Origin of the sequence: Marivirga arenosa (genome assembly GCF_030503875.2) — a bacterium.
Taxonomy (GTDB): Bacteria; Bacteroidota; Bacteroidia; order Cytophagales; family Cyclobacteriaceae; genus Marivirga; species Marivirga arenosa.
Window position 1 is genome coordinate 2,139,729 of sequence record NZ_CP129968.2, and the last position, 461,373, is coordinate 2,601,101.

The 461,373-nt window shown below is 33.5% G+C and carries 402 protein-coding genes, 3 tRNA genes and 1 pseudogene (2 of these 406 running past the window's edge); 180 read left to right on the forward strand and 226 right to left on the reverse strand.

Annotation, left to right across the window (positions count from 1 at the left end):
- Nucleotides 1-452, reverse strand: the 5' end (the start) of a protein-coding gene (paaN, locus tag QYS47_RS09265; protein ID WP_322345694.1) for a phenylacetic acid degradation protein PaaN. 1,216 nt of this gene lie to the left of the window's left edge; only the first 452 of its 1,668 coding nucleotides appear in the window; the start codon lies at nt 450-452; its stop codon lies off the left edge, out of view.
- A 126-nt stretch (nt 453-578) separates the two neighbouring features.
- Here paaN and QYS47_RS09270 point away from each other — a divergent pair, with 126 nt between their 5' ends.
- The 4 genes from QYS47_RS09270 to QYS47_RS09285 all read left to right on the forward strand — a co-directional run bounded on the left by QYS47_RS09270 (nt 579) and on the right by QYS47_RS09285 (nt 8,348).
- The gene (locus QYS47_RS09270; protein WP_322345696.1) at nt 579-4,784 is read left to right on the forward strand and encodes a S8 family serine peptidase; all 4,206 of its coding nucleotides are present in this window, start codon (nt 579-581) and stop codon (nt 4,782-4,784) included.
- Nucleotides 4,785-4,796: 12 nt separating this feature from the next.
- The gene (locus tag QYS47_RS09275) at nt 4,797-6,047 is read left to right on the forward strand and encodes a competence/damage-inducible protein A (protein WP_322345697.1); all 1,251 of its coding nucleotides are present in this window, start codon (nt 4,797-4,799) and stop codon (nt 6,045-6,047) included.
- A 155-nt stretch (nt 6,048-6,202) separates the two neighbouring features.
- Complete coding sequence (locus tag QYS47_RS09280; RefSeq protein WP_322345698.1) at nt 6,203-7,540, forward strand: dihydrolipoamide acetyltransferase family protein; 1,338 nt, start codon at nt 6,203-6,205, stop codon at nt 7,538-7,540.
- 103 nt (nt 7,541-7,643) lie between these two features.
- Nucleotides 7,644-8,348 (forward strand): class I SAM-dependent methyltransferase, encoded by a 705-nt coding sequence (locus QYS47_RS09285; RefSeq protein ID WP_302125697.1) that lies wholly within the window; start codon nt 7,644-7,646, stop codon nt 8,346-8,348.
- A gap of 3 nt (nt 8,349-8,351) precedes the next feature.
- Here QYS47_RS09285 and QYS47_RS09290 read toward each other — a convergent pair whose 3' ends face one another.
- From QYS47_RS09290 to QYS47_RS09300, 3 genes are read right to left on the reverse strand one after another with little or no spacing between them, the layout of a single operon-like run.
- A complete protein-coding gene (locus QYS47_RS09290; RefSeq protein ID WP_322345701.1) occupies nt 8,352-8,723 on the reverse strand; it encodes a hypothetical protein in 372 nt (123 codons plus the stop codon).
- A gap of 9 nt (nt 8,724-8,732) precedes the next feature.
- Nucleotides 8,733-9,356, reverse strand: coding sequence for a hypothetical protein (locus QYS47_RS09295; protein ID WP_322345703.1), 624 nt, complete (start codon nt 9,354-9,356; stop codon nt 8,733-8,735).
- A complete protein-coding gene (locus QYS47_RS09300) occupies nt 9,353-9,700 on the reverse strand; it encodes a PadR family transcriptional regulator (RefSeq protein WP_308358440.1) in 348 nt (115 codons plus the stop codon). The genes QYS47_RS09295 and QYS47_RS09300 overlap by 4 nt, the downstream gene beginning before the upstream one ends.
- Before the next feature lie 409 nt (nt 9,701-10,109).
- On the opposite strand from QYS47_RS09300, the gene ppk1 reads away from it, so the two are divergent.
- On the forward strand, nt 10,110-12,227 hold the full coding sequence (gene ppk1 / locus QYS47_RS09305) for a polyphosphate kinase 1 (protein WP_322345705.1): 2,118 nt from the start codon (nt 10,110-10,112) through the stop codon (nt 12,225-12,227).
- 30 nt (nt 12,228-12,257) lie between these two features.
- Entirely contained in the window at nt 12,258-14,147 is a 1,890-nt protein-coding gene (locus QYS47_RS09310) for a DUF4139 domain-containing protein (RefSeq protein ID WP_322345708.1), read from the forward strand.
- A 2-nt stretch (nt 14,148-14,149) separates the two neighbouring features.
- Here QYS47_RS09310 and QYS47_RS09315 read toward each other — a convergent pair whose 3' ends face one another.
- The 9 genes from QYS47_RS09315 to QYS47_RS09355 all read right to left on the reverse strand — a co-directional run bounded on the left by QYS47_RS09315 (nt 14,150) and on the right by QYS47_RS09355 (nt 25,363).
- The gene (locus tag QYS47_RS09315; RefSeq protein ID WP_302125688.1) at nt 14,150-14,581 is read right to left on the reverse strand and encodes a hypothetical protein; all 432 of its coding nucleotides are present in this window, start codon (nt 14,579-14,581) and stop codon (nt 14,150-14,152) included.
- Between the two features lie 73 nt (nt 14,582-14,654).
- Nucleotides 14,655-15,245, reverse strand: coding sequence for a response regulator transcription factor (locus tag QYS47_RS09320; protein ID WP_302125685.1), 591 nt, complete (start codon nt 15,243-15,245; stop codon nt 14,655-14,657).
- Nucleotides 15,246-15,248: 3 nt separating this feature from the next.
- On the reverse strand, nt 15,249-18,410 hold the full coding sequence (locus QYS47_RS09325; RefSeq protein WP_322345711.1) for a ligand-binding sensor domain-containing protein: 3,162 nt from the start codon (nt 18,408-18,410) through the stop codon (nt 15,249-15,251).
- 187 nt (nt 18,411-18,597) lie between these two features.
- A complete protein-coding gene (gene yidC / locus QYS47_RS09330) occupies nt 18,598-20,436 on the reverse strand; it encodes a membrane protein insertase YidC (RefSeq protein ID WP_322345713.1) in 1,839 nt (612 codons plus the stop codon).
- A 7-nt stretch (nt 20,437-20,443) separates the two neighbouring features.
- Nucleotides 20,444-22,081: a CTP synthase gene (locus tag QYS47_RS09335; protein ID WP_322345714.1), complete on the reverse strand. Its 1,638-nt coding sequence runs from the start codon at nt 22,079-22,081 to the stop codon at nt 20,444-20,446.
- 179 nt (nt 22,082-22,260) lie between these two features.
- Nucleotides 22,261-23,004, reverse strand: coding sequence for a hypothetical protein (locus tag QYS47_RS09340; protein WP_322345716.1), 744 nt, complete (start codon nt 23,002-23,004; stop codon nt 22,261-22,263).
- 13 nt (nt 23,005-23,017) lie between these two features.
- The gene (gene rsmG / locus QYS47_RS09345) at nt 23,018-23,641 is read right to left on the reverse strand and encodes a 16S rRNA (guanine(527)-N(7))-methyltransferase RsmG (protein WP_322348401.1); all 624 of its coding nucleotides are present in this window, start codon (nt 23,639-23,641) and stop codon (nt 23,018-23,020) included.
- Nucleotide 23,642: 1 nt separating this feature from the next.
- Entirely contained in the window at nt 23,643-24,260 is a 618-nt protein-coding gene (locus QYS47_RS09350; RefSeq protein WP_308356816.1) for an RNA polymerase sigma factor, read from the reverse strand.
- Complete coding sequence (locus tag QYS47_RS09355; RefSeq protein WP_322345718.1) at nt 24,251-25,363, reverse strand: glycosyltransferase; 1,113 nt, start codon at nt 25,361-25,363, stop codon at nt 24,251-24,253. Before QYS47_RS09355 ends, QYS47_RS09350 begins: the two co-directional genes overlap by 10 nt.
- A gap of 92 nt (nt 25,364-25,455) precedes the next feature.
- On the opposite strand from QYS47_RS09355, the gene tgt reads away from it, so the two are divergent.
- From tgt to QYS47_RS09380, 5 genes are all read left to right on the forward strand, one after another.
- Nucleotides 25,456-26,586: a tRNA guanosine(34) transglycosylase Tgt gene (gene tgt, locus QYS47_RS09360; protein WP_322345720.1), complete on the forward strand. Its 1,131-nt coding sequence runs from the start codon at nt 25,456-25,458 to the stop codon at nt 26,584-26,586.
- A gap of 8 nt (nt 26,587-26,594) precedes the next feature.
- On the forward strand, nt 26,595-27,668 hold the full coding sequence (locus QYS47_RS09365; protein WP_308356813.1) for an LptF/LptG family permease: 1,074 nt from the start codon (nt 26,595-26,597) through the stop codon (nt 27,666-27,668).
- Nucleotides 27,665-28,576, forward strand: a complete 912-nt coding sequence (locus QYS47_RS09370; protein WP_322345722.1) for a DMT family transporter — start codon at nt 27,665-27,667, stop codon at nt 28,574-28,576. Before QYS47_RS09365 ends, QYS47_RS09370 begins: the two co-directional genes overlap by 4 nt.
- A 4-nt stretch (nt 28,577-28,580) precedes the next feature.
- Nucleotides 28,581-30,440 carry a hypothetical protein gene (locus tag QYS47_RS09375; RefSeq protein WP_322345724.1) on the forward strand — a complete coding sequence of 620 codons (1,860 nt, stop codon included), beginning with the start codon at nt 28,581-28,583 and terminating at the stop codon, nt 30,438-30,440.
- Nucleotides 30,441-30,597: 157 nt separating this feature from the next.
- Nucleotides 30,598-31,086, forward strand: coding sequence for a fasciclin domain-containing protein (locus QYS47_RS09380; protein ID WP_322345725.1), 489 nt, complete (start codon nt 30,598-30,600; stop codon nt 31,084-31,086).
- 57 nt (nt 31,087-31,143) lie between these two features.
- On the opposite strand, the gene ispE is transcribed toward QYS47_RS09380, so the two are convergent.
- The 5 genes from ispE to tyrS all read right to left on the reverse strand — a co-directional run bounded on the left by ispE (nt 31,144) and on the right by tyrS (nt 36,596).
- On the reverse strand, nt 31,144-31,944 hold the full coding sequence (gene ispE, locus QYS47_RS09385; protein ID WP_322345726.1) for a 4-(cytidine 5'-diphospho)-2-C-methyl-D-erythritol kinase: 801 nt from the start codon (nt 31,942-31,944) through the stop codon (nt 31,144-31,146).
- A 109-nt stretch (nt 31,945-32,053) separates the two neighbouring features.
- Complete coding sequence (locus QYS47_RS09390) at nt 32,054-32,863, reverse strand: enoyl-ACP reductase FabI (RefSeq protein ID WP_308356808.1); 810 nt, start codon at nt 32,861-32,863, stop codon at nt 32,054-32,056.
- A 78-nt stretch (nt 32,864-32,941) separates the two neighbouring features.
- On the reverse strand, nt 32,942-33,868 hold the full coding sequence (locus QYS47_RS09395) for a mechanosensitive ion channel family protein (RefSeq protein ID WP_308356807.1): 927 nt from the start codon (nt 33,866-33,868) through the stop codon (nt 32,942-32,944).
- A 78-nt stretch (nt 33,869-33,946) separates the two neighbouring features.
- Nucleotides 33,947-35,140, reverse strand: a complete 1,194-nt coding sequence (lhgO, locus tag QYS47_RS09400) for an L-2-hydroxyglutarate oxidase (protein WP_308356806.1) — start codon at nt 35,138-35,140, stop codon at nt 33,947-33,949.
- Between the two features lie 154 nt (nt 35,141-35,294).
- On the reverse strand, nt 35,295-36,596 hold the full coding sequence (tyrS, locus tag QYS47_RS09405) for a tyrosine--tRNA ligase (RefSeq protein WP_322345729.1): 1,302 nt from the start codon (nt 36,594-36,596) through the stop codon (nt 35,295-35,297).
- Nucleotides 36,597-36,749: 153 nt separating this feature from the next.
- Here tyrS and QYS47_RS09410 point away from each other — a divergent pair, with 153 nt between their 5' ends.
- Nucleotides 36,750-37,766 (forward strand): synaptic vesicle VAT-1 family membrane protein, encoded by a 1,017-nt coding sequence (locus tag QYS47_RS09410; protein WP_322345731.1) that lies wholly within the window; start codon nt 36,750-36,752, stop codon nt 37,764-37,766.
- A 35-nt stretch (nt 37,767-37,801) separates the two neighbouring features.
- Here the strand turns inward: QYS47_RS09410 and QYS47_RS09415 are convergent, their stop codons facing one another.
- Both QYS47_RS09415 and QYS47_RS09420 read right to left on the reverse strand, forming a co-directional pair.
- The gene (locus QYS47_RS09415; RefSeq protein ID WP_322345733.1) at nt 37,802-38,533 is read right to left on the reverse strand and encodes a tetratricopeptide repeat protein; all 732 of its coding nucleotides are present in this window, start codon (nt 38,531-38,533) and stop codon (nt 37,802-37,804) included.
- 100 nt (nt 38,534-38,633) lie between these two features.
- Entirely contained in the window at nt 38,634-39,506 is an 873-nt protein-coding gene (locus QYS47_RS09420; RefSeq protein ID WP_322345735.1) for an alpha/beta hydrolase, read from the reverse strand.
- Nucleotides 39,507-39,654: 148 nt separating this feature from the next.
- On the opposite strand from QYS47_RS09420, the gene QYS47_RS09425 reads away from it, so the two are divergent.
- From QYS47_RS09425 to bshB1, 11 genes are all read left to right on the forward strand, one after another.
- Nucleotides 39,655-40,047, forward strand: a complete 393-nt coding sequence (locus QYS47_RS09425) for a hypothetical protein (RefSeq protein WP_302125650.1) — start codon at nt 39,655-39,657, stop codon at nt 40,045-40,047.
- 61 nt (nt 40,048-40,108) lie between these two features.
- Nucleotides 40,109-42,598: a PIG-L family deacetylase gene (locus tag QYS47_RS09430; RefSeq protein WP_322345737.1), complete on the forward strand. Its 2,490-nt coding sequence runs from the start codon at nt 40,109-40,111 to the stop codon at nt 42,596-42,598.
- 143 nt (nt 42,599-42,741) lie between these two features.
- Complete coding sequence (locus QYS47_RS09435; RefSeq protein ID WP_308356799.1) at nt 42,742-43,191, forward strand: MarR family winged helix-turn-helix transcriptional regulator; 450 nt, start codon at nt 42,742-42,744, stop codon at nt 43,189-43,191.
- Nucleotides 43,192-43,232: 41 nt separating this feature from the next.
- The gene (locus tag QYS47_RS09440) at nt 43,233-43,592 is read left to right on the forward strand and encodes a DoxX family protein (RefSeq protein ID WP_322345739.1); all 360 of its coding nucleotides are present in this window, start codon (nt 43,233-43,235) and stop codon (nt 43,590-43,592) included.
- A gap of 5 nt (nt 43,593-43,597) precedes the next feature.
- Nucleotides 43,598-44,593, forward strand: coding sequence for an alpha/beta hydrolase (locus tag QYS47_RS09445; protein ID WP_302125644.1), 996 nt, complete (start codon nt 43,598-43,600; stop codon nt 44,591-44,593).
- A 185-nt stretch (nt 44,594-44,778) separates the two neighbouring features.
- Complete coding sequence (locus tag QYS47_RS09450; RefSeq protein ID WP_322345741.1) at nt 44,779-46,383, forward strand: LptF/LptG family permease; 1,605 nt, start codon at nt 44,779-44,781, stop codon at nt 46,381-46,383.
- A 71-nt stretch (nt 46,384-46,454) separates the two neighbouring features.
- Nucleotides 46,455-46,730 (forward strand): 30S ribosomal protein S15, encoded by a 276-nt coding sequence (gene rpsO / locus QYS47_RS09455; protein WP_302125635.1) that lies wholly within the window; start codon nt 46,455-46,457, stop codon nt 46,728-46,730.
- A 144-nt stretch (nt 46,731-46,874) separates the two neighbouring features.
- Nucleotides 46,875-49,016 carry a polyribonucleotide nucleotidyltransferase gene (gene pnp, locus QYS47_RS09460; protein ID WP_322345742.1) on the forward strand — a complete coding sequence of 714 codons (2,142 nt, stop codon included), beginning with the start codon at nt 46,875-46,877 and terminating at the stop codon, nt 49,014-49,016.
- A 103-nt stretch (nt 49,017-49,119) separates the two neighbouring features.
- On the forward strand, nt 49,120-49,983 hold the full coding sequence (locus tag QYS47_RS09465) for a sigma-70 family RNA polymerase sigma factor (RefSeq protein WP_322345743.1): 864 nt from the start codon (nt 49,120-49,122) through the stop codon (nt 49,981-49,983).
- A gap of 120 nt (nt 49,984-50,103) precedes the next feature.
- Nucleotides 50,104-51,072 (forward strand): thioredoxin-disulfide reductase, encoded by a 969-nt coding sequence (gene trxB / locus QYS47_RS09470; protein ID WP_322345745.1) that lies wholly within the window; start codon nt 50,104-50,106, stop codon nt 51,070-51,072.
- Between the two features lie 149 nt (nt 51,073-51,221).
- Nucleotides 51,222-51,941 (forward strand): bacillithiol biosynthesis deacetylase BshB1, encoded by a 720-nt coding sequence (bshB1, locus tag QYS47_RS09475; RefSeq protein ID WP_302125633.1) that lies wholly within the window; start codon nt 51,222-51,224, stop codon nt 51,939-51,941.
- Here bshB1 and QYS47_RS09480 read toward each other — a convergent pair.
- Nucleotides 51,938-53,164 carry a glycosyltransferase gene (locus QYS47_RS09480; protein WP_322345748.1) on the reverse strand — a complete coding sequence of 409 codons (1,227 nt, stop codon included), beginning with the start codon at nt 53,162-53,164 and terminating at the stop codon, nt 51,938-51,940. The genes bshB1 and QYS47_RS09480 overlap by 4 nt on opposite strands.
- Nucleotides 53,164-53,805, reverse strand: coding sequence for a pyridoxamine 5'-phosphate oxidase (gene pdxH / locus QYS47_RS09485; protein WP_308356791.1), 642 nt, complete (start codon nt 53,803-53,805; stop codon nt 53,164-53,166). Before pdxH ends, QYS47_RS09480 begins: the two co-directional genes overlap by 1 nt.
- 129 nt (nt 53,806-53,934) lie before the next feature.
- Between pdxH and miaE the strand changes: the two genes are divergently transcribed.
- From miaE to QYS47_RS09505, 4 genes are all read left to right on the forward strand, one after another.
- On the forward strand, nt 53,935-54,519 hold the full coding sequence (gene miaE, locus QYS47_RS09490) for a tRNA-(ms[2]io[6]A)-hydroxylase (RefSeq protein ID WP_322345751.1): 585 nt from the start codon (nt 53,935-53,937) through the stop codon (nt 54,517-54,519).
- Nucleotides 54,520-55,098: a YqgE/AlgH family protein gene (locus tag QYS47_RS09495; protein ID WP_322345752.1), complete on the forward strand. Its 579-nt coding sequence runs from the start codon at nt 54,520-54,522 to the stop codon at nt 55,096-55,098.
- Nucleotides 55,099-55,159: 61 nt separating this feature from the next.
- Nucleotides 55,160-57,082 carry a DUF349 domain-containing protein gene (locus tag QYS47_RS09500; protein ID WP_322345753.1) on the forward strand — a complete coding sequence of 641 codons (1,923 nt, stop codon included), beginning with the start codon at nt 55,160-55,162 and terminating at the stop codon, nt 57,080-57,082.
- A gap of 121 nt (nt 57,083-57,203) precedes the next feature.
- Nucleotides 57,204-57,276, forward strand: a tRNA-Thr gene (locus QYS47_RS09505).
- A gap of 85 nt (nt 57,277-57,361) precedes the next feature.
- Here the strand turns inward: QYS47_RS09505 and QYS47_RS09510 are convergent.
- Entirely contained in the window at nt 57,362-57,676 is a 315-nt protein-coding gene (locus QYS47_RS09510) for a thioredoxin family protein (protein ID WP_302125615.1), read from the reverse strand.
- Between the two features lie 203 nt (nt 57,677-57,879).
- Between QYS47_RS09510 and QYS47_RS09515 the strand changes: the two genes are divergently transcribed.
- Together QYS47_RS09515 and QYS47_RS09520 are read left to right on the forward strand one after the other, a co-directional pair.
- Nucleotides 57,880-58,791 (forward strand): polysaccharide biosynthesis/export family protein, encoded by a 912-nt coding sequence (locus QYS47_RS09515; RefSeq protein WP_322345755.1) that lies wholly within the window; start codon nt 57,880-57,882, stop codon nt 58,789-58,791.
- A 3-nt stretch (nt 58,792-58,794) separates the two neighbouring features.
- Complete coding sequence (locus QYS47_RS09520; protein ID WP_322345757.1) at nt 58,795-61,197, forward strand: polysaccharide biosynthesis tyrosine autokinase; 2,403 nt, start codon at nt 58,795-58,797, stop codon at nt 61,195-61,197.
- 548 nt (nt 61,198-61,745) lie between these two features.
- Here the strand turns inward: QYS47_RS09520 and QYS47_RS09525 are convergent.
- Complete coding sequence (locus QYS47_RS09525; protein WP_322345758.1) at nt 61,746-62,045, reverse strand: hypothetical protein; 300 nt, start codon at nt 62,043-62,045, stop codon at nt 61,746-61,748.
- Between the two features lie 1,363 nt (nt 62,046-63,408).
- Here QYS47_RS09525 and QYS47_RS09530 point away from each other — a divergent pair.
- The 21 genes from QYS47_RS09530 (at nt 63,409) to QYS47_RS09630 (ending at nt 84,467) form a co-directional block, all read left to right on the forward strand.
- Nucleotides 63,409-63,855 (forward strand): ArsR family transcriptional regulator, encoded by a 447-nt coding sequence (locus QYS47_RS09530; RefSeq protein WP_322345760.1) that lies wholly within the window; start codon nt 63,409-63,411, stop codon nt 63,853-63,855.
- Nucleotides 63,856-63,889: 34 nt separating this feature from the next.
- A complete protein-coding gene (locus tag QYS47_RS09535; RefSeq protein ID WP_322345762.1) occupies nt 63,890-64,888 on the forward strand; it encodes an NAD-dependent 4,6-dehydratase LegB in 999 nt (332 codons plus the stop codon).
- The gene (gene neuB, locus QYS47_RS09540) at nt 64,885-65,916 is read left to right on the forward strand and encodes an N-acetylneuraminate synthase (protein WP_322345763.1); all 1,032 of its coding nucleotides are present in this window, start codon (nt 64,885-64,887) and stop codon (nt 65,914-65,916) included. The genes QYS47_RS09535 and neuB overlap by 4 nt, the downstream gene beginning before the upstream one ends.
- Before the next feature lies 1 nt (nt 65,917).
- Nucleotides 65,918-66,877, forward strand: a complete 960-nt coding sequence (locus QYS47_RS09545; protein WP_322345764.1) for a GNAT family N-acetyltransferase — start codon at nt 65,918-65,920, stop codon at nt 66,875-66,877.
- A complete protein-coding gene (gene neuC, locus QYS47_RS09550; RefSeq protein WP_322345766.1) occupies nt 66,878-68,044 on the forward strand; it encodes a UDP-N-acetylglucosamine 2-epimerase in 1,167 nt (388 codons plus the stop codon).
- Nucleotides 68,044-68,715, forward strand: coding sequence for a PIG-L deacetylase family protein (locus QYS47_RS09555; RefSeq protein WP_322345768.1), 672 nt, complete (start codon nt 68,044-68,046; stop codon nt 68,713-68,715). Before neuC ends, QYS47_RS09555 begins: the two co-directional genes overlap by 1 nt.
- Nucleotides 68,712-69,755, forward strand: a complete 1,044-nt coding sequence (locus QYS47_RS09560) for a nucleotidyltransferase family protein (protein ID WP_322345769.1) — start codon at nt 68,712-68,714, stop codon at nt 69,753-69,755. The genes QYS47_RS09555 and QYS47_RS09560 overlap by 4 nt, the downstream gene beginning before the upstream one ends.
- Nucleotides 69,755-70,432, forward strand: a complete 678-nt coding sequence (locus tag QYS47_RS09565; protein ID WP_322345771.1) for an acylneuraminate cytidylyltransferase family protein — start codon at nt 69,755-69,757, stop codon at nt 70,430-70,432. The genes QYS47_RS09560 and QYS47_RS09565 overlap by 1 nt, the downstream gene beginning before the upstream one ends.
- 26 nt (nt 70,433-70,458) lie before the next feature.
- Entirely contained in the window at nt 70,459-70,965 is a 507-nt protein-coding gene (locus tag QYS47_RS09570; protein ID WP_322345773.1) for an acyltransferase, read from the forward strand.
- A complete protein-coding gene (locus QYS47_RS09575; protein ID WP_322345774.1) occupies nt 70,965-72,377 on the forward strand; it encodes a lipopolysaccharide biosynthesis protein in 1,413 nt (470 codons plus the stop codon). The genes QYS47_RS09570 and QYS47_RS09575 overlap by 1 nt, the downstream gene beginning before the upstream one ends.
- Nucleotides 72,374-73,804, forward strand: a complete 1,431-nt coding sequence (locus tag QYS47_RS09580; protein WP_322345776.1) for a hypothetical protein — start codon at nt 72,374-72,376, stop codon at nt 73,802-73,804. The genes QYS47_RS09575 and QYS47_RS09580 overlap by 4 nt, the downstream gene beginning before the upstream one ends.
- A 398-nt stretch (nt 73,805-74,202) precedes the next feature.
- A complete protein-coding gene (locus QYS47_RS09585) occupies nt 74,203-75,285 on the forward strand; it encodes a DegT/DnrJ/EryC1/StrS family aminotransferase (protein WP_322345777.1) in 1,083 nt (360 codons plus the stop codon).
- Nucleotides 75,278-76,150, forward strand: a complete 873-nt coding sequence (locus tag QYS47_RS09590) for a sulfotransferase family protein (RefSeq protein WP_322345779.1) — start codon at nt 75,278-75,280, stop codon at nt 76,148-76,150. Before QYS47_RS09585 ends, QYS47_RS09590 begins: the two co-directional genes overlap by 8 nt.
- Complete coding sequence (locus QYS47_RS09595) at nt 76,137-77,093, forward strand: glycosyltransferase (RefSeq protein WP_322345780.1); 957 nt, start codon at nt 76,137-76,139, stop codon at nt 77,091-77,093. Before QYS47_RS09590 ends, QYS47_RS09595 begins: the two co-directional genes overlap by 14 nt.
- Entirely contained in the window at nt 77,078-78,637 is a 1,560-nt protein-coding gene (locus QYS47_RS09600; RefSeq protein WP_322345782.1) for an aldolase catalytic domain-containing protein, read from the forward strand. The genes QYS47_RS09595 and QYS47_RS09600 overlap by 16 nt, the downstream gene beginning before the upstream one ends.
- Nucleotides 78,638-78,925: 288 nt before the next feature.
- Nucleotides 78,926-79,624: an acylneuraminate cytidylyltransferase family protein gene (locus tag QYS47_RS09605; RefSeq protein ID WP_322345784.1), complete on the forward strand. Its 699-nt coding sequence runs from the start codon at nt 78,926-78,928 to the stop codon at nt 79,622-79,624.
- Complete coding sequence (locus tag QYS47_RS09610) at nt 79,602-80,231, forward strand: HAD family hydrolase (RefSeq protein ID WP_322345786.1); 630 nt, start codon at nt 79,602-79,604, stop codon at nt 80,229-80,231. Before QYS47_RS09605 ends, QYS47_RS09610 begins: the two co-directional genes overlap by 23 nt.
- Nucleotides 80,228-81,001: a glycosyltransferase family 29 protein gene (locus QYS47_RS09615; protein WP_322345788.1), complete on the forward strand. Its 774-nt coding sequence runs from the start codon at nt 80,228-80,230 to the stop codon at nt 80,999-81,001. Before QYS47_RS09610 ends, QYS47_RS09615 begins: the two co-directional genes overlap by 4 nt.
- Before the next feature lie 36 nt (nt 81,002-81,037).
- Complete coding sequence (locus QYS47_RS09620; RefSeq protein ID WP_322345789.1) at nt 81,038-82,096, forward strand: polysaccharide pyruvyl transferase family protein; 1,059 nt, start codon at nt 81,038-81,040, stop codon at nt 82,094-82,096.
- Nucleotides 82,089-83,318 (forward strand): glycosyltransferase, encoded by a 1,230-nt coding sequence (locus QYS47_RS09625; protein ID WP_322345791.1) that lies wholly within the window; start codon nt 82,089-82,091, stop codon nt 83,316-83,318. Before QYS47_RS09620 ends, QYS47_RS09625 begins: the two co-directional genes overlap by 8 nt.
- A 66-nt stretch (nt 83,319-83,384) precedes the next feature.
- Entirely contained in the window at nt 83,385-84,467 is a 1,083-nt protein-coding gene (locus QYS47_RS09630) for a glycosyltransferase family 4 protein (protein WP_322345792.1), read from the forward strand.
- A gap of 227 nt (nt 84,468-84,694) precedes the next feature.
- Here QYS47_RS09630 and QYS47_RS09635 read toward each other — a convergent pair whose 3' ends face one another.
- Complete coding sequence (locus QYS47_RS09635) at nt 84,695-85,312, reverse strand: hypothetical protein (RefSeq protein WP_322345794.1); 618 nt, start codon at nt 85,310-85,312, stop codon at nt 84,695-84,697.
- A 513-nt stretch (nt 85,313-85,825) separates the two neighbouring features.
- Here QYS47_RS09635 and QYS47_RS09640 point away from each other — a divergent pair.
- From QYS47_RS09640 to QYS47_RS09660, 5 genes are all read left to right on the forward strand, one after another.
- On the forward strand, nt 85,826-85,960 hold the full coding sequence (locus tag QYS47_RS09640; protein WP_322345796.1) for a hypothetical protein: 135 nt from the start codon (nt 85,826-85,828) through the stop codon (nt 85,958-85,960).
- A 346-nt stretch (nt 85,961-86,306) separates the two neighbouring features.
- Nucleotides 86,307-87,446, forward strand: a complete 1,140-nt coding sequence (locus QYS47_RS09645; protein WP_322345797.1) for a glycosyltransferase — start codon at nt 86,307-86,309, stop codon at nt 87,444-87,446.
- Nucleotides 87,447-87,515: 69 nt separating this feature from the next.
- On the forward strand, nt 87,516-88,463 hold the full coding sequence (locus QYS47_RS09650; RefSeq protein WP_322345798.1) for a GNAT family N-acetyltransferase: 948 nt from the start codon (nt 87,516-87,518) through the stop codon (nt 88,461-88,463).
- A gap of 417 nt (nt 88,464-88,880) precedes the next feature.
- Nucleotides 88,881-89,927, forward strand: a complete 1,047-nt coding sequence (locus QYS47_RS09655; protein ID WP_322345799.1) for a polysaccharide deacetylase family protein — start codon at nt 88,881-88,883, stop codon at nt 89,925-89,927.
- A 260-nt stretch (nt 89,928-90,187) separates the two neighbouring features.
- On the forward strand, nt 90,188-91,318 hold the full coding sequence (locus QYS47_RS09660) for a glycosyltransferase family 4 protein (protein WP_322345800.1): 1,131 nt from the start codon (nt 90,188-90,190) through the stop codon (nt 91,316-91,318).
- Between the two features lie 87 nt (nt 91,319-91,405).
- On the opposite strand, the gene QYS47_RS09665 is transcribed toward QYS47_RS09660, so the two are convergent.
- The 5 genes from QYS47_RS09665 to QYS47_RS09685 are packed head-to-tail and all read right to left on the reverse strand — an operon-like array spanning nt 91,406 to nt 95,555.
- On the reverse strand, nt 91,406-92,281 hold the full coding sequence (locus QYS47_RS09665) for a 5-oxoprolinase subunit C family protein (RefSeq protein ID WP_322345801.1): 876 nt from the start codon (nt 92,279-92,281) through the stop codon (nt 91,406-91,408).
- Nucleotides 92,271-92,945 carry a 5-oxoprolinase subunit PxpB gene (gene pxpB / locus QYS47_RS09670; RefSeq protein WP_322345802.1) on the reverse strand — a complete coding sequence of 225 codons (675 nt, stop codon included), beginning with the start codon at nt 92,943-92,945 and terminating at the stop codon, nt 92,271-92,273. The genes QYS47_RS09665 and pxpB overlap by 11 nt, the downstream gene beginning before the upstream one ends.
- A complete protein-coding gene (locus tag QYS47_RS09675; RefSeq protein WP_322345803.1) occupies nt 92,942-93,694 on the reverse strand; it encodes a LamB/YcsF family protein in 753 nt (250 codons plus the stop codon). Before QYS47_RS09675 ends, pxpB begins: the two co-directional genes overlap by 4 nt.
- A gap of 8 nt (nt 93,695-93,702) precedes the next feature.
- A complete protein-coding gene (locus tag QYS47_RS09680) occupies nt 93,703-94,914 on the reverse strand; it encodes an Nramp family divalent metal transporter (RefSeq protein WP_322345804.1) in 1,212 nt (403 codons plus the stop codon).
- A gap of 59 nt (nt 94,915-94,973) precedes the next feature.
- Nucleotides 94,974-95,555 carry a peroxiredoxin-like family protein gene (locus tag QYS47_RS09685; RefSeq protein ID WP_322345805.1) on the reverse strand — a complete coding sequence of 194 codons (582 nt, stop codon included), beginning with the start codon at nt 95,553-95,555 and terminating at the stop codon, nt 94,974-94,976.
- A gap of 294 nt (nt 95,556-95,849) precedes the next feature.
- On the opposite strand from QYS47_RS09685, the gene mnmA reads away from it, so the two are divergent.
- The 18 genes from mnmA to QYS47_RS09775 all read left to right on the forward strand — a co-directional run bounded on the left by mnmA (nt 95,850) and on the right by QYS47_RS09775 (nt 113,798).
- Nucleotides 95,850-96,986, forward strand: a complete 1,137-nt coding sequence (gene mnmA / locus QYS47_RS09690) for a tRNA 2-thiouridine(34) synthase MnmA (RefSeq protein WP_322345806.1) — start codon at nt 95,850-95,852, stop codon at nt 96,984-96,986.
- Entirely contained in the window at nt 96,961-97,635 is a 675-nt protein-coding gene (locus QYS47_RS09695) for a hypothetical protein (protein WP_322345807.1), read from the forward strand. Before mnmA ends, QYS47_RS09695 begins: the two co-directional genes overlap by 26 nt.
- 64 nt (nt 97,636-97,699) lie before the next feature.
- Complete coding sequence (locus QYS47_RS09700) at nt 97,700-98,515, forward strand: CvfB family protein (RefSeq protein ID WP_322345808.1); 816 nt, start codon at nt 97,700-97,702, stop codon at nt 98,513-98,515.
- Between the two features lie 7 nt (nt 98,516-98,522).
- A complete protein-coding gene (locus QYS47_RS09705; RefSeq protein WP_322345809.1) occupies nt 98,523-99,011 on the forward strand; it encodes a YkgJ family cysteine cluster protein in 489 nt (162 codons plus the stop codon).
- A 180-nt stretch (nt 99,012-99,191) separates the two neighbouring features.
- Nucleotides 99,192-100,214: a DNA polymerase III subunit delta gene (holA, locus tag QYS47_RS09710; protein ID WP_322345810.1), complete on the forward strand. Its 1,023-nt coding sequence runs from the start codon at nt 99,192-99,194 to the stop codon at nt 100,212-100,214.
- Between the two features lie 97 nt (nt 100,215-100,311).
- Nucleotides 100,312-103,407 (forward strand): tetratricopeptide repeat protein, encoded by a 3,096-nt coding sequence (locus QYS47_RS09715; protein ID WP_322345811.1) that lies wholly within the window; start codon nt 100,312-100,314, stop codon nt 103,405-103,407.
- Nucleotides 103,388-105,097 (forward strand): TonB-dependent receptor, encoded by a 1,710-nt coding sequence (locus QYS47_RS09720; RefSeq protein ID WP_322345812.1) that lies wholly within the window; start codon nt 103,388-103,390, stop codon nt 105,095-105,097. Before QYS47_RS09715 ends, QYS47_RS09720 begins: the two co-directional genes overlap by 20 nt.
- A gap of 155 nt (nt 105,098-105,252) precedes the next feature.
- Nucleotides 105,253-106,035, forward strand: coding sequence for an SPOR domain-containing protein (locus QYS47_RS09725; RefSeq protein WP_308356747.1), 783 nt, complete (start codon nt 105,253-105,255; stop codon nt 106,033-106,035).
- 11 nt (nt 106,036-106,046) lie between these two features.
- Entirely contained in the window at nt 106,047-106,724 is a 678-nt protein-coding gene (locus tag QYS47_RS09730) for a MotA/TolQ/ExbB proton channel family protein (protein ID WP_308356746.1), read from the forward strand.
- 10 nt (nt 106,725-106,734) lie between these two features.
- Nucleotides 106,735-107,130 (forward strand): ExbD/TolR family protein, encoded by a 396-nt coding sequence (locus tag QYS47_RS09735; protein ID WP_322345813.1) that lies wholly within the window; start codon nt 106,735-106,737, stop codon nt 107,128-107,130.
- Nucleotides 107,123-107,977 (forward strand): hypothetical protein, encoded by an 855-nt coding sequence (locus QYS47_RS09740; protein ID WP_322345814.1) that lies wholly within the window; start codon nt 107,123-107,125, stop codon nt 107,975-107,977. The genes QYS47_RS09735 and QYS47_RS09740 overlap by 8 nt, the downstream gene beginning before the upstream one ends.
- Nucleotides 107,978-109,282, forward strand: a complete 1,305-nt coding sequence (locus QYS47_RS09745; RefSeq protein ID WP_322345815.1) for a bifunctional folylpolyglutamate synthase/dihydrofolate synthase — start codon at nt 107,978-107,980, stop codon at nt 109,280-109,282.
- A gap of 1 nt (nt 109,283) precedes the next feature.
- On the forward strand, nt 109,284-109,949 hold the full coding sequence (gene trmB, locus QYS47_RS09750) for a tRNA (guanosine(46)-N7)-methyltransferase TrmB (RefSeq protein WP_322345816.1): 666 nt from the start codon (nt 109,284-109,286) through the stop codon (nt 109,947-109,949).
- A complete protein-coding gene (locus tag QYS47_RS09755; RefSeq protein WP_322345817.1) occupies nt 109,937-110,599 on the forward strand; it encodes a phosphatase PAP2 family protein in 663 nt (220 codons plus the stop codon). Before trmB ends, QYS47_RS09755 begins: the two co-directional genes overlap by 13 nt.
- On the forward strand, nt 110,596-111,531 hold the full coding sequence (locus QYS47_RS09760) for a succinylglutamate desuccinylase/aspartoacylase family protein (protein ID WP_308356741.1): 936 nt from the start codon (nt 110,596-110,598) through the stop codon (nt 111,529-111,531). Before QYS47_RS09755 ends, QYS47_RS09760 begins: the two co-directional genes overlap by 4 nt.
- A gap of 1 nt (nt 111,532) precedes the next feature.
- Nucleotides 111,533-112,141, forward strand: a complete 609-nt coding sequence (locus tag QYS47_RS09765; protein WP_322345818.1) for a sugar transferase — start codon at nt 111,533-111,535, stop codon at nt 112,139-112,141.
- Nucleotides 112,142-112,305: 164 nt separating this feature from the next.
- Complete coding sequence (locus tag QYS47_RS09770; protein ID WP_322345819.1) at nt 112,306-113,010, forward strand: response regulator transcription factor; 705 nt, start codon at nt 112,306-112,308, stop codon at nt 113,008-113,010.
- 68 nt (nt 113,011-113,078) lie between these two features.
- Nucleotides 113,079-113,798, forward strand: a complete 720-nt coding sequence (locus QYS47_RS09775; protein ID WP_322345820.1) for an SDR family oxidoreductase — start codon at nt 113,079-113,081, stop codon at nt 113,796-113,798.
- A gap of 59 nt (nt 113,799-113,857) precedes the next feature.
- Here the strand turns inward: QYS47_RS09775 and QYS47_RS09780 are convergent, their stop codons facing one another.
- The gene (locus QYS47_RS09780; protein WP_322345821.1) at nt 113,858-114,712 is read right to left on the reverse strand and encodes a M57 family metalloprotease; all 855 of its coding nucleotides are present in this window, start codon (nt 114,710-114,712) and stop codon (nt 113,858-113,860) included.
- Between the two features lie 151 nt (nt 114,713-114,863).
- Between QYS47_RS09780 and QYS47_RS09785 the strand changes: the two genes are divergently transcribed.
- From QYS47_RS09785 to QYS47_RS09830, 10 genes are all read left to right on the forward strand, one after another.
- Nucleotides 114,864-117,740 (forward strand): S8 family serine peptidase, encoded by a 2,877-nt coding sequence (locus QYS47_RS09785; protein ID WP_322345822.1) that lies wholly within the window; start codon nt 114,864-114,866, stop codon nt 117,738-117,740.
- Between the two features lie 103 nt (nt 117,741-117,843).
- Nucleotides 117,844-118,461 (forward strand): DUF4159 domain-containing protein, encoded by a 618-nt coding sequence (locus QYS47_RS09790; RefSeq protein ID WP_308356735.1) that lies wholly within the window; start codon nt 117,844-117,846, stop codon nt 118,459-118,461.
- A gap of 24 nt (nt 118,462-118,485) precedes the next feature.
- A complete protein-coding gene (locus QYS47_RS09795; RefSeq protein WP_322345823.1) occupies nt 118,486-119,460 on the forward strand; it encodes an AAA family ATPase in 975 nt (324 codons plus the stop codon).
- A gap of 6 nt (nt 119,461-119,466) precedes the next feature.
- On the forward strand, nt 119,467-120,330 hold the full coding sequence (locus QYS47_RS09800; protein ID WP_322345824.1) for a DUF58 domain-containing protein: 864 nt from the start codon (nt 119,467-119,469) through the stop codon (nt 120,328-120,330).
- On the forward strand, nt 120,327-121,349 hold the full coding sequence (locus tag QYS47_RS09805; protein ID WP_322345825.1) for a BatA domain-containing protein: 1,023 nt from the start codon (nt 120,327-120,329) through the stop codon (nt 121,347-121,349). Before QYS47_RS09800 ends, QYS47_RS09805 begins: the two co-directional genes overlap by 4 nt.
- Nucleotides 121,342-123,513, forward strand: coding sequence for a hypothetical protein (locus QYS47_RS09810; RefSeq protein ID WP_322345826.1), 2,172 nt, complete (start codon nt 121,342-121,344; stop codon nt 123,511-123,513). The genes QYS47_RS09805 and QYS47_RS09810 overlap by 8 nt, the downstream gene beginning before the upstream one ends.
- A complete protein-coding gene (locus tag QYS47_RS09815; RefSeq protein WP_322345827.1) occupies nt 123,506-125,221 on the forward strand; it encodes a hypothetical protein in 1,716 nt (571 codons plus the stop codon). The genes QYS47_RS09810 and QYS47_RS09815 overlap by 8 nt, the downstream gene beginning before the upstream one ends.
- A 1-nt stretch (nt 125,222) precedes the next feature.
- Nucleotides 125,223-126,686: a M20/M25/M40 family metallo-hydrolase gene (locus QYS47_RS09820; protein WP_322345828.1), complete on the forward strand. Its 1,464-nt coding sequence runs from the start codon at nt 125,223-125,225 to the stop codon at nt 126,684-126,686.
- A gap of 2 nt (nt 126,687-126,688) precedes the next feature.
- Nucleotides 126,689-126,877 carry a hypothetical protein gene (locus QYS47_RS09825; protein WP_302125462.1) on the forward strand — a complete coding sequence of 63 codons (189 nt, stop codon included), beginning with the start codon at nt 126,689-126,691 and terminating at the stop codon, nt 126,875-126,877.
- Between the two features lie 10 nt (nt 126,878-126,887).
- Nucleotides 126,888-127,355, forward strand: coding sequence for a DUF2452 domain-containing protein (locus QYS47_RS09830; RefSeq protein ID WP_302125460.1), 468 nt, complete (start codon nt 126,888-126,890; stop codon nt 127,353-127,355).
- A gap of 3 nt (nt 127,356-127,358) precedes the next feature.
- Here QYS47_RS09830 and QYS47_RS09835 read toward each other — a convergent pair whose 3' ends face one another.
- The 4 genes from QYS47_RS09835 to QYS47_RS09850 are packed head-to-tail and all read right to left on the reverse strand — an operon-like array spanning nt 127,359 to nt 129,954.
- The gene (locus QYS47_RS09835; protein ID WP_322345829.1) at nt 127,359-127,976 is read right to left on the reverse strand and encodes a response regulator transcription factor; all 618 of its coding nucleotides are present in this window, start codon (nt 127,974-127,976) and stop codon (nt 127,359-127,361) included.
- Nucleotides 127,969-128,769: a sensor histidine kinase gene (locus tag QYS47_RS09840; RefSeq protein ID WP_322345830.1), complete on the reverse strand. Its 801-nt coding sequence runs from the start codon at nt 128,767-128,769 to the stop codon at nt 127,969-127,971. The genes QYS47_RS09835 and QYS47_RS09840 overlap by 8 nt, the downstream gene beginning before the upstream one ends.
- Entirely contained in the window at nt 128,748-129,377 is a 630-nt protein-coding gene (locus QYS47_RS09845; RefSeq protein ID WP_322345832.1) for a hypothetical protein, read from the reverse strand. The genes QYS47_RS09840 and QYS47_RS09845 overlap by 22 nt, the downstream gene beginning before the upstream one ends.
- A gap of 1 nt (nt 129,378) precedes the next feature.
- On the reverse strand, nt 129,379-129,954 hold the full coding sequence (locus QYS47_RS09850) for a hypothetical protein (RefSeq protein ID WP_302125447.1): 576 nt from the start codon (nt 129,952-129,954) through the stop codon (nt 129,379-129,381).
- A gap of 221 nt (nt 129,955-130,175) precedes the next feature.
- Here QYS47_RS09850 and QYS47_RS09855 point away from each other — a divergent pair, with 221 nt between their 5' ends.
- The 3 genes from QYS47_RS09855 to QYS47_RS09865 are packed head-to-tail and all read left to right on the forward strand — an operon-like array spanning nt 130,176 to nt 131,961.
- Nucleotides 130,176-130,859: an aspartate/glutamate racemase family protein gene (locus tag QYS47_RS09855; protein WP_302125445.1), complete on the forward strand. Its 684-nt coding sequence runs from the start codon at nt 130,176-130,178 to the stop codon at nt 130,857-130,859.
- A 38-nt stretch (nt 130,860-130,897) separates the two neighbouring features.
- Nucleotides 130,898-131,395 (forward strand): hypothetical protein, encoded by a 498-nt coding sequence (locus QYS47_RS09860; protein ID WP_322345833.1) that lies wholly within the window; start codon nt 130,898-130,900, stop codon nt 131,393-131,395.
- Complete coding sequence (locus tag QYS47_RS09865; protein WP_322345835.1) at nt 131,392-131,961, forward strand: pyridoxamine 5'-phosphate oxidase family protein; 570 nt, start codon at nt 131,392-131,394, stop codon at nt 131,959-131,961. The genes QYS47_RS09860 and QYS47_RS09865 overlap by 4 nt, the downstream gene beginning before the upstream one ends.
- 3 nt (nt 131,962-131,964) lie before the next feature.
- Here QYS47_RS09865 and arfB read toward each other — a convergent pair whose 3' ends face one another.
- Nucleotides 131,965-132,375 carry an alternative ribosome rescue aminoacyl-tRNA hydrolase ArfB gene (arfB, locus tag QYS47_RS09870; RefSeq protein ID WP_302125440.1) on the reverse strand — a complete coding sequence of 137 codons (411 nt, stop codon included), beginning with the start codon at nt 132,373-132,375 and terminating at the stop codon, nt 131,965-131,967.
- A 147-nt stretch (nt 132,376-132,522) separates the two neighbouring features.
- Here arfB and QYS47_RS09875 point away from each other — a divergent pair, with 147 nt between their 5' ends.
- Nucleotides 132,523-134,505: an OmpA family protein gene (locus QYS47_RS09875; RefSeq protein WP_322345837.1), complete on the forward strand. Its 1,983-nt coding sequence runs from the start codon at nt 132,523-132,525 to the stop codon at nt 134,503-134,505.
- On the opposite strand, the gene QYS47_RS09880 is transcribed toward QYS47_RS09875, so the two are convergent.
- Both QYS47_RS09880 and QYS47_RS09885 read right to left on the reverse strand, forming a co-directional pair.
- Nucleotides 134,502-134,999 carry a GreA/GreB family elongation factor gene (locus QYS47_RS09880; protein WP_302125429.1) on the reverse strand — a complete coding sequence of 166 codons (498 nt, stop codon included), beginning with the start codon at nt 134,997-134,999 and terminating at the stop codon, nt 134,502-134,504. The two genes, QYS47_RS09875 and QYS47_RS09880, sit on opposite strands and share 4 nt — an antisense overlap.
- A gap of 38 nt (nt 135,000-135,037) precedes the next feature.
- On the reverse strand, nt 135,038-135,529 hold the full coding sequence (locus QYS47_RS09885; protein ID WP_302125427.1) for a peptide-methionine (S)-S-oxide reductase: 492 nt from the start codon (nt 135,527-135,529) through the stop codon (nt 135,038-135,040).
- A gap of 71 nt (nt 135,530-135,600) precedes the next feature.
- Here QYS47_RS09885 and QYS47_RS09890 point away from each other — a divergent pair, with 71 nt between their 5' ends.
- On the forward strand, nt 135,601-136,068 hold the full coding sequence (locus QYS47_RS09890; RefSeq protein ID WP_302125425.1) for a nucleoside triphosphate pyrophosphohydrolase family protein: 468 nt from the start codon (nt 135,601-135,603) through the stop codon (nt 136,066-136,068).
- 446 nt (nt 136,069-136,514) lie between these two features.
- Here QYS47_RS09890 and QYS47_RS09895 read toward each other — a convergent pair whose 3' ends face one another.
- The gene (locus tag QYS47_RS09895; protein WP_322345839.1) at nt 136,515-136,919 is read right to left on the reverse strand and encodes a hypothetical protein; all 405 of its coding nucleotides are present in this window, start codon (nt 136,917-136,919) and stop codon (nt 136,515-136,517) included.
- Nucleotides 136,920-137,569: 650 nt separating this feature from the next.
- Here QYS47_RS09895 and QYS47_RS09900 point away from each other — a divergent pair.
- Nucleotides 137,570-137,824 (forward strand): hypothetical protein, encoded by a 255-nt coding sequence (locus tag QYS47_RS09900; protein ID WP_302125421.1) that lies wholly within the window; start codon nt 137,570-137,572, stop codon nt 137,822-137,824.
- A gap of 85 nt (nt 137,825-137,909) precedes the next feature.
- On the opposite strand, the gene QYS47_RS09905 is transcribed toward QYS47_RS09900, so the two are convergent.
- Together QYS47_RS09905 and QYS47_RS09910 are read right to left on the reverse strand one after the other, a co-directional pair.
- Nucleotides 137,910-139,943 (reverse strand): glutamine--tRNA ligase/YqeY domain fusion protein, encoded by a 2,034-nt coding sequence (locus tag QYS47_RS09905; protein ID WP_322345842.1) that lies wholly within the window; start codon nt 139,941-139,943, stop codon nt 137,910-137,912.
- Nucleotides 139,944-140,018: 75 nt separating this feature from the next.
- Nucleotides 140,019-141,167, reverse strand: coding sequence for a lycopene cyclase family protein (locus tag QYS47_RS09910; RefSeq protein WP_322345844.1), 1,149 nt, complete (start codon nt 141,165-141,167; stop codon nt 140,019-140,021).
- Nucleotides 141,168-141,386: 219 nt separating this feature from the next.
- Here QYS47_RS09910 and QYS47_RS09915 point away from each other — a divergent pair, with 219 nt between their 5' ends.
- Both QYS47_RS09915 and QYS47_RS09920 read left to right on the forward strand, forming a co-directional pair.
- A complete protein-coding gene (locus tag QYS47_RS09915; protein WP_322345846.1) occupies nt 141,387-142,706 on the forward strand; it encodes a serine hydrolase domain-containing protein in 1,320 nt (439 codons plus the stop codon).
- 71 nt (nt 142,707-142,777) lie between these two features.
- Entirely contained in the window at nt 142,778-144,814 is a 2,037-nt protein-coding gene (locus QYS47_RS09920; RefSeq protein WP_322345848.1) for a carboxy terminal-processing peptidase, read from the forward strand.
- A gap of 220 nt (nt 144,815-145,034) precedes the next feature.
- On the opposite strand, the gene QYS47_RS09925 is transcribed toward QYS47_RS09920, so the two are convergent.
- A complete protein-coding gene (locus tag QYS47_RS09925) occupies nt 145,035-145,376 on the reverse strand; it encodes a phage holin family protein (protein ID WP_302125402.1) in 342 nt (113 codons plus the stop codon).
- 79 nt (nt 145,377-145,455) lie between these two features.
- Nucleotides 145,456-146,037: a hypothetical protein gene (locus tag QYS47_RS09930; protein WP_322345851.1), complete on the reverse strand. Its 582-nt coding sequence runs from the start codon at nt 146,035-146,037 to the stop codon at nt 145,456-145,458.
- Nucleotides 146,038-146,333: 296 nt separating this feature from the next.
- Here QYS47_RS09930 and QYS47_RS09935 point away from each other — a divergent pair, with 296 nt between their 5' ends.
- The gene (locus QYS47_RS09935; RefSeq protein ID WP_322345852.1) at nt 146,334-147,095 is read left to right on the forward strand and encodes a porin family protein; all 762 of its coding nucleotides are present in this window, start codon (nt 146,334-146,336) and stop codon (nt 147,093-147,095) included.
- Nucleotides 147,096-147,133: 38 nt separating this feature from the next.
- On the opposite strand, the gene QYS47_RS09940 is transcribed toward QYS47_RS09935, so the two are convergent.
- Nucleotides 147,134-147,583, reverse strand: coding sequence for a TlpA family protein disulfide reductase (locus QYS47_RS09940; protein WP_322345854.1), 450 nt, complete (start codon nt 147,581-147,583; stop codon nt 147,134-147,136).
- 1,157 nt (nt 147,584-148,740) lie between these two features.
- Here QYS47_RS09940 and greB point away from each other — a divergent pair.
- Nucleotides 148,741-149,274, forward strand: coding sequence for a transcription elongation factor GreB (greB, locus tag QYS47_RS09945; protein WP_322345855.1), 534 nt, complete (start codon nt 148,741-148,743; stop codon nt 149,272-149,274).
- Nucleotides 149,275-149,296: 22 nt separating this feature from the next.
- On the opposite strand, the gene QYS47_RS09950 is transcribed toward greB, so the two are convergent.
- The 5 genes from QYS47_RS09950 to QYS47_RS09970 all read right to left on the reverse strand — a co-directional run bounded on the left by QYS47_RS09950 (nt 149,297) and on the right by QYS47_RS09970 (nt 153,733).
- The gene (locus QYS47_RS09950; RefSeq protein WP_302125391.1) at nt 149,297-149,830 is read right to left on the reverse strand and encodes a GNAT family N-acetyltransferase; all 534 of its coding nucleotides are present in this window, start codon (nt 149,828-149,830) and stop codon (nt 149,297-149,299) included.
- A 414-nt stretch (nt 149,831-150,244) separates the two neighbouring features.
- Nucleotides 150,245-150,679 carry a type II toxin-antitoxin system VapC family toxin gene (locus QYS47_RS09955; protein ID WP_302125388.1) on the reverse strand — a complete coding sequence of 145 codons (435 nt, stop codon included), beginning with the start codon at nt 150,677-150,679 and terminating at the stop codon, nt 150,245-150,247.
- 3 nt (nt 150,680-150,682) lie between these two features.
- Nucleotides 150,683-151,072, reverse strand: a complete 390-nt coding sequence (locus QYS47_RS09960; RefSeq protein ID WP_322345857.1) for a hypothetical protein — start codon at nt 151,070-151,072, stop codon at nt 150,683-150,685.
- A complete protein-coding gene (locus tag QYS47_RS09965; RefSeq protein WP_322345859.1) occupies nt 151,069-152,487 on the reverse strand; it encodes a hypothetical protein in 1,419 nt (472 codons plus the stop codon). The genes QYS47_RS09960 and QYS47_RS09965 overlap by 4 nt, the downstream gene beginning before the upstream one ends.
- A 1-nt stretch (nt 152,488) precedes the next feature.
- Nucleotides 152,489-153,733 (reverse strand): hypothetical protein, encoded by a 1,245-nt coding sequence (locus tag QYS47_RS09970; protein ID WP_322345861.1) that lies wholly within the window; start codon nt 153,731-153,733, stop codon nt 152,489-152,491.
- A 508-nt stretch (nt 153,734-154,241) separates the two neighbouring features.
- Between QYS47_RS09970 and QYS47_RS17535 the strand changes: the two genes are divergently transcribed.
- A complete protein-coding gene (locus QYS47_RS17535) occupies nt 154,242-154,466 on the forward strand; it encodes a helix-turn-helix domain-containing protein (protein WP_407660331.1) in 225 nt (74 codons plus the stop codon).
- 29 nt (nt 154,467-154,495) lie between these two features.
- Nucleotides 154,496-154,909 (forward strand): hypothetical protein, encoded by a 414-nt coding sequence (locus QYS47_RS09975; protein WP_302125371.1) that lies wholly within the window; start codon nt 154,496-154,498, stop codon nt 154,907-154,909.
- A 449-nt stretch (nt 154,910-155,358) separates the two neighbouring features.
- Here QYS47_RS09975 and QYS47_RS09980 read toward each other — a convergent pair whose 3' ends face one another.
- The 3 genes from QYS47_RS09980 to QYS47_RS09990 all read right to left on the reverse strand — a co-directional run bounded on the left by QYS47_RS09980 (nt 155,359) and on the right by QYS47_RS09990 (nt 158,502).
- Nucleotides 155,359-155,724 (reverse strand): endonuclease domain-containing protein, encoded by a 366-nt coding sequence (locus QYS47_RS09980; protein WP_322345864.1) that lies wholly within the window; start codon nt 155,722-155,724, stop codon nt 155,359-155,361.
- Nucleotides 155,725-156,063: 339 nt separating this feature from the next.
- Nucleotides 156,064-157,821 (reverse strand): tetratricopeptide repeat protein, encoded by a 1,758-nt coding sequence (locus QYS47_RS09985; RefSeq protein WP_322345866.1) that lies wholly within the window; start codon nt 157,819-157,821, stop codon nt 156,064-156,066.
- A gap of 123 nt (nt 157,822-157,944) precedes the next feature.
- Nucleotides 157,945-158,502: a hypothetical protein gene (locus QYS47_RS09990; protein ID WP_302125362.1), complete on the reverse strand. Its 558-nt coding sequence runs from the start codon at nt 158,500-158,502 to the stop codon at nt 157,945-157,947.
- Nucleotides 158,503-158,844: 342 nt separating this feature from the next.
- Between QYS47_RS09990 and QYS47_RS09995 the strand changes: the two genes are divergently transcribed.
- The 9 genes from QYS47_RS09995 to QYS47_RS10035 all read left to right on the forward strand — a co-directional run bounded on the left by QYS47_RS09995 (nt 158,845) and on the right by QYS47_RS10035 (nt 166,482).
- Complete coding sequence (locus QYS47_RS09995) at nt 158,845-160,194, forward strand: serine hydrolase domain-containing protein (RefSeq protein ID WP_322345868.1); 1,350 nt, start codon at nt 158,845-158,847, stop codon at nt 160,192-160,194.
- Between the two features lie 258 nt (nt 160,195-160,452).
- A complete protein-coding gene (locus tag QYS47_RS10000) occupies nt 160,453-160,854 on the forward strand; it encodes a hypothetical protein (RefSeq protein WP_322345869.1) in 402 nt (133 codons plus the stop codon).
- Complete coding sequence (locus QYS47_RS10005) at nt 160,847-161,305, forward strand: GNAT family N-acetyltransferase (RefSeq protein WP_322345870.1); 459 nt, start codon at nt 160,847-160,849, stop codon at nt 161,303-161,305. Before QYS47_RS10000 ends, QYS47_RS10005 begins: the two co-directional genes overlap by 8 nt.
- An 11-nt stretch (nt 161,306-161,316) precedes the next feature.
- Nucleotides 161,317-162,075, forward strand: coding sequence for a DUF2268 domain-containing putative Zn-dependent protease (locus tag QYS47_RS10010; RefSeq protein ID WP_322345872.1), 759 nt, complete (start codon nt 161,317-161,319; stop codon nt 162,073-162,075).
- Between the two features lie 30 nt (nt 162,076-162,105).
- On the forward strand, nt 162,106-163,005 hold the full coding sequence (locus tag QYS47_RS10015; RefSeq protein ID WP_322345874.1) for an alpha/beta hydrolase: 900 nt from the start codon (nt 162,106-162,108) through the stop codon (nt 163,003-163,005).
- Nucleotides 162,998-163,918 carry a hypothetical protein gene (locus tag QYS47_RS10020; protein WP_322345876.1) on the forward strand — a complete coding sequence of 307 codons (921 nt, stop codon included), beginning with the start codon at nt 162,998-163,000 and terminating at the stop codon, nt 163,916-163,918. The genes QYS47_RS10015 and QYS47_RS10020 overlap by 8 nt, the downstream gene beginning before the upstream one ends.
- A 76-nt stretch (nt 163,919-163,994) precedes the next feature.
- A complete protein-coding gene (locus QYS47_RS10025; RefSeq protein ID WP_322345878.1) occupies nt 163,995-164,885 on the forward strand; it encodes a TolB-like translocation protein in 891 nt (296 codons plus the stop codon).
- Nucleotides 164,886-164,974: 89 nt separating this feature from the next.
- Nucleotides 164,975-165,556 (forward strand): pyridoxine/pyridoxamine 5'-phosphate oxidase, encoded by a 582-nt coding sequence (locus QYS47_RS10030; RefSeq protein ID WP_322345879.1) that lies wholly within the window; start codon nt 164,975-164,977, stop codon nt 165,554-165,556.
- 296 nt (nt 165,557-165,852) lie between these two features.
- Nucleotides 165,853-166,482 (forward strand): hypothetical protein, encoded by a 630-nt coding sequence (locus QYS47_RS10035; protein WP_322345880.1) that lies wholly within the window; start codon nt 165,853-165,855, stop codon nt 166,480-166,482.
- 102 nt (nt 166,483-166,584) lie between these two features.
- Here the strand turns inward: QYS47_RS10035 and QYS47_RS10040 are convergent, their stop codons facing one another.
- Nucleotides 166,585-168,078, reverse strand: a complete 1,494-nt coding sequence (locus tag QYS47_RS10040) for a DUF4493 domain-containing protein (RefSeq protein WP_322345882.1) — start codon at nt 168,076-168,078, stop codon at nt 166,585-166,587.
- Nucleotides 168,079-168,310: 232 nt separating this feature from the next.
- Nucleotides 168,311-169,732: an SLC13 family permease gene (locus tag QYS47_RS10045; RefSeq protein ID WP_322345884.1), complete on the reverse strand. Its 1,422-nt coding sequence runs from the start codon at nt 169,730-169,732 to the stop codon at nt 168,311-168,313.
- A gap of 219 nt (nt 169,733-169,951) precedes the next feature.
- On the opposite strand from QYS47_RS10045, the gene QYS47_RS10050 reads away from it, so the two are divergent.
- From QYS47_RS10050 to QYS47_RS10095, 10 genes are all read left to right on the forward strand, one after another.
- Complete coding sequence (locus QYS47_RS10050) at nt 169,952-171,193, forward strand: cation:proton antiporter (RefSeq protein WP_308356702.1); 1,242 nt, start codon at nt 169,952-169,954, stop codon at nt 171,191-171,193.
- A gap of 149 nt (nt 171,194-171,342) precedes the next feature.
- Nucleotides 171,343-173,433: an OmpA family protein gene (locus QYS47_RS10055; protein WP_322345888.1), complete on the forward strand. Its 2,091-nt coding sequence runs from the start codon at nt 171,343-171,345 to the stop codon at nt 173,431-173,433.
- A 235-nt stretch (nt 173,434-173,668) separates the two neighbouring features.
- The gene (locus QYS47_RS10060; protein ID WP_322345890.1) at nt 173,669-174,799 is read left to right on the forward strand and encodes a helix-turn-helix domain-containing protein; all 1,131 of its coding nucleotides are present in this window, start codon (nt 173,669-173,671) and stop codon (nt 174,797-174,799) included.
- Nucleotides 174,800-174,926: 127 nt separating this feature from the next.
- Nucleotides 174,927-175,991 carry a serine hydrolase domain-containing protein gene (locus tag QYS47_RS10065; protein ID WP_322345892.1) on the forward strand — a complete coding sequence of 355 codons (1,065 nt, stop codon included), beginning with the start codon at nt 174,927-174,929 and terminating at the stop codon, nt 175,989-175,991.
- Between the two features lie 536 nt (nt 175,992-176,527).
- Nucleotides 176,528-176,986, forward strand: a complete 459-nt coding sequence (locus tag QYS47_RS10070; RefSeq protein WP_302129070.1) for a fasciclin domain-containing protein — start codon at nt 176,528-176,530, stop codon at nt 176,984-176,986.
- 202 nt (nt 176,987-177,188) lie between these two features.
- A complete protein-coding gene (locus QYS47_RS10075) occupies nt 177,189-178,835 on the forward strand; it encodes a proton-conducting transporter transmembrane domain-containing protein (protein WP_322345893.1) in 1,647 nt (548 codons plus the stop codon).
- Nucleotides 178,836-178,866: 31 nt separating this feature from the next.
- The gene (locus tag QYS47_RS10080; RefSeq protein WP_322345895.1) at nt 178,867-181,332 is read left to right on the forward strand and encodes a YbcC family protein; all 2,466 of its coding nucleotides are present in this window, start codon (nt 178,867-178,869) and stop codon (nt 181,330-181,332) included.
- 79 nt (nt 181,333-181,411) lie between these two features.
- Nucleotides 181,412-181,579, forward strand: a complete 168-nt coding sequence (locus tag QYS47_RS10085) for a hypothetical protein (protein WP_308356696.1) — start codon at nt 181,412-181,414, stop codon at nt 181,577-181,579.
- A gap of 205 nt (nt 181,580-181,784) precedes the next feature.
- Nucleotides 181,785-182,336 carry a DUF2911 domain-containing protein gene (locus QYS47_RS10090; RefSeq protein WP_322345898.1) on the forward strand — a complete coding sequence of 184 codons (552 nt, stop codon included), beginning with the start codon at nt 181,785-181,787 and terminating at the stop codon, nt 182,334-182,336.
- Nucleotides 182,337-182,339: 3 nt separating this feature from the next.
- The gene (locus QYS47_RS10095; RefSeq protein WP_322345901.1) at nt 182,340-183,473 is read left to right on the forward strand and encodes an amidohydrolase family protein; all 1,134 of its coding nucleotides are present in this window, start codon (nt 182,340-182,342) and stop codon (nt 183,471-183,473) included.
- 159 nt (nt 183,474-183,632) lie between these two features.
- On the opposite strand, the gene QYS47_RS10100 is transcribed toward QYS47_RS10095, so the two are convergent.
- Together QYS47_RS10100 and QYS47_RS10105 are read right to left on the reverse strand one after the other, a co-directional pair.
- A complete protein-coding gene (locus tag QYS47_RS10100) occupies nt 183,633-184,427 on the reverse strand; it encodes a hypothetical protein (protein WP_308356694.1) in 795 nt (264 codons plus the stop codon).
- Nucleotides 184,428-184,466: 39 nt separating this feature from the next.
- Nucleotides 184,467-185,516: a hypothetical protein gene (locus QYS47_RS10105; protein ID WP_322345903.1), complete on the reverse strand. Its 1,050-nt coding sequence runs from the start codon at nt 185,514-185,516 to the stop codon at nt 184,467-184,469.
- 284 nt (nt 185,517-185,800) lie between these two features.
- Here QYS47_RS10105 and QYS47_RS10110 point away from each other — a divergent pair, with 284 nt between their 5' ends.
- Genes QYS47_RS10110 through QYS47_RS10120 form a run of 3 tightly spaced genes read left to right on the forward strand, consistent with a single transcriptional unit; the run spans nt 185,801 to nt 189,795 of the window.
- The gene (locus tag QYS47_RS10110; RefSeq protein WP_322345904.1) at nt 185,801-186,313 is read left to right on the forward strand and encodes an RNA polymerase sigma factor; all 513 of its coding nucleotides are present in this window, start codon (nt 185,801-185,803) and stop codon (nt 186,311-186,313) included.
- 58 nt (nt 186,314-186,371) lie between these two features.
- Nucleotides 186,372-187,283, forward strand: coding sequence for a FecR family protein (locus QYS47_RS10115; RefSeq protein ID WP_302125286.1), 912 nt, complete (start codon nt 186,372-186,374; stop codon nt 187,281-187,283).
- Nucleotides 187,276-189,795 carry a TonB-dependent receptor plug domain-containing protein gene (locus QYS47_RS10120; RefSeq protein ID WP_322345905.1) on the forward strand — a complete coding sequence of 840 codons (2,520 nt, stop codon included), beginning with the start codon at nt 187,276-187,278 and terminating at the stop codon, nt 189,793-189,795. The genes QYS47_RS10115 and QYS47_RS10120 overlap by 8 nt, the downstream gene beginning before the upstream one ends.
- Nucleotides 189,796-189,945: 150 nt before the next feature.
- Here the strand turns inward: QYS47_RS10120 and QYS47_RS10125 are convergent, their stop codons facing one another.
- Complete coding sequence (locus QYS47_RS10125; RefSeq protein ID WP_302100677.1) at nt 189,946-190,359, reverse strand: BLUF domain-containing protein; 414 nt, start codon at nt 190,357-190,359, stop codon at nt 189,946-189,948.
- 464 nt (nt 190,360-190,823) lie between these two features.
- Here QYS47_RS10125 and QYS47_RS10130 point away from each other — a divergent pair, with 464 nt between their 5' ends.
- Nucleotides 190,824-191,885: a DUF6268 family outer membrane beta-barrel protein gene (locus QYS47_RS10130; protein WP_302125280.1), complete on the forward strand. Its 1,062-nt coding sequence runs from the start codon at nt 190,824-190,826 to the stop codon at nt 191,883-191,885.
- 56 nt (nt 191,886-191,941) lie between these two features.
- Here the strand turns inward: QYS47_RS10130 and QYS47_RS10135 are convergent, their stop codons facing one another.
- Nucleotides 191,942-192,388 carry a DUF2147 domain-containing protein gene (locus tag QYS47_RS10135; RefSeq protein ID WP_302100679.1) on the reverse strand — a complete coding sequence of 149 codons (447 nt, stop codon included), beginning with the start codon at nt 192,386-192,388 and terminating at the stop codon, nt 191,942-191,944.
- Between the two features lie 6 nt (nt 192,389-192,394).
- On the reverse strand, nt 192,395-192,892 hold the full coding sequence (locus QYS47_RS10140) for a hypothetical protein (protein WP_322345910.1): 498 nt from the start codon (nt 192,890-192,892) through the stop codon (nt 192,395-192,397).
- A 266-nt stretch (nt 192,893-193,158) separates the two neighbouring features.
- On the opposite strand from QYS47_RS10140, the gene QYS47_RS10145 reads away from it, so the two are divergent.
- Nucleotides 193,159-193,521 (forward strand): response regulator, encoded by a 363-nt coding sequence (locus QYS47_RS10145; RefSeq protein ID WP_302125276.1) that lies wholly within the window; start codon nt 193,159-193,161, stop codon nt 193,519-193,521.
- Here the strand turns inward: QYS47_RS10145 and QYS47_RS10150 are convergent, their stop codons facing one another.
- The 21 genes from QYS47_RS10150 to QYS47_RS10250 form a co-directional block, all read right to left on the reverse strand.
- Complete coding sequence (locus QYS47_RS10150) at nt 193,522-194,400, reverse strand: inositol monophosphatase family protein (protein WP_322345912.1); 879 nt, start codon at nt 194,398-194,400, stop codon at nt 193,522-193,524.
- Entirely contained in the window at nt 194,397-195,368 is a 972-nt protein-coding gene (locus tag QYS47_RS10155; RefSeq protein ID WP_322345914.1) for an oxidoreductase family protein, read from the reverse strand. Before QYS47_RS10155 ends, QYS47_RS10150 begins: the two co-directional genes overlap by 4 nt.
- 66 nt (nt 195,369-195,434) lie before the next feature.
- Nucleotides 195,435-196,883, reverse strand: coding sequence for a flavin-containing monooxygenase (locus tag QYS47_RS10160; protein WP_322345916.1), 1,449 nt, complete (start codon nt 196,881-196,883; stop codon nt 195,435-195,437).
- A 142-nt stretch (nt 196,884-197,025) separates the two neighbouring features.
- Nucleotides 197,026-198,225, reverse strand: a complete 1,200-nt coding sequence (locus tag QYS47_RS10165) for a succinylglutamate desuccinylase/aspartoacylase domain-containing protein (RefSeq protein WP_322345917.1) — start codon at nt 198,223-198,225, stop codon at nt 197,026-197,028.
- Nucleotides 198,209-200,083: a CBS domain-containing protein gene (locus QYS47_RS10170; RefSeq protein WP_322345919.1), complete on the reverse strand. Its 1,875-nt coding sequence runs from the start codon at nt 200,081-200,083 to the stop codon at nt 198,209-198,211. Before QYS47_RS10170 ends, QYS47_RS10165 begins: the two co-directional genes overlap by 17 nt.
- Before the next feature lie 22 nt (nt 200,084-200,105).
- Entirely contained in the window at nt 200,106-200,564 is a 459-nt protein-coding gene (locus QYS47_RS10175; RefSeq protein WP_322345922.1) for a DUF2267 domain-containing protein, read from the reverse strand.
- A gap of 184 nt (nt 200,565-200,748) precedes the next feature.
- The gene (locus QYS47_RS10180) at nt 200,749-202,542 is read right to left on the reverse strand and encodes a hypothetical protein (RefSeq protein ID WP_322345924.1); all 1,794 of its coding nucleotides are present in this window, start codon (nt 202,540-202,542) and stop codon (nt 200,749-200,751) included.
- A gap of 10 nt (nt 202,543-202,552) precedes the next feature.
- The gene (locus QYS47_RS10185) at nt 202,553-203,515 is read right to left on the reverse strand and encodes a thiamine pyrophosphate-dependent enzyme (RefSeq protein ID WP_322345927.1); all 963 of its coding nucleotides are present in this window, start codon (nt 203,513-203,515) and stop codon (nt 202,553-202,555) included.
- Nucleotides 203,516-203,518: 3 nt separating this feature from the next.
- Nucleotides 203,519-205,411 (reverse strand): 2-oxoacid:acceptor oxidoreductase subunit alpha, encoded by a 1,893-nt coding sequence (locus QYS47_RS10190; RefSeq protein ID WP_322345929.1) that lies wholly within the window; start codon nt 205,409-205,411, stop codon nt 203,519-203,521.
- Between the two features lie 92 nt (nt 205,412-205,503).
- Complete coding sequence (locus QYS47_RS10195) at nt 205,504-206,370, reverse strand: RnfABCDGE type electron transport complex subunit B (protein ID WP_308356680.1); 867 nt, start codon at nt 206,368-206,370, stop codon at nt 205,504-205,506.
- Between the two features lie 10 nt (nt 206,371-206,380).
- Nucleotides 206,381-207,238 carry a ferredoxin reductase domain-containing protein gene (locus QYS47_RS10200; RefSeq protein ID WP_308356679.1) on the reverse strand — a complete coding sequence of 286 codons (858 nt, stop codon included), beginning with the start codon at nt 207,236-207,238 and terminating at the stop codon, nt 206,381-206,383.
- Nucleotides 207,239-207,454: 216 nt separating this feature from the next.
- The gene (locus QYS47_RS10205; protein ID WP_302100706.1) at nt 207,455-208,039 is read right to left on the reverse strand and encodes an electron transport complex protein RnfA; all 585 of its coding nucleotides are present in this window, start codon (nt 208,037-208,039) and stop codon (nt 207,455-207,457) included.
- A complete protein-coding gene (gene rsxE / locus QYS47_RS10210; RefSeq protein WP_302125229.1) occupies nt 208,036-208,677 on the reverse strand; it encodes an electron transport complex subunit RsxE in 642 nt (213 codons plus the stop codon). Before rsxE ends, QYS47_RS10205 begins: the two co-directional genes overlap by 4 nt.
- Entirely contained in the window at nt 208,658-209,344 is a 687-nt protein-coding gene (locus QYS47_RS10215) for an FMN-binding protein (protein ID WP_322345932.1), read from the reverse strand. The genes rsxE and QYS47_RS10215 overlap by 20 nt, the downstream gene beginning before the upstream one ends.
- Nucleotides 209,341-210,354: an RnfABCDGE type electron transport complex subunit D gene (locus tag QYS47_RS10220; protein WP_322345934.1), complete on the reverse strand. Its 1,014-nt coding sequence runs from the start codon at nt 210,352-210,354 to the stop codon at nt 209,341-209,343. The genes QYS47_RS10215 and QYS47_RS10220 overlap by 4 nt, the downstream gene beginning before the upstream one ends.
- Nucleotides 210,351-211,682, reverse strand: coding sequence for an electron transport complex subunit RsxC (rsxC, locus tag QYS47_RS10225; protein ID WP_322345935.1), 1,332 nt, complete (start codon nt 211,680-211,682; stop codon nt 210,351-210,353). Before rsxC ends, QYS47_RS10220 begins: the two co-directional genes overlap by 4 nt.
- A gap of 8 nt (nt 211,683-211,690) precedes the next feature.
- Nucleotides 211,691-216,685 (reverse strand): 2-oxoacid:acceptor oxidoreductase family protein, encoded by a 4,995-nt coding sequence (locus tag QYS47_RS10230; protein ID WP_322345936.1) that lies wholly within the window; start codon nt 216,683-216,685, stop codon nt 211,691-211,693.
- 18 nt (nt 216,686-216,703) lie between these two features.
- Nucleotides 216,704-217,066, reverse strand: a complete 363-nt coding sequence (locus QYS47_RS10235) for a hypothetical protein (protein ID WP_302100719.1) — start codon at nt 217,064-217,066, stop codon at nt 216,704-216,706.
- Between the two features lie 246 nt (nt 217,067-217,312).
- Nucleotides 217,313-218,008 (reverse strand): Crp/Fnr family transcriptional regulator, encoded by a 696-nt coding sequence (locus QYS47_RS10240; protein ID WP_308356675.1) that lies wholly within the window; start codon nt 218,006-218,008, stop codon nt 217,313-217,315.
- A gap of 110 nt (nt 218,009-218,118) precedes the next feature.
- Nucleotides 218,119-218,784, reverse strand: coding sequence for a response regulator transcription factor (locus tag QYS47_RS10245; protein ID WP_322345939.1), 666 nt, complete (start codon nt 218,782-218,784; stop codon nt 218,119-218,121).
- 38 nt (nt 218,785-218,822) lie between these two features.
- Entirely contained in the window at nt 218,823-220,259 is a 1,437-nt protein-coding gene (locus tag QYS47_RS10250; RefSeq protein ID WP_322345940.1) for a PAS domain-containing sensor histidine kinase, read from the reverse strand.
- A 285-nt stretch (nt 220,260-220,544) separates the two neighbouring features.
- Between QYS47_RS10250 and QYS47_RS10255 the strand changes: the two genes are divergently transcribed.
- Nucleotides 220,545-220,955, forward strand: a complete 411-nt coding sequence (locus QYS47_RS10255; protein ID WP_322345941.1) for an Hsp20/alpha crystallin family protein — start codon at nt 220,545-220,547, stop codon at nt 220,953-220,955.
- A 107-nt stretch (nt 220,956-221,062) separates the two neighbouring features.
- Here QYS47_RS10255 and QYS47_RS10260 read toward each other — a convergent pair whose 3' ends face one another.
- The 10 genes from QYS47_RS10260 to QYS47_RS10305 all read right to left on the reverse strand — a co-directional run bounded on the left by QYS47_RS10260 (nt 221,063) and on the right by QYS47_RS10305 (nt 231,021).
- A complete protein-coding gene (locus tag QYS47_RS10260) occupies nt 221,063-222,073 on the reverse strand; it encodes a hypothetical protein (RefSeq protein ID WP_322345943.1) in 1,011 nt (336 codons plus the stop codon).
- Between the two features lie 5 nt (nt 222,074-222,078).
- The gene (locus QYS47_RS10265) at nt 222,079-222,576 is read right to left on the reverse strand and encodes an AAA family ATPase (protein WP_322345945.1); all 498 of its coding nucleotides are present in this window, start codon (nt 222,574-222,576) and stop codon (nt 222,079-222,081) included.
- Nucleotides 222,577-222,587: 11 nt separating this feature from the next.
- On the reverse strand, nt 222,588-223,466 hold the full coding sequence (locus QYS47_RS10270) for a hypothetical protein (protein WP_322345947.1): 879 nt from the start codon (nt 223,464-223,466) through the stop codon (nt 222,588-222,590).
- A 149-nt stretch (nt 223,467-223,615) separates the two neighbouring features.
- Nucleotides 223,616-224,038: a DUF6799 domain-containing protein gene (locus QYS47_RS10275; protein ID WP_308356669.1), complete on the reverse strand. Its 423-nt coding sequence runs from the start codon at nt 224,036-224,038 to the stop codon at nt 223,616-223,618.
- 141 nt (nt 224,039-224,179) lie between these two features.
- Nucleotides 224,180-225,733 (reverse strand): hypothetical protein, encoded by a 1,554-nt coding sequence (locus QYS47_RS10280; RefSeq protein WP_322345948.1) that lies wholly within the window; start codon nt 225,731-225,733, stop codon nt 224,180-224,182.
- Between the two features lie 27 nt (nt 225,734-225,760).
- On the reverse strand, nt 225,761-226,171 hold the full coding sequence (locus QYS47_RS10285) for a hypothetical protein (protein ID WP_322345950.1): 411 nt from the start codon (nt 226,169-226,171) through the stop codon (nt 225,761-225,763).
- A gap of 19 nt (nt 226,172-226,190) precedes the next feature.
- A complete protein-coding gene (locus QYS47_RS10290; protein WP_322345952.1) occupies nt 226,191-226,631 on the reverse strand; it encodes a hypothetical protein in 441 nt (146 codons plus the stop codon).
- A 123-nt stretch (nt 226,632-226,754) separates the two neighbouring features.
- On the reverse strand, nt 226,755-229,298 hold the full coding sequence (locus QYS47_RS10295; protein ID WP_322345953.1) for a cation-translocating P-type ATPase: 2,544 nt from the start codon (nt 229,296-229,298) through the stop codon (nt 226,755-226,757).
- A 47-nt stretch (nt 229,299-229,345) separates the two neighbouring features.
- Nucleotides 229,346-230,446 carry an AI-2E family transporter gene (locus QYS47_RS10300; protein WP_322345954.1) on the reverse strand — a complete coding sequence of 367 codons (1,101 nt, stop codon included), beginning with the start codon at nt 230,444-230,446 and terminating at the stop codon, nt 229,346-229,348.
- 152 nt (nt 230,447-230,598) lie between these two features.
- Complete coding sequence (locus tag QYS47_RS10305; protein WP_322345956.1) at nt 230,599-231,021, reverse strand: hypothetical protein; 423 nt, start codon at nt 231,019-231,021, stop codon at nt 230,599-230,601.
- Between the two features lie 235 nt (nt 231,022-231,256).
- Here QYS47_RS10305 and QYS47_RS10310 point away from each other — a divergent pair, with 235 nt between their 5' ends.
- The 7 genes from QYS47_RS10310 (at nt 231,257) to QYS47_RS10340 (ending at nt 237,383) form a co-directional block, all read left to right on the forward strand.
- Nucleotides 231,257-231,739, forward strand: a complete 483-nt coding sequence (locus QYS47_RS10310; RefSeq protein WP_322345958.1) for a CsgE family curli-type amyloid fiber assembly protein — start codon at nt 231,257-231,259, stop codon at nt 231,737-231,739.
- An 11-nt stretch (nt 231,740-231,750) separates the two neighbouring features.
- Nucleotides 231,751-232,161, forward strand: coding sequence for a curli production assembly/transport component CsgF (locus QYS47_RS10315; RefSeq protein WP_302100742.1), 411 nt, complete (start codon nt 231,751-231,753; stop codon nt 232,159-232,161).
- A gap of 10 nt (nt 232,162-232,171) precedes the next feature.
- Nucleotides 232,172-233,665: a CsgG/HfaB family protein gene (locus QYS47_RS10320; RefSeq protein WP_322345960.1), complete on the forward strand. Its 1,494-nt coding sequence runs from the start codon at nt 232,172-232,174 to the stop codon at nt 233,663-233,665.
- A 112-nt stretch (nt 233,666-233,777) separates the two neighbouring features.
- Entirely contained in the window at nt 233,778-234,710 is a 933-nt protein-coding gene (locus QYS47_RS10325) for a hypothetical protein (protein WP_322345961.1), read from the forward strand.
- 63 nt (nt 234,711-234,773) lie between these two features.
- Nucleotides 234,774-235,301, forward strand: coding sequence for a hypothetical protein (locus QYS47_RS10330; protein WP_322345963.1), 528 nt, complete (start codon nt 234,774-234,776; stop codon nt 235,299-235,301).
- A 45-nt stretch (nt 235,302-235,346) separates the two neighbouring features.
- Nucleotides 235,347-236,834, forward strand: a complete 1,488-nt coding sequence (locus QYS47_RS10335; protein WP_322345965.1) for a carboxypeptidase-like regulatory domain-containing protein — start codon at nt 235,347-235,349, stop codon at nt 236,832-236,834.
- A gap of 45 nt (nt 236,835-236,879) precedes the next feature.
- Nucleotides 236,880-237,383 carry a YciE/YciF ferroxidase family protein gene (locus tag QYS47_RS10340; RefSeq protein WP_322345967.1) on the forward strand — a complete coding sequence of 168 codons (504 nt, stop codon included), beginning with the start codon at nt 236,880-236,882 and terminating at the stop codon, nt 237,381-237,383.
- A gap of 80 nt (nt 237,384-237,463) precedes the next feature.
- Here QYS47_RS10340 and QYS47_RS10345 read toward each other — a convergent pair whose 3' ends face one another.
- From QYS47_RS10345 to QYS47_RS10355, 3 genes are all read right to left on the reverse strand, one after another.
- On the reverse strand, nt 237,464-239,596 hold the full coding sequence (locus QYS47_RS10345; protein WP_322345969.1) for an acetate--CoA ligase family protein: 2,133 nt from the start codon (nt 239,594-239,596) through the stop codon (nt 237,464-237,466).
- On the reverse strand, nt 239,586-242,003 hold the full coding sequence (ppsA, locus tag QYS47_RS10350; RefSeq protein ID WP_322345971.1) for a phosphoenolpyruvate synthase: 2,418 nt from the start codon (nt 242,001-242,003) through the stop codon (nt 239,586-239,588). The genes QYS47_RS10345 and ppsA overlap by 11 nt, the downstream gene beginning before the upstream one ends.
- 516 nt (nt 242,004-242,519) lie before the next feature.
- A complete protein-coding gene (locus tag QYS47_RS10355) occupies nt 242,520-244,469 on the reverse strand; it encodes a glycoside hydrolase family 3 protein (protein ID WP_322345973.1) in 1,950 nt (649 codons plus the stop codon).
- A gap of 214 nt (nt 244,470-244,683) precedes the next feature.
- Between QYS47_RS10355 and QYS47_RS10360 the strand changes: the two genes are divergently transcribed.
- Entirely contained in the window at nt 244,684-244,863 is a 180-nt protein-coding gene (locus QYS47_RS10360; protein WP_308356654.1) for a hypothetical protein, read from the forward strand.
- 21 nt (nt 244,864-244,884) lie between these two features.
- Here QYS47_RS10360 and QYS47_RS10365 read toward each other — a convergent pair whose 3' ends face one another.
- From QYS47_RS10365 to QYS47_RS10435, 15 genes are all read right to left on the reverse strand, one after another.
- Entirely contained in the window at nt 244,885-245,136 is a 252-nt protein-coding gene (locus QYS47_RS10365; RefSeq protein ID WP_308356652.1) for a hypothetical protein, read from the reverse strand.
- 81 nt (nt 245,137-245,217) lie between these two features.
- Nucleotides 245,218-247,296 (reverse strand): sensor histidine kinase, encoded by a 2,079-nt coding sequence (locus tag QYS47_RS10370; protein WP_322345974.1) that lies wholly within the window; start codon nt 247,294-247,296, stop codon nt 245,218-245,220.
- Nucleotides 247,286-248,947, reverse strand: coding sequence for a tetratricopeptide repeat protein (locus QYS47_RS10375; RefSeq protein WP_322345976.1), 1,662 nt, complete (start codon nt 248,945-248,947; stop codon nt 247,286-247,288). The genes QYS47_RS10370 and QYS47_RS10375 overlap by 11 nt, the downstream gene beginning before the upstream one ends.
- Nucleotides 248,944-249,879: a PorP/SprF family type IX secretion system membrane protein gene (locus tag QYS47_RS10380; protein ID WP_322345978.1), complete on the reverse strand. Its 936-nt coding sequence runs from the start codon at nt 249,877-249,879 to the stop codon at nt 248,944-248,946. The genes QYS47_RS10375 and QYS47_RS10380 overlap by 4 nt, the downstream gene beginning before the upstream one ends.
- A 45-nt stretch (nt 249,880-249,924) precedes the next feature.
- Nucleotides 249,925-252,888 (reverse strand): HYR domain-containing protein, encoded by a 2,964-nt coding sequence (locus tag QYS47_RS10385; protein WP_322345980.1) that lies wholly within the window; start codon nt 252,886-252,888, stop codon nt 249,925-249,927.
- 244 nt (nt 252,889-253,132) lie between these two features.
- Complete coding sequence (locus tag QYS47_RS10390) at nt 253,133-254,368, reverse strand: geranylgeranyl reductase family protein (RefSeq protein WP_322345982.1); 1,236 nt, start codon at nt 254,366-254,368, stop codon at nt 253,133-253,135.
- Between the two features lie 16 nt (nt 254,369-254,384).
- Nucleotides 254,385-255,092, reverse strand: a complete 708-nt coding sequence (locus QYS47_RS10395) for an outer membrane beta-barrel protein (protein WP_302129051.1) — start codon at nt 255,090-255,092, stop codon at nt 254,385-254,387.
- A 103-nt stretch (nt 255,093-255,195) separates the two neighbouring features.
- Nucleotides 255,196-256,488 (reverse strand): sensor histidine kinase, encoded by a 1,293-nt coding sequence (locus QYS47_RS10400; protein WP_302100767.1) that lies wholly within the window; start codon nt 256,486-256,488, stop codon nt 255,196-255,198.
- Between the two features lie 329 nt (nt 256,489-256,817).
- On the reverse strand, nt 256,818-258,149 hold the full coding sequence (ffh, locus tag QYS47_RS10405) for a signal recognition particle protein (RefSeq protein WP_308356645.1): 1,332 nt from the start codon (nt 258,147-258,149) through the stop codon (nt 256,818-256,820).
- A gap of 72 nt (nt 258,150-258,221) precedes the next feature.
- Entirely contained in the window at nt 258,222-259,262 is a 1,041-nt protein-coding gene (locus QYS47_RS10410; RefSeq protein WP_322345985.1) for a tetratricopeptide repeat protein, read from the reverse strand.
- A 28-nt stretch (nt 259,263-259,290) separates the two neighbouring features.
- Nucleotides 259,291-260,406 carry a DEAD/DEAH box helicase gene (locus QYS47_RS10415; RefSeq protein WP_308356643.1) on the reverse strand — a complete coding sequence of 372 codons (1,116 nt, stop codon included), beginning with the start codon at nt 260,404-260,406 and terminating at the stop codon, nt 259,291-259,293.
- A gap of 14 nt (nt 260,407-260,420) precedes the next feature.
- Nucleotides 260,421-261,638, reverse strand: coding sequence for a DEAD/DEAH box helicase (locus QYS47_RS10420; protein WP_308356642.1), 1,218 nt, complete (start codon nt 261,636-261,638; stop codon nt 260,421-260,423).
- Between the two features lie 91 nt (nt 261,639-261,729).
- Nucleotides 261,730-263,541 (reverse strand): PAS domain S-box protein, encoded by a 1,812-nt coding sequence (locus QYS47_RS10425; RefSeq protein WP_322345987.1) that lies wholly within the window; start codon nt 263,539-263,541, stop codon nt 261,730-261,732.
- Between the two features lie 134 nt (nt 263,542-263,675).
- Nucleotides 263,676-264,992 carry a TldD/PmbA family protein gene (locus tag QYS47_RS10430; RefSeq protein WP_322345989.1) on the reverse strand — a complete coding sequence of 439 codons (1,317 nt, stop codon included), beginning with the start codon at nt 264,990-264,992 and terminating at the stop codon, nt 263,676-263,678.
- Between the two features lie 65 nt (nt 264,993-265,057).
- Nucleotides 265,058-266,698 carry a TldD/PmbA family protein gene (locus QYS47_RS10435; RefSeq protein WP_308356639.1) on the reverse strand — a complete coding sequence of 547 codons (1,641 nt, stop codon included), beginning with the start codon at nt 266,696-266,698 and terminating at the stop codon, nt 265,058-265,060.
- A 115-nt stretch (nt 266,699-266,813) separates the two neighbouring features.
- On the opposite strand from QYS47_RS10435, the gene dinB reads away from it, so the two are divergent.
- Nucleotides 266,814-267,893 carry a DNA polymerase IV gene (dinB, locus tag QYS47_RS10440; protein ID WP_322345991.1) on the forward strand — a complete coding sequence of 360 codons (1,080 nt, stop codon included), beginning with the start codon at nt 266,814-266,816 and terminating at the stop codon, nt 267,891-267,893.
- A 22-nt stretch (nt 267,894-267,915) separates the two neighbouring features.
- Here the strand turns inward: dinB and msrA are convergent, their stop codons facing one another.
- From msrA to QYS47_RS10470, 6 genes are all read right to left on the reverse strand, one after another.
- Complete coding sequence (msrA, locus tag QYS47_RS10445; protein ID WP_322345992.1) at nt 267,916-268,467, reverse strand: peptide-methionine (S)-S-oxide reductase MsrA; 552 nt, start codon at nt 268,465-268,467, stop codon at nt 267,916-267,918.
- Between the two features lie 83 nt (nt 268,468-268,550).
- Entirely contained in the window at nt 268,551-269,702 is a 1,152-nt protein-coding gene (locus QYS47_RS10450; RefSeq protein WP_322345994.1) for a tetratricopeptide repeat protein, read from the reverse strand.
- A gap of 52 nt (nt 269,703-269,754) precedes the next feature.
- A complete protein-coding gene (gene gyrA, locus QYS47_RS10455) occupies nt 269,755-272,274 on the reverse strand; it encodes a DNA gyrase subunit A (protein WP_322345995.1) in 2,520 nt (839 codons plus the stop codon).
- Between the two features lie 75 nt (nt 272,275-272,349).
- Nucleotides 272,350-273,420 carry a hypothetical protein gene (locus QYS47_RS10460; protein WP_302125111.1) on the reverse strand — a complete coding sequence of 357 codons (1,071 nt, stop codon included), beginning with the start codon at nt 273,418-273,420 and terminating at the stop codon, nt 272,350-272,352.
- 58 nt (nt 273,421-273,478) lie between these two features.
- Nucleotides 273,479-274,075: a hypothetical protein gene (locus QYS47_RS10465; RefSeq protein WP_308356635.1), complete on the reverse strand. Its 597-nt coding sequence runs from the start codon at nt 274,073-274,075 to the stop codon at nt 273,479-273,481.
- A gap of 89 nt (nt 274,076-274,164) precedes the next feature.
- Nucleotides 274,165-274,827: a hypothetical protein gene (locus QYS47_RS10470; RefSeq protein ID WP_322345998.1), complete on the reverse strand. Its 663-nt coding sequence runs from the start codon at nt 274,825-274,827 to the stop codon at nt 274,165-274,167.
- 152 nt (nt 274,828-274,979) lie between these two features.
- Between QYS47_RS10470 and QYS47_RS10475 the strand changes: the two genes are divergently transcribed.
- Nucleotides 274,980-276,143 carry an iron-containing alcohol dehydrogenase gene (locus QYS47_RS10475; protein WP_302125106.1) on the forward strand — a complete coding sequence of 388 codons (1,164 nt, stop codon included), beginning with the start codon at nt 274,980-274,982 and terminating at the stop codon, nt 276,141-276,143.
- A 22-nt stretch (nt 276,144-276,165) separates the two neighbouring features.
- Here the strand turns inward: QYS47_RS10475 and QYS47_RS10480 are convergent, their stop codons facing one another.
- A complete protein-coding gene (locus QYS47_RS10480) occupies nt 276,166-277,116 on the reverse strand; it encodes an MASE2 domain-containing protein (RefSeq protein ID WP_322346000.1) in 951 nt (316 codons plus the stop codon).
- Between the two features lie 229 nt (nt 277,117-277,345).
- Here QYS47_RS10480 and QYS47_RS10485 point away from each other — a divergent pair, with 229 nt between their 5' ends.
- Nucleotides 277,346-278,116: a CDP-alcohol phosphatidyltransferase family protein gene (locus QYS47_RS10485; RefSeq protein WP_308356631.1), complete on the forward strand. Its 771-nt coding sequence runs from the start codon at nt 277,346-277,348 to the stop codon at nt 278,114-278,116.
- 52 nt (nt 278,117-278,168) lie between these two features.
- Here the strand turns inward: QYS47_RS10485 and rplT are convergent, their stop codons facing one another.
- The 7 genes from rplT to QYS47_RS10520 all read right to left on the reverse strand — a co-directional run bounded on the left by rplT (nt 278,169) and on the right by QYS47_RS10520 (nt 284,338).
- Nucleotides 278,169-278,513 (reverse strand): 50S ribosomal protein L20, encoded by a 345-nt coding sequence (gene rplT, locus QYS47_RS10490; protein WP_302125099.1) that lies wholly within the window; start codon nt 278,511-278,513, stop codon nt 278,169-278,171.
- 108 nt (nt 278,514-278,621) lie between these two features.
- On the reverse strand, nt 278,622-278,816 hold the full coding sequence (rpmI, locus tag QYS47_RS10495; protein WP_302125097.1) for a 50S ribosomal protein L35: 195 nt from the start codon (nt 278,814-278,816) through the stop codon (nt 278,622-278,624).
- Between the two features lie 25 nt (nt 278,817-278,841).
- Nucleotides 278,842-279,390, reverse strand: coding sequence for a translation initiation factor IF-3 (infC, locus tag QYS47_RS10500; RefSeq protein WP_302125096.1), 549 nt, complete (start codon nt 279,388-279,390; stop codon nt 278,842-278,844).
- Between the two features lie 98 nt (nt 279,391-279,488).
- Nucleotides 279,489-281,453: a threonine--tRNA ligase gene (thrS, locus tag QYS47_RS10505; RefSeq protein WP_308356630.1), complete on the reverse strand. Its 1,965-nt coding sequence runs from the start codon at nt 281,451-281,453 to the stop codon at nt 279,489-279,491.
- Nucleotides 281,454-281,563: 110 nt separating this feature from the next.
- Nucleotides 281,564-283,303, reverse strand: a complete 1,740-nt coding sequence (locus QYS47_RS10510) for a hypothetical protein (RefSeq protein WP_322346004.1) — start codon at nt 283,301-283,303, stop codon at nt 281,564-281,566.
- A gap of 44 nt (nt 283,304-283,347) precedes the next feature.
- Nucleotides 283,348-283,836, reverse strand: coding sequence for a phosphoribosyltransferase family protein (locus tag QYS47_RS10515; RefSeq protein ID WP_302129047.1), 489 nt, complete (start codon nt 283,834-283,836; stop codon nt 283,348-283,350).
- Between the two features lie 22 nt (nt 283,837-283,858).
- Nucleotides 283,859-284,338, reverse strand: coding sequence for an Lrp/AsnC family transcriptional regulator (locus QYS47_RS10520; RefSeq protein ID WP_308356627.1), 480 nt, complete (start codon nt 284,336-284,338; stop codon nt 283,859-283,861).
- Nucleotides 284,339-284,543: 205 nt separating this feature from the next.
- On the opposite strand from QYS47_RS10520, the gene QYS47_RS10525 reads away from it, so the two are divergent.
- Nucleotides 284,544-285,653 carry an AMP-binding protein gene (locus tag QYS47_RS10525; protein WP_302125089.1) on the forward strand — a complete coding sequence of 370 codons (1,110 nt, stop codon included), beginning with the start codon at nt 284,544-284,546 and terminating at the stop codon, nt 285,651-285,653.
- Nucleotides 285,654-285,662: 9 nt separating this feature from the next.
- Nucleotides 285,663-286,616 (forward strand): alpha/beta fold hydrolase, encoded by a 954-nt coding sequence (locus tag QYS47_RS10530; RefSeq protein ID WP_322346007.1) that lies wholly within the window; start codon nt 285,663-285,665, stop codon nt 286,614-286,616.
- Here the strand turns inward: QYS47_RS10530 and QYS47_RS10535 are convergent.
- The 3 genes from QYS47_RS10535 to QYS47_RS10545 all read right to left on the reverse strand — a co-directional run bounded on the left by QYS47_RS10535 (nt 286,613) and on the right by QYS47_RS10545 (nt 292,115).
- Complete coding sequence (locus QYS47_RS10535; RefSeq protein ID WP_322346009.1) at nt 286,613-287,881, reverse strand: NAD(P)/FAD-dependent oxidoreductase; 1,269 nt, start codon at nt 287,879-287,881, stop codon at nt 286,613-286,615. The two genes, QYS47_RS10530 and QYS47_RS10535, sit on opposite strands and share 4 nt — an antisense overlap.
- Nucleotides 287,882-287,974: 93 nt before the next feature.
- Nucleotides 287,975-288,364, reverse strand: a complete 390-nt coding sequence (locus QYS47_RS10540) for a response regulator (protein ID WP_302100791.1) — start codon at nt 288,362-288,364, stop codon at nt 287,975-287,977.
- Complete coding sequence (locus QYS47_RS10545) at nt 288,351-292,115, reverse strand: PAS domain-containing sensor histidine kinase (protein ID WP_322346011.1); 3,765 nt, start codon at nt 292,113-292,115, stop codon at nt 288,351-288,353. Before QYS47_RS10545 ends, QYS47_RS10540 begins: the two co-directional genes overlap by 14 nt.
- A 101-nt stretch (nt 292,116-292,216) precedes the next feature.
- On the opposite strand from QYS47_RS10545, the gene QYS47_RS10550 reads away from it, so the two are divergent.
- Nucleotides 292,217-293,023: a dienelactone hydrolase family protein gene (locus tag QYS47_RS10550; protein WP_322346013.1), complete on the forward strand. Its 807-nt coding sequence runs from the start codon at nt 292,217-292,219 to the stop codon at nt 293,021-293,023.
- A gap of 59 nt (nt 293,024-293,082) precedes the next feature.
- Here the strand turns inward: QYS47_RS10550 and QYS47_RS10555 are convergent, their stop codons facing one another.
- From QYS47_RS10555 to QYS47_RS10570, 4 genes are all read right to left on the reverse strand, one after another.
- Nucleotides 293,083-295,938: a M16 family metallopeptidase gene (locus tag QYS47_RS10555; protein ID WP_322346015.1), complete on the reverse strand. Its 2,856-nt coding sequence runs from the start codon at nt 295,936-295,938 to the stop codon at nt 293,083-293,085.
- Nucleotides 295,939-296,051: 113 nt separating this feature from the next.
- Nucleotides 296,052-296,834 carry a patatin-like phospholipase family protein gene (locus QYS47_RS10560; RefSeq protein WP_308356620.1) on the reverse strand — a complete coding sequence of 261 codons (783 nt, stop codon included), beginning with the start codon at nt 296,832-296,834 and terminating at the stop codon, nt 296,052-296,054.
- A 23-nt stretch (nt 296,835-296,857) separates the two neighbouring features.
- The gene (locus tag QYS47_RS10565; RefSeq protein ID WP_322346016.1) at nt 296,858-297,706 is read right to left on the reverse strand and encodes an MBL fold metallo-hydrolase; all 849 of its coding nucleotides are present in this window, start codon (nt 297,704-297,706) and stop codon (nt 296,858-296,860) included.
- 100 nt (nt 297,707-297,806) lie between these two features.
- Nucleotides 297,807-298,751, reverse strand: a complete 945-nt coding sequence (locus QYS47_RS10570; protein ID WP_302100803.1) for an acetyl-CoA carboxylase carboxyltransferase subunit alpha — start codon at nt 298,749-298,751, stop codon at nt 297,807-297,809.
- Between the two features lie 293 nt (nt 298,752-299,044).
- Here QYS47_RS10570 and QYS47_RS10575 point away from each other — a divergent pair.
- The 3 genes from QYS47_RS10575 to QYS47_RS10585 all read left to right on the forward strand — a co-directional run bounded on the left by QYS47_RS10575 (nt 299,045) and on the right by QYS47_RS10585 (nt 301,638).
- A tRNA-Asp gene (locus tag QYS47_RS10575) sits at nt 299,045-299,118 on the forward strand.
- Nucleotides 299,119-299,230: 112 nt separating this feature from the next.
- A complete protein-coding gene (locus QYS47_RS10580) occupies nt 299,231-301,192 on the forward strand; it encodes a DUF3352 domain-containing protein (protein ID WP_322346017.1) in 1,962 nt (653 codons plus the stop codon).
- 89 nt (nt 301,193-301,281) lie between these two features.
- On the forward strand, nt 301,282-301,638 hold the full coding sequence (locus tag QYS47_RS10585; protein ID WP_302100807.1) for a hypothetical protein: 357 nt from the start codon (nt 301,282-301,284) through the stop codon (nt 301,636-301,638).
- A gap of 14 nt (nt 301,639-301,652) precedes the next feature.
- Here QYS47_RS10585 and QYS47_RS10590 read toward each other — a convergent pair whose 3' ends face one another.
- From QYS47_RS10590 to QYS47_RS10605, 4 genes are all read right to left on the reverse strand, one after another.
- Nucleotides 301,653-302,924: a metal-dependent hydrolase family protein gene (locus QYS47_RS10590; protein ID WP_322346019.1), complete on the reverse strand. Its 1,272-nt coding sequence runs from the start codon at nt 302,922-302,924 to the stop codon at nt 301,653-301,655.
- 114 nt (nt 302,925-303,038) lie between these two features.
- Nucleotides 303,039-303,872: a M57 family metalloprotease gene (locus QYS47_RS10595; RefSeq protein WP_302125055.1), complete on the reverse strand. Its 834-nt coding sequence runs from the start codon at nt 303,870-303,872 to the stop codon at nt 303,039-303,041.
- A 233-nt stretch (nt 303,873-304,105) separates the two neighbouring features.
- Nucleotides 304,106-304,942 carry a M57 family metalloprotease gene (locus QYS47_RS10600; protein WP_322346022.1) on the reverse strand — a complete coding sequence of 279 codons (837 nt, stop codon included), beginning with the start codon at nt 304,940-304,942 and terminating at the stop codon, nt 304,106-304,108.
- Between the two features lie 268 nt (nt 304,943-305,210).
- Nucleotides 305,211-305,690 carry a hypothetical protein gene (locus tag QYS47_RS10605; RefSeq protein WP_302100813.1) on the reverse strand — a complete coding sequence of 160 codons (480 nt, stop codon included), beginning with the start codon at nt 305,688-305,690 and terminating at the stop codon, nt 305,211-305,213.
- Between the two features lie 114 nt (nt 305,691-305,804).
- Here QYS47_RS10605 and QYS47_RS10610 point away from each other — a divergent pair, with 114 nt between their 5' ends.
- Complete coding sequence (locus QYS47_RS10610; protein ID WP_302125049.1) at nt 305,805-306,158, forward strand: arsenate reductase family protein; 354 nt, start codon at nt 305,805-305,807, stop codon at nt 306,156-306,158.
- On the opposite strand, the gene QYS47_RS10615 is transcribed toward QYS47_RS10610, so the two are convergent.
- The 7 genes from QYS47_RS10615 to QYS47_RS10645 all read right to left on the reverse strand — a co-directional run bounded on the left by QYS47_RS10615 (nt 306,159) and on the right by QYS47_RS10645 (nt 315,293).
- On the reverse strand, nt 306,159-306,644 hold the full coding sequence (locus tag QYS47_RS10615; protein WP_322346025.1) for a hypothetical protein: 486 nt from the start codon (nt 306,642-306,644) through the stop codon (nt 306,159-306,161). It abuts the gene before it with no gap.
- Nucleotides 306,645-306,648: 4 nt separating this feature from the next.
- Nucleotides 306,649-308,991, reverse strand: coding sequence for a TonB-dependent receptor (locus QYS47_RS10620; RefSeq protein WP_322346028.1), 2,343 nt, complete (start codon nt 308,989-308,991; stop codon nt 306,649-306,651).
- 13 nt (nt 308,992-309,004) lie between these two features.
- A complete protein-coding gene (gene rpe / locus QYS47_RS10625) occupies nt 309,005-309,664 on the reverse strand; it encodes a ribulose-phosphate 3-epimerase (protein WP_322346029.1) in 660 nt (219 codons plus the stop codon).
- Nucleotides 309,665-309,699: 35 nt separating this feature from the next.
- Nucleotides 309,700-310,611 carry an ROK family protein gene (locus QYS47_RS10630; RefSeq protein WP_322346030.1) on the reverse strand — a complete coding sequence of 304 codons (912 nt, stop codon included), beginning with the start codon at nt 310,609-310,611 and terminating at the stop codon, nt 309,700-309,702.
- 151 nt (nt 310,612-310,762) lie between these two features.
- Nucleotides 310,763-313,204 (reverse strand): TonB-dependent receptor domain-containing protein, encoded by a 2,442-nt coding sequence (locus QYS47_RS10635; RefSeq protein ID WP_322346032.1) that lies wholly within the window; start codon nt 313,202-313,204, stop codon nt 310,763-310,765.
- 155 nt (nt 313,205-313,359) lie between these two features.
- Nucleotides 313,360-314,613, reverse strand: coding sequence for a sensor histidine kinase (locus tag QYS47_RS10640; RefSeq protein ID WP_308356610.1), 1,254 nt, complete (start codon nt 314,611-314,613; stop codon nt 313,360-313,362).
- Between the two features lie 2 nt (nt 314,614-314,615).
- The gene (locus QYS47_RS10645; RefSeq protein WP_322346034.1) at nt 314,616-315,293 is read right to left on the reverse strand and encodes a response regulator transcription factor; all 678 of its coding nucleotides are present in this window, start codon (nt 315,291-315,293) and stop codon (nt 314,616-314,618) included.
- 180 nt (nt 315,294-315,473) lie between these two features.
- On the opposite strand from QYS47_RS10645, the gene QYS47_RS10650 reads away from it, so the two are divergent.
- Nucleotides 315,474-319,367: a PAS domain-containing protein gene (locus QYS47_RS10650; RefSeq protein WP_322346035.1), complete on the forward strand. Its 3,894-nt coding sequence runs from the start codon at nt 315,474-315,476 to the stop codon at nt 319,365-319,367.
- 282 nt (nt 319,368-319,649) lie between these two features.
- Nucleotides 319,650-319,979, forward strand: coding sequence for a thioredoxin family protein (locus tag QYS47_RS10655; protein WP_308356606.1), 330 nt, complete (start codon nt 319,650-319,652; stop codon nt 319,977-319,979).
- 53 nt (nt 319,980-320,032) lie between these two features.
- Here QYS47_RS10655 and QYS47_RS10660 read toward each other — a convergent pair whose 3' ends face one another.
- The gene (locus QYS47_RS10660) at nt 320,033-321,337 is read right to left on the reverse strand and encodes an amidohydrolase family protein (RefSeq protein WP_322346036.1); all 1,305 of its coding nucleotides are present in this window, start codon (nt 321,335-321,337) and stop codon (nt 320,033-320,035) included.
- A 6-nt stretch (nt 321,338-321,343) separates the two neighbouring features.
- Entirely contained in the window at nt 321,344-324,364 is a 3,021-nt protein-coding gene (locus tag QYS47_RS10665) for an amidohydrolase family protein (RefSeq protein ID WP_322346039.1), read from the reverse strand.
- Nucleotides 324,365-324,605: 241 nt separating this feature from the next.
- Here QYS47_RS10665 and QYS47_RS10670 point away from each other — a divergent pair, with 241 nt between their 5' ends.
- On the forward strand, nt 324,606-326,183 hold the full coding sequence (locus QYS47_RS10670; protein WP_308356602.1) for a GAF domain-containing protein: 1,578 nt from the start codon (nt 324,606-324,608) through the stop codon (nt 326,181-326,183).
- On the opposite strand, the gene QYS47_RS10675 is transcribed toward QYS47_RS10670, so the two are convergent.
- From QYS47_RS10675 to QYS47_RS10725, 11 genes are all read right to left on the reverse strand, one after another.
- Complete coding sequence (locus tag QYS47_RS10675) at nt 326,180-327,487, reverse strand: MFS transporter (RefSeq protein WP_322346041.1); 1,308 nt, start codon at nt 327,485-327,487, stop codon at nt 326,180-326,182. The two genes, QYS47_RS10670 and QYS47_RS10675, sit on opposite strands and share 4 nt — an antisense overlap.
- An 81-nt stretch (nt 327,488-327,568) precedes the next feature.
- Nucleotides 327,569-328,051: an ExbD/TolR family protein gene (locus tag QYS47_RS10680; protein ID WP_308356600.1), complete on the reverse strand. Its 483-nt coding sequence runs from the start codon at nt 328,049-328,051 to the stop codon at nt 327,569-327,571.
- Between the two features lie 3 nt (nt 328,052-328,054).
- On the reverse strand, nt 328,055-328,618 hold the full coding sequence (locus QYS47_RS10685) for an ExbD/TolR family protein (RefSeq protein WP_302124999.1): 564 nt from the start codon (nt 328,616-328,618) through the stop codon (nt 328,055-328,057).
- Nucleotides 328,618-328,941, reverse strand: a complete 324-nt coding sequence (locus tag QYS47_RS10690; RefSeq protein ID WP_322346043.1) for a hypothetical protein — start codon at nt 328,939-328,941, stop codon at nt 328,618-328,620. The genes QYS47_RS10685 and QYS47_RS10690 overlap by 1 nt, the downstream gene beginning before the upstream one ends.
- Before the next feature lie 24 nt (nt 328,942-328,965).
- On the reverse strand, nt 328,966-329,829 hold the full coding sequence (locus tag QYS47_RS10695; protein ID WP_322346045.1) for a MotA/TolQ/ExbB proton channel family protein: 864 nt from the start codon (nt 329,827-329,829) through the stop codon (nt 328,966-328,968).
- A gap of 175 nt (nt 329,830-330,004) precedes the next feature.
- Nucleotides 330,005-330,091, reverse strand: a tRNA-Ser gene (locus QYS47_RS10700).
- Nucleotides 330,092-330,269: 178 nt separating this feature from the next.
- Nucleotides 330,270-331,340 carry an asparaginase gene (locus QYS47_RS10705; RefSeq protein WP_302124996.1) on the reverse strand — a complete coding sequence of 357 codons (1,071 nt, stop codon included), beginning with the start codon at nt 331,338-331,340 and terminating at the stop codon, nt 330,270-330,272.
- Nucleotides 331,340-332,095 carry a TatD family hydrolase gene (locus tag QYS47_RS10710; protein WP_322346048.1) on the reverse strand — a complete coding sequence of 252 codons (756 nt, stop codon included), beginning with the start codon at nt 332,093-332,095 and terminating at the stop codon, nt 331,340-331,342. The genes QYS47_RS10705 and QYS47_RS10710 overlap by 1 nt, the downstream gene beginning before the upstream one ends.
- Nucleotides 332,092-333,201 carry a glycosyltransferase family 2 protein gene (locus tag QYS47_RS10715; protein WP_322346050.1) on the reverse strand — a complete coding sequence of 370 codons (1,110 nt, stop codon included), beginning with the start codon at nt 333,199-333,201 and terminating at the stop codon, nt 332,092-332,094. Before QYS47_RS10715 ends, QYS47_RS10710 begins: the two co-directional genes overlap by 4 nt.
- Nucleotides 333,198-333,836 carry a polysaccharide deacetylase family protein gene (locus QYS47_RS10720; protein WP_322346052.1) on the reverse strand — a complete coding sequence of 213 codons (639 nt, stop codon included), beginning with the start codon at nt 333,834-333,836 and terminating at the stop codon, nt 333,198-333,200. The genes QYS47_RS10715 and QYS47_RS10720 overlap by 4 nt, the downstream gene beginning before the upstream one ends.
- Entirely contained in the window at nt 333,829-335,061 is a 1,233-nt protein-coding gene (locus tag QYS47_RS10725; RefSeq protein ID WP_308356593.1) for a GAF domain-containing SpoIIE family protein phosphatase, read from the reverse strand. Before QYS47_RS10725 ends, QYS47_RS10720 begins: the two co-directional genes overlap by 8 nt.
- Nucleotides 335,062-335,266: 205 nt before the next feature.
- Between QYS47_RS10725 and QYS47_RS10730 the strand changes: the two genes are divergently transcribed.
- Nucleotides 335,267-337,711 (forward strand): zinc-dependent metalloprotease, encoded by a 2,445-nt coding sequence (locus tag QYS47_RS10730; protein ID WP_322346055.1) that lies wholly within the window; start codon nt 335,267-335,269, stop codon nt 337,709-337,711.
- 69 nt (nt 337,712-337,780) lie between these two features.
- The gene (locus QYS47_RS10735; RefSeq protein WP_322346056.1) at nt 337,781-338,215 is read left to right on the forward strand and encodes a hypothetical protein; all 435 of its coding nucleotides are present in this window, start codon (nt 337,781-337,783) and stop codon (nt 338,213-338,215) included.
- A 3-nt stretch (nt 338,216-338,218) separates the two neighbouring features.
- On the opposite strand, the gene QYS47_RS10740 is transcribed toward QYS47_RS10735, so the two are convergent.
- From QYS47_RS10740 to QYS47_RS10755, 4 genes are all read right to left on the reverse strand, one after another.
- Nucleotides 338,219-338,476: a hypothetical protein gene (locus QYS47_RS10740; RefSeq protein ID WP_302124979.1), complete on the reverse strand. Its 258-nt coding sequence runs from the start codon at nt 338,474-338,476 to the stop codon at nt 338,219-338,221.
- Entirely contained in the window at nt 338,457-339,503 is a 1,047-nt protein-coding gene (locus QYS47_RS10745; RefSeq protein ID WP_322346059.1) for a glycosyltransferase, read from the reverse strand. Before QYS47_RS10745 ends, QYS47_RS10740 begins: the two co-directional genes overlap by 20 nt.
- Nucleotides 339,504-339,574: 71 nt before the next feature.
- Nucleotides 339,575-340,501 (reverse strand): lysylphosphatidylglycerol synthase domain-containing protein, encoded by a 927-nt coding sequence (locus QYS47_RS10750; protein ID WP_322346060.1) that lies wholly within the window; start codon nt 340,499-340,501, stop codon nt 339,575-339,577.
- 77 nt (nt 340,502-340,578) lie between these two features.
- The gene (locus QYS47_RS10755; RefSeq protein ID WP_322346062.1) at nt 340,579-341,163 is read right to left on the reverse strand and encodes a hypothetical protein; all 585 of its coding nucleotides are present in this window, start codon (nt 341,161-341,163) and stop codon (nt 340,579-340,581) included.
- Nucleotides 341,164-341,307: 144 nt separating this feature from the next.
- Here QYS47_RS10755 and QYS47_RS10760 point away from each other — a divergent pair, with 144 nt between their 5' ends.
- Together QYS47_RS10760 and QYS47_RS10765 are read left to right on the forward strand one after the other, a co-directional pair.
- Nucleotides 341,308-341,706, forward strand: a complete 399-nt coding sequence (locus QYS47_RS10760) for an alkyl hydroperoxide reductase (RefSeq protein WP_322346064.1) — start codon at nt 341,308-341,310, stop codon at nt 341,704-341,706.
- The gene (locus QYS47_RS10765) at nt 341,678-342,082 is read left to right on the forward strand and encodes a DoxX family protein (protein ID WP_302100874.1); all 405 of its coding nucleotides are present in this window, start codon (nt 341,678-341,680) and stop codon (nt 342,080-342,082) included. The genes QYS47_RS10760 and QYS47_RS10765 overlap by 29 nt, the downstream gene beginning before the upstream one ends.
- Here the strand turns inward: QYS47_RS10765 and QYS47_RS10770 are convergent.
- On the reverse strand, nt 342,028-342,870 hold the full coding sequence (locus QYS47_RS10770) for an alpha/beta fold hydrolase (protein WP_322346066.1): 843 nt from the start codon (nt 342,868-342,870) through the stop codon (nt 342,028-342,030). The genes QYS47_RS10765 and QYS47_RS10770 overlap by 55 nt on opposite strands.
- A 164-nt stretch (nt 342,871-343,034) precedes the next feature.
- On the opposite strand from QYS47_RS10770, the gene QYS47_RS10775 reads away from it, so the two are divergent.
- The 4 genes from QYS47_RS10775 to hrpB all read left to right on the forward strand — a co-directional run bounded on the left by QYS47_RS10775 (nt 343,035) and on the right by hrpB (nt 349,680).
- On the forward strand, nt 343,035-343,457 hold the full coding sequence (locus tag QYS47_RS10775) for a hypothetical protein (protein ID WP_302124966.1): 423 nt from the start codon (nt 343,035-343,037) through the stop codon (nt 343,455-343,457).
- 31 nt (nt 343,458-343,488) lie between these two features.
- A complete protein-coding gene (locus QYS47_RS10780) occupies nt 343,489-344,838 on the forward strand; it encodes an MATE family efflux transporter (protein WP_322346068.1) in 1,350 nt (449 codons plus the stop codon).
- Nucleotides 344,839-344,959: 121 nt separating this feature from the next.
- Nucleotides 344,960-347,437: a TonB-dependent receptor domain-containing protein gene (locus QYS47_RS10785; protein ID WP_322346071.1), complete on the forward strand. Its 2,478-nt coding sequence runs from the start codon at nt 344,960-344,962 to the stop codon at nt 347,435-347,437.
- Nucleotides 347,438-347,550: 113 nt separating this feature from the next.
- Nucleotides 347,551-349,680 (forward strand): ATP-dependent helicase HrpB, encoded by a 2,130-nt coding sequence (gene hrpB / locus QYS47_RS10790; protein ID WP_322346073.1) that lies wholly within the window; start codon nt 347,551-347,553, stop codon nt 349,678-349,680.
- Between the two features lie 3 nt (nt 349,681-349,683).
- Here the strand turns inward: hrpB and QYS47_RS10795 are convergent, their stop codons facing one another.
- Nucleotides 349,684-350,592 carry a LysR family transcriptional regulator gene (locus tag QYS47_RS10795; protein WP_322346074.1) on the reverse strand — a complete coding sequence of 303 codons (909 nt, stop codon included), beginning with the start codon at nt 350,590-350,592 and terminating at the stop codon, nt 349,684-349,686.
- A gap of 156 nt (nt 350,593-350,748) precedes the next feature.
- Here QYS47_RS10795 and QYS47_RS10800 point away from each other — a divergent pair, with 156 nt between their 5' ends.
- Nucleotides 350,749-351,708, forward strand: a complete 960-nt coding sequence (locus QYS47_RS10800) for a sodium-dependent bicarbonate transport family permease (protein ID WP_322346076.1) — start codon at nt 350,749-350,751, stop codon at nt 351,706-351,708.
- Between the two features lie 15 nt (nt 351,709-351,723).
- Here QYS47_RS10800 and QYS47_RS10805 read toward each other — a convergent pair whose 3' ends face one another.
- Nucleotides 351,724-352,230: a hypothetical protein gene (locus QYS47_RS10805; protein ID WP_308356578.1), complete on the reverse strand. Its 507-nt coding sequence runs from the start codon at nt 352,228-352,230 to the stop codon at nt 351,724-351,726.
- 320 nt (nt 352,231-352,550) lie between these two features.
- On the opposite strand from QYS47_RS10805, the gene QYS47_RS10810 reads away from it, so the two are divergent.
- Together QYS47_RS10810 and QYS47_RS10815 are read left to right on the forward strand one after the other, a co-directional pair.
- Nucleotides 352,551-359,471 (forward strand): PKD domain-containing protein, encoded by a 6,921-nt coding sequence (locus QYS47_RS10810; protein WP_322346078.1) that lies wholly within the window; start codon nt 352,551-352,553, stop codon nt 359,469-359,471.
- A 33-nt stretch (nt 359,472-359,504) separates the two neighbouring features.
- Complete coding sequence (locus tag QYS47_RS10815) at nt 359,505-360,539, forward strand: PorP/SprF family type IX secretion system membrane protein (RefSeq protein ID WP_308356576.1); 1,035 nt, start codon at nt 359,505-359,507, stop codon at nt 360,537-360,539.
- On the opposite strand, the gene QYS47_RS10820 is transcribed toward QYS47_RS10815, so the two are convergent.
- The 4 genes from QYS47_RS10820 to QYS47_RS10835 form a co-directional block, all read right to left on the reverse strand.
- Nucleotides 360,536-361,069 carry a hypothetical protein gene (locus QYS47_RS10820; RefSeq protein WP_308356575.1) on the reverse strand — a complete coding sequence of 178 codons (534 nt, stop codon included), beginning with the start codon at nt 361,067-361,069 and terminating at the stop codon, nt 360,536-360,538. The genes QYS47_RS10815 and QYS47_RS10820 overlap by 4 nt on opposite strands.
- 3 nt (nt 361,070-361,072) lie before the next feature.
- Nucleotides 361,073-361,453, reverse strand: a complete 381-nt coding sequence (locus QYS47_RS10825; protein ID WP_302124951.1) for a DUF1987 domain-containing protein — start codon at nt 361,451-361,453, stop codon at nt 361,073-361,075.
- Nucleotides 361,454-361,463: 10 nt separating this feature from the next.
- Entirely contained in the window at nt 361,464-362,006 is a 543-nt protein-coding gene (locus tag QYS47_RS10830) for a SiaB family protein kinase (RefSeq protein WP_322346082.1), read from the reverse strand.
- Nucleotides 362,007-362,108: 102 nt separating this feature from the next.
- The gene (locus QYS47_RS10835) at nt 362,109-363,611 is read right to left on the reverse strand and encodes a peptide MFS transporter (RefSeq protein WP_308356573.1); all 1,503 of its coding nucleotides are present in this window, start codon (nt 363,609-363,611) and stop codon (nt 362,109-362,111) included.
- A gap of 224 nt (nt 363,612-363,835) precedes the next feature.
- Here QYS47_RS10835 and pckA point away from each other — a divergent pair, with 224 nt between their 5' ends.
- Together pckA and QYS47_RS10845 are read left to right on the forward strand one after the other, a co-directional pair.
- Nucleotides 363,836-365,458: a phosphoenolpyruvate carboxykinase (ATP) gene (pckA, locus tag QYS47_RS10840; RefSeq protein ID WP_308356572.1), complete on the forward strand. Its 1,623-nt coding sequence runs from the start codon at nt 363,836-363,838 to the stop codon at nt 365,456-365,458.
- A 130-nt stretch (nt 365,459-365,588) separates the two neighbouring features.
- Nucleotides 365,589-366,245, forward strand: coding sequence for a peptidoglycan DD-metalloendopeptidase family protein (locus QYS47_RS10845; RefSeq protein WP_322346085.1), 657 nt, complete (start codon nt 365,589-365,591; stop codon nt 366,243-366,245).
- A 5-nt stretch (nt 366,246-366,250) separates the two neighbouring features.
- Here QYS47_RS10845 and QYS47_RS10850 read toward each other — a convergent pair whose 3' ends face one another.
- On the reverse strand, nt 366,251-366,424 hold the full coding sequence (locus QYS47_RS10850) for a hypothetical protein (protein WP_302124947.1): 174 nt from the start codon (nt 366,422-366,424) through the stop codon (nt 366,251-366,253).
- Between the two features lie 558 nt (nt 366,425-366,982).
- Between QYS47_RS10850 and QYS47_RS10855 the strand changes: the two genes are divergently transcribed.
- A complete protein-coding gene (locus tag QYS47_RS10855; protein ID WP_302124946.1) occupies nt 366,983-367,558 on the forward strand; it encodes a hypothetical protein in 576 nt (191 codons plus the stop codon).
- Nucleotides 367,559-367,614: 56 nt separating this feature from the next.
- On the opposite strand, the gene QYS47_RS10860 is transcribed toward QYS47_RS10855, so the two are convergent.
- Nucleotides 367,615-368,424, reverse strand: a complete 810-nt coding sequence (locus QYS47_RS10860; protein ID WP_302124945.1) for an SDR family NAD(P)-dependent oxidoreductase — start codon at nt 368,422-368,424, stop codon at nt 367,615-367,617.
- Between the two features lie 111 nt (nt 368,425-368,535).
- The gene (locus QYS47_RS10865) at nt 368,536-369,822 is read right to left on the reverse strand and encodes a NupC/NupG family nucleoside CNT transporter (RefSeq protein ID WP_322346087.1); all 1,287 of its coding nucleotides are present in this window, start codon (nt 369,820-369,822) and stop codon (nt 368,536-368,538) included.
- Nucleotides 369,823-369,950: 128 nt separating this feature from the next.
- On the opposite strand from QYS47_RS10865, the gene QYS47_RS10870 reads away from it, so the two are divergent.
- A complete protein-coding gene (locus QYS47_RS10870) occupies nt 369,951-370,646 on the forward strand; it encodes a 16S rRNA (uracil(1498)-N(3))-methyltransferase (RefSeq protein ID WP_302124944.1) in 696 nt (231 codons plus the stop codon).
- Here QYS47_RS10870 and QYS47_RS10875 read toward each other — a convergent pair whose 3' ends face one another.
- On the reverse strand, nt 370,647-371,957 hold the full coding sequence (locus tag QYS47_RS10875; RefSeq protein ID WP_322346089.1) for a sensor histidine kinase: 1,311 nt from the start codon (nt 371,955-371,957) through the stop codon (nt 370,647-370,649). It lies immediately after the preceding gene.
- Nucleotides 371,958-372,185: 228 nt separating this feature from the next.
- Here QYS47_RS10875 and QYS47_RS10880 point away from each other — a divergent pair, with 228 nt between their 5' ends.
- Both QYS47_RS10880 and trpF read left to right on the forward strand, forming a co-directional pair.
- Nucleotides 372,186-374,639: a zinc-dependent metalloprotease gene (locus tag QYS47_RS10880; RefSeq protein ID WP_322346091.1), complete on the forward strand. Its 2,454-nt coding sequence runs from the start codon at nt 372,186-372,188 to the stop codon at nt 374,637-374,639.
- A gap of 101 nt (nt 374,640-374,740) precedes the next feature.
- Entirely contained in the window at nt 374,741-375,370 is a 630-nt protein-coding gene (gene trpF / locus QYS47_RS10885; protein WP_322346094.1) for a phosphoribosylanthranilate isomerase, read from the forward strand.
- 246 nt (nt 375,371-375,616) lie between these two features.
- Here the strand turns inward: trpF and QYS47_RS10890 are convergent, their stop codons facing one another.
- The 3 genes from QYS47_RS10890 to QYS47_RS10900 form a co-directional block, all read right to left on the reverse strand.
- Nucleotides 375,617-375,793 (reverse strand): hypothetical protein, encoded by a 177-nt coding sequence (locus QYS47_RS10890; protein WP_322346096.1) that lies wholly within the window; start codon nt 375,791-375,793, stop codon nt 375,617-375,619.
- Nucleotides 375,794-376,033: 240 nt separating this feature from the next.
- Nucleotides 376,034-377,344, reverse strand: coding sequence for a DUF5018 domain-containing protein (locus QYS47_RS10895; protein WP_322346098.1), 1,311 nt, complete (start codon nt 377,342-377,344; stop codon nt 376,034-376,036).
- A 304-nt stretch (nt 377,345-377,648) separates the two neighbouring features.
- Nucleotides 377,649-378,449 (reverse strand): hypothetical protein, encoded by an 801-nt coding sequence (locus tag QYS47_RS10900; RefSeq protein ID WP_302124934.1) that lies wholly within the window; start codon nt 378,447-378,449, stop codon nt 377,649-377,651.
- A gap of 190 nt (nt 378,450-378,639) precedes the next feature.
- Here QYS47_RS10900 and QYS47_RS10905 point away from each other — a divergent pair.
- Nucleotides 378,640-378,738 (forward strand): annotated as a pseudogene (locus QYS47_RS10905) (phosphoribosylanthranilate isomerase); the annotation flags it as partial.
- A gap of 131 nt (nt 378,739-378,869) precedes the next feature.
- Here QYS47_RS10905 and QYS47_RS10910 read toward each other — a convergent pair.
- The 3 genes from QYS47_RS10910 to QYS47_RS10920 all read right to left on the reverse strand — a co-directional run bounded on the left by QYS47_RS10910 (nt 378,870) and on the right by QYS47_RS10920 (nt 379,788).
- Entirely contained in the window at nt 378,870-379,157 is a 288-nt protein-coding gene (locus tag QYS47_RS10910; RefSeq protein ID WP_302124933.1) for a type II toxin-antitoxin system RelE/ParE family toxin, read from the reverse strand.
- On the reverse strand, nt 379,154-379,384 hold the full coding sequence (locus QYS47_RS10915; protein WP_322346100.1) for an addiction module protein: 231 nt from the start codon (nt 379,382-379,384) through the stop codon (nt 379,154-379,156). Before QYS47_RS10915 ends, QYS47_RS10910 begins: the two co-directional genes overlap by 4 nt.
- Before the next feature lie 242 nt (nt 379,385-379,626).
- Nucleotides 379,627-379,788 (reverse strand): hypothetical protein, encoded by a 162-nt coding sequence (locus tag QYS47_RS10920; protein WP_302124931.1) that lies wholly within the window; start codon nt 379,786-379,788, stop codon nt 379,627-379,629.
- A 172-nt stretch (nt 379,789-379,960) separates the two neighbouring features.
- Here QYS47_RS10920 and QYS47_RS10925 point away from each other — a divergent pair, with 172 nt between their 5' ends.
- Nucleotides 379,961-381,262: an IS1380 family transposase gene (locus QYS47_RS10925; protein ID WP_322346102.1), complete on the forward strand. Its 1,302-nt coding sequence runs from the start codon at nt 379,961-379,963 to the stop codon at nt 381,260-381,262.
- A gap of 917 nt (nt 381,263-382,179) precedes the next feature.
- Here the strand turns inward: QYS47_RS10925 and QYS47_RS10930 are convergent.
- The 8 genes from QYS47_RS10930 to QYS47_RS10965 all read right to left on the reverse strand — a co-directional run bounded on the left by QYS47_RS10930 (nt 382,180) and on the right by QYS47_RS10965 (nt 390,172).
- Nucleotides 382,180-382,632, reverse strand: a complete 453-nt coding sequence (locus QYS47_RS10930) for a MarR family winged helix-turn-helix transcriptional regulator (protein ID WP_322346104.1) — start codon at nt 382,630-382,632, stop codon at nt 382,180-382,182.
- A gap of 3 nt (nt 382,633-382,635) precedes the next feature.
- Entirely contained in the window at nt 382,636-383,112 is a 477-nt protein-coding gene (locus QYS47_RS10935) for a glutathione peroxidase (RefSeq protein ID WP_322346105.1), read from the reverse strand.
- Complete coding sequence (locus QYS47_RS10940; RefSeq protein WP_322346106.1) at nt 383,109-383,537, reverse strand: DoxX family protein; 429 nt, start codon at nt 383,535-383,537, stop codon at nt 383,109-383,111. The genes QYS47_RS10935 and QYS47_RS10940 overlap by 4 nt, the downstream gene beginning before the upstream one ends.
- A gap of 107 nt (nt 383,538-383,644) precedes the next feature.
- Nucleotides 383,645-384,280, reverse strand: coding sequence for a SanA/YdcF family protein (locus tag QYS47_RS10945; protein ID WP_302124925.1), 636 nt, complete (start codon nt 384,278-384,280; stop codon nt 383,645-383,647).
- A gap of 2 nt (nt 384,281-384,282) precedes the next feature.
- The gene (locus QYS47_RS10950; protein ID WP_322346107.1) at nt 384,283-384,972 is read right to left on the reverse strand and encodes a TrmH family RNA methyltransferase; all 690 of its coding nucleotides are present in this window, start codon (nt 384,970-384,972) and stop codon (nt 384,283-384,285) included.
- A 4-nt stretch (nt 384,973-384,976) separates the two neighbouring features.
- On the reverse strand, nt 384,977-387,571 hold the full coding sequence (locus tag QYS47_RS10955; RefSeq protein ID WP_322346109.1) for a DNA gyrase/topoisomerase IV subunit A: 2,595 nt from the start codon (nt 387,569-387,571) through the stop codon (nt 384,977-384,979).
- 55 nt (nt 387,572-387,626) lie between these two features.
- Nucleotides 387,627-389,486, reverse strand: a complete 1,860-nt coding sequence (locus QYS47_RS10960) for a DNA topoisomerase IV subunit B (RefSeq protein ID WP_322346111.1) — start codon at nt 389,484-389,486, stop codon at nt 387,627-387,629.
- A gap of 224 nt (nt 389,487-389,710) precedes the next feature.
- On the reverse strand, nt 389,711-390,172 hold the full coding sequence (locus QYS47_RS10965; protein ID WP_302124922.1) for a hypothetical protein: 462 nt from the start codon (nt 390,170-390,172) through the stop codon (nt 389,711-389,713).
- Between the two features lie 129 nt (nt 390,173-390,301).
- On the opposite strand from QYS47_RS10965, the gene QYS47_RS10970 reads away from it, so the two are divergent.
- The 4 genes from QYS47_RS10970 to QYS47_RS10985 are packed head-to-tail and all read left to right on the forward strand — an operon-like array spanning nt 390,302 to nt 395,668.
- Nucleotides 390,302-391,534, forward strand: coding sequence for a sterol desaturase family protein (locus QYS47_RS10970; RefSeq protein WP_322346114.1), 1,233 nt, complete (start codon nt 390,302-390,304; stop codon nt 391,532-391,534).
- Between the two features lie 4 nt (nt 391,535-391,538).
- Nucleotides 391,539-391,919: a hypothetical protein gene (locus QYS47_RS10975; protein ID WP_302124916.1), complete on the forward strand. Its 381-nt coding sequence runs from the start codon at nt 391,539-391,541 to the stop codon at nt 391,917-391,919.
- A gap of 36 nt (nt 391,920-391,955) precedes the next feature.
- Nucleotides 391,956-394,274 (forward strand): PAS domain S-box protein, encoded by a 2,319-nt coding sequence (locus tag QYS47_RS10980; RefSeq protein WP_322346116.1) that lies wholly within the window; start codon nt 391,956-391,958, stop codon nt 394,272-394,274.
- A gap of 23 nt (nt 394,275-394,297) precedes the next feature.
- A complete protein-coding gene (locus QYS47_RS10985) occupies nt 394,298-395,668 on the forward strand; it encodes a transglutaminase-like domain-containing protein (protein WP_322346118.1) in 1,371 nt (456 codons plus the stop codon).
- A gap of 63 nt (nt 395,669-395,731) precedes the next feature.
- Here the strand turns inward: QYS47_RS10985 and QYS47_RS10990 are convergent, their stop codons facing one another.
- The 6 genes from QYS47_RS10990 to QYS47_RS11015 form a co-directional block, all read right to left on the reverse strand.
- Nucleotides 395,732-396,013, reverse strand: coding sequence for a hypothetical protein (locus QYS47_RS10990; protein ID WP_302124907.1), 282 nt, complete (start codon nt 396,011-396,013; stop codon nt 395,732-395,734).
- A 73-nt stretch (nt 396,014-396,086) separates the two neighbouring features.
- On the reverse strand, nt 396,087-396,854 hold the full coding sequence (locus QYS47_RS10995; RefSeq protein WP_302124906.1) for a hypothetical protein: 768 nt from the start codon (nt 396,852-396,854) through the stop codon (nt 396,087-396,089).
- Complete coding sequence (alr, locus tag QYS47_RS11000) at nt 396,854-398,011, reverse strand: alanine racemase (RefSeq protein ID WP_302124904.1); 1,158 nt, start codon at nt 398,009-398,011, stop codon at nt 396,854-396,856. Before alr ends, QYS47_RS10995 begins: the two co-directional genes overlap by 1 nt.
- Entirely contained in the window at nt 398,005-399,999 is a 1,995-nt protein-coding gene (locus QYS47_RS11005) for a hypothetical protein (RefSeq protein WP_322346121.1), read from the reverse strand. Before QYS47_RS11005 ends, alr begins: the two co-directional genes overlap by 7 nt.
- 89 nt (nt 400,000-400,088) lie before the next feature.
- A complete protein-coding gene (locus tag QYS47_RS11010) occupies nt 400,089-401,309 on the reverse strand; it encodes an ATP-grasp domain-containing protein (protein ID WP_302124898.1) in 1,221 nt (406 codons plus the stop codon).
- Nucleotides 401,310-401,472: 163 nt separating this feature from the next.
- Nucleotides 401,473-403,788, reverse strand: a complete 2,316-nt coding sequence (locus QYS47_RS11015; protein WP_322346123.1) for a transglycosylase domain-containing protein — start codon at nt 403,786-403,788, stop codon at nt 401,473-401,475.
- 151 nt (nt 403,789-403,939) lie between these two features.
- Here QYS47_RS11015 and QYS47_RS11020 point away from each other — a divergent pair, with 151 nt between their 5' ends.
- Nucleotides 403,940-404,806, forward strand: coding sequence for a substrate-binding domain-containing protein (locus tag QYS47_RS11020; RefSeq protein WP_322346125.1), 867 nt, complete (start codon nt 403,940-403,942; stop codon nt 404,804-404,806).
- A gap of 109 nt (nt 404,807-404,915) precedes the next feature.
- On the forward strand, nt 404,916-405,353 hold the full coding sequence (locus QYS47_RS11025; RefSeq protein WP_322346127.1) for a peptidylprolyl isomerase: 438 nt from the start codon (nt 404,916-404,918) through the stop codon (nt 405,351-405,353).
- Nucleotides 405,354-405,428: 75 nt separating this feature from the next.
- Here QYS47_RS11025 and QYS47_RS11030 read toward each other — a convergent pair whose 3' ends face one another.
- A complete protein-coding gene (locus QYS47_RS11030; RefSeq protein ID WP_322346129.1) occupies nt 405,429-409,544 on the reverse strand; it encodes a Kelch repeat-containing protein in 4,116 nt (1,371 codons plus the stop codon).
- Between the two features lie 187 nt (nt 409,545-409,731).
- The gene (locus QYS47_RS11035; protein WP_322346131.1) at nt 409,732-409,908 is read right to left on the reverse strand and encodes a hypothetical protein; all 177 of its coding nucleotides are present in this window, start codon (nt 409,906-409,908) and stop codon (nt 409,732-409,734) included.
- Nucleotides 409,909-410,200: 292 nt separating this feature from the next.
- Between QYS47_RS11035 and QYS47_RS11040 the strand changes: the two genes are divergently transcribed.
- A complete protein-coding gene (locus tag QYS47_RS11040; protein WP_322346133.1) occupies nt 410,201-411,838 on the forward strand; it encodes an ABC-F family ATP-binding cassette domain-containing protein in 1,638 nt (545 codons plus the stop codon).
- 419 nt (nt 411,839-412,257) lie between these two features.
- Here QYS47_RS11040 and QYS47_RS11045 read toward each other — a convergent pair whose 3' ends face one another.
- Nucleotides 412,258-412,548, reverse strand: coding sequence for a type II toxin-antitoxin system RelE/ParE family toxin (locus QYS47_RS11045; RefSeq protein ID WP_322346134.1), 291 nt, complete (start codon nt 412,546-412,548; stop codon nt 412,258-412,260).
- Nucleotides 412,549-412,770, reverse strand: a complete 222-nt coding sequence (locus tag QYS47_RS11050; protein WP_322346136.1) for an addiction module protein — start codon at nt 412,768-412,770, stop codon at nt 412,549-412,551. It lies immediately after the preceding gene.
- 404 nt (nt 412,771-413,174) lie between these two features.
- Between QYS47_RS11050 and QYS47_RS11055 the strand changes: the two genes are divergently transcribed.
- Nucleotides 413,175-414,428: a hypothetical protein gene (locus QYS47_RS11055; RefSeq protein ID WP_322346138.1), complete on the forward strand. Its 1,254-nt coding sequence runs from the start codon at nt 413,175-413,177 to the stop codon at nt 414,426-414,428.
- A 166-nt stretch (nt 414,429-414,594) separates the two neighbouring features.
- Here QYS47_RS11055 and QYS47_RS11060 read toward each other — a convergent pair whose 3' ends face one another.
- Entirely contained in the window at nt 414,595-415,377 is a 783-nt protein-coding gene (locus QYS47_RS11060) for a hypothetical protein (protein ID WP_322346140.1), read from the reverse strand.
- The gene (locus QYS47_RS11065) at nt 415,374-416,432 is read right to left on the reverse strand and encodes an RHS repeat domain-containing protein (protein ID WP_322346142.1); all 1,059 of its coding nucleotides are present in this window, start codon (nt 416,430-416,432) and stop codon (nt 415,374-415,376) included. The genes QYS47_RS11060 and QYS47_RS11065 overlap by 4 nt, the downstream gene beginning before the upstream one ends.
- Before the next feature lie 100 nt (nt 416,433-416,532).
- Here QYS47_RS11065 and QYS47_RS11070 point away from each other — a divergent pair, with 100 nt between their 5' ends.
- Nucleotides 416,533-416,745 (forward strand): hypothetical protein, encoded by a 213-nt coding sequence (locus QYS47_RS11070; protein WP_302124793.1) that lies wholly within the window; start codon nt 416,533-416,535, stop codon nt 416,743-416,745.
- 813 nt (nt 416,746-417,558) lie between these two features.
- On the opposite strand, the gene QYS47_RS11075 is transcribed toward QYS47_RS11070, so the two are convergent.
- The 5 genes from QYS47_RS11075 to QYS47_RS11095 form a co-directional block, all read right to left on the reverse strand.
- Nucleotides 417,559-417,879 carry a type II toxin-antitoxin system RelE/ParE family toxin gene (locus tag QYS47_RS11075; RefSeq protein WP_302124789.1) on the reverse strand — a complete coding sequence of 107 codons (321 nt, stop codon included), beginning with the start codon at nt 417,877-417,879 and terminating at the stop codon, nt 417,559-417,561.
- Entirely contained in the window at nt 417,873-418,127 is a 255-nt protein-coding gene (locus tag QYS47_RS11080; protein ID WP_302124787.1) for a hypothetical protein, read from the reverse strand. Before QYS47_RS11080 ends, QYS47_RS11075 begins: the two co-directional genes overlap by 7 nt.
- Nucleotides 418,128-418,157: 30 nt before the next feature.
- On the reverse strand, nt 418,158-419,111 hold the full coding sequence (locus QYS47_RS11085; RefSeq protein ID WP_322346146.1) for a tyrosine-type recombinase/integrase: 954 nt from the start codon (nt 419,109-419,111) through the stop codon (nt 418,158-418,160).
- Nucleotides 419,077-420,093: a tyrosine-type recombinase/integrase gene (locus tag QYS47_RS11090; RefSeq protein WP_322346148.1), complete on the reverse strand. Its 1,017-nt coding sequence runs from the start codon at nt 420,091-420,093 to the stop codon at nt 419,077-419,079. The genes QYS47_RS11085 and QYS47_RS11090 overlap by 35 nt, the downstream gene beginning before the upstream one ends.
- 366 nt (nt 420,094-420,459) lie before the next feature.
- The gene (locus QYS47_RS11095) at nt 420,460-422,019 is read right to left on the reverse strand and encodes a hypothetical protein (RefSeq protein ID WP_322346150.1); all 1,560 of its coding nucleotides are present in this window, start codon (nt 422,017-422,019) and stop codon (nt 420,460-420,462) included.
- 112 nt (nt 422,020-422,131) lie between these two features.
- Between QYS47_RS11095 and QYS47_RS11100 the strand changes: the two genes are divergently transcribed.
- Both QYS47_RS11100 and QYS47_RS11105 read left to right on the forward strand, forming a co-directional pair.
- Nucleotides 422,132-422,464 (forward strand): helix-turn-helix domain-containing protein, encoded by a 333-nt coding sequence (locus QYS47_RS11100; RefSeq protein WP_322346153.1) that lies wholly within the window; start codon nt 422,132-422,134, stop codon nt 422,462-422,464.
- On the forward strand, nt 422,461-422,721 hold the full coding sequence (locus QYS47_RS11105) for a hypothetical protein (RefSeq protein WP_302124768.1): 261 nt from the start codon (nt 422,461-422,463) through the stop codon (nt 422,719-422,721). Before QYS47_RS11100 ends, QYS47_RS11105 begins: the two co-directional genes overlap by 4 nt.
- 138 nt (nt 422,722-422,859) lie before the next feature.
- Here QYS47_RS11105 and QYS47_RS11110 read toward each other — a convergent pair whose 3' ends face one another.
- Nucleotides 422,860-423,192: a hypothetical protein gene (locus QYS47_RS11110; RefSeq protein WP_322346157.1), complete on the reverse strand. Its 333-nt coding sequence runs from the start codon at nt 423,190-423,192 to the stop codon at nt 422,860-422,862.
- Between the two features lie 5 nt (nt 423,193-423,197).
- Nucleotides 423,198-424,178: an RHS repeat domain-containing protein gene (locus QYS47_RS11115; protein ID WP_322346159.1), complete on the reverse strand. Its 981-nt coding sequence runs from the start codon at nt 424,176-424,178 to the stop codon at nt 423,198-423,200.
- Between the two features lie 100 nt (nt 424,179-424,278).
- Between QYS47_RS11115 and QYS47_RS11120 the strand changes: the two genes are divergently transcribed.
- Entirely contained in the window at nt 424,279-424,491 is a 213-nt protein-coding gene (locus QYS47_RS11120) for a hypothetical protein (RefSeq protein WP_302124793.1), read from the forward strand.
- 813 nt (nt 424,492-425,304) lie between these two features.
- On the opposite strand, the gene QYS47_RS11125 is transcribed toward QYS47_RS11120, so the two are convergent.
- From QYS47_RS11125 to QYS47_RS11145, 5 genes are all read right to left on the reverse strand, one after another.
- Complete coding sequence (locus QYS47_RS11125) at nt 425,305-425,625, reverse strand: type II toxin-antitoxin system RelE/ParE family toxin (RefSeq protein ID WP_302124789.1); 321 nt, start codon at nt 425,623-425,625, stop codon at nt 425,305-425,307.
- Nucleotides 425,619-425,873: a hypothetical protein gene (locus QYS47_RS11130; RefSeq protein ID WP_302124787.1), complete on the reverse strand. Its 255-nt coding sequence runs from the start codon at nt 425,871-425,873 to the stop codon at nt 425,619-425,621. Before QYS47_RS11130 ends, QYS47_RS11125 begins: the two co-directional genes overlap by 7 nt.
- Nucleotides 425,874-425,903: 30 nt before the next feature.
- Nucleotides 425,904-426,857: a tyrosine-type recombinase/integrase gene (locus QYS47_RS11135; RefSeq protein WP_322346146.1), complete on the reverse strand. Its 954-nt coding sequence runs from the start codon at nt 426,855-426,857 to the stop codon at nt 425,904-425,906.
- Nucleotides 426,823-427,839 (reverse strand): tyrosine-type recombinase/integrase, encoded by a 1,017-nt coding sequence (locus tag QYS47_RS11140; RefSeq protein WP_322346148.1) that lies wholly within the window; start codon nt 427,837-427,839, stop codon nt 426,823-426,825. The genes QYS47_RS11135 and QYS47_RS11140 overlap by 35 nt, the downstream gene beginning before the upstream one ends.
- Before the next feature lie 366 nt (nt 427,840-428,205).
- Entirely contained in the window at nt 428,206-429,765 is a 1,560-nt protein-coding gene (locus tag QYS47_RS11145) for a hypothetical protein (protein ID WP_322346150.1), read from the reverse strand.
- 112 nt (nt 429,766-429,877) lie between these two features.
- Between QYS47_RS11145 and QYS47_RS11150 the strand changes: the two genes are divergently transcribed.
- A complete protein-coding gene (locus QYS47_RS11150; RefSeq protein WP_322346153.1) occupies nt 429,878-430,210 on the forward strand; it encodes a helix-turn-helix domain-containing protein in 333 nt (110 codons plus the stop codon).
- Nucleotides 430,207-430,467: a hypothetical protein gene (locus QYS47_RS11155; RefSeq protein ID WP_302124768.1), complete on the forward strand. Its 261-nt coding sequence runs from the start codon at nt 430,207-430,209 to the stop codon at nt 430,465-430,467. Before QYS47_RS11150 ends, QYS47_RS11155 begins: the two co-directional genes overlap by 4 nt.
- 138 nt (nt 430,468-430,605) lie before the next feature.
- Here the strand turns inward: QYS47_RS11155 and QYS47_RS11160 are convergent, their stop codons facing one another.
- Together QYS47_RS11160 and QYS47_RS11165 are read right to left on the reverse strand one after the other, a co-directional pair.
- On the reverse strand, nt 430,606-430,938 hold the full coding sequence (locus QYS47_RS11160) for a hypothetical protein (protein WP_322346157.1): 333 nt from the start codon (nt 430,936-430,938) through the stop codon (nt 430,606-430,608).
- A gap of 5 nt (nt 430,939-430,943) precedes the next feature.
- The gene (locus QYS47_RS11165; RefSeq protein ID WP_322346159.1) at nt 430,944-431,924 is read right to left on the reverse strand and encodes an RHS repeat domain-containing protein; all 981 of its coding nucleotides are present in this window, start codon (nt 431,922-431,924) and stop codon (nt 430,944-430,946) included.
- 100 nt (nt 431,925-432,024) lie between these two features.
- On the opposite strand from QYS47_RS11165, the gene QYS47_RS11170 reads away from it, so the two are divergent.
- Entirely contained in the window at nt 432,025-432,237 is a 213-nt protein-coding gene (locus tag QYS47_RS11170; RefSeq protein ID WP_302124793.1) for a hypothetical protein, read from the forward strand.
- A gap of 813 nt (nt 432,238-433,050) precedes the next feature.
- On the opposite strand, the gene QYS47_RS11175 is transcribed toward QYS47_RS11170, so the two are convergent.
- From QYS47_RS11175 to QYS47_RS11195, 5 genes are all read right to left on the reverse strand, one after another.
- Nucleotides 433,051-433,371: a type II toxin-antitoxin system RelE/ParE family toxin gene (locus QYS47_RS11175; protein WP_302124789.1), complete on the reverse strand. Its 321-nt coding sequence runs from the start codon at nt 433,369-433,371 to the stop codon at nt 433,051-433,053.
- Nucleotides 433,365-433,619 (reverse strand): hypothetical protein, encoded by a 255-nt coding sequence (locus QYS47_RS11180; RefSeq protein ID WP_302124787.1) that lies wholly within the window; start codon nt 433,617-433,619, stop codon nt 433,365-433,367. Before QYS47_RS11180 ends, QYS47_RS11175 begins: the two co-directional genes overlap by 7 nt.
- A 30-nt stretch (nt 433,620-433,649) precedes the next feature.
- On the reverse strand, nt 433,650-434,603 hold the full coding sequence (locus QYS47_RS11185; protein WP_322346146.1) for a tyrosine-type recombinase/integrase: 954 nt from the start codon (nt 434,601-434,603) through the stop codon (nt 433,650-433,652).
- Nucleotides 434,569-435,585, reverse strand: coding sequence for a tyrosine-type recombinase/integrase (locus tag QYS47_RS11190; RefSeq protein WP_322346148.1), 1,017 nt, complete (start codon nt 435,583-435,585; stop codon nt 434,569-434,571). The genes QYS47_RS11185 and QYS47_RS11190 overlap by 35 nt, the downstream gene beginning before the upstream one ends.
- A gap of 366 nt (nt 435,586-435,951) precedes the next feature.
- Nucleotides 435,952-437,511 (reverse strand): hypothetical protein, encoded by a 1,560-nt coding sequence (locus QYS47_RS11195; protein ID WP_322346150.1) that lies wholly within the window; start codon nt 437,509-437,511, stop codon nt 435,952-435,954.
- 112 nt (nt 437,512-437,623) lie between these two features.
- Here QYS47_RS11195 and QYS47_RS11200 point away from each other — a divergent pair, with 112 nt between their 5' ends.
- Both QYS47_RS11200 and QYS47_RS11205 read left to right on the forward strand, forming a co-directional pair.
- Entirely contained in the window at nt 437,624-437,956 is a 333-nt protein-coding gene (locus tag QYS47_RS11200; RefSeq protein WP_322346153.1) for a helix-turn-helix domain-containing protein, read from the forward strand.
- The gene (locus QYS47_RS11205; protein ID WP_302124768.1) at nt 437,953-438,213 is read left to right on the forward strand and encodes a hypothetical protein; all 261 of its coding nucleotides are present in this window, start codon (nt 437,953-437,955) and stop codon (nt 438,211-438,213) included. The genes QYS47_RS11200 and QYS47_RS11205 overlap by 4 nt, the downstream gene beginning before the upstream one ends.
- A gap of 138 nt (nt 438,214-438,351) precedes the next feature.
- Here QYS47_RS11205 and QYS47_RS11210 read toward each other — a convergent pair whose 3' ends face one another.
- Both QYS47_RS11210 and QYS47_RS11215 read right to left on the reverse strand, forming a co-directional pair.
- Nucleotides 438,352-438,684, reverse strand: a complete 333-nt coding sequence (locus QYS47_RS11210; RefSeq protein ID WP_322346157.1) for a hypothetical protein — start codon at nt 438,682-438,684, stop codon at nt 438,352-438,354.
- Between the two features lie 5 nt (nt 438,685-438,689).
- Entirely contained in the window at nt 438,690-439,670 is a 981-nt protein-coding gene (locus QYS47_RS11215; protein WP_322346159.1) for an RHS repeat domain-containing protein, read from the reverse strand.
- 100 nt (nt 439,671-439,770) lie between these two features.
- On the opposite strand from QYS47_RS11215, the gene QYS47_RS11220 reads away from it, so the two are divergent.
- On the forward strand, nt 439,771-439,983 hold the full coding sequence (locus QYS47_RS11220; RefSeq protein WP_302124793.1) for a hypothetical protein: 213 nt from the start codon (nt 439,771-439,773) through the stop codon (nt 439,981-439,983).
- Between the two features lie 813 nt (nt 439,984-440,796).
- On the opposite strand, the gene QYS47_RS11225 is transcribed toward QYS47_RS11220, so the two are convergent.
- The 5 genes from QYS47_RS11225 to QYS47_RS11245 form a co-directional block, all read right to left on the reverse strand.
- A complete protein-coding gene (locus tag QYS47_RS11225) occupies nt 440,797-441,117 on the reverse strand; it encodes a type II toxin-antitoxin system RelE/ParE family toxin (protein WP_302124789.1) in 321 nt (106 codons plus the stop codon).
- Nucleotides 441,111-441,365 carry a hypothetical protein gene (locus tag QYS47_RS11230; protein ID WP_302124787.1) on the reverse strand — a complete coding sequence of 85 codons (255 nt, stop codon included), beginning with the start codon at nt 441,363-441,365 and terminating at the stop codon, nt 441,111-441,113. Before QYS47_RS11230 ends, QYS47_RS11225 begins: the two co-directional genes overlap by 7 nt.
- A 30-nt stretch (nt 441,366-441,395) precedes the next feature.
- Nucleotides 441,396-442,349 carry a tyrosine-type recombinase/integrase gene (locus QYS47_RS11235; RefSeq protein ID WP_322346146.1) on the reverse strand — a complete coding sequence of 318 codons (954 nt, stop codon included), beginning with the start codon at nt 442,347-442,349 and terminating at the stop codon, nt 441,396-441,398.
- Nucleotides 442,315-443,331 carry a tyrosine-type recombinase/integrase gene (locus tag QYS47_RS11240; RefSeq protein ID WP_322346148.1) on the reverse strand — a complete coding sequence of 339 codons (1,017 nt, stop codon included), beginning with the start codon at nt 443,329-443,331 and terminating at the stop codon, nt 442,315-442,317. The genes QYS47_RS11235 and QYS47_RS11240 overlap by 35 nt, the downstream gene beginning before the upstream one ends.
- Before the next feature lie 366 nt (nt 443,332-443,697).
- Nucleotides 443,698-445,257 carry a hypothetical protein gene (locus QYS47_RS11245; RefSeq protein WP_322346150.1) on the reverse strand — a complete coding sequence of 520 codons (1,560 nt, stop codon included), beginning with the start codon at nt 445,255-445,257 and terminating at the stop codon, nt 443,698-443,700.
- A gap of 112 nt (nt 445,258-445,369) precedes the next feature.
- Between QYS47_RS11245 and QYS47_RS11250 the strand changes: the two genes are divergently transcribed.
- Nucleotides 445,370-445,702, forward strand: coding sequence for a helix-turn-helix domain-containing protein (locus QYS47_RS11250; RefSeq protein ID WP_322346153.1), 333 nt, complete (start codon nt 445,370-445,372; stop codon nt 445,700-445,702).
- Nucleotides 445,699-445,959, forward strand: a complete 261-nt coding sequence (locus QYS47_RS11255) for a hypothetical protein (protein ID WP_302124768.1) — start codon at nt 445,699-445,701, stop codon at nt 445,957-445,959. Before QYS47_RS11250 ends, QYS47_RS11255 begins: the two co-directional genes overlap by 4 nt.
- A 138-nt stretch (nt 445,960-446,097) precedes the next feature.
- Here QYS47_RS11255 and QYS47_RS11260 read toward each other — a convergent pair whose 3' ends face one another.
- From QYS47_RS11260 to QYS47_RS11285, 6 genes are all read right to left on the reverse strand, one after another.
- The gene (locus QYS47_RS11260; RefSeq protein WP_322346157.1) at nt 446,098-446,430 is read right to left on the reverse strand and encodes a hypothetical protein; all 333 of its coding nucleotides are present in this window, start codon (nt 446,428-446,430) and stop codon (nt 446,098-446,100) included.
- A 5-nt stretch (nt 446,431-446,435) separates the two neighbouring features.
- A complete protein-coding gene (locus QYS47_RS11265) occupies nt 446,436-454,892 on the reverse strand; it encodes an Ig-like domain-containing protein (protein ID WP_322346161.1) in 8,457 nt (2,818 codons plus the stop codon).
- Nucleotides 454,889-458,194, reverse strand: a complete 3,306-nt coding sequence (locus QYS47_RS11270; protein ID WP_322346163.1) for a hypothetical protein — start codon at nt 458,192-458,194, stop codon at nt 454,889-454,891. Before QYS47_RS11270 ends, QYS47_RS11265 begins: the two co-directional genes overlap by 4 nt.
- A gap of 2 nt (nt 458,195-458,196) precedes the next feature.
- Nucleotides 458,197-459,438, reverse strand: coding sequence for a porin family protein (locus tag QYS47_RS11275; RefSeq protein WP_322346165.1), 1,242 nt, complete (start codon nt 459,436-459,438; stop codon nt 458,197-458,199).
- 190 nt (nt 459,439-459,628) lie between these two features.
- Complete coding sequence (locus QYS47_RS11280) at nt 459,629-460,885, reverse strand: metallophosphoesterase (protein WP_322346167.1); 1,257 nt, start codon at nt 460,883-460,885, stop codon at nt 459,629-459,631.
- Nucleotides 460,886-460,961: 76 nt separating this feature from the next.
- Nucleotides 460,962-461,373, reverse strand: the 3' end of a protein-coding gene (locus QYS47_RS11285; protein WP_322346169.1) for an efflux RND transporter permease subunit. The gene runs 2,993 nt beyond the window's last position; 412 of the gene's 3,405 nt are visible here — the last part of the coding sequence; its start codon lies beyond the right edge, outside the window; its stop codon occupies nt 460,962-460,964.

Sequence of the window (461,373 nt, forward strand, 5' to 3'; positions counted from 1 at the left end):
TGAGGTCCAGAGGCTTGAAATGCCATCATATATCCTTGCCCAGTTGTGTGCATGGTCGCATATGCATTTTCAAAAAATCTGTCCTTAAATCGATCTAAGCTTTCTACTAAAATTGCAGCTCTATCATCAATTGAAGTATTTCTCCATTGCGTCCAGGCTTTATTTGCTTTATCAATTAATGTTTCTGAACTAAAAGAAGGATATAATATTCCTAATGGTTTACCTAAATAAGGAGATTCTTCTTGGCCAACCCATGCTTCAGGATCTGTTTGCAATAAGTCCTCAAATTTCTTATCTAAACTCGCTTTAAACTTTTCCTGACCATCTTTATCTGCAGTTTCACCGTAAATCTTTGGTGATGGATGCTCTGGGTATTGAGCATAAAAAGATCGTTCGTGAACAGCATCAATTGCCTTTTTTAAAGTGTCTTTATGCTTTTCGTATAAACTCATGGATAATATTTTTAAATTTGTGTTTATTTCTAAAAGCATAAATATACATTTAAGATTTGAAGCAAGAAAATAGAATTCCTTAGACGGATAATATTTTACAAGGAAGTGAAGAAAAAGAATCAACCTATGAAGTACATTTTACCTCTATTGCTGTCCATATTTATTATTCAGCAGGGAGTAGCTCAAGAATATGTTCCAGGTGTTTTAGTTGTGAAATTGAAAGAGGATAGTAAATCTAGAAAACCCTTTTCAAATGCGCTTAACATTGATGATTTAGAAGAAAATAAATCAGTAAAAAATTTAAAAAGCTTTTCAAGTAAATCTAATTCTCGAAGGAATAGATCTATTGGAAAAAGTAGTTTGGATAATCTTTTCAAAATAGAAATCAATGATGCTATTGATGAAAAGCAGTACATCAACTATCTAAAATCCTTTGATAATGTCAAGTATGTTGAAAAATACCCAAATGTAAAGCCTTTATATGTTCCCAACGACCCTGAAGCACAGTTCGGTCAGGCACAGTTTCATTTGGCACAAATTAATATTTATGATGCATGGAATACTTCTCAGGGAAATGAAGATGTAGTTATAGGTATTATTGACACAGGTGCGGATCTAGATCATGAGGATTTAAATGCTAACTTATATTTAAATGCTGCAGATCCTATTGATGGGGTTGATAATGATGGTGATGGATATATTGATAATTATTATGGATGGGATTTTGCAGATGAGGATAATTCCCCCGAATCAGATGGTAGCACTCACGGTACAGGAGTGACAGGTATAGCAGCAGCTGCAACAGATAATAATACAGGTATTGCAGGGGTAGGATTTAAGACAAAGTTTATGCCTATTAAAATTTTTCAAACTCAAAATAACTTTTCAAGAAACAGTTTTGAGGCCATTATATATGCTGCTGACCAAGGGTGTGATGTAATCAATCTATCATGGGGTAGTTCTGGTAGATATTCACAATTTGCTCAGGATATTATAAATTATGCGGTATTGGAAAAGGATGTAGTAGTGGTGGCTGCTGCGGGAAATACCAATGCGGAATTAGACTTTTTTCCAGCTTCTTATGATAATGTATTATCTGTAGGTTATGTCAATTCTGACGACAGCAGAAATGAAAATGCTACTTTTAGTGATTTCATTGACATCGTAGCACCTGGTGTTGGGATTTATACTACGGAAAATGGAGATACTTACGGAACTGATAGTGGATCATCCTATGCGGCACCTATGGTAGCTGGAGCAGCAGCATTACTTCGCTCTGTTTTCCCTGAATGGAATGCATTGCAAGTTATGGAACAACTTCGAGTAACTTCTGATGATATCTATGACGTAGGAAGTAATCGTGATTATCTCTATCAATTTGGTAAGGGAAGACTGAATGTATTTAAAGCTCTAGCAGATTTTTCTAGTCCATCGATTAGAATTAGTGATGTGAGTTACACAAACGGATTGGAAGAAGCCGCATATTTTGGCGATACGCTTTCTATACAAGTTGAATTCACAAACTATTTAGAATCAACTGAGAGTATAAACGTAAGCTTAACTACTTCCAGTCCTTATGTTGAAATATTACAAGGAGAATATAGGATTGATTCTTTAGGAAATAATCAGTCAGTAATAAATACAAATCAGCCCTTTAAAGTGATTCTATCTGAAGACTTGCCTGAAGATGAAGCATTAAATTTTAGAATACTTTTTGAGGGCGAATTTTATAATGACTATCAATCTTTTCAAATTCAGAGTAGTCCTAAAATTCAATTGTTTACTTTCAATAATTGGAAATTTGGGTTGAATGCAACCGGTAATTTTGGGAGAAGTCAGGAAAATCCGTTTAATGAGTTTGCAGTCTATTACAATAATAAAAGAGTAATTGATAATGCAGGAGTTATTCTTTATGCCGGATTGGATAGCTTGAGAAGGAATTCTGTGATAAGCCCAACAAATTTTATTTATGCTGAGGATTTTGAAAGTTTTCAGTCATTAAAAAGGTATAATGATCAAACTGCTGACCTTGACGTAAGAAGTGTTTTTAATGAAAAGGACGATGTTTCTAATCCATTAGGTATTTATATCAGACAAAGATTTTTGGCTTGGAATGACTCTCCTGATATTTTAATTCATCAATTCAAAATTGAAAATAGAAGTGTTAATATTTATGATTCGTTGTACTTCACATTATTTACAGATTATGCCATTGATGAAAAGATAAATAATTCAGTAGCTTATGATAGTGCTTTGCAATTATCATATGCCTATGATGAGGCTCAAAGTGAATATGTGGGTTTAGCTATATTGTCTAAATATGATTCAGTTTTTTATGCGTTTGATATGGATAATTTTAATGGTCATACAATTGATCTAGAAAATGATTCATTAAAACAATCCACCATTCAATATGCTTTGGTAAATTCATTTTCAAAGCTAGCGGCTGGTCAAAATTCAGGAGGAAATAATGTAGGAGCACTACATGGCGCTTTATATCCACAATTTAAGGACTCTAGTTCAATTAATTTGTCTTTTGCTATACTTAGAGCTGATAACCTTGATAAGTTAAAAGCATTAGTTTCAACTGCCAAAGAAAAAGATTCAATTAGCTATACTAACCCACCATTTGGTAGACAGGTTTTAATATGTGAAGGAGATAGCCCAGTAATTAGTGCTCCTGATCAATCACAGTATAATATTTATACAAGTTCGAGTAGTTCAAGTCCAATTTATTCAGGTGATAACTTTGCGCCAGGCCAAATCAATCAGGATACTACTTTCTATTATGTAGAACTCGACTCGATGGGGATAGAAAGTATTAGAAAAAGATTGGTTATAAGTATACAAAGACCCATTGCTAATTTTACATTACCTTCCGAACCCATATTAATTGATCCTGATAAAGCAAATAGTGTAATTTTTAGTGACAGCAGTGAATTAGCAACGAGCTGGAACTGGGAATTTAGCAATGGAATAACTTCTAGCCGTAGAAATCCTTCTATTATATTCGATTCGGAAGGAAGCTATTCAGCTCAACTTATCATAACAAGCCAGATAGGTTGTAAAGATACTCTAAGTAAAACTTTTGAAGTTTTTGAAAGACTTCCTAAACCCAATATTGGAAAGCTTGAAGTCTGTAAAAATTCAGACTTGCTTATAAGTGATCCTGATTTAACAGAAATTACAATATACTCAGATAGTTTATTACAGAATCAAATATTTAAAGGCTCTGAATTCATTATAGAATCAATTCAAAAGGATACTCTTTTCTATGTTAGAAATGAAAAGGGTGATTATTATTCTACTGTTGAAGAAGTTGAAGTTCAGATTGTTCCGCTACATGCTAAAATGAATGTAAGTTTAAACCTTCAAGCTGAAACAGTTAACATGCAAGGATATGCTGTTCAGAATTCTCCCTTAGCAACGAATTATTATTGGTTGATTGGAGCTGATACAGTTAGCACAGAAGAAGAGTTATATTTTGATTTACTGGCACTTAAAAATTTCCCTTTAAAACTTATTACGGTTAGTCAATCTAATTGTATTGATTCGGTAGTTTTTAATCCAGATCAAAGTCCTGTACCTACTTTTGATGATTATTATTTATGTCAGAGTGAGGCCGTAGTCATTAATTCCAATAATTCAAATGAAGTATATTACTTCAGAGACAGTACTATGACTGAAATAATAGGGAGAGGTGATAATGTTAGCCTTGACAGCATTTCTGACAACATGAGTATTTATGCTGTGAATGTTTCAAACTATAAACCTTCTGAACCAGTTGAAGTACCTGTTTTTGTAAGTGATTTAAGTGCAGAATTTTCTGTATCTCTTGATACCATTAATTTAGCATTTGATCAAGAAATCAACCTGATTTCTGAATTTGATCAAGCTTCAGAATGGCAATGGAAATTGGATGGAAATTCAATAGGAAGTACACAAGAGTTAATACACACTTTAACTGAACCTGGAGTTTTCATTTTAGAGCTTTCTGTTAAAGACACATTGGGTTGCAGTGATCTTAGAAGAAAGCAATTGGTTGTTTTTGATGATCCTCTTTTAGGCAATAAAAATGAATTAAAATCCTACTTTTCAATTTATCCGAATCCTGCTAATAAATTCGTTCACCTTACTGGAAGAGATCAATTTGAATTTGATGAATACAGTATAATTGATCAAAGCGGGAAAGAGGTTTTAAAATCGAATAATACAAAACCTTTTCTTCAAACTGAGATTATTGATGTATCAGAATTAGAACAAGGAGCTTATTATTTAATAATTAGAAGAGGAAAGCTTGAGGCTTCCTTTTTATTTGTAATAAAACGTTAAGAAAACAATTCAATGAAAAATATTTATGCCGAACTAATTTCAATAGGAGATGAGATTTTATACGGTCAGACTTTAGATACGAATTCTCATTTTATCTGTGGAGAATTAGATAAGATTGGAATCCGAGTTTCTCGTAAGGTTACAGTTTCAGATTCACGCGATAGCATTATGAATGCTTTTCGTGAAGCTGAGAAAAACGCTGATATTATCTTGATTACCGGAGGCCTTGGCCCAACGAAAGATGATTTAACAAAGCCACTTTTAGCAGAATATTTTGATTCTGGGATGAAGCTTCATGAAGATATATTGGAAGATTTAAAGGAACGTTATGCAAAGCGTGGAAGAGAGTTAAATGATTTGAATAAAGGACAAGCTGAATTACCAGAAAAATGTAAGCCTGTTGAAAATAAATTTGGAACCGCTCCAGGTATGTGGTTTGAAAAGGATAACAAAATATTTATCTCTATGCCAGGTGTTCCAAGAGAAATGCAACAAATGATGCAGGATTCCATTCTTCCAAAGTTTAAAGAGATTTTTGATACTCCTGTTTTAATTCATAAGATGATTCATACCGTAGGAGTTCCGGAAAGCATTTTGGCTGAAAAACTTGAAGATTGGGAAAATGGATTATCAAAGGAAATCAAGTTAGCCTATCTTCCAGGTTTAAAACAGGTGAAGTTAAGGTTAACAGCTTCTGGGAAAGATGAAAAGCATTTGAATGCCTTAATTGATCAAGAGGTAGACAAGCTTTATAAATTAGTAGGAAAGTATATTTATGGAACCGATGAAGGCAATTTAGCTCAAAAAATAGGGGATTTATTGTTAAAGCAAAACAAAACTATCGCATGTGCTGAAAGCTGTACAGGTGGTTATTTAGCTCATTTAATTACTTCAAATGCTGGAAGTTCAGAATATTATAGAGGAGGTATAAATCCTTATCATAATGATTTAAAGATCAATGTATTAGGAGTTAGAAAAGAAACTATTGAAAAATACGGAGCGGTAAGTGAGCAAACGGTAATTGAAATGGCGGAACGAGTTCGTGAATTATTCAATGCTGATATTGGAGTTTCAACCAGTGGTGTGGCAGGTCCTGGAGGAGGAACTAAGGACAAACCAGTGGGTACAGTGTGGGTAGCTTTGGCTGATGGTACTAAAACCCAAACTAAATTATATCATTTTCAATTTGATAGACATGGTAATATTGAAATCACAACTAATTCATTATTAAATTTGGTTCGGCAAACTTTAAGCTCAAATTAATTGAGAAAAAGTTTATAAATGTTAATTTTGTACAAATTTGATTTGGTTTGAAACATTTAAAACGTTTCTAGCTTATAATAGAAGGAAATAGTCCTTTTAATTAAAATATATTTTTTTATAAGAGTTTTTCATTTCAATAAACGACTAATTATTTCATGGCAACTGTAGAAATGGTAATGCCCAAAATGGGTGAAAGTATTATGGAAGCAACAGTGCTTACCTGGTTAAAAAAGGAAGGTGACACTATTGAAGAAGATGAATCTGTATTAGAAGTAGCTACTGATAAAGTAGATACTGAGGTACCCGCTCTTGAGGCTGGAGTTTTGAAAGAAATTTTAGTTCAGGAAGGTGATATTGTAGCTGTAGGAAAACCTATAGCAATAATTGAAACTGAAGGAGGAACCTCAGCATCATCAGATAATGGATCAACTTCTAAGCCTGAAAAACAAGAAACCTCAGCTGCACCTGCTGCTTCAACGGAAAGCTCTTATTCAGGAAATAATGGTCATGATATTGCAGCTCGTTCAGATTCAGGAAGATTTTATTCTCCTTTAGTTAGAAACATCGCTAAAGAAGAAAATATTGGAATGGCTGAATTAGAGTCTATTTCTGGTACTGGTAAAGATGGACGAGTAACTAAAAAAGATATTTTATCCTATTTAGATAATAGAGGAGAAGCTCCTGCTCAAAGTCAGCCAGCTCAAACTGTTCAGCAGTCTGCTCCAGCATCTCAACCAGCTGCCGCACAACCGGCACCACAGGGTGTTCCAGTTAGCATTTCTGCAGATGATGAGATCATCGAAATGGATAGAATGCGTAAGATGATTGCAGGAAGAATGGTGGATTCTAAAAGAATTTCTCCACATGTTACTTCTTTCGTTGAGGCTGATATGACTAGTGTAGTTCAGTGGAGAAATAAACATAAAAATACTTTCAAGGAACAGGAAAATGGAAATCTAACCTTTACACCAATTTTTATTGAGGCGGTTGTAAAAGCAATAAAGGATTATCCGATGATTAATGTGCAAGTTGACGGTGATAGAATCATCAAGAAGAAACACATTAATATAGGGATGGCAGTTGCTTTACCAAGTGGTAATTTAATCGTGCCTGTTATAAAAGATGCTGACCAATTGAACATACGCGGGTTAGCCAATAAAGTAAATGACTTAGCTAAGAGAGCTAGAGATAATAAATTAAAAGCTGAGGAATTAGAAGGAGGTACTTTTACTATTTCTAATGTTGGATCATTTGGTAATGTAATGGGTACTCCAATTATTATGCAACCTCAAGTAGGTATTCTAGCTTTAGGAGCTATTGTTAAAAAGCCTTCTGTATTAGAAACCCCTCAGGGAGATGTAATCGCAATTAGACATAAGATGTTCTTATCTCATTCATATGACCATAGAGTAGTAGATGGTTCATTAGGAGGAATGGTAGTGAGGAGAGTAGCTGATTACCTCGAAAAATGGGATGTTAAAAAAGATCTATAATTGATTATTTGGTTATTTGATAGATGAAAGGGTTGTGAAAGCAACCCTTTTTTTATGCAAACTATTTGCTCACTGCGTAGTTTTAAGAAACAAATATTCAGTTATGAGAAGGTTATTGCTATTGTTAATATTTTTCTTCTTAAGTTTTTCTTGTCATTCACAAAATGACAATGATAATCAAGCTTACAGCTTTAAAGCCGGTGATCGCTTTGGAACTGGGAAATGGTATATGGATAGAGAAATAGCTCATGTAATGGGTTATCAGGGTATAAATTGGTTGGAAAGACCAGAACGGGAAAAAGAAGAAAATACCAATAGACTTTTAAAAAACATGAATATTCAGGGCGATGATGTAATTGCCGACATAGGTGCAGGTTCTGGCTATCATGTTTTTAAAATGGCACCAAAAGCAAAAGAGGTTTATGCTGTAGATATTCAAGCAGAAATGCTTCAGGCTATTCAAGATAAAAAAGAGGAATTAGGTGTTTTAAATATTCAATTGGTTAAAGGATCAGAGCGAAGTGTCAATTTACCTGAAAATAAAATAGATAAAGTACTTATGGTAGATGTATATCATGAATTTAGTTATCCTATTGAAATGATAGCTTCTATAAAAGATGCGCTAAAACCTCAGGGCGAAATTTATTTGATTGAATATCGGGCAGAAGACAAAACAGTGCCTATTAAAGAATTACACAAAATGAGTGAAGCGCAGGCTGTAAAAGAAATGAATGCTGCCGGTTTTAAATTGAAAGAAAACATTGATAACCTTCCCTGGCAGCATTGTATGGTTTTTATTAGGGAATAATATTTAAATTTTTCTAATTGATTTCTGATACATATTGTAGAAGAAAACAGGGAGAAAAGTAAAGGATAAAAGGAAAAACGAAAAAGCTAAACTAAAATCTCCAATTTGGTTATCGTAAAATCTTATCCAGGTAGAAAATATAAAAACTATAAAGGCAAATAGACCAGAAATCCATTGAAACCTAATTTTCAAGTCATTTAATTCACCCTCTTTCCATTTCATAAAAAAGATTATAGGAAAACATATTAAGCCCGCTAAACTCTCTCCTCCAAATAATAAATAATATGTATAAGGTAACTTCATTATTTTGAAGAAAATTCCAGCAAGAAAGATGAAACAGGCAAAATACGTTAAGGTGTAAATTATTTTTTTCATGAAGTTAAATTATGAGTGCAATACAGATTCTTCTTGACTAGACTTATACATTCTGAAAAAATAAAAGGGTAGAAAAAGAAAACCGAAGATTAAAAATCCAAGGCCAAATAACACACCAGCCCCTTGTAAATGTAATAGCTTAAAGAAGCTTCCTAAAAAGATCAGCATTAAGCTAAAAGTACCGAAAATCCATTTTAGTCGCTCAGACATTAAAGTGAGAACCTTATCTTTAAATTTAATGATCAGTAATAAGGGTAGGAAAATAAAGGATACGCCCAATAAACCCGAAAACATCATAATGTTTGCTCCTGGAAAATGCATTAATTTAAAAAATAAGCCTACTGTAAATGAAAAACTAAAAATAAAGCCTGAAATGTAAGTGAATTGTTTCATGAGTATTATTTTTTTGTGGTTTAATAAAAAAAGTGTTTCATATTGTATTTCTTCAAAACCATTTGGAGTGGTTTGCTCATACGCTTTCTGATAAGCATCTTCGAAGTCACGACCTCTTTGCATTTCAATTTCTATCAGGCAACAAAAATGATCAATTAGATCATCTCGCATCTCCAATGATGAAATACTGCTATCATTAATTTGATTAGCTATATAAGCGAGTTGTTCATCCGTTATCATAGTGCAGGAGAGGTTTTGTTATCTGTAAAAACTATTTTATTTAAGGTTTCAATAAAATCTTCCAATTCCTTCACCACTAATTTTTTTTCTCCTTTTCCTTTATGAGTTAAGGTATAATATTTTCTGACTCTTTTGCCAATATTTACTTCTTCGGTAGTTAGAATGCCGTCCTTTAGTAATTTGTGTAAAGTAGGGTAGAGACTTCCATCTTTGATTAAAATTTTACCATCTGATATTTCTTTTACCTTTTGACAAATTTCATAACCGTACATCTTCCCATTCTCTTCAAGGAGCTTTAAAATGATAACGCCTAATGTTCCTTTTAATAGTTCTTTTGAATACATAGAACAAATATACATCAAATAATGATGTATCAAAATAAAAGGTTGAAATATTGTATTTTTAATCATATATTTATTTCAGTGAACTAAAGAAAATAGTGTGAGAAAAAAATTAAAACTATTCGGTATTCTTATTTTAATACAGCTTGTTTTGGAACTAAGTTATCACGCGATATGGGGATTATTAAATCCTTATACACTGAATTAGTTTTATAAAAATTATTCCCACTCCTTATAAAAGCGACTACCGCCAATTATCAGAAATGAATGCAGATTAATCTAAAATATTCTTAGAATAGATCACTTTTTTGTTAATTTGTATTGTTGCTTAAATAAACCTATTTAAGCTAATTTTACCATTCAATTATTTCATAGAAGAAATTTTTTGAGATAAAAATTTGAATTACTTTCCATGGCAATAGATAGAATAAGTTCATTAATTAATAAGAGTAACTTAGTAAGTAGAGATTTAAGTTGGTTACGATTTAATTATCGTGTGCTAGATTTAGCAAGAAAACCGAGCAGAACAATTTTTGAACGCTTGAAGTTTTTAGCCATCACTGCCTCAAATTTAGATGAGTTCTTCATGATTAGAGTGGGATCGCTCTATAATTATATAGATTATGGTAGAGAGCGTGTTGATTATTCGGGCTTAAGAGAGTTGCCTTTCAGGAAAAAACTATTAACGGAATGCCAGAATTTTGTAAAAGAGCAAAATAAGCTTTTTGAAAATGAGCTCGAACCTATTTTTGAGGAGAACAACTTTAAAATTGCAAAGTTGACTGATTTAACTGATAGTGAGTTGAAGAAGGCAAATGGATTTTTTGATAAGATCATCTTCCCAATGCTCACACCTATGGTGTATGATAATTATCATACCTTTCCAATTTTGATGAATAAGCTTCTTATTTTTTCTGTAGTTACCAGGACTTTCGGTGAAAAAAAGGATAATAAAAAGCTTTCATTTATTCAGATTCCTCAAAATATTCAAAGGTTTTATGAAGTTGAGCGTGATGATAAAATGTTATTTATTCCTATAGAGGAATTGGTTAAAGCTAATATTGATAAGCTATTCCGAAATATTGAAATTCTATCTGTAAACCTATTCAGAATTACTCGTAATGGTGATTTCACACTCGAGGAAAGTGATGATATTGAGGCTAATTTTCTAGAGGAAATGCGTAAAAAGCTCAAGACCCGAAAAACTGGTAGGGTAGTGCGAATCGAAATTGATAAGGACTATGACAAATGGATGATGAAAATTCTTTGTGATAGATGGGAGATTGACAAAGACAATATTTTTAAGTTTAAGAAAGGGGATTTAGTTGACTATAGCGCACTTTGGCAAATTATAAAACATACCGAGTTCAAGGATAAAATTCCTTCGACACCTGATCCAGTTCCTCCTTTAGCATTTCCAGAACATAAATCAGATTCAGACAATATTTTTGAAATCTTGAAGGATCGTGATATTCTCTTGCATCATCCTTACAATAATATAGAACCTGTAATCGATATGCTAGAGAAAGCTGCTGAAGATCCAAAAGTGCTTTCTATTAAGCTAACCATATACCGTTTAGCCGAAGATTCAAGAATTACAAATGCCTTATTAAAAGCAGCTGAAAATGGTATTCATGTTTCGGTTTTATTTGAAGTAAAAGCTCGTTTTGATGAGGAAAATAATATAAGAGAAGCAAAAAGACTTCAGAAAGCAGGCTGTTTTGTGATTTATGGTATTAGCAGATATAAAACTCATACGAAGTTATTGATGATCGTTAGGAAAGAGAAAGAAAAAGTAACGCGTTATTTACACATGGCGAGTGGAAATTATAATGAGGATACTGCAAGGTTATATACTGATATTGGTTTAATGAGTACAGATGAAGTTTATGCTCAGGATATATCAGAGTTCTTTAACGTAATTACAGGGCACAGTCTTCCACATGAATATGAGCGTTTAATTACGGCTCCTAAAGATATGAGAACTCGTTTAATCGGACTAATTCAGCAGGAGGCAGAGAATGCAAAGGCTGGGCTTCCATCCGGTATTTGTATTAAAATAAATTCACTTGAAGATAAAGAGACTATTGAGGAATTATATGCTGCTTCTCAAGCAGGAGTTAGAATTAAATTAATTGTTAGAGGGATCTGTTGTTTGCGTCCAGGTAGAAAAGGATTGAGTGAGAATATTACAGTTCGTTCTATAGTAGGTAATTACTTGGAGCATTCAAGAATTTATTATTTCCATAATAATGGTGACCCTAAGGTGTATGGAGGAAGTGCCGATATGATGGTTCGATCATTTGAAAGGAGATTAGAGTCATTATTCCTCATAGTAGATGAAACCTTGAAAAAGCAAGTCATGAATATCTTAAGATATAATTTACAAGATAATGTGAATGCTTATGAAATGAATGAGGATAGTTTTTATAAAGAAGTAGAAGCTGGAGATGAAGCTTCATTTAATATTCACGAAGAATTTTTTAATGTTACACCTGAATCAATTGAGGATGTACGATTATTCGAATAATTACGTTTTAAGTTTTAACCAAACATTTATATGAAGCAGCTGATCACTATTTTATTTCTAGGTCTATCAATTAATCTGTCAGGACAAAAGGAGTATCAGGAAAAAACATTAACGACTAAAACAGAACAAGTTACCGTATTCTTAAAAGGTGCTCAGTTATTCAGAATGGGTTCAATTAATTTACAAAAAGGGAATTATGATTTAGTAATGAAATCACTTTCTCCTAATATGGATCCCAATAGTATTAATGTAAAAGCTGCCGGTAATTTAAAAATCATCTCAGTTCAACATCAATATGACTATTTAGAAGAGAATACAAATTCTAAAAAGGTTGATTCATTACAAAATTTGATTGACAAAGTTGAAGATGACATAAGAATAAAGTCAAATAGATCAAATGTCTTAAATCAAAAAGAAGCTTTAATAGCTGCAAATAAGAATTTGGGATCGGAGAATATATCTTCTACTCAGCTATTACAAATGCTAAGTTTATATGAAAAGGAGTTAACTTCAATCAAAGAAGAACAATCTACCGTAAATATTGAATTAAGTGATTTAAGAAACAGATTATCAAGACTAAATAATCAATTATCAGGAATTGCAAGGTTAGGAAAAGAAACAAAAAGCAATATTTTAGTAAAGGTTGAGGTTCTGAAAACTACCAATGCAAATTTTGAAGTAAGCTATTTTGTAGAAGGGGCGGGCTGGTATCCTAAGTATAGATTAAATGTAAAAGATATCACTCAACCGATTGCATTAGAATATCAGGCTGAAGTTTTTCAGCAAACTGGTGAAGATTGGAATAATGTTAAACTGCGATTTTCAAATGCTGAACCGAATCAAAATAAAGATGTACCAGAATTGGAAACTTGGTATTTAGATTATGCTCGTTTCACTCAATTTAAAGAAAATGATATCTCTAACTTAGGGGTGAATCGCAATTCAGTTAAAGGTAGTGTAGTAGATGCTGAAACAGGAGAACCTCTACCTGGAGTTAATGTAATTGTTCAAGGAACATCAATTGGAGCTACTACAGATTTACAAGGCAACTATTCAGTAACCGTTCCAAGAGGATCTAATCAACTTGTTTTCAGTTATATCGGTATGAAAAATAAAACAGTGGGTATTAATTCTTCTATTATTAATGTTGGATTAGAAACAGATGTTCAGGAATTATCAGAAGTTGTTGTAACAGCTTACGGTTATGCTTCAAGAGAAGAAAGATTATCCAAATCAAAAAGAGTGCAAGATAAAGTAGCAGGAATGAAGATAAACAGTGCTGAAAAAATGACCTCAACAGTTATTAAAAAACAAACCAATATTGAGTTTGAGGTTGAAGATGCTTATACTATAAAATCGGGTAGTCCTCAAATGTTTATTGATTTGAAGGAATACGAGGTAAAGGCAGATTATCATTATGTAGCTATACCAAAACTTGATAAAAATGCTTATTTAGTAGCCGCTATTTCTAATTGGGACCAATATAATTTAATGGAAGGAGAGGCTAAATTATTTTTTGAAGGTGCTTTTGTTGGAACCACTATCTTAAATGCGAATGCTACAATTGATACTTTACAATTATCATTAGGCAATGATAAAGGTATAGTAATTGAGAGAGATAAAATTGATGATTTTAGTACCCGAAATTTTATAGGACTTAATCAAAGTAAGAAAGTAGGCTTTGAAATAAAGTTAAGAAATACTAAATCTCAGCCTATAAAACTGAATTTATATGATCAAATACCGGTGTCATTAAGAGAACAGATAGAGGTGAACTTAGAGGAAAAATCTAAAGCGAAGTATATTGAGAAAACGGGAGAGTTAAAATGGGAATTGAATCTAAATAGTAATGAGTCAGTTAGCAAGAAATTTATTTATGAAGTAAAATACCCAAAAGGGGAGAAGGTTATATTGGAATAAAATTATTGATTTAAATGAATAAACCACTTTAATCCTTCTTTATGATTTTTAAAAACTTTTGTTACAAAAGCAGCTTCATCGTCATCTGACTCATATTCTTCCACTTTATTAGAGGCTACTTTGGTTGCTGGAGCTATTACAGCTTGATGAGTAAAACCAAGTTGCTCATATTGTGGATTTATATCACTTTCCAACCAATTAATTTCCTCCGCTCTAATGATTTCTAATTCAGTCACATCTGCAAAAAGTAAAAATTTAGATTGACCAGTTACTTTATGTTTCTTTATTTCTTCTGCATAAATAGACAGGGAAGTATCGATTAAATCTCGAAAAACTTCTGGGTTAAAAACTCCTCTCCAAACCTCTTTTATGTATGGGATATTATTAATTTCCTCTACTGTAATTCTCAATTTGGGATGAGTAAATAATCTCATAAAACTGTGTTTGTTCAGAACTTAATTTAAGCAATTATTTGAAATAAATAATTTTTTCTAAAATTAGTTTTTTTTATTGATAATACTGATGTATCAATTCAGTAGAACTTTTACAGCCTGATTTTTTAAGGATATTACTTCGGTGTTTTGAGACCGTTTGAGTACTTATAAATAAGATATTCGCTATTTCTGAACTTGTTTTACCAGCCGCCAATAATTTGATGATTTCAACTTCACGAGTCGTAAAATTATTTAAGAAGTCTTTATTTACTTCAGTATTATTTTCTTTATAAAACTTTTGAAGAGCTACATTAATGGCAACATCTAAACTTCTTTCATTATAGGGCTTTACCAAGTATCCATAAGATTCCGTATCTGCTGTTCTGCTAACTAAGTTATGATCAGAATAGGCTGAAAGATATATGGTAGGGGTCTTTTTGATATTATTTAATTCTAATACTGTTTCAATACCGTCTTTATCTCCTTCGATATTGATGTCACATAAAATCAGATGGACATCATTAGTATTGAATAATAGCATTGCTCTTTCATAATTCTTTGCAATGCCAATACAATTATAGCCCAAGTCTTGTAGCAAATAGGAGAGATCCTGCGCGATTAATGATTCATCCTCAATGACTAAGATATTTTTATAATCATTCATTTCTTAATCGTTTTCCTTACTAATAAATTCTAATTTAAAATGAGGTCCATCTTTACAGCCCACACTTAACCTACCATCAATTTGATCAACTAATGACTTTATCATACTGATACCAAAAGAGCTACTTTGCTCAAACTGTTCTTGAGTTATACCGTCTCCATTATCTTTTAAATTGATCATTATTTTATCAGCGTTTGTTTTTGCAAGGAGTTCAATTTTCAATTCTTCTTTTCCGCTGTGCTTGAGTGAATTAGTGACAAGTTCATTCAAAATTAATCCAAGCGGAACTGCTTGATCTAGATTGAGTTTAAAATCGTCTATATCAAGGATAAACTCCACATTAGAATAGTTGCTTTTAAAGGCGATGGATAAATAGTCTAGAAGTTCTTTAATATAATCCTTACAGTTTACCTCGGTATACTTTTCGGTCATGTATAACTTTTGGTGTAATAATGATAGAGCTTGCATTCTTAACTTACCTTCAGTTAGAGCCATTTTTGCATCAATATTATCTGTACTTCTACTATGAAGATTAAGAATGCTTGATACCAATTGAAGATTATTTTTAATTCTATGATTTAATTCTCTTAATAGAAGTTCAATTCGGTTATTTCTGGAAAGTAATTTATCATTTTGGCTTTCAATTTCTTCCTTTTGAGCCAATACTTCTTCAGTTCTATTCTTAACCAAACCTTCAAGTTTTCTATTTGTGCTCTTAATAATATTAAAGCGCCACTGAATGATTAAACCTATAATTAGGATTAATGAAAATGCAAGAATTGTTCTAAACCACCAGGATTCATACCAATAGGGTAATACAGTAATGGCTAAGGAGGCCTCCTCTTTGCTCCAGATATTTTCATCATTTACAGCAATTAATCTTAACTTATAATCACCAGCTGGTAAATTACTGAAACTTACATTTTTCTTAAGAGATGGAGACCGCCATTCAGTGTCTAAGCCTTCCATTTTTAGAGAATATTTATTTTTTTGGCCGTTTATAAGATTTAAGGCATCGAAGTTGAAATTTAGTAAGAGATCGGTGGGCTGAAAGCTTAATAAACTAGATTCTGATAAAGTAGAATTCAATAAATCAGGTCTACTTGCCATGTTCACAACTGAATTATTAATAGATAATTGATCAAAATATGGCTTGGGTGGCATTTTATTATATTCTAATTCATCAGGATTAAAATGCACAATCTCTCTTGAAGTTCCGAAGTATAAATGATTATCCTCACTTTTAAATGCAGAACCAAAAATGAAATATTCTTCTCTTAAACCATCACTACCATCATATATAGAAAATTGCTTTTCATTATTCATTTTAGCAAGCCCAGAGGCTGTTGCTACCCAAAGATTTCCATTATCATCTTCTAATGCTCCACTAATAACATTGGATGGGAGACCATCTTTTTTATAGTAGCTGGTAAAAGTATTAGTTGTAAAACTGAAAAAATTTAATCCTAATTCAGTGCTGATCCATAAGCCATTTTTAGAACTATTAGCAATATGGTTAATATTTCCATTGCTTAAATCTCCTTTTTTTCTGGAAGGTGAAAATTTCTCAAACACGCCATCCTTTAATAAGTGAAGACCATCAGCAGTGCCAACCCATAACCTTTTATTATTATCTTCTGTTATATATTTAATATATTCATCACCACTATTTTCAAGATTTGATAAATCGCTTACGAAGTAAGGGTTTAATTTTTGCTTTTCTAGATCGTATTGATATAATCCTTTGAGGCTATTACCCAACCAAATGGTTTTATTATGATCTACATAAATTCTTAAATTGAAATTTAAATTTGAGTCTCCAGAATCGTTTCTAAGCTTAGTAAGTTTCCTTTTATGATGATCCCAATGGTAAATGAAATTACCCCAAACGGATATTAGATACTCATTTTCATTATATCGAGTGATTTGAGACATTCTATTTACACTACCTTGGTCACCATTATTCATTTTAAAGATTTGATGAGAATTGTCTTTTTGATTCCATACGATTAGGCCAGAATAAGAAGTTATGAGTAATTCGTCATTACTATGTTGGATGTAGCTAGTATATCTATTAAGGTATTTATCAGTATTAGCGGGAAGAAAATTATGATACTTAAATTTATTGAATGAAGGATGCGATTGATATACTCCTCCATTATTTACAGCGGCCCAAATCCCACCCAAATTATCTTCAAAAACATTATAAATGCTATTTCCACCTATATTGTCCACATCCTTTTGATGCGCTTCTACCCAAAAAAATCGTTCTTTCTTTTTATTGTAATAGTTAATTCCATTCATGGTTCCAAACCATATGATATCAGAGTTTTTGGGACTTTTATATATTGAAAAGCATACATTATGACTCAGGCCTTCACCATTTTCAGGATTAGCTGAAATATGTCTTACTTTGAATGATTGTAGATCAATTATTTCTAATCCTCCACCAGTACCAACCCATAGTTGACCATCATATTCAAGTAAATCGTAAACATAGGTATACCTCAAACCAGGTATACTATCGTTTTCCTTTCCTATGGTTTTAAATTTTTCAGTTTGGAGATCAAGTAGGTTTACACCATTTCCAGTTGCAATAAATAGTTGTGAGTTATCCTTTGAGAGCTTGATAGTCCTTACTGTTAAATCAGCCAGTCCATCTTGAAGTCCGAAGTGTTGAAATTTCCCAGTTTCGGGATTCAGTTTGTCAAGTCCTTCATTAGTTCCAATCCATATATTTCCAACCGAATCTTCAGCTATCCCTCTAACTTTGTTATCACTTAAAGAATTGGAATCTCCAGTAATATGAGCGTAGTTTGAAAATTGATCCAGTTTAGGATTATATTTTGATAGACCACCACCGTAAGTACAAGCCCAAATATTACCCTTACTATCCTCGAACAATTTCCATACAAAATCATACACCAATGAGTTTGGATCAGATATTATATGATGGTAATGTTTATATTCACTTCCGCTGTATCTCCAAAGTCCATTTTCTCCTCCAATCCAGATGAAACCACTATTGTCTTGAATAATGCTGTAAGGAAAAGGTTGATCCAAACCTGAAGCTTTATCATGATGTCTGAATTCTATGGAAACATCCTGAGCCAGAAGTATAAACTGCATAAATATAAAAAGAGCAGTAAAAAGGTACTTAATCATATAACAATAATTTGAATAATTAAATTATAAAACAATACCTATTAATCTGTATTTTTCGGATAGAATTAATCTATTATTATGATATGAAGTTCTAAAAAAGAATTTGTAGAAAATATTAGAAGTAGATGAATATAAAAAAAGGTGAGCTTTTCACTCACCTTTCAATATTTACAGGAATCAAAGAATGTTATTTCTTTTTACCTTTTGATTTTCCTTTTTTCGCTTCCTCACTTGCCTTCATTGCCTCTTGTAATCTTTGCTGAAATTTAGAAGTCTTTTTGTTAGCATTCTTTTTCTTATTCTCTTCTAAAATCTTAATGATTTTATCCTCATCAATCATTCTTCTGATTAAAGTTTGCTGACCAAATGTGATAAGGTTTGCGATTAAATAATAGAAACTTAATGCTGCGGGGAAACTATTTAATACGAACATAAAAATGATTGGCATTAAATATTGAATGTTTTTCATTGGTCCTTGTACTGAGCTCACTTGACCTTGCGACCAAGTAATCAGTAGGGTAGATGCAGTCATTAAAATAGTGAATAAACTCACGTGATCTCCATAGAATGGTATTTCAAAGGGTAAGTTTACTATACTATCATAAGTTGATAAATCGCTCGCCCATAAGAATGCTTCTTGTCTCAATTCAATTGAACTCGGGAAGAAGTAAAACATGGCAAATAAAATAGGCATCTGTAATAGGAGAGGTATACAACCTGAAAGTGGATTTACCCCTACTTTTCTATAGAGCTCCATCTGATCTGCCTGAGCTTTTTGCATATCACCTCCATGCTTTTCCTTAATCTCATCTAATTGAGGTTTCAATACCTTGGTTTTGGCCATTGAAACATATGATTTATAAGAAAGTGGCGATAATGCTAGTTTGATTAATAAAACTAGTATAATAATAATTACACCATAATTACTGATGTATTTCTCTAAAACATAAAATACGTTAATGATAACGTACTTATTAACTAAACTAATTGGGAACCATCCTAAGTAAACGTTTTCCTCAAAATCAGGAGCGACCTTTTGTAAGGCCTTATAATTATTAGGACCAAAATAATATTTGAATTCAGCAGCTTTATTCTGAAACTCGCTATATGCGATCTCAACTTTTGCAGTACCTCTTTTAACATAATCATCTGAAAGATCTTCAATGTTAGTGCTAAATTCAGCTCTGTTCATCGGAATGTCAGTGATGATAGCCTCCATGAAGAAGTTTTGCTTGAATGAGAACCATTTTACAGCTTCAGTCAATTGTTCACTATCATCTTCAGATCTCTCACTTAAACCATCCATTCCTTCAGTTTCAGAATAATAGTTTACAGTGGCTTTAACTCTACTTTGCTCAAGGTCTTTTTCAAACTTGCGCATTTTTTTATTCCATCTTAGCGTAAGTTGATCGCCTAAGATTTCATTAGTAAAGCCATTGAAGGCAACAGCATAGCCTACTTCATATTGATTTCCTGAAAGTGTATAGATTTGCTCTATGCTTTTATTAGCGTCAATCTGAGCAACATATTTAAATTGAATAGTATCACCAGCAGTAATTTGTCTTTTAGGTGCATCTACTAATTCAAAATAAAGATCGTACAAGTTTACAGGACCAGTAGCCGTATTAAAAATTAACTCTTTTTCTTCATCAGCTTGTTGCGTTATGGTAATTGGTTTTCCATCAAAAGTTTCAAAATCTTTTAGCTCAACTGAGTTGATTCTACCTCCTTTAGTATCAAAAGATATTTGAAGCTTATCTGTATTAAAGGTTGTGATTTCAGATTCACCTTTAGCCACAGTAGCAAAAGCACCATATTGGTTAATTAATTCTTGATTTACAGTAGAATCATTTTTAAATTCTTTGACTTCTGGAGTCCTTGTTGTTTCAATTTGACTTTCATCGATTTGTTCTATTTTAGTATCCTCACCATTTTCTGGTATTTTTGGTTCTTCTGCAAAAAACCAAAAATAAGCTATCATTAAAATAGAAATCAGGATAAGTCCTGTTGCTTGATTTTTGTCCATTTAAATTTTAATTATTCGATTCTGATAATATTTTATGTTCTAAACTAGCTTTTACAAATCGCACAAATAATGGATGTGGATTTAATACAGTACTCTTAAGCTCAGGATGAAATTGTGTTCCTACAAACCATGGATGATCTGGTATTTCTACAATTTCCACTAAATTTCTTTTTGGGTTTTTACCTGTGGCAATCATTCCCGCAGCTTCAATTTCCTGCAAATATCTATTATTAAATTCGTATCTGTGCCTATGTCGTTCAGTAATTTTTGTTTTTCCGTAAGCTTGATAGGCTTTTGTATTCTTTTTGATTTCACATTCGTAAGAACCAAGTCGCATAGTACCTCCTTTTTGAGTAATGCTATGCTGTTCTTCCATTAAATCAATAATTGGATTTTTTGTTTTCTCATCAATCTCAGTAGAAGAGGCATCTTTCAGGCCTAATACATTTCTAGCAAATTCAACAACCGCACACTGCATTCCTAAACAAATACCAAAGAATGGTAATTTCTCTTCTCTACAATATTTAATGGTTTGAATTTTCCCTTCAATTCCTCTTTCACCAAAGCCTGGAGCTACTAATACACCATGAACGCCTTTCAAAATTGAGGCTACATTTTCTTCATTGATTTCTTCCGAGTGAATCCATTTTACATTTACTTTAGTCTCATTTTCTGCTCCCGCATGTATGAAAGCTTCAGTAATTGATTTATAGGCATCAGGTAGTTCTATATACTTACCCACTAATGCAATACTGATTTCAGATATTGGATTCTTTAATTTACCAAGGAAATTTTTCCATTGTGTTAATTCTGGTTCCAGTTTATGAGAAAGCTTTAATTTAGCTAAAACCCTTTCATCAAGTTTTTCTTTTCTCATTAGTAAAGGAACATCATAGATTGAATCAGCATCCATCGCTTCTATAACAGAATTAATATTTACGTTACAGAATAAAGCTAATTTCTTTCTAATTTCTTGAGGTAACTTATGTTCAGTTCGGCATACTAAAATATCAGGTTGGATACCTGACTCTAATAACTGCTTTACAGCATGTTGTGTCGGTTTAGTTTTTAATTCGCCAGCAGCACTTAAATAGGGAATTAAGGTAAGATTGATAACTAGAAAATTGTTAGGTCCAACATCCCATTTTACTTGTCTTACGGCTTCAATAAAAGGTAGTGATTCGATATCCCCTACACAACCACCTATTTCAGTGATTACAATATCATAATCATTTTTCTCGGCTACTGAATATATATTTCTTTTTATCTCGTCCGTAATGTGTGGAATAACCTGTACAGTTTTTCCTAAGTAAGCGCCTTCTCTTTCTTTGGTAATTACATTATAATAAATTCTACCGGTCGTTACATTGTTTTCTTGAGAGGTATTAATGTTTAAGAAACGTTCATAGTGTCCTAAATCTAAATCAGTTTCAGCACCATCTTCTGTAACAAAACATTCTCCATGCTCATAAGGATTTAATGTGCCTGGATCAACATTTATATAAGGATCTAGTTTTTGGATGGTAACTGAAAACCCCCTTGCTTGAAGTAATTTAGCTAAAGAGGCTGCAATAATTCCTTTACCTAAAGAGGAAGTTACACCGCCAGTAACAAAGATGAATTTAGTATTTTTTCGAGATGCCATAAGTTAATTTTGAAATGCCTGCTATACTTATGGGATACAAAGGTAGTATAAGCATTTTAAATAATTCATCTATTTTGGATAATAATATAAATTTTTCTGATATGAATTCAGAAAGCTTTCATAGTTAATAGGTTAATTTAACTTAATACGATTATTGGATGATATTAATTTGATTATTCTCAATTTAAAACCTCAAATTCTTTAAGATTTGGATACATATTTAAAGAAGGCCATGTATTAAGTTCTGATATATTTATGGTCATTACACTTTCATGTGAAGTTGCAATCTTGGCACCTTCTGGCGTAGTATTCCAATCATCCCAAGTAAATTTCATTCCACCAATTGGAATTATTTGAACCCACATTTTAACGTATTCAGCTAAAGCCGTTTTTTTGTCAACCACCCAAAGATAAGAATCGCCCGGTGTAACACCTCCAGTTTGATAAGTTACCAATAAGCCTTCTTTATTTTCATCGGTTTGAGGGACATATTTTCTAATCGTTCCGTTATCTTTTATTTTTGTAATGGGATTTAACCAAAATGAATCATTTGCCCAAATACCATAAGCTTCATCTAGCAGTTTATTAGATACTTCTTCTCTTTCTATTTTTTTCTCTTTTGCAAATGCTACACCTTCTTTGGTTCCAAGTTTTATAAATACATCATAGTTATCCCATGATACTTTTGCCCGATGATTTACTTTGTCCCAAACTAAGTGACGCTGACCAGTAAAATTCCATTCTACTACTGCGATAGCATGCCAGGCGGAATCATTAACTGCCTCAAGCATTCTATTAGCTAATTCTTCAGCTTTTGGACCTTCTTCCCCTGTAGGTAAATCTTCATCTACTATTAGATAGGCGACATAACCAATGAGTCCTAAGCTTAATAATATGATGCTAATCCATTTTAAAACTTTCATATATAAATATAGTTTAGAATGGGACGAATATGATTTTTTTAGTATCAAAGAATTCTTCTTCGAAATAATCCGATATAGATACTTCTTGATACATTCTTTTAATTTCAGACATTTCTTCCTCTAAATCTCCACCTTTTAAGGCAATTACGCCACAATTATCTTCAGGCTTGTTTGAATAAATCTTTTGATTAACCCAATGTAAGAATGGCTTCATTCTGGTTACAGCTCGACTTACTACAAAATTGAATTTACCTTTTGTCTTTTCCGCTCTTTGATGAAATGCTTCAACATTTTCTAATCCCAATGCTTCAATTACTGCATTTACAACTTTAATTTTTTTGCCAATGGAGTCCACTAAAGTGAATTCTGCATCGGGAAATAAAATTGCTAAAGGGATTCCAGGAAAACCACCTCCAGTTCCAACATCTAAGATTTTTTTTTCAGATAAATCTTGAAATTTAGCTATTGCTAAAGCATGGAGTATATGCTTTTCATAAATGTTTTCAATATCCTTTCTTGAAACTACATTTATTTTGTCGTTCCATTCAGCATATAAACTTCCTAATTCTTTAAATTGGGCTTTTTGTTGCTCACTTAAATCAATAAAGTATTTTTCTATAATAGCACTACTATCCATCTTAGAATCTATTCTCTTTTCCTTCAATTAATTCTCTCATTAATTCTCTGGATCTATGTAATTGTGCTTTTATAGTTCCTAAAGGGGCTTCTAATTCAGTTGCAATTTCCTCATAAGATAGTTCTTGAAAATATCTTAGCTTCACTAATCGCTGATATTTTGCAGGAAGTTTATCAACGAACATTCTCATTAATTCAATTCGCTGTTCTTTAATAGCTTTATCTTGAGGGGTTAAATTTCCTTTATCTTCTACATCAATCTCTACAGCATCACCATTATCATCTTTATAAGACGAATGAATGCTAATGGTTCTTAATTTCTTTTTTCTAATAAAATCAATAGCATTATTGGTGGCAATTCTGAAAAGCCAGGTACTAAATGTATAATCTTTTTTAAATCTATGTAAACTTTTGAAAGCTTTTGAAAAAGCTTCTATAGTAAGGTCCTCTGCATCATCAACATTACGAACCATTTTTAAAACCATGTGATAAACTGGTTTTTTATATCTTTTCATTAACTCAGCATAGGCCATTTGGTCTTTGGCAATTACTGCTTGATCTATTAGTCTGAAATCTTTTAACGCCTTCTCTGAGAAATTTCTATTTTTATTTATTTCCATTTATGATGCTTAGTTAGTGAAGCATATACTCCCCATATCCAATAAAACCCTACAAAAAAGAATTCTGTGATAGGTAAAAAGTAATGCCTAAAAAGTATTCCAAAATTAATGCTAAGCTTGTAAAACACGACATATTGTCCTATCAACCTTAGTAAAAAAGTTAAACTTAAAATTAAAAATTCAGTACGACTTCCCAAGATTAAACTAAATATTAATAAAATCCATATTAATGTTTGGCTAAAATGAAATAGTCCGAGTTTAAACTTGTCTTTATTTTTATAATATTTCCCTACCGATAAATGTCTTTTCTTCTGATTTAAATATTCCTTCCAGTTCGATTTGGGAGTTGAAAAAGTAATCGCATCAGGCGAAATGCAAATTTCAGTATTATCTTTATTCGCATTTTTATTAACCCATAAATCATCATCTCCCCCCATTATTTCTTGGAAACCATCAAATCCATTTGTTTTTAGGAAAAATGATTTTCTATACCCAATATTTCTTCCCACCCCCATATAGGGAGAATTTTTATAGGCAAATGATAAATATAATAAAGCAGTTTGAAGCGTTTCAAAATTTATAAATTGACTTAAAAAGCCAGAACTCTTATGGTATAATGAAACGCCTAAAACGATATCTATTTTATTTGTAAATAAAGATGACATTCTGTCAATCCAATTTGAAGAAGATGGCTTACAATCAGCATCACTCAATAGCAAAATTTCATTATTTGCTTCTTTTACGCCAATTGTGATTGCATATTTTTTAGGATTAAAATGATTTGGTACTTTGTCTATATCAATAACTTTAAGTTTTCGGTTTTGTAATTGAACCTTATTTAACCACTCTTTTGTGCCATCTTTTGAACGATCATTCACTAAAATAACTTCATAATCCTCATAATGTTGGTTTAAAAAGGAGATTAAATTGGTTTTCAGGTTTTTTAACTCATTATGAGCACAGATTATTACAGATACGGGCTTTTTTGATGGCTTATTGAAATCATGATCTGACTCATGAAAAATAAAAGGTATAAAGTATTTTGACTGAAAGTATAATTGAATCAGAAATGAGAAAATAAATGCAATACCTAGTAAGCTCATTTCAGTCATTTTATAAATTGATTTTGCATTTCAACAAAGATATTAGAAAATAAAAACTATAAATTCTTCAGAAGCTATATTTTTGCAATCTTATGCAATTTACTATTTCAAATAAAGATAAAAACTCAAGTGCCAGGGCAGGAGAACTGACAACAGCACATGGAACTATAAAGACACCGATATTTATGCCGGTGGGTACGGCTGGATCTGTGAAGGCAGTGCATCAGCGTGAATTAAAGGATGATATTCAAGCACAGATTATATTAGGAAATACGTATCACCTTTATTTAAGACCGGGATTGGATGTTTTACAAAAAGCAGGGGGGCTTCATAAATTTAATGGTTGGGATAAACCAATTTTAACTGATAGTGGTGGTTATCAGGTTTATAGTCTTTCTGGCACTAGAAAAATTAAGGAAGAAGGAGTAACTTTTAAATCTCATATCGATGGTTCTAAGCATATCTTTAGCCCTGAAGGAGTTATGGATATTCAGCGAAAAATAGGCGCTGATATCATTATGGCCTTTGATGAGTGTACACCTTATCCATGTGATTATGAGTATGCTCGAAAATCTATGGATATGACTCATAGATGGTTGGATAGATGTATTCAGCAATTTGACAATACAGAAGGCCTATATGGTTATGAACAATCTCTATTTCCTATTGTACAAGGAAGTACCTATAAAGATTTAAGAAAGCGTTCAGCTGAAGAAATTGCTTCAAAGAATAGAGTAGGAAATGCAATCGGAGGTTTATCAGTTGGTGAACCTGCTGAAGATATGTATGAAATGACTGAATTGGTTTGTGATATTCTCCCCCAGGATAAACCGAGGTATTTAATGGGAGTAGGTACTCCTGCTAATATATTAGAATGTATAGCACTGGGTGTTGATATGTTTGATTGCGTAATGCCAACCAGAAATGCAAGAAATGGAATGTTATTTACGACAGAGGGTATCATCAATATTAGAAATAAAAAGTGGGAAGATGATTTTTCTCCGATCGATCCTAATCTTGGTACTTATGTGGATACATTTTACACAAAAGCGTATTTAAGACATTTAATTCATTCTAAAGAAATACTTGGAGCTCAAATTGCGAGTATTCATAATTTAACTTTTTACCTTTGGCTAGTGGGTGAAGCTAGAGAACAGATTATCTCTGGCACATTTTATGATTGGAAGGAGAAAATGGTCAAAAAATTAATGACTCGTCTTTAAGAATCAATATGAAGTTATTAGACAAATACATACTTAAAAAATTCTTGTCAACATTCATTTTCGTGGTTTTAATCATCTTGGCAATCGTGACAGTGATTGATTATACAGAAAAGAATGATGATTTCATGGAGCATAATCTATCATTATTGGAAATACTACCCTATTATGGAGCCTTCATACCATGGATCGGAAACTTGATTACTCCAATTACCATTTTTATTGCTGCTGTATTTGTTACTTCTAAAATGGCTGGACATACTGAAATCGTAGCCATGCTGGCTAGCGGTATGAGTTTCAGACGTTTTTTATTTCCTTATATGCTGGGAGCTGGTATTGTAGGATTAGCTAGTTTTTTCTTAAACGCCTACATCATTCCAGATGCTAATAAAACCCGAATTGCTTTTGAAACTGCATATGTAAAAAAACCATTCTATTTTACTGATCGAGATATACACCTCAAAATAGCCCCTAATACTTATGCATATATGGAAAGCTACAATAATCAAAGAGATGTTGGTTATAGGTTTACATTAGAACTAATAGAAGATAAAATATTAAAAGAAAAGCTAAGTGCTAGAAGAATTGAGTGGGACTCTGCCCAAAGTAAATGGAAAGTGAGAGATTGGGATTTAAGAAAGTTCAATGGAATGGAAGAAATAGTTGAAAAGGGTCGAGAAATGGATACCGTTTTGAATATTACTCCAAAAGATTTCGGTAACACCTACGGACTTCAGGAAACACTGACCCTAAGTGAGTTAAATGATTATATTAGCTTATTGAAAGAACGGGGTGCAGATAATGTGAAAATTTACCTAATTGAGCGCTATATTAGATTTATGGCTCCATTTGCGGCCATTATTTTAACATTTATTGGAGTAGTAGTTTCATCAAAAAAGAAAAGAGGGGGGACGGGATTTCAAATAGCCCTAGGATTTGTGATTGCTTTTGTATTTATCATATTCTTCATTTTAAGTAAAGCAATAGCTGAAAACTCTTCTATGAACCCAATATTAGCGGTATGGCTACCGAATATTACTTTTTCTATTGTAGGCCTAATACTTTATAAATTCGTACCACGATGACAGAAGAATTAAAAAACTATCTACAGCTTCATTTTGTAGTTTTAATTTGGGGATTAACAGCTATTTTAGGATTGCTTATTAATGTTTCAGCTGTTGCGGTAGTTTTTTATAGGACGCTCTTTTCTACGATAATTCTTTTAGGGTTATTACTTCTTTGGAAAAAAAGTTTTAAGGTTGAATTTAAAGAGTTTTTCAAGATAATCGGGGTTGGGTTAATAATTGGATTGCATTGGATATTATTTTTTGCTGCTGCTAGAGTCTCTACGGCTTCCGTTTGCCTTGTGGGTATTGCTACATGTTCATTTTGGACTAGTTTAATAGAACCACTCATGAGTAGTAGAAAAATTAAAATCTATGAATTGTTATTAGGGATATTAGTGGTTCTTGGATTGTATATAATCTTCAGATTAGAATTTCAATATATCGAAGGTTTAATAATGGCAATTGTGGCTGCAATGTTAGCTAGTGTTTTTACTGTGCTAAATGGAAAACTAACTCATAAGCACAATCACTATGTTATAACTTTTTATGAAATGATGGGGGCATGCTTGTCTTCACTTTTATTTATCCCTTTGTATCTTTATTATTTCGATACTGAAATTGTAAACTTCATTCCAAATCAATTGGACTGGGTATATCTTTTATTATTGGCTGGTATTTGCACAGTATTAGCATTTTCAATGTCAGTAAAAATACAAAAAGTTTTAAGTGCTTTTGTAGTAAACCTTACAGTCAACCTTGAACCTGTTTATGGAATTGTATTAGCTTTTGCTATTTTTGGTGAGAAAGAAAAAATGAGTGCTGGATTTTATTTAGGTACTGCCATTATTTTACTTTCTGTACTAAGCTACCCTCTAATTAATAGAGTAGTGAAAAGAAGAGCTTTGCAAAGTGACATAATTAGGTGATTATATGAGTTTTAGAAATATTTTTTTATTCCTTTTAGTAAGTTTTTTAAGTACAAATTTAATAGCCCAAAATGATATTGAATTAGAATCACCAGCACTACTTGAAGCGAAAGTAGGAGAAGGGGTTGTATTCTTAGTCAAATTTGACAGACAAAGTAATCAAGACCTAAAGCTTACATGGAAAAGCAGTATTTTGGATGCTAATTTTGATGATCAAGAAGGCGAATTTTATTGGAAAACTGATGCAAATGATATCGGCTTACATTCAGTTTTTTTCTACTTAAAGGATTCAGCTGACCAGATCGTATCAACTTCTAAAACTTTGATTAAAATTAATGCCTATGAATCAGTACCTACCATTGAAATGGAACCAGATTCATTAGAGAGCAGAGCTTTTATAAAACTTTTACAGGGAGAAGAATACAATTTAGAGTTTGTAGCCACCACTACAAATAGTTCAAATGAGGATGATGTCATTCTAAATTACATTTGGAATAATAATACGGATTTAAATTCAATCGATCAGGCTGAGACTCATATTATTGGAAATAGATTGCTTTTGACCTGGACGCCAAGCCAAAATCAGGCTAGTAAAAAATATTTTGATTTAGATTTGATCGCAGTAGATAATACTAATGCGGTAAATAGACGAAAATATCGTTTTCAAATAGTAAGCCAGGAGTTACCTCCTCGTTTAAGAAATAATGTAAATGATTCCTACATAATCACAGCTGATCAAAAGTTGGACATTGATTTTTCTGTAAATGATCCAAATAATGATCCTATAGTGTATTCAGTTGATATTCCTGTTAATTTGGGGGCTCCTTCAATTGACCAGAATGGTATATTTAGTTGGGAACTGAGTGCTATTGAAATGAGTAATATTAGTTCTTATTTTCCATTAAAAATTAAGCTTAGAGCTGAAGAAGCTGATGACTCTAAGAATTTTGTAGAAAAAGAAGTTACTATACTTAAAAGTGATAAAAATGACCCTCCTTCTATTACAAAATTAAGTAATCTTAGTATAAGAGAGGGATATGATTTAAAGAGAAGGATTTTTATTAAAGATAATAATCATCCGATTTCTGATTTAACATTTACATTAGAAAATGAACCAGAATGGTTATATGTTCAACAACAGAATGGCAGAGTTTTCCTTATGACTGATACCATTGGGTTTGATATTGTAAAAGCTGATGGAATACCAGTTCAATTTGATGTTTTATTTACTGTAACTGATCCAGATGGGGCTTCTGATAGTAAATTCTTTACAGTTACTGTAAACGAGGGTGTAAACACGGAAAAACTCTATGAACAACTCATTGATTATCAAAAATCAACTGATGCTTTATTAGTTGGACTTAGAAAGCAGATTAAAGAACTGGATAGTAAAGTACAAAGAAATCAACGCTTAAAGAAAGGATTATTATTCACCACTTTTTTTCTGGGTACTTTTAGTGCAACAGGTTCATTCTTTGAAGATCATACTATTGCAAACAAATCTATACCCTATGCTGGGGCATTATTAGCAGTAACAAGTAGTGTTAATGCACTTGCTTTTAATCAAGAAGGGAAAATTATTAATTTAAGAGGGAGATTAGAAGATGTTGAAAAATCTATAGTTCGAAATAAAAGTTATTTGAACACCTATTCAATCGAAGATGAAAATGATGATGAACTTCGTAATAGTGAATTAGTAAATAGAGTCCAATCATATAGGCAAGCTTTAATTGAACAAAGAATTGAATTAAGGAGATTAGAAGATGAGTATAGGGATTTGAATTACGTTCAAAGAAAAGTAAGAAAGTTTAATAAGAAGGGGAAAGTTGATAATTTAAGATGGAATTTTATTGATAAGATTTAAGAGTTCCATTCTCCTGCATTTTCTATTCAATTTGAATACCAGTGACCTTTTATTTTCAAATGAGTTTATTTTAAAACGATTTAAAATTAGATGAAATCCTGTAAATAAAACATTATCAATAATTTACTGTTTCAATTGCTTACTAAAAACAAACGAGATGAAAAAGTTATTGAAAGTAGTTGTATTAAGTGTATTTGTATTAGGATTGTCATTCTCAGTTAAAGCTCAAAACAAAAATATTGTTGAATTAGCGGTAGGTACTGAGTCCCTTTCAACATTGGTAACAGCAGTAAAAGCAGCTGGTTTAGTAGAAACATTGAGTGGAGCAGGTCCATTTACTGTTTTCGCCCCAACAAATGCAGCATTTGAGGCTCTTCCAGATGGTGTTTTGGAGTCACTACTAAAGCCCGAAAATAAAGATCAATTAGTAGCAGTTTTAACGTATCACGTTATTGGAGCAAAGGTAATGTCAACTGATTTGAAAGAAGGTCAAAAAGCTAAAACTGTACAGGGTGAAGAAGTTAGCATTAGTTTAAAAGGTGGTGCTACTGTAAGCGGAGCGAATGTTGCGAAAGCAGATATTAAGGCATCTAATGGAGTAGTACATGTTATTGATGCAGTTATTTTACCTCCATCAATGAAATAATTTGAATAATTAGATACCATGAAAACCTCAAAAATTAATTTTGAGGTTTTTTTATGTTTATAATTTTAATATTTGATCAGCCTTGATTGATTCAACGTCCGAGTTATCATTAAATAGGCCAAAAATAGTAGAACCACTGCCGGTCATGCTTGCATAAATTGCACCTGAATCATAAAGAGATTGCTTAATTCCTTTTAATTGAGGGTGCTTTTGAAAAACTGATTCCTCAAAATCGTTTTTAAGTTTATCCTTCCAGTCCTGAATAGCGAAATTGTTAATCACCTCTTTTACTGAGGCATCTGGTTTTTTGGGAATAATGCCGCTGTAGGCTTCTGCTGTTCCAATATGAATTCCGGGATAAATAATTCCTAAATACATACCGGAAAGATCTAGATTACAATCCTCAAAAATTTCTCCTCGTCCACTTACAAACTTTGGTTTGTTTTCTATAAAAAAAGGACAATCGCTACCTAATTGAAGTGCCATTTCCTCTCGTTCTGAAATGGATAAATTCAAATTAAAATAATCATTTAAGAGATTTAACATAAAAGAGCCATCAGCCGAACCTCCACCCATACCAGCTCCCATTGGTATATGTTTATGAAGAATGATTTTGACATTAGGGATGTTATACCGTTCCTTAACAGTATTAAATGCTTTGATCACTAGGTTATGCTCATAATTTCCAGGGATTTCTAAACCAGTAGTCTGAAATTCTAATTTTTCAGAAGGGATTATTTCCAAGGCATCTTTGATAGGTATAGGGTAAAAACATGATTCAATATCATGATAACCATCAGCTCTTTTGGCTGTGATGTTTAGTCCTAAATTAATTTTAGCGTTTGGAAATACGAGCATCTGGTGATTTTGAAAACCTGTCAGGTTTTGATATTGATAAAAGGCAGTAGTTTATTATACTCTGCAATCAAATATAGGGTAAACCTGACAGGTTTATGGTAAATAGAATTTATTTCATTTCGTCAATTAGCTCCTCAGAGATTCCAGTGAATGAATAACCACCATCATGGAATAAGTTCTGCATGGTAACTTTTCTCGTGAAATCAGAGAACATCATAATGACATAATCTGCACATTCTTCGGCCGTGGCATTTCCTAATGGGGACATTTTTTCAGCAAAGTTGTAGAATGAATCAAATCCACTAATACCAGAGCCTGCAGTAGTAGGAGTAGGGGATTGAGAAATAGTGTTTACTCTCACATTCTTTCTTTTTCCAAAATGATAGCCATAGCTACGTGCAATTGATTCTAATAATGCTTTGGCATCAGCCATATCGTTATAGAATGGATATGTACGCTGAGCTGCGATATATGATAAACCTAAAATAGAACCGTATTCATTCATTACGTCCATTTTATCTGCTGTTTGCATCATTTTATGAAATGACACAGCTGAAATATCATAAGTCTTTTGCAACCAATCATAGTTTAAATCATTGTAGGCTTTTCCTTTTCTCACATTTGGTGACATACCAATTGAGTGAAGAAGGAAATCAAAGTTTCCACCTAATATTTCTTTTGATTCAGTATATAATTTAGTGATATCATCAACAGAAGTTGCATCGGCAGGAATCACTTCAGTATTACATTCTTTAGCTAGTTCCTGAATGCCTCCCATTCTTAAAGCAACTGGAGCATTGGTTAAAACAAATTGTGCACCTTGTTCTTTTGCTTTTAAAGCGACTTTCCAAGCAATAGAATTTTCATCTAATGCACCTGTAATAATTCCTTTTTTTCCTGCTAATAAGTTATTTGACATAGTTTTCTGTATTGTGTTTGAGCAAAAATATAAATTAATTATTGAGTATAATATTTAATCCAGTAAAAATGAATGCATTTATTGATTCAAATTGGGATCAAATTTTTTCTTTGCGCCTTCCTTACCCTCAGTATAGTTGTAAAACACTCTTTGAGTTGGGTAAGCAAAATCTATATCATCTTGCTTTGCAAAATTATCTAATATTGCTTCCCATACATTATTTTCTACTACTCTTCTTTTTTTAGGCTCAGATAAAAAACGAATGGTTAATTCTACCCCGCTATCCTTTACTTGTGTATACACAATAGGAGTGAGGTTACTGTAAAATATCATATATTTCTTCGAAGCTTCCAGTAACTTTCGCTTTGCAGAAAAGGATAACTCTTCTGCATGGATATTGATGATATTTTCTAAAATCTCTTTAGCTTTTCTCCAATTGCTTTCAAAGGTTACTAATACTGGTAATTCAAGCCAAATATGACTAAAACCTTGATTATAATTCGCCTGACTTACTTTAAAAACTTCACCATTTGGGACGTGAATAATTCTTCCAGTACTTTGTTCTGCAGCTACCCAATTGCCAATTTCATTAATAGTAAATTGAAAAAAACGGATATCGATCACATCTCCAGAAACACCTCCGATTTCAATTCTATCCCCAACTTCAAAAGGTTTACGAACGACAATAAAGAGCCATGCTGCTAAATTTACTATGGGGACTTGAAGTGCAATGGCTAAACCTGCACTTACTAAACCTAGAAATGTACCTATTGAATCAATCTTATCAATCCAAATATTAGCTAGCGCAATAAGTAAAATGATATAATAGGCATTTTTAACCCCATTCTTCCATTGATAGCGATCTTTTACATCTTTAAAATTCTTGAAAATTAATTGAAGAGCTAAAAACCTGATAAGCAGTAAAACAAATAAAGCTAAAAAGCTATGAAATATTTTTAATTGCAAATCAGGGCTAATTTGCCACTCATTTTCGAAATATGACATGATGTTTTCGACCATACCGCAATATAGGAAAATGCAGATTCTATTAAGAAAAGTTTAGACTTAAGCTTCTAAAAAATATTAAAACCTTTTCAATGCCAAATCACTCACATGATCCCCAATAGATAGGGAAGAGGTAGCCGCTGGAGAAGGAGCATTGCAAACATTTACAGCATTGCTTTCCTCTAGTATCAAGAAATCATCAATTAAGCCGCCATTTCTGTCACAAGCTTGTGCTCTAACACCCGCACCACCAGGAGTTAAATCACTTTCAGTAATATCTGGTAATAACTTTTGAAGTGCGGTGGTAAAGGCTGATTTAGAGAATGAACGATACATCTCCCCAAAGCCAGTTTTCCAGTATTTAGCAGCTACTTTTTGAAAACCGGGCCAAGCCAATGATTCTCCTAACTCAACTAAATTAAATAAAGATTTTCGGTAGCCCTCTCGTTTGAAAGCTAGTACAGCATTGGGGCCTGCTTCTATTCCTCCATTAATCATTCGTGTAAAATGTACTCCCAAGAATGGGAAGTTAGGATCTGGAACTGGATACACTAAATTCTTGATCAAATATTGCTTTTCTGGCTTAATCATGAAATATTCCCCTCTGAAAGGAATAATTTTTAAATCCAGTTTTTCGGTAGTGAGTTTGGCAATTTTGTCAGAATATAATCCAGCACAGTTCACCACTAATTTGGTTTCATAGCTATTGTTATTTGTTATAACAGTAGTCACTCCACCTTTTTCTTGAATATCAGTCACTTTTTGACTTAGGATTATTTCTCCACCTAATTCTTGAAATTTTTCAGCATACTTTAAAGAAACAGCAGTATAATCTATTATTCCGGTTTGAGGCACATAAATACCCGCGATTCCATTTACGTAAGGCTCTCGCTCTTTTACTTCTTCTTTAGTAAGTCTTAACAAACCCGACAATCCGTTCTGATTTCCTCTTTCCTCAATCATGGATAAGGTCGGAAGTTCTGATTTATCTGTAGCCACAATTACTTTACCACATAGTTCATATGGAACTCCTTCTTCATCACAGAATTTTAATAGTTGGTTGTAGCCATCAATGCAATTTTTAGCTTTTAAACTACCAGGTTTATAATAAACACCTGAGTGAATTACTCCACTATTATTACCCGTTTGATGTTGTGCTAGCTTTTCTTCCTTCTCCAATAATAAAACGGATAACTTTGAATTCTTTTGTTTGATTTTCAAAGCTGTAGCTAAGCCTACAATACCACCACCAACTATTATAATATCTTTCATTTTTTAGATTTTAGAATCTATTTTCTAGAGACTAGATTTTAGGATTTTTACTATAAAATTTTTCAGATAAATAACACCCTTTATTAAACATCCATTACTCAAATAGTAAAAATATTTATAATTATGGATTGAACTTTCAAAAGAGCCTTTAAATTTAATTTACAATAACTAAATAGTAATTCTTTTTACCCCTTTGCACTAAAATGTATTTTCCTTGCAGCAAAGTAAAATCAACTCCTGCATTAGCATCTTGAACTTTCTCTTTATTTACACTTACTCCACCACCTTTAATCATCTTTCTGGCTTCACCTTTGGAAGGGAAGATAGTCCCCTCAGTTAGTTCTGAAAGAAAATCGGTTACATTTTCAGTATTGTCTAAGTCAGATTTATTAATGGTGATTTGAGGTACCCCCTCAAAAACGCTTAGTAAAGTTTCTTCATCAATACTTTTTAATTCTTCAGTGGTTGATTTTCCAAATAAGATAGAGGAGGCTTTCAGAGCCATATCCAGAGCCTCTTGTGAATGAACTCTAACGGTTAATTCTTCAGCTAAAGCTTTTTGAAGAACTCTTAAATGTGGTGCTTCATTATGCTCTTTTTCTAATGCTTCAATTTCTTCTTTTCCTTTTGTACTGAAGATTCTGATGAAGTTACTCATGTCTTCGTCTGAAGCATTTAACCAAAACTGATAGAATTTATATGGTGAAGTTTTTTTAGGGTCAAGCCATATATTTCCACTCTCAGTTTTACCAAACTTTGAACCATCAGCCTTTTTAATTAACGGACAAGTAACCGCAAAAGCTTCCTCATGCTCCATCTTACGAATCATTTCAGTACCAGTAGTAATGTTTCCCCACTGATCAGAACCACCCATTTGAAGCTTGCAATTCTTTTCTCTGTATAAATGAAGGAAATCATATCCTTGCACGAGTTGATAGGTAAACTCTGTAAAGCTCATTCCTTCGCTAGATTCAGATGACAATCTTTTCTTTACAGAATCCTTCGCCATCATGTAGTTCACTGTGATATGCTTTCCTACATCGCGGATGAATCCTAAGAAACTGAAATCTTTCATCCAGTCATAGTTATTCACTAGTTCAGCTTTATTATCAGCTTCATCATCAAAATCTAAGAAGTTTTGAACTTGAGCTTTTATAGCGGCTTCATTATGTCTTAAAGTAGCTTCATCCAATAAGTTTCTCTCTTTTGATTTTCCCGATGGATCACCTATCATTCCAGTAGCACCACCTAATAAAACGAATGGTTTATGACCAGCATCTTGAAAATGCTTTAACATCATGATTCCAACTAAATGACCAATGTGAAGAGAATCAGCTGTAGGGTCAATACCTACATAAGCACTGCTCATTTCTTTTGCCAATTGTTTTTCCACACCCGGCATCATGTCGTGAATCATGCCTCTCCATTGAAGCTCTTCTATAAAATTCTTTTGCATATTTCTATTGTTGAAAGTCAGATTACTTGTAGTGGCTGCAAATATAAAAGGCTTAGTAAGGAAATAATAGTGAATTTTAAATTAGATTTTGGATTATGAGTATGGAGATGATGAAATTAGAATTCTTTACATTTGATTTCTTAATTCAAGACTATGATCAGACAATCCTACAGAACACATAAAGCAGGCTCATTTAAAAGACTAAAATTAGTAGAAGAAGAAATATTAAATCCTAGTGAAAACGAGGTGCAAGTTGCCGTAAAAGCGGTAGGATTAAACTTTGCTGATGTCTTTGCCATTTTAGGTCTCTACAGCGCGACTCCTGAAGGTAGCTTTATTCCTGGTTTAGAATATTCTGGTGAAATCATTGCAAAAGGAAGTAAAGTCAAAGATTTTGAAATAGGAGATAGAGTTATGGGAGTGACTCGTTTTGGTGCTTACACTTCTCATATTAATATTGATCAAGCCTATGTAAGTAAAATTCCAGCTAATTGGACCTTTGAAGAGGGGGCTTCCTTTTTAGTGCAAGCCCTAACTGCATATTATGGCTTGTTTCATTTAGGGAATTTGAAAAAAGGAGATACCGTTTTAATACATTCTGCAGCAGGTGGTGTAGGACTTTTAGCGAATAGAATGGCACAACAATATGGTGCTTACACGATTGGAACTGTGGGTTCAGCTGCAAAAATTGATTTATTAAAAAAGGAGGGGTATCAGAAATATATCGTTCGTTCAAGTAAATTCAAGCATGATCTGGAGGAAGCATTGGTTGGGCGAGAGTTAAATGTGGTAATGGAATGTATTGGAGGGAAGATATTCGAAATAGGATATGAGTTTTTAGCACCTCAAGGTAGGATGGTGAATTATGGCTCGGCTAGGTATGGAGGTACAGGAAATTCACCTAATTGGCCAAAACTTGTTTGGCAGTATTTGACAAGACCCAAAATTGATCCTCAAAAAATGATTGAAACTAATAAAGCAATTCTTGGCTTCAATTTGATCTGGCTGTACGAGAAGAAAGATCTTATGAAGCAGATTTTAGCTGAATTAGAAAATCTAAATATGGAAGCTCCATATATTGGTCATCAATTTGAGTTCTCCCAAATGCATGAAGCTTTGAAACTATTTCAATCTGGAAAAACAACAGGAAAGGTTGTTTTAACTCTTTAGAAAATAAAAATGAACTTAAGTTAACTTATTAGTAATTATTTTATGGCTTTAAACACCTTGTTTTTTACAAACGACCAGAATTCTTTTCTTTCTTCCGATGAGGAAATTAATGCTTTCAAAGTATTGCCAAAATTAGCTGTTCCACTAACTTTTTCTTCCTTCTTAATATTTGGAAGAGGAGTAGGTTCCGGCTTAGGCTGAGGAGCAACTTCTGGTGTTTCTTTAGCATTATTAGTTTTCATCCCGAAGTTTTTAGGATCTAATTTTTCAGCATCTTTATAGTGTTCCTCCGCTCGTTTATGGTTTCCCATTTTTCCTAAAACTAAGCCTAGATTATTATGTGAAATTGCATCCTCAGGATCAAGTTCTAATGCTTTTTGGTAGTCATCCTTAGCGCCCGCTAAATCATTCATATGATCTTTTATAAAAGCTCTGCTTGCATATCGAAAAGGATTTTCGGGTTCCATTTCCACAGCAGTATTAAAATCCGTTATGGCAGCATCCTGCTGCTTAGCCATATAATAGATTAAACCTCTTTCAGCGAAAAGCTCTGCGCTGTCAGGTTTCAGTTTAATAGCTTTGCTTAAATCAGATTGAGCAGCTTGATAATCTTTGATCTTGAAATAGGCTTTCCCTCTTTGGTAGAAGGCAATTGGATTCTGATTGTTTTGTGTAATATATTGAGAATATAAGTGGATACCTTGTTTGTATTCGCCTTTCTGACAGTAATTTGAAGCAGTTGTTAATAAGATATTAATATCTTCCATGAAATCAATTTTTATTAGGGGTTGTTCTCGATTGTAAAGTTATACAAGTAACAACTATTGAGAAAGTCTAGAGTTTCTCAAATTATCACATTTGATGCTATTACTGATTTTGATTTATAAAGTTTTCTATCCAGTCGTATGCCTGATTGTTACTATTAATAAATTGCGTAATCATGGGCACATGCTTTTTCTTTTCTTGTAAATGATAATTTGGCTTAGGCTCAATTTTTTTATACTCCTTCATGAATCTCTCAGTGCTTGAAAGAATACCAGGCAATGTTTTTCCACCCATCATAATTAATAATGGCGGATCATTTTTATCCAAATAGTAAATGGGTGAAGTTTGCTTCCAAATCTCAGAATCATTTGTAAATGTCTTCAAATAGGAAGTTCCCGCTGGGTAGTTTCTCTTTTTTAAAAAGCCGTACATATCTAAGCCAGCTGCATCGATCAGAATAGCACCTTTTATCGGATTCTCTGTATTGAGCTCATTGAAATAATCATCTTTTAAACTGATTAGAGTGGCCAAATGTCCTCCTGCAGAGTGGCCTGATATAAATATTTTGTCAGGATTTCCCCCATATTCTGAAATATTTTCCTTTACCCACTTTGTGGCAGCTGACACTGCAAGTGCCATATCCGTTACAATGTAATCTGGACTTAATGGATAATCGATAATAACTGCAACAATACCTTTTCGCGCCAATCTTTTTCCAAAGTAATTATAAAGTTCTTTCTTTCCTGAATTCCAACTGCCACCATGCACAAATATTAAAACTGGATTATTTTGACTGTTATTTTTGGGGCTAAATATGTTAAGGTTCTTTTCTGGTAAGTTTGCAATAACATTATCCTTCATATAGGGTATCTCTTTTGTTTTGCTGACTTTACAGGCAGAACTGTAAAGAATTATGAAAAGAATAAGTATAGTTGAGGTAAAATTTGAAAATGGATTTGAATGTATTTTTAACATTTATGTTTAACTGTTTTCGGTTTTATAAGTTTGACTTTAAATAAATGATTAATATTATTTTTTTAATCAGCGAATCATTAGCCATAACAGTGATTAAGTGGCTAATAATTATATGACTAATTATTTAATCAATACAAATATATAAAGTATGATACAAGCTTGGATGAGAGGGGTGTTATTAATTGCCTCAGTTTACAATACTGCATGGGCAATATTTTTGTTTTGGAGTCCGGATAGTTATATTAAATGGATGACAAATGGAGATCAGAGTTCTAATGATTGGGTTTTCTATCAGGCTATTGGAATACTGATTGTAGGGTTTATGATGTTCCTTGGTTTCTTAAAACCTTTAAGATTTAAATGGCTTATTCTGTTATCATTTTTAGCTAAACTGATAGGAGGGATTGCAGTTTATTTTGTAATCATGAATGGTATTTTTACAAAAAAATTCATGTTTCATTTATTAATGAATGATTTAGTTTGGCTTATTCCTTTATTATCAATTGTGATTGCAACATTTAAACCAAAAAATAGCCGCTGAAAAAGGATTGGATTGATTTCAGTTTGATAATTCTTTAAATCGTTTGAAATTTAAAATTTTTATGAGAAATATATTCGCACTGATAATATTCATTTTTACTGTTCAATTATCCAATGCCCAAGTTAAAGAGGCAGTAAGTTCATCTGAAATTCTTCATCAGATGGAAAAGCTTAAAAATACCACTCGCGTTTTATATATGGCTGCTCATCCAGATGATGAAAACACGCGCTTCATAGCCTATGTAGAAAATGGAAAAAAATTTGACGCTGGGTATTTATCCTTAACTCGTGGAGATGGAGGTCAAAATGTAATTGGACCTGAGCTCAGGGAAGGATTAGGATTAATAAGAACTCAAGAATTATTGAAAGCACGTTCAATAGATGGTGGACAGCAGTTTTTTACAAGAGCAAATGATTTTGGGTATTCAAAAAATCCAACTGAAGCTTTTAATAAATGGGGAAAAGAAAAATTATTATCAGATGCGGTATGGGTCATTAGAAATTTTCAACCTGATATAATTGTAACTCGCTTTAATGAAACTCCCGGTATCACACATGGTCATCATACTGCTTCGGCAATATTAGCTCATGAAGCCTTTGCAAAAGCAGGAGATAAAAATGCTTTTTCTGAGCAGCTAAAATGGGTAAATGTATGGCAGCCAAAAAAGATTTATTGGAATACTTCATCTTGGTTCTTCAGCAGAAATGGTGGCTTCGATGAAGATAAATATATTAGCGAAGATGTAGGAGGATATGATCCATTATTAGGGATTTCATATACTGAAATAGCCGCATTAAGTAGAAGTAGTCATAAATCCCAAGCTTTTGGTACTGCAGGTTCAAGAGGAGAAGAGGTAGAGTATTTCGAATATTGGGAAGGGTCTGATTCAAAGCAGAAATTATTTGCTGACATAGATAATAGTTGGTCAAAATTAAAGGGAGGGTCAGGTATTCAAAAAGAAATTGAAAAATTAATCAAGGAATTCAATCCCAAAAAGCCTGAAAATTCAATCAATCAACTTTTCACAATAAAGGATTTAATTGAGGAATTAGATGATTCTGCCATTAAAAAAGATAAATTAAAAGCCATAGAGGAGTTAATTATCAATTGTGCTGGATTGTACAATTTGTTCTACACTAGTAATCCTTATGGTTCACCCGAAGATAAAATCTCAGCAAATCTAGAATTAGTTAACCGTTCTTCAGCTGAAGTAGAATTTATTTCAGCTAGTTTGGCTAATGTTGAAGGTGTAAATAATGAATCAGTTGCACTTGAATACAATCAGGTTGAAATTAAGAAGCTAGTATTTAATATACCACAAGACTTCCCGTATTCAAACCCTTATTGGTTGAATGAGCCATCAGACAACGGTTTATACATTGTAAAAAATAAAGAACTAATTGGTAAACCTGAAAATGATCCTTCTTTCACAGCCACTGTTGTTTTGAAAATAAATGGCAAGGATTTTAAATTTAGTTCTCCATTAAAATTTAAATCTTCGGATAGAATTAAAGGGGAGATTATCCAGCCTTTTTATGTGGTACCACCAGTTTCAATTGAGTTTTTAGAGGAAGTATCAATTTATACTTCAAGTGGCCAAGAAAAAGAAATTTCTTTAAATATTAAATCATTGAAAGATAATGCTTCAGGTGAGCTAAGTTTAGACCTGCCAAAAGGATGGGAAATAGTAGAAAATGACAAAAAGCTAATGTTTGAAAATCTTCTTAAAGACAATTCTAAGACATTTAGCATAAAAATTAAATCAGGAACTAAGCCCGGAAAATTTTCTCTAAAGGCAACAGTACAGATAGGAAATGTTGAGGTCAACAAAAATGTGCAAGAAATTCAATACGATCATATTCCAAATCAAGTAATCATACAAAATGCGGAACAGCAATTGGTATTGGCTGATGTTCAAATTGCAGGTAGCAAAATAGGATATATTGAAGGTGCTGGAGATGCCGTAGATGAGGCCTTGAAAGCTATGGGTTATGAGGTTGAAAATATAGATATTGAATCTATTAGTGCTGAAGAGTTGCAAAAATATGATGCTATAATCGCAGGTATACGTGCTTATAATGTTAATGAAGCTTTACAGATCCATTATGGTAAAATGAATAATTATATGGAATCAGGAGGTGTTTATATGGTTCAATACAACACTACTTACAGTCTGCCTGATACTGATTTCTGGCCTTATCCATTAAATCTTTCTAGAGATAGAATTACTGTTGAGGAAACAGAAATGGAATTCATCAACCCTAAACATGAAGTATTGAATTACCCTAATAAAATTACAAATCAAGATTTTGAAGGTTGGGTTCAAGAGCGTGGTCTTTATTTTCCAAGTAATTGGGATTCTCATTATGAACCTATTTTAGTAGGGAATGATCCGGGTGAAACTCCAAAAAAGGGATCACTTTTAGTGGCAGATTATGGCAAAGGTAAGTTCGTTTATACTGGCCTAAGTTTCTTTAGAGAGCTACCAGCAGGAGTGCCTGGTGCATATCGCTTATTAGCAAATTTATTAGCCGCCAATCCTCAGCATTGATTATTTAAGTGCCATTAATCAATAATTTTACACGATTGGTCGATTAAACGTTTAAACACGGGAACAAAATATATACATTCGTGTTTAATGTTACAACAATACAAAGTGTAACAATTTATTAAGTAGTTAAATTTAAAGGTAAGATGAAGTTAGAAGAAGAAATTAAACAGTCGAAGTTCGAGACTGAAAGGCAAAAAGCCATTTTAAATGTTATCTATACTGCCAATTGGATTGGATCTGTTCAACATAAAATATTTAAAAAACATAAATTAACAGCACCTCAATATAATGTATTAAGAATATTAAGAGGCACATTTCCTGATCCATTAACTGTTTCTTCTATACAAGAAAGAATGCTTGACAAAATGTCTAATGCATCTAGGCTTGTGGATAAATTAGTAGAAAAAGGGTTGGCAGAAAGATCAATTTGCATGTATGATAGAAGGCAAGTTGATGTTGTTATCACTACTTCAGGTCAAAAGCTATTAAAAGAGATAGAACCTGAGTTATTTAACTTCCACAATGAGGCTATGGTCTTAACTGAGGAAGATGCAGCAGCAGTTAATAAAGCGTTGGATAAAATAAGAGGATAATTTTTTATATATTGGGTAGTTGTAATTAAGTTGAAATTATAATGAACCTAATATCCAATATAGGAAGATTCTTATTTGCTATTCCAATGATAATATTTGGGGTATTTCATTTTGTAAACACTAAAACTTTACAAAATGTTGTACCTTCTTTTATTCCTGGCCATACTTTTTGGGTTTACTTAACAGGGGCAGCTTTGGTTGCAGCGGGAATCAGTATCCTAATCAAAAGGCGAATACATTTAGTTTCTAATTTACTCGCCATTATGTTATTAATTTTTGCAGTATTTGTACATCTTCCGATGGCAATGGAGGGTAATCAACTGTCAGCTAGCTCATTATTAAAAGATATTGCTTTGGCTGGCGCTAGTTTTGTGATTGGTCAGTATTTTAAAAATGAATAAACCTAATGAAGTTTCTTAAAAGGTTTCTTATTGCTTTAATTCTAATTATTGCAACTATTTTTATAATTTACAAATTAGGTCCTAAAATTCCTGAGCCTATCTTTTCTCATACATTACCTGAAATTCCAGCTGATATTATTACGTTAGATAATTGGGTTAAACAACATGAAAGTAAATATCCAACTCTTAAAGCTGGTAATGAAGCTAAAATAGTTTGGAATGATGGCATTTCAATATCAACTGAATATGCCATTGTTTATTTACCTGGCTTTGGGGCAAGTCATCAAGAAGGATTCCCTGTTCATACTAACTTAGCTGATAGTTTAAACGCTAACCTTTATTTAGCCCGTTTAAAGGGACAAGGTTTAAATTCTGAAAATGCATATAAAGGCTTAACTGCTGAGTCCTACATGGAATCAGCTATGGAAGCATTGTCTGTCGGGAAATTATTAGGAGAAAAGGTGATTATTGCAGCTACTTCTACTGGTGCTGCGCAAGCTTTATGGTTAGCATCTGAATTTCCGAATGATGTTGAAGGTTTGATATTATACTCGCCCTATATAGCTTTAAGACAAGCTTTCAATGAAAGGTTGGTTTTAGGTCCTTGGGGTAAGAATATTACCAAGTTGGTGATGGGCGGGGAAATTAATCATGAGGTAAGGCCAGATTCAATAGCAGCTTTTTGGTCTGAATATTATCATGTTGATGCCTATTATTCATTATTTAGTATGATTAATAAAAGTATGATTCAGGAAACTTTTCAAAAGGTGCAATGTCCTGTATTTATGGCTTATTATTATAAAGATGAATCTAATCAGGATAATGTAGTCTCAGTAGAGGCTATGAAAGAAATGTTTGCTCAATTATCTTCAAAAATTAAGAAAGAAATTCCATTCCCAGAAAGTGGTAATCATGTGATTGCCTCTAGACTTCGTTCCAAGGATTGGATAGGTGTTCAAGACAGCAGTTGGCATTTTATTAAAAATAATATTATAAATTAATATTAAATTATAAAACGCAGATATAAAGGGTTTTATGTCTTTTATTCTATAGTCTGATATAGAGTTTTATTTATAATTAACTTTCATTTTTCTCATAATTTATTTCTTTAGCATAATTCTTGTTTATTTGCATTTTGAAAAAAACAAACAGTATTACAATTTGCATTTGAATTCATAAGACCTGAATGAAAAAAATAGATAAACTCATCTTAAGATCTTTTATAGGGCCCTTCCTGATAACTTTTTTTGTGGTAGTATTTATTTTACTAACACAATACATGTTAAAATATTTTGATGATTTTGTGGGGAAAGATTTAGGCTTCAGTGTTTTTGCTGAATTAATAGCTTATTTCAGTATAAATATGACTCCCATAGCTTTCCCTTTAGCAGTTTTGCTTTCCTCATTGATGACTTTTGGAAACTTAGGGGAGCATTTTGAATTAACTGCTATTAAAAGTGCAGGAATTTCATTGGTTAGAGTATTAAGGCCGCTCTTTGTTTTTGTTGTTTGCTTAAGTGCGCTTGTATATTATTCAAATAATTTTATCGTACCCAAAGCGAATTTAGAGGCATACAGTCTTTTATATGATATAAAACAAAAGAAACCTTCTATTGATATTAAAGAGGGTGCGTTTTATGGAGGTATTCCTGGATATAGTATTAAAGCCAATAAAAAATACGATGATGATAAATCTTTAGGAGATTTAATCATTTATAATCATTCAAAAAAGAAAGGGAATACTGAAATCATTTTAGCTGATTCAGCATTAATGTATACCATTTTAGGTGATAAATACCTTGTTATGGAACTGTTTGATGGAAGGTCATACACAGAACAAGATCCGAGTAAACCCGATAAACCATCCAATTATGTAAGAAATATATTTCAGCATAATAAAGTGGTTTTTAGCTTAGCTTCTTTTGAAATGGAAAGGACTGATAAAGAACTCTTTTCTTCAAATAGATTGATGAAGAATGAAGCTCAACTAAGGAATGATGTTGATTCAATGCAAAATGACATCATAAAATCAAAAAGAGTAATTTATAGATATACGCCTCGCTTTTTTAATCTGCACATGAAGGAAATTGATGAGATCAAACCCGAATCAGTAGCAGAATGGGAGGAAATGAAAGAAGATACTGTAAAAGTAGATTCCGACTCAGTTAAAATAGATAATATTGAACCAATAGAAAATCAAAATAGACCCAAACAAAAGTATTTAAATAAGGCGATCGTAAATAATAACAATACAGAAGAAGAAAAGGAAGTACCTAAAAGCGTCATTACTAAATATGACTCTACTTTAATTGCAAAAGCCGACAGTGCTTTTTTTAGTAGGAATAGGGGTTTTAACAGCATAATTGACAAACCTCGATTTGCAAAAAATAGATTGAAAGGCGAAAATACCAGGATAGAAAGAAGAGAATTTGAAAGCAATGTATATTCTATTGAAGCAAATAAGAAGTTATCTGATGCAGTGGCTTGTATTGTTATGTTTTTAATTGGAGCACCTTTAGGCGCTATTATTAAAAAGGGAGGTTTAGGATTTCCAGTTATAATTTCAATTATTTTCTTTATTGTTTCCTATGTGATCAATACCTCTGGGATAAAATTAGGCAGGGCAGGAGATGTAAACGTATTTGCAGCGGTTTGGGCCTCTAATGTAATACTTCTGCCGTTTGGTTTGTTCTTCCTCAGACAAGCTAGAAATGATTCAAGATTATTTGAAGTGGATTATTATGCGGTAAAAATCGCAAAAATTTTCAAGTTTTTCAAAAGGAAAAAATAAATAGTCTTTTTGTTCCATCAAAAATACATGTATATTTGCGGCTGTTTTAAAATAATATAATAACGCTAACTATGTATTTAGACACAGAAAAGAAAAAAGAGCTGTTCAAAAATCATGGTCGGTCAAAAGCAGATAATGACACAGGTTCGGCAGAATCTCAAATTGCGCTTTTCACCTTCCGAATCAATCATTTGACGCAGCACTTAAAAGTTAACAAAAAAGATCACTCATCAAGAACTGGTCTTTTGAAACTTGTAGGTAAAAGAAGAAGATTGTTAGATTATCTTTACAAGAAAGATATTGAAAGATACAGAGCAATCATTGCTGAATTAGGATTAAGAAAATAAATCACTTTTCACAATAAAAAGGGAATCTATTAGGTTCCCTTTTTCCATTATTATCACCCCATTAAATACCACATCTTATTTAGGACGTGTATAGCAAATGCGGACAATTAACAACAAGACGAGAAAACAGTAAAAAAATTATTTATGGCTATACCAAATGCAATAAAAAAAACATTCAATCTACCTGATGGTAGAGAAATTAGTATCGAAACAGGGAAGTTAGCTAAACAAGCTGACGGATCAGTTGAAGTTAGAATGGGAGATACCATTTTATTAGCAACCGTTGTTTCAAATAAAGAGGCTAGAGAGGGAGTAGATTTCCTTCCAATGTCTGTAGATTACCAAGAAAAATTTGCTTCATCTGGAAAAATACCAGGTGGATTCCTTAAAAGAGAAGGAAAATTATCTGACTATGAAGTTTTAACATCAAGATTAGTAGATAGAGCATTAAGACCTTTATTCCCTTCTGATTACCATGCAGAAACACAGGTTTTCATACAATTATTCTCTTTAGGAGAAAATGACTTACCTGATGCATTAGCGGCATTAGCAGCTTCAGCTGCACTTACTGCTTCCGATATACCATTTGCAGGCCCGATCTCTGAAGTAAGAGTGGCTCGTGTTGATGGTAAAATGATTGTTAATCCTGATGCTAAGCAATTAGAAGAATCTGACATCGATATGATTATCGCAGCCACCATGGATAATATCATGATGGTAGAAGGAGAGATGGAAGAAATTTCAGAAGAAGAAATGGTGGAAGCCATCAATTTCGCACATGATGCCATCAAAATCCAATGTCAGGCACAATTAGATTTAGCAAAAGATGCTGGTAAAACTGAAAAACGTGAATACAACCACGAAGAAGAGCCAGATGCTGAATTAGAAAAAGAAATTTTTGACAAATACTATCAACAGTTTTACGATATAGCGGCTAAAGGCTTGGCAGATAAGCATGAAAGAGCGAGACTATTCTCTGAAATTAAAGATGGATATTTTGAATCTTTACCAGAAGAGACAGAAATAAGCTTAACATTAGCAAAAAGCTATTTAAATGCTACACAGAAAAAAGCGATTAGAAATGCTACTTTAGAAACGCGTAGTCGCTTGGATGGTAGAAAATTAGACGAGATCAGACCAATTTGGAGTGAGGTAGATTACTTACCATCGGCTCACGGTTCCGCGGTATTTACCAGAGGTGAAACTCAATCATTAACTACTGTTACATTAGGTACTAAACTTGATGAGCAGATGATTGATGGAGCTGTACATTCTGGCTACAATAAATTCATCTTGCATTATAACTTCCCGGCATTCTCAACTGGAGAAGCAAGACCAAATAGAGGTCCTGGTAGAAGAGAAGTAGGGCACGGTAATTTAGCAATGCGTGCTTTAAAGCAAGTAATTCCTTCACCAGAAGATTTACCTTATACTATTAGAGTCGTTTCAGATATCTTAGAATCAAATGGTTCTTCATCTATGGCTACTGTTTGTGCTGGTTCATTAGGATTAATGGACGCAGGTATCCCTATTAAATCCGCAGTTTCAGGTATTGCTATGGGATTAATCTCTGATGCTGAAACAGGGAAATATGCTATCCTTTCAGACATCCTAGGTGATGAAGATCATATCGGAGATATGGACTTTAAAGTAACGGGTACTGAAAAAGGGATCACAGCTTGCCAGATGGACATTAAAGTAGATGGTTTGTCATCAGAGTTAATGATGGAAGCCTTAAACCAAGCAAAAGCAGGTCGTGATCATATCAGAAATGAGATGGCTAAAACAATTGCTGCTCCAAGAGAAGATTATAAACCAAATGCTCCTAGAGTGGTTAACATTGAGATCGATAGAGAAATGATTGGTGCTGTAATTGGTCCTGGTGGAAAAGTTGTTCAAGAAATCCAGAAAACTACAGGAGCAACTGTTGTGATTGAAGAAACTGAAAAAGGTGGTAAAATCAATGTATTTGCTGTTAATAAGGAATCTTTAGATGCTGCAGTTAAATGGATAAAAGGCATTGTTGCTAAACCTGAAGTAGGTGAGGTATACGATGGTGTTGTGAAAGCAATTCAACCATACGGTGCTTTTGTTGAGATTATGCCTGGTAAAGATGGTCTTTTACATATTTCAGAGATCAAACATGAGAAAATTGAAAATATGGAAGGAGTTTTAGAAATCGGAGAAGAAGTAAAAGTGAAGTTGATCGATATCGACAAAAAGACTGGAAAATTAAGATTATCGAGAAAGGTATTATTACCTAAACCAGAAAAAGAAGAGAAATAATTTCTTTTTTATCTAATAATTTACATTTTTGGTATAGGGAAGGAACTGTTTAGTGAATTCCCTATGTTAAGAGTTCGTTTAAGTTTAAATCAAAAAATAATTAATGAGACAGCTCAAGATTAGCAAGCAAATCACCAATCGGGAGAGTCAATCCCTCGATAAATACTTACAAGAAATAGGGAAAGTAGATTTGTTAACTCCGGACGAGGAAGTAGATTTAGCCGTTAGGATTAAACAAGGTGATCAACTTGCACTTGAAAAATTGACTAAAGCCAATTTGCGTTTCGTAGTGTCTGTGGCCAAACAATATCAGAATCAAGGTTTATCCTTAGGAGACTTGATTAATGAAGGAAACTTAGGTTTGATCAAGGCAGCTCAAAGGTTTGACGAAACCAGAGGTTTTAAATTCATTTCTTATGCAGTATGGTGGATCAGACAGTCCATATTGCAAGCATTGGCGGAGCAATCTCGTATTGTTCGTCTTCCATTGAATAGAGTAGGATCTTTAAATAAGATTTCAAAAACCTTCTCTACCTTGGAGCAAAAGTTTGAAAGAGAGCCATCTCCGGATGAGCTTGCTGAAGTTTTAGAGGTTACTTCAAATGAAGTAGTTGATACTATGAAAATCTCTGGTCGTCACGTATCTATGGATGCACCTTTTGTACAAGGTGAGGAAAATAGTCTTCTAGACGTATTAGAAAATGACGGTGAAGAATCTCCTGATGATGAATTAATGAATGATTCATTGAGAAGAGAGGTACAGAGAGCTTTATCTACTTTAACTCAAAGAGAGGCTGACGTTATCACTTTGTACTTTGGATTGAATGGTGAGCATTCGATGACTCTTGAAGAGATTGGAGAGAAATTTAGTTTAACTAGAGAAAGAGTTCGTCAGATTAAAGAAAAAGCAATTAGACGACTTAGACATACATCAAGAAGTAAAGCATTAAAACCTTATTTGGGTTAGTTTTTACGTAACATATGATACATAAAGAGGTCTTCTAGAAGACCTTTTTTTATTTTATTTATTAAATTTACATCTGTTTTTGCAGAGAACCGTAACATAACTCAGAAACTATTAAACGATATGACAGAGGAAAAAGTAAAAGTATTAATAATAGGATCAGGACCTGCAGGATATACTGCTGCTATTTATGCTGCAAGAGCAGGTCTGAAACCAGTACTTTATCAAGGTGGACAGCCAGGTGGACAATTAACCATAACCAATGATGTTGAAAATTACCCTGGTTATCCTGATGGAATTAACGGACCTCAAATGATGGTTGATTTCCAAAAACAGGCAGAAAGATTTGGAACTGATGTCAGATTTGGTTTAGCTACAAAAGTTGATTTCAGTGGTTATCCTCATAAAGTTATTATTGATGATAAGCATGAAATTACAGCTAATGCTGTGATTATTTCTACAGGAGCTTCTGCCAAATGGTTAGGATTAGAATCTGAGCAAAGATTAAATGGTATGGGCGTTTCTGCCTGTGCTGTTTGCGATGGATTCTTTTACAAAGGACAAGATGTTGTGGTTGTTGGTGCTGGTGATACAGCAGCAGAAGAAGCTACTTATCTATCTAACATTTGTAATAAGGTTACAATGTTGGTAAGAAGAGATGAAATGAGAGCTTCTAAAATCATGCAAAGAAGAGTTGAAAAAGCTAAAAATATAGAGGTACTGTGGAATACTGAAACGGAAGAAGTTTTAGGTAAAGATGCGGTAGAGGGTGTTAGAGTCGTCAATAATGTAACGGGTGAAAAATCAGAAATTAAAGCTACTGGTTTCTTTGTTGCTATTGGTCATAAACCAAATACCGAAATTTTTAAAGATTATTTAGATTTAAATGAGGCGGGTTACATCCTTACTAAAGCAGGAAGTACAAAAACAAAAGTTGAAGGTGTTTTTGCTTCTGGTGATGCTCAGGATTTTACCTATCGTCAAGCTGTAACGGCTGCAGGTACTGGTTGTATGGCTGCATTAGATGCAGAGCGTTTCTTAGCTGAAAAGGAAGATGAACTGGAACAGCAAGAAGTAGCTGAGAAGGCTTAATCTTATTTAAGAATGTCTTAGATTTTAGGGAATCCTTTAAATTTTATAAGGATACTAAATTTTAAGACATTCTTTTTTTATTCAAAAATCAATGTTCAAACATCTTATGTAGTAGTATGTTTGTATAAGATGATATTACTTTTTAATTTATGAAATTAGATATACTAGCCTTTGCGGCTCATCCGGATGATGTAGAATTAGCTTGTTCAGGTACGCTTGCAAAACATGCTGAAATGGGAGAGAATGTCGGTATCATTGATCTGACAAGAGGTGAAATGGGTACTAGAGGAACTCCTGAAAAAAGAATGGAAGAAGCAGCAAAAAGTGCAGAAATATTAGGGCTTAAGGTAAGAGAGAACCTAGGTTTTAAAGATGCATTTTTTAAAAATGATTTGGAGCATCAAACTGAGATTGTAAAAAAGATTAGACAGTATCAGCCTAAAATAGTTTTGGCTAATGCTATTTCAGATCGCCATCCTGATCATGGTAGGGCATCAGAATTGTTATCTGAATCAGTGTTTTTAGCAGGCCTAAAGCAATTTGAAACTAAGGATGATAAAGGGAGTATTCAAGAAGCATACAGACCTTCACAGGTATACCATTATATTCAAAGCATTCCTATTAAACCAGATTTTGTGGTTGATGTAAGCGAGCAGTGGGATAAGAAAATGAATTCTATTAAAGCCTTCGACTCACAATTCTATAAACCTGGATCTGAAGAACCAGAAACTTATATATCCAGCCCTAGATTTATGAAAATGGTTGAAGCCAGAGCTATGGAATTTGGTCAAATCATTGGAGTGGATTACGCAGAAGGATATACCATTGAAAGATATCTTGGAGTAAAAGACTTAAATGGTCTAATTTAATTACCAGAATCAATATCCAACTGTCTGTAAATTTTTAAAAGCTCTAAGGCAGTTGGATTTTGATTTATTTCATATCCTAATTCAACTAATAAGGCTGTTGCTTGCGCGGTCAATAATTTTTCATGAAACTGATTATCTCGTAAATAGTGAACAAGTTTTAGCATTTTAAATCCATTAAACCATTCGAAAAACCTTTGCTTAAAATGGGTTTGATTCTTAGATTGAGATTGAATTTTATTTAATTCTGTTTCCAATCCATTTTCAATTAAGAATGATTTTATTGTTGAATAGAAATCGCTGATATTACTTTTGATATTGATTTCGTTCATAAATGCTTTTATGATCTTAAAACATTCAAAATCATAAGTTAAATTTAAGTCTTTGGTATTATTTTGATGCTCTTGCATGGCCCTTCCTGTACCAAAAGGGACTCGATCAGAAATTCTAGCTGAGGGAATCACCTTTGTAGAAGTGATGGTGTGAAAATTACCTAAAGGAATGATTTTATGTAGAAAATAAAAGTCTTCTCCAGCTTTTCTTTGATTCATTCCGCCTTGTTTTTGATAAACGGATGACCTTGCAGCCATGCTCGAACCAATCGTATGATACGCAAAAGGATAATCGGTGTATTTTAATGCTTGTATGTAATAACGTAGATGAAGTTCGTATAGAATTATAGGTTCATTTAAATTTCCATCTTCATTAGTTTCTGGATGTTCATAATGGATAGAGGCAGCATTACAATCTGGATATTTTAAAAAGTGATTTTCTATTTCACATAAGTAATTCTTCTCACATAAACTGTCTGCATCAAAACATAGAATAACACCATCTTGATTTATGGAATTAAATCTATAGGCAGCTTCGTCCATTCCAATTTTACGAGCTAATCCAACCCCAGCTTTTTTTTTAGGGAGATCAAATGCTTCAATTATCTGGATTTCTAAATCTGATGTGTTTTGAATTATAAATTTGTTGATTTGGTCTACCGTTTTCCTACTATTTTCTTTGATCGTTTCACTTGCGTTTTCAGCATGGTTTATTACCAAAATCACTTCAACGCCTTTTTTTGTTGGATTACACTGAGCTAAAGATTCTAAAGTTGGTCTTATGTCAGGTTCATTGAATACCGGAATTACAACCCTAATGAAAGTGCCTGGCCTACTTTCTGACTTGATAAATCTTTTTGGGTAGGCATACCTATCGAAATATAAATCAGACATTAAGGTGCTAGTCTTTCAATCTTCCAACTATCGTTATCAATTAATGTATATTGAATTCTATCATGTAATCTACTGGGTCTTCCTTGCCAGAATTCTATTAACGATGGTTTTACAGAATAGCCTCCCCAATGTGGTGGTCGATCTATTTCTCTATCTTTAAATCTTAATTCAATTTCAGCTAATCTCTTATCTAACTCTTCTCTATTTTCGATTACTTCACTTTGAGGTGACACCCACGCGCCAATTCTGCTACCTCTGGGTCTACTTTGAAAATAAGCATCACTTACCTCAGAAGAAACTTTTTTCACTTCTCCTTCAATTCGTACTTGTCGTTCTAGTTCTGGCCAGAAAAAATTTAGAGAAACATTATGGTTTTTAATCATCTGTCTTCCTTTAGAACTATTGTAGTTAGTATAAAAAACGAATTCGCTATTCTCTACTCCTTTAAGTAATACAACTCTAGAGCTAGGTTTATCATTTGATATAGTCGATAAGGTCATGGCATTGGGCTCCATAATTTCAGCCTTTAAAGCCATATTAAACCAAATTAAAAATTGGTCTATAGGATTTTTATCAACTTCTGAAATGCTTAAACTTCTAGCATTATATTCCTTTCTTATATCTGCAATAGATTGACTCATTATATCTGACTTATTGATAATTCTTTAATGAAAAATTCCACAATCATTAGTGGGTTAATAATTTTAAAATTATTATTGTTTCAAATTGTTTCCAATAAAAGGGTCATAAATAGTTAAAGAAATTATCTAATGAAATTAAGAATTGATTTAAAAGCAGATAGTAGTCAAGAATGGGTAGATACAGTTATGGCAGATTTTGATAGTTTCTTACAAGATCATGCAAATTGTGAAAGAAAAGCTTCAGGAATGGCTATGAGTTTTGTGGCTAAATTTCCTGACAGACTTGAAATTATTCCAGAGCTAATTGACACCGCGGTAGAGGAATTGGAGCATTTTAGAGATGTATACGCTATTATGAAAGCTAAAGGAATTCAACTACCTCATAAAATTGAAAAAGATTACTATGTTGATGATTTGATCAAAACCTGTAGATCGGGTAGGGAAGAGCGTTTTATGGATAGGCTATTACTGGCCTCTTTAGTAGAAACCAGAGGAGCTGAAAGGTTTAGATTAATCTATGAAGCTTTACCTGAAGGTGATTTGAAAAAATTTTATCATCGCCTGTGGGCATCTGAGGCCAAACATGGAGAAATTTTTGTCGATATGGCGTTACAATATTTTGAAAAGGAAGAAGTATATTCTAGATTAGAAGAAATGAGTGAAGAGGAAGCTAAAATTTTAAAAGCCCTTCCTCTAAAAGCTGCACTTCATTAAATGGAATATTTTGAGTTTAAAAATATAGAACAACCTCAGAAAGGAGACCTTCTTTTATCTGAACCTTTTTTACCCGATCAGAACTTTGAGCGGACTGTGATATTGTTATGTGAGCACAATGAAGAAGGCTCTTTCGGTTTCGTATTAAATAAATTATCCATTCTTAAAGTAGATGAAGTGTTAGATGAAATAGGTCCATTTGAAGCCGATTTGTTTGTAGGTGGACCTGTACAACAAAATACACTTCACTTTATTCATGATATAGATGAATTAAAAGAAGGAGGACAGAAAATTCGTGATGGATTGTATTGGGGAGGGAGTTTTGATGTTTTACAAGCCTTAATGCAAAAAGGTAAATTAGAAAATGAAAAATCCAGATTTTTTGTTGGTTACAGTGGCTGGTCAGAAAATCAATTGCAGGAGGAAATAGATCACAATAGCTGGATAATTGCCCGAGGTGTTCATCCTTCCTATATATTTAATAGCCCGCCCGAAACCCTTTGGAAGAGTATTTTAGAAAAAATGGGAGGCAGATTTAAAATTTATGCCAATTACCCTTCCGATCCCAATCTTAATTGATTGAAACTTTTCACATTTTTTAATTAATATTGTACCTTATAATTGATAAATCGAAAGTATTATGTTAGAAGAAAAAGGTACTTCTGAAAATCCACAAGAAAATAATTCTGAAAAGGATCAAGAGAAGGATAATGTGAAAACCACATCAGAAAATCAAGAAGCTGTTTCAGATAAAGAAGAAAAAACTGAAGAAATTTCGGAGCAGGAAAACGAAAAAATAGAAAATGCTTCAGATTCAGAAAATGAGGAAGAACAAGATCAAGATGATCATGAAGAGCTTCCAGACTATTCAGAATTCAGTAAGGAACAGTTAGTTGAGGTAATCAAAGAAATTTCAAAAAGCGATAATTTCAGAAAAGCAGATAGAATTATAAATGAAATTAAGCCGCTCTATGATGAAATGTATAATGCTGAAAGAAAAGAAGCATTAGACAAGTTTCTAGCTGAAGGTGGTGAAGAGGCTGATTTTGCCATGAAGCATGATGAGCTAAATGAACGTTTCGAAGCAAATTATCAATTATATAGGGATAGAAGAAAAAAACATTATAAGGAGCTTGAACACCAAAAAGACGAGAACCTTAAAACTAAACAAGCAATATTAGATCGCTTAAGAGAATTAGTCGATAGCGAAGAGACTATCACTGGTTTAAATGTCATTAAAGAAATTCAGAAAGAGTGGAAAGCAGTTGGTCCGGTTCCTGGAAATCAATCCAAAACGCTTTGGGCTAATTATAATGCCTTATTAGATCGCTATTATGATCAAAGAAGCATTCTTTTTGAATTAAAAGAGTTAGATAGAAAGAAGAATTTAGATGCGAAATTAAAGCTTTGTGAACAAGCTGAGGAATTAGCACAGTCAGAAGATGTTCCCTATGCTATTAAGCATTTAAATGATCTTCATGAAGAGTATAAACATATAGGTCCTGTTCCAAAAGAAGAACAAGAGCCTTTATGGCAAAGATTTAAAGCAGCTTCAGATGCTATATATGAAAAGCGTAAGGAGTTTGTTAAAAATTTAAAAGAAATACAAACGGAAAACCTTGAAAAGAAAAAGCTAATAATTGAAAAATTGAATCCATTTACTGAATTTGATTCTGATAGAATTAAAGAATGGAATGCCAAAACAAAGGAAATATTAGCTATTCAAAAAGAGTGGGAAGCGACAGGGCAAGTGCCTAAAGAAAATGCCAAAGATATTAATAAAGCCTTCTGGGGTAATTTTAAGCAATTCTTTACCAATAAACATGAGTTCTTTAAGCGTTTAGATAGTATGCGCGAAGAGAATCTTAAGAAAAAACAGGAATTTGTTAAAAAAGCGCAAGAATTATCTGAAAGCACAGAATGGAATAAAACAGCTGATCAATTAAAAGCACTACAGAGACAGTGGAAAGAGGTAGGTCCTGTTCCAGAGAAGTATAGGGAGAGTGTTTACAAAGAATTTAAGGCAGCATGTGACAAATTCTTTGAAAATAAGCGAGCAGGCTCAAAAGATGCTCAGAAAGAGTATGAGGAAAATCTTAAGGCTAAAAATGACATCATCAATCAAATTAATAATCTGGAACCTGGTGATTTAGATCAATTAGAAGCCTATGAGCAAGCTTATGGAAAGATAGGTTTTGTTCCTAAGGAATCAATTCAACAAGCGAAAGAAGATTTCTCAAATGCTATTCAAGGCTTTATTGAAAAATCTGAAGATGTATTGAATGATGAGCAGAAAGAAAAAGTGAAATTGATGGCGCAAATCACAAAGATTATGGCTGGGCCTAATTCAGATCGTAAGCTTAATCAAAAAGAGAATTCAATCCGTAAGAAAATTGGAGATTTGCAAAATGATATTGTGACTTGGAAAAATAATATGGAGTTTTTCGCCTCATCAAAGACTGCTGATAAATTCAAAAAAGAATTTGAAGAAAAAATTGAAGATGCAGAAAAAGAAATCTCTCTGTTAAAGAAGCAGTTACGAATCGTTCGTTCAATTGAATAAAAATTTCTTTAAAATTTTTCTGCAAATGGGTTTGCATTAACAAAAACGGCCTTTATATTTGCATCCGCATTCAGGGAATAACAAACGGTTACAAACTGAAAAAGCTAAAAATTAAGTTTATGCCTCCTTAGCTCAGATGGTAGAGCAACTGACTTGTAATCAGTAGGTCGTTGGTTCGATCCCGACAGGAGGCTCTCTTTTAAAGCCATTTGCACTATTGCGGATGGCTTTTTTTATTAATTTTTTTTTAATGAAAGATAGTCGTTAGAAATTGAGCTATCATGTTATTTGATTTTGAATCATAGTATGCAGTTGGCTTAAGTTGGGGGTAGAGAATTTTTCCTTTAATTCTCCTTCTTCATAAATCCCTACAAAAGGAAGGCTGTAAGCACCTATTGCATTTACTGAATTTGGATTTTCAGAAACATCGACATCTATAAATTGTATAGATTTTTTATTTTCTTTTGCTATTGATTTGTAGGATGCTTCAAAAGCATTGCATAAAGCGGAATAATCGGAATATAAACGAACTACTACTCTTTGATTTGTAAAAAGGTGCAACCAAAGATTGTCATCATTTAATTGTTCTATCATAATTTTAGTATCTAAGTAAAATTACTTACGACAAAAATAATTCTTTTAGTTTTTAGATATTTGATAAGTTCTATTAATCGAATTGTAATCATCACCAAGTATTTATTAATTTCGACCAAATATGATTGATAACTACAATAAAAGCCTAAATTGATATTTTAAATCATATAGAATTTATTAGTTTTGGTATTTGAAAAAGTAAAATGTTGATTAGAAAGTTTATATATATAGGATTCATAGCCATTTCTTTTTTTAGCTGTGTTTCCAACAAAGATATCGTGTATTTACAGCATCCAGATGACCCTGAAAAAGGAGAAGTATCTGAATCCGATAGTATTATTAGGACTTATCAAACCTACAATAGACCGTATGAACTTCAGCCTGAAGATATTATCTCGCTTCGTATTGCCAGTTTAACTCCGGCAGAGTTCGATTTTGTGAAGCAATATGAGGAGCAATTAGGTATTATAAGAAAATTAAATCAGTATAATCAAGGTACTCAAGATGGTGGAAATCAAAATAATATGCGTATGCAGGGAATGGGTGCTGTTGGTGAGGAAGGCTCTGGTTTAATGCCCATAATGTTAGATCGGCAGCAAACTGGTTTTACTATAGATCGAAAAGGTAATTTGGAATTGCCTGAAATAGGGGAAGTGCAGTTAGCGGGTTTGAGCATACGTGAAGCGGAGGAATTGATTAAGGAAAAGCTTATTAATTATTTTGAAACTCCTGTAGTGAGAATACAATTACTAAGTTTTCATTTTACAGTATTAGGTGAAGTGAATAATGAAGGGCGCTACACTTCTTTTGATCCTAAAACCAATGTAATTGACGCCATTACTTTAGCTGAAAACCTGACTGATTTTGCAGATAGATCCCGATTGAAGGTAGTACGTTTTAGCGGGAGTGAAGCACAAGTGTATTATGTGAATACTTTAAGAGAAGATTTAGTGTCTCAGAAAGGCTTTTATTTACAACCAAATGATCTAATTGTAGTGCCAGCATTAAGAGCAAGACAATCAAGAAGATATTTATTACCAGCTACAACTAATATTATTGGAGTTACAGCTTCCGCTTTATCTCTCATTTTGATCATCTTAAATCAGACTCAGTAAGTAATGGATGGATTTGACTTTCAAGACGAGGCTGTAAAAGAAGACAAGCCGATAGATTTTCTAAAGTATCTGCTTAAGATATTAAGAAGGTGGCCTTTTATTATTCTCTTTTTTGCTTTTACAACAACTTTAGGGATTCTATATAATCGATATGCAAATCCGGTTTATTCTATAAAAGGTCAGTTTATCACTAAGAAATTTACTGAGAACAAATCAATCTTACCTGGACTCGAAGATGCAAAATATTACTTAGGGTCAAGTCAGGAAGTTTATGAGGAAATTCCTTTATTAAAATCAAATGATAAGATAGAGGAAACTCTCAACAGACTAAATTTTAGAGTAAGTTACTTTGCGCAAGGTTATATAAAAACAACTGAGCAAAAAAGTGGGAATGGATATCAAGTTGTGATTGATACCCTAATGGGAAATAATGTGCCCTATGGATTAAAAATATTTGTTAATAAGAAGTCTGAAAACCAATTTCAATTTAATGTTGAAGGAAATCAGGATTGGGCTTCTAAATTAGAGGGGAAGAATTTTAATTATAATACCCCTTATTTAGTTGGAGATTTGAAATTTGTGATAGAGGGTGGTGGGTCTTCAGCCTCAACTGATCAAGACAAATACTTTTTTGTAATCAATAAAAAAGAAAGTCTAGTTAGTCAGTATAAGAATCGGTTAAAAATTTCATGGCAACAGCAAGGGTCTGCGATCCTGAATATGGCTATGGAAAGTGTAATTCCTGAAAAGGATATCCTTTTCATGAATACCTATTATCAGGTAGTTGAAGAATTAGGGTTAAAAGAAAAAAATCAGAATCTGGAGAATACCATCAATTTTATTGATGAACAGATGGCGATGATTTCTGACTCTATTGTTCAATTTCAGGAAACAATTGATCAACTCCAATTGGAAAATAGAGAATTGACATTAGGAAGTCAGACTATATTTTCAAAACTCAATCAATTAGATCAACAAAAAGCTGAGGTTTTATTACAAGAGCGTTATTATAATTATTTAAAATCATATATACAGCAAAATAGAACTTCTGAAGTATTTGCCCCCTCTTTAATTGGGTTAGATGCCCCGATGCTAAATGATTTAGTCAACCAGTATATTCAGCAGAAACAAAAAGACAAGATTTTTAGAAATCAGGAAAATTATAAAAACCCTTTAGTAAACAGAGAAGATAGCATAAGAAAAAGGCTTGAAAAAAATATTTTCGAAGCTTTAAATAGCTACCAGAAAATAAATCGAGATACACTTTCCGCAATAAATAGGAGAAGTAATTTTTTAATGGGCTCGATTAGTGAATTGCAGGGTGATATGCGAGAACTCAATCGTGCGAAAAGATTATTTGAATTGAATCAAAATTTATTTGACCTTTTTATTGAACGTAAAACTGAAGCGGCTATTTCAAAAGCTTCCGCCACATCGGATTATCAACTAATTGAAGAGCCTTCTTATTCTAATAATCCAGTTCGACCTAATTCGGAGCGTAATCTACTAATAGCGATGGCAATGGGATTGTTACTTCCAGTGGCCTTTTTCTTTATTAAAGATTTTACTAATCCACGAATAATGGATAGGGATGATTTAGATAGAAATTCTGATATGCCTTTGCTAGGAAACATTGCTCATAAGATAGATGAGACCAATACCATAGTGAAGGACAGGCCTAAATCATTGGTGGCCGAATCTTTCAGGGCGCTTAGGGCTAATATGAAATATTTACAGGGGCGAGATAAAAAACAAGCCAAAACATTCATGGTAACTTCTTCTGTAAGTGGAGAAGGAAAAACCTTTTGTTCTCTAAATTTAGCCTATACTTTAGCCGCCTCTGGTCGAAAAACCATTCTAATAGGGGCCGATATGCGTAAACCAAACTTAACTGACTTTATTGAAGCTTATCCTGATCGAGGTTTAAGTGAATACTTGGCAGGCTATGCAGAAAAAGATGAAGTGGTTATTAATGGTGAAACGAAAAATCTTTGGTTTGTTGGAGCTGGAGCTGTGCCACCAAACCCTTCTGAGTTATTAGCAGGTGACAAGATGAACGAGTTTATGGTAAAACTTCGTGAAGAGTTTGATGCTATTATTATTGATACTTCTCCAATCGGTTTAGTTGCTGATGCTATGGAATTATTGCCACATGTAGATCATACGCTTTTAATTGTAAGACAAGGGGTAAGTATGAAACAAGCACTTAATATGGTGAATGGCCTCTATAATGAAGGGAAAATTAAGCCAATGTCTGTCATCTTTAATGATATCCAATTACGCAGAAGAGGATATGGATATTATGGTGGCTACATCTACGGAATGGGCTATGGTGGTTATGGTTATGGCTATTATGATGAGGATAGGTTGAAGAAACGTAAAGGCTTGTTCAGAAGAAAGGGTTAATTAAGAATTAAGAATTAAGAATTAAGAATTAAGAATTAAGAATTAAGAATTAAGAATTAAGAATTAAGAATTAAAATTTTTTATTAGCCACTATCTTCCTTGCTAGGAAAAAAGCAATCTAACAGTGTTAAAGCATTATTCATATTTACTTTTATAGCTATCCCCTTGAGGGGATTATAGGGGTGTTCTTTAAGTAGTAACTATAAACTTTTTGGACTTTTTACTAATAGCAATGACGATATTAATGGCAAGTAGCGTCATTGCGAGTGTAACGAAGCAATCTTTAACTTTCATAGCGTCATTCTTGATTTGATCAGGGATCTTTTGCTTTAGCTTATTATATTCGATATATTCCAAGCTTTTTGCAATCATTAAAAACAGAAAATAAAATGATTTTTTCCTTTTTGCTTGAACAAAAAGAATCAGCTAGTAAGCGGACCAGCGAAAAATTCAAGAAAGTTTAATGCTTCAAAGCACAAGGCTAGCGCTGGCCCGCTAAACTTTCGTCCAGCCCGCTTTTCCGAAGCATTCGGAAATTATGGTATTAGCTATGTTTTTTTGTTGATGATGGTTCCTACTTTCATTCCTGCGTAACCTGTCCCGTTCTGAAGGTCGGGAAGCAGGAATCTCACTTTAAATAAATATTTAGTGTAGTAAATTATTTGATGGAATTCTTTTAATACCACTCCAGAAAAAATTTTAGCGAAATTATCTCTCAACATAATAATATCAATCCCTACAACTATCCCCTTGAGGGGATTATAGGGGTGTTTATTTTCTAATGCGTTTATATGACTTCGCTTTTTAAAAGCTTGTTGTTGTATTTCACTTCTTAATACTTTTTTCATTGATAAAAAAGTATCCAAAAAATCTAGGTGAAATGATGCTTCCACGCTTCTAGGCCGCCGCTGGCCCGCCATTTCACCGTTGCCTCGCGCTTTTTCGCTATCGCAAAAGTTGGGCGAATTAGCCAGAAAAATGGAAGTGACTAATTTGGAATTTTATAGGGAAAACTGCTTTCTTAACCACGATTGATCGCTAGAAGAAAGCGGGCAGGAGGACAAAAAGGCGGGGAGGGAGCTGGATTGCAGCGCGGAAGCATCTTTTTGTCATGATTTTTTCTTTCTTTTTGATCTAGCAAAAAGAAAATACAAGTATAAACTACTTGGGGTAGTAAAGGAATAAATTAAGTTTAATGTCTTTTATTACCGATTAAGCTAGACTTTTAACAGTTTTGATATTTACTTAATACTTTTTCCAATGATGAAAAAGTATGCAAAAAATCTGAGTGAAATGAAGCTGTCAGCCCTCAAGGCCTACGTTGGCCCGCCATTTCACCCTTCCTTACGCGCTTTTTCGTTTGCAGCGAAATTTGGTCGTGCTATCTTTTAATCTTCATCTGAATTAAATTCGATTCATAGAACTTTAATCAAATTAATAGGAATATATTTGTTCGAAGCGTGTGGGTGGGAAGACAAAACAGCGGGCCAGCGCAGCAGCTTTGTTTTGTCATGATTTTTTCGCTTGTCCGCTTATTAGCTGATTCTTTTTGATCTAGCAAAAAGACAAAGTAAGTCTATGAAACAATTTAATCTTTGTGAAAATAATTAAATGTATATAATCTCTTACATCTTCCCTACAATTTTTCCTTAGCTTATTGCAATTCTTTAATCTATCTACTACTTTTATTATTGAGTAGTTATTTTACTCGTTTTTTATTTAAATTTTGGCTAATTATTAGGTAGCAATACCTTAATCATTTGTTACCAATATTACTGTGTGAGACTATCCCCTTGAGGGGATTATAGGGGTGTTTCCTGAGAAAATCTCATTAGTACTAGCCGAATTGTTGATTTAGTTAAAATCACACAGAAAAAGCTTTTTGCTAAGTTCTAATTGGGACTGAAAGGGCGAAGCTGTAAATAATTACGAATTAGTAATTGATTAATTAAGAATTGAGTTGGTTCAGTATTAAATTGAAATTGATAAAATCATACATAAATAGTAAATTATTTAAAACTGTTGAAGGCCGAACATCCTACATCTTTCATCTAACTATTTATAAATCGCTAAAAACCTGATCACTTGACAACTTAAACACTGAATAAGTGTTAAACTTGACAACATACATTGCTCGACACCCTAATTACCTCTAAAACCCGTATTAAACTTCTCCTCAAGTTCTTTTTGAATGCGCAGACTAAGAGCTATTTGCGTTCATTAGAAGGAGAGTTTGGAGAAAGCACCAATGCCATTCGCTTAGAGCTCAATAAATTTGAGGAAGCTGGGATGTTGAAGGCAGATGTCGAAGGCAATAAAAAATTATATCAGGCGAATACAAAGCACCCGCTTTTTGAAGACATTCACAACATTATCAAGAAATATATCGGGATCGATCGCGTAATAGAGCAGATCATTGGGAAAGTAGGGCAATTAGAAAAGGTATATTTAATTGGTGATTACGCGAAAGGAATAGATGGCGGAATAATAGACTTCCTATTAGTCGGTAATCAGTTTAATCATGAATACATTGCCAATATGACCGGCATAGCCGAAAAGAAAATTGATCGTAAAATTCGCTTTTTATTTATGGAGCCCACAGAGTTTGTGGGGCAAGTTCCAACTGCTGAGGCGGGACTTTTACTGTGGCAGAGTTAATATATATAGCTAAATTATTTAGAAAATCTCATAAATGAATTTATCAAGTAAAAAAATATTAGTAACAGGGTCAGATGGCTTCATTGGAAGCCATCTAACTGAAAAGTTAGTGGATGAGGGCTATCAAGTAAAAGCCTTCGTCTATTATAATTCCTTTAATTCATGGGGCTGGTTAGATACTTTGCCAAAAGAGAAGCTTGCTAAAATTGAGATTTTTTCTGGCGACATTCGGGATCCTAATGGGGTAAGAACTGCCATGAAGGATGTTGATGTCGTATTTCATTTAGCTGCTTTGATTGCTATTCCTTTCAGCTACCACTCACCAGATTCGTACATAGATACAAATGTGAAAGGAACGCTTAATGTTATACAAGCAGCTAAGGATTTAGGTACTGAAAGGGTATTGGTTACTTCTACTTCAGAAGTTTACGGAACTGCTCAGTTTGTTCCTATTACAGAAGAGCATCCAAAACAACCTCAATCTCCTTATTCAGCAAGTAAAATTGGAGCTGATTGTATTGCTGAGTCATTCTACAGGAGTTTTGATTTGCCTATTACCATTGTAAGACCTTTTAATACTTACGGGCCAAGACAATCGGCTCGAGCCATTATTCCCACTATTATTTCTCAGTTATTAAAAGGAGAGACAGAAATCAAGTTGGGGGATTTAAGACCAACTCGTGATTTACTTTTTGTAAAAGATACAGCAAATGCGTTTATTGAAATTGCGAAATCAAAAAAAACGATAGGGGAACATATCAATATCGCAACTGAATCTGAAATATCAATGCAAGAGTTAGCTCAGAATTTAATTGATATTATAAATCCTAAAGCTGAAATTATAACAGACGAAGAGAGACTAAGGCCTGAAAAAAGTGAGGTGTTTAGATTATTTGGTTCGGCCAAAAAAATCAAAGAACTAACCAATTGGAAAGCTCAGCATGATTTAACTTCTGGATTAAAGGAAACTATTGAATGGTTTTCAAAAGAAGAAAACTTGAAGAATTACAAATCAGATATTTATAATATATGATTAAGCCACAAAGAACGATTATTATAGCAGAAGCAGGAGTAAATCATAATGGTGATTTTGAAAAGGCAAAGCAATTAGTCGAAGTTGCTGCTAAAGCTGGAGCTGATTTTGTGAAGTTCCAAACCTTTAAAGCCGATAAGATTGTTAGTAAAGAAGCTAAAAAAGCAGATTATCAAAGCAGAAATATTAATGATGGAGATGACTCTCAATATAACATGCTCAAAAAGCTTGAGATGTCGGAGCAGTGGCACTTTGATTTAATCGAATATGCTGAAAAATTGGGTATTAAGTTTCTTTCTACAGGTTTTGATGAAGAGAGTGTTGATTTTTTAGATTCTCTGAAACCTGCTTTATATAAAATTCCATCTGGGGAAATTACTAACAAACCTTATATAGAACATATTGCCAGTAAGAAAAAACCTATTGTTTTATCAACGGGAATGGCTACAATCGATGAAATCAAAGATGCTGTTGAAACGATAGAACGAATTGGCGTAAAACGTAAAGATATTACAGTGCTTCATTGCAATACAGAGTACCCAACACCAATGGAAGATGTTAATTTGAAGGCCATGTTGCACATCCAAAAAGAATTAGGGGTTGAAATAGGGTATTCAGATCATACTTTAGGGATTGAAGTGCCTACTGCAGCTGTAGCACTAGGTGCAAAAGTAATAGAAAAACATTTTACTTTAGATAGAAATTTACCAGGACCTGACCATAAAGCTTCCTTAGAACCAGATGAACTAGTATCAATGGTGAAAGCTATTCGCAATATTGAAATTGCCATTGCAGGGAGTGGTATTAAAGAGGTGAGTAAGAGTGAGGTCACTAATAAAAAGCTGGGACGTAAAAGCATTCATATAAAGAATTATATAAGGAAAGATCAGCACTTAACCGAAGATGACCTAATAATGCTTCGACCAGGAGATGGAATTTCTCCTATGGAGTTGGAAAGTATAATAGGGAAGAGAGCAAGGAAAGCACTTGACCCAGGAGCTAAATTATCATATTCAGACCTTTATTGATATGGAACTAAAGAAATATAAACCTTCAGATGAGCTCGAAATATTAGAACTATTTTCTTTGGCTTTTGGAAAAAGCATGACAAAGGAATTTTGGGAATGGAGGTATTTAAACAATCCCGCTCTTAAAGAACCCCTAATTAATTTGATGTGGGACAAGGATAAGTTAGTGGGTCATTATGCAGTTTCTCCTGTCATATTAAATATTAAAGATGAAAAACTATTAACCTCTTTATCGATGACCACCATGACGCATCCAGAATATGGTGGGAAGGGGATTTTTACTGACTTAGCGGAAAATTTATATCAGGATATTTACAAGAACAATGATATACAAGCTGTCTGGGGATTTCCTAACTTAAATTCACATTATGGATTAATAAAAAGATTGAAATGGAATGATGTGAGCCTTGTGCATTCTTTAAGACTTTTTAGTGAGGTATTTAATAAATATGATAAAGTAAATTACCGTACTGCTTATGATTTTTCAGCGCAACATGCTGCAAAAATAAAAGAGAATAATAAAGGAGAAATTTCGGTTCATAAGGATGCTAATTATTTAAATTGGAGGTATAGAGATCATCCAGATAATGAGTATAATATTATAGAATTGGCGGATGCTGATCATTTAGAATTTGTAGTAATAAAAATTATTGATTCATTTGATTCTGCTGGCGCTAAAGAAGTAGATATACTTGAGCATGGTTATGATGCAAATCCTGAGGTTATTAATGAAGTAATCTCAGCAGTATTAAGTTTTCTTTCGGATAAAGGAGAGACAGTTATATCTATAAATACCTGGATGCCAATATTTGACCCAAGACATAAATTATTGGAGCGGAATAAATTTAAACCAGAAAAACCTCTCACTTTTATGGGCTATCGTGCATTCTCTGAAAAATGTGAAGTCTTAAAGTATTTTAATTCATGGGACTTAACCATGGGAGATTCCGATGTTTTTTAAATGATGAAGAAGCGAAAAATTATTGCCGTAACGGGTGCTCGTTCTGAATATGATTTAATGTTTAGTATTTATGAAAAACTAAACCAAAGAGATGATATTGATTTTAGTATCATCATTACAGGGCCACATTTATCAGAGAAATATGGACTGACGTCTGAATATATTGAAAGAGATCATTTCAAGATTTCTGAAAAGATATATAGCTTATTAGATTCAGATCAAAAATTGGCTAGAATTGCCTCTATCGGTAATCAAATTCCATTGTTAGCGCAGACTTTATCAAGAGAAAAGCCAGATATTGTGTTGGTTGCAGGCGATAGAGAGGAAGCGATTTCAGTATGCATGACTTGCGCTTTTATGGATATTGCGGTTGCTCATTTTTTTGGGGGAGATATTGCAAAGGACGGAAATATTGATAATTCTGTAAGATATGCAGCTAGTAAGTTTGCCCATCTTCATTTTACAACTTTGGAAGAGCATAAGAAAAATTTATTGAAATTAGGAGAGGAAGATTGGAGAATCACGGTGATGGGAAATCCTGCCTTAGATCGATTTTTAGCTATTGAAACTGTTTCAAAAAATGATGTATTAAAGCATTTTGGCATCAGTTATGATAAAAACTACTGTGTTTTAATTCAGCATTCTATTATTACTGAAGTGGAAGAGCAAAGAAAAAGAATTCTTATTACTTTAGAAGCAATAGCTGAATCCGGATATTTTTGCTTTATCAATTATCCTAATTCTGATGCTGGAAGCTCGGAGATTATAAGAGCATACGATGAGTATATCATGAAATACCCAAAGCAGTTTAAAGTATTCAAAAATTTAGATCGTTTACAGTATGTAAATTTACTTCGCAATGCTGATTTTTTATTGGGCAATTCTAGCTCTGGCCTATTGGAAGCCCCTTCTTTAGGATTAGCTGCTATCAATATTGGAAGCAGGCAAAGGGGAAGAGTACATGGAGATAATGTGATATTTGTTGATAATGATAAAGATCAAATTGTGAAAGCAATAGATTTTGTCAATACTAACGAAGAGTATCTTGAAAAAGTAGCCAAAAAGCAAAATCCTTATGGCGATGGAAATTCAGCAGAAAAAGCAGTTGAAGTGCTAACTTCTGTTGAAATCAATAAGAATTTGATTTATAAAAATATTACCTATTAATGAAGAATGTAATTGTAGTTTCTGCCCATCCTGATGATGAAACTATTGGAGCTGGCGGTACATTATTAAAGCATATAAAAAATGGTGATCAGGTAACTTGGTTGATCGCTACCAATGTGTTTGAAGAACAGGGTTTTTCCAAAGAACGTGTAAGATCACGACAAAAAGAGATAGAAAAGGTAGCGAAGGCTTTTGGTTTTGTTAATGTTTTTTTACTTGATTACCCCACGATGAGTTTAAGTAGCTCAAGCATTATCAAGATGGTGCCAGAGATCTCTGATATTTTTAATAAGGTCAAACCTGAAGTTATTTATTGTTTAAACCGATCAGATGCCCATTCAGATCATAGAGTTTTATTTGATGCGGTAATGGCCTGTACTAAATCGTTTAGATATCCCTTTATCAAGAAAGTATTACTTTATGAATGCCTCTCCGAAACAGAATTTGCTCCTGCTTTAGCTGAAAAAGCTTTTATACCTAATTATTTTGTGGACATCAGTGAATTTTGTCATCAAAAAATTAAGATTATGAAAATATTTGATTCAGAATTGGGTGAACATCCTTTTCCGAGATCAGCAAGAAACATTGAAGCATTAGCGACTTACAGGGGTGCAACCGTTGGCGTTGAATATGCAGAAGCCTTTCAAGCGATTAAAATAATAGATAAGTGAATTATCAAAAGCACCTAGTTGACCAAGATAGTACCATAAAAGAAGCACTTGCAAAATTAGATGTGCTGGCTGCAGATGCTATTTTATTTGTGGTTGATCATGAGCAAAAGCTTGTAGGATCATTAACTGATGGTGATGTAAGAAGAGGCTTGCTAAAAGATATGTCAATTCATCAGAAGGTGATTGACTTCATACAACCCAATCCAAAATACATACTCAAATCAAGCTATAATGTAGAGGATTTAGAAAAATTTAGGGCTGCAAATCTAAAAATTATCCCAGTGCTAAATGATGCCCATCAGGTTATCAATGTTATCAATTTTAGATTTCTAAAATCCTATTTGCCCATTGATGCTATTATTATGGCAGGTGGCAAAGGAACTAGGTTAAAGCCTTTAACCAATGACATTCCTAAACCCTTATTAAAAGTAGCGGATAAACCCATAATTGAACATAATATTGATCGTTTAATTACTTACGGAATCGATGATTTTTGGATCTCCATCAATTATCTTGGAAACCAATTGAAAGAGTATTTTAAAGAGGGAGAAAGTAAGGGCGTACAAATTAAATACGTTTCTGAGGAGAAACCTTTAGGTACTATTGGAGCCGCAAGAGCTATTAAAAACTTTCAACATGAAACTGTTTTAGTCACCAATTCCGATATTTTAACGAATCTTGATTATGAAGATTTCTATAAAGATTTCATCCAATCAGGTGCCGATCTATCGGTAGTCACTATTCCTTATGAAGTCTTAATTCCTTATGCTGTATTGGAAATGGAGAAGGGAAGTGTAAAATCTTTTAAAGAAAAGCCTACTTACACTTATTATTCCAATGGTGGGATTTATTTACTTAAACGAGAATTGTTGGAATTAATACCTGAAAATGAGTTCTACAATGCAACAGATTTAATGGAGGAGCTGATAAATAGAGGAAAAAAAGTGAATTCATATCCGCTCAGAGGCTATTGGTTGGATATTGGCAAACATGAGGATTTTCAAAAAGCTCAAGAGGATTATAAACATATAAAGTTTTAATGAAGCCATTAGTAGTGATACCAGCAAGAGGAGGTTCAAAAGGTGTTCCTCGAAAAAATATTAAAGAACTAGGCGGGAAGTCTCTTATTTATTATACGATTGAAGCTGCAAGAGAAGTATTTGAGGATAAATACATAATGGTAAGTACTGATGATGAAGAAATTAAAGAAGTTGTAGAGAGAACTGGTCTTAAAGTTCCATTTCTAAGACCTCAAGAATTAGCTACTGATGAGGCAGGAACTCATGAAGTATTACTACATGCCATTAAGTTTTCAGAGGGAAATGGTTATTTCCCAGATACACTGATTTTACTACAGCCTACTTCACCTTTTAGAACCGGGGAACATATTAAGGAAGCTTTAAACTTATATCATAATGAATTAGATATGGTGGTTTCTGTAAAGGAAACAAAGTCAAACCCATATTATGTTTTGTTCGAAGAAAATGAAGAAGGTTATTTAAGGAAATCCAAGGAAGGTGATTTTACAAGAAGGCAGGATGTACCTAAAGTCTGGGAAATTAATGGGGCGATATACATAATAAATATTGAATCTATAAAGAATAAAGAAGTTAATCGATTTGAATGTATTAAAAAGTATGTAATGGATTACATCTCTTCTATTGATATAGATGATAAGTTGGATTTTCAGATTGCTAGTTTAATAAAGTTAAATTAGCCGCTAGTTTTTACGATATTTAAATAATGAAAAAAATAATAGTCAAACTACTTATAAAATTATATAAACATGGAGAGGAATATTCTAAAAGGAAGAAATACCAAAATTATTCAGTAAAATATAGTATAGACAAGTCATTTAAATTTAATGGCGAAAAAATAAAATTGTATGGTAAAGGAAACATTGTGTGTGGAAAAAATTCATATATAGGTAGCTATTCAACCATACAAGCGGACAAAGAAATGATTGTCAGAATCGGTGATTTCTGTAGAATATCTCATAATGTAAGAATTTATACATCTTCTGCCGTTGTTGATCAAGATTTTAAGAATTACAATAATTTGAAAAAAAAATTCGGGAATGTTAATATTGGGAACGCAGTATGGATCGGAGCTAATGTGTTTATTAATCCTGGTGTAAATATAGGTGATAACTCTATTATAGGTGCAAACTCTGTTGTAACAAAGGATATTCCAGAAAATGCAATTGTTGGTGGAGTGCCTGCTAAACTCATTCGCTATAAAATTATTTAATGCTTAAAAAACTATTTTCTCATACTGCTATTTATGGTTTTGCACCACAAATTACCAAAATAGCAAGTTTTTTTTCGCTTCCCTTAATCACACAAGAATTAACGGAACTAGATTACGGTATAGCAGGTGTTTTAACGGCATATACCTCAGCAATTGCTGTATTTAGTTTTCTAGGTTTGAGAGTTGTTTTAGTGAATTCTTATTTTAAGTCTCCAAAACAATTTAAATGGGCTTGGAGACAAATTTACGGATTTTTATCTATATGGAATATTGCTTATGCTTTTTTTCTTGGGGCTTTAATATACTTTATAGTTCCTACAGAAGCTAATGACCAAAGATGGCTAATTGTGTTGCTTCATATTGGGCCTATTGTCTTTTTTGGCCCTACCTCTAATATTTGTAGCACCTATTATCAACTAAAACAAAAGCCTTTTCAAATTGCTATCCGAAGTGTTGTTTTTGGAATTTTAACAATTGTATTAAATGTAGTATTTATAGCCAATTATAAAATGGGATTTATGGGGTGGTTTTGGTCTTCTTTCATAGTTGGTGTTATTCGAAACTTGTCATTTTATTATCCACTTAATTTTGTTTTGAAATTGACGCCAATATTTAATTTTAAGTGGAGATTAATTAAAAGTTCATTGAGTGTGAGTTTACCAATGATACCACATTACTATTCTAATTATTTATTAAATAGTTCTGATAAAATGGTCATGGATGTAAGTGGAATTAGTACTGGCAATATTGGTAAGTATAATGTTGCATATACAGTTGGAAGGTTTACAAATAATTTGGGTTCAGCAAGCGGATTAGCTATTGGGCCTTTATTGAATAAATTTTACAAAGATAATAACGATATGGCTGCTTCTTTTTTAATATTTATCCTACAAGTTTCTTTTTTTATGATTACTTGTCTTTTAAGTGTTTGGATGAAAGAGATTTTCTATTTTTTATTAAGAAATGAGACACTTTCGCAAATGTATTATTTAGGTATAATAATAGTGATGTCTTATAATTATAGACCGATGTATTTTGCTGCCAATTCAAAATTAATGTTTTCTGAAAAAACGAACATATTGTGGCGCGTAACTTTAGGAGCAGGTTTAGTTAATGTAATTTTGAACTTAATTCTTTTACCAATATATGGTTTTGAAATTGCAGCTATTACAACGTTTGTCGCTTATATTTTTATGGGTTACTCTGGCTTCTCTTTTAAAGTATTTAAACAACTTACAAATGCAAATTATTACCCATTAATATGGCTTTTCATTACCTTAATATTGACCATTTTAGTTTATTTGTTCAAGGATTTCACTATTTCAAATAAAATTATAATCAGCATAATATTTCTGTTAGTTGGTACTTTTGCTATTGTAGCTTTCAATATGAAATTAAAAGAAATTACATGAGAGAGATCTTCTTTAAGTTTTTTGATGAATATGATGAATTTAAAACTGAAGATTTCGAAGTTTCAGGGTTAAATTATTTTTCTATTATTCGTAATCGTTTGTTTTTTATCGCAATTTCAGATGAATACAAGTCACCTGCTACCAAAAGTAATTCATTTGCTAGCTCAATATTGATATTTTTTAAAATGTTAAGAAGTTCGAGGTTTTTGTTAAAAAAGAAAACGGCTCTAGGTATTTCTCATAACTCTTTCAGAACCAATCTTGATAATACTATTTACGATAAAGCACTAGATCCCTTATTAGATATTTTTGGTCAAGGTGAAGGGATTTTAGTTGAAATGAATCATAGAATTTCGAGTGGTAATGAATTTTACAAAAACTCAAGGATATTACCCTTAAATTTTATTGAGAAAATCGCCTCCAAATTATTTAAAAAAGAGCATAGTCTTTCTGTTGATTTAATGCAGAAGAAAGCTTTAAATGAATTAATTGAAAACTTTTGTTCGATATCGAGTAAAACTGATACTCAAAAAATTAAAAGATTAATAAAAAGCGATATTCTTAAATTTTTTATTTGGATTAGATTGTCACGAATCATTTTAAATCTAATTAAACCTAAATTTTTATTTACTTATTCTTTTTCATCAGTTTCTACAGGAGCTTTTATTGCTGTAGCTAATTCCATGAAAATAAAAACTATTGACATACAACATGGACCAGTAGGATGGCAACACTTCAATTATCGTTACTTAAAAAGTAATAACGAAAATATTATTTACCCCGAACCTAAGTTCTTTTTTGTTTGGGATAAATACTCTTTTAATATCATGTCTGAAATTATTGATAAAGAAAGATTGATTCTAGCTGGAAATAGGTGGCATAAATTTATATTGGACTTGTCTTATCGAAATGAATATAATTTTCAACGGAATAAAAAATATATTCTATATACTTTACAACCTGTTGAGCCTATAATCGAAGATTTTATCATGGAAGCAATAGAAAGGTCTAAAGAAGATTTTATATGGTTGATACGATATCACCCTAGAATGAATGATCAACAAAAAAAGCAGATATCTGATAATCTTGAAAAGTTTACTAAGATTGGAGTCGTTTCTTTAGATTACTCTAATAATACTGCACTTCCTGAAATTCTTTTGAACTGTGATGTACATATTACTAAATATTCTGGTTCAACTTTAGAAGCTTGCTCGTTTAAAGTGCCAACTGTTATTATAAATTTAATGGGATATGAATTATACAAGAATTTAGAAGGAGACCAATTAATTACTTTTGAATTAAATAATAATTCTGAAAACTTGCTAAAGTCAATTAAATACCTTTCAGTAAAAAACCAACATCACTCTAATGAAATGGATTTTATTAGTATGAATATGAATATTGACCACTTTTTAAGTGAGTCCTAGGGAATATGTATTCTTTGAAATCAAGTTTTGTGAAATATTTAATATTTACCTTTTAGGGTTGGTATGAATTAATTTTAAAATAGCAGAGGAAACTATTAAGTGGTTTAATTATTATTTAAGTTTTACAATCTAGAATACATCCTGATTAATGTGTTATTATCTATGAGTATTATTGTCTAATTAAATATCTTAAATGTTATGTTATAACGATGATTGATAAATTAAGATAAATGCCTTAATAATATCGATTTTAATCAGTAAGATTTTAGTATTATTTGCAAAGTTTTATAATCAATATGAGCAAATCGAAAAAACTTGTGATAGTTGTAATTTAATTAATATAAAAGTTGGGTAAGTAATAGATAATTAAAACTATATTAATTCTCCAAATTAAAAATATGATACCAGTTACAAAACCATATTTGCCCTCTTCTGAGAGATATAAAGAATTAATTGATGGTGTTTTCCAGAGACAATGGCTTACCAACAGTGGTCCTTTAGTAAATGAATTAGAGCTAAAACTAAAAGGGTCTTTAGCACTAAAACATTTGTTATTAGTTAGTAATGGAACAATTGCACTTCAAATTGCTATAAAAGCTCTTGAGCTAACAGGTGAAATAATCACAACACCTTTTTCATATGTAGCTACTACAAGCAGTATTGTTTGGGAAAATTGTACTCCAGTATACGTTGATATCGATGAACATAGTTTAAATATTGATCCAACTAAGATTGAAGCAGTCATCTCAGATAAAACAACAGCTATCTTGGCAACACATTGTTTTGGAAATGCATGTGATATTGAGACGATTGATGAAATAGCAAGGAAACACAAATTGAAAGTCATTTATGATGCCGCGCATTGCTATGGAACAAAATATAATGGTAAAAGTATATTTGAATTTGGTGACATAAGTACATGTAGTCTGCATGCAACTAAGATTATGCACTCAGTCGAAGGCGGGCTTTTGGTTACTAAGGACCCCAATCTATTAAAGATAATGGCTCACATGCGTAACTTTGGTCATGACGGACCTGAAAAATTTAATGGAGTAGGTATTAATGGTAAAAACTCAGAATTCCATGCTGCAATGGGACTGGCAGTGCTTGAAAGTATAGGAGGGATTCTTATGAAGAGAAAGGAACAGTCAGAATATTATAAGCATGTATTGGATGGTATGAATGTGAAATACCCTGTTATTAACCCTAAATGTGATTACAATTATTCTTACTTCCCAGTGATATTTAGTAGTGAAGAGGTATGTTTGCGCTCTAAACAAGAGCTTGAAAACAAAAATATCTATCCTCGTAGATACTTTTATCCTTCTTTAGATGCCTTGTCATATGTGAAGAAAGGTGATACTAAATTTTCAAATGATATTTCAAAACGAATTCTGTGCTTGCCTTTGTACCATGAACTTACGAAAGAAGAGCAATTTATGATTGCTAGGATTTTGAAAAGAACTGAGAGGTATGGTTGATTTAACACGTTTTTTTATCCTTGGTAATCCGAGATCTGGCACTTCATTGTTCAGACTCATGTTAAATATGCATCCTAATATTGTAGTGCCTCCTGAGTCAGGCTTTTTACATTGGTGGTCAACTAAATATAATAATTGGTCACAAAGTGATAATACATCTAGAATAGACGAGTATTTAGAAGACCTGATGAGTAGTAAAAAGTTTGAGACATGGGGGGTAGATAAAAAGAAATTAAAGTATTATCTAATTTCAAATAGGCCAAAAAATTATCTTGAATTAACTAGTTTGGTCTATCTCTTTTACAAGGGAGATGAACGAGTAAAACTGGTGGGGGATAAAAATAATTATTATGTGAGCCACATCAACGATCTTTTAAAAATATGGCCCGATGCCTTTTTTTTACATATAGTTCGTGACGTTCGAGATGTCTATTCTTCATATAAGGATTTAAATGAACTTCAAACGACTTCTGCATATAAGCCAGAGCTTTCAACTAATCCAGAAGATGTAGTGAAAGAATGGCTGGCTAATAATGAGAATATTGAGTCATTGTCTAGTTCTTTTCCTGATCGTTATTATCTTATTAAATATGAAGATATAATTAGTGATCCACTAAAGACACTTAGTGCTCTATGCGATTTCTTAGGAATCAAATTTTCAGATGAGATGCTTAATTATCATTTGAAGGAAGGCAAAAAGTTTATAGAACCAGAGGGAACTTTAGATTGGAAAAAGAAAACCCGTGATAAGCTAGATACAAATAATATAGGAAGATATAAAAGATCTCTATCTGGATCAGTTATCAACTTAATAGAAGAATTATCTATGCAAAAATTAAAAGCATATGGATATGAAAAATCATGAGTTACCTGTGGTAAGCGTAAGGCTAATGACCTATGATCATGGGCCGTTTATTAAGGAGGCATTAGATGGAATCCTTATGCAGGAAACTAACTTTAATGTTGAAGTTGTAATTGGGGATGATTTTTCAACTGATAATACAGTAAATATTATTAGAGAATATCAAGACACAGAGAAAATCAAAATTAAATTACTTCAGAGAGAACATGGAGATGATTACTCTGTCAATAGAGAAAAATTGGGACGACTTTATAATTTTTATGATATACTAAAGAATTGTAAAGGTAAATATATAGCCTTATTGGACGGAGATGACTTTTGGACCGATAAATATAAGCTACAAAAGCAATTCGATTTTCTTGAAAATAATGATAAATACATTGCCTGCTTTCATGATGTGAAAGTAGTCAATGAAAAAAGCGAAGTGGTTCGAGAAAATAAGTTTAAGAAGATTAGTTTGCATGACTATAAAGCTGAGCTTTTGACTAGGGGTAGGGTGTTACCGGTCTTGTCGGTGATGTTTCGGAATGTCACTGATGAACTACCAGAAGAATTTATCCATGGTGGCCTAGGTGATAAGTTTCTTTCCTCCTTTTTAGGTAACTTTGGTGATGCGAAGTATATGAATAATATTCAGCCTTCGGCTTATCGAGTGGGAAATCAGGGAGTATGGTCACAAAAGGATTTGATTCATAAGAAGAAGTTGAATCTGATGACGGTATATCAATTATGGAGATATTATGATAGGATAGGTAAAAAAGAAAATGCAGAAATTTTATTTAACAATTTGGTAATTCAAGGATACCGTTTATACCCGTATTTACCTTCCAACTCCTTTCTAGTTAAGATTGAAAAGTTAATAATGAAAATCAACTACAATTTTTTTAAATCTTTAAAATTTCCAAATAGACTTTTACTTAAATTGAAATTATGGAAAAATCAATGAATGATTTTCTTATCCTAGACTGTACGCTTCGTGATGGTGGTTATTATACAAATTGGGATTTTGATAAAGAATTAGTAGAGACTTATTTCGAATCTTTTAATCAATTACCTGCTGAATATTTGGAAATTGGTTATAGAAGTATTCCAATGAATAATTACCTAGGGGAGTATTTTTATTGTCCTGTTTTTGTGATGGAGCAAGCAAAGGAGTGGTCCGATAAAAAATTGGTCATTATTTTGAATGAAAAAGATATTCGCAAAGAACACGTAAAGGATTTATTATCTCCCTGTTTAGGCCTAATCACTATGGTGAGACTGGCTATTGATCCCCTTAACTTTACTCGTGCTCTAGGTTTAGCAGAAGCAGTGAAAAGTCTAGGCTTTGAAGTCGGTTTTAATGTAATGTACATGTCAACTTGGCAAGATCAGAAAGATTTTCTGAATCAAATTCAAGAAGTTACTGGCTTGGCAGACTATTTTTATATGGTCGATTCATTTGGCGGGGTTTATCCGGAAGACGTAAAGGATACTTTTGATTTAGTGCGATCTAAAACTGACGCCAAAATTGGTTTTCACGGCCATAATAATTTGGAATTGGCTTTGGTCAATACCTTAACTGCTTTGGAATGTGGAGCGGATATTGTCGATGCCACGGTAACGGGCATGGGTAGAGGGGCAGGGAATTTAAAAACGGAATTATTATTAACAGCACTTAATGCGAAATCAGGATTAGAAGTGGATTTTAATAGTTTAAGCAATGTGGTTTCAGCTTTTGAAAATTTGCAGAAGCAACATGAATGGGGTACTAATCTACCTTATATGGTTTCGGGTGCTAATTCCCTTCCTCAAAAAGAGGTGATGAATTGGGTAACTCAACGATTTTATTCATTTAATAGCATAATTAGAGCACTACAAAATCAAAAAGATAACCAAAAGGATAATCAAAAATTAAGTCTTTTTGAACCTCAGAAATCATTTGATAATGTTGTAGTAGTAGGAGGAGGTCCTAATGCAGCATTACATTCTGACGCAGTAATGGAATTCATAAATCGTAATGAAAATGTTTGCATCATCCATGCAAGTAGTAAAAATGCAGGCTACTACAAAGAATTAAAAGTACAACAGTATTTTTGTTTGGTGGGTAGCGAAGGTCATCGTTTAGAAAAAGTCTTTGATGATTTAGGCGGATTTTCAGGGCAATGTGTACTGCCTCCTTTTCCTCGAAAAATGGGAACCTATATTCCCCAGGCATTGGAAGGAAAAAGTTTTGAACTAAAAGAAATTACCATTACGGATTTAGTGAAAGATGCCCATACAGTTTTGGCATTACAGACTGCGTTGAGTTTAAATGCTCAAAATATTTACTTTGTAGGTTATGATGGTTATCAAGAAGGGTATATTACTAAAACAGAACTGGTATTATCTGAAGAAAATGAATGTATTTTTGAAGATTTCCAAAAGAATACAGGTTTAAAAATAACTTCTTTAACACCTACGCATTACAGAAAGCTTAATGTTGAATCCATTTATTCTTTATTGCAGTGAATGAGACAAAAATACCCCCCTTCCCCCCTCAAGGGGGGAGACGCACAGATTTTCTTTTCTTTTTTAATTTGATTCATCATCACTTTATTGATATTTTTTTGTAAAATAATTGATGTAAATAGTGATTAAGTTCAAAATATACTACAAACTTCAATCTGTGAGATTATCCCCTTGAGGGGATCATAGGGGTGTTAAATGGCTTTAAATATAGCAGAATGATAGCTGTTATATAGTAGCAGAAAGAATCAAAGAAAAATAGAGCTAAAACATGAATGTAAAATTCAATAAATGAATAATCAAGTCACTTTTTTCTTACCTATCCGAAAAGGAAGCCAAAGAGTAAAAAACAAAAACACCCGCACCTTCGCAGGCATAGAAGGAGGTTTGGTGAGGCTTAAACTGGAACAATTGCTAAAATCTACAAGAATTGATCAAATTGTACTTTCTACGAATGATGAAGTGAGTATGGAGATTGCAAAAAATTTAGATTCATCAGAATCCAAAATTAAGGTAGTCCCCAGACCTGAGGAATTATGTTTAGATATTACCTCTTTAAGTGAATTAATTAAATATGTACCCACTATCATTAAGAAAGGTCATATTTTGTGGGGGCATGCAACCACACCTTTTGCCACAGCTGAAGTTTATGATCAAGTAGTTGATCAATATTTTAATCAAATTAAAAATGGCTATGATTCATTGATTACTATTTTGGAATTGCAAAACTTTATCTTGAATAAAGAAGCTAAAATTATAAATTACGAACATTCAGAGGGAAAATGGCCAAGAACGCAGGATTTACCTGTTTTGTATGAAGTGAATCATGCTGTATTTATGACATCCAGAGTCATCTATCTTAATAACTTAGATAGAATTGGAAGTAAACCTTATTTATTCACCCAAAATAAAATAGAATCCTTTGATATTGATTGGGAGGAAGATTTTTTAATTGCAGAAGCCATTTATGATAAACTTTACAGGAATTAAAACTATCTTTTGGGATTTTGATGGGGTCATAATGGATTCCATGCCGATAAGAGACCAAGGATTCATAGAGATCTTAAAGGATTATCCTGAAGATCTAGTCACTCAATTGCTTGCTTATCATAAAGCCAATGGAGGTTTATCTCGTTATGTAAAATTCAGATATTTTTTTGAAGAGATTCTAAAAGAAAAAGTAAGTGATGCAGAAGTCGAACAATTGGCAAATAAGTTTTCTACTATAATGCTTAAAAAGTTAAAGAATCCGGATTTTCTGATTAATCAAACCGTAAAATTTATTCAAGAGCATCATGAAAACTATCAAATGTTTATTGTTTCTGGCTCTGAACAGTCGGAGTTAAGAGAGATATGTAAATCTGTAGGGATAGCTAAATATTTCAAAGGAATATTTGGCTCTCCAACTCCTAAAAATCAGTTGGTTAAGAATTTAATTAAAAAGGAAAATATAAATGCTTCAAAAGCAATTTTAATAGGGGATTCAATTAATGATTTTGAGGCAGCAAAGGTAAATAAAATTACTTTTTACGGATTTAATAATCCTGAATTGAAATCAGTTTCATTAAATTATATTCAGAATTTTAAAGAGATATGATTAAGATTTTAAAGGCTGTTATTGGTCTGATAATAATGCCATTTAGGATCCGAATTTTTAGGCCTGATAAGATATTTTATAATAAAAAAATAGCTGTAGTTGGCCCAGCAGATTCAGCATTTGATCATCAAAACGGAAACCTTATTGATACTTACGATTTTGTAATAAGATTGAATAAAGCTTTGGTTGCATGGAATCCAGATAATAAAAAATATTTGGGTACTAAAACAGATATTTTGTTTCATAATTTTTACGAAAATATGGATTCAGGTGGTGGTGGACCTTTAGACTGGAATCTATTTAAAAAATTTGGAGTTCAATTTCTTATTCAACCCCGTTATGATAAGAAAGGCTTTCAATTGATGTTTAATTATTTTAAAAAATATGTGAATACTAAAGAAATTATATATGTTTTCCCTAAGAGCTTCTATAATGAGGTGATTGATAAATTTCAGAATTATCATCCAACCAGAGGATTTTATGCACTTAATTCAGTATTAAAAGCTGATTGCTCAGAAATATTAATTACAGGCTTCACATTTTTTAAAACACCTTATGCTAAAGGATATAGAGATAATATTCGTGATATGGAAGCCAACAAGAAGCATATAAAAAATCAAGGTTTACATAATGTAGAAATGGAGTATTATAATTTTCTTCAGCTATTAGAGAAAACATCGATTGATAAAATACTAGTTGATCAGAAACTTTATGCAATCATTGAAAATGATTCACCCCAAATAGCTAAGAAGCTTAAAATTATAAATTAAGCTTGAACGAAAATCTGAAATTGAAATAGTAACTTAATGTATAAAAACAATATCTACTTAGATAATATAAAAGAGCAACAAAGTTTATTATACAACTGTATTGGTCTTTTTTTAAAGAAAGGATTGAAAGTTGCTTTACTAGATTTTCCAAATCACAACAATGTAGGCGATAATGCAATTTGGCTGGGTGAAAAAGAGGCGTTAAAAAAATTAGGAGTAGAGGTAGTTTATCAATGTGATATTTACACCTATTCTGAAAAAGCCTTACGCAAGCAGTTAAACAAAGGAGGAATAGTGTTGCTTCATGGTGGTGGAAATTTAGGAAGTGTCTGGCCGGAGCATCAAATGTTTAGGGAGAAAATAATTAAGACTTTGCCTGATATGAATATTATTCAATTACCCCAAAGTGTATATTTCGATAATGAAAATGGAAAGCAACAGTTTGGGGAAATTGCACGAGCACACCCAACACTCAATATTTTGGTAAGAGATAAGGTAAGCTTTGATATTTTAAATGATTTAAATTTAAAAGTAAAACTCTGTCCCGATATGGCATTTGCTTTAGGCCCCCTAGCTAGTAGTGGCAAATCAAAGGTAGATGCGGTTTGGTTGGCAAGAACTGACCACGAATCTGCTGGCTACAGCTTAGCAAGGTCAAATTTTAAAATAGAAAAACTCGATTGGTTAATGGGAGAGCCCGGGCGATATTATTCTAAGTTTAGCCCTAAAGTTACTGTTCGTATAAGAAGGTTAGTTCAAAAAATATTTAGGAACTCATCATTTACTCGTAATAATTTATGGAAAATTAATGCTAAGGCTTTTGATCTTTTGGCGCAAAGAAGATTAAATCGAGGTATTCGTATTTTAAGTAGAGGTAAAATGGTAATTACAGATAGATTACATGGACATATCATCTCCACTTTATTGGGGAAACCTCAAATACTATTTGATAATCATTATAAAAAAATAGGGAATTATAGAGAATGTTTTGAGCATAATCACGAAGCAATTTTTTACGATCTTGATATTAAGGATGATTTAGAAAAGGAAATATCTAATCTTTTGACCAATTCCGACCGTATTAATCATGACTAAGATTCAAACAGTCCTTCCATTATTTGTACCCAGTTTTAACAGACTTAAAGCCGATGCCGTTTGGGTAACAATAGCGAACTGGGCAGAAGGATTTGAAGACAAATATGGAAGCGCTCACGTAATAGCTGGAACTAATAAATATTTATCAAACGAAATTAGAGCAAAATGTTTTTCTAAAAGCTCAGGGAAACAAACAGAAAAAAAAGTAAGCAGATTTCGTAAATCAATTTTAGCAAAGTTAGCAGAGACATTTATAAAAGATTTACGTTGGTATTACGAAGAAATTAAATCTACTGATATTGAATTAGAACAATTCAAAAATGCCCCATTTATTTGGCAGCACCATGATCTCTTTCAAACAAAAGGCTTGAAGATAGCTAAAAAGTTAGGGAAGCCTTCTGTACTTTTTGTAGATGCACCTTATGTCTGGGAAGCAAAAAAATGGGGGGTGAATCGCCTGGGTTGGGAGTGGTTCTCAAAGAAATGGGGTGACGCTAAGCCATTAAATATGGCCGATTTGGTGCTGGTTGTAAGTGAAGAAGTAAAACAAGCGGTAATAGATTTAGGTGTAAATGAAAATAAAATTTTAATTACACCTTGTACAGTTTCTACCAAAAGGTTTAATGTAAATGATGCTACAGAGTTAAGAAAGTCCTTAGATTTAGAAAATGAATTCGTAATAGGATGGGTTGGAAGTTTTCGTAAATTTCATAGTTTGAATTTATTGCTTGATGCATTTCAACAAATATCTTCTTCTATTTCGAACGCTAAGTTATTATTAGTTGGAGATGGTCCTGAACGGTATAGATTGGCTGAAAGAGTGGAAGAGTTAGGTTTAATAAAACGAGTTATATTTACTGGAAATGTACCTCATAATGAAGTGAATGCTTATATAGGCAGTTTTGATATTGCCATTTTACCCTCTGAATCTTATTCAGGATTTCATTATTCACCCTTAAAACTCCGTGAATTTTTTGCGGCTGGTGTACCTGTAGTTGCTTCGGCTGTTGGTGATGTTAAGAATGTAATAGAGCAAAGTGATGGTGGATGGTTAGTACCACCTTCGTCTAAAGATGAAATAGCCAATATGATTCAAAAGATTGAATCCAATCGTAAAGAATTGCAAGCAGCTTCATTGAATGCAAAAAAATACGCTGCTAACGAAATGGGAATCTCCAAGCAAATTCAAATGATTGAGGACTATTTTGGGATAAGTTCATAATATTTCTCAAATCTAAAACCAACCTAGTATTATAAATTAGCTGAATTTTTTTTTAAAAATATTTACTTGAAAATACTTCAAATCATACAAAAACCTCAGTTAAGAGGAGCTGAAATTTTTGCTTGCCAATTATCAGTGGAGTTAAAAGGTCTAGAGCATGCCGTTAATGTCCTATATCTCTTTGGAAATGAGAATCAAAAGTTAGAATATAATTTAAATTTCCAAGCACTCTTAGCTACTCAGAGCAAAAGATTTTGGGATTTTAAAGCCTATAAAAAGCTTGCCCATATAGTTGAAAAAGGGAATTATGATATAGTGCAGGCTAATGCAGGAGATACTCTGAAATATGCTGCTATTTCTAAACGCCTTTATAATTGGAAAGCTCAATTGGTGTTTAGAAATGCTAATAAAATGTCTGCTTTTATTCAGTCTAAACCTCATTTATGGTTGAATCAATTCTTCTTGAGCCAAATGGATTATGCTATTTCCGTTAGTGAAAATTGCAGACAGGATTTAATACAAATATATCCTAAAGCTAAAGATATTTCTTTAACGGGCACTATAGGTACTTTTAACTTTGATCATCTTAACGCAATAAAAAGGTCTTCTGAAAATAAAGTTTGGATCAATGTAGGTTCATTTGTTAAAGAAAAGAATCATGGATTTCTTTTAGAAATTTTTGCTGAATATTTAAAAGATAATCAAGAAAATGAATTGTGGTTGATAGGGGACGGGAAGCTAAGAACAGAATTAGAGGAACAAGCCAAAAATCTAGGAATACAGCAAAATGTTAAATTCCTAGGCTATCAAAATAATGCAGTAGAATATATCAAAGCCGCTGATATTATGGTGATGCCTTCCAAAATTGAAGGTTTGCCAGGGGTAATTTTGGAAGCATTGTCTTGTGGTGTTCCAGTAATAGCATCGAATGTAGGTGGAATACCTGAAGTAGTGCATAATGAACAAAATGGGTATGTAATCGAAGAGTTCGATAAACCGAGCTATATCTCCAAAATTAAGAAAGTATTGAATGACCAAAAACTAACAGAAAAAATGAGCCAAAATGCCCGAAAACTCATCCAAGAAGAATTCCTCATGCCAAAAATAGCGAAACGCTTCGAATCGATCTACAAAGAAATAATAGCCTAAGGCTATATTTGAACCACAAAGCCACGAAGACACAAAGGATTTTAAATTAGCAATTACGAATTTTTTAATTACGAATTGATAAAAATATCAGTCCCAATTTAACATACCAAACGGACAATTGGTAAGAAAGAAGCAGTCTAACTCCGCCAAGATTCTATTGATACCTTGATTCTGAGGCTAATTCACCCTTTGGGGGTTAGGAGGCTTTTTTCTTTGTGTCTTTGTGGTTAGTCCACGGCTTTAGCCGGCTCAGCAGCAGCCTTTCTCTTAGCCGCCTTAACCCTCCTTTTAAACGCTTCTTTCTTTTTATCATCATACATCTGAATGATCACGAAAAGGAATAATATCATCACCTGACTTTTCTGCCTGATCGCAATCCCTAAATTACCAGATATCTGCGCCAAAGCTATAGACACTGTTATAAAACTAAAGAAAGCAGTTTTCACAGCAAAATCCCCCTTAATAATATAAGCTATGCCACCTTTAAAAATAAAAGTCAAAGTAATGGCTAATAAAAATACATTTTCAAAAGAAACAATAATTCCTAGCATCCCTGGAGCATCAAAGAACAGTGGCCTAAATAGAAAGGTAAAAACTTGAACGGGGATGCTCATATTGCTAATATCGATTCCTGAAGTTGCATAGGATAATTTTGCAGCTCTATTATCCATATTTAACCCTTCTTCAAATAAGGTATCAGTTTCTAGGCCTACCAGATTTAAAACATCTTGATAAATGAAACCTAAAGCTATTGATGCCACAGTAATCATTATAATCTTTAGTCCCCAGCCCAGACCTTTACTACTAAATGTAAAGCCTATTAGTGATGATGCTAAAATAACCATAAGTATATGGGGTCGTATATGATATGTGATTAATACTCCAAGCAATAAAGCAATATATCTTTTGGGAATATTATTTAATCCATAAAACAATAAACCTATTCCTAAGAATATAAATGAGCCCTTTCCAAATGAACCTGACCAAAAATGTAAGTTTGGCAATAGAAAAAAGAGATGCAAAAGATCAAACCTGAAAAAAGTATTTTTAAAAATTAGCCGCTCTCTGAAAAAATTATAAAAAAAGATGAAACCTAAAAAGCCTAGAAAGGCAAATAAAGCCATCATAGCTTCATAGGTGAAGGATAAATAATGTACAAACGGAAAACCATACCACTCTATAAAGGTAGTAGATACTCCATAAAAATCCGACCATTCAGGTCCTCTATGAAAGTTAAGTATTTTTAGATAATATTGTTTAGAGTCTGATGGGTTGAAAAGGGCGTATGTGTAATATACAGATGATAAAAACAGATGATACCAAAAAAGCTGCTTGAGAAACTTATTGTCTTTAGCGCTGTGGTTTGGGAGGCCAAATTTATTGCGGCTCTTACGAACTGGCATCAGTCGGTCTATCACCTGCATGGAAATGAAGTAGGAGAGGATAATGATGAAGATGCCGTAGATCATTTTGTAAAAATACTTTCTAATTAAATAGTCAGCAAAGCTTTGCATAATTAATTCAAGACTATGCTTTTCTTACAACGGAAAGAGACTGTATTTTTAACTAATAATTACGAATTAGTAATTAATTAATAAATCACATAATTATAACATCCATCCTTAATTCTCTTCCGATTCTCAGAACAGGTAGATTGGTAAACTTTTGTTTTCTTATGCATCTTTTGTGGTTAAAAAAATTATAGCTTTGCTTTCGAATTAGAAAATAACCTGCACACTTGCCAACATGACAACCAGCAAACCTAAAACAAAAGTCCTTCACATCATTAAATCCCTTGGCCGTGGTGGAGCAGAAATGCTATTGCCGGAAACGCTAAAATTGCATGACCAAAGCCAATTTGAATTTCATTATATCTACTTTCTTCCCTGGAAAGATCAGATGGTTGAGGCTTTAGAAAGTGCTGGAGGTGCAGTTACTTGTTTACCCTCCAAAAATAATATACAGTTGATGCGGCAGATCGATAAAGTCGACCACTATATCAAAAAGCATGAAATTAATTTGGTGCATGCTCATTTGCCATGGGCTGGCTTTTTAGCACGCTTTTTGCATAAAAGCAATCCAGTACCTTTGATTTATACCGAACATAATAAGCAGGAACGCTATCATAAAGTGACCTTCTGGCTGAATAAATTTACTTTCAACTGGCAATCGAAAGCGATAGCGGTAAGCGCTGATGTGCATACTTCTATTCAGCAAAATATAAAGCCCAAGGTGCCAGTACAAACGGTTCTAAATGGCGTCAATACCGATTTCTATCAACGACAGACTTTGGATGAGACGGCTGAGGCAGTAGAAGCGCTAGCGGATGAATCTAGCGAGATCACTTTTCGTGCAAATGAGACGGAAGCAGCCGAATTACCTTTTAATAATGGGAAAGAGGTATTGCAAGAGCTCATCAGACAAAAGAGAGATAATCATGAGCTTCAGGTAGTGGGCACCATTGCTGTTTTCCGTTTTCAAAAACGTCTGGTGGAATGGATGAAGGTATTTCATACGGCTGCCAAAGAAAATCCGAATTTAAGAGGAGTGATAGTGGGGAACGGTCCCTTTGCAGCGCAATTATTGCAATTACGCACTGAGTTAGGCTTAGAAAAGCAGTTATTTTTACCTGGCCTACAGACCAATACCAAAGATTGGTTTTCCATGATGGACATCTTTATGATGAGCTCTGAATTTGAAGGCTTACCCATAGCACTACTGGAGGCCATGAGCATGGAATGTGCGATTTTGTCTACTGATGCGGGTGGAGTAAAAGAGGTGATTCAGGAGGGTAAATGTGGTTTGTTGGTAGCTGTAGAGGAGTGGGAAAGCTTAGCTGAGAAATTGGAGCATTTAAGAGATAAGGAATTGCGAGCCAAATTAGCAAAAGGAGCTAGAAAGAGAGTGGAAGAGGCTTTTAGTTTGAAACGGATGGTGAGGGAACTTGAAGTACTTTACACCGATACTATCACTAAATAAATGATGTGTTTTCATTATTTTTAGACTTAATTAAATTATTAATTAATAATTACGAATTAGTAATTAAAGATGAACATAAGACCTGCAAGTACTTCAGACATACCCAATATCATCAAGCTTCTAAAAGCCAGCTTGGGCGAATCACTTATGCCTAAGTCGGAAGCTTATTGGCAATGGAAGCATATTAATAATCCGTTTGGAGCATCACCAGTTTGGGTAGCAGAGGAAGCGGGAGAACTGATTGGAGTGCGGGCTTTTATGCAATGGAATTGGGAAAAGGAGGCTAAGATATACAGAGCTATAAGAGCGGTTGATACTGCTACCGATCCTAACCATCAGGGGAAAGGAATTTTCAAGAAGTTGACCTTAGGTTTATTAGAACAATGTGAAGCTGAAGGAATCCATTTAGTATATAATACTCCCAATAATCAATCTAAGCCTGGCTATTTAAAAATGGGCTGGGAGGAAGTCGGAAAATTACCAATTCAAATTAGTATAAAGAAACCGATTCGTATTGCCATTGCTAAACTAAAAGGCGATCAAAAAACGGAATTTTTAGAATTGCCGAATCCTCAAGATTACAATTTGGAAAAAGCTCTAATTGATTTTAATTTCAAATTTGAACCATCATCAGAATGGAACTCTAAATACTCATTAGACTACTTAAAATGGCGCTATCAGCAGATTCCTATTATTCCATATTATGCTCATTTCAATACAAAAGCCTGTGTGATTTTTCGTTTAAAAGCTGGAGGTTTAGGAGTAGAGCTAAGAGTTTGTGATGTATTTGGTGACAAGCATTCTGTGGAACAATTACTGGATGAAATCTACTATCAAAACGATTTTGATTATATGAGCATTAGTGGCTTTGAGTCTGTGAAGCTTCCTGGGATTTTGAAGCAAAACAAAAACCTAGGGCCTGATGTGACAATAAGAACGCTAGCGGAAAAGGATCTGGATGAGTTCCGAAATTTTAAAAATTGGTATCCTACTTTGGGTGACTTGGAGGTCTTTTGACAGCCGAAGGCTGCAGGGTAACCACAAAGACACAGCCTGTCCCGCATTTATCGGGAAAGGCACAAAGAAAAATAATTAGTAATTAATGATTGGTTATTTAATAATTAAGCTCGAATCTCATGCCATCTCCATACTTCATGTTAAATTTATTTATATGGAATCTAATAATTAATTTCACAAATATTTATTATTTAGTATTGAATATCAGAGAGATACAAGTTTTACTCGTGTAATAGCTTAATAGCTCTGTTTAAATATAGTTTTCTTTGTGAAAACCTTAGTGTCTTTGTGCCTTTGTGGTTCAGGTTTCAGCTTTAGCTGATAAACTTTTGTTTTCTTTTGACTCTTTTGTGGTTGAAAGAATCAGCTTTAGCTGATAAATATTTATGTAAATTTGTAGTTATAAAAACTTAGAATTTGAATTCAATTTTCACCATATCACTTGATTTTGAGCTCCACTGGGGTGGCTTTGAAAAATGGCCTTTGAATGAAGCCAAAAAGCAATACTTTCTCAACACCCGAAAGCTAATTCCGCAGTTGTTGGATTTATTTGAGCAGCATGAAGTGCATGTGAGCTGGGCTACTGTAGGTTTGTTGATGCATGAAAGTAAGGATCAATTAAAACAGAATTTTCCTGAACTTAAACCAAGTTATGATCAGAAGCATTTATCAGCTTATCATTTTCTTGAATCTGTTGGTATTGGTGAGAACGAACAAGAAGATCCTTACCATTATGCAGATTCACTAATTAAAGATATTATCAGTCGAAGAGGACAGGAATTGGCTTCGCATAGCTTTGCCCACTATTATTGTAATGAGAAAGGTCAAACTTTAGCGCAATTTGATGCAGACTGTAAAGCGATTACAAAGGCTTCTGAAAAATACGAGCAAAAGTTAAGATCCCTAGTTTTTCCACGTAATCAGTTTAATACAGCATATTTAAAAGTCTGCTATGAAAATGGGATAGATATTATACGCTCTAATCCAGTGGATTGGTGGTGGGATATTTCCGATGGAGCATTAAATGAAAGCAAATGGAAGCGTTTAAACCGTGGCTTAGATGCTTATTTTAATATTGGTGGTAAAACTTCTTACAGCATAGATGCCATTCAGCAAAAAGAAGGCGTGTATTTATTACCGGCTAGTCGATTATTAAGACCTTATAATCCTAAGGAGCTATTCTTAAATAAGAAAAAGATCAATCGTATAAAGAAAGAAATGACGATTGCAGCTCAAAAGGCTGAATTTTATCACTTATGGTGGCATCCTCATAATTTCGGCAATCATTCAGAAGAGAATCTGGATGGATTGAGAGAGATATTGACTCATTTCAGCTTTTTGCAGAAGGAGTACGGTATGAAGAGTTTGAATATGGGGGAGATAGCGGAGAAGTTGGAAGATGGAAGTATATTACAGCCCAAGGCTGATTTGAACCACAAAGGCACAAAGACACAAAGGAATTAGACCAAAATTTGATAAATGTATAGTAATTATAGATTTTGTTAGTCAATATTGATTTTCACTGGAAATCATATAACAAGATCTATTCATTTCAAACCCTTAGTGTCTTTCCCGATAAATGCGGGACAGGCTGTGTCTTTGTGGTTAGTTGCAGCCTTTGGCTGAAAATAATGCTTAGCATTATAAATAGAAATCAAAATTTGGCATCTTAGCAGTTTAAAACTTAATAACCTAAATACCTCAAAACTTCTACACTTACATACATGAAAAAAATCCTACGCATTACCACAGTGCCTATCTCCTTAAATATTCTTCTGACAGGACAACTAAAATATATGCGGGAGCAAGGTTATGAGGTAATTACAGCTAGTGCTGATGGTCCGGAGGTTCAAGAAGTATGCGATAGAGAAGGTGTAAAACATTATAAAATTAATTTTACTAGAATTTTAAGTCCGCTCCAGGATCTTAGAGCGCTTATACAACTTATACGATTAATTCGAGATGAGAAGCCAGATATTGTGCATACCCATACACCAAAGGCAGGCTTGCTAGGGATGTTAGCAGCTAGAATTTGTAGTGTTAAATGTAGAATGCATACGGTAGCTGGGATGCCTTTAATGGAAGCCTCAGGTCTAACTCGCAGGATCCTTAGGGTGACAGAAAAAGTCACTTATTTCTGTGCTCAAAAAGTTTATCCTAATTCATATAGACTGAAAGAATATATGGAAACTGCATTTCCTTCCTATCAATCTAAATTTAAAATTATAGGTGAGGGGAGTTCAAATGGAATCAATACAGATTATTTTTCGACCCATGAAGTATCGGAGGGCCTGATTAAAAAGGTTCAAAATGATTATAAGATTCCGTTGAATTCTACGGTTTTTGTTTTTGTGGGACGATTGGTTGAGGATAAAGGAATTCATGACTTAGTTAAAGCCTTTAAAAATATAGAAGCTAATTCTTATCTTATTTTAGTTGGAGCCTTTGAGGATGAGCGCGAGGCTGTGAATCCAGAAATCAAAAGTGAGATAGAAAATAACTGTAGAATTATACATGTAGGATTTCAAAAAGATATCAGGCCTTTCCTTGCTGCCTCAGATATTTTTGTTTTCCCTTCTTATCGCGAGGGATTTCCTAACGTTGTATTGCAAGCTGCATCTATGGGACTTCCTTCTATAGTTTCAGATATCAATGGAAGCAATGAGATCATCACTCATGGTGAAAATGGATTAATTGTTCCTGTAAAAAGTGCTAATGAGCTTGAATCTGCAATGGTGGAGCTACTTACTGATTTATCTAAAAGAAAAGCGTTAGCTGCTAAAGCCAGGCATTCCATTATGAATAAATACGATCAACAGAAAGTTTGGAAAGCAATTTTGAATGAATATCAGTAGTGTTAATAGGAGCAGTTACCTTAGTTGAGATCACTTACAATGACGGATGTTATACAACGTCAAACTTCTAACTGCAAACTATTCAACCTATACCAAGCTAAACCAGATTTCATCTCCTGGTTTTAGTTGCGCTACCGAATCTAAATCATCCTCTTCGATATTGGCAATTCTGGGATAACCACCAGTGGTTTGGGCATCGTTAAGTAAAATTATGGCCTGACCACTTTGTGTTAATTGAATAGTTCCAGGGATTATTCCAGAAGATATTAATTCATCTCTTTCTTCAGCCTTAGCAAGTTTACTTTCTAAACGATACCCCATTCTGTTTGAATCAGAAGAAATGATATGTCCTTGACTAAAGAATTCAGCAATGGTCATTCTTGATATATTTTCAAAATCTGGGCCTGGCTTAACTCTTACTCTTATTTTGGTCGATAGAACGGGTGGTGTTTTGTTTTTATCCCAGCTTTCTGTTTTGTTTAAATAATGAGAATCAATTGATATTTTAGATCCCTTCTTTATAAAACTGTCTGCTGTTGCCTCGGGCGATTGCAATAATGGGCTGGCACTGTTTTTCCACTTTTGTACGTTCCATTTTCCTGCTACAGCTAAGTAGGCTCTACTCCCTGCTTTCAGCTTTCCGAAGCTAATAATGGATCCGCTAGTTAAATAATGTGCTTTATTATTATCAATTAGTACTCCATCTGAATAGACTTCAAAATTTGCTCCGGTTATGGCAATTAAAGCATCAGAATCAAAAAGTATTTCAGGTCCAGTTAATGTAATTTCAAATACAGGTTCATTTTTATCATTACTTACTAAAAAGTTAGCCATTTTAGCAGATTTTTGATCCAATGCACCCCCAATTGGAATGCCCAGATATTGGTAGCCTAATCTTCCTTTATCTTGAATAGTGGTTTGTAAACCAGGTTTGAGAAATGTGAGTGTAAGCTTAGGATCCATGCTGTACTAATTCTTTATATTCTTCTTGACCAATCGATTTGAACTTAACTTTATCCCCCATATTTAATAGTATGCCTTCCTCTTTTGAAGCATCAAATATTTCGATAGGAGTTCTTCCAATAATTTGCCAGCCTCCTGGTGCATTAATGGGATAAATTCCAGTTTGACTACCAGCAATTGCAACACTTCCCTTATCCACTCTTTTTCGTGGCGTATCCTTCCTTTTGCATTTAAGCTTTTCAGGAAGCTTTCCCAAATAGGGGAAGCCAGGAAGAAATCCCATCATAAAGACATAATATTCTTGGCTAGTATGTAATTTGACTAATTCATTTATACTTAAGCCTAATTCATTTGATAAGCTTTCTAAATCTACTCCAAAGCTCAAATCATAACAAACCGGGATTTCAATCAGATTAGATTTCTCATTGAGATTAAGTTGATCAATTTCAATCTCTTCAATTTTACTTTTTAAATCATGATAAGAGGTTTTTGACTTATCATATCTTACGGTTAAAGAACAATATGCTGGGATTTGATATAAAATATAATCTAGCTTATTGATTGCTTTAAAATAAGCATTGACTAGCTTATTAATCTCTAAGTCAATTTTTTGCTCAAAATTTATAAGAAGAGCGCTATCACCATATTCTATAATATCCATCATATTGAAAAAGCTTTAATCTCAATATTTGAGTTCGAGATTATGGTTTTTAGTATTTCCTCAGCAAGTGGATTGTCTCCATGTATGCATAAGCTATCAATTTCTAGTGGAATGTTTCTGCCTGAAGAAGTTTTAACTACATGCTCTTCAGTTATTAATTTAAGCTGCATTAAGCTTTCATCTACTGACTCCAAAACAGATCCTTTTTCTTTTCTACTCATCAATTTACCATTCTTGAGATACCTTCTGTCTAAAAAGCCTTCTCTTATAAATTTAAATCCAGCTTTTTGTGCTTGCTCTTGAAATGGACTTCCTGCTAATCCCATAATAGCTAGTCTTGGGTCAATTTCTTTCACTGCCTGTAAAAAGACTTCTGCTTCTTTCGAATTATGTGCTATTTCATTATATAAAGCCCCATGTGCCTTTACGTAATTCATTTTAGCTCCCTTACTTTCAGCCATGCCTTTAAGTGCAGCTATTTGATACTTTATTTGTGATTTGAGTTCCTCAGCAGGAATATCAATTTTTCTTCTACCAAAACCTGCTAAATCAGGATAGGAGGGGTGAGCACCAATTTGCACCTTATGTTTTATAGCACTTTCAATAGTCTTTTCCATATGATATGGATCTCCACCATGAAAACCACAGGCTATATTACAAGAGCTTATGTAGGGAAAAACGGCATCATCATTACCTTTTTTGAATTGGCCGTAGCTTTCTCCTAGATCACAATTTATATCAATAGAATTCATTTGAATGTTTAAATAATTCCGAAAGCACTTAATATGCTTCTTGCTCCTAATAAAATAGTTGTTATGATTACCACAACGCCTATTACGTTAATGAGTTTAGAATTTACATGATTTCCCATTAATTCCTTATCATTTACGATCCACAATAAATAAATAGCTAATATTGGTAGCAATAATCCATTGGTGACCTGAGCAAATAATATTAAGGCGGTAGTTTCAAATCCCCAAGAGGCTACTATAATTCCAGAGAGAAGAACTAATGCCCAAGTAAGCTTAAATTTAATATTCTGTAATCCGCCTTTCCAATCCAGAATTTCTGATGTAGCATAGGCTGCAGCTAAGGGTGCAGTTATACTCGATGAAAAGCCAGCGGCTAAGAAACCAAATGCAATAAAACTTATAGACCAATCACCTAAAATGGGCTGTAGTTGTGTCCCCAAAGAATTAATGCCTTTAAATTCATTTTGATTCCCTTCAAAAGCAATGGCCGCGGTAATCATAATGGCCATGGTAATAATCCCTCCTAAAGTTACAGATATAACAGTATCCAATCGCGACATATTCAGACTGTCAGTATCTTTAAACTTAGTTTTACTAGCTGAAGCATGTAAAAATAAGTTATAGGGCACTACGGTTGTTCCCACTAATCCTACCACCATTAAAGTAGCATTTTCTGGGATAAGGGGTACAAATAACCCTTTAATAATTGCTGAGATTGAAGGTTCTAATAAAATGGCTGCACAAATGAAAACTATTCCCATAATGCTTACCAATACCACCAAGAATCTTTCAATGTATTTATATTTACCTATAAGCAACAAGATGAATGCTGTTATACCTATCAGTAACAATAAAGAGTTTATCCCTAAAAACTCTGGTACTTTACCGAAGCCCATTATTGCGCCTGCTAAGTTCCCGGATTCATAAGCTGCGTTCCCCACCACTATGGCACTAATGACTAATGCGAAACTGAGGTATCGAAAAACTTTATTGACTGACTTTTTTCTAATAGCCTCACCCAAACCCATTTTGGCTTGTGTACCTAAGCGAGCCGTCATTTCTTGTAAGATTATCGTAGCAAAAATGGAAAATAACATGGCCCATAGGAGTGTATAGCCATAACCAGCACCTGCTAAACTAGCAGTAGTTACTGTGCCAGGACCTATAAAGGCTGCAGCTACAATCATTCCTGGCCCTAGTTGTTTTAACTTTTTAAACATGCTGAAAATATAAGTAAAATATTCTCAGCACGCTTAAATTTAGAATGAAGAATCGAGATTTATGCGGTTTCTAATTCTTGATCAAAAATACTACTGTCAGCAGCAAATTTTCTAATTAAATCTATTTCCAATCTATCGGTTAATCCTTTTGAATAATGTAATTTTTTTAATCTTAAGCTTTCATCTACCAAAAACTCAGCTGGAATGGTATTTAGCGACTCACCCTCTGTTGGCATATTCATAGGTACACCTGCTATTTTGGCTTTGATTGCAGTTTGCACAAAGCTTTTTATATGACTTTTGGCTGAGGCAGATTTAGATTCTTCTAATCCATATTTGGCATAAATTTCCTTTTCAGGATCAGATATTAAAGGAATTGGAGATACTTCCTTGTGAAATGTACTTCTTAATAAAACACTTTCTTTTGATTCAAAAAAGAAAATCATTTCTAAGCCTTTTGCTTTCAATTCTTCATGAACCTTCGTTAATGCGTGAACTCTTAGATTACAGAATGGACAACCGGCATGTCTAAAGAACGCGATGAGTAGTTTTTTACCTTTATATTCTTCTAAGTTAATTTGTCGATCATATATATCTTTTTCATTAAAAAGAGGCGCTAATGCTGTTTTTGTTAATCTCATATATTATTTATTTTCACTATTTACGATCATTCTATAATCGTCAGATTTAAAAATTAAATTTTGTTTTTTAAATTCTTAGGCTGACAACAAAGAAATCGTCAATCTGTTATCAGAGACTTAAAATTATATTGATTTAGGTTAAAAGAATGAATTATACTATTAAAGTCTTTTAAAAAGTTAAGAGCTTTAATGAATTCTTGCTTAACTTTGCAACTAATGTCAGCAAAAGATGTTGACAATTGAAAATAAATGTATCACCAAAGCAGGGCTGTGAACCCTGTGAAACCGTGAATTATGAGTAAAAAAGGAAGAGTATTAGTAGCCATGAGCGGAGGAATTGACAGCTCATTGGCAGCCGTGTTACTACACGAGCAAGGTTATGAAGTTATTGGAATGACCATGAAAACCTGGGATTATGCATCCTCAGGAAGTTCAAAAAAAGAGACTGGATGTTGTAGTCTAGATTCTATCAATGATGCCCGAAATTTAGCAGTAAATTTGGGTTTTCCTCATTACATCTTAGATATCCGAGAAGAATTTGGAGATTATGTAATCGATCACTTTACGGATGAATACCTAGCTGGAAGAACTCCAAACCCTTGTGTATTATGTAATACGCACATTAAATGGGATTCCTTATTAAGAAGAGCGGATAAATTAGGATGTGATTATATAGCAACCGGACATTATGCTAAAGTGAGAGAAGAAAATGGTCGATATGTTATTTCAAGAGGTAAAGACTTGAATAAGGATCAGTCTTATGCACTCTGGGGTGTATCTCAAGAAAGTTTAAGCAGAACGATTTTACCTTTAGGTGATTTAACAAAGCCTGAAATTCGTAAAATGGCAGAAGATAGAGGGTTCTATGAATTAGTGAATAAATCAGAATCTTACGAAATCTGCTTTGTACCGGATAATGATTATAGAGGCTTTTTGAAAAGAAGAGTAGATGGCCTGGAAGAAGAGGTGAAAGGTGGGGAATTCGTATTAGAGGATGGAACCGTAGTAGGTACGCATGAAGGATACCCTTTCTACACAGTGGGTCAAAGAAAAGGTTTAGGTATAGCGCTTGGCTATCCCGTTTATGTTACAGAAATACAAAAGGATAAGAACAGAGTGGTTCTAGGTACTTTTGATGAATTGTCTCGTGATGGTATGTATGTTAAAAATCTTGTGATGAGCAAATATGCATCATTAGATGATAGGGTAGATACGGTCACTAAAGTTAGATATAATGATGGTGGGACTCCCGCTGTAATAGAGCAAGTAGGAGATACTATGAAAGTGTTCTTTGGCAAAGGTGTTCCGGCTATTGCGCCTGGTCAGGCTGCAGTATTCTATGAAGGAGATGATGTGATTGGTGGTGGTTGGATTCATTCTTCTTTCAATCAACAAAAAATAAAAAATGAGGCTTTATCTAATTCTATTTAGTCTCTTTTTAATTCTTGCATCATGTGAGAATTCTACTGTAGCTCCAAATAAAGAAATATTGGGGCTACAGTTCTTTCCTCTAAATGTCAATGAATCTGAATTATACTCAGTAGAAGAAATCAATTACAATAATGATGGCTCTATTGATACATTACGCTATCAAATTCAAGATGAATGGGTTGATTCTATTTCTTTGCAGAATCGTATTAAATTAGAGGGGTATCGCTATAAATTAGATCAGGCTGGTAATAAGGAGATTTTATCTTCAATAGTAAAAGAAAGATCGGACAAATTAGCAAGTTTTAAAATTGGTAATTCTGAAGAAGTAAAGCTTAGTTTTCCTGTTTCGGAAGGGAAATCATGGAATGGACTTCCTCAGGAATTTGAAGAAGATGAATTTGAAATCTTTAAAGCATTTCAACCTTATGAATTAGGAGATCAAACCTTTGAAAGTACTGTTCAAGTCATTCAAGAAGATAATCAAGATTCTGTATCTAATTATGATCAAAGAATTGAAGTATACGCTGCTTCACTAGGCCTTATTTACAAAGTATCCTCTCAATTAGAATTTTGTAGAGAAACAGACTGTTTGGGCTTACAACAAATTGAAATTGGTAGGACAATCCGAATGGAGAGAGTTATAAACTAAGCATCCTCAAGCTAAATTTCATTTCTATATTCATTATTCCATAAAAGCAGCTTAACTTGCAGGCATGTTAGTGTTAGGAAAATGGAATAATTTAAAAATTGTCCGTGAGGCCCCTCAAGGACTATATTTAAGCGATGGCGAGGAAGATGTATTACTACCCAATAAATACGTTCCTCAAAATAAGAATATAGATGATGAAATAGAGGTTTTTATATATAAAGATTCTGCTCAAAGACCTATAGCCACCACCTTAAAACCTTTAGCTGAATTAAATCAAGCTAGTCTTTTTGAAGTAAGACAAGTAACTAAAGTTGGTGCTTTTGTAGATTGGGGATTGGAAAAAGAATTATTGATTCCATTTTCAGAGCAGACCGATGAATTAGAGGTAGGGGACTTAATAGTAGCTTATGTAACACTCGATCCTAAAACAGAGCGAATTGTAGCTTCTATGCATATTGAATCCTTTTTAGAGGAAGGATCTGGTGATTTAGAAGAGGGTCAGGAAGTAGACCTTTTAATATACAGAATTACGGATTTAGGCTATGAAGTCGTAATAAATCAACAGTATAAAGGATTGATATATGAAAATACAGTCTTTGATCCTTTAGATATAGGGATGTCTGGAAAAGGTAAGATCAAATCTATCAGGATAGATGGAAAAATTGATGTTCAATGGAAAGTGGAGAAGGAGGAGAAGCAAAAAGAGATTCTAGAATTATTGAGGGATCATAATGGTTTTATGCCTTATCATGATAAATCTAAACCAGAAGAGATTTATGATATGTTTGGCTTGAGTAAGAAAGAATTTAAAAGACAGATCGGACATCTTTACAAAGAGAAGAAAATTACAATCAAATCTGATGGGATTTATTTAGTATAAATTCGGAATGAGTAAAATACTATACGATAACTGGAAAGAAAACAGCAAAGAATACAAGTCCAATAATAAGGATTTTTATAAAGCATTAAGAAAAAGGAAAAAGCTTGATGATGAGTTCCATGAATTAGATGCTCAAGTATTTGATGAAATGGATTGTTTAGATTGTGCTAATTGCTGTAAAACTACCAGTCCCATTTTCCAGCAGTCTGATATTGAAAGAGTTGCCAAAGCTCTAAAAATGAAGGTCCCGGAATTTATTGACCAGTATTTACATATTGATGAGGACCATGATTACGTCTTAAACTCTTCACCTTGTCCATTTTTAGGATATGATAACAAATGTATTGTGTACAAGAATAGGCCAACAGCATGTAGGGAGTATCCTCATACTAATCGTAAGCGCATGCACCAGATCCTAAATAAGACCTTCAAAAATGCTGAAATATGTCCGGCCGTTTATCATATCCTTGAAAGGATGAAGGAAAGAGTACGTTAACAAGTTTGAATGGTTTACTTGTTGGCATGTTTTAACAGTATCTTATTTATAGCCACTAATTCTAATATAAGTATGTCATTTGTTTTATTTGATTAATTCAATACTAACGTCCAACTTCCATCTTCCAACTATTACCAAATAAATTTCAATACAAAATTGCAATAGATTATATTCGCACGTATGGCAAAATCAGCAGAGCAAATACTGGCCGATCTTAAAAACGGAAATTACGCACCGGTTTATTTCTTACAGGGTGAAGAGCCTTATTTTATTGATTTAATCAGTAATTATATCGAGAAGAATGCTTTAGATGAAAGTGAGAAAGGGTTCAACCAACAAATATTATACGGAAAAGATGTAAAGTTAAATCAAGTTGTTTCTGCTGCCAGATCATTTCCTATGATGGGCCAAAGGCAAGTCATTATTGTCAAGGAAGCTCAGAATTTGGGTGAATTCACTGAAAGCAATTTCGATTTTAGTTTACTTGAAAATTACCTTCAAAGTCCTCAAGCTTCAACGGTTTTAGTATTCTGTTATAAGCATAAAAAGCTCGATAAGAGAAAGAAGATATATAAAAGCTTGCAGCAGCACACTATTCTATTAGAATCTAATAAAATATATGAGAATAAAGTGCCGGATTGGATTCTTCAGTATGTGAAATCAAAAGGACATGGTATTAATAGGCAGGCTCTGATGTTATTAACTGAATATATTGGCAATAACCTAGAGCGCCTATCTAATGAAATTGATAAAGTACTTGTAAACTTTAACGAACCTTCAGAAATAACAGAAGCTTTAATTCAGGAGTATGTTGGTATCAATAAAGATTACAATATATTTGAATTACAATCAGCCATTATTAAGGGGAATGCTTTGAAGGCAAATCGAATTCTTAATTATTTTGCCTCAGACCCCAAAAATCATCCTGCAGTAGTGAATATTGGTTTTCTTCATTCATTTTTCACAAAACTCCTGCTAGTACATCATTCTGGAGATAAAAGTGAAAGAGGTGTAGCGAGTGCAGCTGGAGTAAATCCTTTTTTTGCGAAAGATTATATAGTAGCTGTAAATCGCTACAATCTTGGTAAAACAATTCAGAATCTAAACCATATTTTCCAAGCTGATTTAATGTTTAAGGGAGTAACAGCAAATATCAACGAATCACAGTTGATGAAAGAATTGGTATATAAATTGATGCATTAAGTATATCAATTAAAATAAAAAGCTGATTTAGTAGTTAACTAATCAACAGCTAATACGATTATTTAATATAATTTAGGTATTGCATACAACAGGAAGTATGATTAAAAATATTTTAATAGCAGGAATTCTAATAGCATTCCCATTTACTCTTTTTAGCCAATATGCTTTTGTAAATGAAGGTGAAAATGACATTTACAGTAATGCATTATCTTTATATAAGGATAAACAATATTCTGCTGCTCAACATAAATTCGAAGAATATGTTCAGCATAAAAATGCAGATCAGTTAAAGGCTAAAAATGCAGAATATTACGGTGCCTTAATATCGATTTACCTTTATCAAAATGATGGGGAAAAGAGAATTAAATCCTTTGTAGAATCAAATCCCTCACATCCTAAAGCCCTTGAGGCTTATTTTGAACTGGCAAACTTCTATTTCCGGGAAAAGAATTATGCAAAAGCCATTCAATACTATCAAAAAACCGATGATAGTGTTTTAAATGAAGAGGATCAAAAAGACTATCAATTCAAATTAGCTTATTCCTATTTTAGCAGAAGAGCATTTGATGAAGCATTACCTCTTTTCAATCAATTGAAAAGAAGAAATAATGAGTATCAATCTGCTGCAAATTACTACGCAGGATACATCAATTTTAATCAAGGGAATTTTGATAATGCATTAATTGATTTAGAAAGGGCTGCTGATAATGATACTTACAAAGTCTCTACTGCCAATATGATTGCCAACATCTATTATCAAAAAGGAGATTATAAGGCTTTAATAGAACATGCTGAAACATTACTTCCTCAGTTAAGTAGGATTGATGCTTTGAATATCAAATTGTTAATAGGAGATGCTTATTTCAATCAAAATGATTACAGCAAAGCAAATCAATATTTTCAGGAATACAGGGATGCGAGCAGATCAAAGCTTGATCGGGAATTATTATATCGAATGGGGTATGTAGCCTACCAGCAAAAAGACTTTAAAGAAGCAATTCAATTATTTGAAGAAGTAGGTATAGAAAAAGATTCTCTATCTCAATTTAATGCTTATTATTTAGGAGAGCTATATCTTAAAAATGAGAATTACAGATATGCCGCAAATGCCTATGAGCAAGCAAAATTGCTAGATTTTAATAGGGGCATTACTGAAGAAAGTCACTTTCAACTTGCGAAGCTTTATCTACAAGAATCTAATGTATCAAAAGCAGTTTCTGAATTAAAATCTTTTATATCACAATACCCGAATAGTAATTATGTAACGGAAGCTAAGGAATTATTAAGTGAAGCTTATTTAAATTCAAATGAATACAATCAGGCAATTGAGTTTATAGAGTCCATCCAAAGTAAATCTTTAAAGCTAAAACAAGCCTATCAGAAAGTTACCTTTTTACAGGGTGCAGAATACTTCAACCAGGCGAATTATTTCAGGGCAGTTCAGTTATTTCAGAAATCTGTAGAATATCCTCAGGATAAAACATTATTAGGAGAGACTTACTTTTGGATGGGAGAGTCATATTCCACGGGAAAAAAGTATCAGGACGCCATCAATGCATACCAAAAATCATTTAATTATAGTGTTGAAAATGATGATTGGTTTTTAAGTTTAAATTATGGAATTGCTCATGCATTATATAATGATAAGCAATTTGAGAAAGCATTAGGGTATTTTAATGCTTATGTTAAAAATGGAAGAAAATTAATTTACTATCAAGATGCTTTAATTCGATTAGCGGATTGTTATTATGTGACTAAATCTTATGAATTAGCATTAGATTATTATCAAAGGGCGATAGGTGAGAAGAATGCTAATATTGATTATGCTTATTTTCAAAAAGGAGTTATTAATGCGATAAATGGAAAAAATACTTTAGCGAACCAGAGTTTTGATAAGATAATAAATGACTATAAAAACTCGAATTATTACGACAATGCGATTTTTCAAAAAGCGCAATTGGCATTTGAATCCGGGCAGTACCAAACTGCAATTAATGGGTTTACAAATCTTTTGAAAAATCTACCACAAAGTCCTTTAAGACCCTATTCATATGCTAAAAGAGCGCTTGCCTATTTTAATTTACAGCAATATGAAAAAGCTGAAGGTGACTATAAGCTAATCCTTAATAATTATTTGACTCATTCCACAGCAAATGGTGCATTAGCCGGTTTGCAGGAATTATATGGCATTATGAATAAGGAGGAAGATCTTGATCAATATCTAACAGCCTATAAAAATGCTAATCCGAATGATGGGGAAGTAACTAAAATTGAATTTGATGCTGCTCAGTCATTGTATTTTAATCAAAAGTACGATCGTGCCATTGCTTCTTTTCAAGCTTACATTAACAATTATCCTGATCATTCATTGACAGCAGATGCTAAATACTATCTAGCGGATTCCTATTACCGAAATAACCAATTCAATGAAGCCTTGGATCTATTTTACGAGGTAGTTGAATCCAATAATACGGCTTTTAATAAAAGATCAATTCTTAAAATAGCAGAAATAGAATTACAGAATAAAGCCTATGATAAAGCAAGATTATACTTCTCAAAATTACTAGATAATTCAGAGAATAAGAAAGATAAATTCAATGCTTATACGGGTTTAATGGAGATTGCTAAATCTCAATCTGATTATAGTAAAATGATTTATTATGCTGATTTAATTATAAAAGAAGCAGCCGTTAATGCTAATGCGGTTAATGAAGCCTATTTAAATAAGGGAATGGCTAACTATTATCAAGGAAAGTATGATGAAGCAAAAGTGAGTTTCCAAAATGCTGTAAATGCAGCAAAGGATGAATATGCGGCTGAATCAAAATATATGATATCCTTGATGCAATATAATTCTGAGGAATATCAGGAATCCATCAATACCTTGTTTGAGTTGAATAAAACGTATAATTCTTATTCAACATGGTTAGGCAAATCATTTTTATTAATAGCGGATAATTATTATGCAATGAGAGAGTCTTTTCAGGCTAAGGCAACCTTGAATTCTATTATTGAGAATTCAGATTCTAAAATTTTAAAAGATGAAGCTCAATTAAAGCTTGATTTGATTAAAGAGGAGGAGGCCAGGCTAGATGGGATTGAAACGGATAATATTTCAAGTGAAAAGAATGATAGCATTAGCAACTCATTAGAAATGAATGAAGTAATTGAAAATGACTCAACGAAGAATTAATATGTTAAAATATGTTTTAATTGTCATTTTAAGCTTTCCAATAGCTGTTTTAGCTCAGGATAATTGGAATCAAGAAGGTGATCTAGAGGATTCTCAGGTGATCATTGAGAAGGATAGAAAGATTGATTTAGCAAGGGTAAATAGAGATTTTAAAAAAGTGCCGAATGCTAAATCAAGTCAATCTTCCATTGATGTGAAATTCAATTCAAAACAGTTTATTCCTGAACTTAATAAATTGTCTCCTCGGATTAGAGTTTTGACTATTCAAGATGAAAAACTTGAGAAATTATATGGAAGCCAAGTAAAATTAGGGGGTGGAAATTATGGAGCTTCATATTTTGAAGGCAATTTCTCTAGCAAAAGAAATAAAGATAAAAGCTATGGTTTAAATCTACTACATCAAAGCTTTGCTAATGGACCTATTGATGGAAGGAATTCAGGCTCCGGATATCAAAACATAAATCCATATGGAAAATTTATATTTCAAAATGCAGCTCTTTCAGCTGACGCATTTTATGAAAGAAATAATAACTATTTGTATGGTTATGATACAACCTTAGTAAATGAAGTAGATCGAGATAGTATTCAAAGAACCTATCATTCAATTGGAGCTAATATAAAACTAGAAGATCGAAATGATAATTCTAATTACCATTATAAGTTGGGCTTAAATACATATCAACTATTTTCTAATATTGAAAATTCAGAGTTTTCATTTAACTATGCCTTAGATAATAGTTATGATATTAATGAAGACATCTCTGCCTATTTCAATCTAAATGGATTTCTCTCTAACCTTAATTTCAATGCAATAGATTCTAGTCAAAATAGGAATTTAATTCGTTTCCAACCTGGCATCTATTATAATTGGAATGATTTGAGAATAAAGGCGGGAATTATTATTGCCTATGAAAACGACACATTAGAGAATTTGGGCAAGACACATCTTTTTCCAGATTTGAATGCTGAGTATACTGTGTTCGATAAATTAAGTTTATTTATTGGAATTAAAGGTGATATAAGAGCAAATCAATATAGAAGCTTCTTAAATGAAAATCCTTATTTAGACAATACCATTCCAGTATTTAATACTTTAATGCCTGTAAAATTCTATGGTGGAGTGAATGGTGCCATCAGTAATGTATTAGGCTATGAAGTAGGAGGAAGTATTGCATCTGTTCAATATAATTACGGTTTTACTGCTATTTTTGATGAATCGGAGGGTGAATTAAGATATGCTCCTAGATATTTTATAGATAAAAATACCGAAGCCAATGCTTACTTGGCATTATCTACCAATCTAGATAATTTGAATATAGATTTAAGAGGAGACTATTTCTATTATAATGTTGGCGATAATCAATTAATGCCATTTAGACCACAGTTTCAACTCAAGCTGAATTCAGATTATCTAATTGCTGACAAACTAAAAATAGGATTGAATGCACATTTACAAGGTGCTATGAACAATGAAAATATATTCTTAGAAGAAAATGCTAATTATTCCTTTAATATAGATGAAGCTATACCACCCATATATGATTTAGGAATAAAATTAGCATATCAATTGAGCAATAGAAGCCAGATTTTCTTACATGCTAATAACCTGATAGCCAACAAATATGAGTATTTCTTGGGTTATCCTAACCGTGGGTTCCAAGTTTTGGGAGGTTTCACATATTCATTTTAATGTTTTTAAAATCAATATTTGCCATTATATTTGATTTTTGTAATTAAATGTACTTATAAATAAGTATTGATTTTATTGAAAAATTATAGTTTATTGATAAAGTATTATGATTTTTTAATACTTTTAAGTTAGAGTAAACCTTAAATTACCAGAACATGGCCAAGAAGGACAAAAAAGACGAAGAGTATAAAGACGAAAACTTACATAATGGACCGGATCAAGATGATGAGGATTTCGGTTTGCCTGATTTAGATGATGAAAGCGATTCTGATCAATCTGATGACTTCAACACTACTGAGGATGATAAAGAGGTAGAAACTTCATTTGATACTTCAGAAACCTCAGAGACTTCTGATGAGCCTTTTTCCATGGAAGATTATGATCCAAATCCATTTGGAGACGATGATGATGAAACTCAAGAAGAACCAACTGCTACTGAAGAAGAAAAAAAGCCAGTAGCTTCTTATACTCCACCTAAAAAGCAATCAGCTGCTCCGATTATTATTACCTTATCAATTATTATAATTGCTGCAGTTGCTTTAGTATATTTTTTCTTCCTAAAAGAGCCTGAAAAAGAGCCAGTAGTAGAAGAGCCAGTTCAAGATACAACAACTTATGTGGTTGAAAAACCAGTTGAGCCTGAAGAACCAGAAGTTATTGAACCTGAAGAACCAGAAGTTGGAGTAGTGAATACACTAAATTCTAGAACAGGTCGTTCATATGTTGTTGTAGGAAGTTTCTTTGATGAAGATCTTGCGAAGGACTATGCAGAAGAACTTATAAAAGATGGAACGAATGCTTATATCATTCCTCCATTTGGAAAAAGTAAATTCAATAGAGTGGCTATTGAAGAAACTGAAAGTTTTGCTGCAGCTAGTACAAGAGCTACAGAATTATCAGGACAATTTAAAGAACAACCTTGGCCTTTGAAATATTGATAAAATAAAATATGACACTATTACAAGTTACTACCCTTGCAGATTCTGCAGCGGTAAACGCTCAAGAAAACAGCGTTAATTTGTTTGACTTACTTTTAAAAGGGGGATATGTTATGATTCCCCTTTTGTTATTATCGGCAGCGGCAATTGCAATTTTTGTTGAAAGAGTATTAACCATTAAGAAATCTTCCAAGACACCGACTGGCCTTCTAGATCAGGTAAAATCCTTGGTTTCTGATGGTAAGATTGATGAAGCAAAAATGCTATGCAGTCAAAATGAAACCCCCATAGCTAAAATGTTAGAGAAGGGAGTTTCTAGAATTGGTAGTCCTCTTAAAAACATTGAGGTGTCTATCGAAAATGTAGGAAAAGTAGAGATTTACAGATTAGAAAAGAATCTTTCTCTATTAGCTACAATATCAGGTGCGGCACCTATGATTGGTTTCCTAGGGACTGTTACGGGTATGATTCAAGCTTTTATAGCCATTGCACAGGAAGAAGGCTCAGTTAGTCCTAAATTATTATCTGAAGGGATTTATGAGGCCATGATCACAACGGCTGTAGGTCTTTCGGTGGGTATTATTGCTTATTTAGGATATAATTACTTAGTTACTCAAGTTCAGAAAGTAATCCATAAAATGGAATATACTTCGGTTGAGTTTATTGATTTATTACAAGAATCTAAATAAGTAAGGTGCTATGTCAATGAAATCAAGACATAATGTAGATCCAGCATTTAGCATGTCATCGATGACTGACATCATATTTTTGTTGCTTATATTTTTCATGCTTACTTCTTCTTTTATTACGCCTTCTGGTTTACCGGTTAATTTGCCTTCCAGTAAATCTACCAATATCGTAATGCAAAAAGTTAGCGTTACGATAACAGCAGATATGCTTTATTTCGTTAATGATAGGAGAGTTGCTGTTTCTGACCTAGAAACTGCTATTCAAAGAGAATTAAGAAATGCGGACGAAGGAGTTGTAGTTTTACATATCGACAAAACTGTTCCTACAGAATATCTAGTAAAAGTAGCAGGAATAGCAGCCTCATTAAAAGCAAAAGTATCAATTGCTGCACAACCGAATGAGTGATTATGTACATAGAGAAAAGAAAAATCGGATAATAGGAATATCCGTATCATTAGGGCTACACATATTGCTGCTCCTGCTATTCCTATGGGTAACCGCTTGGAAGGAGCCTTATCCACCTCTTCCAGAATATGGGATAGAATTAAATATAGGTATGGATAATACGGGATCAGGTGATGAACCCATTGCAAGTCAAGAAACGGAAGTGACTGAAGAAGAGCCTGTTGAAGAAGTACAGGAAAATACCGAAGAGTCAGTTGATGAAAGTGCTGAAACCGAAGAAGTGATTGATGAGAGTGAGAATACTACTGAAGATGTAGCAGAAGAAACTGTTGAAGAGGTAGTTAGTAATCAAGAATCACCTGTAAAGGTTGAAGAGAAGAAAGAAGAAAAAAAGCAGGAAAAAACTCAAAAAGAAGAAGTAGAAGAGAAGAAAGAAGAACCAAAAGCCAATCCTAATGCTTTATTTCCTGGTAATAATGATTCACAAGGAGAAACTACCAACAACAAAGGGGATCAAGGAAATTCTGACGGGCAAGTAGATGCTGAGGCTATGATGGGGCCTCAGGGTGGTGGAAATGGAAGCTCATTGGATATGGCCGGTTGGAAATGGGATTCTCCTCCCAGACCAAATGATACTTCACAGCAGAGTGGTAAAATTGTATTTGAGATTAGAGTAGACGGAAATGGAGAGGTCATTTCTGTACGGGCTATTGAGACTACTGTATCTGCTGAGGTGGTTAAAATTTACCAAGATGAAGTAGCTAAATTAAGTTTCAGCAGAACGTCAGGAGGTAGAACTGCTCCTCAATCTAAAGGAACCATTACATTTTTGATTCGATCTAATTAAATGATGACCTATCAAGAAGCAGAAGCTTTTTTATTCGAGCAATTACCCATGTTTCAGAGAGTAGGTAGTGCTGCTTATAAAAAAGACTTACACAACACAATTGAATTATTAAAATACTTAAATAATCCTCATGAAAAGACGAGGTATATTCATGTTGCAGGTACGAATGGTAAGGGGAGTACCTCATCATTTCTTGCATCGGCTTTAAAAGAAGCAGGCTATAAAACAGGCCTCTATACTTCTCCTCACCTTAAGAGCTTTACAGAACGAATGAGGATTAATGGATTACCAATTCCAGAATCTAGAGTTATTCAATATGTAGAAAAGTTTAAACCTATAATTGAATCATTAAAACCTTCATTTTTTGAATTAACAACTGCAATGGCATTCGATTACTTTGCTGAAGAAAAAGTGGATATTGCGGTGATTGAAGTGGGCATGGGAGGTAGATTAGATTGTACTAATATCATTAATCCAGAATTATCAATTATCACTCAAATTGGTTTAGACCACCAGCAATTTTTGGGTGATACTGTAGAGGAAATCACAAAAGAGAAAGCGGGTATAATAAAAGAAAAAACCCCTATTATTACTTCAGTGAATGAAAATGAACTTAGGTTAATTATTAAATCTATTGCTGATTCCAAAGGGGCTCCGTATAACGATGCTTCCAAATATTATGATATTTCTACAATAGAGGAGACGATCCCACATTGGAAATGTAGAGCAAATAGTCTTAAAAACGATTTATCCATTGATTTTGAATTAGGAATGTCAGCAAGCTATCAATTGCAAAATCTTAAATCTGTATTTACGGCTATTGACATTTTGAATGAACAAAATTATAGCATTTCAGAGCAACATATTAAAGATGGCTTAAAAAATGTAATAGTAAATTCGGGTATAAAAGGAAGATGGCAACGGATATCAAATGATTATAACAAAGCGAAGATTATTGCTGATACTGGCCATAATTATGCCGCTTTTGAACATTTGATAAAGATGATAGATAAAGAAGAAAAGGAAAAACTTCATTTCGTTTTTGCCTCTGTAAATGACAAAAAATTAGATGAGGTTTTATCTATACTTCCGAAAAATGCATGCTATTATTTTACTCAAGCAAAAATACCAAGAGCATTAGAGGCTTCAATTCTAAAAAACAAAGCTTCGGAATATGATTTACTAGGTGAAAGATATTCTTCAATTGAAGAAGCTTATGAGGCTGCTAAAAAAAATGCTAGTGACAAAGACTTAATTTTTGTAGGAGGTTCTACCTTTGCAGTCGCTGAAATTCCTGAATTATAAAATGAGTAGACAGAAGTTAAAAAGGTTTGAAGATTTAAGAAATCGTCATAATGTAATTGAGTATGATGATGATAGATATTCTAACATTAAATCAAATTGGGCTAATGAAATCTTTAAAAATTCAAATCCTATCAACTTAGAGTTAGCATGTGGAAGAGGCGAGTATTCGATTGGGCTTGCTAAGGAATTTCCAAATGAAAACTTTGTAGGTGTCGATATTAAAGGGGAAAGGCTTTGGCAAGGGAGCACAAAAGCCTTAGAGGAAGGTTTAGAAAATGTAGCATTCGCCAGAAACTTCATTCTAGATTTGGAACAAATGTTTGCTAAAGGTGAAGTAAAAGATATTTGGATTATTCACCCAGATCCTAGGCCTAGAGATAGAGATGAAAAAAGAAGGTTGACTTTTCATAGGTTTTTGGATATATATAAAAACATACAAGGAGGAAATGGTCGTGTACATTTAAAAACAGATAATACTCCTTTATACGAATGGACTTTGAATGAAGTGCTTGCCAACAGAACTGATTTTAAAGACTTACATTTCATGGATGATTTACATAATTCAGTATATTTAGAAGAGCATTATGGTATCAGTACTCGCTATGAAAGGAAATTTTCAAAAGCGGGTGAAACCATTAAATACTTAAGATTTGAATGGAAAGTATAAAAGATAAACTACAGAGTCCTGCATTTTTAATGTTTGTACTTTACTTTTTGACTGCTATTTCTTTGGTTCTATTTTTTGAGAAAGGAACTTTCATTTTATGGCTAAATCAAAAGCATAATCCTTTCGGAGACTCCTTTTTCAGTTTTATCACCTTGGTAGGTGAGTGGCATATATTTGTAGTGGTGGGCATTATATTGCTCATGTATAGATTTTATTATGCTATACTGTTAACCTTAACAGGGCTCATTCATTTTTTAATTATCCAGTTTTTAAAGATTGTCGTTTTTAAAGCACCTCGTCCAGCAGATTATTATGCCGATAAATTAAGCTCATTTAATTTAGTGGAAGGAGTTGATTTGAAAAGCCTTTATGCAATGCCCAGTGGCCATACAGCTTCAGCTTTTGCATTAGCTACTATTTTGATTTTAATAACTAAAAACAAATTATTACAAGTGATTTATATGCTGATAGCTATACTAGTTGCTGTATCAAGAGTATACCTATTCCAGCATTTTATGGTGGATACACTAGTTGGAGCTTCAATAGGATTACTAGTTTCAGCCATAATCTGGTGGTACCTTTCTTTTAAAAATAAATCACTTCTATATAATAACAATCGATTACATAGAGGTTTAATCTTCAATAAATGAATATAAATGGTGTAGAAATAGCGCCAGGTGAAGAGAAAGTGGTTGATGTAAATATTGCACGTTTACCTTCTCATACTCCTATAGACGTTTCCATAACAATTGCTAGATCATCAGAGCCAGGCCCTACATTATTACTGATGGGAGGATTGCATGGTGATGAGATTAATGGTTCGGAAATCGTAAGAAGGATAATTGAAAAAAACGAACATATCCCGAAAATAGGTTCTGTAATATGCATCCCCATTATAAATGTATATGGATTCATTTATTTTTCAAGGTATGTACCAGATGGAAAAGATGTTAACCGATCATTCCCCGGTAATAAAAATGGATCTTTAGCTGCAAGAATGGCTTATTTCTTAACTAAAGAGATTTTGCCAGTAATCGATTATGGTATAGATTTTCATACAGGCGGTGCAGATAGAACAAATTATCCTCAAATAAGATGTATGATGAAGGATGATGTGAATGTAGAGTTGGCGAAAGCCTTTCATGCTCCTTTCACTTTGGATTCAAAGTTTAGACCTAAATCATTAAGACAGACAGCTAATAAATTTGGTAAAAACATATTAGTTTATGAGGGGGGTGAATCTTCCAGGTTTGATGAGTACGCTATCAAAGAAGGAATCAATGGAGCAAAAAGAATGATGAAACATTTAGGAATGAGGGATGAGGCAGAAAATGCACCATATCAGAATTTAATCATTAAAAACTCTTCTTGGGTGAGAGCTAAGAAATCTGGAGTGTTTTTGTCCGCTGTAAAAAGTGGGGATGCAATCAAAAAGAATCAATTATTAGGTCATATTCATGATCCTTTTGGTGGCTTTAAAAGTAAAATTAAATCTGTTGTAAATGGTTATGTCATCGGTTTAAATCATAATCCAATAGTTCATGAAGGTGATGCAATAATGCATTTAGGAGTAATCAAATAATATGTATAGGAATTTCATAAAGCCTTTTTTCGATAAGCTTATTGCATTAATTGCACTTTTGGTAGCTAGTCCAATATTCATTTTAGTGGCTTTATTATTAGCAATTTTTCAAAATGGGAAAGTCTTTTTTACTCAAAGAAGACCTGGCAAAAATGAAAAAATATTTATGCTTGTTAAATTTAAAACTATGCGTGATGATAAGGATGAGCAAGGAGAATTATTACCCGATGCGGACCGCCTTACCTGGATTGGTAAAATAGTTAGAAAGACCAGCATGGATGAGATACCGCAGCTACTAAATATTCTAAAAGGGGATATGTCATTTATAGGCCCCAGACCATTATTGGTAGAGTATCTTTCATTGTATAATAGCGAGCAAGCGAAAAGACATCAAGTAACGCCAGGTATTACAGGATGGGCTCAGGTTAATGGAAGAAACACCATAAGCTGGAGCAAGAAATTTGAATATGATATATGGTATGTTAATAACCAGTCTTTTTGGCTCGATTTAAAAATCATCTTTTTGACTATTTTTAAAGTATTCAAAGCGGAAGGAATTAGTGCAGAAGGAGCAGCTACTATAGAAAAGTTCACGGGTAATAATGGTTAGTGTATTCCTAGATTATCCGTTTATTATCAATTTTCGCAGTTTCGGTTCTCAATATTAAGCCTATTTTAACAAGAGGTTATATTCATTTTAATTTCATTATTTGGATGTACTACTAATTATATTTTTTACAAACTTAGTAGAGAGTTAATTGGAACAGACAAAAAATGAACCCTGCTAAAACAGCCATAATTGCTGATGATGATAAAAATACGCTTAGAGATTTAGTAGATGTATTAGAATCTGAAAATTTTAATGTATCCCTTGCTCTGGATACAAATCATGCCATTCAACTTGCCAACAAAATCCAGCCTTTACTTGTCATCTCAGAAGTTGCTAACCAGAATTATGATGGTATCAGCTTATTCAAATATTTCAAAAATCAGCAAAATAATTGTAAGCATGATCCTACATTAATTGCGTTAACATCCAATTCTGATGAACAGTATGAGATATTGAGTTATGATACAGGAATTGATTTCTTTTTGAAAAAACCATTGAGAAAAATGGCTTTTAAACATAGAATATCAAAATTTTTTAATGATGAAGAAATCACTTCTGGAACTGCTTCTATGGAGGATTATCAAATCCGAGATTTGCATTTTGATATCAAACACCATTTACTTTATAAGCTTCCAAATAGAAATCAAATAGTTATTCAATCCAAATCATTTGATATTCTATTGCATTTGGCAAAATACCCTAACCAAGTATTTAAAAGAGAACAATTATTAGAAGATATTTGGGGAGGTGAATCAAAAGTTAGTTTAAGGACGGTTGATATTCACATCCTAAAAATAAGACAAGCTTTAGGTGATGAATATATCAAAACTATTAAAGGTGTAGGCTATATTTTTAAGCTTAAAAAATAATATTCCTCACTATTTTCTGTAACCTATCGAATTTGAATCAGTTGTTTAAATGAAAATAAAATCAAATTATGCAAATTATAGAAAATAAAACAGCACTAATTACAGGTGGAAGTAAAGGAATAGGGTATGGAATTGCTGAGGCATTACTTGCTAAGGGTGTAAATGTAGCTATTACAAGTAGAAGTCAAGAGGCAGCAGATAAAGCTGCAGAATCTTTAGCGAAAAATGCTAAAGGTGAGGTTTTAGGGCTTCAGGCTGATGTAAGATCATTCGAAAATCAACAAACTTGTGTAAATGCTGTATTAGACAAATGGGGTAAGCTTGATATTGTTATTGCGAATGCAGGTCTAGGTCATTTTGCTCCCGTAGATGAAATGGAAGTCGATCAGTGGAATGAAGTGATCGATACAAACTTAACGGGTGTATTCTATACTATTAAATCTAGCGTTGAAGCATTAAAGAAAAATGGTGGTTATTTCTTCACTATTTCTAGTTTAGCGGGTACTAATTTCTTCCCTTCAGGTTCAGCATATAATGCCAGTAAATTTGGGTTAACTGGATTTACACAAGCTGTCATGATGGATTTAAGACAATATGGTATCAATGTTTCCACTATAATGCCGGGTTCTGTAGCTACTTACTTTAATAATCATGAACCTAACGAAGATGATTATTGGAAAATACAGAAAGAGGATATTGGTAAGATGGTAGTAGATTTATTAGAATTAAATCCGAGAACATTGCCAAGCAAAATAGAGGTAAGGCCAAGTAGACCTCCTCAAAAATAATAGATATAAAAAAAGGTCAGCATTTGCTGACCTTTTCTAATATACCGTAAAACTAGGTTTTAATATAAAAATTCTAGTGCTACTCTATCAAACTGACCAAATTCACCATCTTCATTTGCACTAAAGCAAGCTAGCATTAATGAATTAGGGTCGATATCAGTAGGAGTACCAGGAATATGAATTGCACCAACTCCAGCAGTACCTTCACTTCCGCCTGTACCACAAGAGAAAGAACGATTGAACCAGTCAGTGTGTCTTAATCCAACTGAATGACCTATTTCATGACCTATAACGTGTTCTACTACGTTGGTGTCAAAATTACTAGTTCCAGATTGGATTTGAATGAATTTGTTTGGATTACCTCCACTAGGGAAACCTGCGCTTCCACCACCGGATCCGTTTACTCTGTAAACAACCATATCAAAAGGGCTGAAGTTTGAACCAAAAGTAAGAGTGAACGTTAAGCCAGTATTTAATGCGTTATAATTATCTATTGCCCATGATAATGCAGTTCTCATCTTAGAATCTAATCCATTTGCATTATTTGCAGTGTAACCGATTACATTAATTGTTCGATTTTGACTTACTAGGTTTGAAGTTCTATATTGTTCTGCAAATTTTCCTGTATGAAAAATTTCACTATTAGACATTTCATCTAATTGTTCCTGACTTATTAAGATATCACCTTCAACAACATAGTTGAAACCTTGATCACCAGTAAGAGGATTATTGAATTTTTCTTTGTAAACATCAGAAGGATCAAAGCCTAATTGGGTCAATTGCTTTATTACTTGATCAGAAACAACTGTGTTGTCTACTTGATTTGCCATTTCGTCTTCTTGGCATGAAGTCATTAGTAGTGTTGTCATTACGAAAGCAATAGCAAGCGTAATGCCTTTTCTTAAATTTGTCATAACTTTTATAAAATTTTGATTAGGTTTGCAACATATTGTAATTATTTCGAAAAGGAAAAATATTACATTAAATAATTTCGAATAAAGATGATAAATCATATTAAATATTTGAATAATAATATTGATATGGTGATGATTTAACCAAAACTGAATGAAATCTTACTTATTAACGAAGGCTAGTTTTAAAATTAATCTTTTTCTCTACTCTTTATTTTTATATTTCCTAATCGTTAACAATTTCCCATTGTATGGTCAAGGAATAAGCAGCAATTCAAGAGGGAATTATATTATTGATAAACAAGAATCTCTGAATAGTATAAAAAATCAAGAGTATTACTTGGTTCATTTTGACTCTGATTCTAATTTGTTAAAGAAGAATTTTTCTTCAATCAGAAGACTAAAAAATAATGATTATATAGTTAGGGTTGATAATTTAGCTGAATTAAGATATAAGACTTCAAAAAATGATATCTCTATTTATAAAACAAATAATAACTGGAAGAAATCTTCTAATATAACAATTTTAAATAATGACTTATTAAACGGAGTATATTGGATTGAAAGTCAAGATAAACAAAAATGTAAAAATTTTCTTGCTTCAAACCCTAAGATAAATACTATTTTGACTCAAAATCAGTTTTTTAAAATTCATGTAGATAATGTTATTTTAGATGAATTATTAAATAAATCATTTATTTCTTACATAGAGAAAGTGCCTCAAAATGTCAAAAGTGAGGCTAGAGTGCTGGATCTAAATTTAAATCCAAATAAAATAAATACCATTCAAGCCTATTATCAAGAATTGGATGGGTCAGGTGAAGTAGTAAGTGTAAGGGAGCCTTTTTATACTATTGAAGATATAGATTTACAGGGTCGATATATTCAGACTGGTCTTGAGAGTGAGTTTTCTGATAATCATGCTCTAGAAATGGCAACTATGATTGCTGGAAATGGTAATTCTTTTCTGACAGGTTTAGGAGTTGCTACAAATGCTCAACATACTTCTTCCTCCAATGCAGAAGTTAGTCCTAATAATTATGATTATTTTTCGGATAATAATATCCAAACCCAAAACCATTCTTATGGTACTGTGATTGAGTCTTTTTATGGAGTGGATGCTGCCTTATATGATCAGCTGGCATTTGAACATAAAGAAATAATTAATGTTTTTTCAATTGGTAATTCAGGATTAGAAACAGCCCAAGAGGGAGTGTATGTCAATATAAATGGTTATGCTAATATTACTGGAAACTTTAAGCAGGCAAAAAATATTCTGACCATTGGAGCTGTGGATACTGCTATGAATTTAATCGATTTCAACAGTAATGGACCAGCATTTGATGGAAGAATAAAACCAGAATTGGTGGCCTACAGTATGGCGGGTACTTCAAACGCAGCTGCTTTAGTAAGTGGAACTTCTGTTTTAATGCAACAAGCTTTTAAGGATAAGTATAATACCCAACTAAATTCAGCATTGTTGAAAGCTATTTTGATAAACGAAGCTGATGATATTGGATTATTAGGGCCTGATCACAAAACTGGTTTTGGAAGTTTAAATAGTTATTCGAGTGTTAATGCAATTTATAATGAAAGCTATATAGAATCCGAATTAGTTAATATTAAAAATACACATACTTTAAAAAGACCAATAAATGCTTCTCAATTAAAAATGACCTTGGTATGGACGGATCCACCAGCATCTCCTAATGATGCATATGCTTTAGTAAATGATTTAGATTTAAAGCTAATTGATGCTAATGGTAAGGAGTATTTGCCATGGGTTTTATCTACAGAGGCTAGCCTTGAAGCCTTAAGTTCCTCTGCAACATTAGGTGAAGATCATATTAATAATATAGAGCAAGTTTATATTAACAAGATTGAAACTGACTCAGTTAAGATAATTGTAAGCACTAATCAAACTACTGATATTACTCAGCCCTATTCAATTGCTTATAAATGGATTACAGAAAATGAGTTTAGTTGGACAAGTCCCACATTTAAAGATAACATTCCTTATAACGGTGAGACAGCATCTCATATTAGATGGGAGAGTACTTTTGATTCCAAGGCTCAAGCTAATTTATTTTTTAAATTGGTTGGAGAATCAGAATGGACATTAATAGAGGAGAATCTAAATCTTTCAGCTGAAAATTATAGATGGAATCCAATTATCTATAATGATTTTGCACAGTTAAAAATGGAGATCAATCAAGAGAGCTTTGTCAGTGATACTTTTCCAATCTCTAGCCCTATTCGCTTAAATGTAGGTTTAAACTGTAGTGATTCAATTTCTTTGAATTGGAACAGGATTGAAGGTGCAGATTATTATAAAGTTTATAATCTAAATTCCAACGAACTATTGACTATTAGCCAAACATCAGATTCGAGTATTACCCTTCTTAAATCGAATATAGAGAGTGATTATTTTAAAGTACAAGCTTTCAAAAATGATAAAGCACTAATAAATGGGGTTTTAATTAATTATACTCAACAAGGTGCAAACTGTTATTTAAACTCCTATTATTTGGAAACAGTACAGTCAGAGGGGATTTATCAAAACATCCAATTAGCTTCATTAAATGGAATAAGAGAACTATCCATTGAAAAGCGTTTGAGTGATGGTAATTGGAATGTTATCAGCACCTTTACTCCTGAAAATTTCGAAAATATCTATTTGGATGAAAATCCAGATAATGGATTTAATTATTATAGAATTGTAATTCATTTTGAAAATGGCCAAGAAATAATTAGTCAAACGGAATCAGCCTATTATGTAAAAGATTCCAACTTTATAATCTATCCGAATCCCTGGAATACAGAGGAAGATTTAAAGGTATTTTCGAAAGAAGAACTACCAAATGCAATCATAACTTTCATAAACTCCACTGGGCAGGAAATAGGCTCATTCTCAATTCCAAGAGATCGCAACTTTTTGCAAATTGAAATCTTAGAGGAAGGTTTATATTTCTATCGTATTTCTAATCAAGAGGAAATTATCTCTTCAGGAAAATTACTGATCAAAAGGTAGTTTAAATATTAGGGAATATTTCCAGTAATTCTGTTTTCTGACCATTTATATAATTCCAAAACAATTCATTGTAGTCGTAGTGTTTTTAGCGTAAACTAGTAAAATGAATGAGTTTTTCTTCACACGTTTACAATATGAATCAGGCGATTGGAATGTAGATCAAAGGATGCCTTCTAATCTATTGAATTCTTTAATAGAATATACAAACATTCCGGTAGATACTCAGGAAAATGTTGTGGCTTTAGCAAGTAAAGAGCTTTTTAATTGTCCCTTCTGCTATTTAAGTGGTCACAAATTGGTTCAGTTTACTGCTGATGAAAAGGAGAATTTCACAAAATATATTGAAAACGGAGGATTTATATTTGTAGATGATTGTAATCACGATATTGATGGATTATTTGCTAAATCATTTGAAAGACAAATGAATGAAATATATGGAGAGAATGCCTTGAAGAAAATTCCTAATGATCATGATATCTATTACAGTTTTTTCGAATTCGAAGATGGTCCTCCTACTACTTCACAGGAGCTAAATGGTTGGGGGGATGATATTGTTCATGATTATTTAAAAGCTATTGAAATAGATAATAAAATAAGGATACTATACAGTAATAAAGATTATGGTTGCGAATGGGACTATGATTTTAGAAATAAACGATGGTTAGCAGAAGACAATACCAAATTTGCAGTCAATATTGTAATGTATGCACTATTTAACTGATAAACCTTCAATTGAACATAAAAAATGGAAGAAAAAGAAATAAAGGATGCGGTTAATAAATTTAAATCGGCTAGAAAAGAACTTTCAAAAGCGATTATTGGCCAGGAAAACGTAGTAAGTGAGGTATTTATGGCCTTATTAGCAAATGGCCATATTTTATTGGAAGGGGTTCCTGGTTTAGGGAAAACCCTTTTAGTGAGGTCATTAGCTAAAATTTTACATCTTGATTTCCATCGTGTTCAGTTTACCCCTGATTTAATGCCCTCGGACATAGTTGGTATGGAAGTTTTGGAAGAAGATAGAAGCACTGGCAAACGATTCTTTAAATTTAATAAGGGCCCTATTTTTACTAATATTTTATTAGCTGATGAGATCAATAGAACTCCACCTAAAACTCAATCCGCGTTATTGGAAGCCATGCAGGAAAGGGAAGTTACTTATGCTGGTACAACCTATGAGCTGCCTAAGCCTTTCTTTCTTTTAGCTACTCAAAATCCTTTAGAGCAATCAGGGACATATCCTTTGCCTGAAGCTCAATTAGATCGCTTTCTATTTTACACGGTAGTAGAATATCCAACAGATCAAGAAGAAGTTGATATATTAGAGCTAACCACAGCAAATAAAAAAAATGAGCTCAAATCAATTTTGTCAGCAGAAGATATTATTCATGCTAGATCATGGGTTCGCGATATCCATATTGATAAAAGTTTATTAGAACTTATCAGCAGATTAGTTCGCTCAACCCGGCCTCAAACCTCTGATCTTGAGTTAGTAAAACAATATGTAGATTGGGGTGCAGGACCAAGAGCTGGACAATCAATAGTTTTGGCAGCGAAGGCACATGCATTTTTGGCTGGTCGTTTATCTGTAATTCCGGATGATATAAAGGCAGTAACTTTGGCTGTGTTAAGACATAGGATTGTTTTAAATTTTGTAGCTAAAACAGAAAAATATACTGTTGATCAACTTATTAAGGGATTACTAAATCAGATTAAATAAAGCTTAATGAGTTATTTTAATTCCATATTTCAATTACCTGATTTTGAAGCGTTGAAAGCAATGCAGCTTTTCATAAAGCATCATATCGAAGGTTTGATGATTGGTATGCATCAAAGTCCTAAATCTGGATTTGGAATTGAATTTAAGGAATACAGGAATTATACACCCGGTGATTCATTAAAGCAATTAGATTGGAAATATTTTGCCAGAACTGATCATTATATGATCAAGGAAGCTGAAATGGAAAAGCAGCACGACTTCATATTTGTACTGGATAATAGCCTTTCTATGAATTTTGAATATAGCAAAAATTCTAAATTTAATTGGGCCAGAACCTTAATTGCTGCTCTTGCATATATAGCTAATAATCAGTTTGATAAATATTATATTTTCAATCAAGATAATCCGCCACAAGGCTTTGAAGAATTCCTTTATCGCTTGATTCATTTAGAAACTGAACAGAATATTGAGCTAAAGGATTTAAAGCCTCATTCTCAAATCAACAATAAAAATACAGTATTCTTATTTACTGACGGATATGGTGAGCTTTCTCAGCTAAAAAGCTTGTTAAGTGATTGGTCAGTGGCATCAAAAGAGGTAATGCTCATTCACCTTTTATTTGATAATGAAGAGAATTTAGATTTCGAAGGACAGTATTTTAGCTTTAAGGATTTAGAAAGCGAAGCTATAGTAGAAATAAATAAAAATGAAAGTAAGACTGAATATGTTGATAGAATTGCAAAATGGAAAGCTGAAATCAAACAAGAATGTGTGAAAAACGGAATCGTTTATTGGCAAATGAACGGTAAAGAAAGCTTCAATAAATCTATATTTCAATTATTGTCTCACTTAAATCAATCCTGGGTATGAGTTTGACTAACTCTATAGCACTCTGGGGGTTATTGACACTCATCATTCCTATTATTATTCATCTATGGAGTAAGAATAAAACGAAGCTTATTTCCTTAGGAAGTATTCAGTTTCTTAAGGAAAGCAGTACACAGCGTTCAAATAAAATTGCATTTTCAGAAAAGCTATTATTTCTATTAAGAGCCTTGATTTTGGTTATGGTAGTATTCTTAATGTCAAATCTATTCTTTAAACAAGAAACTGAAAAAAAGACTGTTGTATTAATAGGAGTGGATATTGAACTTCCAAATGCTTACAGTTCTGATAAATATTATAAAATGGAAGCTATTGAATTTAAAACCTATTCACTTGCAAATAAATGGTTTCTTTTAAGTGAGATAGCAAATAAAAGAAATGATATTGATTCATTAATTTACATTGATAACTTACCAAAAAACGGCTTTGTAGGAGCTATACCAAAACTTCCATTTGATTTGAAAATTATTAACAAAGGTGAAAATAATCAATTGAAATCTCTGGTTAAATCAACTGATACAATACATTATAATCTAGAAATTGAGGATAAACTAGTTAATAATAAAATAGAAAACTTATTACAGGCCAATCAAAATTATACTTCAAATCAATTGGTATTTCAGCCAAATAAAAAGCTCAATTCAGAACTTATATTATCTGATGAGTTAGGTGATTTAAATGCCAATCAGCTTGTCATTAATAATTCTGTATCAAGTGATTATACTATAGAAAGATACCCTAATTACCAAGTTTTACTTATCAATAAGACTTGGTTTTTAAATCCACTAAATGAGGATTTTATTGTATTATTAATCTCTGAATTTATAGCCGAGATTGCTAAACCAGAGTATTATTATTCCTCATTAGATCAATTATATCATCGTCAAAACGAGATGAAATTAAAAGCCATTATTAATCAGGATTATGACGAATGGATTATGATTTCTATTCTCTTGTTAATTCTATCAGAACGTTTTATAAGTTATAGAAAGCATCATGGATAGAGCGTTTAAAAAATATTGGAATAAGCTTTTAATTCAATTTTACTTAAGATTGATAATCAATGTCTTATTGTGGTTATTTAGTTCTAGCTTATTGCTTGAGACTGTATGTAATATTTTTGACCTTCAGTCGATACTTGCTTTTCAGATTGTCTATCATTTATCAGTTTTACTACTAGTATTATTATGGCATCCTAGAATACTGTGGAATGATGAGGAGATCATAAGGTATTTACATCATAAATACCCTAAACTTGAATATAGTTTAGGAGTATTTCAAAGAGAGCGAGTTAGTGAGCTAGAAGAAATTCAAAAATCTAAAGTCAAAGCTCATTTACCAAAACTCAACCAAATCAGTTTTGACTTTAATTGGCAATCTTCATCTATTTTATTGGTAATGAGTGTATTATTTTGGATTATTTCAATAATTATCCCATTTGATTTCCCAACAGATTCAATAGAAATATCTAAGGAAAATTCAACTAATGAATTATTGCTTTCAAATACTGATGATAGTTTGATATTTGATTATGAGCTTAAAATATATCCGGCACCTTATACGAGATTAAGATCTTTTATTTGGAAAGAAGGTAAAAAAATACCTGAGTACAGTAAGCTTATTTTTTCAAATAGGGGAGAAATAGATTTTGATTTATTATGGCAGAATAAGAGCACATATTCAGTAGCTAAAAATACTCGAAAGACATTTAATTTTTATAAGTCATCATTGTATGAGATATCATACTTGCAACAAGACAGCTTAATAACAAATGAACCAAAACTTTTGGAAATAACTGAAGATGCTAAACCCTCTCTTTCAACAAATTTAGAATTTAACCGATATGAGATCAAATGGGAAGATTTAAATCAGACGTTCTCATTTAATTTAAAGGGGGAGGATGACTATGGTATTAATTCCATAGATGCTGTTATGACTTTAAGTAGGGGTGAAGGTGAATCTGTAAAGTTTCGAGAGATGAAAGCCTCAATCATGAAAAGTAATCATAGTTTAAAAGCATTTCAAAACAAAATTAAAATACCCTTAGATACTTTTGATTTAAATCCTGGAGATGAATTGTATTTCTATTTTGAAGCAAAAGATAATAATCCATATCGCTCTCAATTTACTAGAACAGATGTGTATTTTCTTTCTATTGAAGATACAGCAGAATATGAATCGGTAGAATATGAAGGCTTTGCTTTAACCAATGAAGCAGAATATTTTAAAAGTCAGCGTCAAATTATTATTGATACTGAAGCTTTGCTTGAAGACAAAAGTAGCATCAGTCAGCTTGAATTTGAAGGAAGAAGTAATAATATAGGCGCAGATCAAAAGGTGTTAAGGTTACGGTATGGAGTATTTTTAGGAGAGGAATTTGAAACTACTGGAGGCTTAGGAGAAATTGATCATTCAGGACATGACCATGGCCAAATAGAAAGTGGAGAAGATGAACATGAAGGTCATGATCATGAAAATGAAAGTGGAGATGAGCATAGTAATTTTTCTAATCCCATCTATAATGAAACTCCTGAATTAGCAGCTTATGTACATGCTCATGATGAAAGTGAATTGTCAACTTTTTTGGATGCGGAAGTAAAAGCTAAATTAAAGGAAGCCCTTGCCAATATGTGGGAAGCTGAGCTTTATCTAAGAACCTACAAACCAAAAGATGCTTTACCTTATGAATACCAAGCCTTGAAGTTGATTAAAGAGGTTAAAAGAGCTTCCCGAATTTATGTTCAAAGATTAGGCTTTGAACCGCCACCAATAGATGAGGCTAGGAAGCGCTTAACTGGAGAAATGAAGGATATTAAACCAAATCTAGTCAATAACAATAGACAAGAAATAAGCTTTAATGAAAAGATAAGGAATGCTTATCAAGGATTAAATTCAGCCTATATTGCCAATGATTTAGAAGGTGCAGATAAAATATTAAATAGTTTTGTTGAGACTCTAATAATCAAAATCACGAATGAGCCTGTTCGTTATTCCAAAATTTTAGTAGCTATTAAAGCTTTCCAAAATGATAAAACATTAGATAAACTACGCGATGTATTGGCTTATTTAGAGTTGATTTTAGAATTGAATAATCAAATATCCAAATCTAATCAGGCTTCACTGAAAACAGACTTATTGCAATCCTATTATCAATTATTAAATGAATAAGTTTTTACTAAATATATATTGGGAAAATCTATGGTCTTTTGAACATCTAATTGTTTTAATTGCAATTACAATACTTCTACTTTTTTGGGAAATAAGAAAGAAAGGAAGAAGACTTCCTTTAAGAGTTTTAGCAGTAATATTGACAATTGCTTCCTTATATCTCATTTATCTAAAGCCTTATATACTACAAGAAAAACCCAAGAGCTCTGCTGTATTAATTAGTCACGTTCTACCACATAATTTTCAAGATTCATTATTTAGTAAATATAATATTCCTGTTTTAAAACAAGATTCAAATTATAAGTTCACCTATTTCGGAACAGAAAATGCTACTTCATTTTCACTTGAGGAGTTAGATTTTCAAATTGATACGGCTTTCTTATATGGTTATTTCCCACAGCTTAATCCTCGTTATTATAATAAAAGAATTGATTATAATTTAAAGGGGGGACTAACGATCGATTATCCAAAGTCAATTGATTTAGGAGATAGTTTAAAGATCGTAATTAGGAATAATTATGATCAAGAGATATCAGAAAAATTAATCATAAATCAGAATACAATTCCATTTAAAGTGGCTAAAAAAAGTCAGGCTGAAATATCTACTTTACCGAAAGTATCAGCCGATAATTTCATTAAAATATCAGATAAAAATTACGATTATAATTTTTCTGTTGAAGTTAAAAAACCTGAATTATATAGGATTCAAATTCTATCTGCAGCACCTGATTTTGAGTGGAAATTTTTAACAAATTATTTAAAAACTGAAGGCCATTCTGTTTATCAAAAAACTAAAATTTCAAAGGATAAATACATTATAAAGAGAATTAATTGGAGTGATTCAATTTCAATAAATAGGGGTGTGGTTTCCAATTTGAAAATTCTATTGGTAGATGCTAAATCTTGGAATAATTTAACTAAGGTGCAACAGGGTAGATTCCGAGATGAACTCACTAAAAACAAAGGTAGCTTAATCTTCAGATCGAACGAAAACACGAATATCTCGCTTGATTTAGGCATGTCTAAAATAACTAATATTTTTAGTACAGGTGATAATTTACTTGATCAAGAATACTATAAGTACCTACAAATCAATACTATAAAAGACTTTACCGAAGTAGGAAAAAATAGCCTTTTTAGAACAGTAAGGCCAGATATAATTTATGGTATAATCAATTTTCAAAATACATTTCAATTGAGCTTATCAGGCAATAATCAAGAATATGATAGAATATGGAAGAACGTATTTCAAGAATTAGTACAAAATGAGAAATCAATATTTTATGATAAAACTGCTTGGCCTGTTTTATATCATCCTTTTAATTTTACGGTTTGGTCTGTAAATACTTTTGATCAATTAGCAGTAATTAATCCTTCAAAGGACACTATTGAAATGGAAAAAATTAAGGATGAAATTTACCCAGAAAGAGCGCACTATATGTTCTATCCTGCAAGGGTTGGATGGCATTTTATCCAGCTTGAAAATCCTTCAAAATTAATTCCTTTTTATGTTCATGATTCTAAGCTTACCAATGCTTCACAATTCCTGAATGAATACAACAATAGTTATTTAAATTATCTTAATTTTGAAAGTTTAGAGCAGAAGCAATCAAACTATAAATTTCAAAAGCACTTTATAACAATATGGATTTTTATACTGTTTGTTATAGGTGTTGGATATTTATGGATGGAAGATAAAATAACCTAATATGAGGCTAGTATTTTTTACGCTATTTACTTTTTTAATTTCGAGTGTAGTAATAGCTCAAAAAATATCTTATTCTGATAGTTTACCTAAATCAATTTCATTTCAAGAATCTATTGACTTACTATCAGCTTACATACAAAGAGAATCTGTTTCAGGTAGTGAAAAAGAAGCCGCTATCTTTATTGAAGATTACATCCTAACAACTGATCTACATTTAAGAGTTTTTTCAAACTTTTCGGATAATTATAATCTGGCAGCATCACTTTACCCCTTAAGTAGTGGTAAACCTAACATCATTCTTCAAAGCCATATAGATGTAGTGCCCATTGATGATCTAGATCGCTGGAAATATGATCCCTACAGTGGTCATTATGATGGAAGTTATGTATATGGTAGAGGAGCTTTGGACGCCAAAGGTCTTGGTATTATGCAAATCAAAGCCTTGGAGGCTTTTCAACATGATTACGATACAACTGAATTGCCTTATAATGTTACAGTTCTATTTCTTTCTGCTGAAGAAACTGGGGGTAAAAATGGAGCTCGTTATCTAATGAATAATTTCCAAGATGAACTAAATGCAGCAGTAGTATTAGGTGAAGGAGGAGCAGGCTATCAAAATGTATTGAAAAATTATCCAGATAAGGTAGTTTTTGGAGTTTCGGTGGCTGAAAAACAAAGCTTATGGCTTCAATTAAAAATCAACAGCAATTCTGCAGGTCATGGAGCAGCACCTTCCAATAATTATGCAAATATGCAGCTGATTAATAGCCTTAATCATTTAACAAATCGAAAGGTAATACTTTTTTTCAACAGAAGCACTCGGCAAATGTTCAGAAGGTTAGGTAGGGCAGAAGGTGGAGTGAGAGGCTTTTTTATTCGGAATATTAACTGGTCAATTTTAGCCCCTTTTGTACGTAAACAAATAGAAAGAGAGCCCTTTCTATCTTCTTTATTAACTAATACTGTTACAGTAACTAATATCTACAATCCACCTGGCCCACCGAATCAAGTAAGTACATCGGCTACTGCAGTATTGGATTGTCGCTTAGTGCCTGGCACATCCTCAAAAAGCTTTATTCGTTACATTGAAAGAAAACTAGATAATGAGAATATTGAAATTAGTGTGATTGCTGAAAGTCCGGAAGCGGAACCTTCTAAATTGAATAAATACTACAAAGCAATTGAGAAATCAATTTCTGTAAGCTATCCTGAAGCGGAAACCATTCCATTTTTATTTCCAGCTACAAGTGATAATAGCTTATTTAGATCATATGATATTCCATCTTATGGTTTTATACCTGCTGTAGTTACTGAAAGAGATATAAATAGCATTCATGGTTCTAATGAAAGAATAGGGGTTGAAGTACTCAAGTCTGGAATTACGATCTATTATAACTTTATAAAAGAAATCCAGTTTAAAGAACCATTTTCGTTATTTAACTTAAATAATGATGAAGATAATTAGTTATGAAAAAGTCTAAAGTTTTTTTAATAATCGCCATAATATTTATGCTCATTGTTTTCTATGTGGTGTATGATATGTCCACTAGAACAAAGTTTCCAGGGGGAAGGCCATCTAAGAAAGGGGAGTATAACAATTCCGATAAAGATAGTGTTAAGCAAGTGGATCCAATGGAAGTAGAAATCCGAAGGTAATATATAGAATATGAGTGAGAAGGGTAAAAAAATTGATGTTGATAAAATAGATCTGGATAAAATGAAAGAAGGTACCACTGAAAACCCTGGTACTATTTCTTTTCCGCATCATTCTGGTAGTGCTATTATTAAACCAACCGACAGAGGTAAAATAAAAGGCAGAGCTGTTTCAGCCATGCATGAGCAAACTGATCGTCAGATGAGTCAGTTGTATGAGCAAATGCAGTTATTGGCCAAACAAGCGAATGAGCTTCAAAATAGAGTTGAAATTTCAGAGCGAATATATTTAGCTAAGATTAATTTTGAGCCACTTATCAATCATACATACTTTATGTATGAAGGTGCTGATGGTAAAGATATATTATCTTTAGTTGCACCAGGGGAATGGGGTAGAAGTCAGAAGAATATGAGATATTTAGCTACTGTAAAATTATTGGCAGATCATACTTGGGAAATAATTGAAAAGGCAGAAGATTAGTTTCTAAATAAGATGATTTTCATGTGCAAATTGAATTAATTGGGTGGTATTGTTTACTCCAGTCTTTTTTAATATATTTTTTCTATGCGTGCTAACTGTATGATTGGATAGAAAAAGTCTTTCAGCAATCTCATTTGTGGCAAGTCCTTCAGAAAGTAGTTTTATAATTTCAATTTCTCTTTCACCCAACTTATAAGAAGCAATCTCTTCTTGAGAATTAGTAAAGTCCTTTATCTTGTCATAATAGAACTTACCACTGTGAACCCTAAGAATCGCGTCATAGAGCTCTTTGCCTGAGTTGTTTTTCAGGAGACAACCTTCTATTCCAATTTTAATTATTTCATCAATAAATGATTTTTGGGCATACATTGTTAGCATTATGATTTTAATATTAGGGTATTCTCTCTTTAGAATTTTAGCACAACTAATTCCATCCATTTCAGGCATATTGATATCTAAAATGGCAACATCCACTTCATTATTTTTTATGAAGCTATACACCTCTTTTCCATTATGGAACTGACCTAAAAGCTCTAAATCATCGTGTTTTTTTAAAACTTCTGATAATCCATCTAGAATTATCTGATGATCATCTGCTAATATTAGTTTTATTTTATTCATTTATTGGTATTTCAATAATTGCGATTAATCCCTTACCCGGTGCTGATTCAATAGTCATTTTTCCTCCAAGCTTCATGATTCGCTTATCTATATTTCGAAGTCCTATTCCTTTGATATTTTCTTTCCCATGAGTATCAAATCCAAATCCATCATCTTCATAAATGATATTAATAAATTGATTTTGAAACTCTAAGACTTCTAATCGTATTTTCTTAGCCTTTGCATGTTTAAGCGTGTTATTTACTAGTTCTTGAATGATTCTGTAAATCTGGGTATTTATGGAGTTTGGTAATTTCCCACTTATTTGAATATCGAAATCAGTTTTTAAAGTTGTGACCTTTTTTAAAGTTGTATCAAGATCCTTTAATGATGCCTCTAGTCCAAAGTGTTTCAATAGTCCAGAATCCAAGCTATGTGAAATTTTACGCGTTTCATCAGCTGCCTTTTGGATGAGAGAATCAATAGTATTGATTTTATTTAATACCTGAGGATCTAATCCTTTTTTTGGAATGGTATCAACAGATAAATTTGCAGTAACCAATAGGCTACCTAGATTATCATGTAGTTCTTTTGAAATCCTTTGCCTTTCTTGATCTTGGCCTTCCAATAATGAATAGGCGTTTTTTAATTCTTGAGCACTTAATAATTCTTCAATTTTCTGAAATTCTATCTTTCGTTTAAGAAGCTTTCTTTGATAGAAGTAGATAAACAGGATAATGCTTACGGCTAAAGTCAACATGCCTGAGGCTCCAATTGCAAGTGTAAGTAAAATCATCTTTTCTGAACCAGCCATAAGCCTACTGCAAAAATTATATTCTTCAATATATTACCAATATTGTGTATATACCATAAGGAAAAGTCAAAAAATCCTGACATTAATTCTGTAGCCAAGAATACAGGAAAAAAAGCTAAAGAAGCATATATTAATATCCCTACATTATATGAAAATTGTGGAGCTTCTTTATTGAAAATATCTTTTTCATATCTGTAAATTTCAATAAAATAAAAAAGGGCTAAAATGATATAGATAAAATTCTTAACGGTTAATGAATAGCTGAAAAAGTCATTTACAGGGTTTTTATAGAAAAGTTCAAGAATAATGGAGACTAAATAAATAAGGCTTAATCCTAAAATAATATTTCGTTTTCGATTTAATATTTTCTGATAAAAAATTAGGATTAAAACTGATTCAACCAACATATAAATAAATATATAGATGTAGTTTCTACCTTCAATAAAGTATTTTAAGCTGATATCTGAGATAAAAGCTACAGATACCAGCGTAATTAAAATTTTATCTATATCTAAATAATTTTCATTTTTTGTTATAAATAGTGTAATGAAAAATAATACAGGAGAATAAACTGATAATGTAGTGATTATGAGATTAAATAATTCCATATTAATTACATTGGTCAGGACAAGGGACGGATGCATTTAAAATTCCATCTCCTCCATCTAAAAAATCATTATCTTTAAAATCATGGATTTTAGGATAATCAAATCCATCTTCTGCTACAGGTATCATAAATACATCATAATATTTTTTGTTCGTGATTGTATCCTTGGTAATAGCTCTATATACCCTGACACCAATTATTTTTCCTCTTTTAGGAGTTCCATTGTTTTTTAAGGAATCCACATAATTAGCAAATTCTAAAAAGTTGTTTACTCCAAAAGAGTAACCGTAAGGATTAGATATATTAGGTCTGTTAGGGTTTTTAAGGAAGTCGTTTAATTTTTTCTGAGCTTTATCTGGACTAATCAATCTACCATGGTTAGGCTTAAATCTTGAACTATCTTTCTTAAATCTTTCAGCTAATTCTTTATCAAAGAAAATTTCATCTGATGGTTCATCTTGCATGTTTTCAATTGAATCTTGCGTAGTTTCAATTTTTTCATTTGTGGTAGAGATATGAAAAATAACTACAGCTATTAAAGCCAATAACAGTACGATTGTTGAAATTTTGTAATTCATGTCATTTAGGTTTTGTTGTTGAACTGTATAAAAATAGCAAATTATATTGTTTAAAAGCATTTAACAATACCTAGAAAAAGGTATAATTTTCAAAACCCCTCTTTTGGAACGAGTGCATTCATATAGTATTAAAATACAGAAATAGGACTTTAAGTAACCTTAGTTACCTTCTTACTAAGTTTTTGAACGTATATTAATGTATATCAAAAAATGATATTGACATGAAAACTTTAGGACTAATAGGGGGGACTTCCTGGCATGCAACAGTAGAATATTATACACAAATCAATCAGAAAGTATCTGAAGTAATAGGGAAACAAGCCAATCCAGAGCTTTTAATTTATAGCATTAATATTGAGTTAATGCGAGAACAGAATAAGGAAAAAATCAATTCCAAATATCTTGAAGTAAGCAAAAAGTTACAAGAAGCAGGAGCGGATGCTATTATAATTTGTGCTAATACACCACACATGGTTTACGATTATGTTCAGCCTAAAATTGATATCCCAATCTTACATATAGGAACTGCCACAGGAAAATCAGCTCAAGCTTCAAAAATGAAAACATTAGGATTACTAGGGAATAAACCTACCATGACTGGTGACTTCATATCTTCAAAATTAAAAAATGATTATGGTATGGAGGTCATTATCCCCGAAGGCGAAAGTTTAGATAAATCTCACTACTATGTTTCCAAAGAGCTTACTCAAGGCACATTCTCTGATGAAGCCAAATCATTTTATCTTAATCAAATTAAGGAAATGAAGAAAAGAGGTGCTGATGGAATAATACTGGGCTGTACAGAGCTTCCAATTTTGCTAAAAGGAATAGATTCAGAATTACCGATGCTTCGAACAACAGACTTGCATATTGAGATGGCGGTTGAATTTATTTTAGAGAATTAACAAATTCATATTTGGGGAGTTAATAGGAAAAATAATAGATGAAAACTGAAAAAACTCTTCAACTAAAACCTAAGCATTTCAAAAACCACGTCTTTTCAAGGGAATTTGAATCTTACTATACAGAAGAACAAATCTGGCAATGGCTAAACAACCCAAAGACCTTTACTGATCATCAAATATGGCCTTTTCGAGTAGAGTTTCTTAAAGATGCTTCCCAAGAACATGAATTTGAACCTGGTGTATTAAACACTCACCATGGCCCCTTGTTGTCATTAGCAGGTGAAATAGGAGAGGTAAATGCACATTACAGAGATTTAAAATATTATTACGGTAGTTATGTGTTTTCATTTAGATTCATTCGTCCTTACCGATTAGAGTTTTTTACTGAAGATATAGAGGATAAACGAATCGTTACAGTTCAGCTTAGTAGTTTTGTAAAACCATCATTTTATAAATTATGGAGCTGGATGCAAGGCTTATTTTGGGCAAATTTCGGAAAATGGATGAATAAAAATATTAAGAAACGTTTGAAATGAGTTTAATAAATTCTGAATCAACACTTGATGAAATAAATGAAACGGTATTAAATCTTTTGAACCGAGCGGGTAACGATCCAAAATCAGCATATAGGTACATTGTGTTTAATACCATTTCAGAAGACTTTCCTAATACAAGATATGTAGTGTTAAGGAAATTCGATAAAAAAGAGTTAGAGCTTTATGTTTATACCGATTATCGTTCGGGTAAAGTTCATGAAATAGAAGCTAATCCTAGGGTTTCAATACTTGCTTATGATAAACAAAAAAAGCTTCAACTTAAATTAAAGACGCATGCTAAACTGCATTATAAGGATGAGGTATCCAATCATCATTGGAACTCAATTATTTCAGGAAAGGAATCTTATAATACTAAGTTGAACCCGGGTAAACCAATTGAAAGCCTAACTGAAGGACATAAATTGAAGCCTGAGATTGATGATAAACATTTTACTGTTATTATACTAAAACTTCAATTAATGGAAGTATTGCAATTAAATAAAGAAGGACATATTAGAGCTAAATTTGATTTTGAGAATAGTGACCAATCTTTTTTAGTGCCTTAATAATTATAGTTCAGGATTCTTTCTCAGTTTTTTCTTTTCGGAATGTAGTTTCTTAGACTTTAATCTTTTTTTCTGGGCAGCTTTGGTTGGCTTGGTCTTCTTTCTAACTTTTGGCTTTTCAAATGCCTTTTTTAATAACCTCTCCAGCTTTTTAAATGCAATTTCCTTATTTTTTAGTTGAGATCTTTTTGCTTCAGCTGTAATAATTAATTCACCATTTTTATTTAATTTATTCGATAGCTTTTGTTTTATCAATTCCTTTTGATGGTTATCTAGAGATTGGGAGGTTTTAATGTTGAATTTCAGCATCACTTTGGTTTCTACCTTATTCACATTCTGTCCTCCCTTACCGCTGCTACGTGAAGTTATTATTTCAATTTCTTTCTTTATGTCGCTAAAATTTAGATTATTCATACATTCATTTGTCTGTCAAAAAATATTATTGGTCTAATAAGTATCGATTTATATCTATATTATTTACTGAATTTCAATAATTTAGGTAGTTTTGTTTCATGTAATAATTTAATCTTTTATATTCGTATAGATCAATCTTAATACTGAATGATGAGAATTTATAAAATTTCCATTATTTCAACCAGCATTTTTTTATTGAACTTAAGTTTAGTATTTGCCCAAGAAATAATTAAAACTAATCTTTCTGACTCAATAAATACTATTTACACAGAATCAAAACCCATGATTTCTGCAGATGGTAATTATCTGTTTTTTGCCAGACAAAATTCACCTGATAATTTTATGGGTGTTGATGACGACCAGGATATTTATGTGAGCAAATATGGTTTAAGAGGATGGGAAAAAGCCATTAACATTGGCGAACCACTTAATAATGAATATCCTAATGGAGTAGTTTCAGTATCCCCAACTGCAAATTCATTATTCTTACTCGATGCCTATGATAACTCTAAAAAGGAGGAAGGTATAGCGGTTAGTCATTTAACAGACAGTGGATGGACAGTACCTAAGAAAGTGGTCATTAAAGATTTCTATAACAAAAGTTCTTATATCGATTATTTCTTTAGTACTAGTGGTAAGGAATTACTTATTGCTGTAGATCGTAATGATAGTTATGGTGATCAAGATTTGTATGTTAGTAAAAAGGATAAAGATGGTAATTGGTCTACTCCTATAAATTTAGGAGAACAGATTAATACCAAAAGACCTGAATTTTCTCCCTTTCTGGCAGCGGATAATAAAACTTTATTTTTTGCCTCTATGGGACATGAAAACTACGGGAATGCCGATATTTTTTATTCTAAAAGATTAGACTCTACCTGGACAAATTGGTCAGAACCACAGAATCTAGGACCTGATGTTAATAGTGAAGGATTTGAAGCCTATTATACCATTCCCGCTAATGGATCAATTGGTTATTATGTTAGTGCAGAGGGCGGAAGAGAAGGTAGCAGAGATATATATTCCATCACCATACCCTATCAGTTTCGACCAGATCCTGTAATCCTACTTAAGGGTCAATTTCTTTCTGAAAATAATAGTTCAGATAGCATTGAATATAATGTAAACTTTTTGACAACAAGTGCTTCAGAATCTGAGGTTAATATAGATTATGAGTCGAATCACTTTAATGCTATTCTACCTACTGGTGCATCCTATTTCTTTTATGTAAATAAGTCAAATGTCATAAGCGAGAGTCATTATATTGATCTAACTAACCAAAAGGAATATATGATTGAAACAGCGGATATTCATACAGTTCCGGTTCAGGAAGGAGAATCTTTCACAAGTCATAATATTCAATTTGAAAAGGAAGGTTCTGAATTTGTAATGTCAACTTATTTTGAACTAGTCAGATTATTAGAAGATTTCAAGCAATATGTGGGATTACAATTTGAATTGACTGGACATGCACATGATTTTGAGGATAGTTTACAAAACTTAGAGTTATCAAAAGAAAGATTAGAGAAGATACGGGAATTTTATGTTCAGCAAGATTTTAATGAAGATCAATTCATACTAACACCTAAAGGGGATGTTGAGCTTAATCAAGATGATTATAAGAAACATATCAATTCCATATTTAATGTTAATAATAGAATAGATTTTAAAATTATTAGTACGAATTGGGCAGAGGAAGTCAAATTGGCAATGCTTAGTGAAAATACCATTTCAAGCCTGAGTAGCGGCAGCAGCGCTTCAAAAGCAGGAATTAATCAGTCCGAATCAGAAGATATAGTGATTAAAAACTATTCAGTACTATTTGATTTTGATGATGTAGTAATTGATGAAAATCAGAAATCATTAATGGAATTGAATGAGAATTTGAAAAAGGGCTATATTAAGGGTTTTGTGCTTACAGGGCATACTTGCAATGTTGGAGATGAAAACTACAATAGAATCTTATCTGAAAAGAGAGCTGAAAGTTTAAAAAACTGGCTTATAAAGCATGGAGTTAAATCTGAAAACATTTCAATAGAACCAAAAGGAGAGTTAAACCCAATTGCTGACAATTCTAGTATTGATGGTAGAAAATTAAATAGGAGAGTAGAGGTTCAGATTAGAAATTAATATTCAATATTAAGAATTTCGATTTCTTTGGTTTCTTTACCCAATTGAAAGCTGGTTGTATCACCTTTTTGTTTACCAGTTAAGGCTTGTGCAATTGGTGAGAAGAATGCAATCTTTTGCTGTTTTACATCTGCTTCATCAGCTCCTACAATTTGGAAATTCTGAATTTGATTATTCATTTTAAATTTTATGAGGGCTCCAAATCTGACCTCATGAGGATTTTGGTTGTCATTTATAATGACTTTGGCAGAATTTATTCTTTCTTCTAGAAGCTTTAGTTTTCCATTTATTTCCAGCTGTGATTTTCGTCTGTCAGATTCTTTTTCTATTTTCTTTAATTGCTCCTTTTCTAACTCCAATAATTCTTTTTCTTTCAATAGCGCTTCTTTACCTGCTGGAGTCACATAATTAGATTCCCCTGTAGGCAGTGGTGCTCTGGGGGGTATAAATGGAGCTTCCTCCTGATCATCTTCTTTAACAAATGCTCTACTCATAATTTCATTTCTTTAGTAATTAATACGGAAATGAGAATTTATGATTCAGGAATGGATGAATTTTGCTTTAACCATTCTAATTTTGGATGAATATAGGTTTTACAAAAAGGCTTATCCGGATTGTTTTTATAGTAATTTAAATAGTTATCCGTATTTAATTTGAACTCATTAAATACTAGAGTTTTTGTGATTAATTCTTGCTGGAATTTGATCTTCAGTTCATTTAAACACTGATCAGCTGTAAGCTTATCTGTTTCATGAAAGTAATAAATAGCTGATCTATATTTAGATCGCATAATATGTTGAGAAGTTGCACTATGAGTGTTTAAGTGTATGTAAATGAGCTCTTTTAGGGATATTATGGACTTTTTGTAATGTACAATAACAGCCTCCGAAAATGAATGATAGGGATATTTAGATTTTATCCATCCTTGTTCGACTTTTTCTACTCTCTTTAAAGATTGAAATACTGCTTCAATACACCAATGGCAACCACCTCCAAATCCTATTTTATCTATAGTATTATCCAAAGTGAAATTTCAACAGGAATTATATATATTTAATTTCCTAAAATTAAAAATTCACTTTTAAAACCTAAAATATGAAAGAAGCACAAGCGCTGAATTTTGTAAGTAAATTTCATAAAACATTTAACCATCCCATATTATCTGATCCTCAAATTCCACCCCAAAAGAGAGCTGAATTGCGTCTGAATCTTTTAAAGGAGGAACTAAAAGAATTAGAAGAAGCGGTTGAAAATCAAGATGTTGTTGAAGCTGCAGATGCTTTATGTGATTTGCAATATGTTTTAGCGGGTGCAATTCTTGAGTTTGGGATGGGAGATAAGTTTGCAGAATTATTTGAGGAAGTTCAAAGGTCAAATATGAGTAAAGTATGTACTTCAGAGGCCGAAGCGCAAGCAACAGTCAATCATTACCAATCACAAAATCAGGATGCTTTTTATGAGAAAAAAGATGACTTTTATTTAGTGTTCAGAAAGAATGATCACAAAACATTAAAATCAATTAATTATTCTGAAGTTGATTTGAAAAGTATATTAGAAAAATAAATGTAAGATATGGATTAATCTGGTCAGAACTGAAGGTCTGACAGAAATTATTTTAGGTCTGACTGTCGTCTGACCATATGAATCAGCATTAAGGTCAGCACCAAAGGTCTGACTGTCGTCTGACCAAGATGAGTCAGGCATTAAGGTCAGTACCAAAGGTCTGACCTTTTGTTTCTTTTATAGCATAAAGAATTCAACTATCGTCTGTTCGTTTGCACAGTTTTTCAGCAATTTTGGAATCAGTTTTAGGTCTGACTGTCGTTTGACCATATGAATCTGCATTAAGGTCAGCACCAAAGGTCTGACTATCGTCTGACCATATGAATCTGCATTAAGGTCAGTACCAAATGTCTGACTGTCGTCTGACCAAGATGAGTTAACATTAAGGTCTGTACCAAAGGTCTTACTATCGTCTGATCAAGATGAGTAAGGCACTAAGGTCTGTATCAAAGGTCAGACCTTTTATCATTTTCTTGATATAGTTCAGGTAATAGATCTTCATTGATGATGGAATATGAATCATTGTAAAATGATCCTGCGTCTAAATCAAGTAATTCATAAGCAAGTTTGAAATTACAAAGTGTGCCATTCCTTAAACCCATATAATCCTTAAATGATGAGTATTCCCAATCTTCCATTTTATTAACTATACCAGCTTTTAGAGGATTTTGATGAATATAATTAAAACAAATAAAGGGATAATCACTTTTTGAATTTTCTAATTCTTTAAACTTTGTTTTTTGCCTAAACAAAGAGCCTGATCGACTGTGTTTTTTATTAAAATCATTAGCATAAGAACTATTCAACAATCTGAAACCATTTTTTAATGCTTGTGAGTTTATATTTCCCAATTTAACGGGTTTAATTGAATCCTCAGTCGTGGAAATTAAAAAGTGATAATGATTTGGCATAAGGCAATAACATATAATATTTGAAATGGACCCGATATTTATTCTCACTTTATTTAGGAAGTTTATATAATCTCGATGGTCTCTAAAAATCGTTTCCTTATTGTTACCTTGATTATATACATGATAAAGTTGGTTGGTTGAAATTTTCATGCTTTAATATAATATCTTCCTAATAATAAATTGATTTAAACTCTTTTTTTTGAGGTTAGCTTTTACCAAAGGTCCGACTGTCGTCTGACCAAGATGAGTAAGGCACCAAAGGTCCGACTTTCGTCTGACCAAGTTAACTCAAACACAAGGGCTGGTGCCTAAGGTCTAACTATCGTCTGACCAAGATGAGTAAGGCACTAAGGTCAGTACCAAAGGTCTGACCTTTTGTTTCTTTCATAGCATAAAGTATTGAACTATTTTCTGTTCGTTTGCACAGTTTTTCAGGAATGTTTTAATCAGTATTAGGTCTGTCTATCGTCTGACCAGGTTAGGTTTGCTTTTACCAAAGGTCTGACCTTTTATCTTTTTTATCAATTATTGAGGATTAAGCCTATAAACAACTTATTTAATTTTTTGGTTATAATACAAATACTAGAAATATGACTAAGGAAGAAGTAATCGAGGCAATAAAGGATATTCCAATTGATAGTAAAATTCAGGTTATTTTAAAATCTGGTGCTATACACGAGGCAAGGTTGTCCAGTCATAAGGTTGATAAAATTCCTGAAAAGAAATACGAAACAGTTACAGTTCCTGAACTACCACCTGCATTATTGATAAATGGACATATTCGACAAGGTAATTATAGAATTGAAGTCGAAGATATAGTCAAAATAGCATGGGTTGACCATTAAACTATTATCAGTAGAAATTTTAATATAAAAAAAGGCGGTTTGAATCATTTCAAACCGCCTTTTAACTTTTATCACTTAGCTATTGCTATTGTATTGTATTTGCTTCTTCCTTTAATAGATCGTTATCATCTTCTAGGCCAGCTTGAATGAATTCGTTGATTGCATCATTTCTTTCTAAGCCTTTATTCAATAACACACCTAAAGCAATAGTAACTCCAATTCTCGTACCTACTTTCTTTTTAGCAGTACCAAATAATGGTTCTAATTCTTCATAGCTTATATCCTCTGCAAGCTTTACAATGCTGTTTCTAGCAGTCTCTAATTTATTACCTGACAGATTAGTGTATTTTTTACTGATCTTCTGTAATTCATTAATTGGACTTCTTCCACCACCTTTTGCTGGCGCCTGATTCTGTTTTGGAGCTTGGTTTTGGTCTTTTGATTGACTCTTAGCCCATGAATCTTTTAGTCCTACTGTTTTATTGAATATGAGATGATCCTTCGAAGAATCTTTGTCTAAAGTAAAATAGCCAACTCTCTGAAATTGAAATTTATCATCCATACTTGAGCTAGCCAAAAATGGCTCTAAATAGGCTTCTTTAGTGATTTTTAAGGAATCTGGGTTAATAAATTCCATAAAGCTTTTTTGTCCATGTGCATCAGGTGCTTCATCAAGAAATAATCTGTCATATTCTCTGACTTCTGCCTTAACAGCATGTTCAATTGAAACCCAATGCAGGGTTCCTTTTACTTTTCGCATACTTGCTTCTGTTCCACTTCCAGAACGTGAATCTAAATCAGCAGTACAATAAATAGTGGTGATGTTACCGTTTTCATCCTTGTCAACAGATTCACCCTTTATGATATATGCATTTTTCAATCTTACTTCTTTACCTAAAGTAAGTCTAAAATATTTATTGCCTGCTTCTTCTTTAAAGTCATCTTTTTCTATGTATAGCTCTCGTGAAAAAGGGACCTCATGAACACCAGAATTCTCCATTTCAGGATTATTCTCAGCTTCAAGCATTTCTGTTTTTCCCTCAGGATAATTTGTGATAACTAATTTAACAGGATCTAAAACCGCCATTGCTCGCGTTGCTTTTTTGTTTAAATCCTCTCTAATCGCATATTCTAATAAGGATACATCCGTAACGCTATCTCTTTTAGAAATACCTGAGATCTCACTGAATTTTCTGATGGATTCAGGTGTATAACCTCTTCTTCTTAATCCTGAAATAGTAGGCATACGAGGATCATCCCAACCTGCTACAGTCTTGCTCTGAACTAGTTCTAATAATTTACGCTTACTCATTACCGTATAGCTTAAATTACGTCTGGCAAATTCTCTTTGCTTAGGTCTTAATTTGTTCTCATCATAAATTTGATCTAAGAACCAGTCATACAATTCTCTGTGTGATTTGAATTCAAGTGTACAAAGGGAATGCGAAACTTGTTCGATATAATCAGACTGACCATGCGCCCAGTCATACATAGGGTATATGCACCAATCTGTACCCGTTCTATGGTGAGCCTTATTTATAATTCTGTACATTAAAGGATCACGCATTAACATATTAGGAGAAGCCATGTCAATTTTAGCTCTTAATACATAAGAACCAGCTTCAAACTCTCCATTTTTCATTTTCTCGAATAACTCAAGATTTTCTTCTACCGGTCGGTCTCTATGCGGAGAAGGCTTACCAGGCTCAGTAGGTGTTCCTTTTTGCTCTGCTATTAATTCAGGAGATTGTCCGTCAATATAGGCTTTTCCTTTTTTAATCAATTCTACAGCCCAATCATATAGCTCTTGAAAGTAATCAGATGTGTAGCATTCTTTTGCCCATTCAAAACCTAACCATTCAATATCACTTTTAATGGAGTCCACAAACTCTTGCTCTTCTTTGCTTGGGTTAGTATCGTCAAACCTCAGATTTACAGGTGATTGATAATCTTCACCTAATCCAAAATTTAGGCATATTGAGGCTGCGTGTCCGATGTGTAGGTAACCATTTGGCTCAGGAGGAAATCTAAAACGCAGGACATTTTTATCCATTCCTGATTTTAAATCTTCTGAAATGATTTGTTCTATAAAATTGAGTGAATCTGATCCTTCTTTCATGATTGTTAATTTGAGATGCAAAATTAGCTTAAAAGCATTCATTTGCAATAGGAGATAAGCTCTATTTCTCCGATATTATTTCACTAATTCTTCAGCTACAGCTTTTATAAAAGGCCATTTTGGTACTGTATTCATAATTCTAAGGTCTTCTAAGAGATTAGTTTCCTCATTCAGGAATTTAAGAAGTTGCGGTAGCTTATTTTTCTTATATAAATTTCCAAATACCTGATGACCACTGCTTTTGGAAGTGTGCAATACGTTAATTAAAACCTCATCATAAAATTTAAACTTAACAGAGCTATTAATAGCAAAATCATCTTTATTTGATTTTAAGCTTTTAATGATCTGTTGTATATGTTGATAATTTCTCACAAATGAATAGCCCGTACTAGGTTTAACAGTGCCCGCTAAAGTACCAATCGGAACTATACTTTTTGACCTTTGTGAAAAGCTGGCATTGGTCATCGGAATTTTATTAAATTCTATTTCTTCAATTTCATATTCGGTGATTCCAAGATTATTTCGGATATAGTCAATTAAGGCATTTTTATAATCTTCTTCTGACCACAACTGAGCAGAAAACAAAGTATATTCCACCATTGCTTCATATTGCGAATCAGGCAAAATGTATGCAAAGCTTAATCCCTTGATTTCCTCAGCCACATTCATATCCATATAAGTGATGACTTTGGGATCGAAAGCAATTTCTTTAGTTTTGATCTTCCAACCATAGAAATGCTGCCATATAAAATGCTTTTTAGGGTTTTGGATTGATTTTAATTCATCAGGATAGAAATAGGATTTGAAAAAATACTCACTATAATCATAGCTTGATTCCTGTGTGGTGACTATTTTTTGCTTTGAATCCTCAGAAAGTATAACGTCTTGAATAAAAGTAACTTGAGGGTACTCCTTTAATTCTTTTTTAATGAAGTCATAATAGTCTAATCCTTCAATTTTATAATATCGGTAAGGAGATAAATCTTGCACTAAATCAAAGTCAGTTCCTTTTACTTGTGCTTTATTCCATGATTGCTTGATTGGTAGTTCTGTAATCCACATTTCAGGTTGAGCCCAGAAGCACCAAGTACGGTCATTGGCTTCTTTTTTATCCGCATCAATTATTAATAATTGCTTATCATCCAGTATGTTATGCTTCGCCATTTGCCAGGCTAAAGTAAGTCCGGATAAGCCAGCACCTCCTATAATGTAATCGTATTTCATGTGATCAATAACCGTATCAGATTCAAGATTGATTAGCTTAAATTTAAAATTAAGCTTATTGTTATAAGAATATCGAATTCAACGGAATTATTTTGAAAATCACTGGTTAACCCTTATCGCGGAATATGTATGTTATTCTGCTATATTGTTGTATATTTGAGCTTTTAAAGCAATATTAACGCTTGTAAATTCATAAAAAGAACCAAGTCTATTATTAAATTGAGGAAGAGTACATTAATAATTGCCATTGTTTTAGGCGTAACCGCGATTAGTTTTGCTTTTTACACTACCACTGAAGTTGCCTTCACTAGATCCATAGATGAGGGGAATCAGAGTCAATTAAATTACATTAATTTTAATGTGGTTGCTCCAGCACCCGAAATGGACTCAGTCGAGTTTAATCCTGAATTTGATCAAACCATACATAAGTTTTTGGATAGATGGGATATTAAGGGTGCTTCTGTTGCTGTAATGAAGGACAATAAACTGATTTATTCAAAAGGCTACGGTTATACTAATATAGATACTAAAGAACCTACAGATACAAAACATTTATTTAGGATTGCAAGTGCCTCTAAATTAATAACCGCTATTACCATCATGAAAATGGTGGATGATGGCATTATTGATTTAGATGATAATGTATTCGGTAAAAAAGGAATCTTATCTCATTATGATGAGATGAAAGACTCTAATCATAAAAAAGTAAAAGTAAAGCATTTGTTAAACCATAAAGGTGGATGGAGTTGGAGAGATGGTGATTTTATGTTTCAAGCTGCTAAGATCAAAAGAATAATGAATCTGCAAGGGCCACCTTCAGAGGATGATATAATCGAATTCGTTTTAAAGCATAGAAGATTAAGATATAAACCAGGAACACAATATGCTTATTCCAATTTTGGATATATGCTGTTGGGAAAAATAATAGAGCAAAAAACAGGGACTTCATACGAGAACTATGTGAATCATAATATTTTAGAGCCTAATGGCATCTATGGTATGCGGATTTCAGGGAATTATGAATGGGAGAGAAGACCATTTGAAGTTCACTACTATAATCACCCTGGAGCTTATAAATTCGAATCATTCGATGGGAATTATGAGTCTGTAAATAAACCTTATGGCGGTAGTGATATCAATACTTTAGGCGCTGCAGGCGGATGGATTGCAAATGCATCCCAGCTTGCTAAGCTTGTTACCTTAGTGGATCCGAATAATGCCTATCAACTGCTGTCGGATGAGAGTAGATCCATGATGGTTGCGGGAAATTCCTATAAAGATGCATATGGATGGAAAGGGGCTAAAGGTGAAAATTTTTGGCGTACAGGAACATTAGCTGGCTCTGCTTGTTTTATTAACAGAAAAGATAATGGTTATACTTATGTAGTCATTCTCAATTCTAGTGTATGGATGGGACATAAATTCAATCGTTATATCAAGTGGATGATGGATAAAGCGATTTGGAAATTGGAGAATCATGATAGAAATCTATTTTACCAAAATCCAACGGCTTCAAGCATACTGCCAATGGCTTTATAACCGCTTATCAAATTCAGTAAAATAAATTGAAAATTTTCCGTTCAAGTATTTTGAACTACAATATTTACAGCATGAAAAAAATATTCATTTATATTTTAATTGGCTTATTTAGTGTTAATGCATTTGCGCAAAAAGAGAAATCTTCGAAGCTTAGCCCTAATCAAAGCCAATCAATGGAGGCTCGTTTAGTAGCCGGATTATTAACTCAGTATCATTATGAAAAGATTGCAATTGATGATGATCTATCACGAATCATTTTTGATGAATATCTTTCTTCACTTGATGTAAACAAGCATTATTTCCTTAAAGAAGACTTAGAAGGATTTCAGAAATATAGAGAACGTTTGGATGACCACATCAAGTTAGGTTATTTATTACCTCCTTTTGAAATCTTTAATGTTTTTAGAGAGCGTTTTTTTGAAAGAATGGACTATGTCGAAAACGAATTATCATTTGATTTTGACTATACTAAAGATGAATATTTAACAGTAAATCCAGATTCTCTCCATTATGCTGCTTCAGTTGAGGAATTAAACGACAGATGGAGAAGATTAATGAAAAGCCAGGCCATAGACTATAAGCTTGATGATAAAGCGGATTCCACTATAGAAAGATTATTAAAAGAAAGATATAGTAGATTAAAACAAACCATAGGGGAGTATGAAGGGCGAGATGTCTTCCAGTTATACATGAATACTTTTGCAGAAAGCTTTGATCCTCACAGTAGTTACTTTTCACCTATCACATCTGAAAACTTTAAAATTAGAATGAGCCAATCCTTAGAAGGAATTGGTGCCACCCTAACTACAGATGGGAATTATACTAGAGTGGCTTCAGTAGTACCAGGTGGACCTGCCTTTGAAAGCAAATTAATTAATACGGATGATAAAATATTAGCGGTAGCACAAGGTATTGAAGGTGAATTTGTGGATATCACCGGTTGGAGATTAGATGATGTTGTTCAAAAAATTAGAGGTCCGAAGGGAACAGTTGTTCGTTTAAAAATTATTGAAGCGGGTACTCCAATTTCTACTGGCGTTCCTCAAGAAATCACGATCGTTAGAGATAAAATCAAATTAGATAATCAAGTTCCGTATGCTGAGGTAAAAGAGGTTTATCGTGATGGAAACCAATACAATGTAGGCATTATTACTATTCCTTCCTTTTACTTGAATTTTGAAGCCATGCGTAACGGTGAGGAAGATTATGGTAGTACCACAAGAGACGTTAAAGCGATTCTTGATACTATTAAATCACAAGTAGATGGAATTGTAATTGATTTAAGATCAAATGGTGGTGGATCTTTACAAGAAGCTATAGAATTAAGTGGCTTATTTATTAAGGAAGGACCTGTTGTGCAGATTCGTGAATCAGATGGGAGTATTGAGTTAGGCGAAGATGAAGATGAAGAAATATATTATGATGGTCCTTTAACGGTTTTAACCAACAGATTCAGTGCTTCTGCTTCAGAAATCTTCTCAGGAGCAATTCAAGATTATAAAAGAGGTGTAATCATTGGAGAGAATACTTTTGGGAAAGGAACGGTTCAAAACTTAATCTCTTTAAATCAATTTGTGCCTAAAGTTCAAGATACATTAGGTCAGGTAAAATTAACTTTAGCAAAATACTATAGAGTAAATGGTAGCAGTACACAACATAAAGGGGTGTCACCTGATATTAAAATGCCATCACCTTATGCTGCTAAAACCTTTGGTGAAAGCTCATACGAACGTGCTCTAGAATGGGATCAAATAGAAAGCTCTAATTATCAGACTACCAAACACATAAATGATGATATACTGACGAAACTAAATGCCAAACACGAGAAAAGATTAGAGGAAGAGCCATATTTGAAAACACTTAAAAATGACGTTAAAGAAGCGGTTAGCCAACAAAGTATGTATAGAATCAGCTTAAATATTGAGCAAAGAAAAGCTGAAAACGAAAAAGCTCTGGAGAGGCAAAACGCAGCTAACGAATTAAGCGAGAAAATATCTGCAGATCCTGAATTGGTGAATAAAATCAATACGGATGGCGAAATAAAAGATCCTTATTTGAGAGAAGGAGTTGTAGTGCTAGCAGACCTCATTGCATTAGGAATTGGTTAAAATGTTGAAGGTAAGAAGTTTTAGGGTGTAGGTTTAAGTAAGGATTCAGATATCACTTAGGTCTGACCGAAGGTCAGAACCAATAGCAATTAGCACAGAAAGAATAATAATTTGGTCAGTACCAAAGGTCAGAACCATTAGCAATTTGGTCAGTACCGAAGGTCGGACCAAAAATAAAGCCCGATAATAGACCTTACCTAAAACTCTTTACTACTATTTATCAAAAAAGTGACTGTAAAATCGCATTCAGAACCGATAGGATGATGCTAAAGAAGAAAGCCCACCAGAAACTTTTTACCACGAATCCCTTCAATATTTTATCCACCAACATGATCATTAATGCATTGATTACCAGTAGGAAAAGGCCTAAAGTAATAATCGTAATCGGGATGGTGAAAAATACCAATATAGGCTTGACGACTGCATTAACGATTCCTAAAATGATCGCCACCATAATAGCCTGACCAAAGCTTTCTAGCTTAATGCCAGATAATAATTTAGCACTTAAAAACACTGCAACAGCCGATAATAATAAACGAATTATAAATTCTGTTAAGTCCATAGCTTATATTTATTGGATGAGCACTGAAGTTAGAAAATTAATTTCAAGCTACCAATAAAGCTATATTTTGAAACTGTATTTATTGGCGCTCCGCCTTAAAAGCAGCTTCAATAGTATACGTTTTACCTTCTGAATTTTCAACTCCTTCAATAAATAAACGTCCTTCAACTATATCAGAAGTGACGCTTACAATTTCAGCATAATTATTTGCACCATCAGGATAGGAGGAATGACTAATTTCTCTATTCGTTGATATTTGTAATAGCGGATAGGCATATAATACACCACCACCATTGGTATCATTTAAATCAATGATATTATACTTTTCAGCAAATAGTTCGATATTTTCAGCCGCAGATTCAGGATATTCTAAGAAAAAACGTAATTGTAAAGATGCGCTAAAATCATCACTTATAATGGCAACGGTATATTCATCCAGCATATTGTCAGGATCAAAACCTACGCCTAGAAAAGTGTTGGTTTCTTCTATGGTCGCATTCCCTGTAAATGAATCACTTACCTCTCCATATACGATTACCTTTCCTTCACCATCAGATAAGTCAGCCAAATTTACAGAATCGTTGGTATTTAAATTTTCTACTTCATCACAGCCCAGCATAATAGGGAAGAGGATGGCCAAAATTATTACTATTCTTTTCATGATTATATTTTTTCATGAAATACTGAAAGAAATTAGGCTAATACAAATAATTCAATCGAAAATCTTTGTCATTAAAATTAATGAGCCCCTGATTATCAATGCTTTACGTTTCATTATTTGTTGAGTAATCAACTGATTTTCATACTTTTTCAACTACATATTTATAAAATCAACTCAATATTATGTTAAGTTGAGGATGAAAACTAGAGATTAATCAAGCCTATTTACCGCACAAATAGTGAAGAGTAACCATAGTAAACAAGCCTCGTGTTCATAGTATAACAAATGGACTTTTTATGATTTTGAGAGGATTAACTTTTTTATTGATAGTAACATTGACAAGTTTCAGTGCCAAGGCACAGTTTGACTTAACTCTGGAATCAGGCGCTGCTTTTAATGGTTATAATGATGTGCGTTATGCAAATGCGGAAGGCAATAAAGGAGATCTATTTTCACTTACTGATGATTTTGAGGTGAATCAACCCGTCATTTATGCTAGGATAGAGGCTAATTTCAGGTTTTTGGATCGTAATATCATAGAATTAACTGCCGCACCTTTGGCGTTTGATTACACAAAAACAAGTACTGAGAATATCGTATTCGGTGCTCATACTTACGGACTAAGTAATGATGAAGTCTCAGGGTGTTATGAATTCAATACCTATAGAGCCAGTTATCGCTATCAATTTATAGATTCTGATCAATGGTATTTATCGGCTGGAGCTACCGTATTAATTCGGGATGCTCGAATTGCATTGTCAGAAAGTAATCTAGAGGATGAAACCACAGACTTAGGCGTAGTACCGCTGCTTAGTTTTAATTTAAAACACTATACCTCAGACAATTTCCATCTATTGTTAAAAGGTGATGCTTTAGTAGGAACTGTTGGCCGAGCTGAAGATATATTGATTGGTGGCGAGTATCAATTCGGTGATTCAAATCTAAGCGCTCGTGCAGGCTATAGAATTATTGAAGGCGGTGCTGACATCGCACAAGTCTATAATTTCTCCTTAATTCATTTTGCTTCGGTAGGCTTGCAGTATAGTTTTCTTAGATAGGGCATTACAATTAAAAGTCTTAGGTTTTAGGGCTATTATTATGCTTCATTACAAAGCGCATCAAGCGCATACATCAATCTGTTTTGAGCTCCTAATTGCGAGCCGAAAATGGAGCGATACAAATTCCCATCAGCTGTAATTAAAAGCCATTGCGGGGTACCTTCAGCATTAAACTGATCGTACACTTTGTGTTCCTGATCAAGATAAATAGGGAAGGGTAATTCCCCGCTGGTGAATATGCTCTTTATATCTTCCTCTGTAACAGGGAGTTTGTTGAAAATAGAGTGAATGCCAATTACTTGAAGATTGTCATATTCCTGCTGATATTCATAGGCTAGAGGAATTGCACGACCCGTACATCCCAAACATTGGTTATTATAAATGATGATTAAAAGCTGTTTTCCCGCATACTTATCCATCAAGTTAAGCTCCTGATTATCAAAATCTTGTACTCTTATAGAGGGAATAGGGGCGATTGCTGTTTCCATGCCTGATATTTGTATTGAGATGCAAATTTAGCTATTTCAGAATACACAAACTCAATATTGCTAGCATTTAGTTCAGGCTTGCAATATTTTCTAATATGGCAGATTCGATGAGCCTGTAAAAAATCTGTGCTTCAAATATTATGTTAAGTTAAATGGATTTATGAAAATCTCTTATGTAAGTGGAATTGGTTTGATTGTGAGCTGTATTCTATAATGAAAACAAAACTGATCGTTTATAAATGAATTGTAGAGCCTTTAAAAATTAGACCTATTATAATGCGCTATTTTCTTATAGAGATTTTAAACTCCACATCTGTACTATGTATCGCAAAATAGAGCGCTGAGTTTAGATGATTTATGAAGGAATAAATTTATAGCCGAAATAGAGTGGCTAAAATATAGCGGACTTTACCATTGGCCATACATTCAAAAATAAAGCAGCAGAAATTAAATGTTTATAGATCCATTGGTTTTACTTGAAGATTCTAAGGTGACTAGCGCTTCGCTAGAGGTAATCCTTATTCGGAAAATGATAAGATAGGTCGGAATTAAAAAACATAACTTAACATAATATAAATTATATAACCTTTGTCTATAACAAAAGGATGCGATGTGTATATTTAGATTTTGATGCTTTAATAAAATATGGACCAGTGCATTAAAAAAACAAGAAACTATCAGTTTAGTGCAGTAAAAAAAGCATTTATTGAATAACAGAGAATTTATTGTGAATCTTGATCCTTCCTATACTTAATATAAGCCCTAGTAGATTCGCTAAAAAAAATTAAAATAGCTGAAAGCCTCAACCCGTACACAAATCCTTGGGAAACTTCATTTTCAATTTCAAACGAACTTACAAAAACAAAAAATAGAAATACATTTCCTATAAGAGATGCCAGTTTACCAAGAGTTTCCATTTATAGCTTAATTTCCTAAAAATTTAAACAATTTCTTCCAACTAGAGAAATTGTAGGAAGTAATAATATGAATTGATACGATATGATATGAAACTATACATTTAAATTAAATAGTCCATTGAAGTATAAATCATTTTATACTCAGGACAGAGAAAATTTTTATTCTTTATCCCTGATTGCTCAGGATATTATTCCTCAATCTATTAATTTTCGACTGCGCTATAATAAGGACATCTAAACATGAGACGTAAAATTCCGGAATCTACACTGCCTAAATTGAATCGATCGCAAATGATTACTGCTGAAGGATTACAAAAGTTGCGGGATGAGTTGGATCATTTGTGGAAAGTTGAACGTCCAGAGACTACGGCCAAGGTTTCATGGGCCGCCAGTTTAGGCGACCGATCAGAAAATGCGGATTATCATTATAATAAAAAACGCTTACGTGAAATTGATAGCCGTGTTCGTTATCTGCGCAAATGCATTGATAACTTTAAAGTCATTCATTATCACCCTTCTCAGGAAGGCAAAGTAATGTTTGGCGCCTGGGTGGAAGTTGAGAATATGGATAGAGGACTAAAAAGACGATTCCGTATTGTGGGATATGAAGAGATTATTGGTAATAAAGATTATATTTCGATGGACTCTCCTCTTGCAAAAGCGCTTTTAAACAAAACTGAAGGCGATGAAGTCGTGGTTAAAACGCCTGCCGGTGAATTTAAATGGCAAATACTTAAGATTGACTACGAACAAACTGATACTGCTGATTCCTAAATCATCGGTTTTTTGCTTTCTGTCATAGCTTATTTTTAAATTCATCAAATGACAATTCATACAATTTCACTGGATGATCCGCTATGGGTACTTCAATATTTCCCACATGACTAAAGCCGACTTTTTCTAAAACTTTGCTTGAGCCTAGGTTATCTAAATTCGTGATTGCACAGACTTTACTGAGCCCATAAGTGCTAAAGGCTAATTCTACCATTTTTTGACCTGCTGCAGTAGCATAGCCCATCCCCTCATAGCGTTCTAAAATGGCGTATCCAATATCAACCCCATTTATTCCTTCTCTATCATGTATACTACAAGTTCCAATCTCCGCTTTTGTTTCACTATCCATAATGATATGGTTGACAAAAAAGCCTTTTTGATTTAAATCAGGATGCATTTTGGCTAGTATATACTGCCTGGCATCCGCTTCGGATTTAATCCCCCTATCCCCGATTTTGGCCAGAAATTTAGCGCTGGTCATCAGTTCAAATAATAAGGGCGCATCTTCTGGTGCTACGGGTCTTATAGTAATTGCTTTTAAGGCTTTGATATTCACTGGCTACTGGGTTTAAGGAATACTTTATATTTAATAAAAGTAGTGAAAAAAATTAGCAGAATAATTGAGATGAATTCAGCTATTATATACTTAATGATAATTTTGTGTCATTGCTAAGCTTATCTCTCTCCCATTGCTTTGGCCTAAATTAAATTTTCAGAGCCATATTTAAAAATAGGCACTGCATCTAAATCAGTTAAGAATTCAATCTTCGATTGCTGCTCACTTCTTTTAACAATAAGTGGATTTTGAGCTAGAGTACTTATGGATTGAAGTAATAAGAAGGATATAAAAATTAATCTGATTTAGATCATTGTAAATGATTTTCTATCCACAGGATAAGATTTGACTTAACTTTATCATGCAATTAGTTTACATTACTACTATCATGGCATCAACGAGGGGCAATTCTGGTTAACCAATTACATTAGATATTAATTGGGAGTTCTGTGAAAATTTATGTATTTCGTGATCAGAACTTAATATGGTGTCGCAGTCATATGTAATAGCTGAAGCAACAATCATACGATCATGTTCTTTGATTGTATTTTCATCCTCTAAAGCAATATAGTTCATCAATATTTCCTTATCTAATTCAACTATTCTGCAATTATCCTCTTCATAAAGTTGCTTTATTAATGTTTGGAAAGAAGTTAAACTGCTTTGATCGTATTCCAAGTTATGCCATATTTCTATGATTGAGATTGAACAAACAAACAATATATGTGATCCAGAATTAAGACCTTCAGTAATAATCCGCTTTGATTCACTCTTTAGATTATAGTTTTTATTCTTAATTTTTATACCCCAATAACGGATTAAGGCATTAGTGTCAATCATTACTCTCATTTGTTATATCATTTCTGCTTTGTGGTATGAGTTTGAAAAGAAGGTTAAAATTTCAGAAAGATTTTTATTTTCAATATCAAGGTCTTCATAAGACTCTTCAATTAACAGGTAAATGAAATTTTCATCAAATCCCTCTAGACTTCCACATAACTCCCCTCCTACTAGATCGACTGTATCATATAATGTTTCTAGATTGAAAACGTTCTCTCTTTTTAAACGAATTGAATCTGCTTTCTCAAATGCAAGATGTAGCGGTAAAATTATTCTTAGATCATCCCAGGTTTGGGCCCTTTCAAATAGGGCTTTGAAATCTTCATCTGCATTATCTTCTTTAAAATTTAGCAGTTGATCAATAGAAGGTTTTGTAATTGTATAATTTAAGTATTTGTTCATTTAATATTCAATTTAGATTTACCTAAAGCATCCTCCATCGGACTTTTTTCACGATTTAGAAAATTATCAGAAGTTATATTTTCCTGAGGCATTGTCTTTTTCTTATCAATTAAATTGCTAACAAATGTTTGATCTATTTTTTCCCTATCGCTAGTAGTTAATTCATTCAAAGCTATATGAGCAAATTTTAATATTCTGGCAGCATTAAATTTCGAGATTTTAGCTATCAAATCAATAGCATCTTCAGTGAAGGGAGATAATACTTCTAAGTCAACTATGTTTTTTTCAATTCTATAGTAGTTTAAATACACCTCCATTAATGCTCTAATATCTTGTTTTTTGATATCATCAAAGGCAACAACATGAGGTGATTCCATAAGATCATCGGAAGGAAGTGGGCTTCTGGCATTTAAGCCTGCTTTTTCCCAACCCTCCAACAACAATCGTTGAGTACCAGGATGGATTGTAAGTAATAGAATAAAAAAACCATGTATGGCCCCTTGGAGGTTACTTTCTAATAAGTTCTGCCTGATTTCATATGCAAATTCGATTCTTTCCGAAGGTTTTTGATAATCTACAATTTTTTCAAATTCATCTAGCAGTATATAAGAGCCATTAAAATCAGCAGCCAAAAAGATCCTAACCAGTTCATCAAATAATATTCTATTCAATTCCTTCTTCTTCCAGCTATCAGGTTTATTTACGGTAGTCTCAAAGACTGTCCTTGATGCTTCGCTGGACATGTATGAAAGCGATGATGCTAATTCATGGTGTACACCGAGATCAATTAGATATTTTTTTAGTTGTGTATTGAATTTTGAAAAATCTACCTTATTATTTAATAAAAAATTATTGTCTAGTAAGTTTCGAAAATCTGCCTCTGTATTTAAATCATCTAAAAAACTGGTATCGAAGTCATTTCCGTTCTTAAGTACTTTATATCTCAGTGTAATTAAACAGTCCTCGAAAATATTTTTTTTACAAATCTCTGTAATAATTAACTCAGATAATTGCCAAAATTTTGAGGTTTGCCCTGCTTTAGCTTTTATATAGACAGAAAAAGTTTTATTTAAGGAATTACTAGTTGAATCACCAAAATCTTGATTTATATCTTTATCAATATTAACTAAGAATGCAGATTTACCATTTCCTCTACCGGTAAATGAAGATTCTAGTAAATATCCTATTCTATCGTGGTCACCAGTAAGTGGTTTTTTTAAAAAATTTTTATGAAATTTGTCTAATTCATTCTTTCTAATTTCTCTATTGAAAATCTCTCCGTTTCTTTTAGGGTCTTCGGATTCTGGTTCAATAAATGGATTATATGGAAATGGATTTTCTTTCAAATTTAATTTGCCAAATCTATCAGCAATCTCCTTTACTTCCGCTTTTGGTTTTCTTAAAAATTTATTCATTTTAACGTATTTTAATACCAATAATATTTTTTGGAATATTATTTATTAATATCGGATATCTTTTTGATGTAACAAAAGTCCTTTCTTCTGGAGCTCTGTCAACTTCTAAAGATATTTTAAAGTTTTTGATTTGTTCGCTAATTGATTCTTCGTAAGCAATTCCAAGGAACTTAGTAAAATCTAATTCAGATAATTGGAGCTTAAAGCAAACAATATCTCTTAGATCTTGTACAGATATGAAAAAATTGTTTTTTATTTTTCTCAATTCCACATAATTTTCCCATAATGTTTGCACAAAGTTATCTTTAATATTATTCCATTTAGGTTCAAGTCTTATTAAATACTCTTTATTCAAGGTATTTGCCATCACTCTTAATTCTTTTTGGTTTTCTATATTAGCAGGAATAACTTTAGCTAATGGATATATTACCATACAATTAATTTCAGGAAAGAACTCTGAAAAATTAAGGAGTTTTAATTCCTTTGCTCTTCTAATCCAGATATCAAATGAAGTTCTTTCGAAAGTTTCGCCAAAAAATAAATTTATAAAGTAGCTGTAAGTTATACTCTTAACTTCCCGAGTAACATTAATATTTGATGTTCTACCATTCATCTTGTCGAGAAAAACTTGCAGTCCATTAAGCAACTTATAATAGATCTCATTATGATTTATTTCAATGTTCATGTACTTTTTAACATCATTAAATGCACACCTTGAAAAATCTCTGCAATACTTTTCAAGTGACGAATTATCATACAACTGCCTAACAGTATATCCTAAGTACGATGGTGAGTATTTTGGGAAAACTACTAATCCATGATCTGAATTTGCTTGATATAAAAACTTAATAATTTGAGATATTCTACCAAAATGAGTTTCAAATTTTTGACAAATAACCACGTCTGCCTTATCCTGATCATTTTGAAATAGGTACAAAAGTCTCTCTCCAGTTTCGCTTAAAACGAAATTTTCATTTACTACTTTTATAAACTCAAATTGTATCGACTCCTTTATTACACTATTAAGTGCGTATTCAGAATTAAATTTTTCTTTACTTTCAATTGAACGGGCAATTTTGCTGAGTTCAGATTTTTTTGTTGCAGCATATTCGTAAATTTCTGAATATGAATTTCTACCCTCTTTTACGATATATAATAAAAAGTAATAAAAGTCGAGATGATAAAATCGTCTAACGCTTTTCAGGGTTAAATTTTCACGAAACAATGTAAATTCTTTTTTACTCATTTTTAATATTCAACATCTATTACTTATTATGATGAAATTAATGATTTATATTAAGAAATTTCAATTCTAATTGGAGATAAATATCTTGAGTTGGGGTATGTTTGACAGGCATATCTTTGTAGGTATTTAGTTAAAATTAATTTAATACTTCTAATCTAGTACTTTTAGATTATATATAAAAGCTCCCTTAGACCAATCAACTAAATTCTTAGATGAAAAATAGGACGATCTCCCCTATTCCGGCATTTATTTTTTAATCCACGCATAAAAAATTCTAACATAATTTCACGCATACATGCACATTAAATTAGAAGCACGCATATAATCTTGCTGTGATGAGAAACTTATGCGCACTTTAAAAATTTGATTCACGCATAATTTATTTTTTAAAATTAATATACGCATAATTTAATTTTGTAAAACACAAAAAAGCCATGCGTAAATATGGTTTTTGGCACAATGCTTGAATATTCTATTAGCATATGTTCAACTCTAAATTTAATGCTTTATGAAAACTAAAGAAATTAGTGCCAGGGTATTTCGATTCGTTCGAAAATACCACAAAATCAGCCAGCAACAACTGGCAATCAAACTCAATGTAAATCAGTCTACCATCTCCAAAGTAGAGCACGGAATTCATCTCCCCTCTGCCCAACTCTTGAAGCGCCTTGAGCAATTCATGAATAGCAGTATGCGAGAACTGGTAAGGCTATCCCGATTTGAATTAGCGTAGTATGTTCAACCCTTTAAATATAAATAAAAATGAAAACCCTAGATCAAATGACAAACGAACAGTTGACTTATCTGAAGCAGAAATGGTCAGCAGAATCAAAAGAGTTAGACAGAGATATTGTACGTTCAAGCGTGCGATTGACCAATAGGCTGTCTAGGCAGGAAATGGATCAAAGTGAAATCGATGCCTTGAAAGAGGATTTAGCAAAAGCTGAAAGCTTGTTGGAGCACTTAAATAGTACCAATGCGCCTCAAGAGATGATTGACAATCAGCAAGCTTTGTTGGATAAAATCAGCATGGAAGTAGAGACGGAATCGAAAGGTAGAAATGTGTTAACCCCAGAGGAAGCCTATCTTCAGCAAGCCAGTATCGATGAACTTAAATTGCAAAAGCAATACAGAGAAGATAAAATTACGGAAATTGAAAGTCTTCTAACCGCATAGCATATGATCGTTTCATCGCCCTAAGCCCTTTGAGCAATTTTGTTCAAGGGGCTTTTTTGTGGGTGAGAACCACCCCGTCCTGCTGACTGGGTATTGAAACCACCCCGTCCTGCGGGGCTAGTTATTAGAACCACCCCGCGCTGTGGACTGGTTATAAGAACCACCCCGTCCTTCGGACTTGTTGTTAAAACCACCCCGTCCTTCGGACACCCCTCCTTTGCAAGGAGGGGAGCTGGGAACTGCTTCTAGTAAACTTGGTAGTTATTTTATAATACTATCTAATATTAGCACACTTTTTTTTAAGATGTAATTAAATATTAAGCAGGCTGTACATGTCTTGCACACTCTGCTGCTCCCCTTAAAAAGGGGAGCTTCCGCCACTAGGCGGATGAGGGGTTTTAATTATTCCCCTGTTTAGGAGATATTCCGCTAGTTAGCGTACAGAGGGGTTATTTCTTAAAACAGCTTTTTATATTCTCCAACACACTTTCTGTATGATCAAAAACCATTTTGTTTTCGAATCGAATCACTTTTATACCCTGGGCATTTAAAAATGCAGTTCTTTGCTGATCATATTCATAACCTGCATCTGTAAAATGGGCAGCGCCATCCAATTCAATGCATAACTTCTCAGCAGGACAATAGAAGTCTAGAATATAATGGCCTACACTAAACTGGCGCCTGAATTTCCGTCCTTCCAATTGTTTATTTTTCAAAAATCTCCACAAATAGGCTTCCGCTACTGTGCCATTATTTCTAAGGTTTTTGCGGTAGGTTTTTAGTTCGGGTTTATTGTTTATTGGTTGATTTTTCACTTTTTGGGGAATTAAGTTTTATTAAGATACTAATTTTATTCTAATCTTATGGAGCTAGGTATTTAAAAGTTATCAGTCCTGCGGATTGGGTATTTAATCCACCCCGTCCTGCGTACTTGTTATTAAAACCACCCCGTCCTTCGGACACCCCTCCTTTGCAAGGAGGGGAGCTGGGAACTGCTTCTAGCAAACTTGGTAGTTTAATTAATATCATATAATCCTTGAATTAATAATGTTGATAAAAATAAATGTTAAGCAGTCAGATTATGATTTGCACACTCTGCTGCTCCCCTTTTTAAGGGGAGATGTCCGCCAATTGGCGGCCAGAGGGGTATACTACTAGGATTGCAATTTAACCCATGCAGAGGGAGTTAAACCTTCTGTTTTTTTAAAGAAATCGTTAAAAACTGATTTTGAGCTGAAACCACTTTCGTAGGCAATGCCTAAAAGTGAAAAGTGACTATAATGTGGATCTAGGGCTTTTATTTTAAAATCCTCAATTCTTAAGCCGTTTATATATTCATTAAAATTCTTTCCTAATACTTCATTAAGCAACCATGAAAGTTTATTGGGATGAAGATCAATAGCATTAGCAAGTTCTCTTAAGCTAAGCTTATCAGATGCATACAGAGCTTCTTGATTCATAAGTTCATCAAGTTTTGCTTTATAATACAATTGATCCTCCTTTGGAATTAATACATTGGAATGAAGTGTGTAATCTTCATTTAAACTTTGTTTAGGTTGATCAAAAACAGTTTCTACTATCTCCTTGTATCCCTCTATTTTTTTAAGAGGAGCATTCAATGGCTCTCTTTGGAAATTCAAATATTGTCCTTGTTTTTTATCGATATGTAACTTCAAGTGTTCAAGCGCCTCAGAATACTGTTTTGAATAAATGAGGATCCATAAACTCCAGGGGAAATAAATATTTTGAGTCTTTGGAATTGAATTCAAGTCAATATCTTTATGATGATTAATAGCATCATATAAGGGGATGAAAAATTCACGTTCAGCAAGGCCAGAATGACCTGCCAAAATTTCTTCTAAAGCCTGTTTATTTTTTAAAAAAATATAACACAAACAGCTCACCTGTAATGAAAACTCCCAACTCGGATCTATCTCTAAAGATCTTTTAAAACTTTTTAAAGCTATTTGATGATTTCCTTGTAAATAATGAATATTACCCATTGTAAAATGATGATTTGCAGACAAAGGGTTTACATCCAATGCTTTTTCTATTTTAGAAATTGCCTCCTGAAAATTACCGAGAGCAATATGGGCTTCAGCTGCTGATTCTAAAGCTTCTGAATCATTAGGATTTATTTTAAGGGCTTCTTTTAACAGCCCCAGTGCAAAATAAGGTTTCCATTCAATCCACAGCGCTTGAGTAGCTAAAGCAAAATAGGCTACAGAACTTTTGTTATTGATTTTAAGTCCTGTATTAAGATATTTTTCAGCCTGTAGTAATCCAAACTCTTTATCTAGGGCTCCCCATGATGCTAAAAGACCATAGCATTGAACCAAGCCAAAATAAGGTTTGTCGAATTTTGAATCTAACTCAATACTTTTTTTATAGGCTTCAATAGCTAATTCAAATTCATCAAAATTCCATCTTAATTGATAATGTCTACCTTTTAGGTAGTAGGAATATGCTTCTATACTATCCGTTTGCTGAGTGACTAAATGCTCTTCTATTTCCAGATGCCCAAAGTTCTCTCTGATTTTATCAGCAATTATGAGACTTATTTCATCTTGCAGTTCAAATATATCGGTTAAGTCTCTATCAAAACTTTCTGACCATACCTGAAAACCATTCTCAGTCTTAATTAATTGAGCGGACACCCTTATTCTATTTCCCGCTTTTCGAATACTTCCTTCTAATGCTGTAGCAACACCTAGCTGATTTCCGATGATTCTGATATCAATAGGTTTGTTTTTATAAGCAAAAGATGAAGTTCTTGCAGTTACTTTTAGTCCTTCTACTTTACTTAGGGCATTAATAATTTCTTCAGTAATTCCGTTAGCAAAATATTCGTTATCGGGGTCTGAACTAATATTTTCAAAAGGTAGAACTACTATTGATTTTTGGGTATTCAAAATAATGGATATCGTTGAATGTTATATTTGAAATCATTCAAATATAGCAATATCCACTATTTTGCACCCAGCTTTTGATTATCTTTTAAAGATTTAATGAAGCTTTTGTAATTGAATCAAATATCAATAATAGTTAATTCCTAATGTTATCATTAAGGCAGACCCGGTCATTTCTTGATTTGAAGGTAAATTAATTTTACTAAATAAAAATTTAGATTGAAGATCAATAGTCCATTTTTTACTTTGATAAAGCTCTACCCCTACTCCTAATAAAGCTCCCATTCCGGTATTCCAATCCTCAGTTGCAGGATCATCAACTTGATAAAAAGCAGGGAAATCCATAGCCATTCCTGCACCTCCTAAAACCCATACTCTGTTGGTAGGCCAGTATTTTACAGATGGAATTAAAGCTTCAAAGCCTCTATCTGAATCATTCTCTGAATAAAGAACTCCAGGCATATTTAAATATAAACCAAGCTTTTGATTAAGCATCCATCCTGCCATTATATTAGGAACTGTTAAGCTAGTACTATTCTCCTTTGATTCTCCCTTAGTATAATTAAGTATTCCGATTCCTGCAGAAGCACCTATACTAAAGCCTTTTCTTTCCGGCTTTACATCTTGTGCCTGAGACAAAAAAGCTAGGCCTATTAAGCATGTTGTTAAAATGAGATTTTTCATAATTCCGTTTTTGATTTGTGATTAATAATGATGCAAAGATTAAGCATGGCTTTTATTGCTACGCCCGGAATTATGATTTAGGATTTCATAATGACTGCTAGCATCTAAATCATTAGGTGAATAAGGATATCAAGCTTTGCATTTAATATCGTTTTAAAGATTGTTTAATAGGAATATCATAATGTAATACTTACATGTCAAGAATTTCCCACTTATCGTTTAATTAAACGAAAGATTTTAGAGGTATTAAATTATAATGCTGGACTTCTTCCTTTTTATCCAAACGATTAAGCTCAAAAGCGATCCTAATTTTGAGCTCAAACATTATAAAATACCTAAGAAATGAAAAACAATATATTGTGTCTATTAATCCTATTATTGCTCGCATCCTGCGGGAATGAGAACTCACAGCAAGAAGTTGAAAACACAAATAAGCGAGATTTTAAAGAAGAAATTGATCATTATCTTTCTGAATTAGAGGATGATGATTCTTTTATGGGTAGCCTGGCCATCAGTAAAAATGGAAAATCTATTTACTCAGGAAGCATTGGGTATCGTGATCTTAACAAGGAACTCAAAGCCAATACTAATACCATTTATAGAATCGCTTCCATCACAAAAAGCTTCACTGCTACTCTTGTATTTAAAGCTATTGAAGCAAACAAAATTAAGCTTAATCAAAGCATTGATCGCTTCTTCCCTACACTTAAAAATGCAGATAAGATTACTATAAAGCATTTGCTCCATCATCAAAGTGGAATAAAAAGTTATACAAAGTCAGACTATTTCTGGAATAATAGAACTACTGCTCAGTCAGCTGAGGACTTGTTAAAGGCAATTCATGAAATGGAAATCGAATTCAAAGCTGGTAAAAATACCAAGTATAGCAATTCAAACTATTTTCTGTTAGCCCGGATAGTTGAACAAGTCTTTGATAATACCTATGAAAAGCTGTTACAGGAGCATATTATTGTTCCCTTAAACCTTAAAAGCACTTCTATTGGTAAAAAAATACAAAGTTCAAATAATGAAAGTTTGTCCTATACATTAGAAAACGATCAATGGGTTGAATTCCCAGAAACCAATTTGAGCATAGCCAAGGGTGCTGGTTCACTTGTATCCACACCGGCCGATTTAAATGTATTTTTTAGAAGCTTATTAACTGGAAAGTTAATTAGTTCAGAGAGTTTAAAATCCATGAAAACAATAGAAAAAAATCATGGGATGGGAATTTTCCGATTTGATCTTCTTGATCAAACAGGCTTTGGGCACGGAGGAAATATTGATGGTTTCAATGCCCGTTCTATTTATTTCAAAGACTTGGATTTAGCGATTTCTTTAGTATCAAATGCCTCAAGAATAAACATCAATGAGGTTTATTCTAGAATTCTTGAATTGTATTTAGGCGTGCCCGAAGTAGAAATTTCAGCTTCAATGCTTAAAAATTATGAAGGTACTTACGTCTACGATCAAGATTCAACTGATACCTCAGTCTTTGAAATAGAGGGTGATAAATTAATTCTAATTATTGCTGGTGAATATCGCGAAGAGCTAACTTATAAGGGAAATAGAAGGTTTTTATTTTCGCAGATGAGCGGCCCCTCTATTTCATTTACCTTTTCTGAGGATGGTTCCAATTTATTCTTTGAGCAAGCCAATGTTAAAAGGAATTACATTAAAAAGCGGAAATAAATAGTCTAAAAATTTAATGGGGATATAGCTTTATCGAAAAGAATATGAAGCTATACCCTTTCTTTAAGCCATAATATATTTAATACTAGTCTAAACTAAGAGGTCCGGAATCTCATTCAAATGGTCTGGATATTTAAAACCGTACGATAGGATGAGATAGATCTTAGATTTTTGTCAGCAGTTTAAGTTGAATTGAGTGAAGTAAAAACTAGCCAAAATCAACCTAAATTCTGATGTACAATTAAACTTTAAAATAAAATGAAAACTAAGCAATCAATAAAGCTTTTATTAGCAATTCAGCTTCTGGTAACTCTTTTTCACCTTACTATCATACTAAAAATAATACCTTATGAAAATGTATGGGGAGGAAGATTGGAGAATGATGATCAGATGTATGTATTCGAAATCCTATCCGTCATAGTTAATCTGTATTTGATTCTTATAGTATCTCAAAAAGGTAACCTATTGAAAAAAGTATTTTCTGAAAAAGTAGTTAAAATTAGTTTATGGGCTTTTATGATCCTTTTCGGATTAAATACAATAGGTAATTTACTAGCACAAACAACTTTTGAAAAGTTTTTCGCAATAATCACACTAGTATCTTCTATCCTACTTTGGAATATCCTAAAACAAAGTAAAAGACTAAAAAGCCATGAATAATATTAACATAAGAAAGGCAAAAGAAGAAGACCTTCCTTACATCATTTCCTTATTAGCTGATGATGAACTAGGTTTTCTGAGAGAAAACAGACACGATCAATCTGCTTATTTGGAAACTTTTAAGCTTATATCTGAGGATCCGAACCAAGAATTAATGGTAGCTATAAATGAGGATGATGTAATGGGTACATTTCAACTTTCTTTTATTCCCTATCTGACCTACCAAGGAGGCATAAGAGCTCAAATTGAAGCAGTGAGGATTCATAAGAACTTTCGTGGACAAGGCCTAGGTAAAATGATGTTAGAATGGGCTATTGAAAGAGCAAAGCAGCAAGCTGCTCATTTAGTTCAGTTAACTACCGACAAACAAAGACCTGATGCAATAAGGTTTTATGAGGCTCTTGGATTCAAAGCATCCCATGAAGGAATGAAATTACATTTAAGACATTAAGCGCTTTTAATATGAGAAGTATAGTAATACAATACATTATTTTATCCCTAATAGGCACATTCTTGATGCTATTATCATCCTGTAATCATCAGCCTCCTATCGTCAATAAACCAAAAAGTATAATTGACTTTAAATCAACTGGAGGAAAATTGACAGATTTTGAAAAAGGTTTAGCAATCAAAATAGTAGAAGAATCTGAGGGAGATGTTCGTAGATTATTATCTGATCTTCCAAACGAGATAAGCTATGAAATAGAAATCGTTGATTGGGATTTAGATGTGGTGGGTGGAGTTACAGGCAGAGCTGAAACCAACAATCCAGCCCTTGTTTTAATCCAAATATCAAAAAAATTTCCTGGAGGAGTAGTCGCAGCAATTCATGCTGGTTTAAGACCTACATTATTTCATGAACTACATCATCTTGCTCTGGGATGGGCTATTCAGGATAATAAATTTACTCCTACTATTCAGACCGCGACTATTGTAGAAGGTCTAGCTGAGGTTTTTTCGGAAATACATACTGGTGTCAAATTTAAAGAAAACCATATTCCCGATAGTGTAAATGCAGATGAATGGGTGGCTGAAATAATGGCTTTACCAAAAGATGCTGATTATCAGAAGTGGATGTTTCAGCATCCGGATGGTCGTACATCAATTGGCTATAGAACAGGAAATTATCTTATAAAGAAAGCTATGGCTAGTTCAAATAAATCAATTATTGAACTTAGTGAACTTTCTATTAATGAAGTTTATGAATTAACCGGCTATTGAATGGATGGCTTTATTTTTAGGAGTATTAGTATGAAAAATATAGGTAGAGCCTTGATGTTGATAATGATCATCCACAATTTGACTGGATGTAATATCAACTCTTATAAAGACACAGCAATTAAAAATACTACTCCCAGTATTAGCGATTCAAAAAAATATGAGATAGCAAATTCAAAAGTATTACCCATTAAAGACTCATCCTTGAATAGGCAATATGAATTATACATTAAGCTTCCTGAAAACTATGAAAAGAATAAAGACTATAGTTATCCAGTAATTTATTTTACAGATGCAAAATGGCATATGGAATTGTTATCATCTGCAACAGAATATTTATTGGATAGTGTCATTTTAGTGGGGATTTCTTGGCAATTAGATATGCCTGAGGATTTATTGGAAGAAGTGGGTGATCATGTAAGTAGGTATCGAGACTACACTTTTAGCACCTCAAACAATATTGCGCATCAGAGTAAATTTAATTTCGGTGGGGCAACTGATCACCTTCAATTTATTCAAGAAGATGTGATCAGTTTTATAGAGAAAAAGTATCGTATAGATCCAAATAATCGAACATACTTTGGCTATTCATTAGGGGGTGCCTTTGGTGCTTATATTCTACTTACAAAATCTAAAACATTTAATCACTATATTTTAGGTAGCCCTTCATTTAACAATAATAATAAAATATTAGACTCTCTATTTTTAAGTAAACGATTAGATAATAAGGAATCAAATGCTAATATTTTTATTTCATACGGAAGCATGGAGAAAGAATTAGGTGAAGAGGTAGAAGTATTTGCCAACCTTCTTGAATCTAAAAAATTATCAAAGCAAATAGTTGAAGGAAATCATAAAACTGCATTTCCTAAAACCGGAATAAACAGCATAGAATGGCTTTCTGAGCTATATAAACAACACCAAAATGAATAAAATAGTAAGTTTTTTCATCCTTTTCTTGATCATCACGAGTTGTAAAAATAATACTGAGCTCTACTTTAATCAGGAGCCACCATCAACAACTCCAGAGTTATTTGCACCCTCAATGATTAATACAGATAGTGTAGAACTCAATGTGGTGTTTAATAATGATCATACAGAAATCTTCTTTTCAAGAATTGTTGACAAGAGTTTTGTAATTCATCATGCTGAATGGATTAAGGGTAAATGGACAGACATTAAACCGCTCAAAATGTATCATGATAGTGTTTTATTATCTGTGGCTTGTGACCCCACAATAACTAAGGATGGTAAAACAATGTATTTTCTTGGGGTAGATCCTAGCCTTTATGCGAATGATGTTTCGAAAGAGGAACTTTATAAGATTCCTCCTGACATATACATGAGTAAAAAAGTAAATGGAAAATGGGAATTAGCGACCAAAGTAGAATTCTCAGTATCAACGGAATATATAGAGACATACCCAGTGGTTACAGGAAATGGTAGTTTATATTTTCGTTCAAATAGGCCTAGTAAGAAAGGAAGGATGAACACCTATCGTGCGCAAGCTTTACAAGGAGATAAATTTGATAAACCCTCAATACTGATGGATATTGAAGAAAATGCTCCTATAGTATATATTTCTTCTGATGAAAGCTATGCCATCACTAATAAAGAAGGGAGATTTCAAATTAGCTTTAATGAAAATGGTAAATGGACAAAATTGAGAGAGATACCATTATCTTATGAAAAAGATTGGCGATACTATTGTCCATATATGTCATCTGATGAAAAATATTTCTTTTTTTCCAGAAAATTGAATAACCCTGAAAAGAAAGGCTGGGCTGGGGTTGAAAAGGGTGAAGTGTATTGGGTGAGTGCCGATATTTTATTCAAGCTGAAATAAATAATATAGTCTGAAACAAAGCATAAATGATATTACCCATTGTAATTGTTTCTTTAAACCACAATTAATAGACTTGATGAAAAATCTAATTTACATTTTACTCTGTATTACCTTTTTGATTTCGTGTAACAAAGAGACGAACTCAAATCAAGAGAGAGCACGCGAACAATTTAGCCAGTACTTAGGTCAAACACCCCCTAAAGTAACTCCTATTCCTTTTGCACCTGGAATGGTCACATCCTCCGAATATGAATATGGAGGAACTTTTTCAGCTGATATGAAGGAATTTTATTATATCAGTGCAAGTGATCAATATGAAAAGGCAAAACTTGTCATGTTCCATTATACAAATAACGAATGGAAAGATTCTATTATCTCAGACAGGAGCGGCCAACCGGTATTATCCCCTGATGGCAAAAGAATGTATTTAGGTAGACGTTATAAAGAAAGAAAATCCAAGGGTTGGTCTGAAATAAAAGAACTCGGAGAACCTTTTGAAGACCAACTAATCATGCGGCTTTCGGCTGCAAACTCTGGTACTTTATATTTTGATACTTATGTTCCTGAACAACCAGATTTTCCTATACGCTATGCCCGCCTGATCAATGGGAAATATGAAAATCCTCAAGTGCTGAGTAAAAACATAAATACTGCTCTCAAAAATATCAATCACCCCTTTATAGCACCTGATGAGTCTTATTTACTGTGGGATGCAGTGCGAGAAGAGGGTTATGGAAGTTCAGATATATATATCAGCTTTAAGCAGGATGATGGTTCTTGGGGAGAAGCTATAAACTTAGGAGATAAAATAAATACTGATGCATGGGAAGCATCAGCCAGCGTGACACCTGATGGGAAATATCTATTCTTTAGTAGAAATATGGGTTCTGACAACTATGAGAATGTAGATATTTTTTGGGTTGATGCTAAAATTTTATACGATTTTAATACAGGAAAGCAGAAGTAACTTGCATAGTATAAACTAATATAATTTCAAATTCGAGTAATAATTATTCTCATTTCAAAAAGTAGGATTTAGATCACTAACTGAACATCATGATAAATTCACCAATAGCATTATTTAATAACTGGTTAGCTGATGAATTATCAGTTTCAAAAGTAAATATTCCAACTGCTTGTTGCCTATCAACCATTGGGTTGGATAAATATCCAAACGCAAGATTTGTATCTTTTAAAGATATTGTTGATAACAAATTAATCATTACAGGCAGTTTAAGCTCGAGAAAGGCTTTAGAAATAAGTGCTAATAATAAAGTTGCTTTGACATTCTGGTGGACAGAAACTGAACGACAAATTAGAATACAAGGAGAGGCAAATCCCATCAACAAGCAACTGGCAGATAAATACTTTTCAGAAAGAAATAGAGAAAGTCAAATAGTATCTATAGTGAGTAGGCAGGGTGAAGAATTGAAAAATAAGAGTACACTAAATGAACAATATCTAGAAATAAGTCAAAAATTTGAAAATCATATTTTGTCTAGACCTGATAGCTGGGGCGGTTATGCGATAGAACCTAAGAGAATTGAATTCTTATCATTTAATTCAACTCGTTTTCACGATCGAATTTTATTTGAAAAGCAAAAAGGAAACTGGGTTAAATCAACAATTCAACCTTAATCTCAAAGGTTTTATCTAGTGAGTTCCATTGAAATAGGCTATGGCTATTTCACCTTATTGTCCTAAAGTATCAAGTCATTCTCAATTAAGGTCAAGTCTCTATTTAAATATTCACTCAACTTTAAAGGACAAGCAATTCTACAAAAAGAATTTAAAGTGTTTTAATGCATCGAGCATTAGAATTATCGTTCTATGTGAATACAGAGCTACATTTTCTCTTGTTTTTGTTTAGGTAAACTTTGTGAACCAAAATGCAAAAGATTGGTTAAGTTTGCATTCTTATTGAAATTTTTAACATGATTAAAAAGTACCTTCCCTATTTTCCCATTTTTGGCTTGGCCATTTATTTAGTTGTTTTTAGCCTCGCAGCATCGGATTATCCTGGAGGTTCTCAAAATCATGCGATTTACGAGGGATATAGCTTCTTTCATAACTTTTTATGTGATGTGATGAATCCTGTGACGGAAGGTGGATTGGTAAACGAAGCTCGGGGACTTGCCATAGTCTCACATTTGATCTTGAGCCTTACTATGATCATTTTCTTTTACATACTGCCCGATATTTTTCATTGGGAAAACCGTAAAACTCAGCTCATCAGAGTTTTTGGGGTGCTTACCATGACGGCTTTTATATTTATGTATACGAGCTACCATGATGCAATTGTGGTGGTGACCGCTTTATTTGGAAGTATAGCCTTAATTCCCTTCTTTATTGAGCTTACCAAATATGAAAACAAAGGATTTAAAAAGCTTGCCTATGCTTGCTACCTGCTCAGTTTTGTGGTATTCGTAATTTTTGTGACGAAAATAGGCTTCTACTATCTTCCATTTTTACAAAAAATAGTATTCTTCCTGGATGCTTGGTGGGTCATTTGGGTTAGTGTTATTGTGATTAACAAACAGACTTTAGTAGCGGAAAGAGCATAAGTTATTTCTAATAAAAACCCCGTGGAAAACTTATGATCCAAGGGGCTATTTCTTTTAACGTTAAAAGATTCTGAATAACCAGAGCTTAAAGCTTTGGCTAAATTATAGTGAACAATAATTATAAAAGATAGCTATTATTTCTTCTGCATTTTGCACTACACTGCCTTCAGTAGGATAGCCTTCTGCATTATAAGTATAACTAATTGTAGAGCTTTCATCTGCAACGAATGCCCCAGACACTGCATCCCATTCTTCTTGCACAATAGAAACTACATTATGATCAGAAAAGTCCATACCCGGAACATCAATGTAGAAATAAAAGAATCCACCTACCATTCGGTATGGGTTTGGATTAGAATCGTAAGTGTAGAAGGTTCTTTCCGTTACTAAACCGCTCGATTGGTGAGAGTTTACCTGCTCGGGATCATTAGTAGTTGTGTTAGGGTAAATATAAGTATGGTAGCTGCCAGGAACAGTGTAATTTCCTGCCCCATCATTATTATAAAATTGACTTTTTGTAAGTTGAGTGCCCGTATAGGTATTTACAATGCGTCCATTAAGTTCAAAGTTTCCAGCCCCTAAATTATCGTAATACAAATATTCTGAAATTCTACCGCTACCATCATAGAAGTATTCATAAGCCCCATCAATACTTTCGGCTCGGATTACCTGATCATTGCCGTTATAGGTTAAGTTCACTTCAAAATAAGGAGGTGCACTCTCCTGCTCCAATAAACCGATTACATTCCCAGTGGTCTCATCATAATAGAGCTTGTATTCATTTTCCTCATCAGGATCCTCGTATTCTATGTATCGAACTCCTGTAAATTGACCTTCAATAAAACATTGATTTTCGGAATTTGTAAAGGTCACATCAATATCATTTGTACTTTCATCCACCTCTATTGTAAAAGAAGAACTACCTGCTTCAAGTGTTGCATCAATTGTAATCGTGTAATGATCTTTTGGTTGGGGATTGTCGATAGTTCCTGAAACGGTTCTTGAGTCAGTTGTACCATCGGATTTTGTAAAATATAAAGTCGCATTTATGGTTAAGGGTCCAACCTCAAAATAACCCGATCTAGTCTCATCTTTTACAAAAATCAAGGCATCAGAACCTAAAGCTACTTCTGTTTCCCAATCATCAAAATTGGTTAAAACACTATCTGAATAAGCAACACTTACTTTTACATTGGCCAATTCGCTAGTTACGATTACCTCTTCAACTTCTCCTTTATTAATGGTGAATAATGAACTAGTACCATAATAATATGGATTATCGAAAGCAGCAGGCACCAGGTTATTTGAATGAACTACTACATAATAATTACCTTCCGGCAATTCCACTTGTGCTGGCATGTCTGCAAATCTTTCAAAAGAGCTAACCTCATTATCTGATTCATCATAAATAATCACTTTAAAATCATCAGTATTGACAGACAATTGTCTATTAGTCTTTTGAATGTCAATATCTAAACTTAAGGCTAGTGACAGAAACCCTATTTCCTTTTCTGATTCTGGATCTGTGAGTTCTTCATTACAGGAAAAAAATGTGGCAAGGAATACAATGGCAAGGTAACGAGAAATAGTTTTCATAATAGGTTCTTAATGTGATAGTTACACCTAATTTATAAATAAAAAATGAAATAATTATAATATTTTGTTAAAACTATTACTGGAGGTTTTGGGAATGTTGGGGGTTGGGAGTTGGGGGTTTGATGTTGGATGATGGATGATGGATGTTGGAAGTTGGATGTTGGGAGTTGGGGGTTAGAAGTTGGGGGTTGAATTTTCTTGGTAGGTTTGGTTTAAAAATCCTTTTTCTTTTTTAAAAAGCTATAAGATACCACAGCATGACTGTTCCAAAAGCAAAAATTGGGGCTAGAATAATAAAAAAGATACCTCCTTGTCTAAAATCCTTTTGTTCCATCATACCCGTAGAATAGGCAATGGCATTTGCTGGAGTTGAAACGGGTAAAAGTACTGCGCAGGAGCAACTTAAGGCTACAATAATAGGAGCAGTAATCCCAAATGGAAGGGCTAAACTGGCTGCTAATGGAACCAAAATAGAAGCTGCTGCCGTATTGCTCATCACATTGGATACTAGCACTGCCAGCACACTGAAGATTATCGTTACGAATAGGACTGATATAGGCAATGCATTAATCTCATTGATCACGATCTCAGCCAGTCCAACTTTAACAATGGCTATACCTAATGCCAAACCACCCGCTACTAGCATTAAGGTATCCCAGGGTAGTTTACGGACATGTTCCGCTCTGATAACCTGAGTAATGGTTAAAAATAAAATAGGAATGGCGGAGGTGGCAGCCACTGGCAAACCATGGAAATATTCAGTTAACCACATGATAATGGTCACACTCACGGTGACCATTACAGCTCTCCTTTTGAATTTATCAGTATTTTGATTGGTCTGTAAAATTTCATCTAGATTCAGTCTGACCTCCCCTAACCTTAATCTGCTTTTTAGAAAATACCAAAACATATACACTAATATGATCGCCATTGGAAATCCTATCACCATCCAGTCGGTAAAGGAAATGTAGATTCCCACTTCTTGCAATGCCCCAACCGCTATAGCATTTGGCGTGCTCCCAATAATGGTTCCCACTCCCCCTACGGATGCCGCTGCTGGTATGCCCGTTAAGATGGCTTTGGAGAAGGGAGATGATTTTCCGATCGTATGCACTAGCGGCAATACAGAAGTAATCATCATCGCTGTGGTGGCAGTGTTCGACATCACCATACTAGCTATAGCAGTAGTGAACATAAGGCCAAGCAATAATTTATCTTCCTGATTTCCAAATCGTTCTACCGTAAACCGAAATAAGGCTCTGTCTAAACCCGCTATTCGCATACCTTCAGCCAGATAAAAACCTCCTAACAATAACCAAATCACATTGCTAGTCCAGGTGCCGGTAAAAAGTTCTACTGGAAATTTTGTTTCTAATAAATAGTCTGTGCCAAAGCCAAAAGATAATAATGAGATGATGAGGATGCCAACTGCAAAAGGTGGAATGGCTTCTGTAACCCATAAGCCTACAGATAATATACTAACCAAAAACACAAAATCTACAGCCTCACCGTATCCTAGCCTCCTAAAAAAATAAGAAATAATCAAAGCTATGAACAAATTGCCTATAAAGGTGGAAGTATTGAAAAGCCAGTTTAAATGTAGCTTTTTATACATCCTTCTAGCCGTTTTACGGGAATCATTAAAAAATCTCATAGGGGTAGAAATTAATAAGCAATTGTAGTTATTTAACTTTGCAAGTTTAGTATTTTTTTTCAACGATCTAAACCTAAGAGTAGAGCTATTTAAAGCAGAACTATAATATCATTGAACCTCAAATCCTTAATTTTACTTATTTTCTAGTGCTACTATCATTAAATAAATTTCATTAGGACACTAATCACAGATTCCCTATTTTCGACTTCAAAAAAGAGCATGAATATATTCCAAATCATAACTTTACTAATCGTCATTTCTGCCTTATTTAGTTATTTGAACGTTCGGTTTTTCAAATTGCCGACCACCATAGGCCTCATGATCATGGCCATGCTGTTCACGCTTGGCATTACCATTTCTTCTTTTTTTACGGATGTGCTTTTAAATAATGCGGTTGAAATTATTAGTTCTATTGATTTTAAAGAAGTTCTACTTGATGTAATGCTTAGTTTCCTGCTTTTTGCTGGGGCACTGCATACTAAACTGAGCCATATCAAAACACAACGCTATCCTATTTTGATGTTTGCTACTTTCGGGGTTTTGGTATCTACCATATTGATTGGAAGTCTTACTTTTTACTTGCTTAACTTCATGAATCTTCCCATAAGCTTTATGCAAGCTTTACTTTTTGGTGCGCTCATCTCTCCTACTGACCCTATTGCGGTTTTAGGTATTCTCAAAAAAGCGGGTGCTCCCAAAAGGCTGGAAACCAAAATAGTAGGTGAAAGTCTTTTCAATGATGGTGTGGGAGTAGTCATTTTCTTGGTCCTTTTTCAGCTCGCTGCCAATCCTGAGGCAGATATCTCCATAGGTCATATCAGCTTTTTATTTTTTGAAGAAGTGGGTGGTGGTATACTTTTAGGTTTAGGCTTAGGCTATGCTACCTATTGGATGCTCAAATCAATTGACAATTATGAAACTGAAGTCATGCTAACCTTAGCTATGGTGATGGGAGGCTATTTATTGGCTAGCAGTTTACATTTCTCTGGTCCTTTAGCCATGGTAGTGGCAGGCTTATTTTTAGGGAATGATACACAAAGACAGTCTTCCATGAGCGAAATTACTGAACGCTATGTAGATAAGTTTTGGGAAATCTTAGATGTATTTTTGAATGCCATCCTTTTTGTTTTAATAGGTTTAGAAGTACTGATTCTAAGCTTTGAAGACAACTATATTATAGCCGGATTAATCCTCATTCCTATTTCCTTGATCTGTCGTTACCTAGCCCTTTTAGGGCCAATTCAAATTTTCAAAAAGAAATTGGATTTTGTTCCAAGAACAGGATTAATCATGACTTGGGGAGGATTAAGAGGGGGAATATCAATTGCCTTAGCGCTTTCCCTTACGGATGAGATGAATCGAGAGCTAATTGTGGCCATAACCTATATCATTGTGGTATTTAGCATTATCGTACAAGGACTAACAGTGGAAAAAGTGCTTAAATGGTTGAAAGTGAGCTGATTTTGAAGAGCAAAGTGCAAAATATATAATACCACAGCATCTAATCGGCCTAGAGTACTTGGAAATTTGATCTCTATAAGACCTTTGGATTATAGTATATTTAAGCCCTTTCTATTACTTTAGCGGGCAAAATGAACCTGACTAAACTTATGAAGTATTTTTTGCTGCTGTTATTAAGCTGCTCTTCAAGCTTTTTCTTGTCTGCTCAAACGAACTTTTTGATGCAAGAAGATTTCACAGCCCCAGCTCTTTCATGGCAATTCAAAAGTGATAGTTATGCCCAATATCATTATGATGGTCAGCGCTTAAGCATCGACCGAACGAATCAAACAGATCTTTTTGCTACTTATAGTCACATTGCCATAAACCCTAAATCAGATTATAAAATTGAAGCTTTGCTTAGGCAAACTCAGGGTGGAAATGAGGCTTCATACGGTATCCATTGGGGATCGGATTATAATAGCCGATCGACTTTTTCCTTTGTCATTAATTCTACCGGAGTCTATAAAATTTATTCGAGCTGGGGAAGTCGAATCAAGCAGTTTACGGGCTGGCTTAAGGCAGCTGAAATTCGAGGCAACGGCAATGATCATAAACTGACCATTCATAAACGGCAAGACTCCATATATTTTAGTATAAATGATCAAGAGTTAGCTCAAATAAGGGCAAGCAGGGTCCATTTTCAAGGGGGCAAAATTGGAGTGGTATTGAATGGAGATATTGGCATAAGCGTAGATTATTTCCACGTATTACAAGATAAACCGGCAATTAATCAATTGGCAAGCCAGCCTAAAGTGATCAAGGAAAAGCTCCCCTATCCTATTAATACGGATGCCCAGGAATTAAATCCCATCGTGTCTTATGACGGCCAAAGCTTATATTTTACCAGAAATGAAGGGGGCGAAATGGCGCAGGAAATATGGCGTTCTAATTTGGAGAATGGGAAATGGGGAACTCCGGTAAAACTGGGATTTCCACTAAACACAGCCGGCAACAATAATGTGATGGGGATAGGCACTGATAATTCTACACTAATTTTAAGCAATACCTATTCAGATGATGGTTTAAGCCTAATTGGGAAGGGCTATTCAATTGCAAAATGGGAAGGCGATAAATGGTCTATACCTGAAAAAATAGAGATATCAAGTTATATGAATTCCTCAAATACGGCAGAAACGAGCCTTTCAGCCTCAGGTACCACTATGATTATGTCTTTAAAAACAGGGTATAATGCGGGTATGAATGATTTATACCGATCTATTTCACGATCTTACACTAAAAGTTGGTCGGGTCCCAGTTCTTTAAAAAATGTTGTGAACAGCTTTGGTAATGAAATTACCCCCTTTTTAGCGGCTGATGGTAAAACACTCTACTTCTCCAGCGAAGGGCATTCGGGTTATGGTGATCAGGATATTTTTATGAGTCGCATGTTGGATGAAAGAGGATTTGAATGGAGTGAGCCGATCAACTTAGGTCCTGAAATCAATACCGCAAACTGGGATGGATATTTTACGATTCCGGCTCATGGTGAGTGGGCTTATATGGTATCAGCAAATGATAATGCTTCCCAGTTAGATCTATACCGAGTGAAACTACCAGAAGCACTAAAACCTGATCCTGTGGTATTGATTAAAGGTAAAGTGTTGGATGCTCAAACAAAAGAGCCTTTAAATGCTCAGATCTATTTTGAATCCTTACCTAGAGGAAGAAGATTAAATAAAGTAAAGTCAAAGGGCTCTAATGGAACTTACCAAATAATCCTGCCCTATGGTGAGCACTATGGTTATTATACACAGTTAGACGGTTATTTATCTACGCATGACAATATAGATTTAAAGCAAAAGGAGAACTATCAGGAAATTACCCGTGACATTTATTTAAGCCCGCTAAGCGAAGGCTCATTTATCAGTTTGAATAATGTTTATTTTGCACAAGGGAGCTATGAAATTTTGGAAGCTTCACATCCTGAATTAGATCGCTTGATAAGACTCATGCGTTCTTCTGAAACCATGGAAATAGAAATTGGAGGTCATACGGAAAGAAGAGGTTCTGCCAGGCTCAATAAGATTTTATCGCAAGACAGAGCCGATGCTGTAAAAGCCTATGTAGTGCAGGCAGGAATTGATGAGAAACGAATTAAGACCAAAGGCTATGGTTCTTCAAAACCCATTACGGAAGGAAAAACTGAGTTAGAGAGAAAGCAAAACAGAAGAGTGGAATACACTATATTGTCTTTATAAATTATTCTTGAGTACTTAAAAGTGGAATGGCACTTCAATTAGAGAATGTTTTTTAACGATAGTCCCGCCTTATGTAAAATAGTCAAAAAAAAACCTTAGCTATTTACCGCCAATAGGATGGACAGCTTTGGTTATATTTTTCTAATGTTGTTTAAAACTATCAATAATAAATTTTTTGTTAGCAATTATCAGCAACTATCTACAATTTAGCTGATGCTTTTAAGAAATTCTATTCATGCATTCGAGCTTTCTTTTTGTTGTAGTGGTCATTTCCATATCGGTATCACTGTTATTAGCGCTTTTTCTTTTTACCTTAAAGTCGCCTAACCAGCGGAGCAATTATCTATTTGCAACCTTTTTATTACTCACAGCTATTGATACAAGTGGCTATTTTTATACTTCAGATAATGGACTGATGACCAATCTCGCCATGATGAGGAATCTGGTGATCTTTTTGCAATTACCAACTTTGTACCTTTATGTACTTTCTGCTTGCTATTCTAATTTCAGCCTTCGGCCTAAACATCTAGTACATACTATACCTTTTATTGTGGTTAACCTGATGTTTATGCCCCGCTTTTACTTGCAGGGAAATGAACAAAAAATACAGTTTCTTACAAATTTTAAAGAGGTATTTGAAGTACAAGTCAATCATGTGTTACTCCACTTACAAGTCATCCTTTACCTGGTGTTGATTTTTTTAGCTATAAGGAAAGCGAAAAACTTATATTTGGAAAATAATGCCGGAAAGAAAGTACAGGCCTACCAATGGCTATTTCAGTTGGCATTCGCTATATCGTTATTTTATGCGGTGGCCTTACTTAAAAATATCTTCAAGTTTTCGAGCTATGAGCATATTTCCACTCTTTTACGTGCTTCTTTATATGTCTTTTACCTCATCATCATCTGTTGGTACTTATTAAAATCCTTGAACAATCCTGGCTTATTTAGGAATGTAGATTCTAAGCAAAAGCTTGTAGCTACTTTGGTAGCCGAAAATAAAACTGTAGACAAGAATGATACCCTTCACAATGCCCGCATTAAACAGCTTAATGATTATATGCTGAAAGAAGAGCCTTATCTCGATCCATCGATTAACATTCAGGCGCTATCAGATAAAATTGAATTACAGGCAAGGGAGCTTTCTGTCTTGATTAATCATGAAATTGGTCTTCATTTCTTTGATTATATCAACTCATTCAGAATTAAAAAGGCGTCTCAGATTTTATCTGATCCAAATAATAAGCAATTAACTGTGTTAGAGGTATTATATGAAGTAGGCTTTAACTCAAAATCTTCATTCAATACGGCCTTCAAAAAACATACAGGCTTCACACCTACAGAATACCGTAAAAAGCACTTATAATCAGGCTCTTGTAAAAAGTCGAACGTTTTGTTTTGTAAGTAATGCGTTCGACTTTGCGTTGTCGGTCGATTCAGAATGACTTTAGGTGCAGATTTGTGTCATCATTTAATCAAAAAATTAAAACACAATGAAAACTGCATTTACTATTATTTCGCTTCTATTATTCGTTAATACCTTCACTTACGCTCAGCGCACCACCCAACGTATCGACTCTCTAGTCAATAGCTTCCATGAGTCCAATCCTGAGATAAGCATGAGCGTTGGCTTTATACAAGGAGGAGAAACATTTTTTACGGCTTATGGCAATTTGAGCCGAGAAGGGAATGATGCTATTGACAAGCATACGCTATTTGAAATTGCCTCAATCACCAAGATTATGACTGCTAACCTAATTGCTCAGGCCGTATTAGAGAGTAAGTTAAAGGTTGATGACTACATAGATGATTATTTGCCTGCGGTTTATCAGCTGAATAAAACTATTCAAAACAAGATCAAAATATCGGATCTGGCCTCGCATCAATCAGGTTTGCCAGATATTGATTTTAGAGAACTCATTGAAAAAAATCCTCAACAACCTACTGCTTCGGTAGACCAAGATTTATTAACTAAGCTGATCAATCAATGTAACAGCTTAAAAGACTATGGTAGTTATAGATATTCTACTGTCGGTTTTGTGCTGCTGGGTCAGATTTTGGAGGATTTATATGGGAAAAGCTATGATCAACTTGTCAGAGAAAAGATTATTGCCCCACTCAACATGACCCGTACTTATACCACAGACTTTGATGTTGCTAATGTCGCAATTGGCTATAATAAAGACGGTGGCGTGCAAGCTCCTTTTATCTGGAATATTGTTGCGCCTTCAGGCTTGGTGAAATCAAGTACCTCTGATATGATGAAATTCTTAAGCGCTTTGCTAGATGAAACTAGTGCAATCGGTCAAGCTGCTAAATTAACTGAAGTACCGTATTTTATTGAGGGAAATGAAGCTATTGGCTTAGGTACAAATATTATACAGGATGGCGATAATACTTTATACCTAAAATCAGGAGATTTATTAGGGCAATCCTCTATGCTATGCTATAATAGACTTTCTGATTGGGGAGTGCTAATTTTTATGAATCAGAATGACTGGAAGCTCAGAAACGATATGCTTAATACCATGTATGAAAGCATATTAAAGGACCAATAAAATAGCATTATTTTTATTAGAAGCTCCATCGACCTGATGGAGTTTCTGTATTTTAAAGTATCAGTATTTGCCCTAAGCGCATCATAAGCACACTATCAATGATATTTAATGAGTTTGGTGTATCATTTTTTTTTTGCACAATCCATATTGACATACCGATAATAAGCATCAAATCATTAGCTAATGGTCCCAAGAGCTTTAAGATCGATTCTGGCTCCTATATTAAGAGCATTCTAACTTTTCATTCAGATCTATTAAGTAGTGGTTGTTTCTTCAGTATTTTGAATAATTGCGTGTCAGGACCTCATAGTGCCATTAAATTATTTTAATATGAAAATTAATTTTTTTTATATGAATAATGTAAACAACTGTACTCCACCAATGTTAATACGATTGTAATAAAAAAACTAACTATGAAAAAATTAAATTATTTATTCGCGATTGGATTATTGTTCTTGTTTTCATGTGGTGGTTCTTCAGAAAAAAGCTCTGATGAAAGTGCCGACATGACTGAAGAAACAGTAGAAAACACAGAAATGTCAGAAGCTGAAGAGGTTGTAGAGGAAGTGATGGAAGAGCCTTCAAATGATATTGTAGCCCTAGCTATGGGTACAGAAAGTTTATCAACTTTAGTAAGTGCTGTAAAAGCTGCGGGTTTAGTAGAAACATTACAAGGAGAAGGTCCTTTTACTGTTTTTGCTCCTACCAATGAAGCATTTGCTGCATTACCTGAAGGTACTTTAGATGACTTATTGAAACCAGAAAATGTTGAAAAGCTTAAATCTATTTTAACCTATCATGTTGTAAGTGGAAAGGTGATGTCAACCGATTTATCTGATGGTATGGAAGCTGCTACTGTGAATGGTAAGAAAATTACAATCGGAACTACTGATGGGGTTAAAATAAACGATGCAAATGTTGTTTCGGCAGATGTTGAGGCTTCAAATGGTGTTGTTCACCTTATAGACGCTGTAATTCTTCCACCAGAGAATTAAAAAATTAAAAATCATTATAAAAAGCTCCAATTGGAGCTTTTTTTTGGTCAATACTAAAATGAAATATGAGTTACTATTCTTGCCTCAGTTTATTTTAATAACATATTTCATATAAACATAAATATTATATATGTAAATCATAAAATATATTAACTTTTATTTATGTTGTAAATACTTTTCCTTTGCATAAAAATAAAACGTTATGCAAACAAACCTTTACGCTTTAGTTCCCCTAGTGGCTCCTTTACTTCTGTATGGACTGGCCATAATGTTACTGTTTAAATGGAAAAAACCAGCGAAGCTATTGATAGAAACAATAGGTTGGTTAGGTATTTTCATATCGCTCGCATGTGCTTTTATTGTCTACTTTTTAGGGTCTAGCCAATCCATGCTTTTAGGAAGTTCTGGTTTAGGATTTGCAATAAGAATGGATCCTTTGAGTATCACTATGTTGATTATGATCGCGCTATTAGGATTTATAGTATTAAAATATAGTCTAAATTATCTTGATGGTGATGATAGACAAAATATTTTTATAGCCAGATTAGCGACCACCATTGCCTCAGTAGAACTTCTTGTGATTGCAGGGAATATTGCTCAATTATTTATCTTCTGGGTAATCACCAGTATTTGTCTTCACTACCTTCTTATTTTTTACAAAAATAGACCTCAAGCAGTTGCAGCAGCTCGAAAGAAATTTATTGTTGCTAGAATAGGCGATTTCAGTTTTTTAGCGGCTTGTATCCTTCTTTATCTACAATTCAATACAGGAAATCTGGAATTAATTTTTGAGAAAGCAAGTGCAGTCTCTAGCCTAAATACAGCTTTAACATCAGCAACTATTCTTTTGGTTATTGCAGCAGTATTGAAATCAGCGCAATTTCCAACTCATGGCTGGTTAATTGAAGTAGTTGAAACCCCTACTCCTGTATCTGCTTTACTTCATGCAGGTTTACTTAATGCAGGCCCTTTCTTGATGGTCAGAATGGCATTCTTAATGAATATGTCCGAACCAGCTTCTCTCCTACTTATCTTTATCGGAGGATTTACCGCAATGATTGCATCAGTAGTATTTTTGACTCAACCCACTGTAAAAATTGCTTTAGGATATTCCTCAGTAGCTCATATGGGTTTCATGCTGCTAATTTGTGGCTTTGGAGTTTACACGGCAGCTATTCTTCATTTAGTGGCCCATTCATTTTATAAAGCCCATGCTTTTCTTTCTTCAGGAAGTGTTGTTGACACGGTTAAGGCTAAAAGAGTTAAGCTACCTAGCAGAAAGGGAAGTATTGGCAGAATTATCACTAGTATAATGATAGCCATTGTTATTTATGGATTATTTAGTTGGATTTGGGGCATTAAGCCAGATGAAGAATTTGCACTTATGGCTACTGGAGCCATTATTGTAATGGGTTTATCTCAAATAATTGCTCCAGCTTTAGATTCTTCAGGTGGCATAAAAGGTATTATGAAATCAGCCTATTTAGCTTTCATGGTTGCATTAGCATTTTTTAGCTTAGAAAAAGGAGCTCATTACTTACTGCACAGTCAAATCCCAACACATTACGAACCTACAATGGTTATTAAAATGGCTGTACTATCAATTTTAATTCTCTTTGCTTTAGTGGTTTTATTGCAATTAATGGCCCCAAACCTCAAAAAAGGGAGTTTTACATACAATCTCGGTATCCATCTCAGAAATGGCCTTTATGCCAATGTAATTTTTGATCGATTGATCGGGGCTTTAAAGAAAGATAAATTCAAGTGGGCAAATCTTACTGTTGAGGAAGAGCAAAGAGAAGAACAAAGGTCTTCTGAAATAAAATTAAGCCTGGAATCTCAACGATAATTAGATCTAATAATACTTTAATTGAAATCAAATGCAAACTCAAAATAATATCAAGCACGGGACAGTTTCTGCCGCAGTTAAAAATGCAGCATCAAAGATTGCCCCTTTATGGTCTTTAGAAAATTTTGTTGCTGTAAATCCATATTTGGGAATGGCAGACCAAAAATTCTCTAAGGTTATGCAACAATTGAATATAACCGCTAATGCAAAGGCCACATTGCCCATTTCTTTTTACCTGGAAGCTTTAAATCAAGCTAGAATTACAAATGATGATATTCAGGAAGCATTAAAAAGAAACCATTCAAATTTAACGGTAAATGAATTTATTCAGGCTTTGATAGAGGATGATATAGAAAATGATCAGTCTTTCAGAGTGAAATCAATAAGTGAATTGTGCAGCGAGTTGGAGGAAAAAGATTGGAAAAGATTTATGATTGATCGTATTTCTCAATGGGCTGCCTCTTACTTTGATAATGATCAAGCCATTTGGAATACGCAGGATAAAAGTGATTCAATATTTCAATCTTGGAAAAAAGAGGCTGAAGTAGACCGAAGTACAGAACTGATGGGCTTAAAAGGTTTCAGAAGCTTGATAAAAGAACTACCTAATAATTACTTAGAACTGAATGAACTGCTAATCAATAAGTTAAATATACATGATGAATCGCTTGACCTATATTTGCATTCTATTTTAATGTCCCTTGGTGGCTGGGCAGGATTTACCTCAAGAATCGATTGGGATGCGAATTTAGCTGGAGATCAAGAATCACATGCTACTGAAGAACTTTTAGCTATATTATTAAGCTGGGAATATGCCTTTTATAAAATTAAATATTCAAAAGAGCTGGAAAAAGAATGGCTTAATGATAAAGTTAAAATGAGCTTGCTTGCTAATGATTCTGATCAAAGCAAGGCATTAGCTTACCAACTTATTATGCAAGATGCTTTTGACATAGCCAATCAAAGACAAATTATCTCAAAATTTGAAAATCAAAAAATTGATAATGATGTAAAAGAAACTAAAAAAGCTCAAGCCATTTTTTGTATTGATGTTCGATCTGAATTATTTAGAAGAAATCTTGAAGCTGCTGATTCGGGAATTGAAACAATGGGATTTGCAGGTTTCTTTGCTTTTCCAGTTAAATTCCTTCAATTAGGACATAATGAAGCAAGTAATCAATGCCCTGTATTGTTAAATACAACGCATACAATTAAGGAGAGGACAAATAACAGTCAAAATGATTTGAATGCTATAAAAAGTAGAACTTTAAAACAACATGTTAGCAGAGCTTGGCATTCATTTAAGTTAGGTGCCATCAGTTGTTTTAGTTTTGTAGGCCCAGTAGGACTCTCCTATCTCCCTAAATTATTTACTGACTCCTTTGGCTTAAGCAGGCCTTTTCCCCATCCAAATGAAGATGGAATTAATAAGAAGTTAAATCATATTAAGAGGGTTGATCTGAATTTTACAGATGTTGAAGGCAATACTTATGGGATTTCGGATGAAGATCAATTAAGTATGGCAGAATCAACCTTAAGAGCCATGTCACTTACTGAAGATTTTGCTCGCACTGTAATGATTGTTGGGCATGGTTCAAGTACGGTCAATAATCCACATGCAACAGGATTAGATTGTGGAGCATGTGGCGGGAATACGGGTGAGGCTAATGCAAAAGTTGCGGCAGCTGTTTTAAATCAGCCTAAAGTAAGAGCTAGATTGAATGAAAAAGGAATTCACATCCCATCAGAGACTTATTTTATCGCTTGTCAGCACGATACAACAACAGATGAAGTAACAATTTATAATGAGGAATTAATTCCGGCATCACATCATGCTGAAATTGAAGAGATAAAGCATGCACTTAAAGTAGCAGCTAAATCTTCAAGAAAAGAGCGAGCTTCACGAATGAATATAGAAGCTTTAGATTTAGATTTTAAAGTTCTTTCTAGAAGCAAAGATTGGTCTCAAGTTAGACCAGAATGGGGTTTGGCAGGTTGTTCTTCTTTCATTGTGGCTCCCCGAAAAAGAACTCAAAATTTAGATTTTGGTGCCAAAGCCTTCTTGCATAGTTATGACTGGCATAAAGATACTGAATTTGGGGTGTTAGAATTGATTATGACCGCACCTATGGTGGTGACAAGCTGGATCAATCTTCAATATTATGCTTCTACAGTAGATAATAAAGTTTTTGGCGCAGGTAATAAAACGCTTCATAATGTGGTAGGAGGATTAGGTGTTTTGGAAGGTTTTGGAGGTGATTTAAGAGTAGGCTTACCATGGCAATCAGTTCATGATGGTACGCAATATCAGCATGAACCACAGCGATTAAACGTAGTCATTGAAGCACCAATTGATGAAATGAGTAAAATTCTAGAAAAGCACCAATCAATCCGAGACTTATGCGATAATGAGTGGATTTATTTATTTGCGATGAATGAGGAAGGAAAGGTTGCATATCAATACACTGGTGATTTGGAATGGAAAATTATTAAATAAAATATTTTTTATTGCTAAGGGTAAACAAATTATACCCTTAGCAATTTTACTTTATTGAATTATTGATACGATTTACTAAATGAAAACTAAGCTTTGTCCGTCTTGTAATCTTGAATATGACGTCATGTATAGAATTCAGCAAAGGAAAGGGAAAGATTGGATTTTCGTTTGTAAAAATTGCTTACCAAAATATCAATCTTTAGCAGATTACCGATATGGAGGAACCTGGAAGGGTTATAGGCATTAATCATCCTAATTTTGCCATTTTCATTAAAACTAGATTATAATATTAATTGAAATTAATGCTGGATTTATATTTTCAATACAATCTAATTAGTTAAAACTTTAATCACTTTAGAAACAAAGTTGATATTTTGCCCTTTGGTTTTGTTAATCTGATGTATTCATTGATGAATATTTACTAAATTGAAAGAACAAAACTAAACAAGAACATGAAAAAGAAAATTTTATTAGGAATCGGAATACTCTTCATAGTTTTAATAGCCTACATTGTTTACGCTTTGTTCATAGCTACACCCGTTAGTCCTCCTGCAACGGTATCCTTTAATGAAGATGGATTAGAAATCACTATAGATTACAGTCAGCCTTCAAAGAAAGGTAGATTGATTTTCGGAGAGGAAAGTGAGCAGGCACTTCAGCCCTATGGTAAATACTGGCGATTAGGAGCAAATGCGGCCACTGAAATCACTTTTAATAAAGATGTTAATTTTGGAGGCAAAGCGGTCTCAGCCGGGACTTACCGTATGTATGCCATTCCAGGCCCCGAAGCTTTCAAAGTAATTCTAAATAGTGAAACGGGCGTTTTTTTTGGCGCAGTAGAACCTGATTATGAGTTGGATGTGGTAGCTGTAAATGCACCAGTAGAAAAATCAGCTTCAATTGTTGAAATCTTTACTATTGGTTTTATGCCGAATGATGGAGGCACTACCATCCATTTTAGCTGGGACGATGTGATGTTTACCGTTCCTGTATCAGTACAATAAATCATGGCATTCTCAGCAAAAAAATGGGTAGGAATACCCATTTTAATTCTACTTTTTCTAGGTCTTGCCTATTGGTTAATTGGCAAGATACAATATCGATTAAACGTAATGGATGTTGAAGAATATGAACCTATCTCTACCTTAAAGGTAGAAGAACATCACTTGAAAAGTGCGAAATTCCCTTTCGTGGATGTTCACAATCATCAATGGACTATGCCTGTACAGGATTTAGATAAACTGGTGCAAGAGATGAATGACTTAAATATGGCTGTAATGGTAAATTTAAGTGGATTTAGAGGTAAATATCTGGAAGAGTCTCTTGAAAATGTGAATGAACAATACAGCAACCGCTTTGTATTATTCATGAACCTTGATTTTGAGAAACTGGATGATGAAGGATGGCCAAATGAAACCTTATCGGTAATGGAAGAAGCTGTAAAAATGGGTGTAAAAGGCCTTAAAGTGTATAAAAGTTTAGGGCTTACGGATACCGATAATGAGGGAAACAGAATCAAAGTAGATGATACTCGCTTAGATCCTATTTGGGCAAAATGCGCTGAGCTTGGGATTCCTGTTTTAATTCATACTGGTGAACCGGAGGCTTTTTGGTTTCCTAAAGATAAAAACAATGAACGCTGGCTAGAATTAAAACAATATCCTAGCCGATACAAGGATCCTGAAAAAAATCCTTCTTTTGAAGAAGTGATGGCTGAACAACATGCTGTTTTTAGAAAGCATCCGGAAACCACATTTATTGCTGCGCATTTAGGTTGGTTTGGAAATGATTTAAAACGATTAGCTAATCTATTAGATGAAATGCCAAATGTATATACTGAAATAGGTGCCGTATTAGCAGAATTAGGCCGCCAGCCCATAACTGCAAGGGAGTTTATGATCAATTATCAAGACCGGGTGATGATGGGTAAAGATGTTTACAACAAAGAAGAGTATTATACTTATTTCCGAGTATTAGAAACCAGAGATGAATATTTTGATTATTACCGAAAACGTCATGCCCATTGGAAAATGTACGGTTTAGGTCTCCCCGACTCTGTATTACAAAAAGTTTACTATCAAAATGCACTAAAGGTAATTCCAGGTATTGACTCAACTCTATTCAATACTAATGTAAATTAACTGTTTATTATAATATTAAAATCACCTTCCACTTTTTAAGGGTATCAGTTTTTATGAGAAATAGACTTATTGTCCTAATTACCCATTCCATTTTATAGAATAAAAAAAGAGGCCTATCAGGCCTCCTATTCTTCATTGTTTACTCAACATACTGGAAAATTAATTATCATCGTCATCATCGTCATCATCGTCATCGTCATCATCGTCATCTTCTTCCTCATCATCATCAAATTCTCCGTCATCATCATCATCTTCACCTGCTTCGAATGTTTGATCTAAATTGCTTTCTATAAGAGCCGCAATTTCAGAGTTAGAAGTGCTGTTTATTCTGATTACACCATCATCATCAGCTGTAGCATTGCTTAAATCGATTCCTGCAAAAAGTGCATCTAAGTCAAATACAATTAGCATTTGGTTGGCAACACCACCATCTAATTGGAAACCATTTTCATCTTCGATTTCGAATTCAATCTCTTCATCAAATGTATATTCGACATTGATTACTTCATTGTTTGCATTAGTATAGTTAAAAGCAATAAAAACAGAATGCTGACCATCAATAAAGGGCTCCATTTCCATTTCAATTTCTTCATAAATACCAGGAGCTAAATCAGCCATTCCAAAATCGGGGCTGCTAGTTCCAGTTAGTAAATCTACTATGAATTCGCCTTCATATTCGATCTCTTCATTTTCGTCTTCACCTTCTTCATCTTCTCTTTCGTTTTCTTCTAAGGTTTCAAATTCTAATTCAGAAACCCCTAATAAAACCTCAGTGAATACAAATCCTGAATTGATGGAACGACCAGTTGCTATAGTAGATTGAGTAGTTTGTGCCTTCATATTTAATTCAACTACAGCCTCTGCTGAAGGATCTGTATCTGAATTACAGCTTTGAAAGAATAATCCTAAGACCATCATTAAAGCTAATAGAGAGTTTTTAATACTTGATTTCATATTATTTGATTTTAAAGTTAAATACTTGATTTATTATTTTTATTGTTGTTTTTCCAGATTGAGTTTTAGCAGATAATCTTCCATATCTGCCTCTAATTTGAGACTGGTAGAATCAATGCTTTGCAATACCCATTCATGATTATAATTTCCAAATGGAGATTCCTCAGTTTCTAATTCTATTATTAAAATGGTCGTTATATCCTCAGAATAAGTTTCCCATTCACCCGCAATATCTTTTTCACCATTCGATAATAGCATTTGTTCTGCTTCCAAGAACTCAATAGAATAAGCGGAAAGTACGGCAGTGTAATCCACGCCAGCAGAATCTAAAAGGCTTACTACCCATTTTCCTGATGCAAGAATAGTAGATAGGCTATCGGCCTCAGTAATCACTTCTTCATCTTCCACATCTTCTATTTCACATTCATCTCTATAGGTATTAATGGCCGTTGTTAATTCAGAATTTGTATTAACATTAAGAATCTCCCCACTTTCTAGGCTGAGTTTTATAGGATAATCAAGGCTGATAATTTCTTCTACCTTAATGTTGCTTAAGAAAACATATAAGTATTGATCATTTTCTATAGATACAGTTCTAGCATTTTGTGCTTCTTCATTATAAACAGAAAAGCTGATAGGATATTCAATATCAATACAGCTGATATATTCTTCGTTACAATCATCCTCCAATTCGTCTAACTCAATATAATTATTGATTTGCAGGCTGTTATAATCATATGAAGTAAGCATAATAGGGAAAACGATAGCGAAAGAATCTTCATCATATTCGTTATCATCCAGAAATTCTTCCAAATCATATAAATAATCAGCATCATTAACTTGAATGATACTATCTCCTATTGTTATAGAATATGGAAAATCAATTGCAAAGCAACCGTTATCATCCAAGAAATCGTCTTTACTTCCATCAAGTTCACTCATCGCTAGTAGTAAATCAAAACTCTCAGATTCCACTTTAATCTGCTCTTCTTCCGAAGGATTATCTACTTGTACAAATTCCTCCTGACAGCTGGAGAAAGTCATACTAATAATTATAAGTGAACCGATGAGATTGTAAATCTTTTGCATAATAATTGCGCTCTTTGTGTATAAAACAGAATGAAGGAGCAAACTCCTACCACTGACTTTAATTTTTTTTATTTAGTTCAAATTACCACCTCTATTATAAAAGAGTATGTATTTGTAAACTATTGATAAATAGCACTTTACAAAAAATGTAAAAATCTTATTATTGAATAATAAAAAAATTATTTCGGATATAAGTAAATTATATAATAATTTGATACATCCCCCTTTTAGTTTTTTTAACTTTATTAAGTGATTAAAACTTCAAATTTCTTTTTAATAGATTTATGAGCGAATCGAAACAGGATGTTTGCCAAGAAAAAGTGTATAGTAAACTCTTTAGTGCCCACGCTAAGGATTTACACAATTTCCTATATTATAAATATGGGGATGCTTTTAATCCTGGAGATGTTGTTCAAGAGGCTTTTGTTAAACTTTGGAATAACTGCGCAAGTGTTCCTTTTGAAAAAGCAAAAAGTTTTTTATTCACTGTAGCTAAAAATTTCATTCTAAATGAGATTGATAAATCTAAAACGGCTCAAAAGTATAGTGCGCTCAAACCAAAATCTTATACACATGAAAATCCCGAATACCTTTTAGAAGAACAGGAATATCAAAACAAATTAGAATCTGCTATTAATGAATTAACGGAAGAAATGAGGGTAACTTTTTTACTAAACCGTATTGAAGGTAAAAAACATCAGGAAATAGCCGATATGCTTGGGATTTCACGAAAAGCGGTAGAAAAAAGAATATATAAGGCCTTGGCTCTAATAAGAGAAAAGGTAGAAGGCATATAATAATTAGGTAATGTGGTAGGAGATTTATCTTCTTGTCTGTTATATTATTAGGACAATCATGAAAAAGGAAGAATACATACAAAAATGGCTGGATAATACACTTTCCGAGCAGGAATTTAAAGAATTCAGAAAAACAGATGATTACAAAAATCTTGTGAAGCTTGATAGACATTTACAAGCCTTCAGAGCGCCTGAATATAAAGAGGAATCCGAATATTCATATTTACAAGAGCAATTGAAGGAGGCGCCTAAGCAACGCCAAATTAGGTTCAACCCATGGAATAGTATTTATAAAGTAGCAGCAACCCTATTATTAGTCTTGCTGAGTGCTTATTTATATTACAACTATACAGCTGAGGATGTAAAATCAACCTATACGGCTGAGCACAGTAATTTTTTATTACCAGATTCTTCTAAAGTATGGCTTAATGCAGTATCAGAAGTATCCTATGATGCCAAAAATTGGAAAGAAGAAAGAACTTTATTATTAAAAGGAGAAGCTTTTTTTGATGTAGAAAAGGGTATTCAATTTGATGTTAGAACTAAAAATGGTAATGTTAAAGTATTAGGAACAGAATTTAATGTATTAGCTAGAAACGATATATTTGAAGTTAGCTGTTATGAAGGTTCTGTTAAGGTGAGTTTTGGTGATGATATTAAGGTGTTAAAGCCTGGCGATATTTTTAAAGCCCAAAAATCTAATTACCAACTCATTCATAAATCATTGTCAACAACTCCTTCATGGATGAATCAAATCAGTAGTTTTTCCAGTATCCCTTATCAATATGTATTAGAAGAATTCGAAAGACAATATGATGTAACCATCGATACAAAAGATATAAATAAAAAAACCTTATTTAGTGGAAGTTTTAGCCATGATGATATTAATCTCGCATTAAAATCTATTACTGAACCACTTCATTTATCTTTTGTCATAAAAGGCAAAAAGGTTATTATAAATCGTGATTAAAAGAATAGTATTTTATATAGTATTCATTTTACCTTTTACCAGCTTTGCCCAAAAACAGAGCTCTATTTCTTTGCCTGCCCTTCTCGATTCACTTGAATCAAAATATCAGGTTAACTTTTCCTATGTAGATGAGCATGTTGCGCATTTAAAACTTCCTTATCCTGTCTCCCATCAATCTTTAGATGATTATCTGCAATGGATTGAGTCAAAAACTCCTTTAAAAATCAATAAGTTAAATGCACAATTCTACACCATCAGCGTCAGGAATGATCAGCATTCGGATTTGATTTGTTTACATGTTTTCGATAAACAGAATAGAGCCTCTATAGAAAATTGCATTATTATTTATGGAAAAAAAGCATTTTATACTGATAGCCTGGGTAATTATTGTGTTAAAATAAGGGATGCGGAAGCAGATAATCTCATAATACGCCATTTGAATTATGAAAGTCAGCAGTTGAGCATAAAATCATTAAATAGAGAAAAAGTAAATAAAATAGGGCTTCAGTCTCGTAATACAATGCTTAAAGAAGTGCAAACTAAGTATTATCTAACTGAAGGGATTAATAAAAAAAGTGATGGAACCATAAGCATAAATGTACCCAATACTTCACTCTTACCTGGCCTGAGTGAGCAGGATGTTCTTTTCAGTATTCAGAAGCTTCCGGGCATTCAAAGTCTAAATGAAAGAGTTTCTGATATTAATGTGCGAGGTGGTTCAAATGATCAAAATTTACTGCTCTGGGAGGGAGCCAGAATGTATCAAACTGGGCATTTTTTCGGGCTTATCTCTGCCCTAAATCCCTACTTAATTAATCAGGTTGAATTGACTAAAAATGGAACCTCTCCCCTATATCCAGGCGGTATTTCAAGTGTGCTCAATATTAAAATGGAAAATGAAATTAACCAAAGCTTAGAAGGTGCAGTAGGTTTAAATATGTTAAATGCTAATAGTTATTGGAAGATACCACTTACTAATAAAATAGCCATAAATCTATCAGCCAGAAGGTCAATAGCGGATGTTTTGAATACTCCTACTTTTGATAACTATTTTGAACGGGCTTTTGCCAATACGGAGGTGTCACAGTTTGTACAAGCCACTGATACTTTAAGGAGCAATCAATATTTCAATTTTCACGATTATTCGGCTAAACTGCTTTATGATATTAATTCAAGAGATAAACTTAGAGTTAGTTATTTAAACATGTACAATACTATTTCTTATGAGGAAAGTGCACTTAATAATGGAATTATTGATTCTAAGACTAGTGAGTTAAGCCAGCAAAACTGGATAGCTTCTGCAGAATTAAATCGAAAGTGGTCTCAGCAGTTGAATACAAAAATTCATTTATCTGCTTCCTCATATGATTTAAATTCAATTAATTATGATATACCCAATGATCAAATTCTTCGGCAGCAAAATGAGGTTCTAGACCTGAATTTAACACTCATGAATAGTCAAAAGCTTAAAACCGGACTTCAGTATGATTATGGATATCAATTTAATGAAGTTGGCGTGCTTAATTTTGATGATATTAACAAACCAGCCTTTAGCCGAAATGTAAAAGAAGTACTTCAAACTCACTCTATTATCAACGATATTCGATGGTCTTTTTTTCAGGGAAAATCCATTGCAAAAGTGGGCTTAAGAATGAATTATTTTAATAAGTTTAATCAATACAGTTTTGAACCACGCTTAACCTTTAACCAACAGCTTAATGATGCATTTGACATTGAGCTTTTGGCAGAGCTTAAAACACAAACGACAACTCAAATCATTGATTTTCAAACCGATTTTTTAGCAGTTGAAAAGCGTAGATGGGTTTTAGTAAATGATCAAGATCTTCCTATAATCTCGAGTCGTCAAATTTCGATAGGTGGGCACTACCGCAAAAATGGCTGGCTAATTAGTGCTGAAGGCTATTGGAAAGACGTAAAAAATATAAGCAGTAGTAGTCAGGGATTTCAAAATCAATATAGATTCATCAGAAGTAGCGGGAATTATACTTCAAAAGGGATTGATATCTTAATTAATAAGCAGATGGATGATTTGAATGCATGGTTGAACCATTCTATTTCAAATACCGAATACAATTTTTCGGAATTTACACCTTCCTCTTTTCCAAGTAATTTTGATGTACCACATGCAGGTGGAATAGGGATAAGCTATCAATTGCAGCAATTGGAATTTGCATTAGGCATAAATTACCATTCAGGTAGGGCTTTCAGTAGAATTGTAGAAGGGCAAGAGGTTGTTAATGACTCGATATTGTATCAGACGGTCAATAGCTATCGTTTACCTTTTTATATGCGACCTGACTTATCTATAAGGTATACATATAATTTGAGGCTTAATCAGAAACTACAATTCGCTATTTCACTTTGGAATTTCATTAATTATGAAAATATCATTAATCAGTACTATCTATTAGATTCAGATAATACGATACAAGAAATAAGGCAGCAAGCCCTAAAATTCACTCCTAACCTTTCAATTCAGTGGAGTTTGTAGAATGTTTGTGTAATGATTAATAAATTATGATGCGAAAGTTTTGACATCTGCATATGTTTCCTAGTCCCTTATAAATCTCTAAATCATGAAAAAAAGCATAAAAAAACACAGACTATCAGTCTGTGTTCAAATTTTTTAATCGGTAAATTTTTAATTAAATACCTTCTTCAGCAATTCCACTGAATTTGGAGAATTTTCTCCGTTAAGAATTTTATTAAACTCTCCTTTATCTTTCTCAGTAATATCGGTTTTGAATTCGATATTTGAGAAATCAAGTTTTTTAGCGCCCATGTGCCAACTTGGGAATACTTTTTCTTTAATTGGACTGCTATTGATCAGTCTAATTTCTTTATGACGATCATCCAATTTTATTTTATCATATAATTCGAAGATCTTTTTATACTCTCCTTCAAGGTATTGAACAAAGCTGTCTTTTGAGTATAGCAATACCCCTGTGATATCTTCACCCGAATTATTTCTTTCACAAGAATCCAAAATCTTCTTGATTTCTTCTTCTGTGCAATTACTCTTACGTTTACTTACGTAAATTAAATTTGAAAGCATTTTATTTAGTTATAAAGTAAAAAAATAGTAGGGAATAATTTATTAGCCATAGCCTATATAAATCATTTTAATAAAGAGCTAAATACTTGATTATTTGGAAACTATACTAATTTCTTTTTACTTTTTGATTAAAAAATGATCAAGTTCTGAGAAATGTAAATTCTCTTCATGGTTTAACCACATATTGTGTACAAATGTGTATATAAGTTACGCACCTATTGAAATTTTTATTGTAACCTTCTGATTAAATAATAAATTCTATTTTATAGTTAATAGGGTATTTTAAGCAATATTAACAATTCAAAAAAAATGAGTGGCTATTTCATATTTACGGATATAAATATTCTTTAAAAGTATAATACATTTTATTTATGTTACTGTAGATTTAACTTTCAGCCATTGTAATAAATTATTAATATCTTTATTATTGAAATATTATAACTTAAATCCATAACTATTATAAAATGAAAAACTATATACTATTATTTTTCTTACTGCTTTCAACTAACATGATTATGGGTCAAGATGGTGATGACGATTTTGATGATTTTGATCCTTCTATGTTCGAAGAAGCTGGAAGTAGTCTGAAAGTTTTCTGTACAAATAAAACTTTAGGCCAAAGTCCAACCCAATTGGTAAGTTTTGGATTAGATTATCACGGACCCTCTACATTAACTACTCCTGCGATTGGAGATGTAGCTGAAGAGGAAGCTGAATGGTCGCAAGCAAGTGGGTTTCGTTTCAATTCTAATGTACCCTTGCTTTCCAAAAACAATATCTTAATAAACTGGAGTTTTAACTATGTCCAGTTTGGTTTTAATAGTGGAAATGATGTGATCTACCAAAATCCTTTAAATGCTACTTTATCTGATTACAGTTTGAAATGGTTAAATACAAACTTTACATTATTCAAACCTTTAAATGAAAAGAGTTTTTTATTGGCGCAATTAGGAGTTGAGTTAAACGGTGATTACTCTTTTGATAATCCACCTTCTTTATCTAATACGAGAGTTCCTGCAGCCTTAATTTATGGTTTTAAACCCAATGATAATTTAATGTGGGGAGCTGGAGTTTCAAGAACCTATTTAGGTGGTGCTTTAAATGTACTGCCTGTAGTCTATTATTATAAAACCTTTAAAAATGAAAAATGGGGAATTGAAGCCCTGCTACCTGCTAGATTACAAGCACGATATCGTATGAATAGTAGAAATTTACTTTTAATGGGGTATTATGTTGAAGGTGCTACTTACAACCTAAGCAATTTTGGAAATTATCAGGCCGCTTCAACTATTACTAATAATTCAGTAGAATTGAGAAGGTCTGAAATAAGAGCTGGTTTAACTTATTCTAGAGGCTTAAATGATTTTATTTGGGTTAGTGGCCAAGCAGGCTATAGAGTTAATTACTCTTTTGAGCTAGATGAAGGTGAATTTTATCGAGGATTTAATGGAGATGATTATTTGCAAGAAAATAGCTTAAGTAATACTTGGTATATCCAGTTTTCATTGAGTTTGGTAAGCCCATAAAATATAAAAGGGCTGCAACCTTAAAATTGCAGCCCTTTTAAATGAATTAACTATTTTTATTTTCTTTTCAGTCTCGTCCAAACATCAGTTCTACCAAAAACAGCAGCACCAATATAACCTCTTACTTCTATCGTATTATCATCTTTTAATTCAATTTTACAGTTATAAGTACTTCCATTATTAGGATCATATATAGTACCATCTACCCATAAATCTTCTTCCTCATCATAAACAAAGTCCTTAATTAATCTGTAACCTTTAAGTGGTGTTTCACGCAAGGATTCATCTGGATTGTTTACATCAGTCCTTGGACTTCCATCCTCATTTGTTGGTTCTTTTAACCATACAACACGTCCATAATATTTATTACCAATTTTATCGATTTTCACCATTGATCTTCCATTGCTAGGCTTCCATACTCCTATTAACTTGTCTCCCGGATCATTTTCAGCAGACAAAGAAAATGTAACGAAAAAACAAAGTACATAAATTAACTTTTTCATATTTACTTACTTTTTATATTCAACATTAAATTCAAAACTTACTTTTGCACTCAGATAGTCCATATCCGAAGATACATTAGCATCTACCACCAAGGTATAACTATCATCTTTTAAATAAGGCAATATATCTTGTTCAGCTGTCACTTCAAGAGAAATAACCTCTTCTTGCGGTAAAGGACTTTTAGTTGCAACTGAAATCAACTCTAGGTCATCAGATACTAATTGAATCAATGCACTCTCAACATCTGTGCGTAAACTATCAGGAAAAAATGAAATCGTTGCAGACTTTAGTTTTACAGATTTAATATTTTCCTCTGTAATTTCATTTTGAGATGCGATCTGAGCCAGAATATCTTCAGATGCTTTTCCCTGAAGAGTATTAGGACCTTCAAATAAAAATTCTCCTTCAACTTCAATTGATGGGCTTTGGTATTCTACAGTTTCTGGGGCACTACAAGCTAATAATACTGAAGAAATAAATATAAAAGCGAATAATTTATTCATACGTTTAAAATTATAATTTAAGATTAAATTAAAGATCCTCTAAAATACAAAAGAATCTTAAAATCGGCTGAAAAGATGAGGCTTTTATTCATTGTTTCATTTATTTCTGTCTATTCTTCTTTTTTAACTTAGAATTGTTTAGCGAATATAATGCCAGAAAAATATCAATAATTCAATCTTATGATGTAAAACTTACTAAACTATTTTTGTATTATTGATTCTGATTAAGGAATTAATAATTCTGAATAAAAATTAACTGCCTAACCATGAGTAAATTAAAATACCTGATTATTGATGATGATATTATATTCAGCAAATATTTAAAAGCAAATATGGATGAACTGTATGCTGAAATTGAACATATTAGCTCAAGAAACAATACATTAGGAGGCTTACTCGATATTCATAGAAATCATCCAGATATTATCTTTTTGGATCAATATATTGATGGATTAAGTGGATTTGATGTGTTAGATTTAATGAAGCATCAACCTAAAACCATTATGATTTCATCTGAACATATTGATCAAGAAAAACTAGCTGAATATCCTCATGTAATAGGTTTTTTAGAGAAGCCTGTAAATTTTGATAAACTCAAAGAATTAATTGATAAGTCAGGTTTAGTTTAATTATTTAGTTAATTGCTTGTACAGCTGAAGAATAAATTTCTTAATCGTAGAATTAAACGTATAGATAATACCGAACTTATTCATAAAGGTATTCTCTTTATTTAATAGTAATTTTTTTCCATTTATCGTTGAAACCAGTAATCCTGCTTCATTAAATATTAAACGGGTAGCGGCATAGTCCCAAATGCTACCACCTCCCCTGTTTTCCTTTGGAAATTTAAAGTAACATCCGTTTCCTGATTTTAATACTCCAATAGCATTGCATACTGCGCCTTGACCTGAATGGAGCTTTAAATTTTTCAGCCCATTATTTATGGCAAAATTATGCAGTTCATTCTTAATGGTATTAAAATAAGGTGTCTTTTCAAGACTTATATCGTAATAAAAATGGAGAATATCAGATGACTTTGATTTCTTAAATGGCCTTCCATTAAGAGATAGCCCTTTATTTAGAATAGCTGAAAACAATTCTTTTGAATCAGGTATATACACACAGGCGGTGAGAGGATCCCCTGCTTTTGAAATTAAAGCAATGGAAACCGCATAACCGGATCGACCTTCAGTAAATGCTAAAGTACCATCCAAAGGATCCACACACCAGAAATAATCCTTTTCAAATCTTGATTGGTTATCCTCTTGCTCTTCCGTAAGCAACCCTAGATCATATCCAATAATACTTTCTTCTAATTGATCAAGTATGATTTTTTGAGCTTGAATATCTACTTCAGTTACTACTTGTGAAGCAAGAGAGTCTCCTCCCTCTTTATGCCTTTTTTCATATTGTTGGTCAAACTGCTTTTGAATATAATGTCCCGCTTCAATTGCTGCTTTTTCTGCTATTTTAGATAATTCAGCCATATCGTGATTAGTCAGATTCATTTTAAATCCAATTCACTTAATACTTCTTGCGTTAAACGCTGGCTATAATCATGCATTTTCCAATGACCAGGACTCCACCCATCTAAAAAGCGATAAAAATCAGCCCAAGCATATTTATATAACTTTTGCCATTCTGACTTTAATGATTTGAAATCCAAAGTATTGTCTAAGGCTTTTTCAAGCTCATTAAAATAATGCCCTAGTAATTCTTCTTCGTATTTTTCACATTCCTCTTCCTCAAAACAACTGCTTATAAAATAGGCGACATCTTTCATTCCGCAGCCTTTTCCAACATATTGGAAATCAACTGCTGCCACATTATTATTATTTCCGAAGCAAAAATTAGCTAGCTTTGCATCTCCATGAATGATGGTCTGATATTGAGCTTGATTCAATTTTTCATCTATAGCCTTAGCTGTATTTTTTAAGCTAAGATTATTCATTTTATCCCATTCGTCAGGACGAGTGTCTAAATGCCAATAGGTTCCAATTGGCCAAAGCCCTTCTGCAGGATTATTTATGAATTTTGCATGAAAATTGGCCAGCCATTTTAAACAACTTTTTACATTAGGAAGTGTAATATTATCTGGGTTATGGCGGTAAGGATATCCTGATTCATTCAAATCTTCCATTATTATAAGCATTTCCATTTCAGTCTCAGTTGAATGCAACGCCTTTGGAACTCTACAATTTTCATTAGTTAAATGAGCATAATTTTGATACCAAACTCTTTCAACTTGATATGATTTTAATTTACGCTGATGTGAACTAGAGGTGTTCCAACCTTTAAGGTGCTGCTGTCCATCAGAGAGTTGAATATGTTTTGCAATTATACTTTTAAACTTACCTTCTTCTAATTGGTAACGTTTTATTTCACCATACCCACTCCAGAGATTTTGAACCGATTGAGTTTCTAAAATATTTGAAGCAGAAGTAACTCTTAGAATTTCTTTTTTTAAGTTTAACATATCAATTCAAAGCTCTTATTTTTTCATGAGATGTCAAACTGCAATCTAATACTAAGTCAATAATTATTATTTCTCAAACTGAAGTGCCTTATCTTTTACTTTACCAAAACGAGTGGCTAGCATGTCCACTAAATAGCTTTGATATACCCTCCATGGTCTTCTTTTACCCTGCTTTGGAAGGATCTCTTTTGCTCTTTCAATGTAACCTGAATTCAAATTTAAGAAGCTTTCATTTGAAGCAGCGTTTTCTTCGTGCGGTATTACTACTTCATAGGAGTGTTTGTCCATATACTTCAAAAGCTTACAAAGATAATTCGCTGTTAAATCAACTTTCAAAGTCCATGAAGCATTTGTATAACCAAAAGCATAAATCAGATTTGGTATATTGCTGACCATCATGCCCTTATAGATCATTGATTGATTTATTTTAGCGAGTTCACCATTCACACTAAGTGCTGCCCCTCCTAGAAGTAGCACTTTAAGTCCTGTTGCTAATACGATAATATCAGCATCAATTTGATCTCCTGATTTTAATGAAATACCTGTTTTAGTAAAATGCGAAATTTGATCGGTGGCTACACTTGCTTTTCCTTCTTTTATAACGCTAAATAGATCACCATCAGGCACGACACAGAGCCTCTGATCCCAAGGATTATAAGTTGGATTGAAGTGTTTATCGACAGGATATCCTTCTGGTAATTGCTTTGCAGCAGCTTTTATCAGCATGTCTTTCATCCATTTGGGAAATACTCTGGATAGACCAAATGATAACATTTGTAAGGCAATGTTCTTCCATCTGGTAACTTTATATGCCCATTTTAATGAGATGTATTTTTTCAGGCTAATAAACATCTGATTCCTGTTGGGCAGATTCATAATGTAGGTGGGAGATCTTTGAATCATGGTAACATGTTCAGCTCCCCCTTTAACCATAGAGGGCACTAAAGTTACAGCGGTAGCTCCACTACCTACAATGGCCACCTTTTTCCCTGTATAATCTAAATCTTTTGGCCAAAATTGAGGAACTACAATTTTGCCTTCAAAATCATTTTCATTTTCAAAAGTCGGTCTATAGGATTCCTTATAATCATAATAGCCAGTACAGATACTCAAAAATTTACATGTATAGGTTAAATTTCCTTCTTTAGTTTCTACCTTCAGCTCCCAGCATTTTGCTTCATCAGACCAATTGGCAGTGGTCATTTTATGATTAAACAGAATGTTGTCATCGATATTATTTTCTGCAGTGGTACTTTTAAGGTATTTTAATATTTTGTCTCCGCTTGAGATAGATTGAGGATCATTCCACGGTTTAAATCTATAGCCGAAAGTAAACATATCAGAATCTGAGCGAACTCCAGGATATTGAAACAATGACCAAGTGCCCCCAATTTTATTTCTAGCTTCTAAAATTTTATAATTCTTTTCCGGACATTTTTTATTTAGCCAATATCCCATTCCAATTCCAGAAATTCCAGCACCAATAATTAAAACATCATACAGCTTATTTTCCATAGATTTATATCTTCTTAGCTATCAAATATAAAATAATTTATGGCAGGACATACATTCTATGATACTTTAATGCCTTAGATGGTTTACATATTCAATGAGTAGAAGATGGTTGTAAAGGAGAATGGTTATTTCTAGAAGTTAATTATTTATAATTCCATTTAGCAAATTTATACTCTTTATCTCTGGAGGCTTTTTCTCTACTATTTGCAAACAAATAGTGGTCTCCAATTTCAACACTTCTGTAGCCTAGCAAGTGGAATATTGGTTTAGCAAAAAAGCGTGCTATTCTTAAGTTGATTTTCAATCCTTCTTTCGCTTTGGTTTGCCAGCTAACACCTGGTAATAAGGTTAGTAAATGATCCATCCTAAGCTTACGAAGAATCGCTGATATGTGTAAATATATTGGCGCAATTTTACGGATTAAAAAGAATCCATCCTCACCTTGCGTTTGGTATAGCGGCATTAATACTCTTGATTCATGAGGTGCATATATTCCTTCGTTATTGCTTTCTGCTAAATAGGCATTTTTCCTTACGGTTTGAAAATTCACGAATCCTGGTCGCATAATAAATTCTTCCTCCTGCTGAATTTCATGACGGTAGAAAATTTCATAAAAGCCTCCAATTCCTCTCGTTGCTTTTTTTAACCTCTGCATATAGCGGTGAAAAAGCTTAGTCTCTGGTAGGACTCCTGTCAAAACTAAGCTTACATAAGCAAAGGCTTCGTGATTATCTACCGATTGTTTTTCATCATGTTGACCTGCCTCAAAACCAAAAGCAACGTAGCCCAACTCATTTATGTAGCTTAAAGCGGGTCCTTTTAAATATTCTTCAATCCCTAAAATAATGGGCATTGGAAATAGTCTGGTAAATTTTCTATTAAGTATGGTATCATTCAATGTAATAAATGGAATAGTATGGGATGAGGTAGTATGTAAATCCATAAAATAAAAAGGACCTTCATGACGATTAATTATACTCATAAGATTTTCATATAAATCTTGTTGTTCTGCCTGATCTGGGTTGCTAATAAAGACATGCTTTTGATTCAAAGCTTGCATTCTGCTTTTAGTCCATAAACGGTTTAGGTCTTCTTTCTCAAAACGAATTCCTTTCTCCAAAGCATTTATATTTCCTCTTAATGCATAAATATTTCCACTAATGTTTTTTTCATTACCAACTAGTTTTTGACTAAGCCTTTCTAAGGCAAAAACTCCTGAAGGTTCATTGCCATGTATACCTGCTAAGAATACAACTATTGGTCCTTGATTATTTCCTTCAATATGAGTAATTAATCTTTCGGTGGAAACTTGCGGCATGATATCTTCAGAAATGCTTGTCATTGCTAAATGGAATTAGGTCAGTATTAGTAATGATTCCAACTAATTTATCTTTTTCAACAACTGGTAAACATCCATAACCATGTTTTTTCATAATATTCATGGCTTCTTTGATAGATGTATCTGAATGAACAGTGAATGGCTCAGTTACCATTATGTCTGATACTATTTCTTTTTCATTACGCTTCTTAGGATATCTTTTCGTCATATGCGACCATGTAAGAAGCCCAACTAATTGGCCACTACTATTTTCAACAGGTAGATGATGAATGTTATTCCAGCGCATTATGTTTGTTGCAAGATCTGCTAAGTCAGTATCTTCTACCAAGAAAAGTTTTGTAGACATGATACTGCCAACCGTGATAGCATTTTTATGCGTGCAACATATTTCATTAATAGGTTGCCATTTATATATTGGAATATTTTTCTGTTGATTCTGGTAAATAGAACTGGTAAGTGTTTTTAAGGAGTCATCTAGTTTGTATTGTTGTCTCAGTCTACGAAAATTGGAAATTTGCCATTGCACTCCGTTTTGACCATTTACCCTGTTTTTAATTATGTTAATATATTTTTGAATATCTGCTTCGTCAATATCAAGTTTTTGCAAACCATAGAGAGCAATTGGAATCAGTTTTTCAAGTATTAATTCATTTACTTGAATGTCATTATTCTCCCAAGAAATTACAGAATCTTTTCCATATCTAGCAGCTTTCCAAAAATTTGCTTTGACATCTTTAAAATCCATAATACTTGGCATATCATCAAATTTTGAAGGTCTGCCTGCCATTAAACCTACCCAGAAGGCTAGGTTTGCAATTTCATCATCAGTAGAAGGACCAGCGGGAAGGTATCTGTTTTCAATTCTTAGATGAGGTTTGCCATCACTTAATCCATAACAAGCTCTATTCCAATGATATATAGTGCTGTTGTGAACTTTTAACGCTTCAAGTTTTGGAACTCCACCCCTTTCCAAAATGTTGATAGAATTATTTTTAATGGCTTTAGCCAGCATAACCTTATGCCTTGCGATATCATCCTTAAAAATATCTACTACAGAGCCGCTGGCCCATTTATGACCGAATGAAATTCGTGATTCTTTCTCATGTAAAGCATATGATGTTGCTCTTGTATCTATACTTTGTTGAAATAAGGCTATTCGAGTTTCATTCCATAACTCACGGCCCATTAGTAAAGGAGAATTAGCACTTATTGCTAATACTGGTGCTGCAATGGTTTGAGCCCAATTATAACTTGAAATAAAATCATCAGGCGCTATTTGAAGATGAGTTTGAAAGCTAGCATTACAACCTTCAAAAACTATGGTATCATGTAAAACTGTTAGTTCATCAACGCCCTTTATATGCAGACTAAAATCTTCACCACGTAATTCTTTTGTACGCTCATTAAGAGCATAATAACGCATGATCGGTGTCATATGCTCTAGTGTTATCTCATTCATTCTGATCGTGGGAAGAATTCCAGTAAGAATGACCTTAGCCTTATATTGTCCAGCTACATTATTAGCCTTATATAATAGGTCATTTAATTGTTCATGCATTTTGGTTAAGCAGTTATCCTTAGCTTCAATTGGGTCTGCATTGATTTCTAAGGTGTAACGAGTCATTTCAGTTGTATAATGGGGGTCATCAAGTGCTTTCAGAATATATTCATATTCGAAATATGGTCTCCATTGCTCGTTAACAAGGAAAAACTCTTGTTCAGCACCTATTCGGATTTTATCATCTTCTATTAACTTATGCTTCAACATGTATTCCAATGATTCAATATCATTCAAAAGCTGTCGCATAAATTTATTTCTAGCTGAAATATTTTCGGTACTAATTACTTTATGATCTCCCATTTTTTATGTATTTGAAATTTTTCTATGGACTAGCCGTTCGCATTTTGTCTTTTAGTCCCCATAATGGGCGTAATTCAGCGGGCATGCTCATGATAATATGAGTAATTTCTCCTTCACTAACATGGTTTCTGATTACTTTAAAAACTGTACGGATAACATTTTCGCCATCTTTTACAGTTCTGATATCATGATGTCCTAAGGGTTGGTCTTCATGAATTACTTCCCTAATAAATTCACCTATATTTTTAATTCTAGTAGGTTTTTCTTGATATTTCCAGCCTTCAACGTATATCGCTTTTAATAACATTGGGAGTTGTGCCATTAATTGGAATGACTCCTGTATAGTTAGTCGGGATCTTAACGTATGTAAAACAGCCCTCAATATTCTACCTGAAAGGTCAATATCGTTTGGGAATCCTAGTTCTTCCGCAATCTCTTTAAGAATGCTATTGGCGGTTTGAGTATACTTTTCAAATTTCATCTCCATAGCTTTTTATTATATACTAATATAAAAAGCTTACCCTCTAAAAACTCTAATATAGATTAGTAATATAGATGATATATGTCATGATATATAATTGAATTACAAAGCGTTAATTCTGTAAATCTGTATAGAAGATTTTCAAAATTCTAACTCAATATTTCTAACTTCTGACTTAAGACTTCTAAATCTCCCCTTCCATAAGAGCATTAACGAGTCGTTGAGCAGCTGTGGCTACTGCCTTTTCTTCCGCTCGTTGTGTGATTTTTATTCTATCTTCTTCTAGCTTTTTTCTTTCATTTTCCAATACTTCATTTAGCTCTTTATTCTTCTCTTCAACTGCTAAACGTACTTTATAACTATTAAAACCTGCTAATTCCTGAAGAAATGCCCAATAATCAGCTCTTTCCTGACAAGATAAAATCCAAACATAGGGAACTGCAGCTTTGAATAATTCATGATTATCATCAGCCAAATAAATAAATGGTATCTTCTCAAATCGGTCTTTCAAGTCCATTTCCAAAAATTCAGAAACAGGAATTAATTGGTCTGTTTCAAATTCAGCTGGAATTATCATTAATTCTTTTACTTTTTCTGGAAATATTGCTTTATAATCTGCATAAGTAAAGTTCACTTCAATATTTTGAACCTCATCATCCTCAGATCTGATGCTTATGCTATAAGAAGGCCATAAATTTGTCGGTTGGATATTAGATGTAATAGAAAACCTTCTGCCCCACTCGCTAAATTTTATAGGATCGTATTGAACCATCGGAAAGTATCTCCCTGCATTGGCTGCATTGGCTAAAAGTGTTCTGCTTAGGGTAGTCATTCTCACGTTAGAAGGAACACTGATATGGATTAAAGAAGGCGCATATGAACCTAAAGATTTTTTAACCCCTTCGTATAAAAGTGCAGGTTCTGCTATAGTGCTTTGGAATGTAAAGATGTTTCTTTGGGCAATGGCCAAAGCGGCTATTTCTTGTCGGAATTTATAAGATGAATCTACCCATTTAAGTTGTGGGTTAGGTTCTGATACTAATTCTTGATTGATAATTACCACATTAACGGGGTGATTAACCATCATCATTTTTCCGAATGATGTTAAATGGTTATTAAGATAGTTTTGATCAGTAATACAAAGAACTGGAACAAATAATCTTAATTCATCTTCTTGTAAATGATGCCAATTAAAATGTTCGAAATAATCATCATGAATCTCTTCTTCGTATTCATCTTCAATTTCTAATTGAGCCATTTTAAAGGCCTTCATTAAAATTGTGAATGACTTTATTTCATGCTTAAATAAATCTTCGGTTAACTCAAATGCATTTGTTTTAGCCTCAATTGTTCTGACACCTTTAAATAGTAAGTTCTTTTCTATTACAGTCTTCAGCGCTTTTTCATAAACCACTACTCCATGTTGTTTTTCAATAAAGTTACTAAACTTTTGTAAATCATTTAGAATGGATTTTAAGCGTTGAATTCTACTTTTTGATAAGTCAGATTTGGCCGATTTCGGTAACAAATCCACCATTTTTTCAAATGCTATCATCTCAGCGGCAAAACCATAATTTTCTTTTAATTTTAGTATCTGACTACTCTTGCTGTCAACATCTAAAATAGTTTTTAATACTTCTATTACTCTTTTTACATCTTCCTTAAATTTCTTTCTATTTTGTATTTGATAGCTAGACATAATAAAATCTAGCATAAACAAAGGCATGTTTTCTTCCTCTTCTAAAATGATCTCTTTGTGATTTTCAATGATCTTATAGGGATAAGCGGATTCTTTCTGTATAACATTCTGTAAAGCAGCATGATAAGTATTAGACTCTTTTTCTCTATCATTTTTTTCAGCTGTACGATAAAAATGCCTTAAATCCTTCCAAAAGTCTTTCATTTCCTGCTCAGGAGCAGTGCTAGTCTTTTTTAAATGGAAAGAATTTTCATGAATTGTATTTGCTATATTTTCCATTTTAATTCATTTATATCGCATATTTATCCATCAATGTATTGATAGCTTCGGTTTTATCCTCGGCTGAAATTCCCATATTATGGGCACCGTATTCATCATATCTAGTGGCTTCTTTATTTTGATAAAATAATCCTATTGGTGTAGTATCTTTTGTTGTTTCTACTAATTCTCTTGCTTTAATTAAATCCGAAGGATCATGTTCTTTTAAATTATGAAACTTTTGAGTCGCTTTACTATCGATAACAATTCCATTTTCGTGTTGCAAAAGCGTTATGGCATTGGGATCTTTTACAACTGGTTCATAACTGTCCTTCATCCATATTGGGCAGCGTTGAACAATTCGTACAAATGCTAAACCTGGATGATCATATGCTTTTTTAAGGGTAGCATATAAGTGTGCAGGTTTCCAGTCTACTGTTTGGGCTACAAAAGAGACATTAGAGAAGCCCAAGGTAGATTGAATTGGATGAATAGGTGGCAATACTGATCCTCTCGGATGGGTATTGGTATGAATACCTAATGGACTTGTAGGAGATGTTTGTTTTTTAGTAAGACCATATATTGAATTATCAAAAAGCAAAACGACCATTTTCATATTGTATCGAATTGCATGCACCCAATGCCCTGCCCCTATTGAACAGCAATCTCCATCACCCGTAATAACAAAGACATTCAAATCTGGCCTTCTAAACTTTATTCCACCAGCAACAGGAAGCGCTCTACCGTGTAATCCATGGAAGCCATAGGTTTTCATATAATGTGGAAATCTACTACTACATCCTATTCCTGATACAAAAACAGTTTTTTCGGGTGGAAGCTGTTCATCTCTGCAAAGTTGTTGAACATTGTGTAAAATAGTATGAGCCCCACAGCCGGAACACCATCTTGCCTTGCTGCTTTCATAATCTTCTATTCCCAGCAGTTCGTCATTGGCAAAACTTAAGTCACAGAAATCTGGTTTAATACTTATCATTTTCTAGTCCATTAAAGTTTGTCCGAGCTCTTGCTCTATTCTTTCCAATATGCGGATGGGACTCATCGGTTGACCATACACATTGCTATAGCAATCCACATCAATAAGTGTTTGCGCTCTTAAATACCATGCTAATTGAGCATAGCGCCTGTTATCTTCAGTAATCAAAGGCTGTCCTACAGTGTCACTATAATTAATTTCTACTGTCATCACCTTTTTGAAATTCTTGAATATTTCTTTGATACCCGGTTCCATTGGGCTCAAAAACCGTAAATGGATACTGCTAACTTTTGCACCATTTTTTCTTGCCATGTCAACGGCTTCCTCAATTGCTCCTCTAGTTGAACCCCAACCTACTAATAGCAAATCACCTTTTTCATCACCATGAATTTCAGGTGGTTTTAAAGTATTGCCTAAGGCAGCAAGTTTTCTACTTCTACTTTCAGCTCCCCTTTGATTTACATCTGGCTGATAAGCCACATGACTTTCTTCATCATGAGCCAGTCCAGTTAGGGTATACATCCCTCCTTTTTGGCCTGGAATAGGTCTTTTACTAATACCTGTGTTAGGATCCCAATCATAGGCTCTAAGTCCTTCTTTCCATTTACTTTGATCTAATGGTCCGGGAAACCATTCAGGATTCACTTTTGGTCGAGGAAAGGGTTGAACACCAGTTGCTAAATTTGCATCAGTCAGCACAAAAACTGGTGATCTGAAAGTTTCAGCTATTTTCCTAGCTAATATGATATAATGGAAGCATTCTTCAATAGTAGATGGAGCAAGTACTATTTTAGGGGCATCCCCTGCTGCCCCATACAATACGGCTAATAAATCTCCTTGCTCCACTTTTGTAGGCAAACCGGTTGAAGGTCCACCACGCTGAACATCAATAATGACTAATGGTATTTCAGCCATTACTGCCAGTCCAATGAATTCAGTTTTTAAGGCTATACCTGGCCCTGATGTAATCGTAACCGCTGTTTTACCACCAAATGACGCTCCTACTGCAAAACCTATCGCTGCAATTTCATCCTCGGCTTGATGAATGATACCACCTGCATTTTCTAAGGCGGCTGCCATAGCATGCGTAGCTGATGTAGCCGGTGTAATAGGATACATTGAACAAACTTCAATTCCAGCTGACATAACTCCTAAACTCAAGGCTTCATTACCATTCATTACTACATAGTCTCCTTGTCGCTTTTTGGTCGGTATTGAGAAATGCATAGGTAGATTATCCTTCGCATATTCATAGCCAGCATGTAAAAGATCTAGATTGTTTTGGATAATCTCTTCTCCTTTTTTAGAAAATATAGCTTTGATTTGTTCTTCGGCAAGTTTTAAATCTCTATCATAAATATTACTCAATAGACCTAAAACCCACATGTTTTTACCTTTTCGTGCATCACTGACATGTTTTAGACATTCCTTTTCCATAGGAATTTCAATGATATTATAGCCCAGCTCAGTAAATTCTTTAATAGATTGCTCGTATGCTTCTTTTGTTTCTTCGGTATGAGTAGCCCATTTATTTTCAATCAATAAATAAGTACCTGGTTTATAGGCTTGTTGCTTAATTCTTCCATATAATACTTGTTCATTTAGAGCCACTACCATATCAGCATGGCCTCCCATATTGGTGATCTTATCAGTGCCCATCCGCACTCTAATTCCAGATGCTCCTTCTCTAGAACGGGCAGGTGGCCGAATTTCAGAAGGAATAATTTCAACTGTCCATACGCCATTTCCCATCTTAGCGGAGATAATACCTAAACTTTGACCGCACTTTTGAGCTCCTTCACCGGAATCGCTTACAATTTCAATGATGGACTCTTTTATTTCCTTCCTTTCCATTCCGATGGTTTCAGAATGTATACTTTCTGAGGTAGTTTCCATGATAAACGCTTTGAATATGACTAATTAAGACAGATTTTATTTAAATTATACTGATAAAGATCAGCACTTTTAGCGATAGAAGTCAGCCAATTTTAAGAATAGCCCATTTCACGCTCTCCTTTTCGTATAATCTTTTTACTATTCTTTCCTTTTACAGCTCCTAATTGATTATCTAACCATAATATGGCACCTGTAGGGCATCTTTGAATCGGATCCATATTTTGTTGATCAATAGAATAATCAATAACAGGTAAGTTATTTCTCATTGTAATTAAATCCAGAGGAGCATCCATGGCACATCGCCCACAAGCAGTGCAGGCAACTTGGCAATCCTCTAAGATTTCATCTCCCTTTTCCAGATTTTTACATGCGACCCATAGATGATGGCTAATAGGTTCAATTGAAAATAGATCTTTAGGGCAAGCAATTACACAATCGCCACATGCAGTACATTTAGCGGTATTAACTACCGGCAAACCATGTTCATCCATGTGAATTGCATCAAAATCACAAGCCTTTTCACAATCTCCTAATCCTAAACAGCCCCATGAACAAGCTTTTCCACCACCCGAAATTAAAGTGGCAGCTTGACAACTGTCAATCCCTTCATACTGAGCCTTATTTCGAGCCACATTGGTTCCCCCAGCGCAAGCTAAACGAGCGACCTTTTTTTCTTCATCTCCAACTGAGATTCCTAAGTAATCACCAATCGCACTTCGACCTTCATCAGAACTTACTGTACATTTTCCTGGAAGAACATCACCTTTCACTAAAGCTTCAGCAAAAGGTCTGCAACCCGGATAACCACATGCACCACAATTGGCTTTAGGTAACATAGTTTCCACTTGGTCAATTCTAGGATCTTCATATACGTACAGTTTCTTATTGGCTATCACCAACATTACTGCAAGAAATAGAGTTAATCCTCCTATTGCGATTACGGCAATTATAACGCCCATTTTTAACTTCTTAATAAATTAACTCAATCCATTTCTTACCTGCTTTCAGTTCTGCTTTTCTGGCTTTCCATTTTTCTTCAGAACCCACTACCTTTGCAAATGCTTTATCTAATCCTTCTTTCACTTTTTTATGACCCGCTATATAGATGTAGGTATTCAAATGTGATAGCATTTCTATAATCTCCTCAGAACGTTCCTCAATAGATTGATCAATCACAACGGGATCATGCCATAATGGTCTCGGGCTGTAAGCATGAATAGCTTTAAAAGTATCCTCATTGTAATAGTTAGTAAGATCATCATCCTCTTCATTCTGATACAGTAGCTCCAATCCAGTTTTGGCACCGTAAAACAATAATATACGGCCGCGCCAATCTTTCACATTATGATAAATATGCTTAATAAAAGCTCTGAATGGGGCTATTCCAGTTCCCATTCCTATTAGAATTAGATTCGCATTTTTATCTTCAGGAATTTCAAATGGTAATTCATAAGGACCTGTAATGATAATTTTGTCACCTGCTTTTCTATCACATAAATAGTTCGAAACAATACCGTTATATAATTCACCACTGAAGGCATCAATATAATTGCATCTTTTCACCAATAAGGTGATAATTGTTTTATCAATATCCTTTTCAGGAATATCGGCAACGCTGTATAAACGGTGATTCAATGTATTCCCAAAATCATCATGCTTTTCAACTAATACACCAAAACTTTGATCTATTTTGCAGTCAAAACTTGGATCTTGAACTTCTAAAGTGAGTTCTCTAACTTCTTCTGCATCAGGAGGGCTTAACCTTCTTGTTTTTAATACCTTAGCATAGTATTGTTTCCTGATATCATAATCTGATAAATGTGCCATGTCTTTATCATTTTAATTTTTCACGCTCTTTTTCTTGAGCTTACAAACTGTACCGCATCCACAACTGCCGCAAGAAGATCTTCCGGCCAGGACATCGGCATCTTGATGCTCACCTTTGAATGTTTTACCCCATAAATATTGTATGAGAGCCCAAAGGATCATTAAACCCGCTATGGCGAGTACCGCTATCGAATATTTTAATATCATCTCTTCATTTTATTTACCTCCTAAACCTGAGAAACCCATAAAAACCAGTGATAATATACCTGCTACTATAAGAGTTAAAACAGTTCCTCTGATGACCTTAGGTACATCAGCTAAATCTAATTGCTCTCTTAGTCCTGAGATTAAAATAAGTGCGAGCGTAAAACCCGCACCAGCACCTAATGCATAGACTACACTTTGTAATAAGTCATAGCCTTTATTGGTTTGAAATAGTGCCAGCCCCAAAATAGCGCAATTGGTTGTAATCAAGGGTAGGAAAATACCTAATGCCTTGAAAAGGGCTGGGCTTAATTTTTTTACTAACATTTCTACAAGTTGTACTGTGGAAGCAATTACCACTATGTAGCTTATTAATTGTAAGAAGGGAGCATCAATAGCTATTAAAAAGGCATGAATGGCATATGCTGAAACTGAGCTAATTAACATCACAAAAGTAACGGCAGCTCCCATCTTGGTAGAGGTTTCAATTTTACCAGAAACTCCTAAGAAAGGGCAAATACCTAAGAAATAGGCCAACACAAAGTTATTAACTAAACTTGCGCTAATGAATATTTGGGAAAGGCTTTCTGAATTCATGACTCTGCTCTTTTTTGTTTATAGATATTAAATACTAAAAGCCATGCAGCTAAAGTGAAAAAGCCACCAGCCGGTAATACCATGATCACCCAATCTTGAAAACCTTCAGGAAAAAGGGTGATTCCGAAAAAGGAGCCATTTCCCAAGATTTCTCTTACTGCTCCCAAGCTGAATAATGCAATAGTAAATCCTATTCCCATGCCTAAGGCATCCATAACAGATTTACCTACCGTGTTTTTAGAAGCAAAGGCTTCTGCTCTACTCAATATCAAGCAGTTAACTACTATTAATGAAATAAATGCTCCCAAACTTTTGTGTAATTCTACGCTTATAGCCTGAATGCTATAGTCTACTATGGTTACAAAAGTGGCTATGATTAAAATATAGGAGGCTATCCTGACTTGCTTTGGAATAAAATTACGAAGTAAGGATACTAATACATTAGACATCAGTAATACAAAAGCAGTTGCTAGTCCCATTGCTACTGCATTAGCAGCAGTATTTGAAACTGCAAGAACAGGACACATTCCCAATACTTGAACAAAAACAGGGTTTTCCTTCCATAAGCCCTTTATAAACTCATCTGTAGAAGTAGGTGCTTTCTTTAATAGCTCATTATTACTGTTGAGATTGCTCATTTCTATACTTTTTAAAAACAGATTGATTTTTATAAATGATTGGAATCCATTTTTGAGTACTTTTTCCAATTATATCTCCTATGGCTCTTGAGGAAATTGTAGCACCAGTAATACCATCAATCTCCCACTCGTTTACTTTCTCCCCTTTCTTTACTGTGATTATTTTATTTTGAATTGCTGATTTCGCTTCATTAAGGCTAGCATCCAATGCTTCAAAATTTGATAAGAAACTCGGATCTTTTTCTATTTTATCTCCTAGGCCAGGAGTCTCTTTACTTTCTAATACATAAAAACCTATTATCTTTTGATTATCAATACTATAACCATATAGAACTCTAATGACATCAGCATAACCTTGACCTGAGGCAACGATTGCAAGTCCTATCAATTCTCCATTTTCATCATATCCAGCGTAAACTAAATTTTGATCTCCTTTTGAAGCTATATCAAATGAGGACTCATTATAAGAAAAGGCCTGTGTTTGAGTACTTTCTGGAAGAACTTTAAAGATTGCTTCCTGTAAAGCTTTTTCCTTTAGGTCTGCTATTCTTGCCAGCGTACCCTCATAAGTTAATACAATTAAAAGACCACAAAGTATTCCAATCAAAGCCATCGCTTTAATCATTTTAAAACTATTAGTGGGTGCTATTTGAGTAGTTTCTTTCATGATTTTGCAGATGAAGTTCCATATACTCTATTTTGTATAAGTCGGTCAATATGAGGCGATAATGCATTGCCAAATAAAATGGCATACATAACACCCTCTGGTAAACCACCCCATATTCTTATAATTACAATCATACTTCCGATGATTACACCATACACAATTACACCTAGGGTAGTAATGGGTGAGGCCACCATATCTGAAGCCATAAATACCGCCCCTAACATTAAGCCCCCAGAAAATATCATGAAACCTGGTGATGGATATAATTCTGGATTAATTGAGTAGAGAATCCCACTAAAAATAAATACTGTTAGTAGTATAGAAACCGGGATTTTCCAATTCATAAAGTTTCTGATTACTAAATAGAGCCCACCTAAAAGTATTAAGATAGTACTAGTTTCTCCTGCTGAACCACTGACTAGCCCCATAGCTAAATCGCTTGTATCAGTAACTACACCATCAAATTTGAAGGCAGACAGGGGCGTTGCTCCAGAAGTACCATCCACTACGGGCATCATAAATGGCATAGCCCAGATTGAAGAATTAACGGATGTAAATCGATCAATTGAAAAAGCATCTTGCCAGGTGGTTATAGCAACAGGAAAGGCAGCTTGTAGTACTGCTCGCCCCACTAATGCAGGATTAAATACATTATATCCTAAACCACCAAAAAGAAACTTACCCATTGCAATAGCAATTACTCCTCCTAAAAAGGTCATCCATAATGGAAATATTGGGGGTAAAGTTAGGCCAAGTAGTAGTCCTGTAATTACTGCTGACCAGTCACTTATGGTACTTTCTTTATTTGAAAGCTTGCTGAGAACATGTTCGGTTAAAACAGCTGAAAATACAGCCGTTAGTATCACAAGAGCTGCATTCCAACCAAAAGCATATACTGAATAGAATGATAAAGGTAACAAAGCATAGACTACATTTCTCATAATTACCTCAACACTAGTGCCTTGAGAAAGGTGGGGTGAAGTGCTAATATGAAGACTTTGCTTTTTCATGATTTCACATTTTGTTTTCGAATGATCGATTTTGAAAGTCTGAAGTACTGTACTAATGGGATATGGGAAGGACAAACATAAGAGCATGAACCACACTCAAAGCAATCCATCAAATGATATTCAGCTGCCATTTTATCGTAGGATTCAAATTTTGCTAATAACCCTAGTTTTGATGGATTAAGTGACAAAGGACAAGCATCTACACATGCTCCACATTTAATACATGGATAAACCTTATGATTTGAGTTTATTTCTTTGCTGGTAAAAACCACTACTGCTGAGGTTCCTTTAACAATGGAAATGTCGAGATTAGCGACAGCCATTCCCATCATGGGACCTCCCATATATACTTCACTCATATTTTCATCTACTCCTACTCTATCAAGCAGAAACCGTAATGGCGTTCCGATTGGCACAAGATAATTTCCCTTATTTATTACACCAGGACCTGTGACTGTAATCACTCTTTCTTGAATTCCTCTGCCATGTGGTAATAGTCTTCCGATTTCTGCTGTAGTGGCAACATTTACTACTACAGCATTAACCTCAATTGGTAAACCACCCGAAGGAACTTCTTTTCCAAGTAGTGCGGTGATCAACATTTTTTCAGCTCCTTGTGGGTATTTTACCGGTACAACTTTTACTGAAACAGGAATATCCTTTGGTAGCTTTGCTGATAGGTAATCCGCAGCATCTTGCTTGTTGGCTTCAATTCCAATGATACATTCTTTGGCTTGAGTTGCTTTCATTAAATACCTGATTCCCATAAAGATATCCTGATCTTGCTCAAGCATAACCCGATGATCTGTTGTGAGATAAGGTTCACATTCAATCCCATTGATAATTAGGGTATCGCAATGTTTTCCTTCAGGAATTTTGATTTTAGCATGAGTAGGAAATGCTGCGCCACCTAAGCCTACTATTCCAGCTTGTTGAATTCCATTTATGATCTCATCTACGCTTGCACTTTCTAAATCAACAGCTTCACCTTCTATAATTTCTTGAGTTGATGAAGGAAAGCTTTCGAGATAGATGCCGGGTGTCATTTTTCCTGAAAGTGTAGGAACATTAGCGATTTTCTTAACAGTGCCACTTACAGGTGAATGTAAGGGCACTGAAAGAAAACCATCTGATTCGGCTAATAACTGACCTCTTACTACCTCTTGTCCTTCACGCACCACTATTTTCCCAGCTTTACCAATGTGTTGAGATAAAGGCAAAATTAATAAGGGTGCAAAGGAAAATTGTCTTATTGGCAATCCTTTGGTTTCATCCTTATTTTCTGGTGGATGGATTCCATGCTTGAAGGTATTTTGAGTTAGTAGCATGATTATGATTAATTATACTTTTCACCTCTTTTAATCCATTTATCGATATCCTTAGCGTCCCTATTTTTCGGTAAGCCAGGATGAATCACCTGAGCCGTACATTTTTCAGCAGCAACCACTAAATCCGAATATGGGCCTCCAATAGGATCTTTGATGTAGGCTTTTTTATCTTCATTGTAGGCGAAAATCTTTGGATTTAAATTGATACATTCATCACATGATGTACACTCATCGCTTTCAAGCCAAGGTTCCATCCCTGCTTCTTGCTGTGGAATTGGATCTTCTTCTTTTTGTGCTGTTTCAGTTTTAGGTTCTTCCTTAACTGCTACAGCAGTCTGTTGCTCATGAACATTAGATTGATTTAATTCAACTGATTCAGTAACTGCAATTGGTTTTATACTGGGATCAATTTTGACATCCCCATTACCTGAGGCTAGTTGCATCAATTTTTGAGTGATTTTCTGAACTACTTCAGATCTGATTTTACTTTCAAGATCAACTTCAGAAGTAGTATCCATTTTAGCTTCATAATCTGATAAATCACGTAGCATTATCCAGAAATCTCTTCTTTCCTCGCAAGATTCTACTATGGTTTTATCTACCAATACTCTGCTCAGCTGATTATTACGATCTACAGCCCATATGTATGGAAATTTATCTTCTCTGTCTGATTTTTCTAGATTTAAGAAATCAGAAAGCATAAGCATTTTATCATTCCAACTATTCCTTGGAGCATTTCTAAAATGCTTTCTAAAACGAGCTTCAGTAATTGCAAAATCTGCGAAAGTCATCGGTACTTCCATTGATTTCTGAATCCCATTTTCCTCATATTTCAATTCATATGAAGGCCAATCTTGATCAATAGCCGGGTTTCCTTTAAGATCTAGTGCTTCCTCTACCTTCACTCCCAAATCAGGATTATACTTGAAGAGTGGATAAGCTCTAGACTCAACAGCTAATTTAGCTTGATGTACACCCATATCATCTGCCACACCATGTTCTGGCTGGCAGGTAGTATAAAGATTGAATAGAGCAGGTCTTTTGGTACTTAATCCATCTATGAAACCTTCTATCATATGACTGGTATGCGCAAGGCTAGATTGCATCACATAAGTGTTTCTATGCGCCATTGCGATAAGTCCTATTTCTTTTCTAGGCTCTGGTTTACCTTTCCATACTTTTCCATATTGAGCCATGTCAGATACCTGCCCAATAAAGCCTGAGGTACATGCTTGACCGCCAGTATTTGAATATACCTGAGTATCGACAGTGATGACTTTAATTGGTTTTCCTGATGCCATCATTCTAGAAAGGTTTTGAAAACCTATATCATACATGGCACCATCACCACCTAATGCTACAACTGGGGGGCAAAGCAGCCACTCTTCATCTGTAAATTGATGCCAGTTGAAATAGGTGAAGAAGTCTTTATTATCCTCTGGATCATATTTTCCAGCTAATTCTAATTCAGCTTTTCTTATGGCTACAAATCCTTCTGCCATTTTTGCCATATGTCCTTCAAAAATACCCATTGCCATAGAGGTAGAATCCTGAAATAAATGATTAGCCCAAGGGAATGGATATGGATTATATGGATAGGTACTTCCCCAAACAGAAGTACATCCTGTGGCATTGGTCATCCCCATTGAGGATCTTCCTTTACCGGTATTGCCTTCTGTATATTTCCATCTCAATCTTTTTAATTGCGATAACAAATGGGTGGTTTCAGCTAGCCAGTCCTGGTCGATTGGTATGCTTCCATTTTCGGCTTCTAATTTTGAAGTAATAACAGACATGCTAAGATCTGTATCATTAGAATCCTTTAAAATTCTTTCTATCGCTTCAGTATCATTAATATTTACCGTTTCAATTAGTTTAGCTTGAATACGTTGTTCTAACTTTTCAATTAATTCATCAAGTTTTGTAATGTGTTTTTTGATGCGTGGCTGCATCAATGATTCTACTGTTGCTATAAATAAATGGACTACGGATTTCTCTGAACAACCTAAGCAGGCTCCATCTCCGCTTGAAAAACTTGAATAGGCTTCCTTATTAAGCAACAAGGTTTCTAAAGGACCAATTTTAGCCTCCAGATCATCTATTCGATTGTATTTCTCTGGTGTATTGGGTAAATCATTCCATAGATCCCAATTCTTTCTTAAGTTAGCTACTGATTCCTCTGTTTGAGTTACTGCTTTCAAAGCGTCATCATCACAAACCTGAATACACTCATTACAACCTTTACATGCATTTGGATTAATAGTGATACTGAATAATCCACCGCTATTAGGTGATTTCTTTTCGTTTAAATGATAATATGGTCGAGTAAGTGCAAATTGAAAATCACCCAATTCTTCTTTAAACCAACCTAATTCTTGCACAAGATCAGTTTCTTCTTTATGATCCTCTATCATTTGTGCTATCGCATCCTGTAAATAATTATTTACAGTGGCACCATTTGATGCACTATTAAATCTGGCTCTAATTTTTCCTTCCATGCTGCGTACTGCTTTCTGAAGGTGTTTTACATTATCGTGCTCTTTCTTAACTCTCTTTACTACAGTATCTAGAACATCTTTTAAGTCACTCACTAAGCCTGGTATAGCAGTATCAGGACATGCAGTATAACATTTACCACAAGCAGTACAGTTGTTTGCATTCCACTCAGGGTGAGTAAAACGTATTCCTGTCATATCTCTGAAGTTTGAGGATGCAGCAGGCATCAAACTCAATCCAATAAATGGATCGGTAAGATTATCGCTACCCATACCTTGAGCATAGAAATTACCGGTTTGTTCCCAAAATCGATGGATATCACTCAATTTAGATTTACTCTTTGGTGTGTCTTTTAACATCATTGGAAGAGGTACTCCAACTTCAGCTTTCGATTTATTGCCTGAACCATTTTGAACAACTTTTTCAGTGATTTCATGAACCTCTGTAAAGCCTCTTTTTACCACTCTCATATTATCATCCACCACTCTTTGTCCTTTGCTACCAAATTTGGATTGCAATTGATCTTCAATTGCTTTTAACAGCTGTTTATCATTAAGTCCTGCTGATTCCATTAAAGGAGAAGCGGCAAAGAATGCTCCCTGGAAGGCTATTCCCTGCATACGTAACTGTAGTTCAGGATCAGTAGCTTCTTCTCTTGCGATCTTAAATCCGTCTATATAGAAAATTCGAATATCATTCTTTACAATAAGTTTTTGATATTGCTTAGGAATAGAATTCCATACTTCTTCCGGATTGTTTTTATCACTCTGAATAATAAAACACCCCCCTTTTTTGAGTCCAGCTAGTGCATTTGTATGCTTGAATACATTTGGATCAGGAGACAACACTACATCTACAAAATAGAATTCACTATTCATTCTAATAGGTTCTGGTGCGGCTGCTAAATAGTAGGTTGTAGGTTGTCCTTTTTTCTCTGATCCATATTTAGGGTTTGCTTTAATATCATATCCTAAGAGGTCATACAAGGTCATCGCTAAGTTTTTACCAGTTGTAATGGCGCCCCAACCTCCTACCGAATGAAAACGGACGGTTGTGGCTCCTTTTGGCATAAGGTTAGGATTTTCAGAACCATGCACAGCTAATTCTTTTACTTTAGGATATGCAGCTTCTATAGTTTCTTGATACTCTCTTTGTTTCGGTGTAAATGGGTGGTCATGAATAAAATCTATTGATAGATAGAATTGCTTTTTATGCTTACCATCAGGTAACATATTTTCAACAGCTCCAATAATTCCTTCTGCTTGTAAATCACGGCTTCCCATACCAAATGAACCTGAATAAATTTTTGGAGCATCTTTAGGTTGATAGGATTCTAAATCTGGATAGGATTTATCTTCCTTCGAAATTCCGTTCTCTAAACATTTTGAGATAACGGCTCTTAATTCACGTGCAATGGGAAGATCCTCAGCAAGAGGTTGATCTAATCTTTCCAAGACCACCACTCCTTTTTTACCTTTAATGTATTTCGACAACAAATCAGCCGGGAACGGACGGAACATAACCAAATCCAATACACCTACTTTTAGTTTTCTCGTTTTTCTTAAGTAGTCAGCTACTACTTCAGCACTTGAAACTACACTCCCCTGACCTAATATTAAGTAGTCTGCATCCTCTACTTTATAAGTCATGACTCTTTGATATTGTCTGTGTGTTAGTTCTGCATATTCTTTAAATGCTCTATCACTTAGCTCTTTTATATGATCAAAAAAGAATGGCCTTTGAGCTGCAACACTCTGCATATAGGAGTCTTGGTTTTGAACAATACCCGCCATAACTGGATTATCAACATCCCATAATTCAGGAATTCTTCGTCTTTGTTCTCCATATATAATTCTTTGAGCTGGAGTTGGAGTGTCAATTATATCATCAGGTCTTCCTAGATATTCTTTAATTAGCTCACGTTCTGGTACTTTTAGGCTTTCAATTAAGTGAGTAGTTAAGAACCCATCTTGAGCAATAATTCCGGGTGTAAGTGCTAATTCAGCAATGCGGTGAGCAATTACATTCAAATCCGCAACATGCTGGGCATTTTTAGCAAACATTTGAAAGAAGCCTGTATCATCAACAGCATGATAATCATCATGACCCGCATGCACATTTAATGTTGATTTAGTCATGGCTCTGGCTCCAATGTTCAACACATAAGTAAGACGCTTTCCTACTGCTGCATATAAAGATTCATGCATATAGGCAATCCCTTGTCCGGAAGAGAAATTAGCGGCTCTTTGACCCGTCATAGAAAGACCAGCCGTTACAGCTGCTGCAGCATGCTCACCTTCTGGTTCTATAAAGATTAAGGGTTTATCAGATATATTTAAGTGACCTTTGGCTGCTTCTTCTGCCCAATATTCCCCCATTTGGGTTGAGGGTGTGATTGGATACGCACCGGCAGCATCTGACGACTCACGCTCACAACTAATGGCAGCAGAGTTGCCATCCATAGCAGCAGGGATTCCAGGATATTTAGCTTTGATATTCTTACTCATGACTTTAAATTTTAGATATTAATGACTAGCCATAATCATGTTCTTGGTTCTTTTAGCCATAGCTACAAAGCTGTTAGCTGTATCCATATTCATCCACACATCTTCGCTTTGAATAGGGTGATACATAGGTGCTAAATGAAGTTCATTGAAATTAGGATCAATATTGCGGCAGGCAGTTAATAAATCTTTTATTGGAGTAGCTTCTTTAAATTCTTCACCATGCTTGGTTAAATAACTACCTAAATAATTTATAACTGCTCGATATGCATTCTGACAAACGCTGTAAGGCACTACATCCTCTTCTGGTTTGTATAATTCGTTCTCGGCTTTCGATAGTAATTCGTCCGCTTTTTCTAGTCTGGTTTTTAATAGCTCTTCCATGATTTTAGGTAGTTTTATTATGCTAATAAATCTACAAAAGGCTATTAAGGTAAATACTGACATAAGTCAGTAAATAGGTTGATCTTTGTCGGAAGGCTTGTTTATTTCAATTATTTAGGTTTTAGCTAAATAAGATTGGTTATCTATATTGATTAATCAGAGATGAAATTAAAAAGTCTGTATGCTTTGCTTCCCAAAAGCTTTACATACAGACTTGCTTATATATAGATTGATAGGCTTCTAAATTTATTTATACATCTGAGCTATCCGGTTCAAGGCTTTCATGTCTTTAATGATTATATAATGATCATGTAAATCTACCAGATTCTCCGATTTAAATTCAGAAAGTAAACGGATAGAAGTTTCTTTAGCCGTTCCAATTAACTTAGCCAAATCAGCCCTACTTAATGTAATTTCGGAGTTATTATCCTTAGCATAAATAGTATTCAGTTCTAATAGCATAGCTGCAAGTCTTCCTCTGACAGGTTCGTATGCTGAAGAAACTAGCTTGTCTTCAACTTTATTGAGACTATTACATAAATCTTGTACCAAAAAATTCATCAATGCAGGATCATTGTCAACTACTTTTTTAAAATCTTCTCCGCTAACATATAAGATGTCAGCATCCTTAAGAACTTCTGTATATTCATGAAATCTATGGTCATTTAGAAGGGCTTCATGACCTATGAAATCTCCTTTTGATAAGATTTTAATGATTTGTTCCTTACCGTCTACACCAAACTTACTTACTTTAATTTCACCAGAATCAATCATGTAAAATCCTCTCGCAATATTGCCAACATTAAACAAAATTTGTCCTTTGTTGAATTTTAATTCTTCCGCGTATTGAATAAGAGAGTTTAAAGGGGAATTAAAACTATTATGTGTAATCTTAAACAACTCATTATCAATAGATAAATGGGGTATTACATCATTTTTCATCTCTATGGTATTTTATTGGGATTATGATATAAAAATACCATATCTATTAATTAGATGATAGACGTAAAAAGCTGAATTCTATCTAGGTGAAAACACCTAGAGTATAAGAATTAAAGAGTATGCGTTAAAGCATACTTGACTAATCCTGCAGTATTTTTCGCGTTAAGTTTCTGAAGTAGGTTTCTTCTATGACTATCCACCGTTCTAGGGCTTAGGAACAGTTTTTTTGCTATTTCAGTATTGGTAAATTCCGCGGCTATTAAGGTTAAAACCTCTTTTTCCCTATTTGTTAAATGAATAAAAGACGTTGGTTTGCTTTTCTCTTTTGTATTATTTTTTGAGGTAAAATGATGGGCTAATTTCACAGAAGATTCCTTATCAAAATAACTTTTTCCTTTTGCAACACTGCAAACAGCTTGAATTAATTCTTTCTTTTCTGTTGTTTTTAGGATATAACCTAATGCTGCCGCCTCTAACATACTTACAATATAGGGTTCATCATCATGAATGGATAAAGCCAATACATTCAATTTCGGAAAATGTTTTTTAAGATATCTAGTCGTTTCTACTCCATCCATTTCAGGCATTGATATATCCATTATAACCACCTTTATTTTTGAAGCAATTTCCTGTATGGAAGGAATAGCTTCTTTTCCATTAGCAGCTTCTCCTATTATGTTAATATTTTCATTATCGCTTAATAATGCACGGATACCATTCCTAACAATTTGGTGGTCATCTACTAAAAATACATTAACTTGATTTTTATTAATCATCAGTGATAAGCCCTTATTTATAATCTAATACGACTTTTTCAAATTACGGTTTGTTCCATCAAAATCTTATCTGTTATAGGCAGAGATGCCATTATTATGACACCTTTTCCTTTGGATGATTCAATGGTAATATCTCCATTCATTGAATCAATTCTTGCTTTTATATTTTGTATTCCCATTCCTTCAGAGTTACCAAGATGAAGGTTAGTGTTAAAACCTATACCGTTATCTTGATAAATAATTTGAATGAATTCTTCAATTTTTTGGATTTGGATACTTATTGAATCAGCCTCAGCATGTTTGATGGTATTTTGAATTAGCTCTTGTAAAATACGATATATATTTAGCGCATACATTTGATCTAAACTTTTACTTAAACCGTCTGATTGATAATTGACCATAATATTATTGGTCTCAGTTGTTCTTTCAATTAAATCATTTAAAGCTTTCTCTAAGCCATGATTAATAATAATCGATGGCATTAAATCATGTGAAATAGCTCGTATTTCTGAAATAGTATTGAGTACTAAATTTAGTCCCTCGTCAAATGCTTTTTGATTGCTTTCAGGAAGTGTAAAGATGGCATCTTTTATTGATTTTAAATTCATAGATACTGCAGAGAGTGTCTGAATCACGCCATCGTGTAATTCCATAGCCACTCTTTTTCTTTCTTTTTCGGTAGCTAATAAAACTATATTATTTTGTGACTTCTTCAATGCTTCTTGTTCTGTAATATCAATTCCAGAGCTTAAAGTACCTGTTATTTTATCTTTCTGATTTTTTATTACAGTATTGTGCCACTGAATTAGCCTTTTTTCACCTGATTTCGATTCAATAGAAGAGGTCACAATTTTAGTATCACTAATTCTACCATTTATTAATTCATTAAATAGTAGCTTTATTCTGGGTCTATCATGATCCGAAATGAAAGTATTAAACCAATTTAGGCCTACGGCTTCATCTTGAGAAACTCCTAAAATTAGGCATCCTTCATCATTTATTAATTGAATATTGCCTTTTTGATCAAGTTCAAGAAATATGGTTTTCGAGAGCTTTAGAAATAGTTTTGCTCTATCAGCATACTTTTGCATATTAATTTCAGCAAGCCTTTTATCTGTTACATTGGTAAGTTGAGCTATTGAATAAACTTCTCCATCATCTTCAAAACTATTTAGGCCAATTTTTAACCATATTGGTTTACCATCCTTTCTTATGCCTTCAAATTCTAAATTATGATGCCTGGGCCTGGGAATTGGATTTTTAATGTAGGATTTTCTTTTTTGGTCATGACTTCCTATAAAAGCTTTTGGAATTAGGGTATCTAGCGGTTTATTTAATAATTCACCTGATTCATAACCGAAGATTTTCTCAAGACTTTCATTTACCCATAGAATTTTTCCCCCTTGACTCACAACAATTATACCTTCATCTATATATTGGTATATTAGTTTACAATAGGCAGTATTAGACAACATTTTTTACTTTCATTTGAATATTATTAAATTTCAGTAATATTCTTTACAAAAGTTATAAGGTCAATCATTTGACAATATGATATAAATCATTGTTTGTACACTATCCAATCAATGCAAATTTTACTCTAAACCAACTGAAATTTAGATTTTTAACACTACAATGATTAAAGTCATTTTAGCCTTTGACTGCTATCATTTCAAATAAGCTCGGAAAGTTGTTCCTTTATTGTATCAAATAACTAAATGTTTAATGCAATGACACTTGTAATGAAAAAACCATCACTCATGTCCCGTACATCAACATTATTTAATGATTTATTTGATGATGTACGTCTTCCTTCTTTGGATTTGGATAATGGATTTAGTCGTTTGCCTTCGGCTAACGTAATCGAAAACGATAAGGCATTCACTGTGGAACTGGCTGCACCAGGTATGAAAAAAAGTGATTTTGATGTGAATGTAGACAATGGATATCTCACTATTAGTAGCGAAAAAGAAGATGAAGTAGAAGAAAAGAAAGAAAACTACACTCGTCATGAATTTAGCTACAATAGCTTTTCAAGATCATTTTTATTACCAGATACTATTGATACTGAAAAAATAAAAGCAAAATATGAAGATGGTATCTTAAAACTTTCAGTACCTAAAAAACAAGAAGCAATCAAAAATCATAAAAAAACAATCGCTATAGATTGAAAATGATTGTTTTTAGTTTTCGATTAAACCCTACCTTCTAAGGCATGTAAATTCAAGGACATATTAAGCCAAAGAGGTAGGGTTTATTGTGTATACTTTTTAAAATTTTAATCTAATTCAGAAATGTATTGATTCAATAAATCCAGATATAGCTTTATTTCTTCTACAGCTTTATCCATTTTATCTGAATTTGCCTTTTGGGCTTCCATTGCACTTACCTTGGCCCTTACATTAGCATGATAGACTTTATAATAAATGAATAATTGCGATTCCTGATTACTATGAATTATTTCTTCTAGCTTATTATAACAAACCATAAAGTATTGGCTTAATTCATGATGATTATAAGCTTCTAAATCCATACAGAAAAAAGCTAATTCGTTTAATATATCTAAATGTCGGAATGATGGATTGAATTCAATACAATCAAAAATAATAGGTTCGTCTAATAAGAAAATGTTTTTTGAATGTAAATCACCATGACAATCTTTAATTAACCCTAATTCGGAACGTAACTTAATTATGGCCTCATATTGCTTTAAGAACTGATCTGATTTATGAATACTATTTTTAATTATGTTTTTGTATTTGATACCTAAAGACTCTTTTACGAAGTCTGATATTTCATCTATATCATTGAATTTTGATTTTAAATCTAAGGGTTGAATATCATATATCGTTTCAGTTTTATCATGGAATTCTTTTAGTGTTTTGGCAATTTGATCTATTTGCTCCAAACTCACTTTATTAGACCGAAGTAATTTATCCATTCTTTTATCAGGATCCATTTTCTTCATCATTACTGCATAATCTATCGTATTTTCAGGTTCTTGTAATGAGATTTCAAACTTTCCATTATTATCATGAATATATACCACACTTTGATAAATATCTTTTGCTAACCTTCTGTTAAGAACGACTTCTTCATGGCAATAAAATTCTCTTTTTTGAGGGGTTGAAAAGTCGAGAAAATCGAATTTGACAGGTTTTTTAATTTTATAAACAATTTCATCACAAAGAATTACCCATGAAATGTGCGTTTCCAATAACTCAACAAATTTGTATGCTGATGGAAATTTTCCATTTTTTACTAAATGTTCTATTTGAGAACGATTCATAACTGCTATTTATCATTTATAAAATCAATAGCCTTTTTTATCATATCATCCATATTAAAATTGGTCGATTTTAAACTTAAATACTCATGCGTATTGATGGGCTCAAAATCTTCTTTTATTTTTAGATAAACATTATAATCAGCTTCACTATGCTCTCTTTTTTCACTTAATCTACCTTTGACCACATCTTCATCTGCTGTTATTTCAATCCAATTCAATTTAATATTTAAGTCATTTGATAATTTCAAGAAGGCTTCTCTTATTCTTTTTTTGTAAAAAGTGCCGTCTAAAACTAAATCCTTTTTGGAATGGGCGTAATTATACATTTCATTGATCAAATGCTTATATACATCCGTTTTGTTATGTTCATTGTAATCGAAATGCTCATACTTTTCATTGCGAATGATATCTGTATTAAGATATTTCGCTTTTAGTTTTTGAGCTAAAGATTTGGCGAAAAAGCTTTTTCCAACTCCCGGAAGTCCGAAAACAATAATAATCATATCTTTACATACTATTTAATTATATAGCCAATACCAAAAGAATAAAAAAATACATTATTTAACTCTTCCTCATAAACAGTCTCCCCGTCCGCTGTAACAGTTGAAGCATTTACAGGAATAAAGAATTTTGCTGTAGCATTTATCCGCCAGTTCTTCAATCTATAGGTTGCTGAATTACTAAATTCATAATCTAAAACTTGAAATTTAGAAGCTTCTTCCAAAGTAACTGATTCTTGAACATTATTTACATTATTAATATTCCCATTAGCTCCTTTTCCCTTTGTAAAACCACCCCCTAGCGTCATTTTTGAATTTCGTGTATTGTAGTATTCATTATAATAATTTTGAGTAGCGGCATTAGTGTAAAAAGAAGGGGTAATTAATAATTTAGAATCAAATAGATAAAATATTCTAATCACTTCAATTCCTGTAAAAACGTCCATATTGTCGCTCATACCTAAACTTAAATCAGTATTTATTTCAAACCAGTAGAAGTCATACCCTAAATAGGCATCTAAAAAACCAAATAATGAAGAGGGCACAGCATAACTTTCTTGATTGAAAAAGTAAGCACTCAAGCCTATACCACCATATAAATTTTTTGATGTAGCATCATAGCCTAATGACACTATAGAGAGATCTATTCTATTTTGATCGGCTGTAGTAAGATAAGATAAAGATCCTCTGGTATAGAATCCACTTTTATGGTAATAACTAATCGATGGGGATAAATAAGGAGCAGCTAAAGAATCTGTACGACCCATAAAAACATAATCGCTACTGTATTTTAAATTGATTTTGACATAAGACTTTTCTCCTGAAGTTTCATTTTGTGAGATTAGTGGAAAGACCATTAATACAAAAAGCAATATGAGAAGGGTCTTTTTCATCTTTTTTAATTGAATTTATAGTTTTAAATCATTGCAGGCTTATAAAATAAATTTGAATTTGAAATACCTCCATTCCTCTACAATAAAATTTATATCAAGAGAAATGGAGGTGTTAGTTCATTTATGAATGGTATTAGGATAGTCTATCATTAAATGTTTTTACCATTGCCTTTTCCACCCCCTTTTCTTTCTTTGGTTCCCTTTTCTTGATTTTTATTTCTTTCTTTCACTCTCATATCTCTTTCTCTTTGTCGTTTAATTTGTTTTTCAAAATGTTCACGATTACGGTACTTTTTACCAAGCATATCAAGACATTCACCATCTCTTAGCTGTTTCATTTCCCTATTCTGTAATTGGTAAGTACCGTTAGGATTTATTACAGTACCGTTTTCAAGTCTTACTTGATTTTGAAGCATTAATTGCTCCCCATTCTTAAATTGATACATTTTACCATCTTTGAGGGTATAATGATCATGGACTCTATCTTGATTTCTATCACGATCTTGATCCTGTGCAAATGCGGTGCCTATCAAGAATAACATTGATATGAACACCAGAGCTAATTTTTTCATAACCTTTTTGTTTAAAATCTTAATTAAAATTAGTACTTAAATCACTAGTTTGAAATGATTCAAATGCAGCTTACAGATGATTTTGATCATCTTTAGAATGGGTCAAGAATAACGAAATATAAAATTAATACTGAAATGTTATTAATTATCTCGACCTCGCTTTGTTGATGTACTTCTGGAGCGTGAGCTTGGGATTGATGCCCCACTTCGAGAAGGAATTGATCTCTGCCATGTTCTCTGATGTATGTCTCTAGCTCGATTGAAAGTATTGGATCGAATTGGTGATGAACTTCTTATTGTAGTTTGTGTGCGTATCGTTCTGTTGGTTTCATTATCTTTTATGATTCTGGTTTGACCTGATAAATAGCGATAACGATTACTATTTTGGTTTAAGAACTGTTCTCTTGTTACTACTCTATTAGGTTTACGTTCTATTCTTCTCTGATAATCTTGCTCAAATCTTCCATATTCTCTAATCTTTTCGATTCTTATTCTATCATTGTCTTCTTCTAAAATAGAATTTGGAATTCTGCTCCTAGAGCTAGTTCTCCAGTGCTCAACGGATCGATCCAAACTATTGCTAGTTGAACTTCTTGAGATACGAGATCGATAATATCTAATGATGTAATTCGATAAATAAGGATAACGGTAATAATGAGTAGGAAAATTAAAATACCAGTAGAAATAGTAATATGAAGGTAAGCCTAGTATTACGATTGATTGCTCTGGTCCGTAATAATAACCCCAATGGTACCAATAGGGATATCTATACCAGTAAACATTTGGAAACCATACAGGATAACCATACCAATAAGGATATGGATAATAATTGTATTCTATATTCACATCTTCAGTTTTTTCAATCTCCTTATTCTGTTCTTCCTCTGGAGTTAAAGCGTTAGGATACAATGGATCATAATTTTCATATATTTCTTCTTCAGAACGAAAAGATTGAGAAGCTTCTTCAAATTCAACTAAAGCTTGAGGATCTTCTTCTAATCCTTTTTTCCAATCATCTATATCTTTTTGGTGCTTTTGTGCTACCTCTAATTTCATATCCTCTAGTTGGGAAAGCACTAATGCAGGATTTCTCTGATATTCATTCCCTACTAATACTGCGGCATCAAGATTATCTACTATAATATGTAGTACTTCAGGAAACATAAGTAATAGCTTAACCTTTTCCTCTGTATCATCATCATATTGTTTCAATAGTACCTCTAAGGTGTGGTTTACTTCTTGATCTATTTGATTTATGCTTACTAATTTATCATATTGCCCAACCCCTATTTCCATTGAAATATCATTGATTTCTTCAGGATAAGAGGCTGTTATATCTTTAAGTTCTATTTTACTTTTAGGGCCTCCTTCAACTAAATCTTCCACCAAACCAGGATACCTCAAGAGTTCCCATAAATTCTTTTGAACTTCTTCTGTTTCAGTAGAAATAATTTCCTGAAAAGCTTCTTGACTTTTTTCTTGAATTAAACCTAGTTTTACTATTAATTCAGGATGTGTGGATAATTCTAATATTGCTGCTCTTATATCATTTGGATATAAAGCAAGAGCTTCTAATTCTTCATTATTGTTAAAAACTTCGTTTAGATTGAATTCTGTTTTCTCATCTTGAGCGTATAGTTCAAGCTTATCAATTGTTATGAAGAAGACTATTAAAAAAGTGAGAAAGTAACGCATGGTTTTGAGTATTTAACATTATAAAAGTTATGTGAAAGTAGAGCTTTTATATTTTCTGCTTTTAAATCGATCTTTATCTAAAAATAAATTCGAAATTTTATTAGCCATTAACGTTTGTAAGTTTGCACCTTCATAATCAAAAACATCAGCTTTCAACAAACAAAGTGTATAGGCTAATTTGGAGAGTCGCCATGCTTTTGACAACACTCCATTCTTATCGACATAGTAAATTTTGATATGGAAATTTAGGTCCTCACCTGCTAAGTATAAAATCTGCTGTGTTTTTTCAATTGCTGAGTGTATTTGATCTTTATGCTTTAATCCCAATGATTGTAATTCCTGAGAATCATAGTTGAGTTCATTTTCTCTAAGCACTTTAATGTATGCCTCAATTTTATCAATAACTGATTGATAATTATGATAAATAACTAAATCCATTGCAGCAGATTAATAACATTTAATGAACAGCGCTAATAAGTTTTTTGACCTTTTCATTCCCTAGAATTTTTTCAGTGATTTTAAACACATCTGTTTTTATATGTTTAAAAATATGAGAAAAGGCTTCAACTCTTCTACCCAACTTCTCTTTTTCAGAATTAAGTCTTTTGTAAAACATTTGATCATCTTTAGTCAAATTGGTTTTTACACCATGCATAAAGTCTTCAACATCTTTGATTAAATCCTTGCCAATATTTTCTAATTTACTTAGTCGAAGGACTATATCTTGAGTTTCATCTAGATATTCTTTGCTAATTAAAAAAGTAAAGTATTTATTGATGAGCGTACTCATAAACTTGTGTTCTATTATATAAAACTCAATATCTGATTTCCAATTCTCGGCCTCAATGTAGTATTGCGAATAGACCTCTAAGCTTTCAGTGTTTCTAACAAAATCCATGACCTTAATATTTAATTTTAACTTTTTTCCCTACCAATGGTACTACCTTTGGTATATTCAAAAATCAAAATTTAAAGAGTTATTTCCTATGTCATGAATCAATGTGAAGGATGATGTAAATCATTAAGTTTTTACAGTTTTCATGATAATTGAAGTGATGGAAATAGCGAATAAGTATCCTATTATAGCTCCAGATAATATTATGCCCCATTCCTTTAAACCTATTGGGATTAAATAGAAAAAGCTATTTAGAGGGGAGTATATTAATGCTACATGAAGCACTAATGAAATGATTAATCCCATCACTAACCATTTATTGGCGAACCAACCTATTTTTTCTTGGTAACGAATAGCACCTATTCTTACAAACTCAAAAACTACAACACCTGTAATTAAAGTAGTTCGAGCCCTTTCTATTCCCATTGGTAAAACAAATATGAATACTATAATTAATAAAGCGGCCATTTTAATACCTATACTAACTATTAGCCATGCCGTTTTTTTATCGATTATAGGTTCATTAAGCTTTCTTGGTGCCTCTTTCATAACATCTTCTGCTGATGGATCCACCCCTAATGCTAAGGCTACTAAACCATCTGTTAAAAGGTTAATCCATAATAATTGAACTGGATATAAAAGAGGTTCGTCTAAGGAAAAAAAGACCGTGGCAGTAAAAATAATTCCAACTTCAGCTAAGTTGCAGGTTAATAAATAGTTAATAAACTTGCGAATATTATAGAAAATGGTTCTTCCTTGCTTTATGGCATTTGTGATAGTACTAAAATTATCATCTAATAAAATAATATCACTTGCTTGTTTGGCTACCTCGGTTCCTTTTTTACCCATTGCAATACCTATAGCTGCTTTCTTTATTGCTAAAGCATCATTAACGCCATCACCCGTCATAGCAACTGTATTTTTTTCCTCTAATAATTCAAGTAATCTTAGTTTATGGAAAGGGGTTGTTCTGGCAAATATATTAGTTTGGTCATTAAGGGCTTTATTTAATTGCTCATCGGACATTTCATCAATGTCGGTTCCTTCTAATACATGATTTGAATCTAAGCCTACTTCTTTCGCGATTGCTGCCGCTGTAATAGGATTATCACCCGTTATCATAATCACCCTGATACCTGCGGTCTTACAATCTGAAATAGCATCATAAACCTCTGGTCTTGGTGGATCTATCATGGCTTGTAATCCTAACCAAACCATATCTTTTTCTGCATCAGATGAATGTGTGATATCCTCTTTAAAAGCAAATCCTAATACTCTTAGAGCTTTTTTGGCAAAATCTTTATTTTGTTGATTGATTTCCTGCTTGATTGATTCAGTAAGCTTTTCAATTTTACCATTTAGCATGATAAAACTACATTTTTCTATTAATACTTCAGGTGCACCTTTTGAAAATGCGAAAGATTTTTGACTTTCATCTTCAACCACTACCGACATCATTTTACGCTTTGAGCTAAATGATATTTCCTGTGTTTTGGAAAAAGAGTTCTCGAAATTTTCATCTAAATGTTTAGCTGAATATTTCTTTAACGCTATTTCAGTTTGGCTTCCAAAATATTTTTGTTGTCCCAATTCATCTTTGGATACACTTGCATTATTACAAGTATAAGCACATTTCATGAGCATTTTACCTTCCTCATTTTCCTGAGGTTTAAAACTATTTTTACTCACCTCATGTACTGTATTATTGAAATATAAATGAGTGATGGTCATCTCATTTTTTGTAAGGGTACCCGTTTTATCAGTACATATAATATTGACTGCCCCTATTGATTCTACTTTAGTTAATTTTCTAATGAGAGCATTTCTTTTCGCCATTATTTTAGAGCCAACTGCCAATGCAAGTACAACCACAGCAGGCAATCCCTCAGGAATTGCTGCAACCGCTAAAGAAATGGCTGTCAATAATGAATCATATAAACCAAATTTCTGAATACCAATTAAAGTAATTATTATAGTAATAATTAAGGCGGTTATTGATAGTTTTTTACTTAAAGAATTTAATTCAATTTGAAAAGATGATTTTTCACGTTTAAGACTTTCAAGCTTATCCGCTACTTTTCCAATTTGAGTTTTCATTCCTGTGGCTTTTACCAAAGCAGTGGCCTTTCCTCCTAAAACATAGGTATTCATGAAAGCTAAATCACCTTCCTTTTTCTTAACTGAATTTGATTCACCTGTCAATACAGATTCATCCACTTCTAATTGAAAAGCTTCAAGAATCTCAACATCAGCGGTTATCATATCACCTGATTCAATTACAAGAATATCCTCTGGCACAATTTCCGATGAATCGATTTCTTCTTCCTTTCCATTTCTTATTACCCTCGAATTTGGCGATGCAAGATTTTGAAGTGCTTCAATCGTTTTTTCAGCGTTATAGTCCTGAACAAACCCCATTATTCCCGAAAGCAAAACAATGACTAAAATTAAAATTGTATCCACTAATTTTGATTCTTGATCAGGTAAAAACCCTACTGAAAAAGAGATAATAGCAGCTACAATTAGAATAATGATTAATGGGGATTTAAACTGACTTAAAAAGATTTTAATGGGACTCATTTTATGAGCCCTAGCCAACACATTTGGACCATATTCCTTTAACTTTTGATGAATTTGATGATCATTTAAGCCTTTGTGTTGCTGGTTCATTTAACTTTCAATTAACATTAGATTATTCTCTTTCTTAATTTAAGTATTTATTTCTGATTCAAACTCTTTCCTTTCTCAAAAGCATCTTGATCTAAATCCTTTTTAGTACCTAATAAAATAGAAATCGCTCTTAATTCTTTTACTTGATCGGCTATTAATTTTAAGATGGCTATTAATGGCAAAAACAATATCATTCCCATTGCGCCCCATATAATTCCTCCTGCTACAATAACAATAAGGGTTACCAAAGCATTTATTTTCAATTTTTGGCTTACCTCCAATGGAAAAATAACATTAGCCTCAAGAATTTGTACAATAGTAAAAACGACTATTACTCCTATCGGATAAAAGATAGAATTGAATTTAATCCACGAAATGGCCATAGGAAGTAAGGCTCCCACTGTGATTCCTACATAGGGTATAAAAGTGAGAATAGAGGCTATGAATCCAAAGAAAATTGGATTTGGGATACCAATTAGGAATAGGCCAAGACTATTTAAAACACCTACAATCAAATACACCACTATCATTCCTTTAATAAAATTATAATAAGTAACAATTACATCAGGTAGTATTTTTTCAATGTATTTTTTAGCGGCCACAGGAAAGATCTCATACAAAAATGCTACTAAAACTTCTCTGTACATTAATATAAGTGCCGAGAATATCGGGATTATGATAAAAAGAACTAATGAGATTGATGAATTATAAAGAGTGGAAGGAATCTCAGGAATCAAATGAACACTGATGTAATCCGTTATACTTCCAATTAAGCCTAATTCAGGATCAATGAATTTCTGAAGCTTAGAACTACTGATATTCGTTTCTAATTCGTTTATCAATAGCACTAATTTTTCATTTATCTGCGGCCACTCTTCCATGAATTTTGAAAATTGATAAATCAACAATCCAATAAAAGACAGGCTAATGAGAAAGAATACGCTTAATCCAATTAGGATTGAGATTATTCTAGGTATTTTATGATTTTCGAGCCAACGACAAAATGGATAGAGTATGAAGCTAATAAGTAATCCTGTAGTTAAAGGAATGAATAATGAGCGACCTAAATAGAGAATTATAGATATAAAAAACACGTATTGAAAGAAATTCAACCATTGTACTTTCCTATTCTGTGCTAAGGTTTTCATTTTTATCCTAATTTAAAGTATCAAAATTTCACCTAACCATTTAAACCTTTAGATTAATTAATATAAATGAATTGGTTATTTTGACATCATTAAAAGTAGGCTTATAAAAATTGAAAAACACTGACTTACATCAGAATTAAAAATGAATATTATCAATTTGTAATGTCGCTATCAAACAAACCATGAGATTTAAATAATAGAAAATATAGCTGGCTATTTAAGATACTTTCAGATTTGTTTCTTCTTGAAAATGCCATGCTTATACTGTCTACATCTTTCAATATTTGAAATTTTAATTCATCATTGAATTCTTCCGGATGATTTATAAAATACCGTTTAAAATCAAAAAAAGCTGATTCCTTGTCATAATTCCCTGTAAATAATTGATTTAGTTTATTAAATATGATCTCTTCGCTATTTTTAATTTTATTATCATTTGACCAATGTTCATCTACCAATGCCTTAATGCGCAATTTTTCATTTTTATTCACATTATTATCCACTACAACCATCGAATAAAAAATGGACGCCAATGATTCATAAAATTCTTTAGTATGTGTAATAACCTCTGCCATCTTATTGATTTTAATATAAAAATAATGACTTATGATTACTCAAACCATGATGGCGGTCAGTGGAAAATGAAATATTTATCACTCTAATAAATGAATGATTTAGTTACAATCTAAATCAATCCAATACTTAATCTTTATCATAAGCTATTAAGCACACAATCATGATGACAAATGATCTCTATCATTGATAAAAAGGCCATACTGAGCCAATTTTGATTCAAATAATGGGGGAGAAATGAAAACGATAACATTCATATTATTTAACCTTTTGATTATAAGCACTCTAAATGCTCAGGGTGATAGCTTATTAATTCAAAAATTAAAAGCAGCAGTTCTATTAAAACAAGACACCCCTAAAAATGTGGAAGAAATTGATCAATTAGAAATTGAAATCAATGAATTAATAGTGAATGAAACCATGACCAAAGCCGGTAATGATTTTCATGAACTGTTTTATAGTAAATGGGTATGGCCAGATCAATCAAACCAAGCATTTATCATTGTAATTAAAGAAAAACCTCTCAGAGGTAATATGACACAAATCAGTATTAAAGTAAATGATATGCTGATTTTTGAAATGCCCCTTCAAGCAAGATATGATTATTTAGAATCAATTGCTGAAATAGCCAGAGAAAGAACGCAAGGTTTTATAAATAACTATAGAGAGATCCTTAAATCATTAGAAGGAGAAGACATTAAAGGAAGTGGAATATTTTAAAATCAATGATCATGAAAAAGCTAATTGCAATACTATTTATTTTATTCGGAGCAATGAACATGGGTCTATCACAAGATTTTGTTTATAAACCAATAAATCCGGCTTTTGGTGGTGATACATTTAATTATCAATGGCTGCTAAGCTCTGCATCAGAACAGAATGATTTTAAGGAGGAATCAGACATACCTTCATTTCAACAAGATCCTTTATCTGACTTCGAAAACAGCATAAATCGTCAAATTCTTTCTCAACTATCTAGAGAACTTGTTAGTAATCTTTTTGGTGAGGAAGGTATACAGGATGGAACATTTGAAATAGGAAGCTTTCAAATTGAGATTTTATCAAGCATTGAAGGTATTAATATTACAATTTTTGATACTACAGATGGAGCAGAAACACAGATTATAGTACCCTACTATTAAATTATAGATAATGAAAACTATACATCTCACATATTATTTATTAATAACATCGATGCTTATATTTTCTGCATGTACGAATTATTTGTATGAGCCAATGCGAGTAAAAGAAGCTAGACTTGGTGCTGAAACTCAACATTATAAAGAATTAACTAAGCTTCCAGAACCTAAAGAAAAAATTGTAGCTGCGGTATATAAATTTAGAGATCAGACTGGCCAGTATAAAGAATCTCAAACTGGTGCAAGTTGGTCCACTGCGGTAACCCAAGGTGCTACTTCTATCCTACTGAGAGCAATGGAGGAATCCGGATGGTTTATTCCAATAGAAAGAGAGGGTTTGTCCAATCTATTAAACGAAAGAAAGATTATTCGCTCAAGTAGGGCAAACTATACTGATCAAAAAGACCAGCTATTACCCCCACTGATTTTTGCAGGTATTATCATTGAAGGGGGAATAGTATCTTATGATAGCAATATCAAAACCGGTGGTGCAGGGGTCAGATACTTTGGTACTGGTAGTTCAGGTGAGTATAGAGAAGATAGAGTGACTATATATTTAAGAGCAGTTTCTACAAGCACCGGTAGAATATTAAAAACTATCTATACTTCGAAAACTATCCTTTCTCAACAAATAGATGTAGGGGTATTTAGGTTCGTAAGTTTAAGAAGATTGTTAGAAGCTGAGATGGGTTATACGTATAATGAACCAGGCGAGATGGCTGTAAAAGAAGCAATTGAAAAAGCAGTTATAGGATTAATAATTGAAGGTGTAGAGGAAAGTTTATGGCAGCTTTTGGATGAATCTGAACTTCAGTCAGCTGTTATAACTGAATATAAAAATGAACGAAATGAAAACACTAATATCGATGCTTTCGGTATTAATACACAAAATAGAAGAGCAACATTTGGAGTAGGACTAAATGCAACTGCTCGCTCCTACCAAGGTGATTATGTTAAAGCTAAACCTTTTGCTGGTGGGGAACTGAATTTAGAATACTCTTCTAATTCCCGATTTACTTTGATGTCAAGTATTGGAGCGCATGAAATAGGTGCTAAAGATGCATTCACTACTACTGTTGGATATGCAGACATTGGATTAAAATATAAACTTCTGAACTACCATATTACAACACCCTACTTATACGTAGGTGCCGGTACGGTAAAAGAGCTTAAAAATGATTTCGATAATGATATTAAGTATTGGGAATACTTCTATCCCCATGCCAAAATAGAATTAGGTATAGAGCATTTAATAACTAATAAATTAGGGATACAAGCTTCTGTAAATTACAAACATATACTTACTGATAATTTGGATGGCTTAGAAGTTGGAAAGTATGATGACTTTATATGGGGTGTAAATGTAGGGATTACCAAATATTTTTCCATCAATAAAAAGCCTAAAGAAGTAAAGCAAAAAATGGGTGAATTGAGGGAAGACAACAATAATAACTTATGGAGTAGAATAATTAATGAAAAAAGTACTAAGAGTAATAAGCAAAAATAAAAGTATTGAAATTCCCCAAAATATTTGAAAAAGGGATTTGTAATTGCTGGTATTGCAAGTCTGTTTCATCAGGTATTTTAATAATAGATGTTTAATTTTTAAAAAAAGAACGATGAAAAAGTTAATCAGTATAATAGCCGTATTTATGTTTATCGGCTTTTATTCAATCGCACAGAATACCAGTGATGTGTATCAATCTGGTGAAGCAAACGGGGCAGTTGTGATGCAAGCAGGTGCATTAAACTATAACTTCTCAGATCAACAAGGAGAAGGAAATAATGTTTTTGTTGGTCAAATGGGTGAAGCAAATCAAGCATTTAAAACCCAAAGAGGAACTCTAAACATGGGAATGTCTGAACAAGGTGGTATTGGTAATTTGGGAACACAAGACCAACACGGCAATGGAAATTCAGCTTTATCAATTCAATTTATGAATGACAATGTTTCTGAACAAATTCAACGTGGAAAGTTGGGTCAAGCAACAGTCAATCAAATGGGATTCGAAAACTATGCTTATCAATATCAACAAGGAAACAGCAATAATGCAAGCATTATGCAAATGAGAGAAGGCAATGAAGCTTTTCAAGAACAACTTCATAGAGAAAATGTAGCAAACGCATTCCAATCAGGCGTTGGCAATCTTTCTGAACAATTCCAATCAGGAATTATGAATGTTGCTGATGTGGAACAATGGGGAGATGAAAATTATGCTTCACAAACCCAAGGTAATGATGATGGTGAAGGCTTAGGTGAAGGTGAAAACGATCACCCACACTCAGCTGAATATAATTATGCAAACGTTCTTCAAAATGGTAGTGGAAACAGTTCTATTCAGTTCCAATTAGGAGAATCTAATGAAGCTTGGAGTGTTCAAGATGGTAGATCAAACAGTTCTTGGCAAGAACAAAATGGTTTTGAAAACTATTCAATGACTATCCAAGAAGGTACTATGAACAGATCTGAAGTTTTCCAATTTAATGCAGGACACAATTCATTTGTAAACCAAGCAGGAAATGGTAACTCAGCATTCGTAACTCAATTCTAAACTTGAAAAAATACTTTCGCTCCAAGGGCGAAAGTATTTTTAATAACAGTTAAAAAAAAGGAAATGAAAAATCTATTTGTCATAGCAACTATAGCATTATTGCTTTATAACCCAATCTCTATGGTTAAAGCTCAAAATAATAATAATGCTATCGACATAGAACAAATTAATATTGAAAATGAACAACAAAATGCTCTAAATAATGAAGTGTCATTACTTCAATTAGGGGACGAAAATAATGCTTACATCAAGCAAGTCGGACTTCATACAACCACTGTTAATCAGCAAGGATTAAATAACTCAATGTATGTTTTACAAAATGGTTTAAATGGACAATTTGCGCTAAGCCAAACAGGGAGTATGAATAATTACTATGGAGAACTTAATGGTGATTTTATAGAAGTCTATATTACTCAAGATGGGAATTATAATACAGTACAACAACAGATCTCTAGCAATTTTTCGAAAAGTAATATTGTGCAAGATGGTCAATATAATAGTGTTATACACACTTCTACTGCTACAGATTCCCCTGAATTGAATATTCAGCAAAGAGGAAATAATATGCAATTGATCATTAGATCATATTAACTAAAAAGCCGGAATATAATTTCGGCTTTTTTATCTACTATCGTCATGGAACGAATTTCAATAAGATATCTAGCAATAGTTTTGATTCTTATTCTTAACCTAAGTTCTTGTACTGAAGATGTGGTCACTCCTATTTTAACTGGTACAATAAGTGGAGTATCCATTAATAAAACTACAAATGCGCCTGTTGAGAATGTAGAAATAAACACTATTCCTGCTACCAATGAAGTTTACACAAATGATTTAGGAGAATTTATCATAGAAAATATACCGATCGGTGAATATACGGTATATGCTAAAGCCTTTGGTTTTGAGAATGAAAACATTAAAATAAATGTTACTAATAATGAAGTTACCGATGTAACTCTTAAATTAAACATTGCAAATCGAATTGCCTCAATCCCCATAAACCCTATTCCTCAAAATAATGCTATTGATCAAGCCCTTACGTTAAATCTTATATGGTCAATATCAGATCAAGGAGAACAAGAAAATCTAAAATACCAGATTCTATTATATGAAGATGATGACAATCAAATATTTCAACAAGTAGATGATTATACAGATACTACACTAACGGTAGAAGACTTAAATTATAATTCGAATTACTTTTGGCAAGTCAACGTGATTAGCTCAACAGGCAATATTACAAAAGGTGATATTTGGAGTTTTTCTACTGTAGCATTCCCTGATAATCGTTTTCTATTCACTTCTAACCGTGAAGGAGATTATAATATTTATTCATCAGACTTAGAGGGTGGGAAATTGACCCAAATAACTGAAAACAATGATTTTGAACTAAAACCATTGTATTCAAACAATAGAGATTTAATTGCTTATTCATCTAATGCAGAAGTCGACTATCATATTTATTTGATGAATAAGGATGGCAGCAACCCAAAAAAAGTAACTAACATTCCTATAGCAGGATTCCACAATCAAGGTATAGCTTTTTGTTGGTCACCTGATAATGGAAAATTGCTGTATAGTCATTACGAAAAATTATACACAATCAACCGAAATGGAACGGGTTTAAATCAAATAGCCACAGCTCCTAATGGCAAGCATTTTAGAAGTTCAGACTGGACCTCAGTAAACGATAAAATTGTAGTTGAAACTATTGGTTCTACCATCTATGAATCTGAAATATACTTAATGAATAGCGATGGTTCTGACACTATCCGCTTAGTAGATGATTTACCTGGAATTATCCAAAACCCAAGCTTCTCAATAGATGGCAAGGAAGTATTGTATACACAGGATATTTCAGGCTATGAATCCGCTAATGGAAGACAATTAAACGCCCATATCTTTAAAATAAATATTGAAACTAAGGAAATTTCAGATCTATCAAATAATAAACCCAATGGAACCAATGATTTGCAAGCAAGATTTTCACCTGATGGTGCCAGTATAATATTCATGAATACATCGAATGATGGTTCAGGATTAAAATCTATTTGGAAGATGGATACCAATGGCACTAATAGAACTTTATTATTTGAAGATGCTGAAATGCCTAATTGGCAATAGAAATCGACTTTAAAACCATTATTTATAACAATAAACAATAGAATTATGAAAACTATAGCGGCACTTAAAGACTTATTTATCGAACAGGGAAAGGAATTGTATAATTCTCAAGAACAGGAAATCAATATTCTGACAAAATTTAGAAAATCCATTAATTCAGAGGATTTACGAGAAATAGTTCGTCAGTATATCAAACAGGTTTGGAGACAGCAAGGTCGATTGGAAAATGCATTTGATGATTATGGAATCGAACTGGAAAATGAACACAGCGAACCATTCGGTGCATTAATTAACAAAAGAAACCAATGGATTAATAAAATAGCTGATACACGATTGAAGGATATAGAAATTGTGAATGCTATACAGCATTTTAACCATTTCAAAATAGCGGGTTATATTGCTATGGTTAGTTATGCAAATGAATTGGAAGATTCTAGCGCTAACAGATTGTTTAGTATTTCTCTGGAAGAAGAACGAAAAATGGATCGTAAAATGACTAAACTTACAAAGCAGTTAAATCATGAAATTCTCTCCCCCTCTTCAACCTAATCACTCGAATTGTAAGAGATTAAAAGGATTGGTTTAATACTAAAAATTTTAATCTCTTTTTTTGATGATTTAGATATAACTCATTTTTTAATAACTTGTTTTTTCAATATGATGCGAGCATCTGCTACAATGGCGTCATTCTCAAGAGCAAATACCGGGTTTAAATCTAAGGATTCAATCTCTGGAAAATCATTAACTATATTGGAGACTTTTAAAAGTAGATTAACAAGCGCTTCTTTATTAATAGGTTTAATACCACGATAGCCTTCCATTATTTCCTTAGCTCTTATTGATTCTATTAACTCGTAAGCTTTAACTTTTGTGAGTGGTGACATTGCTAATTTAATATCCTTTAATATTTCAACATAGGTTCCACCTAAACCAAACATTATAAAATGGCCAAAACCTTCATGAAATTTACTACCAATAATAAATTCAATTCCTTTTTTAATTTGTGATTGTATCAGTACCCCTTCAACCCTTTTAGAATTAAAGCTCTCATATAAGCGATTATAGGCTTCAATCAATTCAGTTTTAGTATTAATATTAAGGATTACACCTCCTTGATCAAATTTGTGGAGAACACCTTTGGCTATGATTTTAGCAACCACTGGATACCCAATTTTATCCGCTAAAGAAATGGCTTCACCAATATGCTTGGTCACATAATGAGGGGCCAAGGTAACCCCATATTCTTTGAGTATACTATAACTTTCAACTTCATTCAAGTATTCTTGATTATGGTGCTTAGCTTTATCGAATAATTTTTTTAGATGATTATATTTTCTGTTAATTAACTTTGTTTTTTGAACTAGTGGGTCCTCGAACTTATAATTAGCAAATCTTACATAATTAGAAAAGGCATTTATGGCTTGTTCTGGAAATTCATAGTTGGGTAAATCATAGGCATCAAAAATAGTGAACAATTCTTCATTGATAGAAGGAAACACAGCGGCAAGTGTAATTTGATTTTTTCTAGCTTTAGCTACCAAATCTAGTATTGAATTCAAAATTTGGGCTCTATTCGTCATAAATTGAGGAGTACAAATCATCAACAACAAATCAAAGCTATTTATATCAAGAAGGGTCTTTAATGTATGACTATACCGTTCTGCCCCTGCATCTCCTAATATATCTACGGGATTAGCAGTTGAGGCTGCATTAGGTAACTCTTTTTGAAGAATGTCTTGCTCAGGTTTCATTAATTTTATAGCCACTAAGCTTGTATCCTTAGTGGCATCCATTGCCATAATTCCTAATCCACCTGCATTAGTCAATACTAATAATTTATTACCTTTTGGCTTGGGTTGATTCGCAATAAGCAAAGCAGTTGTAAATAATTCTTCAATGGAATCTACTCTAAGTACACCACAATCATCAAGAAACTGACTAACAATATTATCTTCGCCAGTTAATGCGCCTGTATGGGAAAGTGCTGCTTTAATACCACTTTCAGTTCTTCCTGATTTTAATATAATAATGGGTTTTAACTGCTGTTGATTTTTTGATTGAATTATCTCCTTAAATCTAATACCATCTGAAAAACTTTCTAGATATAACAATATCACTTTAGTTTCTTCATCATCAATTAAATAATTCAATAGATCATTTTCATTTATAGCTGTTTTATTACCAATTGTTACAAATTTACTGAATCCAATATCTTGCCTCGCTGCATATTCCAAAGCATGTATACCAATGGCACCACTTTGCGAAACAAAAGCTATGTTGCCTTTCTTAGGAGCAACACGAGCAAAGGTTGCATTCATATTAATAGTTGGTTGAGTATTGATAACTCCCAAGCAATTCGGACCAATTACAAATAATTCGTGAGCGTAAACTACTTCAACTAATTTTTCTTCTAATACTTTAGCTCCAATTGATGTACTTTCCTTAAAGCCAGCAGTAATGATTATAAAGGTTTTGATTCCTTTTTTGTAAGCTTGATTTAGTATATCTGGAACCCTTACGGCATCAACTGCAATAATAGCTAAATCAACATTATTATTTATTTGCTCTACACTTGAATAAGCTTTCAACCCTAAAATTGAGTTTGTATTTGGGTTTACAGGATAAATTTTCCCAGTAAACCCTCCATTAAGTAAATTTTTTAGTAAAGCATAGCCTACTTTATCGGTATGAGTTGATGCCCCAATAACTGCAATAGATTTTGGATTAAATAATTGATCAAAAAATTTATTATCAAATGGCATCTATTTGTTGGTTAATCATAGATTCAGCATGATTAATACTTTTTATCCCTTTAATCAAAGCATCGGGGTTAAAGGATATGCTGTCGATCCCATTTTTAACTAAAAAATAAGTGAAATCTGAAGAATCACTAGCAGCCTGACCGCATAATCCAATTTTAGTGCCTGTATTTTTTGCACTAGTAATAGCTTCCTTAATAAGTTTTTTAACTGCTTCATTTTCAGCATCAAACATAGATTGCAACGCTTCAGAATCTCTATCTATTCCTAATGTTAATTGTGTTAAATCATTTGATCCAATGGAAAATCCATCAAAATATTCAGCAAATTTTTCCGCAAGTATAACATTACTAGGTATTTCTACCATCATATATAATTCCAATCCATTAGCCCCTCTTTTAAGACCATATTTGGCCATAATATCCACTACTTTTTTAGCTTCATCTAAGGTTCTACAAAAAGGGATCATCAATTTAACATTTGTAAATCCCATCTCTTCTCTTACAATTCTCATGGATTCACATTCTAATTTGAATCCGTCTTTGTAACCCTCACTATAATATCTTGAAGCGCCTCTCCAGCCTATCATAGGGTTTTGCTCCTCTGTTTCAAATTCCTTACCGCCTAATAAATTTGCATATTCATTCGTTTTGAAATCGCTCATTCTTACGATTACATCTTTAGGGTAAAAGGCAGCCGCAATAGTTCCTACAGCTTGAGATAATTTCTCTGTGAAATAATCCTCTTTGTTAGGATAGGCAAAGGTTAATTCTTCTATTTCAGCTTTGGCTTTCTTATCCTTTAAGTTTTTAAAATGTGCTAATGCCATAGGATGAACCTTTATGCTATTATTTATTACAAACTCTAATCGCATTAGTCCTACTCCATTATTGGGTAGAAATGATAGTTTGAAGGCTTGATCAGGATCAGCCAGAATAAACATGACTTCTGTTTGGGGTAGTTTTATTTCTCTGGTATCAATTTCTGTGCTTTCCCAGTCTAATTTCCCTTCATAAATAGTTCCTTTTTTTCCATCTGCACAGCTTACAGTAATCTCTTGTCCATCTTTTATTAATTCTGTAGCTCCATGAGCGCCAACTACAGCTACAGCTCCAGTTTCACGAGCTACTATAGCTGCATGACTTGTCCGACCTCCTGTATTGGTAACAATAGCCGCTGCCCTTTTAAGAATAGGGTCCCAATCTGGATTGGTTAAATTTGTAACCAGTATTTCCCCTTCATTCAATTTGTCAATTTCAGCCGGACTTTGTAGAATTTTTGCTTTCCCAGCTGCAATTTTCCCTCCTACATTCCGGCCTTCTACAATAATTTTGCTTTTTGACTTTAGTTTATAATCAAAGAATTGAAACTTCGATCGTAAAGAATGAACTGTTTCAGGTCTTGCCTGAACAATATATAATTGTTGGTTTATTCCATCCTTTGCCCATTCAATATCCATAGGCTTTTGATAATGTTCTTCAATTTGAATAGTCCATTTTGCAAGTGTTTCTAGTTCGGTATCAGTTAATACATATTGTTTTTGTTTTTCTTTAGCTGTCTTGTGGTTGATAGTTTTTGTTTTATACGTGAATTTCTTATTCTCATCTTTAGCAGCATAGGTCATGGTTTTTTCTTTTTGCCCTAAATGCTTAAAAAGAATAGCTTTCTTACCTGCTTTGATAGCTGGTTTATAAAGACAAAAATCATCTGGAGAAACTGTGCCTTTTACTACATTTTCACCTAAGCCCCATGCTCCAGTTATATTCACAACTTTATCAAAACCCGTTTCTGTATCTAAACTGAAACAAACCCCTGCAGAACCAAGATCTGATCGTACCATTTTTTGTACACCAATTGAAAGGGCTACATCCATATGATTAAATCCATTATCCTCTCTGTATTTAATAGCTCTATTTGTAAATAAAGAAGCATAACACGCATTACAAGCAGCTAACAATTCTTGCTCTGATACAATATTTAAATAGCTTTCTTGTTGCCCGGCAAAACTAGCTTCTGGTAAATCTTCAGCTGTTGCACTGCTTCTTACTGCTAATTGTAGTGAATCGGGATAATTTGATTTTAAAGATTGATAAGCTTCAATGATTTGATTTATTAAATCAGTTGGTAATTTAGCTTTACCTAATAATTTCCTACACTTCTCTCCAATTTCAGCAAGGTTTTTAAATCCTTTAGTATCTAATTCACTTAGGGTAGATTTTAGTTTATCTCTTATATTATTAGAATCTAATATATCCCAATAGGCTTCAGCCGATATCGCAAAACCATCTGGAACATTTATTCCTTTTGGCACTAATTCATTATACAACTCACCTAGGGAAGCATTCTTACCGCCTACTCTTCCTAAATCGGAAAGAGATAGCTCTTTAAAGGGATATATGAACTGATTCATGATTTAAAATTATGATTCAAAGAATGTATTCTTGCTCTAGCTATCTGATAATTCTAGGCTAGAAAAATTACCATTTTACTGGAACGTTAATTAATAATCTCTTCAGATTAATTTGCTACATAAAGCTAGGAAATAGCATTTTGATAATTGATGACTGGGGTTTTCTGAAAGGATGATTTATATCATATAACTGATGCTAAAATTTACTCCTCAATTAAAACAAAGAGTGGGAAATTATTCCTGGTCGAAACAACTTCCCACTCATTTTGCAGTTGCAAAATATCAAGTTACCGTTATTTTGGCTACTTCTTTTCATTTCTAATTAATATTGAAATCAAAAGAATTTATCAAAACAGAAGATATCTTATCCCAAACTCATTACTGAAATGATTTCAAAGAATATTTCAATTTTGATAAGGCCTATCGCCTGCCTTTTATCTCTTACTTGATATTATAAAGATACTAAGCCAATAAAAATTTACCAATGAGGAAAATTATAAGCATTGATGATATTGGTCATTGATATGTTAAACCAAAACCAAATTCGTATAATGGGTTTTCACTATCATAAGGAACATCCGTCAGCTGATTTTCAACAGTCTCCATTGAAGAAGGTAATTCAAAAGGTAGCTTTCCTTGAGGCTTAGCTTTCCCGAAAATCACTTTACAAACATTTTCGTCACTAGCACCATAATCAGCAATAAGTGCTTTTGATTTCTCTGATAATTCAGGAATTACAGCTGGTCTATCAAGATATAGATCTACCACTGTAGGTACTGTTTCCATTAACTCTATCAATCTAGCCTTTTCTTCTCCATTAAAATTTAGGTCCCCGTGGTGAAAAGATTGAGCAAAAGGATTTTTAGTATCAACCGGATACCAAGGAGTATTTAATCTTACTATAGCGAAATCTGCTTCATTGGGCTCAGTCACTACTTTTGCATATTTTGAAACAATTGCGCTATCCATTCCCTCCAAATATACCTTCAATTCATTTTCTTTTAATGGCAATACATTCTCATCATTCTTAAGAAGAGTCATCGCCATTTGTTGTGTAGCATCCCCTAATTCAACATATTCTTTTTTCATCAATCGCTCCCCTACTTTCGCTTCGTCCACAAAAGGATTATCAAATAGGTCTAATTGGAATTTTTGTTTTAGTAAACGTTTTATTGAGATATCTAATCTCTCTTCCGATAATTGTCCTGATTTCACTAACTTAACCACAACTTCTGGTCTATTTTCACCACCGAATTGATCACAACCTGCTTCAATAACCTTTAAAACTTTATCTGTTACAGCTAAATCTTCCACACCCCATGCTCTGGCTGACCATATTACATCTGGTCCCATTGGTGTATCAGTTAACAATCCCCAATCTGTACAAACAACTCCATCATAGTTGTATTTATTCCTCAATAAATCAGTGATGATAGCTTTATTAAACGCCATAGCAACATTTTCATCTGTTTGATCTATAGGAACGCCATAATACGGCATAATGGAAGCAGTATTAGCTTCGAAAGCTGCTTCAAATGGAATTAAATGATAGTCAAAATTATCACCAGGATATATTTGACCTTTTTGGAAAGAAAAATGAGGATCTAATCCTTCCTTTTGGGGACCACCACCAGGAAAGTGTTTTGTCATACAAGCCACACTATTTTCCGATAAGGTCTCTCCTTGCATACCCTTAATGTACGCTTTCACCATTTTAGCCGTCAATTCTGCATCTTCTCCAAATGTCCCGCTTATTCTAGCCCATCTAGATTCAGTTGCTAAATCGATTTGAGGATGTAAAGCTAATCTTAAACCAACAGCGTTATATTCTTTCCTGACTATCTCTGCAAACTCCTTTACAATAGAGTCATTCCCAATTGCCGCCAAACCTAATGTTTCACAAAACTGTGTAAACCCACTTGCTTCCATTGAGAAAATAGAATTACTAAAATGGTGTCTAGGATCAGAAGCAATCGTAACAGGAATACCTAGTCTTGAATTTTCGGTATACTGCTGCAAATTATTATACCAGATTGCCATAATTTGGGGATCAGATGGAATACTCCATACATTAAAATGGTTCAGTTTACCTTTATCAATATTATTTTTAGCCGTTGGGTATCTTGCTCCAGGTCCTGTAGCATTCGGGTCTTTATCCAAGCTACCATCTTCATTAACAGCAACTCCAGGCATAAATAGCATTCCAGCCTTTTCTTCTACTGTCATTTGAGCGATTAAATCCTCTATCCTTTTCTCTATCGGAGCATTAACATCCTCATATACATCAAGCTTGTTGTTTTTATTAAGATCACGGAAAACAGCTCCATTTACTTCTGCTTTTAGAGCAGTTTTCTTTAGAACGACTTCATCAAGTTGATTTTCCTGATTTGAGCTGTCCTGATTTGTTTGGCAATTAATTAGGAAAATTGATCCTAAGATGAGGATAATGTAATTAAGAATTTTCATTAAGATAAATATATATTTTATGTATTAAGTTATTAATTTAAAGTTCATTTATTGCATATAAAATCCTTTTTTGGTGCAATTTCTGTTCTTATGGTCGAATTGATAATTCAAACAATGATAAATATCTATTTTGATTGATATTTTATTAAATAAATCATCACTAAATCAAGACTAATCATCGTATATAGTATTAATTACATTATTTGTTGATAGAATGATAAAGATCGATATAAAATATAAAAACGTACTTTTGGAAGTACTAGAAGATAAAATGTACAAATTGTCTCTCGAATTAGATGAGCTAAAAGGTGGTCCTTTGGATTCGAAGAGAAAAGAACTTGATAATAAGCAGAAAGAAATTGAAGAGCTCCAACATATTATTTCCAGTGCATAAGGGTAATAAAATAGGTATGAATTAACCTACCCTACTCTCTGAATATAAATCATAAGCCGCTACCAGAGATTCTCTTCCTGTTGAATTCTCATAACGTTCAAATCGATTGATATTTTCTCTTTCTTCTACATAAACCGGATTATAAGCATCATCATAATTATCCCAGATAATGAGCATATATTTATAACCAATTTTACTTTCACGGCCATTCTCAAGCCATTGTTCAAATATCTCTTCTTCTAAGGGTTTAGGAAAAGCTGCTCCGTCAAACATTAGGTTTTTCTAATTAATTATATCCAAAATTAGCAGCTATAATCGAACAATCTATGTTAGCGACCAAAAAGATTTCTAGATCTAATTATGATTAAGACTTCCCAGATATTCAAGCGTATTGCTTCCTTTACCATCTATGGGTAAAATAACTGTAAAAGTGGTTAAACCATCCGGGCTATTTTCATAATAAACTTTGCCATTTAGCAATTCAGCTGATTTTTGTACAATATATAATCCTAATCCATTTCCATCAGAATATTCACTTCCAACATGGAACATTTCGAAAAGTTTAGGTTCAATATTTTTATCCACACCTACTCCATTATCAGAGACTTTTATTTTTAAAGCGTTATCCTCTAATTGAATATTTAATTCAACTCTTGGCTGTTGATTATTATCTACCCATGAAAAATATAATGCGTTTTCTATCAAATGGTAAATACTTACCTCAACTAATTTTGAAATACTCAATACATTTTTAGGAACATCGATCTGAAGATTAAAATCAATATTCCTCTCCTTAATTAATTCCTGAAAGGAATCCATAATTCTTGTAACGATATCAGAAATAATAATTTCTTCAAATTGACCCGGTTGATGGATTTCACTTACTGTACTTAGTTTTTTAAGTAGTTTATCCATTCTATTATTGGTTTTGAATAATAGATTAGTCAATTCGACATTATTTGTTTCCCTGTTAATCAGATTACTTATGCCAGCGATGGAACTTAAAGGGGCTCTTAAATCGTGAGATGCTTTATACAATACTGTATCAAGTTCTTTAAAGGTTTTGTTCAGAAGGTATGTACGTTCTGAAACTATATTTTCTAAATTTTCATTAGTCAATTTAACTACTTTATTAGCTTCTATTAGAGCCTGTTTCTGCTTTTTAAGACGAGCTCTAAAATAGAAAAGTAATATGATGAGCAACGAAAAAATAAAGACAACGCCAAAGGTGATTAATAGACGCTCTTGGTATAGTTTCTTTTCTTTTAACCTTTCTTTTTCACTTTCGGTTAGTTTTGATTCTAATTCTTGAAGATCAAAAAACCTTCTTTTTAATTCGGTTATAACGGTTAAGTAGGAATTTAAATTTTCATTAAACTCATCTTTATTTTCTTTCAGCAAAATTTCTAAAGCTTCGATCTCCGATAACAAGGATTCTTTTGATTCCTCTGTCATATTTTCAAATCCAACATTAAGTTTATCCCTTACAATTTGAATCTTATCCTCTAAAATGATTCTCTTCCGAGACATTTCTTTATTATCACTTCTAGCTTGCTCCAATAGTATATCGATATCTTCCTGCACAATGGTCGAATCAGAGATTTCATTAAGCAGCTCATTAGTAGTGTTTGAAGAACCATTATTCATTCTACTCAATAACTCATTGAATTTGCTATCAAGCCGTGCTTGTGTACGAGTATCAATCTCAGACTTTCTTATTGTATTTAATAAATTATAAAATGATATTAAGTTTGATAAGGTATCTATACTTTGACTTGAAATCTGTTCCGAAGCTTGAGAAATTCTAACATTATTTTCCGGTATAGGAGAATCATCCTTACTATTTGCTATCTCTACCTTTTTTATGGTAAGTATTGGAGTTTCTAAATTTCTAAAGCTAATGATATCAAAATTTTCAATAACGAATTGATTTTTAGATTCAATTCGTTCATTTAATCCTAAGGGAATGGTTACATATCCATCCTGATCAGTTTGCTTAGTTATGGACTTTTTACCGTTATATGTAATATTTAGATCTACTAAAATATTATCATTTACATCAATTACCTTAATTTTTTTATCTATGTAGCTTTTTTTCCTGATTATTACTTCAAGTGTACCTTTACTAAGATTCCATGAAGCTACTTCTAATAATTCATCTTTCAGTTTAATTGATTTAATCGGGATTTCATCTGAAGGTAAATTGATAAAAATAACAGCTTTCTCATTAAGGTCAGTAAAATCCCTATTATTGATGGAAATGCTTAAATTCGGATACGGCTGAAGGCTTTCTGTGAATGTTTTTACTTGTATTACCTGAGTATTTTGAGCCAGAAGACTATAAGAATTTGAAAAGAGAATTACTAAAAATATAATTAGAAAAGCTTTGGGGAGGATATAGATTTTATGGTCATCAATTAATTTATTCTGCATTTCTTGGAATTGTATTTTTGAAATCATCATTCACCACAACTATTTCGTAACTTAAATCCTGTTTCGCAAACTTTGGTACTTCAAAACTTACCAGACCATCTAAATCATTACCAATTATTCTGATCTTGAACCTACTGTAGAAAGGTACTCTCAATTTAAAATTACCTTTTGAATCAGTACTTGTAGTTGCAACTACCACATTTTTGGTTAAATCGATTAACTCCATTTTTACATTAGGCAATGTCTCTAATTCGGTTGAGTCCATCCAATTATGCTCAATAAATTTAACATTACCTTCTACTGACATAGGGTAGCTTTGTAAATCGAGTGCAAATTCATATATATCATAATCAAATCCTTTATTTTTTCTGTTTGAACTTAGAAATCCCTCCTGTCCTAAGCTGTCAATTGTAAAGGATATTTCATCAAAATTTGAATTGATAGGATAACCTAGGTTTTCAATTTCTTTCATTCCGTTTTGATTTGTTTTATACCTATATATATCAAAGCCACCTAAGCCGGAATGCCCATTTGATGAAAAATATAAAGTCGACCCCTGAAGATACGGGAAACGCTCGTCACGCTCAGTATTAACCTCATTTCCAATATTAACAGGCTTAGTCCAGCCCTTTTCATTTTTTTCAGATTGATAAAGGTCTTTTCCCCCAAAGCTATCTTTAAAATTAGCACTAAATATCAATTTCTTTCCATCTTCACTGATCCACACTTCTGAAATATCAAAGTTTGAGTTATTGAAATGGAAAGCATTTGTCATTTTCCATTTACCTTTAATTTTATCAGCAAAATATAATTGAAGAGGAAAATTTCCCGCATTATTTTTTTGATTTGCGGAAGCAGTATAAGCCATTGAATTCCCATTATTGTATAGACTTATGGAGCTAATATGAAATGGAGTATTTAAATGGCCACCGATTGTTTTTTGGTCTTCGTAATTAAGAGCAACAATTGAAAATGGATCTGCATAGGTTCTATTCTGCTTTAAGGTATAGAACCCGGCATTTTCTTTTACATCAATTTTCTTAAAAAGACTTACCGAAGGACTGTTTGAAATATACATTACCTCATTAGTTGCAGATTTTAGCATTTGTAATTCACTATAATTAGTATTAATATTAGAGAAATGCGTAATATTCTTTGAGGAATCCTCATACAAATACGACAAATTATTAAGTCTCCATATCCTTTCACTATATAATTCATTATTAGGTCTATTTTCCAAACATAATTTATAATACTCAAGAGCATTTACAATATCCCCTGTTATCATTAATGCTTCAGCATAATAGTAATAATCATCTATAGGGAATTCCTGTTTCTTTTTTTCAAAGGACTTATAAAACTGGACAGCTTTCTGGTATTGATAAGTAAAATAATAGCTTCTAGCTAATCGTAATTCTATATTTTCAGGAGCACCTTTCTGTTTATTAATTACTTCATATATCTCTAATGCCTTTTGATAATTACCTGCTATAAAAGCTTTATCCGCATCTTGAACATAATATTTAAATGCTGAAAATACCGATTCTTGTGCATGAATAGTAGTAATGCATAAAAGAGAAAATAGGATACCCAATAAAGAAATATATAGTTTCGTATTGGTAATAAAAGTTTTTCTTTTAGCCTTCATCATTGAGGAGAATTGACATTATCATAGCTGAACTTAAAAATATATCGCAACATTATTTCATTTGAAGCCTGAGATAAATTACTAACCGTTCCAATAGGCATATCATAAGCATAGGCAAGTTGAAATTGAGGTGATACATTAAACTTTAATAAAAAATCAACTGATTCTTCCTTTCGATAGGAAACCCCAGCAGATAGCACCTCTTTGTAGGAAGTTAAAAAGTTAATATCATAACTTAGGGATGTGCCTGAAAAGTATTTGATCAAAAAACCAGGGCTTAATTTAAAGTTATTCCCTAAAGGAATATGTACCTGACTAAAAATTAAATGGTTTAGATTGATGGGATCTAATGTTACGGAATCATTGATGTTAATGCTACGATTAATTATAGAAGGAATTGAATAACCCGTTTCAAGGTATTTACTTCGATAATAAAAGCCAAAACCTGCGTTAAAGTCTGTACCAGAAAAACTTTCATCATTTACCGAGGGGTCTGGATTACTATTTTGTATTGACTGATAATTAGAATTCACATTCAGCATTCCCGCTTTTAATCCAAATGAAAGTATTTTGTCTTTTCCAACCTTTAAATGGTAAGCGAAATTACTCGCTATTGTAACATTTGAATGAACTCCAATACTTTCTCTGTGGATCATTAATCCAGTTCCTAAATGAGGATTTTTGAAAAGTGTGTGAGCTGACAAGGTTTGAGACTGTGGTGCTCCTTCCAATCCTGTCCATTGGTCTCTATGCAATAAGGAAATGCTCAAGGCTTCGCTTGCCCCCGCATAAGCAGGATTTATAAGAGATCCATCATACATATATTGAGTATACTGTACGCCCTGTTGTGCATTAGCATACATACTAGCCCAAATACTTATTATGATCATAATAAGTATTGATCTATTATATACTACATTGTTATTTACATTCATAATAAATTTCTTAGAATGAAACTTTAGATAATGATCATAAACACATCACCTTAAAATTTCAATAAAGCCTTTTTCATTTAAAACATTTTCATTGTTTCGAACTGTGATAAAAAAATAATAAGTACCTCTAGCTACAAGATCACCGTTTCTATTTCGTCCATCCCATACGGTTTCATGATTATTATAACCCCTCACTGAATATATCTCAGTCCCCCATCTATCCACAATGACCACTTGATTATCAGGAAATTTTTCTATGCCTTCTATAATCCATGTGTCATTTTGATTATCGCCATTTGGGCTAATGATCTGACTAATTTCAATTTGTAATTCTGCTGGCTCAACTGTTACACTAAATGAGCAATATATAGGTTCACTATCTTCTCTTACAAAGGAATAAACTACATCAGTGGTTCCTAATTCAAATAGATCACCAGGTTTAAAATTTGATTCAATAGAAATTTCAGAGCATTCAGAAGCTTGAATAAAAGGCTCGGTCCATTCCACATTGGCAGTTCCTTGATCATTATCAGCCTGAATAATAATATCCTCTGGACAGTTTTCTATTATCAACTCAGAATCATCTATTACATTGATTGAAAAACTACAAATACTACTATTACCATTTGTATCTGTAAACGTATATTCAACAGTGGTTACACCCAATGGAAAAGTCGCTCCTGGTTCATAATTAGATTCAAAGGTGATACTAGAGCAATTGTCCGATGCAGTGGGTTCAGTCCATTCCACTGTAGCATCACAAGTACTTGCAGCACTAATCACTATATCTTCAGGACAGTCTTCAATTACAGGCGGATTCTGATCAACAACTTCAACCGTAAAAGAACATAAAGCTGTTGCACCATTTACATCAGTTGCCGTATATTCAATTAAGTTGGTTCCCAATGGTAATACATCTCCTACATTAAAATTACTGCTGATAGTCAGATTAGTACAATCATTAAAGATTGGAGTTTCCCAATTGGCTATTCCATTACAATTCTCATTAATATTTATAACTCTATTGGCAGGGCAAAAGGCAACAGTAGGGTTAGAATTGTCTTCTACTATAACATTAAAACTACAACTACTAGTGTTTCCTGCTTGATCCGTTGCTGAGTAAATAACTTCAGTTGTTCCTACAAGAAATAAATCACCAGAATTATAATTACTTCCAATAGTAAATTCAGTGCTACAATTATCAGATAAAGTAGGTTCAGTCCATTCTACAATTGCTCCACAATTCTGATTTGCTGTAATTACAATGTCATTTACACAAGCAGCAAAAACTGGTGCAGACCTATCTTCTACTATCACATTAAAACTACAACTAATTGAGTTCCCTGCTTTGTCAGTTGCAGAATATGTAACTAATGTAGTTCCTAATGGAAAAACATCTCCAGACTGATGAGAAGAACTTATGGTTAGATTTGCATCACAGTTATCAGTAAATACTGGTGAAGACCATGTTGCTGCTGCTGTACAATTGGCATTGCTACTGATTACTATATCCTGAGGACAATTACTAACTACCCCTGCAGTATTATCTTCGACAAATACTGAAAAATTTGAGGTACTTTGATTACCTGCTTCATCTGTTGCCGTAACGGTTACAACGGTTTCTCCTAAAGAAAATATATCACCTGAACTAGGAGAAGTATCCGCTGTAATTGAGCTGCTGCAATTATCCGAAATAATGATGGGATCCCAGCTTACAATCGCTTGACATCCATCACCAGAAGTAGAAACTGTTATATCATTGAGTGGCTCAATGCTTGGAGCAGTATCATCAATAACTGTTACTTGAAAACTACAATCAATACTATTTCCTGCATCATCTTCAGCAGTATAGGTAACTGTAGTTGAACCTAACAAAAAGGCCTCACCAGGATTATGATTTGATGTAATGCTAAGATCATTATCACAGTTATCATCGAAAGTGGGTAAACTCCATCTTGCAACCGCAGAGCAATCGCCATCAGCAGATACTGTTATATCTCCAGGACAACTTAAAACTGTGGGTGAAGTATTGTCTTCCACTACAACATTAAAACTCGCATTTGCGACATTTCCTGCATCATCTATAGCCGTATAATTTATGGCAGTAGTTCCCAATATAAAAGAAGTTCCAGAATTGATATTACTTGAAATATCGACATTTGAATCACAATTATCAGAAGCCGTTACGCCAGGCCAAGTTGCAATAGCAGTACAATTTCCCTCTGCCACAACACGGATTTCAGTGGGTAAATTGTTAAAAGTTGGTGGACTATTATCTTCCACAGTAACATTAAAAGAGCGTTGAGCTGTATTTCCTCCTTCATCAGTAGCCGTATAGGTAACAGTAGTTGTTCCAAGCTGAAAAGTGCTTCCACTATTCAAATTAGAACTTAAAGTAGGAGTAAAACCACAATTGTCGCTTGCCTGTGGAGTATCCCATTCTACAATAGCTTCACAGTTTTCATTTGCAGAAATTGTAATATCATTTGGAATAGTTTCTATAATTGGGTCAATATCATCAATTAGGGTAACAAAAAAACTGCAAGAAGCTACCTCTAAACCATTCAAATTAGCTCTATAGAAAACCTCAGTAGTTCCTATTGGAAATTGCTGGCCAGGAACCGCAGTCTTTGTAAATGTAATTTCTGGACAAGGGGAAACTGGTTCATTCCATGGAACTGATCTATTACAACTGTTTAATAAGTTAATTGTGATATTTCCAGTGCATTGAACATCCGGAAAAATATAAGATGCAGGATCACTAAGATTAATAGTAATAATAAAACTACATGTTTCGATTATATCACCACTCCCATTAACTCCATTATAGGTAACGGTAGTGCTTCCCAGCGGAAAAAAATCACCTGGAGAATGAGTAGATTCTAATGTTAAACTGGTGTTCTCTAAGGATGGAGGTGTCCAGTTCACTATTTTACCACATGCACTGCTAACTGATTCAGAAATGTTTGAAGGACAATTAGTAAATAATTCTCCACTCTTTAAGCTCAAAATTGAAGAGTTTAAACTAGGTTTTACAGCAATTGCCTCAAGATTACAAAAACTAAAATAAATTAAGAAAAATATGGGTATTTTTATATTTACACGCACTATGAGAGCAATTAAAATATTTTCATGTTCAAATTATTATAAAAAGTAATTTATGTAAAAGTGATTTAATAAAAAACAAAATTAGATTTTATTTAAACCTAAGGTAGACAAAGGATATAGAAGCCAAAGTGATAAGACTAGACTATTATTTTAAGCTTCCAAATAACAGTTGTATATAGAATCTAGGTTTTATTAGTTCCTTCTTTAAATCCACATTATCCAGCATTGAAGTTAATAAGGTCCTGACGGATGAATTAGAGTTAGCTTTTTTTACTACAAAATTGAACAATTTAGGATATTTTAAAAGTTTCTGCATTGATCTGCTTATACGTAGTTCATTACGCATTTTATGTTCAATGATCTGATCATATTTATGGAGGTATTTAGAATCAAAATAATTTTTGTAAAAAGCTTCCTCAACTACTTCAGCAGCTATTCTCCCACTTCTGATAGCATTTCCAATGCCTTCTCCAGTAAATGGGTCTATCAAACTAGCTGCATCTCCTAATAATAGAAATTGTCTGCCCGAAATAGCTCTTTTCTTAGATCCTATTGGTAATCCAAATCCTTTAATGTCTTCAATTGGCTCAGCATTTTTAAAACGATCCTTTAGATTGGGATGATTATGAATCAAGTCGTATAAAATACTTTTTAAATTTAGCTGTCTTTTACTAACCTCACTTGATAACATACCTAAACCAACATTTGCTTGTCCATTTGGCAATGGAAACACCCAAAAATAACCTGGTAATAATTCTTTATAGAAATGTAATTCAATGTGATTTTGATCATTAAAACCATTCACATTTTTATAGTATTGCCTTAAACCTGCACAATAATGCTCTTTTTCAACTTTAATATTTCCTAAATATTTATTTACTACTGAATACGCTCCATCAGCTCCAATAATCAGCTTAGATGTAAAAGTGTGTAGCTTACTTTCTAACTTTACCAAATCTGATTCATATTCAATCTTTTCTATTTTTTCATTTACGAATAGTTCTACATTAGCTTGGTCTTTAATCTGATCAAACATAAATTGATCAAAATCAACGCGTTTTGAAATATATCCTGCTGCTTCATCAAAATTAGGATTAGTGAAGGGAATATCTAGTTTTTGTCCGTTGGGTGCAAAAAAACTAACGCCTTGTGATGGAAGTTTTTGATTGAATTTTTTAAATGAATCAACTAAAGTTGGATCCATCCGATCCAGCTGATTTACTACATCAGCACTCAATGCATCACCGCATATTTTATCCCTAGGAAATGTGGCTTTATCAATTACTGCAATACGTAATTTTGTATGTCTTAACTGATAAGCGCAGGTACAGCCAGCTGGACCTGCGCCTACTATAATTAAATCAAAGTGATGATTCGCCATATAGGGCTAAATATAACTAGAAACGGTATTTTAATCCAAAGTTTGGACTTATATATGTCCCTTGATGACGAATATTAGCTTTTTTAACGGGTTCATTCATATACTGATATTCAATATCTACTTTTTCCAAGGCCTTAAAACCACGATTGTATGAAATAGTGGTATACAAACTAAACTTTTTACTAAGGTTAAATTGTAAGCCTAAATCAGAGGAAACAGTGAAGAAAATACTATTATAAGAAGTATAAGAAGACCTTCTGGAGTATAGCGGCTCCCCATTTCTAGTTCCGCCTCCTTCGCCATAACCTCCAGTTGAAGTTGTGCCAATTCTAGTAGGATCAGTAACACTTAACTGAACACCGACACTAGCTGTACCTGACAACCAATTTCCGATTAAAGGGACCACTGCCCGAGTTCTCAAAGGTATATGATAATAAGCATTAGAACTTTCTGACATTGTTCTTACATCATCAAAATTTAAACCATAACCTATTTTTACAGGGCGAGTTGCTATTCCAGTTTCAAGACTAAAAACTGGGTTAAATTGATAACCTAAAAGAAATGTTGTACCTGGGATATCAATTGCATGCATGTTAGGGGTACTAACTGCGGTACCTTCATCCTTTATCAGATACTGATCTTGAATAAAATTCGCCTCTACTCCAATATAAAACTTGGATTGCGAAAAAACATTAGTAGAAAAAATAAGTAATGCTAGGGTAATAAATCAGCTTGATAATTTCATAAATAAAATAGTTTTTTAACACTAACTATTTAGTTTACTATTTATTTCAAATTAGGCGATAAAATATAGTTGGAAGGTAAAATTAATCAATAATTGGAATAGAAGCTTTAAATTCAGTTTCTCTCTCAAGCTCTGAATAATTAAGGTTTATATCTCCATTTAATTTATTGGTAATGATTTTACAAATATAAAGACCTAAACCTGGTCCTTTAGGCAATTCTGAACCTACATAGAATAAATCAAAAATATTTTGGATTTGATCTTTTTTGATTCCAATACCATTATCCTTTACACTTATTATTAAATTATGATCGACCATATCAAATTTAACCTTAACCCACTTTTGTAGCTTTAACGGATCTTGAAATCTAACTGCATTACCTATTAAGTTCTTTAATATTAAATGCAATAAAGATGGGTCGATTTTTACAGGCTTTGCTAAATTATTCTCAATATCAATATCAATTATATCTAAGTTTTCTTCACCAGATAATCTGTCAAAAACAGTATCTAGAATTAATTGAATATCAATAGGTTGTGGGCTAATAGGCCGAGCACTTATTTCATATACATTACTCAATCTTCTTAGCATATTATCCATATGGTTAGCAGAATGATTTAAATGATCTAAGTGAGTAGATATATCATTATTCTGCTCATATTCCATTTGAATTAATTGACTTAAGCCTTTAAAGCGTGCTATAGGGCCCCTTAAGTCATGCGCTGATTTATAAATAAATTCATCTAATTCTTTATTCTTTTCAATCAATAACTGATTTGATTTAGATAATTCAATTGTTCTTTCCTGAACTTGCTGATCTAAATTTCTTGCTATTGATAATAATTTCTTATTCTGGGTTTGAATAATTCTTTTTGCCTGTTCTAATTTTGTTCTTTCACGATCAATTACCTCGTTCTGTGATTGTATTTCCTCTAGAGCTTCAGTAAGATCTTTATTTTTAGTAACTAAATCTTGTTGGGCTGTTTCTATTTCTTCCTTTTGCTCAGAAATAAGTGCTAAAGCCTCTTTATAATCGGTGTTTTGAGCTACTAATTGATTATGCTTTTCTTCTAAGGTTCTGGTTCTTTCTTTTACTAATACCTCTAAATAATCATTATGTCTTCTAATCCTTTTAGAACCTGCATCCATAAAGCTAAAAGCAATACCCACAATGCCTAAACTTAGTAAGCCGAAAGATAAAGCTCTAACTATATTACTTAACTCATCAGGATTCAACTCAAAAAAGTATGTAAGAATCCCTAACTCTTCTGAGCTTATATTATTAGTACCGGATGCCTCTATAGGTTGAGCAACAACCAAAAGCAAAAAGCTAATAAGGGTTAATACAATTGAATAGTTGAAATAATTTCTCACAAACACCTGTCTTGATATAATACTATTAAAGATAAAAAGTTTAATAGTTTTTAATTATTTATAAAACACTTTAATTATCAGTGATTTACGTTTCTAATATTGAAGTTTCAATTTAATCAAAAATAATAATCAAAAACAAGAAATTATTATATAAAAAAATAAATATGCTTTACATAAAGGAGGGAAAATTATGCCATAGCACACTTAAGTAATAGCGTATTGCATTGAAAATAAGAAAGTTACGACCGTATATAAATTAAAAAGCCTGCAAATAAATTATTTACAGGCCTTTAAATATTTCATGTAAGAAATGACTTATATATTAATAATTATTTTCCAAACGGATTAAAACCGGCTAAACCTCTTTTACTACCACTCATTTTATTCATGGTCTTCATCATCTTTCTCATATCCTTGAATTGCTTCAATAGGTTATTAATCTCTTGTACTGATGTACCACTACCCGATGCAATTCTTTTCTTTCTACTCGCATTCATTAATTCAGGATTTGTTCTTTCCTCTTTCGTCATTGAGCGAATAATGGCTTCGACTGGCTTGAACGCATCATCATCTATGTCAAGATCTTTGATTTGTTTACCCATTCCAGGTAACATCCCTAATAGATCTTTAACATTCCCCATCTTCTTAATTTGTTGTAGCTGAGATAAGAAGTCCTCAAAGTCAAATTGATTCTTACGGATCTTTTTGGATAATCGATTAGTCTCTTCCTGATCAAAAGTTTCTTGTGCTTTCTCAACTAATGATACCACATCACCCATACCCAAAATTCTTTGGGCCATCCTGTCAGGATAGAATAGGTCAATGGCATCCATTTTTTCTCCACTACTAACGAATTTGATTGGCTTTTCAACCACATTACGAATGGATAGAGCAGCACCACCTCTGGTATCACCATCTAACTTGGTTAATACAACGCCATCAAAATCTAATTGCTCATTAAAGGTCTTAGCCGTATTAACAGCATCTTGACCGGTCATGGAGTCAACTACAAATAATGTTTCTGAAGGATTAAGCTCTTTCTTTAAGCTTGAAATCTCTTTCATCATTTGCTCATCGACAGCTAATCGACCAGCAGTATCGACTACGACTATACTCTTACCATTTTCTTTGGCATACTTAATCGCATTATTAGCAATTTTAACTGCGTCCTTATTTTCAGGCTCAGCATAAACTTCTACTCCAATTTGCTCTCCTAACACCTTTAACTGGTCAATAGCGGCAGGTCTGTAGATATCACAAGCAGCTAAAAGCACTTGCTTTCCTTGTTTCTTTAATCTATTAGCTAATTTTCCCGAGAAGGTTGTTTTACCTGATCCTTGAAGACCTGAGATTAAAATAGTGGCAGGAGAACCTTCTACATTAATATCCTCCTGTTTCTCCCCCATCATTTTGGCTAGCTCTTCTTGAGTAATTTTAACCAATAACTGACCGGGAGATACTGAAATAAGTACATCACGACCTAATGCTTCTTCCTTAATTTTATCCGTAACTTCTTTTGCTACTTTGAAGTTAACATCGGCATCTACCAATGCTCTTCTGATTTCTTTTACGGTAGTAGCAACATTTACTTCCGTAATTTGCCCCTGACCTTTCAGGGTTTTAAAAGCGCGATCTAACTTATAACTGAGATTATCAAACATATCTTATAGGATGAAATTTTGGGCAAAACTAATGAATTTATCGTACTAATCCGAAGAAATTCTATTTTTGAATTATAGTGAATTACAGTATTGTTCTATTGCTGCAATTGCTTCTTTGTCTTTATTTTTGGCTGCTTTTTGATAAGCTGCACAAGCCTTATCTACTTGATTGTTAAGCCTTAGCGCTTCCCCATAGTAAAAATTGGTAGAAGGTAAGTCATTATTTTTATTTAAAGCATTTTCAAACTGGCGTATTGCATCTTCTATTTCTCCTTTTTTTAAGGCCAAAATCCCAAGATTCCTGTAGACGTACGGATTTTTCTCATCGATCACAATACTCCTTCTCAAATCAGTATACGCTTTATCATAATTGCCCAAAAAGGTATAAATATATCCCCTATTATTAAGGAAATACGGTTGACCTGCTTCTATTTCCAAAGCCTTATTTACTGACACTAAAGCTAGATCAAATTGTTTGTTTTCAGATTGAATTAAGGCAAGTAAGTTCCAGGCGTTTGCTTCTTTCGGATTTATCTCTAATGCTTTATTAATTGCAGTAATAGCAGATTCATAATCCTTTTTGTAATAATGAACTGCCGCTTTATTAGTGTATATTTCTGAATTTGAAGAATCTAATTCCAAAGCCTTATTAAAAGATAATTCTGCTTCATCATACTTTTTTAAGCCTACTAATGCTAATCCTTTAGCCAAATGAGCAAATGCAGAATCTTGATACGAGTCCAAAACTGGTTCTAAGTCATCAAGAGCTCTATAAAATTCTCCTGTCTGATAGAAGGCATTACTCCGATTAAAATAGGCTCTTGTGTAATCAGGTTTATATTGTAATGCTTTTCCATAAGCCTGAATGGCTTCATAAGGATGACCGTCCTGATAATGCGCAATTCCTTTAGCATTCCAGGCAGCAGCATTTTCATCGTTTAATTCTATAGCACTTTCAAAATAACCCAGTGCTTGTTTAGTTTGACCCTTATCAAGTGATTGATAGCCTTTTTGAATAAGGGTTTGCTGTCTTTGTTCCTTAGTAGAACATGAGATAGCTATTCCTGAAACAATAAATACAAGAGTTAGATATTTAATAAGATGTATTTTCATAATTAATGAATCTGTCTTTGCTAAAACTTTATCCAAAAGGAACCTGTTTCATTTTTATTCCTAACTCTTTTTGAATGTTTTTGATTTGAACCATTTCATTTTTGGTACAAAGCGCCATACTTATACCCGTTTTTCCCGCTCTTGCAGTTCTACCACTTCTATGAATATAATAATCTAATTGCTTCGGAATCTCATAATGTACTACGTAAGCAAGATTAGCAACATCAATACCTCTTGCCGCAACATCGGTAGCAATTAATAAATCAAGCTTTTTACTTTTAAATGATCGCAATTCCTTATCACGATCTTTTTGATGCATATCTCCTTCAAGAATACCAACCGCTAATTTTCTAGATTTGAGTTTTTCAAATAAGGATCTAGCTGAATTTTTAGTATTACAGAAAATTATACCTCTCTCCTTTTTCTGAGTTTTCAGGAAATAGTCTAACACCATAAACTTTTCATCTGTGTCACAAGGCACATATTGGTGTAATATTTTTTCATTAACCAATTCATTACCCGATGCTTTCAATTGCTTAGCATTAGGATCAAGGTACTGTTTGATGATATATTTAATATCAGTAGGAATAGTAGCAGAAAACAGCCAAATATCTTTCTGGTGTTTCATAGTATTTAAAATGAATTCCAAATCCTTTTTAAAACCCATGCTTAACATTTCATCTGCTTCATCTAATACCATCAGCTTAGCTTGACGAATATCAACCGCTTTTCTTCTAATTAAATCTGCTAATCTACCGGGAGTTGCGACTAAGATATGCGTAGGCCTTCTTAAGTTTTGAATTTGCTTTTCAATCTTCTCTCCACCAAATACAACCTCAGTAAAAACCTTCTCTGAATATTTTGTGAACTTGAAGATTTGCTGCTTGATTTGCTGAGCTAATTCTCTTGTGGGTGAAAGAATTACAGCTTGTATTTTATTATCTTTGGTATTAATTCTTTCTAATATTGGTAATCCGAAAGCCGCTGTTTTACCCGTTCCGGTTTGTGCCTGAGCAATTAAATCACCTGAATTCTGCATTAGATGACCAATAACTAGCTCTTGAATTTTAGTCGGTTGATTAATATTAAGCTCTGTTAATCCTTTTATTAGATCTTTAGAGATTCCTAATTCCTTAAATGTCATAATGAATTGTAATATTATTTATTACGCTTTTTAAATGATTTTCTCTTGTTAAAACCACCAGGTTTTCTCTTTCTGGCATTTTCTTGATATTCCGGCCCTTGCCCAATTTGATTAGGCAAGCTATTTGTTTTCAAAACAGATTTTTCTATTAAGGATTCAATTCTATTGAATTTTTCCATATCCGCTTCGTTAATGAAAGTTATAGCCTCCCCTTTCGTAGCAGCTCTAGCCGTTCTTCCAATTCTATGAACGTAATCTTCTGGATCACCCGGAACATCATAGTTGATCACTAAGCTTATATTTTCTACATCAATACCTCTTGAAATTATGTCTGTTCCAATTAATACTTGCACCTTTTTTGAACGAAAATCACGCATGATAACTTCTCGTTCTGATTGATCCAGATCACTTGAAAAGGCTTTCATTTTCATTCCTATATCTTTCAATTCTCTTTCTAAAGCTTTTACCTTATCCTTTTTGCTAGCAAAAATAATTGCTGTTTCATATAATCCTGAACCCAACAAAAACTTTGAAAGTGGGATTTTCTGATCATCATATGTCAAAAATGCTTTTTGAGAAATACCTGCTGCCGGCTTAGAAATCGATAATGTGATTTCTTCTGGATTATTCAAAATTGCACCCGCAAGTTTTTTGATTTTAGGAGGCATGGTAGCCGAGAATAATAAGGTTTGCCTTTCTGTAGGTAATTGCTTGATAATTCTCATGATATCATCATAAAACCCCATATCCAACATTCTGTCTGCTTCATCAAGAATTAAATGTTGTACATTATCAAGTTGGGTTTTATTTGAATTTAATAAGGCAATCAATCTACCTGGGGTTGCAACCAGTATATCTACTCCCGCTCGAATAGCTTTTTTCTGTTGCTCCCATGCAGCGCCATCACCACCTCCATAAATAGCAATACTGCTTGCGTGTGTAAAGTATGAAAAGCCCTCAATTTGCTGATCTATTTGCTGTACAAGTTCTCTGGTAGGGGCAATTATAACCGTATTTACTCCTTTTGTTTCAATTCCTGAAGCGATTTTATGTAGTATGGGCAAAACAAAAGCTGCAGTTTTACCAGTTCCTGTTTGAGCACAAGCAATTAAATCTTTACCTTCTAAAATTTTAGGAATTGCTTCTGTTTGAATAGGTGTTGCTTTTTTGAAGCCCATCATCTCAAGGCCTTCACTTAAAGTAGGGTGAAAATTTAATTGATTAAATTCCAATTTAATTGCTTTTATAGATTTGAAATTACAGAAACTGTATCAAAGGTAATGAATAGCAGTGACATATAAAGAAAGAATGTTTTATATTGGCTTATGAAGTACTACTTTCTGCTTCCTCAGATTTCTTTACTAAATCTCTTATTATCAAATCTAGATCAAGAGAACTCTTACGTAAAGAACTAATAATATGATTGTTATCTGCTTTTGTTCCCTCATCATACTTTTCAAGATAATCCAATAATCCTAAAATTCTAGCTAAAGGTGCGCGTACTTCATGACTTTGTATCCATGCAATTTCCTTTAGTTTTTCATTTTGTAATTGAATTGATTGTATATACTTTTTTCTTGCGGAAACATCTCTGATTATTCCTTGTATTTGTTTTGAAGCTGTTATTTTACAATTTATTTCAACAGGAATTTCAGTGCCATCTGATTTTTTTAAACTACCTTCTTGTAATGTATTTCCTTTTTCATGAATCAATTCTGTGATCTTGGAATGTTTTTCATTTGAAAGTATTATAATATCATTAAGGTTATATTCTTTAATCTGCTTTTCATTTAAACCAGTCATTTCAATTCCTTTGTTATTCAATTCAATTAAATTTCCATTTTCATCAGAAAGGAAAATAGTATCTGAAGCTTGTGATACCAGTCCTCGATACTTTTGCTCGCTTTTTTCTAGTCTTTGGGCTGATAATACGCTTTCTGTTACTTCCCGAATTACTGCTAACACTTTTTCAGAATTAATTGAGATATACCTTCCTTCAAAGAATTTTCTATCTTCCTTAAAATCTAAATAATATGAATGTTCAATTACTTCACTTGTCTTTAAAGCTTTTAGTATACAAGCATGGGTTTCCTTTGCAAACCCTTTATCAAATAATTCATATGCAGTTTTGCCTATGAAATCTTTAGGTTTGTATAATAGAAACTCAGTTTTATAGGCATGGAAATCTAAATAAGTGGCTTGTTCATCATAAATAAAAATAATGTCTGGTATAGCCTGAACCATTGATTGGAGATAAGCATTATTCTCTTCAATTTCTTTCGTTTTCTCATTCAATAAAGCCTCCAGTTTTTCAGGCCTTTTAAGTATTTGATAAGCATGTTGCGAGCTACCTGCCGTTGAAAAAATGCCCAAAATTATTAAAATAGAAAGTATAATATATACTATAGATTCACTTTGATAATTTGCAGTTATTTTCCATCCTGACTCTGCAAAAGTATAATCTAGACTTAAATTGCTAGCCCCACTCCTATTTGTAAAATATTCTTCTTTACCAGTGTTTGGATTTATTTTAGATAATTCGAAAATAAAATTATCAGATTCAGACTTTCGTATTCCAGATGCTTCTAGAAAATCATCCATACGGATTAAAACAGCAGAAAATCCCCAAAATTTCTGATTATGAAAAATTGGTAATCTAGCAATAATTCCTTGCCCTCCTTGTTTAAAGCTTAACGGACCAGCATAATAAATCTCTTTTTCGTCAATAGCTCTTTGAGCTTCTATTTGAGTGCTTTGATTTTGAAGAATATCATACCCTAGAACAGACTTATGTCTTTCAAAAGGATAAACATATTGAATTTCGCCTTTTCTAAGAATTTGAACACCAAAAATATACGGGTGTTGTTGCATTATTTCTTTAGCAACAAAGTCAAAATTCTTAACTGTATCTTGAACAGGATCAATTGTTAAGCCTACTGAAAATGCCGCCAAATTACTGTTCGTCATAATTTTACGGATATTTTCTTTTACAAAATTCAATTCTAACTGCAGCTGTTGAATTTTCTGTTTTTGATAATACTGATAGCTTAAAATAATAGTAATAGAAAACACTATTGCTGTAGCCAACCCCACTGAAAATGCAAAAAAGAAAGGTTTATTTAGTCTACTATTCATTTATTATTGATTGGTTCAGTTTTTAGCTAGTTTTTATTACCCCCCCTTTATATACAATATATCTAAATATATTAACATAAAAAAAGAGCTTTAAGAATAATCCTAAAGCTCTAATCTATATTTTAGATAATCACTTACACAGCATCAGATAAACTTGTAAAAGTAAAGTCTCTGATCTTCATAACTGGAATTAAACTTCCGTTTATTCTTTGTTGTTGTCCTAATTCTTCAAGATTGTTTAACATAATAATAGGGCTCTCATTAAATCTCATGTTTTTAATAGGGTGTTTAATTTTGCCATTTTCGATATAGAAGGTTCCATCACGAGTTAAACCTGTATAAAGTAAAGTTTGCGGGTCAACGGTACGAATATACCATAAACGAGTAACTAAAATACCTCGTTTAGTACTTTTAATTAGATCCTCTGTAGAAGCATCACCCCCTACCATTATACCATTTGCTGGACCTGGCACTGGCTTAACTCCTTTTTTATCAGCCCAGTAACGGCTGTATGACATATTCTTTACTACACCATTTTCTATCCAGCTGGTTCTTTCTCTGGGTAATCCATCACCATTCCATGCATTAGCGGGTACTCTTTCATTAAAAGGATCAGAATAAATATTCACTCTTTCATCCACAAGCTTCTCTCCTAATTTAGTTCCTCCCCCTTGCTTTGAAAGAAAACTTCTTCCTTCATCTGCTTGTCTGGCTCCCATGTTAAACAACATATTGCCAAGTAATTGAACAGATGCAGCAGGTTCTAAAATCACAGTATATTTACCAGGCTCAATTGCCTTAGCATTTCTACTCATGATAGACTTTTCTAGTGCAACAGCTGAAGCTTCTTCGCCATTGAATTGGTTAACATCATTAAAATCACGAGTAACCCAACCTGAACCGGTACCATCATTAGTACGCATAGTAACAGTGAACTCAAGTTCAGATTCTTGCGAATAAGCAAATAAACCTTTAGAATTCATAATACTCGAAAAACCAGAAGTATCTTCTAAATAACCAGCAGCTGTTACATCTTTAGCTTTGGCTGGTTCAATACTTTTCTTTGCTAATTCAGCTCGGTACTCTGGAGTGATGTCTGCAGTACTTTTATAAAAAGTTTTTGACTCTTTATAATCTTGTGGACCTAAAGGTTCCATAAACTCAGGATTCTCCGGAGCTAATTTCGCTAACTCTTCCGCTCTCTTCACTACTTTTCTTAATGATTCATCATCAAATTCATTAATAGTGGAAGATGCAGATTTTTTACCAAAGTTTGCCGTAACTCCTAAACTTACGTCATCATTATAACCACTTGTTGTAACTGTATTCCTTGCATATCTAATATTACCTCTTCCACTTCCAGAGAGGCTTGCTTCTAAGCTATCAGCAGTAGAAAAGCTCATTACTTTTTCTAAAATCTGCTTTGCTTCTTCTTTTGATAATATTGCCATTTTTTAATGTTTTTAAATTTTAGCAAATAGCTAATTGAGACTATGCTCATTAACCAAACATAGAATTAAATATTTCTTGCAGTATTAATTACATTAACACCATTGAATCGGGTAGTCGCACTTCCGTGAGAGACCGAACTGATCTGAGAAGGCTGCCCTTTTCCATCAAAGAATGATCCGAAAGTTTTATAATCACTTTCATCACATATTTTTGTACAAGAATTCCAGAATTCCTGAGTATTAGATTGGTAAGCCACATCATTTACTGGCCCTTTTATTTTTCCATCTTCAATTTCGAAAAATAATGTGCCGCCAAACTGGAAGTTATAGCGCTGCTGGTCAATTGAATACGATCCCCTACCTACTATATAAATTCCTTTTTCAACATCCTTAATCATATCATCAGGACTATACTTTTCTTTTCCTGGAGATAAAGACACATTCGGCATTCTTTGGAACTGAACATCATTCCAGCTTTGAGAATAGCAACAACCATGAGACTCATCTTCATTTATAATATGAGCTTGATCTCTGATCGCTTGGTAATTCACTAAAACTCCATCCTTAATAAGATCCCACTTTTTAGTTTTTACTCCTTCATCATCATATCCAACAGCACCTAAGGAACCTTGTTGAGTTTTATCAGCAAAAACATTTACGATATCGCTACCATATTTAAAATCTTTACTTCTCCATTTGTCAAGAGTTGCGAAACTTGTCCCAGCATAGTTTGCTTCATAACCTAATACCCTATCTAGTTCAGTGGCATGACCAATACTTTCATGAATGGTTAAGCCTAAATGATTTGGATCTAATACTAGATCATATTTTCCAGCTTTTATTGAATCTGCTTTAAGCATTTCTTTAGCTTGCTTACCTGCCAAACCAGCATCTTTGATCATATCATAGCGATCATAGAAATGTAGCGTCCCACCAGGTCCTTCTTTCATACTCTCTGGTCTTGGGTCCATATACTCAAAACCCATACCCATAGGAGAACTTAATGCTTGGCGGGATTTATATTTTCCAGTATCTGGGTCAATAGCAGTTACATTAAAATTAGGCCATATTCGGTGTACATCTTGATCAATATATGAACCTTCAGTACTAGCGAAATATTTTTGTTCATTTATTAAAAATAAGGCGCTATTTACATAATTAGCCCCATTATTTATTGCTTCTGCATTAGCCGATAATAGTAAATCTACTTTTTCTTGTAGTGGAACTGCTACCGCATTTTTTTCAAGCGGTGTTTTCCAGCTTACCTCACCATGAGATTGGACAGGTGCTAATTTTACAGGCTCAGTCTGAATTTTGGCATTTGCTTTAGCGATGGCTGTTGCTTGCTCTGCTGCTTTCTTAATTCCTTCATCACTAACATCAGAGGTTGAGGCAAATCCCCAAGTCCCATTAGCGATAACTCTAATACCAACACCAAAAGATTCCGTATTTACGGCATTTTGCAATTTGTCTTCTCTGGTGAATATGTACTGGTTCAGGTACCTTCCGATTCGAACATCAGCATAAGAAGCACCGTTCGCTTTTGCTGAATTAAGTCCAATATCTGCTAATCTTTTCTTTTGTAATACATCTAATGGGCTTTCCAGAAGTCGATCAACATCAACAGCATTACCAATTAATGGTACAGTTAACATTGCCCCTCCTATACCCATTCCAGCTAGTTGTAAAAACTCTCTTCTCTTCATTTGGTTATTATTAAAAATGAATTGATTTATTTTGTAATAATAATATCCTTTTTATTTCATTATTTCACTACTACAAAAGGATAAACGGTAATACAAAAACATAAGCGGATAAGCTTTGGAAAAAGAGATAGAACGCAAAATTATACATGTTGATATGGATGCTTTTTATGCATCTGTTGAGCAAATGGACAACCCTAAATTGAAGGGTAAACCAATTGCTGTGGGCGGAAACAGCCAACGGGGTGTTGTAGCAGCTGCTAGCTATGAAGCTCGTAAATATGGAGTACATTCCGCAATGCCGTCTAAAATTGCAGCTTCAAAATGTAGATCCTTAATATTTGTAAAAGCTAGATTTGATCGATATAAGCAATTAAGTCAACAAATTAGGGAGATATTTTACAGGTACACTGATTTCGTAGAGCCACTTTCACTAGATGAAGCATATTTAGATGTAACTGAAAATAAAAAAGGAATTTCAACTGCCACTGATATTGCTATTGAAATAAAAAAAGCGATAAAGAAAGAAATTGGTTTGACGGCTTCAGCTGGAGTATCAATTAATAAATTCTTAGCTAAAATTGCTTCAGATTATAGAAAACCTGACGGCCTGTTTGTAATAAAACCGCATCAGGTAGTACCTTTTATCGAAGAATTACCTATCGAGAAGTTTTTTGGGGTAGGTAAAAAGACTGCTGAAAAAATGCATGAACTTCAAATTAAAACAGGTGCTGATTTAAAAGCTAAATCATTAAAAGAGTTAATCAAGCATTTTGGAAAACAAGGACGTTATTTTTATACCGTCAGCCGTGGTGAAGATTACCGAAGAGTAAACCCGAATAGGATAAGAAAATCTGTTGGGGCTGAAAATACCTTTTCTGAAAGTTTGCAATCAAAAGAAGAGATAATAGAAGCTTTACAAACTATAGCTGAAAAATGCTGGAATCGTTATAAACAGACCAAAGCACAAGCACATACAGTCACTTTAAAGGTAAAGTTTGATGATTTTAAACAGATTACAAGAAGTAAAACTTTAGAAGAAGTCATTGAGTCTGCTGTAGTATTTGATAAAGCATTAGCCGAACTGGTAGACTCATTTAATATGGAAAACAAAGTTAGATTAGTAGGATGCTCTCTTTCTAATTTTGAAATAGAAACCCCAATTGATTCACATGGTCAGTTAACGTTAAGGTTTTAAAGAAAAGGAGATTATATAAATATTATCGCTTTAATTTATCAGCAAATAATCTTTTTATTTTATCGAGTTTAGGCTTTATAACAAAAGTACAATAAGGCATTTCAACATTTCGATTATAAAAATCTTGGTGTGCAGTTTCTGCAGGGTAAAAAGCTTCAAAGGCTTTGATTTCCGTAACTATGGGATCATCAAAAATTCCAGATTGGTCTAATTGCAATTTCATATCTTGGGCTATTTCGGCCTGTTTTGAATTATGCGTCAGAATTATCGAACGATAATGTTCTCCCTCATCAGCTCCTTGTCTATTTAAGGTTGTGGGATCATGTACTTGCCAAAAAACCTCTAATATTTCCTGATAACTAATAATGCTTGGATCAAAAGTAATATTTGCCACTTCGGCATGACCAGTTCTTCCTTGTACCACTTCTCTGTAGGGTGGATTTTTAATATGCCCTCCGGAAAAACCCGACTCAACTTTTTGAACCCCTTTAAGTTTTCTTAAAACTGCGTCAATACACCAAAAACATCCAGCTCCGAGCGTTGCTTTTTCTAAATCTTGAGAGGAATGACTCATAAATTAAATATTTCTAGTTTTTATAGAGATAAAAAAAGGCTATCCGTTAGGATAACCTTAATTATATGATTTTGTTATACTAATTAGTTTTGACCTTCTGAATTTTCAGCTTTAATAGCATCAGCTTTATCCATCATCTCTTCTGCCTTTGCATTTTCACCCAACTGAGTGTAAACAGTTTGCAATGTTTCAATTACTGCTAATTCTTTAGGAGAAATTTCTAATGCTTTCTCAAAATATGGCTTAGACTTTTTCAAGTATTCTTTCGCTTTATTCTCAAGCTTTTTACCTTCTTTTTTATAAGTCTGTAAATCCATGTCCCTAGCTTCAGCTAATAAGTCTGCAGCTTTATTGTAGTAATAAACTGCATAGTTATAGTTGGCATCTAAATAATCTGGATTTATTTCGATTGCTTTTAAATATGCCGCTTCAGCTTTTTCTGGTTGCTCTAATTGCTCATATAAATAACCTAAATTAAAATATAAATTAGCATTATTTGGTTCTTTTTCGATAGCATCATTTATTCTATCTTTAGCAATGTCTACTTGACCAGATTCAATTAATAAATTAATTTCTTGTTTCTGAAATTGATCATTTTCAGGAAAAACCTCTTTAGCCATTCTGGTTACTTCTAAAGCTTTTTCAATATCTTCATTAGCATATCGCTCAATTGAAATTATGCTACCATATATTTCAGCAGATTTGTAATCCAAATCTAAAAGTCTGTAATAATACTTAAGAGCTGTTTTGTTATCTTTCATTTGCTGTGCAGAGATACCAGCATAAAGTGTAGCGGTAGTATCCTCTGGTAATACTAATAAAGCTCTTTTAAAGGCATCAACAGCACCTTCAAAGTTTTGAGCTGAATAAGCATTTGATCCTTCATTAATGAATCCTCCCCAAAGCTCTTGAACTTTAAGATCCGTTAAAGTAAAATACTTATCACCTTCACTTACCATATCGAAAACTTTATTGTAGCTCTTTGTAGCCTCTTTTACCAAATTTTCATCATAACCTTCTTTATTCAATTTCGCCTGATATATTGTCCCTCTTACATACCATGTCTTAGGATCATCCATTGTTTTCTCATGTTCTGAGGCTTCATTAATTAATTCTATTGCTTCCTGAAACTCTCCATTTTCTAAAGCATTTTCTGCTTTACGAACATTCGAATTCTGCGCAAACGCCTGACCGATCACTAAAAAAAAGGCGAAAAATAATGCGAGTTTTTTCATTTCTATACTTTTTATTTTACAATTAATACTTACTTATACTTGTTTATTCTATTTATGATTCACTTTGATCCGACTGATTTGTACTTTCTCCTTCTTCAGTTGCCTCTGTCTCTTCTTCTATATCATCAATCTTTTCAACTTTTTCTACGGATGAAATACTGTCAGTTTCACTAACCTTTATAAGCTTAACACCTTGTGTGGCTCTACCCATTACTCTTAAGCTTTCTACTGCTAATCGGATAGTAATACCTGATTTATTAATAATCATTAAATCATCAGAGTCAATTACTTCTTTAATTGCAACAAGTTCGCCAGTTTTTTCGGTAACATTTAGTGTTTTCACACCTTTACCACCACGCTTGGTAATTCTGTAATCATCAATATCTGAGCGCTTACCATAACCCTTTTCAGAAACCACCAATAAATTAGCATTTTCTCGGGTTATAGCAACCATTTCTACAACTATATCAGAATCATCTTTTAAGGTTATTCCTCGAACTCCGGCTGCGGTTCTACCCATTGGCCTTACATTGCTTTCATGGAATCGAATAGCTCTCCCTGAACGAGCCGCAATTATAATATCATTATCGCCATTTGTCAATTTAACATTGAGTAATCTATCACCTTCTTTAATAGAGATGGCATTAATACCATTAGCTCTAGGTCTTGAATACGCTTCTAAAGTAGTTTTCTTGATGGTACCTTGCTGAGTACACATCACCAAATAATTATTGTTGATGTAATCTTCATCATCAAGGTTTTCAACGTTTATTACAGCCCTAACAGAATCATCTGATTCTATATTAATTAAGTTCTGTATTGCTCTTCCTTTAGAAGTTTTAGAACCTTCAGGTAATCTGTATACTTTTATCCAGAATACTTTTCCCAATTCTGTGAATATAAGCAGGTAATTATGTGTTTTAGCGACAAATAATAGTTCAGTAAAATCATCATCTTTACTTCCTGCTCCTTTTGAACCTACACCACCTCTACCTTGAGTTTTATATTCATTTAATAAGGTTCTCTTTATATATCCTTGATGTGATAAGGTGATAACCACATCTTCATTAGGGATCATATCCTCATCAGTGAATTCCTCAGCACTATGGATGATTTCAGTCCTTCTTTCATCACCATATTTGTCCTGCATTTCTTGCATTTCATCTTTGATGATGTTCATTCTTAAACCTTCATCAGCAAGCACCGATTCCAAGTATTCTATTAATTTCTTGATCTCTTCATATTCCTTAACAATTTTTTCTCTTTCAAGACCTGTTAGTCTTTGGAGTCTCATGTCAAGTATAGCTTTCGCTTGAATTTCAGATAATTCAAACTTCTCCATTAATCCTGTTCTAGCTATTTCAGGATCTCTAGATTCACGGATTAATTTTATGACCTCGTCAAGATTATCAAGGGCAATTAAGTATCCTTCTAAAATATGCGCTCTTTTTTGAGCCTCATCTAATTCGTATTGTGTTCTTCTAACGATTACCTCATGTCTATGATCAACATAATGCTTGATCATATCCTTCAGGTTAAGCGTTTCAGGACGACCTTTAACTAAGGCTACATTGTTAACGCTAAATGAAGTTTGAAGCTGAGTATATTTATATAAATTATTTAAAACAACGTTAGGAATAGCATCTTTACGGATCTCATATACGATTCTCAATCCATTTCTATCAGATTCGTCTCTTATATCGGAAATACCTTCAATTTTCTTTTCATTCACTAAGCCAGCAGTTTTTTCAATCATGCTAGCTTTGTTTACCAAATAAGGAATTTCAGTAACGATGATTCGCTCACGTCCATTTTTAAGCACTTCTATCTCAGCTTTAGCACGCATTACGATACGTCCTCTACCTGTTTCAAATGCAGCCTTAACTCCTTGATAACCATATATTGCAGCGCCTGTTGGGAAATCAGGAGCTGAAATATGTTCCATTAATTCGGGTATCGTAATATCGTTATTATCGATGTAAGCATGAATTCCATTTACTACCTCAGTTAAGTTATGAGGAGCCATATTGGTTGCCATACCCACTGCAATACCTGAAGCACCATTTAATAGAAGATTAGGAACCTTAGCTGGTAATACGGTAGGTTCTTTTAAAGAATCATCGAAGTTAAATTGATAGTCAACAGTATTTTTATTAATATCTGTTAACATTTCTTCGGCTATCCGTTGAAGCCTAGCCTCTGTATAACGCATTGCTGCAGGAGAATCACCATCAATGGATCCAAAATTTCCTTGACCATCCACCATTTGATAGCGAAGTGACCATGGTTGAGCCATACGAACCATGGTATCATAAACAGCAGAATCACCATGCGGGTGATACTTACCTAAAACCTCTCCTACGATTCTGGCTGACTTTTTATAGGGTCTATTATGAGCAAGCCCCAACTCTTGCATTCCGAAAAGAATTCTTCTGTGTACGGGTTTTAATCCGTCTCTAACATCAGGTAAAGCCCTTGAAATAATTACCGACATTGAATAATCAATGTAGGCACCTCTCATTTCATCCTCTATATTAATTGGGATGATTTTTTCATTTTCTCCTTCAGCCATAGATTTGTTTACTGTCTAAAAATAAATAAAGTGCAATTTAAGGATTTTTATTAAGCGGTGACAAAAATAATCATTTCATTTGCGTTTTAAAAAGGGAAATGCCTCTCTTTTTTCATTCAAATTATACGGATAATTCTCACCTACTTTTGGATTCTGCCATTTGTAAATTGGCTGTCCTCTGAATTTTTTAGAACCATGACGGTGTTCTTTTTGTGCTTCGCAATTTCCTATTGGACAATCTTTGAATAGCGGAAAACTGATTCTTACACCCAATTGAAACTGTAAATTCCACATTTTTGTATTAATGGATTCACCTGAAGGCATAAAGGTGTTTATAGATTTAAAATCAACAGAAGGTCTCATAACCAATCGGAAATATTCAGAAAAATTCTTTTCAATTGGTAAACTAACATTCCAATAATTACTTAAGCTTACAAGGCCAGCAGGAAACACATTATTTGATAATCTGAAGATACCATACTCAATATCAGCAAAATAGGAAAAATCCCAAAAGTCGTAGTATCGAACACCGGCAGTCAAATAATACTTTTTAGTGTAGAATCTGGAATAATCCGATTCATAGTTAGATATGTAATCAGGAAATCCTTTCAGCGCTAAATTAGCTTTTGAATTTATTTCAAATGTAGCACCCGCACCTACTCTAAACCTATTGTAATTAAAGTGGATTTTAAGATGTATAGGAATTGCATTTCCTCCCCCGACTAGTCTTTGTTCTAAACTATCGATTATATAAGTTCCATTAGAATCAGACTCCAATTCGGTAGTTTGAAAACGAATAGCTGATGATGTATCTAATGAATCAACAATTTGTGGTTGGTTAATCCAATTTGATAATCCAATTTGATTTCCTGAGGAATCTTGACCTAGCAAATATAAACCATTATTATTACTAAAAAGTCTGTAAGTATCGAGATTTTGTCGGTATCGAGTTGAACCATAGCCCACGGCTACTTCCGCAGAAAAGTGATTAAGAACTTTTCTTAAAAAGTTCGCATCAATATTCTTATCATTAGGAGGTGGCCCCCAGGGATTAAAAACCTGCCCTAAAGTTGGCTTAATGCTAATAAAAGCCAATAATAGAATAAAGAATGTGAAATATTTTATATTAAATCGGTTTCTCCCCAACGATTGATAATTTTAGTTGTACAAAAGTACAAAAATTATGCTAAAGCAAGTAATACATCTATTTTACCTCAAACGAGTCAACAAAATTATTAAATAATTCAACTTCCTCTAAGCCTGTTTGAGCCCCAATATTTTTTATTTTATCCCATTCAATTTTTCGGATTTTCCCTGGATTTAAAATATCCTCATCTCTTTCAAGAAATAATGATGATATAAAACGAATTAAGATGTAAGGCGCACGCATTACTCTTATCTTATAAGGAGTCTCTACCTCATTTGCTTTTTGCAAAGTTTTTTCCTCAAATAATATATTAAATATGTTTTTAATAGCAGTATAAAATGAAGCTTCCCAGTCTTTAAAATTTTTAATTAAAAACTTCATGCAATCTGCAACAGGGTCTTTTGATAGAAAAAAGCCCCCTTTAGATAATTTTCTAGCCTTTTTTTGCAGTGACATCTCTTCTTTGAAACTTATATTATCATTAGCCATTGCTATCCCAACAGCTGGACTTAATAATATTAATGAAAGAAAATCATGATTGCTGATCTCAAAGTATGGCGCGACTTTTTCAATGAAATCTTTTTTCAAGTCTTCCACAATCTTGTCAATGGATTTATCTTCTATAATAACTGCTATTTCTGCTTCAGTAAACATACTTATTTTGGTTTATAAAAGTTAAAATACATTAAATAATTGCAGAATACAATATTTATAGATAAAGCATAAAAATTATTAGATAGATATTATAAAAATGATTCTTGACTATTTTTTAACAGCGCTTCATGATCATTTTGAAGACTTTTATATAATTTAGGAGTCAAATAATCAAAAACCCATTTTCTGCTATAGGAATCTTTAGAATTTACATTATACACATATTCTAATTCAGTTAATTTTTTGTCCTTTTTACTCCAAATTAAAATCAAATGATCAGGTTTATTTTTTAATTCAAACACCCATTTTTGCAGATCATTGTTCAACTCTTGGAAGCTTATATTAGAAGAATTGTCTTTTATGTTAAATAATACTTCTGGGTTTATAAGCAATGGACTATGCAAACTGTCAGTTAAAATATCCGAATCAGAGTACTTAAATTGAAAACTTGATAAATTATATAACCAGTTCTTACCAGTATAAATAGTTTGCAAAAAATTATTTATTTCAGATTCAGATTTGCCGAAATAAGCATTGGAAATACCACTATAAGAATTACGATTTAAATCAACTATACCAAATAGTTTTTCAGCATACTGATCCTGAATTTTATACTGACTATATTCTACTTGATAGTAAAACTGCTTTTGGTTAACGAGTGAATCGTATATTTTAACCAAACCCTTATCATCAGGCTCAGAACATGAAATTCCAAAAATCAAAAGGCCAATAAATAAAATCCCTCTATGCATAAGTTATTAAGATTGGAAAATAATACAAACGCTTAATCTTTTATTGTATTATTAATCGCCAACAATACAATATTCTCAATTTACAAATAATCGAAAATTATAAAAACTCTAATATGATTAGAGCGTTTACTTTTTGAAATAAAAATTTACATATGAACTCATTTGAATTTAAAAATCCTACTAAGATAATTTTTGGAGAAGGTGAAATAAAAAAGCTTTCTGATAATATACCTGCAGATAGCCATATTTTACTAGCATATGGAGGTGGAAGTATTAATAAAAATGGCATTTATGATCAGGTAGTTGAAGCTACTAAAGATTTTAAGGTGACTGAATTTTCTGGTATAGAGCCTAATCCACATTTTGAAACCTTAATGAAGGCAGTTGAAATCATACGAAATGAAAAAATTGATTTCATTTTAGCTGTTGGTGGTGGATCCGTGATCGATGGATGTAAATTCTTATCTGCAGCAACTTTTTATGATGGAGATGAATGGGATATAGTGGCAAAAGGTCTCGCACGAAAACAAGAGAAAGTTTTACCGTTTGGTACAGTTTTAACTTTACCTGCTACAGGATCTGAAATGAATTCCGGATCAGTGGTGACGAAAGCTTCTACACAGGAGAAAAGAACTTTTGGAGGGCCACAATATTTCCCGGTTTTCTCAATTTGTGATCCTACTGTGATAAAATCTTTACCAAAACGACAAATAGCAAACGGAGTGGTAGATGCTTTCACTCATACTCTAGAGCAATATCTTACTTACAAACATGATGCTATTTTGCAGGACAGAATAGCGGAAGGTATTTTACAAACTTTAATTGAGATTGGTCCAAAGGTTATGGAGGATCCAGCGGACTATAAAGCAGCATCTAATTTCATGTGGTCAGCCACTATGGCATTAAATGGAATACTTAGATTAGGAGTTCCTACAGACTGGGCTACTCATATGATAGCTCATGAGTTAACTGCTCTGCATGGAATTGATCACGCTAGAACATTAGCCATTATTGCTCCAAATCTTTACAAGAAATTGTTTGACGATAAAAAGGAGAAATTAGTGCAATATGGTAAAAGAGTATGGGGGTTAAGTGGTGAATCTGAAATTGAAATAGCCGAAAAAGCTATTGAAATGACCGTCTCTTTTTTCCAATCTCTTGGAATAGATACAAAACTTTCTGATTACACATCACAGTATGAAGCAACTCCTCAAACTGTGTATGATAGATTTAAGGAAAGAAAATGGTTAGGTTTGGGTGAGAGACAAAAAGTAGGTCCAGAAATAGCGAAAGAAATAGTTGAAATGAGTATTTAAGCAGCTTATCCTGAGCATTTCCTTAGGCCACAGAGTCTTTGAATTTTTCAAAATGGGAATGCTCAGTTTCTACTTTTTTCACTTTATCTACTATTACTTGATCAGTTTCCAGCTTTAACCTGATTTCTTTAATAGTGATATCTAAAAGCTTAACTTCATTAGTTAACTTATTTATTAACAATTCTTTTTCCTCAACTTCTTTACTATATTCCATTAAATTACATAAACCAAGCATTGTGGCCACAGGAGCTCTTAATTGATGTCCATTTATAAAAGTGTATTCGGCCAACTTTTCATTTTTTCTCTCTAATTCCTTAGTTCTTTCATGCACCTTTTCTTCCAAGTGATTATTAAGCGATTGTAAAGTATCATTTAAGGATTTTAATTCTTCTGATTGCGCTAATATTTCCTTCTGTTGTATGGTTACCTTTTTATTAATTAACTGCATAGTTTTAGAAAATGTATAACTAATATAAGCAGTAGAAAGAAAATGAATAATAGCATAACTCAATGCCAGATGAATCATAATATCTGGTGTATTTTCCTGAATACTAAAACCTACGAAAGGCAGTGTGAAGAGATAACCAGTTGGAATCAACAGTATTCTATGAAGTTTATGGAATCCTCTTGCAGCAACATAATTACAGATAATCCCTAAACTAAAAATTACAGTTGGAATGTAGGGTAAATGGATAAGACCTATAATCCATCCAATAAAAAAGAAATCAAATAAATTTTGACGAATTCCAATTCCCTTATCATTATTATTTTTAACGTAATAATGAAATAATAAATAAGGTAATACAACAGCAACTACAGCTGTAAAAATATGCAATGAATTAAAACTATTGTTGGATATATGTAAGTATAGGAATAAATAAATAGCTAAAAATATATATCCTGCATATCGAAAAAGTAAAGAAGCTCTCCCGAAATAATCACAATCATTCCAAATATTTTTTAAAATAAGCATTATAACATCTTAATTTATGTAGTGGGATAGTATCAACCAATTGAAAATTGTATTATTTCATAAATAATTCACTTATTCAACATTGAATACATTAATATATTATTATTTTAATATTCATAAAAAATATAAACTGTGTTAATATTTCAAACATAATAATGAAATGACTAGTTTATGAGTTTTAATTCACTCTAGCTCCCGAAATAATACGGTGGTTATACTTAAATACTGAATGCCAAAAATCCATAAAGATCACAAGTTTTTTGATTTTTCCGACTATGGAAGAATGCCTGCAATTTTCATGGCAACTGTAATAAAAAATACTAATATAACTCCTATTCATGTTACTATTGGGTTCGGAATTATTGGAGTGTTATCTGCTTACGCCATATATTTAGAAACCTTTGCTATAGCTGCTGTTGGTTTAATTCTAAAGTCTATTGTTGATGCAATGGACGGGGAGTTAGCAAGGATAAAGATGACCCCCTCTTACTCAGGAAGATATCTAGATTCTATATTTGACAGTTTGCTGAATCTATTATTTATATTTGTAATAGCTATTGTAACAAATCAAGCTTTTTCAATCGCTGTTTTATCCTATGTATGTATTCAGTTTCAAGGAACACTTTATAATTATTATTATGTAATACTAAGACATAATTCTGTAGGCGGTGATACTACTAGTCAGATATTTGAAATGGAACCACCAAAAGCATTTCCAATTGAAAGTCAAAAGTCAGTGAATATTTTATTTAAAACTTTTAAAATTCTTTATCTCCCTTTTGACAGCTTGATGTATGCACTAGATTCGAAAGCTTCAAAAAGCAAAAGGTTTCCTAATTGGTTTATGACTATGATTTCCCTTTATGGTTTAGGATTTCAATTAATGCTAATGGCTATTTTATTAGTATTAGGTATGATCAACTTAATTTTACCATTCTTTATATATTATACTGCACTTACAATTCCATTTTTATTATTGAGAAAATTGGCTCTAAAATAAAAAAGCCTCTTTGCGTTAGCAAAGAGGCTTGTATTATATCAGTTAAAAAGTATTATTTAACTGAATCAACTACGCTTTTGAAAGCTTCTGGATGATTCATAGCTAAATCAGCTAATACTTTTCTATTTAATTCTATTCCTTTTTTGTTTGCAGCTCCCATAAACTGAGAGTAAGACATACCGTGCTGTCTAGCACCAGCATTAATTCTTTGAATCCATAATTTTCTGAATTCTCTTTTCTTTTGTTTCCTATCTCTGTAGGCATACAACCAACCTTTTTCAACAGCATTTTTTGCTACTGTCCAAACGTTTTTCTTTCTACCCCAGTAGCCTTTAGCATACTTAAGGATTTTCTTTCTTCTAGCTCTTGAAGCTACGTGATTTACTGATCTTGGCATAAATTTTAATTTTTTGGAAATTGGTGATCAACTTGTATTGACTCTTGATAAAACCAAATATCCCGGTTTAACATTGAACCTTCGTTCTTTTTGTAATTTTGCGAAATATTAAAGGTTAAGCATATCTTTTACTCTTCCTTCATCAGACTTATGTACAAGTCCCATGTCAGTTAAGCGTCTTTTCTGCTTAGTTTCCTTTTTGGTTAAAATGTGACTTTTGAAAGCGTGTTTTCTTTTAATTTTACCGCTTCCAGTCAATTTAAACCTTTTTTTCGCGCCTGATTTTGTTTTTACTTTAGGCATTTATCTATTTATTTAAATTGGTTACTTATTTAGCTTGCTTAGCAGCAATGAAAAGAGTCATTCTTTTACCCTCTAACTTAGGCATTTGTTCCACTTTTCCGTACTCTTCTAATTCAGAAGCAAAACGCAATAATAAAAGCTCACCTCTATCTTTAAATACAATGGTTCTTCCTACGAAGTGTACATAAGCTTTAACTTTTGCACCATCTTTAAGGAATTTTTTAGCATGATTTAACTTAAATTCAAAATCATGATCGTCAGTGTTAGGCCCAAACCGTATCTCTTTGATCACAGTTTTTTGGGCTTTAGCTTTTATCTCTTTTTGCTTTTTCTTCTGTTCGTATTTAAACTTTGAATAGTCTATAATTTTACAAACAGGAGGGTCAGCTTTAGGAGATATTTCTACTAAGTCTAGCCCTTGCTCTTCAGCCATTCTTAGTGCTTCACCAATTGTATAGACGTCAACTTTTACATTATCACCAACTACACGAACCTCTCTAGCTCTAATTTTACTATTTACCTTGTAAGGTTCTTCCTCCCTACCTCTAGGTCTGTAGCTGCCTTTTTTTCGCATTTTACTAATATTAACCTCCTTTTTTTAATTTACAATGTGCAAATATCGTGATAAAAATTGGATTACAAAATTACAATCCAATTTCTAACCTTTAATTATTATTTATTTTCTATACTATCTGTAATCTTTTGATTAAAAAAAGATTTAAAATCTTCTAAACTCATAGATCCTTGATCTCCTTCGCCATGTTTCCTAATCGACACTTTCCCTTCATTAGCTTCTTGTTCGCCTACTATTAACATGTATGGAATCTTTTTGACTTCGGCATCTCTAATCTTTCTTCCGATTTTCTCATCTCTATGATCAATAAAACCAGTGATGTCATTCGCCTCTAATTCAGAATATACTTTATTGGCGTACTCAGCATATTTCTCAGAAATAGGGAGTATTGCAACTTGCTCAGGTGATAACCACAGCGGGAAATTACCAGCACAGTGTTCAATCAATACAGCCACAAACCTTTCCATACTGCCAAACGGGGCTCTATGGATCATTACCGGTCTGTGTTTACTATTATCTGCACCAACGTATTCTAATTCGAATCGTTCAGGCAAATTATAATCTACCTGTATAGTTCCTAATTGCCAACTTCTTCCCAAGGCATCTTTCACCATGAAATCAAGCTTAGGGCCATAGAATGCAGCCTCTCCTGTTTCAACTACTGTTTTCAACCCTTTTTCTTCTGCTGCTTCAATAATTGCTTTTTCAGCTTTATCCCAAACTTCATCTCCCCCTATATATTTCTCCTTATTATCAGGGTCCCTTAATGAAACCTGAGTAACGAAATCTTCAAAGCCTAAAGAATTGAATACGAATAGCACTAAATCAATTACTTTAATGAACTCCTCTTTAACCTGATCTGGTCTACAGAATATATGAGCGTCATCTTGAGTAAAACTTCTTACTCTTGTTAACCCATGAAGCTCACCACTTTGCTCATATCTATATACAGTCCCAAACTCAGCCAACCGAACAGGAAGTTCTTTATAACTTCTTGGTTTTGTTTTATAGATTTCACAATGATGCGGACAGTTCATTGGTTTTAATAAATACTCCTCATCGCTTTCATGGTCATCGTCAGATGGAGCAGCTATCGGCTGGAAAGAATCTTTTCCATATTTTTCATAATGACCAGAAGTGATGTATAATTTTTTATTACCAATGTGAGGAGTGATTACAGCTTGGTAACCTGCTTTGATCTGAGCTTTCTTTAAGAAATTTTCTAATCGATCCCTCAACATAGTACCTTTAGGAAGCCACAATGGCAACCCCATCCCTACTTTTTCAGAAAAGGCAAACAATTCCATTTCTTTACCAAGCTTTCTGTGGTCACGCTTTTTAGCTTCTTCTAAAAGTGTTAAATATTCTTTAAGCTCTTTTTGCTTAGGAAATGTGATACCATAGATTCTAGTAAGCTGTTTCCTCTTTTCATCTCCTCTCCAGTATGCACCTGCTATATTTAATAACTTAACTGCTTTGATATAGCCAGTATGAGGTATATGAGGCCCTCTACATAAATCAGTAAAATTCCCCTGTTGATAGAACGTAATTTCGCCATCATTTAAGCCATCAATTAGTTCTAGTTTATACTCATCACCTTTTTCTTGATAGTATTCAACCGCATCTTTCTTAGAAATCTCAGAACGTTTAAATTCATTTTTTTGACGAGCCAACTCAAGCATTTTCTGCTCAATTTTTTCAAGCTCCTCTCCTTCTAAGACTTTATCACCAAAATCCACATCATAATAAAAACCATTTGCTATGGGTGGTCCAATACCAAATTTGATTCCAGGATAAAGTTCTTCCAGTGCCTCCGCTAATAAGTGAGCAGAAGAGTGCCAAAATGTATTTTGTCCCTCAGGGTCATTCCATGTCAATAATTGGACATGTGAATCTTCATTAATCTCACGTGAAGAATCCCAAACCTGACCATTAACTTTAGTTGACAATACATTTCGCGCTAAGCCTTCACTTATGCTTAAAGCAATCTCATGTCCTGTAATTCCTTTATCAAATTCTTTTACTGTGCCATCAGGCAAAGTGATATTTATTTTTTGACTCATTATATATCTTAATTCTTGAAATACCTAAGGCAATACTTACCTAGAAATATAAAATACAAATATGCAATTTTTGATTTAATAAGCGCAAAATGATCGGAGGTAAAATTATATTAATTACCTATTATCTCCCCTTGTGAGTTTAATGTTTGTATAACCTCTCCTTTTTCACTGTAAATAAAAAATATTCCCGCTTCAACTTTAGCGTCTGCTAAAACTAATTCACTCTCATATTCAATGCTCCATAATTCTTCTAAATCTGTAGTATAATAGTGTAATACTTGAACTCGCTGATCATCTTTGCTAGACTCTAAATTTATAAGTATGTTATCATTCAATAATATCATCTTATTTAAAGTAAATGTACTATCATGTAATAATACCAATGAACCGATATTCATATCAAAGGCTGCTGATGCTATGAAAGGATTATCTGCAATTGATCCATTTAATATCAATGTAGAATCTAATTCAATAGTGTTTAATACATATTTATTACTTTCAAAAGTAGCTGCTACCCTATAAGAAGAAAAAATTGAATCTGATTCATAGGAGAAAAATTGAATTTGTTTTGCCATTTCATCACTCCTTTTTGTCGCCAATTCTAATTTTTGCTTTACAATTGTTTTCTCCGTTTCTAAATATGCTTCAAATGAAGGCTCAAATCCTTCAAAGAAAGAATTAAAATCATTAAATATCCTTTCAGATATTAAATCTTCTATCTGCTCAATTAAAGCTAATTGCTTACTTAATTCTACTTGATAAAATTCAACCAAATTAGCCCTTTGATAAATATTAGTTGAGTCAGCTAATACGGGGTATAGATTAGCATTATTGAATAGGTTTGTCTCATTTTTTTGAATTTTATAAGCTAAGATATTGAATATAGTATTTGTTTTGTCTAATTCTTTTAATCCTAAGCTTAAGTTTTCTGGAATTTTTAAATCCCTCAAGTCAGTGGAATCTTGAGCCTCTGTATTATTACTTAAATCTGAATTAAAATCATTAACTGTTTTAAGTAACATTGCTTTAAATGGGATTACTTCTTTCTCAATTCTTTCTTGAAGCTTGCTTAAGTATGCTTCATAATCATAGATTTCTAAGTTGAAATTTTCTTGATCGAATTTTAGTTTATTTAGATCATTCCAATTCTCTATTTTACTTATATTCAAATCAGCTTGATGCTTAGGATGATTCATTGCATTAAGCTTTTCCGAGAAGGAAGTATATTCTACAATTAAATTATTGTAGGAAGTTACTATATCTGTTAATTTATCAATATCTTCTTGCTTAGCCCTTAATAAAAAGGCTAGTTCATCAGGAAATTTATTTTGGAATTTTAAGATCTTTTCTGAAAAATTTTCATAAGAAGATAATGTACTGATTTTAAGCTGGTAGATATCCTCTAACAATCCTAGCTTTTCTCTTATTGCCTCAATCTTATTTTCATAATCTAAATGAATATCAGAAATCTTAATACCAAATTTACCAGTTCTTAAATCCCGTCTATTATAAGCAGCATAATAATTATCATTTTTTCTGACCTCTCTATCGTCTACTAGTTCAATTGATTTTTTGTAAGCCTCAATAGCTTTATTAGCCATTGAATCAAATTGATTATGCGTAGGGAAAATGGGAATGGTATCTAATTTAGAAACTATGATTTCACCCAAATAAAAATAAGCATTGGCCTCGTCATCATTTTCAGATAAGAATGCTAATAATTGTGGTTCCGCTGTTTTATAGTCTTTACTTTGAAGAAGCGGGAATAGATTTTTATATCTAATCCTCTGTGATTCAGCATTAAAACTAATAATATTAATTAAAAACAGAATGACTAGATATCTGCGCATGGTTCGTATTTAGGTTTTAAGTACTTATTGAATACAAAAGTAAATTATTCCAAGTAAACACCAAAACCATCATCTGACCAGTTAAAAGTAATATGTTCTTGAATGGTAGTCGCTATTTCTATACCCGTATAATTGGCAGCAATTGGAAATGATCTGTGTGCCCTATTCACAAGAAATGCAGTTTCGATCTTTTTAAGATCTAGATCTAAAATGGCTCTTTGAGCGTAAAATACAGTCTTTCCTGAATTTAATACATCATCTACCAATAAGACTACTGCTTCTGAAGAGTTATTTATTTCTTCACTTAATGAAACTACTGAAGTTGCAGAAGATTTTTTATCAATATCAAGTTTGATAAAATGAGGATTTAAGTCACTTATTTCTCTTAATTCCTCACTTATTTTTTGAGCTAAAATAGAGCCCCCACCCTTAATTCCAATGATGTAAAGGTGCTCCTCTTTAAAATTATTCTCTAAAATTTGAAAAGCTATCCTTTTGATTTTACTCTGGATAGCTTCTCTATCTAATATCATATTGCTCTTTTGAAGCATAATATTAATTATTTTCAGGTATTGGCATTCTTTTACTGTCTTTAAAAGTAGATAAAATCACCATAGATTGCATACTATCAACTACTTCGATTTCACTTACCTTTTCCAACATTAGTTTTTGATATGAAGGAATATCTTTAGCAATGACTTTTAAAATAAAATCACTTGAACCTGTAACATGGTTACATTCGATAATCTCATCTACATCATCAATAGCTTCAATAAACTTATCAATATTTGATTTATTGTGTCCCTTTAAGGATACCATTACATAGGTACTTACCCCTAAATTAATTTTTTCAGTATCAAGTTTAGCATGATAACTTTTGATAATACCCGCGTTTTCAAGCTTTTTTACACGCTCTAAAGTAGGCGCTGGAGATAAGCCAATATCTTTAGATAACTGCGCATTTGTTATTCTTCCATCAACCTGAAGTATATCTAATATCTTTTTGTCAATTTGATCTAATTTGAACGATAACATTTTATTTTATGGAGTTTAATAATTAATTACAAAATTAGTATTTATTATTGATTTCACCTGAAGAGAACGTCATTTTTACCAAATTTATTTTTGCGAATTCAATTTTTAATTGATGATAATATTGAAGTTTAAACATTCAACTAATTATATTACAATTCAGACTAAATTAAATATTAATTTTAAAAGCTTTTAATTTATTAACTAGATGTCTATTAATCCCTTACAAAATATTACGATTCAGCTTCATGAACAAAAATACAATCTCGATCAATTTTTAAATATTAAAACATTTCAGGAAGATCATATTTTGAGTTCTATCAACTTTATTAATGATTTGTTAAGTGATAAACCAACTATCGTGCAAAAAACATCTGGCTCAACAGGCGCACCAAAAGCAATTAATATTTACAAAAGTCAGATTGAAGCCAGCGCTAAGTCAACCTTAAAAACACTATCAATTCATATTGGAGATAATGCATTATTATGTATTAATCCAGATTTTATAGGTGGTAAAATGATGATTGCACGAGCTTTAATTGGTGGGTTAAACTTATTTATAGCTCCAGTTAAAGGGAATCCTTTAAAGGATTTTAATAAAGATATTAAAATTGACTTCTTTTCTTTTGTCCCTTATCAGCTTGATAAAATTATTGACGAGACAGCTGAAAACATAAAGTTTTTAGATCAATCAAAAGCAATTATACTTGGAGGCGCCCCTGTTTCAGAATCTTTGAGTGAAAAAATCAAGAATAAGTTTAAAAACACGAACGTATATAGCACTTATGGGATGACAGAAACTGTATCTCACGTGGCACTTAAAAAAATTAATTCCTTTGAAAAAGAGGTATTCCAAGCTCTTGAAGGAGTATCGTTTTCAACTGATGAAAAAAGCCGGTTAATTATTCATGCCAAGAATATTAGTGGAATAGACGCGTTAAAAACAAATGATGTGGTGAAGCTCCACTCTACTACTTCATTTGAATGGTTAGGCAGACATGACTTCGTTATAAATTCAGGGGGTATAAAAATCCATCCAGAGCAACTTGAGCAAAAAATCTTAAAGATATTTAGTGATTATAACATTAGCAACAACTTTTTCATTTATGGAAAAGAAGATGAAATGCTTGGTGAAACAGTCAATTTATTGTTAGAAGGAGAAATAGATATAACTAGAATAAGGCTACTTTTAATTGATAATATAGAAAAATACCATCAGCCGAAATCAATACAATCTATTCCTAAATTTATCGAAACCCCTAGTGGGAAATTGAATAGAAATGAAAGTATTAAATTAGCTTTAGATTATAATCTTTAATCAACTGATATGCAGAAAACACTTAAAATAATCACCTATATAATTATAGTAACTATAGCATTAATCATTGTAGTATTAGCTTTTTTCTACAAATCAGATATTCCAACCACTGTAAATGAAGAAAAATATTTTACTGAAGAATCTCGCTATATTACAGTTGATCAAAATAAGCTTCATATTAGAATTACTGGTCAGGGTCCAGCTTTACTTTTAATTCATGGAAGTTTCTCATCCCTTCATACTTGGGAAGTATGGCAAAGGAATTTAGAAAATGATTTTACTACTATTTCTGTTGATTTACCAGGACATGGTTTAACTGGAGCAAATCCTCAAAATCTATATACCACTGATTATTATTCGGATTTACTTTGGAAGCTAGTTGATCAATTAAATTATGAAAGTATTTCTATAGCAGGTAATTCTATGGGAGGACAAGTAGCCTACAAAATGGCTTTGATGAATCCTAATAAGGTGAAGCAATTGATCCTTTTAAACTCATCAGGAGTAAGAAATCAAAAAAGGGTGATTAAAACTAATGATGGCTTTTCAGTTTTTGATTTAATTAATAACCCTATAAGTGCTCAACTTATGAAAAAAGTAACACCAAAATTTTTAGTAAAGATGAGCTTAAAACAAGTCTATTATGATCATTCCAAATTTAATGAATCCAAATTGGAGAGATATTATGATTTACTTTTAAATGAAGGCAATAGAGAAGCAACTATGGTGCGGTTTCAACAAAAATCTGATAGTCGTTTTGAGGAATTATCGAATTTAGAAATTCCTACACTGATTATTTGGGGAGAGCATGATAACTGGATTCCTGTTGAGAATGCTTATAAATTCAATAAAATTATTCCTAACAGCACATTAAAAATATATGAAAATACAGGCCATGTTCCAATGGAAGAAATCCCATTGGAAACCTCACAGCTTGCAAAAGAATTTATATTAAATCATTAGTTACGAAATCCCTGTCCTTTTAAGTCATCATATATAGCTTGTGCAGCAAATCTTCCTGAAGCCATTGCAGCATTAATGGAGCCATTTAAAAGATAATCTCCAGCTAAATATACGCCTTCCTGTACTTTTGATTGAGAAGGTTTCAATTGGTTTTGAAAATCATCTACTTGAGGCAAAGCATGAGGAATATTAAATGTTTTCAAATGCTCAATGGTGGCCTCCTTTAGTTTAGGGAAAAGCTCTATCAATTCATTTAAAACTTTAGTTTTTAGTTGTGCTTCATTTTCATTGTAATCCTTGGTGACAGATACAGAAATCAAATTACTTCCTTCTGGTGCATATTTTGAAGATGTATCACTCATGACCGTAACATTATTTGTCAGGTATTTTTCTTCTGGAACTAATGCTATTAAGGGCTTTCCAATAGGATCAATATCTGAACTAAAATATAGGTTTGTTACTTTCTGATCTTTTGAGAATTGACCTGACAGTTGCGGTAGCAATTTTTCAGGTTTTGTAGCAATGATGATAGCATCCGCTTCTAGTTCTTCACCTGAATCCAAAATAACTTTTCGCAATCCAACTTTTGCAACCTTATGACCTAATTTTATTTCGGTTTGAGAAAGCTGATCCGCTAACATTTCTGGTATCTTTTGCATTCCATCTTCAGGTATAGCAGCAAATCCTTCTCCAAACATTTTGAATACAAACTCTAACATTCTTGAAGAAGTATTGAGCTCATTTTCTAAAAATATGCCTCCAAAAAAAGGTTTGAAAAACTGTTGGATAATCTGCTCACTAAAACCTTTATCTTGAAGAAAGGCTAATGCTGTTGTTTCTTTTTTTTCGAAAATTTGCCCTATGGAGGTGTTTTTTAAATTTCTATTCCATTGGAATATTTTAAGCTTATCTCCTAAGGTACCAACAGGAGAAAAAAGCATACTGAATATTGAATTGGGTTGTCTTAACGGATCTGATATTTTATAACTACCATTTTTAGAATCAATAATTTGAGCGCCTGGATTAAACCTTTTTAAATTTAATTTATCATAATCTAAATAGCGCTTAGCTTCAGGATAAGCAGTTAAAAGTACTTGAAAGCCATGATCTAATAAATAGCCATCCACTTTATCTGTTTTAACTCTCCCTCCTATGCTTTCACTTCCTTCTAATATCGTTGGCTTAAAACCTGCTTTTTCTAATTCAATAGCAGCAGTTAACCCAGATAAACCTGCTCCTATAATTACAATTTTTTCGTTTTGCATAAATTCAATTAGTATTCATTTTTTGCTTTTCGCATTCAATTATTGAAAACAAACTATTGTGTGTTGATATGGTTATCGGATAAAGAAAATTTTCTATTTATAACCATCTATTATTTTCTTCAAAGCTTCAGGCTCAATGGGTTTACTAATAAACCCACTAACAAAGGGATTTCCTTCCGCTTTCTTAAGATCTGCAGGATCAATAGAAGATGAAGTAATGTAGATTTTCATTTTATCATCTTTTCTAATTTTTTCTAATTCATCCATGAATTCCCATCCATCCATCATAGGCATATTGATATCAACTAAAAGAATTTCTGGTAATTCTGAGGGCTGGGTAGCTATTAAATGTTCTATGGCCTCTCTTCCATCGTAATAATGATATATATTTTCGGCAAAATTCTCATCCTTCATAATGAATTTGCTCACCCTTATAAACATATCATCATCATCAACTATGCAGATATTTTTAAATGTTGCCATCTTTTAAATAAACTTTGAATTTTGAACCTACTCCCACCTTACTTTCAACTTCTATTTTTCCTCCCATTGATTCAATTTGATTTTTGGTTAAAAATAATCCTAAACCTCTTGAATGTTTTTGCGCATGAAATGTCTTAAACATTCCGAAGAGCTTGTTACCATACTTATCGAGGTCGATTCCTAAGCCGTTATCTTCTACCGTTATGATAACGATACCGTTAAAATTACGACTTTTAACTTTAACATAAGAATTCGGCTTATTTTTATCTTTATATTTTAAAGCATTTGTTAATAAATTACTAATTATGCTTTCTAAAAATGCGGGGACTGCATATACATTTATATTTTTAGGTACATCATTTATTATTGTCACATTTGATTTTTGGATAAAATTCTGAAAGGTATCCTGAAATGATTTTATAGATTCTGCCAGATTAATCACCTTCATATCATCAGTAGAAGAAACTACTGAAACTACATTATTTAAGTGATGTAAAGTCTCATCTAATTTGGTTGAAGCTATATTAAGCATTCTTAAATATTCATTTTCAGACAATTCAGGGAACTTCTTGTTAATCAAATACATTAAGCCCTGAATATTGGCAGAGTGAGATCTCAAATTATGAGAAACTATATAGGTGAAGTTTTTCAATCTATTATTTTGGTCTTCAGCAATTTTCAAATATCGTTCTATTTCATTTTCACTTTCCTTTCTTTTACTAATATCTGAAATTATACCATCCATTCTGACAGCTTCTTCATTAACGTAAATGAATTTTCCTTTATTAAGTATCCACTTAAGATCTCCTTCCTTTGTTTTGATACGATATTCTGCTTCATAAAAGCCTTTCTCTTTTAACTCTTTCAATCCTTTTTCATATTCAGCTAAATCAGATTTAACTATGTTAGCTTTCCACTTATCTTCAGAAAATCCGTCTAAATAATATTCAGTATTGTAACCGGTTAGCTTCTTGATTGAAGGCGTGATATAATTCATATTTTCATCTGATAAATCAACTGACCAGATAACATCAGAAATATCTTTCAGAATATTTTCCATTCTGAATTGTGTATCAAAAAGCTTCTTCTCGGCATAGATTCTTTCTGTAATATCTGAAACAGAAAAAATTACATCCTGTATTTCTCCATTGTCAATTGTAAAAGGTGCTCCAGAAACGGAGATGTACTTTATTTTACCATTACTCCAAGTTAAACCATGTTGTATATCTTTTACTGGCTTTTTTGTTCTCATCACCCTTACGAAGGGTAATTCCTCTTCAGGGTAAGGTTTTCCATCAAGTGTAATAGAATTCCAATCTGGGTCATTATATGCTTTCTCTAGAATCTTTGTTTTCTCTAATCCCAATATGTTTTCTGCACCAGAATTAGCAAAAGTAATTTCTCCGTACTTATTAATAATAATTAATGAAAGGGCCTTAGCATTGATTACATGGTTCAAAAACTCTCTTTCTTCTTCAAGTTCATTTTCAAGCTTTTTTCTCATACTAATTTCCAAATGCATTCCAGAAACTCTTTTTGGAGACCCATCTTTTTTTCGTTCAACTACTGCACCTCTATTTAATATCCACACATAATGTCCAAACCTGTGTTTTGCCCTTAATTCAACTGAAAATTCACCCTTAGTTGGATCAGGTAAAATAGTTTCAATTATTTTATCTAGCTTTATTAAATCATCTTTATGAACTAATGAATGCCAATTATCAATGGTAGGATCAAAATCAGAAGAGGAATACCCCAGCATTTCAAACCATTTTTCATTTACCGTAAGCTTATTTGTTTCTAGATTCCAATCCCAATAACCAATTTCACTTGCTTCAAGAACAAACTTCAATCTTTCTTCACTTTCGGTCAGCCTTTCTTCTTGGATTTTTCGCTCTGTAATATCAGACTCTATTGCTATAAACTTGATTAATTTTCCATCTTTATCATATACAGGATTAAAGGTGATGGATACCCAATAGGTATCACCACTCTTTGTATAATTTAGAATTTCTTGAGTGAAAGGCTCTCTTTTTTTAATACCTATCCGATTAGCTTTTATATCACTTGGGTTGGTTTTAGGGCCATGTAAAAAACTTCCTGGTTTTTTACCAATAACTTCATTTAAAGTGTATTTCGTTTTTTTCTCAAAAGCAGCATTAACATATTCGATATAGCCATTTTCATCTGTTATTATCACAAGATTAGTAGTTTTCTCAGCTACAAGTGAAAGCTCCTCTAACATTTTTTGTCGTTCAAGTTCTTCTGAAATATCATGAACTATAGCAACAAACTGACTTTTAAAATTTTCGCGTCTTATTAATTGTAAAAAAACTTCAACTGGAATAACTTCACCGCTTTTAATTCTATGAAATGTCCTAAATCTTTTGTTTGCTAATTCACCTGATTTTAGAGGTTTAATTAGATCTTGAAATTTTTCATAGGGATATTCAGGTTTAATATCATAAGGGTGTAACTCATATAATTCTTCTTCCGAATATCCCATCATTTTAACAGCTCCTTGATTTACGTATCTAAATTGTAAATCATCTTCATTAAATATAAAAATGCAATCATCCGTTTGATCTAAGGTAGTTTTAAAGGTGCTTAGAAATTCATGATTTTTAATATTTTCAGTTATATCAGTTTGAATGGCTATATATTTAATAATATCCCCTTTATCATTAAATACAGGGCTCACATCACAGGATACTATATATTCTAAACCTGATTTTGAATAATTAAGAATAGTTTGATTAAAAGGCTTGCCTGCTAATAATTTTTCTCTAAATGCTTGAATATCTTTTAAATCGGTATTTTCTCCTTGCAAAAAATGCCCTGGTTTCTTACCAAGAACCTCTTCTAATTCATATCCCGTTAAACGTTCGAATGATTTATTTACAAATATGATACATCCATTATCATCAGTTATTACAATTGAATTGGTTGAATTTAATGGAACTAAAGATAATATGTCAGCTTCTTGTTCTTGTAGCTTTCTTTCTGTTATATCTAAATGAGAACCAATGAACCATTCCACCTCACCTGACTTCGTTCTAGAAACTACCTTACCTTTTGTAAGCACCCATCGCCACGTTCCGTTTTTATGGCGCATCCGGATTTCAGTAAAATACTCATTTGTAATTCCACTGAAATAATTACGTGCCTTATTTAAGGCATATTCACCATCATCGGGATGGGTAATATTTAAGAATTTTTCTACTGTTACTGGTTCAAGCTCTTTGAGTGAATATCCTATAATGTTAGCCCACTTTTCATTTACGATTAATTCGTTTGTTTGTATATTCCATTGCCAAATAGCTAAATCTAACTTATTTGAAATCTTATCAATGGATTCATTGATTTCATTTTGATATTGCAGAGCAGCAAGAAAATAAGTTTGATTTTTAAAATCTGTACAACAATAAAAATGAATGGAAATTTTCCCCGAAGAATGAAAAAGTGTTAATTCATTAATGTTTTTATCCGAAGGTTTCTCCTTATTTTTTTTTATTACTTCCTTCGTCAGAACATCTAAAAAATGTCCTTTAACTGTTTCAACTTCATCTAAATTATTTTTTAAAGAAGAGACCAGATGAATAGTTTTAGCTAATTTACTATCTATCAATACCTTATCAGAATCTCCTTGCTCCCAAAAGCAATATCCATCAGTTGCCAAATCATTGATTAAATCAAATACAATTGGATTCTGATTGAGACACTCATAAAGCTTATGTTTCAGCTTCTTCATTAAACCATAATTTATATTAAATATATTAAATTATGAGCAGATAGTACATTTTTATTTTTCTTTTTATTGTCTTAAATTAAGAAAGACTAATTGTTAAAATCATGAAAAATTCACTCAAAATCCCTACTCTTATTTTATTGACTTTTATTTTAAGTGTGCATTTAATAGCACAAGACAAAGTAGAAAATAGACTTGAAGTATCACCCCGTCATCACGAATGGGTAGAATTAGCAGCTGGCGATAAAACTTTGAAATCATTTATAGTATATCCACAAGTTTCTGAACCTGTTAAAGCAGTCATTATCATACATGAAAACAGAGGTTTAACGGACTGGGTAAGAAATTTTGCTGACCAATTGGCAGCGGAAGGTTATATTGCCTTCGCTCCAGATATGTTATCAGATTTTAATGAGGAGTTTAGTCAGACTTCTGATTTCCCATCTTCTGACGATGCAAGAAATGCCATATATGAACTAGATCCAAAATGTGTAAGCTCTTATTTAAACGTTGCATTTAAATATTTAAAAAACTTGCCTGCTGCAAATGGAAGAGTTTCAGTTATTGGTTTTTGCTGGGGTGGTTCCCAATCTTTCCGATATGCTACCAACAATCCTGATTTGAAAGAAGCTTTAGTTTTTTATGGGACGGGTCCTAAAGAAAGTATTAAGTATATGAATATTCAAGCCCCGGTTTATGGTTTTTATGGTGAGAATGATCAAAGAGTTAATTCTACTATAGATGCCTCAAAAAAAGCTATGGACAATTATCAACATATTTTTGACTATGAAATTTATGAAGGTGCTGGACATGCGTATATGCGATCTGGTGATGATCCTGATGGACCCGAAGCAAATATTATGGCTAGAAATAAATCTTGGGAAAGAATGTTAATGATTTTAGGTCAATAAATAAAAAAGGCTGATCTATTTAAAGTAGATCAGCCTTTCTAAATTTATATCAAATCGAATTACATCGCTTCAATTACATTATCTACCTGATTACCGTCTTCATCCACTCTTACAACTTCTTTCAAATTCAACTGCTTTACTCCTTCTAATTGAGTTTCCGCATCACCAACAATGATATAATCCATTTCATCAACATTCATGTATTTATCCATAATGGCTATTATATCTTCTACAGTATATGATTTAAGTTTCTCCTGATTTCTTTTAATAAAATCTTTAGGCAGATCATAAGAAGAGATTTCCTGAAGTACACTTAACTTTTGATTTAAAGTCTCATATTCTCTTGCCTCTTGTCTGATTAAAGCTGTTCTAGCTTTTTCTAATTCAGTTTCATCATAATTGGCCTTATAGTTTTCAATAACTTCAGCAAAAGTCGCAACAGATTGAGGTGTTGTATTCGTTTTTACACTCGCAAAAGCTCCAAATGGGGCTTTTTCATTGCTTGACTGTAAGCTTGAATATGCGCCATAAGTATAGCCTTTTTCTTCCCTTAGTACTTGAAATAATTTACCACCTGAATTTCCGCCTAAACCATAATTCGCAACTGTTAATGGATAATAATCAGGATCTTTTCTAGAAACTGCAAGTCTTTGAACTCTAATAACAGATTGCTTAGCATTAGGAAAATTAGCAAAGTATATTTTCCCTTCACCAGGAACTTCTTTCATTTCATAAGTAGGCATTTCTACTTCTTTTGAAGCCCATTTTTCATTCAATCCATTCAATGCATTTTTAACATCTTCTTGAGAAACACTTCCTGCTACTTGGAAACCTGTTACATTTGGTGCGAAATTATCCGCATAAAAGGCTTTAAGGTCATCTATAGTTATACCTTCTACTGACTCAATAGTACCACTTAATGGTTGAGCAAAAATATGATTTTCCCCATATGTAATCTTATTAGCTACGGAAGAAGCTATTGCATTTGGATTAGCATTTCTTTGCTTAATATTATTAATTTGAGCTGTTTTGATACGAGCGAATTCATCAGCATCCCATCTAGGCTCTAATAACATCTCTTCAACAATTGCCATAGTTTCATCAAAATATCTGGCTAGGCAGTTACCATAAACAACTATCTCTTCATTAGAGGTATACATACCAATATTAGCTCCCAATTGTCCAATTGCATCTTCCAACTCTTCAGGAGTTTTATTCTTAGTTCCCTCCTGCATAATATCAGTTATAAGATTTGCAACGCCTGGTTTCTCAGGATCATCTAATAAACCACCACCTTTAATTCTAAAACTAAAGTTTACTAATGGTAATTCATTATTTTGAATACCTAATATCTTTAATCCATTTGCTAATTCAGCCTCATAAATATCTGGAGGAGTGATTAATGGCATTTCTCCTAATTCAGGTTCTTTTGAACGATCAATTTCACTAGGAGTCTTAGTATATTCAGCATCTTGATCTAAATCAGCCATAGTATTTTCTTCCATTGGCTTAACCTCTTCAATTTTAACGGTTGCTTGTTCAGAACCCTCTACGATTAATTCCAATTGTCCTTTAGGAACGAAACTGGTTATAATTGCAGGCTTATCTTTAATATATTTCTCATAAACACGCATTACATCTTCCTTCTCAACTGCTAAAATCTTATTGATGTCCTCAGTGATGTAACCAGGATTACCTGCAAACTCATTATAGTTACTTAACTGGAAAGCTTTTCCTAAAACACTTGAAATTCCGTTGTAGAAATTAGTTTCTTGTTCAGCTTTAATTCTTTGAAGATCTTTTTCCGAAAAGCCATTTGTTTCAAATTCACTTAATGCTTCTTCAATTGCAGCATAAACTGAGTCTAAGTCAATTCCATCTTTAGCTCTAACGCCAATGTTAAATTCACCCGCTAATTCACTTGATCGATTGTAAGCAAAAACCTGTGGAGCATATTCTGTTTCTTCTACTAACTTTTTATATAAAACCGCTCTTTTACCTTGGCTTAATATTTCACCTAAAGCAGTTAAAGCCCAAGAATCAGGATGATATTGTTCCACTGTAGGAAAAACCAATCTTAAGTCAGGCACCTTAGCATAATCATCTTCATGGTAAAGTTTTTTTGATTCGGTAAGTTTAACTGGCATAGCCTCCATTTTATTTTCTTCCCCACGAGATTGAATTTCACCGAAATACTTCTCAATCCACGCTTTTACTTGCTCTTTATCATAATCTCCAGCAATTACTAAAGTAGCGTTATTAGGACCATACCATTCGTTATAAAAATCTTTTACATCTTCTAATGTTGCAGCTTGTAAATCTTCGAGTTCACCTATTACCTCCCAATTGTAAGGGTGATCTTTTGGGTATAAAGCTTTTTTAATCACATAACTACGATGTCCATAAGGCTGATTATCCACTCTTTGGCGTTTTTCATTTTGCACCACTGGCTTTTCATCCTCCAAATCTTTCTTGGTTACAGCATTAATAAAGAAGCCCATTCTGTCCGCTTCCATCCATAAAATTCTTTCTAATGCATCTTTTGGGACTACCTCATAATAAACCGTTCCATCGGTCCAAGTACCTCCATTAAAAGTACCTCCTAAATCATTAATGTTTTTGAAGAAAGCTCCCTCTTCCACATTTTCTGATTTTTGGAAAAGCATGTGCTCAAAGAAATGCGCAAATCCAGTTCTACCAGGCTTTTCACGGCTAGAACCTACATGCATTTGAATTGCTACGGCTGCGATTGGATCAGATTTATCTTCATGTAAAACTACCTCAAGTCCGTTTGGCAGTGTATATTTTTCATACTTAATAGATAAATCTGCCTTCTCCTCAGCTTTTTCACTAGGTTGACAGGCGGCCATGATGCCTATAAAAAGCATTAATGACCATGTTGATAATTTTCTCATAAATTATTGTTTAATTTTTATTCCCGAAGTTAAGAAGAATAAATTTTGCTTGAAAAGCGAATCAATAATATATCAGCGGAAAACTAATGAGTTAAGTGGTAGGAATTTTTAATTTATACCGTCTTAAAATTTTGCTTTAATGGATGATCTTCATCCAATTTTGAGAATGCTACTTTAACACTTTCATAACCTATATCATAAATCTCCTGAGCTTTAGATAATGAAAAAACCTTATAGTCAGACAATTTGTATGGCTCAATAAACAGATCGCATAATTGAGCTTGTTCCTTGGTTTGATAATTAATAGCCATCATTAAACTACGCTCCAACATCTCTTTCATATTATGATTAATATTTGCTGGGCCTACTGGGTTACAGTTTACACCAATGATGAAATCAGCTTTAGTATGTAATAAATTTGCAGGCATATTGTTAGTAATCCCTCCATCAACATAACTATCTTCACCCATCATAATTGGTTTAAAGATAACTGGTATACTAGCTGAAGCTAATAAAGGTTTAATTAATTCACCCGAATCAAAGTTTACGTTTTCACCTTTTGAATAATTAGTAGTTGAAATGATCAGAGGGATTTTTAAACTATTGAATGAATTATCTGGAAAATATTCTAGTAATAAACCTGAAATTTTCTCAAGGCTAACCAAACCGGACCAAGACATAGCAGGTCTAAAGAATTTCAAGAAATTAATGTCTGAAATAATTTCCAAAGTACGTTTTGGTAAGTATCCTGCTGCCAAAAATGCACCTGCAATTGCTCCAGCACTTGTACCAGAAATAATATCGGGTTTAATATTTTGCTCATAAAGGAATTGAGCAATACCTAAATGAGCAAAACCTCTTGCTCCACCACCAGAAAGTGCCAAACCAATTTTCATATTACTAACTCTGTTTTACGAATTTATAACACCTCAGATAATTTGAATGTTTGATCTAAACGAACACCTTTTTCAGTGTTTTTGACTGTACAGCATTCATTTTGAGCATCATGTTCTAAAAATATGATATATTGATTATCAGCTGCTTCTTTCAAAAACTTCTCTTTTTCTGTTAAGGTTAAAAGAGGACGTGTATCATATCCCATTACATAAGGTAAGGGAATATGACCAACGGATGGCAATAAGTCAGCAGCAAATACAATGGTTTTATCTTTATACTTAATTTTAGGAATCATCTGTTTATCCGTATGGCCGTCCGCATACAAAATATCAAATTGTGAGAAGGGAGATGGTTTTCCTTTATCAGCAAAATGTAAATGACCACTTTCATGCATTGGCAGAATATTCTCTTTCAAGAAGCTAGCTTTTTCTCTAGCATTAGGTTCTGTAGCCCATTTCCAATGATCTTGGTTTGACCAATATTTGGCCTTTTTAAATTCAATATCTAATTTAGTATGATCGTCATCTTGCCATTTCACACCACCACCACAATGGTCAAAATGAAGATGCGTTAAAAACATATCGCTAACATCATTCTTTGAAAAACCTGCTTTTTTGAGTGATCCCTCTAGACTTGCTTCACCATGCAAATAAAAATGACTGAAGAACTTTTCACTTTGCTTATCTCCTATCCCATTATCAATCAAAATTAATTGATCACCATCTTCAATCGCCAAACATCGCATAGCCCATGTGCACATATTATTTTCATCAGCGGGAGTTGTGCGAGACCATAAAGATTTAGGAACCACACCAAACATGGCACCACCATCTAACTTAAAAAATCCTGTTTCTATAATATGTAAATTCATAATATGTTCTTTGTTTAAAAATCAAGTTATAAAAAAAATGGCTTTTAAAAATGAGAAAATCTACATTCTTAAAAGCCATTTTATAAATGGTGAATTTTTGTTATTTCACAACCCCCATATCACCGAATTTATTAATTCTTTCTTCTATACGCTTTTCTGCTGATTTCTTGTCTAAAGCCTTGAAATTCTTTAAAATTGTTTTCTTTACCTCTTCTGCAACTGCTTTTAAGTCAGTATGTGCACCACCTAAAGGCTCAGGAATGATAGCATCAATAAGTTTGTGTTTTAACATATCGGGTGCAGTTAACTTTAAAGCCTCTGCGGCTTGTTCTTTATAATCCCAGCTTCTCCACAAAATGGATGAACAGGATTCTGGAGAAATAACAGAATACCAAGTGTTTTCAAGCATCATCACCTTATCCCCTATTGCAATTCCTAAAGCACCTCCTGAAGCACCTTCACCTATAATAATACAGATAACTGGTACTTTAAGCATAAACATCTCTTTCAAGTTACGAGCGATCGCTTCTCCTTGACCTCTTTCTTCAGCTTCTAAACCTGGAAATGCGCCAGGAGTATCAATGAAAGTAACGATAGGTTTATTAAACTTTTCAGCCATTTTCATTAATCTTAAAGCTTTTCGATAGCCTTCAGGATTTGCCATCCCGAAATTTCGCATTTGGCGTTGCTTGGTATTTCTACCTTTTTGTTGACCAATAAACATAAATGTTTGTCCATCAACACTTCCAAAACCACCCACCATAGCTTTATCATCCTTTACCGTTCTATCACCATGGATTTCTACAAAATCTTCAGTGATTTCATAAATATAATCCAATGTGTAGGGCCTGTCTGGATGACGAGACAGCTGTACTCTTTGCCATCGGGTTAGATTTTGAAAAGTCTCTTTCTTTAGGGACACAATTTTATCTTCAAGTTTTTTTATGGCATCAGAAATATCTACATCACTTTCTTGTGCTAAAGACTTCATCCCAGCCAATTTATTTTCTAATTCTACTATAGGTTGTTCGAATTCCAAAAGCATGATTACAATTTGTTTGAAAGGGTAAAATTAATATTTAAATCTGAAGACTCACACAAAAATGAAGAAATGAAAAAAAATTGAAAAATTTTCTCATCAAGTTTTGCATTTAATAAATATGCGCCTACATTTGCATCTCCTTAAACGAAAGGACGCACAGAAAAGCTTTAAATAAATGATTTGAGGCAAAAAATAATTAAAAAAAATCAGCAAATAAATTTTGAATATTAAAAATAAAATTCAGTTATTTGCATCCCGATTTCAAAGAGAGAAACAGGAATAAAACATAAAATATTGGTCTGGTAGTTCAGTTGGTTAGAATGCCTGCCTGTCACGCAGGAGGTCGCGAGTTCGAGTCTCGTCCAGACCGCTTTAAAGCATCCTCAAAAGGGATGCTTTTTTTGTTTCTGCCATAAAATTCATTACCATTTCTCTCTACATCTTCTTCTTTCCATATATTTGAATTCTAAATCTATAACCTTATGAAAAAAGCCATTATTGTGGTTAGCATTCTGCTTTGCATCCTTGCTTCATCTTTAATTTATTTTTTCTATTTAAAGCCAGTAGCTAAAAATAAACCATTAATGGCAGTACCACCTTCTGCCAGTATTATTTTTGAAATTGAAAATCCGTTTGAACAATGGACTAATCTAACTGAAAACAGCATTTGGAATTATTTGAAATCGGATTCCTACTTTAAAGAAATTGGAGAGGATATGGATGAGCTTACGAGCGATATGAAATCCAATGAAAACATATGGGAATTGGTAATGAATCGTCCCATGGTAATGTCCATTCATAAAACTCGCACAGAGGATTATGACTTTCTATATGTAATTGATCTACAGCGCGCAACCTCTTTAAACTTTGCAAAAAACTACATTAAAGACTTTAGCGATGATATTGAAAAGGTATATACTAGAGATTTTCAACAACAAGAAATTATCGAAATACAATTTAAAGACACTCCCACACGCTATTATTTATACCTCTATGAAAACTTATTAAGCATCTCTTCTACTCATGCTTTGATAGAAGAATCAATTGCACAATTAAAACGTCCTATCATTATTCGTGATTTTGATTTTATTGATGTAAGTGAAGCATTGAAATCACATGATCTTAATATGTATATTAACTATAAAGAACTACCAAAATATCTCTCGATTTGGATTGAAAACGATGAACTGAATCATGATCTATTCAAAATGTTAAAATATAGTGGTTTGTCATTAAAAGCGAATGATCAAAAGCTTTCAGCAAGTGGATATGCAAGTATTGAAAAGAATCAAAAGAACTTATTAACTGCATTAATGAAAGCGGGCCAAGGCGAATGTCGAATAGGTACTATTGTTCCTGACAATGCATCCTACTATATTAGCCTCACTTTTGAAGATACAAAAAGCTTCTATAAGGAAATGGAAGCTTTATTAGAAAATGAAGAAGAAGGTGCTTCATACCTAGAGAGTAAACAGAAAATTGAAAACTATCTTAACATCTCAATTGAAGACAATTTTTTGAATTGGATTGAAGAAGAAATAGTCTTAATACAGCTGAACTCTAATAGTGATAAAAATAAAGTAGAACTTGCAATAGCAATACGTCATGAAGATTTTGAAGAAGCACAAAATCAATTAAACTATATTGAAGAACAAATACGAAAGAAAACACCAGTAAAATTTAAAGGAATACAATATAAAAATCACGAGATCCAGTTTCTATCTATAAAAGGCTTCTTTAAACTTCTTTTAGGAAAAGCATTTTCAGCTATAGATAAACCTTATTATACTGTTATGGAAGATTATGTAGTCTTTAGCAATTCTCCCAGAACATTAGGTAAAATAATTACAGCTGTTCAGGAGAAACGAACATTAGACCATACTAAGGAATATGCAGTTTTCATGGAAAACTTTCAATATGAAGCAAATTTATTTATCTATTTAAGTTCAAATGAATTATTAAGTGATGCTATAAGAATTCTCGATGATAAATCATGGAAAGAGTTGAAAATTCATGAAGACTACTTCCGAAGTTTTCCTATGATAGGTTTACAGTTAGGCGCTGAAGGGGATTTATTAAGGCATCAAATTCAAATGAATTACTTAAATCATGAGCAAATTACAAATTGGCATGCTCTAGTTAATGAAAGTATTCAATATACAGAAATCACTGAAGAGAAAGACAAAACTGATGATGAAGATTTAATATCGGTTGAAAATATTTTACCTGAAGACTTTAATAGTAAGAGCTTTATAGAATATTTTGAGAATGGAGAAGTCAAATTTGAAGTATCCTTGAAAGACGGAAAAAAGCAAGGCCGGTATTTTCAATTTGATAGTCTAGGTAATATGATTATTAAAGGCCGTTACAAAAATGATGAAAAGTCAGGCATTTGGCGCTTTTATGATGAAAATGGAGAATTAATACGAAAAGAACGATTCTAATTATCGATATTTTTTCATAATAAGTATTAGTCATCTTTACAATCTCATAAATACTAATTAATTTAGCATTTACTAATATATTTAGCTTTATGAGAAGTTTAGGAAGTTTATTAAGAGCCGGTTATGTACCCCATAAAGGACAAGAATTCTATCAAGCCTACAGTGAAATACCAAGTCTGCGTTTTGTAGATATAGAAAAAAGGAAAAGAAGAGACACTGAATATTTATTTGAGCCAGGGAGTCATGATAATTTAGATCATTACTTTTTATGGCCTTATTTTCCTGGCAATCCTATACAATCTGTTCAATTAATAAAGCCTATTCCCTTTTTTGCCACACGCAAAAAGTACCCTCTAAAAGAAGGGGCTCTGCGCTACAAGGATATTATTTGTTATACTGAAGAAACCATCTATCTATTCCCTACATTTTTCAGGCCCTTTTATTAAAGAATGTGACCACCTTATTCTTTATATATAATACCGTTTTTCATCACAAAATCAACCTGTCGCATATTTTTTATATCCTCTAAAGGATTACCTTCAACAGCAATTATATCAGCTAGGAAGCCTGCTTTTATATGACCTAACTGATTGAGATGAAATATACTTGCATTGCCACTGGTAGCAGATTTTAACACAGATTTTGTATTCATTCCATATTCAACCATCAACTCCATCTCTCTGTAATTCTGTCCATGTGTAAAAACACCTACATCTCCACCAAATGCAATTTTAACTCCTGATTTTAGTGCTAATTGAAATGACTCCTTTTTCTGTTTTATTCTAACGGGCATAGTAGCATCACTCCCATCCCAACCTCTATAACGGGAGATCGCATCCCCAGCAGCAATAGTCGGACATAATGCAACTCCCTTTTCTTTCATTAAGGCAAATACTTCAGCTGTACCACCATCACCATGCTCTATAGTTTCTACCCCTGCTAGTGTTGCATTACGCATTCCTTCTGGAGTAGAAGCATGTGCCACTACATAGGTTCCAGCAGTTTTAGCGGTTTTTACTATAATAGCTAATTCATCCAACATGAAAGTAGTTTGACTTGAAGCTCCTGCTTGCCATCTATAATCTGCATACACTTTTATAAAGTCAGCACCATTTCCAAATTGTCTGCGAACTGCTGCAATGCATTCAGATTCTCCACTAACCATTTCTGCACCAAGCGGCACATCCACACCTTCATGAAATCCTTTTGGGCCATAAGCTCCAGTGGCCACTATAGCAGGACCTGCCACTAATAATCTGGGACCTGAAATTATTCCTTTTTCTATACTTTGTTTAACTGCTACATCGGCATAACCAGCCCCTTCACTTCCTAAATCCCGCATAGTAGTGACTCCAGCCATTAAGGAATTTTGAACATGGACGGCTGCTCGAATAGCTCTTTCCTCATGCGATTCTTTTAAAACCTGATCATTCCAGTCCGTTTCATTGTACGGATGTAATAATATGTGAGAATGACCCTCAATTATACCAGGCATCAATGTTTTGCCTTCTAACATTATTGTTTTTGTCCCTTCTGGAGTTTGTATTTTATTTACTGATCCAACGCCAGTAATTAAGTTATCTTCAACTAAAACCACCCAGCTATCATGAAGATTTTCACCATCAAATACAAATTGCGGTTTTAATAAATATTGAGCTTGAATATTAATACCAATCAGTAAAAATATAGCCAGCGCAAATACTTTGTTTTTAATAATTCTTTTCGAAGTCATCTTTAAAGATAATAAAGAATCCTAAAATTTATTCTGAATAATAAGATGCCATTAAAATAATGGTAAAAAAAAGGAGCTCATTTGAGCTCCTTTTACACCAATTATACTCTATATTTAATATAAGTAATCTAATGCGGTTTTATCATCATTATTAAATGGCCTATTACTTCCATCAGTACATGCTAGCATCCAAGAAGCGTCAGCTGCTGAAGCGCCTGTTGGAGTGCCAGGAATATGATTAGCACCTACTCCACCATCTCCTTCATTTGCAGTTGATCCACCACAGCTGATACTTCTGTCAAAATAATCAGTATGACGGAAACCAATACAGTGTCCCATTTCATGAGCAATAATTGTAGCAATTCCATCTGTACTTAAACCGTAAGTTGACTCAAGTATACCACTCATTTTGATTTCATTATAAGGTTCGCAAGATGAAGTTGGGAAACCTGCAGAACCTAATACACCTCTTCTCTCATCTCTTCTACTCAATCTAGTCATGACAATATCTGCCTGATTCTGATTAGTAATTCTTTGAAATGAAATAGTTAAGTTCTCAGCATTAAATCTACTGATAGCCTCATCTAAACCTGCAATCATTGCAGGACTATATCCTCTTCTACCTTCATCAGCATACATTGTAATCACTCTCGGACCACATACTAAATTATCAGTACTATATTGTTCTGATTCAGGTAAGAAGCTAGGTCTTTCCATTTTAGCAATAGTTTCATCTGTAAGATAAATATCACCTTCAACTAAATAACCCTCTTCAAATAGCATTGGAGCTTGGTCATTTACATTGAAACCTAAGTCTTCTAATTTTTGGATAACTGATGGATCAACAGAAAATTCATCAACTTGTAAAGCTTCTTCTTCTTGACATGAGAAAAAGAACATTGCGCATGCAAAAAGCGCAGTTGTCAGTAGTCTTGACTTTGTTAACATAAATTTTAGATTTTGGTTAATTAATAATGCAAGCCTATTGAAATATTTTTATTTCCCCAATTTTATTCTGTAAAAACATCATAATAAAGATTATATTATTATAATTCTACAACGATAGATTAGAATAATTTAATTGTTTCAACAATTATTAATTGTTAGCTAATTTTGTAATCTTTCAAACAAAAAAAGCCACTACTAATAGCGGCTCTTCATTCAACTTAATTTATAATCTATTAATATAAGTAGTTTAATGCAGTTTTGTCATCATTATTGAATGGTCTATCGCTTCCATCAGTACATGCTAACATCCATGATTTAGCAGCAGCAGAAGCTCCAGTTGGAGTACCAGGAATATGATTTGCTCCTACTCCACCATCACCTTCATTTGCAGTAGATCCACCACAGCTGATGCTTCTGTCAAAATAATCTGTATGACGGAAACCGATGCAATGGCCCATTTCATGAGCTATAATAGTTGCGATACCGTTAGTGCTTAAACCATAAGATGACTCTAACACCCCACTCATTTTGATTTCACCATATGGATCACAAGATGAAGTTGGGAATCCTGCAGAACCTAAAACGCCTCTTCTCTCATCTCTTTTGCTTAATCTTGTCATTACAATATCTGCTTGGCTCTGATTTGAGATTCTTTGGAAAGTAATGGTTAAATTTTCAGCATTAAATCTTCTGATTGCCTCATCTAATCCAGCTATCATTGCTGAGCTATAACCGTTTCTTCCACCTTCTGGAGCATACATAGTAATCACTCTCGGACCACACACTAAATTATCAGTACTGTATTGTTCTGCATCCGGAATAAAACTTGGTCTTTCCATTTTAGCGATAGTTTCATCCGTAAGGTAAATATCGCCTTCTACTAAATACCCACCTTCAAAAATCATAGGAGCTTGATCATTTACATTGAATCCTAAATCTTCTAATTTCTGGATAACTGATGGATCAACAGCAAATTCATTTATTTGCAATGATTCTTCTTCCTGACATGAAACGAAGAAGGCTGCGCCAACCATTAATGCAATTGCGAGTAATTTCGACTTTTTAAACATATTATTTTGATTTAGTTAGTTAATACCAACAATCCTATTGATATATATTAATAAAAGCAATATTATTTTGTTTAAAAATTAATTTTTAGATAAAATTATTATAAAAGTAATATTTGGTATAAGGAATAATTATATGTTTGAACTACTAAATCTCAAATCACTTATAAAACTTACATAAAATACAGTCATATCCATATATACTACCAGTCATAAAATAAAAAAGCCGCTCATGAAAACATGAGCGGCTTCCTTTAGAACCTAGTTCTAATTAAGCATCTTCATAAGTTGGAGCCATTCTGCTCACAATCTCTTGATATTTAGCTTTTAAATCAGGATCAACCGATAAAGTTGATTTGATTGTTTTATAAGTTTTAACGCCTACCATACTTTTAGCTAAAATATTTAAAGCTTCTTTGATAGCATCAGTTCTTTTTTCTTTCTCTTTAATGATTAAGCCCATGAATTGAACTTCAAAATCATTGGCTCCTAATTCTCTTAATTTAGCCTCATCGTCACCAGCACTCTCTAATTCACTGTATCTCTTCGTGTCAAAACCTTCTTGCTGCTCAATTAAACTTTGGATAGCCGGACTAACCTCCGCTTTCATTTGTTCAATAACCTGCATCATTAATGCGAAATTATATAAATCTTTGTCCGAAATTTCTGAATCTTGCGCCATAACAGCAGTAGAGTTTAAAAATACTAAAGCCGCTAAAGCCAACATCCCTTGTCTCACTATTCTTTTCATAATTGTTTTGATAATTGGTTTTTAGATTAGATTACAAAATTAAAAACCCGAATTAAAGCTTTTTGTTGCCATAAGGCAAATATTTTAATTATTTTTAGTCAAAAAGTAATATAAATGAGAAAAGTAGTTTATTATTTAAGTACTTGCGACACATGCAAAAAGATTATGTCTCAATTGGATTTAACTGATTTTGAGAAGATTGATATTAAAAATAATCCACTGTCAGAACCTCAATTATTAGAGTTATATGCGAATACTGAATCTTATGAAGCCTTATTTAACAAAAGAGCGATAAAGTATCGTCAGCAAGGTTTGAATGAAAAAGATTTATCTGAAAACGATTTTAAAAAGTTGCTTTTAGAAGAGTATACCTTCTTAAAAAGACCAGTATTTTTAATAAATGGAGAATTGTTTGTTGGAAATGCTAAAAAAACTGTTGAAAATCTAAAAGAGAAAATAGGCAAATAGCTATTCTTTAATATACTTCTTGATAGAAGAGTTATCTTCCCAGCTTTTAACATTATTAGAATCTAATAATTTAAGTTGAATATTATATTCTATGTAAGGATTGCCTCTGTTATCATATTCCGTTGCTTCTATACTTCCTGAAATATAAAAATTCGAAGCAATTCTTAATTTGGGATCAGTATATTCAATTAATTCAGAAGCTTTAGCATACTTTATAAAGTATTGAACTAAATTCTCACCCCCATTTTTGAAATTGCTATCAAATTTTCTAACGCTAATCCTAGGTTTTAAAGATTGACCTTTACTATAATCTTGAATTACTCTCGAATCAATTAAATTATTAAATAACTCATTAGTAACAATTTCAGCATCAGTTTTATTCCATCTTCCACTCAAATCAATATCATTAGAAGTATCAGTTTTTAATACCTGCTTAGGACTACAAGCATAAATAATGATAATGAATAGTAAAGAAAGATATTTCATAGTTCTAAAATTTTACGATTCCTTTTACGTTCAAAAATCTTGCCGAAAGTGAATTAGGAACAGCAAAAGTATTTGAACTAACATCTTCGATCCAAGTATATGAAATTGTATTGGTAACGCCTAAAACATTTAAGACATCCACACCAAACCAAATAGACTCAATATAATCATTTGATTGAAGTCTTTCTCCCCTAAACTGCTTCGAAAATCCAACATCCATTCTTCTATACCATTCACCTGTAAAAATATTCCGATTATTTAAGCTGTTTGGTGGACCAAAAGGTAAACCAGAACCTATTTGTAATTTTAAATTTACTCTTAGTGTGGGATCATTAATAAAATTATCTTGAAAGAATATTGAGGCTGTTACTCTTTGATCAGTTGGCCTTCTAATATAATCTTTATCATCTTCTTGAATATCTTCTTCGGTGGATAATAAACCTAAACTAAACCAAGATTCAGTTCCTGGAATGAATTCACCACTAAATCTAAAATCCGTACCATAGGCATAGCCATTGGCAGTCAACTCTGGTCTGTACCTCAACCTGATATTATCTACATCAAAAGGAATTATATTGAATAAGTATTTATAATAGATAGAAGAATTAAGCTGGAATGGTCTTTCCCATATTTGTAAATTTTTAGTGTATGCCCCTACTAAATGAAAAGCAGATTGAGCGCGAACTTCCGGTAGAATATTACCTGAAAAATCTCTTAATTCTCGATAAAATGGATATTGCCTATATAGTCCGGTAGATATATTTAATTGGCCACTTTTGTCTGGATGTAAAAGTAATTGATATTGAACCCTTGGACTAAACAGTAATTCGTCCGTATTTGAACCATAATTTATGCGAAATCCGGTATTTAAGGATTGTCGACTATCGAGTTGCCATTCGTGCTGAATATAAAGATTAGTAAAAAATGCCCTCAATTCATTTTCCTGCTCTATTACCCTATCCACCTGAGCAAAATTTGCTGAATCTCTAAAATCGAATTCATCTAAATAATCATCCACAAATTGATTTTTATGTTCTATTCCAAAAGCTAATAAATGCTGACCATTGATTTGCCAATCATTTCGAATTATGGCTTGAGCAACCTGAGCATATAGGAAGTTTCGTGCATAATTATAATTAGCACCTATTCCTCTTAAACTTATACATTGATCAAAAGTATCTGATGAAAGATCACTGTCCACATCACAGAGCTGATAAAAGCCTTCTGTATTATTGTATTCAAATTCTGCAGTAGAGAAGGCTGAAAGAATAACGGATGTTCTAAAATTATCAGTAAATAAATGTCTTAATCGAGCACCACCTTGAAAACTTTTATAAGTTAGTGCTTCAGCGCCTTCATAGCGTACAAAAAACCGTAGTTTTTGTTGAAAGGGTCCAAAATCAGTATTACGCGAAGCTGGCTCAAAACGATAATCATTTTGGGCAAATACCGCCAAAATATCAAGTGACGTTTGATCTGATATTTGATAATTATAAAAGGCCTGAAAATCTAAGAAGCGAGGAAGATATTCGCCTGAAGTTTCAAATGTATTAAATAGATATTTAGCATTTTTATATCTTAACCCAAGTAACAAATTGTCTTTTTCATTAAATTGGGTAGATAAATAACCAGAAGCGCCTAATAGGCCAAGATTAATATTTCCTTCTGTTTCAGCAGTAGTTTTATAATCTATTAACAGGTTACTTGATAATTTATCACCGTATTTTGCCTCCCAGCCGCCAGGGGAAAAATTAATGCTCTGAACTAAATCCGGATTGATAAAACTTAAGCCTTCTTGCTGACCTGCCCGAACTAAAAAAGGACGATAAATTTCAATACCATTAACATAAACCAAATTTTCATCAAAATTACCACCTCTTACTGCATAAGAGCTGCTTAACTCATTATTTGAAACCACGCCAGGTAATGTAGCAATCACTTGGTTAAACTCATTAAATGGAGTTGCCATTTCATTAACTGATAAGGGCTTAACTCTCTTAAAACCGTTATTGGGTAGCAGGTCAGTTGTACTATTTACATCAACTTGATTTAGTAAAAGGTTGTCTACTTTTAACTGAATGAATAGGGAATCAGAAGGCTTTAATTCCTTTTCAATATTAATGTAGCTGACATGAGTAAACCTTAATCTGTAGCTTTCAGCATTGGGCAAGGATAAATTAAAAAAACCCAAACTGTCAGTCTGGGTATAATATTGTGTACCAATAAGCTGAATGCTTACTGAAGAAATACCTTCATTTGTTCTATCATCCACCACTCTCCCTTTCAAATTTTGACTCTGAGCCAAGAATGAAATTAGAGTAAAGAATAGAATTGCTAATAAACGCATTAATGCACGGAATTTATGCAACAGAAACGTTCTTTAACTCCTTTATAGTATTTATTGGATCGTCTGATTTGAAAACAAAACTACCCGCAACTAAAACATCTGCTCCAGCTTCCAACAATTTTGGAGCATTATCCAAATTAACACCTCCATCTATTTCAATTAAGGTTGAAGCATTTTGATCTGCTATCAATTCTTTTAATTGTCTTACCTTAGTGTAAGTTTGCTCAATAAACTTTTGTCCTCCAAAACCAGGATTTACAGACATCATACAAACTAAATCCGTATCTTGAATTACATTTTCTAATAAAGACACATTTGTATGAGGATTTATGGCTACGCCTGCTCTCAACCCTAAATCTCTAATAGCTTGCAATGTTCTATGTAGATGTGGGCTTGCCTCATAATGAACTGAAATTGTAGCAGCACCTGCATCATGAAAAGCTTGAATATAATTTTCAGGTTTTTCAATCATTAGGTGAACATCCAATGGTTTTTGAGCATGCTTATAAATGGCTTCGCACACTGGTAAACCAAAAGAGATATTAGGTACAAAAACACCGTCCATAATATCAACATGGATATAATCGGCTTGACTTTCGTTTAACATTTCCACATCTCTTTGCAAATTTGCAAAGTCTGCGGCTAGTACTGATGGGGCTATTAAATGACTCATGCCGCAAATATAGGAAAATTGATTTTACCGACCATCTATGCACCCAAAAATGCCGCACCAAATACTCCAGCACTATCTCCTAATTTTGGTTTTACGATAGGAGTTTTCATTTCAGGATTGAAAGTAAATTCTTTTACAGATTCTATACCTTCATCATATAGAGCGGGTATATTCCCTACTCCACCTCCAATTATAATGACATCAGGGTCAATAACATTTACAATTACAGATAATCCTTTACCAAAAAAATGAATTAATCTATCATAGGTTTGTTTTGCATAGTTATCCTCAGCTACATCTTGAATGATAATTTTCAGTTTTTTACCCTTTCCAGAAATACTTTTATAATATCTTTCTAATGCCTTCCCCGCTAATAATGTTTCTACACAACCATGTTTACCACAATAACAATCCTCTCCGGCCTCATCTAAAAAAATATGCCCCCACTCACCCGCAATGCCATGTTTACCATTCCAAACTTTTCCATTTATCACCAATCCTCCGCCTACACCAGACCCCATAATCACTCCAAAAACTACTTCTGCTTTAGGGAATTCATCTTTCACGACACCCATTCTAGTTTCAGCTATAGCAAAACAGTTCGCATCATTCGCAATATAAACAGGAATCGATAATACTTTTTCTAAATCTTTATGTAGGGGTTTATGATTTAGATTAGCTGAATTACTATTTTTTAATAATCCAGTTTCAGGATCTGTGGAGCCTGGAGTTCCAATTCCTATTGATGTGGGTCTGTAGCCAATCTTTTCAGCCATTTGATCTACAAGTAATTTGATTCTACTCACTACATGATCATAACCCTGTTCAGCCTGTGTATCGATACGTTCGCGAATAAGCACTTCTGGATCTTCTTTAGATTTTAAAACAACCCCTTCAATTTTTGTTCCTCCCAAGTCAATGCCCCAAAGCGTATTTTGATTTCCCATGCTTATAAATTTGATACTTAGCTAATATGATTGATAAATTATTTTAATGGAAACAATTTTAAGGAAAATAATAAAATATGAAGATTAAAAATAAAAAAGGCACTCAGAAACTGAGTGCCAAAACATGAAAACTAATTTATAACAAGCTAAACTAGTAGTCTTCACCACCGCCATCATAGTCACCACGATCACGGCCGCCTTTTCTCTTATTTGAATTAAGTCTATAGTCAAATGATAAAGTTATTGTCCTAGTCCTCCATTGAAATTCTGAATCATAAAAGAAATCTTCTCCAACTGTTGTTGTTCTCCATTTACGTGTATTGAATAAATCTCTTACGTTTAAGGCCAAAGTAGCTTTTTCATTCAATAACTCTTTACTAAAACCTAAATCCACCATGTAGAACGCTTTTCTAGTTCCCTGAGTAGTTTGTTGCGGGGCTCTGTAAAATGCACTTAATTGAAAATTGAAATCATTGCTAAATGACATTTGTGAGGTTGCTCTACCCGACATAGTAAAGGTTTCAGCTTCAAATACTTGTTCATTTACCACTCCATAAGTTTCCGAATAGAAAACATTTAGATTTCCATTTAATCTCCACCAATCATTTAGATCATGAGAATAATTATTTTCAATTCCGATAGAATTACGTTCCGCTAAATTTTGTGGTTGACTGTAGGTAATACCATCAATTACAGTATTAATTCGTTCTGTAACGCCTGTAGTTCTTCTGTAATATAGACCTGAATATAAGGTTGCGTCACTAAAATTGTTAACCAGTCCTACTTCATATGAATCCGTGAATTCTGGATTTAAATTGGGATTACCAATTCTGATATTTCTATCATCATTGAAATTTGAAAATGGATTCAATGATCTAAACCGAGGTCTATCGAATCTTCTACTGTAGCTTGCTTGTAAAGTATGAAGCTTAGTGAATTCGTAAGTCATGAATACAGATGGGAATAGATTTATATAATCTCTTCTATTTACTGTATCAACGGGTGATTTTAATTGAGTGGTGATATCAGTTAACTCAGTTCTTAAACCAATTTGATAGGTAAATTTATCATATTCAGAATTATATATGGCGTATATTGCATGGATATTTTCGTTGTAAACAAAGTCATTTGTGAAATCACTCAATACACTATCTTGTTCCTGACCTTCAACTTCTTGCGTTACTTCGTATTGATTAGTAATGGTTCTTAAAGTACTTCGCCATCCCGCTTCAAATGATTTATTTTCACCTAATGGTTTTACATAATTTGCTTGCATTAAAATATTTTCAGCAAATTCATTGATGATAGATCTTTGTTGAATACTATCTACATATTCATCTCTATCAATGATATACCTTTCATTTCTTAAATCTGAATCTTCTGTTTCTGAATTGTTTCTGTATTGAAAATCAGCTGTTAATTTATGCTCACTATCATTTCCAAATGATTTAGTAAAATTAAGATCATATTCTAACACTTCTTCATCTTCCAATTCATCCTGAATACGTACAGACCTTCTTAATAATTCACGGCTTGATCTATCGATACCATCGTAATCATCGTAATAATTATAGCTTAGATTATTCTCATCCGAAATTCTATACAGGAATGAACCTGTTAAGGTTGTATTTTTATTAAAACTATAGTCAAGTCCAAACCTTGAATTTTGTGAAATGCCGCTTCTTTGTCTATCACGATCCACATAAGTTGAATAAGTGGTATCTTCTGGAGTAAACTCCTGATCTATATATCCCCCACCAAAATTCTCTCTATATTGAATTCCGTAACTACCAAATAAATTTATATTACCTCTTCTGTAATTCAAATTTCCATTAACTCCCGAGATTAAAGGATAACCAAGATTAGCGCTAAAACTTCCATTTAGACCTCCTTTTTTCTCTTTCTTCATAATAATGTTAATGATTCCTGCATTCCCTTCTGCTTCATATCTTGCTGATGGATTGGTAATAACCTCTACTCTTTCTATTTGATCAGCTTGAATTTGTCTCAAAGCAGAAGCACCACTTATTCCTACTAATCCTGATGGTCTGCCATCAATTAAAATACGAACGTTTCCACTTCCTCTTAAAGAAACATTCCCTTCAATATCTACCGTAACGCTGGGTAAATTATCTAATAAAGACTCTGCGTTACTTCCAATATTACTTAAATCCTCTCCAACATTAAAAACTCTTTTATCAAGTTTCATTTCCATTTGAGGTCTTTTAGCTACCACCTCAACTTCTGAAAGTTGGTTTACATCTTCACTTAGTTCAATTGTTCCTAAATTGATAGTAGGCTGATTTGCAACTATCTTTCTATAAATTGTTTGATATGAAATAAACTGAATTCTTAAGTTATATTCTCCTGATTGTATTTGTAAGCTAAACTCGCCAGATTCAGGAGTTACAGTTCCCGTGATTAATTCTTCATTTTGATCAAAAATACTAATATTTGCATAACCTAATGGAGCTTTAGTATTTGCATCGATTAACTTACCTGTGATTTTGGTTTGAGCATTTAGGTTGAAGCCCGTAAACACCACTAGAATTATAATTAGTACTCTTAAAAGATATTTCTTTTTCAACTGCATAACGATCATTAAATCTTCTTTGCTACAAATTTAGTATCCAATTCTGAAGAAAATTTGAATTTTCAAGTTTCAACAAAAAATTAATGTCGCTACACGTATTTTTTTAATTAAATTGTTTAAGAAATATCAATAATCGTAATCAAGTCTAATAAAACTTATTCCGATATTGTAATTTGATGGAGTTGCTCCCTATTAATATATTTTATATCTAAACCACTCACCTTGCATATTTTATGAATTATGGCTAATCCTAATCCTAATGAAGAACTACTTTGATTACCTTTTTTAAATCTTGCAAAAAGTAGTTCGGTAGCATGATTGATTGCTTTCCCTGAATTCTCTATGATAAGTTTTTTATCTTCTAAATAGATTTTAATAAAACCATCCTCTTTCAAATTATGCTTAATAGCATTATTAATTAGGTTGGTAATAAGAATCTCAAGTAATACTGGATGAATGTTCCAATTCACCTCTTCATTAAGCTTTTTGGTTAATTGAATACCCTTTAATAAAATAAGTTCCTCATATTCTTCTAAAAAATTTTCAAGCACTTCATTAACATTTGTATTTTCAGTTTGCTCGAATTCTTGATTATCAATTTTAGCCAATAAAGTGAGTGTATTCCCTATTTTCGACAGATTGGTAAGACTTTTTGTTGCATCTGAAACTAATTTTTTCTGTTCCTCCGTTAAAACTCCTTCTTGTAGTAATTCTAATTTGCCTTTAGCAATACTAATCGGGGTTTGAATTTCATGACTGGCATTTTCAGTAAATTCCTTTAATGATTGATAATCAGCCGTAATCTTTTTCGCCATTTGACTTATAAACTGATTTAAGCGCTTAAATTCTTTGGTTCTTGTATCGCTTAAATGGATCGCCTCATTCTGTTTAATATCAAAATTCTTAATGGCTGAAAGCGTTGCTTCGAAAGGGCTTAATAATTCTTTAGAAATAAACCAACTGCCAATTATTACGACTACAAACAAGAGTATATAGATTTTAACCATCGATTCAATAACCCCATCTACTATATCATCCTGCTCAATTATGATATCATATAGAATTATCTTATAGAAATTACCCTCAATCTTTTTACCTACTTCTAATTTATTATGTTTTTCAGGTCTTTCTAAAGTGCTGTGATACACTATGGTATCAGAAAAAATTATATTATTTATTTCGATAGAATCCTTTTGAGGCTTTATGATTACCTTATCTCTTATTATATCTTTCTCTGGTTGTCTTCTTTTAATGTAGCGTTCGGTAGAGCTTAATCTTTCTTCTAGGAACCATCTCTCTTCCTTTTTCACTTCATTAGAAATAATTTTTATTGTAACAATTCCACCAATTATAAAGACTATTAAAGAAAGTATAAGGTATAGAAAAACTATCTTAGTGATTAATCTCATAATTATTGAGCTTTTAATTTATAACCAACGCCATAAACTGTTTCTATAATATCTGAACCAGAAATTTTCTGTATTTTTTTTCTTAGGTTTTTGATGTGTTGATAAACGAAATCAAAATTATCACTCTGATCAATAAAATCTCCCCAAAGATGTTCTGCTATATTCTGCTTTGTTAGTACTCTTTTAGCATTATTCGCAAAAAACAAGAGCATTTCATATTCTTTTTTCGTTAAATCTAATAATTCACTATTAACAGAAACTTCCTTCTTATCCGTGTCTATTATAATATTATTTAATTCAATTGTATTACTGCTTTCTTGTTTCCTGGTTCTATAAATTGCTTTTAATCTAGAGGTTAATTCAAGCAAGTGAAAAGGCTTACCTAAATAATCATCCGCACCTGCATCTAAACCTCTAACCTTGTCATCAATCGAGTTTTTGGCTGATAATATTAATGTACCTATATTTTTTCTATTAGCACGTAGGGAATACAACAAATCCATTCCATTCCCATCAGGCAACATTAGATCTATTATAACAATATCATATTCGTAAGCAGCCAATTTATCAGTAGCAGTAAAGAAATCAGGAGCAATGCTTGATTGAAATCCCTCTTTTTTGAGAAATTCAAATATATTATTGGCCAATTCTTCCTGATCTTCAACGATTAGAACTTTCATATCATCATTACTAAAATGGTTTGATAACAAATAATAGTATTCAAACCTTAAAATCTAAAATACGACATAAATCTGAAGTAATTTTGAAGAAATTATATTATGCCGAAATTGATATAAATAAAACACTCAAACAGTTGAAAAAATAAAATTAAAATCAGAATTTAAAGTAAATTATCATTAATGAGTTCTGATCATCAAAATATTTCAAAAGAATTAGAAGAGCTAAACTATAAATTATTAGAGGCTCAGAAATTAGCTAAAATAGGAAATTGGGAAGCAAATGTAGATACAGGTATTATTCACTGGTCCCCAACAGTGTTTGAAATATTTGATTGTGATCCTCAAAGCTACAATCCTACAATCGATTCATTTAAACAAATGGTTCATCCAGAGGATGAAAAAAAAGTTTTTGAAGAAGACGTTAATGCTTTTGAAACCGGTCATTTTAATCTTACACATCGAATCATTACTCAGAAAGGAAACACTAAATATGTAACTCAACTTGCCACTAAGATTAACAATACTAACGAATTAATCTTTAGAGGTACCATACAAGATGTTACGCAATTAAAAGAAATTGAAAAGGAATTAAAACGTGAAAAAGAAAGGCATGATTTAATTATAGATGGTGCTAATCTGGGTACTTATCAATGGAATCTAGAAGAAAACGTACTCCATATCAATGAAAATTACGCTCAAATGCTTGGCTATAAGCTGGATGAATTAAAGCCATTTTATATGGAGGATTGGTTAGAAAAATTACATCCTGATGATGTAGAAATGATTACGAATGTGTTTGCCGATAACTACAAATTAAAAAAGGATAGTTATGACTTCGAATTAAGAGCAAAGCATAAAAAAGGTCATTGGGTATGGATTCAAGATATTGGAAAAGTAGGCGTATGGTCAGATGATGGCCAGCCAATTGAAGTATTTGGAACCCATATTGAAATCTCAGAAAGAAAAAAAGCTGAAATTGAATTAGATAGAACTAAGTCATTATTACTTCAAACAAACATTATCACTAAAACTGGAGGTTGGGGTTGGAATTTGGAAACTGGTGATATATCGTGGACTGAAAATACAAAACATATTTATGAAGTTGATGATAATTATAAACCCCATTTTGACACCATATTTGACTTTTTATCAGATCCAAAGGAAGAACCACGAATCAGAAAAATCATTGAAAATAGTATCAAAAAACAAAAAAGCTTTGACATTGAATTACAATTAGTCTCTGCAAAAGGTAAACAGTTTTGGGTAAGAACAATTGGAATCCCTGAAGTAAAAAACGGTAAAATAACCAGTATATATGGCACAGTCCAAAATATTGACAGTATTAAAAACAATCAACTACAACTTGAAGAAAAAACAAAACAATATAATGAATTAGTAGAATATATACCGGTTGGAGTTTATAAACTCAGTAGAGATGGACAATTAAACTATATGAGTCCTCAATTTCTGAAAATTATAGGGCGAGAAGGAAAAATGATTGATACAGCAGAATTTGCTCATAAAATTGTTCACCCAGAAGATTTAATGATGTTTAACAATGCTAATAGTCAAGCATTAGAAAATTATGAATCCTTTAGCTTAGAATTTAGAATAATAGTTAATGGTGAAACTAAGTGGGTTAAAGCTTCCTCTCAACCCACGCAAGATAGCAATGGAAATTGGTATTGGTTTGGTTCAATATCCGATATAACCTACAGAAAAAAAACTGAGCTAAAAATTAAGAATAGTGAACAACAGCTTCAGAATATTATAAGCTCAATGCAGGAAGCATTATTGTTTTATGATTCTAAAGGGATCATAAGATCAATGAATGAAAGTGCAGCTAATATTTTAGACCTTGATAAATCAGAAATCATTGGTAATAGATATATGCAAACCATCATTAAATTATTGGATAATGATGGAAATGAATTAAAAGATGAAGAGCATCCGGTTGGAAAAGCATTAAGAAGTAAAAAGTCTGCCAAAAATATCCGCGTTCATCTACTTAATTCAAAAACCAAAAAGAGTTTATGGATAGAAGCAAATATTAAAATAATTGAAGAAGAAAATTCATATTGGGCTTTAGTAACATTCACAGATGTTACTGAAAGAATTAAGTCTGAAAAACAATTAATAGAAGCTAAAATGGCGGCTGAATCTGCCAACCTAGCAAAATCAAGTTTCCTGGCCAATATGAGTCATGAAATTAGAACTCCATTAAATGGTGTAATTGGATTTTCAGACCTATTAAGAAAGACGGATTTAAACGTTTTACAATCAGATTATACTCAACACATTTATAATTCTGCTCATTCTCTTTTAGGAATTATTAATGACATTCTTGATTTCTCTAAAATTGAAGCAGGAAAAATGAAACTGCAAATGGAGGAATTAAATGGGCTTGAGCTAGTTGAATCTGCTATTAGTTTCATTACGTTTCAAGCTTCACAAAAAGATCTTGAACTTATTATAAACTATGATCCTAACACTCCTATTTACTTCATATCAGATGAATTAAGAGTAAGACAAATTTTAATAAACTTGCTAGGAAATGCAGTAAAATTTACTGAAAAAGGTTCTATTAAAGTAAACGTAAAAAAGATTGGCAATAAACTAAGGTTTGAAGTTGTTGATTCAGGAATAGGTATATCTAAAAATCAACAAAAGAATATATTTAGCGCCTTTGAACAAGCGGATGTTTCCACCACAAGAAAATTCGGAGGATCAGGATTAGGGCTTACTATTTCTAATAAACTACTGAAAATTATGAACAGTAAGCTTGAATTGGAAAGTAAAGAAAATATTGGAAGTAATTTTTCTTTTAGTATTGACCTACAGGACCCAAAAGAAAGTCTTAAATCATTAATTAAAAAGCATAAGTTCAAGAGCGTAAAAAATATATTGATTTTAGATGATAATAAGGATCAAATAGAGGCTTTAAAAAGTATTTTTGATAATATTGAATGTTCCACTTTATATTTCAACTCGCCAGTTGACGCTCAGAAATCCATCACAAAAGATGATAATCATGATTTAATCATTATAGATGAAGAAATGCCAAATATTAATGGAACTGAGTTTTTAAAGATTTTATCCGAAAGATCATTATTGAAAAACCAAAGAATTATCTTTTTACATAAACATATTGAAAGTGAATTCTTTTATTCTGATTTCACAGAGAATAAAAATATATATAAAACTCCTAAGCCAATTTTACCGAGTAAGTTAATTAATTTGCTAGTGAAAATTGACTCAAATGAATCGGATTTAATTGACCATCATCATTCAAAAAATGAGAGTGAAATACAATTTATTGAAATTAATAAGATCTTGATAGCTGAGGATAATGAAATCAATAAATTTTTGATATTTAATATACTTGAAAATACAATTCCTAATGCTGAAATTATTCATGCTGATAATGGTGAAATTGCAGTTGAAAAATTTAAAAAGCATCAACCTGACTTAATTTTAATGGATATTCAAATGCCAGTTTTAAGTGGAATTGAAGCAACTGAACTGATTAGAACTATTGAAAACCCAAATCAGAGAACTCCAATAATAGCCTTATCGGCAGGTGTACTCAAAGAAGAAAAGCAAAAAGCTTTGGATGCTGGCATTGATGATTTTCTTGAGAAACCTCTGATACAACAAGATTTCATAAATACTATTAAAAAGCTTCAAAACAACGGTCTCATTAAAAAGCAAAAGTCTAATCAATATAATAAGCAACAAAAATTTAAAACTTTTAATAAAGCTGAATTAATGAAGCGATTAAATGATAATCAATCTCACTATGAAAGCTTCATTTCTTTAGCCAAAGAAAACATGCTTACATTTGAGCGACAAATAAAAGATTGTATTGAAAATGAAAATCTCCAAATATTAAGAGCTATTCTTCATAAATTGAAAGGAACCGCTTTAGCTGCTTGCTTTGAAAATTTAGGATTGCTTATTGACCAATTTGAGCGACCTAGTTATTATAATAAATCAGTTACTAAATACATGAAATCTCTAATAATACCTGAATTACAGAAAATTCATAAATTATTATTACAAGAGGAAATCTAAGATTTACAACATTATTTTTGTTTAATCTTTTATAAAACTATTTCCACAAATATAATACATCAATAGGAATTGTTTTAAAAGGTAAAACTGCTACTAATCTAAAGTTTAGTTTTATAAAAATATAAATATTAAAACCATATCTTTAAAAAATATCATAATCAATAAATTTCTTTAAAGAATGATAAATAATACCTTACATCTAGTGTTATTTATCCCTTTCAAATTGCGAAACATTATTTAATAATTATGGTAATTACTTAAAATTTAAAACGTAATTCCATTATGATAGAGCAAGTAACAGACGATAATTTAGAGCAGGAGTTAAAAAGTAATGAAAGAGTAGTTGTTAAATTTTATGCTGATTGGTGTGGAGTTTGTAAAGCATTCAACCCACAATTTGAAAGAATGGTTGCAGACTCACCTAGTAACATCAAATTCTTAGAAATCAATGCACCTGATAACCCAAAAGCAAGATTATCAGCTGGTGTATATAGTTTACCATTTTTTGCAAGTTATGAAAATGGAGAATTAAAGGATAAAATATCAAGTGCTGATAAAAGCAAAGTTCAAGACCTTATTGATAATTTACTTCCTGAAAAGGAATTAAATTAAAAAAACCGGCCAAAAGGCCGGTTTTTTTGTTTTTTCCACTAAAATGAACACCATTATTCATTTTCATATTTCTCTTTAAACTTTTTATACAGTCTTTGTTGGTGAGCCTCCAACGTAACTTGTCGGCCTTCAATAAAAACATATTCAAGTTTATTTCCTTCCATATCTAATATATCTCCTTTTGAAATTACCAATGAAGCTATTTTATCTTTTTCAAGACTTCCAATTTTATCTGAAACACCCATTATTTCAGCCGGATTTAAACTTACCATTTGTAAAGCTTCTTCTTTTGAAAGTCCGTAAGCAGCGGCTGTTCCTGCACTAAAAGGTAAATTCCTAACTTGCATTACTGAACCCCATTGACCAATTGCCACTTTTAACCCAGCCTTATGTAGTAAATAAGGAGTTTTATAAGGCATGTCTACTGCATCAGAATTCCTACTTGGTAGTCTTAATGTCTCTTCAACTATAATTGGAATTTCATTTTCCAATAAAAAGTCTTTAACATAATAAGCTTGGTCACCTCCTACCAGTACCATCTTCTGAACTCCCACAGATTGAGCAAATTGAATAGATTCTAATATCTCTTTTGCTCTGTCAGTATGAATATAAAGAGTTTTACTTCCATCAAATAAGCCTTTCATGGCTTCAAGCTTAAGATTAGTAACTTCAGTAGAACTTAATTCACTATAAGATACTGCGTCATTAAAGAATACCTTAAGCTCTTCATATTGCTTATCATATTCTTTATTTTCTCTCCACTCTGTTTCTCCTAACCACCATCTAGGATATTGTAATTTTGAAGGCCAATTCAGATGAATTCCTTCATCATTCTTTAATACCGCATCTTCCCAGTTCCATGCATCTAAATCCATTACGGAACTACTTCCTGATATCCTCCCCCCTCTTGGTGTGGTCTGTGCATAAAGCACTCCGTTAAATCGGGTGGTAGGTATAATTTCAGAATCTGTATTATAAGCGATTAATGCTCTAACATTAGGATTAAACTCACCTGTTTCATCCTGATCACGAGTAGCTCTAACTGCTGAGATTTCTTCTAATCCCATAATGGTATTACTGGCTATTAATCCAGGATATACATGCATATCTTCAGCATCAATTACTTTATACGAGGCTAGATCTAATCTGACTTTTGATGCATCTGCAACATTTGTGATTACTCCATTCTCAAAAGTGATAACTGAATTCTCAATTACTTCACCATTTCCAATGTGAGCGGTTGCATTCATAATAGCTATCGGCTCTTTTTGCGGTTCACCTGGTGCAGGAACTTGAGCATGAGCTAATATGCTGCAAAAACTCAATATTACTATTCCTATTATTTTAAATATCTTCATGTCCACTTACTTTAAAGATGAATAATTTTGAATTTCAGTCTCACACTCATATATAATTTGAGATTTAGGCATTACTTTTTGAGTAGGTTTACCATTAGACTTAGCACCTCTCATTTTATTAACCAATCTTGCTCTTTCAGCTTGGATAGCGTCTAATTTTGCTTCTTGTTCTTCTCTATCGAAGAATACTGTACCCTCAATTATCGTTTTATCTGCTTTAGCATAAATTGAAAGAGGTTCATCTGTCCACAAAACAACATCCGCATCTTTTCCTTCTTTAATGCTTCCCATCCTATCATCTAAATGAAGTAATTTGGCAGGATTTAAGGTTACCATTTTTAGAGCTTCCTCAACTGGAACATCACCATATTTCATAGTTTTACCGGCTTCTTGATTTAGTCTTCTACCCATCTCTGCATCATCTGAATTGATCGCGGTAACAACCCCCTCACCACTCATTAAAGCTGCATTATAAGGTATCGCATCATTCACTTCAAATTTGTAAGCCCACCAATCTGAAAATGTTGAGCCTCCAACTCCGTGTTCTTTCATTTTGTCAGCTAATTTATAGCCTTCTAAAATATGTGTAAATGTATTAATTCTAAAGCCATGTCTTTCAGCTACCTTCATGAGCATATTAATCTCTGACTGCACATAAGAGTGGCAAGTAATAAATCGATCACTGTTAAGAATTTCAACTAAGGTTTCTAATTCCATATCCTTTCGTGGAGCCGCAGTATTCGCTTGATCTCTTTTTGATAATTGATTGTAGGATTTCCATTCTGCTTCATACTCTCTTGCTCTTGTAAAAGCATCCTCAAACACTTGCTCTGCTCCCATTCTAGTTTGAGGGAATCTTACAGTGTTTCTTTCTCCCCAGTTAGACTGCTTCACATTTTCTCCCAATGCAAATTTTATGAATTTATCAGACCATGATATTTTCATTTCTTCAGGACTATATCCCCACTTTAATTTTACAATGGCCGATCTACCTCCGATTGGGTTAGCAGAGCCATGTAATAATTGAGAAGCCACAACTCCCCCTGATAATTGACGATAAATATTGATATCTTCTGAATCAACTACGTCCTCAATATTAACTTCAGCAGTAACAGATTCAGATCCTTCATTTACTCCTCTGCTAATTGCAATATGAGAGTGCTCATCAATAATTCCAGGTGTTAAATGCTTTCCTGTTCCATCAATCTCTCTAGCATTTGAAGCACTTAAATTTTTACCGATTTTAGATATTTTACCATTTTCTAATAAAACATCAGTATTTTCTAATACTCCATCTTCTTCGTTGGTCCAAACGGTTGCATTTTTAATAAGAATAGTTTCGGATTTCGGCTTCGTTTCATTCCCATGGGCAACAAATGGGTATATAAGATTTCCGATGCTTTCAGATTCTTCATCATCAGGAGATTTTTCTTTAACTTCTTCAGACTCTTCATTATCAGCATTTTTTCTAGCCGACCATTCAACCCAACTACCATCTGCTATTCTTGCTTTACCAGCTAGTCCATCTTTAGTTAACCACCCAGACATACGAACTGCACCTATTGATTCGTTTTCCTCATCCGTGAATGAAAGTGAAATTAGCTGCTTCTTTATATCTGATTTTAATTTGTATGATGTGCTATCATTTATAACAATCTTGAAATCTTCACTTCCAGATTTTCCACTAACCATTAAATTATATTCTTGCTCTCCTACTGAAAGATCATATTTACCCGCCAAATCAGGAGATGCAATATCATGATATTTGTATCCATTACCTTGTACCCAGTTCTCATAAATTTTAGTTCCCTTTTGAACAGGACTTCCATCAGTTATTATAAAATTGGCAATTTTTCCTTTTGATAAACTTCCTAACCTATCATCCATTTTAATTAATCTTGCAGGAGTAATCGTTAGAGCTTTTAAAGCTTCCTCTTCTGAAAAACCTACTTCGATAGATTTTGAAAGCATTTCTTGAAGCTTGCTAACGTCTTTTAATCCATCAGCAGTAATAGAAAAATTAATACCTTTATCTTTAAGCATTTTTAAATTATAAGGAGCCATTTCCCAATGCTTCATTTCAGCTAAACTAACATTTAACGCATCAAATGGATCTTCTACATCATACGCTTCAGGATAGTTTACAGGAATGATTAGAGAAGCATTTGTAGCACCAATCTCATCTAATCGCTGATACTCATCTCCATTTCCTTTAATGATATATTGAACACCAAATTCATCACCTAAATGATCAGCTCTTAATACATATAATTTATCACCTCCAACTTCAAATATTTGAGGATGAGCTTTATTCTTATTAAATGCGGCTAATGAAATATCAACCATCTCATTCTGTGATGCATACCATTTAGCATCTAAATAATTTTGCCTGATCAATGCAATTGCCCCCATTAATGAAGACGGATTATCTTGGGTAGAACTTCCTTTATCAAATGAAAAATGTTGGGAAGCTTTCTCTTTTAAAATGATTTCATTTTCAGGACCATCATGTAGCGCTACAACTGCTCCAGTTCCTCTAATTAAACCATCCTTATTATGAGTAAGTACCGTTCCAAAACCAGCCTTTCTTAATTTTTCAGCTTCAGAATCTTTAGCTGTGAACGCTTCGTAAGCATTAAAATATGTTATTATGGCATCATTTGTATTGTAAGCGCCTTCTTTTTTAGGTCCTAATTGTGGTCCATTACTTCTTTGACTTTTCACTTCAGGTAGCCCATAATTATTGGATAATTCAATAAAAGAAGGATAAATATGTTTACCTCCTAAATCATGAATTATAGCACCCTTAGGAATACTAACATTGGTTCCCGCTGCTATGACCTCTCCTTTTTTAATAATCAAGGTAGCTGATTCAAGAGTAGTCTTATAATCAACATGTAGTGTCGCATTTGTAAAAGCATGCAGGCCCGGTCTTTCATCTTTCACACCATTAACATAATAGGTTTCCTGTGCATAAGAAGAAAAGAACCATAAGCTAAAACAAGCTATGAGTAGTTTTTTCATCATATATATTTTTAAAATTAAGTAATCCAAAATAGTATTTTTTTAATAATAAAAGAATCAATACTTAACCTATTATTTTATTGGTGCTTTATAGGTTTTAATGGAATGCTTTATTGCTCACATTAAAACAACTTTTTTAACAATTAACAAAAAAGGAGAGTTAGTTACTATGGGATAAAAATCTTTGTTTTACGCCAACAAACCATTATTTTAGAAAACAAACGACCATAACTCTCCAGAAAGAATGAAGAAATTTTTAAATAAACATTTAATATCCATAGCGATAATAACAGTTTCAACCCTGATATTATTAAGTGTTATTCTTTCCTTTTATAACAAAAAAGTGATGAGCGAGGCCTTAGAAACACAAGAGCAAGCTGATCTTGTGTTCCGTACCGCTGAAAACACATTATTGAATATTCGGCAAATGGATATTAGTGGTAGAGGATATGCTCTTATTCGAGAAGAAGGATTTTTATTTTGGAGTGTTGAACAAGCCAAAAAACAAAATAGAGAAAATTTCAAAACCCTTGATAGTTTATTTGCCATTCAAGGATATTCTGATCCTGTAAATTATCCTAGAGTAAAAGCTGGATATAGAAAATATGTGGACTTGTATGAGGAAATGGTGAATCATTTGAAGAATGATGATCTTGAGGCTTATAAAGATTTATTAAGAGAAGATTTTGGTAAAACATTTTGGCCAATAAATGATGCCTTTACTACAGAATTATATGAATTTGAAGAAAATTTAGTTGAAGAAGCACAAGCAGCATATGAAAGTGCAATTTTACAAAATACAATAGTTCAATTGCTACTTCTACTCATTGGGCTACCTACCTTAATATTTATATTTATTAAATTAAGAAGGGATGAAAAGAAACGGATTGAACTGCTGATTAACCTTAGAGAGAATAATAAAAAATACCTTTTTAATGATGGCGATACAAGGTTTAGAGGTGCTGCTAAAATCTTAAACGGTTCCATTGAGAATTTGAAAAAAGCGGCAAATTATGTAAAAAATGTAGCATCAGGTAATTTTGATATCAGTTGGGATGGGATAACGGAGGAAAATAAGGTGCTTAATCAAGATAATTTAGCTGGTCAGCTGATTGAAATGAAAAAGCAAATGGAAAATGCTGACATTGAAAACAAAAAAAGAATTTGGTCAACTGAAGGGCTTTCTAATTTGAGTGAAATCATCAGAAACAGTGAACAAAATACAGAGGAATTAACTTTTGAAGCCACAAAATACTTAACAGAGTATTTAGGTGCTCAACAAGGTAGTTTATTTATTTTGATGGAAGATGAGGAGAATGAAAAAGATATGTACCTAGAATTATCGGCAGCATATGCATTTGATAGAAGAAAATATATAAATAAAAGAATAGAAATTGGACAAGGTTTAGTGGGTCAAACTTACAGAGAAAAGGAAACCTTAGTGCTCACTGAAATACCGCAAGATTATACTTTTATCACATCAGGATTGGGAGATTCAACACCTTCCTGCCTCACCATAGTTCCTATGAAGTATAATGAAGAAATTCAATCATTAATTGAATTAGCATCATTCAAAGTATTTAAAAAGCATGAGATTGAATTCCTTGAGAAAGCAGGTGAATATATAGCTTCAGCAATTGCTACCACACAAAATAACGACAAAACCAGAATACTTTTAGAACAAATGCAACAACAAGCTGAAGAAATGAGAGCCCAGGAAGAGGAGTTAAGACAAAATATGGAAGAATTAGAAGCTACTCAAGAAGAAATGAGAAGGAAAGAAAGAATGATGGAACAAAAGATGAAAAATAGTGAAAACTAGTTGTTTTCACTATTATAATTTAAATTCGAAGGAATTCTTACCATTAACAATAATCCCATACCAATAGCAAAGAACAATCCCAATGCAATGGTGCTATTTCTCATGCTACCTGTCCATTGTTCAATAAATCCATACGAAAAGGTACCAATTACAACTGCAATCTTTTCAGTTACATCGTAAAAACTAAAGTAAGAGGCTTCGTCATGTGAATTTTGAGGCATTATTTTAGAATATGTACTTCTGGATAGTGATTGAATTCCTCCCATAACCAAGCCAACAATAAAAGCCAATAAATAGAATTGGTAATCAGTATAAACAAAATAGGCATAAATACATATGCCTACCCATATCACTAACATATTCAACAATGAAAACTTATTTGTTTTCTTTTTTGATATATAAGCAAAACCATAGGAGCCAATTATGGCTACCGCATTAATAATGATAATTGTGATAATTAATTTATTACCAGGTAGGTTTAATTCTTTGCTCCCAAATGAAGCCGCCATATACATTACGGTCTGAACTCCCATACTATAAAAGAAAAAAGAACTCAAGAAATATTTTAATATAGGTTGGCTGTTAAGTTCCTTAAATACTTTTATAATCTCTTTATAACCGCTTACAATTATAGATCTGGAATAATTAATTTCTTTCTTAACTTCCTTTAATGCCCTAAAGGTAATTTGAGCAAAACCAATCCACCATAAGCCTACAGTTAAAAAAGAAAACCTAGCTATAATTCCAGTCTTTTCAAGTCCAAACCAGTCGGGATTTGAAATACATACTAGATTGATAACCAATAAAATTATGCTACCAATATAACCAAGGGAATAGCCCTTGGCACTGATCATATCATGCTTATCTGGAGTAGCAATTATAGGTAAAAAGGCATTATAAAAAACTAAACTCCCTGTAAACCCTATACTAGCTAATACAGAACATATTATGGCCCATTCAACATTTTTACCTGTAAAAAAGAATAGACCTATACATGATAAGCCTCCTAGGTATGTGAAAAACTGCATAAAAGATTTCTTATTAGAAGTATAATCCGCAATACCAGATAGTAAGGGCGATATAATTGCCACAATTAAAAAGCTAAATGATATTGCAAAAGAATATAGCGCAGTATTTACTAGTTTAAAGCCAAAAAAATCAACCACATCTCCATTAAAAGCATTTTGTGTGGCTGTATTATAGAAAACGGGAAAAATAGAAGATTTAATTACTATTGCATAGACTGAATTGGCCCAGTCGTACATACACCATGTATTGATAGTTTTTGAATTATTTATCTGCACAATTATCTAATTATGGTTCAGGAGACAAAAAAAAACCTCATTTCTATTACGAAATGAGGTTTTCTATATTAACAATGAAAATTATAATAAAGAATTAGATTTATCTTTATTAGTTAATTTCAAAGTATTATACATTAACTTTCTAGCATTTGCTTTTCTTAATTTCTGCTGAACGTCCGTTACAATACCCATTTTTGCTTCACTATCAATTTTTAAAGCAATGGTAATTTTATCACGTTCTGCCTCCGATAACTTATCTTTCTCTTTAGAAACCCAAAGAAGAACATCTCTTGGTTCAATAAATACATCGTTAGCTTGAATCTTAGCTTCACCACCAAACTTTTCAGTTTGCTTTGGCTTACCAATGTATAAATAACTAACCAATGATTTTCTTTCGATCTTTTTCAATTGAGTTGCCTTAGGTATTTTTTGTTCAACTTTTATTTCAGTCTCTCTCAATACCGTAGTCACCATAAAAAAGAACAGGAGCATGAAGATAATATCAGGAAGTGCAGAAGTAGGTATTTCCTGACTTGCACTGGTTTTTTTCTTAAACTTTGACATAACTTATCCTCCTATGTTTGTTGGTTCCGCAATTGAAATCGCCATTGGAATATCACCTTTACCTTTTTCGTAAAGAGCTTTTTCCTTAGGATTCTTTAAATCTAATGATCTATATTCATCAGCCGTAATACCTGCTCTATCAGCATAAATCTGATAGTATGCACCTTGCAGCTGATCTAATACATTAATATAAATCTCATAACTTGTTCCTCTATCTGTTTTAAAGGAAACAATTGCATCTTGTGGGCTTTCCGCTAGATCATCACTATTGTTAGGATTTAAAACATGCTCAATAAGCATCTCTTTAATCTTAGTATAATCATCAAGCCTCTCACCCTCAACCAACAATCTGTCAGCTGAGTTGATAGCTACTTTAAAAAGGTTTCTATCTTTAATTTTAACATCAATCTGCTCAGCATCATCTGGCTCAGGAGGCAATGTTAAAGTTAAACCCTTATCTGATGCAATGGTAGTAGTTACAAGAAAGAATATTAACAATAAGAATGCAATATCGGCCATTGAACCGGCATTCACCTCTGCTGTTGCTCTTCCTTTACTTCTAGCCATTATCTTATTAGTTTACTGATTTCAGAATAAACAATAGATATTACCGCAATCCCCATTAGCAAATAAGTAGTGATTAAAACACCTCCAATTACTTGAGAAGAAGTACTTGTAATATCAAATTTTATGTATTTAGCAGTTACTTCGTCACCTGAAATACTCCAACTGACAACGTAAATTACACCGATCGCTAAAACCCCTATCAAAGACTTTAAAAGACTTTTGGGTTGACTAAGTGCGCTAATTAAAGGTAATACTATAGCTCCTAATGCAGCAACGATTACCAATAAATATGCACCATATAATAATATATCAACAAATTCCATTTAGTTAAACTTTAAAGGTTAAACTTACTTAGAAAGATTGTGCTTCACTAAGATATCTACTAAAGCAATAGAAGCATCTTCCATCTGGTTTACTAAAGAATCTACTTTAGAAACGCAATAGTTATAGAATAATTGTAAGATAACCGCAACAATCAAACCTGCAACAGTTGTTAATAAGGCTACTTTAATACCTCCAGCAACCAAAGATGGAGAAATATCACCCGCAGCTTCAATAGCATCAAATGCACCAATCATACCGATTACAGTACCCATGAAACCTAACATTGGAGCAAGAGAGATAAATAATGAAATCCATACTAAACCTCTTTCTAAACGTCCCATTTCAACAGAACCGTAAGAAATTACAGATTTCTCAACCATTTCAACACCTTCTGACATTCTCATCAAACCTTGAGTAAAGATAGATGCAACTGGACCTCTTGTATTTTTAGTTACTTCTTTAGCTGCTTCAACACCACCTTGATTTAAAGCGTCTTCTACATTAGCTAATAATTTATTAGTATTTGTAGTAGCTAAGTTTAAAGTAATGATTCTTTCAATAGCAATTGCTAATCCTAAGATTAAACAAATTAATACTACTGACATGAATTCCCATCCACCTTCGATAAACTTCTCTTTTACAATTTGGTGAAAGCCTTGCTCTTCAACAACCTCTTCCTCTTCAACAACTGCAGTTGCAGTAGTGTCTACTTCAGACTCATCCATTGCAGCAGAATCAGCTTCTGCAGCAGCAGAATCACTTTCCATAGCTGTTGTGTCATTTTCCATTTCAGAAGTCGCTGCTTCCTCATCTTGAGCAATTGCATTGCCATTAAAACCGAATACTAGTGCTCCGGCCATCATCATTAAAACAAATAGCTTTTTCATAGTTAAGTTGTTTGTAATTTTCCTTTTTTAGTTATTGTATGTTAGTTAAATGAAAACTAAGTCCAATTTTACACAAATATCAACAAACAGAAAATTATTTTAGCAATTCTTTAAGCCCAATCTCTATTATTTAATCAAATAACATCAAAAAGATTTAATTTATTACTTAAAAATGCGGAGAAGGAGGGATTCGAACCCTCGGTACCCGTGAAGGTACACTCGCTTTCCAGGCGAGCCCGATCGACCACTCTGGCACCTCTCCCTCTATCTGTAAATATTTAGTTCTCGATTGAACTCTTTTCAAACGTGCACAAATAAATTAATAATTTATTCTTCATGCAAGTGCATTTTGTCAAATGGTAAATTTAAATACGCAATTGAGTTGCGAATTGAAGAATAGTATTTAATAATATAATTATTTAATGTGAATACACTTATAACTATTCCATTTCACCTCTTAATGGCTTAATTAAATAGTTATGTTGTAGTTCTTTTGTTTTAGCATGACTAATAACGTACATCATTTTTGTAATCGCAGCCTCTGTTGTTATATCACTTCCACTAAATACACCAATAGATTGTAAATCCTTACTCGTTTGATATCTACCTTGAATAACCTTCCCTCCCATGCATTGCGATACATTCATTATTAGAACGCCTTTATTTATTGCTTTTTGTAGTGCATTAATGAACCATTTTTCAGTTGGAGCATTTCCTGAACCAAAAGTTTCAATAACTAAACCCTTTAATCCATCAATTGATAACACCCCCTCTACGAGCGCTTTCGATATACCTGGAAACACTTTAAGAATAGCCACTTCCTGTTGAATATTTTTTCGGACCTTTAATTCAGCATCTTGTTGATAGGGTCTGAGTGCAGCGAAATTATATTCTATTATTATTCCCGCTTCCGCCAATACTGGATAATTTTCACTTTGAAAGGCATCAAATTGTACACTTTCAACTTTCTTAGCCCTATTTGCTCTGAGAAGTAGATTATCAAAATATATACAGACTTCAGAAACGATAGGACGTTGGTTTAATTTCTGACTTGCAATCTCAATAGCCGTTATTAAATTCTCCCTCGCATCAGATCTTGCAGCACCAATAGGAAGTTGAGCGCCTGTAAAAATCACCGGTTTATTCAATCCTTCCAACATAAAGCTTATTGCTGAAGCTGTATAAGCCATAGTATCAGTACCGTGGATTACTATAAATCCGTCATAAGCATCATAATACTCTTCAACTAAGCTAGCAATATCATCCCAGTGTGAAGGGTTTACGTCCGAAGAATCAATTAAATTATTGAATGAGGCTACCGATATTTTGAGATTAAAATTTTTAAGAGAAGGTACTTCATCCAATATATTTTGAAAATCAAAAGGTACCAGGGCTTGTTGTTCATTGTATACCATACCTAATGTACCTCCAGTATAGATTATCATGATTGCACAATCAGGAGCTTTAGGTGTAGCGGTATCAATGTGTATTAGTTTATAGTACTGCTTCATTAGGAAAACAATTCAGTAGCATTTTTGCTAGTAATTTCGATCAAATCGGACTTAGACATTTCTTTAAGATCAGCTAACTTTTGAGCAATTAGGTCCAAAAAAGCTGGCTCATTTCTTTTACCTCTTTTAGGAGTTGGCGCTAAGTAAGGTGCATCTGTCTCCAAAACTATTCTATTAAGATCAATATCAGGAATATGTTCTGCAAGGCCGCCATTTTTAAAGGTTACCACCCCTCCGATACCTATAAAAAAACCTAAATCAATCACTTTTTGAGCTTCTTCGGCAGTACCAGTGAAACAATGGAAAACACCTTTTAGCTTATCATCATTCATTTTTTTGATAATATCATAAGTATCATCAAAAGAATCTCTGCAATGAAGAATTACAGGTATTTGATGATCCTTGGCAAATTGCACTTGTATTCTAAGTGCTTCTTTTTGTTGTTCTATTAAACTTTTATCCCAATAATAATCTAAACCTATTTCACCAACAGCAGCAAACTTTCTCTTATTCAGCCAATCTTCAACTTCGTAAAGCTGTTTTTCAAAATGCTTTTCAACAGAGCAGGGATGAACACCCATAGTAGCGATAGTGTTAGAAAACTTTTCTTCCACTTCTAACATGGGCTCAATTGACTTATGATCGATATTGGGCATGTAGAAGCGTTTTACTCCAGCCTCTTCTGCCCTTTCCATCATTTCCTGTCTATCTTCATCAAATTTATCTACATATAAATGTGCGTGTGTTTCAATCATCCTTTAGCAAATTTTCTTCCTTTCCATTTCACGGGCAAAGGTAAGATATAATAGAAAAGAAGTGCAATAGAAATGAAACCACTGTAGAATTCAAATATAAAAAGATTGCTTAAAGGCACATATTGATTTAGCCTTTCTAATATTTTATTGATAAAAAGACTCTGTAAAGTAATTTTTAAACCAAATAACGGAATAGCGACAAATGGATTAACAAAAGTTAATGCCAGCATTGCTGGATAATAGAATGCTTGAAAAACTAATAATGTTAACATAAAAGGGGGTAGCTTCAAAGCTCCAGACATCCATCTTTTTCGCTGATTCATAAGATTCCAAAAACCTCTGGTTGCAAAAGTTCTTACTAAGCTATCTTCATTTGCCAATTGCTGGTAATGGTAACCTTGTTTTGCTACTGCCTGAAATAAAGCAAAGTCTTCAGTAACTGAAAACGGAATATTTTTATAGCCTCCCACTTTATCATAGGCTTCCCTACTTACCATCATATTATTACCGACACCAGTAACAGGAATTTTCCAACCGCTTACAATTTTCACCATACCTAAAGCTAAACTCCAATCAATCATCTGCATACTTGAAAAGAAGTCCTTTGCTTTTATTATGGTAAATCCACTTTGTATTCCAGCCCCATCTTTCCAACATGCTAATTGTTTCATTAACCAACTACTTGGCACTTCAACATCACCATCAGTAATCATCATATACTCACCTTTTGACTTTTCAGCCAGTTGCTCTAAAACATTAGCTTTAGCATCAAGATGAGCAATTTTTTTATCAATTGGGATGTAGAAAAAATTATTGGTCTCTTTATCCCACTCTTTTAATATTTTAGTAGTTCCGTCAGTTGAACCGTCATCTCCCATCAAAACTTCATATTTATCATCAGGATAATCGAGTTTTTCTAAGGAATTTAACGCATAATTTACGGTATGAACTTCATTTCTTACGGCTAATAAAATGGATATGAAAGGCAATTCACCTTCATAAGGTTTTGGGTTTTCAGCTTTTGGTTTCCAAGCCATCCATAATATTAAGTCCATGAAGATTACCATAAGAATAATCGACAAAAGGCTTAAGTACAGATAGGTCATAGTTTTTCAAATTTGTATCCAATATCGGAAAAATGTTTGAGATACAAAGGTAGAAATTGCAATATTTTATCTTTAGATTTAAGATTATCATGAAATACTATAATACTACCGTTAGAAGAGTTTTGAATACTTTTTTTAAGAATAGTATTTGCCGAAATATTTCGGTTATAATCTTTTGACAAAACATCCCACATGATAAAGTTGTAATACTTTTGGTTTAATTTCTGGACAGATTTGAAAGTGAATTGACCATATGGTGGTCGAAATAGTTTTACTTCAGGTTTAATATGCTTTTCAATTTCTTTTTGACATAGCTCTACATTTTCTAAGTATACATTCAAGTCGCTTTTCCATGCTTTTAAATGATTAAAAGTGTGATTTCCAACTTGATGATTTGCTTGAATTAATTGTTCAAAAATTTGGGGATGCTTTCTGATATTATCTCCCACACAAAAAAAAGTTGCCTTCGCATTAAAATCCTTTAGAATGGCTAGAATTTCATTTGTTAGATTAGGAATAGGCCCATCATCAAAAGTAGGATAAATAATTTTATGATCTGTATTTACTTTCCATTGAAATGATGGAAAGATATTTTGAATGATTTTAGGAGTTTTATAAAAAGCAAAATCAGACATGATATTTACATGCTAATAATGTGATATCATCTGAAAGTGGTCTTTTTCCAATGAAATCATCAATCTTATCTAATATAGCTGAAATAATTCTTTCAGGGGTTGCAGAAATATATTGACTCAAAATTTCCATTACCCGCTCAGGCCCAAATTCTTCTTCCGCTTCATTGAAGGCCTCTGTTAATCCATCAGTATATAGTAATAAGGTTTGGGGTGAATCAATAGAAGCTGTTCCGATCTCTAAAAATGGAATTTCATTTAACGCACCTAATACTAGGGTTCCTTTTTCCAGTTTTTCAATGCTATGGTCCGATGAAACTAAAAATGGTGGATTATGTCCAGCATTAACATATTTCAAAGTTTTCTCTTTCAAATCTATAATTGCTATAAAAAAAGTAATGAAATTCTCTCCTTTAGCACTTTCAAAAACCTGATAATTTAAATCATGGATAATCTCTTCTAAATCTGTTGTCTTACGTAGAAGCGTTCTTAGAGAAGCTTGAAAATTTGACATTAACAAAGCGGCAGGTACTCCTTTACCGGAAACATCAGCAATGCAAACCATTTTTTGATGTTCATTGATGGATTTCCAATCATAATAATCTCCTCCAACTGTATGATGAGGAGAATAATGAGCGTCTATACTGAAATTATCATTCTCAGGTAAAGATTTGGGAAATAGTAGTTGCTGAACTTTTTTAGCAATTTCCATTTCCTTGGCAATAACTTCCTGTTTCAGTCTTTCCCTAGCCATTTTTTTATTCTCAATGGCCACCATTATAATATTGGAAAGTGCTTGAATGAAGTTTAAATGATTTTCAATGTATTCTCTTTCCTCTGCATTTGCCACACCACCTAAAAAAACAACTGCTAGTAAATCATTTTTGTGATATACAGGAATTGCCACATCAAATTCATCAAATGGAGAATCTACTAAATCAGATGGAAACAAAATCTTACCTTTTTCTACAATTTGATATGCGTTTGAATCTATGGAATTATAATCTTTTTTAGTACCGAATGATAGTTTAGGAATCCATTGTTTATCATCTTGAACCACCAACATCAATTTCGATAACTTTAGGTTTGCCCTTAAAGTGAAATTATAAATTTTGTATAAAGATTCTTCTGGAAGATTTTCATTGATTGCCTGAGTAATTTCAAGTAAGGCATCAAGTTCTAACTCCTTCAGTTCATATCGGTTCGCTATGTTCAAGGCTGTACTCATTTCTAAACGTGAAGTTAATCAATACTATTGAGAATATTAATAATGTAAAAGGAAATGAAAATAATGGGGTTTAATTCTCAGAAATTAGGATAAACAAGAGACAATAAATCCACTTGTAATGAAATTTATCACAATTATTAACCACCCACTTAAAACTCTTTATTAATCTGTTGATTATTATATATCTTAGATCAAAATCTTAACTATGAAAAAATACTTACTCTTTATTCTAGCCATTTCTATTTATTCTTGTAGTGCTTTAAAAACTAATCAAAGTGATAGTCCTGAGATCTCAGAATTTGATAAACTTACTTCTGGGAAAGAAAAATTTAGTGGTTTCTTTAATTATTATTGGGATTCTGATGAAGGTAAAATCTATTTAGAAATTGATAAGCTGAACCAAGAGTTTATATATGTCAGTTATCTTTCTGCAGGTATTGGATCTAATGATATTGGACTTGACAGAGGACAAATTGGGAACAGTAAAATTCTTAAATTTGAAAAGATTGGAAACAAAATAATGGTTTTTGAGCCTAATTATAAATTTAGAGCTCAAACTGAAAACCCTGCCGAAAAGAAAGCAGTAGAAGATGCATTTGCTCATTCTGTTATTCATTCATTTGAGATTAAAGCCTCAAATGATTGGTCTCATATTGTTGATGCTACAGACTTTTTCATCAGGGATGCACATGGAGTAGTAAATAGACTTAAAAGGTCAAAAGAAGGGAATTATAGCTTAGACAAAAGTCGATCAGCTTTCAATATGGATGGCTCCGGAAATTTTCCGAAAAATACCGAATTAGATTTTTGGATTTCATATAAAGGACAAGCTTCAGGAAGAGAAATTTACAGTGTTAGTCCGGATGCTGATAATATTACTGTAAGACAACATCATTCTTTTGTGCAATTACCAGAAGAAGGATTCGAGGCTAGGAAATTTGATCCAAGAGCTGGTTATTTTACGACCGCATATAAAGATTATGCAGTTCCAATTTCAGAAGACATCAACCAAAGATTAATAAACAAGCACAGATTAGAAAAGAAAGATCCCAGTGCTGAATTAAGTGAAGCAGTTGAACCCATCATTTATTATTTAGACCCGGGTACACCTGAACCTGTTCGATCAGCCTTGATGGATGGTGCTAAATGGTGGAATCAAGCATTTGAAGCCGCTGGTTATAAAGATGCTTTTCAAGTGAAAATACTTCCAGAAGGAGCCGATCCGCTCGATATTCGATATAATGTTATTCAATGGGTACACCGCTCATCAAGAGGCTGGAGCTATGGCGCTAGTGTTGTGGACCCAAGAACTGGAGAAATTATTAAAGGCCATGTAAGCTTGGGGTCTTTAAGAGTGAGACAAGATTTTTTAATTGCAGAAGGTTTATTGGCCCCATATAAAGAAAATGAAGATAATCCAGCTATGCTAGAGATGGCATTGGCTAGATTAAGACAACTTGCAGCCCATGAAGTAGGTCACACATTAGGACTAGCTCATTCCTATGCTTCTAGTACAGAAAATGATGCCTCCGTAATGGATTATCCACACCCTAATATTGAATTAGACGAAAAAGGAAATATAACTCTAAAAAATGCATATGATACTAATATAGGTGAATGGGATAAATACGCTATTCGATATGGATATGAGGATATTCCAGATGATTCAGATGAAAAAGAATATTTAAATGGAATTATTCAAGATGCAAATGAGAATGGCTTAAGTTTTATTTCTGATAGGGATGCAAGGGCTCAAGGCGGTGCTCATCCGCTAGCCCATTTATGGGATAATGGAAAAGATCCTGCTGTACAGCTAAATCATCTGTTAAAAGTGAGAAATAAAGCGCTGGAGAAATTCGGAGAAAATGTTATTCAATTTGATCAACCCATGGCTCAAATTCAAGAAGCTTTAATTCCAATTTACTTTTTACATCGCTATCAAGTTGAGGCAGCAGTAAAACTTGTCGGAGGTTTAGATTATGCCTATAAAATAAGAGACGATAAATTAAAAGAAATGAAGATTTTAGCTTCTGAATGGCAGCTAGAAGCGGCTAACAGCCTAGCTAATGCAGTATTAGCCGAAAACTTAGCAATTCCCGAAAAACTTTTACAGCAGTTATATCCTCGACCATTAGGCTATTATGATAATAGGGAATTATTAAATGGTAAAACAGGTGTCAGTTTTGATGCCTTAGGAGCGGCAGAGCAAGCTTCTACTTTAGTTTTTGATTTATTATTTCATCCACAAAGGTTAAATAGAATGGTTGAATTCCACTCTAGAGATCGGAATAATCCAGGAATTGAGAAAGTGACTGAAATATTCAACAATACTTTATTTAATCAAAAAGTTAGTAATGATTATCATCAGGCTGTTAAACTAACTAGCCAAAATGTTTATATCAATCACATTATGAAAAGTATTAAAGATGGAAATGTATCTTCTTTAGCTAGAGCACAATTAATGTCTGAACTAGAAAATATTGATCAACAATATTTAAAAACAAACTACAGAAAAAGTGCTTTGGAAAACGCTAATATTGGCATGTTGAAGCAACAAATAAAGCTATTTTTGGAGCATCCTCAGGAATATAATCTTGCTCCAATTCCAAGTTTGCCACCTGGAAGTCCAATCGGAAGCTGTGATTTTTAATTCATCAAACATAATACTTCCTTGTAGCAAACCGTTATAAGGAAGTATTTTAAACTATCAACCAATATTATGAAGTCATTTATTATTACTCTACTGTTTTTAACAGTTTCATCTTTTGCTTATTCTCAATCTATTGTAAGTTACCACCAATCACCAAATGGTGGACAGGCCGCTTACGCTTATGAATTTAATGAAAGGTTTAGACCAGAAATCCGCCTATATCCTAATACAGCTATAGAAGACTTCCTTGTAAAGCTCATGTTCAACTACGACTTAATTGACAAAGAAAACCATGAATTTTATAGTGGAATATCCTTACTTGGGTCTACTGTTGGAGGTGCAACTTTCGGATTAGCTGTTGGAATAAATATTTACCCCTTTGAAAATAAAAATTTTGGATTTTTGATGGAATTCTCACCAAACATTCCATTAGATGAAGCTGGAACACCCTATTTTTCAGGTAGCTGGGGAATAAGGTATAGATTACAGAAAAGTAAAGACTAATCTTTAAAATCCATTATGTTCCAAAAGGCCCTTTTTAGTGGCTAAAAAATATAACGCCTCCCAATCCATTTCATGAGGATTATATGTATTAGCTCGATATTCTTCATCATGGTTTACCAATATTTTAATGAACTCTTTTTGATGGAGTGAAAGCAAATTTTCCTGTAAAACCGAATCTCCCCACTTTAATTCATTCTTAATATCCTTATAAGATTGAACAAAATAAAGCTCATCCATTAAATCAATTTCCTGCTCGTTCATTTGTATTATATTGTCTTTCTTTCCATTGATAACTTCCAAAGTTAGCAATCATTCCAAACACTACCACATAAAGGCTGTATATCAACTGTAATATACCGAAAGATGTTATACTAAATTTCGACTTCTGAGATTTTAAAACCTGATATATAAATAGGCCTTCAGCCATAATTTTAAGTAAAATAACTGGCCCTAAAACCAAATAACTATCATACAAAACTGAATAGATTAAACTACAGATATAAATTAAATGAAAAGACCATACCATTAATGCAGGAATAGCATCTTTTAAATCTGCACTTGCTTTCCATTTAGCAGACCATCTTTTTTTCTGATTATAAAACTGTCGTAAATTCTTAGGAGCACTCGTTTTAACCAAGGCCTCTTTTTGAAAATAAAAACTATTTGGAAAAGCTTTTTTCAGCTTCTGTAACAGAAAAATATCATCACCCGATGGGACATTTAAATTTGTGGAATAAGGATCAAGTTCCTTAAAAATGCTTTTCCTAAATGCTAAGTTTGCACCATTTGCCATGTTAGGATTTCCTAATTCTATGGATACTGCCCCCACTCCTATTAAAGGCGCAAATTCCATTTGGAATAAATTTGTAACTAACGAATTTGAAATAAAACTAACATTTCCTGATACTAAATTTATATGTTCCAGCTCGAAAGGAGCTTGCATTTTTAAAATCAAATCAGAAGGCAAAGTACAATCTGCATCAATAGTTAATATGATTTCATGTTTAGCTTCATTAATAGCAAAGTTTAAAGCCGCTTTTTTACCCATCTCCAAACCAGAGAGTTTTAATAGTTTCATTTGATAAGGAATTGAATCTCTAGATCTTTCGATTATAGAAGCACCATCATCTTCAGAATGATCATCAATAAATAGGATTTCAAGTAATTCTTTAGGATAATCAATAGCCTGAATACTTTTGATCAAGACACTTAAATTTTCCTTCTCATTTCGAAAAGGGATGATCAGTGAAACTGATTTTAATTTACCGCTTTCGGTTATTTCTGGCATTCGTTTGTAAACATTAGTCGCGTAAAGCAGGCCAAAAGAATAAATCAAAATAACCAATGAAAAAAAAGTGATCATTTTTTATAGATTAACTTAAGCTTAGGTATATAAAAAAGCCCAATAGCAGCGGGCACTGCAATATTTATAAGCCATAATATTAAACCTGCTGCTATAATAGGAGCAACAGAAACCTCTAATTTTTCAAAGAAAAAAGCAATACTTACCTCTCTTACTCCCAAATCATTCAAAAAATTAAATGTAGGTAGAATTGATTTTATTAAAAACATGAAAGCAATCCCCATAAATTGATGAAACAAATTGATTTTTAATTCTAATACAGATAAAAGAATTAAAAACTGTAGACTAAAGATTATATACCTAACTATACTAAGCGCTGAAAGCAGGACAAACAATTTTAATCCTAATTTTTTTATAGGCCATAAATAGTCTTTAACCCTAGGATGATTTCTATTAAAATAAAGTAACAGAAAGAATCCAAAAATCACGAATCCAATTATACTGCTTAAAGCAAAGGAGGAAGAATATGAAAAGTCAAATTCAGATAAGCTAAAATCTGATATAAAGTAAACTGCTATTAATCCAAAAAGCAAAGTTGGGAGCATTTGAAGCATTCTTGAAATCAGAATTAATCCTAAAGCACTTTTTCGATTTTCATGAGAAATAGAAAATACCTTAGCAAAATAATCTCCAATAGCATGTGGGGTTATAAAACCTAATGCAATTCCTGAAAAAACCCCAACTGATGCTTCTGAAATAGAAATCTTTGTAATTGGCTTCAATGAATATTTCCATTTCAATACTTCCATTAACCAATTGATGGGCATTAATATTGAAACCAATAGGATTATAAAAATATTTTGTGCGTATATGTTAAATGCTGATATAAAACCTTGAAAATCATAACTAATTCTTTCATAGAGAAACAATATCACTACAATTGATACCGCTATTTTGACTAGAATAAGTAATTTTTTTCTCAATGCTTTCTAAAATAAAAAACCACCTTACAATGATGGTCATTAGAAGGTGGTTTTCAAAATTGAAAATCTAAATTTATTTATCTTTTGTATTCTTCAAGTTTATTGAGAGCAGTTTGTAGCTCTCTTTTAATTTTCACTTGTTTATCATGTGATCTTTTTCTTAAGTCTTCTATTTCTTGATCCACCAACTCTTTATCTTTTTTAGCCTGACGGGTAAGTCTAAAACTATTTAAGAACATAATATATACAATTACTAAACCAGCTAAAAGTATGATTACAATGGACCACATGATTACATTGTAGGTCACTTTAGTCATTGACATACCAAAAAACGGCATCTCATCTACAGCATTTTGTGCTTCTTCTAACTTATTATTTAAATCATTCATCTGAGACTTAGCTTCATCTCTTTCTCTCTCAGCTTTTGATTTAGCATTTTGCGATGAGGTAACTTTTTGATTTAAGCTATTAATAGAATCACTTAATATATCACCAAAAGCATTCACCTTAGTAATTGGAATCACCTTATATTTTTCAAAGGTTTCGCTGCTTTCAATCATATTTTGATATTGATCAGACAATGTAGCCTCGTCCTGTGCAGAAGTGTTAAAATGAACACCTAAAACAATAATTGAAAAAATAACTAAAAGCTTAAATTTCATAGTACTCTGTTTATCGTAAAAATATCCGCATTAATTCGTTGTAAATATAGTTTGAACGAATGGAATTAAAAAAACTTATATAGATTAGCATTATAAAAATGCATAAAAATCTTAACATTTCACCTTTAAATAGGTTTTGTGTGCATGAATAATAAATTTCACAATTACACATTAAAAATTGCAGCTGTTTACAATGTTTTATGGGGTGCATGGGTAGTCTTATTCCCTCAGCAGTTTTTTGAATTAGTGGGCATGGAAAAAATAAATCATCCTATGGTGTGGCAAGGCATGGGAATGGTGATTGGTGTTTACGGATTAGGATATTGGTGGGCCTCTTACAATGCATCAAGACATTGGCCTATTGTGATGGTAGGTTTTTTAGGTAAAATATTCGGTCCTTTAGGTTTTATATTCAATTATTTACAAGGTATAGTTCCTTTTGAGTTTATTTACACCTTGTTTACCAATGACTTCATTTGGTGGATTCCTTTCTTCTTAATTTTAAAAGATGTTCATGTTAAAACAAATTGGAAACTTACTTGAATCTAAAGGGTCGGTTTACCTTATATTCATTTTCTATTTTATTGCCGGTTTAAATCATTTCATAAATCCTGAATTTTATATACCCTTAATTCCTGATTATTTAACACTAAAAAAAGAAGTTAATTTAATTAGTGGATTAATAGAAATTGCTTTAGCAATAGGATTACTTCTTAACCCGACTCGTAAAATAGCATCTTTTCTGACCATCTTAATGCTATTAGCATTTATACCTTCACATATTTATTTTATTCAAATAGGCTCTTGTATTGAAGGTGGTTTATGTGTGCCTGAATGGATAGGTTGGACTAGATTAATAGCGATTCACCCCGCTTTACTTCTTTGGGCTTGGAAATCAGGGCGAGTATCTTCAATCTGATATTTATGCTCATGAATGAAATATAAGGCCAATTCATTGAAAATATCATATTGATCGATATTGCATATATGCCCTGCTCCTTTCACCTCTGTAATTATTACATTTTTATGTTTTTTGGCAAATTTTTGGGCTGATTTAAGAAACACATAATCTTGTTTGCCCATAATAGCTAAGGCTGGAAAGTTGATTTTTTGGTTGTAAAATCGATTAAGTAAGCGAAAGAACTCATTATACAGTCCTACCCACTTCATATATTCTTTTGAGCTTAACTTATTTGCTTGTTTTTGATAGATTTTCCTCGATTTTTGGTGCTTACGGTAGGGCATTAGTAAATAAGAAAACACACTATACATTACGAAATAAGAAAGAAACAAATTGAAAAAACGAGCGAGTTGCACAAATGATTTTATAAGTAAATTTGCTTTAAAAATTCCTCCAGCAAATATTGCGCTAGCCACCATATTTGGGTATTTTATGCTAATATCCTGCATAATAACACTACCGAAACTTAGAGTTACAAAATGCGCCTTTTCAATACCATTAATATCTAATACCTTTTTGATATCATCTGTTATGATATCAAATGTGTAATTATCCTTTTCAGGCATAATGTTTTTAGATCGACCATGATCTCTTAAGTCAATTATTAAAAGATTATAAAGTGGTTTAAAAGATTCAACTTGATACTTCCAAGTTGAAGTATTTCCCCCAGCACCATGAATAAAAACTACCCATTCATGGGCTGAATGGTTCAAATGGACTTCGTAATGTAAGGATGAATTTATCATGATGAAAAAACCTTAACCTATCATTTTTGTTTAATATTTATATATCAAAAGTACCACATAATATTTCCGATATTCAATCGGTTAATTAAATTAATATATGCAAAATATTAACTTTAAAACATTTACATGCGGTTTTTAGTCTTCATGAATTCAATCTTTAATTTATGACATCTTATATAAAAGAACTTTCAGATTTTGGTTTATTCGTCTTAATATGGATAGTACAATTGATTGTCTATCCTTCCTTTACTATGATGGAAAAATCTAATTTATTAGCATGGCATCCAAAATATACTCAAATGATCACCATAATTGTGATGCCTTTAATGTTAGTTCAAATAATCCTTACTCTATACTTAACCTACAGCAATAGTAACTGGATCCTAATTACTCAATCTGTCTTGGTAGTTATGCTCTGGGCCAGTACTTTTTTTCAAGCTGTACCTTTACATAACCTTATAGAATCTAATCAGGAAGTAGCTGAATCAGCAAAAAAACTTGTGCAAGTAAATTGGAACAGAACTGCAATGTGGACTATAATTGTATTATTAAATTTAGTACAAAGATTCACAACCTTTAACAATTAATGTAGTTACATCTTTTGCATAGAAGCTTTATATGACTACATCTGATGAATTTGGTACTAAGCCAATCAATTACTTATTAAGAAAACAAGCAATACCATCTGCTATAGGAATTCTTACCTTATCGATTTACGGTATAGTGGATACTATATTCGTTGGGAATTTTGTAGGTTCGGTAGGTATAGCTGCAATTACTGTAGTGATTCCTATTACTTTCCTTATTTCATCAATTGGAATGGGAATTGGTATTGGTGGGTCTTCCATCATCTCTCGAGCATTAGGATCAGGAAAACCAGAAAAAGCTAATAAAACCTTTGGGAACCAGCTAACCTTAACTTTTATACTAGGTATATTTTTTAGCATAAGTTGTTGGCTTTTTATTGAACCTATTTTAATGGTCTTTGGCGCAAAAGGTGATATTCTTCAACCTACCATTGATTACTTTACCATTTTACTACTAGGAATTCCTGTTCTTGCATTTGCTATGATGTCAAATAGCATATTTCGTGCAGTTGGATATCCAAAAGTTGCGATGGTAGTCATGATTGTACCTGCAATAGTAAACGTTATATTAGACCCTATCTTTATAGCCGTTTTGGATTGGGGAATAAAAGGTGCTGCTTGGGCAACTACCTTTTCATATCTATTTAGTGCTTCCTATGCTGCTTATTACTTCTTAAAAGGAAGTACAGGGTTTAAATTATCCAAAACGGATTTTCTACTAGATTTCAAATTAACAGGCGAAATATTTTCTATTGGCGCCGTTACAATTGCCAGACAAGGAGTAGTTAGTTTGTTATTCCTAGTGTTAAATAATTCTTTATTTAAATATGGCGGAGAAAATGCAATTGCAGTTTATGGTATAATTAATAGAATGATGATGCTAGTAAATGTTCCTGCAATTGGTATTACACAAGGTTCTATGCCTATTATTGGTTATAACTATGGGGCTGAATATTTTAAACGGGTCAGCTTAACATTGCGAAACGCTATTATTTCAGCAACATTATTGTCTTCTGTTATCTATGCTGGTATTCTAATTTTTACTCCTCAAATAGTATCCATATTTACAGATAATACTGAATTGATTGAAAAAACTGTACCTGCCTTAAGGATTACATTTTTAATGACACCTTTAATTGCTTTTCAACTGATTAGTGCGGCTTACTTTCAAGCCCTAGGGAAAGCTTTACCAGCATTGTTACTCACTTTAACGAAGCAAGGTTTCTTCCTTATTCCTTTGTTATTATTTTTGCCAAATTTTTACCAATTAAACGGAATTTGGATTGCTTTTCCAATTGCTGATTTAATGACTGCAATTGTGTGTATGAGTTATTTAATTACGCATAGTAAAAAGATTGTATTGAATCCATCAGCAATGTAAATGAGTTGATATTCCTTTCATCATTTTAAAGCGAGAGTAAAGACAGAAGTTTTACCATCAGTGTATAATAAAAAACAATAAAGGTTAAAAACTGTCTAATTTTGTAGCAATTAAGAAAATTATGAAATATAGAATACTATTATTTTTATTACTTTTTAGCAGCCTGTCATGGGCTCAGCAGAGAGGAAACTGGGGAGGCGGAAGTAATTCTCAGATTACAGGTAAAATTACAGGAACAATCAAAGATGCCAAAACATCAGAAGCCGTATCTTACGCTACAGTAGTTGTAAAATCACCTCAAAATGGAGAAACAATAAATGGAGTTGTGACAGGCGATGATGGTACATTTAAAATCGTTGGTTTAAAACTGGGGAAATATATAGTTGAAGTTTCCTTCGTAGGTTATCAAAAATTTTCTCAGGAAGTAGAACTAACTCCCAAAGAACCTGACTTTGAGTTTAATGACATCAACCTTCAAACTGATACAGATCAATTAGAAGAAGTAGTGGTTTCAGGACAAAGAGAAACCATTGAAAATAAAATAGATAGAATTGTTTATAATGCTGACCAAGATGTCGCCAATATGGGTGGAGATGCATCTGATGTATTAAGAAGAGCTCCTCTCTTAACTGTAGATCAAGACGGAAATGTTTCTTTAAGAGGAAATTCAAATGTTCAAATATTGATCAATGGAAAGCCTAGCAGTATGTTTGGTGCCAATACAGGAGATGCTCTGAGAATGATTCCTTCAGATCAAATCAAAAGCGTTGAAGTAATCACTTCCCCTTCTGCAAAATATGATGGTGAAGGTACAGCTGGTATTATTAACATTATCACTAAAAAACAAACCCCACAAGGATTTGCTGGAAATGTAGATTTAACAGCTGGAACGCGAATTAATAGAGGTGTTGTAGGAATTAATGCTGGAAAAGGTAGATTGGGCTTTAATGCAAATGGAAGTTCATTTTACTCATGGCCACAATATGCTACTACTGACTTTTACCAAAAAACAGTCGTAAATGGAGTAACCAATATAAGAGAGCAGAACGGTAGAAACTTAAGTAACCGATTAGGATATTTCGGTAATATGGGTGCTTTTTATGATTTCAATGCCTATCATAGTTTATCAACTAGCTTAAGATTGAGAGGCTTTAATAGTAATTCTTCTGGTGTAAACACCGTTTCTCAAAATTTAGGAGGTAATGAATCTTCTTTTGATAGATTCCAAAAAAATAACTCACAAAACTGGGGTTACGAGTGGTCTTTTGATTATGTTATGAAATTCCCTAATCAGGAAGGAAGAGAACTTTCTGCTTCTTACAAAATTGATGGTAACATAAGAGATCAGGTATTTGAAATTGACCAAAATACTCCGTTGAATTACGAAGTAGCAAACAACATCAATGATGGAAACAATCGAGAAAACACCATTCAAATAGATTATACTCATCCTTTCGGAGAAGAATTTAAATTAGAAACAGGATTCAAATCAATACTAAGAGATATTGACAGTGATTTCACTTATGAATTCAAGCCAGAAGGTTCTTCTGAATATCAAGTAGTTGATAACAGAACAGATATATTCTATTATAATCAGGATGTATTAGCAGGCTATGTTTCTACCCAAAGTAATATCACCAAGAAATTAGGTTTAATAGCCGGAGTAAGATATGAATACACGGGTTTACAAGGTAGTTTCGAAGAAGCTACAGAAAGAAATTTTGAAGAAATATCTTACGAAAACTGGCTGCCAAGTGTAATTGTAAGTCAAAAGTTCGGAAAATTCAGTTCTTTAAAACTCTCCTACAATAGAAGGATTCAAAGACCAAGTTTAAGAAATGTAAACCCTTACGAAGAAATAGGAAATATTAGAAATATAAGCTTTGGTAATCCTACCCTAAATCCAGAATTATCAGACAATTATGAGTTAGGATTTAGTTCATTTATAAAAGGAACTTCAATCAATATTTCAGCTTTCTATAATGACATTAGTGAAGTAATTCAATCTGTTATTTTTGAAGATCCAGCAAGAGATGCTACAGTAACTACTTTCGAAAACGTAGGGACACAACAGAATGTGGGATCAAATCTCTTTATTTCAACTAAATTATTCAAAATCTGGACCATAAGGGGAGGCTTAAATGCCAATTACTTTATGGCGGATGGTATCATACAAGGCGAAGAAGTGAGTAATAATGCATGGTTATTCAGTGGTAACTTAAGCTCAAATATCGACCTACCAAAAGATTGGCTAATAGATGCATTTGGCTTTGCCAGGCCAAGAAGACAAACCCTTCAAGGATATAACCCTGCCTTTTCGATATTTGGAATGGGTATTAAAAAGAAAATCTGGGATGAAAGAGGAAGTATAGGTTTATCTATTGTTGAACCTTTTAAAGCAAGAAAACCTTTTAAAAGTGAATTAGGCGACCCAAATAGTGATTTTTATCAAAGAAATGTTTTTGCGATTCCTTTTAGATCGTTTGGAATAAATTTCAGCTATCGTTTCGGTCAGCTGGATTATAAAGCAAGACAAAAAAGAAGTAGAATTTCCAATGATGATCAAAAATCAGGAGGAAACGATGGACAAACCTTTTAATTAATCAAAGCCTGCTCTTTTAATAAGAGCAGGCTTTTTTATCATACCAATTCTCGCCCACTATTTTTTAGATAATTAAGGTATAATCCGTTCTAGCCATTTAACTTTGCACAATGCATAAGTTCAATTTGAATTCTATAGACCTACCCATAAAGGAAATCATTCCTGAGCTACTAAATAAAGTAGAAAATTCTCAAAACCTTATAGTAAATGCTGAAGCAGGAGCTGGAAAGAGTACCATTATTCCTCTCGCGCTTCTTAATCACATTACTACAAAAGGTCAAAAAATTATTATGCTTGAGCCACGCAGATTAGCTGCAAAATCCATAGCTCATCGGATGGCTCAACTATTAGGTGAAGAGGTAGGTAATACCGTTGGATATAGGATAAGATTTGAAACCCGCATTTCTCAAAATACTCAGATTGAAGTTGTGACGGAAGGAATCCTAAATAAAATGATGGATTCTGATCCTCATTTGAAAGAAACCGCAATTCTAATATTTGATGAGTTTCATGAAAGAAGTATCCATGCTGACGTAGCCTTAGCATTAGCTAGATTTACCCAACAACAATTTAGAAAAGACTTAAAGCTTATCATAATGTCAGCAACCTTGGACTATGAAATGCTTTCTGAAGCTTTAAAGGCTGAAGTAATTATTAGTAAAGGAAGGCAGTATCCAGTTGATATAGAGTATTTAGGAGATTCTGATTCAAGTTTATTAGCTGAGTTAACAGCTAAATACATTGAGTATGCAATCAAGCAAGATGAAGGAGATATTTTAGTCTTTCTTCCAGGACAAGGTGAAATATTAACTACGCAGGATATACTTAAAAGAGCAAGAATTAAAGCCAGTATATTTCCATTATATGGTCAATTAGCATGGAATAAACAGTGGGCTGCTATTCAGCCACATCCGGAGGGTAAAAGAAAAGTTGTATTAGCTACTTCCATCGCTGAGACAAGTTTAACCATTGAGGGTATTAAAATAGTAATTGACTCAGGTTTAAAAAAGAATTCAGTATTTGACCCTAATACAGCTTTAAATAGTTTGAAGACTCAGCAAATTTCTAAAGATGAAGCCACACAAAGAGCTGGAAGAGCTGGTAGAGTTGCCCCGGGAAAGTGTTATAGAATGTGGTCTGAGGCATCTCAAAATAGTAAGAAAAAGCATAGAGTTGCAGAGATCCTTCATGCTGATTTAGCAAATCTTAGACTTGATTTAGCCTCAAGAAATATAAAAAATAGTGAACAATTATTTTGGATAACCCAACCCCCTATTGATAAATTGATTCAGGCTGAATATTTATTAATGGATTTGGAAGCACTAAATGCTGATAAAAATATTAGTGAATTAGGTAAAAAAATGCATCAGCTTCCATGCCATCCTCGCTTAGGGCATATGCTTTTAAAAGCTGAAGACAATTTAGACTTAGCGATAGATATAGCCTCTATTCTAGAAGAAAAAGATCCATTGTATAAGAAAACAGGCACCGATTTAACTGAAAGAATAGATACAATGAGGCTATTAAGAAAGGAAAATAGACTAAGTAGAAATTTTAAAAAGATTGAAAAGATAGCTCAATCCTACAGAGCACTTTTTGAGAGAGAAGCTAATAATGATAAAGCGGATTCTTATGCCACAGGTTATTTATTAGCAATGGCATTTCCAGATAGAATAGCTTCTGCCAAAAGAGGTAATAATGCCCAATTTATGTTATCAAATGGAAGCATTGCCGTTATTGGTCATAAAGATGAGTTGGCCGATGAAAGTTGGTTGACTGTGGCTAATATGGATGCTAGAAGTGGTTTAGGTAAAATATTCCTGGCTGCTCCTTTAAACCCAAAAGATCTTAAACCCCTCATTAAAAATCAAAAAACTGTCATTTGGGAATATGAGGATGATGAATTCTTAGTTTACCAACAATTAAATATAGGAAATATCAATCTTCAAAGAATAGAATTAGAGGAAGAAGCTGATGAGTTTGGTAAAAGATTAGCCATTATCAAAGCCCTTCAAGTAAATTTTGATGATATTTTAGTAACAACGGATGCTTTTGAATATTTTGCTCAAACCTATAATTCTAAACCTCAAAATGAATTCAATCCTATTAATTTAGAATTTATAGGTCATACTGCAGAAAAATGGTTACCTGCGGAAATTGAGCAAGCAGATAATATTTTGGAAACTATACAGAATTTAGATTTAGTAGAAATTGCTAAAAAACTAACTAAACTTAACTAAGAATTAACTTTGGAATTTAGCTTCTATAATATGTGGAATTTCCTTTTTAATGAAATCCAAATAAGCCTGAGCTACTGGTGAAAATCTCTTTTCCTTAAGCCATATTAAATGCCAGGTGGAATGAATTGGGAAATTCTTAACCGGAATAATTTTTAAATCTCTATTTTTCAATTCATTCTTAATTCCAATAAGCGGAAGAATCGAATATCCTAAGCCAGCAATTACTGCTTGTTTTACTGCTTCATTAGTAGCTAATTTTAAATTCATTCGAGCTGGAATCTTATTCTTTTTAATAAATGATTCCATGGTATATCGAGTACCTGATCCTTCCTCTCTGTATATCAAAGGAAGTTCTCTAAAAATGTCTACATCATATTTATTTTTGTTTAGTTCAGAATTTGCAGGCCCCACTAAATAGAGCTCATTTTTCATTAATTCCATATGATTAATAGCCATATCTGGCAGTACTGATACCATTGAAAAATCAACTTTATTATTTTCTAATGACTCAATTACCGATTGCTTATTAGTAACTTCCATACTTAATTGAATTTCCGGATACTTTTTAATAAAATCAGTTAAAAAGTGAGGCATGATGTATTCAGCTGTGGAAACAATCGATAATTTTAATTTACCACTTAATTTATCAGCACTAGAAAATCTTTTCTTCTCTATCTGATCCAATTCAGCAACTATAGATTCTATATTATTTGCAATTTCATTTCCAAAATCAGTTATATATACTTTACGTCCAATAATTTCTAAAAGTGGTTTATCAAATTGTGATTGAAGATTTTTAAGTTGTATTGAAACAGCAGGCTGAGTTAAATGCAATGCCTCAGAAGCTTTCGTAATACTACCTAATTCTACTATTTTATGAAAAATCTGTAATTGATGGAGTGTATAATTCATAAAAAACAATTATGAAATGAAACATAAACATTAATGCAATTTAATGATAAAGCTTGATATAGTTCCGATTCACTCCACTATATTTGAAAATTGTTTTAATTAAAAAACAGCTTTCATAAATTGGAATTATATATTTATATAAATGAATGATTTGAGATGAACGTAGACTTACTTTTAGAAAATTTAACCAATCCTGCATTATTATTTTTCCTGTTAGGAATTTTAGCTGTTCTATTAAAAAGCGATTTAGAAATCCCCGGAACATCTTCTCAATTTATCTCATTATATTTACTATTTTCTATTGGTTTCAAAGGCGGTCATGAATTGGCTCATGCACAATTTGAAATGTCTATTTTATGGTCAATAGTTCTGGCAATTGGAACATCCATATTAATTCCCCTTTATACATTCTTTATAATAAAACCCAGACTTGGCACATCAAATGCTGCTGCAATTGCTGCCTCCTATGGATCTATTAGTGCGGTAACTTTCATTACCGCTATAAGCTTTTTGGAGTTGCAAGAAATATCTTTTGGTGGCCATATGGTGGCCATAATGGCTATGTTAGAAGCACCAGCCATTATGGTAGGTGTATTATTATTAAACTTTTTTAAAGAAGATCAGCAAAATAGATTAACGCCTAAAGAAATTTTTCAGCATGCATTTACAAATGGAAGTGTATTACTGATTCTTGGAAGTTTGGTAGCGGGTTGGATAGCATCTGATGCACAAGCAAAAGGGATTGAACCTTTTACAACTGATATTTTTAAAGGTTTCTTAGCTATCTTTTTATTAGATATGGGAATTAGCAGTGGTAGAAAAATAGGTAAACTATTTAAACACGGCCCTTTTGTTTTAGCCTTTTCAATTATAATCCCTATCATCAACGGTTGCCTAATTGCCTGGATAAGTGGATTTATTACTACAGAAGTGGGCGATCGATTCTTATTGTCAATTCTTGCTGCTAGTGCATCTTATATTGCAGTTCCAGCAGCTATGAAGATAGCTGCACCGGAAGCGAATCCAAGTTTATATTTACCCATGGCATTAGCCATTACCTTTCCATTTAATATTACGCTTGGTTTCCCAATTTATATGCAAGTAATTAATTGGTAAGGAATATATATAAAACTATTGATCTGAATTTTCTTCTTCATCTTGAGTAAGAGGAAAATGTATAAAGTTTTCGTATAAACTATCTTCTTTAAAGAAAGAGCTTATTTCAAATTCTTCTGGATTAATAGAATTTAATTTAAAATATCCAGTATCAATCTCATTCCAAACAAAAACTACTGTATCAGTAGGAGTTTCGGCCTTTAAAGTAGCAGGAACATACCAATAACCTTTTAAAGTATCATTAGTTGAGGTACATTCATTTGAAGGATTAATATAAAGTAGAGAATCTTTATCATTTCCAGAGGATGTATATCTAAAAATTAATTGTCGGGGCGTTTCACAATTAGTTAGATTCAACTGTTCATTATTTGTACTTCTGGAGTTTAACACCCATCTTTTGCTATCATAATTAGATAATAATCTTTCCACTTCAACTTTTCTAAAACTCTCAAAATTGGGTTCTTCAGGAAGGCAAGACACTGCAGTTATAGATAGTAATATTAAAACTAAAATGTTTCTCATGCGGCAAATATAATATTTATAAAATAGTCTAAATTAATTTCAATGAATTGTTTAATCATCTTATCAGGTTTTATTGAATCATTTAAAATTCAATCCTAATTTGATTAATGTTACTTTCAATAACGATACCACTTGTAAGTTTATATTCAATTAGAATTACTTTTCGACACTTATTTTAGCGAAAGCCCTTGTTATTTATTATTAATCAAATATTTAGTATTAATATTTACATACTTATTTCGACATTTACTATGTATTGTTCGATAAAAATAAATTTTTTACAGACTAACTTAATTCATTAAGTTTGTATAATGGTTAGAATGGCTTGTACATACAAATTTTTAAGAATTGGATTATTTTCCTTAGTTCTTATTTTTTGTGGAACCCATGAAGTTTTCTCACAATGCGGAGCCACCAGTGGAGTTGGAGGATTTGATCCCATTGAAAATAAATTTTGTGGTGGAGAAAAAGAGGTATGGATAGGGAAAAGATACTCTTCTGTAGATCTACCACCTGCTACAGATGTATATATTTTGGTTAATTGGGGAGATGGAACTGAAAATTACTATCCTACAATATTAGAATTTGGTGACTATTATATTGATAATACTCCTCCTGTAGCACCAGCAGGAGCTCCATTGTTTGCTAATGATCGATATGCTTATTATCAATATCCAGCAGGACTAACAAATTGTGATTTTGAAATTACTGTTCAATTAGTTTTTGTTGATACAGGGGAAAATCCACAAACTCATCCCAGTGCATTAATATGTCCTGGTACAGATAATAGTGCTAGTACAGTTTATTGGGAAAGAGATAATATTGCTCCTGGGAATTTAAATATTGAAGAAGCTCCTCTTTTAACTATATGCGAAGGACAAGATGTAGTGATAAATCCACTAGAAAATCAAAGTATTTACAATTGCCCTTTATCTAATAACAATGGCACAAGATGGTTTCAATGGGTATATAATACTGACGGTGCTAATCCTATACCTGATGTAAATATTTCAGGTATCAATATTCCAAATGAAGATTTTAATGTTTTCCCAGGTGGTTATACAAATCCGGATTTTGGGGAAATTGTACAAGTAGATCCTGGAATAAACGAAGTTGCTGCTGATCTTGACATGGATCCTACTGGTACTATCACAATAGACGGAACAAATACATTGGTTGGTCAAACATTTGAGATCACTCTAAGAGCGTGGAATGTATGTAATCCATTTGATGATCCAGATATTCCAGGCACACCTGATTTCACTGATGCAACTACAGCCGAAAATCCACCAGAAGAAACTACGTTAACTATTGAAGTTGTTCCAGCGCCAAATCCTACTCCGGAAGTGGAAGACCCATCAACTGCAGGAGTTTGGCTTCCGGAAGATGGGACAGCTACTCCAACTGCTAGCTTTTGTGCGAATGAAACGGTTAATTTCCGTAATAATAGTGCAACTATTGGAGATGATTTAATTGAATGGGATTTCACATATGATGGGATAACATTTAACACTGATGATACGGGAAATAATGTGAATACTTCTTATGATAACTCATTTGTAGGAAGTCCAATAACAGTAGCCTTAAGAATAACACGAGGAAATATTGGAGTTCCTTGTGTATTTTTGGAGACTATTGATTTAGAAATATCAGATGGTCCTATTGCTGATTTCACAATATCAAACACATCTGCTTGTGAAACTTTAAATACAACAGTTACAGATATTTCCACAAATGCAGATGGATTTTCATGGACTGTAGATCAGATTTCTGGTCCAGGAGCTGCGACTGATGCCGGAGTAATTTCGCCTCCTTTAGCTAGTTTTCCTATTACGAGTTCTGTTAGCGGAAATACAGTAGATTTTGAATTTGGAAATCCTGGAGAATACGAAATTACTTTAACTGCGACCTCTACTGTTGCCCCTACTTGTCCTAGTAATTTAACAGAGTCAGTTTTTGTATATGACAATCCAATTGCTAATTTTAGTGCTACGGAAATCTGTGAAGGTGATATGACCATTTTTACAGATCTCTCTAATATCCCAACAGTTGTAAATGGTGATGCAATCGATACTTGGGAATTTGTATTTGATTTTGATAATACTGATTACACTACCGATCCCGAAGGCACGTTTGATACACAAACCATCACTAGCTTAAATGCAGGCGATTTTACAGCAGGTGAATATGCTTATACTTATCCTGCCGCAGGTACTTATAATGTTGCTTTAAGAGTATCCACCGCTAATGGTTGTGTATCACCAGTGGATACGATGTCAGTTGTGGTTAAAAACAACCCTATATCAAATTTTGAATTTGCTGAAAACGGTATCGATTATACTCAGCCTCTTTGTCCGGGTACTCCCATTGAAATTGTCAACACCTCCCCTGCTGGTCAAACTGATCCTGCAGTTGATCGATATTATGTAGAAATTGTTTCAGAAGATAATGCTAATGATGGAATATTTCCTGCTTTCCCAGCTTCTTTTCCTGCACCAATTAATTCAGCAGTAATTAATCCAAATGTTGGTGATCTACCCAATCCAAATTCGGGATCACCTTACACTTATGATTTATACTTTATAGCCGTTGGAGACAATAATTGTGAAACGAGAGAAGGACCACTTACTGTAACTTTACTACCTGCTCAAGCCGCAGGATTTGATATATTTGAAGGAGATCCTGGCCCATCACCGGGATCAACAGCAGATTCTTATGATAACCTGACTGTATATTGTTCACCTTATGAATTTTATTTTCGTACGGACGCAAACACTCAGACTTTCAACGCTGATCAATATATCTGGACAATTACAGACGGTATAGGTGATACCTTAACTGAAACTACAATAGAGGTAGCCACTGATCCTGAACCTGAAAGATTTAATTTCAACTTTGAAAATGTGTATCCGTCAGTTAGTCAAGAAGTATTCACCATTAATCTTCAGGTGATAACAGACGACTTTTGTGTAACTGACCGAAATGAAACAGTAAGATTATTCCCAAAACCTACAGCTGAATTTAATGTGATAGACTCTTTAATATCATGCGATTCAGTTTCATACACTTACAAGGCAGTACAAGAAAACATAGATTACTTTTGGTCTGTAAATTCAACTGATAATTCAAAATTAAGATCTGCCATACAAGATGATGCAAATGCTGAATTTACTGTAGTTTATGACCGTCCTCTAAATACTGAGCCTGATTTAGATTTTACAGTTGAATTATATACAGAAAATCTAGTTTTATGTCAGAGTGACCTTGAATCTACGACTTCAAGCATTCCAAATGCTGATGTTATTACAGTTGATATTGACTTTACACCAAGTAATTCTCAAGATTGTTTACCCTCTACCTATGATTTACAAAATACCACTACCTCAACTATTCCAGCAGGAACCGAATGGGAATTTGAAATCTACAAGTATAATACAGTAACTACAGATTACGATTTAATAGAAACAATCGAAGGTGTAGATCAAACAGGAAATGAGGACTTTAGTACAGCTATACCTTACGAATTTACTTCCGATGGTCAATATAGAATTGACTTAATTGCAAACTTGCTCAGCAATTGTAGAATTGGATTATCAACTCCAGTTGATATAGAAATATTTGAGTCTCCTACTCCAAATTTCAGGACGAATATTAGTGAGGGCTGTTCCCCATTAACCGTTGATTTAATAGAGAATTCCACCCTGCCTTCAGGGAACAATTTTGATCTAAGCCTAGAAGTCTTCAATCCAGTCAGCGGCTTGATTACACAAACTATTGCTCCTTCAAACGGTCCTGGAGGCCATTTAGATGGAATTACATTAGATCCATTAATAAATACAGCTACAGATCCCTTTATTGATTATGAAATCACATTAACCGCAACAGCCTCAAATGCATTAAATTGTTCAAATGACAGTACCTTTATCGTTAGAGTATATCAAGAACCACAAATAGATTTTGATATTACCTCAAACAATCCAGCTTGTGAAGAGGATTATACTTTTGACTTTGAATTCACTACAAGCGTATTTCCGGCAGGAACACAATTTATTTGGAATTGGAATGATGGGCAAACATTACTAACTGACCAAGATACAGCAGTCAGTCATACCTTTGTGAATAGAGCTGCCTTTTTTGGAACAGATACTTATAATGTAAGCTTAACAGCTGAAACTCCTAATAATTGCTCTGTTACGATTAGTAAAATAGTAACACTAAATCCTAGAGTAGACGCTAGCTTTTTTAAGTTACTTGATCAAGGATGTTCACCCTTGGATGTTAGCTTTACAAGTACCGCACTAGGTACAGGTTTAACAGGAAATCATGTCTATCAAAAAAGAATCAAAGATTCAGGAAATCCTTGGGTTGATTTCACCACTAGCCCGATGCCAAATGGTGCTGTTACAGAAACTTTTACCAATACTACTGCTGGTGATATAATATATGAGGTAAGGTATATTGTTTCTTCTGCAGTTGGCGGTTGTTCCGATACATCAAATATTCAAGAAATTACAATTTTTCCTGAGTTTACAAGTCCAACGATAACAGGCACAAATACAGTTTGTGCATCTGAACAATTAGTACCCTATTCAGTGCCTTTTACTTCAGGATCAACTTATTTATGGGAATTACCTTTAGGTGCATTTATTTCGAATCAAAATGCTAATGGAAATGAAATAGAAGTGAATTTTAGTGTTTTTTCTGGAAACATCAGAGTTACAGAAATAAATGCTAATGGATGTTTTGGTACACCTAGTGAGTTAGCTGTAAATGTTTTGACTGGCCCGAGTGCAACGCTTAGCTTGAACGGACCAAATGTGATTTGTCCTGGTGATGAAACTAGTTTAAGGTTTGATTTAACAGGACCTCCAGGCTCTACAAATTTTGATGTGATTTATAACAATGGACAGGAAAATGATACATTAAAAAACATTCAAAATGGACATATAGAAACCATAAATCCTAACAACTCAACAAATTACTTCTTAGTAGGAGTTGTGGATTTGGCTAACCCTAATTGTAATCCTTCCGGATTATCTGGAAATGCTTTTGTAAATGTAAATACACCTCCATCCGCAAGTATTTCTGGAACTACTACTATATGTGAAGGAAATGACACAAATTTAATCTTCAACTTAACAGGAGTTGGTCCATGGGAAGTGGTGTATACCGATGGTAGCTCAAATTATACATTGAACACTTCTAATCCCGTAACCATTGAAGCAGTAAGTCCAATTCAAGATACTAACTATGAGTTAATATCAGTAACAGATGGAAACAGTCCTATTTGTAGTGGTACGGTAAATGGAATAGCGGAAATAACAGTAAACCAAAAGCCTACAGCTGAAATATTCGGAAATGTAGATAATGTTTGTCAAAATGATTTTACTGAAATTGGGGTTAACTTAACTGGTACAGCTCCATGGACCGTAAGGTATACAGATGGAACTGTGACCTACACTTTATCTAACATTCAACCAGATAGCGGCTACGACCCAGCAACAGATTCTTACACCTATTATTTTGATGTAAATCCACAAAGTGGCACAACTACATACACTTTAACTGAAGTGCTAGATTCCAGTAATCCATTTCGTTGTAGCGGAGATATTTCCGGTACTGCTACTGTTGTTGCCTATGATAGACCTGAGGTTTCCTTATCCGGTGATACAACAATATGCTTTGGTGTAAATACTGCTTTAAACTTTGATTTTGAAGGGGATGGTCCATTTGAAGGAACTTATACTGCTAATGGAGATTCCATTGAGTTCAACAATTTCCAAAATTCCGAATCAATCAATGTCAGCCCTGAAACTAGTACTGTTTATAGAATAGTAGAATTATTCGATAGCAGAGGATGTCCAGGGCAAAATTTAGGAGGTCCTATTAGTATTAATGTTAACCCATTACCAACTTCAGTTATATCGGGTAATGATACGACCTGTTATGGTACAGAAACTAATTTAATATTTGATCAAACTGGTGTTGGACCATGGACCATAACCTATACGGATGGAAACCAAAATTACAGCTTTTCAACCGCCTTCAACAGACATTTTGAACCCGTAAGTCCTACTGCTACCACCACATATTCCTTAGTTTCAGTCACTGATAGTAATAACCCTAATTCTTGTAATGGAACAGTGTCAGGAAGTGCACTTAAATTTGTTTATCCTAGATTGGAAGCAAGTTTTGAAGTTAGCCCGCAGGATATGGTATTGCCTGAGAGCACGATAAATATTACAAATAATACAACAAACAAAAATGAATGGGAGTATTTGTGGGAATTTGGTGATGGAACCACTTCAACAGATGTAGATCCCGTCCCTCATGATTATGGCACTTTTGGAGAATTTACAATTAAAATGACTGCTACGAACGGACTATGTACCTCTAGCTTTCAAACTCTTGTCACAATTGGAGCAATCCCTCCTATTATAGATTTTGATGCTGATCCAAAAGAAGGCTGCTTACCTTTAGTTGTTAAATTTGAGAATCACTCGGAATACGCAGACCCATCTACCTATCAATGGAGTTTTGGAGATGGTCAGAGAGCCTCTGCGGTTATAGACCCGATTCATGTCTATACCAATCCAGGAACCTATACAGTTACCCTTTCTGCTACCAATATCACGGGACAAAGAACGGAATTGATAAAGGAAGAATTTATAACTGTAAATGCAACACCACAGGCCTCATTTACCATTCCTGATGAATACAGAAGAGTTTTTACTACTGAAGAGGTACGATTTGTAAACTTAAGTGAAGGTGCAGATGAATTCATTTGGAAATTTGGGGACGGAAATGAATCTTTCGAATTTGAACCTATTCATGCATATGCCGATACAGGATTTTATGATATTACACTCATTGCAATAAATTCAGAAACAGGATGTTCTGATTCAATCTTTCTAACTTCACAAGTGCAGACCATATTAGGCGGTGAATCAAGAGTACCTAATGCCTTTACTCCAAGTAGAGCCGGACCTGGGACAGGAAGTGATAACCCATTACAGAATGATTATTTCTTACCCTATGTGGAAGGAGTATCTGATTTTAATATGAAGATTTACAATAGATGGGGAGAATTATTATTCGAATCCAATGATGAAAACGTAGGTTGGGATGGTTATTATCAGGGAACTTTGATGCCTCAAGGAGTCTATGTATATCGTTTAGAATTGGTTTATGAAAATGGAAGAAGAGAAACAACAGTGGGGGACATTACACTCATTAGGTAGATTTATCTTTTAAAAAGCGTAATGAAATATTGAATGCTTAAAACTAGAAATTTACATATCATACAATATACTGCAATTGTTTTAATGGTTGCGATATTGCTTAATCCTTATCAGGTTAAAGCGCAGGATTTTCAATTTTCGCAATATCATGAATCACCCTTATATTTAAATCCTGCATTTACAGGTTTGGGTAAAATGCACAGAATCACATTAAACTCACGTGTTCAATGGCCTAGTTTACCAAAAGCATACGTTACCAATGCTTTAGCCTACGATTACAATATGGACTATCTAAGCAGTGGATTTGGCTTAATGCTAACACGAGATGTTGCAGGATCTGGAAACTTAGGTAATACAAATGCAAGCTTTTTATATTCCTATAGAATTGGCATTGCTGATAAGTTAGTTTTAAGTACTGGCCTACAATTTGCTTATAACTTCACAGGGTTAAATCAAAATGGCTTAACTTTAGGAGATCAATTATTGGATAATAGAGGCATATCATTTGATTCCGAATTGTCTAATATTCAAAACATTCAATATTTTGATTTTGCTGGTGGAGTGCTTTTGTATGGCAAATCCTTATGGGCTGGTTTGGCGCTACATCATTTAACGCAACCTGAAATCTCCTTAATAGGAGATTCAAATCCATTAAGAATGAAAATTAGTGCCCATGGAGGAATTAGAATCCCTTTATATAGAGGATCAACAAAGTTAGAGTACCTGTCGAGTATTGCTCCTTCATTTGTTTATAAAAGGCAAGGCATAAATGATCAGCTTGATCTGGGAATAAATTGGCATTACGATCCTATTTCAGCAGGGCTTTGGTACAGAGGAGTACCACTTGGTAAAACTACTCCTAATGAAAGTTTATACGATAGAGATGCTCTTATATTTAAATTTGGATTGCTTTTCCCTGATTTTCAAGTGGGATATAGTTATGATTTCACCATATCAGATTTAGGAGGTGCTTCAGGTGGGGCGCATGAGATTTCTATAATTTTTGATTTCGAAGCTAAGTTGGCAAAGAAAAGGAAAAAACAGTTTTTACCTTGCCCAACCTTTTAAATATTATTTCTCTGCTTTAATGCTCTCCTCATCATATAGCGTTCAACAATTACATCAATTGGCTTTAATAGAACAGCAATTCCCAATTTAAATAGAAAACCTATTTGGGGATTACCTACCTTTTGCTCCACAATTGGTTCTAAAAACCCTTCAGATAAAACAAATAATAGAATTGCAATTAAAAGTACTATGGATGATGCTTTTCTACCTACTTTGGCTTTAACTAACTGATCTATTGTATCCTGTAATAATTGATTATTTACTTTAAGGTCATCATTAATCTTGTTGATCTCATCAGACTGCTTTTTAAGCTTCTCATTAGCTTCATTAAGCTTAGAATGTAATCGGTCGCTAACCGATGTTAAAAGTTTTGCCTCTCCTATTAAGCGATCATACTTTTCACATAGAAGCTTATAGTTTTCCTTTACCTTCTCAGTAGGAATATTATCATCCTCTGCTAAAGCACGAACCTCATTCAGAAAATCAACTTCTGTCTGAAATACATCTGATTGGGTAAAGTTTTTTGACATATATTAAGCTTTAATCTCGACCATTTTAAAGGGCACCTTAATTATCTGTTTAAAGTCCTCTCCAGATTCTTCCATATCCTCATCTTCTTCTTCGTAATACCAATCAATGGCTATATCTTTTCCAGCTTCTTTAATTTTTTCTAATTTTCTAAAGATCTCTACTAAGCACTTAGATGAACTTGTATTGAAGTATTCCAATTTAACTTCAAAATTAGTAGAATCAAGCGGATTTTGAACATAATTATCTAACCAATCGAGCAACGGTCTATAAAACTCGATAGAATTCTCAGGAATAGATCTTCCCGATATTAAAAATGTATCCGCATCGGGATTAAAGTCAAGTTTTGGGGTTTTGGGTGTAGCCTCTAAAAAATATGCATCCATAGTTTTTTCCTTAATGTTTAATGTTTACTTGTAAACTAAAATAAGAATAATCATTATTGATGGATTGAAAACCATATTCTAAGGGTTGACCAGATTTTCTCACCATATCCATTATACCAAGGCCAGCCCTTCCTTTATCAGAAAAGACTCCTTCATCCAATCTATTACGATATTTTTCCCTCAATTCATCGTTCGAGAGCTGATTAATTTCCTGAATACGTTTTTTAAGGGGATCTGAAATAGATTGCTGGATGTAATTTCCAGATGTAATTTCATAAGTGGTAGGTCCTTTTACTACCATAATTAATATCTCATGGAATTTTTCATCTGCATTTTTTAATTCTCCCTCATTATGATAAATGTTTTGAAGTACCTCTACTAAAATATTAAAAACCTTCTTTTTAGTGCGTGAATTATACTCAACCATTGCCAATTTATTTTCAGCCAAGGTTAATAAGTTATTAGTTAGGCTATCAGTAATATTTCCCTGATAGGCTAACAATAACTCCTCACTCTCTTTAAGATTTTTAAATTTATTTAAGGTATCTAACATTTTTTACCGACAGGGCAATAAAGAATCAAAAAATCATTCATCGGTCAAATTACAATTATTTTCTTAAAAAATATAATGATTATATGATTTGCTTACATAATATCAATGTACGTTTCCTGTTAATTTTCTAATTAAAGGAGTTAAGATTAAAGCGACTATTCCTGCCCCTACAATAAAGATAGTAATAAACTGGAATATGTCTGGTAATAAGCTTGGGTTCTCAGCAATTGCATTTTGGTCAAATTCACCTGCTACTAATCCTGCAATCAAATTACCAAATGCTACGGACATAAACCAAGCCCCCATCATTTGACCAACCAATCTTTTCGGAGCCAATTTAGTTACAGCACTTAAACCTACAGGACTTAAGAATAACTCCCCAGTAGTATGTAAGAAATAAGTAATTAATAACCATGTTGGTAATACAGTATCAGAAGAAATTACCAAAGTGGCAGCTAAAATCATTACTCCGAATCCTAGCCCAAGAAATATTAATCCAAAAGCAAATTTCAAAGGAATACTTGGGTTTAAATTTCTTTTTGCTAATTGGATCCAGAACCAACCAAAAACCGGAGAAAGAATGATGATAAACATTGGATTTACACTTTGTAAGAATGAAGCTGGCATCTCCCAACCACCAATCATTCTATCCGTGTAACGCTCCGCAAATAAATTTAATGAGGATCCTGCCTGTTCAAAACCTGACCAGAATACTGCAGAAAATAGTAATAAAAGGGCAATAGCTCCAATTTTCTTCTTCTCATCTTGGTTAAGACCGCTAAAAAGAAATATAGCCACAAAGAACAATACTAATGCAGCCGCCACTACAAAAGAGGATATATTTGCGACACTAACAACATCAATATTAATTATTCCAAAAGTAGTAGCTAAAACCAATGCGATTAAGCCAATTAAAAATGTCCAAATTCCTAATTTTACTTTTCTTCTAAAACCAATCTGTTTTGTATCGGCCGGATCATATCCTTCTGGTTGAGCTCCAATATCACCTAAATATTTCGAAGAAGCCCTATACTGAATTACACCTAATAACATTCCAACACCTGCAGCTCCAAAACCAAGATGCCAGTTAATGCTTTCACCTAAGTAACCAGTGATCAAAGGAGCAATAACAGCACCTAAATTAATACCCATGTAAAATATAGAAAAACCAGCATCTCTTCTGGCTGGTTCATTGTCTTTATATAATCCTCCTACAATACTACTTATATTAGGTTTTAGTAATCCTGTTCCGATAACGATTAAAATCAAACCTATAAAAAAGAACTCATCTGTTGGGACTGCCATCGCAAAGTGTCCACATGCGATGATGATTCCCCCATACCAAACTGCTTTTTGAAGTCCGAAAAATCTATCTGCTAACCAACCACCTGGTAAGGCTAATAAGTAAACGAACATGGTATATAAACCATAAATAGCAGTTGCAGATTTATCATCTAGTCCGAGTCCTCCCGTTTCAATTGAGGCAACCATAAATAGAACCAAAAGGGCACGCATACCATAATAACTGAAGCGTTCCCAAAACTCAGTAAAGAATAAGGTTGCCAATCCTCTAGGGTGGCCGAAAAATGTTTTTTCAGAATTCATATTACCTATAGATTATCTTTATTTTAAAAATTCGAATGCTAAATCTAACACGGCATCTTCATTAAAACAAATTGGCAGTCAAAATCGGCTTTAAAATTACTAGAAAGTGTATTTTTTACACTATCTAAACATTTGTAAATGATTAAAAAATTACTTTTTATGCTTATTAAAATCTTTAACTTTGCCAGCCAAACCATGTTATATCTAGCAAAAACATAAAAATAATGAAGGAATTTGGATTAAAATCCTCTAAATCCGGCTTAGAGGATTTGGGTTTAAAAAATGTTGCTGAAGCGTATTGGAATCTTAGCCCTGCAGAATTAACAGAGCATGCTTTGGCTAATGGCGAAGGTGTACTTACAGATACTGGTGCTTTAATGTGTGATACCGGTAAATTTACGGGGCGATCTCCAAAGGATAAATTCATCGTGAAAGATGATAAAACAAAGGATAAAGTTTGGTGGGGAGACATCAACATTCCATTTGATGAAGATAAATTTGATGCACTTCATGAGAAAATGCTCAAGTTCCTTGAAGACAAAAAAGTGTATGTGAGAGACGCTTATGCAGGAGCGGATAAAACTTACAGACTTAACTTAAGAGTTGTAAATACTCAAGCATGGCATAATTTATTTTGCTACAATATGTTCTTAAGACCAGAAAAATACAAACTGGAAACTTTCGAGCCTACATTTACAATCATTAATGCACCAGAATTTGAAGCTGATCCAGAGGTTGATGGAACTCGTCAGAAAAACTTTGCAATCGTTAACTTTAGTAAAAACATCATATTAATTGGTGGGACTGGTTACGCTGGTGAAATGAAAAAAGGTATTTTCTCTGTACTTAACTTCACTTTACCAACTGAACACAATGTATTATCTATGCATTGCTCAGCTAATATGAGTGAAAAAGCTGATGGCGATACTGCTATTTTCTTCGGACTATCTGGAACAGGTAAAACTACATTATCAGCTGATGAAAACAGAGGTTTAATCGGTGATGATGAGCACGGTTGGACTGATAATGGTGTCTTCAACTTTGAAGGAGGTTGTTATGCTAAAACCATCGATTTAACCGAAGAAAAAGAGCCTCAGATTTACAAGGCTATAAAATTCGGTGCCATTGTTGAGAATACTCGTTTCTTTCCAGGAACAAGAACTGTAGATTACGAAAATACAGAAGTAACTCAAAATACAAGGACTGCATATCCTATTCACCATATTGAAAATGCAGTTAATCCATCAATCGGAGGTAAACCAAATAATATTTTCTTCCTTACTTGTGATGCATATGGTGTTTTACCTCCAATTTCTAAATTGACCAAAGGCCAGGCGATGTATCACTTCATTTCAGGTTATACTGCTAAAGTAGCAGGAACTGAAGCAGGTGTGACTGAGCCACAAACAGTTTTTAGTGCGTGTTTTGGTGCTCCTTTCTTACCACTTCACCCAACTCAGTATGCTGAGATGTTAGGAAAGAAAATGGATGAGCAGGACGTAACTGTGTGGTTAGTAAACACAGGTTGGTCTGGAGGTCCTTACGGAGTAGGTTCTAGAATGAAATTAAAATACACTAGAGCAATGATTACTGCTGCATTAAACGGTGGGTTAGATGAAGTTGGTTACAGAAATCATTCTGTATTTGGATGCGCTATCCCTGCTACTTGTCCTGATGTTCCTTCTGAGGTATTAAGCCCTAGGGAAACTTGGAAAAATGACAAAGGCTATTACCAAATGGCTAATAAACTAGCAGAAGAATTTAATGCTAATTTCAAAAAATTTGAAGAATTCGCTAATGATGAAATCATGGCGGGTGCTCCAAAGCCAAATTTATCTAAAGTATAAAATAAACTTTTTCAGTTAAGTTAAGTACACTGCCGTAAGATTAAGTTCTTGCGGCAGTTTTGTTTATAACAAATACTGATAACGCTACTTTTAAAATTACTTTAAAATCAATTGAACTCTTATTTTAAGTATGAATATTAATCAAGAAGATGTATTCCCGATTATGGGTAAGTGGCTAAATAAAAGCAACAGTGAATTATTAGATTTCTCTGATCGTAATAAAGACCTTCTTCGATTTGATTTAAAATCAACCAAAGATTTTGATCAATATGTATTTGATTATTTAAAAATGAAAGAAAAGCAATATGGACATGGTGGTTATTTAGAAAATAGAACCATTTACCAAAGAAGTGCTCATTTTCAAAAAGGAGAATCAAGATGCATGCATTTAGGAGTTGATGTTTGGTGTGAAGCTCATCATCCACTATATGCGCCTACTGAAGCTATAATTCATAGCTTTGCCAATAATAACAACTTTGGTGACTATGGACCTACAATTATATTAGAACATAATATCAATCACATTCAATTCTATACATTATATGGACATCTAAGTTTAAAAAGTATAGGAAATATTAAAGAAGGGCAGCTTATAAAGAAAGGCGAAAAATTCTGCGAAGTAGGGCCTTATCCTGAAAATGGCGACTGGCCACCCCATTTGCATTTTCAATTAATTACTGACATGAAAGACAAATTAGGAGACTTCCCAGGTGTTTGTGCTCCTTCTGAATTAAACGAGTTTAAAAGAATTTGCCTAGATCCAAATTTTATGATTTTAAAAGAATAGAGATATCAATCTGATGACTGAATCCAAATATGATAATCAGTATCCCATATAACATTAGCCGAAGCATTTTCAGCTTTCATTACAAATATTGCTGGGTTTTTAGCGGGAACTGATTTTGAACCCGCTATATCACCATTGCTACTAGTATAAAATTGGTCCAGTTGAGCATTTCTATTCACCTTTCAAATATCCATCCAATCATAATCAGCTCCTCCATTTCCAAACTCTATTCCAGCTCCTAACACATACTGTTTAACTTTAGTTGATTGCAAATGAGCAATTGATGTAGTTAGAAAGAATAAAAAAGTATAAGGAACCGAGAAATATCATCAATAATATTTTGTTTTGATCTATTTTTTATCGCTGAAACAATACTTTTCTAGTTTTTTATAAAAATATTTGATTTATTATTTTGATAAATATAACAGCAATAAATCTATATATTATCTTAATGTTAATAACCATATAAGATATTCAACTTTTGAATATGAATATTATCAAATAATGAAAAAATATTCGAGAAGAAGATTAATAGCGTACACAATCCATCTTTTCAAAATATTATTCTGTCAATATTTACTTAAAGCATTTGAAAACAAACATATTTTGGTTAAAATCTTAGACATTACCTTACATTACAATTAAAACTCTTAATATTTATATCACACTACAAGTGATTGTATTTTAAAAATTTGCTCACACCTTTGCATCGTCAAACACAAACAAACAACACGACAATGAAAAAATTATTAGTATCTGCCTTAATCTTATGTGCATCAGTTGTTGCAACTGCAAACAACAAAGTTGTTCCTACTAAAAAATTAAAGGTTACAAGTAATGTAGAAGTGAAAAAAGCAACTTTAACATACTTACCAACTTCTAATGAAAAAGTATTAGTAAAAATTATTAACGAAAGAGGCGAGGTAGTTTACAAAGAAACTATCAATGAAACTAAAACATTTGTAAGACCTTACGACTTCAGTCAATTAAGCAGTGATAAATTTATCATTCTAGTAAAAGAAGGTAAAGAAGTTTATAAAGAAGTAATTGATTTAAATGATGAATTGACATCCAATTTTGACTTAGTGGCTTCGACTAAAGAAATTAACGAAAATACTTTTGAAGTAAAAGTATTACAAAGCCAAAAGCAGGATGTAAACATTGTGATAAGAGATCAAAACGGTAGAGTTTTATATTCATCTAATATAGAAGATAGAGCTAGCTTTATTCAACAATTTGAGTTAACTCAAAAATATGGAGAAGTTACTTTAGAAGTATCAAACAAAAGAAATTCAAAGACAATAGTACTTTAAATTCATAGAGTATATTTAGTTTAGGTTAGGGAAAAGCTTGCAAATACAAGCTTTTTTTATTTGTTCACCATACCGCTCATTTGCTTAACAATGAATTTTACTGCACCGGCTGGGCTTAATCTGTAAAATAGATCAAGAAAACGAGCATCACTCCCAACCATTACTCTAAATTTTTTCTTCTCAATTGCTTTTAACATTATTGAAGCTGCTTTTTCAGAAGACAACATTTTCGGTGCTTTCCCCTGCCCTGCTTGATCAGTATTCTTCATTTCAACACCTGAATTCTTAGTAATATTTGTGTTGATAGCTCCTGGGTGAATTACGGTTACTCCCACATTAGTTTCCTTTAATTCAGCATACAAACCCTCAGTTAATAATTTAACTGCTGCTTTAGAAGCTCCATAAAAAGTTTGGCCTGGAAATGGAATAAAGCCCCCCATACTTGAAACATTAGCTATATGAGCCTCAGGTCGTTTAAGCAAATGAGGTAGAAAGGCTTTTGTCATATAAAGCGTACCATAAAAATTAATATTCATGATACGCTCAATCCTATCGTAATCTAATTCATTTACATCAATAAAAGGCTGAATAATTCCTGCGTTATTAATTACGCCATCAACATTACCAAAATGCTTGATAACTTCATCAGGAAAACTTTCAACTTGTTCTCGATCGGATATGTTAAGGTTACGAGTATAGAGATTACTGGCTTTTTCTTTTGCCAATTCTTTGGTTTCTGCTAACGCTTCATCATGAATATCTACAGTGGCTACCTTAGCTCCTTTATTCAGTAACTGCAAGACTAATTCTCGACCCATACCACTGCCGCCACCTGTTACTACGATTACTTTATTCTCGAACTTCATAATCTTTAATTATCATTAAACGCATATTAATATATACGCTATAATTAATTAAAAGACTGTGAGATTACAGAATTTAATGGTAAAAAGAAGAAATGATATTCAATGATGAAATTATTCAACTAATGCTCCTGCAATAGTAGCAGTCATCATACATGCAATCGTGGCTGCTAACAATGCTCTCATACCCAACTTAGATAAATTACCCTGTTGATTTGGGGCCATCCCCCCTATTCCACCTACCTGAATAGCGATAGAGCTAAAGTTTGAGAATCCACAAAGCGCATAGGTTGCTATGATAATAGATTTATTACTTAAAATGTTTTGAGTCTTCATGTCTGCTAAACCAAGATAAGCTACAAACTCATTAATAGCTGTCTTTTGACCTAATAAACTACCTACAGCCAGCGTATCATTCCATTCTACCCCCATAGCAAAAGCAAATAATCTAAAAATTTGACCTAAGATATATTCTAAACTAAAACTATCGAAAGTTCCATCAGTAGAGCTTGCCACTAATGCATTTAAACCTGTCCACTCTCCTATTAAATTACCTAGGAAATAATTGATAGCAGCAATAACCGCTATAAAGGCTAATAACATTCCACCAATGTTTAAGGCAAGCTTTAAGCCTTCCGCAGCCCCATTAGATAAGGCATCAATTAAATTTACACCCAATTTATCTTGACTGACATGCAAGGTATCATCAATATCATCTGGATTTGTCTCAGGTATAAGTATTTTAGAAATCACAATTGCAGCGGGAGCATTCATTATGGAAGCACTTAATAAGTAAGAAGCAAAACGTGCTTTCTCTACCGGATCATCACCTCCTAAAAAGGCAACATATCCAGCTAAAACACCACCTGCGATAGTCGCCATTCCCCCAGTCATTAAACACATTAATTCAGAGCGAGTCATATTGGGAACAAAAGGTCTAACTAATAATGGGGCTTCAGTCTGACCTAAAAATATATTCCCGGCAGCTGACAAACTCTCAGCACCAGACAATCGCATGGTTCGAGACATTACCCAAGCAATACCATAAACCAATTTTTGAAGAATTCCTAAATAATAAAGACCAGCCGTAACAGTGGAGAAGAAAATAACCGTTGGAAGCACTTGGAATGCAAAAATAAAACCCAAAGAATCACCTGCTAAGTCACCAAACAGGAATCTGGCACCATCCCCAGAGAAGCTTAAAAATACCACAAAGGCCTCAGAAACCTTTTTGAACATTAATTCAACAAATTCAACCTTAGTAATTAATAAACCGAAGATGATTTGAAGTAATAAGCCAGTACCCACTAAACGCCAATCAATTTTCTTCTTGTTTACTGAAAATAGCCAAGCAAAACCAACTAAAACCAATAAACCAATAAGACCTCTGAGATAATCCATATAAATTTTTAAAGCAGCGACAAAATTAAAGGAATGTCTCTAATTAAAAAATCTGAATCATATCAATTAGCCAAAATATTGAGTAGAATAAATAAATGGTAGTTCATACAAAATAATTAATTTTGGGTATGCAGTTATTCTACCAGCCTCATTTACCAGAAATTAAGCATTTAGATCTTGATGAATCTAAGCATTGTATAAAAGTTCTACGAATGAAGTCAGGCGATGAAATTAATCTCATTGATGGAAAAGGTACATTTTACAAAGCTAAAATTACAAATGAGAATCATAAACAGTGTGAATTTGAAATAATTAGCACTGAAAAGGAGGCTGATTTCAATTTTCATAGGCACATTGCTATCGCTCCTACTAAAAATATTGACCGCATTGAATGGTTAGTTGAAAAAGCCACTGAATTTGGCATTGATGAAATCAGCTTTTTTCAAAGCTTTCATTCAGAGAGAAAAGTAATTAAAATTGACCGCTTGGAAAAGAAAGTTATAAGTGCCATGAAGCAATCAATAAAAGCGAAAAAGCCGATTATAAATCAGATTGATTCCTTACAGAATATTATTTCAAATGCTAAAGAAGCTAATAAATTTATAGCCTATGTAGATTTTCAAAATACTACATATTTAAAGAATGAATTAAAAAATAATCTAGATTCAATTATTCTAATTGGCCCTGAAGGTGATTTTACTGAAGAAGAAGTAGAGTTATCTGAAAAAAAAGGCTTTAAAAAAGTTAGCTTAGGCAAAAGCAGATTAAGAACTGAAACTGCTGCCTTAGCTGCGGTCCACTTAATGAATCTAATTGCAGAATGATTAAAAATTAGATTCAGAAGAAAGCATATTTGGTAATTTTAATGTAATTGTAGTTCCTTTATCAATCTGTGATTTTATTTCAAATTCACCATCAAGCTTTGTAAGCATATTTTTAACAATGTAAAGACCTAATCCCGAGCCTTCTTTGCTATCTTCACCTCTATAAAACATGTCAAATACTTTTTCCAATTGATTGTTGGGGATCCCAATTCCATTATCGATTATTTCAATCTTAAAATATTTATTCTCATGGCTCACTTTTATTTTAACAGTTGATTTACTTTTGTTAGGGTCAGAATATTTAATTGCATTTGATATCAGATTATTTAGGATAACTTCTAGTCTCGCGTTATCCGAGAATACAATTGAACCAGCTTTTATATCTTTTATAAAGTCAATTTTTTCCATCCCATCTATGTAATTATTATTTTCAATAATATCATCCACAAAATCCTCTATTTCTATTGACTCTACTTTAATTTCAGTTCTTGCATTTCTTGAAATCTCAATTACCTCTTTTATGAAATTTGTTAAACGTTCTATTCGATTTTCTATCCTAATAAAATAGTCCATTACGTGCTCATCCTTTACTTCATATTTTGCCAGGTTTATTAAACCTAAAATTGATGACAAAGGAGCTTTTAAATCATGTGAAGCACTATATACAAAATGATCTAATTCATTATTAGCTAATTCCAATTCATTATTTTTCTGTTTTAATTCCAGTAATGTTTCTTGTCTCTTTTTATCAATTAGCGTATTGATTACATCAATATTGTACATACTAAACACCATTCCAAAAACTGAGATGAACATATTTACATAAAAAGAACTCGGTTCTGATTTGCCTTCAGTCCAGTTTAATTCACCAAATGGCTGATAGGCGGTTAATTCTAAAATTAACAAAAGGGATACCACGTAAATCATGGAATAGTATTTATACCGTCTTTCCTCATTTTTAAAGATGAGGAAAATAACAGCTATTATGGGGAAGAAAATAAGATAAAGACCAATAGTCTTGGGAATTACGGAAGCATAACAAAAAATAAACGCTGGCCCTAAAACTATAAAGATGAATTTTGCTAGCAGATTTCTTCCACTTTCATTTATCAAAAAAGTAGCTATGAAAATAAATACAATTATTAAATCTAGCCCTACAGCAACAAAATTTAAAAACCAAATGTCATTAATTATTTGAATTGCAGCTGCAATAATTGCTATAATGGAAAACTGAGAAAGCAAAATATTAGGTTTTTGCTCAAGCTCTTTTTCAATTCGCGACCACTTATTCGGATTTAAAAATCTAAACACCAATTTTAAATTTCAGTTAACAATTTAAAATATTAAAATAATATGGTTTTTCATCTACAATTAAAGATTTACAAAGAATCAATTCGATGAAACAAACCTTTTACCAATTAAATAAAAGGATTTCTACTTTTGAAAATGTTGAGATAACTTTAATCAATGAAATTATTTTCAATTGAAAAAGAGTTACAGTATCAATTAAAACTAACTATTAAACTATACTTTTAACATATGAAGCAATTACTATTTGTACTTAGCATCAGCATGCTATTTTCCTACCAAACTGCAAATGCACAGCTTTTTGGTAAGAAGAAAAAAGCATCTGAAACAAAAAAAACTGAAAAGCCAAAAGGTGAATTCAAAAATTATGCTGATATCATCAAAGCAGGGGTTAAATCGGATGATGGACTTTTTACCGTTCACCAAAAAGATGGTAAATTATATTACGAAATCCCTTTCGATAAATTAGAAAAGGATCTATTACTAGTAAGCAGAATAGTTAAATTACCTGATAATTTTGGTGGTGGTTATATTAATGCCGGTTCAAAGGTAAATGAACAAGTCGTTAGGTGGTACAAGCGTGATAAAAATATTGACCTTAAAGTAATCAGCTTTACCAATGAAAGTGACGAAGAAAGTCCAATATCAAAGTCTGTGGAAGCCAATAATTTCTTTCCTATTTTATTTAGCACTGAGATTGAAGCTATAAATCCCGACTCTACTGCTTATTTGGTCGATGTAAGTAAATTATACACTGACGAAGTTAGCGCTATTAATGCAATGTCTGATGGCTTAAGAAAAAGGTATAAAGTTAAAAGATTAGATAAAAATCGCTCTTACATAGAATCAGCTAATGCTTACCCTCAGAATATTGAAGTAAAACACTTAATGACCTATGATGCGGGGAATCCACCAGAAAGAGATCAGGCAGGAACTATAAGTATGCTACTCAACCAATCAATGATTTTACTTCCTGAAGATAAAATGAAACCTCGTTTAGCTGATGACAGAGTAGGTTGGTTTACCTTAGAAAAATATGATTACAATTCTGATGAATTAAAGTCAGACCGCTATGAATTAATAAGAAGATGGAGGTTAGTTCCTAAGGATATAGAAGCCTATAAAAGAGGTGAGTTGGTTGAACCGGTTAAGCCGATAGTATATTATTTAGATCCAGCTACTCCAGAAAAATGGAGACCTTACTTTATTCAAGGAATTGAAGATTGGAATGTAGCTTTTGAAGCGGCAGGATTTAAAAATGCAATCATTGCAAAAGAAGCCCCTAGTCCGGAAGAAGATCCTGATTTTAGTCCTGAAGACGTTCGATATTCAGTAGTTCGTTATGTAGCTAGTACAACACGTAATGCTGTAGGACCATCAGTAACGGATCCAAGAACAGGTGAGATTATTGAAAGTGATATCATCTGGTATCATAACCATTTAAGATCATACAGAAACAGGTTTATGATCGAAGCAGGAGCACAAACTGAAGCAGCCAGAACACTTCAAACTCCTGAAGAAGAAATTGGTGAAATGATGCGTATGGTGATTGCACATGAGGTAGGACATGCTATCGGTTTACCACACAATATGAAAGCAAGTTCAGCCTACCCTACCGACTCTTTAAGATCAGCAACTTTCACTCAAAAATATGGCCTCACTCCTTCTATTATGGATTATGCCCGAGTGAATTATGTAGCTCAGCCTGAAGATGAAGGCGTAAGATACATCAGAATGATGGGACCTTATGATAAGTATGCTATTAATTGGGGTTATCGCTATTTAGCAGATGCTGAAACCAAAGAAGATGAAAAGGCTACACTTGATGAATGGATTCTTGAAAAGGCTGGAAATCCATGGTATGAGTTTGGAAGCGGATATGGAGTAGCTGACCCAAGAGCTAATAGAGAGAGTTTGGGTGATGATCATGTTAAAGCCAGTGAATATGGCTTAGCCAATTTGAAGAAGGTAGTTCCAAACTTAGTTGAATGGACTTCTGAAGATGGAAAAGGATATGAAGAGCTTGCAGAAGTCTACAGAGAATTAGGTTATATGTGGTGGGGTTATAATCGCCATGTAATTGCCAATGTAGGTGGTGTTTATGAAACCAGAAAAACGTCAAATCAGGAAGGCGTAGTTTATGAGCATGTTCCTGCTGATATTCAACGTAATGCCGTTGCTTTCTTGAATGAACATACTTTCACTAATCATGAGTGGTTATTGAATAAAGATATACTCCAAAGAATAGAAGATGATGGAGCGATTGAGAGAGTAAAAGCCTTGCAAGTAAGAGCATTAAGCAGTCTTTTAGATGAAGATAGAATCCTTAGAATGATTGAAAATGAAAGCTTAAATGGAAATCAAGCTTATTCTGCTCTTGAAATGTTAGAAGATGTTAGAAGAGGAATATTCTCAGAATTATATAGAAGTCAATCAGTAGATGCCTACAGAAGAAATATCCAGAGAACTTATATTGATTTAGCGGCTGAAAAAATTGCTGAATTGGATGCAGAAAAGAATCAAGATAGTGATATCATCATTTCTGATATCATTCCATTAATGCGTGCTGAACTAAATCAACTAAAAACGGATATAAGCAGCAGAAGATATAGAACATCAGATCGAATGAGCAGAATTCATTATGATGATTTATTAGCAAGAATTGACAAAACATTTGCGGAGTAATTTATTTAAGCTTTTCCAAAACTCAAACTTTGGAAAAGCTTACTTCCTTTCCCTTTTAAGCCACTTAAAAATTCCTTTAATTTGCATCAAAATTCTACAAAATGGCTTTAAAAACATTCGTTAAAATATCTGAGGTAAATAATTTAAGTGATGCACGTTATTGTGCCGGCATGACGGTGAACTTAATGGGCTTTGACTTGCAAAAAGATAATCCTTCTTATGTGAGCCCTGAAAATTTCATGGAACTTACCGGTTGGGTATCAGGCCTTGAATTTGTAGGTGAATACGGTGATGCTTCAGAAGATGAGATTAAAGCCAGTATAAAAGACTATGAACTTCATTATTTACAAACGGATAATCCTGCCATCATTCCCCTTTTTAAGGATTACAAAAGAATTCTTCGTTTTGATATGGATAAAGTGACCGATGCTGAAGCCGTTAAAAACACCATGCAAGAAGTAGAGAATGAAGTAGAATTCTTCCTTTTTGAATCAGGCAATGGAAATCACTATAAGGAGAATGTGGTCAATCAAGTTTTGGATTTATCGAAAGACCACCCAGTTGTATTAGGTTTTAACATTGATGATAATAATGTAATGAGTTTGGTTGAAAACACCTCTATTAAAGGCATTTCATTAAAAGGTGGTGAAGAAATCAGACCAGGCTATAAAGACTTTGATGAACTAGCGGATATTCTAGAAACGCTAGAGATTGATGATACAGTAGAATAGTTGGAAGATTGAAGTTGTGTGTTTGAAGTTGGAAGATAGATCAGACTTATTATGTATTAAATTTTAGTTTTTTTTTAAAGATGTAACTAGCAATTGCTAAAATAGAAATGTGATAAATTGTGAGATTATTTCAGGATTGTACACCACCATACTATAGTATTAAAAGATCTTAAATATCATATATTACTTTGCAGATTAAAAATAAAAAGGGCTTTATAAGCCCTTTTTATTTTTTGGTTTATTTTTTTATTCAATTACAATATTGTAAAATGTATTACTAAAAGCAGAGCTTCCATCACCATTGTATCTCTGAACATAGATCATGTATGTTTCAACAGGAAGATCAGAAGGAATAACAATTTCCACTACGGAATCAGATATTCTGTTTCCAGTTCTCGCTTTCGTGGCAGTCCAGCCATCCATAAATCCAACAGTTACAGAACCTGTTCCTTCACCAAAGTTCTTACCGTTAATAATTAATTTATCACCTCTTTTAACTGTTAAGCTTTCTACACTGGCAATTATTGGATCGGTTGTTGTGTTTTCTTCAACATTTATTGTTTCACTTGCTGTTACTTCTGCACCATTTGTTTCTACTACTATAGTATATTCACCACTTTCAAGTAAAGGAGGTTGTACAACATATATTCTACCGTTGTCTTCTTAACGTATGTAAGCTTCGGTTCTCACATCATTTTTAACAAAGTATACTTTGTTTTCTCCCTCAATAAAGTTTCTTCCATTGATCCTTACGATAATATTATCATCATCTGTTGAGCTAACAAAATCAGAAATAGTTGGAGCTGGAGGCAGAATTTGCACATCACCCAGAACATATTTTTCATTTCTTATATATACAATAAATGAATAAGTACCTGTCTCAAAAGATACATTATTGGGTACATTAAATGAAAAACTTGTTTCTCCTTCGGACTCTAAAGAGGGGCCGGAACTGAAACCTTCTCTAGAAAATGAAACACTTATATCACTAAAATTCTTACCAGTTATTGTTACTAGTTCACCTTTTCTGAAAGATGTAGAAATCAAATCGTCAAATTCTGGCGTTGGTGCTGCCTCTAATTCAACTGTAACTTCATAGTCCTGAGTAGAACCATCTTCAGCCGTTACGGTATAATCTACTGAACCAAAAGAAAAATCTTCTGCAGTACTATTTTCAGGAGAAATAGTTGCTCCTTCTGAAATTTCTATAGTTGGTACCAAAGCAGTTAAGTCACTGGTATTCCAAGGTAATGTAAGTGTAATAGCCTTTGAATCTTCATTGATTACGCCATTAATAGTTGGAGTAAATGCTTCAAAAGCAAAAATTAAAATTGCTTTCTCTGTGCGTGGCTCATATCCTATAGAAGCAGTATACTCTACTTCCGTACCATCTTCAGCCACAACTGTAAAGATTACATCTTTCGAAAAATCTATTTCAGTTTCAGAAGCTGGAGTCACGGTTGCAAATTCTGAAATTTCAATTGTTGGAATTAATTTAGTTAGGTCATATTTTCTAGGTATAAGAGCAGTTATAGTTTTATTCTCTTCATCTATTGTTGCTGCTAATTCTGTCTCAAATCCTTTGAAAATAAAGGTGTCAATTATAGCTTCTGTGTTTTCTAACACATTTACAGTAACTGTATATTCAGCAACAGTACCATTCTCTGCTGTTACTGTATAGACTACCGGACTAGTAAAGTCTTGTGCAGTACCTGAAGCGGGTACAACAGTTGCTTTATCCGAAATAGAAATTTCAGGACTTAAATCGGTAATATCTGTGCCACTGGGTACATCTAATGAAATTGAAAATGCTTCTTCATTTATGACACCTGAAACAGGTGGATTCATGGATGTAATAGAGAATTCCTCAATTTTGTTCAATGGACTTTTTGCTTCCTCTTCCTCCGTACATTGGAAAAATGTTAAAGCAATTGCAGAGAATAAGCATATTCTCCATAAAAGGGATTTAATCATAATTGTATATTCTTATAGTTTATAAAATAGTGCGCGAAATTAACCGAATATCTGAAAATAAAAGCTTGAATTTTAATATAAATTAATTCAAAATCGAAAATTTATATAATCCTTAGAATAGTCAAAATTTTAAGCCTATGAGTTTAAAATTAGGTGGTATTTTCATTTTAGATAGAAAAATTTATCTTAATATTTAATGCATAAAAATATAATGAGATAACCGTTTAAAAGTTTAGGAATGAAAAAGCACACCATTATTTGCATATGGTGTGCTTTCAGTATTTTTACCTATTAAAAATGGTAATTAATATTTCTGCACTTTTATATCAACCAATACTCTAGTTGAATTAATGGCTTTTAACTTTATCGCTCCTTTTTTACCCTCTTCAGTTTCAAATGTGACAATTGCAGGGAAGTCCAAAGTCCCTATAGCATTATCATCATTAATCACTGTCAAGTCATCTAATACAGCATCATCTTCCATTTCATCAAATGAGGCTACTTCAAATCCATTTTCATAATTATGGACTTTAGTTTCTTTTGCATTTGGCACTACAATGTCGTCAAAGTTGTCTTTTGGTCCTTCAAAAAAGATAAAAGGTGAATTAGATCCTTTATAAAAAAGATTAATATTTGGTCCATTTTCTTCATCTATCTCAGTGTCTAAATACATTTCGTTTTCAGAAATGGAGTAAAATCTGCCTAATTCACTACTGCCCTCTTCCTGAGAAAATTCTAAATCTTTTATTTCTAATATGGCACTGTTTCCTTCTATAGTAATAGTTTCTTCACTACTACTTTCTTCAGTACCGGAGACTGCTTTAAGTGTTATGGTGAAGTCCCCTGCTTTGTCAACCGTAATGCCATTCGGTATTTCCTCAATTGAAGTTGAATCGCTACTGCCTTCACTAAAGCTCCATTCATAAGAGCTTGCTCCGGTAGACTCATTAGTTAGATTTAATACTGCATTTGGCGCTTCTCCCTCTATCTCAACACTAAATTTTGCTTCTAAGGGTTCCCCCTCTTTATCAGCTGTTTCACTTGAATCACAAGAATAGAGAGTAATTGCTAAAACAATTAATGCGTACTTAATTTTACTTATCATATAATTTAAATTAAAAGATTAATTGCAAACGTAACTATATGTTTAGGTTTGACAAAATATGTTGAAAAAGATTATTGACATGCAGCGGTAGTATATACTAAAACTCATATTTAGATATAAAACCGTAAAGTTACTTTAGGACGATACAAGTACTTTTATAGCAGATAGCATGCTTATTGCTTCGCTATGTGCGCTATGTGGTGGTGAAGAAATCAGACCGGGCTATAAAGACTTTGATGAACTAGCGGATATACTAGAAACGCTAGAGATAGATGATGCGGTAGAATAGTTGGAAGATGGAAGTTGGGTTTTTGAAGTTAGAAGATGGAAGTCGGATGTTGGATGATGGAAGAACAGTTCTGTATCATGCTTGTGACAAAAAAGGAAACGATTGCGCAAATGAAATTGAGTGAAAATGCTTTATGCCCATTTTCCGGGATCATCTCGGGTACCCAATACAGCTATTACGATTAACTCTTTTTGATCTACAATAAAATGGATAGCATAAGGAAAATGCTCTATTAAGGCTAGGCGGGTGTTTTTATATCTGACTTGATAATGAAGTGGATTTTGAGTAATTAGAAGTAATTTTTCCTCAATCTTTTCTAAAAAGCGTATACCTAGATTTTTCTGCTTATCCTCGTACCATTGAGATGATTCTAAAATATCAAGCTCAGCTTCAGGCCTAACAATTAAGCGATAATTCACAATTGATTTCTAATGCGATTTTTAACTTCTTCCCAACTTGATCCTTCAGAAGGATCAGTTTGATATGCTGCTAATCTTTCATCTAGTACTTTTTTATGTGCTTCACTTAAACCATAATCCTCTTCTTTCAGATTTGCCTGAACCATGGCATACATTAAATTGATGAGTCGTTCATCTGCTTGGTTAATGTATTCATGAAGTAGTTCCCTAATTTGAGCTGTACCCATAACCATTGTTTTCCTTTATGTAAAGATAACAATTTCATCTTCACATTTAGTTTCAAATATTAACTTTTATCCTAATGGATGGAACTGATGAACTTTTATTAATATTTGAAATGCTCACAAAGTTGTAAAAGTAGTGCGTATTTGCGAGTCGATTTGCATGTCTCGTTCTTATTTCACTTTACAGTTTTACATTATTGTCCTTATATAACATTACTAAGATAAATCGTCATATTTACCCATTTCTATACAAGGTAGTGATCCAGCCCTATATTTTCTAAGCCAAGGCCGTATACTTCCTTGGCTTTTACCCCATATTCACTTTGCGCTTCACTATAGCTGATATCACCTGTTTCAATTCTTCTACAGACCTCAAAAATTGTACTTTCACTGTATCTTATTCCCATGATTAGCTTTATTTGTGTAAAGCTATTTCAGGACAAGACAGCTTGTTATAAGCATCCTCGTTACAACCTAAAATCCGCAGGTAAACCCAAAAATAAGCCGTAAAATACTTATCTCTAAGACTTTACGGCTTCAGTGTTTTCACCTATATTGGTGATGCAAACAAACACTGATATGAAGGTAATAAATTCGAAACAGATCAGCCCATTTGGCGGTTTGAATTTTGTTATAAAAGCTCTTGACAACCGATCAATAGGTAGTACATTAAACAACGAACTTCCTGATTTACCCAAGCAAAGCCAATTTGATTGGAGGGATATAATTTATAATTTTTGGTCAATTTATTTTTGTGGTGGTGATTGTATAGAGGATCTGTCAGAGAACTTGAAGCATACATTGAAGGACAATCCTCTTCTGAGAAGTTGCAGTCCCGACAGCTTGTTAAAAAGAATGAAGGAGTTCTCTGTTCCTTCTCAGGAATTTGGTACACCCAGAGGCAACTCTGTACACCAATTCAGCATTAACGATAAGCTAAACGAACTTAACCTGAAATTATTAAACAAAGTAGACCGAATTAAGGATAGAGAGCATCCTGTTGTACTCGACTATGACAATACCTTGATTTTCACAGAAAAATCAGATGCTAAAATGACCTATAAAAAAGCATTTGGTTATGCGCCTGGCGTGGGCATAATTGAAGACAAGGTCGTGTATATTGAAAACAGAAATGGTAACAGTGATGCTCAAACTTTACAGCAGGATACATTGGCAAGGATGTTTTCCTTACTTAAAAAGCAGGGAGTCAAAGTAGATGTTTTTAGGGCTGATTCCGCTTCCTATCAATTATCGACTTTGCTTGAAGTTGTTGAAAATGTGGACAAGTTTTATATAAAAGCAAGAATGAACGCTCAACTCTACAGCACCATAGACACTATAGAAAACTGGGAAAAGATAGAGATAGCTGGCGAAGAGGCCTACAGGGCATCAATAGAATTTTCACCCTTCAAACAAGCCGCAAGCCGACTAAAATATCAAAAACCTTTAAAGAATTATAGATATGTTGTCACCAAAATCAAGAGAATTGATGGACAACTCAACCTGTTTACAGGCGAGGATTATACTTACAGTGCTATCATCACAAATGATAAAAATTTAAGCAATGATCAAGTGGTATTTTTTTATAATCAAAGGGGGAAAATCGAACGGGAATTTGATGCATTAAAAAACGATTTTGGATGGGGAAACTTACCATTCTCGAATTTAGAACATAATACCGTATTTCTGCTTTTTTCTGCAATATGTAAGAACTTATATACTCATATCATCAAAGAATTTTCAAAAAAGGTAAAGGGGTTAAAAGCCCATTTCAGGATAAAGAAGTTCATATTCAGATTTATATGCACTCCTGCCAAATGGGTTAAAAATGCCCGCTGCTGGAAGCTAAGGATATATGGAAACCTAGCATTTAAAACTTGATAACATTATAAAAATCACCACCCCACTTATTGAAATTTAAAATAAAGCTGATGAGTTAATGGGTTTATCATGACTAAAGTTTAAAATATCAGCAAGCAATTGGTGAAATCATTGCTACTAACTTAATTTTCCTTGAAACTTTTGGTTAGAAAAATGAAATCAATAAAAAATCAACTAAAATCGAATGCTATTTTCTAGACCTGCGGATTTTAGGTACAAACGAGGACGAGCTGGGCTGATCTGTCCTGTGTCTATCCTTTTACAAATCTCATAAATTGTACTTTCGATGTATTTTATTCCCATGATTAGCTTTATTTGTGTAAACCTATTTCAGGACAAGAAAACTATACCTTCTTAATAAATGGTCTAAGTACTTTTTTTAAATACAGAAATTCAGATTTGACCATTAGATAAAATATAGCACCCAACCCTAAAAGTGGAAACAAAGCAAAAAAGTTGTTATCTAAAATGAGAGAATTAACAATCAATAGTATACCAAAAAAGCCGAACCATATGAAACTAAAATAGGTAGGTCTTCCACTAATTACCATGTTATTATTATAGATAATGATTTTAAAACAAATCAGAATACTAAGAGGAATAGGAAATAGTGTAGCCCTATAAAGACGAATAGTTTCATTTGCCTCTACTCGAGATAGATACTCTTTTTTAGAGCTGAAACGAAAATTCTGGAAATCTGAATCCTGGCATTTTCTTGAAAGAAAAAGATCCTTTTGAAACACTGCGTTTTTAATCTCTTGCTTTTGAAAAATCATTTCTCAGTCTTTTTAACTTCGTAAGTTGTTTCGTATTCCCCCCTATTCCTCGTTTTTAACGTGGATTAGCAAAATATGAGTTTTTAACTCAATATCTATATTATTTTTAAAGAATCAACTAAAATTGAATTTACGATAAGGTTAAAATTTACCGCCTAGAGTATTAATAAGTTTATTCAATGTATCGCGAAAATTCACTATTTCCTCTTCAGAAACGGATTCATCTTGAAAAGAACCTATGATTTTCTCGGGGATCTTAACCGCTTTTTCTTTGAGCTTCTCTCCTGCTTTGGTTAAGGATACAATAACTGTTCTTTCATCTTCCTTCGAGCGAGTACGCTTAATGAATTCTTTAGATTCTAAGCGTTTTAATAATGGGGTTAAGGTGTTGGTCTCAAGCATCAAGCGCTCCCCTATTTTATTTACGGTTTGAGCGTTATGCTGCCACAACACCAACAACACTAAATATTGCGGATAAGTGATATCCAACTCCTTTAAATATGGAGTATATAATTTAGTAGTTAGCCTTGAGGCAGCATAAAGTGGAAAACAAATCTGGTTCTCCAAATACAATGATGCAAATTGATCATCCATAGATTATAATAACTTCTTAATGGTAGCTTCCATTTTTTCGGGCTTAGTAGTAGGCGAAAATCTTTTAACTGGATTTCCATTTTTATCAATAACGAATTTAGTAAAATTCCATTTTATAGCGCTTCCTAATAAGCCTCCTTTTAACTTGGTCTTCAAATATTTAAAAATAGGATGTGCATTATTTCCATTTACCTCAATTTTTTCAAACATAGGGAAACTCACGCCATAATTAAGCTGACAGAATTCCTGAATTTGTTCAGAATCCCCTGATTCCTGATTTGCAAATTGATTACAAGGGAAACCCAAAATTACTAAGCCATCATCCTTATATTTTTTATAAAGATTTTCTAATCCTTCATACTGCGGTGTTAAGCCACATTTACTAGCAGTATTCACTACTACAACAGTCTTATTTTCATAATCCTTCATCGACTGATTTTCACCATTCAGTCTTTTGGCTTCATAATTATAAAAGCTCATAATTTAGTATTTAGTTTTAGTTTTAAATAATTCCATCCTGCTGTAGACCATAAAGCCCAAATTACCAATATGGGTTGAAAAAACAATCTGATCAATCTTTTTTGATCCGTATCTAATCCAAAAGCATCTATACCATTTGTGTATTGCGAGATGTTACCAGGAAATATCAGTATATAAAATACAGCTAATGCTATTCCTACTTTTGCTTTATGTTTTGTTAAAAATATCATTAACACTCCTAAAGTAATCTCCACAACTCCTGATGATAACACCACAAAATCCATAAAAGCAGGATCTGTAGGTAGCCATCTAGGAACTTGAGCAAGAAACTCATCTCTTTGAAATGTTAAGTGACCAATTCCAGCAAACGTCATGAATGCCCCTAGTATAATTCTAAAAACATTTTGAATCGTATTTGTTTTCATAAGCTATAATTATTAATTAATCTTTTCCGTTTATATCGTATACGATACAAATTTAAAAATAGTTGAAATCATTTTGCAAAATCTTTAAAATTATAAGTCAAAATAAATTACTGTTGGCTGATTTCCTGCTCCACATTGTGGTACGAATTCAGGAAATAAATATCTAATAAAGCTTTAGGGCGAGCAAAAAACTCTCTAATGGTGACTTTAGCGGATGAATAAACGGGAACCTCAGCAGCTGAATATGCAATGGCATCTAGCTCATAATGTTGACTAATATACAAGGCTCTAAAAGCATGAAATTGCTGAGTAATGATGGTGACATTATTTTGATTAAATACTTCTTTACAGCGATAAACACTTTCTAAGGTTCTTAATCCAGCCGTATCGATTGAAATAACACTATCGGGAACACCTTTTTGCATTAAAGCATTCTTCATGTCATTAGGTTCATTATAATAACGTGTTCTATTATCTCCGCTTAATAATAGACCTTTAACCTTCCCACTATGATACAAATTAGCTGCGGCTTCAATTCTATTATCAAAAAAGCTATTGGCTTCTCCTTTCATGTTGCGTTTACTAGTTCCTAAAACTAAAGCAACATCTCTTTTGGGTATAATAGCTAAATCGTCATAGATATAACCTCTTGTTTTAGAAATTATAAACACATTTGCAATAATTGCAAATACAATTGCTGAAACAAATAATAATAAGCCTAGCTTGATAGAAAACTTAATCATGATTAATGCTGAGATTCAAATTCCTTAACGAAATAATTTTCATAATCGTCAGGTCGTGCCATGCACTTTTTATACCACCTCAAACGATAATCATCTTTTAATTGTGCATTAAATTGCCATTTTTCTACAGAAGCTCTCATTTTGCTGACCAAACTATATAAAGTTAATCCAGCAGCTACCGAAACATTATAGCTTTCTGTAAACCCATGCATAGGTAATCTGATAAAATCATCCGCTAAATCTTTTGCTTCCTCACTTATTCCATCTCTTTCATTCCCCATTACAATGGCTATAGGTTGGTCTAAAGATAAGGATTCTGGTGCACTAGCTTTTTCATTGGGGCTTGTTACTACTATTCTGTAACCTTTTGATTTGAGATCATTGAATACATCGACCGTGGGAGTTGCACTTTCAGGGTATTGATGCACATCCACCCATTTAATAGCTCCCCTACTTACGCCTCTACCTAATTTAAATGCATTTTCGTTTTCAATTACATGAAAATGTTGAATCCCTAAACATTCACCCGAACGAATAATAGCATTCGCATTATGAGGATCTCGTATGTCTTCCAGCACAACACGAATGTAATCCGTTCTATTATCCAATACATTTTCTATAAATTCCTTTCTTTCGTCAGATAAGAATTCAGAGAATTTATTAATTAGAAAATGCTTTAATTCTTTATTCATGATTTTAGAATAGACCTAACTGTTCTTTGTCCTCATCTATATTGAGATCAACTGAATCACCGCTCTTATATTCTTTCTCTTCTTTCTTACTCTCAATTAGTTTAACCTTTGTAACCTCATATTGCGACAGCTTATTTCCAATTGCTTTCCAGCCTTTCACATCTATAAGCATATCAAAATCATAAATCGCAGTCTCTTTTTCACGACCCTTTCCTTTACGGAATTCAATTTCTACTTGAGGCTCTTTGTCAGTGCTAACTATCGTTAAACTAGATTTTTTATGCTCTGATATAAATACGAAAGGCTTATTAAGCGTTCTGGTTTCAATTTGGAAGCGCTTTACATAGTAATTTTTAGAAGCGCCATCATAATAAACTGAAGAGATTACTCCATTAGGATCAAATTTTTCGATCAGTTGGACTTTTTCACCATCATAGCGATTTGTCAATTCATAATTAGTCAATTCATAAGAGCCATCTTTATACACCACCAATATATTATCATCGCCATGGAAAGAGCCTATAAGCTGGCCTCTTTCGTCCGTATTTAACTTTCCAACAGATTCATCATAATATACTTTCAAGCCACCAAAGCTACTTTCACCCAGTAATTTGAATTCGATTTTCTTTACAGGGTATTTAGTGAGGATATTTCCTCCTGCACTTCTTCCTTTAATTTCTAGTTCAGCGAAATCGAAATCGAATACTTTAACTCTTGCTCTACACGCATTTGAAAGTTTCACATTGATAACTTCTGATTCACCATTAGGCCGTGCTTCTAAATACAATACTTTAGAACCTTTCGCTTTTTTAGTGAGATCATATTCTCTATCACGTGTAACAGATAAAACCTGGAATCTTTTCACCATAGTTCTACCTGTTTTTCCGTCTAAATAAGCCGCATTATACACTCTACGCTCATCATTTTTACGGAAAATATCTACATGAATAATATCCTTACCTACAAATACCTTTTCATCAATTTTCACTACTTTGTAGGTTCCATCCCTTTTAAAGGCTATCACATCATCTAAGTCTGAACAGTCCGTAACAAACTCATCCTTTTTCATTCCATACCCAATAAAGCCTTCGCTTCTATTGACGTAAAGCTTTTGGTTATTAGCTGCAACTGTATGCGCCTCAATATTATCAAAACTCTTGATTTCTGTTTTGCGCTCCCTACCTTTACCGTATTTATCTAATAACTTTTGGTAATACTCAATAGCATATTCAGTTAAGTTAGCTAAATGATGCTCCACTTGTTCTAATTCTTCTTGAAGCTTACGCATCAATTCATCAGCCTTAAACTTATCAAATTTGGAGATTCGTTTGATTTTGATCTCTGTTAAGCGGATGATATCATCTTGAGTAATATCTCTGTAAAACTCTGGCTTAAAAGGATCTAAGCCTTTATCGATTGTTTCAAGAACAGCTTCCCATGTTTCACATTCCTCAATATCTCTGTAGATTCTATTTTCAATGAAGATTTTCTCTAATGAAGAAAACAGCAATTTCTCCATTAACTCTCCTTTTCTAATTTCTAGCTCCCGCTCAAGTAAATTTAATGTATCCTCTACATTTTTCTTTAAAATATCTGTAACAGGAAGGAAATGAGGTTTATCCTCTATAATGACGCAGGCATTGGGTGAAATTGAAACTTCACAATCCGTGAAAGCATACAACGCATCAATCGTAATATCAGGAGATTGATTAGCGGCTAATTGCACCTCAATTTCAACATCTTTAGCTGTATTATCGATTACCTTTTTAATCTTAATTTTACCCTTATCATTGGCTTTAATGATGGATTCAATTAGACCAGTAGTGGTAGTTCCGAATGGAATATTCTTAATTAATAAAGTTCGTTTTTCTCCTTCCTCTATTTTAGCTCTAACCCTAATTTTACCCCCTCTTAATCCTTGGTTATAATCGGTAAAATCAGCCATACCACCTGTCGGGAAATCAGGATAGATTTCAACTTTCTTATTTTTAAGGACTTTTATACAGGCTTCAATTAGCTCTATAAAGTTATGTGGCAAAATCTTGGTCGATAAACCTACCGCAATACCTTCTACCCCTTGTGCTAATAATAATGGAAATTTAACGGGTAATGTAACCGGTTCTTTTTTACGTCCATCATATGAAAGCTGCCATTCGGTTGTCTGAGAATTGAAAACTACATCTAAAGCAAATTTAGATAAACGAGCCTCAATATAACGTGGTGCTGCTGAGCTATCTCCAGTACGAATATCCCCCCAATTCCCTTGGGTTTCAATCAAGATATCCTTCTGCCCCATGTTCACAATGGCATCTCCAATGGAAGCATCACCATGTGGATGATACTGCATGGTCTGTCCAATAATGTTCGCTACTTTATTGAACCTACCATCATCCATCTCCTTCATGGCATGCATAATACGCCTCTGAACTGGCTTAAAGCCATCTTCATTTGCTGGGACTGCACGCTCCAAAATCACATAAGATGCATAATCCAGAAACCAGTTTTCATACATTCCTGAAACCGGAATCACATCATGAAGCTTATCTTTATCTTCTCCGTTTTGATTGTTTAGCTCGTTATTTTCGTTATTCTCTTCCATTTGATTGAACCAAAAACGATATTACTTTAATTTTTTTAAATCTTTAATCTTAGAATTAAGCGTCTGCCAATTCCTCTTCTAAGTCTTTTTCAACTCTTAATTTATCAATGATAAACTGCTGACGCTCCATGGTATTAGTACCCATATAGAAAGTTAAGAGGTCTTTGATTTTGGTTTGGTTGTTTAAAATGATCGGATCAAGTTTGATGTTATCACCAATGAATTCTCCAAATTCCTCAGGAGAAATCTCTCCAAGTCCTTTAAATCGAGTGATCTCTGCCGATTTACCTATCTTTTCAATTGCTTTTCTTCTTTCTTCATCCGAATAGCAATAAATCGTTTCTTTTTTATTTCTAACCCTGAACAATGGAGTATCTAAAATATATAAATGACCTTCTCTTACTAAGTCTGGAAAGAATTGAAGAAAGAAAGTCATCAGCAGCAAACGAATATGCATACCGTCTACATCGGCATCAGTTGCAATAATTACTTTCCTATAACGTAATCCTTCTAATCCTTCTTCAATATTCAAAGCATGTTGTAAGAGGTTGAATTCCTCATTCTCATACACCAATTTCTTGGTTTTGCCATAGCAATTTAAAGGCTTACCTCTCAAACTAAACACGGCCTGAGTTTGCACATCACGTGACTTAGTTATAGAACCTGATGCAGAGTCACCCTCGGTAATGAAAATCATGGTATCATCCTTCTTATCATGCTTATCATTATCATAATGCACTCTACAATCCCTTAATTTTTTGTTATGTAGATTAGCCTTTTTCGCTCTTTCATTAGCAAGCTTTTTAATACCTGCCATGTCCTTACGTTCCCTTTCAGATTGCATGATACGCTTTTGAAGGGCTTCAGCAGTTTGAGGATTTTTATGAAGGAAATCGTCTAATGCTTTCTTTACAAAATCATTGATGAAAGTACGCATAGTTGGACCATCAGGTGCTACATTTTGCGAACCTAACTTTGTTTTAGTTTGGGATTCAAACACTGGCTCTTGAACACGAACTGCAATTGCACCTACAATCGCTTGTCTGATGTCGGAAGGATCATAATTTTTACCATAAAAATCACGAATTGTTCTTACAATCGCTTCTTTGAAAGCCACTAAATGTGTTCCACCTTGCGTAGTATTTTGACCATTAACAAATGAATAATACTCTTCACCGTATTGATTGGCATGTGTCATCGCCATTTCAATATCATCTCCTCTTAAATGAATAATTGGATAACGATTGGTTTCATCATCTGTCTTTCTATCCAATAAATCCTTTAGTCCATTAGCAGAGTGGAATTTTTCACCATTGAAATTAATCGTTAAGCCTGCATTAAGGAATGCATAATTCCACATTTGCTCTTCAAGGAAACCTGGAATAAAATGATAATTCTTAAAAACCGTATCATCTGGCTCAAATGCGATTAAAGTACCATTTCTTTTATTCGATGAATCTACGTTCGCATCATTTTTAATGATCCCTTTCTCAAATTCTGCAACTTTAGTTTGCCCTTCTCTGAATGCCTGAACTTTAAAATAATTAGACAAAGCGTTAACTGCTTTAGTACCTACGCCATTAAGTCCTACAGATTTTTGAAAAGCTCCACTGTCGTATTTACCTCCAGTATTTATTTTAGATACACAATCCACAACTTTACCTAGAGGAATACCTCTACCATAATCACGAACCTCTACTCTTTGATCCGTAATTTTAACTTCAATGGTTTTCCCATATCCCATCATGTGTTCATCAATGGAATTATCAATCACCTCTTTGACCAGAACATAAATACCGTCATCAGGAGATGAACCATCTCCCAATTTTCCTATATACATCCCTGGGCGCATTCTAATATGTTCGCGCCAATCAAGTGATTTTATACTATCCTCATCATATTGTATATCTGCCATCGCAATTATCGGATTGAAAGTTAAAGCTTACTCAAATTTTAAAATTACAAAGCTTTTTTAAATTGTAAAGCTTTTTCCAAGATGCCAAAAGGCAAAAGTTGTATGATTAATTTCCAATATAGATAAAGTCATACATCAAGAACCTCAAAGAAAAGATTTGAATATGAGTAGATTAAAGCTAATGAATTATCAGCTTACTACTGTTGAAAAATATTAGAAAAAATTTATTTATTTCTTCTGAGTATAAAGGGTAACCATAAAACCCAGAAGAAAACTAAAAACATACTAAAAATCACTAAAGGAAGGTAGCCACTTTGGGTTAAGCCTTCTTCATTATTGACGAATATGAATACTGTAAGTATGCTAGCAAAAAACAAATTAAAAGTACCCGCTAAGCTTCTTGCCCATGAGGCTAGAGTATTTCTCGTCCTTTCGTTTTTAAAATAATATTGAGAACCTACAGCCTGACTTTTAATTAAAAATGCTAATGCAACACAGATAAGTACAATTATTAGAGGTATTATTAGTCCTGAATAGAAAAGTGTATTATTACTGAACTGAATTTGATTATCTAACAGCTTGATATTCACGTATGATAGTTCCGCAAAATAGGCATATGTGTAAAATAAAACGGCAGTATAGCCAATACTAGTTACAATTAAAAAAGCTCTTGAAATCCTCTCCATAATTTTAATTTATGAGGCAAAATTAATCGGATTCATGAGTATTTCAGCATTTTTTCAAGGAAGTTTTTATTCAAAATGTTATATTTCGAAATAAAGATGACTTATAGAATATCATTTAACTAGGATCAAATGGATTTTAACCCAATTATATTATCAATTCCTATTTATTTTGCTTTAATAGGGATTGAATTACTCATTCAAGCTATAAAAAGATACAGAATATACAGATTGAATGATGCCATTACAAATATCAGTTGTGGAATTACTCAGCAAGTATCTGGTATTTTTTTCAAGGTGTTGAGCGTGGCTGCTTACCAGTGGGTTTATGAAAACTTCTCATTGTTTGAAATTGCCCCTACCTGGTATAACTTAATCTTATTATTCATTTTAGTCGATTTCTTTTATTATTGGGCTCACAGAAAAAGTCATGAAATCAATCTGTTTTGGGGTGGTCATGTAGTGCATCATCAAAGCGAAGATTATAATTTCTCAGTGGCTTTACGACAAGGATCATTTCAAATCGTATGGACTTTCTTTTTCTACTTCCCATTAGCAATAATAGGATTTGACACAATCAATTTTGTTTTAATGTCTGGTTTGGTTACCGTTTACCAATTCTGGATTCATACTGAAACCATTGGTAAATTAGGCCCTGTAGAATGGATTTTCAATACGCCTTCCCACCATAGAGTACACCATGGGCGAAACCCAAAATATATTGATAAAAATCATGCTGGCGTATTTATTATTTGGGATAAAATGTTTGGTACTTTCCAGGAAGAAGAAGAAAGACCCACTTACGGTATTACAAAACAAACTGCAAGCTGGAATCCTGTTTGGGTAAACTTGCAGCATTATATTGAAATGGCAAAAGGCTTAAAACAAATAAAAGGTTTTAAAAACAAAATGAAGTATGTCTTTTATCCACCGGGTTGGTTACCAAAAGAGATGGGTGGACAGCTACCTATTCCAGAGGTAGATCCTGAACACGATAGGAAATATGATAAAAAAACTTCTGCTTCCTTTAGTTTATATGTATTACTACAATATATCATTGTACTTGGCGGGACTGCGGCCTTCCTTTTTACAGCTAATACATTTGATTTATGGGAACAAATTATCGCTGTATCCTTAATTATATTAGGCGTAACGGGAGCTGGTGTCATATTGGAAGAAAAGAAATATTCATTTGCCTTAGAAGTAATAAGAGTATTGATAACACCAGTTGTTGTGGTATTCGTTTTATTACCTTCCGTTAGCCCACTTATCCAATACTTAATTATGGGCTATGGACTTATTTCATTTGCAGCACTAATTTTTATTAAAAAATCAAATCAAACCATAAAACAAGCTACAACTTAAATCAATGAAAATATTATCTAAACTGTTTTTAGGATTATTTATCATGTCAATTTTATCTTGTGAATCGCTGCCACAACTTGAAGGCATTGATTTGGATGCTTGGAAGCAAGATCAAGACGGATGCAATGAGAACAGAATTAAACAAATTGACTTACTATTAAGCCAGAAAGATAAATTAAAGGGATTGTCACAAAATGAAATGATTGAGCTATTAGGTGTAGCCGATAAGCATCAACTTTACGAGCGTAGTCAAAAATTCTTTATTTATTATTTAGAACCCAATGAAAATTGCTCTAACTACTCAGAGGGTTACCTAAAAGCTTTATATATACGTTTTAATTCACTTGATCAAGCAGTGGATTTCAACATTCAAAAAGTGAAATAATTTCAATCAATTTATCAGGATTCAGTTTTATACAACATGGCCAACTTAAAAAAGAAATTTTACGACTGGAAAATAAGAAATCTAGCCTATTCAATTGGTATTGGTACATTTTTATTAATAGTCGCGATCTATTTAGTATTCACTCAGACTGGCATAGATCAGCAGAGCTTATTAAGGACTAAAACTCTACGGAATTTAGACAATATAAGCATCGGTATTTCTCCACAATATATTCAAGAGAATCAAGAAGCTATCAATACCACAGTTAAAAGGGTTGAAAGAATCCTATTTGCTTATACTAGTGGTGGTGAATTAGGAGAGGAAAAGCTTGATGTAGAAATCAACGATCGATTAAAAAATGAGGTGCAAGAGTTGATTAAATATTGGGCTCCCCTTAAAGAAGATTTATATGCTATTCAAGATGGAACCGCAACCATTGAATCAAGTAAAGAAAGTTTAGAGAAAAAATATACTGCTTTCATAAAAAAACATATAGATGTTAAAGAATTAATAGATGAAATCAACCTTGCAGAAGAGGAAAGTGAGACATTTAATGTAATCTTACTTTTCATATACATCTTCCTACTTGCAGGTTTTCTTTACTGGGTTTTAAAATACTTAATACTAGGCCCTATTTACGAAATTTCCCTTTCGGCAAGAGAGCTGGCTAAAGGAAACTTAAGTAAAAAAATCAATTACCAAAGCAGAAACGAATTGGGATATATTGCTCAAAACATCAACTCAATGGCGGATGTTTTACAAAATGCTACTGAATTCACAACGAAAATTGGTGAGGGTAATTTAGATGCTGAATACAAAGGGCTTAAGGATGATCACGATAACTCTTTGGCTACTTCCCTACTACAAATGAGGTCTAAAATGCAAGAATCTGCTAAGGCGGACAAAGAGCGTAGTTGGGTAAATGAAGGCTTAGCAAAATTTGCTGATATTCTTCGAAATAATAATGACAATATCCAGGAATTGTCTTACCAGATTATTTCTAATCTTGTAAAGTTCATGGAGGTGAATCAAGGTGCACTTTTTGTTCTGACAGAACCTCAGGATGAAAACGAAAAACCTAAAATCAATCTTGAATCCGCTTATGCTTACGAAAGAAGGAAAAGAATTAAAAAGGAAATTGCAATAGGTGAAGGATTGGTCGGTCAATCAGTCCAAGAAGGTGATAAAATTTACCTTACTGAGGTTCCAGATGATTATGTTGAAATTAAATCAGGTTTGGGTGAAACGCTACCAAGATGCGTTTTAATTGTTCCTTTAAAAATCAATGAAGAAATAAAAGGAGTAGTTGAAATAGCTTCTATTCAGCCTATCCCTCAATACAGAATAGACTTTGTAGAGAAGCTAGGAGAAAACATTGCCTCAACATTAGCGAATGCAAGGACCAATGAAAGGACTAAAAAGCTTTTAATTGAATCTCAGGAAATGACAGAGCAGATGCGTTCTCAAGAAGAGGAAATGCGTCAAAATATGGAAGAGATGGAAGCCACTCAAGAAGAAATGGCAAGGGCTCAAAGTGAGATGGCAGATAAAGAAGCTAACCTAAATGCTTTAATCAATAACACCACAGACTCTATCATTTTGATTGATACAGATTATACCATTCTATTAATGAATGATGTAATCAAAAACAGATACAAAGGCACCCAATATGAGAAAATGAAGGAAGGAAGTAATGCATTAGATATGCTGGGAGATGTAAGAGAAGAATGGAAAGGATATTATGACAGGGTATTTAGAGGGGAAATATTATCATTCACCATAAAAAGTAGTGTTAAAGGAGAGGATTCATATCGCCATTATGATATTCATCCTATCAAACAAAAAGATGGTTCAATCACTGGTGCTTCTGTATTCTCACGGGATATTACGAAAGAAAAACAACTGGAAATTCAGCGCGAAGAAAATGCTAAAAAGCTTGCTCAAAGAGAGTATGTATTAGATGGTATGATCAATAATACAGATGATACATATTTTGCTATCAACACTAATTATGAAATATTGGTGGTGAATGATGTATTGAAAAATAGGTTTAAAGATTCTGGAATTGAATTAAAGCCTGGATTAAGCATATTAAGTATTCTACCAAAAGATCAGTTAGAAAAATGGAAAGGTAGATATGATACAGCCCTTGCAGGTGAGAAGTTGAGGATGGAAGAAATAAGAGAACTTTCTTCTGGTAATCTGACTATAGAAACAAGATGCGAGCCTATTTATAATGATAACAAAGAAGTGATTGGAGTTTCTACTGTTTCCAGAGATATCACAGAACTGAAAAAAGCTCAGGAAGAAAAAGCAAAACTTGAAAAGGAATTAGAGAAAATAAAAGGAAAGTAATAATTCATCCTTAAAGAACTAATATGATTAAAATTAAACACTTACTATTTGTCATTTCAGCATTGATATTAGCCTGTCAATCTTCTGAAAAGAATTCAAGTAAAGCATCAAAAACTGAAAATAAAGTAGTCACTAAAGTTGATATAGCAGATATTGAAACGGGTATTAAGGCCTATATTAAAAATAAAACTAAGGAGGCAGACGGTTATTTTCATGTGAAAGATGAAAACAAGGAACTGCGATTAAAACTAGTAAGAGTCCATACTGAGTACCTTTCTAATTTAGGTCCAAATAGACATTTTGCTTGTGTTGATTTAGCCGATGAAAATGGAGATGTTTATGATGTTGATTTCTTTATGGAAGGTAAACCAGGCGCAATGGATGTGACGGAAACAACAGTTCACAAATTGAATGGTAAGCCATTCTACAGCTGGAAGCAAAAAGAGGATAAAACATGGCATAGAGTGCCTATCGAATCCGCCTCAAATGAACTATTAGGAGTAATTGAGGGAGAAGATGAGTTTGAATTCTATTATGAGACTACTCTTCCTAAAATTGAAAATTCAGCCAAGGTATGGATTCCGATTGCGCAATCTGACAAATTTCAAGATATAGAAATTAAAAGCATGCAAATGTATGGTGAAGATCAGATATTGGAAGAGGAAAAATATGGAAATAAAGTTCTGTTTCTTAAACTAGATAAAGTGGATAGTGAAAAGAAAGTAAGAATAAGTTACCACGTGAAGAGAAAAGAAAAAAGTGCTTATGAGGAAAAAGGTACAGATATAAACCAATATCTAAATGAAAACATATTGATGCCAGTAGGAACAGCAAGATTTAAGGAAATTGTAAATGAAGCTACAGCTGGAATGGAAAATGATAATCAATTGATTCAAGCAAGGGCTATCTATGATTATATTATTGATAATATGCGCTATGCTAAAAATATTAAATATGGAACCGGAGATGCTGTTTATGCTTGTGACTCAAAAACTGGTAACTGCACTGAATTTCATTCACTTTTTATTTCTTTGGCTCGAACAGCAAATATTCCCGCTCGATTTGCAATCGGGGCTGGCATTCCATCTGATAGAAATGAAGGTGGAATAAATGGGTACCATTGCTGGGCTGAATTTTATGCTGAAGGAAAATGGTGGCCAGTAGATATTAGTGAAGGAAATAAATACACCGCCTTAGCTACCTATTATTTCGGTAGACATCCAGCAAATAGAATTGAATTTACAAAAGGAAGAGATTTAATTTTTGAACCTTCTCCAAAGTCTAGTCCTGTTAAATTTATGGCATATCCTATATTTGAAGTTGATGGGGAAAGTATAGTAAGCAATGCAAAGTTTAGCTTCCAGCGAATTACAGATAATTCAGAAAAAATTTGAATGTAGGGACATAAAAAAAGCTCGAATCATAATTCGAGCTTTTCTATTTTAACCTTTTAAAAATTATTTTCCAGGGTGCTCACCGCCTCCTGATGGATGTTCTTCCTCTTCACCCTCGCTTGGATGTTCACTCTTAGCTGAATCTTCTTCCATCATTTCTTCTTCTACAACTTCCTCTACTTCTTCAACAGCCTCTTCTGTTTCCTCCATTACTTCTTCAGTAGCTGCATCGTCAGATGCTGATTCTTTTTTCTCACCACCACATGAGATTAATGTAGCAGATAAAAAGAAAATAGCAGCAAGAGCAGTTAAGCTTAGGGATTTAAATGTTTCTTTAGTTTTCATATTAAATAGTTGGTTTTAATTTAAAGCAAGTTAATAATTATTGCGTTTAAAGCAACTGAATACATATTTAAACTCAATGATTCGTTGAATCGTCAACTAAAATCTTATTTAATTCCATTAATTCTTTAACCTGCATTCTATTCCAATATTTAATTCGATTAATTTCATCTATTTGTGTTTCCAGAATTTTATTAATCATTAATAAGTCATCTTGAATCAATTGATGAAATTGATCCATATCAAGGTTTCGTTGATTTATTTCTTCTGAAAGTAAATTCTGCACTTCGATTTGCTTACTTAATTTATTCTCAATCAATTCAAGTTGATTTGTCCGTATTTGAGTATCTCGATAAGACTGATAACCTATGGCAGCTAAAAACAGAAAAAGTAATGCTAAAATAATGTTCGGAATTAATCTATTCGTAGATACTGCTTTTTTAATCTGCTCTTCATCATATTCAACTGGAGATATCACATACTTCTTTGTAGCAAATTGAAAAATCTGTAAAAGTAAGTCACCGTCAGCAATAGTTTGCTGCTGATAATCCTTATAATTTAAATTGCCGATATCTTGTGCATTATCTTCTAAAGGAGTATAGGGTATGGAATAACAAATCCTTTCGTCTTCCAATTTCTTGATAAAAACTATGAGCTGAAAATATTCAGAAAGTGATTTTTGCATGTTACCACCCAATTTAATGTAGGCAGTCTGCAAATAAGTAGAAATATTCAAACAGCTTTTAGTAATGAAAAAAGGTGCGATATCAGAAAGATATAAGACATCTCCTGCCCTTTTTCCTAATTCATTAATAACGCTATTTTCATAATCCGTAAACCTCATTATTTAACGATGGTTCTTGGTATTGCAGCAGGTAACCTACTTAACATTTCATTATTGAGTAATTGAGTACTATTGGTAAAGCTACTTACATTAATCACATTATTTTTTTGTCTGCCGATTAAAACTACCTCATCCCCTACATTAGCATCAGGAATATGGGTGATATCAACCATAAAAAGATTCATATTAATTAAACCTACAATGGGTGCCTTTTTCCCACTAATTAAAACATATCCTCTATTAGATAACGCTCTCGGATACCCATTTGAATATCCTAAAGGAATAACTGCAATATTCATTTTATGGCTAGCTTGGAAAGCAGTACCGTACCCTATGAAATCTCCTTCAGGTACTTCCCGGATATCCATTATGTCTGTTTTCCACGAAAATATGCGTTTCAAGGAAGCATCTGACTTTTTACCATTCTCATTTAAATATTGATAATAGATTTCTGGGCTCGGCCAAAAACCATATTGAGCAACTCCAACTCTTATCAGATCATAAACTGTATCAGGCATTGCTAAAGCCGCTGCTGAACATGCAATATGTCTAATATTAGGTTCAGTCTTTTTGTCCTTACATATCTTTAAAAATTCTTTATAACGTTTCTTTTGTTTATCGATTTTAAATTGATTGCTTTGGCTTTCTGCTCCCCCTAAGTGTGTACAAAGACCTTGAAAAAACAAATGATCTTCATTTTTCTTCAGAAATGATAGTGCTTTGGGGAATTCATTTTTGTGCATTCCCGTTCTGTTCGATCCGGTCTCAACTTCAATGTGCACCTTAGCTTTCTTTCCCACTTTTTTGGCTGCTTCTAAAGCTCTAGGCAGCCTTTCAAAATTATAAACAAAAAATTCTATATCATGCTCTATAGCCCAAGAAAGATCTTCTTCATAGATAATACCCATTATCATAATGGTACTTTTACCATCTGTTGCTTCTAATACTTCCTCTGCCTCAAAAGATGAAGCAACTGAAAAATGTCGAACCCCACATTTTTCAGCCATTTTAACAAATTGATGAATACCATGTCCATAGGCATTAGCTTTCACTACCGATGAAAATATAACATCATTACCTACTATCTTTTTAATGAAATTAATATTGGCTGTTAAAGACGATTGTTTTAATTCTATTCTTGAAGAGTGTTTTACCATTGTTTTGGAGTTTCTAGCCAAGTATATGATTTTCCCCAGCTTTCTTTAGCTAATCTTTTTACTTTTAAAACTTCATTTTCGGGTACATTACCCACTTTAGCCCCTACTTCTAAAGTGTTATAATGAAAAGCATAAGTTCGTGCAGCAAACTCATGAATAGGAAGTGAAGATTCACCATGTTGCTCTCCATTTCCATATACAGAAGGCCTAATATTCTGCCCCCAGTTTTGACGGCCTTCATTATTTGGATTTAAAAAATAAGCTCTCATTTCTCCTTCAGGATCTTCATCCACCCTTAGTAGGGATACAGCATGAAAACCTAACATTTCTCCTTTAGATGATGTTATGAAGATTCCCACCGGATTTGGATATATTAGTTTATGCCCTCCATTGTATTCGGGATGACACATGGCATAAAATACCTTTGTAAAACCATTAAAATCTAATATTGAATTACTTAGGTAATCATAAGCTGATGCAAAACCAATTTGAATCCATTGACCATATAAAGCTGGATTTACCCATTTATGTGGGTCTTCTCCTCTACCTGATGCTCTTACCATCATTTCATTATAGATTCTGTCTAGCATAGGTACAATGGTTACTGAAACAGCATCCAAATTATGATCCAATTTTTGCACTAAGCCTTGTGCTGTTGTAGAAGCTTTTATCTCTTTATCTTCAAAGCGAAAGCTTAAATCATTATGAGTAGCTGCAATTTGAATCATATTGATCAATTTGGCTGGTGAGTGCTGGCTCCACATACTAATTCCTCTAGCACTTTGGCAAGTTGGGTTATTTCCCTGCCCCACACCCAATGGCTGTCCTAAAATTCTAAATAATGCTCCAATTAAATATTGCCTTGCTGAAACATCATGATGCGGATTATTGGTTGATTTTAAAATTCTTTCTTCTACTTTAGGATGAATTTTGATGGTCCGCATATTATCTATACTAGAGCGTACTGCCTGTCTTGAAAAAATTCCTTTTTCTAACATTTTTGCCAATCCATAAATACATTGTGCATTGTATCGGTGAATTATTTCAAGGATAAGTGTTGAAATAAAATCTTGATATTCATTCCATTTTACTTCTCCTGTGGGATTGAGACCCAGGCAAACGGGCACTATAGAAAAATGCTCATTTTTGATAAGATGTAATAATAAAACTGCATGATATTGGCTCACTAAGCCATACAATAACATAGCATTACTCATATCCTGTGATTCAGAATATAATTCTGAATTTGACATTTCGCTTAATGAATTTTCATATTCATCTGCAGTCTTGTTTTCAGTGTTTTTAGTAGGTCTATAGATACATCTCTGAAATTGCAAAAGCTTCTGGTCTTCCTTCCTATTAGGATTGAGCTCAATTTTTTCTTTCACTAAAGCAATAATTCGCCTTTGATTTTCAGTAACCACTGGTCTTTGTTCACATATTAAAGTGAGTTCTTCCGTTAATTTCTCTTTGATACTATCCAGATTAGTTTTGGAAGAAAGGAATACGAAGAGTTCATGGACTTTGGTAAGTTCTACTTCATCCATATTCAACCTTGTTTCTTCTTTTGGTTCTTTAAAAACGAACTCCAGATTGCCTACAAAAACCTCTTGAATATAATTTTCTGCCTCATCGGTTTTAACTGATTTGTGATCATATTTACCTTCCGCAATAGCCAACATTCTAAGTTCACTTAATATTTCAATAGTGGAATTAGGATGACCGCTTTTCAAGGTTCCATTTACTAAAGTGGGGACCAATTTTGAAGGATCTTCCCAGCTGCTTTTAGCAAATATTCCAGCTTTTGAAAGATCGGTAATATTATCATATAAAAAAGCAATGCCATTCTGATCAGCCGCAAGTAAATCTACTTGTGACATAAGCTTTTGCGCTTTATCCGCTTTGGTTAAAGAAGTAGCAGAAATAAGCTCCTTAAAAAGCTCGTTGAACCTCTGATGGCTTTGTTCAATACTTAAAGTATTTGACATGTATTCGTTTATTTTTAAATAAAAAGAAAGGTGAAATAACACCTTTCTTTAATAAAGGATGAATCTTTAATAGTTTAAGCCTAACCGAATTAATGATAAAAATCTACATCTTCATAATGTAATAATAGTTCGGTCATTCTATCAGGATCTTCACCTTTGAAATTTACTGTACCAAAATGATTCCCAAAACCATTTCGATCGTTTATTTTTTGAGTTGTCATTGGAGGTACTAAATTATGATCTAAGAAATACGGTTCCTCTTTCAATTCTTCCGGTATTTCCAATTTCGAAATTTGATTTTTATGAGGATAAATCATCACATTTCCATAGAAATTTTTCGGCCTTGCATCTGGTGCAGGTAAAATCTCATGTAGCTCTTCCTCGGATAAATTAGGATCATGACATAACACAAAAGCTGCTAATGCATCAAAGTCATAAGCTTTTCCTGCTAATTCTAATATATGGCCTCCAGGGATTCTACAAGCCACCTCTCCAAAACTAAGGGTATCATCTTCCGTCAAGAACCATTCAGGGTGAATCATACCATATTCTATTCCAAAAATATCTACTAGTTTTTGCATCTCCTGCATGATTCGATCACGCTTTGTATGCAGATAATTTCCTTCAGGAATAAAATTTGAATACCCTAATTTCACATATTCAGTAATATTTAGAAATCTAATTTTACCCTTATGGACAAAAGCCTCACATGAAAACTCTCTGCCGGGTAAATGTGATTCTGCAAGGCATGGGAAATCATCGTCCTCACATTTATCTTCAATATCCTGCATGCTCCTTAACAAACGGTGACCAACAGTACCAGCAGAAGCAAAAGGTTTAATATGAACCCAGCTATCTTCCTCTCCATCGATTTGAAGGTTAGCCTGATTCAACCTTTTCATAAAGTCTTTTACCCCTTCTTTATTATAAACCTCTTCAAATAAGCCTACCCTAAGACCGCCAATTAATGCCTTACGTTTCATCATAGCCTTATTTCTGAATAGAAAAGCTCTATTTAATACTCTTGGATCATCTCTAAAAATAGAATTTAAAGCACCTGCCCATTCAACTGTCTCTTCAAAAAGAGGAACAGCAACATCTACATCATAGGGTTTTAATTTTTCTAATAAATCTAAGGAGTTTGAGGTATCACTCCACTCATCTAATTGATAAGGGACAAAGGGTATATTATTTTCTTTGGCATAATCTTCAAAATCTGGAAATGATACCACTACATAAGGTTTATTGAGTTTTTGCATACTCTCGATTACGGGTAAACTCCAACCCATTAGTGCAAAACATTTAGCCATTTTCTTCTTATTTTAGTTTGATTTTTCTTTCCCTTATGTTAACAAAATAGCGAAGAAAAACAAGCTGTATTGCACTTTATTCAGGATTAATAAGAATCCTACAAGATTATAACGTTATATGTCAAAACTTAAACATCTGATTTCTATTTTATAATCAGTTTGGCTATTCATCTTTATTAAATAGCTTTTTTATCCTTTTAAATAACCCATCCTTTTTCTTTCCTGCTTCATCAAACTTTTCAGTTTTTTCTTTATCCGGATTATTAAAAAGTTTCTTGATAAAACCGTCCTCCTTAATAGGTTGGCAATCCATTTTTCTTTTGGCTTTATCACTAAGTTCATCAAATCGACTTCTAGTATATTTATTTAATGCTTTATCCTGATTGAGTTTTTCAAGCCAAAGACCAAAAATAGGTAAAGCCGAATTTGCACCTTGCCCTATGGCTGTACTTTTAAAACCAATATTTCCATTATCAGAACCTGTCCAGCTAACAGTTACTAAATTAGGCAATAGCCCTACAAACCAACCATCTTTATTATTTTGAGTTGTTCCAGTTTTACCTGCTATATCATTTTTGAGTTTATACTTCCATCTTAATCGAGATGCTGTACCGGAATTAACCACTTCTTGCATCATCTTAAGCATCATTTCTTGATGTAAAGCTGAAAAAGCAATTTCTGCCTGATTTGAACCTTTATGCTCATATAGTACATCTCCAGAGGCACTTTCAATTCTGTTAATGAAGTAGGGTTCTACTGATTTACCATTATTTAAAAATGAGGTGTAGGCAGTAGCTAATTCCAACATACTAAGTTCAGCTGTTCCTAAAGCTAATGAGGCCACCTCCGGTAATTCTGAATTTATACCTAAATCCTCTGCAAAATCAATAACTCTAGAAATGCCCACTTCCTCCATAATTTTTACAGACACAGTATTCATTGATTTCCTAAGTGCCTCTTGCATAGTCACATTGATGTGGGTATAATCCTCATTATCACTATTTGTGGGTTTCCAACCTTCCAGATTTTCGTAAGCTACTGCTTGAGCAGGGAAATAATCACAGGGATCAACTCCGTTTTCAAGGGCTGCCATATAAACTATGGGTTTAAAAGTAGAACCCACCTGCCTTCTACTTTGAGCAACATGATCATATTTAAAATACTCATAATCTATTCCTCCTATCCAAGTTTTGACAGCTCCTGAACCAGGCTCCATAGCGACAAAGCCAGATTGAAGTGTTTTCAAGGCTAACTGAATACTATCAATAACACTCATGGTTTTTACTTCACTACCTGACCAGTCAAAGAACTGCATTTTCTTTTTCTCATTCAGAATCTTTTCAATCTCAGCTTCCGATTTACCCTGGATTTTCAATGCTTTATAATGATGAGTTCTTTTTATGATCTCTTCATAGATTGCCTTTTTCTTCCATGGAGCTTGATTTCCCCAATTCGTTTCAAAGGACTTTTGCAAAGCTTTCATATGAGATTTCATGGCAGCCTCAGCATAAATCTGCATATCCTTATTGAGAGTCGTAAATATCTTTAATCCATCTCCGTAAATATCAATCTCTTCGCCCGTTTCAGATTCATATTCATCTGCCCATTTTACTAGCTTCTTTCTGATTTGTTCACGAAAATACGGAGCGACGCCTTGATCAGCTTTCATAGGAGTATAATCCAATTCAATCGCTCCTGACTTTGCAGATTTATATTCTTTTTCGCTTATTTTCTCATATTTTCTCATCTGAGAAAGCACTATATCTCTTCTGTTAATACTATTTTCTGGAAATATTCTGGGATTATAGGTATAAGTAGCTTTTAAGCTACCCACCAAAATAGCGGCTTCGTCTAAGTCAAGTTTATTGACAGGTTTATTGAAGAAAGTTCTGGCTGCTGCTTCAATCCCAAAAGTATTATCAGGAAAGCTTACAGTGTTAAGGTATAATGTTAATAATTCCTCTTTTGAATAGATGGACTCTAGTTTTTGAGCAATTAAAGCTTCCTTAATTTTGATAATTAGTAATTCAAACTTATTGGAATACTCTCTAGGAAACAGATTTTTTACGAGTTGCTGAGAAAGAGTGCTACCGCCCCCACCCGATCGATCCTGAAGAATCACTGTCTTAACCAACACACGGACTAAACTTCTGTAATCAATACCAGAATGCTCAAAAAACCGAACATCTTCAGTGGCTACTAAAGCATCTACTAAATGCTTTGTGAGATCCTCATATGCAACATTCGATCGATAAGTTCTGTATAAGAACCCTATATTTTCGCCTGAATCAGATAATAATGCCGTTGCTTGGGAGTTTTCAATATTAGAAAGCGTTTTTTCGGTAGGTAATTCTCCAAAAAGTCCTGCTTTAATACTATAGAAAAAACCTATCAGAAAAATTATTCCAACAATAGATACTTTTAGGAAAAAGCTGATTAATTTCTTCTTAAAGGACTTCTTTCTCTTCTTTTTAGGCATTAGCTGTAATTTTCCTGCGAAGAACGGAAAATCTTAGTAAAAAGTGTAATAATTCATATCAAAGCTATAAATATTAAACAAAAGCAAAGCAAATCCATTAATCAAAAGGATAAAGATTGTATGTTTGTACACCCAAAAAAGTGATAAAATAGTGAGTAAGAAAATAAGAATTGGTGGAGTACCGGAACACTATAACACCCCTATTCATTTAGCAATTGAATCAGGAGCTATTGAAAATGAAGGGATCGATATTGAATGGAAAACATTTGAAGGAGGTACTGGAGAAATGCGAGAGGCGCTAATCAATGACGAAATTGACATTTGCGCTATCCTTACCGAAGGTATTGTAAGTGGTATATTATCAGGAGTTCCTGCTAAAATAATTAGTGGATATGTTAAAAGCCCTTTAATTTGGGGGATACACAGCGGAATAGATAACCCTATTAAAGATCATAAGGAAATTTACGATAAGCAATATGCGATTAGTAGAATTGGTTCAGGTTCACACCTAATGGCAATAGTGGATGCACTAAATAATGATAAAGAAATTGATCCTTCTCAATTTCATATTATCAATAATCTTAAAGGAGCTTTACAATCATTAAATGATTTAGAGACTGATGTTTTCTATTGGGAAAAGTATACTACCAAACCTTATGTTGAAAGTGGAGAAATCAAAAGGATTGGCGAATATGTAACACCATGGCCATGTTTTGTATTAGCAGCACATACTAACATCATTAATACAAGACCAAAAGATATTTCTCGCGTATTAAGACAAATTCAAAAAAGCTCCGCTCAATTCATGGAGAATGAAGAAGCTGTGGACATAGTCAGTAAAAGATTTAACATCAAAAAAGAAGATGCTGCTAAATGGTATCATGCCACTGAATGGGCTACCGATGGCTGGGTCAGTAATAAAATGCTTAAAAATGTAGTCTATACTTTAAAAGAGGCTAATATTATTGAAGAAATGGCGGATACTCAGCAACTTGTTTGGCAAAGAAATAGTATTTAAAATAGTTCTAAGTATTAGATATTAAGTAATTGGATTTTTAGAATCATCAAATATTGAGGCTGAAATAACTTATTACCAATAACTAAAAACATATAACAAAATAAATAAGATGAGTAAAGGAGAAATCGTAACCAACAAAGGCACATTAAAAATTGAATTTTATGATGATGCTACCCCAAACACCGTGAAAAACTTTCACAAATTAGCGAAAGAAGGTTTTTATGATGGCTTAACTTTCCATAGAGTAATTCCTGACTTTGTAGTACAAGGTGGATGCCCTGATGGAACGGGTGCTGGCGGACCAGGATATAGCATTGACTGTGAAACGGATGGTGATAAGCAATTTCATGAGAAAGGCGTTTTATCAATGGCTCATGCTGGAAAAAACACGGGCGGATCTCAATTCTTCATTTGCCATAATAGACAAAACACTCAACATTTAGATGGCAGACATACCGCTTTTGGTAAAGTATATGAAGGATTGGGTATCATAGATGATATTCGTCAAGGAGACGTAATGGAGAAAGTGACTATTATTGAAGAATAAAATCTACAATCCATTTTATAAAAAAACCTCTGAATATTAGTTCAGAGGCTTTTTTTATAAGATATAATTTAAGAATTATCGCTTTATCAGCTTTTTGGTTGTTTCTCCCTGATTAGTTTTAAATCTTACAAAGTATAAACCAGGGGCAAGATTAGAAAGGTCTATCCTATCATTAGACTTCACAGTTTTTACAAACTTCCCATTAACATTGAGAACCTGAATTTGCTTTAAAATTATATTTTCTCCTAAGCTAAAATTCACGAATTCATTAGCCGGATTTGGATAAATACTGATTTCAGCATCTAAATACGGATTTACAGATAAAACTGCATTTTCAGTTGATAAAGTATCTGAAGGAATCGAATATCTATATTCATATAATGTAGTATCAGAAAAAACCCGCTCTACCTTTAACATAGCTTTCAAATAATATTGATAGTTTGCATTTAAATCAGCAGATTGGTCTTCATAGCTTAAATTTTCTTCTTCAATCTCATACTGAGAAGTGCTAACCGAATCTAATTTTATAAATGCAGTATCTTGCTCTGATTTTCTGTAGACTAAATAATGATTTTCATGTTCGGATTTATCTTCAAAAATAATTTCATAATAACCCGCTGTCTCATGAATGTTAACTTTATCAATCATTGGACTATTTAAATAGGTTCTGGCTCTATCATTCCACCATGCAGATGCTGAACCATATTCATTTTTCACATATAAATCAACAGCTGGATTTGAATTCTCTTCTAATCCTGCATAAAAAAATGAAGTATCTGCTAAATTAAGGTTATATTTCCTTGCATTATAATCAATAAAAACAAGTGAATCAACTGGAATTAGTGTTGTATCAATGGGATCCCAGGTATATAAAATTTCAGAAGAAGAAATTGCTTTTGAAGAAAACCCTGTTGGTCTATTTGGTCTTCCTTGTTTTGTTCTAAAAAAAGTCTTCAAGGAATTACCTTCAGTCCCGTCTTTCATTGAAAATAAAGTAACCGTAAATAATTTCTCTGCTGGAAGTGAATTAACCGTAAGAAAATTAGTATTCTGAGCTAGTGTATCAGAATAGTAGATACTATCAAAACTTTCAATCTCTATGTAATAATTATCCTCGTTTGGTGAATCAATCCATGACAATTTCACCCCTTCAATACCTATGCTGTCCGCCTTTAAGTTAACAGCTGGTAAGATTGCATCTTCATCTTTATAGTATAGTGATTCAGTTTCTCTGTACCATTTCTGATCTGTAGAATTATATCTACTACGCCCCAAAGATAATCCATAGAATAATTTATCATTATATGTAAAAGCATAAGCCGAATTGTTCTGTGGAATAGGCAAATATTCAATTTTTGTCAAATATGGTTTAGTATTAACATTCAATTCATCAATAGAATTATTATTTAAGTGAATTAATTTATCATCAAAAACTACTGATAACTGTGTGAAGAATCTGGATTCATAATTAATAAAAACATCTTCAATTGAAATTTCTTTTGTACTGAAATTATAAGAAATCCTTCCTGCGTTTTCTGTAAAAAATATCAGAGAATCATTTGAATGTGTAATATAGGTTGGATAGACATATTGCTCATCATATTCATTCTTATCCCATGATTCTGAATTTATATCATAATTAGCTATTTCTAAATACCCTCCTGGGTTTTGCATGATTAAAAAAATCTTATCATCAACAACATGTGAAATTCTAACTTCATAGTCTTCATATGGCATGTCAAGACTGGTATCCCATTTATTCTCATTTACATTATATCTATAAATAGTGGAATAATAATCGTAATTATAATTTTGTGCGCCCCATCCATAAATAATATCCTGATGATAAATTACATCATTAAATCTCATCAATGAATCTGCAGGTAAATCATTAAGCTTTTTGAGAGTACTATCATATAAATTATATCTATGAAGCTTTTTAGAGGATACTGAAAGAAAATAAATAGAACTATCATTAATTAACTTATACTCGTTGGTAATCAAACCCATTGAATCAAGTATTGATTCTAAACCATCTCCGTTATATTTCTTCCAGACGCCCATATTTACTGCTTTTGCAGTAATTTCATTACTAGCTTTTGAAGTATTATTATCATTAAAATTATATACACGATAGGTATATGAATTACCAGACTCAACTTTTTCATCAAAATATTTCCATGAATCCTCGCTTAAGGTATCATACAAAATAAATTCACCATTATTAACTTTACGTTCAATTATCACTCCCTCCTTTATTCTACTTCTATTATCAAATTCTAATCCAATTGTATTTTCACTAGTGTAATTCAATTTTAGCGAGTTAGGAGATAATAAAGGAGTGAAAACTGATATGACATTAGAGGTATCTGCCCCATATAGATTTGATACTATCAACCTTACCTTTATTGAATCAAGCTCACTGCTGGTATTAAAACCAGTAAAATAAGTAGTTCTTAGGGTATCACTATTTCCGAAAGTACTATCATTTTCGAATTTATATTGTAAGACAAAATACTGTCTATTTTTAATTCCTTTCGTATCTAAATTTACATCGATAGAACTTGAATAAACATCAAAACTACGTAATTTCAAACTGTCAATAGAAGGCTTTAGTGAATCTAGATTTACAATAAATTCATTTGAAAAATCAGATGCAATTCTTTTTCCTTCATCATCAATCAATTTCACTCTATATTTAAGTTCAGAAACAACTGAATCTTCCTGATCAATAAAACTAAAAGCGGTAGTATTTCTGCTTTGAAGTAAATATTGACTAGTATCAATTATTTGATAATCTTGGTTATTTACACTTTTCTCAATAATCACTTTTTCACTATTATCAAAATTATAAATTTCAAGTTCTCTTTCCTTGAAATCATCAGAACTATTGAATGCAAGAATTTCAGGAGTGTTAATTTTGCCCTCTCTAAAAATTGGATAAAAACTTAGTTCATTTGAGGTACTAGTTACCCCTTTCCTATTTGCAGCAATCTTTACATAATGGATTGTATTAGGATCAAGTAAATAATTGTAAATTTTTGTTGAAGTTTTAAATGACTCAACCGTTCCAATACTTCTATAACTTTCATTATCTTCTTTTGATAAATAAATTATATAATTATCAAATTCTTCCTTTTCATTATTTTCCCAGTATAAAATATTAAACTCTTCTACACCATCCCAAGTAGGAATTGTTTCAGTTAAGGTAGGAGCCTTTGGTGGATCTATAGTTATTGTCACTAATTTTTGAAAGCTATTTTGATAAATAGGATCAAAAATGTTTCCTGTAGCTCCTAATCCTGATATGACTTCACCATTTATCTGAAATACTATAGGATCATCTCTGTCATCTGTAAAATAATACTCTTCACTTGAAACAGAAAAATCAGTGACATCTATAATTACTTCTTTATTAGTTGATGCTGCTTTTAAAACATGAACTAGGTTATTTTCATCAACATAAACTGTATTATCCATTAAACTACTTAAATTAATATCATAACCTAATTCTTCTGTCCATGTATCAGTAGTAGGATCATATGAAAGAATATCTTGATAGTTAAAAGTCCCACTACTGTATTCTACCCCTGAACTAATATAACCCTTGCCATTAACATTGAACCCGATCGCACCTGTACGTTTGAACTCATCACCTACGCCTGAAATCGAGACCCATTGATCATTATGGTCGTCATACTTATAAAAATCACTTAATTGACCAGAGCTTCCAGAACCTAGCCCTACGTATCCTTTATTATTGATAACGAAACTTGAAGCAGAGCTTCTTACATTCGGCATACTAGCTACACTCTCCCAAGAGCCAGTATTTGGGTCATATTTATAAAAATCAGCATATGAATTACTATCATCACCACCGGTTCCTACATAAGCTTTACCATTTACAACAAATGCAACAGCTGAACTTCTTGCTGCACCAGGAAAATCTGAAATAGGAGTCCACAGATCATTTTGGATATCGTATTTGTAAAAATCCTTCTTATAATAGTTGTAGGTGTCTCTTTCCACACCTAAACCTACATAAGCTGTATCCCCAATAACAAATTGTACCGCACTCGTTCGCCCATCACCAGGGAATGATGCAATAGACTGCCATTCTTGAACTTGTGCTTGAACATGATTAAAAATGGTAATAGTTGAAAGTAATATGGTAAGTAAAGTTATCTTCATATGTAAATAATTTCAAACGCCAATGATAGTTATTAATTATTAGAAGAAAAATAGATTAAAGCAGAAATTTTAGAGTATAGAAGGTTTTAGAAATCAGTACTTAATATATAATCTTACAGTATCATTTTTTTGGATTAAACACTCCTCACTACCAGAATTGTAATCTCTGATGGTATGTCTTTTAATTCTAAATAATACAATTATCCTTATCCACCAATGCTGCCAAATCTACCCTTGCCTCCGTAAGAAAAGCCTCGCCAACAGCAAACCTATACTCAGCCCTAACAGCAACTGTAAGCTCAGCTTGGTGCTTGGTGTATGTGGTATCTATTAAGTGGATCAGACATTTTTGAAGGGGTTGCATGCGGTTTTTTTGATTGAAGTTTAAGCAAACGGGAAAAGTATGAAATAACACACGTTACAAAAACATACTAGTGGGATTATGATTTCTGATAGGATGTCCATCTCCCAACTAATTGAATTATTGGATATTGAAAACTCCTTTCATTTTATCAAGGAAGTACACGATTTGGACTACCTCTCTGATTCATGTTTATAAAGCATTACAAATCACAGTGCACTTTCAACAAACATTTATATTCTTATAAAATAATCATGTGATTAATTAATACCTTTGCGGCTTAATTTGATACAATATGATTTCAGTAGATGCAGTAGGCGTAGAATTTAGTGGCTCCACCCTTTTTAACAACATTACTTTTAATATTAATGAGAATGATCGCATAGCCCTAATGGGTAAAAATGGTGCAGGTAAATCGACCTTACTAAAAATCATTGCAGGAGCGAATAAACCTACTTATGGTAAAATTTCTGCACCTGGAGATGCAATCATAGCATACTTACCACAGCATCTATTAACAGAAGATGATTCCACTGTTTTTGAAGAAGCCTCTAAAGCTTTTGCCAGCATTTTGGAGATGAAAAATCAAATGGAATGGTGTAATCAGCAATTAGAAACGAGAACTGATTACGAATCAGATGAATACAGCAAAATAATTGAACAAGTTTCAGAACTGAGTGAAAAATACTATAGCATAGATGATATAAATGTAGATGCTGAGGTAGAGAAAACATTGTTAGGTTTAGGATTTTTAAGGTCAGATTTTAATCGTTCTACTGCTGAATTTAGTGGAGGATGGCGAATGCGAATTGAGTTAGCCAAAATCCTTCTGAAAAAACCTGATTTGATTCTTTTGGATGAGCCCACCAACCATTTGGATATCGAGTCAGTGCAATGGCTAGAAGATTTTTTAACCAACAATGCAAAAGCTGTGATGGTCATTAGCCATGATAAAACCTTTGTGGATAATTTAACCAACCGTACCATAGAAATCACCCAGGGAAAAATCTATGATTATAAAACCAACTATTCTCATTATTTAGAATTGCGCAAAGAAAGACGCGAACAGCAACAAAAGCATTTTGATGATCAAGCAAAGCAGATTGCCGAAATTCAGCAATTTATTGACCGATTTAAAGGCACCTATTCCAAAACGCTTCAGGTACAATCCCGCGTGAAAATGCTGGAAAAGATGGAAATTGTAGAAGTAGATGAAGTTGACACCGCTGCATTAAATTTGAAGTTCCCTCCTGCTCCACGCTCAGGAAATTATCCGGTAATTGCGGATGGCTTGACTAAAAATTATGGTGATCATATAGTTTTCAAGGATGTTTCCCTAACCATCGCCAGAGGTGAAAAAATTGCTTTTGTGGGTAAAAATGGTGAAGGTAAGTCCACTTTAGTAAAAGCCATAATGGGTGAAATTGATTTTGAAGGCGAATTGCAAGTGGGCCATAATAGCATGATAGGCTATTTTGCACAGAATCAGGCCGCTTTACTAGATGGTGATCTTACCGTTTTTCAGACCGTTGATAACATTGCTAAAGGGGATGTAAGAACTAAAATCAAAGACATCTTGGGTGCCTTTATGTTCAGTGGAGATGCCCTTGATAAAAAGGTGAAAGTATTGTCTGGAGGAGAACGTACCCGACTAGCAATGATTAAATTATTGCTTCAGCCCGTTAATTTGCTAATTCTTGATGAACCTACCAACCATTTGGATATCAAAACAAAGGAGATTTTAAAAGATGCTTTAAAAGCTTTTGAGGGTACTATGATATTGGTGTCTCATGATAGAGATTTCCTCGATGGCTTAGCCAATAAAGTATTTGAATTTGGCAATAAGCGAGTAAAAGAACATTTTGAGGACATTAATGGCTTCTTACGAAATAAGAAAATAGAGAATTTGAAGGAAATTGAGATAAAGGTTTGATTAGTTTAGTATTGTGCATATTTAGTATGGCTACCCTCAGTAGTCTGTATAAACTGTAAAGTGTCGTGTTCTATAATGAGAGAGCTGATATAGTCCGTAGCTTTTATCAAGGTGTTGTTTTCGTTTACTTTTTGTCTTTGCTGGCTGCCAGAAGCAATTTTGTTTTACAGGAAGATTTTGATGGTTATTTAAGGTTCTTGGTTCTTTGCTAATGGACACACGCGGAAACGCGTACGCCAGCGGAGAAAACGGGCGCAAGGCTTCACCAAGAATTTTTCAGCCTCGATGGGAAAGGAAAAATAATTTGCTTACTGTCGTAATGTACTGCCCTTCCTTTGGTTCCGCACGCGCGGAACCAACTACTGTCCTCTCCTAACTATTGCATATTGCTTTCAAGCAGTAAATATTAGGAAGGCAGCTTATTTATAGAGGTCTTTAGGATTTCGACTAGTATGGAAGACAGCATAAATGATGACTGACTTCTCTTCAATACCATATACTATTTTATAGGGAAAACGCTTCATGACAGCCACTCTTTCTTCTTTACTACTTATAGGATATAGCAGTGGTTTTTTGGTTATCCTAGCCAAATGCTTTTCCAGTGAACTAACAAATTCTGAACCTAACCCCTCCTTACGATCTTCATACCATGTAAAAGCATCACTGATCTCATCAGCTGCTTCTTCTTTGATGACAAGAGTATAATTCATTTACCCTTGAAGTCGTGCCTTTACTTCTTCCCAACTATAGGATTTAGACTCTCCTTTTTTATGGCGGGCTATTCTTTTATCCAATTTTTTTCGCTCGGACTCACTTAATAAAAAATCATTCGATTTGTCAGCTTGCATCATGCCATAAACTAGCTGGATAAAACGTTCATCAGCATTGTTCAAATATTCCTGAAGTTCTTTTCTTAGAGTTATTGTGCTCATAGGTTTGAGATTGTCTTGTAATTGTAAATATAACATTTTCATTTTCTATTTTAGTTTCATTTATTGATTTTATCACAACAGATGGAACTTATGTAGTTCTTGTTTTAAGCTTTCCATTTCATTCTGTAAATAGCTTTCTGTACTGCTGATATATCTGTGACCTGCCAAGTATTGGGCTTCGCTGAAATTGTGTTGTTTCACCCATTTGGTAATCACGCTATGCGGATTTCCTTGGGGTTTAAAATTTTGGGATTGATCTTAATAAAATCGAGCAATTTGGGTCATGAAGTTGCTAAAACTTTAACTACTGTTCCTTCTCCTAAACCTCAGTACAGCCGTTGCGAAATAATTCTATCCTTGCTACATTTGCTGCCTTTTGTATAAAATAACCCTTTCCAAAATCAATGAAGCGTTCATATCATTCCGATGTTATCATTTCTTTTCAACTGGGAGTGTTACAGCCTGAAATTCTCCAACAAATACCATCAAGTACCCTGCACAATTGGAAGCACCGTAATCTGGCCAAACTCGTAGGCACAAAGCAATGTCTCATCAACGAACAACATATCCGAATGGTCAAGGATTTCCTCAAACACAAACAAGCCCTAAGACTTGCCAAAGCTGCCTATCTTGCCTTTAAAATCCTTAAAATTTTCACCCATGCCTCCAATGCTTTCAGAAAATGGGGCAAAAACAATAAAAAATTTCTGGTCGAGAAAATACAGCACTTAACATGTTACATCCCTTTAAACAAAGCACTTAAACTTTTCGATATCTCATCCCAAGCCTACCACCGTTGGAAAAATCAAGTAAACTGTGACAACTCATTGATGCGCCTTTGTCATAAAACACATCCCTTTCAACTCTGCTCCGATGAAGTTGCCAACATAAAGAAATACCTTTCCGATAAAAGTCTCTTGCATTGGCCTTTGGTCTCCATTTATTACCAGATGCTCAGACAATCAGCAGGATATATGTCACTGGCTACCTTTTACAAATACAGTCGCTGTATGTTGGACAAAGGCATGGTGCCCTTGAGAAGAAAAGGACAAAAGAAAAAATACACCCCCATAAAGGCTACTGATCCCTGGCAAATTCTTCACATGGATATTACACTTCTCAAAACTTCAGGAAATCAAAGACTGTACCTTTACATCTTACAAGACAATTTTTCCCGGGCTATCTTATCTTGGACTTTATCTACTGAATACGGGGCCGCCATTGCTCTGAATAACCTTAAAAAAGGATTGGGTAATAAACAGAACCTTAAAGAAAATACATTGGTGATCTGCGATGATGGTTCGGAAAACAAAGGAATAGTCAAAACTTACTTAGAAAAACAACCTTTAATGCAACAAGCAGTTGCCCAAAAAGACATTATCCAGTCCAACAGCATGGTGGAAGCACTCAACAAAAGGTTGAAATATCATTTTATCTTCCGCCATACCCTCAATGATGAAGCAGATGCCCTTCAAGTGATTGGAAATGCCGTGAATGATTACCACCAACAGCCATTGAGGGTACTCCACGGGCTTACTGCCATGGAAGTACTTAAAGGAAATATACCTGATAAAACACTATTTTCAGACAAGATCAAGGAAGCGGCCATGAAAAGACCGCAAATCAACAAGCAAAATGCCTGCACTGCTTGCAGCTGATTCAACATCGCAACAATCCAACCAAAGAACGTTTCTCCATAATACAGCTTCCACCCTAAACCATCACAACTGGCTATCTACCTTTTATATATGCTCAATCCCAATATCGGGACACACTAGTACCGTTTTTGCGTGGGTTGTGCAGGGGAACGGGGAATTTTATAAATTATCCTAATGGATGGAAGTTAACATTGCAATTATTCTCTACAAGCCTATCTTTCAACTCGCTCCCAACTATAATTCTTTTGTCTGCCGCTGCTCCACTTCCAAAATACTCCTGGGTCTTAAAAATAGGTAAAGGATCTTTAGAAACTAAGGTAGGAAAAAATCCTTTTGCAATTGGTAAGTACTTTACCCTTCCACATAATTGACAGCTTTGACTAGGATAATAATTCATATCATCTAATGAATAGCTAGTGGTAGGTAATATTAATTGTACAACTGAGCTTGAAACCTTACCTGTTTTATGGATTATTACCTTTTCAGATTCAACACCTAGCGGTTTAAATAATTGATCATATAGTTCAGCTTTTACAAATAGCTCCTCAAATATCCAATTCAGTAAAAAAATTGACTTTTTACCCCATTTCGGCTCAACTTTAATTCTTAAAGGTGACTTTTGAACTTTACCAATTCCACATGATGAACAATAATCACTTAGATCATAGCATTGTTCCAAATAATCATCCTCCGGTTGAGGGAAACCGTTAATCCATTTCGGATAAACAACAGCACTAACAGACTTTCTAACCTCTGCCTTTGTAAATTTTGTTTCAACAACATCTGAAGCTTCCCATGCTATTAACATCCTTTTAATTTCATTCCAATGTTTATGAGTCTCTTCTACAACGAAAGTTTGAAATCCTTCATCCAATCTTATTCCGCATGACCCAAGCATTTCACGTTGTTGTCCATCAACATTTAATGTAATACGATGTTCTATTTTCATTTCAGTTTAAGTGCATTTAAAATTTCCGGATAATCTTTATATATCTGTCTTGCTGTGTTTATCACTTGTTCGCGAGTAGCATTTATAGTACCGTTTCCATATGGTATCGCCTTTCTCCAAGCATTAGTAAATGCTTGATGTTCTGTTTTAGTTAATGCAATAGAGAGCATTTGAGTTGCTTTCTCACCCATAATTGAAGCAAACCTTTTCTCTATCAAATGATGTACTTGCAACCCTTTCCCTGCAGTTAAGGCCTTTAAAGCACCGTAGCTTTTAATCCCATATTGATTCGCAAAAGCAAACTTTCCAAATTGAGATGTTCTTGTTCCCAAAATAACCCATTTACCCCCTCTAAATATGGCCTTCACTACTGTTCCACCAACAAAAAAGCTCAAAAGTTCTGCATTAGCTCTAAGCATATCACCATCTGTAAAATGTTCTGCTGTACAATTTGCATCACACTTATGGTTTGCTGGAGTATCAAACGCCTCTAAATTATTACCATTTTTTCTAATTCCTGTTCCCGGGGTATTAACTTGTTTTAGACCATTATCAGCCACGCCCTCCTTACAGGGTGGGTCATCACATCCACCTTCCTCACTATCATCACTATCTGAGTTTGAACCTATTCCATAGTAAGATAAAACGTCTTCAAACCCTTCATCCCCAGAATTCCATTTTCCAGCTTCGCCTTCATACAAGCCATTAGGGTCTATGTAACTAATAGGATTATTAAATCCATATCGAAAAGGTGTTAATTCTGGCGAAAGATCAGCCATTGGATCAATCACATGCCATCGTCCTAATGATGGGTCATACATCCTAGCCCCGTAATCCAACCATCCAGTTTCTTCCTGCTCTTCCTTGCTGTTGTATTTGTAATTGTTCGCCTTGCTGTAGCTTCTCTGATAGGAGTTAAAAGGCAAGCCAAAAGGATAGTAATTATAGCGATTTTTTAGCGCACACTCTTTTTTCTTTAGGCTCTCCCCTAAAAAAACAGCGGTTTTGCCCATGCTTTCCCCTGCCTGTCGGTATGATAATTTTAAACAGCCCATTTAAGCTTTCAAGATAATAATATTTTTTTTCGCCCTCGCCTGTTTTTTAAGTTTTCATTCGTATAAGTAGTAAATAACTTAATTTTAAAAACATATGATTATGGCACACAATTTCGATTACAATAAAATTATGGAGACTTACAACAATGCTGCAAGCCCTGTTGCTGCTAATGGGGCATTTGATTTAGTAAGAACATCATTAAAAGACGGTCACGAGGTTCAGATTAATTTTGGAGAAGGACAACAGTCTAAAAGGTTTACAAAGATTGAAGACTTTAATAAATGGGTTGCCGACATTAAGGAGAGGATTTAAATAGTTTGTTGGCAATATAAACTAACGTTTTTTTGAAGGATAAAAGCTTTGGGCGTGCGTGGGATTGTGTGGCATTTATTCTTCAAAAAAATGATCCAAGCGAACTGCTGCACCCCATTAAATGTAAAAAATCTGGCAGAGCGCGGTAAGTATCCTGATCACTAAAACGACCACAACAATTTGCTGGAACCACTTCACTTTCCCGACCTGCACTGTCTGCTCTGCGGGCCCCTGCGGGCGCCACCACCAGCCTGCCAAGGGGGAACGTAGCAAAGCGGAGAGGCTTGGCAGTGCGGACAGCCTTTGGATTGTGCGTCTGGTTTGCGGGGGCTGTACGGGACTGGTGGTGGCACGCAGGCCCGCACTAACTCGGGCTGTGGTTTTGTTTTTTTGCCTTTGCCCCGCAGGGATCAAACACATCAAAAAAACAAAAAGGAACAGACGTGGCGAGGAGCGGATGGCAAGCAAGGGGAGGAAAATGCAAATAGGGTTTGTGCGGCTGCTAAATATGCGCTGTACTCTGATACCGATTTACCTGCTTATGCTTTTTTGCTAAGCGGGTGATCCATTAACAACAATCAGTGTGCAGCGCATGTTTTAAGGCGTGAAGATTTGCATTTTTCCGCACTGCAGCCTTGCCAACGCACCACAGGCACACCGCTTCACCAAGTATTTTTCCGACCCCTCGATGGGGAAGAAAAAATAAACTGCTCACTCTCGTATCGCACCACTCTCGGCATGGTTCCGCCCGTGCGGAACCAACTACTGCCCTACTGCTTTTTGGTGGAGTTGATATAAAGATTTTACTGGGGGTTATCTCTTTTTCTGGATGTTTGAGGGATCTCTGCTTGTATGAAAAATATCAAGGATCAAGATTGCTTTACTGGTAATCTCGTAAATTATTTTATAGCTCCATATTACTTTATAACGATAATTACCAGGTTCACCCTTTAAATTAGGCTCTTCTTCAAATTTCTCAGGAAAGTCGCTCAAAGACTTGGATTGTGCTACTATTTCGTTTCTGACTTTCTTGGCTACCTCAATGGATTCTCTTTTCTTAATATAGTTGTAAATACTTCTTAATGATCTTTTTGCTTCATCATCCCAGATAATACCTAACCTTTTCTTTACCATTCCTGCATCTCTTTTTCAAGATCATCCTGAGTAGTATATTGACCTTTCGCTATTCTTGCTTTAGCATCCCTGACCCTTGTCTTTAATTGATTTGCCGTCATAGGTTTGCCCGATAAAGTATAATCATCTTGCGTATATTCTTTAGCTACAGCATAAAGCATTTTTATAAGCCTAGCATCTCCTTCTTCTATAAAATGGTAGAGTTCTTCTTTGATCTTAGGTGCTCCCATAATTGATGTTATTTCCATACAAATTAACGATTTATTTTTGCAATTAATTCATCCCATCGGATGGAACTGCTGGATTTCTTCTTTTAAGCTTTCTACATCGTTTCTTAAATAGCTTTCTGTACTGCTGATATAGCGATGGCCTGCTAGGTATTGAACTTCTCTTAGATTATGGCCTCTTAGCCACTTAGTAATCACACTCGATCTGATCTGCTCAGCATTTTTTACTCTACTATTTATCTGTTTTACCTTTAGCATTAACTGCGTCATAAAATTGCTAAAACTATAGCAGTTACCTGCTTCTCCAATAAATAGTCTATTGGTTACCTGTGGCTTTTGGCTTTTTCTTTTAGGTTTCATCTGCAACAGCTCAGCTCGAACATGTAATATATAGTCGTATAAATCCATGACCTGATAGCTTTCTAACTGCAGCAATCTGCCGTTATATTTTTTACCTCCCAGTACATCGAGGTTTCCTTCTCTTAATTTAATATGGCTCACTTCTAATCTGGCTAACTCTGTTGTTCTTAAGCCTTGGTAAATCAGCATGCCTAGCATCACTTTATTACGCTTATCCTGATGGCTTTCAGCAGGATATTGATTATACAGGCTGTGGAGATCCTCACTACTTAATATGGGGTAAAGCGTTTTCCTTTTAATGCCTTTTACAGCTATATCTGTTACTGGATCTTTACTGATCAACTCTTCCTCTAGTAAATAATTATAGAAGTGCTTAATAGTGCCTATATAACTTTGTATTGTTCTTTGGCTTACTTCCCTGCTATTGCACCATTTCATAAAACTTAATAAGTCTGTATAGCTTACTTCTGTCACTGACAGATTCTCTATAGCTAGCCAGTCAAAGTAGACCGATACTATCCTTAATCTACTCTTGATACTTGCTTTACTGGCTTGTTTTACTTTCAGATACTTTATAAAACCTTCTTTCAGCTGTACTTGGTTTATTAACTCATCTTTCATCTTCTGATAGCTGGATATATTCATAGACGGGTATATTTTTATAGACTGTTTGTTGCTCACTGGGCTTATGCTGAAGGTGCGCATAGATTTGCGTACTTTCTAAGCTGCTATGACCTAAAAACCTGCTAATGCTTTCCAGTTTCATACCTGCTGTTAATAGGTGGGTAGCTATGCTATGCCTGAGCGTATGTAATCCTATCTCCTTTTCTATTAAGTCCAAGTCTCCTGTTTGGTATTGCAACTTCTTTAGTCTAAGCAGAAGGCTTTGGCCTTGCATGCCTTTTCCTGAGCTGTAACTAATAAAAAGCTTACCTATCTTGCTGCCTCTGCTTAAAGCTGTTCTATGATCATAGACATAACTAATTAAATGGTGTAGATTCCTTTTACTGATTGGTACTAACCTTTCTTTATAGTTCTTCCCTCCTTTCACATGCAATATGCTGCTATCAAAATTGATATCTTCTACTTCCAGCTGTACGCCTTCATTTCTTCTTAGACCACAACCATAGTAAATAGCTAGCATGGCTCTGTCTCTTGACTGTATTGCTTCATATAGTTGATCTGAGGCATTCGGCTTTCTATCAGGTAACTGATAGCTTGCCTTAAAAAGAAGCCTAATTTCTTCCACTGTCAGATAGTCTAGCTTCCTGACCGCTTCTTCATCTTTTAACCTGATTGCAGGGATTTCCAGCCTGCCTACCTTTCTCAAGTATTCAGTAAACTTTCGTAATGCCTGTATATGCTTGTTCAGGTGGCCATTACTTAGCCCACCGCCCCGCCTGTTGTTAGCTCGTTCCTTTAGCTTTTGGTAATAGCCTTCAATGTGCTTTGTTTTTAGCTCTCTGATGTTTTTGATTTCCTGCTGCTCAAGATAGTGGAGCAGTTCACGAACGTGTAAGGGAAGGTTGTACACAGTAGTAATACTATAGCCCTGCACGGCAAGCCATTCTTTGAAGCTTTCTTCCAGATAGCGATATGAGGCATTGGATAGGTTTAACTTTTTCATCTATATTTATTCTAACTTTATCACTCCAATGACTACTTTTTGGCACTTATTATCAGGCAAGTATTGCAGGTTCTCAGGTAATCGCCTAACAGGCTCTGTTTTTCACTTCGGTTGGTGTTTCCAGAACTTTTGAACTTTGCTTATAAACTCTTGACAGGCTGCAGCTTTACTGGTTCATTGAGTAAGTGAACCACCCTTGAACCACCTATGAACATCCCCCTTTATTTTACTACTTCTTCCTTTAGTACTATTTATACTACGATTGAATAAAGCTTAATGAACCTAATCAGATATATACTATATTAAGCTGTTTCACGGTGCTCTGTCTATAACATGCACCGAGTACTCCCCTTTGGGGAATGATTCTTACTCTTTTAATACTTTTAGCAACTGATCTAATACACCTCCCACATTTTGCTTTAAGCTTTCATATTCTTCCATTTCTACTATTCTATAATGATGCACTTTGCCCTTTTCTCCTTTGATCTTCTCTACAAAATCATAGGCCTGCAACTCTACCATATACCGCTTCTGATTGCTAGGATTTATTCTGGTTGCTTTCCGTACTTCCTGATTGGTAAATTCTTCTTTCCCCTCCTTCTTTAACCATGATTTCAACCATTCCAGATAATTTCGACTTGCCTCATTCAAGGGATCGGATTTCCTGATCAATACTTCCTTCATCAGCTTATTGGCTTCTTCTATATCTTCAAGAGTTGTATTGATGTAAACCTCTCCTGTTTCCCTATCGGTTTCTTCCTCTCTTTGGTATTGATGGTAAAAAGTCACCGCTTCGATGAAGGCTAAATAATGCGCATTCGTTCTTCTGGGCTTAAACACGATAGCTGGTAGCTGCAACTGCTCTGCATAAGGGTTTCTGATGCTTACAGGCTTTAACACACGTTGTGTATTTTTTAAGAGCTCTTGTAATTGATGGGCTGCTGCTATATCTACTTTACCTGCTGATAACTTCCGCTGATAGGCCATAATTTTTTCATCCTGCCCCCTGCTTTCATCTATGTAAATCATAAACGATCGATTCGCATTATCTTCATACAGACTTTCTTTAGTGGTACAGCCTGCTACACAAACAGGGCCTTCTACTGTTAAGGTCACTGTTCTGGTCTCTCCTTTTGTGTTTTTAACTACTACCGTTTTGGTGATCCGCTTTTTGCTCTTGATTTCTCTTAGAGGATAAAGTACTTCTTCCGCACCGTCCAGGTCTTCTATGAGTATGAGTTTGTTTCTTAGTTCCTGCTGACCAAAATAGTAAAAGGCATTGCCGCTCAGGCTGGTGATTTCCAGCTTATCCTCTTCGGGGATTAAAGCTGCTACTTTCTCTTGCAAATGGGTTTTACCTATGCCAGAACTGCCCAAGCTAATCACATGCAGCGGATTATCTCTTTTTCGGCTCGTAAAGATCAAATACATCAATAGCCTGTTGTTTTCTTCTCCTATCACTCCTGCCTTGCCTATATCCTCTTTTGTGCGTTCTATCAAGTTAGGAGCTTTTAAATATTGTAAGGCTTCCTTTCGCTCTGTGGTAGTGAGTTGCTTGCGCTTATCTTGTGTTTGGACTTTTAATTCTATTTCTTTTAGTCTGTAGGCTTCCAGCTCGTCTGTGAGTTCTGTTAATGCCGCTGCTGCTACACTCGTTCCTATTTCTAACCTTTCTGCTATTTTCCTGATCAGCTTTTCTGTTTGGGTATCATTGTATAAATCAAGGTTGTGGCGCAAGCTTAAGTGTTCCACTTGGATTTTCAGGGTTGCCCTCATCCTGTCCAAGCCTTCCATTCTAATACCTCCTAAAATAGCGATTTCTAATGCTCCCTGAGTAAAGGTGAGATGTTCGGGGTTGGAAGTATCTAAAGGTTCTGTGGTAGCTTTCATTTTTCTAAAAATAATTTTTACTGATATATTTATCATAAATCTATAAGATATATCAGAACAAAGCAAGACTTATATGATTTGATTATGATATTTATATCACCTACTTTTACCTAAAGCATCATATTTATATCATTTTACTTACTTATCTATGACTTTAGGCAACCATATCGCCACTTTACGCAAGAATAAAAAAATATCACAGCAAGAGCTGGGCAAGCTTGCTGGCACCTCTGGCGATCTCATTGGGCGCTATGAAAGAGATGAGGTAAAACCCTCTATTGATGTGGTCATTAAGATAGCTGATGCATTAAATGTATCACTCGACTTCCTTGTAGGTAAAACTGATCTTGAGCTCGATACTGATGCACTAAAAAGGCTGGAACTGATTTCTAAACTCCCGCAGGAAGAAAAAAAACAACTACTACACGTTATCGATGCACTTCTAAGAGATTTTAACGCTAAAAAAGCTTATGCTTTATGAGGACTAAAATTGAAGAGTTCAATGGCACTCATGTTTCTATTCGTTTTTTCCCAGATTCAGAACATGAACAAAAAGCTTTATCTGCTTTCAAAAATAATCGTGCTAATGACAGCATAGAACTCAATGTTATAGGAAGGGTGGAAAAAGCGATTCTTTCTCAAGGTCTGGGACAGTACTCAGTTACAGGATTCAATGGAGTTCAAAACAATATCTACTATATCTTTCAAGTGCAAAGAATTGGGGGCTTAGGACATTAAAAAACCCCAAGCTTTAAGAGAAGCTTGGGGTTTGGTTATATCTTAATGTATGTATTTATTAATTACCACCATGTAAAACATGGCGGGAACGGGGGACCCAATGGTAAATATAGGTTTACAACAAGACTTCTTAGCATTTTAATCTTGATCAATAGTTCGATAACCATTCTCCCATTCTTTGGAGTCTGAGTAGTAGATCAATGATTCACCTAATGAAGTCCCAAACCAAACAGTATAGTAAACACTATCTCGTTTTTCATAGAATAGTTCTTCAGAATCAATATTACTTAAATCAACTTCATTTAGAGTATTAGGTAGTTTTCCATGCAATGCCGAATATTCCTCTATCTTTTCAACTAGCAAATTACCATTTCTTTTTAACCTGTTCTCGTCAAAATCACGTAGAAAAACGAAATAGACTAGTAAAATAATTGATATTACCAATCCAATAAGAATTGTTGCTTTTTTCATATTAGTCATTCTTTTGTATCCTCTTTCTTCTCTTCTTCTGTTGTGTGTTTCGGATCAGAAGACATATTTGTCTCGGTTGGTGGTGTAGATGTGTCATCCGCATCTGGCAAATTGTCGTAGTTTGGTGCATTTTCTGGATCAGTCGCTCCCAAGACATCAACTAAGAAATTCTGTAACTGCTCAGCAAATGACAGATCGCTTTCAGGGTCAAAGAAATCTGCTCCAAATTGTGCACCAAATTTATCACTAGGTAAATCCTCATAACTAAAAGCTGAATGCTCCGCATTAATCATATCACCTAACTCTTGCAACAGTCCATCTTGTAATGCTTTACCAACAGGGTGTTCTTCTCCATTTTGCTTATAGCCATAACTTCTACCAGCATAAAACATGAAGTGCGCCATGTCGACCCAACCACCTTTTTTGGTATAGATATATCGGTTACCACCTGAAGTATTAAAGGGAGCAGTATTCGCTGGCTTAGGACCTTTAAAGGTCATCTTAGTTTTACCCATTCTTAGCATTCCAGCATTTGCATCACTGCCTCTTGTTTTTCCCAAACCTGTTGATAAATTATTCATGAAGGAAACAAACCCCTGAACCGTACCAGCTAAAGGTTTAATAGGTTCATTTCCATCAGGGTCAATATTTCCAATAGGGTTATTCAGGACATAATTATATGGACTATATGCAGAATATTTCTCACTTAGGTTATCAACTCCATTCCATCTCCCTAAATCAGGCTGATACATTCTTGCCCCATAGTCAATCCACCCTGTTTCTTCCTGCTCCTCCTTGCCGTTGTACTTGTAATTATTCGCCTTTGAGTAGCTCCTCTGATAGGAGTTAAAGGTTAGACCAAAAGGATAGTAATTATAGCGATTTTTTAGCGCACACTCTTTTTTCTTTAGGCTCTCCCCTAAAAAAACAGCGGTTTTGCCCATGCTTTCCCCTGCCTGTCGGTATGATAATTTTAAACAGCCCATTTAAGCTTTCAAGATAATAATATTTTTTTTCGCCCTCGCCTGTTTTTTAAGTTTTCATTCGTATAAGTAGTAAATAACTTAATTTTAAAAACATATGATTATGGCACACAATTTCGATTACAATAAAATTATGGAGACTTACAACAATGCTGCAAGCCCTGTTGCTGCTAATGGGGCATTTGATTTAGTAAGAACATCATTAAAAGACGGTCACGAGGTTCAGATTAATTTTGGAGAAGGACAACAGTCTAAAAGGTTTACAAAGATTGAAGACTTTAATAAATGGGTTGCCGACATTAAGGAGAGGATTTAAATAGTTTGTTGGCAATATAAACTAACGTTTTTTTGAAGGATAAAAGCTTTGGGCGTGCGTGGGATTGTGTGGCATTTATTCTTCAAAAAAATGATCCAAGCGAACTGCTGCACCCCATTAAATGTAAAAAATCTGGCAGAGCGCGGTAAGTATCCTGATCACTAAAACGACCACAACAATTTGCTGGAACCACTTCACTTTCCCGACCTGCACTGTCTGCTCTGCGGGCCCCTGCGGGCGCCACCACCAGCCTGCCAAGGGGGAACGTAGCAAAGCGGAGAGGCTTGGCAGTGCGGACAGCCTTTGGATTGTGCGTCTGGTTTGCGGGGGCTGTACGGGACTGGTGGTGGCACGCAGGCCCGCACTAACTCGGGCTGTGGTTTTGTTTTTTTGCCTTTGCCCCGCAGGGATCAAACACATCAAAAAAACAAAAAGGAACAGACGTGGCGAGGAGCGGATGGCAAGCAAGGGGAGGAAAATGCAAATAGGGTTTGTGCGGCTGCTAAATATGCGCTGTACTCTGATACCGATTTACCTGCTTATGCTTTTTTGCTAAGCGGGTGATCCATTAACAACAATCAGTGTGCAGCGCATGTTTTAAGGCGTGAAGATTTGCATTTTTCCGCACTGCAGCCTTGCCAACGCACCACAGGCACACCGCTTCACCAAGTATTTTTCCGACCCCTCGATGGGGAAGAAAAAATAAACTGCTCACTCTCGTATCGCACCACTCTCGGCATGGTTCCGCCCGTGCGGAACCAACTACTGCCCTACTGCTTTTTGGTGGAGTTGATATAAAGATTTTACTGGGGGTTATCTCTTTTTCTGGATGTTTGAGGGATCTCTGCTTGTATGAAAAATATCAAGGATCAAGATTGCTTTACTGGTAATCTCGTAAATTATTTTATAGCTCCATATTACTTTATAACGATAATTACCAGGTTCACCCTTTAAATTAGGCTCTTCTTCAAATTTCTCAGGAAAGTCGCTCAAAGACTTGGATTGTGCTACTATTTCGTTTCTGACTTTCTTGGCTACCTCAATGGATTCTCTTTTCTTAATATAGTTGTAAATACTTCTTAATGATCTTTTTGCTTCATCATCCCAGATAATACCTAACCTTTTCTTTACCATTCCTGCATCTCTTTTTCAAGATCATCCTGAGTAGTATATTGACCTTTCGCTATTCTTGCTTTAGCATCCCTGACCCTTGTCTTTAATTGATTTGCCGTCATAGGTTTGCCCGATAAAGTATAATCATCTTGCGTATATTCTTTAGCTACAGCATAAAGCATTTTTATAAGCCTAGCATCTCCTTCTTCTATAAAATGGTAGAGTTCTTCTTTGATCTTAGGTGCTCCCATAATTGATGTTATTTCCATACAAATTAACGATTTATTTTTGCAATTAATTCATCCCATCGGATGGAACTGCTGGATTTCTTCTTTTAAGCTTTCTACATCGTTTCTTAAATAGCTTTCTGTACTGCTGATATAGCGATGGCCTGCTAGGTATTGAACTTCTCTTAGATTATGGCCTCTTAGCCACTTAGTAATCACACTCGATCTGATCTGCTCAGCATTTTTTACTCTACTATTTATCTGTTTTACCTTTAGCATTAACTGCGTCATAAAATTGCTAAAACTATAGCAGTTACCTGCTTCTCCAATAAATAGTCTATTGGTTACCTGTGGCTTTTGGCTTTTTCTTTTAGGTTTCATCTGCAACAGCTCAGCTCGAACATGTAATATATAGTCGTATAAATCCATGACCTGATAGCTTTCTAACTGCAGCAATCTGCCGTTATATTTTTTACCTCCCAGTACATCGAGGTTTCCTTCTCTTAATTTAATATGGCTCACTTCTAATCTGGCTAACTCTGTTGTTCTTAAGCCTTGGTAAATCAGCATGCCTAGCATCACTTTATTACGCTTATCCTGATGGCTTTCAGCAGGATATTGATTATACAGGCTGTGGAGATCCTCACTACTTAATATGGGGTAAAGCGTTTTCCTTTTAATGCCTTTTACAGCTATATCTGTTACTGGATCTTTACTGATCAACTCTTCCTCTAGTAAATAATTATAGAAGTGCTTAATAGTGCCTATATAACTTTGTATTGTTCTTTGGCTTACTTCCCTGCTATTGCACCATTTCATAAAACTTAATAAGTCTGTATAGCTTACTTCTGTCACTGACAGATTCTCTATAGCTAGCCAGTCAAAGTAGACCGATACTATCCTTAATCTACTCTTGATACTTGCTTTACTGGCTTGTTTTACTTTCAGATACTTTATAAAACCTTCTTTCAGCTGTACTTGGTTTATTAACTCATCTTTCATCTTCTGATAGCTGGATATATTCATAGACGGGTATATTTTTATAGACTGTTTGTTGCTCACTGGGCTTATGCTGAAGGTGCGCATAGATTTGCGTACTTTCTAAGCTGCTATGACCTAAAAACCTGCTAATGCTTTCCAGTTTCATACCTGCTGTTAATAGGTGGGTAGCTATGCTATGCCTGAGCGTATGTAATCCTATCTCCTTTTCTATTAAGTCCAAGTCTCCTGTTTGGTATTGCAACTTCTTTAGTCTAAGCAGAAGGCTTTGGCCTTGCATGCCTTTTCCTGAGCTGTAACTAATAAAAAGCTTACCTATCTTGCTGCCTCTGCTTAAAGCTGTTCTATGATCATAGACATAACTAATTAAATGGTGTAGATTCCTTTTACTGATTGGTACTAACCTTTCTTTATAGTTCTTCCCTCCTTTCACATGCAATATGCTGCTATCAAAATTGATATCTTCTACTTCCAGCTGTACGCCTTCATTTCTTCTTAGACCACAACCATAGTAAATAGCTAGCATGGCTCTGTCTCTTGACTGTATTGCTTCATATAGTTGATCTGAGGCATTCGGCTTTCTATCAGGTAACTGATAGCTTGCCTTAAAAAGAAGCCTAATTTCTTCCACTGTCAGATAGTCTAGCTTCCTGACCGCTTCTTCATCTTTTAACCTGATTGCAGGGATTTCCAGCCTGCCTACCTTTCTCAAGTATTCAGTAAACTTTCGTAATGCCTGTATATGCTTGTTCAGGTGGCCATTACTTAGCCCACCGCCCCGCCTGTTGTTAGCTCGTTCCTTTAGCTTTTGGTAATAGCCTTCAATGTGCTTTGTTTTTAGCTCTCTGATGTTTTTGATTTCCTGCTGCTCAAGATAGTGGAGCAGTTCACGAACGTGTAAGGGAAGGTTGTACACAGTAGTAATACTATAGCCCTGCACGGCAAGCCATTCTTTGAAGCTTTCTTCCAGATAGCGATATGAGGCATTGGATAGGTTTAACTTTTTCATCTATATTTATTCTAACTTTATCACTCCAATGACTACTTTTTGGCACTTATTATCAGGCAAGTATTGCAGGTTCTCAGGTAATCGCCTAACAGGCTCTGTTTTTCACTTCGGTTGGTGTTTCCAGAACTTTTGAACTTTGCTTATAAACTCTTGACAGGCTGCAGCTTTACTGGTTCATTGAGTAAGTGAACCACCCTTGAACCACCTATGAACATCCCCCTTTATTTTACTACTTCTTCCTTTAGTACTATTTATACTACGATTGAATAAAGCTTAATGAACCTAATCAGATATATACTATATTAAGCTGTTTCACGGTGCTCTGTCTATAACATGCACCGAGTACTCCCCTTTGGGGAATGATTCTTACTCTTTTAATACTTTTAGCAACTGATCTAATACACCTCCCACATTTTGCTTTAAGCTTTCATATTCTTCCATTTCTACTATTCTATAATGATGCACTTTGCCCTTTTCTCCTTTGATCTTCTCTACAAAATCATAGGCCTGCAACTCTACCATATACCGCTTCTGATTGCTAGGATTTATTCTGGTTGCTTTCCGTACTTCCTGATTGGTAAATTCTTCTTTCCCCTCCTTCTTTAACCATGATTTCAACCATTCCAGATAATTTCGACTTGCCTCATTCAAGGGATCGGATTTCCTGATCAATACTTCCTTCATCAGCTTATTGGCTTCTTCTATATCTTCAAGAGTTGTATTGATGTAAACCTCTCCTGTTTCCCTATCGGTTTCTTCCTCTCTTTGGTATTGATGGTAAAAAGTCACCGCTTCGATGAAGGCTAAATAATGCGCATTCGTTCTTCTGGGCTTAAACACGATAGCTGGTAGCTGCAACTGCTCTGCATAAGGGTTTCTGATGCTTACAGGCTTTAACACACGTTGTGTATTTTTTAAGAGCTCTTGTAATTGATGGGCTGCTGCTATATCTACTTTACCTGCTGATAACTTCCGCTGATAGGCCATAATTTTTTCATCCTGCCCCCTGCTTTCATCTATGTAAATCATAAACGATCGATTCGCATTATCTTCATACAGACTTTCTTTAGTGGTACAGCCTGCTACACAAACAGGGCCTTCTACTGTTAAGGTCACTGTTCTGGTCTCTCCTTTTGTGTTTTTAACTACTACCGTTTTGGTGATCCGCTTTTTGCTCTTGATTTCTCTTAGAGGATAAAGTACTTCTTCCGCACCGTCCAGGTCTTCTATGAGTATGAGTTTGTTTCTTAGTTCCTGCTGACCAAAATAGTAAAAGGCATTGCCGCTCAGGCTGGTGATTTCCAGCTTATCCTCTTCGGGGATTAAAGCTGCTACTTTCTCTTGCAAATGGGTTTTACCTATGCCAGAACTGCCCAAGCTAATCACATGCAGCGGATTATCTCTTTTTCGGCTCGTAAAGATCAAATACATCAATAGCCTGTTGTTTTCTTCTCCTATCACTCCTGCCTTGCCTATATCCTCTTTTGTGCGTTCTATCAAGTTAGGAGCTTTTAAATATTGTAAGGCTTCCTTTCGCTCTGTGGTAGTGAGTTGCTTGCGCTTATCTTGTGTTTGGACTTTTAATTCTATTTCTTTTAGTCTGTAGGCTTCCAGCTCGTCTGTGAGTTCTGTTAATGCCGCTGCTGCTACACTCGTTCCTATTTCTAACCTTTCTGCTATTTTCCTGATCAGCTTTTCTGTTTGGGTATCATTGTATAAATCAAGGTTGTGGCGCAAGCTTAAGTGTTCCACTTGGATTTTCAGGGTTGCCCTCATCCTGTCCAAGCCTTCCATTCTAATACCTCCTAAAATAGCGATTTCTAATGCTCCCTGAGTAAAGGTGAGATGTTCGGGGTTGGAAGTATCTAAAGGTTCTGTGGTAGCTTTCATTTTTCTAAAAATAATTTTTACTGATATATTTATCATAAATCTATAAGATATATCAGAACAAAGCAAGACTTATATGATTTGATTATGATATTTATATCACCTACTTTTACCTAAAGCATCATATTTATATCATTTTACTTACTTATCTATGACTTTAGGCAACCATATCGCCACTTTACGCAAGAATAAAAAAATATCACAGCAAGAGCTGGGCAAGCTTGCTGGCACCTCTGGCGATCTCATTGGGCGCTATGAAAGAGATGAGGTAAAACCCTCTATTGATGTGGTCATTAAGATAGCTGATGCATTAAATGTATCACTCGACTTCCTTGTAGGTAAAACTGATCTTGAGCTCGATACTGATGCACTAAAAAGGCTGGAACTGATTTCTAAACTCCCGCAGGAAGAAAAAAAACAACTACTACACGTTATCGATGCACTTCTAAGAGATTTTAACGCTAAAAAAGCTTATGCTTTATGAGGACTAAAATTGAAGAGTTCAATGGCACTCATGTTTCTATTCGTTTTTTCCCAGATTCAGAACATGAACAAAAAGCTTTATCTGCTTTCAAAAATAATCGTGCTAATGACAGCATAGAACTCAATGTTATAGGAAGGGTGGAAAAAGCGATTCTTTCTCAAGGTCTGGGACAGTACTCAGTTACAGGATTCAATGGAGTTCAAAACAATATCTACTATATCTTTCAAGTGCAAAGAATTGGGGGCTTAGGACATTAAAAAACCCCAAGCTTTAAGAGAAGCTTGGGGTTTGGTTATATCTTAATGTATGTATTTATTAATTACCACCATGTAAAACATGGCGGGAACGGGGGACCCAATGGTAAATATAGGTTTACAACAAGACTTCTTAGCATTTTAATCTTGATCAATAGTTCGATAACCATTCTCCCATTCTTTGGAGTCTGAGTAGTAGATCAATGATTCACCTAATGAAGTCCCAAACCAAACAGTATAGTAAACACTATCTCGTTTTTCATAGAATAGTTCTTCAGAATCAATATTACTTAAATCAACTTCATTTAGAGTATTAGGTAGTTTTCCATGCAATGCCGAATATTCCTCTATCTTTTCAACTAGCAAATTACCATTTCTTTTTAACCTGTTCTCGTCAAAATCACGTAGAAAAACGAAATAGACTAGTAAAATAATTGATATTACCAATCCAATAAGAATTGTTGCTTTTTTCATATTAGTCATTCTTTTGTATCCTCTTTCTTCTCTTCTTCTGTTGTGTGTTTCGGATCAGAAGACATATTTGTCTCGGTTGGTGGTGTAGATGTGTCATCCGCATCTGGCAAATTGTCGTAGTTTGGTGCATTTTCTGGATCAGTCGCTCCCAAGACATCAACTAAGAAATTCTGTAACTGCTCAGCAAATGACAGATCGCTTTCAGGGTCAAAGAAATCTGCTCCAAATTGTGCACCAAATTTATCACTAGGTAAATCCTCATAACTAAAAGCTGAATGCTCCGCATTAATCATATCACCTAACTCTTGCAACAGTCCATCTTGTAATGCTTTACCAACAGGGTGTTCTTCTCCATTTTGCTTATAGCCATAACTTCTACCAGCATAAAACATGAAGTGCGCCATGTCGACCCAACCACCTTTTTTGGTATAGATATATCGGTTACCACCTGAAGTATTAAAGGGAGCAGTATTCGCTGGCTTAGGACCTTTAAAGGTCATCTTAGTTTTACCCATTCTTAGCATTCCAGCATTTGCATCACTGCCTCTTGTTTTTCCCAAACCTGTTGATAAATTATTCATGAAGGAAACAAACCCCTGAACCGTACCAGCTAAAGGTTTAATAGGTTCATTTCCATCAGGGTCAATATTTCCAATAGGGTTATTCAGGACATAATTATATGGACTATATGCAGAATATTTCTCACTTAGGTTATCAACTCCATTCCATCTCCCTAAATCAGGCTGATACATTCTTGCCCCATAGTCAATCCACCCTGTTTCTTCCTGCTCCTCCTTGCCGTTGTACTTGTAATTATTCGCCTTTGAGTAGCTCCTCTGATAGGAGTTAAAGGTTAGACCAAAAGGATAGTAATTATAGCGATTTTTTAGCGCACACTCTTTTTTCTTTAGGCTCTCCCCTAAAAAAACAGCGGTTTTGCCCATGCTTTCCCCTGCCTGTCGGTATGATAATTTTAAACAGCCCATTTAAGCTTTCAAGATAATAATATTTTTTTTCGCCCTCGCCTGTTTTTTAAGTTTTCATTCGTATAAGTAGTAAATAACTTAATTTTAAAAACATATGATTATGGCACACAATTTCGATTACAATAAAATTATGGAGACTTACAACAATGCTGCAAGCCCTGTTGCTGCTAATGGGGCATTTGATTTAGTAAGAACATCATTAAAAGACGGTCACGAGGTTCAGATTAATTTTGGAGAAGGACAACAGTCTAAAAGGTTTACAAAGATTGAAGACTTTAATAAATGGGTTGCCGACATTAAGGAGAGGATTTAAATAGTTTGTTGGCAATATAAACTAACGTTTTTTTGAAGGATAAAAGCTTTGGGCGTGCGTGGGATTGTGTGGCATTTATTCTTCAAAAAAATGATCCAAGCGAACTGCTGCACCCCATTAAATGTAAAAAATCTGGCAGAGCGCGGTAAGTATCCTGATCACTAAAACGACCACAACAATTTGCTGGAACCACTTCACTTTCCCGACCTGCACTGTCTGCTCTGCGGGCCCCTGCGGGCGCCACCACCAGCCTGCCAAGGGGGAACGTAGCAAAGCGGAGAGGCTTGGCAGTGCGGACAGCCTTTGGATTGTGCGTCTGGTTTGCGGGGGCTGTACGGGACTGGTGGTGGCACGCAGGCCCGCACTAACTCGGGCTGTGGTTTTGTTTTTTTGCCTTTGCCCCGCAGGGATCAAACACATCAAAAAAACAAAAAGGAACAGACGTGGCGAGGAGCGGATGGCAAGCAAGGGGAGGAAAATGCAAATAGGGTTTGTGCGGCTGCTAAATATGCGCTGTACTCTGATACCGATTTACCTGCTTATGCTTTTTTGCTAAGCGGGTGATCCATTAACAACAATCAGTGTGCAGCGCATGTTTTAAGGCGTGAAGATTTGCATTTTTCCGCACTGCAGCCTTGCCAACGCACCACAGGCACACCGCTTCACCAAGTATTTTTCCGACCCCTCGATGGGGAAGAAAAAATAAACTGCTCACTCTCGTATCGCACCACTCTCGGCATGGTTCCGCCCGTGCGGAACCAACTACTGCCCTACTGCTTTTTGGTGGAGTTGATATAAAGATTTTACTGGGGGTTATCTCTTTTTCTGGATGTTTGAGGGATCTCTGCTTGTATGAAAAATATCAAGGATCAAGATTGCTTTACTGGTAATCTCGTAAATTATTTTATAGCTCCATATTACTTTATAACGATAATTACCAGGTTCACCCTTTAAATTAGGCTCTTCTTCAAATTTCTCAGGAAAGTCGCTCAAAGACTTGGATTGTGCTACTATTTCGTTTCTGACTTTCTTGGCTACCTCAATGGATTCTCTTTTCTTAATATAGTTGTAAATACTTCTTAATGATCTTTTTGCTTCATCATCCCAGATAATACCTAACCTTTTCTTTACCATTCCTGCATCTCTTTTTCAAGATCATCCTGAGTAGTATATTGACCTTTCGCTATTCTTGCTTTAGCATCCCTGACCCTTGTCTTTAATTGATTTGCCGTCATAGGTTTGCCCGATAAAGTATAATCATCTTGCGTATATTCTTTAGCTACAGCATAAAGCATTTTTATAAGCCTAGCATCTCCTTCTTCTATAAAATGGTAGAGTTCTTCTTTGATCTTAGGTGCTCCCATAATTGATGTTATTTCCATACAAATTAACGATTTATTTTTGCAATTAATTCATCCCATCGGATGGAACTGCTGGATTTCTTCTTTTAAGCTTTCTACATCGTTTCTTAAATAGCTTTCTGTACTGCTGATATAGCGATGGCCTGCTAGGTATTGAACTTCTCTTAGATTATGGCCTCTTAGCCACTTAGTAATCACACTCGATCTGATCTGCTCAGCATTTTTTACTCTACTATTTATCTGTTTTACCTTTAGCATTAACTGCGTCATAAAATTGCTAAAACTATAGCAGTTACCTGCTTCTCCAATAAATAGTCTATTGGTTACCTGTGGCTTTTGGCTTTTTCTTTTAGGTTTCATCTGCAACAGCTCAGCTCGAACATGTAATATATAGTCGTATAAATCCATGACCTGATAGCTTTCTAACTGCAGCAATCTGCCGTTATATTTTTTACCTCCCAGTACATCGAGGTTTCCTTCTCTTAATTTAATATGGCTCACTTCTAATCTGGCTAACTCTGTTGTTCTTAAGCCTTGGTAAATCAGCATGCCTAGCATCACTTTATTACGCTTATCCTGATGGCTTTCAGCAGGATATTGATTATACAGGCTGTGGAGATCCTCACTACTTAATATGGGGTAAAGCGTTTTCCTTTTAATGCCTTTTACAGCTATATCTGTTACTGGATCTTTACTGATCAACTCTTCCTCTAGTAAATAATTATAGAAGTGCTTAATAGTGCCTATATAACTTTGTATTGTTCTTTGGCTTACTTCCCTGCTATTGCACCATTTCATAAAACTTAATAAGTCTGTATAGCTTACTTCTGTCACTGACAGATTCTCTATAGCTAGCCAGTCAAAGTAGACCGATACTATCCTTAATCTACTCTTGATACTTGCTTTACTGGCTTGTTTTACTTTCAGATACTTTATAAAACCTTCTTTCAGCTGTACTTGGTTTATTAACTCATCTTTCATCTTCTGATAGCTGGATATATTCATAGACGGGTATATTTTTATAGACTGTTTGTTGCTCACTGGGCTTATGCTGAAGGTGCGCATAGATTTGCGTACTTTCTAAGCTGCTATGACCTAAAAACCTGCTAATGCTTTCCAGTTTCATACCTGCTGTTAATAGGTGGGTAGCTATGCTATGCCTGAGCGTATGTAATCCTATCTCCTTTTCTATTAAGTCCAAGTCTCCTGTTTGGTATTGCAACTTCTTTAGTCTAAGCAGAAGGCTTTGGCCTTGCATGCCTTTTCCTGAGCTGTAACTAATAAAAAGCTTACCTATCTTGCTGCCTCTGCTTAAAGCTGTTCTATGATCATAGACATAACTAATTAAATGGTGTAGATTCCTTTTACTGATTGGTACTAACCTTTCTTTATAGTTCTTCCCTCCTTTCACATGCAATATGCTGCTATCAAAATTGATATCTTCTACTTCCAGCTGTACGCCTTCATTTCTTCTTAGACCACAACCATAGTAAATAGCTAGCATGGCTCTGTCTCTTGACTGTATTGCTTCATATAGTTGATCTGAGGCATTCGGCTTTCTATCAGGTAACTGATAGCTTGCCTTAAAAAGAAGCCTAATTTCTTCCACTGTCAGATAGTCTAGCTTCCTGACCGCTTCTTCATCTTTTAACCTGATTGCAGGGATTTCCAGCCTGCCTACCTTTCTCAAGTATTCAGTAAACTTTCGTAATGCCTGTATATGCTTGTTCAGGTGGCCATTACTTAGCCCACCGCCCCGCCTGTTGTTAGCTCGTTCCTTTAGCTTTTGGTAATAGCCTTCAATGTGCTTTGTTTTTAGCTCTCTGATGTTTTTGATTTCCTGCTGCTCAAGATAGTGGAGCAGTTCACGAACGTGTAAGGGAAGGTTGTACACAGTAGTAATACTATAGCCCTGCACGGCAAGCCATTCTTTGAAGCTTTCTTCCAGATAGCGATATGAGGCATTGGATAGGTTTAACTTTTTCATCTATATTTATTCTAACTTTATCACTCCAATGACTACTTTTTGGCACTTATTATCAGGCAAGTATTGCAGGTTCTCAGGTAATCGCCTAACAGGCTCTGTTTTTCACTTCGGTTGGTGTTTCCAGAACTTTTGAACTTTGCTTATAAACTCTTGACAGGCTGCAGCTTTACTGGTTCATTGAGTAAGTGAACCACCCTTGAACCACCTATGAACATCCCCCTTTATTTTACTACTTCTTCCTTTAGTACTATTTATACTACGATTGAATAAAGCTTAATGAACCTAATCAGATATATACTATATTAAGCTGTTTCACGGTGCTCTGTCTATAACATGCACCGAGTACTCCCCTTTGGGGAATGATTCTTACTCTTTTAATACTTTTAGCAACTGATCTAATACACCTCCCACATTTTGCTTTAAGCTTTCATATTCTTCCATTTCTACTATTCTATAATGATGCACTTTGCCCTTTTCTCCTTTGATCTTCTCTACAAAATCATAGGCCTGCAACTCTACCATATACCGCTTCTGATTGCTAGGATTTATTCTGGTTGCTTTCCGTACTTCCTGATTGGTAAATTCTTCTTTCCCCTCCTTCTTTAACCATGATTTCAACCATTCCAGATAATTTCGACTTGCCTCATTCAAGGGATCGGATTTCCTGATCAATACTTCCTTCATCAGCTTATTGGCTTCTTCTATATCTTCAAGAGTTGTATTGATGTAAACCTCTCCTGTTTCCCTATCGGTTTCTTCCTCTCTTTGGTATTGATGGTAAAAAGTCACCGCTTCGATGAAGGCTAAATAATGCGCATTCGTTCTTCTGGGCTTAAACACGATAGCTGGTAGCTGCAACTGCTCTGCATAAGGGTTTCTGATGCTTACAGGCTTTAACACACGTTGTGTATTTTTTAAGAGCTCTTGTAATTGATGGGCTGCTGCTATATCTACTTTACCTGCTGATAACTTCCGCTGATAGGCCATAATTTTTTCATCCTGCCCCCTGCTTTCATCTATGTAAATCATAAACGATCGATTCGCATTATCTTCATACAGACTTTCTTTAGTGGTACAGCCTGCTACACAAACAGGGCCTTCTACTGTTAAGGTCACTGTTCTGGTCTCTCCTTTTGTGTTTTTAACTACTACCGTTTTGGTGATCCGCTTTTTGCTCTTGATTTCTCTTAGAGGATAAAGTACTTCTTCCGCACCGTCCAGGTCTTCTATGAGTATGAGTTTGTTTCTTAGTTCCTGCTGACCAAAATAGTAAAAGGCATTGCCGCTCAGGCTGGTGATTTCCAGCTTATCCTCTTCGGGGATTAAAGCTGCTACTTTCTCTTGCAAATGGGTTTTACCTATGCCAGAACTGCCCAAGCTAATCACATGCAGCGGATTATCTCTTTTTCGGCTCGTAAAGATCAAATACATCAATAGCCTGTTGTTTTCTTCTCCTATCACTCCTGCCTTGCCTATATCCTCTTTTGTGCGTTCTATCAAGTTAGGAGCTTTTAAATATTGTAAGGCTTCCTTTCGCTCTGTGGTAGTGAGTTGCTTGCGCTTATCTTGTGTTTGGACTTTTAATTCTATTTCTTTTAGTCTGTAGGCTTCCAGCTCGTCTGTGAGTTCTGTTAATGCCGCTGCTGCTACACTCGTTCCTATTTCTAACCTTTCTGCTATTTTCCTGATCAGCTTTTCTGTTTGGGTATCATTGTATAAATCAAGGTTGTGGCGCAAGCTTAAGTGTTCCACTTGGATTTTCAGGGTTGCCCTCATCCTGTCCAAGCCTTCCATTCTAATACCTCCTAAAATAGCGATTTCTAATGCTCCCTGAGTAAAGGTGAGATGTTCGGGGTTGGAAGTATCTAAAGGTTCTGTGGTAGCTTTCATTTTTCTAAAAATAATTTTTACTGATATATTTATCATAAATCTATAAGATATATCAGAACAAAGCAAGACTTATATGATTTGATTATGATATTTATATCACCTACTTTTACCTAAAGCATCATATTTATATCATTTTACTTACTTATCTATGACTTTAGGCAACCATATCGCCACTTTACGCAAGAATAAAAAAATATCACAGCAAGAGCTGGGCAAGCTTGCTGGCACCTCTGGCGATCTCATTGGGCGCTATGAAAGAGATGAGGTAAAACCCTCTATTGATGTGGTCATTAAGATAGCTGATGCATTAAATGTATCACTCGACTTCCTTGTAGGTAAAACTGATCTTGAGCTCGATACTGATGCACTAAAAAGGCTGGAACTGATTTCTAAACTCCCGCAGGAAGAAAAAAAACAACTACTACACGTTATCGATGCACTTCTAAGAGATTTTAACGCTAAAAAAGCTTATGCTTTATGAGGACTAAAATTGAAGAGTTCAATGGCACTCATGTTTCTATTCGTTTTTTCCCAGATTCAGAACATGAACAAAAAGCTTTATCTGCTTTCAAAAATAATCGTGCTAATGACAGCATAGAACTCAATGTTATAGGAAGGGTGGAAAAAGCGATTCTTTCTCAAGGTCTGGGACAGTACTCAGTTACAGGATTCAATGGAGTTCAAAACAATATCTACTATATCTTTCAAGTGCAAAGAATTGGGGGCTTAGGACATTAAAAAACCCCAAGCTTTAAGAGAAGCTTGGGGTTTGGTTATATCTTAATGTATGTATTTATTAATTACCACCATGTAAAACATGGCGGGAACGGGGGACCCAATGGTAAATATAGGTTTACAACAAGACTTCTTAGCATTTTAATCTTGATCAATAGTTCGATAACCATTCTCCCATTCTTTGGAGTCTGAGTAGTAGATCAATGATTCACCTAATGAAGTCCCAAACCAAACAGTATAGTAAACACTATCTCGTTTTTCATAGAATAGTTCTTCAGAATCAATATTACTTAAATCAACTTCATTTAGAGTATTAGGTAGTTTTCCATGCAATGCCGAATATTCCTCTATCTTTTCAACTAGCAAATTACCATTTCTTTTTAACCTGTTCTCGTCAAAATCACGTAGAAAAACGAAATAGACTAGTAAAATAATTGATATTACCAATCCAATAAGAATTGTTGCTTTTTTCATATTAGTCATTCTTTTGTATCCTCTTTCTTCTCTTCTTCTGTTGTGTGTTTCGGATCAGAAGACATATTTGTCTCGGTTGGTGGTGTAGATGTGTCATCCGCATCTGGCAAATTGTCGTAGTTTGGTGCATTTTCTGGATCAGTCGCTCCCAAGACATCAACTAAGAAATTCTGTAACTGCTCAGCAAATGACAGATCGCTTTCAGGGTCAAAGAAATCTGCTCCAAATTGTGCACCAAATTTATCACTAGGTAAATCCTCATAACTAAAAGCTGAATGCTCCGCATTAATCATATCACCTAACTCTTGCAACAGTCCATCTTGTAATGCTTTACCAACAGGGTGTTCTTCTCCATTTTGCTTATAGCCATAACTTCTACCAGCATAAAACATGAAGTGCGCCATGTCGACCCAACCACCTTTTTTGGTATAGATATATCGGTTACCACCTGAAGTATTAAAGGGAGCAGTATTCGCTGGCTTAGGACCTTTAAAGGTCATCTTAGTTTTACCCATTCTTAGCATTCCAGCATTTGCATCACTGCCTCTTGTTTTTCCCAAACCTGTTGATAAATTATTCATGAAGGAAACAAACCCCTGAACCGTACCAGCTAAAGGTTTAATAGGTTCATTTCCATCAGGGTCAATATTTCCAATAGGGTTATTCAGGACATAATTATATGGACTATATGCAGAATATTTCTCACTTAGGTTATCAACTCCATTCCATCTCCCTAAATCAGGCTGATACATTCTTGCCCCATAGTCAATCCACCCTGTTTCTTCCTGCTCCTCCTTGCCGTTGTACTTGTAATTATTCGCCTTTGAGTAGCTCCTCTGATAGGAGTTAAAGGTTAGACCAAAAGGATAGTAATTATAGCGATTTTTTAGCGCACACTCTTTTTTCTTTAGGCTCTCCCCTAAAAAAACAGCGGTTTTGCCCATGCTTTCCCCTGCCTGTCGGTATGATAATTTTAAACAGCCCATTTAAGCTTTCAAGATAATAATATTTTTTTTCGCCCTCGCCTGTTTTTTAAGTTTTCATTCGTATAAGTAGTAAATAACTTAATTTTAAAAACATATGATTATGGCACACAATTTCGATTACAATAAAATTATGGAGACTTACAACAATGCTGCAAGCCCTGTTGCTGCTAATGGGGCATTTGATTTAGTAAGAACATCATTAAAAGACGGTCACGAGGTTCAGATTAATTTTGGAGAAGGACAACAGTCTAAAAGGTTTACAAAGATTGAAGACTTTAATAAATGGGTTGCCGACATTAAGGAGAGGATTTAAATAGTTTGTTGGCAATATAAACTAACGTTTTTTTGAAGGATAAAAGCTTTGGGCGTGCGTGGGATTGTGTGGCATTTATTCTTCAAAAAAATGATCCAAGCGAACTGCTGCACCCCATTAAATGTAAAAAATCTGGCAGAGCGCGGTAAGTATCCTGATCACTAAAACGACCACAACAATTTGCTGGAACCACTTCACTTTCCCGACCTGCACTGTCTGCTCTGCGGGCCCCTGCGGGCGCCACCACCAGCCTGCCAAGGGGGAACGTAGCAAAGCGGAGAGGCTTGGCAGTGCGGACAGCCTTTGGATTGTGCGTCTGGTTTGCGGGGGCTGTACGGGACTGGTGGTGGCACGCAGGCCCGCACTAACTCGGGCTGTGGTTTTGTTTTTTTGCCTTTGCCCCGCAGGGATCAAACACATCAAAAAAACAAAAAGGAACAGACGTGGCGAGGAGCGGATGGCAAGCAAGGGGAGGAAAATGCAAATAGGGTTTGTGCGGCTGCTAAATATGCGCTGTACTCTGATACCGATTTACCTGCTTATGCTTTTTTGCTAAGCGGGTGATCCATTAACAACAATCAGTGTGCAGCGCATGTTTTAAGGCGTGAAGATTTGCATTTTTCCGCACTGCAGCCTTGCCAACGCACCACAGGCACACCGCTTCACCAAGTATTTTTCCGACCCCTCGATGGGGAAGAAAAAATAAACTGCTCACTCTCGTATCGCACCACTCTCGGCATGGTTCCGCCCGTGCGGAACCAACTACTGCCCTACTGCTTTTTGGTGGAGTTGATATAAAGATTTTACTGGGGGTTATCTCTTTTTCTGGATGTTTGAGGGATCTCTGCTTGTATGAAAAATATCAAGGATCAAGATTGCTTTACTGGTAATCTCGTAAATTATTTTATAGCTCCATATTACTTTATAACGATAATTACCAGGTTCACCCTTTAAATTAGGCTCTTCTTCAAATTTCTCAGGAAAGTCGCTCAAAGACTTGGATTGTGCTACTATTTCGTTTCTGACTTTCTTGGCTACCTCAATGGATTCTCTTTTCTTAATATAGTTGTAAATACTTCTTAATGATCTTTTTGCTTCATCATCCCAGATAATACCTAACCTTTTCTTTACCATTCCTGCATCTCTTTTTCAAGATCATCCTGAGTAGTATATTGACCTTTCGCTATTCTTGCTTTAGCATCCCTGACCCTTGTCTTTAATTGATTTGCCGTCATAGGTTTGCCCGATAAAGTATAATCATCTTGCGTATATTCTTTAGCTACAGCATAAAGCATTTTTATAAGCCTAGCATCTCCTTCTTCTATAAAATGGTAGAGTTCTTCTTTGATCTTAGGTGCTCCCATAATTGATGTTATTTCCATACAAATTAACGATTTATTTTTGCAATTAATTCATCCCATCGGATGGAACTGCTGGATTTCTTCTTTTAAGCTTTCTACATCGTTTCTTAAATAGCTTTCTGTACTGCTGATATAGCGATGGCCTGCTAGGTATTGAACTTCTCTTAGATTATGGCCTCTTAGCCACTTAGTAATCACACTCGATCTGATCTGCTCAGCATTTTTTACTCTACTATTTATCTGTTTTACCTTTAGCATTAACTGCGTCATAAAATTGCTAAAACTATAGCAGTTACCTGCTTCTCCAATAAATAGTCTATTGGTTACCTGTGGCTTTTGGCTTTTTCTTTTAGGTTTCATCTGCAACAGCTCAGCTCGAACATGTAATATATAGTCGTATAAATCCATGACCTGATAGCTTTCTAACTGCAGCAATCTGCCGTTATATTTTTTACCTCCCAGTACATCGAGGTTTCCTTCTCTTAATTTAATATGGCTCACTTCTAATCTGGCTAACTCTGTTGTTCTTAAGCCTTGGTAAATCAGCATGCCTAGCATCACTTTATTACGCTTATCCTGATGGCTTTCAGCAGGATATTGATTATACAGGCTGTGGAGATCCTCACTACTTAATATGGGGTAAAGCGTTTTCCTTTTAATGCCTTTTACAGCTATATCTGTTACTGGATCTTTACTGATCAACTCTTCCTCTAGTAAATAATTATAGAAGTGCTTAATAGTGCCTATATAACTTTGTATTGTTCTTTGGCTTACTTCCCTGCTATTGCACCATTTCATAAAACTTAATAAGTCTGTATAGCTTACTTCTGTCACTGACAGATTCTCTATAGCTAGCCAGTCAAAGTAGACCGATACTATCCTTAATCTACTCTTGATACTTGCTTTACTGGCTTGTTTTACTTTCAGATACTTTATAAAACCTTCTTTCAGCTGTACTTGGTTTATTAACTCATCTTTCATCTTCTGATAGCTGGATATATTCATAGACGGGTATATTTTTATAGACTGTTTGTTGCTCACTGGGCTTATGCTGAAGGTGCGCATAGATTTGCGTACTTTCTAAGCTGCTATGACCTAAAAACCTGCTAATGCTTTCCAGTTTCATACCTGCTGTTAATAGGTGGGTAGCTATGCTATGCCTGAGCGTATGTAATCCTATCTCCTTTTCTATTAAGTCCAAGTCTCCTGTTTGGTATTGCAACTTCTTTAGTCTAAGCAGAAGGCTTTGGCCTTGCATGCCTTTTCCTGAGCTGTAACTAATAAAAAGCTTACCTATCTTGCTGCCTCTGCTTAAAGCTGTTCTATGATCATAGACATAACTAATTAAATGGTGTAGATTCCTTTTACTGATTGGTACTAACCTTTCTTTATAGTTCTTCCCTCCTTTCACATGCAATATGCTGCTATCAAAATTGATATCTTCTACTTCCAGCTGTACGCCTTCATTTCTTCTTAGACCACAACCATAGTAAATAGCTAGCATGGCTCTGTCTCTTGACTGTATTGCTTCATATAGTTGATCTGAGGCATTCGGCTTTCTATCAGGTAACTGATAGCTTGCCTTAAAAAGAAGCCTAATTTCTTCCACTGTCAGATAGTCTAGCTTCCTGACCGCTTCTTCATCTTTTAACCTGATTGCAGGGATTTCCAGCCTGCCTACCTTTCTCAAGTATTCAGTAAACTTTCGTAATGCCTGTATATGCTTGTTCAGGTGGCCATTACTTAGCCCACCGCCCCGCCTGTTGTTAGCTCGTTCCTTTAGCTTTTGGTAATAGCCTTCAATGTGCTTTGTTTTTAGCTCTCTGATGTTTTTGATTTCCTGCTGCTCAAGATAGTGGAGCAGTTCACGAACGTGTAAGGGAAGGTTGTACACAGTAGTAATACTATAGCCCTGCACGGCAAGCCATTCTTTGAAGCTTTCTTCCAGATAGCGATATGAGGCATTGGATAGGTTTAACTTTTTCATCTATATTTATTCTAACTTTATCACTCCAATGACTACTTTTTGGCACTTATTATCAGGCAAGTATTGCAGGTTCTCAGGTAATCGCCTAACAGGCTCTGTTTTTCACTTCGGTTGGTGTTTCCAGAACTTTTGAACTTTGCTTATAAACTCTTGACAGGCTGCAGCTTTACTGGTTCATTGAGTAAGTGAACCACCCTTGAACCACCTATGAACATCCCCCTTTATTTTACTACTTCTTCCTTTAGTACTATTTATACTACGATTGAATAAAGCTTAATGAACCTAATCAGATATATACTATATTAAGCTGTTTCACGGTGCTCTGTCTATAACATGCACCGAGTACTCCCCTTTGGGGAATGATTCTTACTCTTTTAATACTTTTAGCAACTGATCTAATACACCTCCCACATTTTGCTTTAAGCTTTCATATTCTTCCATTTCTACTATTCTATAATGATGCACTTTGCCCTTTTCTCCTTTGATCTTCTCTACAAAATCATAGGCCTGCAACTCTACCATATACCGCTTCTGATTGCTAGGATTTATTCTGGTTGCTTTCCGTACTTCCTGATTGGTAAATTCTTCTTTCCCCTCCTTCTTTAACCATGATTTCAACCATTCCAGATAATTTCGACTTGCCTCATTCAAGGGATCGGATTTCCTGATCAATACTTCCTTCATCAGCTTATTGGCTTCTTCTATATCTTCAAGAGTTGTATTGATGTAAACCTCTCCTGTTTCCCTATCGGTTTCTTCCTCTCTTTGGTATTGATGGTAAAAAGTCACCGCTTCGATGAAGGCTAAATAATGCGCATTCGTTCTTCTGGGCTTAAACACGATAGCTGGTAGCTGCAACTGCTCTGCATAAGGGTTTCTGATGCTTACAGGCTTTAACACACGTTGTGTATTTTTTAAGAGCTCTTGTAATTGATGGGCTGCTGCTATATCTACTTTACCTGCTGATAACTTCCGCTGATAGGCCATAATTTTTTCATCCTGCCCCCTGCTTTCATCTATGTAAATCATAAACGATCGATTCGCATTATCTTCATACAGACTTTCTTTAGTGGTACAGCCTGCTACACAAACAGGGCCTTCTACTGTTAAGGTCACTGTTCTGGTCTCTCCTTTTGTGTTTTTAACTACTACCGTTTTGGTGATCCGCTTTTTGCTCTTGATTTCTCTTAGAGGATAAAGTACTTCTTCCGCACCGTCCAGGTCTTCTATGAGTATGAGTTTGTTTCTTAGTTCCTGCTGACCAAAATAGTAAAAGGCATTGCCGCTCAGGCTGGTGATTTCCAGCTTATCCTCTTCGGGGATTAAAGCTGCTACTTTCTCTTGCAAATGGGTTTTACCTATGCCAGAACTGCCCAAGCTAATCACATGCAGCGGATTATCTCTTTTTCGGCTCGTAAAGATCAAATACATCAATAGCCTGTTGTTTTCTTCTCCTATCACTCCTGCCTTGCCTATATCCTCTTTTGTGCGTTCTATCAAGTTAGGAGCTTTTAAATATTGTAAGGCTTCCTTTCGCTCTGTGGTAGTGAGTTGCTTGCGCTTATCTTGTGTTTGGACTTTTAATTCTATTTCTTTTAGTCTGTAGGCTTCCAGCTCGTCTGTGAGTTCTGTTAATGCCGCTGCTGCTACACTCGTTCCTATTTCTAACCTTTCTGCTATTTTCCTGATCAGCTTTTCTGTTTGGGTATCATTGTATAAATCAAGGTTGTGGCGCAAGCTTAAGTGTTCCACTTGGATTTTCAGGGTTGCCCTCATCCTGTCCAAGCCTTCCATTCTAATACCTCCTAAAATAGCGATTTCTAATGCTCCCTGAGTAAAGGTGAGATGTTCGGGGTTGGAAGTATCTAAAGGTTCTGTGGTAGCTTTCATTTTTCTAAAAATAATTTTTACTGATATATTTATCATAAATCTATAAGATATATCAGAACAAAGCAAGACTTATATGATTTGATTATGATATTTATATCACCTACTTTTACCTAAAGCATCATATTTATATCATTTTACTTACTTATCTATGACTTTAGGCAACCATATCGCCACTTTACGCAAGAATAAAAAAATATCACAGCAAGAGCTGGGCAAGCTTGCTGGCACCTCTGGCGATCTCATTGGGCGCTATGAAAGAGATGAGGTAAAACCCTCTATTGATGTGGTCATTAAGATAGCTGATGCATTAAATGTATCACTCGACTTCCTTGTAGGTAAAACTGATCTTGAGCTCGATACTGATGCACTAAAAAGGCTGGAACTGATTTCTAAACTCCCGCAGGAAGAAAAAAAACAACTACTACACGTTATCGATGCACTTCTAAGAGATTTTAACGCTAAAAAAGCTTATGCTTTATGAGGACTAAAATTGAAGAGTTCAATGGCACTCATGTTTCTATTCGTTTTTTCCCAGATTCAGAACATGAACAAAAAGCTTTATCTGCTTTCAAAAATAATCGTGCTAATGACAGCATAGAACTCAATGTTATAGGAAGGGTGGAAAAAGCGATTCTTTCTCAAGGTCTGGGACAGTACTCAGTTACAGGATTCAATGGAGTTCAAAACAATATCTACTATATCTTTCAAGTGCAAAGAATTGGGGGCTTAGGACATTAAAAAACCCCAAGCTTTAAGAGAAGCTTGGGGTTTGGTTATATCTTAATGTATGTATTTATTAATTACCACCATGTAAAACATGGCGGGAACGGGGGACCCAATGGTAAATATAGGTTTACAACAAGACTTCTTAGCATTTTAATCTTGATCAATAGTTCGATAACCATTCTCCCATTCTTTGGAGTCTGAGTAGTAGATCAATGATTCACCTAATGAAGTCCCAAACCAAACAGTATAGTAAACACTATCTCGTTTTTCATAGAATAGTTCTTCAGAATCAATATTACTTAAATCAACTTCATTTAGAGTATTAGGTAGTTTTCCATGCAATGCCGAATATTCCTCTATCTTTTCAACTAGCAAATTACCATTTCTTTTTAACCTGTTCTCGTCAAAATCACGTAGAAAAACGAAATAGACTAGTAAAATAATTGATATTACCAATCCAATAAGAATTGTTGCTTTTTTCATATTAGTCATTCTTTTGTATCCTCTTTCTTCTCTTCTTCTGTTGTGTGTTTCGGATCAGAAGACATATTTGTCTCGGTTGGTGGTGTAGATGTGTCATCCGCATCTGGCAAATTGTCGTAGTTTGGTGCATTTTCTGGATCAGTCGCTCCCAAGACATCAACTAAGAAATTCTGTAACTGCTCAGCAAATGACAGATCGCTTTCAGGGTCAAAGAAATCTGCTCCAAATTGTGCACCAAATTTATCACTAGGTAAATCCTCATAACTAAAAGCTGAATGCTCCGCATTAATCATATCACCTAACTCTTGCAACAGTCCATCTTGTAATGCTTTACCAACAGGGTGTTCTTCTCCATTTTGCTTATAGCCATAACTTCTACCAGCATAAAACATGAAGTGCGCCATGTCGACCCAACCACCTTTTTTGGTATAGATATATCGGTTACCACCTGAAGTATTAAAGGGAGCAGTATTCGCTGGCTTAGGACCTTTAAAGGTCATCTTAGTTTTACCCATTCTTAGCATTCCAGCATTTGCATCACTGCCTCTTGTTTTTCCCAAACCTGTTGATAAATTATTCATGAAGGAAACAAACCCCTGAACCGTACCAGCTAAAGGTTTAATAGGTTCATTTCCATCAGGGTCAATATTTCCAATAGGGTTATTCAGGACATAATTATATGGACTATATGCAGAATATTTCTCACTTAGGTTATCAACTCCATTCCATCTCCCTAAATCAGGCTGATACATTCTTGCCCCATAGTCAATCCACCCTGTTTCTTCCTGCTCCTCCTTGCCGTTGTACTTGTAATTATTCGCCTTTGAGTAGCTCCTCTGATAGGAGTTAAAGGTTAGACCAAAAGGATAGTAATCATCCGCTTGCAGTACCGCATTGTAGTGATGCTCCACTTTAAAATCATCCCAGAATACTTCAACGGCTTGCTGGCTTTCATTACTTAAAAAGACCATTAAATACCCATCCTCTTCAATTAGTATTTCTTCGAAGGAGAGTTTTTGGTGCGTGCCACTTCCCGTGCCATCATCTGCTGCACTTTCCGATAAGCGTTCAAAACCGCTATTTACATAATTAAAATTATGGTCGAGCATAATGTAGTTCAAATAGGCTTTTGGGCTGTTTTCCTCGCTTCCGTCCGCCATAGCTGCTGATACAAAATCTGTAGTAAGATTATCTTGTACGATCGTTCCTTCACCTGTTAGTGTTCCTCCTCCCAGCATGCTCAACAAGGCATTAATTAAAGCCCCGCCATTAATTTCATCATTGGTAAAGGCAGCATCTAAATACTTCCCATACACTTCCGCACTTACTTTATCGCCTTTGCTTACGTATAAGGTTTTCATCAAACCTACTACATCACTTCCGCCTCCTGCTAAACGGTGAGCATAATTACCGCTTTTCTTTAAAGGATTTGTAAGGATGGTGATTTGATCATAATTGTCAAAATATGGGTTTTGAGTGGTTTCAAAATCAGTGGCGTAGTCATCATCCCGCACTGCAAAGGTAGTGCGAACATTGCCCAAATGATCTTTCAAATGATATTGGTATTCGTTTTTATCTTGACCATCCACTGTTTTAGGTACTACTCTACCTTCTGCAGTTTGAATAAACTGCAACTCATCATTTTCAATGATTAATGAACCAATATAATCCGTAGCTTTCTCCAGGGTATTATTTTTATACAGCTCTTGCCTAAGTTTCATTCCAGAGGCATCATAAATATAAACAACTTTATCTCCGTTTTCAAAGTTAACCTCAGAAGGTAAGTTTAGATGATTGTAGCTTATGCTTGCGATGCTTTTATTAGCATCTGAAATCATATTGCCATTTTCATCATAGCTATAATCATTACCTGAAATATTGCCATCTATGAAACCATTACTTTTATCCCCAGCATCTGAAACTGCATTCAATTGATTTCCTGAATCAGTATAATCATAGCTTAAGTCATCCATTAAAGCACCCGTATGATCTCTTCTTTGTAATTGCTTTATATTACCATTAAAATCATATTCATTTATGCTTAAATGGTATTTTGAACTATTACTTTGTGTAGGTCCCTCGTAAAAGCTCGCTGATGTAATTCTATTCAATTGATCATAAGCATAGCCATAGGTATTTTGTTGTAAAGGGTCTTCTATTGTTACATCATTTCTTTTACCACCCCATTTCATAGCCGCAATATTTCCATTGAATTGAGCATTAGCTTCAGTACCCAAATTATCAGTATAGCCTAACTCCATTCCAAACAAATCTGTTTTTTCATTGGTGTTGTCTGCACTCAAGTCAGCATTGTTGATTCGAGTGAGCCATCCTCTGATGTTGTAGCGGTAGTCCACGCTTTGGGCAAATTCATCATTACTTTCCTCATGTAGCTCTTTTGTGATGAGTTCTCCTAACTCGTTATATTTATTGGAAGCAGTCAACTGGGTGCCTGATATAGAGAACATGGCATTAGTGATGGTATTACCAACATAAAAAGACGTGACATCACCGTAAAGTGCACCGGTAGCATTGACAGAAGAAGTGTACAGTATTTCATCATTTTTTGTGTAGTGGATTTGACCATTCTTCTTTTCTACTCTCAGCACATCTCCCAGATAGTAGCGCCCCATATTTTTCTTGTTAACTCCACTTTCGTAAACATAAATATTTTTATTGGGAGCCGTGTACATGCAAAACTCCATATCCGTATAAGAGGTACCTTCAGGTGCATCATTTAAGCCAAAGAGCATCCTACTGTAGGATTCTGGCCTTACTTCTATAAAACCATCTGATCTTGCATCTATAAATACTTCAGTATGAGCTGAAGTATTATCGTAATGTTCTAAACCAGTATGGGTAAGATCATTATTTTCATCAACTGTATAACCAATTACATTTTGCCAATTAACAGATTTGGATAATTCATGATGAACATTCATCAATCGGTTCGCTTGATCATATTCAAAGCTTTCTTGTATTGAATATTTTGTTTGTTCAAGGCTATAGTCTGTTTTAGTATTCATTACATTCCCAATAAAATCATAGGAACTAGAATTGATGATGGTTATCCCATCAATTTGGTCGGTAATATTTTGAATTAGACGATAGCGCTCGTCATAATAATTAACGGAAGCCAACATTTCTTGGGTACCTAATACTTTGGTTAAACTACCTGTCACTTGGCCTTTCACCAAATTGCTTTGTTCAAATGCATTATTAAGGTTTTGATTTTTGTAGTCATAAACGGCATCATTTAATGATACCTCATTACGGAAATCGTAATTGTCGTAGTAGGTTACTGTATGAATTTCATCCAAATTAAGGTTTTTGGGTAGTGAGTTTGAGGTATAACCATAATAACTACCATTTAAGCTTTCATATGCAGAATAATTTTGAAGCCAATCAGATCCTGATAATAAATCTCTTAAACCCTGTTCAGTATTATTAATTTCTTTAATTCCAGTAATGATAGGTCGATTCAATTGATCGTATTTTGTAAAGGCCCATTCGTTTTTCTTCCTTTGTTCTCCATCTTGAGTCAAAACTAATCGGTCATAGTCATCATAGATCATATGAACCCATTCCGCACCTGGTACCTTTTTCGCTATCATGCGATTCCTGACGTCATATTGATATTGAAATACGAACTGATCTAGTAAATCAGATGGAAATGAACCTGTAGATACAGAAAGTTGACGAATTGCTTCTGGTGGAATGACAAAACGTAGGTTATCATAAATATCATACACATAATAGGTATCTAAAAATTCGGTTTCTGATAGATAATTTCGTTTTAATATCGTTTTGTTAAAGGAATCTGTAAAACTAACGGTTTTCTGTCCATTTTCATTTGTGGTTAATACTTTTGAAAATATTCCATTTGGATGCTCGCCACTTACCACGAATAGATTGTTTTCTAGTCTGAAATCAATTATCTGATCATTATAATTTATAAGGTATTCATTTTTTACTGGTCTCAATCCGCCATCTTTAGCCCACTCGTTACCTGCAGCAAAACTCATTATCGGTCTAGCCTGAGGAGAATTTTCAAATATAGTTTCGTTGAAAGGATAATTAGAAGAAGCAACTACATCTGAGCTAGAGTTGTTATAAAAATTATATTGATTAGAACCTATATAGTTACCCGATTGATCTTGAATCGCATTAAAATCAAAAAACCCATTTACATCTACCGCATAGGGTAAATAATCTTTTGTTTTTCTACCATAAGCATCATACCCTACTGTATTTATAATGTCGTTTGAATTCGGAGAAGCTTTAATCTGATTCTTTTGTAAAAACTTTCCAAAATCAGAGAAATATGTGATGGAATGATTTAGGTCAGTATCGTTCAAATTATAAACTGAATTTTCATCTAAGATACTTCCCTTTCGTACTACCCTTTCGTCAATATAATTGAATTCTTGCGTTTCTTTTTCATCAATTATGCTTAAAACTTCGGTATAGGTTGATTTTGAAACAGGATCAGAAACAGTTACTTTCAATATGTAATCACCGGGACTTTCAACTAATAATGTATTGGTATTTTCACCAACTATTAAGTTCCCATCCTTATACCAATGATATTGGTCATAAACATTTTGTGCTCTTAAAGTTTTGGATTCATTTAAGCTAATGATATTATCATCAGATAAGTTTTCTATCAAGGGTTTAGGATAAACTATAACTTGAACAGGAACTCTATTAGATTCTAAATTATTTGTGAAATTTGTAGAAACATAATAAATGTGTGATTCATTAATATTATTCAGTTCTAATTTATAGTTATTGCTTAATACAGTAGTTGAATTGATATCTTCATACCAATTATAAAAAGTTAAACATTCATTAGGAATCACTGAAATTCTTCCTGATGCCGTTTCACCAAAATATACTGCTTCTTTTATTTCAGGATTAAATTCAGTCGTTGGTTTAATTAATTGAGTTTTAACTTCTCCTATACATCCATATTCAGTTTCTAAGTATACTTTTATACTCACCTCTGTATTTAGATCTCTAAATTGTAATGATGTAGCATCATTTGACAGATATATATGATTTTGTAGATCTGTATTTATAGCTTGATCATCAGTATAATACCAATGATATTGACCTGAATTAACTGGGTTTACAATATTAATATCAATAATATTTCTGCAATGAATAACCTCTAGAGTAGGGGCTAAAATTATTTCATCGCTGATGGTAACATTCAATGCCGATGGCATTGATGGACATCTCCCATCTGAATATTCAGTAACGACATAGAAAGTTGAATCAGTTTCTACATATACATCACTTAATATAGCACCCTGATCCAAAAAGACATTATCATGGGGTGAATTATATTCTGAATACCATTTATAAGTCTCCGTTAGTGAATTAGGATCTACATCATCAACCTTTAATGTAACATTTCCTGGCTCACAAATTATTTGACTTGTTACTTTAGGCCCTATGGATAATGGATTGGAAATTAAGGTAATTTGATCTTCAGAAATTGGAGAACAACCTGCATCATTAAATGCAATTAATGAATAGGTTAAATTTTCTCCCTCAGAAATTGAAACTTCTAATATTTCATTTGTTGATATTACTTCACCATTTGAGTTTTTCCATTTAAATGAAGTTATGGAAGGATCAGGGTGACTCGCTACCAAGGTTGTTATATCATTTCCGCAAAATTCAACTCCGTTTGAACTAGAAATGTTGGGCGGATCTGGTATAGTATTGATAGTGGCGGTAAAGATGTTGGGTACACTATTGCAAACAGATCCTATTTTTTCAACTGAAAAGGTAGAAGTTTGGTCTAAGTTCAAAACTCTTAATCGACTGGTATTGTCTAATATTTGATATTTTGAGATTTGTGTCTCATCAATTAAAACTCCATCTTCATCAAACCACTGATAATTTCCTGATGGATTATCAATGATAAAATCAACATTAGTATCAGGACCACAATTCGAATAATTATCGTTTAACACAATTGGTGGATCAGCAGGCATAACAATGTTAACAGCTAGGGTTGAATACTCACTAAAACAGCCATATTCATTGGTTCTAACCACATAATAATTTGTAGTTTCGCTAACCTCTATAGGATTTATTCTAACATTAGCTGGTATCTCGTTGGTTAAATTTTTATCGTAATACCAAATTAAATCCGATTCTAGTTCATTTTCGCCTTCATTACTTTCTCTTAATTTTACACTTATAGTTTCGCAACTTGATACGCTCTGGACTTCTGGTTGAACAGGTTTAGGATAATTAGTTATAGTAATCAATTGCTTTTCTCCCTCACAATTATTGCTATTCACAGCACTTACCCAAAAAGTAGTAGGACTATTTACAATTTTTTGATCCGCACTAAACAATTTACTTGTTGATGTTTGACTTGAATACCAACGGTATTCAATTATACCGCTTCCTGCATCAGGAACTATCGTTGTTGTTTCAGAATCACATATTTGATTTCCATTAGTGGTGTTCAAGTTAGGTTTTGGTGGTATTTCATACATATAAGCTGTTACTGTTGCCGCAAGGCTTTCACAACCATTTGAAATTTTTGTTACTTTAAAACTAGAAGAGTTTAGTAAGTTATATATTCTTAAAGTAATTCCATTATTAATATACTGAAAATCATCAATACTAGTAGGGGAAATTAAACTACCATCTGATTTATACCACCTGTATGTACCTGACCCATTACTTACAGTTAAGTCGATTGATCCAGGTCCACACCTACTACTGCTAAAAATTGTAGGAGCAGTATTGGGTACTACGTTTACTGTGTAAGGAATTCTTGCACTTGTTAACCCAGTTGATCCATCAAATGCTTCAGCATACATTTTTGTATTTGACGTAAGATTATTTAGAGTATAGCAATTACCAGTACCTACATAAGTACCACTTGCGTTATACCATTTAATTGCATAATTAAGAGCATTACCTGCAGAACAACTTAACCCCTGAATCTGTAAACTTACATTATCACCAAAACATATTGGATTTTTACTTGCTATTACTATTGGATTTGAAGGAGGTAAAGGTGTGGAACGAATAGTCACCTGTTTAAGACTACCCCAACACCCGTCTGTACTGTAAGCTCTTACCCAATAACTTTTACTTTCTCCATTAGTAAGTGTAACAGATCTGCTATTGCCTGTATAATAGGGAGAAGAAGTACTTGATGTATTATGCCAACGATATTGTGAAATACTTCCTGAAGCAGATGCATAAACTGTGGTAGAACCTGGTCCCGTTATGGTTAACCCATTATTAGAACTAAAAGAGGGTGTGGAAGGTTTGAATTTAGAGTTTATTGTTACTTTTTTCATTGGTCCCCAGCACCCTTGTGAACTTTTTGCTCTTACCCATAAACTTTTACTACTTCCGTTTGATACACTAATTGATTTACTACTTCCAGTTGTATAAGAAGAGGATGTACTAGATGTCGTATGCCATCTATATTCAACAGCTCCTGATAATGAAGCATTCAAGGTTGTTGATCCACTTCCACAAAAAGACCATCCATTACTACTTGTTACGTTAGGTGCAGAAGGTAATGCATAAGAAGTAACAGTAACTTTTTTCATTGGCCCCCAACATCCTTGTGAATTTTTTGCTCTTACCCAATAACTTTGACTACCACCATTGGAAACTGAGACTGATTTATTACTTCCTGTTGTAGATGAAGAAGAAGTACTCGATGTTGTGTACCATCTAAATTCAACTGCCCCTGAGGAAGACGCTGAAATAGTTGTAGAGCCAGATCCACAAAACGAACTCCCGTTACTATAACTAAAATTGGGCGCTGCAGGTAATGGATGCCGTGTAGCAGTTACACTTCTTCTTGAACTTTCACATCCATTTGAATACTTAGCCACAGAATAACTGCTAGTACTAGTTAAATTAGTGATTCTTAATGTTGCACCATTATTTAAAACTTGATGACCTGATACATTGGTAGAACCTATTAATGTTCCACTGCTCGTATACCATCTATAGGTGCCTGAAGGACTATTAACGTTAAGATCAATTTGACCATTACCACATCTACTATTATTATTTGCAGAGGGAGCAGAATTTGATATTACAGATACTGTATAAGAAACACGGTTACTTTTTAACCCAGTACCTAAGTCATGCGCCTCTGCATAAATAGTTTTTGTTGAAGTTACATTATTGACAGTGTAACAATTTCCAGTTGACAGTATTGTATTACTACTGGAGCTTGCAAACCATCTTATTGTATAATTAAAGCTACTTGATCCACCACAGGTTTTTCCTTGAATTTTAAAACTGACATTACTTCCATAACAAACAGGATTTTTGGTCACGTAAATTACTGGGGCAACAGGAGGTGTTCCAAATCCACCACCACCTCCAAATTGAGATACTGCTGGAAAACAATAAATAAAAAATAGGACTAGAGTTGAAATTAAGGTTTTGGCGTTCATTTCAATTTGTAATTATAATCTAATAATTTAAGAATGTTTTTGTCATCATCATATATGCTTTTCAGACGGTTAAGAGGATCAAATTCATAAGAAGTTGATTTTTGGTTTACATCTAAAACTTGATTAATTGAGACAAGTGGTTTATGTATAAAGGTTCTCATTTGAGCCTTTTTAGGATAAATTCTTACTTCATCTAATCTGCTTGCATTAGATTCATTTATAAAATCTCCAGTACCAGTATAATCCCTTTCTACATATTGCCAATTATTATTTACATATGCCCAATAGCTGAGTAATAACGGATTTTCAGAGTTAGTTAATGAAGGAAGGTTAAATGAATTAGCTGGTAAATATTTATGACCACTTTTTGATTCACCTATGACTGCACTTGGATCATCTTCAAAACTTGTATAGAATATTTCTTCTGGTTTTGCACCTGTTACTTCAGCAATAATTAATTGATTATTATATCCATAAATGACGGATTTTTCAATTCCATCTGTTCCTATAACATAATTTATATTTCCATTTTGATCTATATCATAAATTTCTTCTGAAAATGCTTCTGACGATTCGTTGAAATTAGTAATACGCTTCTTTTGTGGGTATATGATATTATTCTTGATAGAATAGCTTTTTTCAATACTGTTTGTTTTTACTCCATTTCTGTAATTGATAATCTTTAAAGGTTGTTGAATCATATTCCTATCAATCATCTCATTATTAGCTGACACACCAAAATTATCCTCGGCATATTGATACTCCTTTAAATAAGTTTCATTATTATAAGAAACAGTTTTACTATCGAGGGCCAAATTACCATTTAGATCATAGGTATACTCTTCGGTTAATTCGGTTGATTCACCGCCTATATCATAATTAAATATTTTTTTGGATTTGAGAAATAACTTTGCAGAATTGAGCGTATAAACTTCATAATCTGAATGCCCTGGATAATTTCTATCTTTATCCATATCACCATTTGATCTAGCAACTACTGCTTTATTATTGAATTGATTAAACTTTTCCTCTTCGTAAAAATTAAACTCTTCACTCTTTAGTTTATAATCAGAATTGAGTTTTTCGAAAACAGATTTAGATAATAATTTTCCTTGCCAAATATTAGAAGGGAGTGGAGGAAACGGAAATTCAAAATAGTTAGCAGCTGCATCCTCCGCATTGGCAATTCTATTACTATTCGTAATATGTTCAACATCATATTCATACAAAGTATAACCATTGGCAGAATCTAAAGCATTCCTTGAACTTACATACTGATAGGTTATGGCAGTTCCATTATTAGATATAGAAACATTAGAAGAAGATGTTCTTGCTTTTCCCCAAGCCCACGCATCCCCTATAGCCCTGTAAGGATATTCGTAAATTAGTGATCCAGTTGCATAACCATTTAGATATTCAAAATATTCAGTCCTATTTATCCCTAAGGATGCGTCTTTATATTCGATGGCCTTTGTCCGTAAACCACCATGTAAATAGAAACCCTCTCCTCCTGTTGCATCAACTCTCTTTTTAATAGTGGTAGCTAAACTAAAATTTCTATAGTTTTCATTGGCAGGGTCTCCTGAAATTTCTACTTCTATTTTGTAGTTACCCTCTGTAAGATAAATTGAGTTTAAATGAGTGATATCAACATCGGTATCGTTATCCACTCCCACTATTTTTGCTCTAATAAAACAATCGATTCTAGGGTTTCCATCTTCATCATAAAGGCATGGGACACCAGTAAAATATATTGGAATATTTTGTTCGTGGTCTATTTCCAATACTTTGGTTTGCAATTGATCAATAGAATTTCCACTTAAGGCCACTATATGTTCAATATTTTCTAAAGTACTTTGAGAAGAACTTAATACCCTATTCAGCTCATATTTAAAATTAATTTTACCACCAGTAGGATAAGTAACTTCCTCCAAAATATTTGCTTTTGTATAATCCTCTGATGGTGTTCTATCTGCCCCCGCATACACCAAAGTTTGAGTCAATTGGAATTCTGGCACAGAAGTAGTATTATCTGTTCCATTATAATATCCCCAATGATCTTTACTAAAACTAAGGATATCTGGCAAATTGATTTTCGTATTGTATTTAAACTGGTAGTCAGGTTTTTCAAGGCCACTGGGGCTTACCTCTCTAATTGAAGTCAATTTTAATCTCTTTAATCTCTCTTCGACAGTCAAATATTGATCACATTGCCATATTTCATCTTGTAGATTAGTACTTTGGAAGTAATCATAGTTCAATAAGTAACTTTTTAATAAGTTATCTCCTTTATCTTTTATTTCAATCTTACTTAAGGCTTGATCTCCGGCTATATCTACCCTATCAAATTCGTAGTGGAAATTTACTTTTTCAATTGAAGATTCGATAGTTTTTATTCTATAAGTAGTTGTTGTTGATGTACTAAAGCAGATGGTTCCTTTTTGACCAGCGGGGCCAATGATCTTTGTTTCACTGCCTACATTACAATTATCAAAACCCAGGATAGGCTCATAAAAAAATGATGTTTTATTAATACCATTAGCATCTATAATGGTCATTAAATGCCAATTATTTAATATCGGAGTACTGGTATTAGGAAATCCTGATCCTGAAGAACCAGTAGCATAACAATAACTCCTAGAAACGGAATTATCTATTGCCTCTCTTGTTTTGTCAGCTGAAATACCATAATAATACTTGGTTCCGTCTACATCAGTGATTATAAAACCAAATGCATTTTGTTCTGATTCAACTTTCTCTACCTTAATTTTACTGTGAGGCATAAAAGTTACTACATCATATTCACTATAGTAAAATTTACCACTTCCATTATTGGTTGAGTAATTAAAAATATCAGGTTGACTATCAACTAATCCATTAATAATGTCAAAAAGTGTTGCTCTCTTGTCATCCTCACTTAACTGTATATATGCCTCAGCATTAAAGTTTCCATTAAACCATCCATTGTTTGTCTCATCAACCAAGCCTCTTACTTCTCTTGTAATAGATCTAGCAAAATCTAAAGACCAACCCAAACCGACCCTAGAAGCTCTTTCTTGAACTTTTATACCACCTGCATGGTACCTTAAGCTTACAGAAAATGGACTACCCTTCGCTTGGGAACTATAAATAGGTATAGAAATATTAGGAACACCAGTAGAATAATTAACCGGGATATTATCGTACTTTGCAAAAGCATAAGTCTCTGGTACAACTGGTGTTTTAGGGCTAAAAGAATCCTCTTGAGCCAACAGTATATTAAATGCTAAAATTAAACTAAATAAGGTAAGTAGAAATTTCATTTTTAAAATAAAAGGTTTACCCTGATTGTCCATCTAGATTCTGTGAGCTGATCAGGTTTGATAAAGTTATAAAGTATTTGAGTTTGTCCTTTAATAGACTTGTAAATATCATATTGCATGGCGATACCAGCCCAGGCTCTCGCCTGCTGTGGTACTAATTCATGCCAATAAGCATCTGCTTTAGACACCTTTTGCCTATAGGGCAGTTCATGCTCAACATGCACGAAAAAATTCTTATAAAAATTATATTGATTAAATATCCTATGTGAGAATTGATGTTTTGGAGAAATTGCAAAGCTACTATCGATATCGAAAATCTTATTTTGGTAACTTAGTCCGACTCCACCAATCCACTTTTCAAAAATCTTATATCCTAGAGTTGGAGCTAATTGTAGGGAAAAACCATTTTGGAATTGACTGCTAAAGTTTAAACTAAACTGCCAACGTTTGATGGGTTTTTCATCAATCTTTTTCATAACAGGTCCGTCCGGATGCATGAGATTTAATTTGCTATATTTTGTCTTGAGACGATCCATTTTACCCATAGCCGCCTGAACAGACTCAATATTACCACTTAAAGCTTCCGTGATATTCTTAGATGAAGAAATTTTTGATTTATCCCACTTAAAATTACTACTTCGTGTTCTAACTTCGTTTACCGATGACTCCAGTCGGCTGAGTTCTTGCAATTCTTTTATATTATTAACTGCATACTCTTCTACTTTTTGTTGAACTTGTTTCGCATTTATTGAATCTTGGCTTACCGCATTTTTAAGGTATGATTTTACTTTAGAACTACTTCTTATTATTGCTTTAGAATTAAATCTTGATGAAATAGGCTCTTCAAAATCAACCTCAAGCATCGGAAAACTGGATATTTTTAATACATCTACTTTTAGATTATCATCCGGTAGAATGTCCTGCTCCAGATGATAATCTGATTTGGAAAAAGGTAAAATTGGTGAAAGTCTTTTTACAGGCTTACTATGGGACAATTTACCTGAAGTAGAAGTTAAATGTTCAATTGAATCAATAGCTAGCTTATTTCCAATTGAATCAACATTATTAATAACATATTGATTATCTGATATTTGTAAAAAAATATCTTTTGTAGAATCAATTTTTTGATTGAGATCTAATAAACTTTGATTCGTTCTGTTAATGAATTTAACTGAGTCTTCATTTTCTTGCGCATAAAGTTTTGATGGGAGAATCAAAACGATTAAACCGAAAGATAAAAACAAAAGATGGGAGATTATGAAAGATTTTGGTTGCAAATTCTAGTTAAACATTACATGATCGTAAGATTATTAATAGAAAAAATAAAAACAAAACCGTAGTAGAATTAATTTTAAGGGCAATGCGTATTTTGGTCTTATAATTATATTTTTATAAGATTAATACAATATAAATTACGATCTGCCTGCGACTTTCTTAAGAAGTTCTCAACTCTAGAATAGTAATCTCTGGTGGGATACCAATTCTTCCAGGGTAGCCTAAATAGCCATAGCCTCTATTAACGTATAGTTTTTGATTGTCTTCCTCGTATAATCCCGCCCATTGCTTGTAAACATATTGGGATGGACTCCATTTAAAACCAGGAATCTCAACGCCAAACTGGAAACCATGAGTATGACCCGCTAACATTAAATCAATGTCTGAATAGTCTTTTCTAATTTGAGCGTCCCAATGACTAGGGTCATGGGATAATAGAATTTTTGCGGGTAAGTCTTCTGTACCTTGATGCGCTTTCGCTATATCACCGTATTTAGCAAATCTTCCTGCTCCCCAATTCTCAACTCCTAAAATTGCAAGTGGTTCCTTATCAACTTTTAAAATTCTATTCTCATTAGTTAATAAATCCCAACCCATTATCCCATGAGCTTCTTTAAGATCAGCTAAGTTTTGGGCTTTTGCTCTTTCACTACTCCAGCTTTTATAATCCCCATAATCATGATTTCCTAAAGTAGAATATACGCCTAAATCCGCTTTTAATTTAGAAAAGATGGGGACATAATTTTTTACTTCATCCGCTTCATTATTGACTAGGTCACCCGTAAAAAATACAATATCTGGCTTTTCTGCTAAAAGCATATCTACCCCACCTTCTACTGCAATTTTATTCCAAAAACTTCCACTATGAATATCAGATAGTTGGGCAACTTTCACACCATGCCAGGCTTTTGGCAGACCAGGTATCACAATAGATTTTCTCCTAATGCGGTAGTCATGTGCACCCGAAATAATTCCAAATGTCATAGCTGCCAAAGGTAAACTACCTGCAACCAATGCACTTTTGGCAAAAAACTCTGACCGGCTAATTTTCTCTCCTTCTACGCTTTCATTGGAACTATTAATAAAATCCGAAATTTTATAAAAACTCCATTGTCCAAACCTTACAACATCTCCTATCAATAATATGAGTAGCGCAACTGTTTTCGAGATATAATTCATAAAAACGACCACCAACATGAATTGGCGTGCTATTCTTGAGAATAAATCAGGATTGGTAAAATGATAAAGAAAAAAACCTGATAAGGTAATGGCTGTGAACCCCCAATAAATACCAAAAGCAATATTCTTCCCTATTGGAGAAAAGTTTTGAACCGCAATTTTTACGGCTTGAAAGACGTATAGGTCGATCAAGATAAAAACTAAGGCTACTAATGGTATGAGGATGATTTTATACATGAATAAACGTTTGATGTTAGAAGTTAGAAGATGGGAGAAGTAAGCAATATCTGACTTCCAACTCCCATCTTCCAACTTACCTACCTATTCCAAATTTAGCATTTAACTGATTTGCAATCAGGTACATAACCGGAACGATAACTAATGTTAAGAAGGTTGCAAATGTTAAACCAAATATAATAGTCCAACAAATTGGCTCCCAGAACATTACAGAGTCACCACCCAAATAGAAATCTGGATTATAGCTCGTAAATAACTGAATGAAATCAAAGTTGAAACCAATGGCTAGCGGTATAAGACCTAAAATAGTAGTGATTGCCGTTAATAATACTGGTCTTAGACGAGTTTTACCTGCTAACATAACGGCATCTTTAACCATTTGGTAAGTCATTGTTTCATCTTCTTTAAGATTAAGCTTTTGATTTGCCTTACTTATTTCAATAAAGTCAATTAATACTATGGCATTATTCACTACAATACCAGCTAGT

What these genes read in the sequence shown, in the direction of transcription:
- QYS47_RS10165 (WP_322345917.1), bottom strand. Translation starts at nt 198,225, where the DNA reads ATGACAAGCATTTCTGAAGATATCATGCCGCAAGTTTCCACCGAAAGA.
- QYS47_RS11165 (WP_322346159.1), bottom strand. Translation starts at nt 431,924, where the DNA reads ATGGGCTGTTTAAAATTATCATACCGACAGGCAGGGGAAAGCATGGGC.
- QYS47_RS09610 (WP_322345786.1), top strand. Translation starts at nt 79,602, where the DNA reads ATGATAAACTTTACAGGAATTAAAACTATCTTTTGGGATTTTGATGGG.
- QYS47_RS10280 (WP_322345948.1), bottom strand. Translation starts at nt 225,733, where the DNA reads ATGCGTTACTTTCTCACTTTTTTAATAGTCTTCTTCATAACAATTGAT.
- QYS47_RS10520 (WP_308356627.1), bottom strand. Translation starts at nt 284,338, where the DNA reads ATGTTATCGTTCAAATTAGATCAAATTGACAAAAAGATATTAGATATA.
- QYS47_RS10745 (WP_322346059.1), bottom strand. Translation starts at nt 339,503, where the DNA reads ATGCCAGAAATAACCGAAAGCGGTAAATTAAAATCAGTTTCACTGATC.
- QYS47_RS11110 (WP_322346157.1), bottom strand. Translation starts at nt 423,192, where the DNA reads ATGAAAAAAGCAACAATTCTTATTGGATTGGTAATATCAATTATTTTA.
- QYS47_RS10160 (WP_322345916.1), bottom strand. Translation starts at nt 196,883, where the DNA reads ATGGAAAATAAGCTGTATGATGTTTTAATTATTGGTGCTGGAATTTCT.
- QYS47_RS10485 (WP_308356631.1), top strand. Translation starts at nt 277,346, where the DNA reads ATGCCAAAAATCCATAAAGATCACAAGTTTTTTGATTTTTCCGACTAT.
- alr (WP_302124904.1), bottom strand. Translation starts at nt 398,011, where the DNA reads ATGGTAAAACACTCTTCAAGAATAGAATTAAAACAATCGTCTTTAACA.
- QYS47_RS09290 (WP_322345701.1), bottom strand. Translation starts at nt 8,723, where the DNA reads ATGAAAAAAATAATTTACACCTTAACGTATTTTGCCTGTTTCATCTTT.
- QYS47_RS10425 (WP_322345987.1), bottom strand. Translation starts at nt 263,541, where the DNA reads ATGAATAGTAGACTAAATAAACCTTTCTTTTTTGCATTTTCAGTGGGG.
- trxB (WP_322345745.1), top strand. Translation starts at nt 50,104, where the DNA reads ATGACAGAGGAAAAAGTAAAAGTATTAATAATAGGATCAGGACCTGCA.
- QYS47_RS09510 (WP_302125615.1), bottom strand. Translation starts at nt 57,676, where the DNA reads ATGATAGAACAATTAAATGATGACAATCTTTGGTTGCACCTTTTTACA.
- neuB (WP_322345763.1), top strand. Translation starts at nt 64,885, where the DNA reads ATGATTAAGCCACAAAGAACGATTATTATAGCAGAAGCAGGAGTAAAT.
- QYS47_RS10535 (WP_322346009.1), bottom strand. Translation starts at nt 287,881, where the DNA reads ATGCAAAACGAAAAAATTGTAATTATAGGAGCAGGTTTATCTGGGTTA.
- QYS47_RS10450 (WP_322345994.1), bottom strand. Translation starts at nt 269,702, where the DNA reads ATGAAAAAACTCGCATTATTTTTCGCCTTTTTTTTAGTGATCGGTCAG.
- QYS47_RS11060 (WP_322346140.1), bottom strand. Translation starts at nt 415,377, where the DNA reads ATGAAAATAGAACATCGTATTACATTAAATGTTGATGGACAACAACGT.
- QYS47_RS10775 (WP_302124966.1), top strand. Translation starts at nt 343,035, where the DNA reads ATGACATCTTATATAAAAGAACTTTCAGATTTTGGTTTATTCGTCTTA.
- pnp (WP_322345742.1), top strand. Translation starts at nt 46,875, where the DNA reads ATGGCTATACCAAATGCAATAAAAAAAACATTCAATCTACCTGATGGT.
- QYS47_RS09430 (WP_322345737.1), top strand. Translation starts at nt 40,109, where the DNA reads ATGAGAAATATATTCGCACTGATAATATTCATTTTTACTGTTCAATTA.
- QYS47_RS09800 (WP_322345824.1), top strand. Translation starts at nt 119,467, where the DNA reads ATGAGTTATTTTAATTCCATATTTCAATTACCTGATTTTGAAGCGTTG.
- QYS47_RS10555 (WP_322346015.1), bottom strand. Translation starts at nt 295,938, where the DNA reads ATGAGAAAATTATCAACATGGTCATTAATGCTTTTTATAGGCATCATG.
- rpe (WP_322346029.1), bottom strand. Translation starts at nt 309,664, where the DNA reads ATGAGTCATTTAATAGCCCCATCAGTACTAGCCGCAGACTTTGCAAAT.
- QYS47_RS11050 (WP_322346136.1), bottom strand. Translation starts at nt 412,770, where the DNA reads ATGAGCACAATAACTCTAAGAAAAGAACTTCAGGAATATTTGAACAAT.
- QYS47_RS10045 (WP_322345884.1), bottom strand. Translation starts at nt 169,732, where the DNA reads ATGAGATTTTTTAATGATTCCCGTAAAACGGCTAGAAGGATGTATAAA.
- QYS47_RS10630 (WP_322346030.1), bottom strand. Translation starts at nt 310,611, where the DNA reads ATGGGAAATCAAAATACGCTTTGGGGCATTGACTTGGGAGGAACAAAA.
- QYS47_RS09565 (WP_322345771.1), top strand. Translation starts at nt 69,755, where the DNA reads ATGAAGCCATTAGTAGTGATACCAGCAAGAGGAGGTTCAAAAGGTGTT.
- QYS47_RS10270 (WP_322345947.1), bottom strand. Translation starts at nt 223,466, where the DNA reads ATGAAAAAGACCCTTCTCATATTGCTTTTTGTATTAATGGTCTTTCCA.
- QYS47_RS10755 (WP_322346062.1), bottom strand. Translation starts at nt 341,163, where the DNA reads ATGAAATTTAAGCTTTTAGTTATTTTTTCAATTATTGTTTTAGGTGTT.
- QYS47_RS10730 (WP_322346055.1), top strand. Translation starts at nt 335,267, where the DNA reads ATGAAAAAATACTTACTCTTTATTCTAGCCATTTCTATTTATTCTTGT.
- QYS47_RS11250 (WP_322346153.1), top strand. Translation starts at nt 445,370, where the DNA reads ATGACTTTAGGCAACCATATCGCCACTTTACGCAAGAATAAAAAAATA.
- QYS47_RS10135 (WP_302100679.1), bottom strand. Translation starts at nt 192,388, where the DNA reads ATGAAAAAGTTAATTTATGTACTTTGTTTTTTCGTTACATTTTCTTTG.
- QYS47_RS10230 (WP_322345936.1), bottom strand. Translation starts at nt 216,685, where the DNA reads ATGAGTAAGAATATCAAAGCTAAATATCCTGGAATCCCTGCTGCTATG.
- QYS47_RS09425 (WP_302125650.1), top strand. Translation starts at nt 39,655, where the DNA reads ATGATACAAGCTTGGATGAGAGGGGTGTTATTAATTGCCTCAGTTTAC.
- arfB (WP_302125440.1), bottom strand. Translation starts at nt 132,375, where the DNA reads ATGAATAATCTAAATTTTAGCGACATAAAGAAAGAAATTGAAATAATA.
- QYS47_RS09580 (WP_322345776.1), top strand. Translation starts at nt 72,374, where the DNA reads ATGAGAGAGATCTTCTTTAAGTTTTTTGATGAATATGATGAATTTAAA.
- QYS47_RS09585 (WP_322345777.1), top strand. Translation starts at nt 74,203, where the DNA reads ATGATACCAGTTACAAAACCATATTTGCCCTCTTCTGAGAGATATAAA.
- QYS47_RS10430 (WP_322345989.1), bottom strand. Translation starts at nt 264,992, where the DNA reads ATGGCAATATTATCAAAAGAAGAAGCAAAGCAGATTTTAGAAAAAGTA.
- QYS47_RS10005 (WP_322345870.1), top strand. Translation starts at nt 160,847, where the DNA reads ATGAATAATATTAACATAAGAAAGGCAAAAGAAGAAGACCTTCCTTAC.
- QYS47_RS10865 (WP_322346087.1), bottom strand. Translation starts at nt 369,822, where the DNA reads ATGGATTATCTCAGAGGTCTTATTGGTTTATTGGTTTTAGTTGGTTTT.
- rplT (WP_302125099.1), bottom strand. Translation starts at nt 278,513, where the DNA reads ATGCCAAGATCAGTAAATCACGTAGCTTCAAGAGCTAGAAGAAAGAAA.
- QYS47_RS10170 (WP_322345919.1), bottom strand. Translation starts at nt 200,083, where the DNA reads ATGGGAGATCATAAAGTAATTAGTACCGAAAATATTTCAGCTAGAAAT.
- QYS47_RS10035 (WP_322345880.1), top strand. Translation starts at nt 165,853, where the DNA reads ATGATTAAAAAGTACCTTCCCTATTTTCCCATTTTTGGCTTGGCCATT.
- QYS47_RS09280 (WP_322345698.1), top strand. Translation starts at nt 6,203, where the DNA reads ATGGCAACTGTAGAAATGGTAATGCCCAAAATGGGTGAAAGTATTATG.
- QYS47_RS09520 (WP_322345757.1), top strand. Translation starts at nt 58,795, where the DNA reads ATGGATGGATTTGACTTTCAAGACGAGGCTGTAAAAGAAGACAAGCCG.
- QYS47_RS11065 (WP_322346142.1), bottom strand. Translation starts at nt 416,432, where the DNA reads ATGGGCTGTTTAAAATTATCATACCGACAGGCAGGGGAAAGCATGGGC.
- QYS47_RS09625 (WP_322345791.1), top strand. Translation starts at nt 82,089, where the DNA reads ATGACTAAGATTCAAACAGTCCTTCCATTATTTGTACCCAGTTTTAAC.
- QYS47_RS11280 (WP_322346167.1), bottom strand. Translation starts at nt 460,885, where the DNA reads ATGTATAAAATCATCCTCATACCATTAGTAGCCTTAGTTTTTATCTTG.
- QYS47_RS10235 (WP_302100719.1), bottom strand. Translation starts at nt 217,066, where the DNA reads ATGGAAGAGCTATTAAAAACCAGACTAGAAAAAGCGGACGAATTACTA.
- QYS47_RS09725 (WP_308356747.1), top strand. Translation starts at nt 105,253, where the DNA reads ATGGCCAAGAAGGACAAAAAAGACGAAGAGTATAAAGACGAAAACTTA.
- QYS47_RS10010 (WP_322345872.1), top strand. Translation starts at nt 161,317, where the DNA reads ATGAGAAGTATAGTAATACAATACATTATTTTATCCCTAATAGGCACA.
- QYS47_RS09920 (WP_322345848.1), top strand. Translation starts at nt 142,778, where the DNA reads ATGAAAAAAATATTCATTTATATTTTAATTGGCTTATTTAGTGTTAAT.
- QYS47_RS11150 (WP_322346153.1), top strand. Translation starts at nt 429,878, where the DNA reads ATGACTTTAGGCAACCATATCGCCACTTTACGCAAGAATAAAAAAATA.
- QYS47_RS11190 (WP_322346148.1), bottom strand. Translation starts at nt 435,585, where the DNA reads ATGAAAAAGTTAAACCTATCCAATGCCTCATATCGCTATCTGGAAGAA.
- QYS47_RS10920 (WP_302124931.1), bottom strand. Translation starts at nt 379,788, where the DNA reads ATGGGAATAAGATACAGTGAAAGTACAATTTTTGAGGTCTGTAGAAGA.
- QYS47_RS09335 (WP_322345714.1), bottom strand. Translation starts at nt 22,081, where the DNA reads ATGGCATCTCGAAAAAATACTAAATTCATCTTTGTTACTGGCGGTGTA.
- QYS47_RS09765 (WP_322345818.1), top strand. Translation starts at nt 111,533, where the DNA reads ATGTATAGGAATTTCATAAAGCCTTTTTTCGATAAGCTTATTGCATTA.
- QYS47_RS09545 (WP_322345764.1), top strand. Translation starts at nt 65,918, where the DNA reads ATGGAACTAAAGAAATATAAACCTTCAGATGAGCTCGAAATATTAGAA.
- QYS47_RS10915 (WP_322346100.1), bottom strand. Translation starts at nt 379,384, where the DNA reads ATGGGTACAGCTCAAATTAGGGAACTACTTCATGAATACATTAACCAA.
- QYS47_RS10690 (WP_322346043.1), bottom strand. Translation starts at nt 328,941, where the DNA reads ATGGAATTTGTTGATATATTATTATATGGTGCATATTTATTGGTAATC.
- QYS47_RS09650 (WP_322345798.1), top strand. Translation starts at nt 87,516, where the DNA reads ATGAACATAAGACCTGCAAGTACTTCAGACATACCCAATATCATCAAG.
- QYS47_RS09410 (WP_322345731.1), top strand. Translation starts at nt 36,750, where the DNA reads ATGATCAGACAATCCTACAGAACACATAAAGCAGGCTCATTTAAAAGA.
- QYS47_RS10565 (WP_322346016.1), bottom strand. Translation starts at nt 297,706, where the DNA reads ATGAATTTACATATTATAGAAACAGGATTTTTTAAGTTAGATGGTGGT.
- QYS47_RS11245 (WP_322346150.1), bottom strand. Translation starts at nt 445,257, where the DNA reads ATGATAAATATATCAGTAAAAATTATTTTTAGAAAAATGAAAGCTACC.
- QYS47_RS10600 (WP_322346022.1), bottom strand. Translation starts at nt 304,942, where the DNA reads ATGTTTAAAAAGTCGAAATTACTCGCAATTGCATTAATGGTTGGCGCA.
- QYS47_RS10025 (WP_322345878.1), top strand. Translation starts at nt 163,995, where the DNA reads ATGAAAAATCTAATTTACATTTTACTCTGTATTACCTTTTTGATTTCG.
- QYS47_RS10390 (WP_322345982.1), bottom strand. Translation starts at nt 254,368, where the DNA reads ATGGCGAATCATCACTTTGATTTAATTATAGTAGGCGCAGGTCCAGCT.
- pckA (WP_308356572.1), top strand. Translation starts at nt 363,836, where the DNA reads ATGAAGGAATTTGGATTAAAATCCTCTAAATCCGGCTTAGAGGATTTG.
- QYS47_RS10570 (WP_302100803.1), bottom strand. Translation starts at nt 298,751, where the DNA reads ATGCTTTTGGAATTCGAACAACCTATAGTAGAATTAGAAAATAAATTG.
- QYS47_RS11260 (WP_322346157.1), bottom strand. Translation starts at nt 446,430, where the DNA reads ATGAAAAAAGCAACAATTCTTATTGGATTGGTAATATCAATTATTTTA.
- QYS47_RS10990 (WP_302124907.1), bottom strand. Translation starts at nt 396,013, where the DNA reads ATGAAAACTAAAGAAACATTTAAATCCCTAAGCTTAACTGCTCTTGCT.
- QYS47_RS10695 (WP_322346045.1), bottom strand. Translation starts at nt 329,829, where the DNA reads ATGAAAAAGCTATTTGTTTTAATGATGATGGCCGGAGCACTAGTATTC.
- trmB (WP_322345816.1), top strand. Translation starts at nt 109,284, where the DNA reads ATGAGTAGACAGAAGTTAAAAAGGTTTGAAGATTTAAGAAATCGTCAT.
- QYS47_RS09735 (WP_322345813.1), top strand. Translation starts at nt 106,735, where the DNA reads ATGTCAATGAAATCAAGACATAATGTAGATCCAGCATTTAGCATGTCA.
- QYS47_RS09325 (WP_322345711.1), bottom strand. Translation starts at nt 18,410, where the DNA reads ATGATTAAGTACCTTTTTACTGCTCTTTTTATATTTATGCAGTTTATA.
- QYS47_RS10930 (WP_322346104.1), bottom strand. Translation starts at nt 382,632, where the DNA reads ATGGATGATCAATTTGCATCATTGTATTTGGAGAACCAGATTTGTTTT.
- QYS47_RS10215 (WP_322345932.1), bottom strand. Translation starts at nt 209,344, where the DNA reads ATGAAAGAAACTACTCAAATAGCACCCACTAATAGTTTTAAAATGATT.
- hrpB (WP_322346073.1), top strand. Translation starts at nt 347,551, where the DNA reads ATGCATAAGTTCAATTTGAATTCTATAGACCTACCCATAAAGGAAATC.
- QYS47_RS10595 (WP_302125055.1), bottom strand. Translation starts at nt 303,872, where the DNA reads ATGTTAACAAAGTCAAGACTACTGACAACTGCGCTTTTTGCATGCGCA.
- QYS47_RS09315 (WP_302125688.1), bottom strand. Translation starts at nt 14,581, where the DNA reads ATGAGATTATTTACTCATCCCAAATTGAGAATTACAGTAGAGGAAATT.
- greB (WP_322345855.1), top strand. Translation starts at nt 148,741, where the DNA reads ATGAGACGTAAAATTCCGGAATCTACACTGCCTAAATTGAATCGATCG.
- lhgO (WP_308356806.1), bottom strand. Translation starts at nt 35,140, where the DNA reads ATGAAAGATATTATAATAGTTGGTGGTGGTATTGTAGGCTTAGCTACA.
- QYS47_RS09970 (WP_322345861.1), bottom strand. Translation starts at nt 153,733, where the DNA reads ATGAGTAAAAAAGAATTTACATTGTTTCGTGAAAATTTAACCCTGAAA.
- QYS47_RS09595 (WP_322345780.1), top strand. Translation starts at nt 76,137, where the DNA reads ATGAAAAATCATGAGTTACCTGTGGTAAGCGTAAGGCTAATGACCTAT.
- QYS47_RS09295 (WP_322345703.1), bottom strand. Translation starts at nt 9,356, where the DNA reads ATGATAACGGATGAACAACTCGCTTATATAGCTAATCAAATTAATGAT.
- QYS47_RS09780 (WP_322345821.1), bottom strand. Translation starts at nt 114,712, where the DNA reads ATGACAAATTTAAGAAAAGGCATTACGCTTGCTATTGCTTTCGTAATG.
- QYS47_RS11210 (WP_322346157.1), bottom strand. Translation starts at nt 438,684, where the DNA reads ATGAAAAAAGCAACAATTCTTATTGGATTGGTAATATCAATTATTTTA.
- QYS47_RS10655 (WP_308356606.1), top strand. Translation starts at nt 319,650, where the DNA reads ATGATAGAGCAAGTAACAGACGATAATTTAGAGCAGGAGTTAAAAAGT.
- QYS47_RS09795 (WP_322345823.1), top strand. Translation starts at nt 118,486, where the DNA reads ATGGAAGAAAAAGAAATAAAGGATGCGGTTAATAAATTTAAATCGGCT.
- QYS47_RS10085 (WP_308356696.1), top strand. Translation starts at nt 181,412, where the DNA reads ATGAAAACTAAGCTTTGTCCGTCTTGTAATCTTGAATATGACGTCATG.
- ffh (WP_308356645.1), bottom strand. Translation starts at nt 258,149, where the DNA reads ATGTTTGATAATCTCAGTTATAAGTTAGATCGCGCTTTTAAAACCCTG.
- QYS47_RS09835 (WP_322345829.1), bottom strand. Translation starts at nt 127,976, where the DNA reads ATGAATAAAATAAAACTAATATTAGCAGATGATCATCAGATAATTCTA.
- QYS47_RS10950 (WP_322346107.1), bottom strand. Translation starts at nt 384,972, where the DNA reads ATGAATAAAGAATTAAAGCATTTTCTAATTAATAAATTCTCTGAATTC.
- QYS47_RS09285 (WP_302125697.1), top strand. Translation starts at nt 7,644, where the DNA reads ATGAGAAGGTTATTGCTATTGTTAATATTTTTCTTCTTAAGTTTTTCT.
- QYS47_RS11135 (WP_322346146.1), bottom strand. Translation starts at nt 426,857, where the DNA reads ATGAATATATCCAGCTATCAGAAGATGAAAGATGAGTTAATAAACCAA.
- infC (WP_302125096.1), bottom strand. Translation starts at nt 279,390, where the DNA reads ATGCGAAAAAAAGGCAGCTACAGACCTAGAGGTAGGGAGGAAGAACCT.
- QYS47_RS10200 (WP_308356679.1), bottom strand. Translation starts at nt 207,238, where the DNA reads ATGGCACATTTATCAGATTATGATATCAGGAAACAATACTATGCTAAG.
- QYS47_RS11265 (WP_322346161.1), bottom strand. Translation starts at nt 454,892, where the DNA reads ATGAACGCCAAAACCTTAATTTCAACTCTAGTCCTATTTTTTATTTAT.
- QYS47_RS10925 (WP_322346102.1), top strand. Translation starts at nt 379,961, where the DNA reads ATGAAGGTAATAAATTCGAAACAGATCAGCCCATTTGGCGGTTTGAAT.
- QYS47_RS11170 (WP_302124793.1), top strand. Translation starts at nt 432,025, where the DNA reads ATGGCACACAATTTCGATTACAATAAAATTATGGAGACTTACAACAAT.
- bshB1 (WP_302125633.1), top strand. Translation starts at nt 51,222, where the DNA reads ATGAAATTAGATATACTAGCCTTTGCGGCTCATCCGGATGATGTAGAA.
- QYS47_RS10510 (WP_322346004.1), bottom strand. Translation starts at nt 283,303, where the DNA reads ATGCGCAGATATCTAGTCATTCTGTTTTTAATTAATATTATTAGTTTT.
- QYS47_RS10935 (WP_322346105.1), bottom strand. Translation starts at nt 383,112, where the DNA reads ATGAGCTTTTATAATTATGAAGCCAAAAGACTGAATGGTGAAAATCAG.
- QYS47_RS10970 (WP_322346114.1), top strand. Translation starts at nt 390,302, where the DNA reads ATGGATTTTAACCCAATTATATTATCAATTCCTATTTATTTTGCTTTA.
- gyrA (WP_322345995.1), bottom strand. Translation starts at nt 272,274, where the DNA reads ATGGCTGAAGGAGAAAATGAAAAAATCATCCCAATTAATATAGAGGAT.
- QYS47_RS09975 (WP_302125371.1), top strand. Translation starts at nt 154,496, where the DNA reads ATGAAAACCCTAGATCAAATGACAAACGAACAGTTGACTTATCTGAAG.
- QYS47_RS11200 (WP_322346153.1), top strand. Translation starts at nt 437,624, where the DNA reads ATGACTTTAGGCAACCATATCGCCACTTTACGCAAGAATAAAAAAATA.
- QYS47_RS10780 (WP_322346068.1), top strand. Translation starts at nt 343,489, where the DNA reads ATGACTACATCTGATGAATTTGGTACTAAGCCAATCAATTACTTATTA.
- QYS47_RS10015 (WP_322345874.1), top strand. Translation starts at nt 162,106, where the DNA reads ATGAAAAATATAGGTAGAGCCTTGATGTTGATAATGATCATCCACAAT.
- QYS47_RS09890 (WP_302125425.1), top strand. Translation starts at nt 135,601, where the DNA reads ATGAAAGAAGCACAAGCGCTGAATTTTGTAAGTAAATTTCATAAAACA.
- QYS47_RS09465 (WP_322345743.1), top strand. Translation starts at nt 49,120, where the DNA reads ATGAGACAGCTCAAGATTAGCAAGCAAATCACCAATCGGGAGAGTCAA.
- QYS47_RS10955 (WP_322346109.1), bottom strand. Translation starts at nt 387,571, where the DNA reads ATGGAAGAGAATAACGAAAATAACGAGCTAAACAATCAAAACGGAGAA.
- QYS47_RS09770 (WP_322345819.1), top strand. Translation starts at nt 112,306, where the DNA reads ATGAACCCTGCTAAAACAGCCATAATTGCTGATGATGATAAAAATACG.
- QYS47_RS09635 (WP_322345794.1), bottom strand. Translation starts at nt 85,312, where the DNA reads ATGGTTATTTTAGCATCATCACTAATAGGCTTTACATTTAGTAGTAAA.
- mnmA (WP_322345806.1), top strand. Translation starts at nt 95,850, where the DNA reads ATGAGTAAAAAAGGAAGAGTATTAGTAGCCATGAGCGGAGGAATTGAC.
- QYS47_RS10880 (WP_322346091.1), top strand. Translation starts at nt 372,186, where the DNA reads ATGAAGCAATTACTATTTGTACTTAGCATCAGCATGCTATTTTCCTAC.
- QYS47_RS10095 (WP_322345901.1), top strand. Translation starts at nt 182,340, where the DNA reads ATGGCATTCTCAGCAAAAAAATGGGTAGGAATACCCATTTTAATTCTA.
- thrS (WP_308356630.1), bottom strand. Translation starts at nt 281,453, where the DNA reads ATGAGTCAAAAAATAAATATCACTTTGCCTGATGGCACAGTAAAAGAA.
- QYS47_RS10245 (WP_322345939.1), bottom strand. Translation starts at nt 218,784, where the DNA reads ATGATTAATAAAAATCAAGTTAATGTATTTTTAGTAGATGACCACCAA.
- QYS47_RS10795 (WP_322346074.1), bottom strand. Translation starts at nt 350,592, where the DNA reads ATGAATTATACACTCCATCAATTACAGATTTTTCATAAAATAGTAGAA.
- QYS47_RS10185 (WP_322345927.1), bottom strand. Translation starts at nt 203,515, where the DNA reads ATGATAAGTATTAAACCAGATTTCTGTGACTTAAGTTTTGCCAATGAC.
- QYS47_RS11240 (WP_322346148.1), bottom strand. Translation starts at nt 443,331, where the DNA reads ATGAAAAAGTTAAACCTATCCAATGCCTCATATCGCTATCTGGAAGAA.
- QYS47_RS11040 (WP_322346133.1), top strand. Translation starts at nt 410,201, where the DNA reads ATGATTTCAGTAGATGCAGTAGGCGTAGAATTTAGTGGCTCCACCCTT.
- QYS47_RS11095 (WP_322346150.1), bottom strand. Translation starts at nt 422,019, where the DNA reads ATGATAAATATATCAGTAAAAATTATTTTTAGAAAAATGAAAGCTACC.
- QYS47_RS11085 (WP_322346146.1), bottom strand. Translation starts at nt 419,111, where the DNA reads ATGAATATATCCAGCTATCAGAAGATGAAAGATGAGTTAATAAACCAA.
- QYS47_RS09960 (WP_322345857.1), bottom strand. Translation starts at nt 151,072, where the DNA reads ATGAACAAATACTTAAATTATACAATTACAAAACCTTCTATTGATCAA.
- QYS47_RS10805 (WP_308356578.1), bottom strand. Translation starts at nt 352,230, where the DNA reads ATGAGAAACATTTTAGTTTTAATATTACTATCTATAACTGCAGTGTCT.
- QYS47_RS09745 (WP_322345815.1), top strand. Translation starts at nt 107,978, where the DNA reads ATGATGACCTATCAAGAAGCAGAAGCTTTTTTATTCGAGCAATTACCC.
- QYS47_RS11130 (WP_302124787.1), bottom strand. Translation starts at nt 425,873, where the DNA reads ATGGAAATAACATCAATTATGGGAGCACCTAAGATCAAAGAAGAACTC.
- QYS47_RS09675 (WP_322345803.1), bottom strand. Translation starts at nt 93,694, where the DNA reads ATGAATTCTATTGATATAAATTGTGATCTAGGAGAAAGCTACGGCCAA.
- QYS47_RS11220 (WP_302124793.1), top strand. Translation starts at nt 439,771, where the DNA reads ATGGCACACAATTTCGATTACAATAAAATTATGGAGACTTACAACAAT.
- QYS47_RS10050 (WP_308356702.1), top strand. Translation starts at nt 169,952, where the DNA reads ATGAATATATTCCAAATCATAACTTTACTAATCGTCATTTCTGCCTTA.
- QYS47_RS10340 (WP_322345967.1), top strand. Translation starts at nt 236,880, where the DNA reads ATGAAAACTATAGCGGCACTTAAAGACTTATTTATCGAACAGGGAAAG.
- QYS47_RS11080 (WP_302124787.1), bottom strand. Translation starts at nt 418,127, where the DNA reads ATGGAAATAACATCAATTATGGGAGCACCTAAGATCAAAGAAGAACTC.
- rsxE (WP_302125229.1), bottom strand. Translation starts at nt 208,677, where the DNA reads ATGAGCAATCTCAACAGTAATAATGAGCTATTAAAGAAAGCACCTACT.
- QYS47_RS09435 (WP_308356799.1), top strand. Translation starts at nt 42,742, where the DNA reads ATGAAGTTAGAAGAAGAAATTAAACAGTCGAAGTTCGAGACTGAAAGG.
- QYS47_RS10770 (WP_322346066.1), bottom strand. Translation starts at nt 342,870, where the DNA reads ATGATAAATTCATCCTTACATTACGAAGTCCATTTGAACCATTCAGCC.
- QYS47_RS11215 (WP_322346159.1), bottom strand. Translation starts at nt 439,670, where the DNA reads ATGGGCTGTTTAAAATTATCATACCGACAGGCAGGGGAAAGCATGGGC.
- QYS47_RS10580 (WP_322346017.1), top strand. Translation starts at nt 299,231, where the DNA reads ATGAAAAAAGCCATTATTGTGGTTAGCATTCTGCTTTGCATCCTTGCT.
- QYS47_RS10240 (WP_308356675.1), bottom strand. Translation starts at nt 218,008, where the DNA reads ATGAAAAATGATGTAATACCCCATTTATCTATTGATAATGAGTTGTTT.
- QYS47_RS09905 (WP_322345842.1), bottom strand. Translation starts at nt 139,943, where the DNA reads ATGAAAGAAGGATCAGATTCACTCAATTTTATAGAACAAATCATTTCA.
- QYS47_RS10090 (WP_322345898.1), top strand. Translation starts at nt 181,785, where the DNA reads ATGAAAAAGAAAATTTTATTAGGAATCGGAATACTCTTCATAGTTTTA.
- QYS47_RS11230 (WP_302124787.1), bottom strand. Translation starts at nt 441,365, where the DNA reads ATGGAAATAACATCAATTATGGGAGCACCTAAGATCAAAGAAGAACTC.
- QYS47_RS10335 (WP_322345965.1), top strand. Translation starts at nt 235,347, where the DNA reads ATGGAACGAATTTCAATAAGATATCTAGCAATAGTTTTGATTCTTATT.
- QYS47_RS10635 (WP_322346032.1), bottom strand. Translation starts at nt 313,204, where the DNA reads ATGCAGTTGAAAAAGAAATATCTTTTAAGAGTACTAATTATAATTCTA.
- QYS47_RS09955 (WP_302125388.1), bottom strand. Translation starts at nt 150,679, where the DNA reads ATGAGAGTAATGATTGACACTAATGCCTTAATCCGTTATTGGGGTATA.
- QYS47_RS10380 (WP_322345978.1), bottom strand. Translation starts at nt 249,879, where the DNA reads ATGAATGTAAATAACAATGTAGTATATAATAGATCAATACTTATTATG.
- QYS47_RS10155 (WP_322345914.1), bottom strand. Translation starts at nt 195,368, where the DNA reads ATGTTAAACTTAAAAAAAGAAATTCTAAGAGTTACTTCTGCTTCAAAT.
- QYS47_RS09495 (WP_322345752.1), top strand. Translation starts at nt 54,520, where the DNA reads ATGGAATATTTTGAGTTTAAAAATATAGAACAACCTCAGAAAGGAGAC.
- QYS47_RS10800 (WP_322346076.1), top strand. Translation starts at nt 350,749, where the DNA reads ATGAACGTAGACTTACTTTTAGAAAATTTAACCAATCCTGCATTATTA.
- QYS47_RS09575 (WP_322345774.1), top strand. Translation starts at nt 70,965, where the DNA reads ATGCTTAAAAAACTATTTTCTCATACTGCTATTTATGGTTTTGCACCA.
- QYS47_RS09440 (WP_322345739.1), top strand. Translation starts at nt 43,233, where the DNA reads ATGAACCTAATATCCAATATAGGAAGATTCTTATTTGCTATTCCAATG.
- QYS47_RS09755 (WP_322345817.1), top strand. Translation starts at nt 109,937, where the DNA reads ATGGAAAGTATAAAAGATAAACTACAGAGTCCTGCATTTTTAATGTTT.
- QYS47_RS10765 (WP_302100874.1), top strand. Translation starts at nt 341,678, where the DNA reads ATGTTAAAACAAATTGGAAACTTACTTGAATCTAAAGGGTCGGTTTAC.
- QYS47_RS10465 (WP_308356635.1), bottom strand. Translation starts at nt 274,075, where the DNA reads ATGTTTACTGAAGCAGAAATAGCAGTTATTATAGAAGATAAATCCATT.
- QYS47_RS10080 (WP_322345895.1), top strand. Translation starts at nt 178,867, where the DNA reads ATGCAAACTCAAAATAATATCAAGCACGGGACAGTTTCTGCCGCAGTT.
- miaE (WP_322345751.1), top strand. Translation starts at nt 53,935, where the DNA reads ATGAAATTAAGAATTGATTTAAAAGCAGATAGTAGTCAAGAATGGGTA.
- QYS47_RS09395 (WP_308356807.1), bottom strand. Translation starts at nt 33,868, where the DNA reads ATGTCATATTTCGAAAATGAGTGGCAAATTAGCCCTGATTTGCAATTA.
- QYS47_RS10435 (WP_308356639.1), bottom strand. Translation starts at nt 266,698, where the DNA reads ATGAAGAGAAGAGAGTTTTTACAACTAGCTGGAATGGGTATAGGAGGG.
- QYS47_RS10325 (WP_322345961.1), top strand. Translation starts at nt 233,778, where the DNA reads ATGAAAAAGTTAATCAGTATAATAGCCGTATTTATGTTTATCGGCTTT.
- QYS47_RS10965 (WP_302124922.1), bottom strand. Translation starts at nt 390,172, where the DNA reads ATGGAGAGGATTTCAAGAGCTTTTTTAATTGTAACTAGTATTGGCTAT.
- QYS47_RS09570 (WP_322345773.1), top strand. Translation starts at nt 70,459, where the DNA reads ATGAAAAAAATAATAGTCAAACTACTTATAAAATTATATAAACATGGA.
- QYS47_RS09840 (WP_322345830.1), bottom strand. Translation starts at nt 128,769, where the DNA reads ATGGCTGGTTCAGAAAAGATGATTTTACTTACACTTGCAATTGGAGCC.
- QYS47_RS09270 (WP_322345696.1), top strand. Translation starts at nt 579, where the DNA reads ATGAAGTACATTTTACCTCTATTGCTGTCCATATTTATTATTCAGCAG.
- QYS47_RS09590 (WP_322345779.1), top strand. Translation starts at nt 75,278, where the DNA reads ATGGTTGATTTAACACGTTTTTTTATCCTTGGTAATCCGAGATCTGGC.
- QYS47_RS10075 (WP_322345893.1), top strand. Translation starts at nt 177,189, where the DNA reads ATGCAAACAAACCTTTACGCTTTAGTTCCCCTAGTGGCTCCTTTACTT.
- QYS47_RS11155 (WP_302124768.1), top strand. Translation starts at nt 430,207, where the DNA reads ATGAGGACTAAAATTGAAGAGTTCAATGGCACTCATGTTTCTATTCGT.
- rsmG (WP_322348401.1), bottom strand. Translation starts at nt 23,641, where the DNA reads ATGGATAGTAGTGCTATTATAGAAAAATACTTTATTGATTTAAGTGAG.
- QYS47_RS10315 (WP_302100742.1), top strand. Translation starts at nt 231,751, where the DNA reads ATGAAAAAGCTAATTGCAATACTATTTATTTTATTCGGAGCAATGAAC.
- QYS47_RS10550 (WP_322346013.1), top strand. Translation starts at nt 292,217, where the DNA reads ATGAAAAATTCACTCAAAATCCCTACTCTTATTTTATTGACTTTTATT.
- QYS47_RS09785 (WP_322345822.1), top strand. Translation starts at nt 114,864, where the DNA reads ATGAAATCTTACTTATTAACGAAGGCTAGTTTTAAAATTAATCTTTTT.
- QYS47_RS10960 (WP_322346111.1), bottom strand. Translation starts at nt 389,486, where the DNA reads ATGGCAGATATACAATATGATGAGGATAGTATAAAATCACTTGATTGG.
- QYS47_RS10000 (WP_322345869.1), top strand. Translation starts at nt 160,453, where the DNA reads ATGAAAACTAAGCAATCAATAAAGCTTTTATTAGCAATTCAGCTTCTG.
- QYS47_RS10295 (WP_322345953.1), bottom strand. Translation starts at nt 229,298, where the DNA reads ATGAACCAGCAACACAAAGGCTTAAATGATCATCAAATTCATCAAAAG.
- QYS47_RS10860 (WP_302124945.1), bottom strand. Translation starts at nt 368,424, where the DNA reads ATGAAGTTCGAGAATAAAGTAATCGTAGTAACAGGTGGCGGCAGTGGT.
- QYS47_RS11055 (WP_322346138.1), top strand. Translation starts at nt 413,175, where the DNA reads ATGAAGCGTTCATATCATTCCGATGTTATCATTTCTTTTCAACTGGGA.
- QYS47_RS09790 (WP_308356735.1), top strand. Translation starts at nt 117,844, where the DNA reads ATGAATGAGTTTTTCTTCACACGTTTACAATATGAATCAGGCGATTGG.
- QYS47_RS10330 (WP_322345963.1), top strand. Translation starts at nt 234,774, where the DNA reads ATGAAAAATCTATTTGTCATAGCAACTATAGCATTATTGCTTTATAAC.
- QYS47_RS10940 (WP_322346106.1), bottom strand. Translation starts at nt 383,537, where the DNA reads ATGAAAACAAATACGATTCAAAATGTTTTTAGAATTATACTAGGGGCA.
- pdxH (WP_308356791.1), bottom strand. Translation starts at nt 53,805, where the DNA reads ATGAGTCAATCTATTGCAGATATAAGAAAGGAATATAATGCTAGAAGT.
- QYS47_RS10360 (WP_308356654.1), top strand. Translation starts at nt 244,684, where the DNA reads ATGATAAAGATCGATATAAAATATAAAAACGTACTTTTGGAAGTACTA.
- QYS47_RS10205 (WP_302100706.1), bottom strand. Translation starts at nt 208,039, where the DNA reads ATGAATTCAGAAAGCCTTTCCCAAATATTCATTAGCGCAAGTTTAGTT.
- QYS47_RS10660 (WP_322346036.1), bottom strand. Translation starts at nt 321,337, where the DNA reads ATGAAGATATTTAAAATAATAGGAATAGTAATATTGAGTTTTTGCAGC.
- QYS47_RS09705 (WP_322345809.1), top strand. Translation starts at nt 98,523, where the DNA reads ATGAGTAAAATACTATACGATAACTGGAAAGAAAACAGCAAAGAATAC.
- QYS47_RS11175 (WP_302124789.1), bottom strand. Translation starts at nt 433,371, where the DNA reads ATGGTAAAGAAAAGGTTAGGTATTATCTGGGATGATGAAGCAAAAAGA.
- QYS47_RS09615 (WP_322345788.1), top strand. Translation starts at nt 80,228, where the DNA reads ATGATTAAGATTTTAAAGGCTGTTATTGGTCTGATAATAATGCCATTT.
- QYS47_RS11025 (WP_322346127.1), top strand. Translation starts at nt 404,916, where the DNA reads ATGAGTAAAGGAGAAATCGTAACCAACAAAGGCACATTAAAAATTGAA.
- QYS47_RS10670 (WP_308356602.1), top strand. Translation starts at nt 324,606, where the DNA reads ATGAAGAAATTTTTAAATAAACATTTAATATCCATAGCGATAATAACA.
- QYS47_RS09900 (WP_302125421.1), top strand. Translation starts at nt 137,570, where the DNA reads ATGACTAAGGAAGAAGTAATCGAGGCAATAAAGGATATTCCAATTGAT.
- QYS47_RS10980 (WP_322346116.1), top strand. Translation starts at nt 391,956, where the DNA reads ATGGCCAACTTAAAAAAGAAATTTTACGACTGGAAAATAAGAAATCTA.
- QYS47_RS11255 (WP_302124768.1), top strand. Translation starts at nt 445,699, where the DNA reads ATGAGGACTAAAATTGAAGAGTTCAATGGCACTCATGTTTCTATTCGT.
- QYS47_RS10585 (WP_302100807.1), top strand. Translation starts at nt 301,282, where the DNA reads ATGAGAAGTTTAGGAAGTTTATTAAGAGCCGGTTATGTACCCCATAAA.
- QYS47_RS10720 (WP_322346052.1), bottom strand. Translation starts at nt 333,836, where the DNA reads ATGTCTGATTTTGCTTTTTATAAAACTCCTAAAATCATTCAAAATATC.
- QYS47_RS09350 (WP_308356816.1), bottom strand. Translation starts at nt 24,260, where the DNA reads ATGGAAATAAATAAAAATAGAAATTTCTCAGAGAAGGCGTTAAAAGAT.
- QYS47_RS09695 (WP_322345807.1), top strand. Translation starts at nt 96,961, where the DNA reads ATGAGGCTTTATCTAATTCTATTTAGTCTCTTTTTAATTCTTGCATCA.
- QYS47_RS10735 (WP_322346056.1), top strand. Translation starts at nt 337,781, where the DNA reads ATGAAGTCATTTATTATTACTCTACTGTTTTTAACAGTTTCATCTTTT.
- QYS47_RS10175 (WP_322345922.1), bottom strand. Translation starts at nt 200,564, where the DNA reads ATGAAATTTGAAAAGTATACTCAAACCGCCAATAGCATTCTTAAAGAG.
- neuC (WP_322345766.1), top strand. Translation starts at nt 66,878, where the DNA reads ATGATGAAGAAGCGAAAAATTATTGCCGTAACGGGTGCTCGTTCTGAA.
- QYS47_RS09715 (WP_322345811.1), top strand. Translation starts at nt 100,312, where the DNA reads ATGATTAAAAATATTTTAATAGCAGGAATTCTAATAGCATTCCCATTT.
- tgt (WP_322345720.1), top strand. Translation starts at nt 25,456, where the DNA reads ATGCAATTTACTATTTCAAATAAAGATAAAAACTCAAGTGCCAGGGCA.
- pxpB (WP_322345802.1), bottom strand. Translation starts at nt 92,945, where the DNA reads ATGATGGATATTATAGAATATGGTGATAGCGCTCTTCTTATAAATTTT.
- QYS47_RS10530 (WP_322346007.1), top strand. Translation starts at nt 285,663, where the DNA reads ATGCAGAAAACACTTAAAATAATCACCTATATAATTATAGTAACTATA.
- QYS47_RS10105 (WP_322345903.1), bottom strand. Translation starts at nt 185,516, where the DNA reads ATGCAAAAGATTTACAATCTCATCGGTTCACTTATAATTATTAGTATG.
- QYS47_RS11225 (WP_302124789.1), bottom strand. Translation starts at nt 441,117, where the DNA reads ATGGTAAAGAAAAGGTTAGGTATTATCTGGGATGATGAAGCAAAAAGA.
- QYS47_RS10545 (WP_322346011.1), bottom strand. Translation starts at nt 292,115, where the DNA reads ATGAAGAAGCTGAAACATAAGCTTTATGAGTGTCTCAATCAGAATCCA.
- QYS47_RS10995 (WP_302124906.1), bottom strand. Translation starts at nt 396,854, where the DNA reads ATGAGGTTTACGGATTATGAAAATAGCGTTATTAATGAATTAGGAAAA.
- QYS47_RS09685 (WP_322345805.1), bottom strand. Translation starts at nt 95,555, where the DNA reads ATGAGATTAACAAAAACAGCATTAGCGCCTCTTTTTAATGAAAAAGAT.
- QYS47_RS10100 (WP_308356694.1), bottom strand. Translation starts at nt 184,427, where the DNA reads ATGAAATCAAGTATTAAAAACTCTCTATTAGCTTTAATGATGGTCTTA.
- QYS47_RS09500 (WP_322345753.1), top strand. Translation starts at nt 55,160, where the DNA reads ATGTTAGAAGAAAAAGGTACTTCTGAAAATCCACAAGAAAATAATTCT.
- QYS47_RS10110 (WP_322345904.1), top strand. Translation starts at nt 185,801, where the DNA reads ATGAGCGAATCGAAACAGGATGTTTGCCAAGAAAAAGTGTATAGTAAA.
- QYS47_RS09375 (WP_322345724.1), top strand. Translation starts at nt 28,581, where the DNA reads ATGAGTTTTAGAAATATTTTTTTATTCCTTTTAGTAAGTTTTTTAAGT.
- QYS47_RS09275 (WP_322345697.1), top strand. Translation starts at nt 4,797, where the DNA reads ATGAAAAATATTTATGCCGAACTAATTTCAATAGGAGATGAGATTTTA.
- QYS47_RS09850 (WP_302125447.1), bottom strand. Translation starts at nt 129,954, where the DNA reads ATGAATTACAAAATTTCAACAATCGTACTGTTATTGGCTTTAATAGCT.
- ppk1 (WP_322345705.1), top strand. Translation starts at nt 10,110, where the DNA reads ATGGCAATAGATAGAATAAGTTCATTAATTAATAAGAGTAACTTAGTA.
- QYS47_RS10640 (WP_308356610.1), bottom strand. Translation starts at nt 314,613, where the DNA reads ATGAGATTAATCACTAAGATAGTTTTTCTATACCTTATACTTTCTTTA.
- QYS47_RS09355 (WP_322345718.1), bottom strand. Translation starts at nt 25,363, where the DNA reads ATGAGCTTACTAGGTATTGCATTTATTTTCTCATTTCTGATTCAATTA.
- QYS47_RS11185 (WP_322346146.1), bottom strand. Translation starts at nt 434,603, where the DNA reads ATGAATATATCCAGCTATCAGAAGATGAAAGATGAGTTAATAAACCAA.
- QYS47_RS10115 (WP_302125286.1), top strand. Translation starts at nt 186,372, where the DNA reads ATGAAAAAGGAAGAATACATACAAAAATGGCTGGATAATACACTTTCC.
- QYS47_RS10715 (WP_322346050.1), bottom strand. Translation starts at nt 333,201, where the DNA reads ATGACCTATCTGTACTTAAGCCTTTTGTCGATTATTCTTATGGTAATC.
- QYS47_RS17535 (WP_407660331.1), top strand. Translation starts at nt 154,242, where the DNA reads ATGAAAACTAAAGAAATTAGTGCCAGGGTATTTCGATTCGTTCGAAAA.
- QYS47_RS11090 (WP_322346148.1), bottom strand. Translation starts at nt 420,093, where the DNA reads ATGAAAAAGTTAAACCTATCCAATGCCTCATATCGCTATCTGGAAGAA.
- QYS47_RS09535 (WP_322345762.1), top strand. Translation starts at nt 63,890, where the DNA reads ATGAATTTATCAAGTAAAAAAATATTAGTAACAGGGTCAGATGGCTTC.
- QYS47_RS11105 (WP_302124768.1), top strand. Translation starts at nt 422,461, where the DNA reads ATGAGGACTAAAATTGAAGAGTTCAATGGCACTCATGTTTCTATTCGT.
- QYS47_RS11115 (WP_322346159.1), bottom strand. Translation starts at nt 424,178, where the DNA reads ATGGGCTGTTTAAAATTATCATACCGACAGGCAGGGGAAAGCATGGGC.
- QYS47_RS10180 (WP_322345924.1), bottom strand. Translation starts at nt 202,542, where the DNA reads ATGGAAAATATAGCAAATACAATTCATGAAAATTCTTTCCATTTAAAA.
- QYS47_RS10835 (WP_308356573.1), bottom strand. Translation starts at nt 363,611, where the DNA reads ATGAATTCTGAAAAAACATTTTTCGGCCACCCTAGAGGATTGGCAACC.
- QYS47_RS10725 (WP_308356593.1), bottom strand. Translation starts at nt 335,061, where the DNA reads ATGAGTACAGCCTTGAACATAGCGAACCGATATGAACTGAAGGAGTTA.
- QYS47_RS10515 (WP_302129047.1), bottom strand. Translation starts at nt 283,836, where the DNA reads ATGATATTAGATAGAGAAGCTATCCAGAGTAAAATCAAAAGGATAGCT.
- QYS47_RS10195 (WP_308356680.1), bottom strand. Translation starts at nt 206,370, where the DNA reads ATGGGCGTTATAATTGCCGTAATCGCAATAGGAGGATTAACTCTATTT.
- QYS47_RS09665 (WP_322345801.1), bottom strand. Translation starts at nt 92,281, where the DNA reads ATGGATCCTAAGCTTACACTCACATTTCTCAAACCTGGTTTACAAACC.
- QYS47_RS11100 (WP_322346153.1), top strand. Translation starts at nt 422,132, where the DNA reads ATGACTTTAGGCAACCATATCGCCACTTTACGCAAGAATAAAAAAATA.
- QYS47_RS10265 (WP_322345945.1), bottom strand. Translation starts at nt 222,576, where the DNA reads ATGATTATTATTGTTTTCGGACTTCCGGGAGTTGGAAAAAGCTTTTTC.
- QYS47_RS09555 (WP_322345768.1), top strand. Translation starts at nt 68,044, where the DNA reads ATGAAGAATGTAATTGTAGTTTCTGCCCATCCTGATGATGAAACTATT.
- QYS47_RS10070 (WP_302129070.1), top strand. Translation starts at nt 176,528, where the DNA reads ATGTCAGAAGCTGAAGAGGTTGTAGAGGAAGTGATGGAAGAGCCTTCA.
- QYS47_RS09390 (WP_308356808.1), bottom strand. Translation starts at nt 32,863, where the DNA reads ATGTCAAATAACTTATTAGCAGGAAAAAAAGGAATTATTACAGGTGCA.
- QYS47_RS09525 (WP_322345758.1), bottom strand. Translation starts at nt 62,045, where the DNA reads ATGAAAAAAGTATTAAGAAGTGAAATACAACAACAAGCTTTTAAAAAG.
- QYS47_RS10345 (WP_322345969.1), bottom strand. Translation starts at nt 239,596, where the DNA reads ATGCCATTTGATAATAAATTTTTTGATCAATTATTTAATCCAAAATCT.
- QYS47_RS10150 (WP_322345912.1), bottom strand. Translation starts at nt 194,400, where the DNA reads ATGAATCTGACTAATCACGATATGGCTGAATTATCTAAAATAGCAGAA.
- QYS47_RS10615 (WP_322346025.1), bottom strand. Translation starts at nt 306,644, where the DNA reads ATGAAATATCTTTCTTTACTATTCATTATCATTATTTATGCTTGTAGT.
- QYS47_RS09775 (WP_322345820.1), top strand. Translation starts at nt 113,079, where the DNA reads ATGCAAATTATAGAAAATAAAACAGCACTAATTACAGGTGGAAGTAAA.
- QYS47_RS09515 (WP_322345755.1), top strand. Translation starts at nt 57,880, where the DNA reads ATGTTGATTAGAAAGTTTATATATATAGGATTCATAGCCATTTCTTTT.
- QYS47_RS10365 (WP_308356652.1), bottom strand. Translation starts at nt 245,136, where the DNA reads ATGTTTGACGGAGCAGCTTTTCCTAAACCCTTAGAAGAAGAGATATTT.
- QYS47_RS10480 (WP_322346000.1), bottom strand. Translation starts at nt 277,116, where the DNA reads ATGCTTATTTTAAAAAATATTTGGAATGATTGTGATTATTTCGGGAGA.
- QYS47_RS10665 (WP_322346039.1), bottom strand. Translation starts at nt 324,364, where the DNA reads ATGATGAAAAAACTACTCATAGCTTGTTTTAGCTTATGGTTCTTTTCT.
- QYS47_RS10890 (WP_322346096.1), bottom strand. Translation starts at nt 375,793, where the DNA reads ATGGATGGCTGGACTGCCACGAAAGCGAGAACTGGAAACAGAATATCT.
- QYS47_RS09910 (WP_322345844.1), bottom strand. Translation starts at nt 141,167, where the DNA reads ATGAAATACGATTACATTATAGGAGGTGCTGGCTTATCCGGACTTACT.
- ispE (WP_322345726.1), bottom strand. Translation starts at nt 31,944, where the DNA reads ATGCTCGTATTTCCAAACGCTAAAATTAATTTAGGACTAAACATCACA.
- QYS47_RS10470 (WP_322345998.1), bottom strand. Translation starts at nt 274,827, where the DNA reads ATGCATAGAGGGATTTTATTTATTGGCCTTTTGATTTTTGGAATTTCA.
- QYS47_RS09830 (WP_302125460.1), top strand. Translation starts at nt 126,888, where the DNA reads ATGAGTGAGAAGGGTAAAAAAATTGATGTTGATAAAATAGATCTGGAT.
- QYS47_RS11125 (WP_302124789.1), bottom strand. Translation starts at nt 425,625, where the DNA reads ATGGTAAAGAAAAGGTTAGGTATTATCTGGGATGATGAAGCAAAAAGA.
- QYS47_RS09415 (WP_322345733.1), bottom strand. Translation starts at nt 38,533, where the DNA reads ATGGAAGATATTAATATCTTATTAACAACTGCTTCAAATTACTGTCAG.
- QYS47_RS10130 (WP_302125280.1), top strand. Translation starts at nt 190,824, where the DNA reads ATGAAAAACTATATACTATTATTTTTCTTACTGCTTTCAACTAACATG.
- QYS47_RS11035 (WP_322346131.1), bottom strand. Translation starts at nt 409,908, where the DNA reads ATGCAACCCCTTCAAAAATGTCTGATCCACTTAATAGATACCACATAC.
- QYS47_RS09925 (WP_302125402.1), bottom strand. Translation starts at nt 145,376, where the DNA reads ATGGACTTAACAGAATTTATAATTCGTTTATTATTATCGGCTGTTGCA.
- QYS47_RS10680 (WP_308356600.1), bottom strand. Translation starts at nt 328,051, where the DNA reads ATGTCAAAGTTTAAGAAAAAAACCAGTGCAAGTCAGGAAATACCTACT.
- QYS47_RS09730 (WP_308356746.1), top strand. Translation starts at nt 106,047, where the DNA reads ATGACACTATTACAAGTTACTACCCTTGCAGATTCTGCAGCGGTAAAC.
- QYS47_RS10650 (WP_322346035.1), top strand. Translation starts at nt 315,474, where the DNA reads ATGAGTTCTGATCATCAAAATATTTCAAAAGAATTAGAAGAGCTAAAC.
- QYS47_RS09740 (WP_322345814.1), top strand. Translation starts at nt 107,123, where the DNA reads ATGAGTGATTATGTACATAGAGAAAAGAAAAATCGGATAATAGGAATA.
- QYS47_RS10285 (WP_322345950.1), bottom strand. Translation starts at nt 226,171, where the DNA reads ATGGATTTAGTTATTTATCATAATTATCAATCAGTTATTGATAAAATT.
- QYS47_RS10030 (WP_322345879.1), top strand. Translation starts at nt 164,975, where the DNA reads ATGATAAATTCACCAATAGCATTATTTAATAACTGGTTAGCTGATGAA.
- QYS47_RS09825 (WP_302125462.1), top strand. Translation starts at nt 126,689, where the DNA reads ATGAAAAAGTCTAAAGTTTTTTTAATAATCGCCATAATATTTATGCTC.
- QYS47_RS10320 (WP_322345960.1), top strand. Translation starts at nt 232,172, where the DNA reads ATGAAAACTATACATCTCACATATTATTTATTAATAACATCGATGCTT.
- QYS47_RS09365 (WP_308356813.1), top strand. Translation starts at nt 26,595, where the DNA reads ATGAAGTTATTAGACAAATACATACTTAAAAAATTCTTGTCAACATTC.
- QYS47_RS10065 (WP_322345892.1), top strand. Translation starts at nt 174,927, where the DNA reads ATGAAAACTGCATTTACTATTATTTCGCTTCTATTATTCGTTAATACC.
- QYS47_RS09680 (WP_322345804.1), bottom strand. Translation starts at nt 94,914, where the DNA reads ATGTTTAAAAAGTTAAAACAACTAGGGCCAGGAATGATTGTAGCTGCA.
- msrA (WP_322345992.1), bottom strand. Translation starts at nt 268,467, where the DNA reads ATGAGTCATTCCTCTCAAGATTTAGAAAAAGCAACGCTCGGAGCTGGA.
- QYS47_RS10710 (WP_322346048.1), bottom strand. Translation starts at nt 332,095, where the DNA reads ATGATTGAAACACACGCACATTTATATGTAGATAAATTTGATGAAGAT.
- QYS47_RS10685 (WP_302124999.1), bottom strand. Translation starts at nt 328,618, where the DNA reads ATGGCTAGAAGTAAAGGAAGAGCAACAGCAGAGGTGAATGCCGGTTCA.
- QYS47_RS10810 (WP_322346078.1), top strand. Translation starts at nt 352,551, where the DNA reads ATGGCTTGTACATACAAATTTTTAAGAATTGGATTATTTTCCTTAGTT.
- QYS47_RS09845 (WP_322345832.1), bottom strand. Translation starts at nt 129,377, where the DNA reads ATGGAATTATTTAATCTCATAATCACTACATTATCAGTTTATTCTCCT.
- QYS47_RS10815 (WP_308356576.1), top strand. Translation starts at nt 359,505, where the DNA reads ATGCTTAAAACTAGAAATTTACATATCATACAATATACTGCAATTGTT.
- QYS47_RS10040 (WP_322345882.1), bottom strand. Translation starts at nt 168,078, where the DNA reads ATGAAAACTATTTCTCGTTACCTTGCCATTGTATTCCTTGCCACATTT.
- QYS47_RS09420 (WP_322345735.1), bottom strand. Translation starts at nt 39,506, where the DNA reads ATGTTAAAAATACATTCAAATCCATTTTCAAATTTTACCTCAACTATA.
- QYS47_RS09720 (WP_322345812.1), top strand. Translation starts at nt 103,388, where the DNA reads ATGACTCAACGAAGAATTAATATGTTAAAATATGTTTTAATTGTCATT.
- QYS47_RS10870 (WP_302124944.1), top strand. Translation starts at nt 369,951, where the DNA reads ATGCAGTTATTCTACCAGCCTCATTTACCAGAAATTAAGCATTTAGAT.
- QYS47_RS09855 (WP_302125445.1), top strand. Translation starts at nt 130,176, where the DNA reads ATGAAAACTTTAGGACTAATAGGGGGGACTTCCTGGCATGCAACAGTA.
- QYS47_RS09380 (WP_322345725.1), top strand. Translation starts at nt 30,598, where the DNA reads ATGAAAAAGTTATTGAAAGTAGTTGTATTAAGTGTATTTGTATTAGGA.
- QYS47_RS10825 (WP_302124951.1), bottom strand. Translation starts at nt 361,453, where the DNA reads ATGGATGCATATTTTTTAGAGGCTACACCCAAAACCCCAAAACTTGAC.
- QYS47_RS10620 (WP_322346028.1), bottom strand. Translation starts at nt 308,991, where the DNA reads ATGCGTTTATTAGCAATTCTATTCTTTACTCTAATTTCATTCTTGGCT.
- QYS47_RS09815 (WP_322345827.1), top strand. Translation starts at nt 123,506, where the DNA reads ATGAATAAGTTTTTACTAAATATATATTGGGAAAATCTATGGTCTTTT.
- QYS47_RS10300 (WP_322345954.1), bottom strand. Translation starts at nt 230,446, where the DNA reads ATGAAAACCTTAGCACAGAATAGGAAAGTACAATGGTTGAATTTCTTT.
- QYS47_RS10820 (WP_308356575.1), bottom strand. Translation starts at nt 361,069, where the DNA reads ATGTCAAAAAACTTTACCCAATCAGATGTATTTCAGACAGAAGTTGAT.
- QYS47_RS11195 (WP_322346150.1), bottom strand. Translation starts at nt 437,511, where the DNA reads ATGATAAATATATCAGTAAAAATTATTTTTAGAAAAATGAAAGCTACC.
- QYS47_RS11045 (WP_322346134.1), bottom strand. Translation starts at nt 412,548, where the DNA reads ATGAATTATACTCTTGTCATCAAAGAAGAAGCAGCTGATGAGATCAGT.
- rsxC (WP_322345935.1), bottom strand. Translation starts at nt 211,682, where the DNA reads ATGCTACTAACTCAAAATACCTTCAAGCATGGAATCCATCCACCAGAA.
- QYS47_RS10705 (WP_302124996.1), bottom strand. Translation starts at nt 331,340, where the DNA reads ATGAAGCAGTACTATAAACTAATACACATTGATACCGCTACACCTAAA.
- QYS47_RS11160 (WP_322346157.1), bottom strand. Translation starts at nt 430,938, where the DNA reads ATGAAAAAAGCAACAATTCTTATTGGATTGGTAATATCAATTATTTTA.
- QYS47_RS09995 (WP_322345868.1), top strand. Translation starts at nt 158,845, where the DNA reads ATGAAAAACAATATATTGTGTCTATTAATCCTATTATTGCTCGCATCC.
- QYS47_RS11140 (WP_322346148.1), bottom strand. Translation starts at nt 427,839, where the DNA reads ATGAAAAAGTTAAACCTATCCAATGCCTCATATCGCTATCTGGAAGAA.
- QYS47_RS10055 (WP_322345888.1), top strand. Translation starts at nt 171,343, where the DNA reads ATGAAGTATTTTTTGCTGCTGTTATTAAGCTGCTCTTCAAGCTTTTTC.
- QYS47_RS09965 (WP_322345859.1), bottom strand. Translation starts at nt 152,487, where the DNA reads ATGAATAAATTTTTAAGAAAACCAAAAGCGGAAGTAAAGGAGATTGCT.
- QYS47_RS10610 (WP_302125049.1), top strand. Translation starts at nt 305,805, where the DNA reads ATGAGAAAAGTAGTTTATTATTTAAGTACTTGCGACACATGCAAAAAG.
- QYS47_RS10475 (WP_302125106.1), top strand. Translation starts at nt 274,980, where the DNA reads ATGAACTCATTTGAATTTAAAAATCCTACTAAGATAATTTTTGGAGAA.
- QYS47_RS09935 (WP_322345852.1), top strand. Translation starts at nt 146,334, where the DNA reads ATGATTTTGAGAGGATTAACTTTTTTATTGATAGTAACATTGACAAGT.
- QYS47_RS10375 (WP_322345976.1), bottom strand. Translation starts at nt 248,947, where the DNA reads ATGATGAAGGCTAAAAGAAAAACTTTTATTACCAATACGAAACTATAT.
- QYS47_RS10125 (WP_302100677.1), bottom strand. Translation starts at nt 190,359, where the DNA reads ATGCTTTCAAATTTAATTTACGTAAGTAAACGTAAGAGTAATTGCACA.
- QYS47_RS10145 (WP_302125276.1), top strand. Translation starts at nt 193,159, where the DNA reads ATGAGTAAATTAAAATACCTGATTATTGATGATGATATTATATTCAGC.
- QYS47_RS10740 (WP_302124979.1), bottom strand. Translation starts at nt 338,476, where the DNA reads ATGAACGAGCAGGAAATTGATTTAATGGATGAGCTTTATTTTGTTCAA.
- QYS47_RS10605 (WP_302100813.1), bottom strand. Translation starts at nt 305,690, where the DNA reads ATGAAAAGAATAGTGAGACAAGGGATGTTGGCTTTAGCGGCTTTAGTA.
- QYS47_RS09880 (WP_302125429.1), bottom strand. Translation starts at nt 134,999, where the DNA reads ATGAGTAGAGCATTTGTTAAAGAAGATGATCAGGAGGAAGCTCCATTT.
- QYS47_RS10020 (WP_322345876.1), top strand. Translation starts at nt 162,998, where the DNA reads ATGAATAAAATAGTAAGTTTTTTCATCCTTTTCTTGATCATCACGAGT.
- QYS47_RS10985 (WP_322346118.1), top strand. Translation starts at nt 394,298, where the DNA reads ATGATTAAAATTAAACACTTACTATTTGTCATTTCAGCATTGATATTA.
- QYS47_RS09860 (WP_322345833.1), top strand. Translation starts at nt 130,898, where the DNA reads ATGAAAACTGAAAAAACTCTTCAACTAAAACCTAAGCATTTCAAAAAC.
- QYS47_RS09445 (WP_302125644.1), top strand. Translation starts at nt 43,598, where the DNA reads ATGAAGTTTCTTAAAAGGTTTCTTATTGCTTTAATTCTAATTATTGCA.
- QYS47_RS11180 (WP_302124787.1), bottom strand. Translation starts at nt 433,619, where the DNA reads ATGGAAATAACATCAATTATGGGAGCACCTAAGATCAAAGAAGAACTC.
- QYS47_RS11010 (WP_302124898.1), bottom strand. Translation starts at nt 401,309, where the DNA reads ATGGCTAAATGTTTTGCACTAATGGGTTGGAGTTTACCCGTAATCGAG.
- QYS47_RS10945 (WP_302124925.1), bottom strand. Translation starts at nt 384,280, where the DNA reads ATGATTAAGTTTTCTATCAAGCTAGGCTTATTATTATTTGTTTCAGCA.
- QYS47_RS11120 (WP_302124793.1), top strand. Translation starts at nt 424,279, where the DNA reads ATGGCACACAATTTCGATTACAATAAAATTATGGAGACTTACAACAAT.
- QYS47_RS10540 (WP_302100791.1), bottom strand. Translation starts at nt 288,364, where the DNA reads ATGGCAACATTTAAAAATATCTGCATAGTTGATGATGATGATATGTTT.
- QYS47_RS09480 (WP_322345748.1), bottom strand. Translation starts at nt 53,164, where the DNA reads ATGTCTGATTTATATTTCGATAGGTATGCCTACCCAAAAAGATTTATC.
- QYS47_RS09605 (WP_322345784.1), top strand. Translation starts at nt 78,926, where the DNA reads ATGAATAATCAAGTCACTTTTTTCTTACCTATCCGAAAAGGAAGCCAA.
- QYS47_RS10250 (WP_322345940.1), bottom strand. Translation starts at nt 220,259, where the DNA reads ATGTTGTCTAATACTGCCTATTGTAAACTAATATACCAATATATAGAT.
- QYS47_RS09320 (WP_302125685.1), bottom strand. Translation starts at nt 15,245, where the DNA reads ATGAATGATTATAAAAATATCTTAGTCATTGAGGATGAATCATTAATC.
- QYS47_RS10785 (WP_322346071.1), top strand. Translation starts at nt 344,960, where the DNA reads ATGAAATATAGAATACTATTATTTTTATTACTTTTTAGCAGCCTGTCA.
- QYS47_RS11005 (WP_322346121.1), bottom strand. Translation starts at nt 399,999, where the DNA reads ATGTCAAATACTTTAAGTATTGAACAAAGCCATCAGAGGTTCAACGAG.
- QYS47_RS09930 (WP_322345851.1), bottom strand. Translation starts at nt 146,037, where the DNA reads ATGAAAAGAATAGTAATAATTTTGGCCATCCTCTTCCCTATTATGCTG.
- QYS47_RS10060 (WP_322345890.1), top strand. Translation starts at nt 173,669, where the DNA reads ATGCATTCGAGCTTTCTTTTTGTTGTAGTGGTCATTTCCATATCGGTA.
- QYS47_RS10845 (WP_322346085.1), top strand. Translation starts at nt 365,589, where the DNA reads ATGAATATTAATCAAGAAGATGTATTCCCGATTATGGGTAAGTGGCTA.
- QYS47_RS10290 (WP_322345952.1), bottom strand. Translation starts at nt 226,631, where the DNA reads ATGGATTTTGTTAGAAACACTGAAAGCTTAGAGGTCTATTCGCAATAC.
- QYS47_RS09450 (WP_322345741.1), top strand. Translation starts at nt 44,779, where the DNA reads ATGAAAAAAATAGATAAACTCATCTTAAGATCTTTTATAGGGCCCTTC.
- QYS47_RS10560 (WP_308356620.1), bottom strand. Translation starts at nt 296,834, where the DNA reads ATGAAAATTGGTTTGGCACTTTCTGGTGGTGGAGCAAGAGGTTTTGCT.
- QYS47_RS09370 (WP_322345722.1), top strand. Translation starts at nt 27,665, where the DNA reads ATGACAGAAGAATTAAAAAACTATCTACAGCTTCATTTTGTAGTTTTA.
- QYS47_RS09310 (WP_322345708.1), top strand. Translation starts at nt 12,258, where the DNA reads ATGAAGCAGCTGATCACTATTTTATTTCTAGGTCTATCAATTAATCTG.
- QYS47_RS09865 (WP_322345835.1), top strand. Translation starts at nt 131,392, where the DNA reads ATGAGTTTAATAAATTCTGAATCAACACTTGATGAAATAAATGAAACG.
- QYS47_RS10415 (WP_308356643.1), bottom strand. Translation starts at nt 260,406, where the DNA reads ATGACATTTAAGGAATTAGGAATCTCTAAAGATCTAATAAAAGGATTA.
- QYS47_RS09340 (WP_322345716.1), bottom strand. Translation starts at nt 23,004, where the DNA reads ATGAAAGTTTTAAAATGGATTAGCATCATATTATTAAGCTTAGGACTC.
- QYS47_RS10255 (WP_322345941.1), top strand. Translation starts at nt 220,545, where the DNA reads ATGTCCCGTACATCAACATTATTTAATGATTTATTTGATGATGTACGT.
- QYS47_RS09620 (WP_322345789.1), top strand. Translation starts at nt 81,038, where the DNA reads ATGTATAAAAACAATATCTACTTAGATAATATAAAAGAGCAACAAAGT.
- QYS47_RS09600 (WP_322345782.1), top strand. Translation starts at nt 77,078, where the DNA reads ATGGAAAAATCAATGAATGATTTTCTTATCCTAGACTGTACGCTTCGT.
- QYS47_RS11235 (WP_322346146.1), bottom strand. Translation starts at nt 442,349, where the DNA reads ATGAATATATCCAGCTATCAGAAGATGAAAGATGAGTTAATAAACCAA.
- QYS47_RS10900 (WP_302124934.1), bottom strand. Translation starts at nt 378,449, where the DNA reads ATGATAAGTAAAATTAAGTACGCATTAATTGTTTTAGCAATTACTCTC.
- QYS47_RS10975 (WP_302124916.1), top strand. Translation starts at nt 391,539, where the DNA reads ATGAAAATATTATCTAAACTGTTTTTAGGATTATTTATCATGTCAATT.
- rpmI (WP_302125097.1), bottom strand. Translation starts at nt 278,816, where the DNA reads ATGCCTAAAGTAAAAACAAAATCAGGCGCGAAAAAAAGGTTTAAATTG.
- QYS47_RS10275 (WP_308356669.1), bottom strand. Translation starts at nt 224,038, where the DNA reads ATGAAAAAATTAGCTCTGGTGTTCATATCAATGTTATTCTTGATAGGC.
- QYS47_RS10260 (WP_322345943.1), bottom strand. Translation starts at nt 222,073, where the DNA reads ATGAATCGTTCTCAAATAGAACATTTAGTAAAAAATGGAAAATTTCCA.
- QYS47_RS10410 (WP_322345985.1), bottom strand. Translation starts at nt 259,262, where the DNA reads ATGAAAATACATCTTATTAAATATCTAACTCTTGTATTTATTGTTTCA.
- yidC (WP_322345713.1), bottom strand. Translation starts at nt 20,436, where the DNA reads ATGGACAAAAATCAAGCAACAGGACTTATCCTGATTTCTATTTTAATG.
- trpF (WP_322346094.1), top strand. Translation starts at nt 374,741, where the DNA reads ATGGCTTTAAAAACATTCGTTAAAATATCTGAGGTAAATAATTTAAGT.
- QYS47_RS10895 (WP_322346098.1), bottom strand. Translation starts at nt 377,344, where the DNA reads ATGATTAAATCCCTTTTATGGAGAATATGCTTATTCTCTGCAATTGCT.
- QYS47_RS09990 (WP_302125362.1), bottom strand. Translation starts at nt 158,502, where the DNA reads ATGAAAAATCTCATTTTAACAACATGCTTAATAGGCCTAGCTTTTTTG.
- QYS47_RS11070 (WP_302124793.1), top strand. Translation starts at nt 416,533, where the DNA reads ATGGCACACAATTTCGATTACAATAAAATTATGGAGACTTACAACAAT.
- QYS47_RS11270 (WP_322346163.1), bottom strand. Translation starts at nt 458,194, where the DNA reads ATGAAATTTCTACTTACCTTATTTAGTTTAATTTTAGCATTTAATATA.
- QYS47_RS09760 (WP_308356741.1), top strand. Translation starts at nt 110,596, where the DNA reads ATGAATATAAATGGTGTAGAAATAGCGCCAGGTGAAGAGAAAGTGGTT.
- QYS47_RS11205 (WP_302124768.1), top strand. Translation starts at nt 437,953, where the DNA reads ATGAGGACTAAAATTGAAGAGTTCAATGGCACTCATGTTTCTATTCGT.
- QYS47_RS09805 (WP_322345825.1), top strand. Translation starts at nt 120,327, where the DNA reads ATGAGTTTGACTAACTCTATAGCACTCTGGGGGTTATTGACACTCATC.
- holA (WP_322345810.1), top strand. Translation starts at nt 99,192, where the DNA reads ATGGCAAAATCAGCAGAGCAAATACTGGCCGATCTTAAAAACGGAAAT.
- QYS47_RS11145 (WP_322346150.1), bottom strand. Translation starts at nt 429,765, where the DNA reads ATGATAAATATATCAGTAAAAATTATTTTTAGAAAAATGAAAGCTACC.
- QYS47_RS10305 (WP_322345956.1), bottom strand. Translation starts at nt 231,021, where the DNA reads ATGGCAGAGGTTATTACACATACTAAAGAATTTTATGAATCATTGGCG.
- QYS47_RS09940 (WP_322345854.1), bottom strand. Translation starts at nt 147,583, where the DNA reads ATGGAAACAGCAATCGCCCCTATTCCCTCTATAAGAGTACAAGATTTT.
- QYS47_RS10370 (WP_322345974.1), bottom strand. Translation starts at nt 247,296, where the DNA reads ATGCAGAATAAATTAATTGATGACCATAAAATCTATATCCTCCCCAAA.
- QYS47_RS10355 (WP_322345973.1), bottom strand. Translation starts at nt 244,469, where the DNA reads ATGAAAATTCTTAATTACATTATCCTCATCTTAGGATCAATTTTCCTA.
- QYS47_RS10140 (WP_322345910.1), bottom strand. Translation starts at nt 192,892, where the DNA reads ATGAATAAATTATTCGCTTTTATATTTATTTCTTCAGTATTATTAGCT.
- QYS47_RS09810 (WP_322345826.1), top strand. Translation starts at nt 121,342, where the DNA reads ATGGATAGAGCGTTTAAAAAATATTGGAATAAGCTTTTAATTCAATTT.
- QYS47_RS10830 (WP_322346082.1), bottom strand. Translation starts at nt 362,006, where the DNA reads ATGTTAGATACCTTAAATAAATTTAAAAATCTTAAAGAGAGTGAGGAG.
- QYS47_RS10525 (WP_302125089.1), top strand. Translation starts at nt 284,544, where the DNA reads ATGTCTATTAATCCCTTACAAAATATTACGATTCAGCTTCATGAACAA.
- QYS47_RS09300 (WP_308358440.1), bottom strand. Translation starts at nt 9,700, where the DNA reads ATGTATTCAAAAGAACTATTAAAAGGAACATTAGGCGTTATCATTTTA.
- QYS47_RS11030 (WP_322346129.1), bottom strand. Translation starts at nt 409,544, where the DNA reads ATGAAGATAACTTTACTTACCATATTACTTTCAACTATTACCATTTTT.
- QYS47_RS10590 (WP_322346019.1), bottom strand. Translation starts at nt 302,924, where the DNA reads ATGACTTCGAAAAGAATTATTAAAAACAAAGTATTTGCGCTGGCTATA.
- QYS47_RS10645 (WP_322346034.1), bottom strand. Translation starts at nt 315,293, where the DNA reads ATGAAAGTTCTAATCGTTGAAGATCAGGAAGAATTGGCCAATAATATA.
- QYS47_RS09660 (WP_322345800.1), top strand. Translation starts at nt 90,188, where the DNA reads ATGAAAAAAATCCTACGCATTACCACAGTGCCTATCTCCTTAAATATT.
- QYS47_RS10310 (WP_322345958.1), top strand. Translation starts at nt 231,257, where the DNA reads ATGAAAACGATAACATTCATATTATTTAACCTTTTGATTATAAGCACT.
- QYS47_RS10220 (WP_322345934.1), bottom strand. Translation starts at nt 210,354, where the DNA reads ATGAAAAAGCAAAGTCTTCATATTAGCACTTCACCCCACCTTTCTCAA.
- rpsO (WP_302125635.1), top strand. Translation starts at nt 46,455, where the DNA reads ATGTATTTAGACACAGAAAAGAAAAAAGAGCTGTTCAAAAATCATGGT.
- tyrS (WP_322345729.1), bottom strand. Translation starts at nt 36,596, where the DNA reads ATGCAAAAGAATTTTATAGAAGAGCTTCAATGGAGAGGCATGATTCAC.
- QYS47_RS09875 (WP_322345837.1), top strand. Translation starts at nt 132,523, where the DNA reads ATGATGAGAATTTATAAAATTTCCATTATTTCAACCAGCATTTTTTTA.
- QYS47_RS11075 (WP_302124789.1), bottom strand. Translation starts at nt 417,879, where the DNA reads ATGGTAAAGAAAAGGTTAGGTATTATCTGGGATGATGAAGCAAAAAGA.
- QYS47_RS10855 (WP_302124946.1), top strand. Translation starts at nt 366,983, where the DNA reads ATGAAAAAATTATTAGTATCTGCCTTAATCTTATGTGCATCAGTTGTT.
- QYS47_RS11015 (WP_322346123.1), bottom strand. Translation starts at nt 403,788, where the DNA reads ATGCCTAAAAAGAAGAGAAAGAAGTCCTTTAAGAAGAAATTAATCAGC.
- ppsA (WP_322345971.1), bottom strand. Translation starts at nt 242,003, where the DNA reads ATGAATCAGTTCATATATCCCTTTAAAGAGCTATCTCTTTCCGATTTA.
- QYS47_RS10190 (WP_322345929.1), bottom strand. Translation starts at nt 205,411, where the DNA reads ATGGAAACTACCTCAGAAAGTATACATTCTGAAACCATCGGAATGGAA.
- QYS47_RS09700 (WP_322345808.1), top strand. Translation starts at nt 97,700, where the DNA reads ATGTTAGTGTTAGGAAAATGGAATAATTTAAAAATTGTCCGTGAGGCC.
- QYS47_RS09820 (WP_322345828.1), top strand. Translation starts at nt 125,223, where the DNA reads ATGAGGCTAGTATTTTTTACGCTATTTACTTTTTTAATTTCGAGTGTA.
- QYS47_RS10760 (WP_322346064.1), top strand. Translation starts at nt 341,308, where the DNA reads ATGAATAATAAATTTCACAATTACACATTAAAAATTGCAGCTGTTTAC.